This window comes from Pseudomonas benzopyrenica, from assembly GCF_036884265.1.
In the GTDB taxonomy this organism is placed as follows: domain Bacteria; phylum Pseudomonadota; class Gammaproteobacteria; order Pseudomonadales; family Pseudomonadaceae; genus Chryseomonas; species Chryseomonas benzopyrenica.
On the sequence record NZ_CP145723.1, the window covers coordinates 3892501 to 4348794 of the forward strand.

Here is a 456294-nt window from a genome sequence, read left to right on the forward strand (position 1 = left end):
TCATGACTATCTCCTGCGGGTCGCCAAGCACCTTAGCACTGCGCAGCCTGCCGTGCGCTGTTTCGCAGCAGGACCGCTTCAGGCGCCGCTTCAGGGCACGAAAACTGAGCAAGTGGTCAGGTTTGGTGCCGCGCCAGGCATCTGAAATTTTCCAGAATCCTTATACAAGGCGTTGAAAAATAACTATTTTCGCCCGCCCACCGGAGCTTGGCGTCGATCTTGCTGAGCACGGCGAACGCTGTACATAACGAGAAAGCACTTCCAGGAGCCTACATGCGCAAGATCCTAACCACCGCGCTGCTGACCACCAGCCTGCTCGCAGCCGGTGTCGCCAACGCCGCAGACAGTCCACTGCTGTGGCATGGTGAAAGCCTCACCTATCTATATGGCAAGGATTTCCGGGTCGATCCCCGTATCCAGCAGACCGTCACCTTCGAGCATGCCAGCAGTTGGATCTGGGGCGATCTCTTCCTCTTCGTCGACAGCATCTGGTTCAACGGCGCGACCAATGCCAGCGACGGCCATCAAGGCTTCTATGGCGAACTCAGTCCACGACTGTCCTTTGGCAAGCTGTCCGGCCGGGATCTTTCCTTTGGCCCGGTCACCGATGTGCTGCTCGCCACCACACTGGAATACGACCAGAACGATGGCGAGGGCGCCGGCCGTGATCAGCGCAACTACCTGGTCGGTCCGGGTTTCGACCTCAAGGTGCCGGGCTTCGACTACTTCCAGCTGAATCTCTATTACCGCAAGCCGGATGGCGGCAGTGCGCCTTCGGGTGCCTGGCAGCTCACGCCGGTATGGGCCTACACCCTGCCCCTGGGCAATTCGGATCTGCTCATCGATGGCTACATGGACTGGGTGATGAACAACAAGGGTAGCTACCACGCCAACCTGCACTTCAATCCACAGGTCAAGTACGACCTGGGCAAGGCCATGGGGTACGAAGCCAAGCACCTTTATGTGGGTACCGAGTATGACTACTGGTCGGACAAGTACGGCATCAAGGACAGCGAGGGATTCCGTACCGACCAGAGCGTTTTCAGCTTCCTGGTGAAGTATCAGTTCTAGTCCGGCCAGACCCACTTGCGGCGCTGCGGTCGCTTTCCAGGCCAGCAGCGCCGCCGCGAGGTAATCACCATGACCAGTCCCGTCCGCGATGATCTGCTCTATGGCCTGGACGAACGTCCGGCCCCGTTCGCTGCCTTTTGCGCTGCCCTGCAGCACGTCCTGGCGAGCTTCGTGGGGATCGTTACTCCACCGCTGATCATTGCCGGGGCTCTGGGTCTGCACGAGCACCTGCCCTACCTGATCAGCATGGGGCTGATGGTATCGGGCGTCGGCACCTTTCTGCAGGCCCGCGGTGCCGGTGGGCTGGGGGCGGGCATGATCTGCCTGCAGGGCACCAGTTTCTCCTTTCTGTCCGCGGTGCTGGCAGCTGGGATGCTGGTCAAGCAGCGCGGCGGGACACCGGAGGACATCCTGGCGATGATCTTTGGCGTCTGCTTCTTTGGCGCCTTCGTGCAGATCGGCCTGAGTCGCTGCCTGGGCCTGTTGCGCCGGGTGATCACGCCACTGGTGACCGGCATCGTCATCACCCTCATCGGCATCAGCCTGATCAGGGTGGGCGTCACCGATCTCGGCGGGGGCGCCAAGGCCACCAACTTCGGCGCGCCGATCAACCTGGCCCTCGGCGGCCTGGTCCTGGTGGTCATCATCGGCCTGAACCTGTCGCGGCGACCCTGGTTGCGGCTGTCGGCGGTGATGATCGGCCTGCTGGTGGGCTCCCTCGCCGCCTGGACCTGCGGCCTGTTGAAACCTCAGCCGCTGCCGGACCTGCCTCTGGTCAGCGTCCCCCTCCCCTTCCATTTCGGCTTCGCCTTCGACTGGTCGGCTTTCCTACCGGTCGCGCTCATCTATCTGATCAGCACCCTGGAAACCACCGGCGACCTGACCGCCAACTGCCTGATCTCGCGGCAGCCCATCGAAGGCCCCGGCTATCTGCGACGGTTGCGGGGCGGGGTCCTGGGTGATGGCGTCGCCTGCCTGCTCGCCGCCACCTTCAATACCTTTCCCAGCACCACCTTCGCGCAGAACAACGGGGTGATCCAGCTGACCGGCGTGGCCAGCCGCCATGTCGGCTACTGGATAGGCGCCATCCTGCTGGCGCTGGGCCTGTTCCCCGTGCTGGGCGCCATCCTGCAGCAGATTCCCAAGCCGGTGCTGGGCGGTGCGACCCTGGTGCTGTTCGGCAGTGTCGCCGCGGCTGGGATACGGCTGCTGGCGCACTGCACCCTGGATCGCCGCAGCCTGCTGATCATCGCCACCTCCCTTGGCGTGGGTCTCGGTATCGCCAGCCAGCCGACGCTGCTGGATCAACTGCCGCCACTGGTGAAGAATCTCTTCGACACCGCGATCACCAGCGGCGGCATCACCGCCATCCTGCTCAACCTGTTGCTGCCCGAGGAGCGCCGCGCCGCGGTGACGGAATGCAGCTCGCCAGCGCCACACCGGTAAAAGAGCCCTTGTGCCCAGGGCGGCGGGTACGCTATTGATGCCTGCCGCGCCTTTGGATCCTGCAGTTGTCATGACCCCTCTCGTACCCGCCCATCACGCCGGCCAGGACAAGCCGGCCGGACGCATCCGGCAGAAGAATGAGGAGTCGATCCTGAGCGCGGCGGAGGAGGAGTTCGCCCGCCATGGCTTCAAGGGCACCAGCATGAACACCATCGCGCAACGCGTCGGGCTGCCCAAGGCCAATCTCCATTACTACTTCAACAACAAGCTCGGCCTCTATATGGCGGTGCTGGGCAACATCCTCGAACTCTGGGACAGCACCTTCAACCACCTGACCGTGGAAGACGACCCCGCCGAGGCCCTGAGCCGCTATATCCGCGCCAAGCTGGAGTTTTCGCGCCGTCAACCGCTGGCCTCGCGGATCTTCGCCATGGAGATCATCGGCGGCGGTCACTGCCTGTACGAGTATTTCGATCAGGACTACCAGACCTGGTTTCGCAGCCGGGCGGCGGTGTTCGAAGCCTGGATCGCGGCCGGCAAGCTGGATCCGGTGGATCCGGTCCATCTGATCTTCCTGCTGTGGAGCAGCACCCAGCACTATGCCGATTTCGCCAGCCAGATCTGCCAGGTGACCGGTCGCACCCGTCTGACTCGGCAGGATTTCGACGAGGCGGCGCGGACCCTGACCCATGTCATCCTCAAGGGACTGGGTCTCCAGGCACCATGACCTCTATCCTGATCCAGGATGCCGCCTTCGAAGAAGAGGTGCGCAAGAGTCGTTTCCTCGCCCTCGCCGCACCCGTCACCACGGTGGAGGCGGCCATGGCTTTCATCGAGCGCGTGAGCGTGCCGACCGCGACCCACAATTGCTGGGCCTGGAAGCTCGGCAATCAGTACCGCTTCAATGACGACGGCGAGCCCGGCGGCACGGCGGGCCGGCCCATCCTGGCCGCCATCGAGGGGCAGGATTGCGACCAGGTGGTAGTGGTGGTCATCCGCTGGTACGGCGGCATCAAGCTGGGTACCGGTGGCCTGGTACGCGCTTATGGCGGTTGCGCCGCCCGTTGCCTGCAGCAGGCGGCCAAGCAGCCGCTGGTGGTGCGGCAGGATTATGGCTTCGCCTGTACCTATGCGGAATGGCCGCTGATCAAGGCCCGCTTGGCAGGCCTGGCGGTGCTGGTGCTCGAAGAGGATTACCAGGCGCTGGAAATCGCCCTGCGGATTGCCGTGGAGCCGCAACGGCGCGACGAGGCGGCGACTCTGCTGAGCAACCTGAGCAGCGGCCGTATCGTCCTGCGCGCACTTTAGCGGCACGACCTTTGCTGTCCGGTGGTGCACGCCCTTCCGATTCGCACCGCCCTGGCGCATCCCTGCGCTAATCCGCCGTTGCGCTCTGTCTGGCGGCAAGACTGAACCTGCCGAGAGCTGCCAGGCGCCCCAAAAACGCGCATCAGGCATCCGCCAGGCATGTTTTTGGTGCAACCCTTTGCGACGACTGCCCTGATGAACGAATTGCCTTCTGCCGTGGCGACCCTGGTCCACAGTGCCAATACCCTGTTCTTGCTGCTGGGCGCCGTGATGGTGCTGGCCATGCACGCCGGTTTCGCCTTTCTCGAAGCCGGCACCGTGCGGCACAAGAACCAGGTGAACGCCCTGTCCAAGATCCTCGCCGACTTCGCCATTTCCACCCTGGTGTACTTCTTCGTCGGCTACTGGATCGCCTATGGCGTGACTTTTTTCGCCCCCGCCCAGGTGCTGACCGCCGACAGCGGCTACGGACTGGTGAAGTTCTTTTTCCTGGCGACCTTCGCCGCGGCCATTCCGGCGATCATTTCGGGCGGCATCGCCGAACGGGCGCGCTTCGTGCCACAGCTCTGCGCCACCGCGCTGATCGTGGCCTTCGTCTATCCGTTTTTCGAAGGCCTGATGTGGAACAACAATCTCGGCCTGCAGGATAGGTTCGAAGCGCTGTTCGGTGCGCGCTTCCATGATTTCGCCGGCTCCGTGGTGGTGCACGCCATGGGCGGCTGGCTGGCGCTGGCCGCGGTGATGCTGCTGGGTCCCCGTCAGGGTCGCTATCGCGAAGGTCGGCTGGTGGCCTTTCCGCCGTCGAACATTCCCTTCCTGGCGCTGGGCTCCTGGATCCTGATCGTCGGCTGGTTCGGCTTCAATGTGATGAGCGCCCAGAACCTGGCCGGCGTCAGTGGCCTGGTGGCCCTGAATTCGCTGATGGCCATGGTCGGCGGGACGGCTGCTGCCCTGCTCCTGGGACGCAACGATCCCGGCTTCCTGCACAACGGCCCCCTGGCGGGCCTGGTCGCCATCTGCGCGGGCTCTGATCTGATGCATCCCATCGCGGCGCTGGGGACCGGCCTGGTGGCGGGGGCCCTGTTCGTCTGGGCCTTCACCGCGGTGCAGACACGCTGGAAGCTGGACGATGTCCTGGGGGTCTGGCCGCTGCACGGCCTCTGCGGCGCCTGGGGCGGCATCGCCTGCGGCCTGTTCGGCCAGACCGCGCTCGGCGGTCTGGGTGGGGTGAGTCTGCTGGCGCAGCTGGCCGGCACCGGGTTGGGAATTGTCGTCGCCCTGCTCGGTGGCCTGGCGGTGTACGGACTGCTCAAGGCGGTGCTGGGTCTGCGTCTGAGTCAGGAAGAGGAATACCAGGGCGCCGACCTGTCGATCCATCGCATCGCCGCCAACAGTCACGACGGCTAGCCGCCCAGGTTACCCACAGGGACCGTGCACAGTGATGTGGATAACCCGTGCATGAAATCATGAGAACGCCACAGGGACCGGTCTGGCGGCGACTGGTGAAGAAATGAACACACAGCCAGTGTCGTGGCAGAGACCAGAGACGGCGGGACTCAGGTAGCCCACTGGCGAGCGGAGTCGGTAGAGTAGGCGACCCTTTCCCCAGGAGCGCTCCATGCCCGCCCTTTCGACCCTGCTGCCCTGGCTGCGCGAGGTGGACCGCACCACCCTGAAGGCGGATCTGGGTGCGGGTCTCCTGGGCGCGGTGCTGGCGTTGCCCCAGGGCGTGGCCTTCGCCACCCTGGCCGGACTGCCACCGCAATATGGCGTCTATGGCGCGGTGGTGCCCTGCATTATTGCTGCCCTGGCAGGCTCCAGTCGCCATGTGGTGACCGGTCCGACCAACGCCAACTCCCTGGCCCTGCTGGCAGCGCTGTCACCGCTGGCGCTCGCCGGCTCTGGTCCCTATATCGATCTGGCCCTGGCGGTGACCCTGCTGGTCGGCCTGCTGCAATTGACGGTGGGTGCCCTGCGCCTCGGCGCGGTGGCCAACTTTATCTCGCCCTCGGTGCTGCTCGGCTTCATGAGTGGCGCCGCCGTGCTGATCGGGCTCTATTCGCTCAAGGACCTGCTCGGACTGTCGCCGCCGCTGGGCACCTCGGCCTTCGGCGTCCTCGGCTATGTGCTCGCCCATCCCCTGGCGATCCACTGGCCCTCGCTGGTCATCGGTGTGGTGACCCTGGTCGCCACCCTGCTGTTGCGCCGGCTGCGCCCGCGCTGGCCGACCATGCTGCTGGGCCTGCTGGCTGGTTGCCTGAGCGCCTGGATTCTGGAGCGCAGCGTGGTGGGCGCGGCTCAGGGGATCGCCACGGTCGGACGGATCCCCTCGGCGCTGCCGCCCTTCCATCTGCCCGACGTCACTCTGCAGGATCTGGGCAATCTCTCCGGGATCGCTGTGGCCCTGACCCTGGTGGCCCTCGGGCAGTCGCTGTCGATCGCCAAGGCGGTGGCCCAGCGCTCTGGACAGCGGCTGGACGTCAATCGCGAATTCCGTGGCCAGGGCCTGGCCAACCTGGTGGGCGGCTGCTTTTCGGCCTATGTCTCCTGCGGCTCGCTGAATCGCTCCATGCCCAATTTCGAAGCCGGCGCCCGCACCCCGCTGGCCGCGGTGTTCGCCGCCCTGCTGGTGGTAGCCCTGGTGGCCTTCGGCGGTGCCCTGATCGCCGCCATTCCGCTGGCGGCCATCGCCGCCACCCTGCTGCTGGTGGCGCGCGGCCTGCTGGACCTGGGTCGCTGGCGCGAGGTGCTGAAGGTCAGCCGTACCGAGGCGCTGGTGGCCGGGGTGACCTTTCTGGCGACCCTGACCATCCCGCTGGACCGCGCCGTGCTGCTGGGCACCCTGGTGTCCCTGGTGGCCTACCTCTATCGCACCTCGCACCCGGCGATCCGCCCGCTGGTGCCGGACCCCCGCACCCCCGAGCGTCGTTTCACCCCGCTGGACGAACTGGGCCAGCCGGCGCAGGAGTGTCCGCAACTCAAGCTGGTGCGGGTGGAAGGCTCGGTGTTCTTTGGCGCGGTGCCCCATGTGGGCGATCAGCTGGACGGCTTTCGCAGCGCCCAACCCGGCCAGAAGCATGCGCTGTTCATGACCAAGAGCATGAATTTCATCGATTTGGCCGGTAACGACCTGTGGCGGCGCGAATGGCGCGAGCGCCGGGCCCTGGGCGGCGATCTCTATTTCCATCGCCCGCGCACGCCGGTGCTGCAGCTGTTCGCCAAGACCGGGTTTCTCAAGGAGCTGGGCGAAGGCCATATCTTCTCGTCCAAGGATCAGGCCTTGCGCAGCATCTATCCGCGGCTGGATCCGGAAGTCTGCCGCAGCTGCACCGCGCGGACCTTCGTCGAGTGCGCGGCGCGCGCGGCGGAGCAGGCGCCAGGCGCGGACGCTGCCCGAACGGACTGCTAAGCTGGCGGTTTCCTTCTGCTGCTGGAGATCTCCATGACCGCCGCCCTGCGTCTCGCTCGCCGCCTCGCCCTGACCGCCCTGCTGTTGCCCGGCCTGGCCCTGGCCCATGGTCATCTCAAAAGCGCCGAGCCCGCCCCCGACAGCACCAGCGCGGCACCGAAGCAATTGAGTCTGAGCTTTTCCGAGGGGATCGAAGCTTCCATGAGTCAGGTGCAGCTGCAACGGCTGGATGGTCAGGCCGGCACGGCGATCACCACCGGCAAGGTCATTTCCGGCCGCGACGAACGCACCCTGGACGTCCCTCTGGAGGCGCCGCTGGAACCGGGTCGCTACCAGGTGAAATGGCGGGTGCTGGCCAAGGACGGGCACAAGACCCAGGGCGACTACCGCTTCACCGTCCAGTAAGGATGGACGGCACACTGGCGACGCCCGATGCCTGGCGTCCCCTCGCCCGTATCCTCTTCCTGCTGCCGCTGCTGCTGACCTGGGGCTATCTGGCGCTGGCACTCTGGCTGGGTCGACCCGCATTGCGTCTCTGGCTGCTGGAACGGGCACGGTCCACCGCCCGCCTGCTGGGTGCACTACTGCTGCTCGGGGTGCTGAGCCTGTTGCCGCTGCAGGCAGCGCTGGTGGGGGATGGCTGGGCGGATACCTTCAACCTGCCCCTATGGCAACTCTATCTGGGCACGGCGGCCGGCCACGGCTGGCGCTGGCAACTGCCGCTGGGCCTGTTGCTGGCCCTGTGGCTGCTGGTGGGGCCCGGGGTCCGCAGCAACCACTGGCTGTGGGGATTCAGTGGCCTGCTGCTGGCCAGTCTGGCCCTGGGTGGCCATGCCGCCGCAACGGCCGGCTGGCTTGGCCTGGCGCACCAGCTGAACCAGGCCCTACATCTGCTCGCGACGGGGCTCTGGCTGGGCAGCCTGCCTGGGGTGCTGCTGTGCCTGGGACGGCCACCGGCCAATCTGAGGGATGACGCCCAGCAGCTGCTGCGCAGCTACTCCCTGCCCGGGCAGATCAGCGTGGCGCTGGCGCTGCTCAGCGGTGCCTTCAACAGCCTGCTGATCCTCGGACCGGACGGCCTGCTGCGTTTGACGCCCTACTCCGGCCTGCTGCTGGCCAAGGTGCTGGCCGTGGCGATCATGGTCGCCCTGGCCCTGGCCAATCGTTACCTGCTGGTGCCTCGATTGGGACGAGGGCCCCGAACATGGCAGCTGCTGCGCCAGGCCACCGCCGTGGAGATCGCCCTGGGGGTGGTTGCCGTGGCACTGGTGGCAGCCTTCTCCGGCCTGGATCCCTATAGCTGAAACCGGGGCGACCGCTGTCGCCCCGGCCCTGCCTCAGAAGTAGACGTTCATGCCCAGGTAGATTTCCTTGCTGCTGTCGAGCTGGCTCGAACCGAGCTTGCTGCCGTCCTGGTCGATGTCCGGCTTGGCGTTGCTGCGCAGGTAGCGATAGCCGGCTTCCAGGGAGGTGCGGTCGTTGACCTGTTGCAGGATGCCCGCCTGGACCCCGGCCACATAGCCGAGGTCGCTGTCGTGGCCGAAGCTGGAACCGTCCTGGGTGACCCGGGCGACGCCCAGGGTCCCGCCACCGAACAGCCTGGTATTGCGGCCCAGGGGATAGAAGGCATCGTAGCTTCCGGTCAGGTCCTGCTGCTTGAGCCTCAGGCCAGCGCTGCTGCCACTGGCCTGGTCGAGGGTGGCGTAGTAGCGACCGGCAGTGTTCTGCTGGCCAAGACGCAGCCCCCAGGTATTGCTGCCGTCGAGGGCACCGTCGGTATCGGGGCTGTTCAAGTTGCGGTCGAGGGCGTGGCTGTTGCTGAAGTTGTCATAGCTCTTGCCATAGGTGAGGCCGGCGAAGTTCTGGGTATCGGCGGCAAACGCCTGATGACTGGCCAGGGCCAGCAGGCCGAAGAGGACGACACGGGATTTCAGGGCGTTCATGGTGAAAAGCTCCTCACGCGATGCGAATACAGCCCGACCGGCTGCGCGGCCATCTTTGGCGGAGGCGGATTAGCGCAGGATTAAGGAGGCTGAATCGAAGCTGAACGCTGAGGCAGGACGCAAGCGTGAACCGGACCGCCCGTTGCAGGCGGCCCGGTTTCTGGAATCAACGCTGACGGTGGTACTCGGTCACGCGCTGCACTTCTTCCTTGGAGCCCAGGAACACCGCCACCCGCTGGTGCAGGCCATCGGGCTGGACGTCGAGGATGCGCTGGTGACCGTTGGTGGCGGCACCACCGGCCTGCTCGACCAGCATGGACATGGGGTTGGCCTCGTACATCAGGCGCAGCTTGCCGGGCTTCTCGGGCTCACGGGCATCACGGGGGTACATGAAGATGCCACCGCGGGTAAGGATGCGATGGACGTCGGCCACCATGGAGGCGATCCAGCGCATGTTGTAGTTCTTGCCCAGGGGACCTTCCTTGCCGGCCAGCAGCTCGTCCACATAACGCTTGACCGGGGCTTCCCAGTGGCGCTGGTTGGACATGTTGATGGCGAATTCGGCGGTGGTCTCGGGGATGGTGATGTCTTCGTGGGTCAGCACGAAGCTGCCCAGTTCGCGATCCAGGGTGAAGCCCTTGACGCCGTCACCCAGGGTCAGCACCAGCATGGTCTGGGGACCGTAGATGGCGTAGCCGGCGGCGACCTGCTCGGTGCCCTTCTGCATGAAGGCTTCTTCGGTCACGTCACCGGTGGTGCTGCTGACGAAGTCCTTGCGCAGGATCGAGAAGATGGTGCCGACGGAGACGTTGACGTCGATGTTGGACGAGCCGTCCAGCGGGTCGAACATCAGCAGGTAGGCGCCCTTGGGATAGTGACCGGGGATCTGGTGAACCTGGTCCATCTCCTCGGAGGCCATGCCGGCCAGGGTGCCGCCCCACTCGTTGGCTTCCAGCAGGATCTCGTTGGACAGCACGTCCAGCTTCTTCTGCACCTCGCCCTGGACGTTCTCGGTGCCCATGCTGCCGAGCACGCCACCCAGCGCCCCCTTGGACACCTCGTAGCTGATGCGCTTGCACGCCCGGGCCACGACTTCGATGAGGAAGCGCAGGTCGGCCGGGGTCTTGTGGCTGCGGGTCTGCTCGATGAGGTAACGACTGAGGGATATCCGGGACATCGCGGTGCTCCTTGTAATGATGGGCGCGAGTGTAGCGCCAAAGCTCAAGCTCCGTCTCAAGCAGAGCGGACCGTCAGGCCAGGTCTGCCAGCCAGTGCCGATTCCGGGTTTCATCAATGGGGTGATGAGACGCTGGACACCGGCGGCCGACAGGGAACGCACACCTAGGGCGCGTCCGGGGTCTCCACGGCCAGCAGTACGCCTCGACCCGCACGGAGATTTTCGGCGCTGGGGTAGACTGCCGAGTCGGGTTCCAGTTCAGGCTGACGGCTGTCCAGCTGTATCAGCCAGTGATGTCCGTCACGTGACGGGGGCAGGCGCAGGTCGATTTCCTCCCGACGTGGCTGGAAGGCCAGCCAGATCCGCGCGGCCTGGGGTTGGTCCTCGCCATCGAGGGCTTCCAGGGTGAGGCTCAGCGGCAGGCTGCCACCGGCCTGCCAGCGGCCGTCTTCCATCGGCGCGCCGTCGCCATCGAGCCATTCGATCCTCACCCAGCCACGGGGATCAGGGCGGCCCAGCAGTCGCTGGGCTTGCAAGGCCGGCAACTGCTGGCGCAGCGCCATGAGGCGACCGACGAAGGCGCTCTGCCGCTGTCCGGCGGGGCTGGCGGCCTGCTGCCAGTCCAGCCAGGACAGTTCGTTGTCCTGTACATAGGCATTGTTGTTGCCCTGCTGGGTGCGGCCGAATTCGTCGCCGGCGGTCAGCATGGGTTCGCCACCGGCGAGGATCAGGGTCGCCAGCAGGGCACGCTGGTCGGCGGCGCGGGCCTCCTGGATGGCCGGATCCTCGCTCGGGCCTTCGACGCCGTCGTTCCAGCTCTTGTTGTCGGTGGTGCCGTCGCGATTCCCTTCGCCGTTGGCTTCGTTGTGCTTCTCGGCGTAGCTGACCAGGTCGGCGAGGGTGAAGCCGTCGTGGGCGGTGATGAAGTTGACGCTGGTGCGCAGCAGGCGATCGCCGGCGCCGAAGAGATCGGCGCTACCGGCCAGGCGGGTGGCCAGGGCGCCACGCAGCCCCTCGTCACCGCGCCAGAAGCGGCGGACGTCGTCGCGGAAGGCGTCGTTCCATTCCTGCCAGGGCGCGCGGAAGGCGCCGACCTGATGCCCACCGGGACCGATGTCCCAGGGTTCGGCCACCAGCCGCACCTGGCGCAACACCGGATCCTGGGCCAGGGCCTGGAGCAGTGGTGCATCGCGATCGAAGCCGCTTTCCAGACGACCGAGCGCGGGCGCCAGGTCGAAGCGGAAGCCATCGACGCCGGCAGCCGTGACCCAATGGCGCAGGCTGTCCAGGGTCAGGCGCAGCGCTGGCGGGCTGTAGAGCGCCAGGCAGTTGCCGCAGCCCATGTCGTTGATATAGCGCGCCGGATCGTCCGGCTGCAGGCGGTAGTAGCCGGCGTTGTCCAGGCCGCGCAGATTGAAGGTGGGGCCCAGTTCGTCACCTTCGCCGGTATGGTTGAAGACCACGTCGAGCAGCACCTCGAAGCCGGCCGCCTGCAGGGTAGCCACCGTCTCGCGTAATTCGCCCAGGGCATCGCGGCCGGCCAGGCGCGGATCGACGGCGGCCATGACCACCGGGTTGTAGCCCCAGTAGTTGGCCAGCCCCAGGGCGGGCAGATGCCGATCGTCGGCCCAGGCAGCGATGGGCAGCAGCTCCAAGGTGGTGACGCCGAGGCGCTGCCAGTGTTCGATCAGCGCGGGATGCCGCAGCGCCGCCAGGGTGCCGCGCTGGCGGGCCGGGACCTTCGGATGCAATTTGGTCTGGCCGCGGACGTGCAATTCGTAGATCAGCCCGGCATCGCGTCGCTTGGGCGCAGGCGTCAGGGCGTCGACGGGCGGCAGGACGATGGCCTTGGGAACATGGGCGCCGCTGTCGCGCTCGTCCGGGCGGTTGGGGTCTTCGGGGTGGAAGCCATAGGTGCTGGGGTGCAGCTGGAAGGGCCGGTCCACCGCCAGCGCCCAGGGGTCCACCAGCAACTTGTGCGCATTGAATCTGAGCCCGTCCTGGGGACGGTAGGCGCCATGGGCGCGCAGGCCGTACCTCAGCCCCGGCTTGGCGCCGGGTAGGAAACCATGCCAGACGCCGCCCTCGTGTTCGCGAAAGGCCAGGCGCTGGCTCTCGGCCTCTCCCTTGGCATCGTAGAGGCAGAGTTCGACCGCTTCGGCGGCCGGGGACCAGACGGCGAAGTTGATCCCGCCGTCGACGAGGGTGGCGCCGTAATGGGCGGGATTGCCCGCTTCGAGGCGGGTGGAGGTGCGGGGCATGGGGACTCCGGTGACGGGCGTGTGGGGCGGATGCTGCAAGGATGTAGACGTCGTGTAAGGCGGGGGTTCTCCATGGGGGGGGTAGGTGATCGCAGCCATGGCGGTCTGCCGAGACGGCCGCTCCGCTCTATGATCGCGGCCATGGGCCGCTCCTACGGATGCCCTGTAGGAGCGGCCCATGGCCGCGATAGACCCTATAACGACTACAGCGCCCTCCAGATCTCCGTGGCGTATTCGCGGATGGTGCGGTCCGAGGAGAACCAGCCCATGCTGGAAGTGTTGATCACCGCCGATTGCCACCACTTGTCCGGCTGCTGCCAGCGGGTCTCAACCAGGCGCTGGGCGTCCCAGTAGGCGTCGAAGTCGGCGCACACCAGGAAGCGATCGTGCCAGGTCAGGACGTCGAGCAGGCTGTTGTAGCGCGCCGGCTCGTCGGGCGAGAACTGGCCGGCGCGCAAACCAGACAGCACCTGCGCCAGGCGCGGCGAATTCTCGATGATGTCAGAGGAGATGCCACCGCTGCGCTGGCGCTCCTCCACCTCGGCCGCCTTGAGACCGAAGATGAACATGTGTTCTTCCCCGATCAGCTCGCACATCTCCACGTTGGCGCCGTCCAGGGTGCCGATAGTGAGAGCGCCATTGAGGCCGAACTTCATGTTGCTGGTGCCCGAGGCCTCCATCCCGGCGGTGGAGATCTGCTCGGACAGGTCCGCCGCCGGGATGATGACCTCGGCGAGGCTGACATTGTAGTTGGGCAGGAAGACCACCTTGAGCAGATCGCGGGTCAAGGGATCGTTGTTGACCACCTTGGCCACGTCATTGGCCAGCTTGATGATCAGCTTGGCCTGGTGATAGCTGGCTGCGGCCTTGCCGGCGAAGATCTTGACCCGGGGCGTCCAGTCGCCGTTGGGGTTGTCGCGGATGGCCTGGTAGAGGGCGATGGTCTGCAGCAGATTCATCAGCTGCCGCTTGTACTCGTGGATGCGCTTGATCTGGACATCGAACAGCGCGCCGGGATCGAGATCGATCTCCAGCCGCTGCTTCACCAGACTGGTGAAGGTGTCCTTGTTGCGCTGGCGCTGCAGGGCGAAGCGCTCGCGGAAGTTGGCGTCATTGGCATAGGGCTTGAGCTGCGGCAGGGTCTTCTCGGGGTCGTGCAGCACACCCTGGCCGAGGGTATCCACCAGCAGGTCGGTGAGCGCCGGATTGGCCTGGTGCAACCAGCGGCGGAAGGTGATGCCATTGGTCTTGTTGTTGATGCGATCCGGATAGAGGCGGTGCAACGAGCGGAAAACCGTCTTGCGCATCAGGTCGGTGTGCAGCCCCGAGACGCCATTGATGCTGTGGGAACCGAGGAAGGCGAGGTTGCCCATGCGCACCCGGCGACCCTGGCTTTCGTCGATCAGGGAGACATAGGAGATCATGGCGCCATCGGTTTCGCCGCGGGCGCGCAGGGAGTCGAGGAACTGCGCGTTGATCAGGTAGATGATCTGCATGTGGCGCGGCAGCAGGCGCTCCATCAGCTGCACCGGCCAGGTCTCCAGGGCTTCGGGCAGGAGGGTGTGGTTGGTGTAGCTGAGGGTGCCGACGGTGGTGCTCCAGGCGGCGTCCCAGGGAATGCCGTGGACGTCCACCAGGAGTCGCATCAGCTCGGCCACGGCGATGGCCGGGTGGGTGTCGTTGAGCTGGATGGACACGTGCTCGGGCAGGCTGAGCAAGTCGTTGTGCTGCTTGAGGTGGCGGCGGGTCAGGTCGGCCAGGGAGGCGGCGACGAAGAAATACTCCTGGCGCAGGCGCAACTCCTGGCCGGCTTCGCTGCTGTCGGCCGGATAGAGCACCCGCGAGATGCTCTCGGCGCGGGCCTCGTTGGCCACGGCGCCGACATGGTCGCCGGCGTTGAAGGTTTCCAGGTGGAGGATCTCCAGCGGTCGGGCGCGCCAGAGTCTCAGGGTATTGGCGCCCTCCCCGCCCCAACCGATCACCGGGGTGTCGTAGGCCACCGCGCGGATGCGCTCGCCGGGCGTCCATACCTGGCGCCGCGGATCGCCTTCGCCATAGGGGGCGACATGGCCGCCAAAGCCGATCTCGTACACCACTTCGGCGCGTTCGAATTCCCAGGGGTTGCCGAAATCCAGCCAGTTTTCCGGCTGCTCCAGCTGGAAGCCATCGGCGATCACCTGGCGGAACAGCCCGTGTTCATAGCGGATGCCGTAGCCATGGCTGGCGATGCCCAGGGTAGCCATGCTCTCCATGAAGCAGGCGGCCAGGCGACCCAGGCCGCCGTTGCCCAGGGCGGCGTCCGGCTCCAGCCCGCGAATGCGTTCCAGATCGACGCCCAGGTCGGCCAGAGCGCGGCGAGTCTCTTCGAGGATGCCGAGGTTGGACAGGCTGTCGATCAGCAGCCGACCGATGAGGAATTCCAGGGACAGGTAGTAAACCCGCTTCTGGCCGGTGCGATAGGCATCGCGGGTGCGACTCATCCAGCGGTCGACGATGTAGTCCCGGGCGGCCAGGGCGGTGGCCTGGAACCAGTCGTGATCGAGGGCGTTGTCGGGATCCTTGCCGACGGCGTAGGTGAGCTTGGAGAGGATGTTGGTACGGAGCGCGGAAACTTCGTTGGGCGAGATGAAGCGGGGTCTCGTCATCAGGATTGACCTCTGCAAGCGCTTAGGAATCAGATCGCGAAGTGGCCGCGGATAATGCGGCGCGTGCCGTTCGCCTTACTTTTAGGCGAAACGTCGGGCACGTCCAAGCTTTTTTCGACACATCAGACGGTTAGCCATCTCTCCTCTCCGCTCTCTAGCCCGAGGTTTTCATCATGCGCAAGACCCTGCTCATCACCGGTGCGAGTCGCGGTATCGGCCGTGCCACGGCCCTCAGCGCCGCCGCCCGCGGCTGGAATGTCGCCTTCAACTATCGCCAGGACGAGGCCGCGGCCCAGGCCACCCTGGCCGAGATCGAAGCCCTTGGCGCGGAAGGGTTGGCCGTGCGCGCCGACGTCGCCGATGAAGCCGAGGTGGTGGCGCTGTTCGAGCGCACGGTGGAACGCTTCGGCGGGCTGGACGGCTTCGTCAACAACGCCGGCATCGTCGACCACTCGCAGCCGCTGGTGGAGATGAGCGCCGAGCGCTTGCGACGGATGTTCGAGGTCAACGTCTACGGCGCCTTTCTCTGCGCCCGCGAGGCGGCCCGTCACCTGTCCCGCGAACGGGGCGGCCGCGGTGGTGCCATCGTCAACGTCTCGTCCATCGCCGCACGGCTGGGCTCGCCCAACGAATATGTCGACTACGCCGCCAGCAAGGCGGCGCTGGACACCCTGACCCTCGGTCTGGCCAAGGAACTCGGTCCGCACGGGGTAAGGGTCAACGCGGTGCGACCGGGCGTGACCCTCACCGACATCCATGCCAGCGGTGGCCAGCCGGGGCGTGCCGAGCGCCTGGGCGTGACCACACCGTTGGGGCGTGCGGGTGACGCCGAGGAAATCGCCGCCGGCATTCTCTGGCTGCTGTCGGACGAAGCCTCCTACACCACCGGCGCCCTGCTGGACATCGGTGGTGGGCGCTAGGGCCTAGTTCCGCCGGGGCGTAAGGGCATTGAGCACCTGCTGCGACAGCGCATGGTAGAGCGGCACCGGCATCAGCCAGCCGGAGACGGCGGCGGCCAGCAGGCAGGCCGCCAGCACCGGCAGCGCCATGTCCGGGCTGTGGGCCAGCTCCAGGGTGATGACCGTGGCGGTCAGCGGGGTGCGGGTGACCCCGGCCAGGTAGGCGGCCAGCCCCAGCAGGGCGCACTGGGGCAGACTCATGCCCGGCAGCCAATCGACCAGCCAGGGCCCCAGGGCCGCACCGACCGCCAGGGAGGGCGAGAACAGACCGCCCGGCACCCCGGCGAGGTAGGAAACGACGTTGGCGAGGAATTTCCACAGCAGGAAGTCGCCCCCGGTCACGGGTTCGCCGGCCAGGATGGCGTGGGTTTCGGCGTAGCCGGTGCCGAATACGTGCTGGCCGGAAAGCAACCCCAGCGCCGCCAGCACCAGTCCACAAGCGGCGGCGAAAGCCACCGGACGCCGCCCGCGCAGGGCGTTTAGGCGCCCCAACCAGCCCTGGTCGGTGGGCAGCACCAGGCGACCGTAGCAGCCGCCCAGCAGTCCGCCGACGACCCCGATGACGGCCACGCCGATCCAGCCCAAGCCCCAGGTCAGGCGCAGATCCAGGGCGCCGAGGTAGCTGTAGGGGCCGACGATACCCAGGGTGACGATGCCGCCGAGCAGTACGGCGGTGAGCACCAGGCCGCTGAAACGCTGCTCGAAGGTGTGAGTCAGCTCCTCGATAGCGAAGACCACCCCGCCTAGGGGGGTGTTGAAGGCCGCGGCAATTCCGGCGGCACCGCCGGCGAGGATGAGTCCGGACAGGGTGCGGCGCCCGTGCAACCCGAGGCGCTTGCCGAAGCCATAGAGCAGGGCCGCGCCGACATGCACGGTGGGCCCTTCACGCCCCACCGAGCCGCCCACCAGCAGGGCACCGGCAGTGAGCAGCAGCTTGGCGAGGGCGATGGGCGGCGCGAGCAGGCGCGCGCGCAGGTCCGCTTCGGGTCGTTCGAGGGTGGCGATGACCTGGGGAATGCCGCTGCCGCGGGCATCGCGCAGCGCGCCTTGCGTCAGCCAGACCAGCAACGCAAAACCCAGGGGCGTCACCAGCCAAGGCCAGATCGCACTGTGCTGCAGCATCTTCTGAAAGAGGCCGAAGGAGGCATCGGCCAGCCAGGCGAAGGCCAGACCGGCCAGACCCACCAGCACCGCGCCGACCCAGAAGGCGATGCGCTGGCGCCACTCGCGCAACCGACGGCGCCGGCGATGGCGCAGCAGATGCAGCCGACGGCGGGCGGCGACTTCGGGATCGGTATCGGGAAAGACGGGATCGGACATGGACAAGGGGCCACCAGGAGGCAGGAACCTCCCAGTGTAACCTCTTGTTACAGCTGTGTTGCCAGGCTCTGGATCAGGCCGCGGGCACCAGCTCGGTGGCGGCTTCGTTGCGCTTGAGCACCGCGTAGATCACGCCGGTCACCAGACTGCCGGCCGCGATGGCCGCCAGGTACAGCCAGGCATGGCTGATGGCGTTGGGGATCAACAGCACGAAGAGGCCACCGTGGGGCGCCATCAGCTTGCAGTTGAACAGCATCACCAGGGCGCCGGTGAGGGCGCCGCCAATGACGCTGGCCGGGATCACCCGCAGCGGGTCCTTGGCGGCGAAGGGAATCGCGCCCTCGGAGATGAAGCACAGGCCCAGCACCGACGCCGCCTTGCCCGCCTCGCGCTCGCTCTGGGCGAACTTGTGCCGCGCCAGCAGGGTGGCGATACCCATGCCGATGGGCGGCACCATGCCGGCCGCCATGGTGGCGGCCATAGGCCCGTAGGTCTTGGACGCCAGCAGGCCGACGGTGAAGGCATAGGCGGCCTTGTTGATCGGGCCGCCGAAGTCGATGCACATCATGGCGCCGAGGATCAGGCCGAGCAGCACGGCGTTGCTGGTACCCAGGTTGTTGAGGAAGTCGGTGAGTCGACTGAGGGCGCCGGCCACCGGGGTGCCGACCAGGTAGATCATCACCAGGCCGACGATGAGGCTGGCGAACAGCGGGATGATCAGGATCGGCTTGAGCGCCTCGACGCTGGCCGGCAGCTTGACGTGCTGGGCGATGGCCTTGGCCACGTAGCCCGCCAGGAAGCCGGCGATGATGCCGCCGATGAAGCCACTGCCCAGGCTGGCCGCCAGCCAGCCGCCGATCATGCCGGGAGCGAGGCCTGGCCGGTCGGCGATGGAATAGGCGATATAGCCGGCTAGTACCGGGACCATCAGCTTGAAGGCCGATTCGCCACCGATCTGCATCAGCGCCGCGGCCAGGGTGCCCTGTTCCTTGAAGGCCTCGATGCCGAAGACGAAGGACAGGGCGATCAGCAGACCGCCCGCCACCACCATCGGCAACATGTAGGACACCCCGGTGAGCAGGTGCTTGTAGACGCCCGCGCTTTCCTTCTTTGCGGGTTTGGCGCCCTCGCCCGCCGCTGGCGCAGCACTGCCGGCCAGGGTCTCGCCCTCGGCCAGCGCCTTCTTGATGGTCGCCTCGGGTTGCTTGAGGGCGACCCCGGTGCCGCAGCGATAGACGCGCTTGCCGGCGAAGCGCTCGACATTGACCTCGATGTCGGTGGCCAGCAGCACCACGTCGGCCTCGCGAATGGCCTCGGCCGGCAGCGGATTGCGCGCCCCTACCGAGCCCTGGGTTTCCAGGTGCAGGCGATAGCCGAGCTTCTTGGCCGCGTTCTGCAGCGCCTCGGCGGCCATGAAGGTGTGGGCGACACCGGTCGGGCAGGCGGTGATGGCCACCAGCCGCGGCGTCTCGCTGGCACTGGCCGGTACGCTCGGCGCAGCGCCGCTGGCCGCCGGAGCCTGTTCCAGCACCTTGGCTTCGCTGGCGGCGCGTTGCAGGAAGGCATCGACGTCGCGCAGGGCTTCGGCCGGCGCGGCGCGATAGACACGCTTGCCGACGAAGCGGGACAGGTCGACCGCTCCGGTATGGACCACCACCACCAGTTCGGCGCGCGCCACCTGATCGTCGGTCAGCAGGGTGGCCTCGGGGCCGTCGTGGATCTCGACGCTGGTGGTCCAGCCGCGGCGCTGGGCGGCGGCGTCCAGCAGGCGCGCGCTGAGCACGCTGGTGACCATGCCGGTCGGGCAGGTCGTGACGATGGCGATGTTCATGGGGTTACCCCTGATTCTTGTTCTAGCGGAAAGTCGGGAAGGACGCGTACCCGCACCTGGTCTTCGAAGGTGGCGAGTTGCGCGGGATCATTGATGCCGAAGCCGATCTGGGTGACCGCCAGGGCCGCGATGGCAGTGGCCGTGGTCAGGGTGCGCTCCGGCGACTGGCCGGTGAGCAGGCCGTGCAGCATGCCGGCCAGCAGGGAATCCCCCGCCCCGACAGTGCTGGCCACCGTGACCTTGGGCGGCTGCGCCTCCAGGGTCTGGGCGCCATACCAGCGCACGCCATCGGCGCCCTGGGAGATCACCAGGTGCTCGATGCCCAGCGCACGCAGCTGTTCGACCAGCAGCGCCTGCTCGGTGGCGGTCTCGGCGGGTGCACCGCAGGCCTCGGCAAGTTCCTCGGTATTGGGCTTGATCAGCCAGGGACCGGCGGCCAGGGCGGCGCGCAGGGCGGCGCCACTGGTATCCAGCGCCACCGGCAGGCCCAGCGACTTGAGGCGCCCGACCAGGGCGGCCAGCCACTCGGGGGTCACCCCGCGCGGCAGGCTGCCGGCCACCACCACGGCATCGTGGCCAGGGGCCAGGCGATCGAGGGTTTCGAGCAATTCCTGCTGGGCGGCGGCGGACACCTCCGGGCCAGGCCCGTTGATATCGGTGATGCGGCCAGCGGCTTCGGCCAGCTTGAGGTTGCTGCGGGTCTCACCCGGCACCCGCACGAAGGCGTCGGTGAAACCGCGACGGGCGAACAGGGCCTCGAAGGCGGCCGCATTGTCGGCACCGAGAAAGCCGCTCACCGTCAGGTGGTGGCCGAGATCGGCCAGCACCTGGGCGACGTTGATGCCCTTGCCGGCGGCATGGACGATCACCGCCTCGCTGCGATTCACCGCGCCGGGTTTGAGCTCCGGCACCTGGACGGTGAGGTCCAGCGCCGGGTTGAGGGTCAGGGTGAGGATACGGCTCATCGCAGGGCCTCCACGCTCTGCCGCACTTCGGCAGCGGTACCCAGCTCCAGGGCGCGCGCGGCGCAGGACTGCACCCGACGCAGCTCCAGTTCACGGACCCGGGCCTTGACCAGGGGCACGCTGCGGGCCGAGACCGACAGCTCGTCGACGCCCAGGCCGACCAGTACCGGCACCGCCAGGGGATCGGCGGCCAGCTCGCCGCAGACGCCGACCCACTTGCCATGGGCATGGGCGGCACGCACCGTCATGTCGATGAGGCGCAGCACGCTGGGGTGCAGGCCGTCGGCCTCGCCGGACAGCAGCGGATGGCCGCGGTCGATGGCCAGGGTGTATTGCGTCAGGTCGTTGGTGCCGACGCTGAAGAAGTCCACTTCCGGGGCCAGCACCGGGGCCAGCAGCGCAGCCGAGGGCACCTCGATCATGATGCCGACCTGCAGGTCGGTGGTGGGGATTTCCTGGCGCAGGCGGTCGAGGATGTCACGCGCCTGGCGCCATTCCTCGACCCGGCCGATCATGGGGAACATGATCCGTAGCGGGCGGCCATCGGCCGCCTTGAGCAGAGCGCGCAGCTGGGTTTCCAGCAGTTCCGGGCGGCGCAGGGTCAGGCGAATCCCGCGAATGCCGAGGAAGGGATTCTCTTCCGGCGGCAGCGGCAGATAGGGCAGCGGCTTGTCGCCACCGACGTCTAGGGTACGCACCACCAGTGGCTTGCCGGCCAGGCCATCGAGGGCGCGGCGGTATTCCGCTTCCTGGGCGGCTTCGTCGGGTGCACTGTCATGGCTCATGAACACCAGTTCGGTCCGCAGCAGGCCGACGGCTTCGGCGCCCTGCTCCACCGCGGCGGCGGCCTGGGCGGTGTCGCCCAGGTTCACGGCGATCTCGACGTGGTGGCCGTCACAAGTGGTGGCGCTTTCGAAACGGCGGGCCTCGGCGGCGCGACGGCGCTCGGCCTGGACCTCGCGCTCGCGCTGCACGGCGTCGATACGACTGGCATCCGGGGCGATTTCCAGGGTGCCCTTGTCGCCATCCAGCAGCAATACGCTGCGCGGCGCCAGATCCAGCACGCGGCGACCGGCGCCGACGATGGCCGGAATGCCCAGGGCGCGGGCGACGATGGCGCTGTGGGAGCTGGCACCGCCACGGGCGGTGAGGATGCCACAGACGCGCTCGCGATCCAGTCGGGCCACATCGCCCGGGCCGACCTCGTCCATCACCAGCACATAGGGTTCTTCGGGTTCACGGGCGGATTCGACGCCGCACAGCTGGGCTAGTACCCGGCGACCGACGTCGCGCAAATCGGCGGCGCGTTCGGCGAGCAGTTTGTCGTGCAGGGCTTCCTGCTGGCTGGCCGCCTCCTCGATCTGGGCGTCCCAGGCCGCGGCGGCGCTGGCGTTGGCCTTGAGCCGGGCGGCGATGCCCTGCTGCAGATCCGGATCTTCCAGCATCTCCAGGTGGGTCAGGAAGATCTCGCGCAGGGCACTGGCCTCGCTGCGCGCGATGAGCGCCTCGATGTCGGCGCGTACCGCAGCCAGGGCCGCATCCAGCCGCTGGCGTTCGGCGGCAGCGCCTGCGCCGGTGGCCGGATAGTCGAAGTGCTGGGGCGCCACCACATGGGCCGGGCCCACGGCCAGGCCGGGGGCGGCGGCCACGGCCTGAGCGCGATCGCCCGGGGCCAGCGGCAGTTGTTCGGACGGGTCCACCAGGCTGATGGCGGTGACCCGGGCGGCACCGGCGGGGGCCGGGGCACTGGCGGTGACCGGTTCCACCTCTTCACCGAGACCGGCCTGCACGGCGCCGATCAGATAGTTGAGCGCGGCCGCGGCCGGGGTACCGGGTTCGACGAGGAATTCCAGGGTCTGGCCACGCCGGGCACCCAGCGCCAGCAGCCGCGACAGACTCTTGGCCGAGACCGGGGCGCCGCCATCGACGCGCACGCGGATCTCGCCGTCATAGGCCTTGGCCAGCCGCGCCAGCTCCTTGGCCGGACGGGCGTGCAGGCCATGGGCATTGGCCAGCACCACCTGGGCGCTGGGCCAGTCGGGGGCGACTTCGCCGCCCAGGGCTTCGAGCACAGCGCGGCGGGAGGTGGCCTGGGCCAACTCCTGGCCACGACCGGCGACGAGCAGATCGCAGAGGCGTTCGAGCAGGGCGCGATGGCCCTCGCCCAGGCTGGCCAGGCAGAACAGGCCACGCACCGGCTGCTCCTGCAGCTGCAAGGTCTGCAGCGGGGTGACGAAGGCCAGGCCGGGGCGCTTCACCGCGGTCTCGCTGTTCAGCCACCAGAGGCCGTCGCCCAGGGGCAGCGGCTGGCTGGCCTGCAGGGCACCGGCGAAGCCGGCACCCACGCATTCCATGTGCTTGAGCATGCGCGCACCCTGCCAGGCCAGGTCTTCCAGGTCCTCGGCGTCGATGGCCAGCTGCACCAGTTCTTCGTCCAGGGCCAGCGCCTGGGGCGCCCCCTGCAGCAGGTCGAGGATCTGCTGGGGCTCGCGGGCCTCGCGCAGGGCCTGCTGCAGGTCGCTCTCGCCCAGGGCGCGGGTCAGCAGCTGCAGGATGCGCAGGTGTTCGTCGGATTTGGCGGCGATGGCGATGGCCAGGTAGGTCAGCTGACCGTCGCCCCAGTCCACCCCGTGCGGGAATTGCATCATCCGCACGCCGGTGACATGCACCTGGTCGCGGGTCTGCGGCGTACCATGGGGAATGGCGATACCCTGGCCGAGGTAGGTGGAGCCCTGGGCCTCGCGGGCCTTGAGCCCTTCGAGATAACCCGGGGCGACCAGGCCATCGGTCACCAGGGACTCGGCGAGCATGGCCAGGGCGGTCGCCTTGTCCGGCGCCTGCTGGGCCATGCGGATATGCTGGGCATTGAGTTCGAACATGGAAGGATACCTCCGGCGCCGCGCGCCTGATCCTGGCGCCGTGCCTTTCTTGTAATAGATGCTTGCCGGCTCGCTCAGCCCTGCAATCGCGCCGGAGAGGCGTGGCAGGGCCCTTGGCAGATTCGTGCCAGCCCTCGGACAACAGAAAGCTGAAACGTTTCACCCAATGGGACTGGAACGTTACTCGATAATCGCCGATCCTTGAAGCACAACACACAATAAAGACCGTCTCGTTCATGGCGTACAGCACAGGCGATTCAGGTCCGATGAGGAACAGGCGTGAAACTCAGCGACATCGCCCAATTGGCCGGCGTATCCCTTACCACCGCCAGCTATGTCATCAATGGCAAGGCGGCGCAAAGGCGCATCAGCGCCGCGACCGTGGCGCGGGTCATGGCCGTGGTGGAGGCCCACGGCTATCAGCCTGATCAGCGCGCCGCCGGCCTGCGCCGCGGGGCGACCCACACCCTGGGCTTTCTGCTGCCCGACCTGGAAAACCCCAGCTATGCGCGCCTCGCCAAGCAGCTGGAACGACGGGCACGGGCCCGCGGCTACCAGTTGCTGATCGCCTGCACCGACGACAATCCCGACAGCGAGCGCCAGCTCATCGCGCTGTTTCGTGCCCGCCGCTGCGATGGCCTGTTCACCGCCAGCAGCCTGGCCGAGGACGACGCTCCCTACCGGCAACTGCAGGAACACAACATCCCGATCATCGCCATCGACCGCCAGCTCGATCCCGCGCAGTTCTGCTCGGTGGTCAGCGACGACCACACCGCCGGGCGGCAGTTGGCCGCCACCCTGCTGACCCCGGACACCCATAGCATCGCCCTGATCGGGGCACGTCCAGACCTGGTCATCAGCCGCGAGCGCGCCGCCGGCTTCGCTGCCGCCCTCGCCGATCACCCAGCGCGCCATTGGGAGCGTCATGCCCCCCACTACAGCCGCGACGGCGGCCGCACCCAGGCGCTGGCCATGATCGAAGAACTCGGCCACTGGCCCGAGGCCCTGCTGACCACCTCCTACGTCCTGCTGCAGGGTGTGCTGGACGTGCTGCGCGATCATCCGCTGGCCGCGGGCGACACCCTGCGCCTGGCTACCTTTGGCGACACCCAGTTGCTCGACTACCTGCCGTTCAAGGTCAACGCCATATCCCAGCAGCACGAAGTCATCACCGAGCGCGCCCTGGAACTGATGCTGGACGCCCTGGAAAACGACCACTACCTGCCCGGTGTCCAAGCCATCCCGAGGGTCCTCAAACGCCGCCTGTCATGAGCCTGCTGATCGACACCCACAATCACCTGGACTATCCGGGCTTCGACGCCGAACGGGCGGCGCTGCTGGCCGACTGCGCGCGACTCGGCGTGGTGCGCCAGGTACTGATCGGTGTCGAGCGCAGCCAGTGGCCGCAACTCTGGAGGGTTGCAACAGCCCATGACGGCCTCTATGCGGCTCCGGGCCTGCATCCGCTATACCTGCAGCGCCACCAGGAGGCCGATATCGAGGCGCTCAGGGCCTTCTGCCTGGAACGTCGAACCGATCCCCGGCTCTGCGCCCTGGGCGAGATCGGGCTGGACTATTTCATCGAGGCGCCCGACAAGGCGCGCCAGGCCTGGTTCTTCGAGCAGCAGGTGCGCTTGGCCATGGAGCTGGAGTTGCCGGTACTGCTGCACGTGCGCCGCGCCCATGCCGATGTGGTCAGGATCCTGAAACGCCTCAAGCCACCCCGGGCCGGCATCGCCCACGCCTTTTCCGGCAGCTTCGAGGAAGCCCGTGAGTATCTGCGTCTGGGCTTCAAGATAGGTCTGGGCGGCGCGCCCACCTGGCCCCAGGCCAGGCGCCTGCAGCGCGTGCTGCCGCAGCTGCCACTGGATGGCATCGTGCTGGAGACCGACGCCCCGGACATGCCACCGGCGATGTACCCGGACGTGCGTAACAGCCCCACCCATCTGCCGGCCATCTGCATGGCTCTGGCGCCGCTGTGGCAGGTCTCGCCTGAGACGCTGGCAGCGACCACCACGCGCAATGCCTGCGCGGTGTTCCGTTGGGAAGCGGATCGCCTGCGCTAGGCCTCGTGGCCCTGCAGCTCGGCATGCAGACGCGGCCAGTCGAACGCCGGGCCCGGATCGGTCTTGCGTCCGGGGGCGATTTCACTGTGGCCCTGGATACGTTCGGCGGTGATCGCCGGATAGGCGCGTTGCAACGCCCGCGTCAGCCGTCCCAGGGCGCGGTACTGGGCGTCGGTGTAGGCCAGGTCATCCGTACCTTCCAGCTCGATGCCCAGGGAGAAATCGTTGCAGTTCTCGCGCCCCTCGAAGGAGGAGACGCCGGCATGCCAGGCGCGTTGCTCACAGGACACGAATTGGGTGACCACCCCGTCGCGTTCGATGAGAAAGTGCGCCGCCACCTTCAGTTCGGCGATTTCCGCGAAGAAGGGATGGGCCGAGTGATCCAGGCAGTTCTGGAAGAAGGCCTGGACGCAGCCGGTGCCGAACTGCCCGGGCGGCAGGCTGATGTTGTGGATCACCAGCAAGGACACCTCGGTCCCTGCCGGGCGTTCGTTGTGGTTGGGCGAAGGGCAGAGTCGTGCCTCGCGATACCAGCCCTCGACGAACACCCCGTCCATCAACGGGCCTTGGCCTTGAGCGCGTCGCGCAGGGCATTGGCGTCGCTGAATTCGCGCTGACTGACGAAGCGGCCATGGTCAAGGGTCACCCAGAGCACCTTGCTGGCATCGCCAGGAAAGCGCGGCACGATGCGCGATTCGCGATCGAGCAGCACCCGATAGCCGTACTTGCGCATGGCCGGCACGGCGAACATCCGGGTAATGGCCGCCGGCATGCTGCTGATGTCGGCGACATAGGCCACCCGGGTGCCGTCGATATAGTTCGCCGGCTGCTCGCGCATGGCTTCCTTGACCAGCCCCGAGCCACTCATGCTGCGCGCCACTAGCAGAACCTGCAGCTGGTCGTCGAAGGTATAGGGCCGATCACGCTGATCAAGCAGGGTGAAGGGCGCCACCCGCTCACCCGGTTCGAGCGCCAGAGCGGTCAGGGGCAACAGCAGGCACGACAGTAACAACGCCAGAACTCTTGCGCGCATGGCATCCTCTCTTGAACGGTCCATCAAGGCCGCTATCCTGCCCTACCGCTCGGATTGGCACCACCATCGCGTCGAGGAGCCCCATGATTCCGCTCAAAGAACTGCTCGCCCAAGTTCCCCAGTCCGGCGAGGTGCGCTGGATCGGCGTGCGACCCGCCTCGCGCGCGCCCATGGTCGAGGTCGAGGCGGTGGAAGCGCGCCGGGATGCGGGTCTTACCGGCGATCATGCCCGCCCTACCCCACGCAACCAGCGCCAGGTCACCCTCATTCAATGGGAGCATCTGCCGGTGGTGGCCGCATTGATCGGCAAGGCCGTGGCACCCGCCGACCTCCGCCGCAACCTGGCCATCGCCGGAATCAATCTCTTCAGCCTGAAGAATCGCCGCTTCCGCATCGGCCAGGCGGTGCTGGAAACCACCGGCTGGTGCCAGCCCTGCGCGCGCCTGGAAGAACGCCTGGGCGCAGGTACCTTCCAGGCCATGCGGGGTCATGGCGGACTCACCGCCCGGGTGCTGGAGAGCGGCATCATCCGCCTGGGTGATCGAGTACAGGTGTTGGATTGACCCCAGTTTCCCTAGGGTCGAATGGCCGGGCCAGCCCGGTTAAACTAGCGCTACCTCTCGTCGCCGCAGACGTCCTTGCCAGAGCAGATGCAGGCTGCCTCCCTTGAAAGTGATGACTTTTCGCCCATCTTCTCTGCTAGATGACTCGATTCTCGCGCGCTCCGACGACCCCAGATTCCACCGGCCCGGGACTGCGCCCGCTTGCGGCGACGCGCCCGGTCCGGCCAAGGCTTTTCTTCTCTAAGAGTGCTCTCCATGACCCATCGCATCGTTATCGTCGGCGGCGGCGCCGGCGGCCTGGAACTGGCTACCCGCCTGGGCCGTAGCCTGGGCAAGCGCGGCCAGGCGCAGATCGTGCTGATCGACGCCAATGCCACCCACCTGTGGAAACCCCTGCTGCACGAGGTGGCTGCCGGCTCCCTCAACTCCACCGAGGACGAGCTGAGCTATGTCGCCCAGGCCAAGTGGAACCATTTCGACTTCCAGCTCGGACGCATGACCGGCCTGGATCGCGAGCGCCGCAAGGTGCAGCTGGCCGCGATCGAGGACGATGGCGCCATCCTGGTTCCGGAGCGGGAGATCGGCTATGACTCCCTGGTGCTGGCCATCGGCAGCACCACCAACGATTTCGGCACCCCGGGCGCCGCGGAAAATTGCATCTTCCTCGATACCCGTGCCCAGGCCGAACGCTTCCACCGCAAGCTGCTGACCCACTATCTGCGTGCCCACGTCAGCGAGCAGCCGGGTGAGTACATCGAGGTGGCCATCGTCGGTGCCGGCGCTACCGGCGTGGAACTGGCGGCCGAGCTGCGCAACGCCGCCGAAGAGCTACAGGCCTATGGCATGGATCGCATCCGCCCCGAAGACCTGCGCATCACCCTGGTCGAGGCTGGTCCGCGCATCCTGCCGGCGCTGCCCGAACGCATCGCCGGCCAGGCGCACCGCACCTTGGAAAAACTCGGCGTGCGGGTGCTGACCGGCTCGGCGGTGAAGGAAGTCCGCGCCGACGGCCTGCAGACCGCAGGCGAATTCGTCCCGGCCAGTCTCAAGGTCTGGGCTGCCGGTATCCGCGCTCCGGCCTTTCTCAAGGACTTGGCGGGGCTGGAAACCAACCGCATCAACCAGCTGGTGGTCAACTCGACGCTGCAGACTACCCGCGACCCGAATGTTTTCGCGCTCGGCGACTGCGCGGCCTGCCCGCTGACCCCCGGCGACACCCGTACCGTACCGCCCCGGGCGCAGTCCGCTCACCAGCAGGCCTCGTTGCTGGTCAAGACCTTCAAGGCCCGCCTGGAAGGCAAGCCGCTGCCCGACTACGTCTACAAGGACTATGGCTCGTTGATCTCGCTGTCGCGCTTCAGCGCGGTCGGCAATCTCATGGGCGGCGCCCTGGGTAGCCTGACCCTGGAAGGCTGGCTGGCGCGGACCTTCTACGTCTCGCTCTACCGCATGCACCAGGTCGCCCTCTATGGCCCGCTGCGTGCCCTGGCGCTGTTTGCCGGCGACCACCTGAGACGCAAGACCGAGCCGCGCCTGAAGCTGCACTAGGCCCCTTGGCTCACGCACAAAAAAGCCGTCCCTTGGGACGGCTTTTTACTGTCGCAGCGACCTCAGGAAGGCGACTGACCCCGCAGGCTGCCGATCACCGAGGTCATGGCCCGGTCGAACAGCAGGGCATCGTCCAGCAGCCGTACCCGGCCTTCCTGGTAATCCAGCGCCAGTTCCTCACGGGTGCGGTCCAGCACCTTCATGCCGGTGCGATTGACGAACACCAGGCGGCCCATAGGGCGAATGACCGCGGCCAGCTTGCAGCGCAGCTTCTGCTCGACATCGAGGATTTCGAGCCAGGCGCCCACCGACAGGCTATCCACCCACTCCAGGGAGTCACCAGTCAATCCGGTGATCCGCTCCGCGCGAGGCAGCTCGAAGGGCTCAGCGGCAGGCGCCGGCACGGGCACTGCGACCGCGGCCTCCACCGCCGCCACTTCTGCCAACTCGGGACGAGTCTGCTGGAAGGTCTGGACGTGCAGGGATTCGAGTTCAGTGAAGAATTCGGAGGTGGAGAACGGATCGAAGGCCGCGCTGGCCAGGCCTTCCCGCAGTGCCTTGAGCAGCCCAGGCACCATCTCCAGCAAACGCTGGCGCGACGCTACGTCGTGGTGGGGCTGGATGCTCCAGATCAGATCGTCCATGGTCTTGAGCGCCGCCCGCCATTCGCTGGAGTCGTAACCCTGCTTCAGGCAGGTCAGCAACAGCACCTGACTCCAGGCTTCGCGTAGGACGCGTTGCACGGCGGCCGGCAGCTGATGTTCCTGCAGGCGCTGGCTCAGGACGTGCTCGACCTGCAGGCGTGCGATCTCGGCCCGTGCCCGCCCCTCCTCGGCATCGCGGGTACGCTGTTCGAGCAATTCGCTGCGACGCTGCTCGTCACTGACATAGGCCATGAAGTCGGCCAACAGCTCGGCGAAGATCTCCGGATCGTCGACGAAGTCGGACAGCAGGCGCTGCACGATCTGCTCGATCTTCTGATAGAGACCGTCGCGTTGCAGATCGCTCTGCTCGCCCCAGCCCAGGGAAGCGGCGGCGATCTCGTTGAGCAGGCGCCGCGCCGGATGGCTGCCGCGACTGAAAAAGGTCTTGTCGAGGACCGCCACCTTGAGCATGGGAATCTGCAACCGGGCGATCAGCGCCTTGAGCGAATCCGGCAGGGTGAGGTCGTCGAGAATGAATTCGAACAGCATCGCCACCAGATTGATGACGTCTTCGTCGACCTGCCCCACCACGCGCTTTCGACCCGAGCGCTCGCTGATGCGGCCCAGGGCCACGCCCAGTTGCGCCTTGAGGTCATAGCCTTCCAGGGACTGGCTGGAAATCTGCTGCTGCAGGTGAGAGAGCAGGCGCATGAGGTCGTAGCTGGTGATGACCTGGCCATCGCCGGTCGCAGCCCCCTCATCGGCCGCCATGCCGCCACCCAGGGTGGCGCTGCCCGGGGTACGCAGCTGGGCCAGCAGGCCCTGCAGGGTGCCAAAGAGCTCCTGGCCATCGTCTTCGCCGTTGACGTGGGCCGGGGTGCGCCCGCTATAGCCCTTGGCCGAGCGATTCGGTACCTGCTGGGGAATGGCCTTGAGCTGGGGCAATACCCCGGCATCGACCAATTGCCGATTGGATTCCGCGTACAGCTGACCGAGGCCGTTGAGCACGAAGCGCTCGAACAGCTTGTAGATGATCAGCTTGACCTTGATGTCGGTGTCGAGATCGCGGCAGGCCTCGACGAAGGCCTCGCACAGCCGGCGTGGCCCCAGGGGATGGGTCGAATCATCCAGCTTGCTGGCCAGCTGGGTGTTGAATCTGATGGTCAGGTGGCTGATGGCCATGGCGTTGTTGCTGAGCGCCTTGGCTACCATGGTGTCCACGGCGACGCTCTCTTCCAGGGCATCGTTCTGCACCAGACTCAGGTCTTCGTAGGAGACGCTGTCCAGACGCATTTCCGGCTTGCTGCCGACCAGATTGTTCAGGGCGGCGAAGCGCTCGAAATACTGCTGGAGAAAACTGCGCTCGATGCTCTTGCGTCTGAGGCGCAGGTCGCGCATCGCTTCGAAATAGAGACTTTGTTCCTGGTTGCTGCCGGCCCGATCGGCCATTTCAAACAGCGCATCGTCGGCGTTGTCGAACAGCTGCTGCAAGGAGGCATTGAGTCGCTGAGCGGCGCGATCCCTGACCGGCAAAAGCACAGCAGGCAATCGGGAAGAAGATTCCCCGAGCGCCTTGAAATGAACCACATTTACGTCGTTCTGCACCACCGCCTCCCACAACCGTTCTTGCGTTCGGCTGAATCGCGTTCCACTACAGGAGCATTGAACAACGTTGGCCGCCCTGGCCGCGAGGTGAAACGTTGTCGATGTGCCATTATTTGCTCTGCTAAGGCATCGACCAATCGGCATCTGCACAGTACATGACAGGGTTCACAAGGCACCTGTCGGTCAGCGCCTGCCCATCAAATAATTCAACGTTGTCTATCTCAGATCGTCAACCTCACCTAAAGTTGCCCGCTCGCCTCCTGCAGCCCCTTTTCGGAGTCTTTTCATGTCCAGCGCTACCCTTGCCGATCTCGCCCAGGTCATCACCGATAACGTCGCCGCCGCGCTGCGCGAAGACGTCGGCAGTGGCGACCTTACGGCGGGCTTGATTCCCGCTCACCAACAGGCACGCGCGCGGATCATCACCCGTGAAGCCGCAGTGGTGGCGGGTACGGCCTGGGTCGACGAGGTGTTCCGGGTGCTGGATCCCGCGGTCGAGGTCCGCTGGCAGGTGGCGGACGGCGACCGGGTCGCGCCCGACCAGGTGCTGTTCGAACTTCAGGGCCCAGCCCGTGCCTTGCTCACCGGCGAGCGCAGCGCGCTCAATTTCCTGCAGCTGCTGTCCGGCACCGCCACCCGCTGCCGCCACTATGCCGACCTGGTGCAGGACACCGCCGTGCGACTGCTGGACACCCGCAAGACCCTGCCCGGCCTGCGCCGCGCCCAGAAATACGCGGTCACCTGCGGCGGTTGCTACAACCACCGCATCGGCCTGTTCGACGCCTTCCTGATCAAGGAAAACCACATCGCCGCCTGTGGCGGCATCGCCCAGGCCGTGGCCACCGCCCGGCACCTGGCGCCAGGACGCCCGGTGGAGGTCGAGGTGGAAAGTCTGCAGGAGCTGGAACAGGCCCTGACCGCAGGCGCGGACATCGTCATGCTGGACGAGCTGAGCCTGGCCGACATGCGCACGGCGGTCGCCCTGACCGCTGGCCAGGCCAAGCTGGAAGCCTCGGGCGGCGTCAACCAGGACACCCTGCTCGGCATCGCCCAGACCGGCGTCGACTACATCTCCATCGGCACCCTGACCAAGGACGTCAAGGCCATCGATCTGTCCATGCGCATCCTGGATCGAGTGGGATAGGCAAAGAGCGTCGCGGCGGCTAGACTCCGCAGCCGCGCTTCCTGCGCACCGGCTTCGAGCGGTCCTGACGACCGCTCGCCTCTCGCGACACTCGAACAAGATCGAACCCGTGACCAAAGATCAACTTCGCGCTGAACTGGAACGCCAGGCCCAGCGCTATCAGGATGTCTACGGTGGCGAAATCGTCACCTACGCCGCGCAACCCAAGCCCGACCGCAAACCCTGGAAGAAACGGCCGACCGTGCAGGACGAGGTGTTCGCCTCGGAAGTGCGCAAGATCGCCGATCTCAAGGCAAAGACCAGCGCCGAAGCCGCCGCTCAGGACAGCTGAGTCGCGTCCATATCCCCACTGTCCGGGGCGTTTATCGCGCTGTCCTCGGGGTCTTGTGGTGCCTGCAGTTGCCGCCACAGCGCCGCGGCGGCACTGAAATCGGCGCCGCCCTCCTCCGCCATGGCCTGCAGGTCATAGCGGGCGAGGCAGCCCTCGCCCAGTCGTGGCGGCGCCGCTGCGGTACCTGGCTCCGCAGGACGCTCGCTGTCAGTCGAAGATGACGGTCTTGTTGCCATGGACCATGACCCGCTCTTGCAGGTGGTATCTCAGGCCGCGGGACAGCACCATCTTCTCGACGTCCTTGCCCAGGCGCACCATGTCCTCGACGTTGTCCCGGTGGCTGACGCGTTCCACGTCCTGCTCGATGATCGGCCCGGCATCCAACTCTTCGGTCACGTAGTGACAGGTGGCGCCGATCAGCTTGACGCCGCGCTGCGCCGCCTGGTGATAGGGCTTAGCACCGACGAAGGACGGCAGGAAGCTGTGATGGATGTTGATCACCTGGTGGGCATAGCGTGCGCAGAGATCCGGCGGCAGGATCTGCATGTAGCGCGCCAGCACCACGGTGTCGGCCTGGTGCAGCTCGATCAGCCGCGACACCTCGTCGAAGGCCGGCTGTTTGTCGGCGGGATCGACCGGCACGTGGAAGAAGGGAATGCCGTGCCATTCGACCATGCTGCGCAGGGTGTCGTGGTTGGAGATGACGCAGGGAATCTCGCAATCCAGCTCACCGCTGTGCCAGCGGTGCAGCAGGTCGGCCAGGCAGTGGGATTCGCGACTGGCCATGAGCACCACGCGCTTGCGCTGGGCCGAATCGGTGATTCGCCATTGCATGGAGAATTCCCGCGCAATGGGCGCGAAGGCCTGACTGAAGCCGGCCAGATCGAAGGGCAGTGAATCGGCGCGGATCTCATGGCGCATGAAGAACCAGCCACTCTCCGTATCCGAATGGTGACTCGCTTCGGTAATCCAGCCGTTATAGGTCGCCAGGAAGTTGCTGACCTTGGCCACGATACCTACCCCGTCCGGACAGGCGATCACCAGACGAAACGTTTGCATAGCACAACCTCGAACGAAAAGGGGCTGCATTCTAGGCGCACTCGCGGGCAGCGTCGAGCGGCGCAAGGGACTGCCGCACATGGCTGTACGGCGACGGTAAAGACTTTGCAAAGGACAAGTAATGGCGGACAAGTTCCACTGTCATCTGGTCGAAAGTTGCCCGTCTCCTGGTAACTCCCTTGTTGTGACGACCGCCGCCTTAATTATCGACTTGCCACTCGGACCGTTTACTTATTCCGATAGTCACTCTATGATCGATCTAGACTTTCATCTCTGCATCACTCAGAACAAAGGCCGTTTATGTCGCTCATTAACGAATATCGTCAAACCGAAGAAGCTATCAAGGAACTGCAGGAGCGCCTGAAGTCGCTGCAAGAGGACGACAAACTGCAGCGCGAACTGGAATTCGAAAAGAAACTGCGCGCGCTGATGGGTGAATATCAGAAATCCCTGCGTGACATCATCGGCATTCTCGATACCGAAGCCAAGCCCGCACGCCAGGCGCGCGCTGCTAAGTCCAACAGCGGCAATACCCCCAAGCGTGCTCGTAAAGTGAAGCAATACAAGAATCCGCATAATGGCGAAGTGATCGAAACCAAGGGTGGCAATCACAAGACCCTGAAAGAGTGGAAAGCCAAGTGGGGTTCGGACGACGTCGAATCCTGGGCAACCCTGCTGGATTGATCAGAAGAAACGCCGGCTAGCCGGCGTTTTTTTCGCCTGCGTGGTGCGCGGTTAGCTTGGGCTCCGCCGCTTTAAACCCTGGCGTTGTCCCTGCAGTCTTCACCATCCCCTCGCGTTGGCGGCCTCTCGAATCGCCTTGATCCTGAGCACGGCTCTCTCCTGGCCTGCGCTGCCGCAATAAAGAGCCGGCTGGATTCTGTCCTCGACGTGGTGGTCCAGACTCTTTTTCTGTTAACAAAGGCCTCTGATCGACGTCTGTTTATCGCGACTTTATGTCACATCGATAACAGGGTTATCCAACTGTTGCATCACGCCTCTGACATGGGCTGACCAGGCCTCGAGAATCGGCACCAGATCAGCAGCGACCTCAAACCGCAGTTGTTCGGTCAAGGTGAGAAACTGCTTGCAGGTCATATGGCCTTGGCCGTCTTCACCCAGCAGTCGCTGCCGACAGAATTGCCGCCAACGGGCACCCTCTTCCGCCGTCAGCAACTCGGAAAAGTTGCGCGCTCGATAACGAAAGAACAGCTCGGGATGCCGCTCGTCCTGGAACGCCCACGTTCGACTGCCAAGTTGCTCCGCCGGACACTGCTGAACTTGCTCGCAGAGTTGCCGTTCCTGGGCAGAGATGAAGCCGTCGTACAGTCTCAATTCGGCATCCTGTTCTTGCGCTGTAAAGCCGGACGCCTCGGCATAGAGTGCCTGCACCTTGGGTTGCCAGTGCGCACGCTGGTCGAGCAGTTGCCGGACGCGCCGCCAGACGGCTGCCAGATCGAACTGCAGGCGCTCCGTATCCACCGGGCGCAGCACGCTGAAGGGCGCCAGAATCGGACACTTGTTGATCTGTACCAGCTTGAGCGGTACCGGTAGTTCACCCTCGGCCAGCGCCTCCCGCCGGGTATAGAGGCGTTCGCGCAGGGCCTCGACGTCCAGTTCCAGCAACGGCTCCGGCGCCAGACCAAGATCACAGACGATCAGCGCATTGCGATTGACCGGATGCCAGGCCAACGGCAGGACGGGGGCGAGAAAGTGCCGCTCAGCGCTGAAGCGCCCAGAGACATGCAACAGGGGTTCGAGCAGACGAATACGCGTCAGCGCTGCCTTTTTCTGACGCTGCGTCCAGAGATAGTCGTAGAGCTTGGGCTGCCGCTGCTTGACCAGGCGCGCCAGGGCCAGGGTCGCGCGGACGTCCGCCAGGGCGTCATGGGCCTGGGCATGGTCAATGCCATTGGCGACGGTCAGGCGGTCCAGACGCAGGGAAACGCGCTGCTCCTCCTGCGGCCAGCTCAGGCTCTCCGGGCGAAAGGCATAGAGCGCCCGGATCAGACCGAGTACATCCCAGCGACTGTTGCCCTGCTGCCATTCGCGGGCATAGGGATCATGGAAGTTGCGGTACAGGCTGTGCCGCACCATTTCGTCGTCGAATCTCAGGTTGTTGTAGCCGACCGTGCAGGTGTTGGGACGCCGCAGCTCCTCGTGCAGGCGCTGGACGAAGTCGCGCTCGCGCAGCCCCAGGCGCTGCAGGGTGGCCGGCAGGATCCCAGTGACCAAGCAGGCCGCCGGATGGGGCAGGACATCCTCGCTCAACCGGCAATGCAGATTGAGCGGCGCCTCGATTTCGTTGAGGTCCAGATCGGTACGCACCCCGGCCACCTGCAGCGGTCGATCCCGCCGTGGATCGATCCCCGTGGTCTCGAAGTCGTACCAGAAGATACTTTGCGTCACACCGCCCTCCCCTAGAATCGGCGCAGTCTAGCATCGTCGTGCGCCTTGCTCCCGAGCGCCCCCACCCGCTAGGCTCTGGCGTCTGTCTACCCGCGTATCCTCTCTTCCCATGCGTTCAGTCGATCGGCTCTCCGCTCGCTCCAGGTGCCGAGGTATCGCCGCACGCCTGGGTGCCGCCGTCTGGGCGCTGACCCTGTCGCTGGCCTGCCTGGCCCAACAGGAGCCGCTGTCCTGCCCCCTGCCGCCGCAGGCCGACAGCGGCCCGGCCAGCCTGCGCCTGACCCATCAGGGACTCGACAGCCACACCGCCCGCCAGCTCGCCACCCAGCTCGCCAGCAGCAGCAACGCCGATCCCCAGGCCCTGGCGGTCGCCTACCTGCAGCACTTCGGCAGCCGGGTGCAACGCGGCCAATCCGAGCAACTCGACGAACTACCCGCCGCAGGCGTCAGATTCTGGCTGGCCGGCAACCCACCGCTGGTGGATTCCCAGGCCCAGGCGTTGCTGGACTGGGTCGAAGCGGGCGGCCATCTGGTGGCCGTCGCCGATGACAGCACCCTGGCGCTCAGCGCGACCCTGGGCGTGCGTCCCATGCCGACCCGCGAGCTGGGCGGCGCCGCCCCGCCGATCATGGCGCTGCCACTCTGGCCCAATCTGACCCAGCTCTATCTCGCCGAGGACGATGCCCCCGCCTATCTCGGCTTCGACGACAGTCGCCACCTGTTCGATGTCGGCGACCAGGCGCTGGCCTGGGCCAGTAGCACCAGCGCCACCCATATGCTGATGCTGCCCTGGGGCGATGGCAGCGTGACCCTGCTGTCGGACACCGACCTCTGGAGCAACGCCCGCCTCGGCCAGTACGACAATGCCTGGCTGCTGTGGTATCTGACCCAAGGCGCGCCGGTGACCCTGATCGCTCCCGCGCCGCCGATCCCGCTGTGGCTAGCGGCCTTGCAACGCTATGGCCTGGCGCTTCTGCTGGTGACGCTGGCGACGGGACTCTGGCTGAGACGCCGGCAGCGGGATCCGGCACCTCGTCGCGACCCCGAGCGCTGGCCCGAATTGATCGCCATTCTGCAGCGCGACATCCAGCGCGAGCTGCAGCGCCGCCGTCCCGAACTCGCCGACCAGGGCGTGGCCGAGCGCTGGCAGCATCTTGCGCGGCTGAGCGGCCTGAGTACCCGCGCGGTGGGCGAGGCGATGCGCCCCAGCCCGACGCGCCTTTCCGCTCGTGACTTCACCCGTCGCATCGCCCAGCTGCGCCTGTTGCGCCTGGCCCTGCGCCCCCCGTTCCCGAGGACTTCCGATGACCGACAGCTCCCCTCCTGACGCCACTCAAGCGGACCCTGGCGAAACCGGCGTCAAGGCCCGCGCCCTGACCCGGCTGCAGGCCCTGCGGCAGGCGCTACTCAAGGTGCTGCCGCAGCAGGACGCCGCCGTGGAAGGCCTGCTCGCCACCCTGCTGGCCGGCGGTCATCTGCTGCTGGAAGGGCCGACCGGCGCGGGCAAGACGCTGTTGGCCCGCGCCCTGGCCGCCAGCCTGGATGCCGGGTTCGCCCGACTGCGCTGCCATCCGGCGCTGACGCCTGGCGATGTGGCGGGCGAAATCATCATGGACGCCGGCAGCGACAGCGCCCGCCTGCGCCGGGGCCCGCTGTTCAATTCCCTGGTGCTGCTCGAAGACCTGCACCGGGCTCCGCCACCGGTCCTCAATCTGCTGGACGACGCCCTGCAAGGTCGCCAGCTGAGCCTGGAAGGCCGCCAGGTACCGCTGCCCACGCCCTTCATGGTGATCGCCACCCGCAGCCCCGGCAGCGACCTGCCCCTGGCGCTGCGGGATCGCTTCCTGGTGCAACTGCGGCTCGAGTGGCCGGCGGAAGGCCAGGAACTCGCCGCCCTGCGCCAGGCCGTGCAACAGGGTCACACCGATCCCCTGGAAGCGGCAGCCCTGCGCCCGCTGCTGCAGGCGCGCGATCTGCCAGCCCTGCAGCGGCTGGTGGCAGGGATCCCGGCGGCGGAGCCGATCCTCGATCATGCCGTGCGCTTGATCCGTCTCACCCGGGAGTGGCCGGCCTTCGAGCAGGGCGCCGGGCCGCGCGCCGGCCAGGCCTTGCTACGGCTTGCCCAGGCCCAGGCCTTCCTCCGCGGTGGCGACAGTGTGACGCCCGAGGATGTGCGCTCCCTGCTGCCAGCCGTGTTGCGTCCGCGCCTGCGGCTGACGCCGGAGCGCGAATTCGAAGGCGACAGCCTGGACGGCCAGATCCTCAAGCTGCTGGGACAGTGTCCGGCACCGCGCCCATGATCCGGCGCCGCCTGCCGCTGGCGCTGGTCGCCCTGGCGCTGCTGAGCCTGATCCTGGGGGGATTGGCGCCCCTGCGCTGGCAAGGGCTGCCCGCGACCGGCGCCCTGCTGCTCCTGGGGCTGGCCGTCCTCGAATGGCTGAACGCCCGCCGGCTGGGGACCAGGGGGCATCCGTCGCCTCTCGCGCCGGCATCTCGGGCACGCCTGCGGGCGGACACCACCCTGCACCTGCTGATCGCCGACATGGCTACGCCAGGACAAGGAAAAGCCGGCCGGCCCGAAGACCACCACCAGGCGCTGAGCTTCTGGCGGGCCCTTGCAGCCAGTGGCAATGAGGTGCGGCTCTATGGCCTCGATCCCGAACTGCGCCTGCTGGCGGCCGCCACGCCTGATCGCCCCTTTACGCCAGCTGCCCTACCGGAGCTGACTGCAGATGCGACGGCCGACCTCAAGGCGGCGCTGACACGGCTCTGCCGCCAGGCGCAGCCCGGCAGTGTCCTGGTGATCATGGCACCGCTCGATGACAGCCTGGTGGCTTGGCTCGCGCGGCTAGAGCTGGCCCGGCGCGGCCTGCAGCTCTGGCTAGTCGACACCGCGCTACGGCAGATGGCAGAGCCTGGCGACATCCGCACCTGGCGCGATGCCTGCCGCTATGCCGCAGCCTGGCAGACCAGCATTGAAAGCGAGCGAATGGCCGCGCGTCTGGAGCGACGAGGAATTCGCCGGCTGCCCCTCAGCGAAACAGCGGATCTACCCGTTCGCCTGCTGCAGCTGTGGAACGCCGGCGAGCGGAATCAGATCGCCGACTGAGAAAGGCGGCCGAAGGTGAAATAGTGCTGCAGTACGCCAATCAACTCGGCGAATTCGGCTGGCGGTTCGGCGACGCTGAAACCCGAGTCATAGTTGCCCGGCGTCACGTCTTCATGACTCCATTGGCAACGGGCGTCGAAGTCAACGAAGTGCAGCTGGCCGTCCTGGCCCGGAATCTTCAGGCGGAGCTCGAAGCGCGCATTCACCAGCATGGGCAACTGGCTGATCATCAGCAGTCCCTCGCGGGAAATGTTGCCGATGTAGCCCATGGGCTTGTCGGTGAAGCGGTTGAACACCTTCAGATAGTAGGGCAGCTGGTGGCGCTCGATACGACGATTCTGAGTCATGGTGCGATTCATCCTGCACACGGTAAAGCCACGTTACCGACAACGTCCTGGAAAGCTCAGCGCTGCGGTAGTTTTCGCACCGGCTGGGGCGTCGCAACGGCCGTTCCGCCATCTAGCCCCAATTGGCGCAGGGTGTCCAGTCGGGCCTGGGCCCGATAGGCGTATTCGCTGGCCGGAAAACGGACCTGGATGAAACGATAGGTCTGCGCCGCGTCGGCGTACAGTTGCTGCTGCTCCAGGCACTGGCCGCGCAGCATGGAAAACTCCGGTTGCAGCCAGGGCCGTGCCCGGCCTTTGCGCTCAGCCTGGGAGATCTGCAGCAGAGCATTGGTGCAGTCGCCTTCGCTGTAGGATTTATAGGCGGCATCCAGATAGGAATTCATCGAAACGCTGGTGCAGCCGCTGAGGCCGAACAGCAGGAACAGGCAGAGATAAGGGCGCATGAAAAGTCCTCCTGTTCGCTAGATCGGCGCCGGGGCCCGCTTCTTGAGGGCAAACGACCATTGGTGTGACAGAGCTGCGAAAAGCCGTCATGTGCTGGCCACGCGACAGCGCTACAATGAGGTGCGCTCCGTGTTCTACGTCGACTCGGCGCCGAGCACCTGTTCACGCTCTCGCGAGCTAGAGACAAACAAGGCATTTCCAACGCCGTTTGGCCGACGCGCAGCAGATCGTGAACAGGTTCCGAGGCGTCGACTCATGATTGCAATCCGCTAAAGGAAAGACTGCATGATTTATCGCCGTACCAAGATCGTCGCCACCCTGGGCCCGGCCAGCAATTCTCCGGAAGTCCTCGAGCAGCTCATCATCGCCGGCATCGACGTCGCCCGCCTGAACTTCTCGCATGGCACGCCCGACGAGCACCGGGCTCGTGGTCAGCTGGTACGGGATCTCGCCGCCAAGCACGGTCGCCATGTCGCCCTGCTCGGCGACCTCCAGGGTCCGAAGATCCGCATCGCCAAGTTCGTCAACAAGCGCATCGAACTCAAGGTCGGCGATCCCTTCCGCCTGTCCATCGCCCATCCCCGCACCGAAGGCACCGAAGAAGTGGTCGGCATCGACTACCCGGGCCTGGTCACCGACTGTCGCGTGGGTGACGAACTGCTGCTGGACGATGGCCGCGTGGTCCTGCGCGTGGAAGGCATGACCGCCACCGAACTGCATTGCACCACCCTGATCGGCGGCCCGCTGTCCGATCACAAGGGCATCAACCGGCGTGGCGGCGGCCTCACCGCCCCGGCGCTGACCGACAAGGACCGCGAAGACATCAAGCTGGCCGCCTCCATGGAGGTCGACTACCTGGCCGTGTCCTTCCCGCGTGACGCCGAAGACATGCACGAAGCCCGACGCCTGATGGAAGCCGCCGGCGGCAAGTCCTGGCTGGTGGCCAAGATCGAACGCGCCGAAGCCGTGGCCGACGACGAAGCCCTGGACGGCCTGATCCACGCCAGCGATGCCGTGATGGTGGCCCGGGGCGACCTGGGCGTGGAAATCGGTGATGCCGAGCTGGTGGGCATCCAGAAGCGCATCATTTCCCACGCCCGTCGTCTCAACAAGGCGGTGATCACCGCGACCCAGATGATGGAGTCGATGATCAGCAGCCCCATGCCGACCCGCGCGGAAGTCTCCGACGTGGCCAACGCCGTGCTGGACAACACCGATGCCGTGATGCTCTCCGCCGAGAGCGCCGCCGGCCAGTACCCGGTGGAAGCGGTCAAAGCCATGGCGCGCGTCTGCGTCGGTGCCGAGAAGCAGCCCACCAGCAAGCTGTCCAGCCACCGCCTGGGCCATACCTTCACCCGGTGGGACGAGAGTATCGCTCTGGCCTCCATCTATGTGGCCAACCACTTCCCGGGCGTGAAGGCCATCATCAGCCTGACCGACACCGGCTACACCCCGCTGATCATGTCGCGCCTGCGCTCCTCGGTGCCGATCTTCTCCTTCGCCTCGAGCCGCGCCACCCAGGCCCGCACCGCGCTGTTCCGCAACGTGCACACCATCCCCTTCGACCCGACCACCATGCCGGCGAACAAGGTGAGCCAGGCGGCGGTGGACGAGCTGCTCAAGCGCGGCATCGTCGAGCACGGTGACTGGGTCATCCTGACCAAGGGCGACAGCTACACCAAGCGTGACGGCACCAACACCATGAAGATGTACCGCGTGGGCGACCTGCTGGTCTGATCCCTGCCGCCGGTCCTTGACCGGCGCTGACGAAAAAGCCCCGAACAGGCGACTGCTCGGGGCTTTTTCTTGGACCAGACAAGACCTGGCTGGCCTAGAAACCGCCCAGGGCGAGGTACGCCAGGTGCAAGGCGGCCGCGCCGAGCACGCCCAGGCTGCAAGCGATCAGGATGCCACGCTGCAACGAGCGCAAGCGCCCTTCCCGTCGGGCCTCCAGGCGGCTGGCCTTGATCAGGGCTACGCTGGCTAACGGTTGTTCACGCATCGTCTCGCTCCTCACCCCGTTAAATGCACTATATTCTCATTCTCACATAGATCAAGGGAGTCCGACGAGCGTCCGGCCGACTGTGGCAGAATAGCCGGTTTGGTGCGAACAGCCTGGGTGAACGATGGCGTTACGTTTCGAACGGCTCAAGTGGCAGGACTGGAAAGGCGCCTTCACGGAGCGCAACTACGAGCGTGGTCGGCGACTGGCGCTCGACGGCCTGGTGCAACTGCGCTCGGCCGCCAAGGGCCAGCTCTATGCCGAGTGCCACAGCCCGGCCGGGCCGGCCTATCGGCAGGCGATCAGCCTGCGCGCGGGCGAGACCGCCTGGCGGGTCGACGCCCGCTGCACCTGTCCGGTCGGCCGCAACTGCAAGCATGCCGCCGCCGCCCTCATCGAGCTCGAACGGCTGCAACGCAGTGAGGCCGAATTGCCGGCCACGCCGGTCGCCAATCCGGAGCTGCCGCAACCGGTGCTGATCCTCGGCAGCCATACCCAAATCGATTACGACCGCCATATCGGCAAGATGAGGCCCACGGTGCGCCATCGCGCCGCCCTGGCCTTCGCCTATGGCCCACGGCGGCTGTTCGGCGCCCTGCCCCGCACTCCCGATGCCAGCTATCCCACACGCCAGCTGCAGGCCGAACAACGCTGGCGGCAGACGCTGCTCGATCACGGGCTGCGCCTGGCGACCCGGCGCAGCGCTGCGCTGCCCGAGGACAGTGGCGAGATGTTCGAACTGCCGGACGACCCCGCCTGGCTCAGATTCGTGCAGCAGGTCATCCCCGGCCTGCGCGAAGCCGGCTGGCAGATCGAAGCCCAGCCCGAATTCACCTTCGACCTGACGCCGGTGGCAGGCTGGTACGGCCACCTCGAAGAGGTGCAGGGCCACACCGCCGCCGATGCTCAGTTCGATGTCGAGCTGGGCATCCGCCTGGGCCAGCGCCGCGTCAGTCTGATTCCGCTGCTGATCGACGCCATCCGCCGCGAACCCTCGCAGTACGAACCGGCGATGCTGGCCAAACGCGCCGACGACGAACCTGTGCTGCTGCGCATCGATCCTCCGCGGGTCACCGGCCAGCAGGGCCGGGTGCAACGGGTCGCCGTGCCCCTGGGGCGACTCAAGCCGATCCTGCAGATCCTTGGTGAACTCTATGCCACCGACCGTCTCAGCCAGGACCGTGCCCTGCGCCTGCCGCGCCTGGACGCCGCGCGCCTGGCCGAACTGGACGAGCGCCTGCCGCTGGAATGGGAAGGCGGCGAACGCCTGAGAAGCTTCGCTGAGCGCCTGCGCAGCTATGCCGCCGAGCCGGTGGTCCTGCCGGACACCCTGCATGCCGAATTGCGCCCCTATCAACGCGAAGGCGTGGCCTGGCTGCAGGCCCTGCGCGAACTGGACGTCGGCGGCATCCTCGCCGACGACATGGGCCTGGGCAAGACGCTGCAGACCCTGGCGCACATTCTCGTCGAACAGGCCGCCGGCCGCCTGACCGCGCCGGCGCTGATCGTCATGCCGACCAGTCTGATCCCCAACTGGCAGGACGAGATCGCCCGTTTCGCCCCTGGTCTGCGCGTGCTGACCCTGCAGGGCAGCGCTCGCAGCAGTCGCTTCGAGCGCATTCCCGAGCACGACGTGGTGCTCACCACCTATGCGCTGCTGCCCCGTGATGCCGAGCGCCTGGCCAGCTACGACTTTCACCTGCAGGTACTGGACGAAGCCCAGTCGATCAAGAACGCCGCCACCAAGGCCGCCCAGGCCGCCCGCCACCTGCGCGCCCGCCATCGCCTCTGCCTGACCGGCACGCCGCTGGAAAACCACCTGGGCGAACTCTGGTCGCAATTCCACTTCCTGATGCCTGGCTGGCTGGGGGACGAGAAGGGCTTCAAGCAGGCCTATCGCATTCCGGTGGAGCGCGAAGGCGATGTGCAACGCCTGGCGGCGCTCAAGGCACGGGTGTGGCCCTTCATGCTGCGCCGTACCAAACAGCGGGTCGCCAGCGAGTTGCCGCCCAAGACCGAGATCATCCAGTTGGTGGAACTCAGCACGGCGCAACGCGAGCGCTACGAGGACCTGCGGCTGCTGCTGGACGAACGCGTCCGCGCCGAGATCGCCCGCCAGGGCATCGGCCGCAGCCAGCTGCTGATCCTCGATGCCCTGCTACGGCTGCGCCAGGTCTGCTGCGATCTGCGCCTGGTGCCCAACGAAGACGACAGCGTGGCCAAGCCCTCGGCGAAACTGGCGGCGCTGAACGAACGACTCGACGCCCTGCTGCCCGGCGGCAGCCGGGTCCTGGTGTTCTCCCAGTTCACCAGCATGCTCGATCTCATCGCCACCGACCTCGATCAGCGCGGCATCGAGTACGTCACCCTGACCGGCGAGACGCGGGATCGGCGCACCCCGGTGCAACGCTTCCAGAATGGCGAGGTACCGGTGTTCCTGCTCAGCCTCAAGGCCGGCGGCAGCGGTCTCAACCTGACCGCGGCGGATACCGTGATCCACTTCGATCCCTGGTGGAATCCGGCCGCCGAGCAGCAGGCCAGCGACCGCGCCTACCGTATCGGCCAGGACCGGCCGGTGTTCGTCTACAAGCTGATCGCCCGCGGCACCCTGGAAGAACGCATTCAGCAGCTGCAACAGGAAAAGGCGCGCCTGAGCGCGGGCATCCTCAGCGAGAACAGCGGCGACTGGCGTCTGACCGAAAGTGACCTGGCCCAGCTGCTGGCGCCACTGGATCGCTAGGCCCCGACCGGCTGGTCATCCTGACGGCGCGGCACCTGGCTCGGCCAGCCGCGTCGCCAGGAGCGAAGCGGATAGGGACTGCGCAAGCTACTTGTCGCCCTCGCCCACCACATCCCCCGTGGCATCGAGCACCTTGCTGGAAGGAAACTTGTTCGAGGCGACGCGGACCGCCAGTACCGAGAGCGACAGCAGAAAGATCCCGCCGCAGAGATACAGCAGCCCGGCATCCGGTGGCCGATGGTGCGAGACATCGCCGATCAGATAGCGGGTCAGGGCAGTGATGGCGATGTAGAGCAGAAAGCGGATGGGCAGGTGGTTGGTCTTGAAGTAGATGCCGACCATGGCACCCAATTCCAGGTAGATGAAGAGCAGGAGAATGTCATCGATGCTCGCCTGGCCCTTGTCGACCATGCCCATGAAGGCCATCACCGAGGCCCAGGCCGTGGCAGCGCCGATGGCGAACAGGCCGAAGTAGTGGAAACCTTCCACCATCAGGTTGCCAAGGGAGTTCGCCCCGTCGTGCATGCGTTTGCGACCGCTGTCTGCCCACTTCATGGCCGGCTGCTCCCTGCACAAGGGTGAAGACGTCCATTCGAAGATTCGTCCATGCTGGAATTCCCACTCTCAAGATTGCTCTGGCACCAGCCGTTCTTATAGCGGGAAGCCGGACCGCCGACCAGTGCACAACTGTCGCAGACTGGACGGCCCGGCGCTGGCAGGCTAAAACCTGAGGAAAAGGCCCCAAGGGCCCTGGAGTCTGCTGTGGACGCGCGTCTATTCTGCCTCGCCTGCCTGGACCGGCCCGATCCCCGGCTGCTGGAAGCCGCCCTGTGGATCGCGGCCGAGCACCATGAACAGATCGATCCCTCCGCCCTGCTGCACTCGCTGGATGAGCTGGCCCTGCGTCTGGTCGCCACCCTGGATGGCGATGCCAGTCACGCCGAGCGTGCCCAGGCCGTGTTACGGCAACTGTGCGATGCCGGCTTTCGCGCCGCCGAGTGGCCCCTGAATCCCACCGCTGCCCTACTCGATGAGGTTCTGGCGCGACGGCGCGGCCAACCCCTGTCGATCGCCCTGGTGGCCCTGGAACTGGCCCGACGCCTGGAGATCGACCTGCAGGGCATCGGTTTTCCCGGCCATTTCCTGATGCGCGTGCCGGGCGCGGATCATCTGCTCGAACCCTTCGGCGGGCGACGCCTGTACATGAACGACTGCCGCCAACTCCTGGTGGATCAATTCGGCCCCACTGCGCAATTGCAGGCCAGCTATCTGGCGCCCCTGGGGCCGCGGCAGATGATGCAGCGTCTCTCGCGCAATCTGCGTGAATTGCATCGCCAGAGCGACCAGCCGCTGGCCGCGCTCAAGGATGCCCAGCGCGTCATCGAACTGGGAGCGGTCGGGGTCATCGATCATCTGGCGCGCGCCGATCTGTACCGCCAACTCGACTGTCCCCAGGCCGAGCGCTACGACCTGCAGCACGCCCTGCTGATCAGCGAAGACGATGCCGAACGCGAGCAGGTACGGCGGCGGCTGGAGCAATTGAGCGCCCCTTCCGCCACCCTGCACTAGCCGCGTAACAGCCAGAGCACCAGCTGCGCACCGAGCAGATTGCTCAGGCCGGCCAGTACCATGACCAGGCCGGCCACAGTGCCCTCTTCCAGGCCGACCTCGTAGGCCTTGCTGGTGCCCACGCCATGGGCGCCCATGCCGAACAGGGCGCCACGGGCCAGCGCCGACTTGAGCGGCAGCAGCTTGATCAGCAGGCTGCCGAGGATGGCCCCACCCAGTCCGGTGATCATCACGAAGGCCGCGGTCAATTCGGGGACGCCGCCGACGGTCGCGGACATCGGCATGGCGAAGGGGGTGCTGATGGAGCGCGGCAACATGGACAGCAGCACCTGGTCGTCGAGCAGCAGCAGCCGGGCCAGCAGCCAGGAACTGCCGATGGCCACACCGCTGCCGACGCAGAGTCCGGCCAGCAGCGCCTGCCAGTAGTGCGCCAGCAAGCGGCGTTGCTGCCAGATCGGCACGGCGAAGGCCACTGTCGCCGGTCCCAGCAGGGTGATCAGCCAGTGGCTGTAGTGGGCGTATTCGGCATAGCTCACCTGCTGCCAGAGGGTGGCGGCATAGAGCAGCACCGTGACGAAGATGATCGGACTGACCACATACCAGCGCAACCGGGCATAGAGCAGTCGACTCACCACATATCCCGCCACCGTCAGCAGCAGCCAGAAGAGTCCGGGCAGATCAAGCATCGCGACGCCCCCGGCGGCGGAACATCCAGTCCACGGTATAGGCGGTGGCGACCATCGTCAGCACGGTGCTGAGCAGGATCGCCAGCAGGATGCGCACGCCCTCCTGCCGCAGCAGCGGGCCATAGTCGAGCAGACTCAACAGCGCGGGAATGAAGAACAGCAGCATCTCACCCAGCAGCAGACGCACGCCACCCTGCAACCATTCCGGCTCGACGAGGCGCGCGGCCAGCAGCAACAGCAGCATGGCCAGCCCTACCACACCGCCCGGTACCGGCAAGGCGAAATAGGTGGCCAGCCAGGTACCCACGCCCCACAGCGCGCCCAATCCGCACAGCTCCAGAGCCAGGCGCAGATATCTATTCACCCAGGGCTCCATTTCAAACAGTCATCAGGCGCTCAAGGATACCGAGGCTGAGGGGACGAAGACAGCAAACCGGGCCAGGCGGCGGGATCAGGACGGGTAAAGCAGCTTTGCCGCCTGGGCAAGATCAGCCCAGCGCGGCGATGACCTCGGCGACCCAGCGCTCGGCATCTTCGTCCGGCGTCACCGTTTCGCTGGCGTCGATGCGCAGCATGGGCAGCAGTTCGCGCAGCCCCAGCTCGGCGAACAACTCCTGCATCAGCTCGCCGCCGCCACAATAGGTGTCGCCATAGCTGGAATCACCCAGGGCCAGTACCGCGCCGGGCCGTCCGGACCAGGGCGGCAAACGATCGCGCAGCTGGAAATACAGCGACTCGAGATTGGCGGGCAGTTCGCCCATGCCGGTGGTGGAGGTAATGGCCAGCAAGGCTTCGGGTGCGAAGGCCTCCAGGCTGGCAAGATCGGCATTGGGCTGGTGCCAGACCTCATGGCCTGCCGCGCTCAGCCGCGCCTTCACCTGACGGGCGATATCTTCCGCGGTGCCATAGACCGAGCCATTCAACAGTGCGACTTTCATACAGACCTCTTGCGTGGAATCCCGCCCAGTATGCCTGGCCCGGCAGGGCTTGGCGCTCCGTCAGCAAGACGCCTCCGCTGGCAACCCCCGCTGCAGCCAAGGGTCTCAAGGCTTGTTATGCTAGCGCCGCCTGCTACCCCCAGGCGTTTTCGCCACCTGTCCGCCTACCCGGCGGCATGACGGCATCCGGCCTATCCGGCCCGATCGCCCGGAGTTGGAGCATGAATCAGCCTGTTACCCTCATGGTCGCGCGGCGCGTCGCGGCCGGCCAATACGACGCCTTTCTGGTCTGGCTGCGCGAAGGCGAAGCCCTGGCCACCGGGTATCCCGGCTATCTCGGCTCGGGTGTCCTTACCCCGCCACCGGGCGACAACCTGGTGCAGATCATCTTTCGCTTCGCCTGCCCCCAGACCCTCGACGAGTGGGAACACTCGGACACCCGGCGCCTCTGGCTGGAGCGTGGCCAGGGCCTGTTCGAAGCGCCCCAGGCACGACGGGCTCAGGGCATGGACGACTGGTTCGGTGCCGGCCTCCAGCCGCCGCCGCGCTGGAAGCAGAGCATCGCCGTCTGGCTGGCGTTCTTTCCCATCTCCCTGCTGTTCAATGCCGCCTTTGGCGATTATCTGGCGCATCTGCCGTTGCTGCCACGCATCCTGCTGAGCACCCTGATCCTTACCCCAGTGATGGTCTGCGTCTTCATTCCCCTCATCACCCGGGCGTTGAAGGGCTGGCTGCACAACGCCTCATCGCGGGCCAATGGCTGGCGAGGCAGCGCTCGCTAGGTCGATAGCGGATCAGCCTGCATCCTGACGAGTCGAATGCGTACAATAGCGGCCAGCCTCATGACCGCTTCGCTCATCAGGATCGGGTACCCTTCATGTCCGCAACCCTTCCCCTTCTGGTCACCGGTGCCAATCGCCGCGTCGGTCTCGCCTTGACCCGCCGGCTGCTGGCCGAGGACCAACCCGTCATTGCCGTCTATCGCGACGATCCCGGCCCCTTGCGTGACCTCGAGCTCGAAGCCTATCAGGTCGATCTGACCGAAGAGGCGCAGCGTGACACCCTGCTGCAGCAGCTCCATGAACGTCACCCCGCACTGCGCGGTATCGTGCACAACGCCTCGGTCTGGGCTGAAGATGGCCTGGACAATCTGCGGCTGCTCTATCGCCTGCATCTGGAAGCGCCCTATCACCTCAACCTGGGCCTGCAAGATCTGCTCTTGGCCGCACCCCGGGCCGACATCATCCATATCGGCGACGACAGCGCGACCCGTGGCAGCCGCAATCACATCGGCTACGCCGCCACCAAGGCCGCCCTGCACAATCTGACCCTGTCCTTTGCCGAGGCCCTTGCCCCCACGGTGCGGGTCAACACCATCGCGCCAGGGCTGCTGATCTTCAAGGAAGGCGCCGACGAGGCCTATCGCCAGGCGACCCTGGACAAGGCGCTGCTGGATTTCGAACCCGGCGCCGATCCCATCGTGGATACCGTGCTCTATCTGCTGTCGACCCAATACGCGACCGGCAGCACCTTCACCGTCAACGGCGGGCGCCACCTGCGCCATGGCCGTCGCTAGCAAGAGGAATCAGTCATGACCGAACAAGACCGCCTGGAACTGGAGGCCGCCGCCTTCCGCACCCTGGTCGAGCACCTGCGCAAGCGTACCGATGTGCAGAACATCGACCTGATGAATCTGTCCGGCTTCTGCCGTAACTGCCTGTCCAAGTGGTACAAGGCCGCCGCCGACGACAAGGGTCTGGAGCTGAGTCTCGATGACGCCCGCGAAGTCGTCTACGGCATGCCCTACGCGGACTGGAAAGCCCAGCATCAGACCGAGGCCTCCCCGGCCCAGGCCGCGGCCTTCCAGGAGCAGCAGCGCAAATGAGCGACCTCTCCCGCTTTCGCGCCAGCCTGGCCCAGGGCGATCACGCCTTCGCCGACACCCTGGCCTTCGTCGCCGAGCACTACCACTACCAGCCCACCGCCTTTCGCAACGGCGGGGTGGACAATGCCGCCGGCCAGAACGAAGGCTCCTGCAAGACCCTGGGTCTGGCCAAGCTCGAAGGCCTGAGCGATGAGGAAGCCCTGCTGGCCTTTGGCGAGCACTACCGCAGCGTGCTGCAGACGCCGGAGGGCAGCGATCACGCCAACATCCGCGCCCTCGTCGCGCATGGCCTGGCCGGCGTGAGCTTTCAGGGCGAGCCCCTGACGCGTCGCTAGACCTTTCGGCGATCATAAAAAAAGCCCTGCGAATGCAGGGCTTTTGCTTGGGACCGGGCTCAGACGGCAGCCGCAGGTCTCATATAGGAAATGGGTGCCAGACCGGAGTCTTCGAAGGTCACCACTTCCCAGGCATCACGATCGGCCAGCAGCGCACGCAGCAGGCGATTGTTCATGGCATGGCCGGACTTGTAGCCGCGGAATTCGCCGATGAGGCTCTTGCCGAGCAGGTAGAGGTCGCCGATGGCGTCGAGGATCTTGTGCTTGACGAATTCGTCTTCGTAACGAAGGCCGTCTTCGTTGATCACACCCTTCTCGTCCACCACGATGGCGTTGTCGACGCTGCCACCCAGGGCCAGGTTGTGCGAACGCAGGAATTCCAGGTCGCGCATGAAGCCGAAGGTACGGGCACGGCTGACTTCCTTGAGGAAGGAGGTGCTCGAGAAATCCACCGAGGCCTTCTGGGTGCGGTTGTTGACCACCGGATGATCAAAGTCGATCTCGAAGGTCACCTTGAAGCCGTCGAAGGGCACGAAGGTGGCGCGCTTGTCACCGTCGACGACGCTCACTTCACGCTTGATGCGGATGAATTGCTTGGCCGCTTCCTGTTCCTGCAGACCCGCGGACTGGATCAGGAACACGAAGGGACCGGCGCTGCCGTCCATGATCGGGACTTCGACCGCGGACAGCTCGACGTAGGCGTTGTCGATACCCAGACCGGCCATGGCCGACAGCAGGTGTTCAACGGTACCGACCTTGACGCCACTGTCACTGAACAGGTTGGTCGACATGGTGGTTTCACCCACGTTCTCGGCCCAGGCCGGGATTTCCACGACCGGATCGAGATCGGTGCGACGGAACACGATCCCCGTATCGACGGGAGCCGGCTTCAGGGTCAGGTACACCTTCTCCCCGGAATGCAGGCCGACGCCGGTGGCGCGAATGGTGTTCTTGAGGGTGCGTTGTCTAATCATGCCAGGGCCGCTCGGTCGCAGGGTGCGAATGGTGTTCAACGAAGTCGCGATGATAGCAGAAGCGAAAATCGATGCCCACTAATCACACCCTGGCTTGTGATATACCCGATCAATCAGCCTGACGACGCAGGAAGGCCGGGATGTCCAGGTAATCCAGGTCGTCGTTGGGATTGACCTTGGTCGCCGCTGCCGAGCCGCCATGCTGCTGGCTGCCACGACCGGAGCGCATCGAGGTCGGGTACTTGAGGTCGTCGTAGTTGACGGGAGCGGTTTCCTGACGGGCAGCGGCCAGGGTCTGAGCGGTGTTGTCCACCACCTTGACCGGCTTCTCGATGCGCGCGCCCAGGCCGGTGGCGACCACGGTGACGTGCAGCTCGTCGCGCATTTCCGGATCGATTACCGCGCCAACCTTGACGGTGGCGTGTTCGGAGGCGAAGTCCTCGATGATCTCGCCGACGGCGGCGTATTCACCCAGGGACAGATCCAGGCCAGCGGTGATGTTGACCAGGATGCCGCGAGCGCCGTGCAGGTTGACGTCTTCCAGCAACGGATTGCGGATGGCGGCTTCGGTCGCTTCGCGCGCACGGTTCGGACCGCTGGCATGACCGGTACCCATCATGGCCATGCCCATCTCGCCCATCACGGTCTTGACGTCGGCGAAGTCGACGTTCATCAGGCCGGGACGCTGCATGATGTCGGAGATACCGCGAACGGCGCCGGCGAGAACGTCGTCAGCCTTGGCGAAGGCGGCCAGCAGGCTGGCGTCCTTACCCAGAATGGTCAGCAGCTTCTCGTTGGGGATGGTGATCAGCGAGTCGACGCATTCGGACAGGGAGCGAATGCCTTCGTCGGCGACCTGCATGCGCTTGCGGCCTTCGAAGGGGAACGGACGGGTGACCACGGCAACGGTCAGGATACCCATTTCCTTGGCCACTTCAGCGATGATCGGCGCGGCACCGGTACCGGTGCCACCGCCCATGCCGGTGGTGATGAAGACCATGTCGGCACCTTCGAGGACTTCGGCGATGCGCTCACGATCTTCCATGGCCGCCTGGCGGCCGATTTCCGGGTTGGTGCCGGCACCCAGACCCTTGGTGACGCCTGGGCCGAGTTGCAACACGGTACGGGATGTGACGTTCTTCAGGGCCTGGGCGTCGGTATTTGCACAGATGAATTCGACGCCTTCAACACCGCTTTTGACCATGTGGTTGACGGCGTTGCCACCGCCACCGCCCACGCCGATGACTTTGATCACGGCGCTTTGTGGAATGTTGTCTACGAGTTCGAACATGGTCCCCTCTCTTCCTTTCGGATCTTCGCCTACTGCCGCGGTTTAATTGTGAATTACAAGTTGCCCTGGACCCAACGCTTCATGCGTTCCAGGACTGTGGATTTGGTTTCGCTGCTATATCCGCCAGAAACAACCGGCAAAGGATCGGTCTGCTTTTGCAGACCATAGAGCAACAGGCCGACGCCTGTGGAATAGATCGGGTTGCTGATTACGTCAGTCAGACCCTTGACCGTCTGGGGCACCCCCAGGCGTACCGGCATATGGAAAATCTCTTCCGCCAGTTCGACCGCGCCTTCCATCTTCGCAGTACCACCGGTGAGTACGATCCCAGCGGGGATCAGATCCTCGTAACCACTGCGGCGCAGTTCCGCTTGCACCAGTGTGAATAGCTCATCGTAACGGGGCTCGACCACTTCCGCGAGGGCCTGACGCGACAATTCTCGCGGCGGACGATCACCCACGCTGGGCACCTTGATGGTTTCGCCCGGTCCAGCCAGTTTCGCCAAGGCACAAGCATACCGAATCTTGATTTCTTCGGCATATTGCGTCGGGGTTCTCAAGGCCATGGCAATGTCATTTGTGACTTGGTCGCCAGCAATGGGTATTACCGCCGTATGGCGGATGGCGCCTTCGGTAAAGATGGCTATGTCGGTAGTGCCGCCACCGACATCCACCAGGCAGACGCCCAGTTCCTTTTCGTCGTCGGTCAGTACCGAATAGGCCGAGGCCAACTGTTCCAGAATGATGTCGTCGACTTCCAGGCCGCAACGGCGAACACATTTCTCGATGTTCTGCGCGGCGTTGACGGCGCAGGTCACCACATGGACCTTGGCTTCCAGGCGCACGCCGGACATGCCCAGGGGCTCGCGTACCCCTTCCTGGTTGTCGATCACATAGTCCTGGGCCAGGGTGTGCAGTACGCGCTGGTCGGCGGGAATGGCCACCGCCTGGGCGGCATCGAGCACCCGCTCGATGTCCGCAGGACTCACTTCACGGTCGCGGATCGCCACGATACCGTGGGAATTCAGGCTGCGGATGTGATTGCCGGCAATACCGACGAAGGCCGAATGGATCCGGCAACCGGCCATCAGCTGGGCTTCTTCGATGGCCCGCTGGATGGAGGCGACGGTGGACTCGATGTTGACCACCACGCCCTTCTTGAGCCCGCGCGACGGATGGGTGCCGATCCCGACGATCTCGATCTGACCATCGGAAGACACCTCGCCGACCAGAGCCACGACCTTGGAAGTGCCGATGTCGAGGCCGACGATCATCTTGCCGCTTTGCACGCTTGCCATAGTAAAAAACTTCTCCTCAATGCTTGGCCGGTTCGGTCACGGGGGTGGCGGCGACAGCGGGATCACGCCAGGCCACGGCCAGACCGTTCGGATAACGCAGATCGATCCGCGCGATATTGTCCATCTGTGCCTTGAGCACCTGATCGTACAGGCGCATGAAGCGCCGCATCTTTTCCACCAGCTGGTCACGGCCGAACACCAGTTCCAGGCCCTGACCGGTGGTGAGGTACCAGCTGCCACGCTCGTGCATTTCCAGGCGCGCCACGGTGTAACCGAGCGGCCGGAGCATCTGGCTGAACATCTGGTACTGCTGCATCACTTGCTGCTGGGCCCGCTTGGGGCCGTACAGCCGCGGTAGATTGTCATAGTTGGCCAGATCCTGCGGGGCAAAAGCCTCACCCTGGTTGTTCAGCAGCGCCTCGTCGCCCCAGCGGGCGATGGGCATCTGCTCTTCCAGGCGGATGCTGATCTCGTCCGGCCAGACGCGGCGCACCTCGGCATGGGCGATCCACGGCATGGTTTCCAGTTCATGGCGCATGTCGGCCAGGTCGACCTGGAAGAAGGTGGTGCCGACGAAGGGCGCGATCCGCTGCTGCACCGCCGCCTGGCTGATGTAGGAGAGATCGCCCTTGACGCTGACCTTGGCGATCGGCCGGTCGGCATAGGGCAGCAGCCGCTGGGCGCCTTCATAGGTGCCGAAGCCCAGCCCCAGCAGCAGGAACGGCCAGAGGATGCGCTTGAGCAGACCCAGGCTGGGACGCGGCAGGCGCGTCGACAGCGGCTCTTCGGCGACCAGGCGACTGGCTCCGCGTTGCTCGACGTTGCGCGACCGACCGAAGCCGGGCTGGTTGTGACGTAGGGTGGCGACCAAGGTTCAGCCCTCCACGTGCGTGCCGGCAACAGCGGCTGCCGGCAAGGGGTTGTACGGATGACGGCTCATGCCGAACTCCCGGCGGTCGCAGCGGTGGCGAACAGCGGGTGGTTGAGCAGTTGCGGTGCCAGCGCGCCGATGTCGCCCGCGCCCTGGCAGAGCAGGATGTCGCCCGGGCGCAACAGCGGCTTGACCAGCGGGGCGATGTTGCTGCCGCGCTCCACATAGATGGGATCGAGCTGACCGCGCTGGCGGATGCTGTGGCAGAGCTGGCGGCTGTCGGCTCCAGGAATGGGTTCTTCGCCGGCCGGATAGACTTCCATCAGCAAAAGGACGTTGGCATCGGCTAGCACCTGGACGAAGTCTTCGTAGAGATCGCGAGTGCGACTGAAGCGGTGCGGCTGATAGACCATCACCAGCCGGCGCTCGGGCCAGCCACCGCGCACGGCCTTGATCACCGCGGCGACTTCGCGCGGGTGGTGACCGTAGTCGTCCACCAGCATGACGCTGCCACCGGCGACCGGCAGTTCGCCATAGACCTGGAAGCGCCGCCCTACGCCCTGGAAGCCGGACAGGCCATTGAGGATGGCCTCGTCACTGACGCCTTCATCGGTGGCGATGGCAATGGTGGCCAGGGCGTTGAGCACGTTGTGCACGCCCGGCATGTTGACCGAGACCGCCAGGGGCGCGCGGCCCTCGCGCAGCACGGTGAAATAGGTGCGCATGCCGTCCTGGCGGATGTCCACGGCCCGGACGTCGGCGTCCTCGGCGGTGCCGTAGGTGACGGTGGGCCGGGCGACCTGGGGAATGATCTCGCGCACCACCGGATCGTCGACGCAGAGCACGGCCAGGCCATAGAACGGCAGGTTGTGCAGGAAGTCGACGAAGGTGCGCTTGAGCCGGTTGAAGTCACCCTCGTAGGTGCTCATGTGGTCGGCGTCGATGTTGGTGACCACGGCAACCATGGGCTGCAGGTGCAGGAAGCTGGCGTCGCTCTCGTCGGCCTCGGCGATCAGGTAGCGGCTGGTGCCGAGCTGGGCATTGGTACCGGCGGCATTGAGGCGGCCGCCGATGACGAAGGTCGGGTCCAGGCCCTCGGCTGCGAACACCGAGGCGATCAGACTGGTGGTGGTGGTCTTGCCATGGGTACCGGCGACGGCGATGCCGTGGCGATAGCGCATCAGCTCGGAGAGCATCTCGGCGCGGGGCACCACGGGAATGCGCTGCTCGAGGGCGGCGGAGACCTCGGGATTGGATCTGTTGATGGCGCTGGACACCACCAGCACGTCGACCTGATCCAGATTCTCGGCGCGGTGGCCGATGTAGATGCGCGCGCCGAATTGCTGCAGGCGCGCGGTAACCGCGGATTCCTTGAGGTCCGAACCCGAGACCTCATAGCCCAGGTTCAGCAGCACCTCGGCGATGCCGCACATGCCGACGCCGCCGATACCGACGAAGTGGATGCGGCGGATGCTGCGCATGCGCCGAACTTCGGCCTGAATGGCACTTTGCGACTTAACCACGGGCAACCTCCAGACAGGCGTCGACGACTGCACGGGTGGCATCGGGTTTGGCCAGGGCACGGCTGCGAGCGGCCATGCCGGCAAGACGTTCGGGATGCATCAGGACCTCGGTAAGCTGCGCGGCGAGATCCGCCGGGCGGGTGGAATGTTGCGGCAGCACCACACCGGCACCGGCGCGCTCCAGGAAGCGCGCATTGCTGGTCTGGTGGTCGTCGATGGCGTGCGGCAGGGGGATCAGCAGCGCCGGCAGACCGGTGGCGGTCAGCTCGGCGACGGTCAGGGCGCCGGCCCGGCAGATCACCAGATCGGCCCAGGCATAGGCGGCGGCCATGTCGGCGATGAAGGGCTGGACATCGGCCTCCACGGCGACGTTGGCATAGCGCTCGGCGGTCACCTCGGCGTGCTGGCGACCGGCCTGGTGGCGGACCTGCGGGCGAAGTCCGGCCGGCAGTTGCGCCAGGGCGTCGGGCAGCAGCTTGTTGAGCGGCTCGGCGCCCAGGCTACCGCCCAATACCAGCAGGTTGGCGGCGCGCTCTTCCAGCGGCGCACGGGTCACCGGGGCGAAGAGTTCGGCGCGCACCGGATTGCCGGTGGACAGGCGTTTGGCGGACGCCGGGAAGGTGTCGGCAAAGCCTTCGCAGACCCGCGCCGCCATGGGTACCAGCAGGCGGTTGGCGGTGCCGGCATGGGCATTCTGTTCGTGAATCACCAGTGGGATGTTGCACAGCTTGGCGGCCAGGCCACCGGGACCGGTGACGAAGCCACCCAGGCCCAGCACGCAGACCGGCTTGAGCCGGCGCATGAGACCCATAGCCTGCAAGAGCGCACCGCTGAGTTGCAGCGGCGCCTTCACCAGAGAGCGCACGCCCTTGCCGCGCAGGCCAGTGACCGGAATGTGGTGCAGGCTGATGCCGGCCTTGGGCACCACGTCGTTCTCGATGCCGCGCGGCGTACCCAGCCAATGCACGGTATAGCCGCGGGCTTCGAATTCACGGGCGCAGGCCAGGGCCGGGAAGACGTGCCCGCCGGTGCCGCCGGCCATGATGAGGACGTTAGCGGACATCGGCGAAATCCTCTTCGGTGAATTCCACATCCTCGGTATCCACCAGGGTGCGTCTCTCCCACTCGATGCGCAGCAGCAGGCCCATGCTCACGCAGCAGATCACCAGGGAGCTGCCGCCGTAGCTGAGGAAGGGCAGGGTCAGGCCCTTGGTCGGCAGCAGGCCGACGTTCACGCCGATGTTGATCAGGAACTGGCCGATCCACAGCATCGACAGGCCGTAGGCCACATAGGCCGAAAAGAACTGCTTGGACTGCTCGGCCCAGTGACCGATGAACAGCCCGCGCACGCAGACGAAGAGGAACAGGCCGACCGTGGCCATGGCACCGATCAGTCCCAACTCTTCGGCCAGCACGGCGAAGAGGAAGTCGGTATGGGCTTCGGGCAGATAGAACTGCTTCTGGATGCTGTTGCCCAGGCCGAGACCGGTCCAGCCGCCACGACCGAAGGCGATCAGCGCCTGGGTCAGCTGGTAGCCGGAGCCGAACTGGTCGGCCCAGGGATCGGTGAAGGTGATCAGTCGCTGCATCCGGTAGGACTGGGTTTGCACCAGGACGAACACCGCCAGCACGGCCAGGGCGACCATCATCAGGAAGCGGAACAGACCGACGCCGCCAAGGAACAGCATGGCACCGGCGGCGCCCATCATCACTACGGTGGCACCGAAGTCGGGTTCGCGCAGCAGCAGCATGGCCATCGGCAGGAGCACGATGAAGGGCTTGAAGAAGCCGGCCCAGGTGTGGCGCACCTCATGCTGACGACGAACCAGGTAACCGGCCAGATAGAGCACCACGAAGACCTTGGCGATCTCCGAGGGCTGCACGTTGAAGATGCCGAAGCCGATCCAGCGCAGGGAACCGTTCACCTCGCGGCCGATGCCGGGCACCAGCACCGCTACCAGCAGGAGGAAGGCGATGATCAGCAACGGAAAGCCGAAGCGCTGCCAGGTGGCCATGGGAATCAGCATCACCACGCCGCAGGAGACGAAGCCGATCGCCAGGTAGACCAGGTGGCGGTACATGAAGTACAGCGGATTGCCCGACTGGGCGGCGGCCACCTCGGAGGAAGCCGAAGTCACCATCACCAGGCCGAGGCCGAGCAGCAGCAGGCAACCCGCCAGCAGCGGGAAGTCCAGGTCGATGCCGTGGCGGCTGGCCAGCGGCGAGGGATAGGGACGCAGCAGGCTGAGGATCATGACAATGCTCCTACGGCCTGGGCGAACAACCGTCCGCGCTCTTCGAAGTTGCGGAACATGTCGAGGCTGGCGCAGGCCGGCGACAGCAGCACGGCATCGCCCGGCTGGGCCAACTGGCGGCTTTCATTCACCGCCTCGTCCAGGGTAGCGACGCGCACCTGTTGCACGGTGGCCGGCAGGATCTCGGCGATCCGCGCCGCATCGCGGCCCAACAGCACCACGGCGCGGCAGTGGCGCGCGATGGGCTCGCGCAGGGCGCTGAAATCGGCCCCCTTGCCGTCGCCACCGGCGATCAGTACCAGTTGCCCGGCGATGTCGTCACCCAGGCCTTCGACCGCCGCCAGGGCAGCGCCGACATTGGTGGCCTTGGAATCGTTGTAGTAGTTGACCCCCGCGACCTCGCCCACCCACTGGCAGCGATGCTCCAGGCCCGGGAAGGCGCGCAGCGCCTCCAGCATGGGCGCGAGCGGCAAGCCGGCAGCCTGACCCAGCGCCAGTGCGGCCAGGGCATTGCTGTGGTTGTGGGTACCACGGATCTTGAGTTCCTCGACATCCAACAGGTTGTCGAAGGCCAGCGCCAGATAGCGATGGCCCTCCTCCTCGCGAATGCCGAAGGCACGGAAATCGGGCCGTCCCAGGCCGAAGGTCAGGCGCGGCACGTCATCGCCGATCAGCGGCCGCGACAGCGCATCGTCGCGATTGACCACCACCTGGCGGGCGCCGCGGAAGATGCGGTGCTTGGCCTGGTGATAGGCCGGCATGCCGGTGTAGCGATCCATGTGGTCTTCGCTGAGGTTGAGCACCGTGGCCACCTCGGCGTCGAGTCGCTCGCAGGTCTCCAGCTGGAAGCTCGACAGCTCCAGCACATAGAGTTCGACGTCGTTGGCCAGCAGATCCAGCGCCGGAGTGCCCAGGTTGCCGCCCACGGCGACGCGCTTGCCAGCACGCCGGGCCATGTCGCCGACCAGGGTCGTGACGGTGCTCTTGGCGTTGGAACCGGTGATGGCGACGAGGGGCGCCTTGGCATGACGCACGAACAGATCGATGTCGCCGGACAGCCGCACGCCACGGGCAGCGGCCTCTCGCAGCGCCGGCGTTTCCAGAGCCAGGCCAGGGCTCACATAGAGTTCGGCCGCGCGGCAGAGGAAGTCGGCATCCAGCTCACCGCAACGCACCTCGATCCCGGGATACTGGGTGCGCAGCGTTTCCAGTTCCGGCGGCTGTTCCCGCGTGTCGGCCACGGCAAAGGGCACGCCCCGGCGCGCGAGAAAGCGCACCAGCGACATGCCACTCTTGCCGAGGCCGACGACGATACGGAACTGGTCGGAAGCGATGAGCACTGCGATTACCTCAGTTTCAGGGTGGCGAGACCGAACAGCACCAGGATCACGGTGATGATCCAGAAGCGCACGATGACCCGCGGTTCGGGCCAGCCCTTCAATTCGAAATGGTGGTGGATCGGCGCCATGCGGAAGACGCGCTTGCCGGTCAGCTTGAAGGAGGCGACCTGGATGACCACCGAGAGGGTCTCCATGACGAAGACGCCACCCATGATGAACAGCACCACTTCCTGGCGGACGATCACGGCGATGGTGCCCAGGGCGGCGCCCAGCGCCAGGGCGCCGACGTCACCCATGAAGACCATGGCCGGATAGGTGTTGAACCAGAGAAAGCCCAGGCCCGCCCCGATCAGGGCGCCGCAGAAGACGATCAGCTCGCCGGAGCCTTCCACATAGGGAATCAGCAGGTAGTCGGCGAATTTCACGTTGCCCGACAGGTAGCAGAAGATGCCCAGGGCGCCGCCGACCATTACGGTGGGCATGATCGCCAGGCCGTCGAGGCCATCGGTGAGGTTGACCGCGTTGCTGGAGCCGACGATGACGAAATAGGTCAGCACAACGAAGAAAATCCCCAGCGGGATTTCGATGTTCTTCAGCAGCGGCAGGATCAAGGTGGTTTCGATTGGGGCCTTGGCCGTCATGTAGAGGAAGATCGCCGCCCCCAGGCCGAACACCGATTGCCAGAAGTACTTCCAGCGACTGGGCAGGCCCCGGGAGTTCTTCTCGATCACCTTGCGATAGTCGTCGACCCAGCCGATGGCGCCGAACAGGAAGGTCACCCCCAGCACGGTCCAGACATAGCGGTTGTGCAGATCGGCCCACAGCAGGGTGCTGATGCCGATGGTGGTCAGGATCAGGGCGCCGCCCATGGTGGGAGTGCCGGATTTGGACAGGTGCGACTGGGGGCCATCGTTGCGTACGGCCTGGCCGATCTGGCGGATCTGCAGGGTGCGGATCATCCAGGGGCCGAGCCACAACGACAGCATCAGGGCGGTCAGAACGCCCAGAATGCCGCGCAGGCTGAGGTATTGGAAGACGGCGAAGCCCTTGTAGAACTGTTGCAGGAACTCCGCCAACAGCAGCAGCATCAGTGTTTCTCCTCGGTGTTGAGAGCGCAGAGCGCGGCGACGACCTTGTCCATCGCGGCGCTGCGGGATCCCTTGATCAGCAGGGTGGTTCCGGCCCGGTCCTCGTCCGCCAGGGCCTCGATCAGTTGTTCGCGATCGGCGAAATGTCGGGCCTCGGCGCCATAGGCGCGGGCCGCATGGGCCATCGAAGGACCGACGCTGTAGAAGGCGTTCACCTTGCCGCGGGCATGCTCGCCCACGTCGCGATGGCCCTCTTCGGTCCATTCGCCCAGCTCGGCGATGTCGCCCAGGACCACCACCCGACGGCCCGGCAAGGCAGCCAGCAGATCGATCCCGGCCTTCACCGAGGCGGGGTTGGCGTTGTAGCTGTCGTCGATGACCTGGGCGCCGCGCTGGCTGGTGCGGGTCAGGGTGCGACCCTGGACCGGTGCCGCTGTGGCCAGGCCACGGGCGACGGTGGTCAGGTCCAGGCCCAGGCTGAGGGCGGCCGCCGCGGCGGCCAGGGCATTGCCGACGTTGTGGGCACCCAGCAGTTGCAGGGTGATGCGTACGTCGTCTTGGGCAGTGTGCAGGGTGAAGCTCGGACGACCTTGGCTATCCAGGCTCACCTCGGTGGCGCGGACATCGGCGCGGGCATCCAGGCCGAAGGCGATGACTTGGCGCCCGGCCGCACGGCGTTGCCAGGTCTCGAAGGCGGCGTCATCGCGGTTGAGCACCACGGTGCCCGCCTCGCCCACGCCCTCGATGATCTCGCCCTTGGCCTCGACGATACGATCGACGCCGCCGAACTCGCCCACATGGGCCTGGCCGGCGTTGGTAATGATAACGACATCCGGGCGTGTCAGGCTCACGGTATAGGCGATGTCCCCGACGTGGGAAGCGCCCAGCTCGATGACGCCGAAGGCGTGCTCGGCGGCCAGTTGCAGCAGGGTCAGGGGTGCGCCGAGTTCGTTGTTCAGATTGCCTTGGGTGGCCAGCGTGGCACCCTGCTGACGCAGGATGGCGGCGAGCAGTTCCTTGACCGTGGTCTTGCCGCTGGAGCCGGTCACGGCGGCGAGCTTGCCTTGGAACAGATCACGATTGAAGGCGCCGAGGCGACCCAACGCCAGGCGGGTGTCGGCTACCACCAGTTGGGGCAGATGAACCTCGGGCACGGCGCGCTCCACCAGGGCTGCCGCGGCGCCCTGGGCGGCCACGTCGGCCAGATAGGCATGACCATCGAAGCGCGGCCCGCTCAGGGCGACGAAGAGTTGTCCGGCCACGGCCTTGCGACTGTCGGTGCCGACGCCATCGAACAGGGCATCGGCGCCCAGCAGGTTGCCGGTCAGGGCCTCGGCCACTTCGGTGAGGGTGAAGGATCTAAGCATGCTGTCGCTCCCAGGCGGTCAGGGCCCGCTCGGCCTGGTCGAGATCGGAAAAGGGATGGCGGACACCGGCGATTTCCTGGTAGGGCTCATGGCCCTTGCCGGCCAGCACCACGATGTCCTGGGCGGTCGCCGCGGCCACGGCCTGGGCGATTGCCACCTCGCGCCGGCCGGCGAAGCTCACCTGCTCGGGCTGCGCGAAGCCCGCGCGAATGTCGGCGACGATGGCGGCCGGATCCTCGGTACGGGGGTTGTCGTCGGTCACCACCACCTGGTCGGCCAGGCGCTCAGCCACCGCGGCCATCTCCGGCCGCTTGCCGCGATCGCGATCGCCGCCACAGCCGAACACGCAGACCAATCGACCCTGGGCACCGACATGGGGCCGCAGGGCAGTGAGCACCTTGTCCAGGGCGTCGGGGGTATGTGCATAGTCCACTACCACCAGCGGCCGCCCGGCGCCGCCCAGGCGCTGCATGCGTCCGGCCGGGCCCTGCAGCTGCGGGAGGATGGCAAGGATGGCGTCGAGGCCATGCCCCAAGCCCAGCAGCGCACCGATGGCGGCCAGCAGATTGCTCAGGTTGAAGAGTCCGATCAGCTGGCTGCGCAGCTCGCCGGTGCCCTGGGCGGTGACCAGCTGGGCGCGCACGCCGTGGTCGTCGAACTGGACAGCCTGGCAATGGATGCTGGCAGCCGGATCGCTCAGGCTGTAGGTCAGGGTCGCTGCCGGGCTGGGGCGAGCTGCCAGCTCGCGGCCAAAGGCATCATCGATATTGAGGACGCGGGTGCCGAGCCCGGGCCAGGTGAACAACTGGGCCTTGGCTTCGCCATAGGCGGCCATGGTGCCGTGGTAATCGAGGTGGTCGCGGGACAGATTGGTGAAGACCGCGACCTTGAAGGCCAGCGCTGCCACCCGGCCCTGGACCAGGCCATGGGATGAGACCTCCATGGCCACGCTGGCGGCGCCACCGGCGGCCAGTTCGGCCAGGGTCGCCTGTAGCTTGAGGGGGTCCGGGGTGGTGTGGCGGCCTTCGGCGAGGGCGCCATGGAAGCCGTTGCCCAGGGTGCCGACGATGCCGCAACGCTGACCGAGCAGGTCGCAGGCCTGGGCGATCAGCTGGCTGACACTGGTCTTGCCGTTGGTGCCGGTGATGCCGACCAGCGCCAGGCGCTGGCTGGGTTCGCCATGGAAACGGCCGGCGATGGCGGAAAGCTTTCCGGCCAGCCCTTCGACGGCAATCAGAGGGATGTCCAGGTTCGGCAGCGCGGGAGCGTCCTTCACCTCGTAGGCGATGGCTGCGGCACCCCGTTCGACGGCACTGGCGATATGGGCACGGCCATCGCTGTGCAAGCCGGGAATGGCGAGGAACAGCGAGCCCGTCCGAACGTCGCGACTGTCCAGCGCCAGGCCGTCGATGTCGACGGCAGCGCTGGCTTCAGGCAGGAGTTCGGTCAGCAGGCGGCTCATCGATCACGCTCCCCGACCAGCAGCGGCTTGGCGGCAGCCTGGGCCTGGGCCTGCTGCACCGGCAGCGGCTGCAGATTGTCCGGCTGGATGTTCATCAGGCGCAGAGCGCCGGACATCACGCGGCTGAACACCGGCGCCGACACCACGCCACCGTAGTAGCCGCCCTTGCTGGGACGGTCGATCACCACCACCGCGGCCAGGCGCGGATTGCTGGTGGGGCCGAAGCCGGCGAACAGCGAGCGATAGGAATTTTCGGCATAGCCCCGGGTACCGGTGCTGGTCTTGCGCGCGGTACCGCTCTTGCCGGCGACGTGGTAGCCCGGCACCTGGGCGCGGAAGGCACCACCGGGAGCTTCCACGACCTGTTGCAGCATGCCTTGCAGGGTCTTGGCGACGCGCTCGTCCACCGCCTGGTCGCTGGCCGGAGCCTTGTCCAGGCGCACCATGGACAGCGGTACCGAGCGCCCGTCGTTGGCCAGCACCGAATAGGCATGGGCCAGCTGCACGGCGGTCACCGCCAGGCCGTAGCCATAGGACAGGGTCGCGGTCTCGGCCGGACGCCAGGTGCGGTGGTTAGGCAGATTGCCGACCCGCTCGCCGGGGAAGCCCAGACCGGTGTCCTGGCCAAGGCCGACGGCGCGCATGGCGTTGTAGATGTTCTCGCCACCGACATCGAAGGCGATCTTGCTCATGCCGACGTTGCTGGACTTGATGAGGATGCCGGTCAGGTCCAGGGCGCCATCGCTGTGGGAGACGTCCTTGATGGTATAGCGACCGATCTGCAGCGAACCGGGATAGACGTTGACCTTGTCGGTGGGTTTCCAGCGACCGCTGGCGAGCGCTGCGGTCATGGAGATCGGCTTCATCACCGAGCCGGGTTCCATGACGTCGATCATCGCCCGGTTGCGCATGGCGGCCGGTTCGAGGCTGCGTCTGTTGTTGGGGTTGTAGGTGGGCATGTTGACCATCGCCAGGACCTCACCGGTCTTGACGTCGACAATGGTCAGGCTGCCGGCCTCGGCTTCGAACTGGGTCAGGGCATTGCGCAGCTCGCGGGCAGCGAGATACTGCAGACGCAGGTCGATGGACAGCGCCAGGGTATTGCCCGGCTTGGCGTTCTTGGCGACCTGCACATCGCGGATCAGCCGACCGCGGCGATCCTTGACCACCTGGCGACGACCCGGCACGCCGGACAGCCATTCGTTGAAGGCCAGCTCGATGCCTTCGCGACCGTGGTCGTCGATGTCGGTGAAGCCGACCACATGGGCCGCCACCTCACCCGCCGGATAGAAACGCCGAAATTCCTCGATGTCGTAGACACCAGGAATCTTGTGCGCCTTGACCTGGCTCATCACCGCTTCGCCCTGCTCGGGCGTCAGGCCGCGGGCCAGGTAGAGAAATTCCTTGCTGGCGTTCTGCTCGATGCGTTTGGCCAATTCCGCACGCGGCTGGCCAACGGCATCGGCTAGGGTCGGCCAGCGATCCTCGGCGCCCAGCAGCTCCTTGGGATTGATCCACAGTGTGGTGACCGGCGTGCTCACGGCCAGGGGTTCACCATTGCGATCGGTGATCAGGCCACGGTGCGCCGGGATGGGAATGGTGCGCACGCTGCGCGCATCGCCCTGCCCCTTGAGAAAGGCCCGGTCAATCACGTGCAGATCGACGATGCGCCAGATGATGGTGCCGACCATGACCAGCAACAGCCCGATAATCAGGCTGAAGCGCCAGGGCAGGCGCGCGATCAGGCCTTTCACGGATTGACCATCCGGATTTCGGTCGGATCGGGAATGCGCATCTGCAGCTGACCGCTGGCCAGGGCCTCGACGCGGCTGTGGGCGGTCCAGGTGCTCTGCTCCAGCAGCAGCCGACCGTACTCGGCCTGGGCCTTGTCGCGGATGGCCATCTCGCCATAGAGGGTATTGAGCAGCTGGCGATTCCAGTGGGCGCTATAGGCCACGGCTACCGCCGACAGCAGCACGCCAGCGAACAGCACCAGCATGACGCTGCTGCCCAGGGGCAGTTTCTTGACGAAGAGCCGGCTCATTTCAGCTTCTCGGCAACGCGCATCACGGCGCTGCGGGCGCGGGGATTGGCGGCCAGTTCGGCTTCGCTGGCATAGACCGGCTTGCCCAGCAGGCGCAGCGAAGGCTCGAAGACCGTGGCGCGGATCGGCAGGTCGCGCGGCAGTTGGTCGGCCTCGCCCTTGGCCAGTCGGCGCATGAATTGCTTGACGATGCGATCTTCCAGGGAGTGGAAGCTGATCACCACCAACCGGCCACCCACCGCCAACTGCTCGTAGGCGGCCTGCAGGCCCTGCTCCAGATCGCTCAGTTCGCGGTTGATGTAGATGCGCAGCCCCTGGAAGGCGCGGGTGGCGGGATGTTTACCCTTTTCCCAGGCCGGATTGGCCTCGGTGAGCACCTTGGCCAGATCACCGGTGCGTTCGAAGGGCTGGACCTCACGGCGCTGCACCACGGCGCGCGCCATGCGCTTGGCGAAGCGCTCTTCGCCGAATTCCTTGAACACCTGGGCGATATCGGCCTCGGCAGCCGTGGCGATCCAGGCGGCGGCGCTCTGCCCCCGGCTCGGATCCATGCGCATGTCCAGGGGACCGTCCTGCATGAAGCTGAAACCGCGCTCGGGATCGTCGAGCTGGGGCGAGGAGACGCCCAGATCCAGCAACACGCCATCGACCTGGCCGGACCAGCCACGGCTGACGAGTTCATCGCCCAGCTCGGCGAAGCTGCGCTGGACGATCTCGAAACGCGGATCTTCCGCGGCCAGGGCCTGGCCGGCGGCGATCGCCTGGGGGTCCTTGTCGAAACCCAGCAACCGCCCTTCCCCACCCAGCAGGCGCAACGCGGCCCGGCTGTGTCCGCCGCGGCCGAAGGTGCCGTCCAGATAACGGCCGGCAGGCTGGATCGCCAATGCCTGTACGGCCTCGTCCAGGAGAACGGAGACGTGGTGGAAGACTGGGTTCATGGTCACAGGATCAAATCGCGCATTTCATCCGGCATACCGCCGGGTTCCTTAATCGCCAGGAGATCCGCGTCGCACACGGCACTCCAGGCATCCTCATCCCATAACTGGAACTTGTTGAGCTGCCCGACCAGCATCACGCGCCGGTCCAGCTTGGCGTATTCACGCAGGCGCGGCGGAACCAGGAAACGGCCACTGCCGTCGAGTTCTAGATCCACCGCATTGCCGATCAGCAAGCGCTGCAAGCGGCGAGTCTCCTCGCGTAGCGAGGGCAACTGCCGCAGCTTGCTTTCGATGATTTCCCATTCCGGGAGTGGATAGACGCAAAGGCAGGGGTCGACGGCATCGATCGTCACGATGAGCTGGCCGGCACAACGCTCCAGCAGCTCGTCACGATACCGGCTCGGCATCGCGGCGCGCCCCTTGGCGTCGAGACTGATGGCGTTCGCTCCCCGGAACAATTTCGCGTCCTCTAATAGGCTGTCCTTGCCATTAAATCCCACTTCGCCCCACTTCGTACCACCGGCCGCCACTATATTGAGGAGGGCCGCTTTCAGTCAAGGTAAGCGAGGGGGTTCCCAGGCCGCATGGGACGCGGATTTCGAGCAAATTGCACGAGTTCACGACCAAGACGAACGACATCGATTTCCGACAAACGGAAATGAAGTCAATTGATTGGCTCAATTGATTAAAGTGATGTCTTAAGAAGAGGTCTCAGACCCCAGGCGTAGAGGCCCGGGAGGGAGGGAGTGCGAGAGCCGACCTGTAAGCCGGGTTCTGTCGAGGACAGTCATTCCTCTGGGACAACCATCGCTGATTGCCTCTAGCGACCTACCCGAATCCAGCGCGGGCCACGCCTATGGATTCCTATTTGGTCTTGCTCCAGGTGGGGTTTACCTAGCCACGAACTGTTGCCAGCCGTGCGGTGCGCTCTTACCGCACCTTTTCACCCTTACCGGCGCTTGCGCGCTTAGGCGGTTATTTTCTGTGGCACTTTCCGTAGGCTCACGCCTCCCAGGCGTTACCTGGCACCTCGCCCTATGGAGCCCGGACTTTCCTCCCTCGCGACCCTTGCGGATCACGACAGCGACTGCCCGGTCGGCTCTCGCGGCGCAAGGGTATAGAGACTGGGGGCGGATAACAAGGAAAGATGCCCACTAATTCGCCCTACTCGCCCTTGCGCTCCAGCGCTAGCTGGTAGAGCAGGTTCTTGCGCGCGCCGGTGATCTGGGCGGCCAGGGCGGCGGCGCGCTTGACCGGCAGCTCGGCCAGCAGCAGATCGAGGATGCGCAGGGTTTCGGCATCGACCTCGGCGTCTTCCGGCGCGGTCCAGCCGGCCACCAGCAACACGCATTCGCCGCGCTGCTGATCCAGATCCTCGCGAATCCAGGCCTGCAGCTCGCCCGCGGGCAGGCCGCGCAGGGTCTCGAAGGTCTTGGTCAGCTCGCGCCCCAGCACGATGTGCCGCTCGGGCCCGAAGGTGCTCACCATGTCGGCCACGCAGTCGTCGAGGCGATGGGGCGCCTCGTAGAAGATCAGGGTGCGCGGGTCTTCGCGCAGGGCCGCCAGCCGCCCCTGCCGGCCCACCGCCTTGGCTGGCAGGAAGCCCTCGAAGCTGAAGCGGTCCGAAGGCAGCCCGGCCGCCGACAGCGCCGCGATCAGCGCGCAGGCACCGGGAATCGGCGAGACCCGGATGCCCTGGGCGCGCGCGGCGCGCACCAGGTGAAAGCCCGGATCGGAAATCAGCGGCGTGCCCGCATCGGAGATCAGGGCGACGTCCTCTCCCGCCAGCAAGCGGGTGATGAAGCGACCTCCGGCATCGCGCTCGTTGTGGTCGTGACAGGCGGCAAGTGGCGTTTCGATACCGAAATGGCGCAACAGGCGCGCCGAATGACGGGTGTCTTCGGCGGCGATCAGGGCCACGTCGCGCAGGACCTTGAGGGCACGGGTGGTGATGTCGTCCAGGTTGCCGATGGGGGTGGCAACCACATAAAGAGTACCCGGCGAAATCATGATGAAACCTGACGGACTGGAAATAGCCCAACAGTGTACGCCGCTCTCGCCCTCGGCGTTCGCAGCGCCTGGGTGCTGTGAGACAATCGCCCCTTTCCGAACTCTGCTCAGGAACCACCGCATGAAGTTCCGCCTGCGTCCGCTGATCTGCGCCACCGCCTTCGCCCTGCTCGCCGCCTGCAGCAGCTCGCCCACCACGAGCAGCCTCGGGGCGCTGCCTCAGCCCAGCCAGGCCAGCATCGAGCAACTGCTGAACCAGGCCGGCTCCAGTCAGTCCGAGCAGGCCAATCTGCTGCGTCTGACCGCCGCGGACAAGGCCTATGCCCAGCAGAACGCCCGCGAAGCGCGGCAGATCCTGGGCTCCATCAATCTGGAAGGCTTGAAGCCGGCGCAGCAGATGTTCGCCCAGACCTTGCTGGCCCAGCTCGATCTGCTCGACAAGCAGCCGGCCCAGGCGCTCAAGCGTTTCGACCATCCCAGCTTCGCCCAACTGGGCGAATTGCCGGCCCAGCAGCAGATCCGCAGCGGCCTGACCAAGGCCGAGGCCCAGGCCGCCAATGGCCAGCCGCTCGCCGCCGCCCAGGAGCGCATCTTCCTGGGGCCGCTGCTCGAAGGCGATGCCGCCCACGACAACCGCGAGCAGATCTGGCAGCTGGTGACCAGCCTGGCGGATGCGCAACTGCGCCAGAGCGTGAAGGATGCCGATCTCAATGGCTGGCTGGCCCTGGCCGCCATCACCCGCGGCAACCTGGCGCTGGACCAGCAATTGTCGGCCATCGAGGAATGGCAGCAGCACCCCGGCCATCCCGCCGCGCGCAATCTGCCCGATGACCTGGAACGCCTGAAGACCCTGGCGCGCGAGCCACTCAATCGCGTCGCACTGCTGTTGCCCCTGCAGGGCCAGCTCGCCGGCGTCTCCCGCGCGCTGCAGGACGGCTTCATGGCCGCCCGTTACGAGGCCCTGGCTGCGGGCCAGACCGCCCCGGCCGTGACCGTCTACGACAGTACCCAGATGGGCTCGCTGGACGCCTTCTACCGCCAGGCCCAGGCCGCCGGTATCCAGCTGGTGGTCGGCCCGCTGGAAAAGAATCTGGTCAAGCAGCTGAGCGATCGCCCGCAATTGCCGCTCAACACCCTGGCGCTGAACTATGGCGACAGCCAGGGCGCCCAGCCGCCGCAGCTCTTCCAGTTCGGCCTGGCCGCCGAGGACGAGGCCCGCGAAGCCGCCCGCCGTGCCTGGGCCGATGGCAAGCGCAGCGCCGGTGCCATGGTGCCCCAGGGCGACTGGGGCGCCCGCGTACTGGCCGCCTTCCAGAACGAGTGGCAGCAGCTGGGTGGTCGCCTGGTCGCCGCCGAGCGCATCGGCCAGCCGGTCGAGATCGCCAACCGCATCACCAGCCTCCTGCAGATGCGCCAGGGCATGGATTTCATCTTCCTCGCCTCGACGCCGGCGCAGGCCCGCCAGATCAAGCCGATCCTGGTCTACCAGAACGCCCGCGATCTGCCGGTGTACGCCACCTCCAACCTCAACAGCGGGGTCAACGAACCCGGCGTCAACCAGGATCTCAACGGCATCCTGTTCTGCGAAACGCCCTGGCTGCTGGACCCGAGCAATCCGCTGCGCGCCAAGATCACCGCCCAGTGGCCTCAGGCCGGCACCAGCATCGGTCGCCTCTATGCCATGGGCGCCGATGCCTACCTGCTGGCGCTGCACCTGCAGCAGCTCAAGGCCCTGCCCAACTCCGAGCTGCCCGGCCTGTCCGGCAATCTGAGCGTGGCGCCCGATCAGCGTGTGGTGCGTCACCTGCCCTGGGCGGAATTCCGCAACGGCTTGGCCCAGCCGCTGCCAGCCAACAATGCACCGCTGCCCACCACCAGCGTGCCGGCTTCGCTCAGCACGCCGTGAAGCAGGCCCTGCACCTCCAGCGCGGCAAGCAAGGCGAGGACCGTGCGCTGCAGTTCCTGCAGACGCACGGTCTGCGCCTGATCGCCCGTAACTGGCGCTGGCGTGGCGGTGAGCTCGATCTGGTCATGCTCGACGGCGATACAGTAGTATTCGTCGAGGTACGCGCCCGCAGGCATACCGCCTGGGGCGGCGCCGCGGAAAGCATAGATGCCCGCAAGCGGCAGCGACTGGTCAACAGCGCCGCCCTCTTTCTGCAATCCGAAGCGCGCTGGGCCAAGCGGCCCTGTCGTTTCGACGTGATCGCGATCGGCCCCGGGGCCGACGCATCCCCTCAGGCACTCGAATGGATCAAACAGGCCTTCGAGGCCTGAGGCCCTCCACAGCACAGGTCAAAGATATCGCGATGGACACCCACGCCCGCATCCAGAAACTCTTCCGGGACAGCATCGAAACCAAGCGTCAGGCCATGGAAGTCCTGATTCCGCATATCGATCTGGCCAGCCAGGTCATGGTCGCGGCCCTGCTCAACGAAGGCAAGATTCTCACCTGTGGCAATGGCGGTTCCGCCGGCGACGCCCAGCATTTCTCCTCGGAACTGCTGAATCGCTTCGAGCGCGAGCGGCCCAGCCTGCCGGCCCTGGCCTTGACCACCGACACCTCGACGCTGACTTCCATCGCCAACGACTACAGCTACAACGAGGTGTTCTCCAAGCAGATCCGCGCTCTAGGTCAGCCTGGCGACATCCTCCTGGCCATCTCCACCAGCGGCAACTCGGCCAACGTGATCCAGGCGATCCAGGCCGCTCACGACCGCGAGATGACCGTGGTCGCGCTCACCGGCCGCGATGGCGGCGGCATGGCCTCGCTGCTGCTGCCCGAGGACGTCGAGATCCGCGTACCCGCCAAGGTCACCGCCCGCATCCAGGAAGTGCACCTGCTGGTGATCCACTGCCTGTGCGACCAGATCGATCAGCAACTGTTTGGAAGCGAAGAATGAAGAAAGCTCCTCTGCTCGCCATCCTGGCGCTGTCCTTTGCGGTCGCCGGCTGCAGCAACGTGGTCACCGCCAGCCGCGACAAGCCCATCGACGACAACCGCGGCACCCGTACCCTGGGCAGCACCGTCGATGACGCCCTGATCGAGACCAAGGCCGCGGTCAACATCTCCAAGGCCAATGCCGACCTGGCCAGCTCGCACATCGTGGTGGTGAGCTACAACGGCGTGGTACTGATCGCCGGCCAGACACCGCGCGCCGATCTCAAGGCCCAGGCCGAACAGGCGGTGCGCAGCGTGCAACGGGTCAAGACGGTGCACAACGAACTGCAGGTGACCGGTAACTCCTCGCTGCTGGCGCGCAGCAACGATTCCTGGCTGACCACCCGCATCAAGACCCAGATGTTCGCCGACCAGGACATCCCAGGCTCGCGCATCAAGGTGGTCACGGAAAACGGCATCGTCTATCTCCTGGGCCTGGTGACCCAGCAGGAAGCCGCCCATGCCGTGCAGCTGATCCAGAGCGTCTCGGGTGTGCAGCGCATCGTCAAGCTATTCGAATACATCAACTGATCCCTGTTCGCCGCCCAACAAAAAGCCCCGCAATGCGGGGCTTTTTGTTGGGCGGCGTGTCTTAGGCGGCCTGCCACTCGCTTTCGGCTTCGTCACGGGTCTTGGACAGGCGTACCTGGCTGCCTTCCACGGACTGGACCCAGCTCAGCGGAATGTAGTGATGCTTGCCATCGGCGTCCTGATCGCGCTTGGTCAGCTTGATGCGATCGGCGCCCTCCATGTGGTCGACGGTGCCCACGTGCTGGCCGTCCGAACCGACAACTTCCGCATGCTCTTTGATCTGGGTTGCATCTACCATGGTGGTTCTCCGGCAGGTTAAGAAAAAGGAGGCGCCTCTCTGAGTGCCTGCAGGATAGGAGGCATGAGCAGCCGTCTGGGTTCGACCTGTGCCGACGAAAGGCCATCATCGAGGTCAGAAGCCCGAGAACTGCGAAGAGGATCCACCGATGAGCGACGAGCCAAGCAAGCTGACCCGTTCCAAGGAACGCTGGGCCCAGGAGGGCCGCTTCCTCACCGGCCAGGGCGCACGCCCGGACAGCGAACGCCTGCCGCCCGGCCAGCATCGGGTCAGCAACTGGCCGGTCCTGGATCTAGGGGTACGCCCGGAGGTCAGCCAGGAACGCTGGCAACTGGCGGTGACCGGCGCGGTCGGCAAGACGCTACGCTGGAACTGGGAGACCTTCGCGGCGCGGGCGACCACCCAGGCCATCAGCGACATGCACTGTGTCACCACCTGGTCACGCTATGACAATCACTGGATCGGCCTGCCGGTAAGCGAATTGCTGGACGAGGTACAGCCGCGGGACGAAGCGACCCATGTGCTCCTGCACAGCTACGACGGCTACATCACCAACCTGCCGCTGGCCGATTTCGCCGCACCTGGCGCCATGCTGGTGCACAGCTGGGAAGGCCAGCCGCTGACCGCCGAGCACGGGGGCCCGGTGCGGGCACTGATCCCGCACCTCTATCTGTGGAAGAGCGCCAAGTGGCTCAGGCGCATCGACTTCCGGGTCGGCGACACGCCTGGCTTCTGGGAGATGCGCGGCTATCACGACCGGGGCGACCCCTGGCAGGAGCAGCGCTACTCCGACGACGACGCCTGAGGCTCTCTCAGCGTGCGGCGGGGGCCAACTGCAGCTCCACCGGATCGCCGGGGTTGAGACTGCGGATACGGAATTCGTCGCGGGTGAGACCGAGGATTTCCGTGGGATAGGTGATGCCTTCCTCGATCAGATTCAGGCCCTTCTCGGTGCGCGTCCAGCGGCCCAGGGAGGGCTGGCTGCTCGGCGAGGCCATCACCAGGGTGCCATCGCTGAGAAAGACATAGAGCATTCCCGGCTCGATGCTGTTGCTGGTCTTGATCTGCCAGACCTTGTTGACGAAGCCTTCCTGGGCACTCCCCTGCTTGTCACCACCGCCTTGCCCGTAGCCGATCAGCCCGGCCACGACACAGAGCGCGCCTATCACCAGCACCACCACGCGCCAGTAACGACGCGCCTTGTCTTGCAAACTCATGTCACTCCTTGGGTGTTCTTGAGGCTGGCCAGGTAGGTGCCCAGCGGCGGGCGCTCCTGGAAATAGCCATGCAGTCCGGCAAAGATCGAATCGGCCAGCTGCTTCTGGTGGCGACTGTCGAGCAAGCGCCGGCAGTCGCGATCATTGGAAATGAAGCCCGTCTCGACCAGGATCGAAGGGATGTCCGGCGATTTGAGCACAGCGAACCCCGCCTGCTCCACCCGTTTCTGGTGCAGGTTGGTGATGTTCGCCAATTGCCCCAGCACCTTGTGGCCCAGGTCCAGGCTCGACGAGATGGTGGCGTTCATCGACATGTCCAGCAGCACGCCGGCCAGCATGGGATCGCGGCCCTTGAGAATCTCGTTGGCACCGATCAGGTCGACGTTGTTCTCGCTGTCGGCCAGGAAGCGCGCCGTGGTGGAGGTCGCGCCTCGCTCCGACAGGGCATAGACCGAGGCGCCATAGGCCGTACGCCGCGGTGCGGCATCGGCGTGCACCGAGACGAACATGTCGGCGTTGTAGCTGCGGGCGACCTCGACCCGCTTGCGCAGCGGCACGAAGAAGTCGTCGTTGCGCACCAGCTTGGCCTTGAAGCCCTTCTGCAGGTTGATGCGCCGCGCCAGATTCTGCGCCACGATCAGGGCGATGTCCTTTTCCCGATCACCCCGGGCGCTCAGCGCACCGGGATCCTTGCCACCATGCCCGGCATCGACCACCACCATGATGTCGCGCCCCGTGGCCAGTCCCTTGCCACGCCTGACCTCCAACGGCGGCTCGGCGTCGACCGGCTTGCGTGCGGCCACTGCCGGCGTCCCGGCGCGCTTGAGATCGAGCACCAGGCGGTTGGACGCGCCCTCGCCCGGGCCGAGGATGAAGCTCTCCATCTCCACCGGATGGGCCAGCTCCAGCACCACCCGGGTGTCCTGGGCGCCATAGCGGGCGCTGCGCACGGCGCGCACCGGCGACCCCTGCAGGGCGAGGTGGTTGAGCACCGCGGGCGCCTGGGTATCGGCGAGATCGAGAATGATGCGATCCGGCGCCACCAGGGTAAAGGTCTTGTAGCGCACCGGTCCGGTGAGATCGAAGACCAGGCGGAGCTTGTCAGCGTCCTGCCAGGCCCGGGCACCCTTGAGTTGCTGCCGGGCGGCAAACGCCGGCAACCCGACGGGCAAAGTCATGCCAGCCAGGATCAGATTGAGCAGACGACGGCGATTCATGGGGTCCTCGCGAGAAACGAGAAACGGCTGGGAAGTTACAACATAACGCTAAAGATCGCCTGCCACCTGGCCCCTGTCAACTGCCATTTGGACAAAATATTCCTTAGAAAACCAGGGCATAGCGTTCGTTTGCAGAATCAGCTTTAGATACAGTCACTTGCCGCTCTCGCGAGCCGACCCGTCAAAGGCGCGAACGGCGAGAAGTGCGACGGAGAGCGAATTTATCGGCGCCGTCATCGTCGAAGTGTCAGGCACTTTCGCCTTTGAAGGGATCACACCATGAACAAGAAGATTGCAGTCGCGACCGCCCTGCTGGCCGGCACCGTGCTGGCGGGCTGCTCCTCGGTCAAGAACACCGCCGACTACACCGTGGGTCGCGTGGAATTTCGTGAGCAGCCGCTGGTGAAGCAGGTGGAAAAGGGTATGGCCAAGGCTGACGTCCTGCGTATCGGCGGCACCCCGTCGAGCACCTACACCCGCAAGTATCGTCCGGGTACCTGCAACAACTATGTGCTCAACAAGGACGGCAAGGAGCAGGTCTATTCGATCGGCTTCGACAGCATGAACCGCGTCGACAGCAAGGACTTCGAGACCTGCGAAAGCGCCGACCGCGCCTGATCGGGGATCTGACCGGCCAGCCAGGCCGGGTGTCCTGACGGACGCTGGCGGCGTCTGATGGACAGGATCGGCGAGCGGCAGCACCCTAAGCCCTCGCCATCCATGAACGTTGCGCCGACGTCCTGCACTGCGGATCGACGCAGGCACGGCCAGCGCCGCCAGGCTCTACCCATCGTTCCAAGGAATTCAGGCATGTCCAGACGTCACCTCATACTCACAGCTGCGGTGCTTTCCCTGACTGGCTGCGGTGGCTATGACTACAGTTGCGATGCGGCCAAGACCGCCGAACTGGTTCGTCAGCAATACGCCCAGACCATCAACGAGATCTATGCGGACGACATCGCCGCCGGCCAGCCCGCGCTGGAGGCCAACCAGATCTCGCTGGTCGACATCAAGACCCAGGAAGAACCCTCGGACAGTGGCGAAGCAGGCTTCTATACCTGCAATGCGACCGTCGAGGCCACCTGGCCCAAGGCCGCTCTCGAACGCCTGGCTCCGGCCGCCGCTCAATTGGCCAGCGTGGGTGCCATCCTCGAAAACGGCCACCTGCGCCATGCGCTCAGCTACGAGTCCTCGCTGGAAGGCAGCGACAAGCAGCGCGTCGACATCACCCTGCCCGAAGCCGTGGACCTGAGTCTCAAGACCCTGGCCGGCCAGGAACCGATGGACGAATACCTGGAAGACGCTCCCGACGGCGAACAGGAAGCGCCCTGATCCACCGGCGCCCGCGCTGCTGTGCAGTGCTGGCGCCCGGGTGTATGATCCGGATTCCCCTCCGCCAGCATCCTCCGGCGGGTTCGTGAGCCCCGGCACCCCTGTGGAGATCCCGCATGGCGTCGTTGCCCTCCGGCCCGGCAATCGTCACTTCGCGTTTGCACCGTGCCTCGTCCGCGCTCACGATGACCAGAACCGTGATCTAGAAAGCCGCCTCGGAGAGACGCTTCATGCCTGACTATCGCTCGAAAACCTCCACCCAGGGCCGCAACATGGCGGGCGCCCGAGCGCTCTGGCGCGCCACCGGGATGAAGGACGAAGACTTCAAGAAACCCATCATCGCCATCGCCAACTCCTTTACCCAGTTCGTGCCGGGCCATGTCCATCTCAAGGACTTGGGCCAGCTGGTCGCCCGCGAGATCGAGAAGGCTGGCGGCGTGGCCAAGGAATTCAACACCATCGCCGTGGACGACGGCATCGCCATGGGCCACGACGGCATGCTCTATTCGCTGCCGAGTCGCGAGATCATCGCCGACGCCGTGGAGTACATGGTCAATGCCCACTGCGCCGACGCCCTGGTGTGCATCTCCAACTGCGACAAGATCACCCCCGGCATGCTGATGGCCGCCCTGCGCCTGAACATCCCGGTGGTGTTCGTCTCCGGCGGTCCCATGGAAGCCGGCAAGACCAAGCTGGCCAGCCACGGCCTGGACTTGGTCGACGCCATGGTCATCGCCGCCGACAGCTCGGCCAGCGACGAGAAGGTCGCCGAATACGAACGCAGCGCCTGCCCCACCTGTGGCAGCTGCTCGGGCATGTTCACCGCCAACTCCATGAACTGCCTGGTCGAGGCCCTCGGCCTGGCCCTGCCCGGCAATGGCTCGACCCTGGCTACCCACGCCGACCGCAAGGAACTGTTCCTGCAGGCCGGCCGCACCATCGTCGACCTCTGCCGTCGCTACTATCAGGAAAACGACGAGTCGGCGCTGCCGCGCAACATCGCCTGCCATGCGGCCTTCGAGAACGCCATGACCCTGGACATCGCCATGGGCGGCTCGACCAACACCATCCTGCACCTGCTGGCCGCCGCCCAGGAAGCCGAGGTGGACTTTGATCTGCGCGACATCGATGCCCTGTCGCGCAAGGTGCCGCAGCTGTGCAAGGTGGCGCCGAACATCCAGAAGTACCACATGGAAGACGTGCATCGCGCCGGGGGCATCTTCAGCATCCTGGGCGAACTGGCCCGTGGCGGTCTGCTGCACACCGACCTGCCCACCGTGCACAGCCGGACCCTGGGCGAAGCCATCGAGCAGTGGGACATCACCCTGACCCAGGACGAGGCGGTGAAGACCTTCTTCCGCGCCGGTCCCGCCGGTATCCCGACCCAGCAAGCCTTCAGCCAGGCGACTCGCTACGACACCCTGGACGACGACCGCGCCGAGGGCTGCATCCGCAGTGTCGCGCACGCCTATTCCCAGGAAGGTGGTCTGGCCGTGCTCTACGGCAACATCGCCCTGGACGGCTGCGTGGTGAAGACCGCCGGCGTGGATGAATCCATCCATGTGTTCGAGGGCAATGCCAAGGTCTTCGAGAGCCAGGACGCCGCGGTGCGCGGCATCCTCGCCGACGAGGTCAAGGCCGGCGACATCGTCATCATCCGCTACGAAGGGCCGAAGGGCGGTCCGGGCATGCAGGAGATGCTCTACCCCACCAGCTACCTGAAGTCCAAGGGACTGGGCAAGCAGTGCGCCCTGCTCACCGACGGTCGCTTCTCCGGCGGCACCTCAGGCCTGTCCATCGGCCATGCCTCGCCGGAAGCCGCGGCGGGCGGTGCCATCGGCCTGGTGCGGGATGGCGACAAGGTGCTGATCGACATTCCCCAGCGCAGCATCAACCTGCTGGTGAGCGACGAAGAGCTGTCCCATCGCCGCATCGAGCAAGACAAGCAGGGCTGGAAACCGGTCCAACCCCGTGCCCGCCGTGTGACCACGGCGCTCAAGGCCTACGCCCTGCTGGCCACCAGTGCCGACAAGGGCGGCGTGCGCGACAAGGCGCTGCTGGGCTGACCGTTACTGCGAGGCGATGGCAGCTGCCGTCGCCTCGCAGCACTGCTCCACCACTCCCCTCTGCTCTCCACGCTCTATTTCACCCCTCTGGCTCCATTCTCTCCTCGCCACTCCGCCTGCCCCTGCTTTCCTTACAGCCTCCGCGCGGGTAACCCCCATTCCAGAGGGGTTCCACAGTTGCTTGGCTTGCTAATTTTGTAGAAGCGCAACCTGTGATTCAGCTCACACCTCGCGATTAGCGAGCCGCTAGGCCGTTGAGTGATCAAAGGCTACCCTCCGTCTGCCGCTGAATTGATTCAGCGATAAGTTTGTAGTCAGGTTGAGCCCCAATGGTCACACCTATGCTGATCTTCCGCTGGAGCACGGCGGGTCAGGTGTAGGCCAGGCACGCGTCACACAACAACAATAAACAGGGAACATAAATGAATAAGAAAAAGGCTATGCCCTTGGCCAGGGTTTCGGTCGCCTCCTTGATGAGCACCCTCCTGCTGATTCCTTCGGCACACGCCCTGGAAACGATCGGGTACTTCCGTACCGGGCTCGGCGATTCCTCCGGTTCCGATTCCATGCGCTGCTTCAAGCTGCAGGGCGCGCAGTCCAAGTATCGCCTGGGCAACGAGTGCGAACAGTACGGCGAACTGGCACTCAAGCAGGACGTCCTGACCCTCAACGACGGCTCGGCAGTCGGCGTCTACGGCATGGGCAGCTTCTTCAACCGCTACGACCGCACCCCGACCTTCAACGGGGACAATGGCGAGATCCGTGCCGTCCAGGCCTACGCCTACTGGAACAACATCGCCGCGCTGAACGGCGGTAATCTCTGGGCCGGCCGCCGTTACTACAAGCGGAACGACATCCACATCTCCGACTTCTTCTACTGGAACCAGAGCGCCACCGGCGGCGGTATCGAGGACGTCAACATCGGCGGTCTCAAGTACAGCCTGGCCTTCTCGCGCAAGGACAACCAGAACCAGAAGGACTTCCAGAACCGCCTCGACTTCAACGTCGCCGGTTTCAACACCAATCCCAATGGCTCGCTGGAGATCGGCGTCAGCTATCTGGACAAGCCCACCAATCAGCCCAATGCCAACAGTGGTGTAGCCGTGACGCTGCAGCACAAGCAGGCCAACTTCATGGGTTGGGGTGGCGTGAACACCTTTGCCGTACAGCGCGGCCAGGGCCCGGGCACGGCGCTGGGCAGCACCGGCGATCCGACCCTGAGCAGCGCCGACGTCTCCTATCGCGTCGTCGACTTCTTCGATTGGCAGATCAGCCGCTACTGGGGTGGTCAGATCGCCGCGGTCTACCAGAAGGACGAACGTCCCAACGGCAATGACCTGCGCTGGACCTCGCTGGGTGGCCGTCTGGTGTACGGCATCACCGACCAGTTCAAGTTCTCCACCGAACTGGGCCATGATCAGGTGCAGGCTCCCGGCGGCACCCGCAAGCTGACCAAGCTGACCCTGGCGCCTACCTGGTCGCCCAAGGGCCCGGAATTCAAGACCCGTCCCGAATTCCGCCTGTTCTACACCTATGCCGCCTGGAACCGGGCAGCTCAACAAGCGGCCGACGACTTCGACGCCGGCTCCGCGCTGTCGAGCACCGGCACCTTCGGCAACGATCTGCACGGCTCCAACATCGGCTTCCAGATCGAGCAATGGTGGTAACAGCTTCACCGCGACCGGCGTGCTGCCGGTCGCGTTCCTGTCTCCGAACCTGAGCGCACAACAATGAAAAGAACCGTCTCCCTCGCGTCCTTCGCCGGTTGCCTGTTGGCTGCCGCCCTCGCCAGCGGCACCGCCCAGGCAGCCCCCGTTTCCGCCTGCCTCATCACCAAGACCGATACCAATCCCTTCTTCGTGAAGATGAAGGAAGGCGCCAGCGCCAAGGCCAAGGAGCTGGGGATGACGCTCAAGGCCTATGCCGGCAAGATCGACGGCGACAGCGAAAGCCAGGTCGCCGCCATCGAGACCTGCATCGCCGACGGTGCTAAGGGCATCCTCATCACCGCGTCGGACACCAAGGGCATCGTGCCCAATCTGCAGAAGGCGCGTGAGGCCGGCCTGCTGGTGATCGCTCTGGACACCCCGCTGGATCCGGTGAGCGCGGCCGACATGACCTTCGCCACCGACAACCTCCTGGCCGGCAAGCTGATCGGTCAGTGGGCGCGGGAGACCCTGGGTGACAAGGCCAAGGACGCCCGGGTGGCCTTTCTCGACCTGAACGCCTCCCAGCCCTCGGTGGACGTCCTGCGCGACCAGGGCTTCATGCTCGGTTTCGGCATCGACCCCAAGGATCAGAGCCGCATCGGCGACGAGACCGACTCGCGCATCGTCGGCCACGACGTGACCAACGGTAACGAGGAAGGCGGCCGCGCTGCGATGGAAAATCTGCTGCAGAAGGACCCGACCATCAACGTGGTGCACACCATCAACGAACCGGCCGCCGCCGGTGCCTACGAGGCACTCAAGGCCGTGGGTCGCGAGAAGGACGTGCTGATCGTCTCCATCGACGGCGGCTGCCCGGGCGTGCACAACGTGGCGGACGGCGTCATCGGCGCCACCTCCCAGCAGTACCCGCTGCAGATGGCCGCGCTGGGCATCGAGGCGATCAAGACCTTTGCCGACAGCGGCAAGAAGCCCACGCCCACCGAAGGCAAGAGCTTCGTCGACACCGGTGTGAAACTGGTGACGGACAAGCCGGTGCCCGGCATCCAGTCCATCGACAGCAAGACCGCCCTGCAGAAATGCTGGGGCTGATGGCCCCTCGTCTACGCTAGAGCAGACCGATCGCCCCGCCAGCCGCGCCGGCGCGGGCGATCGCCTCTCGGCCGCTTTCCCGCTCTCAGGAGATTGCCATGAGCGATCCGACCTCGCCCTCCTCGTCCGGCCAGCCCTTCGAACAGGTACTCAAGCACAGCGCCACGGAAGTCGCCTCCTTCGCCCGTGACGAGCGCAGCCCACTCGTCAAATTCCGCCACTTCCTGCATTCGCGTCCCTCGGCGGTCTCGCTGCTGGTGCTGCTGTTGTCACTGGGCATCTTTGGCGCCCTGCTGGGCGGCAAGTTCTTTTCCGCCTTCGCCCTCACCCTGATCCTGCAACAGGTCGCCATCACCGGGATCGTGGGCGCGGCCCAGACCCTGGTGGTGATCACCGCCGGCATCGACCTTTCGGTAGGCGCCATCATGGTGCTGTCCTCGGTGGTCATGGGCCAGTTCACCTTTCGCTACGGCCTGCCGGTGGAGCTGTCGATCCTCTGCGGCCTGGTCGTGGGCACCCTGTGCGGCATGGCCAACGGCTGGCTGGTCGCCCGCATCAAGCTGCCGCCCTTCATCGTCACCCTGGGCATGTGGCAGATCGTGCTCGCGGCCAACTTCCTCTATTCGCGTAACGAGACCCTCCGCGCCCAGGAAATCGGCGCGACCGCGCCGCTGCTGCAGGTGTTCGGCGACAATTTCCGCCTGGGTGGCGCGGTCTTCACCTACGGCGTGATCGCCCTGGTGGTGCTGGTCGCCCTGCTCTGGTACGTGCTCAACCACACCGCCTGGGGGCGTCATCTCTATGCCGTAGGCGACGATCCCGAGGCCGCGGCGCTGGCCGGGGTCAACGTCCGCCGCATGCTGATCACCGTGTACGGCCTGTCGGGGCTCATCTGCGCCTTCGCCGGCTGGGTGCTGATCGGCCGCATCGGCTCGGTCTCGCCCACCGCCGGCCAGTTCGCCAACATCGAGTCCATCACCGCGGTGGTGATCGGCGGCATCTCGCTGTTCGGCGGCCGCGGCTCCATCCTCGGCATGCTGTTCGGTGCCCTGATCGTCGGCGTCTTCGCCCTGGGCCTGCGCTTGCTGGGCACCGACGTGCAATGGACCTATCTGCTGATCGGCACGCTCATCATCGCGGCCGTGGCTATCGACCAATGGATCAGAAAGGCGGCCAGCTGATGACTACCGAACCCCTGCTGATGGCGCGCGGCCTGGTGAAGCGCTATGGCCGCGTTACCGCCCTCGACCACGCTGACTTCGACCTGCTGCCAGGCGAGATCCTGGCCGTGATCGGCGACAACGGCGCCGGCAAGTCCTCCTTGATCAAGGCCATCTCCGGCGCCCTGCGGCCCGATGAAGGCGAGATCCGCTTCGAGGGGCAGCCGGTGCAGTTCGCCTCGCCCATTGCCGCGCGCCGCGCCGGCATCGAGACGGTCTACCAGAACCTCGCGCTGTCGCCAGCGCTGTCCATCGCCGACAACCTCTTTCTCGGTCGCGAACTGCGCAAGCCGGGTCTGCTGGGCACCCTCTGCCGCACCCTGGACCGCAAGGAAATGGAGCGCATCGCCCGGGAAAAGCTCTCCGAACTAGGGCTGATGACCATCCAGAACATCAACCAGGCGGTGGAGACCCTGTCCGGTGGCCAGCGCCAGGGCGTCGCCGTGGCCCGGGCGGCGGCCTTCGGCTCCAAGGTGATCATCCTCGACGAGCCCACCGCGGCGCTGGGGGTGAAGGAGTCGCGCAAGGTGCTGGAACTGATCCTCGACGTGCGGGCCCGCGGCATCGCCATCGTGCTGATCTCCCACAACATGCCCCATGTGTTCGAGATCGCCGATCGCATCCACATCCATCGACTGGGTCGCCGGCTGACGGTGATCGACCCGCGCGAACACTCCATGGCCGATGCGGTGGCACTCATGACCGGCGCCCAGACGGTGGCCGCCTAGTCGACTTCGACTGACCAGGCACCCTCCCGGGTCTTCCAGCCGGCAGTCGCCTTGGAAGACCCGGGAGGGGGCCGCCTACCCAGACGCGGATCGTCGCTTCTGCGACGAAAATCTGACCGAACGCTCAAGTTATCGCGTACCGGCACCGATAAAGCCTGAATAATTATTTCGGAGCTATACGCCGTGCCTGCCTTGTCGTTGAAACAGAAACTCTCGTTGTCTGCCACCGCGGCCGTGCTGGTGGTGGGTGTAGGTCTGACGACCATCAATTTCTTCAACACCCGTGCGGCCCTCGAAGCCTCCACGGTCGAACAGCTGAAGACCGTCAGCTTCGTCTTCAACGGCAGTGTCCGTCAGTGGTTCGACGGCAAGGCCGCCGCGTTGCGCGCCCTGGCAGCGGACACCCAGGAGACGAACCTTCCGGCCGGTCTCAATCAGGTCAAGCGCTCCGGCGGTTTCGACAACGTCTTCTACGCCCGCGGCGATGGCAGCCAGGTCAATGCCAACGGCGCCCAGTTGCCGCCGGACAACAACGACCCGCGCAAATGGCTGTGGTACCAGCAGGCGATGCAGAATCCCGGCAAGGTGTTCTTCTCCATACCCACGGTGGCGGCGGCGACCAAGCAGAACGTGCTGTCCCTGGGCTGGGCGTTGCAATCCGGTGGCAACACCAGCGCCATCCTGGGTGCCGACGTCAGCATCAGCGACATCCTCGATCAGCTCAAGCGGGTGCAGCTGCCGGGTGCCGGCAGCGCCGTACTGGTCAACGGCCAGAACATCGTGCTGGGGCATGAAAACACCGCCCTGCTGGCCAAACCGCTCACCGAGCTCTATCCCCAGCTCACCGCGGACACCCTCCAGCGGCTGGCCCAGGCGCCCGGTGAGCGCTATATCGAGACCAACGCCGGCCAGCGACTCTATGCCGCGCCCATGAATCGCGACGGCGAAACCCTGGTGATGATCGTCGATAGCGGCGTCCTGCTGGCACCGCTACAGCGGCAACTCTGGATCAGCATCGCCATCCTGGCCGTGGTGCTGGGTGGCTCGCTGGTGCTCATCAACCTGCTGTGCAGCTATCTGCTGCGGCCGCTGGGCGTGGTCTCGAACGGTCTGCAGGTGATCGCCGATGGCCAGGGCGACCTGACCCGGCGCATCGCCGTACAGAGTAACGATGAAGTCGGCGGCCTCGCCGGCCACTTCAACCAGTTCGTGGCCAGTCTGCACGGCTTGATCGGCGGCGTGCGCCAGCATGCCCAGAGCGTGGACGCCGAATCGCAAAAGGTCCTGCAGCGCAGCGCCGCGGCCACTCAGGAACTGGGGCGTCTGCAGCAGGAGATCACCCTGGTCGCCACCGCCGTGACCGAGATGTCTTCCGCGACCCAGGAGATCGCCCGCAACGCCGAGCAGACCGCCGAGGCCATCCGGCAGTCCTCCGACAGCACCACTCAGGGCCTGACCCTGGTGCAGACCAGCAAGCAGTCCATCAACAGCCTGGCTCAGGAAGTGGATGACGCCACCCGGGTGATCGGCGAGCTGGATCATCACTCGCAGGCCATCGCCAAGGTCCTCGACAGCATCCAGAGCATCGCTGAGCAGACCAACCTGCTGGCACTGAACGCGGCCATCGAAGCCGCCCGGGCCGGCGAGCATGGCCGTGGCTTCGCGGTGGTCGCCGACGAGGTGCGGACGCTGTCGCAGCGCACCCAGGCGTCGACGCGGGAAATCAACGAGACCATCGGCACCCTCCAGCAGATGACCCGCCAGGCGGTGCAGCGCATGGACAGCAGCATGGCGATCGCCGAACGCAGCGTCGCCGACGTGGAACGCGCCTCCAGCGCCCTGGAAGAGATCGCCCAGAGTGCCGGCATCATCGCCGAGATGTCTCTGCAGATCGCCACGGCGGCCGAGGAACAGACCTCGGTCACCGAGGAGATCACCCGCAACGTCATCACCATCAAGGGCCTCGGCGACACCCTGGCCAGCGGCGCCGAGGATTCGGAACGTCAGTCGCGCTCCCTGCAGCATCACGCCGCCGATCTCAATCGCGACGTGGCCCGCTTCATCCTGTAAGACGCAAGGCATAGCCGCCGCCCCCCAGGTCGGCGGCTTTCTCCAGGCCGAAGACCCTGCGCCACGGGGCGGGCATCCGGTAAGATCGGCGCTTTTTCCGCGACGACTCCGCCATGTCCCAGCCTTCCCGCTCCGAACTGCTCTACGGTCCCCAGGACCGACCGCGCCCGCTGATCGCCCTGCTCGCCGCCATCCAGCACCTGCTGGCGATCATCGTGCCCATCGTCACCCCCGGTCTGCTGATCTGCCAGGCCCTCGGCGTCTCGCCGCGCGACACCAACCTGATCGTGTCCATGTCGCTGGTGATCTCGGGTATCGCCACCTTCGTCCAGTGTCGCCGCTTCGGGCCCTTCGGTGCCGGCCTGCTGATCGTCCAGGGCACCAGCTTCAACTTCGTCGGCCCGCTGATCGCTGGAGGCGCGCTGATGGTCAAGAACGGCACCCCGGTGGAAGCCGTGATGGCGGCCATCTTCGGCGTGGTCATGGCCGGTTCCTTCGTCGAGATGGGAGTGTCGCGGGTGCTGCCCTTCGTCAAGCGCCTCATCACCCCGCTGGTGACCGGCATCGTGGTGCTGATGATCGGCCTGACGCTGATCAAGGTCGGCCTGATCAGCATGGGCGGCGGCTTCGCGGCGCTGGGCAACGGTACCTTCGCTAATGGCGAGAACCTGCTGCTGTCGGGCACCGTGCTGGCCACCATCGTGGTGCTCAATCGCCTGCCGCTCCGTGGCCTGCGCAGCAGCGCCATCGTCGTCGCCCTGCTGCTGGGCTATGCCCTGGCGGCCTGGCTGGGCCGGCTGAATTTCACTGGCATGCACGAGGCCGCCTGGGTGCAGATCCCGATGCCACTGCACTTCGGCCTGGGCTTTTCCTGGTCGCTGTTCGTGCCCCTGCTGGTGATCTATCTGGTGACCTCGCTGGAGGCCATCGGCGACATCACCGCCACCAGCAAGGTCTCCCGCGAACCGGTGGAAGGTCCGCTGTGGATGCAGCGGATCAAGGGTGGCGTCTTGGTCAACGGCGCCAACTCGCTGCTGGCCGGGCTCTTCAACACCTTTCCCAGTTCGGTGTTCGCCCAGAACAACGGGGTAATCCAGCTGACCGGCATCGCCAGTCGCCATGTCGGCCTGTGGATCGCCGCCATCCTGGTCCTGCTGGGGCTGTTCCCAGCGGTGGCCGGGGTGATCCAGGCGGTGCCCGAGCCGGTGCTCGGCGGCGCGGCCATGGTGATGTTCGGCGCGGTCGCCGCCTCGGGGATCAACATCCTCGCCAGCGTCGAACTGGACAGACGCGCGCTGCTGATCATCGCCGTGTCCCTAGCCCTGGGCCTGGGCATTTCCCAGGTGCCGGAATTTCTCGCCCATATGCCTGCGGGCCTGAGAGCGGTGCTGGAATCCGGCGTCGCCACCGGCGGCCTGTGCGCCCTGCTGATGAACTGGTTCCTGCCGGAGACGCCCAAAGCCGCTGGCTAGACCGATTTTTCATCCGCGGGCTGAAGTTCCACGCGGGGGTGCCGATAGCCTGGGCAAGTCACCTGTGGACTCGCCACGATCGTCGTTTCGATCGTGAGCGACCCACCCAGCAGAGCGCCCATGATCAGCCCGGATGTTCCTGTCGTTAAGGTCCCGCTGCGCGAATATGCCGCCTTGGCGCGCGCCATGGGCGCCACCGTCTTTGCCCAGAACCTCGAGAAGCAGCCGGGCGAACTGGTCGGCTGGCGCTTTCCCAAGGGCTGTTTCGTGCAGAAGGCGCACTTCCAGATGCTGCTGGGCCGCCAGCCGGAAACGCTCTAGGGGTTACCGTCCAGCGCCGCGAGAAAGCGCTGCGCCTCGGCCAGTTCGGTCTCGTTGAAGACGGCGACCCCGGCGCGCTTCAGCGCCGCCGCAGTGACGCCCTCACCGGCTACCCGGGTGCCGCTGAAGCGGCCATCGTAGTTTTCCACATTGCCGCACGAGGGACTGCGGGCCTTGAGCACCGCCACGCGGATGCCATGGCGCGCGATCAGTTCGAGGGCGACCATGGCACCGGCGACAAAGGCGGCGCTGACGTCCTCTCCTGTCTCGGTCATGACTGGTAGCCGACCGTCCAGCACCGCCCCGCCCTGGCCGCCGGGGATCTCCGCGGGCGGACGCGGCGTGGGCAGGCCACCGGCCACCTCCGGGCAGAGGGGCACGATACGCCCTTCCGCCTGCCAGGCGCCCAGCAGATCGAAGGGGCCATGGGCACCGCCGTCATAGCGCACCCGATGCCCCAGCAGGCAGCGACTCACCAGTATCTTTTCCATGCACCCTCCCGGTCCGCCGCCAGTCTACGCCCTGGGCTTTGTCTGAAAAGTGCCTGCGCTCGGCCATGCTGCGTTAAAAATCCGCTGGGTCGCCAGCCCGGCCTAGGCGGCCCCGTCGCAATGCTCATTTACCACTCGTAAACTCGAGCGCGAGTCCGATCCGCTTCCTCACGGATTTTTGCCTTGCCTAGCCTTCGCTCGGCGACTTTTCAGACAAGCCCTAAGCCTGCAACGGGTTGTCGCCACGGCGGCGGAACCAGCCAGTCAGCGACAGCCGTTCGCGAGTGGCCGGCAGCACCTCGTGGGGCAACTGCCCGGAGAGAAAGCACACCAGGCTGCCCCCCAGGGGCAGGACATCCTGCTGGCGCTGCTCATCCAGATAAAGGCGCAGCTCGCCGCCCTGCTCCGGCAACCAGGCGTCGTTGAGATAGAGCACCAGGGAGACCATGCGCCGGTCGTCGTCGCGGAAGCGATCCAGATGGCGGGCATAGAAGGCGCCGGGCGGATAGAGGGCGAAGTGGCTCTCGTAGTCTTCCAGGCCCAGGAACAGGGTGCGGTTGAAGGCCTCGCGCAGGGTATCCATCAGGTGCAGGTAGCGCTGCACGCCCGGATGGGCATCGTCCGGTTCCAGCCAGGCGATGTGATCGCCACGCACGCCCTCACGGATCAGCGGGCTGTCGCCACGGCCGATGCCGGCGCGCTCCAGTTCGCCGCGGGCATGACGCAGCCGGCATTCGGCGGCCAGCTCGGCGGTGAGGTCCGGCGGCAGGAAGATGCTCTGCCGCGACCAGCCATGGCTGGCGAGATCGTCGACGATACGTTGCAGCAGGGGATGCTCGGGGTGCAGAGCCATCGCGGGAACCGTAGGAACCGGACCAGGCCGGCGGGATGCCGAGTGTAAGAGAAGTCGGCCACGGCTGCGCGCCTGCCTTGACCAGGCGACGAATGCCCGGGATGAGCGCCTCGACAGCCAGCCTGGGGTTGCCGACAATGGCGGACTTTCCGGCTCCGTGCCGCTGCCCGAGGTGTCCATGCGCGTTCTGTTCGCTTCCCTGCTTTTCGCCATCAGCCTGCCCGCCCTGGCCGACGATACGGTCAGTCTCTATCAGGCCGCAGGTTGGCCCGAGCAGCGCGGCCACTTCCGCGACGCCCTGCAGGCCGCCCAGCAGCGCTATCAGAACAGCTTGCCGCCGGCGCTCTACCAAAGCCTGGTGGACAACAGCAACAAGCGTTATACCGCCGCGGCCATCGACCAGCGGGCCCTGGCCGCGCTGCGACAGAGTCTGCCCGCCGAAGGCCCCGCACTGCAGTTCTTCCAGTCGCCCGTCGGGCGCAAGGTGGTCGCCGCGGAAATCGCCGCCACCCGCAGCGATCAGCTGGCCAAGCATGCCAACGGCGTCCCCCAGGTGCAGGCCAGCCCGGCCCGGCGTGCCCAGGCCAAGCGTCTGGCCAGTGCCCTGCCCGTGCGTGAAGCCGGCGCCGAGGTCAGCGTGGCCCTGGCGGGCCTCGCCGCCGACAGCCTGAGCTCGATGCTGCCGGGTCTGATGGGGCAGCAGCAGTCCGGCGGCATGATCGAGCAGCAGCGCCAGCGTTTCATCCAGCAGATGAATGCCGGTGACCTGGAGAACACCCTGCTCTATGTCTACCGCACCCTGAACGACAACGAACTCGGTCAGTTCGCCGACTTCGCCAGTTCGCCCAATGGCAGTGCCTACTACCGGGCCGCCGTGGCCGCCCTGCGCGCCGGTCTGGGCAGCGGCGGGCAGTAAGACGGCTCAGGCGAGACGCTCGTCCAGCCAGCGGAAGTAGCGCTGGCGCAGGGCCTCGGTCTCGTTGACCAGATGGTGCCGCGCCTCCGGCAGGCGCAAGACCTCGGGCCGGGCGAACTTGGCCTCCAGCACCCCCAGGTTGTGCCGCCAGTCGACGGTGAAATCCTGCTCGCCCTGAACTACCAGCGGGCTACGGGTACTGGCCGGTGCCCCTTCCAGTTGCGGAATCCAACGTGCCAGGGCGCCGACCCATAGGGCCGGCAGTTCCCTGGGCTGCAGGCCGTCCTGCTGCAGGAAGTCGAGAAAGGCCGGATCGCCGGAATTCACCGAAAAGCGCCGCGGCAGAGCCCGCACGAAGGGCTTCACCAGCCGATAGGTCCATAGGCTCTGGCGCCAGGCGTGGGGTCTGACCAGAGGCGCCAGCAAGATCGTCTCGCCCAGCTCGGGGGCAGGCTCGCCGCGCAGCAGATAGTCCAGCAGGATGGCGCCACCGGTGCTCTGGCCCAGCAGGTGCCAGGGCCGGGGCAGGTCCAGGCGCCGGGCCTCGGCGATCAGCGCCGTCAGGGCGGTCTGGTATTCGGCGAAGTCGTTGATGCTGGCGCGGGCGCCGCTGGACAACCCATGCCCAGGCAGGTCGCAGGCCAGCACCGCCAGCTGCCGCGACAGGGCCCAGTCCACCACATGGCCATAGAGGCCCATGTGATCGTAGTAGCCGTGCAGCATCAGCAGGCTGCCCCGCGGCTCGCGCGGCCACCAGCCCTGGACGGCGAGCTGATAGCCGCCGGCCGCGAGCGCGCCCAAGGCCACCGTCACCTCGGGCCGCGCCCGGCTGTCCGCCAGGCGGTAATGGGCGCGATAACCCAGGTGGTCGTCAGCCGCGGGCAGGTCGCGGTGCAGGGGCACCAGGTTCCCGCGCAGTCGGTCTAGATCGAAGGAAGAGATCATCGGTCGGTTCAAGGTGAAGTTGCCACCATGATCAGCGTCCAGACCGGCACAGGACAAGAGGCCGCCAACAGACTTTTCCAATTGTTTCAAAATGCGCAACTCTCCCCTGCGCAAAGGTGTCTGAATATTTCACTGCCTAGGCAGTATTCTGGATGCGCTTGATTGCCTGGGCAGATACTGCAATGTCACATTTTGACCGTAGCAACTTTCCATTGCGCAACTCCGTAGGTCATCTGATCCACCTGGCGAACCAATACAAGGATCGCGTGCTGGACAGCCACCTGGCGCCTTACGACATCACCGCTGCCCAGTTCAAGGTGCTGCTGCTGCTCGCTCGCGACCAGACCGACACCCCCGCCGAACTCAGCCGCTGCCTGTCCCTCGACAGCGGCGCCATGACCCGCATGCTCGATCGCCTGGAAGCCAAGGGCCTGCTGCGCCGCGTGCGCAGCCTGAGCGATCGCCGCCAGGTGCGGCTGGAGTTGACCGCCCAGGGTCAGGCCCTGAGTAGTGAACTCATGCAGATCGGCGTGGATGCCCTCAATGACCTCACCCACTGCCTGGATCGCCAGGAGCTGGATGACCTCGAACGCCTGCTGCGCCGCCTGCTCAGCCCCTCCGGCCTGCTGCCGGAGACCTCTGGAGACCTCTGACCCATGACCTTTCGCCTGCCGTTGACCGCCCTCTGCGCCGCCCTGCTGCTGGCCGGCTGCGTGTCGTCCGAGGGGTTGCACACCCAGGGACGCGCCGTGGATCCGGCGACGCTCAAGGGCGACGCCACCTTTGCCAGCGATCGCCTCTCTCCCGCCCAGTGGCCGAGCGCCGACTGGTGGACCCGGCTGGGCGATCCGCAACTCGACAACCTGATCCGCGAGGCCCTGCGCGACAGCCCCTCGCTGCAGGAAGCCGATGCGCGCAGCCGCCAGGCCGATGCCGCCGTGCTCGCCGCCGATGCCGATCGCTATCCACAGATCGACGCCAACGGCGGCGTGACCCGCTCGCGCCTGGCACGGCCGGATGACCCCGTCGGCCAGGGCGAGCGCTACAGCACCCTGCGCCAGTTCGATGTGAGCGGCAGCTACAGCTTCGATCTCTGGGGTGGCCAGCGCGCCGCCTGGGAAGCTGCGCTCGGTCGCGCCCGCGCCGGCGAGGTGGATCGCCAGGCCGCCCGCCTGACGCTGGCCGCCGACGTCAGTCGCGCCTACAACCAGCTCGGCCTGGCCTATGCCAATATGGACGTGGCCCAGCAGGACCTGGAGCGTACCCGCGGCATGCTCGACCTGGCCCAGCGCCGGGTGGACGCCGGCCTCGACAGCGACTACCAGTTGCAGCAGACCCAGAGCCTGGAGGCCAGCTCCGCCGCGGCCCACACCGCCGCCGAACAGCAGGTGCGTACGGCGCAGATCCGCCTCGCCGTACTGCTGGGCAAGGGGCCCGACCGCGGCGCCGAGATTCCCCGACCCAAGCTGATCGCCCCTGCCGCGGTGAATCTGCCCGGCCAGCTGCCCGCCGAACTGGCCGGTCGCCGCCCGGACCTGATCGCCGCCCGCTGGCGGGTGGAGGCCGCGAGCAAGGACATCGCCGCCAGCAAGACCAACTTCTATCCCAACCTCAACCTGACCGTGGCCGCCGGCAGCAAGGCCATCCTCGGCGATGCCCTGTTCGGCGGGCCGGCGCGCTTCTTCAACGTGGGTCCGGCGCTGTCCCTGCCGATCTTCGATGGCGGTCGCCGTCGCTCCGATCTCGCCAGCCGCGATGCCGACTATGACCTCGCGGTGGCCCAGTACAACCAGACCCTGGTGCAGGCGCTGGGCGACATCGCCGACGCCATCACCCGCCAGCGCTCGCTGGACCAGCAGATCGTCGAACAGCAACGGGCCCGCGACATCGCCAAGAGCTCCTTCGACATCGCCATGCAGCGCTATGGCGCCGGCATCGGCAACTACCTCGACGCCCTGACCGTCGAGCAGCAGTTGCTGCAGGCCGAGCGCCAGCTGGCCAGCCTCCAGGCCGATCGCATCGACAGCGGCGTGCTGCTGATGCAGGCCCTGGGTGGCGGCTTCCAATCGTCCACACTGCCGCCGGCGCCCGCCGCCGCGGCCACACACTGATACCGAGAGCCCGACCATGGCCGATTCCGCCGCAACCCCCAACGACAATGCCCAGGAGCAGAAGCCGCAGCGCTCCGGCAAACGCAAACTCTTCCTGCTGCTCCTGCTGCTGGTGGTGATTCTGGCCGGCGTGGGCGTCTACTGCTACCACCTGTTCTATGGCCGCTTCCACGCCAGCACCGACGACGCCTACGTCAACGGCAACCTGGTGCAGATCACGCCCCAGGTCGTCGGCACCGTGACCCGCATCGCCGTGGACGATGGCGACTACGTTCGCCAGGGCCAGCCGCTGGTGGAATTCGATCCCAGCGACACCGCCGTGTCCCAGCAGAGCGCCGAGGCCAATCTGGCCAAGACCGTGCGCCAGGTGCGCGGCCTGTACAGCAACGTCGACAGCTACAAGGCCCAGGTGGCCGCCCGGCGTGTCGAGGTCGAACGGGCCCGCGCCGACTACGCCCGCCGCCAGCAGCTGGCCAAGGGCGGCGCCATCTCCAAGGAAGAACTGGCCCACGCCCGCGACACCCTGGTCGCGGCGCAGAGCTCCCTGACCTCCGCCCAGCAGCAACTGGACACCAACCAGGCGCTGGTGGACGACACCGAGATCGCCTCGCACCCGGACGTCAAGGCCGCCGCCGCCCAGCTGCGCCAGGCCTATCTGAACCATGCCCGCAGCACCCTGGTGGCGCCGGTCAGCGGCTATGTCGCCAAGCGCTCGGTGCAGGTCGGCAGTCGCGTGCAGCCCGGCGCGGCGCTGATGGCCGTGGTGCCCCTGGACCAGATCTGGATCGACGCCAACTTCAAGGAAACCCAGCTCGCCGAGATGCGCATCGGCCAGCCGGTGGAAATCCATTCCGATCTCTATGGCGACGACGTGCGCTATCGCGGCGTGGTGGAAAGCCTGGGCGTGGGTACCGGCAGCGCCTTCTCGCTCCTGCCGGCGCAGAACGCCACCGGCAACTGGATCAAGATCGTTCAGCGCCTGCCGGTGCGGATCCGCCTGGAAGGCGACAACCTGGACAAGCATCCGCTGCGCATCGGCCTGTCGACCGTGGTCGATGTCGACCTGCACGACCAGGACGGCGCCCGCCTGCCCACCACCACGCCGCAGCAGCCGCGCTACAGCACCGATGTCTACGATCACCAGCTGGCCGAGGCCGATCAGCTGATCCAGCAGATCGTCCACAACAACGGTCCGGCCGCCCGCGCCGCCGGTGTCGCCAAGCGCTGACAGCCAAGGAGGCTCCCAGCGAGCCTCCCCGTCCACCCCTTCTGGTAATCCGTCATGAGCGATAACGCCTTTCGCCCGGCGAGCCTGCTGCTCGCTACGGTGGGCCTGTCCCTGGCCACCTTCATGCAGGTGCTCGACACCACCATCGCCAACGTCGCCCTGACCACCATTTCCGGCAACCTCGGGGTGAGTTCGGAACAGGGCACCTGGGTCATCACCGCCTTTGCCGTGAGCAACGCCATCGCCCTGCCGCTGACCGGCTGGATGGCGCGCCGCTTTGGTGAGGTGAAGCTGTTCATGGCCGCCGTGGTGCTCTTCGTCATCACCTCGTTCCTGTGCGGCATCGCCACCTCCATGCCGGAGCTGGTGATCTTCCGCGCCATGCAGGGTTTCGTCGCCGGCCCCCTCTACCCCATGGCCCAGACCCTGCTGCTGGCGATCTTTCCAGCGGCCAAGCGCGGCATGGCGCTAGCACTATTGGCCATGGTGACGGTGGTGGCGCCCATCATCGGGCCCATCGCGGGCGGCTGGATCACCGACAACTACAGCTGGCCGTGGATCTTCTTCATCAACATTCCCATCGGCATCTTTGCCACCCTGGTGGTCTGGAGCCAGCTGGGCAGGAAACCGGAAAAACTGGTGCACCAGCCCATCGACTATGTCGGGCTGATCCTCCTGGTGCTGGGTGTGGGCGTATTGCAGGTGGTGCTGGACAAGGGCAACGACCTGGACTGGTTCGAATCCAACCTGATCTGCCTGGGCGCGGCCTTTTCCGCCGTGGCCCTCACCGCCCTAGTGATCTGGGAGCTGACCGACAAGCATCCCATCGTCAACCTGCGGCTGTTCCGCTATCGCAATTTCAGTTTCGGCACCCTGGCGCTGGTGCTGGGCTATTCGGGCTTCTTCGGCATCAACCTGCTGCTGCCCCAGTGGCTGCAGACCCAGCTCGGCTACACCCCGGTGTGGGCGGGTCTGGCCGCGGCGCCCATCGGCATCCTGCCGGTCATCCTCTCGCCGCTGGTAGGGAAGTTCGCGCACAAGACCGACCTGCGCCTGCTGGCCGGAGGCTCCTTCCTGGTGATCGGGGCGTCGTGCTTCATGCGCGCCACCTTCAACAACGAGGTGGACTATCGCCACATCGCCGAGGTACAGACCTTCATGGGCCTGGGCGTGGCGCTGTTCTTCATGCCCACCACCAGCATCCTGCTGTCCAGCCTCAAGCCTTCGGAACTGGCGGATGGCGGCGGCCTGGCGACCTTCCTGCGAGTGCTGGGCGGCAGCTTCGCCTCGTCCCTGACCACCTGGTTGTGGCAGCGCCGCGCCATCCATCACCATGCCCAGCTGACCGAGGACGTCACCGTCTACAGCCCGGCCACTCAACACTATCTGGACGCCCTCGGCGGGCCATCGCAGCAGGCCTATGCGCAGCTGGACAAGGTAGTGGAAGGCCAGGCCTATATGCTCTCCACGGTGGACTACTTCACCCTGCTCGGCTGGATCTTCATGGGGCTGTTCCTGATCATCTGGCTGGCCAAGCCGCCCTTCGCGGCCAAGCCGGGGGCCGGCGGTGGCGACCACTAGGACAGGGTCTAGGGCGCGTGATGCTGGGTCTGCAGGTAGTCGGCGATGTCGCCTAGATCCTCGGCGTCACCGATGCCCCAGAATCTCATCTTGGTGCCTGGCACCTTCCGCTCGGGATCACGCAGAAAGGCCGCCAGGGCCTCGCGATCCCAGGCGAAACCGGCCTGGCGCATGGCTTCGGAGTAGTTGTAGCCGGCTAGACTGCCGGCCTGGCGGCCGAAGAGGTCGTTGAGCTGGGGGCCGAAGCCGGACTGGGCGCCGGGCCCCACCGAATGGCAGTTGTGGCAGCGCCGCAGGAAGAGATTGCGGCCGTTGTCGGCATCGGCCCAGGCCAATTCACCACTGAGCAATGCCAGCACGGCCAGCCCAGCCAGGCCCTTCATCGCTGGCACTTCCGGCAATAGACGCTGGCGCGCTGGCCCAGGCGGATCTCTTGCAGGCCCGTCCCGCAGACCTTGCAGAATTCGCCCTTGCGGCCGTAGACGAACAGCTCCTGCTTGAAATAGCCCGGCGCGCCGTCGCCGCCGATGAAGTCGCGCAGGGTGGTGCCGCCACTCTCGATGGAGCGCGCCAACACCTTCTTGATCTCTTCGGCCAGGCGCTCGTAGCGCGCCCGGGACACGCTGCCGGCCGCCCGGCGGGGATCGATGCCGGCGGCGAACAGTGCCTCGGCGGCGTAGATGTTGCCTACTCCCACCACCACGGCGTTGTCCATGATGAAGGGCTTGACCGCCATGCTGCGTCCACGCGACAGCTCGAACAGCCGACCGCCGTCGAAGGCCTCGGTCAGGGGCTCAGGGCCCAGCTTGCTGAGCAGCACATGGGCGTGGGGATCCTGGGTCCAGAGCAACGCACCGAAGCGCCGGGAATCGGTGTAGCGCAGCGACAGCCCGGATTCCAGCTCGATGTCGACGTGCTCGTGCTTGGCCGGCGGCTGGTCGGCCGGCACCAGGCGCAGGCTGCCGGACATGCCCAGGTGACCGATCAGGGTGCCGCTCTCGGCGCGGATCAGCAGGTACTTGGCCCGTCGCTCGACGGCCTCGATGCGCTGCCCGGACAGGCGCACGTCCAGGTCCTCGGGTACCGGCCAGCGCAGCCGGCCATCGCGGACGATGACCCGGCGCACGCGCTGACCGACGACATGGGGCGCGATGCCCCGGCGAGTGGTTTCGACTTCAGGTAGTTCGGGCATGAGGATCCAGGAGGCTTATTCCAGAGATTTGGCTTAAAAGGCGCCGAGCGAAGGTCAGGCAAGGCGAAAAACAGCGAGGAAGCGGAGTTTACAAAGGGTAAATGAGCATTCCGAGCTGGTTTTCAACGCCGCCTGGCCGAGCGCAGGCCCTTTTAACCAAATCTAGTAATTGATCCGACCGCTGCCCATCTCAAGGATGGTCTCCTTGAGCGACTCGAAGTCGTACTCGGACAGGCCGACGTGATCCAGCACCCGCGGCGCGATGGCCTGCCACTCGTGATCCTCGTCCTGACCGCCCAGGGCGCGATAGCAGCCACAGATGTGCTCGGCCATCTTCAGCAGGGCCAGCAGATTCTTGATCTGGATATCGGTGGTGGAGTCCTCGTCGAAGACCGATTGGGCGTTGTGGTGATTGGCGATGGCTTGGCCGACGTGCTCCGGCAGGCGCCAAGAGCGGGAGATGAAATAGCCCACCACGGCGTGGTTGGTGTTGAATATCCGGTTCTCCACGTCCACCACCCGCACCTGCTCGTTGACGCTGGCATAGGCCTCTTCCAGCACCGCCATGTAGTTGGGGAAGCGCTTGAGCATCAGTGGGATGCCACAGTTGTGGAACAGGCCCAGGGCATAGGCCTCGTCCGGTGTCGGGTAGCCGGTCTTCTTGGCCAGGCTCAGGCAGGTCTCGGCCACGTCTTGGGCGGTGTCCCAGAAGCGGTTGAGGATGACGATGGTCTCGTCGGTGAGCTCGCCCTTGATCGACTGGGCGTTGATCAGGTTGATGACCGACTGGCTGCCCAGCAGATTGACCGCGCGCTGGATCGAGGTGATGCGATTGCTGAGGCCGAAATACGGCGAGTTCACCAGCTTGAGCAGGGCGCCCGACAGCCCCGGGTCCTGACCAATCAGACGGGAGATGACCTTGAGATCGGGGCTGGGCATGAGTTGTTCGAGCTGCAGATCCACCATGATCTGCGGCTGCGGAGGAATGCTGATGCCTTGCAGAGCCTGACGGATCTGCTCCTCGGTCAGCTGAGGGGACGCTTGGGACATGGGGACTACTCTGCGATGGATGTCGCAAATTTACTCCGCGCCGTGCGCCGATGCCATCGGGCGCGACGAAGGAACTTCAGAGGGGTAAAGCGAGACGGATTTAGGAGCGCTGGCAAAAGGCTAGCCCGACCGAATTCCAATCGAGGTATCCGCAACCATGGTTACATCCCTGAACGGCAAGAAAATCGCCATCCTGGTCACCGACGGCTTCGAACAGGCCGAGCTCACCGGCCCCAAGCAGGCCCTGGAACAGGCCGGCGCCCAGACCCACATCATCTCCGCCGAAAGCGGTGAGGTGCGCGGCTGGGACGGCACCGAGCCGGCCGACAGCTTTCCGGTTGACCTCACCTTCGCCGCAGCCAATGCCGGTGACTACGACGCCGTGCTGCTGCCCGGTGGTGTGGTCAATGCCGACACCATCCGCATCGACGCGCAGGCCCAGCAGCTGACCAAACAGATCGCCGATGCCGGCAAGCCGGTGGCCGTCATCTGCCATGGCGCCTGGCTGCTGATCTCCGCGGGCCTGGTGCAGGGCAAGACCCTGACCAGTTGGCCCTCGCTGACCGACGACCTCAAGAACGCTGGCGCCACCTGGCAGGACCAGGAGGTCATCGTCGACGGTCAACTGGTGAGCAGCCGCAAGCCGGACGACATTCCAGCCTTCAATCGCGAGTTCATCAAGCTGCTGGCAGGCTGACCCTCGGAGAATGGCACTTTGATCTCATAAGACTGAACTTATGGCAAAGTGCCAGGGTCTTATCGAGTGCCCCCAAAGCACTTTTAGCCCGCCCTGCCCGGCGGGCTTTCTTTTGCCTGGCGTTTGGCCTCAAGCCTGGAAGTCACCTTGCAGATCCACCAGATGGCGGTCGATAGCGGCCAGGCGCTGACCCTGATCGCCCATGCCCAGCCATTCCAGCTTGAGGTGGGCCTCGAACGGCAGCAGGTAGGCCAACTGGTAGCCCAGGGCCTGGCGGTCGGCGACTTCACCGCCCATGTCCAGGCTGGCGACCATGGGATGCTGGGCCAGGGCCACCAGCAGCGCCATGAGATCGGCGTCGCCATCGCGCAATGGCTGGGGCTCGCTTTCGGGGAGCCACTCCACCTCCGCCACCACCAGGTGATCGGGCTGTTCTTCCTGGCTCAGCAGGCGAAAACGCCGGCCACCTTCGATGCGGATGCCCAAGAGGCCGTTGCTCTGCTGCTGCCAGTCGCGGATCAGCGCCTCGCAGCCGTAGGCGCCCAGGCGATTGGGCGCCGCACCGGTCTCGCGGCCTTCGAGGATGGTCACCACGCCAAAGCTGCTGCCCTGCTTGAGGCAACGACCGAGCATGTCCAGATAACGGGCTTCGAACAGCTGCAGATCGAGGCGGCAACCGGGAAACAGGGTGGTGTTCAGGGGAAACAGGGGCAGCGTCATGCAACCTCCAGGGCTTGAGGGTCCTGCTGGATAGAACATCGAGCGCCGCCGAAGGCTCCCGCGCGGCGACGCACGGAGCCCGACCGGATCAGAAGCGATAGACCTCGGCGCCGGTGCGAATGGGCACCACGGCTGGCAGCGTCGGCCGGGCCTGGGCCTCTTCGACGAGTTTTTTCGGCTCCTTGCGCGCTACCTCGCCCCCACGCCGGCCGCGCTGGGCGACCTTGGTGAGATCGGTGGCCAGGCGTGCGGCCAGTTGCTGCAGCAGCTCGCTCTGGGCCCGCACCTGGGCTGCGCGGTCGCCGGCATGACGCGCCTGCAGATGGACCACTTCGCTATCCAGCAGGCGGCCCTGGCCATCGCGCAGCTGCCAGCTGGCATCCAGTGCCGCAGGTGCCTGATCGCCCGCATCGAGGCGGGTCACCACCAGCTCCACGCGATACTGGGGATCGAAGCCGGCGGGTTGCTCACCCACCACCACCCGACCGCTGTTCAGGCGGCTGGCGAGTTGGCGCTGCAGCAATTGCCGCACATTGGCATTCAGCGGTCCGGCCCAGTGATCGCCCGTGGTCTTGAGACTGCCATCGGGCTGGCGCTCCAGCAGCACGTCGCGCTGCAGGTAGTCGGCCAGTTGCAGGCTTTCGATCCACACCGCAAGGCCACGCTCGCTGCTCGCCGGCGCGCGCGCATTGCCGCCGTCGAGTTGGTAGTAGTGGCTGGGACCGAGGCTGGCACAGCCACCCAGGCCGGCCAGCAGGCCAACGAGCGCCAACCTGGCGAGACATATCCGTTTCATCGAGGCTCTCTCTCGACGGGCACCATGGCCCGGCGAGTCCTGGTCGAAAAAATCCGGGCTATGCTAGCGGCTGACTGCAGACGGCTCAAGTTTCCACCTGCAGCGAGTCCACCCGCTGGAAGCCACGCGGCAGCTTGTTGCCGCGCCGGCCGCGCTCGGCGCGGTAGTGCTCCAGGTCGCTGCCCTTGAGGGTATAGGGTCGCTTGCCGGCCTGCAGGGTCAGGGAAGCGCCGGCCGGCACCACGGCCAGATCGACCACGTATTCCTCGCGCTTGGCGACCCGCTCGCCAGGGATGGAGATCAGCTTGTTGCCCTTGCCCTTGGCCAGTTGCGGCAGCTCGGTGATGGCGAACACCAGCAGCCGTCCCTCGTTGGTGACCACCGCGATGGAGGTGTCCTCCAGGGAAGCCACCGGCTTCGGGGCCAGCACCTTGGCGCCATTGGGCAGGCTGATCAGCGCCTTGCCGGCCTTGTTCTTGGCCTGCAGGTCCTCGCCCTTGACCACGAAGCCGTAGCCGGCATCCGACGCCAGGACATAGAGACCGCTGTCGTCCGGCAGCAACAGGCATTCGAAGCTGGCCCCCGGCGGCGGCGTCAGGCGCCCGGTCAGGGGTTCGCCCTGGCCACGCGCCGACGGTAGCGAATGGGCGGCCACCGAATAGCTGCGGCCGGTGGAATCGATGAAGACGGCGAACTGATTGGAGCGACCCAGGGCCGCCGCCTTGAAGCCATCACCGGCCTTGTAGGACAGCCCGGTCGGGTCGACGTCATGGCCCTTGGCCTGGCGCACCCAGCCCTTCTCGGAAAGCACCACGGTCACCGGCTCGGTGGGCATGAGCTCGGTTTCGGACAGGGCCTTGGCCTCGGCACGGGCGACGATGGGCGAGCGGCGGGCGTCGCCATAGGTCTCGGCATCCTTGATCAGTTCGTCGCGGACCAGATTGCGCAGCTTCTTGTCGCTGCCCAGCAGGGTCTGCAGGCGCTTCTGCTCCTTGAGCAGTTCGGCCTGTTCGCCGCGGATCTTCATCTCTTCCAGCCGCGCCAACTGACGCAGGCGGGTTTCGAGGATGTAGTCGGCCTGGTCCTCGGAGAGCTCGAAGCGGGCCATCAGCGCCTGCTTGGGATGCTCTTCGGTGCGGATGATGTGGATCACCTCGTCCAGGTTGAGGAAGGCGATCAGCAGGCCGTCCAGCAGGTGCAGGCGGCGCTCGACCTTGTCCAGGCGGAATTGCAGGCGACGGCGCACGGTGCCGATGCGGTAGAGCAGCCACTCCTGGAGGATCTGACTGAGGTCCTTGACCTGGGGTTTGCCGTCCAGGCCGATGACGTTGAGGTTGACCCGGTAGCTGGATTCGAGATCGGTAGTGGCGAACAGGTGCTGCATCAGCTCGTCGGCATCGATGCGGTTGGAGCGCGGCACGATGACGATGCGGGTCGGATTCTCGTGGTCCGACTCGTCGCGCAGGTCGGCCACCATGGGCAGCTTCTTGGCCTGCATCTGGGCAGCGATCTGCTCCAGCACCTTGGAACCCGAGACCTGGTGCGGCAGCGCGGTGATGACCACGTCGCCGTCTTCACGGCGGTAGACGGCGCGCATGCGCACCGAGCCGCGCCCGGTCTCGTAGATTTTGCGCAGGTCGGCGTGCGGGGTGATGATCTCGGCTTCGGTAGGGAAGTCCGGACCGGGCACGTGTTCGAGCAGTTCGGGGATCCCGGCGATGGGATCGTCCAGCAGGCGCACGCAGGCGGCCGCCACCTCGCGCAGGTTGTGCGGCGGGATGTCGGTGGCCATGCCCACGGCGATCCCGGTGGTGCCGTTGAGCAGCAGGTTGGGCAGGCGTGCCGGCAGCACCGCCGGCTCGTTCAGGGTGCCGTCGAAGTTGGGCACCCAGTCCACGGTGCCCTGCCCCAGTTCATTGAGCAGCACCTCGGAATAGCGCGACAGCCGCGCCTCGGTGTATCTCATGGCGGCAAAGGACTTGGGGTCGTCGGGCGCGCCCCAGTTGCCCTGGCCATCCACCAGCGGATAGCGATAGGAGAACGGCTGGGCCATGAGCACCATGGCCTCGTAGCAGGCCGAGTCGCCGTGGGGGTGGTACTTACCGAGGACGTCACCCACGGTACGGGCGGATTTCTTGTGCTTGGCGTCGGCGTCCAGGCCCAGTTCGCTCATGGCGTAGATGATGCGGCGCTGGACCGGCTTGAGGCCGTCGCCGATGTGCGGCAGGGCGCGGTCCATGATGACGTACATGGAGTAGTCCAGATACGCCTTCTCGGTGAAGTCGGCCAGCGAACGGCGTTCGACGCCATCCAGGCTCAGGTCGAGGGGTGCACTCATGGGAGTCCTTTGGTGTTACGTCTTTGATCGGGGGGCCCGGTCCATCGCGGTCATGGACCGCTCCTACAGGCGCTCGATACACCTGTAGGAGCAGCCCATGGCCGCGACAAGCGCAGCCAACATATTTAGAGCAGCACTTCGGCGCGATCGCCCTTGGATTCCAGCCAGCTCTTGCGATCGGCGGATCTTTTCTTGGCCAGCAGCATGTCCATCATCTCGAGGGTGGCGGGCACGTCGTCGAGGGTCAGCTGCACCAGGCGCCGGGTGTTGGGATCCATGGTGGTCTCGCGCAATTGCAGCGGATTCATCTCGCCCAGGCCCTTGAAGCGGGTCACCTGAGGCTTGCCGCGTTTCTTCTCCGCCGCCAGGCGATCCAGAATGCCATCCCGCTCGGCGGGATCGAGCGCATAGTGAACCTCCTTGCCGAGGTCGATGCGGTACAGCGGCGGCATGGCCACATAGACGTGGCCGGCGTCCACCAGCGGGCGGAAGTGCTGCACGAACAGGGCGCACAGCAGGGTGGCGATGTGCAGGCCGTCGGAGTCGGCGTCGGCGAGGATGCAGATCTTGCCGTATCTCAGGCCGCTCAGGTCGGCGCTGCCCGGGTCGATGCCGATGGCCACGGCGATGTCGTGCACCTCCTGGCTGCCCAGCACCTCGCTGCCGTCCACCTCCCAGGTGTTCAGGATCTTGCCGCGCAGCGGCATGATGGCCTGGAATTCCTTGCTGCGCGCCTGCTTGGCGCTGCCACCGGCGGAGTCACCCTCCACCAGGAACAGCTCGGATCTCATGGGATCCTGGCCGGCGCAATCGGCCAGCTTGCCGGGCAGCGCCGGACCCTGGGTGATCTTCTTGCGCTCGACCTTCTTACCCGCCTTGAGGCGGCGGCCGGCGTTGTTGATGGCCAGTTCGGCGATCTGCTGACCCAGCTCCGGATGGGCGTTGAGCCAGAGGCTGAAGGCGTCCTTGACCACCCCGGCGACAAAGGCGGCCGCCTCGCGGGAGGACAGCCGCTCCTTGGTCTGACCGGAGAACTGCGGCTCTTGCATCTTCATCGAGAGGACGAAGGCGATGCGCTCCCAGACGTCTTCCGGGGCCAGCTTGAGGCCACGCGGCAAGAGGTTACGGAACTCGCAGAATTCGCGGATGGCATCCAGCAAACCTTGGCGCAGGCCGTTCACATGGGTGCCGCCCTGGGCGGTGGGAATCAGGTTGACGTAGCTTTCCTGCACCGACTCGCCGCCCTCGGGCAGCCAGAACAGCGCCCAGTCCACCGCTTCCCGGGCCGAGGCCAGGCTGCCGTGGAAGGGGGCCTCGGGCAGCCGCAGGGCATCGCCCACGGTGTCGATCAAATAGGATCTCAGGCCGTCTTCGTAATGCCATTCGCTACGCTCGCCGCTGGCTTCGTCGAGGAAGCTCACCGCCAGGCCCGGGCAGAGCACCGCCTTGGCCTTGAGCACGTGCTTCAAGCGGCTGACGGAAAACTTGGGCGAATCGAAGTACTTGGGATCCGGCCAGAAGTGCACGCTGGTGCCGGTATTGCGCTTGCCGACGCTGCCGACCACGGCCAGTTCGCTGGCCTTGAAGCCGTCGGCGAAGGCCATGCCGTATTCGTTGCCGTCGCGCTTGACGCGCACCTCGACGCGGGTCGACAGGGCGTTCACCACCGAGATGCCCACCCCGTGCAGACCGCCGGAGAACTGGTAGTTCTTGTTGGAGAACTTGCCGCCGGCGTGCAGCTTGGTCAGGATCAATTCGACGCCGGAGACGCCCTCTTCCGGATGGATGTCCACCGGCATGCCGCGCCCGTCGTCGAGCACCTCGAGGGAGTTGTCGGCGTGCAGGATCACCTGCACCTGGCGCGCATGACCGGCCAGGGCCTCGTCCACGCTGTTGTCGATGACTTCCTGGGCCAGGTGGTTGGGCCGGGAGGTGTCGGTGTACATGCCAGGGCGCTTGCGCACCGGATCGAGTCCGGAGAGGACTTCGATGGCGTCGGCGTTATAGGCGTTCTGCGTGGCCATGGGGTCTCTATTCGAAGGTGTTGAAATCCAGCTCGCGCCAGAGCGCCGGATCGAAGCCGGCCAGCTCCAGCAGCAGCGGCAGCTGGCGATGGAAGCCCTGGAAGCCATGGTCGCCGCCCTGCTCGATACGCAGGGTGCAGGCGCCGTAGTAGCGTTCGGCGTCGCGGTAGTCGAGGGTCTCGTCGCCGGTCTGCAGCCAGACGTGGAAGCGCTCGGGATCCGCCGGCGCCGCGACTTCCAGCGCACGCATGGCCTCGACGTGGGCCTCGGTGAGGATCCAGGTCTCGCCGGTATGGTGATTGCGCTGAAGCCCCAGGTAATGCTCCATGAAGCGCCAGGGTCGGACCGCGGGGTTGATCAGCACGGCCTTGAGCCCGTGGCGCTCGGCCAGGACGGTGGCATAGTAGCCGCCCAGGGAGCTGCCGACCAGCAAGGGGGCGTCCAGCTCGGCCAGTTCGTGCTCCAGGAGCGCGAAGGCGGCATCGGCATCGTTGGGCAGCGCCGGGGCGCGCAGGCGGTCCGCCAGGCCGAGTCGGGTCATGCAGGCGGTCAGCTGCCGCGCCTTCAAGGACGCGGGTGAGCTGTTGAAACCATGGATATAGAGGATAGACGGCATCGGGCCGCTCCTACTGGATAAAAAAACAGGTAAAGAGTAACCCGTTTCGACCCGCGCGACCAAGGCAGCCGACCGGCGTCGGCGTCAGTAGCCCGCCGCGCTGTGATCCACAGTGAAGGCATGCTGTTGCAGACGCGAGACACCGGTTTCCAGGGTGCCATCGGGCAACAGGCGCAACCAGCGATAGCCCGGGGCCTGGTCGCCCGCCTTGAAATCCTCGCTGCCCGGCTCGAATTGCAGACCGGTGGACGGCGAGGCCAGCAGACGCACGCCGTTGCGCAGCTGATCGAATTCCTGATGGATGTGACCCCAGAGCACGACCTTGACCTGAGGATGGCGATCCAGCACGGCGAACAGCTCGTCCGGCCGGTGCAGCCCCAGGGGTTCCATCCAGCCACAGCCCACCGGGACCGGGTGATGGTGCAGGCAGATCAGTGCGGGGCGTTCGGGCGCGGCGCTCAGGGCCTCTTCCAGGGCCAGCAGCTGCGCCTGCTCCAGCTCACCGAACACGCAGCCGCGCACGGTGCTGTCGAGCAGGATGAGACGCCAGGCGCCCAGGTCGGTGACGGATTCCAAAAAATCGCGATCGCCACAGGCCTTGGCCATGGGCGCGTTCTCGTCATGGTTGCCGGCCAGCCAGCGCATGGGCGCGTCCAGCGGCTCGGTCAGCGCGCAAAAGCGCTGATAGGACGCCACGGAACCATCCTGGGAGAGGTCACCGCTGGCCAGCAGCAGATCGATGCGTGGCTGCTCCCGTACCACCTGGGCGACCACCTGTTGCAGGCTGGCCGCCGTATCGATGCCCAACAGCCGGCCATTGGCACGAGCAAACAGATGGCTGTCGGTCAGTTGGACGACGAGGGGAGCGTTGACACTATCCGGCAAACTCACCAAAGCCTCCTAGGCATAAGGGGACAACGAGCGCAGGCAGGGTGCAGAAAAGTTCCCGGGAACTTGCGTGCATGCATCACATTTTCGCAGCTTGGCGAGCGAGAGGGAAGCCGCGGCTGTCAGCGTTGCGCCCTGGTACTCATCGCTGCAGGATGGGTTCAGCCTCGTGGCCACAGGCCAGGCAGTGACTCAGCCACTCGCCGAGAAACAGATTGAGCTGGTTCTTTTCGTCAGGCTGATGCATCGCCTGGTTGGGATAGGGATAGCGTCCGAGCAGGTGCCGGGAGGCCCCGGCCGACACCACTTCCGCCATCCGCGCGTCGTGATAGACCCGCACTTCCAGCTCGGGAACCGGCAGCCAGGGCAGCCCCAGTTCCTGGCGGACCCGCAGCACCGTCGTATAGGGACAGGCCTCGGTGACCTCCAGCGCCAGCACCCCCAAGGGGCGCTCGCCTTGCGACAACATGACGCGGCGCGATACCACGGCTTCGCGCATCTTGGGCAGAAGCCGCATCAGCCGCACGTAGTTGGCCTCGCACGTGGCCTGCAGGCCCGGCAGGTCAACTCGATAGCGATCTCGCAGTTTCAGCCCCATAACCCCCGTACCTCGGCGCGATTGAGCGCCAACCATTGCAGGGCGATGATTGCCGCTGCGTTATTGATTCGACCGTCGCGCACCCCTGCCAGTGCCTCGTCCAGCGACCAGACATGGACGCGAATGTCCTCGCCCTCCTCCTCCAGACCATGGACGCCACCGGCGTCCGCGGAGCTGCAGCGGCCCAGGTAGAGATAGACCTGTTCGTCACTGCCGCCGGGCGAGGGGAAGTAGGTGGAGATGGGCCAGAGCGATTGCAAGGTCAGCCCGGCTTCTTCCTCGGCTTCCCGATGAGCGACCGCCTCGACGGCCTCGCCCTGCTTGTCCACCAAGCCCGCCACCGGCTCAAGCAGCCAGGGATGAGCGGTCTTTTCCATGACGCCGACGCGAAACTGCTCGATCAGCACCACCTCGTCGCGCACCGCATCGTAGGGCAGCACGCAGACGGCATCGGGACGCACGAAGACCTCGCGCTCCAGTTCCGGGCCCAAATCACCGGAGAACTGGCGATGGCGCAGCCGGAAACGGGCCATGCGGTAGAAGCCCTGAAAGCAGATCTCGCGGCTCAGGATTTCAACGGCGGGCGCCTGGGATTCATTGGCTTCGGTCATGGGCGCTCCAGCGCTGATTGCAGGTAATCAGATCATCCTAGCGTGCCGCCTGCGCTCGTGCAGCCCCCGGCGCGCCAAGTCGCGAAAAGGACAACAAGCCGGGAAACCTGCGCCCACCCCTGGCAAACTTATGGGGCCAGACGGGTTCGAAAGCCGTCGTTCTCTGTTTCCAGGACAAGGAATCCCATGCGTATCCGCCCGCTCCTCCTGCTCGCCGGCCTGCTGCTCGGTGGTTGCCAAAGCGTCTTCGGCCCCAACCTCGACAAACCCCTCACGCCTCGCCACCAGGCCTGGGAGCACCGCCCCGCCGGCTGCCAGGGCGAAGACTGCCCACTGATCAACATCGACTACGTGGAGTTCGGCGAACCGGCGCTGGACGCCCTGGTGCAACGCCACCTGCTGGGCCTGGCCCGTGCCGAACCGGGCGCGCCCATCCCCGCCTCGCTGGCCAGCTACGAGCAAAATTTCCTCGCCAAGGCCCAGCCGCGCTGGAGCAGCTATCTGCAGGCCAAGGTGCGCGAACAGCATGACGGCCTGGTGATCATTGAATTCTCCAGCTACCTGGCCAACGGCGGCGCCCATGGCCTGGCCGGCCGCGACTTCGTCACCTGGGATCGCCATCTCGATCGGCAGATCACCCTGGGCGACATGTTGGTGCCGGGGCAGGAAGCCGAGTTCTGGCGCCTGGCGCAGCTGTCGCGGGAGGCCTGGATGCTCAGCAACGGTGTCGGCGATGCCGAATTCCGTCAGCAGTGGCCCTTCCTCAAGACCAACAACGTGGCCCTGGACTTCGGCGCCCTGACGCTCAAGTACGACATCGGCAGCATCGCCCCCTATGCCATGGGCCATCCGGAGCTGAAGATCCCCTATCCCAAGCTCAACGGCATCCTCAAGGGCGAGTATTTCCCGGGGCGCGGGAAGAGTCGCCAGCCGTAGTCCGCCCTGTTGGGCTTCGACGGTGGAGCCGTCTCAGCCCAACCTACGGTGTCACCTCGGACCGAGACCGACGTAGGTTGGGTTGAGCGCAGCGAAGCCAACAGGCCCTATTCAGCAGCGCACCGTTGGGTTTCGACGATGGAACCGTCTCAGCCCAACCTACGCCTGCTAAGCCAGCACACTGTTCTCGTAGGTTGGCGCTGAGCGCAACGAAGCCCAACAGGCCGGACCCTAAACTCGCTTCAACCCCAGCAGCGCCTGTGCGGTACCGGCCACCACGATGGCCGGCAGGGTCGCGCCCCAGGCCGGGAGCAGCGTTGGCAGCAGGTGGTAGACGGCCACGCCCAGGGCCCAGGCGATCAGGGATTCCAGGCGCAACGCCCGTACCCGCTGCGGAGCCTTGCGGCGGCGCAGCAGGAAGTGATCCACCAGCACCACGCCGAACAGCGGCGCGAACACCGAGCCGATCAGCAGCAGGAAGTGCTCGTACTGCGCCAGGGGGACCAGCAGCGCCAGCAGGGTGCAGAGGATGCCGATGGCCAGGGTCAGCTGCCAGATCTTCACCTGGGCCAGGAAACCCGTGGCCACGGCCGCCGAATGATAGGCGGCGAAGGCATTCTCCGATTCGTCCAGCAGGATCAGCAGCAGTGGCAGCCCCAGGCCGGCCACGGCCAGGGCGCGTAGCAGAGCGTCGGCTTCACCGCCGCTGGCGAAGGCCAGGGTGTAGGCGAAGCCCAGGCCCATCAGCCAGAGGTTGCCGCAGAAATAGCCCAGCATGACGCCCCGGCCGGCGCTGCGTCCGGTGCGGGCGAAGCGGGTGTAGTCGGCGATCACCGGCAGCCAGGACAGCGGCATGGCCACCACCAGGTCGAAGCCCAGGGCCTGGGTCAGGGAGCCATCGCCCGGGCGCTGCCAAAGAGCGGCCAGGTCGGCGCGCAGGAACAGGTCCAGGGTCAACCAGCCGCAGGCGCCCAACAGCAGCCAGATACCCCAGCGGCTGAGGAAACGGCGCACGAAGGTCAGGGGACCGGCCACCGCCAGCGCCGTGGCCAGGGCGCCGAAGACCAGGGTCCAGAGCACCGGCGAGGCCCAGCTCTGCAGGCCCCAGCTGCCCAGCAGCACGCTGGCCGCCTCGCGCATCACCACCAGTTCGAAGGCACCCCAGCCGATCAGCTGGGTGATGTTGAGCACCGCCGGCAGCAGCGCGCCGCGCTGGCCGAGGCTCTGGCCCAGGGCGGTCATGCCGGCCAGGCCGGTATCGCTGCCCACCAGGCCGGCGGCCGCCAGCAGCAGCACCCCGACCCCGGTGCCGAGCACCAGCACCAGCAGGCCATCGGCCAGGCCGAGGCCGGGTGCCAGCAACGCGCCGGCCTGGGCCACCATGAGACCGATGCCGAGGGAGAACCAGAGAGTGAAGAGGTCGCGCCCGCCAAGGATGCGGCGGTCCGCCGGAACGGGGACGGTGGGGGTATAGAGGCCGGGGGCCTGGGCCATGATGGGTCTCGTGAACAAGGGGTTGAGGGCGCCCAACGTCGTTGGGTGACGCCGGGTATTGTTGGGCTTCGCTACGCTCAGCGCCAACCTACGGTGGTTTGTCTGGAACCGTAGGTTGGGTTGAGACGGCTCCATCGCCGAAGCCCAACGGTCCGGGCTCGATTTCGGCACCGTTGGGCTTCGCTGCGCTCAGCGCCAACCTACGGTGGTTTGTCTGGAACCGTAGGTTGGGTTGAGACGGTTCCATCGTCGAAGCCCAACGGTACGAGGTCGACCTGCGCATCGTTGGGCTTCGCTGCGCTCAGCGCCAACCTACGGTGGTTTGTCTGGAGCCGTAGGTTGGGTTGAGACGGTTCCATCGTCGAAGCCCAACGGTACGAGGTCGACCTGCGCATCGTTGGGCTTCGCTGCGCTCAGCGCCAACCTACGGTCGTCAGACCTGCTTGTAGATCACCCCTCCTTCGTCCTTGAAGCGCGCGGCCTGTTCCTGGAAGCCGGCCTCGATGGCCTTCTGCTCGTCGGTCAGGCCATTTTCCTTGGCGTAGTCGCGGACTTCCTGGGTGATCTTCATGGAGCAGAACTTAGGGCCGCACATGGAGCAGAAGTGCGCCACCTTGGCCGAGTCCTTGGGCAGGGTCTCGTCATGGAAGGCGCGCGCCGTGTCCGGGTCCAGGCCCAGGTTGAACTGGTCTTCCCAGCGGAATTCGAAACGCGCCTTGCTTAGTGCGTTGTCGCGGATCTGAGCGCCGGGATGCCCCTTGGCCAGGTCGGCGGCATGGGCGGCGATCTTGTAGGTGATGATGCCGGTCTTGACGTCGTCCTTGTTGGGCAGGCCGAGGTGCTCCTTGGGCGTCACGTAGCAGAGCATGGCGCAGCCGAACCAGCCGATCATGGCGGCGCCGATGCCGCTGGTGATGTGGTCGTAGCCGGGGGCGATGTCGGTGGTCAGCGGGCCGAGGGTATAGAACGGCGCCTCGTCGCAGCACTCCAGCTGCTTGTCCATGTTCTCCTTGATCAGCTGCATGGGCACGTGGCCCGGGCCTTCGATCATGGTCTGGACGTCGTGCTTCCAGGCGATCTTGGTCAGCTCGCCGAGGGTTTCCAGTTCGCCGAACTGGGCGGCGTCGTTGGCGTCGGCGATGGAGCCCGGGCGCAGGCCGTCACCCAGGGAGAAGCTCACGTCGTAGGCCTGCATGATCTCGCAGATGTCTTCGAAGTGGGTGTAGAGGAAGTTTTCCTTGTGATGGGCCAGGCACCACTTGGCCATGATGGAGCCGCCGCGGGAGACGATGCCGGTGACGCGCTTGGCGGTCAGGGGCACGTAGTGCAGGCGCACCCCGGCATGGATGGTGAAGTAGTCCACGCCCTGCTCCGCTTGCTCGATGAGGGTGTCGCGGAACAGCTCCCAGGTCAGTTCTTCGGCGACGCCATCGACCTTTTCCAGGGCCTGGTAGATGGGCACGGTGCCGATGGGGACCGGCGAGTTGCGGATGATCCACTCGCGGGTCTCGTGGATGTGCTTGCCGGTGGACAGGTCCATCACGGTGTCGGCGCCCCAGCGGATGCCCCAGGTCAGCTTTTCCACCTCTTCCTCGATGGAAGAGCCCAGTGCGCTGTTGCCGATGTTGCCGTTGATCTTCACCAGGAAGTTGCGGCCGATGATCATCGGCTCCAGCTCCAGGTGGTTGATGTTGGCCGGGATGATGGCGCGGCCGCGGGCCACCTCGTCGCGGACGAACTCCGGCGTGATCTCCTGGGGAATGCTGGCACCGAAGCTCTGGCCGCGGTGCTGGTTGCCGAGCAGGCCGGCGGCGCGGGCTTCCTGCAGCTTCATGTTCTCGCGGATGGCGATGTATTCCATCTCCGGGGTGACGATGCCCTGGCGGGCATAGTGCATCTGGGAGACGTTGCGCCCGGCCTTGGCCCGTCGCGGCTGGCGCGCCAGGTCGAATCTCAGGGCGGCGAGGCTCGGATCGGCGAGCCGCGCCTGACCGAATTCGGACGAGAGCCCGGCCAGCAGTTCGGTGTCGCCACGCTCTTCGATCCAGCGCGAACGCACGTCCGGCAGGCCCTTGCGCAGGTCGATGCGGGCGGTCGGGTCGGTGTAGGGACCGGAGGTGTCGTAGACGAACACCGGAGCGTTCTTTTCACCGCCAAAGGCGGTGGGGGTATCGGCGAGGGAGATTTCCCGCACCGGCACACGGATGTCGGGACGCGAGCCGGTCAGATAGACCTTGCGCGAATTGGGCAACGGCTGGGTGGACTGGCGGTCGACGCGGGTGAAGTCGGTGACGTTGTTCTGCTTGTTCATCGAGGCTCTCCTGGTGGGCGCGTTGCCGAGGGAAGAACCTGGACGAAGGGGTGGGCACGCAGGAAGACGCAAGCCCGGACGGATGGCGACCACGGAGATGGATGCGGACGCCCTCTTGTTCCCTACGCAGGTTGACGCACCGCCATGCGGCGCGCCTAGCCTGATCAGGTTCAACGGGATCCGGGACTACCCGATCTCAGCGCCTCGTAGCGCACCCCGACAAGAACGCGGTCAGTGTAAACCCAGACCGGCAGAAACTTCGACCGCTATTTCCTCTCCTATGGCGGATTCGGACGAAGTCACTACACTGGCCCGGTCCCTCAAGGAAGGCACCCAGAATGCGAAGATTCCTGCTGCTCGCGGCGCTCTGCACCACGGCCGGTCTGGCCCAGGCCCAGGTGGCCGGCAGTGGCCTGCTCGACGTCTACCGCGAGGCGCTGGACAACAACGCCGACCTCGCCGCCGAACGTGCCGGTCTCGGCGCCCAGCGCGAGGCGGTGCCCCAGGCGCGCGCTGGCCTGCTGCCGCAGATCGGGCTCGGTGCCCAGTTCAACGACACCCATACCAGCCTGCAGCTGAAGGACAATCCGGCGCTGGGCGTCCAGGGTGGCCGCTACAGCAGTGATCGCAGCAGCCAGCTGATCCAGGCCACCCTCAGCCAGCCACTGTTCCGTGCCGACCGCTGGTTCCAGCTCAAGGCCGCCCAGGCCGCCACCGAGCAGGCCGAGCTGCAGTTTTCCGCCGCCCAGCAGCAACTGATCCTGCAGACCGCCGAGGGCTATTTCAGCGCCCTGCGCGCCCAGGACGCCCTGGCCACCGCCCGTGCCGAGGAAAAGGCGCTGTACCGTCAGCTGGACCAGTCCCGCGAGCGTTACAAGGTCGGCCTGACCGACGACACCGACGTGCTCCAGGCCCAGGCCAGCTACGACAATGCCCAGGCCAACCGCTCGCAGAGCGAGCAGCAGGTGGCGGACGCCTTCCAGGCCCTGACCCGTCTGACCGATCGTGACTACGGCAGCATCGCCGGCATTCGCCACGACCTGCCGATCCTGCCGCCGCAGCCCAACGATGCTCGCCTGTGGGTGGACACCGCCATGCGCCAGAATCTGCAGCTGCTGGCCGCCGGCCAGGGCGTGAACGCGGCGCAGGAAACCCTGCGCCAGCGTCGCGCCGGGCACCTGCCGACGGTGGATGCGGTGGCGCGCTATAGCCACAGCGACAACGATGCGGTGAATCTGCCCAACGCCGAGCAGCTGGCGCTGTTCGGCAGCCCGGTCAACAGCCGCAGCATCGGTATCCAGGTGGAGCTACCGCTGTACAGCGGCGGCGCCACCAGCTCCCAGGCGCGTCAGGCCTACCAGCAGCTGGACCGGAGCGAACAGCAGCAGGAAAGCCTGCGCCGCCAGGTGGTGCAGAACACCCGCAATGCCCATCGGGCGATCAACACCGATATCGAGCAGGTGCGTGCCCGACGGCTATCCATCGCCTCCAGCCAGCGCGCCCTGAGAGCCACCGAGATCGCCTACCAGGTGGGCAGCCGCACCATCGTCGACGTGCTCGACGCCCAGCGGCTGCTGTACAACGCCGTGCGCCAGTACAACGATGCCCGCTACAACTACATCCTGGATACCCTGAGACTCAAGCAGGCGGCCGGTACCCTGGCGCCCAACGACCTGCTGGCGCTGTCGGGCTATCTCGACCCCCACTACGACCCGGATCGCGACTTCCTGCCGCCGGACCTGGCCAAGACCCGCGCCGAGGTCCTGCCGGCGCGCTCGGCTCAGGGCGTGAGCAATTTATCCAGTCCGGAAAGCAGGCGCTCCAGCGCGCCCTGATTGGCGGACAATACCGCGAGACCCGCCTGCCGGCGCCGCTCGGCTTCCGCCGGTTCGGCCCAGAGTCGGGCTACGGCGGCAGCGATGGCCGAGGCTTCCGCTACTGTTTCCAAAGCGCCGGCGTCGCGCAACTGGGCAACGATGTCGAGGAAGTTGAATACGTGCGGACCGCTGAGCACCGGCACGCCGAGAGCGGCCGGCTCCAGCGGATTGTGCCCGCCGCGCTCGATCAGGCTGCCACCGACGAAGGCCACGTCGGCCAGGGCGTAGAGAAACAGCAACTCGCCCATGGTGTCGCCCAGCAGGACCTGGGTCTGCGGCTGCACCGCCTCCCCCGTCGAGCGCTGGATCACGCTGAAGCCTTCGCGGCGCACCTCGGCCAGCACCTCGGGAAAGCGTTCGGGATGACGCGGCACCAGGATCAGCAGGGCATCGGGGCGGGTGGCCAGCAGTTGGCGCTGGGCCTGGAGCAGGATCTCGTCTTCGCCGGCGTGGGTACTGGCGGCGATCCACACCGGGCGACGGCCCCAGCCCTGGCGCAGCGCAGCCGCGCGGGCCGGCAGCTCGGGATCGATGCGCAGGTCGAACTTGATGGAACCGGTCACCATGACCCGCTCGGCACGGGCACCGAGGGCGCGGAAGCGCTCGGCTTCCACCGGTGTCTGCACCGCCAGCCAGGCCAGTTCCGCCAGCATCGGTCCGGTCACCCCGCCCAGTTTCCCGTAGCCACGGGCGGAACGCGCGGACAGCCGGCCATTGGCCAGAGCGATGGGAATGTCGCGGCGCGCCGCCTGGTGGATGAGGTTGGGCCAGAGCTCGGTTTCCATCACCACGCCCAGGCTTGGCCGCAGGCGATCGAGGAAGCGCCCGGCCAGCCCCGGCAGGTCGTAGGGCAGATAGCAGTGGTGCACCTCGTCACCGAACAGGGCGCGAATGCGCTCCGAGCCGGTGGGCGTCATGCAGGTCACGGTGATCGGCAGTTCGGGATGACGTTGGCGCAGCGCGCGAATCACCGGCGCGGCGGCGATGCTCTCCCCCACCGACACCGCATGCACCCAGATGCCGCCAGGTGACACCTCTGGCAAGCCCAGCGCCAGGCGCTCGCCGATGCGTTGCCGATAGGCGGGGGCCTTGCGTCCGCGCCAGAGCAGGCGCAGGAGGATGAAGGGCAAGGCCAGGGTAAAGATCAGGCTATAGAGGGTACGGTTCATGGCGGCAGAGCTTAATGAAGCCCGGCCGCCAGTGCGAGCCTGTTCACTCTAGTGCGAATGCCGCGGCACCCCGCCTTCGCGGGCGATCACCTTGAGGTGCAGGGTGGCCGGTTCCAGGCAGCCGCCGGTGGAAAGCTGGCCCACCAGTTGCCGATAGAACTCCTGCCAGGGGGTCTGGGCCGGCGGCAGATTGGGCGTCCACTCGGCGCGACGTCGCGCCAGTTCGCCATCGTCGAGCAGCACATCGACGCTGCGGGCATTGAGGTCCACGCGCAACCGGTCGTTGGTCTTGAGCAGGGCCAGGCCGCCGCCCACCGCCGCTTCCGGCGACATGTTGAGGATCGACGGACTGGCCGAGGTACCGCTCTGACGACCGTCGCCCAGGCACGGCAGGGAGTCGATGCCCTTCTTGATCAGGGCCGCTGGCGGCGCCATGTTGACCACCTCGGCACTGCCCGGATAGCCCACCGGACCGGCGCCGCGGATCACCAGGATGCAGCGCTCGTCGATGTCCAGGGCCGGGTCGTCGATGCGCGCGTGATAGTCCTCCGGCCCCTCGAAGACGATGGCCCGCGCCTCGAAGCTGTTTTCCTTGCCCGGCTCGGCCAAGTAGGTCTGACGGAAGGCCTCGCCCACCACCGACATCTTCATGATGGCGCTGTCGAAGAAGTTGCCGCTGAGGACGATGAAGCCGGCGCGGTGCTTGAGCGGCGCTTCGTAGGGCTGGATCACGGCCGGATCCGAGCTGGCGGCCCCCTCGGCGATGGCACTGATGGTCTTGCCGGAAACGGTCAGGCAGTCGCCGTGCAGACGACCGGCCTTGAGCAGCTCGTGAAGGACCGCCGGCACCCCGCCAGCGCGGTGGAAGCCCTCGCCCAGGTACTTGCCGGCCGGCATGCAGTTGGCCAGGAGAGGGATGTCCTCGCCCAGGCGCTGCCAGTCGTCCAGCGACAGTTCCACGCCCATGTGGCGGGCGATGGCGATCAGGTGCGGCGGGCAGTTGCTGGAAGCACCCAGGGCCGAAGCCACCACGATGGCGTTCTCGAAGGCCTCGCGGGTCATGATCTGCGAGGGGCGGACGTCGTCCAGCACCAGCTGGCAGATGCGCTTGCCGGTGGCATAGGCCATCTGCCCGCGCTCGCGATAGGGCGCGGGGATGCTGGCGCAACCGGGCAGCGACATGCCCAGGGTCTCGGCCAGGGCATTCATCGACAGGGCCGTGCCCATGGTGTTGCAGTGGCCCACCGAAGGCGAGGCGGCGGTGGTCAGGGCCATGAAGCCCTCGTAGTCGATCTCGCCGGTCGCCAGCAGGTTGCGCGCGTGCCAGAGCACGGTGCCGGAGCCGATCAGCTCACCCTTGAAATGCCCGTCCAGCATGGGCCCACCGGACAGCACGATGGCCGGCAGGTCGGTGGTGGCCGCGGCCATCAGGCAGGCCGGCGTGGTCTTGTCGCAACCGGTGGTGAGCACCACGCCGTCCAAGGGAAAGCCGTGGAGGATCTCCACCAGGCCGAGGTAGGCCAGGTTGCGATCCAGGGCCGCGGTGGGGCGGCGACTCTGCTCGGCGATGGGATGCACCGGGAATTCCATGGGGATGCCGCCCGCATCGCGGATACCGGCCTTGACCCGCTGGGCCAGCTCCAGGTGATGACGATTGCAGGGGGTGAGGTCGCTACCGGTCTGGGCGATGCCGATGATGGGGCGACCGGACTGGAGTTCGTCGCGGGTCAGGCCGTAGTTCATGTAGCGCTCGACATAGAGCGCGGTCATGTCGGCGTGGGCAGGATCATCGAACCATTGCTGGCTGCGCAGCGGGCGTTTGGCGGAAGTCATGATGGTCTCTAGTTGTTATTAGGAAAGAGCGGTTAGCGACCCAGCAGGCCGCGGGCGGCCAGGTTGTGCATCAGAGCACCGAGGCCGAAGCGCCAGGCCGGAGCCTGGTCGCTGGTGGTCACCCTATTGTGCAGGGTGCCCAGCAGCGGGCTGGCGATGCTCACCACGTCACCCACCTTGTGGGTGAAGCCGCCGCCCGGGGCGTCACGGTCCTGGGTCGGGGCGAACAGGGTGCCGAGAAACAGCACGAAGCCGTCGGGATACTGGTGGTTGGCATTGAGGGTCTGGGCGGCGAGATCGGTGGGATCACGACTGATCTGCGCCATGGAGCTGCTGCCATTGAGGTGAAAGCCGTCTTCGCCCTGGACTTCCAGGGTCACCACGCACTGGCGGACCTGGTCGAGATCGAAGGTCTCGTCGAACAGGCGGATGAAGGGCCCCAGGGCGCAGGAGGCGTTGTTGTCCTTGGCCTTGCTCAGCAGCAGGGCGCTGCGGCCCTCGATGTCGCGCAGGTTGACGTCATTGCCCAGGGTGGCGCCATGCAGGCGGCCGCGGCTGTCCGCCACCAGCACCACCTCGGGCTCGGGATTGTTCCACTGGGACACGGGGTGGATGCCGATGGCGCTGCCGCTGCCGACTGCGGCCAGCACCGGCGCCTTGGTGAAGATCTCGGCGTCCGGGCCGATGCCCACCTCCAGGTATTGCGACCACATGCCCTTCTCGATCAGCAGCGTCTTGAGCGCCTGGGCGCGCGGACTGCCCGGCTCCAGGCCCTGCAGATCCGCGCCGATCACCGCCTGCACCTGCTCGCGGATGGCTACGGCGCGCCCGGCATCGCCGCCGGCCTGCTCTTCGATCACCCGTTCCAGCATGCTGGCGGCAAAGGTCACTCCGGCGGCCTTGATCACCTGCAGATCGGCCGGCGGCAGCAGGCGCAGGCGGCTCGGATCGGCCTGTTCGCCGCTGTTGGCCAGCAGTTCCTCCAGGCTGCCGAGGTAGCGCCCGGGGGTATCGCGCAGGGCCTGCAGCGGCGCCTCTTCCTCGAACAGGGCGCTCAGCGTGGCGAAGCGTGCCGAGACATCGAAGACGCCGTCCTCGCGCAGCACCACGGGCGAGGGACCGGCCAGCGGACCGGGCACCCAGGCACGACCGACCAGGGTGCCGGCCAGGCCATCGGTGGGAAGGGTGTTGCCAGGCGAGAGACGAAGAGGCATGGGCAGGACTCCAGGGTTGATGGGTCCACGCTAGGCAGCCGGACTGATAAACTCAAATGGGCTTATCTCATCATTCGATAACCAATGCTTATCGCCCAGGAGGTGTCCTTGTCCGAGCCGTCGTTCAGCCAGATCTGCTACTGGCTCAAGTTTCGCCACCTGCTGCTGATCGACACCCTGGGCCGCACCCGCAACATGCACCTGGCGGCGCAGCAGATGAACCTCAGCCAGCCGGCCATCAGCAAGATGCTCAAGGAGCTCGAGCACCTGCTCGGCTTCGCCCTGTTCGAGCGCCAGCCGCGCAGCATGCCGCCCACGGCGCTGGGTGAGCACGTGCTGCGTTACGCCCGGGTGGCACTCAACGATGCCCGCGACTTCGCCGAGCAGATCGACAGCCTGAGACGCGGCGGCCACGGCCAACTCAAGGTCGGCGGCATCTTCGCCGCCACGGCGGTGGCGCTGCCGCAGGCCATCGTCGCGATCAAGCAGCGCTGGCCGCTGCTGGCCATCGAGGTGGTGGAGCAGACCAGCGATCACCTGATGGAGATGCTCGACGACAAGCTGCTGCACCTAGCGGTGGCACGCTTCACCGACGAAGCCCAGGCCCAGCGTTTCGACTTCCAGCCCCTGGCGCCGGAGCCGTTCCGTTTCGTGGTCAACGCCGATCATCCACTGGTGGGCAGCGGCCCCGTCGGCCTCGATCAGGTGCTGGCCTGGCCCTGGATCCTCTATCCCAAGGGCACGCCGATTCGCGGGCGCATGGAGCGGGCCTTCGCCGCCGCCGGCCTGCCAGTGCCGAGCAACACCATCGATACCATTTCCATGCAGACCTTTCTCCAGGTGCTGCGCGCCGGACCCATGATCGGCATGCTGCCGGAGGCCATGGTCGAGCCCTATCTCGCCAGCGGCGCGCTCAGTGCCTTGGAGCTGCCCCTGCACCTGCCGGCGCAGGACTACGGCATCCTCACCCGCAAGGGCGAACCCCTCGGCGAGGCGGCCCAGGAATTCGCCGCCATCCTGCTGAGCCATGCTGGTCGCGAGGAGTCCGCAGACTAGAGGCTTCGATAACGCGTCGTTATCGAATGATCCGCAAATGCCATTGGGAAAGAATCGCTCCCGCTCCTAGAGTGGCCAGGCGATTCAGACGGCCACCCCGCATCCCCGGCCGCCTTCGACCTCTTCAATAACAACAACGGGCCCCAAGGCCCTGAAGGTCATTCCCATGTTCGAGACCACCGCTCCCCAGGGCGCCGCTGGCGACGCCTTCGAAGAACGCACCTACCGCAAGGTGGTGCTGCGTATCCTGCCGATCCTGCTGCTGTGCTACATCGCCGCCTACCTGGACCGGGTCAACGTCGGCTTCGCCAAGCTGGACATGCTCGACGATCTGGGCTTCAGCAACACCGTCTATGCCCTCGGCGCCAGCATGTTCTTCTGGGGCTACTTTCTCTTCGAGGTCCCCAGCAACCTGCTGCTGCATCGCTACGGCGCGCGCTTCTGGATCGCCCGCATCATGCTGACCTGGGCGATCATCTCCATGGCGGTGGCCTTCACCCAGCCGCTGGCGCAATTCTTCGGTCTGCAGTCGAGCACCCTCTTCTATGTGCTGCGCTTCCTGCTGGGCGTCTGCGAGGCGGGCTTCTTTCCCGGGGTGATCCTCTATCTCAACTACTGGTTTCCGACCCGCCGGCAGAGTCGGGTGATGTCGGGCTTTCTCATCGCCCTGCCCTTCAGTCTGAGCTTTGGCGGCGTGCTTTCCGGCTGGCTGATGAGCAGCCTGCACAACTGGCACGGCCTGGCCGGCTGGCAGTGGATGCTGCTGGTGGAAGGGGTGCCTTCGATCATCATGGCGGTGGTGGTGTTCTGCTGCCTGAGCGACAACATTGACAAGGCGCCCTGGCTGAACGCCCGGGAAAAGGCCCTGCTCAAGCGCAAACTGGAGCAGCAGAACGCCGGCAAGGCGTCGCGCCTCAGCGAGGTGTTCTTCAATCCGCGGGTCTGGCTGCTGGTGTTCATCCTGCTGACCTTCAACACCGGCTTCTATGGCCTGGCCTTCTGGATGCCCTCGATCATCAAGAACGCCGGGGTCAGCGGCAGCCTGCAGATCGGCCTGCTCACCGCCATCCCCTACAGCGTCGCCCTGGTGGTCATGCTGCTCAACGCCCGTCATTCGGCGCGCACCGGCGAGCAGCGCATGCATGCGGCGGTACCGGCCTTCGTCGGCGCCCTGGGGCTGGTGCTGAGCGCCTGGTTCATCCACAACATCGTGCTGTCGATCTTCTTCCTCACCGTGGCCGCTTCGGGCCTGCTGGCGCTGATGCCGATCTTCTGGTCGCTGCCCGGCACCCTGCTTTCCGGCGTCGCCGCAGCGGCGGGTATCGGCATGATCAACGCCATCGGCAACCTCTCCGGCTTCACCGGCTCGATGATCACCGCGACCATGGAAACCCTCACCGGCGACATCAACAATGGCACCTATGTGCTCGGCGCCTGCCTGTTCGTCAGCGGCCTGCTGATCCTGGCGATCCCGGCCTCGATGCTGCAGCGCACGCCGACCGCCGTGCCGCTGGACCTCAAGCCCGCCTAGCCCGCCTCGGGCACGGCCGAGCGCCCGGCTCCCGCGGCGCTCGGCCGGCCGATCCACAGCGCCATCAGCGCCGCCAGCAGACCGGTCAGCCCAGCCAGTACCAGGGCCTCCTGGTAGGAACCGAAGTGCTCGCGCAAGGCTCCGGCGAGAAAGGCCGCACAGGCGGCGCCGAGCATGTGGCCGCAGAACACCCAGCCGAACACCACCGGCGCGCTTTTTTCGCCAAAGCTCTGGTTGGTCAGCTTGACCGTGGGCGGCACGGTGGCGATCCAGTCCAGGCCGTAGAAGATGCCGAACAGCAGCAGTTGCTCGGGAGCGAAGCCGGAGAACGGCAGGTAGATCAGTGAGAGCCCGCGCAGGCTGTAGTAGACGAACAGCAGGCGACGCGGATCGTATCTGTCGGTCAGCCAGCCGGAGGCGGTGGTGCCCACCAGATCGAAGATGCCCATCAGCGCGAGGATCCCGGCGGCCTGCACCTGGGACAGCCCGTGGTCATGGCCCATGGCGATGAAGTGGGTGCCGATCAGGCCATTGGTGGTGAAGCCGCAGACGAAGAAGGTCAGGAACAGCAGCCAGAAATCGCGCCGGCGGCTGGCCATGGCCAGGGTGCCGAGGGTCACGCGAAACAGATTGCCCGGTGCGGAGGCCACTGGCGCCTGGTAGTCCGCCGGGGCGCCATGGGGGCGCAGGCCGACGTCCGCCGGCCGCTCCGGCAGCAGCCAGGCCACCAGCGGGATCAGGGCGGCGCTGGCCACCGCCACGGTCAGCACCACGGTCTGCCAGCCTTCCTGACTGGCGAGATGGGCCAGCAGCGGCAGGAACACCAGGTTGCCGGTGGCGGTGCTGGCGGCCAGCAGGCCCATCATCAGGCCCCGGCGGGCGACGAACCAGCGATTGACGATGGCGGCCCCCAGCACCATGGCCACGCAACCGGTACCCAGGCCGCTGAGCACGCCCCAGGTGGCGACCAGGTGCCAGGGTTCGCGCATCAGGGTGCTCAGGGCGGTGGCCAGGCTGATCAGGGTCAGGCCGCCGAGCAGGGTCCGGCGGATGCCCAGGGTCTGCATCAGGGCGGCGGCGAAGGGCCCGACCAGGCCGTAGAGGAAGATGCCGATGGCGGCGGAAAGCGAGACCGTCTCGCGACTCCAGCCAAAGGTCTCCTGCAGCGGCAGCAGCAATACGCCTGGGGTGGACCTCACCCCGGCCGAGACCAGCAGGGCGAGAAAGATCAGCGCCAGGACGACGAAGACATAGCGCTGGCCGAGGGCGGGAGGTGGGGTCATGGCGATCGTCACGAGCGGGGAAGGGATAAGTCGAGTATTGCAGTCCTGGCGACCTGGCGCTGGTCAAGCTGCCCCACGGATCTGGCCAGAATGGGACTTTCGTTGGCATGGGTCGTGGGCGAGCGCTGAAGGTCCGTCTTGTTGGGCTTCGCTGCGCTCAACCCAACCTACGCGGAGCGCCCGTAGGTTGGCGCTGAGCGCAGCGAAGCCCAACACCTCGACTCAACCAATCGCCCGCAACTCTTCGGCCAGCCGTTGCGCCAGCCAGCGCGCCGCCGGCCCCGGCGCGGCGTTGCGGCGCCAGGCCAGCTCCACCACCAGGGCCGGCGGTACCCAGTCGCAGGCCAGTTCGGCGAGCAATCCCTGGTAGGAGGGATAGCGCGCCACGTGCCGCGGCAACCAGCCCCAGCCCAGGCCGCGCATCAGCAATTCGGCGAGCAGATAGAAGCTGTCGGCGCGCCAGACCTGGGGCGCGATCTGCTCGCCACCGGGATAGGGATGCTCCAGCGGCGCGATCAGCAGCTGACGGTGGCGGGCCAGTTCGCGCCGCCCTACCCCACGCTGGCTGGCCAAGGGATGCTGGGCGCCGCAGGCGGTGACCTGGGCGACATCGCCCAGGGCCTGGCGCTCCAGGGCCTGGGGCATGTGCTCGTGGCGAAACAGCAGGCCGAGGTCGGCCTGGTCGGTGAGCAGCTTGCGCGCCACATCGCCCTGGGCGCCGCTGGTGAGCTGGACTTCCAGGTGCGGGAAGGCCGCGGCCAGAGCGTCCAGGGCATCGAGCACTGGCTGGTAGGGCATGGCTTCGTCCAGCGCCAGGCGCAACAAGGGTTCCTGGCCGGCGCAGAGGGCCTGGGCGCGACTGTCCAGCCGCTGGCACTGGCGCAAGACCTCACGCGCCTCCTCCAGCAGCGCCAGACCGGCCGCGGTGATGACCGGCGTGCGACCATTGCTGCGCGCGAACAGCGCGACGCCCAGATCGGTCTCCAGCAGGGCGATGGCAGTGCTCACCGCCGATTGCGCCCGTCCCAGACGGCGTGCCATGGCCGAGAAACTCGCGCCCTCGGCGATGCCGACGAAGATCTCCAGCTGCTCCAGATTCCACTGCACGACCCATCTCCTCAACGGATAGGTATCAACTTTCACCTATCGCCGCACAAGGCACAATGAGGCATTCGACAGGAGGAATCATCATGAGCGGATACATCTACCTGGCCATCGCCATCGCCGCCGAAGTCGTCGCCACCACCTCTATGAAAGCCATCAATGGCTTCAGCAAGCCACTGCCACTGTTTCTGGTCATCACTGGCTACGGCCTGGCCTTCTGGATGCTGACCCTGGTGGTGCGCAGCATTCCCGTGGGCGTCGCCTACGCCATCTGGGCCGGGCTGGGCATCGTGCTGGTGAGCATCGCCGCGGCCTTTCTCTATGACCAGAAGCTGGACCTGCCGGCCATGCTGGGCATGGGGCTGATCGTCGCCGGCGTGGTGGTGATCCAGCTGTTTTCCGGCAGCACCGGGCATTGATGAGGGGCAGGACATTACACGTAGCGTGTAAAATTCCACGTAATGTGTAATGTCCTCGCTTTCTACTAGGTCTCGTTCATGTCCCAACCCTGCTCCACCGATATCCTCATCGTCGGCGGCGGCGTCGCCGGCCTCTGGCTCAACGCCCGTCTCAGACGCGCCGGCTACGCCACCGTGCTGGTGGAGACCGGCACCCTGGGCGGCGGCCAGAGTGGCAAGTCCCAGGGCATCATCCATGGCGGTACCAAGTATGCCCTGACCGGGATGCTCACCGGTGCCTCCGAGGCCATCGCCGACATGCCGCGGCGCTGGCGCGAGAGCCTGGCCGGCAACGGCGAGCTGGATCTGTCCGGCGTGCGCCTGCTCTCCGAAGCCCACTACCTCTGGTCGCCCGGCAGCCTGGCCGGCAACCTCACCAGCTTCTTCGCCAGCAAGGCGGTGCGTGGCCGGGTGGATGCGGTCAAGGGCGACGAACTGCCCCCGGCCCTGCGCGACCGGGCCTTCAAGGGCAAGGTCTATCGTCTGGCCGAACTGGTGCTGGACGTACCCAGCCTCGTCGCGCGCCTGGCCGAGCTGGCCGGCGACAGCCTGCTGGCCGGGCATGACCTCCAGCCCCTGCGCGAAGACGGCGAACTGATCGGCCTGGTGGTGGACGGCCAGGCCATCCGCGCCCGCCGCATCGTGCTCACCGCCGGCGCCGGCATGGCCGCTCTGCTCCAGGCACTCCATCTGGAACAGCCGGCCATGCAGCGCCGACCGCTGCACATGGTGGTGGTCAAGGGCCCCATGCTCAAACCCCTCTATGCGCACTGTCTGGGTGGCGGCCCCAAGCCGCGGGTGACCATCACCAGCCACCCCACCGCCGACGGCCAGTGGCTGTGGTACCTGGGCGGCGATCTGGCCGAGGCCGAGGGCGTGGCCCGTGAGCCAGCGGCGCAGATCGCCACGGCGCGCGAGGAATTGCAGCGCCTGCTGCCCTGGATCGACTTCGACGGCGCCCGCTGGGCAACCCTGCGCGTGGATCGCGCCGAGCCGGCGCAATCCGGACTGGTGCGGCCGGACAACGCCTTTCTCGCAGAGGAAGGCCGTCTGCTGGTGGGCTGGCCGACCAAGCTGGCGCTGTCGCCGGACCTGGCCGACCGTGTCCTCGCCAATCTCGCCCGCGACGGCATCGCCCCCGGACAACACCCCACCCTGCCCGCCCATCCGCAACCGCCGGTGGCCGCGCCCTTCTGGGAGGAACTGCTGCCATGAGCCTGCGCACCCTGCACGGCCTGCACCGCCCCCTGGGTAGCACCGGCCTGGAGATTTCCCCCCTGGGCCTGGGCACGGTCAAGTTCGGCCGCGACCAGGGCGTGAAGTATCCCAATGGCTTCACCATCCCCGACGATCGCACCGCCGCCGACCTGCTCAGCCTGGCTCGCGAGCTGGGCATCAACCTGCTGGATACCGCCCCGGCCTATGGCCGCAGCGAAGAGCGTCTGGGTCCGCTGCTGCGTGGCCAGCGCCAGCACTGGGTGATCGCCAGCAAGGTCGGTGAGGAATTCGAAGGCGGACTGTCCAGCTTCGACTTCAGCCCGGCCCATACCCGCCGCTCGGTGGAACGCAGCCTGAAGCGTCTGGAAACCGACTGGCTGGACCTGGTGCTGGTGCACTCCGACGGCAACGACCTGAGCATTCTCGAAGACAGCGGCTGCTACGAGACCCTGGCCGAACTCAAGCGCGAAGGCCTGATCCGCGCCTTCGGCTTTTCCGGCAAGACCGCCGCCGGCGGCCTCAAGGCTCTGGAAACCGGCGATTGCGCCATGGTCACCTTCAACCTCAACGAAGACGCCGAGATCCCGGTGATCCAGGCCGCCGCCGCCCAGGGCAAGGGCATCCTGATCAAGAAGGCCCTGGCCAGCGGTCACGCCGTACTCGGCGCCGGCCAGGATCCGGTGCGGGCCAGCTTCGCCCGGGTGTTCGGCGAGCCCGGGGTGAGCAGTGCGATAGTCGGCACTATCGATCCCCTGCACCTGTCACATAATGTCCGTACCCTGGCCGAAGTGATCACCGCTCGGCCCTGATCCAGAGCGTTTCGCTGAACCCTTGCCTTCGTCCACTGGACGCCCTGCCCGATCGCCCGGGACGGCGCGTCCGCGGCACACTACAACAGGAGTCGGCCATGCCCCAGCTCATCGCCCGCCACAATCCCAAGGCGTTCAAGACCCTGCCCCTTTCGGTCGAGGCCAATCATGACGGCCTCACCTACCAGGCCCTCGGCCAACCGCTGAATTTCAGCGAGATGCTGGAGCGGCGCCAGCCGATCGAGATCGAGGATGCCCAGCACTTCAGTGCGAAGCTCGCCAACCTGGGCGTCTCGGTGCGCCTGACGTTGAACTGGCAGGGCCAGGACCACTGGCTGCTGGTGCGCCAGCGCCGGCCCGATCGGGGCGACGTGGTGCTCAAGCTGATCTCCGGCTATATCCCGACCCACGAACTGGCCCTGCCGCTGCTCACCGCCGTGCAGGAGGTGGCCGAGGAGTGCCTGATCGAGACGCCGCGCGGCTGGCTGGCCGGCCGCTTCGCCGACACCTGGCTGCCGACGCCCTATGCCCCGGCCCTGCCCTATCGCGAGGACGTGGCCTTTCGCCTGACCCCGCGTTCGGGCGCGGCGCGACCGGTGCGCTGCGGCAGCCTGGCGCTGCTGGAGCGCCCTCGCGCCTATGTGCACACCCCCACCGCCTCGCTGCAGCTGGTCTATGACCTGCTGCTGGAGCTGCCCAAGGAGTGCAAGGCGCCGAGTCTGTTCCACGTCGACGAGAAGATCGAGAACGGCCAGTTGCTGGCGCGCCTGGCCCGGCAACGCCCGGATCTCTATCTGGTCGCCCTGGACGACGGCAAACCCACCGGCGAGCTCTACACCCTGTCCGCCGGCCAGCGCCTGCCGGTGTCGACCCGCGGCCTCTGGCTGTCGGAAAGCTTCGCCCGCCAGGACGGCTGGCTGGTCCACGACAGCCGGGTGCGCTGGCGTGACTGGCTGGAGCGCATGGCGCCCCAGAGCGCGCTGCAGCGGGCTTGAGGCCGGTTTAGGCCACGCGTCCGGCCGGTTCGCCCCCGGCGAGGCCCGTCTCCAGGGCCTCGATCACCATCTCGCCCATCCGCGTCCGGGTTTCCACCGTAGCGCTGGCGCGATGCGGTTGCAGCACCACCCGCCAATCCTCCCTCAGCGCCGCCGGAACCCGCGGCTCGTCGACGAAGACGTCCAGCCCGGCGCCGGCGATCTGCCCCTTGCGCAGGGCGGCGATCAGTGCGGCTTCATCGACCAGCTTGCCGCGGGCGATGTTGACCAGAAAGCCGTCCGGGCCCAACGCCTCCAGCACCTGGGCATCGATGATGCCGCTGGCCTGGTCCGCCGCCGCGGCGACCACTAGGGCATCGCTCTGGCGGGCCAGTTCGACCAGATCACCGACGAAGGTGTGCTCGACGTCGGTCATCGGCCGCAGGTCGGTGTAGGCGACCGGGCAACCGAAGGCGGCGACCCGCGTTGCAACCGCCCGTCCGACCCGGCCCAGGCCGACGATGCCGACGCGCATGCCGCTGAAGCGGCGCGCCAGCGGCAAGGGTGCCAGCGGCGCGGGACTGGTGGCCCAGTGGCCGGCCCGGACGAAGCCGTCGCTTTCCATGAGTCCGCGGCAGGCGCCGATGAGCAGGCCCACGGCCAGGTCGGCCACGTCCTCGGTCAGGGCGCCCAGGGTGGCCGCCACCTTGATGCCGCGGTCGCGGCAATAGGCCAGGTCGATGGCATCGGTGCCGACACCGTTGACGGCGATCACTTCCACGGCCGGCAACTGCTCCAGCAGCGTCCGGGCGATGCCGGTATGGCCGCCGGTCACCACGCCGCGGATGCGGGCGCCGTGGCTGGCGAGAAAGGCCGCCTGGTCTTCGATCTCGAAGTAGCGATGTACCTCGAAGCGCTCGGCGAGGCGCTCGCGGATCGCCGGAATCAGGATGGCGCTAAGTTGCAGGATGACGGGTTTGCTCATGGGGAACTCCTCCACGGGTCTCAGCCGCGGCCGACGAAGGGCATCTTCGTCGCCATCACGGTCAGGTTCAGGACGTTGGCCGACAGCGGTAGTCCGGCAATGTAGCGCACCGCATCGGCGACATGCCGGACGTCGCACATGGGCTCCACGGCGATCTCGCCGTTGGCCTGGCGCACGCCCCGGGTCATGCGCTCCGACAGTTCGGTGAGGGCGTTGCCAATGTCGATCTGGCTGCAGGCGATGTCGTAGGCCCGGCCGTCCAGCGCCAGGCTCTTGGTCAGTCCCAGCACCGCATGCTTGCTCACCGTATAGGGCGCGCTGAACGGCCGCGGGGCGTGGGCCGAGATGGAGCCGTTGTTGATGATCCGCCCGCCCTGGGGCGACTGGCGCCGCATCAGGCCGAAGGCGGCGCGGGCGCAGAGGAAGACGCCGGTGACATTGGTGGCGAGGACGTTGGCCCAGTTGTCCAGCGGCAGCTCGTCGACCGGTACCGCGGGAGCGTTGACGCCGGCGTTGTTGAACAGCAGATCCAGACGCCCCAGCTCTCGCTCGATCTGGGCGAAAAGCCGCTCCACGCTGGCCGGATCGCGCACGTCGGTGGGGATCGCCAGGGCCTGCTGTCCTTGCCCCAGGGCCTGGTCGACCAGCGCCTGCAACGGCTCACTGCGCCGTCCGGCGAGCACCACGGTGAAGCCCGCGTCGAGGAAGGCCAGGGCCACGGCCTTGCCGATGCCGCTGCCGGCACCGGTCACCAGAGCGATGCGCGGGGTGGACGTCTCGTTCATTGTTGTTCTCCAGGATTCCAGGGTTGCGGGGGGTGGCCGACCACCAGGTCGAGCCGCCCGAGACCGGCGATGCCGGCGGTGATGACATCGCCCGCCGCCAGTGGCGCGACACCGGGAGGCGTACCGGTCATGAGCAGGTCGCCGGGCCGCAGCGGCAGGTAGCCGGACAGCAGGCTGATGGCCTCGGCCACCGACCAGAGGAGTTCGCCCAGATCGGCGCGCTGCCGCTCCTCGCCGTTCACCGCGAGCCAGATGGCGCCCTGGGCGGGATGGCCGCACTGGGCTACGGGGACCAGCGGCCCGATGGGCGCCGCCCCGTCGAATCCCTTGGCCGCCTCCCAGGACTGGCCCTCGGCCTTGGCTCGGGCCTGCAGGTCGCGACGGGTCATGTCCAATCCCACGGCGTAGCCCCAGACGTGCTCGAGTGCCGTCACCACCGGGATGCGGAAGCCGCCGCGCCCAAGGGCCACCACAAGTTCCACTTCGTGGCAGAACTCGGTGGTGGCAGGCGGAAAGGGCACTTCGCCCCGGGCGTCCATCACCGCGCTGGCGGGCTTCATGAAATACAGCGGCGTGGCCCCGCGGGCGGCGGGCGTCTCGCCCGAACCGTAGTTGCGGCCCAGACAGAACACCCGGCCGACGGTGAAGCGCTCGCCATGGCCGGCGATGGCGATGCTGGCGGGCGGCGGTGGCGCTGGTAGAGGCGCTAGGGGCGAAGCGAAGGAAGCGGGGGCATCGACGAGCATGGGGATCGTCCTGAGCGGGTGGGTGATCCCATGCTAGGAGAAGGTCAGCGCGGGAATTTGCAGTTTTCCGGCTATCGCCTGGACAAAAGACGGCTCCTGGAATGCGCGGAGCAGGCCCCCGACGGACGCCAGCCGCCACTCCCGAACGGAGTGGCGGCTGGCGGCGAGGCCTGGCCGCAGGTCCTCAGCGTGGGCGCAATTCGATGCGGTGCAGCCGACCGAGCAGGAAGGAATAGGACAGCGTGCCCATCAGGGCCACCGCGCCGATGAACCAGAAGGCGTAGGCGAAGGTCCCGGTGCTCTGCACGATGAAACCGATCACTGTGGGAGTGACGATTCCGCCGATGTTCGCCGCCAGGCTGGTGAAGCCGCCGGTGACGCCGATCAACTCCTTGGGCGCCACCTCCGACACCGCCGCCCAGGACGCCGAGGCGATCCCTTGGGCGAAGAAGGCGCAGGTCAGGATGGCGATGCACAGCAGGTTGGAGTCGGTGAAGTTGACCAGCACGATGGACATGCCCAGTGCCGATCCCACCACCAGCGGCAGCTTGCGCGCGAACGACAGCGAGCAGCCACGGCGGATCAGCAGGTCCGATATCGCCCCGGCCAGCAGGATGCCCACGGTGGCGCCGACGAAGGGCAGCACGGCGAAGATGCCGACCTTGATGGTGCTCATCTGCCGTTCCTCCATCAGATAGGTGGGGAACCAGGTGAGGAAAAAATACAACGCCGAGGTGCTGGCGAACTTGCCCAGGCAGATCGCCCAAACCTGCCGGTAGCTGAGCAGTTCAGCCAGTTGCCGCCAGTCGAAACGGGTACGCTCGCCCGCGCTCTTGACCAGGGCGCCGCCTTCTTCGATGTAGGCCAGCTCCTCCGGGCTGACCTTCTTGCACTCGCTCGGATCGCGATAGAGCCACAGCCAGACCAGGCCGAAGAGGATGCCGGCGCTGCCGGTCACGTAGAACACGTGGCGCCAGCTGTAGTGAGTGGCGAGCCATAGCAGACCCCCGGTGAACAGCGCCGTGCCGAGGTACTGGCCACAGACGTAGATGCTGCTGGCCATGCCGCGCTCGCGCGCCGGGAACCACACCGTGACCGCTCGGCTGTTGGCCGGAAAGGCCGGCGCTTCCAGGGCGCCGACGGCGAGCCGCAGGCCGAACAACGACGCGAAGCCGCTGACCATGCCCTGCCCCACCGTCGCGGCGGACCAGGTGATCAGGGAGGCGCCGTACACCAGCCGCGAGCCGAAGCGATCGGCGATGAAACCGGCGGGCACCAGGGCGAAGGCGTAGGTCCAGGCGAAGGCGGAGAAGATCAGGCCCATCTGCACCTTGTCCAGGCCGAGGTCGCGGGACAGGAAGGGTGCGGCGATGGAGATGTTCACCCGGTCCACGTAGTTGATGACGGTGGCGACCAGCAGCAACGTCAGCATGAACCAGCGGCGCCGCGTCGGCAGTGCCCGGGCGGCGGCGGCATCGCGGGTGGTGGCCGTCTTGGGAGAGGTAGAGAGAGTCGACATTCCAGAGCCCCTTTTTATTGTTGGAGAGCGCGTGGCGGGAGGTTTCCCGGGGCCGCCGGCGAAACGGCATTACCCCTGTTACAACGGATGTAGGTTATCGTACGACTATACCTTGACAATCGCCCGAGAGGCCTGGCGAAGGGGTCAGCCATCAAGTGCGTGGATAAATCCAGATTCCCCTGCGTCCTCAGTCACCCACCCGCACCGCAGCGGAGCCGCGGGCCAGAGCGGCCCGGGCGAATGCCGCCCGTGGATCGACTTGGACGATCGCCATCGCCCGCGCAGCGACACCCTTGCTGGCGGCGTCTCCACGCCTGCCTTTGGAGATAAAGATGCGTGCCACCCCCCGCGTTCCCACCTTCGGCATGCGCCAACGCAGCGCCAAGGCCGACTTCCATATCCGCGAAAAATCCTTTTCCACCGCCGAACCCCTGCCCCATCGTCATGAGTACTTCCAGATCCAGGTCAACCTGGGCGCGGCGGGCAGCCAGCGGATCGGCAGCGTCGAGCGGCCCTTCGCCGAACGCAGCCTGGCCTTCGTCCTGCCGCACCGACTGCATCACATCCCGCCGGCACCCGGCAGCCGGGCCTTGCTGCTGAATTTCGACCAGCATTTCCTGCTGCCCCAGCTGGACTGCTCGCCCCTGGACTTGGAGGACGTCAGCCTGCAGCAGGCCCCCGAACTCGCCCCCTTCCGTTTCCAGGGCGAGCTGGATTTCGCCCTGGACGAGCGCGACTGGGCGGAGGTCCTCACCCTGCTCGGAAGGATGCAGGCCCTGGATGCCGCGGCGGAGCGCCCCTTCGGCACACGGGAATACCTCAAGGGCTGTCTGCTGCAATTGATCGCGCTCGTCTGCCGGGCCTACGCCGATCCCCTGCAGGCGCTCAGTGCGGCCAATGCCACCCGGCGCAGCCGCCGCAACGCCCTGGCCCGCATGACCGAGTACGTACGCCACCATCTCGCCGATCCAGAACTGGACCTGAAGACCGTGGCGGCAGCCAGCTTCCTGTCGCCCAACTACCTGTCGCACTGGTTGCGCAAGGAAACCGGCAAGACCTTCAGCGAATTGGTGCTGGAGCGCCGCATGCACCTGGCCAGGAGCCTGTTGTTGGACACCGAACTGTCGGTGGGCGAGATCGCCATGCGCTGTGGCTTCGCCGACGAAGCCTACTTTTCACGGCGCTTCCGCCAGGCCCAGGGCGTGCCGCCCAGCCAGTTCCGCCGTCAGCTGGGCAGCTGAGCCACCGCCGGGCACGCCCGGGGTGGTGCGAACGGATCAGTCGCCACCCGCGCGGCGTTCACCGACGCCGCCGCCGGCCGCGGCCTGGACCCGGCCGGCTAGCCGGGAAAAGGGCAAGGTCTGGATCCACACCGTGCCGTGGCCGCTCAGGGTCGCCAGCACCAGGCCTTCGCCGCCGAACAGCATGCTGCGCAGGCCACCGGCCAGCTTGATGTTGTAGTCGATGCCACTGGTGAAGCCCACCAGGCAGCCAGTGTCCAGGCGCAGCGTTTCGCCCCTGAGTTCCTTGCGGATCACCGTGCCCCCGGCGTGCACGAAGGCCATGCCATCGCCTTCCAGCCGCTGCAGGATGAAGCCTTCGCCGCCAAAGAAGCCGGCGCCCAGGCGCCGGGTGAAGGCAACGCCGATACGGGTGCCCTTGGCCGCGCAGAGAAAGGAGTCGCGCTGGCAGAACAGGGTGCCGCCCAGGGCTGCCAGATCCAGGGGGATCACCTGACCCGGATAGGGCGCGGCAAAGGCGACGTGGCGCTTCTCCCGGCCCTCGTTGGTGAAATGGGTCATGAACAGCGACTCACCGCCGAGCATCCGCTTGCCGGCACCCCAGAGCTTGCCGAGCAGTCCGTCGGACCCATCGCCCATACGTGCGGTGAAATCGATGTCGGCCTCCATGTAGGTCATGGCACCGGCCTCGGCGATCACCGTCTCGCCGGGATCGAGACCGATCTCCACCGCCTGCAGGGATTCGCCGAGGATACGATGGTCGAGGATATGGCTGGCCATGGTGAGCTTTCTCGGTAGCTGCGGAAGCGTCCAGCCTAGCAGTCACCGGCCGCCTTGGCGCGCCCCTTCAGGCGGGTGAACGGCGCTTCGCTGTCCGCTCGCACTCGTCGGCCCGGCAGCCAGACGGTGGAACGCCAGCCCGCTTCCAGGGTTCCCCTCTAGGTACCCGCCGGCTTCCTGTCCGGCTCAGTTCCAGAGGTGAACATGACCAAGCAATCCGCCCATTCCCCCGCTCAACCCCTGCACGGCACCCAGGAGCACGGCAGCGCCGGGGGCTGGGGTGCGCTCAATGCCGTGACCCAGCACCTGAGCCGCCAGAAGGTGTTGATGCGCGGCAACAAGGCATTGCTGACCATGAACAAGCCGGGTGGCTTCGACTGCCCGAGCTGCGCCTGGCCCGATCCGAAGACCCCGCATACCTTCGAATACTGCGAGAACGGCGCCAAGGCAGTGGCCTGGGAAGCCACCCGCAAACGCACCACCCCGGAATTCTTCGCCGCCCATACCCTGAGCGAACTGCGCACCTGGACCGACCATGACCTGGAAGACCAGGGCCGTCTCACCCACCCCCTGCGCTACGACGCCGCCAGCGACACCTACCGCCCGGTGAGCTGGGCGGACGCCTTCGCCGAGATCGGCACCGAGCTGCGCGCCCTGGACGATCCCTGGAAGCTGGAGCTCTACACCTCGGGCCGCTCGTCCAACGAGTCGGCCTTTCTCTATCAGCTGTTCGGTCGTCTCTACGGCATGAATAATTTCCCCGACTGTTCCAACATGTGCCACGAGACCACTACCACCGCCATGCCAGAGAGCATCGGCGTCGGCAAGGGCACCCTGGACCTGGAGGATTTCGCCCAGGCCGATGCCATCTTCATCATCGGCCAGAATCCTGGTACCAACAGTCCGCGAATGATGAGCGAACTGCACGACGCCGTGCACCGCGGCGTGCCCATCGTCACCTTCAATCCGCTGCGGGAAAAGGCCCTGGTGCGCTTCGCCTCGCCCCAGGCCGTGCGCGATATGGCCTTGCCGGGCGGCGGCGTGGCCATCAGCTCCCAGTACCACCAGGTGCGTATCGGCGGCGACATGGCGGCCATGCAGGGGCTGTGCAAGGTCGTCATCGAGGCTGACGACGAAGCGCGCCGCAGCGGCGCCCCGCGCATCCTCGACGTGGCATTCATCGAACAGCATTGCGTCGGCCTGGAAGCCTTCGCCGAACACTGCCGGGGGCTGAGCTGGGAGCGTCTGGAGCGCTATTCCGGCCTGACCCAGGCGGCCATGCGGGACGCGGCTCAGGTCTACATGAAGGCCGAGCGGGTGATCGCCTGCTGGGGCATGGGCGTGACCCAACACCGCCGCGGCGGCGATGTCCTGCAGCAGATCATCAATCTGTTGCTGCTGCGCGGCAACGTCGGCAAGCCTGGTGCCGGCCCCTGTCCCATACGCGGCCACTCCAACGTCCAGGGCGACCGCACCGTGGGCATCTACCAGAAGCCCAAGGAACCCTTCCTGGCGAGGCTGGACCAGGCGTTCGATTTCCAGGCGCCCCGCGAGGGCGGCGACGACGTGGTGGAGTGCTGCGAAGCCCTGCTGCGCGACGAACCCCAGGCCTTCATCGGCCTGGGCGGCAATTTCTTCCGCGCCATTCCCGACATCGACCGGGTAGCGCCCCATGTCGCCAACCTGCGCCTGACGGTGCAGATCGCCACCAAGCTCAACTGGAGCCATACCCTGCACGGTCGCAGCACCTTCCTGCTGCCCTGCCTGGGCCGCACCGAACGCGATGTCCAGGCCAGCGGAGTGCAAACCATCACCGTGGAAGACTCCATGTCCATGGTGCACGGCTCAACCGGTAGCCTGGAACCGGCCTCGCCGGAACTGCTGTCGGAGATCGCCATCGTCGCCGGCATCGCCAAGGCGACCCTGGGCGAGCGCTATCCCCATATCGATTGGGACGCCCTGGTTGGCAATTACGCGCTCATCCGCGACAAGATCGAGGCGGTGCTGCCCGAACAATTCGCCGACTACAACGCCCGTATCGAACAGCCTGGCGGCTTCCGCCTGCCCAATGCGGCCCGTGAACGGAAATGGGATACCCCCAACGGCAAGGCCAACTTCCTCTTTCCCGGCGACGTGCTGGACGAGGACGACAGCCCGCCGGATGCCGAGCATCTGCAACTGATGACGATCCGCAGCCACGACCAATTCAACACCACCATCTATTCCAATCGCGATCGCTATCGCGACATCGACGAACGCATGGTGGCCATGCTCAGCCCGGAGGACATGCGCCGCCACGAGGTGCAGGAGGGTGACTTCATCGACTTCGTCGGTGATGCCCTGGACGGCTATCCGCGTCGGGCCGGGCCCTTCAAGGTCATCGCCTTCGACGTACCGGCCGGTTGCTGCGCCGCCTACTATCCCGAGACCAACAGCCTGGCGCCGCTGGCCAACCACGACACCCGTAGCCATACCCCGGCGTCGAAGTCCTTGCCGGTAAGAATTGAAAGGCTGAGTCAGGAACAGGCGATGCAGCGGCGGGGGTTGATTGCGGCGGGATAATTTTATGGGGCGTTAGTACATCAAGAACATCGCGGCCATGGGCCGCTCCTACGCAAGCCTATGCTCCTGTAGGAGCGGTTGCTACGGCGTACCGGCATGGCCGTGATCAGATAGAAACCGTACGTTGGAAACCTCTATCCGGCTCCCTCACCCCAACCCTTTCCCAGAGGGAGAGGGGGCGCTTCGGTGCAGACGGGAGTTCCGTAGGTTGGGTTGAGCGCAGCGAAGCCCAACAACCAGACGCGACCTTCCTCGTTGGGCTTCGACGATAAAGCCGTCTCAACCCACCCTACGCGGTCGGTCAGACGTCCCGCAGCTCTCCCGCGAAGCGTTCCAGGCGCCGTCGCAGCCGCTGGTTCTCGCGGCGCAGTTCTTCCATCTCATCCAAGAGGTGCAGCGCCAGGGCGGTCGCGGACCAGTCCAGGTCCAGTTCGTGGCGCAGGCGCACGGCGCGGCGGGCGCGGTGCAGGGCACCGGTGTCGAAATGCCACTCGGCCGGGCGCTTGCCACGCTGGGGCGCCAGGATGCCGTGTTCGACGATTTCCACCACCACCGGCTCGCTCACCTCGCAGAGCACGCAGAATTCCTGCAGGACGATCAGACTGCTCATCAGACTTTCCTCCAGTCTTGGCGGGGATCGAAGGCCGCCCGCTCGGCCAGTTGGCGCCACAGCGCCTGGGTTGCTTCATCACCTTTGAGCGGCATCACCACCTTGATCAGGGCATGCAGATCGCCCTGCCCGTTCTTGCCGGCCAGGCCCTTGCCCCGTACCCGCAGCCGCGCACCGTTCTGGCTGCCGGGCGGGATGCTGAGCATGATCTGCCCATCCAGCGTCGGCACCTGCACCTTGGCGCCCAAGGCCGCCTCCCAGGGGGCGAGCGGCACGCTGACCACCAGATCCTGGCCATCCACGTCGAACAGGGGATGAGGCACCAGACGGATGACTAGGTAGAGGTCACCCGGCTCCGCGCTACCAATGCCCGGCTCGCCCTGCCCTTTCAAGCGGATACGCTCGCCATCGGTGCTGCCGGCGGGAATCTTGACGTTGAGGGTCTTCGTGGTCTCGCCGACGCGGCGGCCTAGCTCGTCACGCTGCGGCAGCGAAAAGCTCAGCGGCTTGGTGCTGCCGGCCTGGCTCTCTTCGAGAAACAGGGGTAATTCCAGCTCGATGTCGCGGCCACGGCGGGCGAAGCCACCCTGCTGCGAGCGTCCGGCGGCACCGAACAGGGACTCGAAGAAGTCCGAATAATCCTGGCCGAAGCCGGCATGGGGATCGCTGTAGTCGGCACCCGAGCCCGGTTGCCAATCCGGCGGCACCTGGAAGCGCTCGCCCTGTTGCTGATAGAGGCGCACCTGGTCGTATTCCGCACGCTTGTGCGGATCGCGTAGGACGTCATAGGCCTCGGCCACCTCCTTGAAGCGGGCCTCGGCATCGGCCTCCTTGCTCACATCGGGGTGGTACTTGCGCGCCAGTTTGCGGTAGGTGGTCTTGAGGGTCTTGTCGTCGACGTCGGGGGCGACGCCGAGCACCTCGTAGTAGTCCTTGAAGTCCATTGCGGTCTCCAGTGGGGGTTCCCCTAGAGACCGCGCGGTGCCTGCAACGGTTGCATGACTCTGGTCAGTCGCCGCGCTTGCGGAAGGCCAGGCTACCGGCCAGCACGGTAAAGGTCGCCACCAACGCTACCAGGATCCAGAAGCCATGGGGCGAATCGGCAAGCGGGATGCCGCCGACGTTCATGCCGAAAAAGCCGGCGATGATGTTGATCGGCAGGGCCAGCACCGTGACCAAGGTCAGGGTGAACAGGGTGCGGTTGGTCTGCTCGGCGGAGGCGGCGGCGATCTCCTCCTGCAGCAGCTTGAGACGCTCCACCAGGGCGGCGAGGTCGTCCAGCACCCGATCGAATTCCTCAGTGGCCTCGCGCAGGGTCTGGATGTCGTCGCGGCGCAGCCAGGCGGGCGGCCGGTTGAGCAGGCGCAGCAGCGAGCCCGGTTCCAGGGCCAGCAGGCGCTGCAGGCGTACCAGGGCGCGTCTCAGACTACCCAGCTCGGCGCGACTGGCGGACAGCCGCTGGGACAGCAGGCGATCCTCGATGGCATCCACCTTGACCGTGGTGTCGCGGATGATGCCGGTCAGCACATCGGCCTGGTCGCGCAGCAGATGCACCAGCAATTCCAGGGTCGAGCCGAAGCCCTCACCCCGGCGTACCGCGTGGCGCAGGCGATCCACCGAGCGCAGCGGCTGGGCCCGGGCGGTCACCAGCAGTCCCGGTCGGGCACAGGCCCAGAGAGTGGCGACGTCCACCGAGACCTGTCCGTAGGCCAGGGTCACGTCGTTCACCACCCCGAGCAGGGTATCGTCGGCTGGCTCCAGCCGGGTCGAATGGGAACCGGCGTGCAGGGATTCGAAGAATTCCTCCGGTAGTCCCAGGTGCTCGCGCATCCAGCGCTCGGCGGCGGCATGGGCCAGGTTGAAGTGCAGCCAGCGAAAGCCACCCTCTTCCGCGTCCCAGGGATCTTCCGGCGCCATGGTCAGGGCACGCCCCGGCTGACCGGAGGTGAAATGGTAGGCGTAGAGCAGCCCCAGCCGTTCGGCGGCCGGATGCAGGGGGATCAGGGTGTTGGTCATGGCTACCTGCGGAGGGAACGCGACATCAGGGCTCTGTTAGCAGGTCCGGATGAACCTTTGATGACAGAGCCCCGAGTCAGCAGGTGCCAGCGGCGCCCCCGAAAAGGAGGCGCGGCGCTTATTGCGGACGCATGTGCGGGAAGAGGATGACGTCGCGGATCGACGGCGAGTTGGTCAGCAGCATCACCAGGCGGTCGATGCCGATGCCTTCGCCGGCGGTGGGCGGCATGCCGTATTCCAAGGCGTTGATGAAGTCGGCGTCGTAGTGCATGGCCTCGTCGTCACCGGCGTCCTTTTCCTGGACCTGCAGCATGAAGCGCTCGGCCTGGTCTTCGGCGTCGTTGAGCTCGGAGTAGGCGTTGGCGATCTCGCGGCCACCGATGAACAGCTCGAAGCGGTCGGTGACGCTGGGATTGTCGTCGTTGCGCCGGGCCAGCGGCGAGACCTCGAAGGGGTACTCGGTGATGAAGTGCGGCTGCTCCAGCTTGCTCTCCACCAGCTCCTCGAAAATCATCACCTGCAGCTTGCCCAGGCCTTCGTGGCCGAGGACCTTGGCGCCGGCCTTCTTGGCGATGGCGCGGGCCTTCTCGACGTCCTGGAGATCGGCCGCGGTGATGTCCGGGTTGTACTTGAGGATGGAGTCGTACACCGACAGGCGCACGAAGGGCTCGCCGAAGTGGAACACCTTGTCGCCATAGGGCACGTCGGTGGTGCCGAGCACGGCCATGGCCAGTTCGCGGAACAGTTCCTCGGTGAGGTCCATGTTGTCGCGGTAATCCGCATAGGCCTGGTAGAACTCGAGCATGGTGAACTCGGGATTGTGCCGGGTCGAGACGCCTTCGTTGCGGAAGTTGCGGTTGATCTCGAAGACCTTCTCGAAGCCACCGACCACCAGCCGCTTGAGGTACAGCTCCGGCGCGATGCGCAGGAACATGGCCATATCCAGGGCGTTGTGGTGGGTTTCGAAGGGCTTGGCCGCCGCGCCGCCGGGAATGGTCTGCAGCATCGGCGTTTCCACTTCGAGGAAACCGCGCTCCATGAGGAAGCGGCGGATGTGGGCGATGACCTGGGAGCGCACGCGGAAGGTCTGGCGCACTTCTTCGTTGACGATCAGGTCGACATAGCGCTGGCGATAGCGCAGCTCGGTGTCGGTCAGGCCGTGGTGCTTGTCGGGCAGCGGGCGCAGCGACTTGGTCAGCAGGCGCACGTCGCTCATGTTGACGTAGAGATCGCCCTTGCCGGAGCGGGCCAGGGTGCCTTCGGTGGCGATGATGTCGCCCAGGTCCCAGGTCTTGACCGCTTCCAGAGTCTCGGCCGGCAGGGTCTTGCGGTCGACGTAGACCTGGATGCGCCCGCTGGTGTCCTGCAGCACCATGAAGGCGCCGCGGTTGAGCATGATGCGGCCGGCCACCTTGACCTTGATGCCCGCGGCTTCCAGCTCTTCCTTGGTCTTGTCGGCGTACTGCTGCTGCAGGTCACCGGCCAGGCTGTCACGGCGGAAGTCATTGGGGAAGGGAATGGCCTGCTGGTCACGCAGCGCGGAAAGCTTTTCCTTGCGCTGGGCGATCAGCTTGTTGTCTTCCTGCTCCTGGGCTTGGGGATCTAGGGGTTGTTCGCTCATGTCTGCTCTTTACCTGGGGTGCTGACCGTAGGAGCGGCCCATGGCCGCGATAGAGTTTTATCGCGGCCATGGCGGTGCGCCGATGCGACCGCTCCTACAGGAAATGATGGATTAAACGCCCTGCTTGAGGCTGGCTTCGAGGTATTCGTCCAGATCGCCGTCGAGCACCTTGTCGCAGTCGCTGCGTTCCACACCGGTGCGCAGATCCTTGATCCGCGAAGCGTCGAGGACGTAGGAGCGGATCTGGTGGCCCCAGCCGATATCGGACTTGGAATCTTCCAGGGCCTGGGAGGCGGCGTTGCGCTTCTGCATCTCCAACTCGTACAACTTGGCCCGCAGCATCTTCATGGCGGTGTCCTTGTTGGCGTGCTGGGAGCGCTCGTTCTGGCAGGCCACCACGGTGTTGGTGGGCACGTGGGTGATCCGCACCGCGGAGTCGGTGGTGTTCACGTGCTGGCCGCCGGCACCGGAGGAGCGGTAGGTGTCGACGCGCAAATCGGACGGGTTGATCTCGATGTCAATGTTGTCATCGATCTCGGGCGAGACGAACACCGCGGTAAAGGAGGTGTGGCGACGGTTGCCCGAATCGAAGGGACTCTTGCGCACCAGGCGGTGCACGCCGATCTCGGTACGCAGCCAGCCAAAGGCGTATTCGCCCTTGATGTGCACGGTGGCGCCCTTGATGCCGGCGACCTCGCCTTCCGACAACTCGACGATCTCGGCGCTGAAGCCATGCTGGTCGGCCCAGCGCAGGTACATGCGCAAGAGCATGTTGGCCCAGTCCTGGGCCTCGGTGCCGCCGGAGCCGGCCTGGATGTCCAGGTAGCAGTTGTTGGGGTCCATCTCGCCGCTGAACATGCGGCGGAATTCCAGCTTCTCGAGGATGCCGCGCAGGCGCTCCACCTCGGCCGCCACGTCATCGACCGCGCTCTGGTCTTCCTCTTCGGCAGCCATTTCCAACAGGTCGCTGGCATCCGCCAGGCCACCGTTCAGCTCGTCCAGGGTACCGACCACCTGGGCCAGCAGAGCGCGCTCGCGGCCAAGGTTCTGGGCGTATTCGGGCTTGTTCCAGACAGCGGGGTCTTCGAGCTCGCGCTCGACCTCGACGAGACGATCCTTTTTCAGATCGTAGTCAAAGATACCCCCGAATGGTCTCGGTGCGGCTGGAGAGGTCCTTGATGCTGGTGACGATCGGGTTGATTTCCATGGGGGAAACACTCGCGAGAAAAGCTGTGGAAAAGCTCGCGAGTATAACCCAATCGGCGGCGAAACTCAGAGTGCGACGGGGATTCGCCGCCTGCTGGGTCTCAATCGGCGTCGAGATCGCGGTGGCGGGTTTCCGGCAGACACAGCAGGCCTACCACCAGGCTGACGCCGGTCACCAGTACCGGGTACCAGAGGCCGTAGAAGATGTCGCCGGTATAGACCACCAGGGCAAAGGACACCGTGGGCAGGAAGCCGCCGAACCAGCCATTGCCGATGTGGTACGGCAGCGACATGGAGGTGTAGCGGATGCGCGTGGGAAACAGCTCCACCATCAGCGCCGCCAGGGGGCCGTAGCAGAGGGTCGCGATCAGGATCAGGGCGAAGATCACCGCCACCACCATGGGTTTGTTGACCTGGGCCGCATCGGCCTTGGCCGGATAGCCGGCGGCCTGTACCGCCGCGCGCAGGGCCGGCTCGTCATAGCCGACGATGACCTTGTCGCCGACATTGACCTGCACCGCGTCCCCCGGTGCCGCCGCCACGCTGCGGTAGGGCAGTCCGCTCTTGGCCAGCAGGGTCTTGACCCGGTCGCAGGGGCTGTCGAAACGCGCCTTGCCCACCGGATCGAACTGGAAGGTGCAGGTAGCCGGATCGGCGGTGACCACGATGGGCGCCTGCTGGCTGGCCTGGTAGATCTGTGGATTGGCGTAGTGGGTCAGGGCCTTGAACAGCGGAAAGTAGAGCACCGTGGCCAGCAGCAGGCCCAGCATCAGGATCGGCTTGCGGCCGACCTTGTCCGACAGCCAGCCGGCGATGACGAAGAAGGGGGCGCCCAGGATCACGCTGACGATCAGCAGGTTGTTGGCCAGCACCGGATCCAGCTTGAGGGTCTGGGTGAGAAAGAACATCACATAGAACTGCGACAGGTAGAAGGTCACCGCCTGGCCGCCGTTGATGCTGAACAGCGCGATCAGCACCACCTTGAGATTGCTCCAGTTGGTGAAGGAATCGCGGATCGGCGCCTTGCTCTGCTTGCCTTCGGCCTTCATGCGCAGGAAGGCCGGCGATTCGTGCATCGACAGGCGGATCCAGGTGGAGATGGCCAGCAGGAAGATCGACAGCAGGAACGGCAGGCGCCAGCCCCAGACCTCGAACTGGTCGCCGGTCAGGTAGCGGCAGACCAGGATCACCACCAGCGACAGCAACAGCCCCAGAGTCGCGGTGGATTGCAGCCAGCTGGTGTGGGCACCGCGCTTGCCGGGCGGCGCGTGCTCGGCGATGTAGGTGGCGGCGCCGCCGTACTCACCGCCCAGGGCCAGGCCCTGCAGCAGGCGCAGCACCACCAGGATGATGGGCGCGGCCACGCCGATGCTGGCGTAGGTGGGCAGCAGGCCGACGCCGAAGGTGGCGATGCCCATGAGGATGATGGTGGCGAGAAAGGTGTACTTGCGCCCGACCATGTCGCCCAGGCGGCCGAACACCAGGGCGCCGAAGGGCCGCACCACGAAACCGGCAGCGAAGGCCAGCAGGGCGAAGATGAAGGCGGTGGTGTCGTTGACGCCGGCGAAGAACTGCTTGCTTATCACCGCCGCCAGGGCGCCGTAGAGAAAGAAGTCGTACCACTCGAAGACGGTCCCCAAGGACGAGGCGAAGATCACCTTGCGTTCTTCGCGGCGACTGCTGGCCGCGCTGGGTTGGACCCGGGGTTGGGCATAGTCGGACATCGCACGTTCTCCTGACCCGGGATCGCCGGGCTGATTGTTGTTATGGGCGACAGCTACTACGGTGGAAACGGCGGAAGGCTCCGCCGTCGGTGGAACCGGATGGACGCAGCTAGGCCGCCGAGGCGGCGCTGGCCCGGGCAACGGCGGCGGGCAGCTCGTGACTGCCCTGCTCCCGCGCCTCGGCCAGCATGAAGGTGGCCGCCTGCTCGGCGATCATCAGCGTCGGCGAACAGCTGTTGCCCGAGACCAGGGTCGGCATGATGGAGGCGTCGGCCACCCGCAGCCCGGGAATGCCATGCACCCGCAGGCGGGCGTCCACCACGGCGTCGGCGCCCTGCCCCATGCGGCAGGTGCCGGAAGGATGGAAGATGGTGGTGCCGATGGCGCCCGCGGCCTGCTGCAGTTCTTCCTCGCTCTGATAGGCCGGGCCTGGCAGATACTCCTCGGGCCGGTAAGCGGCCAGTGCCGGCGCGGCGGCGATGCGCCGGGTCAGGCGGATGGCGTCGGCGGCCACCTTGAGATCCTCCGGCGCGCTGAGGTAGCGCGGCTGGATCAGCGGCGCGGCCAGCGGGTCGGCGCTGCGGATGGCCACCTGGCCACGACTGGCCGGGCGCAGGTTGCACACCGAGGCGGTAAAGGCGGGAAAGCCATGCAGGGGCTCGCCGAAGCGCTCCAGCGACAGCGGCTGCACGTGATACTGCAGATTGGCCGAGGGCTGCCCGGGATCGGAACGGGCGAAGGCGCCCAGTTGGCTCGGCGCCATGGCCAGGGGACCACTGCGACTCCAGAGATACTCCAGGCCCATGCCCAGCTTGCCCCAGAGACTGCCGGCCAGGGCATTGAGGGTCGGCACGCCGTGCACCCGATAGATCAGCCGCAGTTGCAGGTGATCCTGCAGGTTGCCGCCGACCCCTTCCAGCCGATGCTGGACACCGATGCCCAGCCCTTCGAGCAGACCGCGCGGACCGATGCCGGAACGTTGCAACAGGGTCGGCGAGCCAATGGCGCCGGCGCAGAGCACGATCTCCCGCCGCGCCACCAGGCGCTGGGGCTCGGCCTGGCCCGGCAGCCGCGCCAGCACCGCCCGTGCCCTGCCCTCATCCAGCAGCACCCGCTCCACTTGCACTCCGGTCAGCACCTGCAGATTGGCACGCTGGCGGACGGGCTTGAGAAAAGCCTTGGCGGCATTCCAGCGCACGCCATTACGCTGATTGACCTGGAAGTAGCCGCAGCCTTCGTTGTCGCCGGTGTTGAAGTCTTCCACCGGCGCGATGCCGGTTTCACCCGCGGCACTGCGAAAGGCATCGAGCAGGGTCCAGTGCAGGCGCTGCCGCTCGACCCGCCATTCACCCCCGGCACCATGAACGGCCGAGGCGCCGTCGCAATGATCTTCCATACGCTTGAACAGCGGCAGTACGTCCTGCCAGCCCCAGCCGGGATTGCCAGCGGCGGCCCAGCCGTCATAGTCACGGGCCTGGCCGCGCATGTAGATCATGCCGTTGATGGACGAGCAGCCACCCAGCACCCGGCCACGCGGATAGTTGAGCGCGCGGCCACCCAGGCCCGCTTCCACCTCGGTCTTGAAGCACCAGTCGGTGCGCGGATTGCCGATACAGAACAGATAGCCGACGGGGATGTGGATCCAGGGATGGTTGTCACGGCCGCCGGCTTCCAGCAGCAGCACGCGATGGGCCGGATCGGCGGACAGCCGATTGGCCAGCAGGCAGCCGGCCGGACCGGCGCCGACGATGATGAAGTCATATTCCGCAGCAGGACCGGGCATGACGTTCCCTCGCTTTTTTGTTGTTGTGGTCCCTATCCTAGTGTCGTCATCCGCGAACAACAGTCGCAGAAAACGGGCAACGGCTGTGCATTTCTGAACAGTGACCAGCAAGCGGCTGGGCAGACAGGCCGAGACGAGGAAAAGGGATGTTCGACTGGAACGATCTGCGGGTTTTTCTGGAGGTCCAGCGCCATGGCCGCCTGCTCACCGCCGCCCGCAGCCTGGGCGTCAGTCATGCGACCGTTGCCCGCCACCTGGAGGCCCTGGAACGCGCCCTGGGCAGCCAGCTGCTGGTGCAACAGGCCAGCGGCTACCAGCTCACCCCGGCCGGTCAGGCCCTGCTGGCGCACGCCCAGGCGATGGAAGAAGCCGCACTGCTGGCCCAGGAGGCCGTGACCCAGCGACTCAATCCGCTGGGTCAGGTACGGGTCGGGGTGACTGAAGGCCTGGGCACCGGTTTTCTCGCCCAGCGCCTAGGAGCGCTGCTGCGCGATTATCCGGGTCTGGAAGTGGAGCTGGTCTCGGTGCCGCGCTTCGTCAGCGTCACCAATCGCGAGGCGGACATCGCCATCACCCTGGAAAGGCCCACCGCCGAAGGCCTGATCGGCCGGCGACTGACGCCCTATCGCCTGAGGTTCTATGCCAGTCGCGCCTACCTGGATCGGGCACCCGCGCTGGACGCCCAGGCCGATCTCGGCGAGCAGACCTTCATCGGCTACGTCGACGACCTGCTGTATACCCGCGAACTGCAATTCATCCAGGGACTCTGTTCGGATCCGCGCATCGTCTTTCGCAGCACCAGTGTCATCGCCCAGCGCGAAGCGGCCTGCGCTGGCATCGGCATCGCGGTGCTGCCCTGCTACCTGGTGGGTCAGAACACTCCCTTGGAAGGCGTGCTCCCGGAGCGGTCCTTCACCCGCGAGTACTGGATCTCGACCCACCGGGAGTTGCACCGCTCAGCGCGCCTGCGCGTGGTCTGGGATTTCCTGTTGCACCTCTGCGCGGCGGAGCGGAGCGTCCTGCTGGGCGAGGAACGCCCGCTCGCCTAGCCGTTAGACTGCCGCGGCCTCACGCTCCAGCTCGGCGCGCAGGCCGGGCTCCAGGCGCAGCTGGCGTGCCAGCTCGTCCAGGTAGGCCTTTTCCATGTATTGCTGATCGTCGATCAGCATCAGGCTGGCCAGGTACATCTCGGCGGCCATCTCGGGCGTTTCCGCCGCCGCGGCGACCTTGGCCGGATCCAGCGGTTGTTCCAGTTCCCGCTGCAACCAGCTGCGCAACTCGGGATCGTCATCCACCTTGGCCATCTCGGCCTCGATGGCCTGGCGCTCCTGGTCATCGACATGACCATCGGCCTTGGCTGCCGCGATCAGGGCGATCAGCACCGCCCGGCCATGGGCCTCGGCTTCGTGCTCCGGCACCCGATCCACGGTGCGGGGCTCGACGGCCGCCGTCCCCTGGGCCTGATTGGCCTGCCAGGACTGATAGGCCTTGTAGGCCACCATGCCCAGGGCCGCCAGACCGCCATAGCCGACCGCCTTGCCACCCATGGCGCGACCGCGCTTGCTGCCCAGCAGCGCGGTCAGGGCCCCAGCCGCCAAGCCGCTGTTGCCCAGTCCGGAGAGCAGACCGCCGAGGGAATCCTTGCCGGTGGACGCCGTGCCGGGTCGGGGGGCCGAGTGACCGGTCTTCTTGGCCAGCGCCTGCTGGCCCGCCTTGAGCAGTTGATCAAGCAAACCGCGGGTGTTCATGGATGACCTCCACAGAGTCAGGATTCAGCCCTTTAGGACCGCTGACCACACCGTCTGGCTCCCGGCACCTGCTTACCGAATGTTGCCAGGGTTGCCGTCGCGACCAGCCGGTTGATACAAAATATTGCTGACCGCGGGCCGCCCACGGCGCTACTCTTGCGCCTTTCCCTTGCAGTTGCCGGAGACACCCCATGCGCTCGCGTCTGGCTGTGCTGTTCGCGCTTTCGCTCGCCCTCACTGCCGGCCAGGTCCAGGCCGCCGCCGAGGACGCCCGCCTCATCGCCAATCGCTATCTCGATGCCTGGAACGATCACGATGCCGAGGCCGCCAGCGCCCTGCTCGACCCCAAGGTGCAGTATTTCGACAGCGGCGTCGCCACCACCGAGACCAGCCGCACCCAGGCCCGCGACCGCATCGTCAAGGTCACCCTCAAGGCCGTCCCGGATCTACAGGTGAAGATGGTGCACAAGCCGGTCATCGGCCCGCGCAGCATCGCCTTCGAATGGGAACTGACCGGCAACCGCGTCACCGCCACCGGCAGGCAGCCGGTCAAGATCCGCGGCGCCAGCATCATGAAGATCCGCGACGGCCGCATCTGGTATCTGGGCGACTACTACGACAGCGACGCCCTGGAGGCGATGCTGCGCCCGGTCAAGCCCTGACTCGGGGAGCCATCCGCACGGATGGCTCCGTCCCGCGCCCTATTCCTCCCCGAACGGCTTGCGCAGCGGCGTATCCCGGTGCGCGGCGCGCACGTATTGCGGCGGCCAGGAGACCTTTTCCCGTAGGGCTTCGGCGGCATTCAGCGGCCAGTAGGGATCGCGCAGCAGTTCGCGGGCCAGCAGCACCAGATCGGCCTGACCGGTACGCAGCACGTGCTCGGCCTGGGCCGCATCGGTGATCATGCCCACCGCGCCACTGGGAATCCCAGCCTCCTTGCGCACCCGCTCGGCGAACTGGGTCTGGTAGCCGGGCCCGGTGGGAATGTCGGCCTGGGCGGCGGTGCCGCCGGAGGAGACGTCGATCAGGTCGACGCCCAGAGTCTTCAGTCGGCGTGCCAGCTCCACCGTCTCATCGACATCCCAACCGTCTTCCACCCAGTCGGTGGCTGAAACCCGCACGAACAGCGGCAACGCTTCCGGCCAGACCGCGCGGACATCAGCGGTGACTTCCAGCAACAGGCGAATGCGATTCTCGAAATTGCCGCCGTAATCGTCCTCGCGGCGATTGGAGAGCGGCGAGAGGAACTGGTGCAGCAGATAGCCGTGGGCGGCATGGACCTCGGCCACCTTGAAGCCGGCCGCCAGGGCGCGCTCGGCGGTGTCCACGAAGGCCCGGCGGATGCTGGCGATATCGTCGCGATCCATGGCGGTGGGCCGGGTGTGCTGGGGATCGAAGGCGATGGCCGAGGGCGCCACCGGCACCCAGCCGCCTTCGGCGATGGGCACGCTGCCGTGCTTGCCGAGCCAGGGTTGCCAGGTACTGGCCTTACGGCCAGCATGGGCCAGTTGGATACCGGCGACGCTGCCCTGGCCTTCGATGAACTGGGTGATACGGCGCAGGGGCTCGATCTGCTCGTCCTTCCACAGGCCCAGGTCCTGGGGCGTGATGCGCCCGTCGGCGGTGACCGCGGTAGCCTCGAAGATCACCAGGCCGGCGCCACCGGTGGCGCGACTGCCCAGGTGAACCAGGTGCCAGTCGTTGGCGAAGCCGTCTTCGCTGGAATACTGGCACATCGGGGAGACCACCACGCGATTGGGCAGGGTCAGCTGACGCAGGGTCAGGGGCTGGAACAGGAGACTCATGGCGGACCTCGTCTAGTCGGGATTCACCGCATTGGAGTGTTCCCGAACAGAATAGGTCGCTGTTCCGACTAACGCGGTGCCAGGTGCACCACCAGCAACTGCACGCTCTCGTTGCCGCGGAATTCATTCACGTCCAACCGATAGGCCAGCTCGGCCCAGCGGATATTGGGATCGGGCCAGGTGTCACGGTCGATGTTGAAGGCGATGCCGTCCAGCTCCGGGCCGCCCTGCTCGCTGCGCAGGGTCAGCTTGAGGTGCCGTTCCTTGAGCAAGCGCTGGGAGAGGATCTCGAAGGTGCCGTGAAACAGCGGCTCGGGAAACTGCTGCCCCCAGGGGCCGGCCTGGCGCAGGGCCTGGGCCAGATCGAGCTGGAATTCGCTCGGAGCGAGGCAGCCATCGGTCTGCAGGCGACCGCTGAGATCCTCGGCCTGCAGGTGACGCCGCACCTCGGCATCGAAGGCGGCGGTAAAGGTCTCGTAGTGCGCCTGGGGCAGACTGAGGCCGGCGGCCATGGCGTGACCGCCGAACTTGGTGATGAGCCCCGGATGACGGGTCGCCACGGCGTCCAGGGCATCGCGGATGTGCAGCCCGGGTACCGAACGCGCCGAGCCCTTGAGCATGCCGCTGCCACTGCCGTCGTCGGCGAAGGCCAGCGCCGGGCGGTGATACTTTTCCTTGAGACGCGAGGCGAGGATGCCGATCACGCCCTGGTGCCACTCCGGGTCGAACAGACAGAGACCGAAGGGCAGATTGTCTTCCGGCAACTCCTTGAGCTGCTTGAGCGCCTCGCGCTGCATGCCCTGCTCGATGCTCTTGCGATCCTTGTTGAAGTCGTCCAGCTGCTGGGCATATTCCTGCGCCAGCTGCAGGTCTTCGCAGAGTAGCAATTCGATGCCGATGGACATGTCGTCCAGGCGCCCCGCCGCATTGAGCCGCGGGCCGAGAATGAAACCCAGGTCGCTGGAGGCCACCTTGCCCGGCTGGCGCCCGGCCACTTCCAGCAGCGCCTTGAGCCCCGGTCGTGCCCGACCGGCGCGGATCCGCATCAGCCCCTGGTGCACCAGGATGCGGTTGTTGGCATCAAGCGGCACGACGTCGGCGACGCTGCCGAGGGCGACCAGATCCAGCAACTCGGCCAGATTGGGCTCCGCCAGGCCCTGACGAACGAACCAGCCGTTCTCGCGCAGGCGACTGCGCAGGGCCAGCATCACATAGAAGATCACCCCGACCCCGGCGATGCATTTGCTGGGAAAGGCGCAGGCCGGCTGATTCGGATTGACGATGGCATCGGCGGCGGGCAATTCGGCGCCCGGCAGGTGGTGGTCGGTGATGACCACCTGCAACCCGGCCGCCTTGGCCGCGGCCACGCCGTCCAGGCTGGAGATGCCGTTGTCGACGGTGAGCAGCACCTCGGGTTCGCGCTGCAGGGCCACGGCAACGATCTCGGGCGTCAGGCCGTAGCCGTATTCGAAGCGATTGGGCACCAGGTAGTCGACCCAAGCCGCGCCCAGGCGACGCAGGGCCAGCACGCCCACGGCGCTGGCGGTAGCGCCATCGGCATCGAAATCGCCGACAATGAGGATGCGCCGGCGCTCTTCCAGAGCGCGCGCCAGCAGCTCCACCGCCGCCTCGATGCCCTTGAGCTGGTGATAGGGCACCAGCCGCGCCAGCCCCTTGTCCAGTTCTTCCGGCAGGGTCACGCCGCGCGCGGCATAGAGCCGGGTGAGCAGCGGCGGCAAGTCGCCCAGGTCGGGCAATACTGCCGGTAGCGGACGGGGCTCCAGGCGCATCAACGTTCGCCCAGCAGCCATTCCAGCTGCAATTCGTGCTGACCGCGGTCGTCGGTGACGAACAGGGTGCCTTCGCTGATCATCACCTGCCAGGAAATGCTGCGCGGCAGATCGCGGGCCAGTTCGGCCAGGGGCTCGGCGGGAACCGCGGCGATGTGCAGATTCTTCAGCGTCCTGACCGCGTCCACCACCTTGGTCTGCCAGACGCGCAGGTTGCCGTAGGCCAGCAGGCTGGTGCGCTCGGTGCGACGGCTGCACCAGGTCAGGCGCTCGGCATCGGGCTGGCCGACTTCGATCCAGTGCAGCACCCGGCCATCGAGACTCTTTTCCCACAGCGCCGGCTCGTCGACGTCGGACAGGCCACGACCAAAGGCCAGCTGCTCGTTGTACCAGAGCACATAGGCCAGCAACCGCACCGCCATTCGCTCCTCGGTCTCGGAGGGATGCCGCGCCACGGTCAGGCGCAGATTCTCGTAGACCCCGCGATCCAGATCGGTGAGGTTGAGTTCGACTTTGTAGGGCGTGGCTTGCAGAGCCATGGGCGGGTCACCGGCAGGGAAAGCCGGGCATTGTACCGGAAAAGGCCGGGGGGCTTGGGACCGTGGATCCGTAGGTTGGGCTGAGCGTAGCAGCGACGGTTGGAGTCTGCCTTGTTGGGCTTCGACGATGGAGCCGTCTCAACCCAACCTACAGGTCAGCGTAGGTTGGGTTGAGCGCAGCGAAGCCCAACAAAGACGGTTGGAGTCCGCCGTGTTGGGCTTCGACGAGGGAGTCGTCTCAGCCCAACCTACGGTCGCAGGTTAGCGAACCCCCTTACAGCGGCTGACCACGCTTGCCGTGGCGGCTGACGAAGGCCTGGACGGCGGCCAGGTCGTTGGGCAGCACGGTGCAGCGCTCTTCACGCTGCAGCAGATCGGCCAGGTGGGTCGGCAGGCTGAGGGTCGCGCCGATGCCGGCCTTTTCCACCGCTTCGGGGAATTTCACCGGATGGGCGGTACCCAGCACCACCATCGGGGTGGCCAGGCTGCGGCGGCATTCGCGAGCGGCGCGTACACCGATGGCGGTGTGCGGATCCAACACCTCGCCGGTGGCGGCAAAGACCTCGGCGATGGTGGCGCAAGTCTCCTCATCGTTCACGGCCAGGGAATCGAACAGCTTGCGCGCTTCGGTCCAGCGATCGTCCGCCACCGTCAGGGTGCCGCTGCTGCGGAAGTTCGCCATCAGCTCGGCCAGGGCCAAGCCGTCGCGACCGTGCAGGTCGAACAGCAGGCGCTCGAAGTTGGACGAGACCATGATGTCCATGGACGGCGACAGGGTGGCTTCCAGCTGCTGCTTGTCGTAGCGATTGCCGGACATGAAGCGGTGCAGAATATCGTTGCGGTTGGTGGCCACCACCAGCTGGCTCACCGGCAGGCCCATGTTGCGCGCCAGGTACCCGGCGAAGATGTCGCCGAAGTTGCCGGTGGGCACCGAGAAGGCGATGGAGCGCGCCGGGGCGCCCAGCTGCAGGGCCGCGTGGAAGTAGTAGACGATCTGGGCCATGATCCGCGCCCAGTTGATCGAGTTGACCGCCACCAGCGGGGTGCCCTTGAGGAAACCCTGATCGGCGAAGCTGGCCTTGACCATCTCCTGGCAGTCGTCGAAGTTGCCTTCGATGGCGATGTTGTGGATGTTGTCGCCCAGCAGCGTGGTCATCTGCCGGCGCTGCACTTCCGACACCCGCTGGTGCGGATGGAGGATGAAGATGTCGACGTTCTCACAGCGCTTGCAGCCTTCGATGGCCGCCGAGCCGGTGTCGCCGGAGGTGGCGCCCATGATCACCACGCGTTCGCCGCGCTTGGCCAGCACATGGTCGAGCAGCCGTCCCAGCAGTTGCAGGGCGAAGTCCTTGAAGGCCAGGGTCGGGCCGTGGAACAGCTCCAGCACCCACTCGTTGGCATCCAGCTGACGCAGCGGCGCGATCGAGCTATGGGTGAAACCAGCGTAGGTCTCTTCCAGGATGGCCTTGAATTCGGCATCGGCGATGGAGCCGGCGACGAAGGGCTTCATCACCCGGAAGGCCAGCTCGTGGTAGGGCAGACCGGCCCAGGAGGCGATCTCTTCCAAGGAAAAACGCGGCAGGTTCTCCGGTACATAGAGACCACCATCGCTGGCGAGACCCGCCAGCAGCACTTCTTCGAAATTCAGCGCGGGCGCCTGGCCGCGGGTACTGATGTAACGCATGACTCGACCTCGGGAAAGACGGCGGCGCCGGGCGCCGCCAGGCTGCTCAGTTCAGGTGCTCGACACGGAGGCGGACGACATCGCCGACGACGTCATCGAGGGCTTCCAGGGCGGTGATGGCCTCGACCATGTGGCGCTCGGTCACGCGATGGGTCAGCAGGATCATGGGCACCAGGCCGTCATGTTCCTCGGCTTCCTTCTGCATGATGGACTCGATGTTGATGCCACGCGCCGAGAGGATGCTCGCCACCTGGGCCAGCACGCCCGGGTGATCCTTGGCCTGGATGCGCAGATAGTAGGCGCTCTCGCAGGCCTCGATCGGCAGCACCGGATGGTCGGACAGCGCATCGGGCTGGAAGGCCAGGTGCGGTACGCGATTCTCGGGATCCGAGGTCATGGCGCGAACCACGTCCACCAGGTCGGCCACCACCGCCGAGGCGGTCGGCTCCTGCCCGGCACCGGCGCCGTAGAACAGCGTCGAGCCGACGGCGTCGCCATTGACCATCACCGCGTTCATCACGCCGTTGACGTTGGCGATCAGCCGATCGGCCGGGATCAGCGTCGGGTGCACCCGCAACTCGATGCCCTGGTCGGTGCTGCGCGCCACGCCCAGGTGCTTGATGCGATAGCCCAGCGCCTCGGCATAGCCGACATCGGCGGTGGTCAGGCGGGTGATGCCCTCGGTGTAGGCCTTGTCGAATTGCAGCGGGATGCCGAAGGCGATGGAGGCCAGGATGGTCAGCTTGTGGGCGGCATCGATGCCTTCGACGTCAAAGGTCGGATCGGCCTCGGCATAGCCCAGCGCCTGGGCTTCGGCCAGGACATCGGGAAAGGTGCGACCCTTCTCGCGCATCTCGGAGAGGATGAAGTTGCCGGTGCCGTTGATGATGCCGGCCACCCAGTTGATACGGTTGGCGGCCAGGCCTTCGCGCAGCGCCTTGATCACCGGGATGCCGCCAGCCACCGAGGCCTCGAAGGCGACGATCACGCCCTGCTCGCGTGCCTTGGCGAAGATCTCGTTGCCGTGCACGGCGATCAGCGCCTTGTTGGCAGTGACCACGTGCTTGCCGTTGGCGATGGCGCGCAGCACCAGCTCGCGGGCCAGGGTGTAGCCACCGATCAGCTCCACCACCACGTCGATCTCGGGATTGTCGGCCACCGCCAGGACCTCGGCGGTGATCGGCGTACTGCCGGTATCGCACTGGGGATTGGGTCGGCGCTGGGCGATCTGCGCCACCTCGATACCCCGTCCGGCGCGCCGGGCGATTTCCTCGGCGTTGCGCTTGAGTACGTTGAAGGTCCCGCTGCCCACGGTACCCAGACCACAGATGCCTACTTTGACCGGCTTCACACCCTTATCCCCCTATCAGGTGGCGCCGCTCCGCAGCGCCGTTGAAATCTTTCGCAGCGCCTAGCGGGCGCTGATTGCCGCTTCCGCCAGCTGGTCGGCCGGCTGGTAGCCCGGGATCATCTGGCCATCGGCGAGAATGATCGCCGGCGTGCCCTGGATGCCCATGTTCTGCCCCAGCGCGAATTGCTGGGCGACCGGATTCTGGCAGCTCTCGGACTTGACCTCACGGCCGGTGAACATCTGGTTCAGCGCCGCCGGCTTGTCCTTGGCGCACCACACCGATTCCAGCTGCTTGGAGCCCGGCGAGCCCATGCCCTGCCGCGGGAAGGCCAGGTAGCGCACCTCGATGCCACGCTTGTTCAGCTCGGGCACCTCGGCGTGCAGCTTCTGGCAATAGGGGCAGGTGGTGTCGGTGAAGACGGTGATGTGCGCCTTGGTCTCGCCCTGGGCGGGATAGATGATCATCTGGTTGCGGTCGAGGCCGTTGATCTGCCGCGCCACGGCGACGTTCTCGGCCTTCTCGGTCAGGTTGGAGGCCTTGCCGTCCTTGACCTGGTACAGATAGCCCTGCATGACGAACTGGCCGTCGCCGCTGGCATAGAGCACCCGGCCGCCCTTGAGCTGGACCTGGTAGAGGCCTTCCAGCGGACTCTTGGCGATGGACTCGATGGCGAGATTGGGCTGCAGCGCGGTCAGGCTCTGGCGAATGGCCTGCTCAGGTTCGGCCTGAGCCAGTTGCACGCCGAGCCCCAGGCAAGCGGCGAGCAACAGTTGGGAAATACGCATGTTTGACTCCTGTTGAGACGCCGGCAAGCCTACCACAGACCTGCCGGCTACGGCGGTGGGCCCTAGCCGCGCGGATGGTGCTGGGCGTGCAGTTGTTGCAGCCGCACGCGGGCGACGTGGGTGTAGATCTGGGTGGTGGACAGACTGGTATGGCCGAGCAGCATCTGCACCGTGCGCAGATCCGCGCCGTGGTTGAGCAAATGGGTGGCGAAGGCGTGCCTTAGGGTATGCGGTGACAGCGAGGTGCGGATGCCCGCCACCTGGGCATGCAGCTTGATGCGGTGCCAGAAGGTCTGCCGGGTCATGGGCGTGCCCCGCTGGCTGGGAAAGAGGATATCGCCGGGCTGGCCGCCCAGCAGCAGCGGGCGCGCGGTCTTCAGATAGCTTTCCAGCCAGGCGATGGCCTCTTCGCCCAAGGGGATCAGCCGCTCCTTGCTGCCCTTGCCGAAGACCCGCAGCGAGCCCTCGCGCAGGTTGATCTCGTCCAGGGTCAGGCTGATCAGCTCGGTCACCCGCAACCCGGTGGCATAGAGCACCTCGAGCATGGTGCGATCGCGCAGGCCCAGGGTGTCTTCGGTATCCGGTGCGGCCAGCAGGGCTTCCACGTCCGCCTCGGACAGGCTCTTGGGCAGCGGCGCGCCCAGTTGCGGCATGCTCACCAGCAGCGTCGGGTCCTCGGCGACCCGCCCCTCGCGCACGGCATACTTGTAGAAGCTGCGCAGACCGGAGAGAAAGCGCGCCGTGGAACGCGCCTGGTAGCCCTCGCTCAGGCGCCAGCCGAGGTGATCGAGCACGGCGTCGCGACCCAGGTTCTCCAGGGTCAGCCCCCTGCCCTGCAGCCAGCGGGCGAAGGCCAGCAGATCGGTGCGATAGGCGCTGCGGGTATGGGGCGACAGTCCCTTTTCCAGCCACAGGGCGTCGAGGAATTCCTCGATCAGCCGTTCGGCGCTCACGCGGCGAAGCCTGGCAGCAGCGGCGTCGGCTTACCCTCGTCATCGACCGCGACAAAGCTGAAGGCGCCGTTGATGGCGCGCTCGCGCCCTTCCGCCAGCATGCCTTCGACGAACACCTCCACCTGCACCTTGATGCTGGTGTTGCCAACCTTCACCACCCGGCCGATCAGCTCGACGATGGAGCCGGCGGGAATGGGGTGGTTGAAATCGATCCGGTCGGTGGAGACCGTGACCAGTGGCTTGCGACAGAAGCGCGTCGCGGTGATGAAGGATACCTCGTCCATCCAGGCCAGGGCGGTGCCGCCGAACAGGGTGTCGTGATGATTGGTGGTGGGCGGGAACACTGCCTTGGCCACCCGGGTTTCCGACAGCGCCGTGCGCCGCTGGATTTCCGCTTCGCGGGTCGTCATGTCTTACCTCGAACCTCAGAAACGAAAAAAGCAGCCGAAGCTGCTTTTTTCTGGTCACGCCGCGATCAGGAAAGCTTTTCCTTGATGCGGGCAGCCTTGCCGGACAGCTCGCGCAGGTAGTACAGCTTGGCCTTGCGCACGTCACCGCGACGCTTGACGCTCAGGCTGTCGACCAGCGGGCTGTAGGTCTGGAAGGTACGCTCGACGCCAACGCCGTTGGAGATCTTGCGCACGGTGAAGGCGCTGTTCAGGCCGCGGTTACGCTTGCCGATCACTACGCCTTCGAAGGCCTGCAGACGCTGGCGGTCGCCTTCCTTCACCTTAACCTGGACAATCACGGTGTCGCCGGGGGCGAACGCCGGGATTTCTTTGTTCATCTGCTCAGCTTCGATCTGGGCAATGATTTTGTTGGTCATGTCACTCTGCTCCTAAGACAGGCCGCGGCCCGCCATCGATACCTAACTATCGTTCCGCTGACGAAGGTATTCCGCCAGCAGGTTCTGCTCTTCCCCAGAAAGCGAGCGGCCATCCAGAAGATCGGCGCGTCGCTCCGCAGTACGTCCCAGGGACTGCTGCAGGCGCCAGCGCCGGATATGCTCGTGGTTACCACTGAGCAACACGTCGGGTACGCGACGGCCCTCGTACACCTCGGGTCGGGTGTAGTGCGGGCAATCGAGCAGGCCGTCGGTAAACGAGTCCTGCTCGGCGGAATCCGCATGCCCCAAGGCTCCGGGCAGCAGTCGCGTAACCCCATCGATCAGCACCATGGCCGGCAATTCACCGCCGGACAGCACATAGTCACCAATCGACCATTCTTCATCCACGTGCGTCTCGATGAAACGCTCGTCAATGCCTTCGTAACGCCCGGCGATGAGGATCAGATGCTCCTCCTGCGCCAGTTCCCGTACCGCCGCCTGGTCGAGCTTGCGACCCTGGGGGGACAGGTAGATCACCTTCGCCGCCGAATCACCCTGGGCATCGGCCAGGGCGCGCTCCAGCGGCTGGATCTTCATGACCATACCGGGACCGCCGCCAAAGGGCCGGTCGTCCACGGTCTGGTGGCGATCCTCGGTATAGCTGCGCGGGTTGTAGCAGGTCAGCTCCAGGAGCCCCTGCTTCATCGCGCGACCGCTCACGCCATAGGCGCTCACGGCTTCGAACATCTCGGGAAAGATGCTGATGACATCGATACGCATGGATCAGAAATCCGCGTCCCAGTCGACCTGCATCTCGCCCTTGGCCAGATCCACCGCCAGCACGTACTGGTCGGGCAGATAGGGCAATAGACGCTCACGATCGTCGAGGCTGCCAGCACAGGGCATGACCACAATGACATCGTTGGCCCCGGTCTCCAGCAGATGATCCACCACACCCAGCCATTGGCCTTCGCGATTGATCACCTTGAGACCTTCCAGTTGATGCCAGTAGTAGTCACCGGCGCCCAGCTGGGGCAATTCACTGCGCGGCACGCAGATCTCGAAACCGGCCATCAGCCGGGCTTCTTCACGATCGTCCAGGCCCTGCAGCCGTACCGTCAGGACCTTGCCGTGCAACCGACCGCCGAGCACCTTGACCTGTCGGGTCTCGCCTTCGCGCCGCAGCGTCCAGGTCCGATAGTCCAGCAGATTGTCGAGCGGATCGGTAAAGGAGTAGATCTTGAGCTCACCACGTACGCCAAAGACCGAAACTATCTTGCCCAGAACCACCAGGTCGGGGGCGGAGGTCGGCGTACTCATGGTCTTCAGGCGGTAGCCTGAGCGCTCTTCAGCAGCTGAGCGACGCGCTCGGACGGCTGGGCGCCCTGCGACAGCCAGTAATTGGCGCGCTCTTGGTCCACCGACAGACGGATTTCGGCGCCGCTGGCCACCGGGTTGAAGAAACCGATGCGCTCGACGAAACGACCATCACGCGCATTGCGGCTGTTGGTCACGGTCAGGTGGTAGAAGGGGCGCTTCTTGGAGCCGCCACGGGCTAGACGGATGGTTACCATTGAACTTCGTTCCTGTAGTCGGTGCTTGTAGCTGTGGGCACACTGGGCCACATGGCCCGAAAGGCCGCATATTCTAAGGGCTGTCACCCGGTTTGCCAATGGCTTTAAACGGTACCCTCGGCATTGCGGCAGCCTGGAGACTCCAGCAGCGGAGCCTCGTCGCTCGCGAAGGTGCATCAGCACTGGTGCCGACGCCCCACGCAGAGCCCTTTCCAATGCCGGCCATCTGGCGACGGGCGGCACCGGAAAATCACATCTTGGGCATGCCGCCGCCAGGGAACATGCTGCCCATGCCGCGCATCATCTTGGCCATGCCGCCCTTGGCGGTGACCTTCTTCATCATCTTCTGCATCTGCTTGTGCTGCTTGATGAGGCGGCCGACGTCCTGCACCTGGGTACCGGAGCCCAGAGCGATGCGCTTCTTGCGCGAGCCGCTGATCAGTTCCGGATCGCGGCGCTCGGCCGGGGTCATGGAGTCGATGATGGCTTCCATCTGCTTGAAGTGCTTTTCCGCCGCGCCCTGGGCATTGCCCATCTGCTGGATGTTCATGCCACCCATCATGGTCGGCAGCTTGTCCATCAGCGAACCCAGGCCGCCCATGTTCTTCATCTGGCGCAGCTGGTCGCGGAAATCCTCGAGATCGAAGCCCTTGCCCTTCTTGAGCTTCTTGGCCAGTTTGTCGGCCTTCTCGCGATCCAGGGTCTGCTCGGCCTGCTCGATCAGCGAGAGGACGTCGCCCATGCCGAGGATGCGCGAAGCGACACGGTCCGGGTGGAAGGGATCAAGGGCTTCGCTCTTCTCGCCCATGCCGATGAACTTGATCGGCTTGCCAGTGATGTGGCGGACCGACAGGGCGGCACCGCCACGGGCGTCACCGTCGACCTTGGTCAGGATCACGCCGGTGAGCGGCAGGGCATCGTTGAAGGCCTTGGCGGTGTTGGCGGCGTCCTGACCGGTCATGGCGTCGACCACGAACAGGGTCTCGGCCGGCTTGGCGGCGGCGTGGACCTGCTGGATCTCCGCCATCATCTCGCTGTCGATGTGCAGACGACCGGCGGTGTCGACGATCACCACATCGATAAATTTGAGCTTGGCTTCGCGAATGGCGGCCTGGGCGATCTCCACCGGCTTCTGGCTGATGTCGGAGGGGAAGAAGGTGACCCCCACCTCGCTGGCCAGGGTTTCCAGCTGCTTGATGGCGGCCGGACGATAGACGTCGGCGGAGACGACCATGACGGTCTTCTTCTTGCGCTCCTTGAGGAAGCGCGCCAGCTTGCCCGCGGTGGTGGTCTTGCCCGCGCCCTGCAGGCCGGCCATGAGGATGACCGCCGGCGGCGCCACGTTGAGCGCCAGGTCTTCGTTGGCCGCGCCCATGATGGCTTCGAGTTCGGCACGCACGATCTTCACGAAGGCCTGGCCCGGAGTCAGGCTCTTGGACACCTCGGTGCCGACCGCCCGCTCCTTGACCCGGTTGACGAATTCCTTGACCACCGGCAGGGCGACGTCCGCCTCGAGCAGCGCCATGCGCACCTCGCGCAGGGTGTCCTTGATGTTGTCTTCGGTGAGCTTGGCCTTGCCGGTAATGTGGCGCAGGCTTTGGGACAGGCGGTCTGTGAGATTCTCGAACATGCGGACATCCAGGGCAGAAACGGCGGCTGACCGACAAGTATAACGAAAGAGCGCCTGACCAGGGATAGCCGCTGGGGCCGGTTACCGCGTGAATCCGTCAGCAGCGCCCGCCTTGGCGAGCAGCTGAGGAAGCAAGGACAGGCATCGGCATCAGGGCCGATGCCTGAGGGGACGGGATCAGAAAATCAGCGAGAAGATGCCGATGACCACCACCAGGCCGATCAGAAAAATGATGCCCATGGTACCGCCGAGAAATTTAAGCATGGTCGCGACCTCTTCTAGATATGTACTTCATGGGACCACCCGACAGCGGCCAGGGTTCGCCCGATCCAGCCAGCCAGCATCAGGGCGTGGCTCGGACTTTCTGTACCGCCCTGTCTGTGCCACACTCGCCTGCTTTCCGCTCTGCTGAAACCGGACCATGCACGCCCTGCTGCCCACCCTCCTGGCCGCTGCCCTCTATCTGCTCGCGACCCTCTACCAGGGCAGTTGCCTGCTGCGTAAGCAGCCGTCGAGCAAGCCCCTGGTCCTGGGCGCCGGCATCCTGGCCCTGCTGCCCCACGCCCTGGCCGTCTATCTGCAGCTGATCCTCGAACCGACCCTCAGCCTGGACTTCTTCGACGCTTCCAGTCTGATCTCGGCGACCGCCATCGCCCTGATGCTGATCGGCTGCCTGCGCATGCCGTTGCAACCCTTGCTGGTGCTGATCTATCCCCTCGGCGCCATCACCGCGCTGCTGGCCGAATTCGTACCGCCCGGCACCGTGACCCCGCTGGACGTCTCGCCCAAGATCGTCGTGCACGTGCTGCTGTCGATCATCGCCTACGGTCTCTTCACCCTGGCGGTGCTGCAGTCGCTGCTGCTGCTGATCCAGGATCGCCAGCTCAAGAACAAGCATCCGTCCGGCCTGATCCGCAGCTTTCCCCCGCTGCAGACCATGGAAAGCCTGCTGTTCGGCTTTCTCTGGGCCGGCTGGGTGGTGCTGTCGCTGTCGCTGATCTCCGGCTGGTTCTTTGTCGAGGACATGTTCGCTCAGCACCTGGTGCACAAGACGGTGCTCTCCTGCATCGCCTGGGTGGTGTTCGGCATTCTGCTGTGGGGTCGCAATCGGCTGGGCTGGCGCGGCCACCGGGCGATTCGCTGGACGCTGCTGGGCTTCATCCTGCTGATGCTGGCCTACTTCGGGAGCAAGCTGGTGCGGGAATTCATCCTGCATCGTTGACAGTCCTCATTCCGCTACCTGCATAATCAGACGACCGAACCACGTTCGGCGCGACCCGGCCAACAGCCAGGTCGCGCCCGGCACGTCATAACAGGTCGTCACGCCCGTCCCCATCCTCGGACAGCCGCTGCCCCATCGGGCCGCTCCGGCAGACGCCTCCTACAAGAACGACTGCCCGGTATCTCTGCATGTCCACGACCGCTGCCGCCTTCGACGCGCCCACTTCCGTGCCGCGCAATTCCCCCACCCGCGTGGCCACCGCCAGCTTCATCGGCACCGCCATCGAGTTCTACGATTTCTATGTCTATGCCACGGCCGCGGCCCTGGTGATCGGCCCGGTGTTCTTTCCCCAGGGCTCGGGCATGGCCCAGACCCTCAGCGCCTTCATCACCTTTGGCATCGCCTTTCTGGCGCGTCCCCTGGGTTCGCTGCTGTTCGGCCACTTCGGTGATCGCATCGGGCGCAAATCCACCCTGGTGGCCTCGCTGCTGCTGATGGGCATCTCCACCACCCTGATCGGTCTCCTGCCCGGCTACGCCAGCATCGGTGTCTGGGCCCCCATCCTGCTGTGCCTGCTGAGATTCGGCCAGGGCCTGGGTCTGGGTGGCGAATGGGGTGGTGCGGCGCTGCTGGCCACCGAGAACGCCCCGCCTGGCAAGCGCGCCTGGTTCGGCATGTTTCCCCAGCTCGGCCCCTCCATCGGCTTCCTCATGGCTAACGGCCTGTTCCTGGCTCTGGCGCTGCTGCTGGACGATGAGCAATTCCGTGCCTGGGGCTGGCGCATCCCCTTCCTGCTCAGCGCCCTGCTGGTGGTGGTCGGCCTCTATGTGCGGCTGTCGCTGCACGAGACGCCGGTGTTCGCCGAGGCCATGGCCCGCCGCGAGAAGCTGCGCCTGCCCATGGTCGAAACCTTCGGCAAGCACGGCAAGGCGGTGCTGCTGGGCGCCCTGAGCATGGTGGTGTGCTACGCCCTCTTCTACATCTCCACGGTGTTCTCGCTGAGCTACGGGGTGAAGAATCTTGGTTACAGCCGGCAGGAATTCCTCGGCCTGCTGTGCATCGCGGTGCTGTTCATGGCCCTGGCCACGCCGCTGTCGGCCTGGCTGGCGGATCGCTTCGGCCGCAAGCCGGTGCTGGCGGTGAGCGCCATCGCCGCCCTGCTGTCGGGCTTCGCCATGGAGCCGCTGCTGACCCACGGCTCCAGCCAGGCGGTCGGCCTGTTCCTGGCGCTGGAACTGTTTCTCATGGGCATGACCTTCGGTCCCATGGGCGCCCTGCTGCCGGAAATCTTCCCGACCCGGGTACGCTACACCGGCGCCTCGGCGGCCTACAACCTGGGCGGCATCCTTGGCGCCTCCCTGGCGCCCTATGCCGCGCAGCAACTGGTGGAAGCCGGCGGCCTGAGCTGGGTGGGCGGCTACGTCTCGGCGGCGGCGGCCATCAGCCTGGTGGCGGTGCTCTGCATGCGCGAAACCCGCGATCAATCGCTGTAGATTCTTCAGCGCATGAAAAAGGGCCCCGCAGGGCCCTTTTCTTGGTGCGCAGACGGCGTTACAGCTCGACCTTCACCGCCTGGGAAGCACGCACGGCCTTGGCGCGCGCCGCCTCGATGCTTTCGTCGCGAGCCAGGGCCACGCCCATGCGCCGCTGCCCCTTGACCTCCGGCTTGCCGAACAGGCGCAGCGCGGTGTCGGGTTCGGCCAGGGCCGCGCCGAGGTTGCCGAAGGCGGTCTGCCGCGACTCGCCGTCCACCAGGATCACCGCCGAGGCCGAGGGGCCGAACTGGCGGATGGTAGGGATCGGCAGACCGAGGATAGCGCGGGCGTGCAGGGCGAATTCGGACAGGTCCTGGGAGATCAGGGTCACCAGACCGGTGTCATGGGGACGTGGCGAGACTTCGCTGAACCAGACCTGGTCGCCCTTGACGAACAGCTCCACGCCGAACAGACCGCGACCGCCCAGGGCCTCGGTGACGGCGCGAGCGACCCGCTCGGATTCGGCCAGGGCCTTGTCGCTCATGGCCTGGGGCTGCCAGGACTCGTGGTAGTCGCCCTTGACCTGACGATGCCCGACCGGTGCGCAGAAGGCGGTGCCGCCGACATGGCGCACGGTCAGCAGGGTGATCTCGTAGTCGAAGTCGACGAAGCCCTCGACGATCACCCGGCCCTTGCCGGCACGCCCGCCTTCCTGGGCGTACTGCCAGGCGGCCTGCAGCTCATCGGCGCTACGCAGCAGGCTCTGGCCCTTGCCCGAGGAACTCATGATCGGCTTGACCACGCAGGGATAGCCCAGCGCCTCGGCGGCGGCGGCGTAGTCTTCGTAGGTGTCGGCGAAGTGATAGGGCGAGGTGGGCAGGCCCAGCTCCTCGGCGGCGAGGCGACGGATGCCTTCGCGATTCATGGTCAGCTGGGCCGCGCGGGCAGTGGGCACCACGGTGTAGCCCTCGCCTTCCAGTTCCACCAGGGTGGCGGTGGCGATGGCTTCGATTTCCGGCACGATGAAGTGCGGCTGCTCGCGCTCGATCACCGCGCGCAGCGCGGCGCCGTCGAGCATGTCGATGACGTGGCTGCGGTGGGCGACCTGCATGGCCGGGGCATCGGCGTAGCGATCCACGGCGATGACCTCGACGCCCAGACGCTGCAGCTCGATGACGACTTCCTTGCCCAGTTCGCCGGAGCCGCAGAGCAGCACGCGGGTGGCGCTGGGGGACAGGGGGGTACCGATACGGGGCATGACAGATCTCTCCGGCTGATATCAGGTCAGGAAGGCCGCACCGCCCGCCCGCGCCCGCTCGTCGCAGCGCAGCAGCACCTCGCGGCGCTCGCTGTCGCTCATGGACATCCAGCGGGTGATCTCGGCGGCGCTGCGCTGGCAACCGATGCAGATGTCCTGTTCGTCCAGGGCACAGACATGGACGCAGGGCGAACGCACGGGTGAATTGGCGGTGGTCATGCGGCTTCCCTCGAATGGCCGCGCATTGTGCCCGTTAACGTCCGACTTGGCATGTGCCTTTACCTTGTCGCTAGGCTCTGCACGAAAAGGCCTGCGCTCGGTGATGCTTCGTTGAAAAACGCCTGGATCGCCAGCCCGGCCTGGGCGGCCCCGTCGCAATGCTCATTTACCACTCGTAAACTCGTTCGCGAGCCCGGTCCGCTTCCTCAGCGCTTTTCTCCTCGCCTGACCTTCGCTCGGCGACTTTTCGTACAGAGCCTACCGCTCAATCCCGCCTGGGCGGTGCCTTGAGCACGATACCGGCGTCGTACAGCAGGTTGACCAGCTCGACGATGATCACCGCGGTCAGTCCCCAGATGCGGTGCTCGCCATACTGATAGCTGGGCACCTGCCAACGCAGGCCGTCGTGGTCGACCCTGAGGGTGTAATCCGGCGGTACCTCGCAGAAGAACTGCAGGGGCACGGTAAAGATCGCGGCGATCTCGGCTTCGCTGGGGACGTATTCGAGCTGATCGGGAATCAGGGCGACGATGGGCGTCACCGCCAGGCCGTAGCGTGACACCAGCGGACTCAGGGGCGCGATCACCTCCACCAGGCCTGGCGGCAGCCCGACCTCTTCCTCGGCCTCGCGCAGGGCGGTGGCGATCAGATCGACGTCCTCGGGATCGCGCCGGCCGCCCGGCAGGGCCACCTCGCCGCCATGGGTGGACAGGTTGCTGGCCCTCAGGGTGAGCAGCAATTCGGGATGCTCGCCACGAATGATGGGCACCAGCACCGCCGCTTCCTGATGGTTCTCGGTGCCGCTCAGGGTGCGCGGCCGATAGTGACGCAGGCGCTGGAGCAACTCATCCACGCCGGAATTCTCCCTTGCTCATCGTATCCCCTGGATCATGGCACGCCCGCCGGGCAATCCCAAGCCCAGCCATCGCTTGCGAGGCCCGCGATCGCCCCGGCACACTGCAGCAAAACGAGGATGAATCATGAAGCATTGCAACCACTGTGGCGGCCTGCTGGAAGAACGCATTCCCGCGGGCGACAACCGCATGCGCCTGGTCTGCAGCCAGTGCGGCGCGGTGCATTACCAGAACCCACGGGTGGTGGCCGGCTGTCTGGCAACCTGGGAAGGCCGGGTGCTGCTCTGCCAGCGCGCCATCGAGCCGCGCAAGGGCTACTGGACGCTGCCGGCAGGCTTCATGGAAAACGGCGAGACCACCACCGAGGCCGCCGCCCGCGAGACCTTCGAGGAAGCCGGCGCGCAGGTGCAGGACCTGGAGCTCTATACGCTCTTCGATCTGCCGCACATCGACCAGATCTACATGCTGTTCCGCGGCGAGCTGGTCGACGGACGCTTTGGCGTCGGCGAAGAAAGCCTGGACGTGCGCCTTCTGGACGAAGCCGACATCCCCTGGTCGTCTCTGGCTTTTCCGACCATCAAGCGAACACTAGAATGCTTTTTCGCTGACCGCCGCCGCGGCGAGTTTTCACTGCGCCATGAGGGCATGGCGCCCATGGTGGTCGCACCCAAGCCTGCCTAAGGGCCTGTTCAACGTCTGCTCGCGAGACCTTGAACAGGCTCTGAGCTCTTCCGAGGATCTTCTCGACATGCGTCCGTTGCACCTGTTGTTGGCGCTCTGCTATGTGCTGTGCGGTTCGTTGCTTCCCCAGCTGGCCCAGGCCAGTACCAGCGTCACGGTGATCCGCCAGCCGGCTGCGCCGCTGATCGACAAGGTGCTGGTCATCAAGTCGCGCAATCAGCTGCAACTGCTCAGCGGCGACACCGTGATGAAGTCCTACCGCATCTCGCTGGGCAAGAATCCCCGCGGTCCCAAGTTGCGCGAGGGCGACAAGCGTACCCCGGAAGGCTTCTATTGGATCGACTGGCGCAAGACCAGCGACAAATTCAACCTGGCCATGCACATCTCCTATCCCAATCGTGAGGACCTGGCGCGCGCCAGTCAGGCCGGCGTGCGTCCCGGCAGCATGATCATGCTGCACGGCACCCCCATCGACGAGGAGTACCCGGAGTGGTACTTCAACTCGCTGAACTGGACCGAGGGCTGCATCGCCATGACCAACCACGACATGCGCGAGGTCTGGGGGCTGGTCAAGGACGGCACCATGATCGAGATCCGCCCCTGAGAGCCTTTGAACAGCCTCTGCGCCGCTAGGCTTTCCGTGCCCTACCCCGCTACCTGCTCCGCGGGCGAGACGATGGTGGTCTTGCCCCGCGAACGACCGCTGCTGAGGTAGTCGGCGATGGATTCCTGGGTGACCTCGCCAAGGAAGTCGTTGTCGGCGCTGAGCACCGGCAGCCAGGACGTGTTGAACTGGTACATGCGCGACAAGAGGATGCGCAGGTGCTCGTCGAAGGCCGCGGTGGCCTTGAACGGGGTGATGAAGGGCGCCACCGGGCCGCTCTGCCCGCGCAGGTCACGCCGACGCACGTAGCCTAGGCCCTTGTTGGCGGCATCCGTCACCACCACATGGCGGCGATCGTGCTCTTCCATCAACTCCACGGCATCGCCGATCAGCGTCTCGGCCTGGATCGCGGGCGCGTTGTCGGCGGCATCCTCGGCACGAATCAGCAGCAGGCGCTTGAGGGTGCTGTCCTGGCCGACGAAGTTGCTGACGAACTCATCCTTAGGGTGGGCCAGCAGGGTGTCCGGATGATCGAACTGCACCAGGCGCCCGCCGCGGAACACGGCGATCTTGTCGCCCAGGCGGATGGCTTCGTCGATGTCATGGCTGACCATGATCACCGTCTTATTCAGCGCCCGCTGCATCTGGAAGAACTCGTTCTGGATAGCGTCGCGGTTGATCGGGTCCACCGCGCCGAAGGGTTCGTCCATCAGCAACAGCGGCGCCTCGGCCGCCAGGGCACGGATCACCCCGATGCGCTGCTGCTGGCCACCGGACAGTTCGCGTGGATAGCGCGACAGGTACTGCTTGGGCTCCAGCTGCACCATGCTCATCAGCTCGGTGGCGCGCTCGCGGCACCTCTTCTTGTCCCAGCCCAGCAGCTTGGGCACCACGGTGATGTTTTCCTCGATGGTCATGTTGGGGAACAGACCGATCTGCTGGATCACATAACCGATATGGCGTCTGAGGGTCACCTCGTCGATGCCGGTGGTGTCCTCGCCATTGATCAGCACCCGCCCGGAGGTGGGCTCGATGAGGCGGTTGATCATCTTCAGGGTGGTGGTCTTGCCGCAGCCGGAGGGGCCGAGGAAGACGCAGATCTGGCCCTCCTCCACGGTGAGGCTCACGGCATCCACCGCGGTCACGTCCTTGCCGTGCTGCTTGAAGGTCTTGGTCAGGCGGTCGAGTTCGATCATCTGGGGCTCCTTAAAGGGCGCTGCGCAGGCCGCGCGGGGTGAGGCGGCGTTGCAGCCACTGCAGGACGAGGTCGGCGACGATGGCCAGCAGGCTGACCAGCACGGCGCCGACGATGAGGGTGGCCATGTCACTGCGGCTGATGGCGGTGAGGATGAGCACGCCCAGGCCGCCGGCGCCGATGGTGGCGGCGATGGTCATGACGCCGATGTTCATGACCACGGCAGTGCGTACCCCGGCGAGGATCACCGGCAAGGCGATGGGCAGCTCGACCATGCGCAGGCGCTGCCAGAAGGTCATGCCGATGCCGGCGCCCGCTTCGCGGATGCCGGGCTCGACGCTGGTCAACGCCAGGTAGGTGTTTCTCAGGATCGGCAGCAGCGAATAGAGGAACACCGCGGTGATGGCCGGCAGCGGACCGAGGCCTTGGCCAAACTTGGAGTAGAAGGGCAGCAGAAGGCCGAACAGGGCGATCGAAGGCAGCGTCATGACTATCGTGGCCACCGCCTGTAGCGGTCCGGCCAGCGCGGGGTAGCGGGTCATGAGGATGCCCAGGGGCACGCCTACCAGGATCGCCAGGGTCACGGCGATGCCCACCAGGGTGATGTGCTGGCGGGTCAGGTCGAGGACCTGCAGCCAGTCGATGTGATTGAAGGAGGTGACGAAATCCATGGGGTCATTGCCCTCCGCTTAGGGGGTGCTGGGCGAGAAAGTCGCGGGCCACCTGGGCCGGCGTCTGCCGCTCGATGTCCACCTTGGCGTTGAGCTGGCGCATGGTGGCCTGGTCCAGGCTTTCCGCCAGGGGCCTCAGCAACGCGGCGAGATCCGGGTGCTTGGCCAGGTACCCGGCGTTCACCACCGGCGCGGCGGTGTAGTCGGGGAAATAGCCCTTGTCGTCTTCCAGCACCTTGAGCCTGAAGGCATCCAGGCGGCCGTCGGTGGTGTAGACCAGCCCAGTGAACACCTGGCCGTTGCGCAGCGCGGTATAGACCAATCCCGGATCCATCTGGCGGATGTCGTCACGGGTGTAGTTCAGGCCATAGGCCTTGACCAGGCCGGCGAGGCCGTCGGAACGGTTGGCGAATTCGATGTCCAGCGCGGTCAGGTGGCGCTTGCCGGCCTCGGCCTTGAGCAGCCGGGCCAGGTCGCTGATGCTGTTCAGCTCGGGATGCTGCTGGGCGACCTTTTCCGGTAGCGCCAGGGCGTAGGTGTTGTTGAAGCGGGTGGGCGCCAGCCAGGCCAGCCCGGCCTTGGCGTCCAGTTCCTTGACCCGCTGGTAGGAGGCGTCCTTGTCCAGGCGCTCGGTGACATGGTTGTAGGCCACCAGCGAGGTACCGGTGTATTCCCAGGTGAGGTCGAGCTGGGCGTTCTTCACGCCGTTCCAGGCGATGGTGCTGCCCAGGCCGCCGACGATCTCCGGCTGGTAGCCGTGCCTGGACAGATACTGCCCGGTGAGTTCGGCGAGGATGGCCTGCTCGGTAAAGACCTTGGCACCGATGCGGATGGGCTCAGCCCGGGCACCACTGGCCAGCGTCAGTCCGAACCAGGCGGCGCCCAGGGCGATAAGCAACTTCTTCATCTCGTCTCCTTAGCGGGCCAGGCCGCGTTCCAGCCAGAGGCGACTGGCGAGCAGCACCAGGCCATCCAGCAGCAGCGCCAAGAGCGCCGTGGCGGCCGCGCCCAGCAGCAGCTGTGACTGGTTCTCCAGGGCGATGGCGGGAAAGATCAGACTGCCCAGGCTGTTGGCGCCGATGAGAAACACCAGCGGAGTGGTGCCGACGTTGATCGCCAGGGCCACCCGCACCCCACCGACGATGATGGGCACGGCATTGGGCAACTCCACCTTGGTCAGCACCTGGGTGGGGGTCATGCCGATACCGGTGGCCGCTTCCTTGAGCGAGCCCGGCACGTTCTTCAGCCCCTCGTAGGTGTTGCGCACGATGGGCAGCAGCGAAGCGAGAAACAGCGCCAGGATCGCCGGCCCGTCACCGATGCCGACGACGCCCAGGGCAATGGCCAGCACCGCGAGCGGCGGCACGGTATTGCCGATGTTGAACACCTGCATGAAGCGCTCGGCACTGCGGGCGAACCGCGGCCTGCTGAGCAATACCCCGGCGGGAATGCCCACCAGCAGCGCCAGGACCATGGAGACGGCCACCAGGTAGAGGTGGGCCTGGAGATAGAACAGCAGATCCGCGCGATAGGTACTGAGGGTATCCCTACCGATCCAGTGCACCAGCAGTGCCAGGATCACCACTCCCACGGCCGAGCCGAGCAGGAGGGTCTTGAACTTCGCCATGTCAGGCTCCTTCAACGGGCGGACAGGCCGCATGCCTTCCGAGTGCGGACCTCGCGACAGGGGCGAGGCGCAGGACGGCTGTCCGGGTTCAGGGTCGAGACACAGCAGGGCATGGCGGGTATGCCGGCTGGACCAACGGGGCGGTGCGGATCTCGGGATCTGCCTAGCCCTTGGGTGTCGCTCTCTCGTAGCGACATGGCGCTTTGCCTCGACCGAAGAGATTGACGTCCATCGCAGTCGATAGTTCGTCAGCTCCTTTTCAGGCTAACCCAATAGACTCGCTCAATGCCAACCCAATCGCGGAAAGCGACACACCTTGACAGGGTGAAAGGCCCAGGCGAGAGGCTCGGATACCCGAAGAAAAGCGAGAATCGCGTGCTAGAGCAGTCGGCGAATATGTGACGATAAATTTAATACCTTTACTGTTAGCTGCTCTGCAGACTCGACGCGACATCTGTCACAGATGCGATGGCAGACCGGCTCGGTTTCGTGGAGCGTGACACAGCTCAGCTGACGTACGGTCATAACTGAAACATCTTTCTGTGAGCCAGTGCGATGCCGATGTTTTGGCACCTCTTTATCATGCCGACGAGTGGCTGACGCTTTGAGGGATCATTCAGCCATAACACGGTCAATAGGTGGCCCAGTGATAGCACCAAGCGCCGTTTCTGGAACCGCTATAAAAACAGACTATTCACCGAGCTAACTTCAAAGGGAACGTTATGAATGACATGACGGCTTGTGCATCGTTGGACTCCGCTGTTCTATCCTCTACCCCCGTAATGCTGCTGCAACCCAAGGTGGAAAACTGGGTGGTGGTGTATGCGCACGGTGGCCTGATCGCCGACTTCGATGACGAGGCCTCAGCCCGCCGCGAAGCCGAGCAGTGGGCTGGAATCTGCCTGCGTCGCTAAAGACCGCTTTCGAATGATCTGCCTGCGCCATGGAAAGATGGAAAGCAGTCACAGGCAGTTCATTGCTCGCTCCAATGCCCTTTCCCTCCGTTCGGCTGATCGTCCCTCCCGGATCTAGACCCCGCGTCGTCCTGGCACAGGCTAACCTCCAGCCCTACCTAGCTCGCATTTCTGCGGCTTTCGCCTGGCATTAACGTCGCCTGGCGCACCTTCTGAGCAATACAGCGCAACTTCCTGACGTCTCTTCGGGCCTCATGGCGAATCGGGTCACCGTGACCCGTGCTCCTATCGTCTTCCGTCACTGTCCGGGACCTTGCCGATGACGCTACGCCTGAAAACCGCTCTCACGACCCTGCTCACTCTCCTCTGCCTGGCCATCGTGCCGGCCACCCGTGCCGATACGCGTGACTTCCCCACCGATCTGGTCGGACTGAACTTCTCCGGTGCCGGCTTCGCTCCTCATGTATTGCCGGGCAAGCCCGGCACCAACTACTTCTTTCCCGACGCCGGTCACTACCGACGCTGGGCGGCCAAAGGCATCCGCGTGATCCGCTTCCCGGTCATCTGGGAACGCCTGCAGCCCCGCCTGGGGCAGCCGCTGGATCCTGCCTATGCCAAGCTGATCGATAAGACCCTGGACAACGCCAAGCGCTATCGCATGCACGTGATCCTGGATCTGCACAATTACATGAGATACCGCGGGCAGATCATCGGCAGCGCGGCAGTGCCTTACCCGGCCTATGCCGATGTCCTGCGGCGGATCGCCCAGCGCTGGCACGAGCACCCCGCCCTCGCCGCCTACGACATCATGAACGAGCCCCACGATGCGGTTGAGCAGTGGCCGATCGCGGCGCAGCACGGCATCGATGCGGTACGCGACGTGGACCGGGCGCGCCCGATCCTGATCGAGGGTAATGGCTGGTCCAGCAGCTATCTCTGGCCGCGCTACAACGCCAAGCTGCTCGGCCTCAGGGACCCGGCCGACAACCTGATCTATTCGGCGCACGTCTATTTCGACAACGACGGTGGCGGCAAATACCTCAAGAAGGACATGACCGACTTCGACCCGGACGTCGGCATCCGCCGGGTCGAGCCCTTCATCGCCTGGCTCAAGCAGCACGGCAAGCGTGGCCATATCGGCGAATTTGGCGTACCGGACAACGATCCCCGCTGGCTGGCGGCAATGGACCGGCTGCTGGCCCGTCTGCGCAAGGAATGCATTCCGGCCATGTACTGGGCGGCCGGCCCCAACTGGGGCGACTATCCGCTGGCGATCGAGCCGGTCAAGGGCAAACCCCGACCGCAATGGACCGTGCTGCAGAAGTACGTGAAGCCGGCCGACTGCACCGACCTGGGTCCTCGCTGAGACAAGGGCGCCACGGCCGAAGCCGAACGGCGCCCACTGCCACCCGTCAGCGATTTGCCTGAAAACAAGTGATTGCCGTCACAAAAGCCAGGGCCATGGACGGCTAGGCAAGAACTTGCTGGCTTTATGCGATCAAATTGTTACAGCAAGTAATAGTTCGACTATTAAGACGCTTGCACTACCACAAGAGCTAGGATGCCATGCCACCGTTCACCCCTCCGCTCCCTTCTCTTTCCCTCTAGCGGCTGCGCTGTCTCCGCTTGCCTCGTCCTGCTGCACCGTCAGGGAATTCCCATGGAAAGATTCGTCGCTCTGGATAGCTTTCGCGGTCTATTGGCCGTCGCCGTTGTCCTCTTCCACACCTATGTCGCTCAGGCTGCCTCGGAAAATCCGCTGATAGCCAATGCCTACCTGTTCGTCGAATTCTTCTTTGTGCTCAGCGGCTTCGTGCTGATGCACACCTACGAAAATCGGCTGCGCACCCTGGACGACTATCGCGACTTCGCCATCAGTCGCTCGGCGCGGATCCTACCGCTGCACCTGGCCATGCTGGGCCTCTATGTGCTGCTGGAGAGCGGTCGCCTGTTGGCGGAAAAACTGGGGATCGGCTTCAACGATCCGGCCTTCAGCGGCGCCACCGCGCCCGAACAATTCCTGCCCAATCTGCTGCTGCTGCAATCCTGGCTGGGCGAGGCCATCACCGGCTCCTTCAACTACCCCTCCTGGAGCATCAGCATCGAGTACTACCTCTATCTGGTATTCGGCTTGCTGGTACTCAAGGGCCAGGGTCATCAGCGCCAGTGGTTCCTGGCGATCGCCCTGCTGGCCTTCGTGCAGCTGTTGTTTCCCATCCTGCCGCTGAAGACCGAGATCTTTCGTGGCCTGTCGTGCTTTTTCGCCGGCGCCTGCACCTATCGCCTCTATGTCTGGATCAAGCAGCACAATCAGGGGCAATTCGGTGGCACCCTGCTGGAGCTGGCGTGCCTGATCGCGGGTGTCGCGGTGATGACCTCGGATCTGCCGGTGCCCAAGAAGGGCGTGCTGGCGACCCTGGTGTTCTGCGTCACCATCCTCACCTTCGCCTTCGAACGCGGCCTGGTCTCCAGCGTGCTGCATCAGGGGTTCTTCGTCCGCCTGGGCGTACTGTCCTACTCGATCTACCTGTGCCACGCCGCGGTGATCTTCTTGTTCAAGAGCGCCTTCATCGTGCTGGGCAAGCTGCTGCACCATGATCTCACGGTGGTGGCGCCCTCCCATGATGTGCCGGTGCCCTTCATGATCCGCTACATCGCCACCGGCAGCCCCGTGCTGGACAACCTGATGGTACTGCTGGAGCTGGGAGTGGTCTTCGCCTTCGCCTGCCTGACCCACAGGTACATCGAGATCCCGGGCATGGCCCTGGGCAAGCGGCTGGTCCGCCGCAAACGCACCCCACCCTGCTGCGACGGCACCATCCAGCCGCAGCGCTGAGCGGAGCCCTGGCAGCCCCACCGCCCCAAGTCGGTGAGGCTGCGCTCTGCTATACTCCGCCCCCTCTTTTTTCTTCCCGCCCAGGTTCATCCATGACCACCCAGGCCGCCGAAGTCGCCAAGCGCCGTACCTTCGCCATCATTTCCCACCCCGACGCGGGCAAGACCACCATCACCGAAAAGCTGCTGCTGATGGGTCAGGCCATCGCCGTCGCGGGCACGGTGAAGTCGCGCAAATCCGATCGCCATGCGACCTCCGACTGGATGGAGATGGAAAAGCAGCGCGGCATCTCCATCACCACCTCGGTGATGCAATTCCCCTACCGCGAGCACATGATCAACCTGCTCGACACCCCCGGCCACGAAGACTTCTCCGAAGACACCTACCGCACCCTGACCGCGGTGGATTCGGCGCTGATGGTGCTCGACGGCGGCAAGGGCGTCGAACCTCGCACCATCGCCCTGATGGACGTCTGCCGCCTGCGCGACACCCCCATCGTCAGCTTCATCAACAAGCTCGACCGCGACATCCGCGACCCCATCGAACTGCTCGACGAGATCGAGGCGGTGCTCAAGATCAAGGCCGCGCCCATCACCTGGCCGATCGGCAGCTACCGCGACTTCAAGGGCGTCTATCACCTCTCGGACGACCGCATCTACGTCTACACCCCCGGCCATGGTCACGAACGCATCGCCACCAAGACCATCGACAAGCTGGACTCCGATGAAGCCCGCGCTCACCTGGGCGATCTCTACGACCGCTTCGTCGAGGAGCTGGAGCTGGTGCAGGGCGCCTGCCATGAATTCGATGGCGAGGCCTTCCTGCGTGGCGAGATGACCCCGGTGTTCTTTGGTACCGCCCTGGGCAACTTCGGTGTCGACCAGGTGCTCGACGCCGTGGTGGATTGGGCCCCGCGCCCGCTGTCGCGCGCCGCCCACGAGCGGGTGGTGGAGCCGGTAGAAGAGAAGTTCTCCGGCTTCGTGTTCAAGATCCAGGCGAACATGGACCCCAAGCACCGCGACCGCATCGCCTTCATGCGCATCTGCTCGGGCAAGTACGAGAAGGGCATGAAGCTGCGCCACGTGCGCATCAAGAAGGACCTGAAGATCGCCGACGCCCTGACCTTCTTCTCCAGTGAGCGTGAGCACCTGGACGAGGCCTTCGCTGGCGACATCATCGGTCTGCACAACCACGGCACCATCCAGATCGGCGACACCTTCACCGAAGGTGAGCTGCTGGGCTTCACCGGGATCCCGCACTTCGCCCCGGAACTGTTCCGCCGCGTGCGGCTCAAGGATCCGCTGAAATCCAAGCAGCTGCGCCAGGGTCTGCAGGAACTGGCCGAGGAAGGCGCCACCCAGGTGTTCTTCCCCGAGCGCAACAACGACATCGTGCTGGGCGCGGTGGGCGTGCTGCAGTTCGACGTGGTCGCCAGCCGGCTGAAGGAAGAATACAAGGTGGAGTGCGCCTACGAGGCCATCAACGTCTGGTCGGCGCGCTGGATCGAGTGCGATGACAAGAAGAAGCTCGAAGACTTCAAGAACAAGGCCTTCGAGAACCTGGCGGTGGATGGCGGCGGTCACCTCACCTATCTGGCGCCAACCCGGGTCAACCTGGCGCTGATGGAAGAGCGCTGGCCGGAGATCAAATTCCGCGCCACCCGCGAGCATCACTAAGCGCTATCGTCTTGACCGGTGCGCCTGATACCGGTCAGGCGTACCTGCCCTCCCCCTGAACCCGTAGCGCCAGATCAGCCCTGGTCGGAAGATTCGGCCGCGGCTTCCAGCTCGACCATCGTCAGCTCCAGCTCCGCCCGCTCGGTCCACTGACCGTCCAGTTCGGTGCGTACCGCCACGCCCAGTTCCTTGAAGTCGGCCACCTGCTTGACCAGGTTGCCCGGGCCGCCCACCAGTTGGCCGCAGGCCTTGCGATAGGCTTCGCCGGCCTTGTCCAGACTCTTGCCGATGCCGTCCATGCTGCCGAGAAAGGTACGCAGCTTGTCGTAGACCTTGCCCGCGCGCTCGGCCAGTTCGGCGGTGTGGCGATTCTGGTCCTCGAAGCGCCAGAGCTGGCGGACGATGTTGAGGCTGGTCAGCAGGGTGGTCGGCGTGGCCACCAGCACGTTCTGCTCGATGGCGCGCTGGAACAGGCTTTCGTCGGCCTTGAGCGCTTCGACGAAGGCCGATTCGATGGGAATGAAGAGAAAGACCATCTCCGGCGAATTCAGCCCCGGCAGGCTGAAGTACTCGCGATCGGCCAGCTCGCGGATGCGGTCGCCCACGGCGCGCACGTGCTCGCCCAGGGCCAGGTGACGCTCGCCTTCGTCCTCACTGTTGACGTAGCGGGTATAGGCATTGAGCGATACCTTGGCGTCCACCACCAGGTGCTTCTTCTGCGGCAGATGGACCAGCACGTCCGGCCGTCGCCGCCCGGTCTCGGTGGTGAAGCTGCGCTCGCGGACGAAGTCGCGACCCTCGCGCAGGCCGGAACGCTCCAGCACATTTTCCAGGATCAGTTCACCCCAGTTGCCCTGGGCCTTCTTCTGGCCGCGCAGGGCGGTGGCCAGGTCATGGGCTTCCTGAGTGATCTGGCGGTTGAGCTCCTTGAGGTCGAGCAGTTGCTGGCCAAGGGCCGCCTGCTGCTGGACATCCTTGTGGTGGATGTCCTCGACCTTGGCGCGAAAGCCTTCGATCTGCTCGCGGAACGGCCGCAACAGCGCATCCAGCGATTGCTGGCTGTGCTGGGCGAAGGCCTGGCCCTTGGCGTCGAAGATGCGTCCGGCCAGTTGTTCGAATTCCAGCTTGAGTTGCTCGCGACTCTCGCGCAGCAGCAGCTGCTGCGCCTGGAAGTGCTCTTCCTTCTGCTCCAGGGTGGTCCTGAGCGTCGCATGCTCTTCGGCCAGACGCGCATGGCGCTCCTGTACCTCGGCGTGCAGCTGTTGCTCGCGGTGCTGGCGTTCGCGCAGTTCGGCGAGCTGCTCCTGGCTACCCTGCAGCTGGGCGCGGGCGGCCTCGGCCAGGGCGTGTTGTTCGGCGGCCTGCAACTGGGCCTGGCGGGTCTGCTGGCGCAACTCGGCTTCCAGGTCGCGATTGGCCTCCAGTTGGCGCTGCAGGGCGGCGGTGCGTTCGCGCTCGGCGCCCAGCTCCACCACCTGGCGACCATTGGCCAGCTCGGCCCGCTGCAGGTCGTCGCGCAGCATGTCGTAGCGCTCGGCGGCGCTGTCGAGTTGCTGTTGCAGATAGCGCTGGCGCCCGGTCAGCCAGACGGCCGAACCCGCCCAGCCGGCCAGCAGCAACAGGGGAAGCACAAGGGAAACGAAAGGCAGGGAAGTCATGGCGCTCTCATCGCGGACGGCTCCCCTCACCTTAGGCAGGCGCAGGAGGAGCGTCCAGCATTTATCTGTACATTTACACAGTGTTTCGCAAATCCAGGTCCAGGCCGCTGACACGGCGGACTCGACGGGCCACGGCCTCGGCGAAGATGCCGCCGCGGGCCTCGATCAGGGTGAAATCATCGCGTGCCCGGGTGATGCCGGTATAGACCAGCTCCTTGGTCAGCACCGGACTGAGCTGCTCGGGCAGCAGCAGCGCCGTGTGGGCGAACTCCGAGCCCTGGGACTTGTGCACGGTCATGGCGAACACCGTCTCCACCGCCGCCAGCCGACTGGGCAGGACGAATCTAAGACCGCCGCTGCCATCGCCACGGGGAAAGGCGACCCGCAGGACCTTGCGCCCGGGCTGGTTGGCGTCCGGCAGGCAGAGGGTGATGCCGATGTCACCGTTCATCAGGCCCAGGCTGTAGTCGTTGCGCGTCACCAGCACCGGGCGACCCTCGTACCAGCCGTGCTCGCCCGTGAGCAAACCGGCGGTCAACAGGGCGTTGGCGATGCGCAGATTGAGGCCCTCCACGCCCCAGGGGCCCTTGCGCACGGCGCAGAGCAGCTGGAAGTCGTCGAAGGCGGCCAGCACCTGGCCGGCCCAGCGCGTCCAGACCGGATCCTCCAGCACGCTGTCGAGTTGCGGCCGCGTCTCATGCAGGACCTCAAGATAATGACGATAGCCACGGGCGCGCCCACGTCCTTCCAGTACCAGACGCTCCAGGGCGCGATCCTCCGGTCCCTTGAGCAGCACCCGGTGCAGGTCGGCGTAGCCGCCGTCGACCAGCACCTGCTGCGCGCCCATGCCGTCCTGGGCATTGACCCGGCGCGCCAGTTGGCCGATACCGCTGCCGGCGCCGAAGCGGCGCGAGCGCCTGAGCATCACCACCTGCTGGGCCAGGGCGTCACCCTGGTCGTCGCCGACCGCCAGCGCCGCCTGGGCCAGCGACTGGCCACTCACCCCTTCCAGCCAGGCCCGGGTGGCCGGACTGTAGCGTCCGGCTTCGGCATCCCGGCAGAGATCGCCCAGCACCGCGCCCGCCTCCACCGAGGCCAGCTGGTCCTTGTCGCCGAGCAGCACCAGTCGCGCCCGCGGCGGCAGGGCCGCCAGCAGGCTGGCCATCATTTCCAGGTCGATCATCGAGGCTTCGTCCACCACCAGCACGTCCAGCGGCAAGGGATGCCCGCGGTGATGGCGGAAGTGACGGGTATTGGGCCGACTGCCCAGCAGCCGGTGCACCGTGGTCACTCCCGTAGGGATGTGCCGGCGCAGTTCGTCGTCCACCGGCAGGCGACTGACCTGGCCGCCGATCGATTCGGTGAGCCGCGCGGCCGCCTTGCCCGTGGGCGCGGCCAGGCGGATACGCAGGGGCCGACCGGCCGCCACCGCCGGCGCCTGGAGCAGCGCCAGCAGCCGTACCACGGTGGTGGTCTTACCGGTACCGGGGCCGCCGGTGACGATGCTGAAGGCACCACGCACCGCCAGGGCGCAGGCCAGCTTCTGCCAGTCGGGTTCGCCGCCCGCGTCGGGGTCCGGCGGAAACAACCGGTCGAGGCGCTCGGCGAGATCCGCCGGCAGCGGCTCGGGGGTGGCCAGGCGCTGGCGCAGGCTGGCGGCCACCGCGCGCTCATAATTCCAGTAGCGGCGCAGATAGAGGCGCTCACCGCCGAGCACCAGCGGTCGCTCCGGACAGCTGCCGTCGGCATCGACCAGCACGCTGGCCAGCAGCGCCTGCCGCCAGGCCTCCAGGGTATGGCCGTGCAGCAACTGGGACGGCAACAGCGACGCACGCGCCTCGTCGCCCTCGGGCGGCAGCGACAGGGCGGCATCGGGATTGCGCAGGGTGGCGGCGAGATCCAGGCAGACATGGCCATGGCCGAGCTGATGGCTGGCTAGGGCCGCGGCCAGCAGCATCGCCGAGTCGCCCTGGGGCTCGAGTTCACCGAGAAAGCTGGTGAAGGCCCGGTCCACCTGGCGCAGCCAGCCGCGCTGCACCCAGAGCTCCAGCAGGCGAAAGAGGTCATCGCGCTGTTCGAGCGGTGCCAGGGGGCGCTCCTGGGCCAGGGACGCCAGGCGCAGCAGCCGTTCGGTAGCGGGGCTGAAATCAGACATGGGCAATCTCCGCACCGCTGAACAGCAAATCCAGGGTCTCGATCAGGGCCTGGGCGGGACGATCGACGAAGACGCCGTGGCCGGCAGGATCGCAGCCGCGCAGGAAGAGGTAGACGGCGCCGCCGAAGTGGCGCTCGTAGCTGTAGCCGGGCAGCCGCGCCTTGAGCAGGCGGTGCACGGCCAGGCTGTAGAGCACGTACTGTAGGTCGTAACGCTTGGCCAGGACGGCGGCTTCCATGGCCGCGCGGGTATAGGCGCCGGCCTCGGCGCCCAGCCAGTTGGACTTGTAATCCACTACGAAATAGCGCCCCTCGTGCTCGAACACCAGGTCGATGAAGCCCTTGAACAGACCATTGAGCTGGCCCGGCTCCAGCATCGGCCGTGCCTGGCCGCCATGGGTGCCGCGGCGAACCAGATCGTCCAGCCGCTCCAGATCGACGCCATGGGTGGCGAACCAGAACTCCATCTCCACCTGATAGCGCGCCAGTTCGCCCAGGCGCTGGCCTCCCCCCGGCAAGGGCAGCGGCAGCTCCAGCAACTGGCGCAGCCAGCCCTGCAGGATGGGAATCCAGTGATTCCAGCCGCGTCGCTGGCAACGCCGAGCGATCAGGTCATCCAGCCGCTCGGGCGCGGCCTGGATGGCGGCGAAGCCTTCTTCGCCGACCCACTCCAACAGGCTGTGCAGGAAGGTGCCCGGACCGGGGCCGCGGGGAAAGCGATGCAGGTCTTCGCCGGCCGCGGGCTGGCGAGCCTCGTCCGGGGCGAGACGGTCATCGTCGAACAGCTTCTGGGCCGCCGGGGTATCCAGATCCAGTTCCAGGTTCAGCTGGCCTTCCTCCCGCGCTTCGCCCACGCGCGTGCCGATGCGCAGGGCGCTGTAGGAGGCGATCCACCAGTCCTCGCGGGCCGCGCGACGGGCCGTCAGCGCCCTGAGGGTCACCGGAGCCTCGCGGGCTTCGGGCAGCCGGGTCGGATCAGCCTCGGGCAGCGGCAGGATAAGGGTGTCGGATTGAGCGCCGATCAGGGTGGCCAACGCCGTTCCCAGGGCTGCTGAACTGGCCAGGGGCTCGCCGCCGGTGGCCAGATAACCCAGGGCGCTGCGGGCGAAGCCAGACTCCTTGCTGCGGCCACGTTTGAGATCGGCCACCCCGACCCAGCAGGCGTGGCGGGCCCGGGTCAGGGCGACATAGAGCAGCCGCAGGTCTTCAGCCAGGCGTTCGTCGTCGGCGCGGGCCAGCTCCTCGGCGGAGGGTTTGAAGGTACGGTGCAACTGGCCCTGGTCGTCGTGATAGCGCAGTGGCAGGCTGGCGCCCTCCTCGGCGCGATAGGCGCAGGCGAAGGGCAGGAACACCAGCGGATACTCCAGGCCCTTGGACTTGTGCACCGTCACCACCTTGACCAGCTCGGCGTCGCTTTCCAGGCGCAGGATCTGCTCGTCGGCGGCGCCCTGGGCGGCCAGTTGCTCCGCCAGGTGGCGGATCAGCGCCTGTTCGCCGTCCAGCTCGCCAGCGGCGCGCTGCAGCAGTTCGGCGAGGTGCAGCAGATTGGTCAGCACCCGCTCGCCATCGGCACGGGCCATCAACCGCTGCGGCAGGCGGAAGTCCTGCAGCAGGCGGCGCAACATGGGCAACACGCCCTGGGTGCGCCAGAGCTGGCGATAGCCACGGAATTGCAGCACCCGCGACTCCCAGGCCTGCTCGTCGTGGTTGAGGGCATCGAGCTCGGCGAGCGGCAGGTCGAGGGTCAGGCTACCCAGGGCTGCGCGCAGCCGGCGATCCACATCGGGCTCGGCACAGGCCTTGAGCCAGTCCAGCAGGCAGCGGGCCTCCTGGGCGGTGAACACCGAATCCTTGTCCGACAGATAGACGCTACGCACCCCACGGCGCACCAGGGCCTGGCGGACCGCCTGGGCCTCGCTGCCGGCGCGCACCAGGATGGCGATATCGGCGGGCCGCAGCGGCACCAGTTCGCCGTCTTCACGGCGAAAGCCAGCCTTGCCCTCGGCGGCCAGGCTCAGCAGCCGGACGATCTCGCTGGCGGTGCTCTCGGCCAGGGTGGCGCGATAGGCGGTACCGGCCAGCGGCTCGTCGCCCGCCAACTGCCAGAAGGTCAGGGCCACACCCGGCACGCTGTCGATTTCCAGGGCTTCGCGCCGGCCCTGGGCGCGGACCGGCTCGAAGGGCACCGGATTGTCCTCGCCCTCGCGGAACAGGAAGGCAGCGCGCGGTGCCGTCATCTCGCCATGCTGGAATACCCGGTTGACCGCCGCGACCATGGCGGCGGTGGAGCGGAAGTTGGTATCCAGCGAGTGCAGGTGGCCGGCATTGGCGCGACGGGCCTGCAGATAGGTATGGATATCGGCGCCGCGAAAGGCATAGATGGCCTGCTTGGGATCGCCGATCAGGAACAGTCCGGTGCCCTCCTCTGCGCCGTAGACGGTGCTGAAGATGCGGTACTGCACCGGATCGGTGTCCTGGAACTCGTCGATCAGCGCCACCGGGAACTGCTCGCGGATTAGCGCCGCCAGCCGCGCGCCGGCGCCATCGGCCTGCAGCGCCCGGTCCAAGCGGGTAAGGATGTCGTCGAAACCCAGCTCGGCGCGGCGCAGCTTCTCGCGCTCGAATTTCTGCTGCACCCAGGCCGCCGCGTGCTCCAGCAGCGGCACCTCGGGGCTGGGCAGCTCGGCGAGTTGCCCGGGCAGCCGCGCCATGGCCGCCAGGGCCGGATGATCCGGCGGACTGGCCTTGGTCCAGGCCTCGGCGAAGCCCTCCTCAGTCAGCCGGGTAAAGCCGGTGCCGATATCCAGGTCCTCGCTAGCGGGGTTGTCCGCCCAGGCGACCAGCTTGTCGCACCAGGGCCCGAAGAATCGCTTCTGCAATTTGCGACCATCGACCACCTTGGCGTCGCAGCCGGCCTGGCAGAGATCGCGCAACTCTTCGGCCCACCTGCTCCAGGGCGCCTTGAGCCGCGCCAACCGCTCTCGGCGTTCGGCCAGGGCGGTGGCCAGCAAGGCGGCGGGTTCGCCCCGGGGGGCGCCCAGGGCCTCGCTCAACAGGGGGCGCAGGCGTACGGCCAGGGCACGGGGTTCGCCCCAGTGCTCGATCACCCAGTCCAGCGCTTCCCCTTCGAGGGGATAGCAGAAGCGCCGCCAGTAGTCGCGCACCACCTGGGCGAGCAGCTCGCTCTGGTCCTGCTCCAGGTTCTGCACGAAGAGACTGCCACTGTCGAAGGCGTGCTCACGGAGCATGCGCTGGCACCAGCTGTGGATGGTGGAGACGGCCGCCTCGTCCATCCACTGGGCGGCGATGTCCAGGCGCCGAGCGCAATCGGCCCAGGCCTCGACTGAAAAATCCTCGCGCAACTCAGCGAGCAAGGAATCGGGTGCCACGATCTCGTCACGGAAGAAGCGCGCCGCCTCGGCCAGGCGATGGCGAATGCGGTCGCGCAATTCCTGGGTGGCGGCTTCGGTAAAGGTCACCACCAGGATCTGCGGCGGCAACAGGTCGCGGCCAAAGGCCGTCTCGGACGTACCGTGGCCCAGCACCAGACGCACATAGAGCGCGGAGATGGTGAAGGTCTTGCCGGTGCCGGCACTGGCTTCGATGAGCTGATTGCCCTGCAGCGGAAAGCGCAGGGCGAGCGGACGCTGGCTCATGCCTGTCCCTCCCCACCAACCACCTGCCAGCCGGCGGTATGCACCGGCGCATAGAGGGTCTGGCACCAGCCGTCGAATTCCTCGTCGGCCAGCAGCGCGGCGAAATCCGGATACTGCCGACGCAGCGCCGGATGGGTCGCCGCCTCGCCCTGATAGGCCTGCTCGGCCGCGGCCAGGGCCTTGTCCGGCTCATTGGCCAGCCAGGCGAAGGCGGTGCGCGGCGCCACCGGCAACGGACGCCGCTGGCCCAGTGCCCAGGCGTCCAGCAATTCATCCAGCTGCCGCCGGGCCAACTCGGCGTCCAGCGGCGCCAGCAGCAGGGTCAGATCGGTCGCCACCACCGCGGTGGTCAATTTCAGGCCACCCGCCGCAGCGACCAGATGCTGCACCCAGGGCCGTAGCAATCGGTGCCACTTGCGAGTGCGGGTATTGCCCAGGCCATTGGCCTGGGCGGTCAGGGCCAGCAGGCCCTCAGGGCCACGACGCAGGCGTTCGAGGTTGGCCACCAGTTGCAGCTCTTTGTGTGCGAGATCCAGGGTCACGGCCTCTTCCAGGGGTTCGGGCCAGCGTAGCGTCAGGGCCTCGACCTGGGCGACCACGGCAGGCAGAGGCTCGCGCAAGGCCCGCCCGGCCCGCTCGCCAAAACCCGCCAGCGGCAAGCGACCACTGCCGCGCAGGCGCTCCGCGGCGGCCATGAGCGCCTGGTCGGCCTCGGCAGGCTCAGCCAGTGCCGCCGCCAGCAGGTCTTCGCCCAACTGGTAGCGGGTCAGGGCATCCAGACCGAAGGGCTCTTCGTCTTCCGCCGGCGCATCGGGCGCAGCGAAATGCACCTTGAGTCGATTGGCGAAGAACAGATCCACCGGTCCGCGCAGAAAGCGGGCGAGATCATCGAGGCCCAGGGGCTCTTCGGGTACCAGCAGCGGCAGCAGGGCATCCTCATTGCGCGTGGTGCGGTCATGCACGCCCAGCCATTCAGCGGCAAAGCTGAAATACCCACGTTCGCCGCGGAAGTAACGGGCGCTGAAGGGTTGCAGCGGATGCTCCTGGGTCAGGGCCGCCAGGAGGCGCTCCGGCTCCTCTTCATGCCCCGCCAGCCGCCAACCGGCCTGGAGATGGTCACGCAACTGGGCGACCAGCACCGACGGCGGGCGCTCGCTGTTGTCGCGGATGCTGCGCCCCACCCAGCTGACATAGAACTGATCGCGCGCCGAGAGCAACGCCTCCAGCAGCAGATAGCGGTCGTCCTCGCGCCGCGAGCGGTCACCGGGGCGATAGTCCTGGGCCATGAGGTCGAAATCCAGCGGCGACTGGATGCGCGGATAGGCACCGTCGTGCATGCCCAGCAGACAGACCACGCGGAAGGGGATGGCGCGCATGGGCATCAGGGTGCAGAAATTGACCGCCCCGGCGAGAAAGCGCTGGGCCAGGCCCCCGGAATCCAGTCCGGCCAGCCAGGCCTCGCGGACCACGGTGAGCGGTAGCTCTTCATCCAGGGCGACGTCCTCGCACAACTCCAGCCAGCGCTCACGGAGATTTTCCAGCTGCTCCAGCAGGTATTCGTCGTGCTCGTCCTGGGCACTGAAGAACAACGCCAGCAACGCCTGCAGGCGGGCGCCCCACTCCGCCGGCCGGGCCGGCTGGGCCAGCGCCGCCTGGGCCGCGTCCAGGGCATCGAGCAGATCCACCAGCGGCCCGACCAGGGCCGCGTCCAGGCCACCCACCTCGTCGAAGGGCTCGATATCGCCCAGGGCGGCGCCACTGCCCACGGCGTAGCCCAGCAGCATGCGTCTCAGGCCGAAGCGCCAGGTGTTCTGGGTCAGACCTTCGGGCAGGTCGAGGCGACTGCGCTGCTCGGCATCCAGCCCCCAGCGCACGCCGGCGCCTTCCAGCCAGAGATGCAAGGTCGGCAGGTCACCCTCACGCAGGCCGAAGCGGGTACGCAGGGCCGGGACGTCCAACAGGTCGAGGATCTCGCTCAGGGCGAAGCGGCTGTCAGGCAGCTGCAGCAGATGCTCCAGGGCGATCAAAAGCGGCTGGAAGCCACGCTGGTGCTGGTCAGCCAGGCTGAAGGGAATGAAACGCGGATCCTGGCGGTCGAGCTGGCCGAACACTGCACGAATGTGCGGCGCATAGGCGTCGATGTCCGGCACCATGACGATGACGTCGCGCGGCCGGAGGCTGCTGTCGCTGTTGAAGCGCGCCAGGAGCTGGTCGTGGAGAATCTCCACCTCGCGCTGCGGACTGTGGGCCACATGGAAGCGCATGGATCTGTCCCGCGCCGGATCCACTGCCGGCCAGCGTTCGCGGGTCTCGGTCAGCGGGCGCAGCTCGAGGATATCGTCCTGCAACTGACCGAGCAGATGCTGGGGTTCAGTCTCGGCGAAGAGGTCGATGCGTCCGCCGTTGAGGTCCTCGAACAGCCGACGATAACCGTCGGGCTCGTCGAACTCGTCCAGCAGGTGGATGTAGTCGCGGCCCTGCTTGCCCCAGCTCGCGAGCAGCGGCTGACCATGCTGATGCAGCGCCTCGGCATCCAGCGTCTGGGGCATGCCCGGCTTGCGCTGCTGGCGCCGATAGTTCTGCCGCAGGAGATCCTGGTCGGCGACGATGTCGGACCAGTGGTGGCGACAGGGATTGTGCACGCAGAGCAGCACCTGGCTGAAGCGCGCCAGCGCGGCCAGGGCTTCGAGGGTCTGCGCCGGGATCGCCGACAGACCAAAAATCACCACCCGCCGCGGTAGACCGGCCGGCGCTTCGGTAGCCGCCTGCATCACCTCCAAAAAGCGCCGGTGCACGCCGGCACGGCTGCGGGCCAGACCACCATCGCCCACATCATCCAGCAGCGCCCGCCACAGCTGCGCCTGCCAACGGCAACTTTCCGGCAAGGGACGCCGACCGTCGCGCAGGCTGGCCAGCAGATCGCGGCCCGCTGCCCAGTCGTTGAGCCAGTCGGCGCGGTAGACCTGGTAGCCGTCATAGAGATCGGCCAGACGCTCGGCCAGTTGGTAGCGCTTGCGCAGATCGCCGTCATCGTCGAGAAAACGCCGCAGTGCGGCGAAGTCGGGCTGCAGGAGCAGGGTCGGCAGGAGTCGCATCAGGCGCCAGGTCAGGGGTGCGCGGTCCAGCGGCGAGGATGGCGGTACCTGGTCACGACCCAGCACCTGGCGATAGGTCCGCCAGAGAAAGGCCGCTGGCAACTGCACCTCGAGGGCTGCGGCGACTCCGCAGCCACCCTCGTCGTCGCCGCGCGGATCCTCGGCCAGCGCCAGCTTGAGCCACTGGGCGATGCCGTTGCTCTGCACCAGCACCTGTTCGTTTTCCAGCGGCGCCAGGGGATAGCGCCGCATCCAGCCGACCGCCAGGCCGCGCAGCTCTTCGAGCCGATTGCCGTGTACCACCATGAATCCGGGAGTGAGCGCCTCGGACATCCTACGCCTCGCTGTTCGCTATCTGCGGCCAGGGTAAGGATCACCCGCGCCAGACACCAGCCCGCAATGTGATGACCGACGCATGACCCAGTGCACAGCCGCTCCGTCCAGCCGCCTATCACGGGGCTTCAGCCGGTAGACTCACGGTCTATCGGCCGTCGGCCATCGACAGGATGTTTTCATGCGTTTCCTCGTTGCCCTTCCCCTGCTCCTGGGCGCTGCCCTCGCCCATGCCGATAACGGCGAACTCGTCGACTGCGCCAGCCTGCAGGCCCAGTTGCCACTGCCGCTACTCCAGCAGACCTCCGGCCTGCCCCTGGCCTATGCCCGGCAGATCGCCGGCGGCTGCGCCTTCACCGATCGTGACACCGGCCAGCCGGCCAACTATCTGCTGGGCCTGTCGGCGGGCTACGAGAACGGTGGCAGGGCGCTGCCCAAACTGCGGCGACAGGTGCAATCGCTCGCCGAGCGGCTGGAGTGCAAGGCCATCGACGGCCTCGGCGAAGGCGCCAGTGCCTGCAGCAAGCCCTTGCTGGGCACCCAGGTGTTCTTCATCAAGCGCGACCGCATCCATACGGTGACGGCGTCGAGTCCGCTGGAATACGAGAAACCCGAGCTGGCGGCCAAACTGCGCCAGGCAGCCCAGGCCACCGCCCAGGCGTGGGCGCAACGGCTATGAGGGAAGGCGTGTCCTAGTGGCCGCGCCGATTGAGGTCTTCCGAATAGAGATCGTCTTCCAGCTCATTGCCCGGGATGGCATGTTCTTCCGCCGCCCAGGCCCCCAGGTCGATCAGTTTGCAGCGGTCGGAACAGAAGGGCCGATTGGCGCTCTTCTCGCTCCATTCCACGGGTGCGCCACAGGTGGGGCAGTCCACGGTGAGAGTGCTCATGCTTGGCCTCCGTCAAGGGTCAGATAAAAGGAATGCAGGCGCTCCACCTCGGTGTGGAGCGTGGCGAGATCGCCGTCGTTGCAGATGACGTCATCCGCCTTGGCCAGCCGCTCGGCCCGCGGCAGCTGGGCCGCCAGGATGGCTCGTACCTGAGCCTCTTCCACCCCGTCACGGCGCATGGCTCGCTCAAGCTGGAGCGCTTCCGGCGCGTCTATCACCAGCCCGCGGCGGACCAGTGCCCGTTGCCCGGATTCGAACAGCAGCGGCGACACCAGGATGGCATAGGGCGACGCGGCCCGGGCCAGGGCCGCCAGGATTTCCTGGCGAATCAGGGGGTGCAGCAGGGCTTCGAGCCAGCGCCGCTGGGCCGGATCGGCAAAGATCGCCGCCCGTAGCGCCGCCCGGTTCAGGCTGCCGTCCGGCTGCAAGACAGCCGGCGAAAAATGCCCGGCGATCTCGGCCAGCGCCGGTCGTCCCGGCTCGACCACCCAACGGGCGGCCTGATCGGCGTCGACACAGGTGATACCCAGGCGGGCGAAATGTTCGGCAGCGGCGCTCTTGCCACTGCCGATGCCCCCGGTCAGGCCGAGGGTCCAGGCAGAAGTCATCGGAATCCGGCGAAATTCAGGTACAGGCCGGTTATTTGATCACCCCAGAGCAAGGCAATCCACCCCGCCACGGCCAGATAGGGACCGAAGGGCAAGGGCGTGCTGGTTTCCGCCCTTCGCAGACGCAGGGTGATAACGCCCAGGATGGCGCCCACCAGCGACGACAGCAGGATGGTGAGCGGCAGGATCTGCCAACCGCCCCAGGCGCCGAGCAGGGCCAGCAGTTTGAAGTCGCCATAGCCCATGCCTTCCTTGCCGGTCACCAGGCGGAACAGCTGGAACACCAGCCACAGACTCAGATAGCCCGCCACCGCCCCCCAGACGGCATCGCCGAGGTTGGTGAACAGCCCGAACTGATTGGCGATCAACCCCAGCCACAACAGCGGCAGGACGATCACGTCCGGCAACAGCTGATGATCGGCATCGATCAGACTGGCCGCCAGCAGCACCCAGGTCAGCAGCAGGAAAGCCCCGCCCTGCCAGGTGACGCCTAGATGCCAGATCACCCAGGCGGATAGCAGTCCGCAGGCCAACTCCACCAGCGGATAGCGCAGGCTGATCGTCGCCTGGCAGCCCTTGCAACGACCGCGCAAGAGCAGATAGCTCAACACCGGCACGTTTTCCCAAGGCCGCACGGCGCGCTGGCAATGGGGGCAACGGGAACCAGGCCGCGCCAGGTTGAAAGGCGCCCCTTCCGGCTCGGCCGGCAGCTCCAGCACCTCACGCGCCTCCGCCTGCCAATCGCGTCTCAGCATCACCGGCAGGCGATAGACCACCACATTGAGAAAGCTGCCCACCAGCAGCCCCAGGACCAGCGCGCACAGCGCCGCGGCCAGCGGCGCGCCAGCCAGGAACTCCAGAAGTACCATTAGACGACGTTGCCGAGCTGGAAGATGGGCAGGTACATGGCAATGATCAGACCACCCACCAGGACCCCCAGAACCGCCATGATCATCGGCTCCATCAGGGTGGTGAGGTTGTCGACCATGTTGTCGACCTCGTCTTCATAGAAGGTCGCCACCTTGGACAGCATCTCGTCCAGGGAACCGGACTCCTCGCCGATGGCCGTCATCTGGATGGCCATGGACGAGAACACCCCGGTGGTACGCATGGAGAAGTTGAGCTGCATACCGGTGGAAACATCGCCCTTGATCTTCTCCACGGCATTGCGGAACACCACGTTGCCGGTTGCTCCCGCCACCGAATCAAGAGCATCCACCAGGGGCACACCGGCCGCGAAGGTGGTAGCCAGCGTGCGAGCATAACGGGCAATGGCCGACTTATAGAGAATGGAGCCAATCAACGGGATCTTCAGCAATCCACGATCCGTGGCGTCGCGAAACTTTTCCGATTTCTTATAGAAGTGCCGCAGGACGAAAGCCAGTACGAAGAGCCCGCCCAGTACCAGCAACCACCATTCCTGCAGTACCTCGGAAATGGCGATGACCATAAGGGTGAACGCCGGCAACTGAGCACCGAAACCCTCGAACACCGACTGGAACTGAGGCACTACCTTGATCAACAGGATAGCCGAGACGATCACCGCGACTACCACTACTGCCGCCGGATAGGTCATGGCCTTCTTGATCTTCTTTTTCAGCGCCTCGGTCTTTTCCTTGTAGGTGGCCACTCGATCCAGCAAGGTCTCCAGGGCACCGGATTGCTCGCCAGCGTCCACCAGGTTGCAATAGAGATCGTCGAAGTATTGGGGTTGCTTGCGCAGGGAGTTGGCCAGGCTGTTACCCGCGGCGACATCCTGTTTGATGTCGTCCACCATCTTGCGCATGTTGGGATTGTCGAAGCCTTCGCCAATGATGTCGAAGGCCTGCAGCAGGGGCACACCCGCGCTCATCATGGTCGCCAGCTGCCGGGTGAACAGGGCGATATCCATGGGCTTGATCTTCTTGCCCTTGCCGAACAGCGACACCGACTTCTTGCGCACCCGGGTCGGATTGATCCCCTGCTTGCGCAGTTGCGCCTTGATCAACGCAGGGTTCAGGCCCGTCATCTCGCCCTTCACCTTGGTCCCTTTGCGATCGGTCCCCTCCCAGGTGAAGCTGCCCATCTTGATAGCTTTATCGGCCATGGCCTCGACTCGTCAAAGGCTCGGCCCGCCGTGGCAGGCCCGTCAAAAGAATGCTCTGTGCAGAGCAGGTTGCGGCTTTGGAGGCAAGCATCGCGCCAAATGCCAACGTACTACGCACCCCGTGATGCCAAAGGCCTAGGCACGGGTATTAACCGGTGCTCCGATTTAGTCCCCTCTCCCTACGGGAGAGGGCTAGGGTGAGGGAAGCCGTTAATCCTTAGTAACCCGATTGATCTCTTCCAAACTGGTAATCCCCTGCATCGCCTTCACCAACCCCGACCGCCGAAGATCATTGAAGCCCTCTTTGCGCATCCGCGCTGCGATTTCGATGGAGTTGCCCTCCTCCATGATCATCTGCTGCAGCGCCGGGGTGATCTTCACCACTTCATAGATACCCACGCGCCCGCGATAGCCGGCGTTGCAGTCTTCACAGCCGACAGGCTGGTACAGGGTGAAGCTGCCGATCTCTTCTTCCTTGAAGCCTTCCGCCAACAAGGCCTCACGGGGCACCTCATAGACTTTCTTGCACTTGTTGCACAGTTTGCGCGCCAGGCGCTGGGCGATGATGAGGTTGACCGAGGTCGCCAGGTTGAAGGCGGGCACCCCCATGTTACGTAGACGCGTCAGGGTTTCCGCCGCGCTGTTGGTGTGCAGGGTCGACATCACCATGTGGCCGGTCTGGGCTGCCTTGATGGCGATTTCCGCCGTTTCCAGGTCCCGGATCTCACCGACCATGATCACGTCGGGATCCTGACGCAGGAAGGCTCGTAGCGCCTGGGAGAAGTCGAGTCCCTGACGCGGGTTGACATTGACCTGATTGATGCCTTCCAGATTGATCTCCACCGGGTCTTCCGCAGTGGAAATATTGATGTCTTCGGTATTGAGGATATTAAGGCCGGTATAAAGGGAGACCGTCTTGCCCGAGCCGGTCGGCCCGGTCACCAGGATCATCCCCTGCGGCTGCTTGAGCGCCTGCAGGTAGAGCTCCTTCTGCACATCCTCGTAGCCCAGGGCATCGATCCCCATCTGGGCGCTTGAGGAGTCCAGAATCCGCATCACAATCTTCTCACCCCAAAGGGTGGGCAAGGTATTGACCCGGAAGTCGATGGACTTGGTCTTGGAGACCTTCAGCTTGACCCGGCCATCCTGGGGTTTGCGGCGCTCGGAGATATCCATATTGGACATCACCTTGAGCCGCGCCGATATCCGCGACACCAACTGCACGGGCGGCCGCGCCGCCTCGTGCAGGACGCCATCGGTACGAAAGCGTACCCGGTACATCTTTTCATAGGGCTCGAAATGCAGGTCGGACGAGCCCTTCTTGATGGCATCGAGTAGCATCTTGTTGACGAACTTCACCACCGGAGCATCGTCGGCATCGGTCCCGGCTACGGCTTCCTGAGGGCGCTCGCCACTTTCCAGATCCACATCGAGATCGATGTCGCCGAGGTCGAGCCCGCCCGTACCGCCATCAAGGTACTTTTCTATGGCTTGGTGCAGCTTGTCATCTTCGACCAGCACTACCTCGACCGCCAGTTTGCTGCCGAAGGATACGTCGTTGATAGCCTGCTGATTGGTCGGGTCGGAAAGCGCAATGAAGAGCTTGTTACCCCTTTTGCTCAAGGGCAGGAAGTGATGCTGTTGCATCAGCTTTTCATTGACGATGTCCTTGGGCAGTTGCTCCTTGTCGATGGCCGCCAGATCGAGAAAGGGCACGCCGAACTCCTGGGCCGCCAACTCCGCCAGCGGCCGGCTCTGCACCAGCCGCTGCTGAACGAGATAGGTCACCAGCGGCACCTTGGCCTGCTTGGCCTTGACCACCGCCTGCTGGGCCGCCGCCTCTGCCAGCAGTTGGGCATCAACCAACTGCCGTGCCAGCCCTGACAGCATAACCATCTCGTTCATTGTCTTTCCTACTCTTGGCTACAGCAGGCGTTATAGCACCCACCGAGGCGCCCGCAAAATGGCGCCAGACAGCTGACATTTTTTGTCATCACCTGCCCCTTTGTTGACACCTATCGCGAAGAAAACGTGCTGCAGTCGCCACTTTTCCTTGGCACGACCTATGCTTAAGTCCTGACAGGCACGTTGGCCTGACCCAACCTCGGAGATTTGGAATGAAAGCTCAGAAAGGCTTTACCTTGATTGAACTGATGATCGTGGTCGCGATCATTGGTATTTTGGCTGCGGTAGCATTACCTGCATATCAAAACTATACTGCAAAGGCAAAAGTTTCCGAAGTTATATTAGCAGCCTCCGCCTGCAGAACTACAATCACTGAAGTCACGCAAACAGCCACTACACTACCGGCAACAAAAGACACTTGGGGATGCGGCGAATCAAGCACGGAAACTTCTAAGTACGTCAAGTCCATTTCCACTGCTGCCACCACTGGAGTTATTACAGTTACAGCGCAAAATATAAATAGCGATGTAAACGGTCAAACACTTACTTTGACTCCGTACAAAGGGGCTAGCGGTACTGATGCAATTTCAGCCGGCGATTCCATTGGCCACTGGGTGTGCGGCGGAACCATTCCTCAAAAGTATCTACCTGGTTCCTGCGTAACAACCGTAGCCAAGTAACTAGTCAAAGGGCATTTGACTCATGCAAATGCCCTTTGACCAGCCTAACAACGCAAAATTAAAAGCCACCACTAAAACAAAATTAATCCGTTTACAGCTAAACAATAAACAATAAACATGCACTTACAATGCGATGCTTGTAATGCAGAATCACACCCAAGACTTTATATAGCAAACACAAATTATTAGCTTTAGCACAAGAATTATTACAGCATCCCTTCCCCACAAACGCCCCTACCACCGTCCCCGTACTAAAACTCGCATCCTCTTCTGCCAGCGCCACCTATAGTCCCGCTAACTCCGCAGGCTGTAGTGCACGCCCCAACGGCGTATGCTGGCCAAATTCCTTCATCTGTCCTTCCAGTTGCCCACCCGCCACATGCAGCAGTGTCCATATCGGACCCGGTGCTACGGCGTTGACGCGGAGGCCCTTCTTGGTCTGTTGCTTGGCCATGCCCTTGGTAAGATTGAGGATGGCGACCTTGGCCGAGGCGTAGTCGATCAGCTCTTCTCCGGGATCATAGGAATTCGCCGAAACGGTATTGATAATGCTGGCGCCTGGAGGCCGGTGCGGGATGAAGACCTTGCTGAAGCGGAAGACACGCTGTCTACCGCTTGCGCAGCGATAAACATAATCTTTCCCATACCCCTTTACTTTTTTCAACATTCAACTCTTCACGTAAAACTCTTGCCTCATTTATTTTTTCCTGAATGGTCTTTTCAGCATTTTCGAGCTTTCTCACCACACCTTGGCACTCACTGATTTTGCTATTCAGGGCCAATTGTTTGTTAGTCACCTCGTCACGCAAAGATGCAACTGTTGCCGACATGGACATTTTTAGGTTCGCCATCTCTGCGTCTTTAGCCCTTTGCATTTCATGTAGTCGGAATTTCTCTGCAACCATTGCGTCATGATGATAGGCAAGGCTGACCGGATCAGATATTATTTTCGCATAAACCTTCTCACTGACTATCTCTTTGACACGGGCAAAAGAGCACTCCAGACTCGCCTCAAGATCATCCGGCTTTATATACTTTTCAACTTGCAACCCTGAAGTCACTCTAACCTCAATAATAGGCACACCGTGATTCTCGAAATCCTTTATCTTCCGAGGCTCACACTGATGCGTCACCCAAACCTCGATCACAACCTTTCCTCCCCACTTCTTAAAGTAAAGGTTATCATCAGTAAATTCACCATAGAGATCAGGTATGTAATAGCGGCCATTACCGAAACGCAGCTCGACCTCCTCAGCCTCAAGTCGCGTAAAGGTGAAAGAAATCTTTTGATCACCAATAATAAAGTTAATGGTTTTAAGTTGAGACAATGCGGCAATTACAAAGGCATGAGAAAGGGACTGCCCGTCTTGACTATTGGCACACTCGCCTCTGGGCCCAATCTCCTTGTAACGAAACCAGCCTCCCTTGACCGGAATCAACTGCCGCCTCTTTAGCGCTTTAGAGTGCGTACTGAAAAAGACTAGGGAATCGTATAAATCCGGATCTTCACGCTTTATCTTTAAAACTTGCCAAATGAAAAACAATTTGAACCGACCATCATCATGGTTTAAAAACTGGCCATTTTTCTTCGCACATGCCCAAATTTTCATTACCCACACCCACCCAAAGGAGAATTATACAAAAAAATCGTTTAATCTCAGAAACCCTATACAGCTCAGTATATTTAAACTCTCCTTAAAATCCACCCTGAGCCCTGGAATACCTATGAGCACGCCAACCGTCATCCCCGCACAATGGTTTACAAAGAAATCCTGCGAAATTTAGGCATCTATTCCATTGACAAATTCGCCAGAGTTATTACCTGCTGGAGGCATGCTGCTCAGTGCCACAGGGACCTTCCCTGCAATGAAGTGAGCTTTCTCAGAGGCAAAACGAATGGCGCTCAACTCAGCACATAGGAGATCAATCAAGCTATTGCTGAAAGCGGCACCCATGCCGGGCTTGAGGGTTTTGCAGCTGCCAATGTCATCTTGTGAGCTTTGGTTGAGGGCAACAAAATCCAATATGTTTTACTATTGAGCAAACTGATCAATTGATAGGGCCTTCAACATGCAAACGCTTTACGAGTGGGTACAGACATTGAAAACTTGTTACGATACCACCCGTTGCGATATAGCGATACAATAGAACCCTCGTCGATATTACCGATATAATCGCAAACAGACCGCCATGAAGCCCTATCTGCAGCCGGTGGAGGGAGCTGGAGATTTTGTCGATGGCGCACTAGTCCACACTAGCAATTGAACAAGTGCCAAATGCTTCGACAAGAAGGCGGCTGTATTATTCTGTCAAAACGGTCAGGCCGAATGGCTGGTTTAGTTTAGCCCTGAATAGACTTCCTCCAAGCCTCACTGACTGTAATAATAATCTTCCTCGACCAATGGTGACGATATCGACGAGCGCTACCACCCAAAGCGCGAGTAAGTTTTTTTGGCCGGAATGCCGCAACGCAATCTAGTCCCTCGCCTACCGTATGTCTTCAAACATGCCCTGCAACGCCACCAATTCTTCCTCATGCCTGCCGTCCTGACGAGCCTCCAGGTACGGCCTTAGCGTAGCGATGCTGGTGATTGAGCGTGTGATCCGCTCTTCTTCACTTGCCTGGTGTTGCAATTCCTCTCGATCGCACTTGAGTGTCTGCTGGCGCCGCTTGGGATTGCTGCTGTGATAGTGCTGGTAGAAATGGCTACGCAGCGGAGTGCGATGCAGGATCTCTTGCTGCTCTTCGCGCAAGCGCGCGGTTTGCGCCTTGAGTAATTCGAGCACGGCCTCCTGGTCACCCAGCGCGCTTAGAGGTGATTCGCCGATATGGTGCTCGTAGAGCTCCAGCAGCTTGAAGACGTCCTGCTGGTCGCGCGCCTCGGTCAGCTCCTGCATTTGCTGGCCACGCTGGGCCTTGAGTCCCGGATCAAGTTCGCGGTCGGGGTGCAGACGGCGGGCTAGTTGGCGAAAGAGATCGTTGATCGAGAAGCCGCGCAAGACCTTGTCCAAGGCGGACTGGCGATCACGTTGCGCCTGCTCGGCCGGATTGTCCTGGAAGCAGCTGTCGTCGAACGACGATTCCTTGGCGTCCTCGTCGTCAAAATGGAGGTCGTCCAGCTCACTGCTGAATCCTTCGTCGTCTTCGTCCCTCATGCGGGCTTCGGGATCCAATGCGGCCACAGCACCTTCCAGCTTGACCGTCATCTCTTGCACTAACGGCTCGAAGACCACGGGCTCAAGGCAGGGCGAACCCCCTAGCAGCTCGACGTTTTCCTGGATCCAGTCGATCAGCTCGACGCACTGCCACTGGGCAAGCGTCTTGCGGGTGGCGAAGGTGCTCAGATGGCGCGTCTGCTCAAGCAACGCAGCATTCATTCGCTCCTCTGCCGGGCGCAACGCTTCAATGCATTCCTGCTCGATCAGCGAAAGTGCATGGGCTTGCTTGGCAGACTTAGCTTTCCGCAGTTTCAAGAGTCCCTCCGGCAAGGTCGGTTGATTGATCTTTTAAGATTAGCGAGGTGCGACGGCAAGACAACCCCCACGAAACATCCGTGTTATCTAAGATTGCGCAGGAGCGACGGGCTGGTGTGACTCGCCACGGTCATCACCTGCGCCGCCATCCCTTTGATGCTGAACTTGGCGGCTGCTGGCCTGCCGTCTCGAAAACCCTCCGCAATTGGTTCTGCGCCGGCCAAGCGAAGGCTCTGGAGAGCAGTGCTATCTTAGGCGGCTCCGGCGCACGGACCGTCGCCCCAAACTTAGGTGCACGCCTAGTCGCTGGCGGGAGCCCTTCCGCCCCCTAGGTTCTGTACGAAAAGTCGCCGAGCGAAGGTCAGAAGGCAAAAATCGGCGAGGAAGCTGAGTTTACGAGTGGTAAATGAGCATTCCGACCGCGCTGGCGATCGAGCTGATTTTTAACGCAGCATCACCGAGCGCAGGCACTTTTCGTACAGAGCCTTGTGATGACCGGCCCTATGGCATCCCCTTCCCCCCAAACGCCCCCACCACCGTTCCGGTACTAAAACTCGCATCTTCCTCCGCCAGCGCTACATAAAGCCCCGCCAACTCCGCCGGCTGCCCTGCCCGACCGAGCGGCGTGTCTTGCCCGAACTCCTTCATCTGTCCTTCTAACTGACCACCCGCCACCTGCAGCGGCGTCCAAACCGGACCCGGTGCCACGGCGTTGACGCGGATGCCCTTCTTGGCCAGTTGTTTGGCCATGCCCTTGGTGAGATTGAGGATGGCGGCTTTAGTCGAGGCGTAATCGATCAGCTCTTCACCAGGATCATAGGAATTCACCGAGACGGTATTGATGATGCTGGCGCCCGGCGGCAGGTGCGGGATGGCGGCCTTGCTGAAGCGGAAGACGTGATAGACGTTGGTCTTGAAGGTCCGGTCGAATTGCTCGTCGGTGATCTCGAGGATGTCGGCCTTGCTCTGCTGGTAAGCCGCGTTGTTCACCAGGATATCCAGGCCACCGAGTTGCTGGATGGCCTTGCTGACGACCTCTTCGCAAGCCTCCTGGGTACGGATATCGGCCGGCAGGGTGATGGCCTTGCGCCCGGCCTCCTGGATCAGCTTGACCACTTCCTGGGCGTCGGATTCTTCGGACGGGTGATAGTTGATGGCTACATCCGCCCCCTCGCGGGCGAAGGCGATGGCCACGGCGCGACCGATACCGCTGTCGCCGCCGGTGATGAGCGCCTTGCGCCCGGCCAGGCGACCCGAGCCGTGATAGCTGGTCTCACCATGGTCGGGGCGCGGCTCCATCTTGCTGGTCAGCGCCGGCCACTCCTGGCGCTGCTCCTTGAAGGGCTCGCGGGTGTACTTGGTGCGCGGGTCCTGTAGCGGCTTGGCGGGACGGGCCGCGCTGCTGCCTTCCTGGGCAACGGCAGCGCCTGAAGCTGCAGCGGCTAGCCCCACGGCGGAGCCGACGAGGACATTACGACGGGTGAGGGAGTAATCGGTCATCGTGGCTCTCCGCATGGGCAGCTATCAGCTTGCAGTATGGGTGGGGCGAAGCTGCGGCAAGGCTGGATCCGCGAAGGATTAGGTATGACGACTTCGATAAAGGTTTCCTGAATGAGCCATACCCTGACCACTGACCTTCCTCTCGACCAATATCGTCAGGCCGGGAGGCGTTGGCGAACCCCAAATTCGCAGCAGGCAGCAGTGCGACACATCGCCACAGGCCGTCGCACGGGGGCAGCGACCAGGCTTGCATAACAGATAACCGAAGTCTTATCATTGAAAGCTTCGTGCCGGTGTAGCTCAGTTGGTAGAGCAGCGCATTCGTAATGCGAAGGTCGTAGGTTCGACTCCTATCTCCGGCACCATCCTTCCGCGTCGTCTTCTCCTCATCTTTCCAAAGCCTTCAAGGCTTTAGCCGCCTTGGGCCGCGCCTTCCTGGGTCGCTTGCCAGTTGCTCCCCCTGCCTTCGAGCAGCCCGTTACCTGCTCCGAGAACTGGCGACTCCGCAACCCTCGACTACTCTTACCCAGCGCATGACAGTGCCTTACCCCGCCTGTTTTCGGCTTTCTCGACGACCGACAACACCTGAACAGCGGCTGACCAAAGGGTCGAATATCCAGCCCCTCTGTGGCACCATACCGCGCTGCGAAATCCCGCAATTTCTGCAATCCATCAGCCTGCCGCACGGATGCCTGTCCGTTGCGGAGCATGAGGCTGGCGACAGGCACGTTGAGAGAATAACCACGATGAGCCGCTCTACTGAGGTCGTGAGATGAAACTAACGAAGTATCTAAAACCAACCGGTTGGCTTCTGGCCAGTGCCGCCGCGCTGCTGCTCAGCGGGTGCGACGCCGTGCTGCTGGATCCGAAAGGCTCCATCGGCGTGCAAGAACGCAACCTCATCTACACAGCGTTCGGCCTCATGCTGATCGTGGTGATCCCGGTCATCGTGATGACCTTCCTGTTCGCCTGGAAGTACCGCGCGACCAACAAGGACGCCAAGTACACCCCGAACTGGGCTCACTCCTACAAGATCGAAGCCGTGGTCTGGCTGGTCCCCCTGGCCATCGTGGTGTTCCTGAGCATCCTGAACTGGAAGACCTCCCATGAGCTGGATCCCTTCAAGCCGCTGGATCATCCCGAGCAGCCGCTGGTGATCGAAGCGGTCTCGATGGACTGGAAATGGCTGTTCATCTATCCCGAGCAGGGCATCGCCTCGGTGAACGAGATCGCCATCCCGGTCAATCGTCCGGTGCAGTTCAAGATCACCTCCGAGTCGGTCATGAACACCCTGTCCATCCCGGCCCTGGGCGGCATGATCTACGCCATGTCCGGCATGCAGAGCCAGTTGCACCTGATCGCCGATCATCCCGGCGAATTCGAAGGTCGCTCGGCCAACTACAGCGGCGCCGGCTTCTCCGACATGATCTTCGCCGTACACGCGGTACCCACCGCCGGTGATTTCGACGCCTGGGTCAACAAGGTCAAGCAGTCGGGTGGCAAGACCCTGGACCAGGCGAGCTACACCGAGCTGGCCAAGCCCAGCGAGAAGCAGCCGGTCGCCTACTACTCGACGGTCGAGCCGGATCTGTTCAGAACGGTCATCAAGAAGTTCATGAAGTCCGACTTCAGCAAGCAGACCGATCACGTGATGGACATGAGCCAGCACGGCGGTCAACACGGTACCGAGGAATAAGTCATGTTCGGTAAATTAACTCTCGCGGATATTCCGTATCACGAGCCGATCATTCTCGTGACGTTCGTCGTGGTCGCCCTGGGTGGCCTGGCGCTCATCGGGGCACTCAGCTACTTCGGCAAGTGGGGCTACCTCTGGAAAGAGTGGCTGACCACCGTCGACCACAAGAAGATCGGCGTGATGTACTTCATCGTCGCCCTGATCATGCTGCTCCGTGGCTTCTCCGATGCCATCCTGATGCGTAGCCAGCAGGCCATCGCCTCCGGCGGCGCCGAGGGCTACCTGCCACCCCATCACTACGACCAGATCTTCACCGCCCACGGCGTGATCATGATCTTCTTCGTGGCGATGCCCTTCGTGGCCGGCCTGATGAACGTGGTGACACCGCTGCAGATCGGTGCCCGCGACGTGGCCTTCCCCTTCCTGAACTCGCTGAGCTTCTGGCTGTTCGTGGCCGGCGCCGTGCTGATCATGATGTCGCTGTTCGTGGGCGAGTTCGCCGCGACCGGCTGGGTGGCCTATCCGCCGCTGTCAGGCATCCAGTACAGTCCAGGCGTAGGGATGGACTACTACATCTGGGCGCTTCAGCTCTCCGGTATCGGTACGACCCTGACCGGCGTCAACTTCTTCGTGACCGTGCTGAAGATGCGCACCAAGGGCATGACCCTGATGCGCATGCCGATCTTCACCTGGACCTCCTGGTGTACGGCCATCCTGATCATGGCGGCCTTCCCGATCCTGACCGTGACCCTGGCACTGCTGACCCTGGACCGTTACCTGGGCTTCCACTTCTTCACCGCGGAAGCTGGCGGCAACCAGATGATGTACACCAACCTGATCTGGGCCTGGGGCCACCCCGAGGTATACATCCTGATCCTGCCGGCCTTCGGCGTGTTCTCGGAAGTGACCTCCACCTTCAGCAAGAAGCGTCTGTTCGGCTACGTCTCGATGGTCTGGGCCACGGTAGCCATTACTGTGCTGTCCTTCATCGTCTGGCTGCACCACTTCTTCACCATGGGCTCGGGCGCTAACGTCAACGCCTTCTTCGGCATCGCGACCATGATCATTGCGATCCCGACGGGTGTGAAGATCTTCACCTGGCTGTTCACCATGTACCAGGGTCGCATCCAGTTCACCTCGCCGATGCTCTGGACCCTGGGCTTCATCGTGACCTTCAGCATCGGCGGCATGACCGGCGTCCTGCTGGCGGTACCGGGTGCCGACTTCGTGCTGCACAACAGCCTGTTCCTGATCGCTCACTTCCACAACGTGATCATCGGCGGCGCCGTGTTCGGCTACTTCGCCGGCATGATCTACTGGTTCCCGAAGGTCTTCGGCTTCAAGCTGAACGAGAAGCTGAACAAGCAGGCCTTCTGGTGCTGGCTGATCGGTTTCTATGTCGCCTTCATGCCGCTGTACATGCTGGGCTTCATGGGTATGACCCGTCGTCTGAACCACTACGACAACCCCGACTGGCACCCCTTCCTGGTGACCGCCGCCATCGGCGCCGGCATCATCGCCCTCGGCATCCTGAGCCAACTGTGGATGTTCTACGTCAGTATCCGCGATCGCAATCTGCCGGAGAACGTGGACGTGACGGGCGATCCGTGGGATGGCCGTACCCTGGAATGGTCGACCTCCTCGCCGCCGCCCTTCTACAACTTCGCCGAAGTGCCGGAAGTGCACGACATCGACGCCTACTGGGGCATGAAGGAAAAAGGCATCACCGAGAAGAAGGATGCGGACTACAAGCAGATCCACATGCCGCGCAATACCGCTGCTGGCATCGTGATCAGCCTGTTCGCCCTGGCGCTTGGCTTCGCTCTGATCTGGCACATCTGGTGGCTGGCCATCGCTAGCTTCGTGGGTTCGATCGTCGCCTTCGTTATCCGTAGCTACGACGAAGACACCGACTACTACGTACCGGCGGAAGAAGTGGCGCGCATTGAAAACGCACGCATTCAGTCCCTGGCGAAATTGAAGCAGGCCTAACCAATGGCGAATCAAGTTATGCATAACGAAGTCGCCCATGCCGAGGAGCATGGGCACCACGACGCGGGATCCTTGACCACTTTCGGTTTCTGGTCCTACCTGATGACCGACTGCATCCTGTTCGGAACCCTGTTCGCGACCTATGCAGTGCTGAGCAACGCCTATGCGGGCGGCCCGACCCACCACGACATCGTCAATCTGCCGTTCGTGCTGGTCGAGACCTTCCTGCTGCTGTTCTCCAGTATCACCTACGGCTTCGCCATGATTGCCCAGCACAAGGGCAGCAAGAGTGGCGTCCTGGGGTGGCTGGCGGTCACCTGGCTGTTCGGTGCCGGCTTCATCGGCATGGAACTCTATGAGTTCAACCACCTGATCCATGAGGGCTGGGGTCCGGATCGCAGTGCCTTCCTGTCGTCGTTCTTCGCGCTGGTCGGCACCCACGGTCTGCACGTGAGCTCGGGTCTGATCTGGATGATCGTGTTGATGCTGCAGATCTCTTCCAAGGGTCTGACCACCACCAACGTGACCCGCCTGTCGTGCCTGAGCCTGTTCTGGCACTTCCTGGACATCATCTGGATCTTCGTCTTCACCATCGTCTATCTGATGGGGGTTCTGTAATGGCGCACGACCATAACGCCCACGGGCACACCGCCGAGAGCCATGGCACTTTCAAGAGCTACATGGTCGGCTTCATCCTGTCGGTCATCCTGACGGTCATTCCCTTCGGCCTGGTGATGTTCCCCACCTTCTCCAAGGGCGCGACCCTGGCGATCGTGGTGATCATGGCGGTGGTACAGCTGCTGGTGCACCTGTACTTCTTCCTGCACCTGAACACGTCCGAAGAACAGCGTTGGAACGTGATCTCCTTTGGTTTCACCGTGGTCATCGTCGGTATCTTGGTCGTGGGATCCCTGTGGATCATGTACCACATGCACCACAACATGATGATCCACTGAACCGGGCCGACGTGATGATCAAGAAGTACCTTCTCGTGACCAAGCCGGGCATCATCTTCGGCAACCTGATCTCGGTTGCCGGCGGGTTCTTCCTGGCTTCCAAAGGGAGCATCGACCCGCTGTTGCTGCTGGCGACGGCTATCGGGGTGTCGTTGGTCATTGCTTCCGGCTGTGTGTTCAACAACGTGATCGATAGGGACATCGATCAGAAGATGGAAAGAACCCGCAATCGTGCCCTGGTACAGGGCACGATCTCCTCGAAGGTGGCGCTGGCCTATGCCACCCTCCTCGGCCTGGCCGGGGTGGGGCTGCTGTACGTGGCGACCAATCTGGTCGCCACCGCCTTCGCGGTGATGGGTTTCGTGGTGTACGTGGGGCTTTACAGCCTCTGGCTCAAGCGCGCCTCGGTCCACGGTACCCTGGTCGGCAGCCTGTCCGGTGCCGCTCCGCCGGTGATCGGCTACTGCGCCGCCAGCGGCCAGTTCGACAGCGGCGCCGCGGTGCTGCTGCTGATCTTCTGCCTCTGGCAGATGCCGCACTCCTACGCCATCGCCATCTTCCGTCTCAAGGACTACACCGCGGCCTCGATTCCGGTACTGCCGGTGGCCAAGGGTATCTCGGTGACCAAGCGTCACATCGTCTGGTACACCGTAGCCTTCCTGGCCGCCACCCTGCTGCTGACCGTGCTCGGCTACGCCGGCTACGTCTACCTGGCAGTGGCTGCCGTGATCGGTGCCTGGTGGCTGCGCCTGGCCTTCATGGGCTATCAGGCCGAGAACGACGTGCAGTGGGCACGCAAGCTGTTTGGGTTCTCCATCATCGCCATCACCGCCCTGAGCGTGATGATGTCGGTGGACTTCCAGATCCCGGGCGACGTGCTGCTGACCTACGCGCGTTGAGACGCACCGTTCCATGAAAAAGCCCGGCCTAGTGCCGGGCTTTTTCATGACTTCTCGATTCCTAAGGATCGGGATAGTCCTGGTTGGTGATGACACGCCAGGTCTGGCGGCGGCTAGGACTTAAATTACCGCCTTTTCCGTCTCTGGGCGGCGTATCGCTGCCATAGATCGCGGAATCGGCCAAGGTGCCCTCCATGCTGAAGGTGCCATCGCCATAGACGAAGGGCACGATCCCTCCCAGCAAACCATCCATCTGGAAGCGCCCGTAGACCGTATCCAGTCCAAGGTTGAACAGTCCCCTGTTGCTGCCGCCGGTGTAGGGATCCAGGGCATAGAGGTAGGTGGTGACACCAGCGGTACAGGCGTCGGTACTGGGTATCAAAGAGCTCATCAACAGCGCGCCGCTGAACAGCTGGGGCTTGTTGATCACCAACTCGCCGTTCAGCGGCAGATTGAGGTACCAGCCCTGTTTGCCGTTAGCAGCCGTGACAGGGTCATAGTTCACCGCCGTGGTGGAAACGGTGTTCGCGGTGCTGCTGGCACGGGAACCGGCGGAGCTGGTATAGCTGATGCGTTGATCGGTACCCAGGGTCTGCTGCTGGAGATTGGCCGTGGTCAATAGCGGCGTACTGCCCGCTGGCGAACCATCGGTCTGCCGATCCCAGATACCGTAGAGGGTCATGGCCTTGCTGGTATTGGCGATGGCATCGTTGACCTCGAGGTACTTGCCGGTTCCGAACAGCACCAGGTGCCCCGTGCCACTGGGGTGGGTAACCACCAACGGACTGGCGGTGATCGGCTGGACCAGGTTGGTGGTGCCTGGCGCCACGCTGCTGGCCCGAGCGGTGTACAGCGGTCGACCGCCAAAGGCCACACGAAAATTGTCCCTGGTCGCAGCCGCGGTCAAGGAAGTGCCTATCAGATCGAAGCGCCAGAGATTTCCGCGCAGATCACCGGCATAGGCGTAGTCGGCGATCAAGTCGCCATCGACGTCAGCCACGAAGGGTGAACCCAGCCCGTTAGGCGTGGCGAGATTGTCGCTAGCAGGCAACGCCTTCATCAGGCTACCGTCAGCGAGGTTCATCACGTACAGCACAGCATTGTCCTGAGCGCTGTTGTAGCCGTTGCTCACCACCACGCCCCAACCGCCCGTGTGCAAGCGCGTGATGACCGGCTGGCCATAGGTGAAGCCCAGGTCCTTGTAATCGGGATCGGCTGCGGATTTTTCCCACAGCAGTACCGGGACATTGGGATTGGTGATGTCCAGGGCGAAGATGCTCTGCCCTCCCCCCCTCAACGTCCCAACCAAAACCGTACGCCAGGCACCGCCAAGGTAGGCCTCACCTATCACCGGCGTGTTATCGACATAGGATTGATGTCCGCCGCCGGTATAACTGCGTTCGGTAAGCCGGGTGAGATTACCAACGACCGCGCTGGGAACGAAGGCATAGACCTCCTGCCCTTGATCGTTGAAGGCATGCAGCATGCCGTCGTTGGCGCCGACGTAGATACGGCGCTCACGAGCGAGGTTGGCGGTGCGAAAGGTGGCGTAGGAATTGTCACCGACCATGGCATTCATCAAGGCGATGGGACTGCTGGGCATGTCTACCACCGCCGGCGAGGAATTCACGATATCCCCGAGAACATGGTTACGCGGCCGGAACGAGGGCGTCGCATTCGGCGCTTCCAGACTGCGATCTCCACGCAGATAGTCCACACGGCGACTGCCGTAGGTATCGGTAGCGCCGCCCGATGTTCGATTGAGGCTGATCTGTTGATCAACGTTCAGATTGGCCCAGGCAAAATCAGTCAGCGTGCCGCCCTTGGCCATATAGATCTTTCGAGCGGCAAAAGCGGTATTGCCCGCGACAAACCGGCTATCGAGCTGCTGAGCCGCACTCCAGATGCGGGTCTTGGTCGTGGCGGTGCGTTGATACTTGATGACATCCCCGCTCCAGTCGGTACTGGAAAAGGAGGGCTCATAGGTATAGAGCGAGGTGGTATCTCCCACCTGGGTTGGGGATAGAGTCTGGCTGGCGCCGACACTGGTGGATTGATTGATCCGGGTGATCACCTTGCCGAGGGAGCTGATGAGATCGCTAGCGTTTTCGGCACTGAAGAACTCACCCCGGGAATTGATCGCCGCGTGCCAGAGATCATAGACGTTGTTCTGATTGACCGAATTGTCCGCGCCGGCCACTGGCCAGAGCGTGGTACCGGCCGCCAACCCGGAATAGCCTCCGGAAAAGGTATCCCCGCCCCAGGCCGGATTGACCAGGGCGCTGCTCAGTCCGATACCGACATAGAAGCCGGTCAGGTGCTGCCAGGTGGCGGGGTCATTGCGCGGATTCCAGTAGGGCGAAAGGGTCCGATTGCCCTGCTTCTCGTCACTGGTGGTGGTGTTGTAGGGAGGCACCTTGTTATCGAGATTGGGCTGGGCATCGGTACGCCAATAGAGAAAGGCAAGATCCGCCAGGGTATTGGCCGTGGTGTCCTGAAACGGCGCCTGTGGGGAATACTGCTGGCCATCCGGCAAGGTAGCAGCGCTACCATCCACGTCGCTCGAAGCGAAAGCCGCATTCCAGATGCCGTCGGTCACCACTAGGCTGTAGCTGGCCCGGCAGCCATAGACTGGCGCTTCGCTGCTGCCAGGCTGGAAGGCATAGGGACTTTCACTGCCTGTGGTCTTGAGCAACTCGCCGACACGGGCGACCGCCTGCAGCAAGGGCGTACTCTGGTTGTAGTAGACGTCGCCCAGCCAGGTGAAAAAGGCGGCCCGGTGCGCCCCGGTGAAGGGCCTCAGCCGGTTGTCATAGGTCGTGGAACTGGAGTTGCTAATGCCGCGGCAGTTGGCATTGGCGGTTACCAGAATGCAGCTGTCACTGGTGCCCAATGCCTGCCAACCAAGCCGGATATTCTCCGAGGCGTCCGCCAGCGCCAGATTGGTCGACGTCTGCGCAGCCAGCGCTCGGCTACGATAGAAGGAATACCAGTTGGCGAAGTTCTGCCGCTCGTCCGTGTTGTTGGGACCCGAAGAGGCGCCTACCAGCACCCGCCGGTAGCAGCCTTCGGTCTGCAGGGTGGCGGGAAGACAGGTACTAAGCGTCGTGTCGTAAAGATAGTAATAGGCCTGTACACCGGTGATGGCGGCCGAGACGTTGGTGTTGGCCGTAACGGTGTAGTTGACCGAGGAAATCACTCCGAATAGCCCATAGTCCACATTGCGCGTGCAGGTGACGTTGCTATAGGTAACAGTCGACGTATTGGCGATGCTTGCCGCGCATCCGCCCGTCAGCGACTGCCCAAACAGTAACCAACCAAGCAAGGACGAATCGCTGATGGAAACCTGTGCGCCATTGATGATTTCGGTGAAACCGGCGCCCAGGAGTATGTCCAGCAGGGTCAGCCGCCCATAACTCCGACTGGTTCCCTGGTAGGTACCCGCGCTTTGGAAATCCTGCGACGGATTCTCTGCCAGCATACTTGGACTGTTGTTCTGCAATCCCGGGTTCCCGTAGGTATTGCCGCGTGCCACATTGGGATCAGTGGTCACCAAGTTGGGGTTGTAGCTCCAGCTCACCCGGTAGTCGCTGGCCAGATTGACGCTGCCCAGACTGGATCGATAGCCATTGACGTAGGCACTGGTAAAGCTGGTGGTCAGCCGCGTGCGAGTCAGGCCCCCGGCAGTGCTGTAGCTGACCGCATAGGGTGCCGGATAGGTGATCGCCGGATTGTAGTAGAGACTGTTGAAGGCCGCCGACTTGGCACGGCGGGTTGGCCTGATGACCTCGGTATTGGACGCATCCGGCACCACCGCCATCTGCATGCTGGTGGAGTTGTCCAGGGTGACGAACAGATTGGGGCCGATGCTGTTGGTCAGGAACAGCGGCTGCTGGCTGAGATTCAGCGCCGCGGCTTGAGCGGCTGGCGCAGCGAAGGTCAGGAGCAGGGTCAGCGCCCCAAGGCCTGATACGGCTCGACTCATGGCACCTCCAGGGCGACGACGCTCTGCAGGATCACCGGGAAGCGCCGGCCTCGATCCTGGGCGACGGCGGTGATGCGGAACAGGTTGGTGGCCGGTGCAGACATATCGACCGAGCTACTCCCCATGGCGGTCACCACCCAGCGCGGCGTCTGGCTGAAAGAAGCGCTGCCATCGGAGCCGCGATAGGCGACCGTACGGGTTGTGGGCGCACTTCCAGTCGCCTGCAAGGCGGTGGCCGCCCAGGTCTGGGTCAGGATACTGGTGCTGAGATCACTGGCCTTGGTCAGGATGCAAAGATCACCGGTCTGTGCCTTGGCGAACGCGCTCCGCACGGCTGGCACGCTTTCCGTGCAGCTGGCAAAACCGGCGCTGAAGGCAGTGAAGGAAGGCTGTTGGCTGAGGGCGACCAGGCGGCGCTCCCCCTCCCGTAGCGCTGCCTCCGCCGCATTGAAGGCCTGGGTGTTTTCCAGCGCCGCGCCACCACTGCGGGCCTGCAGCAAGGTCTGACGCATGCTCGAGGCGGCCAGTAGCGAAAGCAGCAGCAACATCACCAGGGCGATCAACAAGGTCGCACCCCGCTGCCCAGGACGGCGGTAGGCTTTCATAGCGCGAGATTCCTCAGCATGACGGTGCTCTGCAGCATCTGCATTGGCCGACTCGCGTCATCGATCTGCCGACCCGTCAGCGTCTTCCAATTAGCGGCAGCGTTACTGGCGACATCGCTCGTGAGTGCCTCGGTGGTGCTGAGCAGCGCCGCATAGCGCACCGCCGCGCTGCTGCCCTTTTGCACATCGGATTTCAACGGGATAGACCAGCGAAAATCTTGCAGCCCCTGCACCAGCACCGCGCTGCCCTTGCGTGTCAGAGCCCCGGACTGCTCGCTCCAAACGGTGCAGCTCAAGGTACCGGCACCGGGTGTCGCGCCGGCGGTATAACGCAGCTTGAGCAGGATATTGCCGCCGACATTGAGATTGACCCGGGGAATGACGTTGCCCAGGCAATCCAGGTCCTTGTTGTCCAGCGCACCTTGATAGCGGATGCAGACGCCGGTAGGCGCGTCGACATTGTCCGTAGTGGCAGCGAAGGTGACGCCCGCGTCAAGGGCGGGACAGCTGACACCATCGTTGTCCGCTACGGCATTGATGGCGGGAAACGCCGACGACAGGGTGCTCTGATTGCGGATGTTGGCGCGGAACCCGGTTCTCGCCAGTTGCCGATCAAGTACCTGCAAGGTCAACTGGGCATTGTTGCGATTGCCGGTCTGGCCTTGCTGAAAGAGAAAACTGCGCTTGTTGTTGATATAGATCTGCGAGACGCCCAGCACCAGGAAGGTACCCACGGTCAGGGCGATCATCATCTCGATGAGTGAAAAACCCTTCTGTCCACGCGACATGATGAGCATGGCCTACAGCTCCGAGCGCAAGGCGTAGTAGCAGACGCCCTTGGGACAATTCAGCGAATCGTTGCTGACGTCCTGCCAGGCCACCACAACCATTACCGGTGCCACCGCCGTGGTCTCGCAGGCCTTGAGTGGCGTGGTGTTGCCGGAGGTATCGCTGGCGGGCAACGGCGGTACGCCGGATGCCGGACAGACCGCGAAACTGCTGGCGATCAAGGCATCCGTCACCGGCAGCAAGGCCTTCACCTGATTCAACCAGCACCCCAGATCCTGCCCTGCTACCGTGTCACCTCCCGCAGAGCGATCCCGGTTCAGGCAGGTCTTGCCGGCATCGAGCGCCCTGGTGCGAAAATTGGTCCCCGGTTGCTTGATATAGGCGCCGTCGATCTTGACCTTGTCACTGGCCACCACCTGATCGCGATTGCTGCGCATCAGTTCGAGCAGGTCATTGGCCAGAACCATCGCATTGCTGCGCTGCACCGAGTCCTGGGACAGCGCCACGCTGCGCGTTTGCAAGGCCACCATGCCCAGCACACCGATGCAGATGATCACCAAGCTGACCAGCACCTCGATCATGCTGAACCCACCCTGCTGTGGCTTCATTTAGCTGCACCCCACAGCGCTTGGGCGGGTAGGCACGTAGTCAGCCACGCTCAGCACGCCCCCCTGGCTGAGCGTGAATTGCTTACCCTGGGCAAGGGCATTGGTGGCGCAGACGCGAATGGTGGCCTCGCCAGTCAATTTCAAACTGCCGTTGGGCTGGAACGTCAGACTGGCGAGCGGAGTGCCGCCCACGGCTCCGGTCCCATTGACGCCATTGCCCAGCCCACCACTGTATTGCCGCAGTACCTCGGCTGTCGGCAGTACCACCGTACTGACGGTACTGATCCTCAGCGCGCCCATCCAGCCGTTGGCGTCCACAGGATCGGTCGTGACGACGACATTCACGCCGCGACTCATGGCTTCACTGCGCGCGTAATAGAGCGCGCGCTGTAATTCTCCCGCTGCCGCCTGGACGCGGTTGCTCTGAACCAGACCGGCGAAGCCCGGCGCCGCCAGTGCCGTGACGATGCCCAGCAGCGCCACGACGATCAAGACCTCGATAAGCGTGAAGCCCGAGAGGCGTTTCGACTGCATTCCCGCCGCCTGAAAACCCGTTACTTCACCTGATAGTAGTAAGGCCTCAGACGGTCGCTATGACCGGCTATCGCCTTGATAGGCGCGGGACGCAGCCTGGATGACGGCGTTTGCCGGAGATGAGCGGAATAGAGCGCGACGTGATGGAAGCGAGGCGGGCCAACCTAGGCGCGACTTTTTCACGGCCTCCCTGTGAAGCAGAAGGACGTCGAACGCGCGCCTTGTCTGGCGTACTGGCGGGATCAGCCCCTTGCCAGCACAAATTGGAGCTCGAAGGAAAAAAGTAATGCGCCAAAACGCAAAAACCCTCCTTGCGGAGGGTTCCTGGTAAAAATGGTGGGTCGTGCAGGATTCGAACCTGCGACCAATTGGTTAAAAGCCAACTGCTCTACCAACTGAGCTAACGACCCAAATATGGTCGGGGTAGGGGGATTCGAACTCCCGACATCCTGCTCCCAAAGCAGGCGCGCTACCGGGCTGCGCTATACCCCGAGAATGGAAGTGGCTCCGCGACCTGGACTCGAACCAGGGACCCAATGATTAACAGTCATTTGCTCTACCGACTGAGCTATCGCGGAATTTCGATCTTCCAACCCCTCTTACGTCAGTGCCTTTCGAGCTTTGCCGTAAGTGAGGTGCGCCATTTTACGGAAGTAGAAACAGACGTCAACACCTAGCCTGCTGTTTTTTCACAAATTTATGCGGAAAGCCGGGCAACCCTGAGGTCACCCGGTCTTTTCCTAGGCGAAGACGATCTCGTCGCCCTCTACGCTGCCGTGGATCCGCGCGTTTGGCGCGAAGGCACCCGACAGGATGCGCTGCGCCAGGGGATTCTCGATCCAGCGTTGGATAGCCCGCTTGAGCGGACGCGCACCATAGACCGGGTCGTAGCCCACGGCGACCAGCTTGTCCAAGGCCTCCGGCGTCAGCTCGAGCTGCAGATCGCGCTCGGCCAGGCGCTGCCGCAGGTGCTGCAGCTGGATCTCGGCGATCCCCGCGATCTGTTCGCGACCCAGGGGTTCGAACACCACCACCTCGTCGATACGGTTGATGAACTCGGGGCGGAAATGACCGGCCACCGCATCCATCACCGCGGCGCGTTGGGCATCGGGATCGCCCACCAGTTCCTGGATCTGTGCCGAGCCCAGATTCGAGGTCATGACGATCACCGCATTGCGGAAGTCCACGGTACGCCCCTGGCTGTCGGTCAGGCGACCGTCGTCCAGCACCTGCAGGAGAATGTTGAAGACGTCCGGATGAGCCTTCTCCACTTCGTCCAGCAGGATCACCGAATAGGGTTTGCGCCGCACGGCCTCGGTCAGATAGCCGCCCTCCTCGTAACCGACGTAGCCGGGCGGTGCGCCGATCAGGCGAGCCACGGAGTGCTTCTCCATGAATTCGGACATGTCGATGCGCACCATGGCGTCCTCGGTGTCGAAGAGGAATTCCGCCAGCGACTTGCACAGCTCGGTCTTACCGACCCCGGTCGGGCCGAGGAAGAGGAAGGACCCGCTGGGCTTGTTGGGGTCCGACAACCCGGCCCGCGAGCGGCGCACGGCATTGGCCACGGCCGTGACCGCCTCGTCCTGACCGATCACCCGGTTGTGCAGGGCCTCTTCCATGCGCAAGAGCTTGTCGCGCTCGCCTTCGAGCATCTTGCTGACCGGAATGCCGGTCCACTTGGAAACCACCTCGGCGATCTCGTCTTCGGTGACCTTGTTGCGCAGGAGCTGGTTGGCCGGCTTCTCGTGCTGGTCGACCATCTGCAGACTGCGCTCCAGATCGGGAATGGTGCCGTACTGCAGCTCGGCCATGCGATTGAGGTCACCCTTGCGGCGAGCGGCCTCCAGTTCGGTGCGGGCCTGCTCGATGCGCTGCTGCAACTGGGCGGAATCCTGGACCTCGGCCTTCTCGGCCTTCCAGATTTCCTCCAGATCGGCGTACTCCTGTTCGAGCCGGGCGATGTCCTCGTCGAGTTTTTCCAGCCGCTTGCGCGCCGCCTCGTCTTCTTCCTTCTTCAGCGCCTGGCGTTCCACCTTGAGCTGGATCAACCGGCGATCCAGGCGATCCAGGGCCTCGGGTTTGGAGTCGATCTCCATGCGGATGCGGCTGGCCGCCTCGTCGATCAGGTCGATGGCCTTGTCCGGCAGCTGGCGGTCGGTGATGTAGCGATGGGACAGCTTGGCCGCGGCGATGATGGCGCCGTCGGTGATGGCTACCTTGTGGTGCACCTCGTAGCGCTCCTTGAGGCCACGCAGAATGGCGATGGTATCCTCTTCGCTCGGCTCGTCCACCAGCACTTTCTGGAAGCGTCGCTCCAGGGCCGCGTCCTTTTCGATGAACTGGCGGTACTCGTCGAGGGTGGTGGCGCCCACGCAATGCAGCTCGCCGCGGGCCAGGGCTGGCTTGAGCATATTGCCGGCATCCATGGCGCCTTCGGCCTTGCCGGCGCCGACCATGGTGTGCAGCTCATCGATGAACAGGATGATGCGCCCTTCCTGTTTGCTCAGTTCGTTGAGCACGCCTTTAAGGCGCTCCTCGAATTCGCCGCGGAACTTGGCGCCAGCGATCAGGGCGCCCATGTCCAGGGCGAGCAGACGCTTGTCCTTGAGGCCGTCGGGCACCTCGCCGTTGATGATGCGCTGGGCCAGGCCTTCGGCGATGGCGGTCTTGCCGACGCCGGGTTCGCCGATCAGCACCGGGTTGTTCTTGGTGCGGCGCTGCAGGACCTGGATGGTGCGGCGGATCTCGTCGTCCCGGCCGATCACCGGGTCGAGCTTGCCGTCTTCGGCGCGCTTGGTGAGATCGACGGTGAACTTGTCCAGCGCCTTGCGGCTGTCTTCGGCATTGGGGTCATTGACCGCTTCGCCGCCGCGCAGATTGTTGATGGCGTTCTCCAGCGCCTTGCGCGAAACGCCCTGCCCCAGCAGCAACTTGCCGAGACGGGTGTTTTCGTCCATGGCGGCGAGCAGGACCAGTTCGCTGGAGATGAACTGGTCACCCTTCTGCTGGGCCAGGCGATCGGCCTGGTTGAGCAGGCGCGCCAGGTCCTGGGACAGGTTCACGTCGCCGGTGGGATTCTGGATCTTGGGTAGCTTGTCCAGCTCTTCGCCGAGGGTCTTGCGCAGGCTGGCGAGGTCGAAGCCGACCTGGCGCAGCAGCGGGGAAATGGAGCCACCCTGCTGGTCGAGCAAGGCGGAAAACAGGTGCAGCGGCTCGATGGCCGGATGGTCGTGGCCGACGGCCAGGGACTGGGCATCCGCCAGGGCGAGCTGCAGTTTGCTGGTGAAACGGTCTATACGCATGGGCAAGGTCCTTATCTGAAACGCGGGATGGCGCAGCAGAAGGCGCTTTCAATTACCCGCGGGAATGACCTTTAGATAGGGGCGATGCGTAACGATTCAAGCCAGGAAGGCTTGACATCCCAAAAAATGCCTAGGGCTTGATCCAGATCAGGCTGGCAAAGCGACCGGTGCGAGAGGCGCGCCGGTAGGAGAAAAAGCGCTGGTGATCGACAAAGGTATCGAAGCCACCCCCATAGACCGCCGTGATGCCCTGGGCGGCGAGACGCAGACGGGCCAGGGCGTAGAGATCGCCCAGGTACTTGTCCCCGCCCTTGGCCACGAAGCACTGCCCGGCGTCACCGTGCTGGGCGAGGAAAGCCTCACGCACCTCGACACCCACCTCGAAGCTGGCTGGGCCAATGGCCGGCCCCAGCCAGACCAGCACCTCGGCGGGCGGCACGGCCAGACTGGCGGCAGCCGCTTCCAGCACCCCACCGGCCAGACCGCGCCAGCCGGCGTGGGCCGCCGCGACGCGGGAACCGTCCCGCCGGCAGAACAGCACCGGCAGGCAGTCGGCGGTCATCATGGTCACGGCGATACCAGGCGTAGCACTCCAGGCCGCATCGGCACGCAGCACCTGGGTCGGGTCGGCTTCGACCACCGCGGTGCCATGAACCTGTTCGAGCCAGGCCGGCTGGCACCCCAGGGCCTCGCCCAGCCGTCGACGGTTCTCGGCGACCGCCGCCGGGTCATCCCCGACATGGGTGCCCAGATTGAAGCTGTCAAAGGGCGTCTGGCTGACACCGCCCATGCGGGTGGTGACGCAGGCCTGGACGCCGACCGGCGCCGGCCAGTCCGGCCGCAGCCAGTCGGCGCCTGTCACTCGAAGGATTCCCGGTCCTGGCGCAACAGATCCAGCAGCCAGACCAGGTCTTCCGGCAGCGGCGACTCCCAGCGCAGCCGTTCACCGGTCACTGGGTGATCCAGTTCGAGGAAGCGCGCGTGCAGCGCCTGGCGCGGAAATTCGCGCAGGGTCTTGATCAGGGTCGGATTGGTCGCTGGCGGAATCTTGAAGCGACCGCCATAGACCGGATCGCCGACCAGCGGGAAGCCGACGTGGGTCATGTGCACGCGGATCTGGTGGGTACGGCCGGTCTCCAGCTTGACCCGGGTATGGGTATAGGCGCGGAAGCGCTCCAGCACCCGATAGTGACTGACGGCTGGCTTGCCCCCGGCGATCACCGCCATCTGCTGACGACGCTGGGAATGGCGGCCGATGGGCGCATTAACGGTGCCGCCGGCAACGATCACCCCGGCAACGACGGCTTCGTAGATGCGGCTCACCGAGCGTGCCTGCAACTGGGCGACCAGATGGGTATGGGCCTCCAGCGTCTTGGCCACCACCATGAGCCCGGTGGTGTCCTTGTCCAGGCGATGGACGATGCCGGCGCGCGGCACGCTTTCCAGTCCCGGTACATGGTGCAGCAAGGCATTGAGCAGGGTGCCGTCGGCATGGCCGGCGGCCGGATGCACCACCAGCCCGGCCGGCTTGTCGAGCACCAGCAGGTGATCGTCTTCGTAGACGATGTCCAGCTCGATGTCCTGGGCCACCCACTCGCCCTGGGCCTCGCGCTCGGCGCGCAGCGCCAGCTGGGCGCCGCCATGGACGGAGTCACGCGGACGCAGCACGGCGCCGTCGACGGTCAGGCTACCGTCCTTGATCCAGGCGGCGAGACGCGAGCGGGAATGTTCGGCGAACAGCTGGGCAGCGACCTGATCGAGGCGCTGGCCACCGAGTTCGTAGGGGACTTCGGCATTGAGAACGATGGATTCGGACATGGATCTGCGCGGGCAATGGCGGGGCTTTTGGAATCGGCCCGACCCTGTGGTTAAATACGGCGACTTTTTTGCCCCGGCATTCCGGGTCGATCATCATAACAGGACGGTTCCGGCCCCGTCACAGGCTAGGTGAACGCTCTCCGCGCTCATCCCTGCACCGCCGACCGTTTCGGGGAATCCAAGCCGCCATGCAATTGAAGCACCTGCTGCTGGTCACCAGCCTAGTCCTCACCGCCGCCTGCTCCTCGAAAGCGCCCGAGGTTCCGGAAAATCTGCCGGAAGGCGAGCTCTATACCCAGGCTCAGCGCGATATCTCCAACAGCAGCTACACGGACGCCATCAGCAAGCTGAAGGCCCTGGAGTCGCGGTATCCTTTCGGCCGCTATGCCGAACAGGCCCAGCTGGAGCTGATCTACGCCAACTACAAGAATGGCGAGCCCGAGGCGGCGCGCACGGCGGCGGATCGCTTCATCCGCCTGCATCCACAGCACCCCAATGTCGACTACGCCTACTACATGAAGGGCGTGTCCTCCTTCGAACAGGACCGCGGCCTGCTGGCGCGCTTCCTGCCGCTGGACATGACCAAGCGTGACCCGGGCGCGGCGCGCGATTCCTTCAACGACTTCGCCCAGTTCACCAGCCGCTTCCCCAACAGCCGCTACGCCCCGGACGCCAAGGCGCGCATGGTCTACCTGCGCAACCTGCTGGCGGCCTACGACGTCCACGTCGGCCACTACTACCTGACCCGCAAGGCCTATGTGGCCGCCGCCAACCGCGGTCGCTACGTGGTCGAGAACTTCCAGGGCACCCCGTCCGTAGGTGACGGCCTGGCGATCATGACCGAGGCCTACAAGCACCTGGGTCTGAACGACCTGGCGGCCACCAGCCTGGAAACCCTCAAGCTCAACTACCCAGACAACGTCAGCCTCAAGGATGGCGAGTTCCAGCTGCGCGAGCCGGACGACAAGGATCAGCAGCGTTCCTGGCTGACCCGCGCGACCCTGGGCCTGATCGATCGCCCGAGCGATCCGCTGCCGCCCGGCGAGACCCGCGCCAGCCAGGACATCCAGCGCAAGTACCAGGAAGAGCGTGACAACCTGGCGCCCGAGTTGCGCATCGTCGACCCGGCTGAAGCCGAGAAGGCCGGCGGCGCGACCCCGGCTCCGGCCAAGCGCTCCTGGCTCAGCCGCTTGACCTTTGGTCTGTTCGACTGATCCGGTAGCAGATGTGCAAAGGGGAAGCCACTGGCTTCCCCTTTTTTATTGCGTCAGAACCGGCGGATTAGTCGCCGATCCGCCAGCCCGAGGTGATCGGGTAGCGCCGGTCGCGACCGAACCCGCGCTGGGTCACTCGTGCACCGACCGCCGCCTGGCGTCGCTTGTACTCGTTGAGATCCACCAGACGCAATACCTTGCGCACCGTTTCCTCGTCGAAGCCGGCGGCGACGATGTCCGCGGCCGAGAGATCCTGCTCGACGTACAGCCGCAGGATCTCGTCGAGCACCGGATAGGGCGGCAGCGAGTCCTCGTCCTTCTGGTCCGGCGACAGCTCCGCCGACGGCGGCCGGTCGATCACCCGCTGGGGAATCACCTCACCGTGGCGATTGCGGTACGCGCAGAGGCGGAACACCAGGGTCTTGGGCACGTCCTTGAGTACATCGAAGCCACCGGCCATGTCGCCATAGAGGGTGGCGTAACCCACCGCCATCTCGCTCTTGTTGCCGGTGGTCAGCACCAGATAGCCCTTCTTGTTGGAAATGGCCATCAGCAGGGTGCCACGGCAGCGCGCCTGTAGATTCTCCTCGGTGGTGTCGCGCCCAAGTCCGGCGAATTCGCCGGCCAGGGTTTGCTGGAAGGCCTCGACCATGGCCGCGATGGGCAAGACGCTGTAGCGCACCCCCAGCTTCCGCGCCTCGGCTTCGGCATCGTCCAGGCTGATCTGCGCGGTGTAGTGGTAGGGCATCATCACCGCCTCCACCTGTTCCGCGCCCAGGGCATCCGCCGCGACTGCCAGGACCAGCGCCGAATCGATACCACCGGACAGGCCCAGGACCACGCCCTTGAAGCCGTTCTTGCGCACGTAGTCGCGTACCCCGAGCACCAGGGCGTCATAGACGCTGGCTTCCAACGAAGCCACGGGGGTGAGTTCGGCCGGCTGCGGGGTCAGGTCCTGGTCGAAGCTGACCGGATAGAGCCCCTCGACGAAGGCCGGCGCGCGCTGGCTGACCTGCCCCTGGGCATCCACCACGAAGGAGTGGCCATCGAACACCAGTTCGTCCTGGCCACCCACCTGGTTGACGTAGACCACCGGCATGCCGCCCTCCCGGGCACGTTCGCCTACCACGGCCTCACGTTCCGGCTGCTTGCCGCCATGGAAGGGGGAAGCGTTCAGATTGAGCATCAGCCGCGCCCCGGCGGCACGGGCCTTGGCCATGGGCTCGGCGAACCAGATGTCTTCGCAGATGGTGACGCCGATGGGCACGCCCTGATAGTCGAACACGGCGGCACTGTCGCCCGGCTCGAAGTAGCGTTTTTCGTCGAACACCTGATAGTTGGGCAGTTGCTGCTTGCGATAGCAGGCCAGCTCGGCGCCATCGCGATAGACCGCACAGGCGTTGTAACGCCGCCCCTCTTCCAGCCAGGGAAAGCCCACCAGCACATGGATGCCGGCGATCTCCTGGCGGATCCGCTGCAAACCCTGCTCGATGCGGCGCTGCATGCTCGAACGCAGCAGCAGGTCCTCCGGCGGATAACCGCACAGCGACAACTCCGGGAAGACGATGAGATCCCCCTGCAACCGGTCCCGGGCCTCATGGGCCGCGGCGATGATCCGGTCCACATTGCCGTGGATGTCGCCGACCTTGAGGTTCACTTGCGCCATCACGACCTTCAGCAGCTGACTCATGCACTCTTCCTTGCCCGATTCATCGCTGCATTTTCCTGCATGCAGCGAAGCGGGACAATCGATGCCCTGCGGGGGGCTCACCCACTGCGGCGGCCCTGCTAAACTCCACCCTCCTTCACGCTGCGAGATCGCCATGGGTCTGCTTCGCCTGCTGTTGTGGCTCGTCCTCCTGGGCGCGCTGTTCTGGATGATCAGACGCTGGTGGCGCGGCAAGACGCAGAAGCCCGCTGCCAAGGCGCCTCCGCTGCCGCCCAATGCCATGGTGCGCTGCGCCCACTGCGGCGTGCATGTGCCCCAGGAAAGAGCCCTGGCCGACGGCGAAGGCCAGCGCTGGTATTGCAGTGCCGAACATCGCCGGTTGCAGCATGAGCACCGCGACTGATCCAGGCATCCTGAGAGCCGACGCGGTCCTGCGGCTCTATCATCTCTATCGCATCGTCATCGGTCTGGCGCTGGTGGTGCTGATTTCCAGCGATCTGGATCAGCACTGGCTGCGCACCGTCGACGGCCTGCTGTTCCGTCAGGCCAGCTGGGCCTATCTGGCCACCAACGTAGTGCTCGCGGTCGGCCATCGGCTGCTGCGCGGTCGCGCCTTCGCCCTGGCACTGATCGATATCCTCGCCCTGGGCGGCCTGTTCTTCCTGGCCGGCGGCATCGCCAGCGGCATGGGCAGTCTGCTGGTGGTGACCGTCGGGGTCTCCAACGTCCTGATCCGCGGACGCCGCGGCCTGCTGATCGCTGCCCTGGCCGCCATCGCCCTGCTGCTGGCGACCGGCTACCTGGACTTGCGCCGTGGCGACAGCGGCAGCGGCTATGTGCAGGCGGCAGGTCTGGGCACCCTTTGTTTCGCCACGGCACTGCTGGTACAGGGCCTGGTCCGGCGGCTGCTGGACAGCCAGGCCCTGGCCGAAACCCGCGCCACTGCGGTGGCCGAATTGGAAGCCCTCAATGCCCTGATCCTCGAACGCATGCGTACCGGCATCCTGGTGTTCGATGCCGAGTACCAGGTGCTGCTGGCCAATCCAGCAGCCCGGCGCCTGCTCGGGGTGGACGACGAGGCCACCATCACGCCCCTGACCCTGGGCCTCGCCCAGCGGCTGGAGGAATGGGAGCGCAATCCCAGCATCCGTCCCACGCCCTGGCGCGCCCATGCCAACGGCCCGCTGCTGCAACCCAGCTTCGCCCGGCTGCAGCAAGGTGAAGGCGAACGGGTACTCACCTTTCTCGAAGACGTCTCGCGCATCGCCCAGCAGGCCCAGCAACTCAAGCTCGCCTCCCTTGGTCGTCTCACCGCCGGCATCGCCCACGAGATCCGCAACCCGCTGGGGGCCATCAGTCACGCCGCGCAACTGCTGCAGGAATCCGAAGAACTGACTACACCGGATCGGCGCCTGGCGCAGATCATCCAGGACCAGTCACGGCGAATGAATCGGGTGGTGGAAAACGTCCTGCAGCTGTCGCGCCGACGCCAGGCCGCGCCGCAGCTGATCGATCTGCGCTATTGGGCGCACCGCTTCGCCGGGGAGTTGCGCCCTACCCTGCCCGCCGGCCAGACGCTGCACGTCAAGACCGAAGCCGGTACCCTGCAGACCCACATGGACCCCCACCAGCTGGGCCAGATCCTGACCAACCTGGTACAGAACGGCCTGCGCTACAGCTGCCAGAAACACGGCACCGGCCAGGTCTGGCTCAGCACCTACCGCGACCCGGAAAGCGATCTGCCCATCCTCGAGGTGGTCGATGACGGCCCAGGCGTCGCCGCCGAACAACTCGACCACCTGTTCGAACCCTTCTTCACCACCGAGAACAAGGGGACCGGGCTGGGCCTGTACATCTCCCGTGAGCTTTGCGAGAGCAACCAGGCCAGACTTGGCTATCATCCTTTGGCGAACGGCAGCTGTTTTCGCATCACCTTCGCCCATCCCCGCACAATGAGCTGAGCATGGCCCGACAGAAAGTCCTGATCGTCGACGATGAACCCGATATCCGCGAACTCCTGGAAATCACCCTGGGGCGGATGAAACTCGACACCGCCAGCGCCAAGAACATCGCCGACGCCCGGGCCATCCTCGAACGGGAAAGCTTCGACCTCTGCCTGACCGACATGCGCCTGCCCGACGGTTCGGGCCTCGACCTCATCCAGTTCATCCAGCAGCGGCTCCCGCAACTGCCGGTGGCCATGATCACCGCCTTCGGCAGCCTGGAAACCGCGGTCCAGGCACTCAAGGCCGGCGCCTTCGACTACCTGACCAAGCCGGTGGATCTGCCGCGCCTGCGCGAGCTGGTGGGCACCGCCCTGCGCCTGTCCGGGCCAACCCCGGCAGTAGCCGGTGCCAGTGAAACCCAACTGCTCGGCGAGTCGCCCCCCATGCGCGCCCTGCGCGGCCAGATCGCCAAGCTGGCGCGCAGCCAGGCGCCGGTCTACATCAGTGGCGAATCGGGCAGCGGCAAGGAGCGCGTAGCGCGCCTGATTCACGAGCAAGGCCCCCGTGCCGGACGGCCCTTCGTCCCGGTCAACTGTGGCGCCATCCCCTCGGAACTGGTGGAAAGCGAATTCTTTGGCCACCGCAAGGGCAGCTTCACCGGCGCCATCGAAGACAAGCAGGGCCTGTTCCAGGCCGCCCAGGGCGGCACCCTGTTCCTCGACGAGGTGGCTGACCTGCCGCTACCGATGCAGGTCAAGCTCTTGCGCGCCATCCAGGAAAAGGCCGTGCGCCCGGTAGGCAGCCAGCAGGAGATCAGCCTGGACGTGCGCATCCTCAGCGCCACCCACCGGGATCTCGCCGCCGAGGTCGCCGCCGGCACCTTCCGCCAGGATCTCTACTATCGCCTCAACGTCATCGAATTGCAGGTACCGGCCCTGCGCGAGCGCCGTGAAGACATCGGCGTCCTGGCCAATCACATGCTCGAACGCCTGGCGCGGGACTCAGGCCTCGCCCCGGCCACGCTGGGCGAAGATGCCCTGGCCAGGCTCAAAAGCTACCGCTTTCCCGGCAACGTGCGGGAACTGGAAAACATGCTGGAGCGGGCCTACACCCTTTGCGAAGGCGATGTCATCCGCCCGGCCGACCTGCGTCTGGCCGACGCCCCGGCGGCCACCGCCACCGGCGAAGCCAGCCTGGCCAACATCGCCAACCTCGAAGACCACCTGGAGTCCATCGAGCGCCAGCTGATCATGCAGGCGCTCGAAGAGACCCGCTGGAACCGCACCGCCGCCGCGGAACGCCTGGGTCTATCCTTCCGTTCGATGCGCTACCGCCTGAAAAAGCTCGGCATCGACTGATCAGCCCGCTGCCAGCCGCGCGCCTGGCGCATAGGGCGCCGGATCGATGATCGGCGTGCGCTCGGTGAGCAGATCGGTCAGCAACTGGCAGGAGGCCGGTGCCAGTACCAAACCATTGCGATAGTGCCCGCAGTTGAGCCACAGCCCGGGCAGCTCCGGCACCGGCCCGATGAAGGGCACGCCGTCCGGCGAGCCCGGCCGCAGCCCCGCCCAGTGCGCCACCGGCGCCTGCTCGGCGAGCGCCGGCAACAATTCGGCCGCCGACGCCTGCAGGCTGGCCAGTGCCTTGGCGGTTGGCGTCTTGTCGAACTCGGCATGTTCCAGGGTACTGCCGATGAGGATATGGCCATCGCGCCGCGGTATCGCGTAGCGCCCCTTGGCCAGCACCATGCTGGTCAGATAACCGACCGGCTGCCGATACAGCAACATCTGTCCCTTCACCGGCCGCACCGGCACCGCCAGTCCCAGGGTCTGCAGCAGCTCACCACTCCAGGCGCCCGCACAGACGACGACCGACTCGGCATGGATGGCCTCGCGCGCCGTCTGCACCCCTACTACCCGCTCGCCCTGGCGCAGGAACCCGGTCACCGGCGACTCGCTCACCAGCGTCACATTCGGCATGCGTAGCAAGGCTTCGCGCAAGGAGCGCACCAGCCGGGGATTGCGCACATTGGCCACCCCCGCCATGAAGACCGCTCGCTCATAACCTGGCCCCAGCACCGGCACCCGCTGCCGCACCTCCGCGACCGAGACCGACGCCAGCGGCCGCACATTGCGCCGCGCCCAGTCCAGCGCCTCGGCCTCGTCCTCCAGATTGAGCCAGTACAACCCGGTCACCTCGACCTCGGGGTCCACGCCCGTCTCCTGCCGCAACCGCTCCCCCAGCACCGGATAAAAATCCTGCGACCAGTGCGCCAGCGCCGTCACCGCGGGCTGGTAGCGCCACGGATACAGCGGCGAAACGATTCCGCCACCGGCCCAGGACGCCTCCCGCCCCGGCTCGCCGCGCTCGACCACCACTACCCGCCGACCGCTCAAGGACAGGTAATAGGCCGACAGCAACCCAATGGCACCGGCCCCGACCACAGCCACATCGCAACTCACGTCACACCTCTAGCACCTTGGAATTGACTAGCCAGCACGACGTCATTAAACCGCTTCTTCGGCCAGGAAGGCCGGAAGACTACGCAAGGACGTCGACATGGCACACCGCAACGCGCGAGGCGTCAGCCTCTTCGAACTGCTGCTCGCCTTAAGCATCTTGACCATCGTAGCGAGTTTCGCTCTGCCAGCTATGTCAGCCTGGCTAGAGCAGGTACGTCACGAGGCGACCCGCGACCTTCTGCTGACCCATATCAAGGCAGCCAGGACCCTAAGCATTGCGCGTCGCCAGACCGTCGTCCTCTGTCCGCTCGACGATCAAGGCTGCGGAGAAGACTGGTCCAACGGATGGCAAATAAGAGATCCCGCCAATGACGAGTTATTGCTGCGCCATGGCGAATTACCGCCAGGATTAAGACTGCGCTGGAACCGGCCAACTGCCATCACCTATCGCCACAATGGTACCAGTACAGGCCTCAACGGCACGCTTTCGCTGTGTAGCGCGAAGGGGAAAGAGCTGTCCCGTATAACCATAAACAACCAAGGCAGGGCCAGAGCGCTGGCGGCCAGGAACGACGCAAGCTGTCTGGAATAGTCTTCTTGGCCCGCCCAGGCGAGCGAACCGGCCATCCCTGATCTCCCCCCGACCGTCCTGCAAAAGACGACAGGCGCGCGCTTCCTACCAGAAACTAGCCGCTCCGATCGGGGAGCACATCATGGATCGTGCCACTGCAAGCCAAGGGTTCACCTTGCTCGAGATGTTGACCGTAGTCACGCTGCTAGGGATTTTCGCCAGCATTGCCGTGCCTAGCTTCACCAGCCTGGTCAACCAGACTCGCACCCGCAGCGCTGCTGACGCCCTGTTCGGCCTGTTGCTACAAGCTCGCTCGGAAGCAGTACTACGGCGAACCACGGTAACCATCTGCACATCCGACACCCTGTGGCGTTCGGTGCTTGGTGATTGCGACTCGTCCGATGCTACCTCCTTGCGCCAGGTAACACTGCCCCCTTCGCAAGTGACCGCCCAACCTAGCCGGACCAACCTTAGCTACTCCGCCGAAGGAACGGCCCTGATGGGGACCGATGCACGTGTCACCGTTGTGCTGTGCCATGGCGGCGACGCCACCAAAGGCTACAAGGTCGACATCCAACGCAATGGCGTGACTCGTCAGTACCCCATGGGCAAAGCCGATGCTGCGGGCACTGCCCTGACGAGTTGCCGTCCATGAAGAAACTCTCGTCGGACAGCGGCTTCAGCATGATAGAGGTCTTGGTGACCCTGGTGCTGATTTCCATCGGGGTGCTGGGCATGGTCGCCCTACAGAGCAAGTCGGTTGCCTTCACCACGGATACGACCCAGCGCAATACCGCCGCCATGCTGGCCCAGGATCTGCTGGAAATGACCCGCGCCCGGGGCAAAATCGTCGAGAAACTCTCCGGTCGTGACTTTGCAACTGTCGACGACGGTGATTGCGCCTCAACTCCCACCGACGCCGACAAGCAATTGACTTGCTGGTCTCAGGAAGCTGCTCGGCTACTGCCAGGGGTAGATGAAACGCTTCTGAAGAACGAATTTCATCTCTGCAAGGCCACCGCGAGCGGTACCTGTGATGAGGATGGCACTACCCTGGAGATCCAGTTGTCCTGGCGCCTCAAAAGTGGCGAATGTATGAATTTCATCGAGAGTACTAGTGATGAGGATAGTACTAGCGATGGCGATATTTGCCGTTATCGAATACAGGCGGAGCTCTGACCGATGAACTCTCATCAACGTGGCCTTTCGCTGATAGAACTGATGATCGCCTTGCTCATCAGCAGCTTCCTGATATTAGGCGTCACTCAGCTCTATATCAACAACAAGCAAAATTATCTCTTCCATCAAGGTCAAACCAACAACCAGGAAAATGCGCGCTATTCGCTGATGATGTTTGAGCAACAACTCGCCAAGGCCGGCTTCAAACGACGCCCTTTCGTGGATAGCACCGCTGAATTTCCGGCCAAAAACTATACTACTGCATCTTGCAACTTCGCCGCTGGGCAAACCATCTATGCACCCACCGATCAGTCGTTATGTATCCGCTATAAGCCAAGAGATACCTTGGAGCGGGATTGTCTTGGGAATGGCCCAGCAAGCACGTCAGGCCTGAACACACCTTATACCGAGAGTCCTGGCGAATTCATCGAGCGCTATAGCCTGGTTGCCAATGACGGCGAGGACCTAGCCTCTCTCACCTGCACCACCGCGAGCAGCAGTGGCGCCCTTATCGATGGCGTGGCGGATCTTCGTTTCGATTTCGGTTTCGACGATCAGCCACGCACGGTTTCCACCTATGACAGCACGCCCGCTGCGAGCAAACAAATCGGTGCCGTACGTTACCGACTCCTGCTGGCCAGTAAGAAGAATCTCGGCACGGGTACCAACGCCATCGTCGCCGATTGGAATGAACGCTACGGCTCGACCTTTACTACGAACGATGGCCGTATCTATCAAGTCGCCAGCAGCACCCTCACGCTGAGAAATCTGATGCCATGAACGCTCATTCGCAACGAGGCGCCTCGCTGTTGATCGCGCTGGTCATGTTGATTCTCATCACTCTGCTGGCCGTTTCCAGCATTCAGGAAAGTACCCTGCAGGCACGTATCACCGGGAACCTGCTCGAAGAAAAACATCTCGTCGCCGCAGCCGAGGCGGGGCTACGCGACGCGGAACGTCGGCTGGCCAAGAATGAGCCGCCCGACACCTGCCCCGAATCGCTCACGCAGAAACCATGCATCCAAGGCATAGTGCCCATTAGCTCAGCAGGCTATGACACGGACTTCGTAAACAAGTCTCTCAGTTATGGAGACTCCGGGAATACGACCACCCTGGATAGAACCGTCCATTGGTACCTGCGCGCCGTTCCCCAGGGCAGCAACGGTAGCTGCACCGATCCGAACAACACCGTGACCGGAAAAGGTTGCGTCTCTTATTACGAAGTAAACTCCCAGGCCTACCACGCCCGCGACGACTCGACCGCAGCCAAACCTTGCGCAATAGACGTCGTCTGCCTCAGGGCAGTAATAGCCCGGCAATATTAATTTAGCTATTCGAGGGACCGACCATGAAACACTACCTGGCAGGATTACTGATCGGGACCATGGCGTTACCCCTGGTAGCCAAGGCAGTCGACGATATAGCCCAAACGCCCCTGTTCGTCACGGACTCAGTGCCCCCGTTGAATATGCTGGTAATGGGGCGCGACCACAAACTCTATTACGAAGCCTATAACGACGCTTCGGACCTGAACGGCGATGGCGTTCTGGACATTGGCTACAAGGGTTACAAGGTCAAGGATTCTGGGGGTATCGATTACTACGGTTACTTCAACTCCAAGCTCTGCTACAGCTACACCAACGGCAGATTCGTCCCCACAACCGCAGGCACGGGCAACACGGGCAAGGAGTGCTCGAACCAGTGGAGTGGCGACTTCCTGAACTATCTGGCCACCTCGCGCATGGATGCGTTGCGCAAGGTGCTCTATGGAGGCTATCGAAGCACAGACGACAGCGGCGTCACGGTATTGCAGGGCGCCTATATACCCGAGGATGCTCACACCTGGGGCAAGGAATACACCAGTATCTCAGTGGACGGCTATGACATCAGCCGCTTCGCCCCCTTGCAAGCCCCCTTGCCCGGTTATCGGCATCTGCTCGCGGTCACCTCCCTGAGTGACAACGGCGTTCCGCAGTTACGGGTCTTGACCAACGTCAACCTTCGGATCTGGAACTGGGTATCGATCGAACGTCCCGTCGGCCGTGACGATTGCTTGAATGCCAAAGGAGCACGCAGAAATTGTCTGGATTCAGGTCCGAAAGACGGCTGGGCACTGGTCCCGCCCAGCAACTTCACCAGTCTGAATATAAAGACGTGGGCAAAGTCCGACAGCAACCATCCTGACAGCACCGCTGCGATGGATAGACTATTCAGAACCGAGGCCACAAACCGCCGCCTCTGCGGAAGCCAGGACATCAGCAATGGCATCTACAGCTTTGGGGCCAACAACAACCCTTTCAATGGTGCACGAACGCAAGGCGGCCTAATCTGCGGTAACGATCGTTACCTCACCGAGATCAGGGGAAATTTAAGAGTAGAAACAACAGGGACCTACAGATTCGCGGTCGATGGCGATGATGCCGTTGACGTCAAGATCGCCAACAACAGCCTCCCGACGGCTAGCTGGTACGGTGGTCATGGTGCCCTGGATGCGGGTAGCAATAACCATTCTGGCTCCTTCTACCTGCAAGCGGGAGTAGAGTACAACATCCTTTTTCGCCAGGAAGAGGGCGAAGGCGGCGACGCCTGGGGTTTGTACTGGCAGCCCCCGGACAGGGTACAGGCTGCGAGCCGCACCGATTACAACATCCAGGTAGAGGTCTGCCCCAACGACGTCGACTCGACGAACAATACAAGCCTGCGCGAGAGCAATTGCAAGCGCTATCCCAATGGCAACTACAAGCCAACTGGAATCCTTCATGACTACGGGGAGACCAACAAGATGTATTTTGGTCTCCTAAGTGGCTCTTACAAGAATCACTTCTATGGCGGCGTACTGAGATCCAACATCCAAAGTTTCGCCAGGGAACTCAATGCCAATACCGGCCAATTTTGCCTCGATGGTAACTGTGGCGGTGCCCAGGGCAACGTTCAAGGGATCGTGGATACCATCAACCGTTTCCGTACCGTAGATTTCAACTACGGCAACTATATGTACAACTGTGGTTTCGGCCGTAACCCGACCAGCGATCTCGCCGGAGACCCCTGTTACATGTGGGGCACACCTACGGCGGAGATGATGTACGAAACCTTACGCTATTTTGCCGGCGCCTCAGGGCCCACCGCCGCCTTCGACTATTCATCTACGGACACGGGAGTGCCCGACAACCAACTGGGTCTCGCCCATCCGGCTTGGATCGCGCCCTATTCCCGTGGTAATGGTGGAACCGGCTATCCCAGCTGCTCGGTTCCTGCCATGACCGTGCTGAGCGACATCTATCCCAACTACGACTGGAAGCTGCCTGGTAGCCAATGGGCAAACTTCATCAGCAGCAGCGACGATCCTGCCCCCCTCAAAGACCTGAACGTCGCAACGGAGACCGACGCCATAGGCGCGGCCGAAGGGCTGAATGGCACAACGGTCTTCATTGGCGAGACCAAAGCAGACGGGGCACCTATCAACGCAGATAGCGCACCTACGCCAAAGACCCTACCCACACTGTCGCGAATTCGCGGCCTCGCGCCCGAAGAGCCGGGCAAGCAGGGCACCTATTATTCCGCAGGCATCGCCCGCTTCGCCGCCAGGCATTACTTTGGTGGCGGCAACAAGCAGATGATCACCTATGCCGTAGCCTTAGCTTCCCCCTTTCCCAAGATCGAATTCCCGGTCGGCCAGAACAAGATAACCCTGGTGCCCTTCGCCAAATCGGTAGTAGAGGACCCAGACAACAATCGGTACCAGCCTACCAACCAGATCGCCGATTTCTATGTACAGAAGCTGGCCAATACCACAGTGGACAATACCGACAGCAGCGTGAACGAGGGCCGCCCCTACGCCGAGTTCCGCATCAACTGGGAAGATAGTGAAGAGGGTGCCGACTTCGACATGGACGCCATCGTGCTTTATACGCTGGCGGTGGTTCCTGACCCACAAGACGACAACAAACTCAAACTCAGGGTAAACCTGAATTCCGAATATGCCGCGGGCAGCAACAAGCAACACATGGGCTACACCATATCGGGCACCGACCACGACGGTCTCTATCTCGAAGTCTGCGATCTTCGAGACGGAACGGTCAACAATGGCCAGCGCGAAGTCTGCGATGGCCAGACGGCCTATCGCCTCAATACTCCCCCTGGCAGACCCGCCGGTTGGTGCATCAACAAGCTATCCAACGACGAATGCCGAGGGTTACCCCCAACTGCAACGCGTACCTTCAACGCCACCGGTGTCGGCGCCGGGGTACTCAAGGATCCGCTCTGGTACGCCGCCAAGTACGGCACCCCGGACAACAACTGGGACAGCAACGGCGACGACGTTCCGGACAACTACCTGCTGGTGACCAATGCACTTACCCTCAAGGATCAGTTGAACAAGGCGTTCAGCAACGTTATTCAACGGAACAGCTCGATCACCCGGGTCACCGTAGACACCAATCGCAACGAACAGGGCTCCGAGACAGGCCGTACCGTATACCGAACCACCTTCAATGCCGATGACTGGACCGGCAAGCTGATCAAGGAAACCTATACCAATGGCACAGCAGTGCCCACGGTCGTGAACGCCAGCATCCCCACTAGCGGCCGCATCGTCAAGATGGCGGGGGGGCCCGACGGCCTGCAGGATTTCACCTATGACAACCTAAGGGGACGCACCTTCGGCGGCCAAGACCTGCAAGCGCTGATGAACCAGAATTCATCCGGCAATACAGACGGACTTGGCGCGGACCGGGTCAGTTTCCTGCGAGGTGCCTGTACATCGACCAATTGCACGAACAACTTCCGCACGCGCAACTCGCTGCTGGGCGATATCGTCAACTCTTCGCCAGTGCAGGTAGGGGCGCCCAACTATCTAGCTTACCGAGTCGACCCCGTGGATGGCAGCGCTGGTTCCTATGCCTTGTTCCAGAGCGCCAAGGCGTCACGGCGTCCGCAGATCTATGTCGGCGCGAACGATGGCATGCTGCATGCCTTCGATGCCGCAACCCTGGAGGAAAAGTTCGCCTTCGTACCGACACCGGTCATTCCCAAGTTGAACCGTCTGACGGCCAGGGACTACGGCACCACGACCTCCCATCAATACTACGTCGATGGGCGGCTGGCGACGGCAGATGTCTATTTCGATAACAAATGGCACACCGTCCTGGTCGGCACCTTGGGTGGCGGCGGGCGCGGGCTCTTCGCGTTGGATATAACCGATCCGGACGCTATCAAACTGTTGTGGGAATTTACCTCCGATAGCAGCGCGACGGAGGATGCCACTACCCACAGGAGCAACCTTGGCTACAATTTCGGCCCGCCCACCATCACCCGCCTGCACACGGGTGACTGGGCCGCCGTCTTCGGTAACGGCTACTACAGCGACAACGCCGATAGCGACAAGGCCATCCTCTACGCCGTGAAAATCAGCGACGGCACCCTCATCAAGGCAATCGAAGCTACGAGCCCGACAACAGGCAGCAATGGCCTTTCGGCGGTCCAAGTGGCTGACTACAACGGCGATGTCGTCGCCGACGCCGCCTATGCAGGGGATCTACTCGGTAACCTTTGGCGTTTCGATCTGACGAGCCAAAACACCTCCGCCCCCTTCAACCGCGACTCGGATGGTACCAGTCAGGCCGACTCCTTCGCGGTGGCCTTTGGCGGCCATCCGCTCTATCGAGCCAGGACCAGTGATCAGGATACCGGTCACCCCCAGGCGATCACTGCAGCGCCCGTACTGATTCAGCACCCCACCCTCAAAGGCTACCTGGTGACCTTCGCAACGGGACGCTATCTCAGTGTCAACGACAAGCTCTCGCCCTTCGACATCCAGACCGTGTATGGCATCTGGGATCGCTGGACCCTGAGCCAGGAGACCAATGCCGACATGGTCAATGCGCACAACCGCGCATCGCTGCAAGAGCAGACGATAACGTCAGCCACTTACTCCAGCGGTACCGTCACCCGCAACGTCCGTACGTTCTCCGCGAACGCGATGAATTGGTATAAGGATGTGACGAGTGATGCAGGTGCCGATGCCGATGCTGATGCTGATTCACAGGTTGATCGCTGGGGCTGGTACGTCGATCTCAAACCCGTAGGGACGAGTACCAATACGGGAGAACGAGTGATTTTCCCCCTGAAGACCCTGGGTGACACCCTGCTCTTCACCAGCATTACCCCCAACGCCGATCCCTGCTCGGCCGGCATCGATAGCACGCTCTATGGTATCGATGGCAAAACAGGAGGTCGCACCCGCTATAACGTCTTCGATCTTAATAACGATGGCCGGATAGACGTCGGTGACAGCGTAGTTGGAAACCTTGTGGTGTCTGGGATAGAAGGAACCGTAGGAGACAACACGCTGGCCGGAGACCAAATGCTCGGCTCAAACGGAGCTACCCCTCTAGGCGTCCACGGCGGACCTACCTCCAGTGGTCGCCAATCCTGGCGATTGCTTCCCCCTCCTACGCCCTGATGCAAAAAGGCCGCTGCCTCCGTAAGGGCAGCGGCCTTTCTTATCGCGTCACACTGCCTTTACCCTGAGCTCCCGCGGCAGGGTGAAGGTAATGTTCTCCGGCTCGCCTTCCAGCTCGACCTCGCCAGTGGCGCCCCAGCTCTGCAGCTGGTCGATGACGCCGCGTACCAGGACTTCGGGGGCCGAAGCACCGGCGGTGACGCCGATGCGTTGCACGCCTTCGAACCAGCTTTGCTGCATATCCTCGGCGCCATCGATGAGATAGGCCGGGGTGCCCAGGCGTTCGGCGAGTTCGCGCAGGCGGTTGGAGTTGGAGCTGGTGGGGCTGCCCACCACCAGTACCACGTCGCTTTCCAGCGCCAGGGTCTTCACCGCGTCCTGGCGGTTGGTGGTGGCGTAGCAGATGTCGTTCTTGCGCGGGCCGTTGATGCGGGGAAACTTGGCGCGCAGGGCATCGATCACCTTGCGGGTGTCGTCCATCGACAGGGTGGTCTGGGAGACGTAGAACAGGGCTTCGGGGTTGCGCACCTCGAGCTTTTCCACGTCGTCCTCGTCTTCCACCAGGTAGATGGCGCCACCGGCGCGATCATCGTACTGGCCCATGGTGCCCTCCACTTCCGGGTGCCCAGCGTGGCCGATGAGGATGCACTCCTGGCCATCGCGGCTGTAACGTGCGACTTCCATGTGCACCTTGGTCACCAACGGACAGGTGGCGTCGAAGACCTTGAGGCCACGCGCGGCGGCCTCGCGGCGCACGGCCTGGGAGACGCCGTGGGCACTGAAGATGAGGATGACATCGTCCGGCACGTCGGCCACGTCTTCGACGAAGACGGCGCCGCGGGCGCGCAGGTTGTCGACCACGAACTTGTTATGCACCACTTCGTGACGCACATAGATGGGCGGACCGAAAACGTCCAGCGCCCGGTCGACGATGTCGATGGCGCGGTCCACGCCGGCGCAGAAGCCGCGGGGATTGGCGAGCTTGATCTGCATAGGCTCCTCTGCCCGCTTCACGGGCGGCGTTGGATCAATGGGAGACGGCAGGCTCGATGGCCAGAATTTCCACGTCGAAGGTCAGTACACGGCCGGCCAGCGGGTGGTTGAAGTCGATGATCACCTGGTCGTCGTCGTAGCTCTTGACCACGCCAGGCATCTCGCCGCCGGCGGCGTCGCTGAAGATGATCAGCAGGCCGGGCGACAGCTCCATGTCGCTGAAGTCGTTACGGGCCATGGTCTGCAGATTGCCGTCGTTGGGCTGGCCGAAGCCACGCTCCGGCGGAATGGTCAGGCTGGTCTTGGTGCCGGCCTCGAGCCCGAACAGGGACTGTTCGAAGCCGGGCAGCAGGTTGCCGTCGCCGACGGTGAAGGTGGCCGGCGCCTTGTCGAAGGTGCTGTCCACCACATCGCCGTTCTGCAGCTTGATGGCGAAATGCAGGGTGACCCGGGTATCCGGGCCGATGGTGATTTCAGCCATGGGCTTCCTCGGGTGTTTTCTTGCGGAACATATCCAGGGCCAGCATCACGGCGCCTACACAGATGGCACTGTCGGCCAGGTTGAAGGCCGGGAAGAACCACTCTTGGCGCCAATGGACCAGAACAAAGTCGATGACGTGGCCTAGCACCATACGATCATAGAGATTGCCCAGGGCACCGCCGAGGATCAGGGCCAAGGCGATCGCGGTCCAGGTATCGTTGCGCAGGCGCTTGAGCCAGACCACCAGCACCACGCTCACTACCAGCGCGATGCCGGCAAAGAACCAGCGCTGCCAGCCGGAATGGTCGGCCAGGAAGCTGAAGGCTGCACCGGTGTTGTAGGCCAGGGTCCAGCTGAACAGGTCGGTGATGACCGGTACCTGCTGGTAGAGCGACAGGTTGTTCTGGAAATAGGCCTTGCTCAGCTGATCCAGCAGGATCACCACCGCGCTCAAGGCCAACCAGGGCAAGGCACCGAAACGCTGCGCATCACGCATGCTCGCGTACCTCGCCCGCGCCATAGACATTGGTCACGCAACGCTCGCAGATCTCTGGGTGTGCGGCATCCTGGCCGACGCTGTGGCTGTGATGCCAGCAACGGGCGCACTTGGGGGCCTCGGACTTTCGCACCATCAGCTTGAGTCCACTCAGTTCGCTGGCCACGGCGCCTTCCGGAGCCTTTTCCAGCGGCTGGACAGCGGCCTGGGACGAGATCAGCACGAATCTGAGTTCGTTGCCCAGGGCTTCCAAGACGGTCTGCAGGGCGCTGTCGGCATAGAGGGTGATCTCCGCCTGCAGGCTGCCGCCGAGGGTCTTGGCCGCACGCTGGTTTTCCAGTTCCTTGTTGACCGCGGCCTTGACCGCCATGACCTGATCCCAGTAGGCGCGATCCAGGGTCGCGCCCTCGGGCAGGGCGAAGAGGCCGTCGTACCAGGTGGTCAGCATCACCGACTCTTCCCGCTCGCCCGGCAGGTACTGCCAGATCTCGTCGGCGGTAAAGGACAGGATGGGCGCGATCCAGCGCACCAGGGCCTCGGCGATCAGGTACAGCGCGGTCTGGCAGGAACGCCGCGGCAGGCTGTCGGGGCCGGTGGTGTACTGACGGTCCTTGATGATGTCCAGGTAGAAGCCACCCAGCTCCTGCACGCAGAAGTTGTGCACCTTCTGGTAGACGTTGAGGAAACGGTACTCGGCATAGGCCTGCTCGATTTCCCGTTGCAGCAACAGGGCGCGATCCACGGCCCAGCGGTCCAGATCGATCATGTCCTCGGGGGCGACCCGATTGACCGCCGGATCGAAGCCGGACAGGTTGGAGAGCAGGAAGCGCGCGGTGTTGCGGATGCGGCGATAGGAGTCGGCGCTGCGCTGCAGGATCTGGTCGGAGACCGCCATCTCGCCGGTGTAGTCGGTGGAGGCGACCCAGAGACGCAGGATGTCGGCGCCCAGGCTGTCGATGACCTTTTGCGGGGCGACCACGTTACCCAGCGACTTGGACTGCTTGCGACCCTGCTCGTCCACGGTGAAGCCGTGGGTCAGCAGTTCCTTGTAGGGGGCATGGCCGTCGATGGCGCAGCCGGTCAGCAGCGAGGAGTGGAACCAGCCACGGTGCTGGTCGGAGCCCTCCAGGTAGAGATCGGCCACCGGCCCCTGCGGGTGCGCCAGTTCGGCATGGGAGCCGCGCAGCACGTGCCAGTGGGTGGTGCCGGAATCGAACCAGACGTCGAGGGTGTCGCGACTCTTGTCGTACTGGCCGGCATCTTCGCCGAGCAGTTCGGCGGGATCGAGCTTGAACCAGGCTTCGATGCCCTCGCGGTCGACGCGCTGGGCGACCTCTTCCATCAGCTCGACGGTGCGCGGATGCAGCTCGCCGCTTTCCTTGTGGGTGAAGAAGGGAATCGGCACACCCCAGTTGCGCTGGCGCGAGATGCACCAGTCGGGACGTCCGGCGATCATGCCGTGCAGCCGCGCCTGGCCCCAGGCCGGGACGAACTGGGTCTGCTCGATGGCCGCCAGGGAGCGCTCGCGCAGGGTGGCGCCTTCGTTGGGCCGCTTGTCCATGCCAACGAACCACTGGGCGGTGGCGCGATAGATCAGCGGAGTCTTGTGGCGCCAGCAGTGCATGTAGCTGTGATTGATCGCTTCGTGCTTGAGCAGCGCGCCCGCCTCTTGCAGCGTGGCGACGATGGCCGGATTGGCCTTCCAGATGAACTGGCCACCAAACAGCGGCAGCGACTCGGCGTAGACGCCATTGCTCTGCACCGGATTGAGGATGTCGTCGTTGCTCAGGCCGTATTGCTTGCAGATGCGGAAGTCGTCCTCGCCATAGGCGGGCGAACAGTGCACCACACCGGTCCCGGCGCCCAGCTCGACGTACTCGGCCAGGTAGATGGGCGACAGCCGCTCGTACAGCGGGTGGCGGAAGTTGATCAGTTCCAGGGCGGTACCCGGGGCAGTGGCGATCACCTCGCCCTGCAGGCCGTAGCGCGCCAGGCAGCTTTCCACCAGCTCTTCGGCCAGCAGCAGCAGGCGGTCGCCGACATCCACCAGCGCATAGGTGAATTCGGGATGCACGTTGAGCGCCTGGTTGGCCGGGATGGTCCAGGGGGTGGTGGTCCAGATGACGATGGCGGTGGGCTTGGCCAGCGCGCCGAGGCCGAAGGCGGCCGCCAGCTTGTCGGCATCGGCGACCGGGAAGGCCACGTCGATGGCGTCGGAACGCTTGTCCTGGTACTCCACCTCGGCCTCGGCCAGGGCCGAGCCGCAGTCGAAGCAGAAGTTGACCGGCTTGAGGCCCTTGAAGACGAAGCCCTTCTTGACCAGCTCGCCCAGAGCACGGATCTCGCCGGCCTCGTTGGCGAAGTTCATGGTCAGGTAGGGATTGCTCCAGTCACCCAGTACGCCCAGGCGGACGAAGCCGGCCTTCTGCTCTTCGATCTGCTCGCTGGCATAGGCGCGGCAGCGCTCGCGGGTCAGGTCCGCCGGCTGATTCTTGCCGAAGGTGGTCTCCACCTTGTGCTCGATGGGCAGGCCATGGCAGTCCCAGCCTGGCACATAGGGGGCATCGAAGCCGGCCAGGGTCTTGGAACGGGTGATGATGTCCTTGAGGATCTTGTTCAGCGCATGACCGATATGGATGCTGCCGTTGGCATAGGGCGGACCGTCATGCAGGATGAAGGTCGGCCGGCCCTTGCCGATGGCGCGCAGCTTCCCGTACAGGTCGATGTCCTGCCAGCGCTTGAGCGCTTCCGGCTCGCGCTGCGGCAGGCCGGCTTTCATCGGGAATGCCGTTTCCGGCAGATTGAGCGTCGCTTTGTAATCGGTCATGTCAGTCCAGGCTCGTTGACGGTTGCCCCTGCCAGTAGGCGCGGGCCGTGGCGACGTCCGCTTCGATCGCCGCCTTGAGGGCCTCCAGAGAGGCGAATTTCTGTTCGTCGCGGACCTTCTGCACGAAGGTCACGCTGAGGTGGCGGCCATAGAGGTCGCCGGCAAAGTCCAGCAGATGGATCTCCAGGTGCGGACGACCATCGCCCTGCACCGTCGGCCGCTGGCCGATGTTGGCCACGCCTGGCACCACCCGCCCATCGATCAGGCTGCTGACCAGATAGACGCCGCGCAGCGGCGGCCGGCGCCGCTTGAGCTGGACGTTGGCGGTGGGCCAACCCAGCTGACGCGCCAGCTTCTGGCCATGCAACACCCGCCCCGAAAGGCTGTAGGGTCGTCCCAACATGCGCGCGGCCAGGGCCAGATCGCCATCGGCCAGGGCCTGGCGGATCAGGGTACTGCTTACCCGCAGGCCATCCAGCTCGACGGTGGTGGCGGCTTCCAGGGTGAAACCGTGGTCGCGAGCGGCCAGATTCAGGTAGGTGAAGTCGCCGGCACGGTCGCAGCCGAAACGGAAGTCGTCACCGATCTCCAGATGCTTCACCCCCAGGCCGTCCACCAGCACCTGCTGGACGAAGGCCTCGGCGGACAACTCGCGCAGCCGCCGATTGAAATTCAGGCAGAGCACGTTGTCGACGCCCAGGCGCGCGAAGCATTCCAGCTTCTCGCGCAGGCGGGTCAAGCGCACCGGCGCGATGTCAGGCAGGAAGAATTCGCGGGGCTGCGGTTCGAAGATCACCACGCAACTGGGCACCCCGAGCTCCGCCGCCCGTTCACGCAGCCGCGCGAGGATGGCCTGGTGCCCCAGGTGAACCCCGTCGAAGTTGCCGATGGTGGCAACGCAGCCCTTGGGAAAGGCGTCGAGATGATGGAGACCGCGAAACAGCTGCATGGGTAGGGATTGCTCAGAAATTAATCGATTATATCTGGATGCCCGCCGCGAGGACAGGCGCACACCCGGCCTTGTGCAATCACAGCACCGCCCGCCGATTGAAGTCGCGCAGGCGGAAACCGAGCAGGAACAGGCTGGCGAAATAGGCCAGTACGCCCGCCGCGACCAGGCCGCCCAGACGCAGCAGGCGCTGCCACATCAGCCCTTCGCTCCAACTGGGCAGCAGCTGCATCAGGCCGAACAGGACGGCGCTCATCACCGCCACCGCGATCAGCAGTCGCAGCAGGAAGCCCGTCCAGCCGGCCTGGGGAATGAACAGGTTATGGCGGCGCAATTGCCAGAATAAAAGGCCGGCGTTGAGACAGGCCGCCAGACCTATGGCCAAGGCCAGGCCGACGTGCTGCAGCGGCCCGATCAGGATCAGGTTGAGCACCTGGGTCACCGCCAGGGTGAAGATGGCGATCTTTACCGGCGTCTTGATGTTCTGCTGAGCATAGAAGCCCGGCGCCAGCACCTTGACCAGGATGATGCCGAGCAGTCCCACGGCATAGGCAACCAGCGCCCGCTGGGTCATCAGGGCGTCATGGGCATCGAAGCGACCGTACTGGAACAGCGAGACGGTCAGCGGCTCGGACAGCAGCGCCAGGGCCGCGGAACAGGGCAGCACCAGCAGGAAGCACAGCCGCAGGCCCCAGTCGAGCAGCCGCGAGTATTCCTGGCGATCGGCCTTGGCATAGGTCCGCGACAGCGCCGGCAACAGGATGGTCCCCAGGGCCACGCCGAGTACCCCCGAGGGCAATTCCATGAGGCGATCGGCGTAGTACATCCAGGACACCGAGCCGGCGGCCAGGAAGGAGGCGAAGATGGTGTTGATGATCAGCGAGATCTGGCTGACCGAGACCCCGAGGATCGCCGGCCCCATCTGTTTCATGACCCGCCAGACACCGGCGTCGCGCAGATTCAGCCGCGGCAGCACCAGCATGCCGATGCGCTTGAGGTGCGGCAGCTGATAGAGGAACTGCGCCAGGCCACCCACCAGGGTCGCCCAGGCCAACGCCATGATCGGCGGATCGAAATAGGGCGTCAGGAACAGCGCGAAGATGATCATGCTGATGTTGAGCAGGGTCGGCACGAAGGCCGGTACGCTGAACCTGTTCCAGGTGTTGAGCACGGCGCCGGCCAGGGACGCCAGGGAGATCAGCAGGATGTAGGGAAAGGTCACCCGCAGCAGGCTGGAGGTGAGGGCGAATTTCTCCGGGGTGTCGGCGAAACCCGGCGCGGTGATCCAGATCACCAGGGGCGCAGCCAGCATGCCCAGCACCGTGACCACGGCCAGCACCAGGGTCAGCAGGCCGCTGACGTAGGCCAGGAAGGTGCGGGTGGCCTCCTCGCCCTGCTGGGCCTTGTATTCGGCCAGGATGGGTACGAAGGCCTGGGAGAAGGCGCCCTCGGCGAAGATACGCCGCAAGAGATTGGGCAGCTTGAAGGCGACGAAAAAGGCATCGGTGGCCATGCCGGCGCCAAAGGTGCGGGCGACGATGGTGTCGCGCACGAAACCCAGCACGCGGGACAGCATGGTCATGGAGCTGACGGCGGCCAGGGACTTGAGCAGATTCATGACTGAGAGAGCACTCGGTGAACGCAGCGGGAGGTGACGAAAGATGCGCGTGAGCGCAGTCGCGCGATGGGCACAAGCGATCGAGTGTAACGACGCACTTCATCGGCGACCAGCCGGATATCCATCCAGACAGCCTTGACAGCCGCCGCCAGGGGCGTCAAGATTCGCGACCTTAATTTAGCTCTGTACTCGCTACAGAGTTCGCTCTGTACCCAATACAGTCTTTTTCGAAGGAGCTCCACGGTGGCTAACTCCCCCTCCGCCAAAAAACGCGCCAAACAGGCTGAGAAGCGTCGCAGCCACAATGCGAGCCTGCGCTCCATGGTGCGCACCTACATCAAGAACGTCGTCAAGGCGATCGACGCCAAGGACCTGGAAAAAGCCAAGTCCGCCTATATCGCTGCCGTTCCGGTCATCGACCGCATGGCCGACAAGGGCATCATCGACAAGAACAAGGCCGCTCGCCACAAGAGCCGCCTGAACGCTCACATCAAGGCCCTGGCTACCCCCGCCGCCGCCTGATCAGCGTTCGAATAAAAAACCGGCCTCGGCCGGTTTTTTATTGCCTGCGATTTGAGAACACAACGCCTCCGAAGAGGCGCCAGGATCGACGATCGTCAGACCAGGACCAGATTGTCCCGATGGATCAGCTCGGGCTCGTAGACGTAACCCAACTCGACGACGATGGCATCCGAAGGTCTTCCCAGGATGCGTCGCGCCTCGGTCGCACTGTAGTTGACCAGACCACGCGCCACTTCGCACCCATCCGGACCGACGCAGGCGACCATCTCGCCACGCCGAAAGCTGCCCTCCAACTCCCGCACACCCACCGGCAGCAGACTACGATGCCCGCCCACCAGGGCCTGCACCGCACCGGCGTCCAGGCGCAGGGTGCCACGCACCTGCAAATGCCCGGCCAGCCACTGCTTGCGCGCCGCCACCAGGCCGCGCTCGGGTGACAGCAGGGTGCCCAGCTGCTCGCCCTGCTGCAGGCGACTGAGCACCTGCTGGATACGGCCACCGACGATGACGGTATAGGCACCGGAGCGCGCCGCGAGACGAGCCGCGCGCAGCTTGGTCTGCATGCCGCCACGCCCCAGGGCGCCGCCGGTACCGCCAGCGACCAGATCCAGGGCCGGATCGTCGGCGCGCGCCTCGCTGATGAGGCTGGCGTCGGGATTGTTGCGCGGATCGGCGTCGAACATGCCATCGCGATCGGTGAGGATGACCAGCAGATCGGCCTCGACCAGGTTGGCCACCAGGGCAGCCAGGGTGTCGTTGTCGCCAAAGCGGATCTCGTCGGTCACGACGGTATCGTTCTCGTTGATCACCGGCACCACACCCAGGCTCACCAGGGTGCGCAGGGTGCTGCGGGCATTGAGATAGCGCTTGCGATCGGACAGGTCGTCATGGGTGAGCAGGATCTGCGCGGTCTGCACCTGATGCTCGGCGAAACTGGATTCCCAGGCCTGCACCAGCCCCATCTGCCCCACCGCCGCCGCGGCCTGCAACTCGTTGATGGCGGTCGGGCGCTGCGCCCAGCCGAGCCGACTCATACCAGCCGCCACCGCCCCCGAAGAGACCAGCACCAGCTCGATGCCGGCCTGGTGCAGCGCCACCATCTGCTCGACCCAGCCGGCCATGGCCCCGCCGTCCAGGCAACGACCGTCGTCGGTCAGCAGGGCACTACCGATCTTCACCACCCAGCGCTGGGCGCCAGACACCTGATCACGCATGGGCAAGCTCCTTTCTTACCGTACGTAGAAGATTTCCGGACCGTCGCCGTCGTCTTCGTCATCGAAGTCGTCATCGGCATCGTCCACCGCCTTGACCCCGGAACGACGCAGCGCACGCTGGTCATCCAGCGCCTGCAGCCGCGCACGCGCCTCGTCCTCGATGCGCTGATCGAGTTCTTCCAGCGCCTCGGCATAGGCCGGATCCTCGGCAAGGCGCAGGGTACGCTCGTCGAGGTACTGCATGATCGCCTGGCAGAGCTGCTCGGTGCCTTCCCGCTCCAGGGCGGAGATGACGAAGACCGGGCCCTGCCAGTCCAGTCGCTCGACCACCGCCTTGAGGCGTTCTTCGCGCTCGTCATCGAGCAGCTGGTCGGCCTTGTTAAGCACCAGCCAGCGATCACGCTCGCCCAGCGCCGGGCTGAACTTGGTCAGCTCGTTGATGATGGTCTCGGCAGCCTCGGCCGGATCGCTCTCGTCCAGGGGCGCCATGTCGACGAGGTGCAGCAGCAGCCGGGTGCGCGCCAGGTGCTTGAGGAAACGAATCCCCAGACCGGCGCCTTCGGAAGCGCCTTCGATCAGGCCCGGAATGTCGGCGACCACGAAGCTCTTGAAACGCCCGACGCTGACCACGCCCAGGTTCGGCACCAGGGTGGTGAAGGGATAGTCCGCCACTTTAGGCTTGGCGGCCGACACCGCACGGATGAAGGTGCTCTTGCCGGCATTGGGCAGGCCGAGCAGACCGATGTCCGCCAGCACCTTGAGCTCCAGCTTGAGATCACGCTCTTCACCGGGCTTGCCGGGGGTGGTCTGCCGCGGCGCGCGATTGGTACTGGACTTGAACCGAGTGTTGCCCAGGCCGTGCCAACCGCCCTGGACAACACGGATGCGCTGACCGGGCTGGGTCAGGTCGCCGATGATCTCCTGGGTCGCCGCATCGATCACCGTGGTGCCCACGGGAACTGGCAACACCAGGTCCTCACCCTTAGCGCCGGTGCACTCGGTGCTCCCGCCCTTCTCACCGTTCTGCGCGGTGAAACGCCGGGTGTAACGGTAATCGACCAGGGTGTTCAGGTTGATGTCGGCTTCGAGCCAGATCGACCCGCCATCGCCGCCGTCACCGCCATTGGGGCCACCCTTCTCGATGAATTTCTCCCGGCGGAAACTCATCATGCCGTTGCCGCCGTCACCCGCTTTTACGTGTATGGATACTTCATCGACGAATTTCATCTGGACCTCCCGCGCTCGCGGGCCGCTGCAAACAAGGAAATAGCTTAACTACAAGGGAAATAGCTTAACTACAAACGAAAAAGCCCCGTCGGGTAGACAGGGCTTTTCTTTCGTCACGGGCCTTAGGCGGCGGCGACGATGCTCACGTAACGACGGCCAAAGGCGCCCTTCACGTCGAACTTGATCACGCCGTCCACTTTCGCGAACAGGGTGTGATCCTTGCCGAGGCCCACGCCGTAACCGGCATGGTACTGGGTGCCGCGCTGACGCACGATGATGTTGCCGGCCTTGACGACCTGGCCGCCGTACAGCTTCACGCCAAGGCGTTTGCTTTCGGAATCGCGACCGTTACGAGTAGAACCACCCGCTTTTTTGTGTGCCATGAGTCAATTCTCCGTTAGAGGCGAGATCAGGCCTGGATGCCAGTGATCTTGATTTCAGTGAACCACTGACGGTGGCCCTGACGCTTCATGTGATGCTTACGACGACGGAATTTGATGATGGTGACCTTGTCGTGACGGCCCTGGGCGGTCACTTCGGCGGTCACTTTGGCACCATCAACGACCGGCAGACCGATCTTGACGTCGTCACCGTTGCCAACCAGCAGAACCTGGTCGAAGGTGACGGTTTCACCGGTGGCGATGTCGAGTTTCTCGACCTTCAGGTACTCGCCTTCGGCGACCTTGTATTGCTTGCCACCGGTAACGATAACTGCGTAGGACATGGTAAATCTCCGTTAAACCTGCTCACCCGGTGCTTTATAAGAGGTATCGTCGACCGGCATGGCTGCACGGGACCGGAAGGAGCGCCGCGCAATTGCGTAAGACAGGGGGTTAACCCTAGGAATGTTCAGGGCCCGCGATTCTACGCAAGCCAAGGCCCGGAGGCAAGAGCCGCCCGCCCGCGCCTTGACAGTCCCCCACCCCACCCCTAGCATGCCGCGCAACCTCGTTCAGCGGCCATGCCGGGCCGGTGCCCAGCCGAATCGGCAGGAGCGGCGAGCCGCGGGAGCGCGATGGCAATCCCTGGGCATGGCACTGGTGCCGGTCCCTAGGGCATAGTCTGGCGGTCATGCGCCATCCGGCCGCCTGAATATTGCCCGGACCTCCAGTGGACACCTCTCAATGACGCAGCAATCCCAGTCCTTCTATCGCGTGGTGACGGACGATTTCGCCGCCGTAGACGGCATCATCCGCCAGCAGCTGACCTCGCGCGTGCCGCTGGTCGAGAAGATTGGCGACTACATCGTCTCCGCCGGCGGCAAACGCCTGCGTCCGCTGCTGGTGCTGCTGACCGGCAAGGCCCTCGGGCGCGCCGACCACGATCTGCAGCTGCTGGCGGCTACCATCGAATTCCTGCACACCTCCACCCTGCTGCACGACGATGTCGTCGATGCCTCGGGGATGCGCCGCGGCCGCTCCACCGCCAACGCCCTCTGGGGCAATGCCCCCAGCGTCCTGGTCGGCGATTTCCTCTATGCCCGCTCCTTCGAGATGATGGTGGCGCTGGGCTCAATGGAGGTGATGCGCATCATCTCCCAGGCGACCCGCGTCATCGCCGAAGGCGAGGTACTGCAGCTGTCGAAGATCCGTGACGCCAGCACCACCGAAGAGATCTACATGGAGGTCATCCGCGGCAAGACCGCCATGCTCTTCGAAGCCTCCACCCACAGCGCGGCGATCCTGGCCGGCGCCAACGCCGAGCAGGCCGAAGCCCTGCGCCGCTATGGCGATCACCTGGGCGTGGCCTTCCAGTTGGTGGATGACCTGCTGGACTACCAAGGCGACGCCGTGGCCCTGGGCAAGAACGTCGGTGACGACCTCGCCGAGGGCAAGCCGACCCTGCCGCTGATCGTGACCATGCGCGAAGGCACTGCCGAACAGGCGGCGCTGGTGCGCCAAGCGATCCGCCAGGGCGGCAGCCAGGACCTGGAAAGCGTACGTGCCGCCGTCGAAGCCGCCGGCGCCCTCGACTACACGGCGCGCAAGGCGCAGGAATTCGCCGAGCGGGCCATCGCCTGCCTGGACGCCCTGCCCGCCAGCGAATATCGCGACGCCCTCGCCGACCTGGGTCGTTTCTCGGTGGCCCGGACTCACTGACGCTTGCGCCGACCGATCGAGCCCGCCGTCGTCAGACTGCGGGCTTTTTCATGTCCGACCAAAAAAGTCAGGTAATCCCTTGCTATTTATTGAATAAGAATTATTCTCATAAATAGCACAGCAGGAGCCTTGCCATGACTTATCTGATCGACGCCTGGCTGGACCGGCCTCATCCCTATCTGCGCATCCTCAATCGGGAAACCGGCCAGGTTTGCGCGGAGTTGGACGAGACGGCCCTGGAAGAACTCAAGGACCTGGGCGAGCTGGATCTGCACAGCCTCACTTCCAGCGAACCGCGGGTGGTGAAGGAGCAGATCCGCCAGGTCTTCCTGTTCAGCTACGCCCTGGCGCTGCGCCCGGAAAACGAGGCGCTACGCCTGGACTGCTAGCGTTAGAGAACGTCGAGCAACTCGACGTCGAACACCAGCACGCTGTGCGGCGGGATGCCGCCGACGCCCTGGGCGCCATAGGCCAGTTCGCTGGGCACATGCAGGCGCCACTTGCTACCGGCGGGCATCAGTTGCAGGGCTTCGGTCCAGCCGGCGATCACGCCGCCCACCGGAAACTCGGCCGGCTGGCCGCGCTGGTAGGAGCTGTCGAACACGCTGCCGTCGATGAGGGTGCCATGGTAGTGGGTGCGTACCTGGTCTTCGCGAGTTGGCGTAGCGCCCTCACCTTGGGTGAGCACTTCATATTGCAGACCGGATGGCAGCACCACGACGTCAGGGCGCTCGGCGTTGGCCTTCAGGTAGTCGACGCCTTCCTGGGCCGCTGCGGCGGCCTTGGCCTGGGCTTCTGCCTGCATGCGCTCGCGGATGACGCGGAAGCTGGCATTCAGCGACTCGACGTCCACCCGGGACTCCTGGCCGTCGAAGGCCTCGTTGAGACCGGCGAGCACGGCTGCCAGCTGCATGCCGGGGACCGGATTCTGGCGCAGCTGATCGCCCAGCTGGCGGCCAATGCCGTAGCTGACGCGAGCTTCGTCGGTATCGAGCAGGATGTCGTTCATAGCAGCCTTTCCATCGTGAAAAAAGGAGCCGAGCCTAGCACATCAGGAACCTGGCTCGCCGCCGCCCAGGTTGCCGCGCTGCCGGCGACAGCGCTCGGAGCAGTAGCGCACCTCGTCCCAGCTGCGCTCCCACTTCTTGCGCCAGGTGAAGGGCCGCTGGCAGACCGGACAGAGCTTGGTGGGCAGGTCACCCTTCTTCATAGGGATTCTCCCGCGTCGAGACGCGCCAGCAGGGCCTCGCCCCGTTGCCAGAGGGCCTGCTGCCGCTCCGGGGCCTGGCGATCGAGATTGCGATAGAGATTGAGCATGCGCGGATAATGGGCGAACCGCTCGCGATGGCGGATCAGGAAATGCCAGTAGAGGGCATTGAAGGGGCAGGCCCGCTCGCCCAGGGCCTCGCCGACCTGATAGTGGCAGCCCTTGCAGTAGTCGGACTGGCGACGGATGTACTGGCCGCTGGCGCAATAGGGCTTGCTCGCCAGATAGCCACCGTCCGCATGCATCACCATGGCCTGGGTATTGGGCAGCTCGACCCACTCGAAGGCATCCAGGTAGACCGCCAGATACCACTCGCCGATGGCCTGGGGCGCGATACCGGCCAGCAGGGCGAAGTTGCCGGTGACCATCAACCGCTGGATATGGTGGGCGTAGCCCAGCGCCAGAGTCTGGCCGATGGCCTCGCGCATGCAAGCCATGTCAGTGGCTCCGGTCCAGTAGAAGTCCGGTAGCGCCCGGGTATTGCCGAGTACGTTGAGCTCCCGATACTCGGGCATGCGCAGCCAGTAGACGCCATGGACATACTCCCGCCAGCCGATCAGCTGGCGCAGGAAGCCCTCGGCGCTGTTGAGCGGCGCCCTCCCCTCACGATAAGCGGCATCCACCTCCGCGCAGAGCTGGCGCAGGTCCAGCAGCCCGATATTGAGCGCCGCACTGATCCGGGCGTGATGCAGATAGGGCTCGCCGCGGGCCATGGCGTCCTGGTAGGTACCGAAGTCGCGCAGCCCTGCATCCAGGAAGTGCCGCCAGAGGCACTCGGCATCCGCGCGGGTCACCGGATAGTCGAAGCCGTCGAGCCGGCCATAGTGGTGAGCGAAGCGCTGCCCGACCAGCTTGAGCACTTCTTGGGTACAGGCATCGGGCGGACAGCTGAAGGGCTCGGGAACAGGATGGCCCCTGGGCAGCGCCTTGCGATTGTCCTTGTCCAGATTCCAGACGCCACCGCAAGGCTCGTCTGGTCCCTCCATCAGCCAGCCGTGGCGCCGGCGCATGCCGCGGTAGAAGGCCTCCATGCGCAATTCGGTGCGGGTTCCGGCCCAGCGGGCGAAGGCGGCGCGACTGCAGAGAAATCAGTCGTCGCCGTGCCAGCGCACAGGCACCGCCAGATCGAGCCCGTGCAGCGCCTGCTCCAGTCGCCATTCGCCGGTCTCGGTCAGATGGACCTCGTGCGCGCCCGACGCCCTGACCCAGCAGGCGATCTCGGCCGGCAGCGAGCCCTGGTTGTCCGGGTCGTCCAGGGTACGGTAGTGGACCTGGAAGCCACGCGCGCGCATCTCGATGGCGAAATGGCGCATGGCACTGAAGATCAGGGCGATCTTGCGCGGATGGTGAGGCACATAGCTGGCCTCGCTCATGACCTCGGCGAGCAGCAAGACGTCCTGCGCGGGATCGGCGTCGCGCAGGGACGCCAGCTGGGGCGACAGCTGATCGCCGAAGACCGGTAGCAGGCGCCGGACGGCGCCCTCGCTCAAGAGGCGTTCCGGTAGTTCAGCGGGATCTTCAGCGGCTCGGCCGAGCGTGGCGCCATGCCGACCATCTCGTCGTAGGCGCTGTGCTGGATGAGAAAGCACGGCAGTGCCGGCAGATCGGCCAGCAGGCGGCGTGCCTGGGCGGCCGAGCCCAGGCGGTAGAAGTGCCCGTCCCGTCCGGTCAGCCGCGTGCGACCGTCCTGGGTGAGCACCTCGAGCACATAGAAGCCACCCTCGATGGACAGCAGGTTGAGTTCACGGACCTCGCCGGCCTGGGCGCGCTGGGTCAATTCCGGCAATTGCATGGGAACCTCCGGGTCGAGATCGACATCCGGGATGACGTCGATTGGCAGCTGTGAGCGTTCGACAACCTAGGACAGGCAAGCGCAACGGCGCAATCCACAAAGCGTAAGCGAAAGCTGCCGACGGCGGACGAGTGGCCGCCCTGCCGGTCAGTGCTTGGTCAGCCGATCCAGGTAACCCATGGCGAAGGCCGAGACCACGAACACTAGGTGAATGATCACGTACCACTTGAGGTATTCGGGATTGGTGTTCTGGGCATCCATGAAGATGCGCAGCAGGTGGATCGAGGAGATGGCGACGATGGAGGCGGCCACCTTGTTCTTGAGCGACCCCGAATCCATCTTGCCCAGCCAGCTGAGCTTTTCCGACCCTTCGTCGATGTCCAGCTGGGACACGAAGTTCTCATAGCCGGAGATCATCACCATGACCAGCAGACCACCCACCAGCGCCATGTCGATGAGCGACAGCACCAGCAGGATCAGCTCGGCTTCGGTGGATTCGAAGATATGCGGCAGGACGTGGAAGACTTCCTGAAAGAACTTGAGCGCCAGCAGAACCAGCGCCAACGACAATCCCAGATAGATGGGCGCCAGCAGCCAGCGGGAGGCGTAAAGGGCTTTTTCGATCAGACGTTCCATGCAGACTCGCTCGGTTTACCAGGGCCGGGCGAGTATACCGGGGCGTTGCGGACGGACCAATGCGGCAGGTTGTACCGTTGCTCAGGCGTCGGGACCGACCTGGAAGCGAACCTGCTGATGGGCGCGTTCGCCATTCATCTTGCGCAGCTCACTCTGCATGTGCAGGCGCCAGATCTGGGTCTCTTCAACCTGGATGTAGCCCTGTTCGACCAGGTTCTCGGCGATGGCGGTCATGACGCCTTCGGCCGCCTTGGGCCCGTGGAAAGGCCCCTGGGCCTTGATGGCGGTGGGCTGCTGGCCATTGAGGCCGGCAGCGCACAGCAGGGTCCAGAGGCCCTGTTCCTGACCGAGCGGTTTGATTTCGCATTCGATACGGGTGACGAGGCCCAGGCAGGGACGGATCAGGGTAATGGTGCGGGACATGGCGTCATCCTCTCGAAGCGCTCAATGCTCGCCGGTCCTAGGCCAGAGGTATCCACAAAGGCTGTGGACAACCCTGTTGGTCAACAGGGGGCAAGCGGGTCTGGGCGCCGTGCTACTTGGGCTGCGACGCCTTGTACAAAATCCGACCTGCCCCCTGGACCTCAGTTCTCCTCCGCTTCGTTGTTTTTCCCTTTTGCCTTGGAGTTATCACTGAGTTTGTCGGCCAGTTCATCTTCCAGCTCGAGCTCGGCGATTTCCTTGAGACGCTGTACCACGCGCGCATTGACGCTGCCGTCGGGGAAGCGGCCCTTGGCATCAGGCGCCCCGGCCGGCTCGCCCACCAGCAGCGACAGGGCCTCGTCCGCCTGACGTACGGCATAGACATGGAACAGCCCTTCACGGACCGCTTCCAACACGGTTTCGTCGAGCATCAGGTTGGTGACATTGGCGCGCGGGATGATCACGCCCTGCTCGCCGGTCAGGCCGCGGGCTTGGCAGAGGCGGAAGAAGCCTTCGATCTTCTCGTTCACGCCGCCGACCGGCTGGACCTCGCCGAACTGGTTGATGGAGCCGGTGATGGCGAAGCACTGCTTGAGCGGCGTGCGCGACAGCGCGGAGATCAGGGTACAGGCCTCGCCCAGGGAGGCACTGTCGCCATCGACGTAGCCATAGGACTGTTCCAGGGCGATGCTGGCCGAGATCGACAGAGGGAATTCCTGGGCATAGCGACTCCCCAGGTAGCCGGTCAGGATCATCACCCCCTTGGAGTGGATGGGCTGGCCCAGGCTGACCTCGCGCTCGATGTCGAGGATGCCGCTGGCGCCCGGATAGACGGTGGCCGAGATGCGCGCCGGCATGCCAAAGGCGGAATCGGCCACTTCCAGCACCGTCAGGCCGTTGCACTTGCCCACTGCGGCGCCCTGGGTGTCGATGAGGATGAGCCCGGTGAGCATGTCGTCCAGCACCCGGGCACAGACGCGTCCGGTGCGGGTTTCCTTGGCCTTGAGCGCGCGCTCGACATGGCCCTTGTCGGTGCGCTCGTCCCCGGCCAGATGGCGGATGAAATCGGCTTCGCTGACCAGTTGGAACAGATCGCCGATACGCGCTGACAGCCGCCCCTGGTGCTCGGCCAACCGGGCACTGTAGGTGGCCAGACGGGCCACGGCCGCCGAGGTCAGGGGCGCCATGCCCTCTTCCGAGGTGCGCGTCTTGAGCAACTGGGCGAACTGCTCCAGGCTCTCATCGCGCAGCGGCAGTTCTTCGTCGAAGTCCACCAGCACCCGGAACATCTCCTGGAAGTCCGAATCCAGCTCCTGCAGGGTGTAGTAGATGTTGCGCGAGCCGATGATGATGACCTTGAGCTGCAGCGGGATCTGCTGGGGCGCCAGGCTCATGGCGGTGAGGCGCCCCAGCTCGGCCAGTGGCGATTCCATCTTCAGCTGGCGCGAATGCAGGGCACGCTTGAGCGCGTCCCAGACGAAAGGCTCGGTCAACAGCTTGTCGGCTTCGACGATGAGGAAGCCGCCATTGGCACGATGCAAGGCGCCCGGGCGCAGCTGGCGATAGTTGGTGTAGAGCGCACCCTGATCGGATTGGTACTCGATGCGACCGAAGAGATTGTCGTAGGTCGGGTGGGACTCGAACACCACGGGCGCACCGCCGGTGACGTGGTGGCCGATGATCAGATTGGGCTCGTACTGCTCGCGCAATTCCTTGCGCCGCTGCATGTCGGGCTTGGCGTCGTCGGCCAGTTGCTCGACCACCGTCTTGAGCAGATCCACCTGCATGGCCTGCAGATAGGCGCAGACCCCGGGGTTGTCGTTGTACTTCTCCGACAAGGGCGCCAGCAGCGGCTGCAGGGCCTGGATGATGGTGTCCTCGTTCAGCGCCCGCAGCTGGTTGCTCGACTCGCGCCGCCATTGCGGCAGGCTGGACAGTTCTTCGTTGAGGCGTTCTTCGAGGCTGGAGATATCGGCGTGGAAACGCTCGCGCTCGGCTTCGGGCAACTGGGCGAAGTCGGCCTCATCCAGCGCCTTGCCGTCCTTCATGGGGGTGAAGGCGACATTATTGGCGTCGCGGTAGAGGGCGATCTCCTTTTCCAGGGCGAGCTTTTCCACCACGTCCAGGGCCTGGTCGTAGCGCTGGTTGAAGGCACGCTCGATCGCGTTCTTCTTCTGCTGGAACGCCGGGTGTTCGAACACCGCCGGAAAGGTGGCCAGCAGGTTGTCGATGAAATGGGCCATGTCGGCCACGAAGGCCTCGCCCTCGCCGGGCGGCAACTCCAGGGCACCCGGTGCGCGCGGCTCTTCGAAATGATTCAGGTACACCCAGTCGTTGGGCGTCGGCTGCCGCTTGGCCTCGGCCTTGAGATAGCGTTGCACGAAGGAGAAGCGACCGGTGCCCGGCTCGCCCATGACAAAGACGTTGTAGCCGGGCCGCGGCATGGCCACCCCGAACTGCAGGGCTTCGACCGCGCGCTCCTGGCCTAGGATGCCGCGGAAGGGTTCGAGCTGATCGGTATCGGCAAAGGAGAATTGTTCGGGAGCGAAAGGGCGGGTCAGCTCATCGGGAGCGAGCCGGAGACCGGCCGCGACGGGATCGTGCATCGTAAGTCCTTGTCAGGCATGCAAGCAGTGTCCGCATTCTGCGACCGGGATGACAGCGGAGGCAAGGCAAGCCGCGCTCCCCTGCGTATTTAAACGCAGCGGTTCGAAGGGACTGACATGACGTCTGTCGGTATTTTCCGACCCCAGCGTTTTTTGACGAAATTCTCACCAGACGCCTACTAAGCTCTCTCTATAGGGGGATCAGTCGTAGGATCCCGTGAGGAGGCCCCATGGCTGGCTCTCGTCGTTTCATTCCACTGTTCTTCCTGCTGTCCGCGCTCGCGGCCTGCACCAGTTATCACGACCAACTGATTGCCAAAGGCTATCCGCCGGCCTATGCCGACGGCTTCAGCGACGGCTGCCAGACCGGCAAGCAGGCAGTCAATGGCATTGGGTACGAACACAAGGATGCGCGCCGCTTCGTCGCGGAGAAGCCCTATCAGCAGGGCTGGGACGCGGGCTACGCGCAATGCGTGCAGGTGGCCCAGCGCGAAGAGCAGCAGCGCTTCATCGAGCAGGTCCGGGAAAACCGCGAAGGCGCGGAGCAACTGCATCTGCGCTCCAAAACACGTTGAGGTCGCAGCCATCCTTGCAGCACAGATAGGATGACCTATGCTGGCGGGCCCGCTTGTTGAGCTCAGCCAATGTCCGCCCGTTCGCCACTGTTCGCCGTCGCCCTGCTGCTGGTCGCCATGACCTCGATCCAGACCAGCGCGAGTCTGGCCAAGACGCTGTTCCTGCGCCTCGACCCGGTGGGTGTCACAACCCTGCGCCTGATCTTCGCCGCCCTGGTCCTGCTGATCGTGCTGCGTCCCTGGCGCAACTTCCGCCGCGAGGCGCTGGGCAGTCTACTGGGCTATGGCGTCGCCATGGGCGTGATGAACCTGACCATCTACATGGCCATGCAGCGCCTGCCGATCGGCATCGCCGTTGGCCTGGAATTCGTCGGCCCCCTGGTGGTGGCGCTGTGTGCGCTGCGCCGCTGGCTGGACCTGCTGTGGATCGTGCTGGTGGTCGCTGGCCTGGCCGTGCTCCTGCCCTTCGGTCACAACGCCTCGGCGCTGGATCCCCTCGGTACCAGCCTGGCACTGGGTGCCGGCGCCTGCTGGGCATTGTACATCGTGCTGGGCAAGCGCGCGGGCGCGGTCCATGGCACCGGCACGGTGGCCTTTGGCGCCTCCATCGCCGCCCTGGTGATCCTGCCCATCGGCATCGTTCATAGCGGCAGCAATCTCTTGCAACCGGAAATCTGGCCACTGGCACTGGCCTTGGCTCTGATGTCCACGGCCATTCCCTATGCCCTGGAAATGGTCGTGCTTACCCGCCTGCCGGCCTCGACCTTTGGCACCCTGATGAGTCTGGAACCCGCGCTGGGCGCCCTTTCCGGCTGGGTGTTCCTCGGCGAGATCCTGGGTGTCGCCCAATGGTTCGCTCTCGCCTGCATCATCGCCGCCTCGATTGGCGCCACCTGGAGCAGCCGTCTGACCCCGGAGCAAACGCCGCTCTAGGGACTCTATAACGAGGCGAACCCTCACGCGGAGTGCCGACGATGATCTATCTGATAATGGGCGTTTCGGGTAGTGGCAAGACTACCCTGGGCGAACTCCTGGCCAGCCAGCTGGGCTGCCGTTTCGACGATGCCGACACCTTTCACAGCCAGGCCAACAAGGACAAGATGGCCAAGGGTATCGCCCTCACCGACGAGGATCGCTGGCCTTGGCTGGATGCTATCCACGATGCCATGCAGCAGGCGCGGGCCGAGGGCACCACCCGGGTGTTCGCCTGCTCGGCGCTGAAGAAGGTCTATCGAGATCGCCTGCTGAACGGCCTCGAAGGTGTGCGTCTGCTGTTTCTCAAGGGCTCCCCGGAGCTGCTCGCCGAGCGTATCGGCAGCCGCCGTGGGCACTTCTTCGATCCCAAGCTGTTGCAGAGCCAACTCGACACCCTGGAAGCGCCCGACCACCTGGAGGCCCAGGTGTTGGACGTACGCCAGTCGCCGGAGCAACTGGTGGACGAGGTGCTGGAGCACGACCGCAGCGCCTGAGGGCTGCGATCACGGCGTCAGACCGCGACCGGTGCCTTGATGTGCGGATGGGCCTGGTAGCCCTCCAGCTCGAAATCCTCGAAGCGGAAGGCGAACAGGTCCTGTACCGCTGGATTGAGCTTCATGGTCGGCAGCGGCAGCGGTTCGCGGGTCAGCTGCAGATCGGTCTGCTCCAGGTGATTGGCATAGAGGTGGCAATCACCGCCAGTCCAGATGAATTCGCCCGGTTGCAGCCCGGTGACCTGGGCCACCATCAGGGTCAGCAGCGCATAGCTAGCGATATTGAAAGGTACGCCGAGGAAGATGTCGGCGGACCGCTGATAGAGCTGGCAACTCAGGCGGCCATCGGCGACATAGAACTGGAACAGCGCATGGCACGGCGGCAAGGCCATCTCGTCCACCAGCGCCGGATTCCAGGCTGAGACGATCAGGCGGCGTGAATCGGGCTTGGCGCGGATCATGTCCACCACCCCGGCGATCTGGTCGATATGGCGACCATCCGGTGCCGGCCAGCTACGCCACTGGTAGCCGTAGACCGGGCCCAGTTCGCCGTTCTCGTCGGCCCACTCGTCCCAGATGGAGACGCCGTTGTCCTTGAGATAGCGGATGTTGGTCTCGCCCTGCAGGAACCACAGCAGCTCGTGGATGATGGATCGCAGATGGCATTTCTTGGTGGTGACCAGGGGAAAGCCCTCGGCCAGATCGAATCTCATCTGGTAGCCGAAGACGCTGTAGGTCCCGGTGCCGGTGCGGTCGCTCTTGAAGGTGCCGTGTTCGCGCACGTGGCGCATCAGGTCGAGGTACTGTTTCATGGCGGGAGCGCTACCTGGCAAAAGCCAAATGGTATCAAATCGTGCCCTGCGGGAGCGGTCGCGCTTGTCGCAGCCAGCAGCGGGGCACAAAAAAAACGGCCCGAAGGCCGCTTCTCGTCGCTTAGCTCTTAGCTGTTGGCCGGCGGCGCCGTGAGGGTCGCCGTCTCGCGCTCGCGCTGGGTGATCTCCGAGGCCGTGGCGTCCATGGCCTCCTGCAGCCCCTGCAGGCGCTTCTTCTCGGCACGCCGGGTGAAGTACCAGGCGAAGAAGGTGAACAGCGAGACCGCCAGCAGGATCAGGCTGGCGATGGCGTTGATCTCCGGCTTCACGCCCAGGCGCACCGCGGAGAACACCTCCATGGGCAGGGTGGTGGAGCCGGGACCGGACACGAAGCTCGCCAGCACCAGGTCGTCCAACGACAGGGCGAAGGACATCATGCCACCCGCCGCCAGCGACGGCGCGATCATGGGGATGGTGATCAGCAGGAACACCTTCCAGGGGCGGGCGCCCAGGTCCATGGCCGCCTCTTCGATGGACAGGTCCAGCTCGCGCAGGCGCGAAGAGACCACCACCGCCACATAGGAGGCGCAGAAGCTGGTGTGGGCGATCCAGATGGTGGTCACGCCGCGGTCCTGCGGCCAGCCGATCAGCTGCGCCATGGAGACGAACAGCAGTAGCAGCGACAGACCGGTGATCACCTCGGGCATCACCAGCGGCGCCGTGACCATGCCGCCGAACACGGTGCGGCCGCGGAAGCGCGGGATCCGGGTCAGCACGAAGGCTGCCAGGGTCCCGAGGATCACCGAGGAAATGGCCGTGTAGAAGGCGATTTCCAGCGAGCGGAACACCGCACTCATCAGCTGGGTGTTGTCCAGCAGGCCGACATACCACTTCACCGACCAGCCACCCCAGACGGTCACCAGGCGCGACTCGTTGAAGGAGTAGATGACCAGGATGACCATCGGCAGATAGATGAACAGCAGTCCGAGCACCAGCATCAGGTTGGTGAACTTGAGGCCTCTCATAGCTTGCCCTCCAGTTCCTTGGCTCGGCTCCAGATTGGAGAGCCGGTTGAACAGCACGATGGGCACAGAATGGCTGTCTGGCTCACAGCTTGCCCTCCAGTTCCTTGGCTTGGTTGCGATTGAACAGCACGATGGGCACGATCAGGATCAGCAGCATCACCACGGCCAGCGCCGAGGCCACCGGCCAGTCACGGTTGTTGAAGAACTCCTGCCAGAGCACGCGGCCGATCATCAGGGTCTCCGGGCCACCCAGCAGTTCGGGAATGACGAACTCCCCCACCGCCGGAATGAACACCAGCATGCAGCCGGCGATGATGCCGTTCTTGGACAGCGGCACGGTGATCTTCCAGAAGCTGGTGAAACGACTGGCACCCAGGTCGCCGGCGGCTTCCAGCAGGGTCAGGTCGTGCTTCACCAGGTTGGCGAACAACGGCAGGATCATGAATGGCAGGTAGGAATAGACGATCCCCAGGTACACCGCGAAGTTGGTGTTGAGCATCTGCAGCGGACTGCTGATGATCCCCAGATTCATCAGGAAGCTGTTGATCAGGCCATTGGTGGAGAGCAGCCCCATCCAGGCATAGACGCGGATCAGGATAGCGGTCCAGGTCGGCATCATGATCAGCAGCAGCAACACCGTCTGCTTCTCGCGACTGGCGCGGGCGATGGCATAGGCCATGGGATAGCCGATCAGCAGGCAGATCAGGGTACTGATGCCGGCCATCTTCAGCGAGCCGAGATAGGCATCCAGATACAGCGGATCGCCGGCGAACATCAGGTAGTTGCCGAAGTTGAGCGCGATATCCAGTTGCTGATCGGCGTAGCTGAACAGCTCGGTATAGGGCGGGATGGCCACGTCCGCCACCGAGAAGCTGATCTTGAGCACGATCAGGAACGGCAGCAGGAAGAACAGGAACAGCCAGACGAAGGGCACGCCAATGGTCAGGCGGCGGCCATCGAGCAGGCGCTTGAGCAAGGGAGGTCTGGTCATGCTTGCAGTACCACGCCGCTGTCGTCTTCCCAGTACACCACCACGACGTCGTCCCAGGTGGGTCGTTTGCCGAGACGCTCGGCGTTGGCGATGAAGCACTGGACGATGGGCCCGGTCCCCAGCTTGACGTGATAGACCGAGTGCCCACCCAGGTAGGCGATGTCATGCACGGTGCCGCTGCACCAGTTGTAGTCGGGATGCTCGTGATCCGCTGGCAGGCTGGTGCCCATCAGCAGCTTCTCGGGCCGCAGGGCGAAGGTGACCTGCTTTTCCTGGGCACGGGTGCTGATGCCGTGACCGATGTAGATCGGCCGCTCCAGTTGCGGACTGTGGATGATGGCGTGGTCGGCGCCATCGTCGGTCAGCTCGCCGTCGAAGATGTTGACGCTGCCGATGAACTCGCAGACCAGCCGGCTCGCCGGGGTCTCGTAGATGTCCATGGGGCTGCCCACCTGGGCGATCCAGCCCAGGTGCATGATGGCGATGCGCTCGGCCATGGTCATGGCCTCTTCCTGGTCGTGGGTCACCATCACGCAGGTCACGCCCACGCGCTCGATGATTTCCACCAGCTCCAGCTGCATCTGCGAGCGCAGCTTCTTGTCCAGGGCGCCCATGGGCTCGTCGAGCAACAGGAGCTTGGGTCGTTTGGCCAGGGAACGCGCCAGGGCCACCCGCTGGCGCTGGCCACCGGAGAGCTGGTGCGGCTTGCGCTTGGCGTACTGGGTCATGTGCACCAGCTTGAGCATTTCGGCCACGCGGGCGTCGATCTCGGCCTTGGGCAGCTTGTCCTGCTTGAGGCCGAAGGCGATGTTCTGCTCCACGCTCATGTGCGGGAACAGCGCATAGGACTGGAACATCATGTTGATCGGCCGCTCGTAGGGCGGCATGTCGGTGATGTCCTCGCCATCGAGGAAGATGCGTCCTTCGCTGGGCCGCTCGAAACCGGCCAGCATGCGCAACAGGGTCGACTTGCCCGAACCCGAGCCGCCGAGCAGGGCGAAGATCTCACCCTTGTTGATGGTCAGGGAGACGTCGTCGACAGCGACGGTTTCGTCAAATTTCTTGGTGACCCGGTCGATCTTGACCAGGACTTCCTTGGCTTTCTTGTCGCCGGTGGCGGCTTTCTTGAAGGCACTGGTGGCGGTCGCCATGTACATCTCCCCAGGAAAATCGGGGACCGGCCGGACCGGTCCGCTTAGCGTTGGTTATTTGCCGGACTTGACCCGCGTCCAGCTACGGGTTTCCAGGCGCAGGAGTTGCGGGGGCAGCTCCTTCATGACGTACAGCTTGTCCATCACCGCCTGAGGCGGGTAGACGGTTTCGTCCTGCCGCAGCTCGGCATTCATCAGCTCGCCCGCCTTGGGATTGGGGTTGGCGTAGCCGACATAGTCACTGACCTTGGCGATGACCTCGGGCTGCAGCAGATAGTTGATGAAGGCATGGGCCTCCTTCACGTTCTTGGCATCCTTGGGGATGGCCAAGAGGTCGAACCAGAGGTTCGCGCCCTCCTTGGGAATCGCGTAGCCGATGTTGACGCCCTTCTTCGCTTCCTCGGCACGCGAACGTGCCTGAAAGACATCGCCGGAATAGCCGAAGGCCACGCAGATGTTGCCGTTGGCCAGGTCCGAGATGTACTTGGAGGAATGGAAATAGGTGATGTAGGGCCGCACCTTGAGCAGCTGTGCCTCGGCCTTCTTGTAGTCGTCAGGATTGGTGCTGTTGGGATCGAGTCCCAGGTATTGCAGTACCGCCGGATAGACCTCATCGGGCGAATCCATGAAGGAGACGCCGCACTTGCTCAGCTTCTTGAGGTTCTCGGGTTCGAACAGGATGGCCCAGGAATCGAGCTTGTCGGTACCCAGCGCGGCCTTGACCTTGTCGACATTGTACCCGATGCCGTTGGTGCCCCACAGGTAGGGCACGCCGTATTGATTGCCCGGATCACTCTTTTCCAGTTGCTTGAGCAAGGCCGGGTCGAGATTCTGCCAGTTCGGCAGCTGACTCTTGTCCAGTTTCTGGAAGGCGCCCGCCTTGATCTGCTTGGCCAGGAAGTTGCTCGAAGGCACCACCACGTCGTAGCCGGTGTGGCCAGCCAACAGCTTGCCTTCGAGGGTTTCGTTGGAATCGAAGACGTCATAGACCGGGGTGATGCCGGTGGCCTTCTGGAAGTCTTCCAGCGTGGTCTCGCCGACGTAATCGCTCCAGTTGTAGACACGTACCGTCGGGTCGGCGACAGCGGTTCCCATGACGGTCAGGGTCGTCATGGCCAGCAGGGTTTTACGCAACGAAAGCACGGGCGGCTCCTTTCATGATGGGCATCGACGGCGACACCCTTTCAGCGGTCCATACAGACGTACGGCACGCCGGAGCGACTCCGGCGTGCCGTCCTTTCAGCCGCACGCGGCGGCGGCACTCACTTGCCGGACTTGATGGTGGTCCAGGTACGGGTCATCAGACGCTGGGTCTTGGCCGGAAGATCCGGGAAGGCATACAGCTTGGTCATGGTTTCCTGGGTCGGATAGATCCCCGGGTTGGTGCGGATCTCTTCGGCTACCAGCGGGGTGGCCGCCTTGTTGCCGTTGGGATACTGCACATAGTCGCTGACCGCCGCGATCACCTTGGGCTCCATCAGGTAGTTGATGAACTTGAGCGCGCCTTCGGAGTTCTCGGCATCCTTGGGAATGGCCATGGTGTCGAAGAAGGTACCGGCGCCTTCCTTGGGAATGTTGTAGGCCACGGTCACGCCGTTCTTGGCATCGGCGGCACGGGCCTTGGCCTGGGCGATGTCGCCGGAGTAACCGACCGCCACGCAGACGTTGCCATTGGCCAGGTCCGAGATGTACTTGGAGCTGTGGAAATAGGTGATGTACGGCCGCACCTTGAGAAACAGCTCCTCGGCCGCCTTGATCTCCTTGGGATCCTGGCTATCCGGCTTGTAGCCGAGGTAGTGCAGGCCGGCGGGAATGATCTCGGTGGGCGAATCCAGCACCGCCACGCCGCAGCCCTTGAGCTTGGAGAGATTCTCGGGCTTGAAGATCAGGTCCCAGGAATCCACCGGGGCATTGTCGCCCAGGGCAGCCTTGACCTTGGCCGGGTTGTAGCCGATGCCGATGGTGCCCCACAGGTAGGGGATGGCGTACTGGTTGCCCGGATCGCTGACTTCCAGGGTCTTCATCAGCTGCGGATCCAGGTTGCTGTAGTTGGGCAACTTGGACTTGTCCAGCGGCTGGTAGACGCCGGCCTTAATCTGCTTGGCCAGGAAGGAGTTGGACGGCACCACCACGTCGTAGCCGGAACGACCGGCCAGCAGCTTGGCCTCGAGGGTCTCGTTGCTGTCATAGACGTCATAGACCACCTTGATCCCCGACTCCTTCTCGAAGTTGGCGATGGTGTCTTCGGCAATGTAGTCGTTCCAGTTGTAGACGTGCAGGACCTTGGGGTCCGCCGAGGCGTTGCCGGCAAAGAGGCCGGCCAGGCTCAGCGCTAGAAGAGTCTTGCCAAAAACATTCATGCGGTGGTGCTCCTCAAGTCATCGTTGGTCTTTTGATTCGGTGCGCGGCCAGCGCCCGCGCGCAGTCTGGCAAGGTCCGCCGCCGCGCTCAAGCCTTGCCGGCCATTAGCCACGTTGACGTAGCACCGCATGGGTCTGATCGAGACTCAGGCGCGCCAGGGTGACGAGCTCGTCGATGGACTCCGGCGTGATGACCAAAGGCGGGGCGATGATCATGGTATCGCCCACCGCACGCATCACCAGCCCATTGCGGAAGCAGTGCTCACGGCAGAGCATGCCCGCCCCACCCTCGTACCGCGTCCGCGTCTTCTTGTCGCGCACCAATTCCAGCGCCGCCACCATGCCGACACCGCGGGTCTCGCCCACCAGCGGGTGGTCGGCCAGCTCGGCCCAGCGTTTCTGCAAATAGGGTGCCGTGGCGTTGCGAACCCGGTCGACGATGCCTTCGTCACGCAGGATGCGGATGTTTTCCAGGGCCACGGCGGCGGCCACCGGATGCCCGGAATAGGTGAAGCCGTGATAGAACTCGCCACCCTCGTCGAGCACCCTGACCACTTCGTCGCGTACCACCACGCCACCCATGGGCACGTAGCCGGAGGTGAGCCCCTTGGCGATGGGCATCAGGTCCGGAGCATTGCCGTAGTACTGGCTGCCGAACCATTCGCCGGTGCGACCGAAGCCGCAGATGACCTCATCGGCGATGAAGAGGATGTCGTACTTGTCGAGGATCTGGCGCACTCGCGGCCAATAGCTTTCCGGCGGCACTATTACCCCGCCGGCACCCTGGATGGGCTCGGCGATAAAGGCGGCGACACGCTCTTCGCCGACCTCGAGGATCTTCTGCTCCAGCTGATCGGCCGCCCAGACGCCGAACGCCTCCGGACTCATCTCGCCACCTTCACCGAACCAGTAGGGCTGCGGAATATGCACGATGTCGGGCAGCAGACCGCCCTGTTCGTGCATCGCCGCCATGCCGCCCAGGCTAGCGCCGGCCATGGTCGAGCCGTGGTAGCCATTCCAGCGGCCGATGACCACCCGCTTCTCCGGCTGGCCCTTGGTCGCCCAGTAATGGCGCACCAGACGCAGCACCGTGTCGTTGGCCTCCGAGCCCGAACCGGTGAAGAACACGTGATTCATGCCCTCCGGTGCCAGTTCGGCGATGGTCTTGGCCAGCTCCAGCGCCGGCGGGTGGGCGGTCTGGAAGAACAGGTTGTAGTAGGGCAGCTCACGCATCTGGCGACTGGCCGCTTCGACCAGCTCTTCACGGCCGTAGCCGACGTTCACGCACCAGAGCCCGGCCATGCCGTCGAGAATGCGCTGACCCTCGCTGTCCCAAAGGTGCACACCCTCGGCACGGGTAATGATGCGTGCGCCCTTCTCGTTGAGCTGGCGATAGTCGGTGAAGGGCGCCAGCAGGTGCCGACGACTCAGGTCCTGCCAATGTGCGGTGGTAAAGGTAGTCACGAAGCCTCTCCTTGAATCGCGGTCAGACGCTGAGCAGCAGGAATTCCCGCTCCCACGAACTGATCACGCGCTTGTAATTCTCATGTTCGGCGCGCTTCACCGCGACGTAGCCACGGGTGAAACGACTCCCCAGATAACGCTCCAGGGTGGCCGACTGCTCCATGCGCTCCAGGGCGGCTTCCAGGGTTAGCGGCAGGCGCAGGTTGCGGCGCTCATAGCCGCGGCCCTGCACCGGGGCGCTGGGCGAGACGTTCTCGACCATGCCCAGATAGCCACACAGCAGGCTGGCGGCCAGGGCCAGATAGGGGTTGGCATCGGCGCCGGCCAGACGATTCTCAACCCGGCGATTCTGCGGATCGGAATCCGGTACCCGCAGGCCCACGGTGCGGTTCTCCTCACCCCACTCCACGTTGACCGGCGCCGAGGTATCGGGCAGGAAGCGGCGGAAGGAATTCACATTGGGCGCGAACAGCGGCAGCGCCTCGGGAATGTATTTCTGCAGACCGCCGATGTGGTGCAGGAAGAGCTCGCTCATGCTGCCATCGGGGTTGGAAAACACCGTCTTGCCGGTCTTGAGATCCACCACGCTCTGGTGCAGGTGCATGGCGCTGCCAGGCTCGCCGGTCATGGGTTTGGCCATGAAGGTAGCGGTGACGTTATGCTTGAGCGCCGCCTCGCGCAGGGTGCGCTTGAAGACGAAGATCTGGTCGGCCAGGTGCAACGGATCGCCGTGACGGAAGTTGATCTCCATCTGGGCGGTGCCTTCCTCGTGGATCAGGGTATCCAGATCCAGCTCCTGGGCCTCGCACCAGTCGTACATGTCCTCGAACAGCGGATCGAATTCGTTGGCCGCGTCGATGGAAAAGGACTGGCGCCCGGTTTCCTGGCGACCGGAGCGGCCTACCGGCGGCTGCAACGGATAGTCGGGGTCGTCGCTGCGCTTGGTCAGGTAGAACTCCATTTCCGGCGCGACGATGGGCTGCCAGCCATGCTCGGCATAGAGTTTGAGCACCTTCTTGAGCAGGTTGCGCGGCGACAGCTCGATGGGGATGCCGCGCTTGTCGTAGGTGTCGTGGATCACCAGGGCGGTGGGTTCCAGCGCCCAGGGCACCAGGAACACCGCGCGATCATCCGGCCGACAGTGCATGTCGATGTCAGCCGGGTCGAGCAATTCATAGTAGATGTCGTCGTCGACATAGTCCCCGGTCACGCTCTGCAGGAGCACGCTCTCCGGCAGGCGCATGCCCTTTTCGTTGAGAAACTTGGCGGTGGGAGAAATCTTGCCGCGGGCGATGCCGGTCAGATCGGCTACCAGGCATTCCACTTCAGTGATCTTGCGTTCTTTCAACCAGGCGGTGAGCCGGTCAAGCGGGGTGCTCATAAAGACCTCGAAGGTTCGAGCGGGGTGAACAGCATCAGCGGCCGGCAGCGCGCTCCTTGCAGGCCTTGCCGAACGCCTTGAATAAAGCGAGATAGACTGGGTGACTGCGTACCTTCCACTCCGGGTGCCACTGCACACCGCAAGTGAAGGCGCGGGCCTCGGGAAGCGAGACGGCTTCGATCAGGCCATCGGGGGCCAGCGCCTCGGCGCGCAACCCCGGCGCCAGGCGCTCGATACCCTGGCCATGGATGGAGTTCACCTCGAAGCGCGCCGGCAGATCCAGGGTCTCGAACAGGCCACCTGGCTGGACCTCGACCGGATGGTGCAAGCCATAGTGCTCTTCCAGGGTCTCGCCGCGCTCGCGGTGATCCATGAGGGAAGCGACCTCATGCACCTTCTGGTGCAGGCTGCCGCCAAAGGCCACGTTCATTTCCTGGAAGCCCCGGCAGATGCCCAGCACCGGCACGCCCGCAGCCACCGCGGCGCGCAACAGCGGCAGGGTCACGGCGTCGCGCGCCGCATCGTGCAGGGTGCCGGGCTCGCTGGGCGGGCCCTGGTAATGGCGAGGTTCGACATTGGACGGCGAACCGGTGAACAGCAGACCGTCCAGACGCTCTACCAGGGTCTCGGTGGCGATGAGGTCGGCGAGGGCCGGAATCACCAGCGGCATGCCCTCGGCCCCCTCCACCACCGCGCGCAGATACTTGTCGCCGGCGATGTGAAAGGGATGCAGGCCTAGTTGCCTGGTACAGGCTGTGACACCTATGAGGGGCAGCGCGGACATGGGGCACCGGGTTGAACAGGAATCATCCGAGCCTAGTCTTGTTCGTTATTTTTCACAACCACCGGTAAAAAGTTTCGGGATTCTGCACAGAAGCGGCGCAACAGAGGCGTTCTAGCGCTCATGAATGCGCCAAAAACAGGCACCTGCGCACCACCCCTGAGCAGGCTTTCCGCCAGTTGACTTTGCTCCGCCTTTCGGATTGACTCCAGGGTGGTAACTCCGCTGATTGATATTTTTAACAGGGGCGCTGGCAAAGCGTCGGAGCGCAGGCGAGACCGTACTCTCAGGTCGCTGTCGGATCGACAGCGGGCACTCGTGCCCTCACTGCGGTTGGCCCACTGGGCAAACAGGCGCATCAGGCGCTAACCGTTTTGTCGAGCGCAGCCAAAAGCAAAGGTGTTTCATCATGTCGGTACCCCCGCGTGCCGTTCGTTTGGATGAAGCGACCGACTTCCTCAGGGAGCACCCTGAGGTCCAGTTCGTCGATCTTCTGATTGCGGATATGAATGGCGTGGTGCGTGGCAAACGCATCGAGCGCAACAATCTGCCCAAAGTCTTCGAGAAAGGAATCAACCTCCCCGCTTCGCTGTTCGCCCTCGACATCACCGGCTCCACCGTCGAAAGCACCGGTCTCGGGCTCGACATCGGCGATGCCGACCGCGTCTGTTTCCCTATCACCGACACCCTCTCCATGGAACCCTGGCAGAAGCGCCCCACCGCGCAGCTGCTGATGACCATGCACGAGATGGAAGGTGAGCCCTTCTTCGCCGACCCCCGCGAGGTCCTGCGCCAGGTCGTCCAGCGCTTCGACGAGCTCGGACTCACCGTCTGCGCCGCCTTCGAGCTGGAGTTCTATCTGATCGATCAGGAGAACATCAACGGCCGCCCGCAACCGCCGCGCTCACCCATTTCCGGCAAGCGTCCGCAATCGGTCCAGGTCTACTCGATGGACGATCTGGATGAATACGCCGACTGCCTGCAGGACATCATCGACGGCGCCCGCGCCCAGGGCATTCCGGCCGACGCCATCGTCGCCGAATCGGCGCCAGCGCAATTCGAGGTCAACCTCAATCACGTCGCCGATCCGATCAAGGCCTGCGACTACGCCGTACTGCTCAAGCGCCTGATCAAGAACGTCGCCTACGACCATGAGATGGACACCACCTTCATGGCCAAGCCCTATCCGGGCCAGGCGGGCAATGGTCTGCACGTGCACATCTCCCTGCTGGACAAGGAAGGTCGCAACATCTTCGCCGGCGAGGATCCCGAGCAGAACGCCGCATTGCGTCATGCCATCGGCGGTGTGCTCGAGACCCTACCCGCCTGCATGGCCTTTCTCTGTCCCAACGTGAACAGCTATCGGCGCTTCGGCTCGCAGTTCTTCGTGCCCAATGCCCCGAGCTGGGGCCTGGACAACCGCACCACCGCCCTGCGCGTCCCCACCGGTACGCCGGAGGCACACCGCATCGAGCATCGAGTGGCTGGCGCCGACGCCAACCCCTACCTGCTGCTGGCCGGCGTCCTGGCCGGGGTACACCACGGCCTGACCCGGCAGATCGAGCCCGGCCCGGTCACCGAGGGCAACTCCTACGAGCAGCACGAGCAGAGCCTGCCGAACAACCTGCGCGATGCCTTGCGCTACCTGGACGACAGCTCGGTGATGGCGGAGTACATCGATCCGAAGTACATCGACATCTTCGTCGCCTGCAAGGAGCACGAGCTGGAGGAGTTCGAGCACTCCATCTCCGACCTCGAGTACAACTGGTACCTGCACACCGTGTAAGCACCGCCTGCCGACCGGTCCTGCACCGGTCGGCAGGTGCGCTGCAGTACCGCCGGAGCCCTGCGCGTAATCACGCTCGTGGCGCCCTGCCGATCTTTCCCTTTATCACCCACGACGACTCTGGACGGAGAGCTTCGCCATGACCACCCTCACCACGCCGCGTGCCGATGGCTTCCACATGCCGGCTGAATGGGCCGACCAGCGCCAGATCTGGATGGTCTGGCCCGAGCGACCGGACAACTGGCGCCTGGGCGGCAAGCCTGCCCAGGCGGCCTTCACCGCCGTGGCCCAGGCCATCGCCCGCTTCGAGCCGGTCACCATCGGTGCCTCGGCGCAGCAGTACGAAAATGCCCGCGCCCGCCTGCAGCATCCGAACATCCGGGTGGTGGAAATCAGCAATGACGACGCCTGGTGCCGCGATACCGGCCCGACCTTCGTCAGCGACGACCAGGGCGGCGTGCGCGGTGTGGACTGGAGCTTCAATGCCTGGGGCGGCCTGGACGGTGGTCTCTACTTTCCCTGGCAGCGCGACGACCAGGTAGCGGGCAAGATCCTGGCGATCGAGAATCTGCCGGGCTATCGCACCCCGGACTTCGTCCTCGAAGGCGGCTCCATCCATGTCGACGGCGAAGGCACCCTGATCACCACCGAGGAATGCCTGCTCAACGCCAACCGCAATCCACACCTGGATCGTGCGCAGATCGAGCGTTACTTGAGCGACTACCTGGCGGTGGACAAGGTCATCTGGCTGCCCCACGGTCTCTACAATGACGAGACCAACGGCCACGTGGATAACTTCTGCTGCTACGTGCGCCCGGGCGAGGTGCTGCTGAGCTGGTGCGACGACCAGGCTGATCCCAACTACGGCCGGTGCCGCGAGGCCCTGGCCGTGCTGGAGCGTGAAACCGATGCCCGCGGCCGCACCCTCAAAGTGCACCGCATTGTTACCCCAGGTCCGCTGTTCGCCAGCGAGGAAGAATGCCGCGACGTAGACGCCTGCCTGGGTACCCAGCCGCGCCGGGCTGGCGAGCGTCTGGCCGCCTCCTACGTCAATTTCCTGATCGTCAACGGCGGCATCATAGCGCCGACCTTTGGCGTCCCCGAGGATGCCGAGGCCCTGCGTACCCTGCAGGCCTGCTTCCCGGAGCACCAGGTGATCCAGGTCCCCGGACGCGAGATCCTGCTGGGCGGTGGCAACATCCACTGCATCACCCAGCAGCAGCCGACCGGCCGCTGATTTCCGGCGGAAACGAAAAAAGCCCGTCTTTCGACGGGCTTTTTTCTGACCTGAGCGCGGCTTAAAGCAGCGGCAGGGTGTAGCTGACGATGAAGCGGTTTTCGTCCTGATCGCGCTGACCCGGAACGCCCTGGGTGCTGGCTGCCGGCAGGTCGGAGCGCAGCGAAGCGTTACGCCAGGTGAAGCCCAGACCTTTCAGCTGGCCTTCCGGGACCACGTAGCTCAGCGTCAGATCGCGTTCCCACTCCATGTAGTCGCCATTGCGGGTGCGGATGTTATCGCCGTACTGGTAAATGATACCGGCAGTCAGACCCTTCATACCCAGCTGACCGAAGTCATAGGAGTAGCGAGCTTGCCAGGTGTCTTCACCGGAGCGGGCGAACTTGTTGATCTGCAGGTCGGTGATGATGTAGGCGGAAGCGCCATCACCCTGGTTCAGGAAGGGGAAGTCGCTGTTACCATTGCTACCCTGGTAGCCAGCGCCAAAGGTATGGCCCTTGATCGAGTAGGTGAACAGGGCGCTGTACAGACGGTTGTCCACTTCGCCACGGGTAACGGCGCCAGTGGCGGTGCGGCCGTAGTAACCGCTGGAGGCATAGAGCGCACCCTGGGTGTCGGCATTCTTGTTAGCGCCATCGCCGTTGCTGTCGAAGTAGCGCAGATCGGTCTTGAAGGTACCTTCACCCAGCTTGACGCTGTGGGTCAGACCCAGGAAATGCTGGCTGTAGAAATCTTCCAGCTGACCGAAGTAGTACTGCAGCGTCAGGTCCTTGGTGACCTTGTAGTCGGCACCGGCGAAACGGAACTGGTTGCTGTCACGCGCGGTGGAACCACTGTTGGAGCCCGCGATGGACATTTCTTCGTAGTTGCTGGAAGCACGGCCCTTGACGTGTTCGATCTGACCAGCAGTCAGAGTCACGTCCTTGATTTCCTTGGAGGTCACCTGACCGCCCAGGAAGGTCTGCGGCAGGATACGACCATCGTTGAAGGTGATGACCGGCAGCTTGGGCATCAGGGTGCCGTAGCGCAATTCGGTCTGGGAGATCTTCATCTTGGCAGTAGCGCCAACGGTGCTGAATTCGTCGACGGAGCTGCCGTCGGTTTCACGCGGGAACATGGTGCCCGGCTGATTGGAGCCGTCGGTCTTGCCGGCACGGCCGCCGCCATCCAGACGCAGACCCAGCATGCCGATCGCGTCGACACCGAAGCCAACGGTGCCTTGAGTGAAGCCGGACTGATAATTGAGCAGGAAGCCCTGACCCCATTCCCGGTTGGTCGACGGGTTGGCGGTGCCATTGCGGTTATCGAGATTCTCGTAGAAGTTGCGCAGGCTCAGGGTTGCTTTGCTGTCCTCGATAAAGCCGGCAGCGTTGGCGGCGGCAATGAGGGACAGGTTCAGACAGGCCGCGGAGACCGCGACCACCAGTGGCTTCTTGACCATGTGTGCTCCAGGGGTGAATCGTTGTTATGCAGCCACCAGAGGTGTCAGCGTCTGCTGGTGGTATGCCCGACGGGCCGTGCGGAAGGGAAAGCTAGAGGGCTTTTGTTTCAATTTGGAGAATTATCCCGGGCTTGGTCGACTTTTAATTTGCGACTTCAAGCACAGGTCCCCTGCCACCGTCTTCCACGTTGCGAAAGCTAATTGCAAAAAAGCATTTCGTCTAGCGATACCTCGTTGAAAACCCGCTCTGTGGTCTTCCCCTTAGACTGGTCGGTCATGGCTGTAGGGAACCTTCCCCGCATACCGCACCGGAAAGGCTGGCCTTTTCCTGAAAGAAGGCCAGCTCATAGTCTGCGACTTTCCGCTCTAGGACGGGCTTTTCAAGGCATTGGAAAACCCTTGCAGTCCGTCATCGAATGCTGGATCCAGAGAAATTCCCTGCGCTCTTCAAGGACTTGTAATTTTTTGCTACGGCTTCCAGGGCCGACTCGCCCAGCACATGACACGCCTCGTCCGCCGCGTGAAACCTGACATCCCGCATCACAGTGGTTACGACGCGTTAGCGGCTTGGAAACAGACTTTCCATTCAGCGGGTGCCAACTCGCCGGCTTCCACAAACAGCTGTGGATAGCGTCAGGCTGCCGGAGCAAGAGGGGGAAGAAAGGAGTCGATGCCAGCTGACTGGGGAGAGGATGAAGCTACCAGGCACCGAGGACCAGGCTGGCCATGATCGGAACTGGCACGCTGGTATCCGAGAGCCAGACCTGGAGGTACGGCTCTGGAACATCTGCCAAGGGCTTCAGCCTTGGACGACTTGATCCTTGCCCTGGCGCTTGGCCTTGTACATGGCCTCGTCGGCCCGTACATAAAGAGTGTCGAGGGACTCATCGCCCTCACGCAGGACGGTGACACCCTGACTGATGGTGACCTTCAGCGGCCCCTCGGCGGTGGGTACGGCCAATTGGCGCACGGCGCGCTGTAGTCGGCCCCCGATCTGCAGTGCGAGGTCGCTGTCGCAACCTGGCAACAAGAGGGCGAATTCCTCGCCGCCGATGCGGCCGAACAGATCGCCTCGACGAGTGGTCTGGACCCCGCACTCGGCAACACGCTGTAACACTTGGTCGCCCATCTGGTGGCCGAAGCGATCATTGATCTTCTTGAAGTCATCAATGTCGAGCAGCAGGAAAGCCAGCGGCTCGCCTTCGTTCTGAGCGAATTCGAAGGCGCGCTGGGCACTTTCGAAGAAGTGCCGACGATTGCTGCTGCGGGTCAGGACGTCGGTGGTGGCGAGCCGCTGCAGCTCCTCCTCCATACGCTTCTTGTCGGTGATGTCTTCGGCGATGCCCACCACCAGGAGCGGCATGCCCGCCTCGCTGCGTTGACTGACAAAGCACTTGTCGCTGAGCCAGCGGATTTCGCCATCGGCGCGGATGATGCGGTATTCGCGCGACTCTATGGCGCCTTGCTCTATCACCTGTTCCAAGGTGCGCTGGGCGTATTCGAGGTCGTCCGGGTAGATATTATTGAGCCAGGTGCTGTAGTCGGTCAGTACCAGCGACTGGGAGCGGCCGAAGATCTGTTCGTAGGCGGGGCTGACATAGATGATCTGGCGAGTGCGCCAGTCCAGGGCCCAGAGGACGGCATTGACGCTTTCCAGCAGCGCGCTGAACAGCTGCTCCCGGTCACGCAGGCGATCTGTCTCGGCCCGCGAATGCAGGAGAGCCAGCAGATTCTCTTCCGGAGTGGGAAGAGCAGACAGAGAGGGTTGTTCATCCATATACACATGCGCCTACGCGGGGTCCTGAGGGAGTTAGAGACAGCTGAAACCAGCCTGGTTCAATCCCCGCATAGAGCAGCCCACCGCTTCGGTGGGCTTTTGTGAAGCCTTTCTCAAGCAGTTCCGGCCGGCCGCAGGGAATAGGTTTTCAGCTGTTCGGCGAATTCGCGCAGGGACTGAATGCCGCTCGCTTCGGCTTCGCCGATCCACTGCCGGGTCGCGGCCAGCATGTCGTGGCCGTTGGCGCTGGTCCGCGCCCAGATCTGCTGCAGCGCCAGGCGCTTTTCGTAGATCAGCTTCAGCGCCTGACTGTGCTCGAGCAGTTCGTCGATGCGCACCTGATGGCGAGCCTTGAGCAGACTGGTCTCGCGGGCCAGCAGCCCCCGGGCGCGACGGAACAGCGGGCGCTGGGAGGGCGTGGCACTGCCTCGCTCCTGCCGCAGCAGTGGCCCGATCACCTGCTTGCGATACTGGGCCATGATCTGGAAGCGGTTGTTGAGGATGGCCATGGCGGTATCCATGTCCAGCTGACCCTTGCCTTCGATGCGATGGGCGATGGGGGCGACGCGATTGACCTTGGCCAGGCGCAGCCAGGTGAACAGCTTGATCCAGGCCCAACCCATGTCGAACTCCCAGCGCTTGACCGAGAGCTTGGCCGAGTTGGGATAGGTATGGTGGTTGTTGTGCAACTCTTCGCCACCGATGACGATGCCCCAGGGGATGAGGTTGGTGGCGGCATCGCGGCATTCGAAGTTGCGATAGCCCACGGCATGGCCTAGACCATTGACCACGCCAGCAGCCCAGAAGGGAATCCAGACCATCTGCACGGCCCAGACGGTGAGGCCCAGGGCGCCGAACAGGGCGACGTCGATCAGCAGCAACAGCACCACACCCAGGTTGCGGGTGCGGGGATTGGAGTAGAGCTTGCGCTCGATCCAATCATCCGGGCAGTTCTTGCCATAGATGCGCAGGGTATCAGCGTTGTTCGCCTCAGCCTTGTACAGCTCGGCGCCGCGCCGGACCACGGTGGCGAGGCCCTTGTGCACCGGACTGTGCGGGTCCTCTTCGGTTTCGCATTTGGCGTGGTGCTTGCGGTGAATAGCGGTCCATTCACGGGTATTCATCGCCGTGGTCAGCCACAGCCAGAAGCGGAAGGCGTGTTTGAGCGCGGGATGCAATTCCAGCGAGCGGTGGGCGGAGTAGCGATGCAGGTAGACGGTAACACTGACAATGGTCAGGTGGGTCAGCAGCAGGGTGACCACCACCAGTTGCCAGACCGACAGGTCGAGCAGGCCGTTGTAACTCATGGACGCAAAGGACCTCGCGCGGGTTGTGTAGTGCAACTGTCACCTAAAGTTCAGTGAACAGGCGTTCGCGCATTATTGCCAGGGTGGGTGATAAATCCAGCCCTCCCTTTTGCTACACAACGTGTCCTTCACAGAGTGTTAATTCTAAAAACGAATAAACAAAGCATTATTAGCAATTTTAAGAAATAAAGATCAGCCCCCTAAGATGGCGCCACTCTTTCGCCCACCTCTGCACACGAGGACGTCATCCATGAGTTCCGTTCCGTTCCGCAGCCTGGAAAACCAGGACGAAACCGCACTGCTCCGCGATATTCAGCAGGCTTTGCGCGGGCTGAGATTCGGCGCCATCGAGATCACCGTGCACAACGGTCAGGTGGTGCAGATCGAGCGCAAGGAAAAATTTCGGCCCCAGAGCGGCCAAGCTAACAAGCATTGAATTCTCGAGGTCAGCGGACGAGCGGGCACGGTGCCCGCCAGACGGTGTCCGGCTTTCTCACGTCAAGGAGTCTTTTCATGTCGATTCGCCGTTTCGCTCTGGCCGCGCTGGCCGGTGCCCTGTTCGCCACCCAGGTCCATGCCGTCGAATTGCTCAACGTGTCCTACGACCCGACCCGCGAGCTCTATCAGCAGTACAACGCGGCCTTCGCCAAGCACTGGAAGGCCGAAACCGGCGAAGACGTGAGCATCAAGAATTCCCATGGCGGCTCCGGCAAGCAGGCGCGCTCGGTGATCGATGGCCTGCAGGCCGACGTGGTGACCCTGGCGCTGTCCGGCGACATCGACGCCCTCAACCTGCACCAGCAACTGGTCGACCCCAACTGGCAGAAGCGCCTGGCGGACAACAGCACCCCCTACACCTCGACCATCGTCTTTCTGGTACGCAAGGGCAATCCCAAGGGCATCAAGGATTGGGACGATCTGGTGAAGAAAGACGTCCAGGTCATCACGCCCAATCCCAAGACCTCCGGCGGTGCCCGCTGGAATTTCCTCGCCGCCTGGGCCTATGCCAAGGCCAAGTACGGCAGCGATGCCGAGGCGCTGAAATTCGTCACCGAGCTCTATCGCCACGCCCCGGTGCTGGACACCGGCGCCCGCGGCGCCACCATCAGCTTCGTGCAGCGCCAATTGGGCGATGTGCTGATCGCCTGGGAAAACGAAGCCTATCTGTCGCTGAAGGAAGAAGGCGGCGACCAGTTGGAGATCATCACCCCGTCGTTGTCGATCCTGGCCGAGCCGCCCGTAGCCGTGGTGGACAAGGTGGTCGACAAGAAGGGTACCCGCAAGCAGGCCGAGGCCTATCTGCAGTATCTCTACAGCCCCGAGGGTCAGCGCATCGCCGCGCAGAACTTCTATCGTCCTCGTGATGCCAAGGTGGCGGCGGAATTCAAGGATCAGTTCAAGCCGGTCAAGCGGGTGACCATCGACCAGGAATTCGGCGGCTGGAAAGCGGCGCAACCCAAGTACTTCGCCGACGGCGGCGTGTTCGACAAGATCTTCGCCGACATCAACAAATAGCGCCCCAGCTGGGACGGCTCACGCTGACCGGCCCGGAACAGGTATCGTTCCACCCCTCTGCGCCCTGGCGAATGCATCGCCGGGGCGCCTTGCAGAAGGACATCTCATGTCTCGCCGTCTCTCCCCGGTCATACCCGGCTTCGGGTTGACCCTGGGATTCTCCCTGACCTACCTCGCGCTGATCGTGCTGATCCCGCTGGGCGCCATGTTCCTTCATGCCAGCCAGCTGACCCTCGGCCAATTCTGGTCGCTGATCACCGGGCGCCAGGTGCTGGCCGCGCTGCAGCTGTCCTTTGGCACGGCCCTGCTCGCCGCCCTGGTCAACGGCATCCTCGGCACCCTGCTGGCCTGGGTGCTGGTGCGCTACGAGTTTCCCGGGCGCAAGCTGATCGATGCCATGGTCGACTTGCCCTTCGCCCTGCCCACCGCGGTGGCCGGCATCGCCCTGACCGCGCTCTATGCGCCCAACGGCATGATAGGTTCGCTGTTTCCCTTCAAGATCGCCTATACCCCGATCGGCATCACCCTGGCGCTGATCTTCGTCACCCTCCCCTTCGTGGTGCGCACCCTGCAGCCGGTACTGGCGGACATTCCCAAGGAAATCGAGGAAGCCGCCACCTGCCTGGGCGCGCGCCCCTGGCAGGTGTTCCGCTACGTGCTGGTGCCGACCCTGCTGCCGGCCTGGCTGACCGGTTTCGCCCTGGCCTTCGCCCGCGGCGTGGGCGAGTACGGCTCGGTGGTGTTCATCGCCGGCAACATTCCGTTCAAGACCGAGATCCTGCCGCTGCTCATCGTCTCCAAGCTGGACCAGTACGACTACACCGGTGCCACCGGCATCGGCGTGTTCATGCTGCTGGTGTCCTTTGTCATGCTGCTGCTGATCAATATCCTGCAGCGCCGCATCCAGCCCAACATCTAAGGACGACCGCATGAGCCTCATGACTTCGACCAAGGCCGATGCGCGCGCCAGCAAGCAGCGCACCCCGGTGGCCATCGCGCTGATCGCCAGCGCCTGGCTGATCTTCCTGCTGATCCTGGTGCTGCCGCTGTACATGGTGCTGAGCCAAGGCCTGGCCAATGGCATCGGCGCCTTCTGGAACGCCATCAGCGAACCGGACGCGATCTCGGCGCTCAAGCTGACGCTGTTCGCCACCGCCATCTCGGTCCCCCTGAACCTGGCCTTCGGCCTGGCCGCGGCCTGGTGCGTCACCAAGTTCGAGTTCACCGGCAAGAGTCTGCTGATCACCCTGATCGATCTGCCCTTCTCGGTCTCGCCGGTGATCGCCGGTCTCATCTATGTGCTGCTGTTCGGCGCCCAGGGGCTGATGGGCCCCTATCTGCAGAGCGTGAACGTGCAGATCGTCTTCGCCGTGCCCGGCATCGTACTGGCGACGATCTTCGTCACCTTTCCCTATGTGGCCCGCGAACTGATCCCGCTGATGCAGGAACAGGGCACCCAGGAAGAAGAAGCCGCACGCCTGCTGGGCGCCAGTGGCTGGCAACTGTTCTGGCACGTGACCCTGCCCAACGTGAAATGGGCGCTGATCTATGGCGTGGTGCTCTGCACCGCGCGGGCCATGGGCGAGTTCGGCGCGGTGTCGGTGGTCTCCGGCCACATCCGCGGCCTGACCAATACCCTGCCGCTGCACATCGAGATTCTCTACAACGAATACAACATCGTCGCCGCCTTCAGCGTGGCGATCCTGCTGTTGCTGATGGCCCTGGTGATCCTGCTGCTGCGGCAGTGGAGCGAGAGTCGCCTGAGCCGCCAACTACAGCACCGTGACGAGGAATAAGGCGCCATGAGTATCGAGATCCAGGGTATCAACAAGAGGTTTGGCGCCTTCCAGGCGCTCAAGGACATCAACCTGCACATCGAGAGCGGCGAACTGGTCGCCCTGCTCGGCCCCTCGGGCTGCGGCAAGACCACCCTGCTGCGCATCATCGCCGGTCTGGAAGCACCGGACACCGGCAACATCGGCTTCCACGGTGAAGACGTCTCCGGACGTGACGTGCGCGATCGCAACGTCGGCTTCGTCTTCCAGCATTACGCGCTGTTCCGCCACATGACGGTGTTCGACAACGTGGCCTTCGGCCTGCGCATGAAGCCGCGCCGGGAGCGGCCGAGCGAGGCGCAGATTGCCAGCAAGGTGCACGAACTGCTGAACATGGTGCAGCTCGACTGGCTGGCCGATCGCTATCCCGAACAGCTCTCCGGTGGCCAGCGCCAGCGCATCGCCCTGGCTCGCGCGCTGGCGGTGGAGCCCAAGATCCTGCTGCTCGACGAACCCTTCGGCGCCCTGGATGCCAAGGTGCGCAAGGAGTTGCGCCGCTGGTTGGCACGGCTGCACGAGGAGATCCACCTGACCTCGGTGTTCGTCACCCATGACCAGGAAGAGGCCATGGAAGTGGCCGACCGCATCGTGGTGATGAATAAGGGGCAGATCGAGCAGGTCGGCTCGCCCGGCGAGGTCTATGAGCAACCCGCGAGTGACTTCGTCTACCACTTCTTGGGGGACTCCAACCGCCTGGCACTGGGTGAGCAGGAGGTGCTGTTCCGTCCGCATGAGGTGGAGCTGGAGCGCGAGCCACGGCCGGGTTATCACGCCGCCGAGGTGCGCGACATTCGCCCGCTGGGCGCCATCACCCGGGTGACCCTGAAGGTGCCGGAGCAGACCGAGGTGATCGAGGTGGAACTGGTCAAGGACCACCCGGCGCTGGCCGGTCTGCAACGCGGTGCGCCGCTGCATTTCTTGCCGCGTACGCCCTGAGCTGCAGCAGGCGGCTAAGACCAAAGTCGTAGCCGCCTGGATCAGACAGCGGTTGCAACCTCCGGAAAGCTGGCTCCATGATCGACGAAGCTGATCCGCGTCACATTCGTAACTGATCGAGCCGAATCACAAGGAGGTCGCATGCCCAGGCGCTGGCCCGTCGTGTTGTCGCTTCACCTGGCCATGCTCGTGGCTGCGCTGCTGCTCTGGCAGTGGCTGGCGCTGCCCTCCACCGCCGGCCTGGGACTGGTTCTCGTGGCGGCCCTCTGGCCTTGGCTACTGCTGCTGCGCAAGCCTGTCGCGCCGCCGGCTCCGGCCCAGTCCTTCGACGAACTGACCAGCGATCTTTCGCGCAGTACGGCGCGCAATGCCGTGGCCATCGCCGGGGTGGCCTTCGCCGCTCAGCAACTGGCGGCCCGGGTGCAATCTCAAGCCAGCACGGCCGCACAGATTTCCAGCAGCGCCACGTCCCTTACCCAGACCGAGCACGACAGCGCCGGCAGCGCCCGCCAGGCCCTGGCGGTGGCGCAGCAGGTGCACCAGCGCAGCGAGGCCGGTCGGGAAGCCCTGAACTCAGCGATCGCCGCCATCCGCGCCCTCAGCGAGCACGCCCGCCAGAGTCGGGAACTGATCGCGGGTCTGAGTGCCCGCACCGACAAGATCCAGCAGGTCACCGAGGTCATCCAGGCCATCGCCAGCCAGACCAACCTGCTGGCGCTCAATGCCGCCATCGAGGCCGCGCGCGCCGGGGAACACGGGCGCGGCTTCGCGGTGGTCGCCGACGAGGTCCGTGGCCTGGCGGCGCGGACCTCCAGCGCGACCGGCGAGGTGGGCGTGATCGTGGCCGATATCGGCCAGCAGACCGAGGCCGTGGTGGCGCAGATCCAGGAACTGGCCCAGGCGCTGGAAGATGGCGTGCGCCAAGTCGAACGCACGGGCGAAGGCCTCCAGGAGATCGCCCAGCTGGCGCAGACCGCCGAGCGCCAGGCGGCGGACATCGCCCAGGGCACCTCGGCCAATCTCGCCCAATTGGAAAGCCTGGCCCAGGCGGTGGAGCAGGTGCACAGCGATCTCGCTGACAGCGAGCGTCAGACCAGCCGCCTCAGCGGCGCCGCCGATGAATTGGTGGACATGGCCGAAGCCAGCAGCGAACGCCTGGCAGAGGTCGGCCTGGACAGCTATCACCAGCGCATCTTCGAACTGGCGCGCCAGGGCGCGGATGCCATCGGTCGCCGCTTCGAGGAAGACCTGGCCGCCGGACGCATCACCCAGGACGCCCTCTTCGACCGCCAGTACCAGCCCGTGCCCGGCAGCCAGCCGGCCAAGTACCGCACCCGCTTCGACAGCTACACCGATGGCGTGCTACCGGCGATCCAGGAGCCGCTGCTGGACCAGCATCCCGGCCTGGTCTTCGCCATCGCCTGTACGCCTGAGGGCTATGTGCCTACCCACAACCGCGCTTTCGCCCAGGCGCCCACCGGCGATGTGGCGGTGGATACGGCGCGTAGTCGCAGCAAGCGCCTCTTCAGCGATCGCACCGGCAAGCGCTGCGGCAGTCATCAGCGCCGCCTGCTGTTGCAGACCTATATGAGGGACACCGGCGAGGTGATGCACGACCTCTCGGTGCCGATCCTGGTGAACGGTCGGCACTGGGGTGGACTGCGCCTGGGCTATCGCCCCGACACCGCGCGCTAGCCCAACTTGAGCTGGGTGACCGCCAGCTGCCAGACCGCGGCTTCCAGCCCGAGCATGCGCCCGGCCTTGTGCTCGAGCAGGGCCTCGAGGGATTCGCCCGGAGCAGGATTCGCCGCCTGCGCCGCCAGGTGCAGGATCAGCGATGGCTTGGGCAGTACGCCGTGCAGGCTGTGTACCGCTGTCACCAGTTCGCGCAATTCCAGCGGCAGCCGCCAGTGCCGCTGCAATTCCGCGGAGAACTCCAGGCTGTAGCTCAGCAGGGCTCGCTCCAGCGCTGCCTCCTCGAGAACGCCGCCCCCGTCGCACCAGCGTTGCACACCTTGCAATACGGCCAGCTCACCCAGCCGATGGAGCAGGCCGGCGGTATAGCAGCGCTCGGCGTCTTCGCGCGCATAGCGCAGCGCCAGCAGACGCGCGCAGTCGGCGGCACGTTGGGCCAGGTGCAGATAGCCTTCGGCGCGCGTGGCCAGCAGCGGATCGGACAGACGCGTCGCCCGTCGCAGACTCAGGCCCAATACCAGATTGAGGGTAAAGCCGACGCCCAGGCGAGGCAGGGCCTGGCTGAGGGTCTGGCAGGACTGCCCGACGCGCTGGGAGGCGCTGTTGGCTGCGGCGATCAGGGTCGCCGTGACCAGCGGATCCTGGCCGAACTCGGTTTCCAGCTCGCCCAGACTGCAGCTGGCGCTGTCGCGGCAGCGCTGGATGATGGCGGGCAGGTCGGTGAACAGCGGCACCGCGTCGATCTCGGCGGCCATGCGCTGCAGATGGTCATCCAGCGAACCCAGGACCGCAGCCCTCGCCGCCTGAGCGGCGTCATCCGCCGGTGGCATCAGACTGCGCAAGCGGCGCAATACCTCTTCAGCCGCATAGGGTTTGACCAGATAGGCCGTGGGTGCCAGCCGCAGGGCGGCGCGCACATAGGCGGTATCGGCCTGATCGGACAGGAGGATCACTGGCTGCAGCGGCAGGGCGCCGCGCTGGCGAATGCGGCGCAGCAGGTCGAGCCCATCGCAGTCGGCTGGTCGCTCGACGATGATCAGCGTGCATCTCTTGTGTCGATCCAGCTCGGCGAGGGCCTGATAGCCATGGCCATACTCATGGACCAGGGCATCGGCCCGCACGGCCAGCACCAGAGACTTGAGCAGGTCACGGGTCCAGGGATTGGCATCGACGATGAGTATCAGGGGCGGCATCCCAACCCACTCCTGCTTGAGGAAAGCGAAGCGGCGAATGATGCGTCAAAGCGGACTTTGTGCCAAGCGTGTCACAGAAAAACCGCCCTTGTGGAGGGCGGTTTGATCAGGACTCAGGCCAATTCGGCAAAACACTCGCCGATAATGGCCAAGCCGCGATCCAGCTCTTCGTCGCTGGCGGTCAGGGGGACGAGGATGCGCAGCACATTGCCGTAGCTGCCGCAGCTGAGCAGGATCAGGCCCTTCTGGCGTGCGCGGACCACGATCTGGCTGGTCAGCTCGGCGTCGGGCTGCTCGATATCGCCACCCTTGCCCAGCTCCATGGCGATCATGGCGCCCAGACCCCGGACGTCGCAGATCTGCGCGTGCTTGGTGGCCAGTTCGCGCAGGCCGGCGGTGAGACGCTCGCCCACGGCCTTGGAGCGTTCCAGCAGCTTCTCTTCCTCGAAGGTCTCGATCACCGCCAGGGCCGCGGCGCAGGCGATGGGGCTGCCGGCGTAGGTACCACCCAGGCCACCGGGGGTGACCGCATCCATCACCGTGGCCCGACCGGTCACGCCCGACAGCGGGAAGCCACCGGCGATGGATTTGGCGAAGGTCACCAGGTCGGCGTCGACGCCCATCTGCTCCATGGCGAAGAAGGTCCCGGTACGACCGGCGCCGGACTGGACTTCATCGGCGATCAGCAGGATGCCGTGGGTGTCGCACAGCTTGCGCAGGCGTTGCATGAATTCCTTGGGCGCGGCATAGAAACCGCCCTCACCCTGCACCGGCTCGAGGATGATGGCGGCGATGTCGCCCGGCGCGGCATCGTTCTTGAAGATGCGTTCGACGCTGGCGATGGCGTCATCGACGCTGATGCCGTGCAGTTCGCAGGGATAGAGCGCGCGATAGACGCCGCCGGGCATCAGGCCCATGCCGGTCGAATAGGGCGCGACCTTGCCGGTCAGCGACAGGGTCATCATGGTGCGGCCGTGATAGGCGCTGGAGAAGGCGATGACCCCGGCGCGCTGGGTGGCGGCGCGGGCGATCTTGACGGCGTTCTCCACGGCTTCGGAGCCGGAGTTGAACAGCGCGGTCTTTTTCGGGAAGTTGCCCGGCACCAGTTCGTTGAGCTTTTCGCAGACCTCGACATAGGGCTCGTAGGCCAGTACCTGGAAGCAGGTATGGGAGACCTTGGTCAGCTGCTCCTGCACGGCCGCCACCACGCGCGGATGCAGGTGGCCGGTGTTGAGCACGGCGATGCCGCCGGCGAAGTCCAGGAACTCGTTGCCCTCGACGTCCCAGACCTTGGCGTTCTCCGCACGGGCGACGAAGATCGGGTGGGTCTGGCCGACGCCACGGGCGACGGCGGCACTGCGACGGTGCATCAGGGAATCATTGGTGTGGCTCATTGCAGTCCTCGATGGCCGCTCATCGTGGCGGCCGGCTACGGGAAAGACGCGGACCGGATTCCGGGCAGCATACGATGATCGACTGCCAACGGCCCGGCGTCCGCGCCGGGAAAAACTTTGGATCAGGCTGAGGGGCTGTTGGGCTTCGACGGTGAAACCGTCTCAACACAACCTACCTCGACCGTAGGTTGGGTTGTGCTCCGCGAAGCCCAACAGATCCAGCTAGCAGCGGTATCAGACGCCCAGGCAGAGGTACTTGATCTCCAGGTACTCTTCGATGCCGTACTTGGAGCCTTCGCGGCCCAGGCCCGAGGCCTTGACGCCGCCAAAGGGCGCGACCTCGTTGGAGATCAGGCCGGTGTTGATGCCGACCATGCCGTACTCCAGCGCCTCGGCCACGCGGAATACGCGGGACAGATCGCGGGCATAGAAGTAGGAGGCCAGGCCGAACTCGGTGTCGTTGGCCAGCTCGATGACCTCGGCCTCGTCCTTGAAGCGGAACAGCGGCGCCAACGGGCCGAAGGTCTCTTCCTTGGACACCTTGGCGCTCTTGGGCACGTCGGCGAGGATGGTCGGCTCGAAGTAGCTGCCCCCGTTGGCGTGGGCCTTGCCACCGGCGATGACCTTGGCGCCCTGGCTCACGGCGTCGTCGATGTGTTCCTTGACCTTGGCCGCGGCCTTGGCGTCGATCAGCGGGCCGATGGTGACGCCCTCCTCCAGGCCGTTGCCGACCTTGAGCTTGGCCACCGCGGCCTTGAATTTCTCGGCGAAGGCGTCGTAGACACCGTCCTGAATATAGAGACGGTTGACGCAGACGCAGGTCTGCCCGGCGTTGCGGTACTTGGAGGCAATGGCGCCTTCCACGGCCTTGTCCAGGTCAGCGTCGTCGAAAACGATGAAGGGCGCGTTGCCGCCCAGCTCCAGCGACAGCTTCTTGATGGTGGCCGCGCTCTGCTCCATCAGCTTGGCGCCGATCTCGGTGGAGCCGGTAAAGGAGATCTTGCGCACGATGGGGCTTTCGGTCAGCTCGGCGCCGATCTCGGCGGCGGAGCCGGTGACCACGCTCAACACACCCTTGGGAATGCCGGCGCGCTCGGCCAGTTCGACCAGGGCCAGGGCCGAATACGGGGTCTGGCTGGCGGGCTTGATGACCATGGTGCAGCCGGCGGCCAGGGCCGGACCGGCCTTGCGGGTGATCATCGCGGTGGGGAAATTCCACGGCGTGATGGCGGCGGTGACACCGATGGGCTGCTTGATCACCAGGATGCGCTTGTCGGCCTGGTGGCCGGGAATGGTGTCGCCATAGATGCGCTTGGCTTCTTCGGCGAACCACTCGATGAAGGAGGCGGCGTAGACGATCTCGCCCTTGGCCTCGGCCAGCGGCTTGCCCTGCTCCAGGGTCATCAGCCGGCCCAGGTCGTCCTGGTTCTCGATCATCAACTCGTACCAGCGCCGCAACTTGGCCGAACGCTCCTTGGCGGTCAGCGCGCGCCAGGCCGGCAGGGCGCGGCTGGCGGCGTCGATGGCACGTTTGGTCTCGGCGCGGCCGAGCTTGGGAATGGTGCCCAGGGTCTCGCCGGTGGCCGGGTTGTCCACCTGGACGGTGGCACCGCTGTCGGCGTCGATCCAGGCGCCGTCGACATAGGCTTGCTGGCGAAACAGGGAAGCGTCTTTGAGCTGCATTACGGTCTCCTTGGCTGAAAGGGCCGGAAGCAAGGGCATGACACCCCTGCGCCTGCGATAGGGTCAGGCTTGAAAACGCTGGCATGGCCACCGTTCAGCGCCCGCTCGAGCAACATCCGAACCGCCCTGGGCGTTCGAAATATTGAACGCATCCTAGGAGAATATTGAACCCCCGCGCAATAGCGCCGGAGCGGTTTTCGCGCGGCCCTCCTCCTCGTTTATGCAGCCCTTGCCACGCCCCGCGAAACAGTCGTTCAAAATCAACAACATCGTGCTTCCGGGCATGGACGGTTGAGGGCAAGGTGAGTATGATGGCGACCGATTCAGCGTCACCGAATCATTGCACTCGTAGCTCAGCTGGATAGAGTACTGCCCTCCGAAGGCAGGGGTCGTGGGTTCGAATCCCGCCGAGTGCGCCATCTCCGTTCACCGTCGCGTGAACCTCAGCAAAGCCCGCCATCGAGCGGGCTTTGCTGTTTCTGGAATAGGTCTACGTCCGAACCTGTCCTCCGCCTATCGAAGCGCAGCCCAGCTTTCGCTCATCTGGTACTAAGCTAGTTAACGTTCAAAGGTTGAGCGGCGGCTAGTCAAATACATCCCTCCGTTGTGTCTGGCATCATTCCCCTGCAATACCGCTACTTCCGCATTGCCAGTAGAAACTCAAGGGATGGAACATGGCCGAGAGCAGTAACTTCGCCTTTTTCAAAGAACACGACCCGGTCTTCTTCCAACTCGCCAATGCTGCTGAGCGAGTATTCGCCAGCGATCCCAATACGACGCTGATCAAACTGCGGCAGTTGGGCGAAGCCCTGGCTCAGGACCTTGCGGTGAGAGCGGGTATCGAGCTCGTCACCACCCTCTCGCAAGCCGACCTGCTGTATCGCCTGAGCCGTGACATCCAGCTCGATGGCAACATCCGCAATCTCTTCCACACGTTACGCGTGGAAGGCAACAAGGCTACTCACGGATTCCGCACCCAGCATCGCGACGCGCTAGATGGGCTGAGGGTCGCTCGGGCCTTGGCGATCTGGTATCACCAGTCATTCGGTGCCGGCGGCAGCTCCTTCAAGCCAGGGCCTTTCATCACGCCCGCTGATCCAAGTGAACCGCTGCGTGATTTGCAGGCGCAGATCGAGAGGCTTCGCGCCGAATTGGGCGACAGTCGTCAACAGCTGGAAGACCACGATCAGTTAGCCGGCCTCTTGAAGCTGGAAAAGGAAAAGCAAGCCAGTCTCGCCGAGAAGATGAATGAGGATGCGCTTGTTTACGAGCAGCTTGCTCAAGAGCGAGAGGAAGAATTGGCCAAGGCACGTGCCGATTTCGAGGCGCGACTCAAGACGCTGCAGCAACAACTGGAAGATCAACCGCAAGCGGTCCAGCAGGTCACACGCAAAACTCAGCAGGCAACCAGCCAATTCGACCTCAACGAAGACCTCACCCGCATTCTTATTGATCAACAGCTGAACGACGCAGGCTGGGAAGCTGATTCGCTCGATCTCACCTACGGCAAAGGTGCTCGTCCCGAAAAGGGCAAGAACAAGGCGATTGCCGAATGGCCTACCTGCAAGCCGAACGAAGACGCCGATTATGTACTGTTTGCCGGCCTCACCTCGGTTGCCATCGTCGAGGCCAAACGCAAGCGCGTTAATATCGCCAACCGCATCACCCAGGCCGAGCGCTATTCGCGCCAGCTGATCATTACCGATGATCTGCAATCGGCTGGACAAGGCGCTGGCTGGGCGGATGGCCAGGGTGGCCACTTCAAAGTCCCGTTTGCCTTCGCCTGCAATGGCCGTCCCTATATCAAACAGCTCGCTGAATTGTCCGGCATCTGGTTCCGCGATCTGCGCAGCCCAGCCAATCTGCGCCGGTCGCTACAGGACTTCCACACACCGGGCGGTCTGCTCGACCTGCTCAAACGCAGCCGTGACGAGGCGGAAGCAAAGCTGCAGCAAGAAGGCTTTGCCTATCTGAAGCTGCGTACTTACCAGGAAAACGCGATCAAGGCCGTTGAAGAGGCCCTCGCTGACGGACGTCGCCAATGTCTGCTGGCCATGGCCACCGGGACCGGCAAGACCCGTACGATCATTGGCTTGATGTATCGCCTGCTGAAAGCGGAGCGCTTCCGTCGCATTCTCTTTCTGGTCGACCGCAGCGCCCTGGGCCAACAAGCCATCGAGGCCTTCAACGAAGCGACCCTGGAACAGAACCACACCCTGGCGCAGATCTATGACGTCAAGGAACTGGGCGACATGGCCGCCGAAGCCGAAACACGCGTTCAGGTCGCCACCGTACAGGCGATGGTCAGGCGCATCTTCCAGTCAGACACTCCGCCGCCCATTGATGCCTACGACTGCATTATCGTCGACGAGGCCCACCGCGGTTACACCCTCGATCAAGAGATGACCGAAGGCGAGTTGGCAATACGCGATGTCAGCCAGTACCTATCGCAGTACCGCCGCGTGCTCGACTATTTCGACGCTTGCCGTATCGGCCTCACGGCGACACCGGCCAAGCACACCAGCGAAGTTTTCGGGCCACCGATTTTCACCTACAGCTATCGCGAAGCCGTGGCTGACGACTGGCTGATCGATCACGAGCCGCCGATTCGCTACCAGACCGAACTCAGCCAAAATGGCATTCACTTCGCCAAGGGCGAGAGTGTCAGCATTATCGATACGAGCACCGGCGAGGTGGATGTCGCCGAACTCGAGGATGAACTCGACTTCGAGATCGAGTCCTTCAACCGCCGGGTGATCACGCCTGGCTTCGACCAGGTCATCTGCGAGCAACTGGCCCAGGAGCTCGACCCTTCCGGCGATGAGAAGGCGATGATCTTTTGCGTCAATCAGGCCCATGCCGAGCGGGTCAAAAATCTGCTCGACGAGGCGCTCAAAGACGTCCACGGCGAGGAGTACAACCAGGCCGCTGTCCAGATCATCACCGGACAGAGCGACAAGGTCGAACAGCTCATTCGCCAATACAAGAACGAGCGCTACCCGAGCATCGCCATCACGGTCGACCTCCTGACCACAGGTATCGACGTACCGCGCATCTGCCATCTGGTGTTCATGCGCCGGGTGCGTTCGCGCATCCTCTACGAGCAGATGAAGGGCCGCGCCACGCGCCGCTGCGATGAAATCGGCAAGACGGTATTCAAGATCTACGATCCGGTCGACCTGTACGCCGCCCTCGAACCCGTCGACACCATGAAGCCGCTGGTGAAAGACCCGAACATCACCCTGGACCAACTGGTGAGCGAGCTGACCAACCCGGCCAGCCTCGACGCCCCAGGCAGCCAGCCAGAGACCAGCCATGCTCACGACGTGCTGGACCAGCTCAGCCAGAAGGTCATGCGCATCCTGCGCAAGGCCAGCCACAAGGCAGAGACCAAGCCAGCCCTCAAAAACAAGCTGGCCGAACTGGAAAACGTCTGGGGCGTTGCCCCGGACAAACTGCATCAGCATTTGCATGAGATGGGTCCGCAACAGGCCGCACAGTTCGTCCGTAAGCACGCTCAATTGCTCGATCAGCTTGCCACGGTCCAGGCGCTGCTCGGATCAGACCACTATCCGGTCATCTCTACGCACTCAGATACGCTCATGGTTCGTGAGCAGAACTATGGTGCCTATCAGAAGCCCGCTGACTACCTGGAAAGCTTCAACGACTTCATCAAGAACCAGCTGAATCAATCAGTGGCCCTCGGTGTGGTAGTCAGCCGCCCGCAAGATCTGACCCGTGAGCAGTTGCGTGAAGTGCGGCTGCTGCTCGACGCGAACAACTACAGCGAGGCAAATCTGCAGAGCGCCTGGCGCAACCAGACCAATCAGGAAATCGCGGCCAGTATCGTCGGTTTCATTCGTCAAGCCGCCCTCGGGGAGGCGCTACTGCCCTTCGAGCAGCGCGTGGCCAAAGCCATGGAAGCGATCTACGCCCTGCAGCCCTGGACACCCGTGCAGCGCAAATGGCTGGATCGTCTCGCCAAGCAGCTGGTGCACGAGGTCGTCATCGATGAAAAGCAAATTGGCCAGGCCTTCAGGAACGACGGCGGCAGCACACGGCTGGACAAGCTGCTCGGTGGCAACCTAAGCGTGGTACTGGACGCCCTGAATGACAATCTGTGGGTACAGACGGGATGAGACAGGTCCCGAACGGTGGATTGGCCAGAGCGCTCAGCCATGACGGACAATACGCCCTCCTCCTGCCACAGGCCTTATCGGCTGAGCTATCCAGAGACGCGTCATGACCCTTGCCGAACTCAAGCAGATCCTTGCCCGGGGTGAGGATAGCCGTCACCAGTTCAAGCGTGACTTCAGCCATATCGATACCCTGGCGGCCGAATTGGCGGCGTTCTCTAATACGGCCGGTGGCTATCTATGTCGCGGCCTGGGTACCGGCATCCCGCGGGCGATCGATGCCTGGCCAGAAATCGAGCTGCATGATGACCGGCAGAGCAACCAGTTCCGGGTGGTGATCAAGCGTCCCGTGGAAAGAGGGACTCTTTCGGGCCCAGGTGGGGACCAAGCCGGGACCAAGTCGGGACCAGGTAGGGACCTAGTAGGGACCGGGTCGCCGGCAGACTACCCCGCTGCAGACGCGCGACCACCTGTGCAACCTGAACAAGTCACGCTGCTGCACAGGATGTTCGACGATCACGCCACTTCCGAGTTGATGAGCTTTGTCGGGCGCAGCAACCGTAGCAAATTCCGTGAGCAGGTACTGGCCCCCCTGCTGGCACCGGGGCTGATCGAAATGACCCTGCCAGACAAGCCCAACAGCAGCAAGCAACGCTATCGCCTAACCACTGCCGGCCGCGGGCTGAAAAGCGAGCTTAGCGGCCAGGGCGACTGAACTCAGATAAACACGACGAGGCGCCAGCAAACACCGGCGCCTTGCCTACTTTTAGAAATAGGTACCCCACATGACCCAATCCGATATCGTCCAGAAACTCTGGAATCTCTGCGACGTCCTGCGTGATGACGGCATCAACTACAGCGACTACGTCACCGAGCTAGTGCTGCTGCTGTTCATCAAGATGGAGTACGAGCAGGTACAGAACGACGAAAACTTCGGCCACAAGCTGCCTGAAGGCGCGCGCTGGCCCGATCTGTCCGGTAAATCCGGCCTCAACCTGCTCGACCACTATCGGCAATTGCTGCTGGATCTGGGCAAGAATCCGGACCCACTGATCGCTGCTATCTACGCCGATGCCCAGACGCGCCTCAAAGAGCCGCGCCACCTCGAGCAATTGATCAAGAGTCTCGATGGCATCGACTGGTTCAGCGCCCGTGAGGACGGGCTCGGCGATCTCTACGAAGGCCTGCTGGAAAAGAACGCCAGCGAGACCAAGTCCGGCGCCGGCCAGTACTTCACGCCGCGCCCGCTGATCGACAGCATCATCCGCTGCCTCAAGCCGCAACCGGGCGAGACCATCCAAGACCCCGCCGCCGGCACCGCGGGCTTTCTCATCGCCGCCGATGCCTATATCAAGCAGCACACCGACGACCTCTACGACCTCGACGACAGGGCGCGCCGCTTCCAGCGCACCCAGGCCTATGTCGGCGTCGAACTGGTACCCGGCACCCGCCGCCTGGCGCTGATGAACACCCTGCTGCACGGCATGGAAGGCGATGCGGAAGGCGTGGTGCACCTGGGCAACGCCCTCGGTCAGGTCGGTGCCAGCCTGCCCAAGGTGGACGTGATCCTCTCCAACCCGCCCTTCGGCACCGCCAAGGGCGGCGGCGGACCGACCCGGGATGACCTAACCTATCGCACCAGCAACAAGCAACTGGCCTTCCTCCAGCATATCTACCGTGGCCTCAAGCCTGGCGGCCGTGCCGCCGTGGTACTACCAGACAACGTGCTGTTCGAGGCCGGCGTGGGTACTGAAGTGCGCCGTGACCTGATGGACAAGTGCAATCTGCACACGATTTTGCGTCTACCCACCGGCATCTTCTACGCCCAGGGCGTGAAGACCAATGTGCTGTTCTTCCAGAAAGGCACCATCGATAACCCACGCCAGGAAGAGCGCTGCACCCAGCGGGTCTGGATCTATGACCTGCGCAGCAATATGCCCAGCTTCGGCAAGCGCACCCCCTTCGGCCCTACGCACCTCAAGCCCTTCGAGGATGCCTATGGCGAGGACCCCAATGGCAACAGCCCACGCGCCGAAAACGTCGAAGGCATTGGCGAGGCCAGCCGTTTCCGCTGCTTTACTCGCGAGCAGATCCGCGAACGCGGCGATTCGCTGGATATCAGTTGGCTGAAGGATGAAAGCAGCCTGGATGCCGCTGACCTTCCCGCCCCGGAAGTGCTGGCAGGTGAGGCCATGGCCGAACTGACCGAGGCGCTGCATGAGCTGGAGGAGTTGATGAAAGCGCTAGGGGCGGGGGATGAGGTGGTGGCGCAGAAACAGTTGATGGCGGAAGTGATGGGGTTGGCAGTGGCTCGGGAGAATGGGGATGAGTGAATTGCCGGCTAATTGGGCTACTTGCACGCTGGGAGAACTTGTCGAGCGCATCGAGACCGGCAAAAGCGTCAAATGCGACGAGCGTCCGCCACAGGGCTTGGAAAATGGGTTAGTAAAAATCAGCGCAGTTACGTGGGGAGAGTTCGACGAAAACGAAAGCAAGACCCTATTTGACTCAATCCACCTTAAGCCGGAAGATAAAATTAAAACTGGTGATTTCCTTATTTCGCGGGCCAACACACTTGAGCTGGTCGGCTCCTGCGTCCTGGTTAAGAGCTTATCAAAAAATCTCTATCTTAGTGACAAGGTTCTACGCTTGGTGCTTTCAAACAAGGCCAAGCCATGGCTGCTAGTCTGCTTGCGCTCCCAGGCTGGACGCCAGCAAATTGAGAGCCTAGCAACGGGCAATCAATTATCAATGCGCAACATTTCTCAGCAGGCACTGAAGGAGATCCGGATACCGCTTCCTCCTCTCGCCGAGCAGACCCGTATCGCCGCCAAGCTCGACGAACTGCTGGTCCAGGTCGATACCCTGAAAGCCCGCATCGACGGTATCCCCTCGCTGCTCAAGCGCTTTCGCCAGTCCGTCCTCTCCGCTGCCGTTTCTGGGCGGTTGACCGAGGAATGGCGGACAGAGTCTGAGTCCTATATTCATCCATATGCTAGCGAGTGGAAGTGGCATCCACTTCCAAAAAGTTGGCAGGTCAAATTTTACGCAGAGGTTACTGAAAGCAGGTTAGGAAAAATGCTGGATAAAGCCAAGAACTCCGGCATACCAACAAAATACCTTGGCAACATCAATGTACGCTGGTTCGACTTTGAGCTAAACAGCTTACAGAAAATTCCTATATCTACTACCGAACGAGAAGAACTTGCAATTAGACACGGCGACATTCTCATATGCGAAGGCGGAGAGCCTGGCCGATGCGCGATATGGGACAGCCGTTTAAAAGAAACAATTGTTTTCCAAAAAGCCATTCATCGCGCAAGGGTTTCAAGTCTTCTGCTACCTAAATGGCTAGCATTTAACTTGAAACATGACGCTGACGACTTAATTTTGGAACAGCTATTTACCGGCACAACAATTAAACATCTGACGGGCAAAGCGCTTAAGAACTACCCTCTTCGTGTACCCCCACTGGAAGAACAAACCGAAATCGTCCGCCGTGTCGAACAACTCTTCGCCTTCGCCGACCAACTCGAAGCCCGCGTCAAAGCTGCCCAGACGCGCATTGATCGCCTGACCCAGAGCATCCTCGCCAAAGCCTTCCGCGGCGAACTGGTGCCCCAGGATCCGAACGACGAATCGGCCAGCGTGCTGCTGGAACGCATCAAGGCCCAACGCGCGGCTGAACCCAAGGCCAAGCGTGGTCGAGGAGCGGCTACGCTGATCTAAGGCTTACCTGAAAGAGAACGACCCATGCCCGTGCCGACCTACGACCAGTTCATCGAGCCCGTCCTGCGTTTTCTCGCGACCCATCCGGAAGGGGCCGCTGCGAGCGAAGCCCACGAAGCGGCTGCACAGGCTCTAGGCCTGAGCGAGGCGCAGCGGCAAGAGACTATCGCCAGCGGTCAAGCCACCTACAAGAACCGCGCTGGCTGGGCACATGACCGGCTCAAGCGTGCCGGCTATTCCAGTAGCGCCCGGCGTGGCTATTGGCAGCTGACCGATACCGGGCGCGCCTTTTCCCAGGCAAACCCCGCGGCGCTGAGCGCAGAGCAGGTTGAGCATTTGGCGATGAATTTCATGAGCGTGAAGCTCAAGACCGCGCCGGATGCCGCCGCGCTGGATGAGAGCGATACGTCGACGCCAACGGTGATCGCTCAGCTTGACCTCGCCACCAGCAGCCCGCAGGAGCGCCTGAACCAGGCCATCCTGGAGCTTCGCACCAGCGTGGCGGGCGATCTGCTGGACAGCCTGCTGCAGGCCAGCCCGACGCGTTTCGAGCATATCGTGCTCGATGTGCTGCATAGCCTGGGCTACGGCGCGAGCCGCCAGGCGTTGCAGCAAGTAGGCGGTAGCGGTGACGGTGGCATCGACGGGGTCATTTCGCTGGACGCCCTCGGTTTGGAGAAGGTCTATGTGCAGGCCAAGCGCTGGCAGGGCACGGTCGGCCGCCCTGATCTGCAGGCCTTCTATGGTGCCTTGGCTGGACAGAAGGCCAAACGTGGTGTCTTCATCACCACCTCGGGCTACACCGCCCAGGCAGTGGAATTCGCACGTTCGGTCGAAGGCCTGGTGCTGGTCGATGGCAAACGCTTGGTCGAGCTGATGCTCGATCACGAAGTCGGCGTCAGCTCGCAGCTCTACAAGGTACCCAGGCTCGATAGCGATTACTTCGACGAGTCGCTGGGCTGAATCGATCATTACGCGGTCGGCTGGCGACTGCGCCCCTTGTTGAGAGGCAGAGGAATCGTGGCGGCTTTCCTAAATCGGTAAAGGCTCTTCCTCTCGAGAGCTTATGGGCTCCGAGCTGATAGGTACCCGGCAAGTTGCCATCGAGAATACCCTCGGATTACCGGCGTGCTTTATCTGACCATTATCACTACCCCCCTGGCGATTCTGATCTAAGCTCTGCCACTAGACCCACTCCAACCAGCCGGCCGGATGCCGATACCCTGGTGATCACCTCGCAAGGACGCCTCATGAGATACCTCCTGACCAGCTCGGTCACCCTCTTTCTCGCCGCTCCGCTCTTGACCGAAGACACCGCCCTGGCCCAGGCCGGCCATGCCCTTCGTCCGGGGATAGAGGCAGCGGCGCACTCCCTCAATCTGTCGCTCCTCCAGAGCAGCGCGGTGGGCAGAGGCCCGGTGGCCGACGGGGCTCGGCTGCAGTTGGCGGCGCTGGAGCGACAAGCGCGGTTGGACGACTAGTCTCAGGGCTTTGCCAAGGCCCGGCGCAGAGGCCTTCTTGAACGAAGCGCCCGCCCCGAGCTCTCAAGGTCTCCACTACGGCCACCCCGAGGAGACCTTGATGAAACCCCTGATTCCCCTGTTGCTGCTGCCCCTCGCCCTGGGCGCCTGTACCAGAGAGCCGGTTCGGCAGGACGACCTCGGCCTGCCGAGCTGCAATCTCCAAGAGCAACGCGCCGTGCCCGGAGAACTGGGCGGATCGATCACGGATCCGCGGCAGGCGCACGTCTCGATGCGGGCCAATGTGCTGCTGGCGGATGTGAGCACGGCGCGCAAGGCGCGGCGGATCAGTCAGGAGCAGGCGACGGCCTTCAGCGAACGCATCGCCGCGGTGCGCAGCCAGACCGAGGCCTTCGTACAGCAGCAAGGCTTTCTCAGCGCGGCCGAGCGGGCCAGTTTCGATCGGGAATTCGACGGGATCGCCGCGCAGATCTGCCAGCCACGTACGGCGCAGTGATCTCTGCCTAGCCAGGACGGGTCGAAAGACCGCGGCTCGAACGGCTAGGATAGCAGGGCCGATCAGGCGGTGAGGATCCTTGCCGCCCTTCTCTTCCAGCCCAGGGGACGACCCCGGCGATCGGTGGGCAGCGCTCCGGGACGGCCCGGTTTCACAGGAGGCCGTCTTTGGCTTGGTTCTATCTGGTCTGTGCAGGACTGCTCGAGGTGGTCTGGGCGTTCTATATGAAGCAATCCGCGGGCTTCACCCGCCTCACGCCGACGATCATCACCGGGGTCGCTATGGTGGCCAGCGTGGCGCTGCTGTCGATCTCCATGCGCAGTCTGCCGCTGGGCACCGCCTATACCATCTGGACCGGTATCGGCGCGGTGGGCGCCTTCATGATCGGCATCCTGGTGCTGGGCGAGGCGGCGAGTCCGCTGCGTATCCTGGCCGCGGCGCTGATCGTCAGCGGCCTGGTGCTGATGAAGCTGACGTCGTCCTGAGCGCTTGCCCCTAGCGCAGGTCCCCTGCTCGGTCGGCTTTTGGTCGGACCAGCCAGATGAACAGCAAGCCTCCTACCAGGCCGCCCACGGCCATTGCCAGCAGGCCATCCAGGGTACGGGTGGCGTAGATGAGCACCGGCATGGGGGCGAAGGCGTCGATCAGGCGAATGGCGGCGATCAAGCTGACACTGGTGGCTAGCGGCACCACGCAGACTAGATAGGCGCCCTTGCGACGGCCGAGCCAAAAGGCGGCGGCAAAGGCTGGTAACCAAGCGGCGAGCACGATGGCGGCGTAGACGGGTCCGAAGCCCAGCAGATCCTGTAGCGACGTCTGCCAACGGGTGGCGGCGTCTATCGACTGCCCCAAGCCCTGCAGCGCAGCCAGGTTGTACTGGGTCTGCACCAGGCTGCCCCAGGCGGTGGCCAGCAACAGGGCGGCGGCGAACGCCAGTAGCGGGCGGGGTCTGAACAAGGCGCGCCAGAGCGGTTTGGACATGATCGATCAGTCTCGAAGAGAGGTAGTGATGGTAACGACAGCGGATGCCTGCGGTAGACCTCGGCCGTCACGTAAAGCTTCCCGGCGTGGGGTCTGGTTTGTGTTGCTAACCGTTGTGCTGGGAAGCCCGTTGGCCACGGCGGCGCCCGCTTACCGGATCGAGACGGTAGCGACCGGACTCGAGCGGCCTTGGTCGCTCGCCTTTCTGCCCGATGGCCGGGCGCTGTTGACCGAGGGTGCCGGGCGTTTGCGGCTGCTGGTGCCGGATGGCCAGGGCCGGCTCAGCCTGCAGGCGGAGGCCGTGAGCGGACTGCCCGAGCTCTATACCGAAGGCCAGGCCGGTCTGTTCGAGGTCATGCCGGATCCAGATTTCGCCCGTAATCAGCTGATCTATCTCTCCTATGCGTCAGGCACGCGCCAGGCCAATCACCTCAGGGTGGTGCGCGCGCGGCTGAACGGCGGACGCATGCAGGACGTCCAGCCGCTGTTCACCAGCCAGCCGGCCAAGGCGTTCGGCCAGCACTTCGGGGCGCGGATGGCCCTGCTCGGCGACGGCACCCTGGCCATCGCCCTGGGCGACGGCAACGTCGAGCGCACCGACGCCCAGCGGCTAGATACCCATCTGGGCAAGATCGTGCGCATCACTCGGGACGGCCAGGTGCCGGCGAACAACCCCTTCCTCAAGCGACCCGGCGCCCTGCCGGAGATCTACAGCCTCGGCCATCGCAATCCCCAGGGCCTGGTGTGGGTGGCCGAGTGCCAGGCCCTGTACGAGCACGAACACGGCTCCAAGGGCGGCGATGAACTTAATCTGATCCGCGCCGGGGCCAACTATGGCTGGCCGCTGACCACCGGCGGCGTGGACTACACCGGCGCGCGCATCACGCCCTTTCGTGAATTACCGGGCATCACCCCGCCGCTGTTGGAGTGGACGCCCTCCATCGCTCCCGCCGGCCTGACCTGGTACGACGGCCAGGGCTTTCCCACCTGGCGCGGCAGTCTGTTCGTGGCGGCGCTGCGCGAGAAGTCGGTGCGGCGGATACCGCTGGTGAACGGCGTGCCTGGCGAGCAGGAGGTCTTGTTCCAAGAGCTGGACCAGCGTTTGAGAGACGTGCGCAGCGGACCGGACGGTAATCTCTGGCTGCTGACCGATGGCGAGGACGGCCAGCTGTTGCGGGTGGTACCGGGGTAGAAGGGGCCACTGCAGGAGACCCCGACTGCCCGATCAGACGGCGATGAAGGTGTTGTTGGCGCCCAGCAGGGTCAATTCGTCGATGGGGTTGTTGTAGGCGTCGTAGACGAAAGCCTCCGGCAGATAGACGCTGTACTGGTGCCCTTGCTCTAGGTCAGTCGCCAAGCGGATGTCTACCAAGTTGGTCAGATGACGCACCGTGGTAGCGAGCTCGAAGCCAATCTTCGTGCCTGTGGTGACATCGAGTAGGAAGGCCTTCTCCAATAGCGTCGGGTCCACCTTCACAGGCGTCGGATAGGCTTCCGAGTAGAGATCCCGTGTCCCACGATAGATGGAGCTATCAAACAACAGATTGATGTGATCATCAGCACCAGGGCTGTAGTAGGACTGCTGATCGATACCGATCAGCAGCGGCGGCGTGAGGTCGGCGGGCAGAACCTCGAGGTCACGCGACAGGGCCGTCACCGCGACATTGCCGGCGGTATCGGTGGTCTCCACCAGGATCGAGCCCTGCGCATAGAAGCCCGGCTCCAGCTTGGGTGCGGGCCAGCCTCCCTCCCCCTGCTGCCAGGTCTGACCGCCATCGCTGGAACTACGCCACTGCTCGATGTCGCCATCGTCGAAGAAGCGGAACTGCAATAGGTTCTCAGTGGTGGGGCCACGGGTGGTGAACAGATAGAGTTGCGCGCCCTGGGTGTCGACCTTCCATTGAGCTTCGTTCGTCAAGGTTCGGCCGTTACCGTCGCCAGCAAGATAACTAACCTGCAGCTGACCTGCCTGGTAGTAGCCCGCGCCTAGTTGCAAGGTATCACTGCCGGCGCTCGCCACGGTCCAGCTCTGCCCTCCATCCAGGCTGTAACGCCACTCCTTCACCCCTTCCGGCAGGGTCACGTCCACCTGGCCGTTGCGGGTGATGCCGTCAGTGGCCGACACCCCGGTGTCTTCGTGCAGGGCCAGGCCTGGCGTGAGCGGCTGCCATTGTTCGAGCCGCGTCTGGAACAGCTGCTGGTCGGCGCTCTGGCCATCCGGGCGGCTCAGATAATCGATCATCTCGACGATGACCGCTGCCCTGGCGTCCTGCTGGGTACTGCCCAGGGTCTCCAGTCGGCCCAGCCAGAAGGCCTTGCCGTCGGCATCGGCGTTGCGTCCGAGCAGGTCGCCATAGCAGCCGTCGATGAAGGCGCTGGCGCTCTCCTCGGCCGGTTGCGCCTGCAGGCGCTCGGCGCCGTTGAGGAACAGGCGGACGAGTTGCTCATTGCCCAGGCCTTCGTCCAGTTTGGCGACCCAGAAACGGAAGCCTTCCGCGTCCGGGGCACGGCCCAACACCCCCCAATAACAGGCGTTCACCCGCGCTGCATTGTCCACGATCATGGTCTTTCCTCCTTGAAGCGGCCACCCACCGTGGCCGACCACTGGCTTATAGAAGGCGTCGCCAAGTGGTGCAGACCTGTGTCCGGATTCCTGTGGTGGGATCGACAGCCTTTCGCCTAGAGCGATAAGCAACAGGACGGATGAAAAGAAGGTCCTGGTCGAATCGTCGAGGTACTCGACGTTTCGTCAAATAAGGGACGACACTTCGACGCTCTGACGCTCACATCTGGCAGCGCCGTTTTTTAAGCTGGAGCCTCAACCACGGAGGATCCGCCATGAACGTCACCCTGCTCGGCGCCGGCCACATCGGCTACACCATTTCGCAATTGCTGCACGCCAGTGGCGACTACCGGGTGACGGTGGCGGATCGTGACGAACGTGCCCTGGCGGCCATCGCGGCCCTGGGCGTGCAGACCCGCACCCTGGACACGTCCGACGCCAGCGCCCTGACCGCGGCCCTGGACGACCAGGACGTGGTGCTCAACGCCCTGCCCTACCACTTGGCGATTCCCGTCGCCCAGGCGGCCAAGGCCACCAACACCCACTACTTCGACCTGACCGAAGACGTCAAGGCGACCAAGACCATCCGCCAGTTGGCCGAGGGCGCGAGCAATGCCTTCATGCCCCAGTGCGGTCTGGCGCCTGGCTTCATCGGTATCGCCGCCCATTCCTTGGCCAAGCGCTTCGACAGTGTGCGCGAGGTGAAGATGCGCGTCGGCGCCCTGCCGGAATTTCCCACCAATGCCCTGAAGTACAACCTGACCTGGAGTGTCGACGGCCTGGTCAACGAGTACTGCCACCCCTGCGAAGCGGTGCGCAATGGCGAACTGCAACTGGTGCAGCCGCTGGAAGGCCTGGAGCACTTTTCCCTGGATGGCGTGGAATACGAGGCCTTCAACACCTCGGGCGGTCTGGGCACCCTCTGCGAGACCCTGCAGGGCCAGGTGGAAACCCTGGACTACAAGACCGTGCGCTATCCCGGTCACCGCGACCTGATGAAGTTCCTGCTGGAAGACCTGCGCCTGGCCGGTGACCAGGAGCAACTCAAGAACATTCTGCGCGGCGCCGTGCCCACCACCATGCAGGACGTGGTGCTGGTGTTCGTCACCGTCAGCGGAATGCGCGGCGGCAAGCTGGTGCAGGAGGTGTTCAGCCGCAAGATCTTTGCCGCCGAGCGCGATGGCCGCCTGACCAGCGCCATCCAGATCACCACCGCCGCTGGCATCTGCACCGCCCTGGATCTGTTCCGCGAAGGCAAGCTGCCGCAGCGCGGCTTCATCGCCCAGGAGCAGGTGGACATGGACGCCTTCCTGGCCAACCGCTTCGGCAAGGCCTACCAGCCGGTCTGATCGACGAAGCCTAACGGCGCACCTGGGGTCCATAACGGTACGCCCACCGTTAGAGGACCCTTTTTCATGCTCAGCGTCGCCATCGTCGGTTGCGAACAGATCCACGCCCAGGACTACCTGGACACCAGCCTGGCCGATCCGCGCGTGCGGGTGGTGGCCGTGGCCAGCGAACGCGATCCCGCCCGCGCCCGGCGCCTTGCCGTCCCCCATGGCCTGCCGGTGCTGGACAATTTCGCCCAGTTGCCCGAGGTGGATCTGGCCTTCGTCACCACCGCCATCGAGGATCACGAGGCGGCGGTGAGCGCCCTGCTCCCGCGCGCTCGCCATCTCTTCGTGGAAAAGCCACTGTCCGTCTCGGCTGAACGCGCGACGGCGCTGGCGGCGCAACTGGCCGGTCGTTCCTGCTTCAGCGGTTTCTACCTGCGTACCGACCCGGCCCTGCGGCAGTTGCGCCAGCTGGCGCAGGACGGGGCCATCGGCAGCCTCAGCCACCTGTCGCTCACCGCCGGGCACCCCGGGTTGCTGGAGGGCTGGCTGAGCGATTGGCCCGCGCATCTGGACGAGACGCGCATGGGCTATGGCGCCTTTGGTGACCTGGCGGTGCATCTGCTGGATTTCAGCGCCTGGCTGACTGGTGAAGCCCTGACGGTCGAGTACTGCCGCCTGGAGCGCGATGCCCGCTGGCCGCTGGATCACAGCGGCGAGGCGCTGCTCCGGGCCGGCGACCTGCCAGTCCAGCTGCGCGCCAGCGCCACCCTGCGCGGTCCGCGATTGGCCGTTCGCCTGGACGGCAACGAGGGAACCCTGGCGCTCTCCGCGGGGCGGCTGGTACTGCACGACGCTAAGGGAAATCGCCAGACGTTGGCCGAGGGCGTCGACCCCGGCGTGCCTCAGGGGGCCCAGGCGGTATTCGATCAGCTACTCGGAAAACCACGTCCGGAACTGGCCACCCTGGCGGATGCGCTCGTGGCCAACCAGCTGCTCGATCGACTCTATGGACGCGGCTGAAAGCGATTTCGAACGATCGCGAAGCCTGACCTGCTCACCTAAAGGTCGGACAGCAGGTGCCGATAGCGAGAGTATCCAGCGCAACTTGGCTGAAACCCACCTCGCAGAAAGGAAGGCTCCATGGTCTGGTTCAACAATCTGGCGCTGGCGAAGAAACTCGCCGTGGCCTTTGGCCTGTGCACGGCCATCACCCTGGGCATCGGCGCCGTCGGCCTGAGTGGCATCAGAAGCGTCAACGCCCAGCTGGATAACGTGTTGAACGACACGCTGCTCTCCATCACCCTGCTCAACGATGCCAAGAGCAATGTCATCGGCCACAATCGCGATCTCTTCCGCGTGCTGTCCATGGCCTACGGCGAAGCACCGCAAAGCGACCAACAGGCCGTCATCACCTCAATGCGTGACAATCAGGCCGATGCGGAGAAGCCCTTCGCCGCCTATCGCGCCACGCCGCGGCAGGCCGATGAAAAGCAGGCCGGTGATGCCTTCGAGCAGGACTGGAAGAGCTATGTCGCTGGTACCGACGCCATCCTGGCACGCCTCGCGGCCAAGGATGTAGCCGGTGCCGCCAAGCTGTTGAACGAGCAGGTGCAACCCACCTACCGCAAGACCATGGCCTCGTTCAAGATTATGATGCAATCCAACAAGCGACAGAGTGCCGAGGCCGGTGACGCTGCCCACGCCGCCTACAAGCAGGCCTTCTGGGTACTCTGCCTGGGGCTGCTGCTGGCCACGCTCTGCGCCCTGACGCTGGGCTTCGTCATCACGCGGATGATCGTCATGCCGATCCGCCAGGCCGTCTCCAGTGCCGAACGGGTCGCCCAGGGCGATCTGACCCAGACGATCCAGAGCTCCCGGCGTGACGAAGCCGGCCAGCTGCTGCAAGCCCTGGGTGGCATGCAGGCCAGCCTGAAAGACACCGTGCAGCGCATGGCCGGTGCCTCCAGCCAACTCGCCGCGGCCGCCGAAGAGCTGCACGCCGTGACCGAGGAGACCTCCCGTGGCCAGGTTCGCCAGCACGACGAGGTGCAGCAGGCCGCCACTGCGGTCAACCAGATGACCGCAGCCGTGGAAGAGGTGGCGCGCAATGCCGCTTCCACCTCCACCGCCTCTCAGGACACCAGTCGCGAAGCCCAACAGGGTCGCGAACAGGTGCAGCAGGCCGCCCAGGCCATGGCAGTGATGACCCGCGAGATCACCGACTCCACCGAGAAGGTGCAGACCCTGGAAGGCCAGGTACGCGAGATCGGCAAGGTGCTGGAAGTGATTCGTGGCATCGCCGAGCAGACCAATCTGCTGGCGCTCAACGCCGCCATCGAAGCGGCCCGCGCCGGCGAGCAGGGTCGTGGCTTCGCCGTGGTGGCGGACGAAGTTCGCGCCCTGGCCCATCGCACCCAGGGGTCCACCGGCGAAATCGAACGGATGATGAGCGCCGTGCGCAGCAGTGCCGAAGAAGCCGTGAGCGCCATGCACAAGAGCCAGTCCCTGGCAGGGGATACCCAGGAGCGCGCCAACCGTGCCGGCGAAGCCCTGAACCGCATCACCACCGGGGTCGCCCAGATCGAGGAGCGCAACCTGGTGATCGCCAGCGCCGCCGAGGAGCAGGCTCAGGTGGCCCGCGAAGTGGACCGCAATCTGGTCAATATCCAGGACCTGTCCACCCAGACCGCCACCGGTGCCCAGCAGACCGCCGCGTCCAGTCAGGAGCTGTCGCGACTGGCCAATTCCTTCCAGGGCCTGGTCGCGCAATTCCGTTATTGATCGGTCATCCAGGAAACTTCCGACCAGCGGACGACCTGCCCTCACCCCGGTGAGCGGCAGGCCGCAAGCGCAGCGGTAGCCCTCCCGGTTCAATACCCTGGGACGGGGAATTGAACATTGCCCGCCAGCGCGGCTCTGATCTGAACCCCCTGAATGGATGCTCCCATGCGCTTTACCTACGATGCCCGCCGCAGCTATCGCCTGATCGGCCTGGACGACGGACGTCTGGCGGGTCAGTTGCTGCGTGGGCAGCTGTACATCATGGTCGCCGGCGATGGAAAGCAACCGCAGTCCTATGCCCAGCTCGAAGACGATCAGCTGCGTACCGCCGAAGGCCACCTGATCGGTTGCCGCGAGGCGGATATCCTCACCCTGCAGCGGACTGGTGTCGCCTTGCGTCTGGAGCCACTCGACGTCTGAATCGAGGCGGCTCCGAAATCGGCGCAGCCTTTAAAGGCAGGTTGATAAAGCCGTCCGAGCCGAGACATCCATCACCTATCAGTGGGAACCTCTCCCGCGAGTTGTTGCTCCATTTCCTTGAACGTCATCGAAAAGATGCCAAACGGGCGCCTTTCGGCCCCCTTCAGGAGATGTCATGTCCAGCGACAACCAATACCGCATGCAAAACCCCCTTACCCAGTATCCCCAGCCGGAATTTCCCAAGCAGCCCCAGGAAGCCCCGGGCCTGGCGCAGGTCATGCAGCCCCGCCCCGACCATGGCGAGACCAGCTACCAGGGGTTCGGTCGTCTGGCCGGGCGCAAGGCGCTGATCACCGGGGCGGACTCGGGGATCGGTCGGGCCACCGCCATCGCCTATGCCCGGGAAGGTGCCGACCTGGTGCTCAACTACCTGCCCGAGGAAGAGGCCGACGCCCAGGAAGTGGTCAAGCTGGTGGAAGCCGAGGGTCGTAAGGCCATCTGCGTTCCCGGTGACCTGAAGGACGAAGCCTTCTGCACCCAACTGGTGAGCAAGGCCAAGGAGGCCCTGGGCGGCCTCGACATCCTGGTCAATGTGGCTGGCAAGCAGACCGCCGTGCAGGACATCGCCGAGCTGACCACCGAGCAGTTCGACGCTACCTACAAGACCAACGTCTACGCCCTGTTCTGGCTATGCAAGGCCGCGCTGCCGCACCTGCCGGCCGGTGCCGCCATCATCAACACCACCTCGATCCAGGCCACCCAGCCCTCGGAGTTCCTGCTGGACTACGCCTCGACCAAGGCGGCCATCACCAACTTCACCAAGGCGCTGGCCAAGCAGGTCGCCAGCAAGGGCATCCGCGTCAACGCCGTGGCCCCCGGCCCCTTCTGGACCCCGCTGCAGCCCAGCGGCGGCCAGCCCCAGGAAAAGATCCCCACCTTCGGCGGCGAGACGGTGTTCAAGCGCCCCGGCCAGCCGGCGGAGCTGGCGCCCATCTATGTGCTGCTGGCGTCCCAGGAGTCGAGCTATGTGACCGGTGAGGTCTATGGCGCTACCGGAGGCATGGGCTGACGGCCGTGGCGGCCTTCGACCCCGCTCGCCAGGACGGCTACGCGCCCCTGGCGGGCTACGCCGCCCTCTCCGATGGCCGTTCGGTCGCCCTGGTGGCGCCGGATGGCTCGCTGGATTGGTGGTGCGTCCCCAACATGGATTCCGCACCGCTGTTCGACCGCCTGCTGGACGCCCCAGCGGGCGGTTTCTTTTCGATCGCCCCGGTCGCCCACTATCGCGTGGAGCGGGCCTACCGCGAAGACAGCAACGTCCTGGAAACCTGCTTTCACACCGCCGAGGGCAGCGTGCGCCTCACCGAATCGCTCAACAGCGGCTCGGCCGGACGCCTGCCCTGGTGCGAACTGGGTCGTCGCGTCGAAGGCCTCTCCGGTCGGGTCGAACTGCGTATCGAGCTGGTGCCGGGCACCCAGGGCCAGACCGTCTCGCCCTGGATGCGCAGCACGCCCAATGGCGAGGTCATGCACGTCGACGGTGTGATGGCCACCCTGCGTTATTGCGAGCGGCTGGAAATCCTCGAATGCGATGATCGCCGGCTAGTGGCGCGACTGGTACTGGAGGCCGGGCAACGCAGTGTCCTGGCCTTGACCGCGACCGAGAACGAACCCCTCGTGGTGCCGTCCCTGGACGAGGTGGACCAGCGCATCGACCGCAGCGACCAGGCCTGGCGTGAATGGGCCCAGGGCTTTGCCTACCAGGGCGAATTCCTCAGCGAGGTGAAGCGCTCGGCATTGGCGCTCAAGCTGCTGCTCTACTCGCCCACCGGTGCCATCGTCGCCGCCGCCACCACCTCGCTGCCGGAACGCATCGGCGGCGACAAGAACTACGAATACCGCTATGCCTGGGTGCGCGATGCGGTCTTTACCATCAAGGCCTTCCTGCGTCTGGGCGCCCTTGGCGAGGCCCAGGCGGCCCTGGCCTGGATTCAGAACGTCATCCGCCGCCACGGCAATCGCCTGCACACCTGCTTCACTCTGGAAGGCGAACTGGCACCGGAAGAGCGCACCATCCCCGTACCCGGCTATCGCGACTCCCAGCCGGTACGTGTCGGCAATCGCGCCAGCGCCCAGTGTCAGCTGAGTCTCTATGGCGATCTGCTGGAGACCTTCCGCCTCTATGCCAGCAAGGGCCATGTGCTGGATTTCGCCACCGCCAGCCTGCTCACCGATCTGGCCAACCTTTGCGCCGATGGCTGGCGGCAGACGGATGCCGGGATGTGGGAATTGCCTGAAGAGCGCCACTACACCCTGTCCAAGCTGGGCTGCTGGTTCGCCCTGGATCGCGCCGTGACCCTGGCCCGCGACGGCCACATCCCAGACGCCATGTGCGGTCGCTGGGAGCGCGAGCGCGACCGCATCCGCGACTGGGTCAACGAACATTGCTGGAGCGAGCGCAAGCAGGCCTACACCTTCTATGCCGGTACCGAGCGCCTGGACGCCGGGCTGTTGCTCGGCATCCGTTTCGGCTTCGACGGCGGTGAGCGCTCGGTCAGCACCCTGGCGGCCATCCGCCGTGAGTTGGCCCATGGACCTCTGGTCTATCGCTATAGCGGTGCCGAGCAGGAAGAAGGTGCCTTCCTGGCCTGCTCCTACTGGATGGTCGAGGCCCATGCCGTGCTGGGCGAGGTGGACCAGGCGCGCGAGCTGATGCGCGAGGTCCTGGCCGCCAGTCTCAATGGCGTCGGCCTGATGACCGAGATGCGCGATCCCCGTGACGGCGCGGCCCTGGGCAACTTCCCCCAGGGCCTGAGCCACCTGGCCATGGTGCATGCGGCGCTGATCCTGGAAGAGCCGGAGCCCGAGGCGTGAGCGACCTGGATTTCACCCGCCCGGTGGACGAGGTCGCCCGGCAACTGATCGGGGCGACGCTCAGGCTCGAAGGTGTGGGCGGCCTGATCGTCGAAACCGAAGCCTACGACGGCGAAGATCCGGCCTCTCACAGCTTTGCCGGCCCCACGCCGCGCAACAAGGCCATGTTCGGTCCGCCCGGGCATGCCTATGTCTATCGCTCCTATGGCATTCATTGGTGCTTCAACCTGGTCTGCCGTGAGGCTGGCCATGGCGCGGGGGTGCTGATCCGCGCCATGGAGCCGCTGTGGGGGCTGGAGGTGATGCGCGAACGCCGAGGCGGGCTGGCCGATCGCCTGCTCTGCGCCGGTCCCGGCCGGCTGTGCCAGGCATTGGGCATCGATGGCAGTCACGACGGCCTGTCGCTGGCGGAGCCGCCCTTTCTGCTGGAGCCGGCGACCGCCGCGGTGGCGGTGATCGCAGGCCCGCGCATCGGTATCAGCCGCGCCCGCGAGGTGCCCTGGCGTTTCGGCCTGGCCGGCTCGCGTTATCTGAGTCGCGGCTTTGCCAAAGCGCCCCACGCCAGCGATAACGGCTAGGCTGAAGGCAACGGCCTCTGCCACAACCTCTCGGAGTTCCCATGCGCGCTCGTCACCTGCTGCTGACTGCCCTGCTCTTGCCTCTGCTGGCCCAGGCCAGCCTGCGCTGCGGGCAGAATCTCGTCGAAGAAGGCGACAGCGTCGAGCAGGTCCTGGCCGCCTGCGGCGCCCCGGCCGAGCGCAAGGTCAATCCCCCTGCCCTGCGCAACAACAACGTGCCCAAGTTCAATGCGGCCGAGACCCAGTTCTGGACCTATGGCCCGGAGAACGGCGCCTCCCGCCACCTCAAGTTCATCGATGGCAAGCTGGTGGAGATCAGGGTCGAGCGGTAGTGGGCGGGAGCTTCCCTCACCCCAGCCCTCTCCCAGACGGAGAGGGGGCAAAGCGACTCCAACGTAGGTTGGGTTGGGTGCAGCGAAGCCCAACATTTTCAGGCGAGCCTTTCCATCGGTTGGTAGGCGGGAGCTTCCCTCACCCGGCCCTCTCCCGGAGGAATAAAGGGAGGAGCGGCTCCAGCGTAGGTTGGGTTGAGCGCAGCGAAGCCCAACATTTTCAGGCGAGCCTTTCCATCGGTTGATAGGCAGGAGTTTCCCTCACCCCGGCCCTCTCCCAGAGGGAGAGGGGGCAGAGCGGCTCCAGCGTAGGTTGGGTTGAGCGCAGCGAAGCCCAACATTTTTGAGGCGAGCCTTTCCATCGGTTGGTAGGCGGGAGCTTCCCTCACCCCGGCCCTCTCCCAGAAGGAGAGGGGGCAGAGCGGCTCCGGCGTAGGTTGGGTTGAGCGCAGCGAAGCCCAACATTTTTGAGGCGAGCCTTTCCATCGGTTGGTAGGCGGAAGCTTCTCTTACCCCAGCCGTCTCCCGGGGGAATAGGGGGAAGAGCAGCTCCAGCGTAGGTTGGGTTGAGCGCAGCGAAGCCCAACATTTTTCAGGCGAGCCTCTCCACCGAGCAGGCAAAAAAGAACCGCCCGAGGGCGGTTCAAGAGGAGCACGACCTAGGGCCGTGGTTAGAACTTGGCTTCCAGGTCCAGCTGCAGGGTCTTGACGTCCGCATCGCGGCGGAAGCGGGTGGCGGTATCGGACTCGGCGAGGAAGTAGGTCAGGCCCACACCGAAGTTCTTGTCGATCTCGTAGCCGAGTTTGAGCTTGTGGCCGCGGGCGCCGGTGGAGCCGTTGCCGAAGTCGGAATCGGTGAAGGCACCCACCACGGCGTTGCGCTGGACATCGCGGTAGTTGTATTCCAGCCCGACCCGCTGCATCAGCTTGGTCTTGGCACCCAGCAGCCAGGCGGTGTCCTCGCCGTCGTCGGCCTTGTCGTTGACCACGTACTGGCCATAGAAGGACAGCGGCACCCACAGCTTGGTCAGGTCCAGCTGGGCGAAGCCCTCGTAGAGCTGGAAGCGGTCGGTGGTGTTGCCATTGACCGCCAGGGCGCAGGGCGCGGTGACCGAACCAGTGGTCGGGCAGGCGCTGTCCTGCTCCTTGTCGTAGGCATAGACGCTGCCGCCCACCATCAGCTTGGCGGCATCGCCCAGGTTGAAGCGGCTGCCCAGCTGACCGGCGTAGAGGCGCAGGTCATGCTTGAATTCATAGCCTTCGCCGTCGACGTTGTCCTTGAGCACATAGTAGCCCGTGCTGCCGAACAGCTCGGCGCCGCCGCCCAGATCGTACTTGTAGGTGCCGGCCAGGCCTTCGGGGTTGATGTCGGCGTCCCAGATGACGTCGCCGGTGCTGACCCACTGCTGGCCCATCTTGCCGCCCACCAGGTGCAGATTCGGCACTGCCGTGGGGTGGTAGTCGATGTAGGCCTGATCCAGCCAGAGCTGCTTCTTGTTGAAGTAGTTGTTCAGATCCTGGTTGGTGGAGCGGGCGTCGTCGCCACCGCCGGTGGCGATGCGGATGCCAGTGTTCACCTGCGGATTGATCTCGCTATAGGCACCCAGCCGCGCGCGGATACGCTGGCGGTCACGGTCACGGTCGCGGCCGTTGTCCGGCTCGCCGCTGATGTCGATGCTCTCGTGGCGCACCCGCACGTCGCCCTTGATCTGGGTCTTGGCGGCCCAGGCCAGCTTCTTCTCGAAGTCGGAGGTCTTCTGCTGCTGAGCGACCTGGGCGGCACGCGCCTGCTGCTCCTGCTGCAGGTCGCCGCGCAATTCGCTGTATTGGGCCGGGGTGATGGAGCCATTGGCCTTGAGCATGTCGAGCAGTTTCTCATCGACAGCGGCACTCGCGGTGGCCGAGCAGGTGGCCAGGAGCACGCCCGAGAACAGCGCCGTGAATCGATAAGGGTTAACAGACATCGGCAGATCTCCTTTCAAGACAATCCAGGTGGTAGTGGCTGGCAGTGCAGCCCGTCACAAAGCTGGGTCAGTCTCGGCAGAAGAGATGTCGTTTTGCTTGCAGGAACATAAAGGTTTTAATTCAAGTCACTGAATCTAAAGCAAAATTTAACCAAAGATTCATCCGTCCCGAACGGCTCCACTGCGGACCGGGAAGGATGAGGACGACCAGAGGCCCTGGCTCACCGCTTTTCAGCCGCCCATGAAAAAGGCCACTCCAGGGAGTGGCCTTGCGAGATCTGGCGAGATTTTCAGCCAAAGCGACCGGTGATGTAGTCCTCGGTCTGCTTCTTGTCCGGCTTGGTGAAGATCTTGTCGGTCTTGTCCACTTCGATCAGCTCGCCCAGGTACATGAAGGCGGTGACGTCGGAGCAACGCGCCGCCTGCTGCATGTTGTGGGTGACGATGACCACGGTGAACTCCTGCTTGAGTTCGGCCAGGAGTTGCTCGATGCGCGCGGTGGAGATGGGGTCCAGGGCCGAGGTCGGCTCGTCCAGCAGCAGCACCCGCGGACGCAGGGCGATGGTACGGGCGATGCACAGGCGCTGCTGCTGACCGCCGGAGAGCCCCAGGGCGCTCTGATTGAGCTTGTCCTTGACCTCATCCCACAGCGCCGCGCCACGCAGGGCCTGCTCAACCCGATCCTGCAGCTCCACCCGGGACAGGCGCTCGTGGTGGCGAATGCCATAGGCGACGTTGTCGGCGATGGACATGGGGAACGGTACCGGCTTCTGGAACACCATGCCGATGGTGCTGCGCAGGCGACTCAGCGAGTACTTCGGATCGAGGATGTTCTCCCCGTCCATGAGAATCTCGCCGGTCGCTTCCAGTCCCGGGTATTCCGAGTAGATGCGGTTGAAGATGCGCAGCAGCGTGGACTTGCCGCATCCGGACGGGCCGATGATGGCGGTGATCTGCTTGGCCGCGATGTCCAGGTTGATCGACTTGAGCGCCTGGTGGCCCTTGTAACGGAAGCCGACGTCGCGCGCCTGCAGTTCCGGTATCTGCGTCTGCATGGTAGTCACTTGGAATCCCGGTTACGAAAGAAGAAGCGAGAGGAAAGGTTCAGGAACAGCACGAACAGCGTCAGCAGCAGGGCGCCGGCCCAGGCCAGGTGCTGCCAGTTCTCGAACGGACTCATGGCGAACTGGAAGATGGTCACCGGCACGGTGGCCATAGGCTTGAGCACGTCGGCGTTCCAGTACTGGTTGCCGAAGGCGGTGAACAGCAGCGGTGCGGTCTCGCCGGTGATGCGGGCGATCGACAGCAGCACCCCGGTCACCACGCCGGCGCGGGAGGCGCGCAGCAGGATCTGCAGGGTCACCTTCCACTGGGGGATGCCCAGGGCCAGGGCCGCTTCGCGCATGGCCGGCGGCTGCAGCTGCATCATCTCGTCGGTGGTACGGGTCACCACCGGCACCACCAGCATGGCCAGCGCCAGGGAGCCGGCAAAGCCGGAAAAGCCCAGGCTGCCACCGGAGTACTGGTTCAGCGTCACCACCACGGCGGTGTAGATGAACAGGCCGATGACGATGGACGGCGCCGACAAGAGGATGTCGTTGACGAAACGCACCACCAGGCCGAGCTTGGAGTGGCGGGCGTATTCGGCCAGCCAGAGGCCGGCGAGGATGCCGATGGGTGCACCGATGGCGGTGGCCAGCAGGGTGATCAGCACGCTGCCGAACAGGGCGTTGGCCAGACCGCCGTCAGTGGCGCCGGGTGGCGGCGTCATCTCGACGAAGATGGCCGGGCTCAGGGCGCTGACGCCCTTGATCAGGGTGGTGCCAAGGATCCAGGCCAGGAAACCCAGGCCGAGCACGGCCGCGGCGCTGCCAAAGATCAGCGCGATGCCGTTCTTGATCCGCCGCTTGCGATAGAGATAGGCGTCGATGTGCATCAGTTACCTGCCTTGCGCGACAGTTGCGTCAGCATCAGCCGTGCCGCCAGCAGCACGAAGAAGGTCACCACGAACAGCAAAAAGCCCAGGGCGATCAGCGAAGAGCGGTGCAGATCGGTGTAGGCCTCGTTGAATTCGTTGGCGATCACCGAGGCGATGGAACTGCTCGGCATCATCAGCGAGAGGGAGAACTGGTGAGCGTTGCCCAGCACGAAGGTCACTGCCATGGTCTCGCCCAGGGCGCGACCCAGGCCGAGGAAGGCGCCGCCGACCACCGCCGAGCGGGTGTAGGGCAGCACGATGTCCCAGCAGACTTCCCAGGTGGTGGACCCCAGCGCATAGGCCGATTCCTTGAGCTGGGCCGGCACGCTGCGGAAAACCTCGTACATCACCGAGGTGATGAAGGGCAGGATCATGATCGCCAGGATGATGCCGGCGGTCAGCATGCCGATGCCCAGCGGCGGTCCCTGGAACAGCACGCCGATCACCGGGATGGCGCCGAGGTAGTCGTTGATGAAGGGCGAGATGTGCGCGGCCATGAAGGGGCCGAAGACGAACAGGCCCCACATGCCGTAGATGATCGAGGGGATACCGGCCAGCAGTTCCACCGCCGTGGCCACCGGACCGCGCAGCCAGGTAGGGGCGATCTCGGAGAGGAACAGGGCGATGCCGAAGGCGGTAGGCACGGCCAGCAGCAGGGCGATGAAGGAGGTCATCAGGGTGCCATAGATGGGCACCAGGGCGCCGAACTTCTCGGCCCCGACATCCCATTCGGCCGAGGTGATGAAGTCCAGGCCAAAGGTCATGAAGGCGTGGCGACCGCCCCAGAGGGTGGACGCGGCGGCGCCGACCAGTACCAGCAGTACCAGCAGCGCGGCGGAAAACAGGAGCCGGCGGAACCAGACATCGGCGCGGGTATCCCGGCGGATGCGCTGTTCCTGAGCGGCGGAGAGGGGCAGGGTCTGGTCGGTCATGGAGCTTTCCGTCTACCTGGAAGGACGCGCGAAACCGCCTGGACCCCAGGGGATCCAGGCGGCGGGACAGGCGTGTTTACTTCTTGAAGTCGGACGCCCAGTAGCCTTCGATCTGCTTGACCAGGGCATCCGGGACCGGGACGTAATCCAGGGCCGCGGCATCCTTCTGGCCATGCTCCAGGGACCACTTGAAGAAGTCGAAGGCGACCTTGCTGCGCTCTTCGTTCTTGGGTTCCTTGTACATCACGATCCAGGTGGTGGCGGTGATCGGCCAGGCATCGGCGCCCGGGGCGTTGGTCATCAGCAGGTTGAAGTCCTTGGCGCTCTTCCAGTCGGCGGTGGCGGCGGCGGCCTGGAAGCTCTTGGCGTCGGGCTGCACGAAGTTGCCGGCGGCGTTCTTCAGCTGCACATGGGACATCTTGTTGGTCAGCGCATAGGCGTACTCGACGTAGCCGATGGAGCCCTTGATCTGCTTCACGTAGGCGGCGATACCCTCGTTACCCTTGCCACCCACACCGACCGGCCAGTTGACGGTGGTGCCGAAGTTGAACTTCTCCTTCCACTCCGGGCTGACCTTGGCCAGGTAGTTGGTGAAGTTATAGGAGGTACCCGAGCCGTCGGAACGACGCACCACGGTGATGGCGCCCTCAGGCAGCTTCAGGCCGGGGTTCAGCGCGGCGATGGCCGGGTCGTTCCAGGTCTTGATCTCACCCATGAAGATCTTGGCCATGGTCGGGCCGTCGAGCTTCAGCTTGCCGGGCTCGATGCCTTCCACGTTGACGACCGGAACGATGCCGCCAATGATGGTCGGGAACTGGCCCAGGCCACCCTTCTGCAGGTCGTCGGTGCTCATGGGGGCGTCGGTGGCGCCGAAGTCCACGGTGCCGGCCTTGATCTGGGCAATGCCGCCGCCGGAGCCAATGGACTGGTAGTTGATACGGTTGCCAGTCTTCTCGCTGAAGCCTTGCGACCACTTCGACAGAACGGGGAAGACGAAGCTCGAGCCGGCGCCTGTGACATCCACGGCGTGAGCGGCGGTGCTCAGGCAAAAGGCCGACAACAACAGAGAGAGGCTGAACGTGCGTTTCATGGTGGCTCCATTACCTAGTGAGGGCTGGCGCTAGGCTATTGCCGAAATGTGACAATTAAGTGTCAGCGGCATGACGAAACGGGGACGGCAGAGCGCCATCATTGAGAGCGGCGGCGACAGCTCCTGCGTTGGCAAGCGAAGGTGTCCGCACCCAGGCCTTGCAGCAGACCGCTCGGACCCATCTGCCCTATGCTGTGGATGGCAAAGAGGCTGCCTACCTTCTGGTCGGCTTCCACCGGCGACCTCCGGCGGTCACCAGACGACACGCCTGTCCGCCGCCCGCGGTCGTCCCAGCAGCCTGTGCTGTGGCCACGATCCAGTTATGGCGGGCCTTGCAGGCTTTCTGGCGCATCCGCGCGAGCGAATTGGCAGCAGGAATTTAGCCAAGGCTATATATATTAGAACTATCTACAAGATAGACTTTCTCTATCCGGATGGGTAAGGTGGCGGCCTCTTTGGGGAGTAGCCTGCTTCCACTGCGGTGGAAAGCGTTCTGATCAACATACTCGGCAACCGCCGTGGTCAGGACAGCCGGTCAGGGTTGGCGAGACCAGAGGCATCACCGCGCCATGCCGGGCGTGCGGGGGTGTCTTGTGGATCGAGCCCGGTCGGCGCTGTGACGATGAACCCCGCTTCCCTGATGTTCCTAGCCTTCGCCATGTCCACCGATGCCTTTGCCGCCGCCGTCGGCAAGGGTGCCAGCCTGCACAAGCCCTGCCTGCGTGAAGCCCTGCGTACCGGCGCCATCTTTGGCGTCATCGAAGCCATCACCCCGGTGATCGGCTGGGCCATCGGCCTGACCGCCGCGCAGTACGTCCAGCCCTGGGATCACTGGATCGCCTTCACCCTGCTCACCGTGCTTGGCCTGCGCATGATCTGGGCCGGCTTCGGCGCGCCCGAAGCCGAAGCCGAGAAGCCCCGCCAGCACTCCTTCCTGCTGCTCGCCCTGACCGCCGTGGCCACCAGCATCGACGCCCTCGCCGTGGGCGTGGGCCTGGCCTTCATCGACGTCAACATCATTACCGCCGCCCTGGCCATCGGCCTCGCCACCATGGTCATGGTCACCACCGGGGTGATGCTGGGCCGGGTGATGGGCAATCTTGTGGGCAAGCGCGCGGAGATGCTCGGCGGCGTGGTGCTGATCGTGATCGGCGCGGCCATCCTTCATGAACACCTGGCCGCTGTCGCCGCCTGATGGCCACGCTGTGGCGTAGCGCGCTCCTCGTCCTGGTCGCCCTGCTACTGGCAGCCTTGGGCTTTCTCGCCTGGCAACGCTTCTGGCCGGCCCAGGCCGCGCCTGGCTGGCGCTACGCAGTGGCCCATGCCGATATCGCCAAGGCCAGTGCCCTGGCCTGGCAGGGCGACGCCCTGCTCACCGCGGAAGAACTCAAGGACGGCAAGGGTCGCCTGCTGCGCATCGATGCCCAGGGCCGGCGCAGCGTGCTCAGCGCGGGCCTGTACAAGCCCGATGGCCTGGTGCCCTACCAAGAGGGTTTCGCCTACAGCCAGGAAGGCGGCACCCATCCGATCCGCTGGTTCGACGCCACTGGCAGTCGTGATCTGTTCATCGGCATCAACGCCCAGGGCCTCTGGGCCGAAGGCAAGCGCCTCTATGCGGTGGAAGACCGCAAGGGCGAGGGACGCCTGCTGCGCTACGACGCCGCCGATGGCAGCCTGACCGTGCTGCGCGACCACCTGGACGAGGCGGAGTCCTTTACCCGCTGCCCGGATGGCAGTGCCTTCTATACCGAGAAATCCCGTGGCCTGGTGCGCCAGCTGAGCGACGATGGCCGTGATCCGCCGGCGCTGAGCGATCTGCGCGAACCGAGCTTTCTGCTCTGCGACCATCGCGGCCTGTGGATCAGCGAAGACTCCACCCACCGCGCCCGCCTGCTGCTCTGGGATCGCCAGTCAGCCCCGCGCGCCATCCTGACCTTCCTGCGCGCCCCCCAGGCCTTGCTGCCACGGGGCGACGGCTACCTGCTGGCCGAAGGCGGGCGCAACCGCATCATCGCCCTCGAGCCGCGTTAGCACATGCGCTTCAGGGTATCGTCCTTGCGCACCAGGTGATGCCAGAGCGCGGCCAGCACGTGCAGGCCGATCACCCAGTAGAAGGCCTTGCCCAGCCAGAGGTGCACGCCCTTGAGCGTCTTCGCCAGTTCCGGGTCCACGGGAAAGGGCGAAGGCAGCGCCCAGGTGCTGGAAGGGATCTTGACCGCGCCGATGGTCAGCCAGACGGTGAAGAGTCCGAGCAGCGGCTGGGCCAGCAGAAAGGCGTAGAGCCCGTAGTGGGTCAGCCGGCCGACGGTCTCCAGGCTCTTCGCCAGCGGCGGCGTGATCGGCGGTACCGGATGGCGGTGGCGCACCAGCAGTCGCGGCAGGACCAGCGCCAGGACCAGCAGGCCGACCCAGAAATGGCTGAGCACTACCCACTGGCGCTCCAGCGAGCCCCGCTCGAACTGCCCGCGATTGAGGATCAGTACATAGGCCAGCAGTACCAGCAGGGCCATGAGCCAGTGCAGCAACCGGGCGCTGCGCGCATAGCGGGAAACAGGAGAAGCGGAAGACATGAGGAGGTCCTGCTACTGAGGTGAAAAGGCGCCGGCAGTGTAGCGGTGCCCCGTTGCCGAGGGTAAGACGGCAACGGCACTAACCGCAGGGCGCCGCCGAGGTGTCCAGCAGCAACTTACTCAGTTGCTGCGGCGCCTGGTGCACCAGGCCGGTGGGCGATTCGCAGACGCGCTGCACGAAGTTATCGCTGAACAAGAGCTTGCCATGGACGAAGTACTCGCCCGGACGGCGATTGGGATTGTCGATGCGGGTACCCAGGCGCTCCGCCAGCCAGCTGCCGGCTTCGTAGTGACTGATCCAGCGCTCGTCCTGCAGCTCGGCCAGGGCCTCGGTCGGGGCATCGCGCGCCACCACGATCATTGGGACATCGCTGACCTCGGGCACCAGGTCGTTGTGGCCCCAGTGACCCCCCTCCCCCAGCCGCTGGCCGTGATCGCCGGTGATGATCAGATAGCGCTCGCCGTCCAGACGATCGAAGTCGGCGAGAATCTCGGCGAGCAGGCCATCCAGGTAGTGCAGGGAATTGTCGTAGGCATTGGCCTGGCCCTCGGCGCCGCTGTCCGGCCAGGGCGCGGGCGTGGTCTCGTGCCGATAGTTCTGCGCATAGGGCAGGTGCGCGGTGCGCAGGTTGAGCACCACGAAGTTGCGTGGCGCCCACTGCTGTTCGTCGAGGATCTCCAGCAGGGCGCGATCCTGGCGCTGCAGAAAGCGCAGCGGATGGTCCTCGCGGGAGATGGAAACGTCCAGGTGGCGACTGCCCAGGTGCGCCAGCAACTTGGACTCCTGGGAGGACAGCCAATGGGTGCGAAAGCCGGCGGCCTGGGCGAAGCGAAACAGATTGATCTCGCCGCTGCGCAACCGCTGGTCCTGGCCCGGCTCGCGGATGGGATTCAATAGATAGGGCAGACTGACGTCGGTGGCCACCCCTGCCGCTACCCCGGGCCGGATCAGCGCCTGGGGATTGTCCGCCAGGTAGGCCGAAAGCTTAGGGGTGGTATTGCGTTCGTAACCAAAGGCGCCCAGCCGATCGCTGCGCAGGGAATCGGCCACCACCAGCCAGACGTGTCGCGCGGTACTGGGCACCTGGGCCAGCCCATAGGGCGCATAGGCGGTGGGCGGCAGGACGACGTCGTCACGCCCGGCCAGGCGCACCGCCCAGGCGGAAAAGGCATTGAGGCTGTTGTGCAGGCCGCTGCGACTGGGGCTGGGCACGAAGGCATCGAGGTTGCGATAGGTGGCGCGATAGGGTTTGGACAGCAGCACCGCGGCGATCAACAGCAGCGCCCAGCGACTGGCCGGCAGCGGCACCCGGCCCGGCAGGTAGAGATGCAAGGCGATCAGCAGCCCATAGGGCAGACCCACGCAGAGGAGCACCGGCCAGTGCTCGGGGAGGCTGAGCCAGAGTGTGTGGCGCACCTCGGCGGTGTCGCCCAGTAAAGCCTGGATATCGATGGCGCTGAGCGGCTCACCGAAAAAGCTGAGGTTGCCCAGCTGCAACAGCTGCATCAGCGCGAACCCCAGCAGGATGGCCACTGCCAGGCGTGGCAGCTGGCTCAACCAGAGCGCCAGGCTGAACACCCAGAGCGCGGCGACATAGCCCGCCTCCAGCTCGGCGCGGTTGTTGGGGGTGAAGCCTTGCTGCAGGAAGTCGTCGGCCAGCAACAGCAGGCAACTCAAACTGCTCAAGGCCAGCAAATTGCGCCAGTGCCGCCAACCCGTGGCGCGGGGGCGGGAAAACGTCGCGAGCAGCATCAGGGGACCCTGCGCAAGCGCAAGGGGAAGCGAAGGCGAGCGGCCATGAGCGGGCTCCAATGACAGGAAGCCGCTACCCTGAGGGGCGAACCTTAATGAAGTCTTAGTGGCTCATGCGCGGTAACAGATGACCAGGCGGTCAGCCGGTAGGAGGCCGGCTTGACCCTGAAGTCACTTCAGGCTTCAGGATGGTCACAGAAAAGCTATTGCCCGCTGCCTCCTCAACCCTTCGGAGACCTGTAGATGAGTGGCTCCACCCCGCACCACGATCACGATCACGATCACGATCACGATCACGATCACCAGCATGGCCACGATCACGGCCATGGTCACGCCCATGCCCCGCGGGTCACCGCCGACAACGAGCGCAAGCTCAAGCTGGTCTTCGTCCTGACCTTTGGCTACGCCATCGTCCAGGCCGTGGGCGGCTGGTGGTCCGGCTCCCTGGCGCTGATCGCCGATTCCGGGCACATGGTCTCGGATGCCGCGGCCCTGCTGCTGGCCCTGGTGGCCTACCGCGTGGCGGCCAAGGCGGCCAATGCGCGCTTCACCTATGGCTTCCACCGGGTACGCATCCTCGCCGCCCTGACCAATGGCGTCGCCCTGCTGCTGCTGGTGCTATGGATCGGCTGGGAAGCCATCATGCGCCTGCGCGAACCCACCGAGGTGCTCTCCGGCCCCATGCTGGTGGTGGCGGTGATCGGCCTGGTGGTCAATATCGTCGGCTTCGTGGTGCTCAACAGCGGCCACAAGGACGACAGCAACCTGCGCGGCGCCCTGCTCCATGTGGCCGGTGACCTGCTGGGTTCGGTGGGCGCCATCGTCGCCGCCCTGGGCATCCTCTGGACCGGCTGGACCTGGCTGGATCCGGCGCTGTCGATCCTGGTCGCCCTGCTCATCGTCAAATCGGCCTGGACCCTGGTGCGCGATGCCGGCGCGGTGCTGTTGCAGGCCGCGCCAAGGGAATTCGACACGGCCGGTGCCACGGCGGCGGTCCGTGCCCTGCCGGAGGTGGCCGAGGTGGGTCATCTGCACGTCTGGACGCTGACCGACGAAACCCGCATCGCCACCCTGCACATCACCCCGGCGCCGGGCAGCGACCCCCTGCGTCTGCCGACCCTGGTGGGCGAGCTGCTGCGCAGTCGCCATGGACTGCAGCACGTGACGGTGCAGGTGGATCCGCCGGGCACCCTCGACGGGCACTGCGCCTAGGCTCTGAACAGTGCCTGCGCCAGCTCAGGCTGCGTTAAAAATCCGCTGGGTCGGAATGCTCATTTACCACTCGTAACTTCGCGCGCGAGGCCGATCCGCTTCCTCCTGGATTCGCTTCGCTGGCGCTCACCCTTCGGGTAGCCATTGGCTGTTACTCCCGTTGGTCGTTGCGCCTCGCCTGATCTTCGCTCGGCGACTGTTCAGACCAGCCTCGGCATGCAACGCCCGGTAACAGTCGCCCTCGCCGGCGCCCGGTCTTCGCGGCGATGATGACGGGCTGGCGGCATGGCAGAGCGAGGAAGACAGGCGTGCGGGTACTGCTGGTGGAAGACGATGCGGCCCTGGCCCAGGGCATCCGCATGGCCCTGCGCGGCGAGGGCTATACCCTGGACTGGGTGGCCAACGGCCTGGCCGCCGAGCACGCCCTGGCGTCCGAACGCTTCGACCTGGTGCTGCTGGACCTGGGTCTGCCACGGCTGGACGGCCTCGATCTGCTGCGCCGCCTGCGCAGCCGACCCGACGGCCAGGTGCCGGTGCTGGTGCTTACCTCCCGCGATGCCAAGGCCGATCGTATCCAAGGCCTGGATGCCGGCGCCGACGACTATCTGGTCAAGCCCTGCGACCTGGACGAACTCAAGGCGCGCCTGCGGGCCCTGATCCGCCGCAGCTGTGGCCGGGCGCAACCGCTGCTGGAGCACGCTGGCATCAGCCTCGATCCGGCCAGCCAGGCGGTGCACTATCGCGGCGCCGAGGTAATGGTGACCCCCATGGAGTATCAACTGCTGCACCAGCTGCTGTTGCGACCGGGCGCCGTCATCACCCGCGAGCGGCTGAGCAATGCGCTCTATGGCTGGCAGGAAGCGGCCTCGGGCAACACCCTGGAAGTGCTCATCCACAACCTGCGCAAGAAGCTCGACAGCGGCCTGATCCGCACCGTGCGCGGGGTGGGCTATCTGCTGGAGCGTCAGCCATGATCGCCATCCGTACCCGCATCCTCGCCCCCACCCTGGCCCTGGTGCTGGCCGGCAGTCTGGCCCTCGCATTGCTGGCCCTGCGCGACAGCCATCGCGAGATCGAGGGCATCTACGACGCCCAACTGGTCCAGGGCGCGCGCCTGCTGGAAGGCCTGCTGCAGGCCGGTACGCCGGCGGCGGATCGCTGGCCGGAGCTGATCCGGGTGTTCGACCGGGCCATGCAGCCCGTTCCCGGCAGCGTACCGGCGCACCCCTACGAGAATCAGTTGACCTTCCAGATCTGGAGCGCGGACGGCCAGTTGTTGGCCCGGTCCGGCCAGGCGCCGCGGTTGACCGAGGTACCGCCCGAGGGGCTGCACGAGGTGTTCGACAACGGTCGCGAATGGTGCGGAATGCTGGTGCATACGGCCAATGGCGGCCTGCGCATCTGGGTCGGCGAGCGCGAGGACCTGCGCCAGGACCTGATCCAGCGCATCGTCAGCCATACCCTCTGGCCGACCCTGGTGGGCCTACCGCTGCTGGTCGGGGTGCTCTGGTTGCTGCTGGGCTGGGGCCTGCGCCCGCTGCAGCACTTCGCCCGCAAGCTGCGCGAGCGCGACCCCCACAGCCTGGCGCCGCTGCCGGCCGGACCGTTGCCGCCGGAGTTGCAGCCCATGCGTGGCGCCCTGGATCACCAGCTCGCCCAGTTGCGCGCCCTGCTCGAGCGCGAGCGCCGCTTCATCGCCGACGCCGCCCATGAATTGCGTACCCCCCTGGCGATCCTCGATCTGCATGCGCAGAACGCCCAGCACGCCGAGACGGCGGAAGAGCGCGAGGAAGCCCTGGGCTATCTGCGCCAGGGCGTCGGTCGAGCCACCCGTCTGGCCAGCCAGTTGCTGACCCTGGCGCGGCTGGAACCCGGCGCCGCCCAGGTCCAGGCGCTGGACCTGGAACCCCTGGTGCGCGAAGAGCTGGCGGAATTGACGCCCCTGGCACTCAAGCATCAGGTGGAACTGGTGCTGGCGGCCCAGGCCGGACCACCGGTGCTGGGCGATCCGGATGCCATCGCCATCGCCCTGCAGAATCTGGTCACCAACGCCCTGGCCTTCGCCCCTGCCGGCAGTGCGGTGGAGGTCGGCATCGAGGCCAGCCAGGACGACGGCGTGTTGCTGCGGGTGGAGGATCGCGGCCCCGGGGTGGACGAGGCCGAGCTCACGCGGCTGTGCGATCGCTTCTACAGTGCCGGCAATCCCCAAGGCGCCGGGCTGGGGCTGGCCATCGTCGAGACCATCGCCCGCCGGCTGGGCGGTGCCCTGAGCTTCAGCAATCGCGCCCGGGGCGGCCTCCGGGTGGAGTTGCGCCTGCCGCGCGCGGGCTAGGTTTACACGGCTAGGCCTGCTGGCAACCGCGCGCCAAGACCGGCCGCGCGGGTCGGGTCAGGCGCAGGCCGAGGCCCATCAGCAGCACCACGCCCACCGCCATCAGTAGCCAGGCATTGGCCAGGCTGTCCAGATGGTCGCGCAGGATGCCGGCGGCCAGCGGCGCCAGGCTGGCGATCAGATAGCCACCGCCCTGGACGAAACCGAGCAAGGCACCGGCTTCGGCGGGATCGCGCACCTGGTCCATCGCCAGGATCAGCGACAGCGGAAACAGCGCGCCGATGCCCAGACCGAGCAGGATGGCGGTGGGCACCGCCAGTTGCAGCGGCGCCAGCGCCAGACACAGCAGTCCCACCAGCACCACGCCGAGCACGCCCAGCACCAGCGGCCGGCGACTGCGCAGCCGGGCGATGGTGGCCGACAGCAGGAGACCGGCGCTGACCTCGGCGAGACTCACGCCGCCCAGCAACAGCCCGCTGTCGGCCGCTTGCCAGCCGAGGCCGGTGTAGTACGGCGGCAACCAGGCCAGCACCAGGGTGTAGGCCGCGGTGCCGATGCCGAAGAAGGCCAGCAACAGCCAGGCCTGGCGCTGACGCCAGGGTTGTGCGCGAGGTGCAGCATCCTGCGCCGGCGCATCCGGACGGGCCAGGGCCAGCCAGACGCCGAGCGCCAGCAGCACCGGCAGGGTCCAGAGCGCCAGGCCCTGGGCCCAGCCCCACTGCTCGGCCAGGGGTGCCGCGGTGGCCGCCGCCACGGCCGCGCCGCCCATGATGCCGGTGGTGTAGAGCCCCATCAGGGTGCTGGTGCGCTGCGGATGGCAGCGGCGGATATAGGCCGGGATCAGCGCCTGTACCAGGGCGATGCCGACACCGCCCAGGGCGGCGGTGAGGATCAGCCCCAGGCCGCTCGGCTCTTCCCAGCGCAAGGCATTGGCCAGGGCCAGCAGCAGCAGGCCGAGGGCGATGCCGCGGCGCTCACCGAGCCAGACCTGCAAGCGCGCGCCACCCAGGGCGCAGAACCCCATGGCGGCGATGGGCAGGGTGGTCAGCGCCCCGGCGCCACTGCCTTCCAGGCCGGTCGCGGCCTGGATGCCATCCAGCAGCGGACCGATGGCGGCCAGGATGGGCCGTAGATTGAGGCCGACCAGCAGCACCAAGAGCACGGCGAGGAAGGCGTCCTGGCGCGGTGCGGGCGTGGTCGGGGATGATGATGACGCGGAAAGCATGGACAATCTCCAAAGTAACGCAGTATTTCTCTTGACGAGAAGTATCTTAACATCAAGATATATTCCCGAGGTAAGCCGATGGCCGATCGCGCCGAATTCGCCGTGGACCAGTGGCACCACGAGCGCCCCGACCTGGATCCCCTGCCCATGCGCCTGGTGGGTCGGCTGGGCGAGGTGGCCCAGGTGCTCAGTCGCGATGTCCTGCAGCCCTTCTTCGACGAACACCGGCTGCACTATGGCGAATTCGACGTCCTGGCGACCCTGAGGCGCGCCGGCGAACCCTATGCCCTGAGCCCGACGGTGCTCTATGAATCGGCCATGATCTCCTCGGGCGGCATGACCAATCGCCTCGACCGCCTGGAGCGCGCCGGCCTGATCGAGCGGCGCAAGAATCCCGAGGATCGCCGCAGTACCCTGGTCGCCCTTACCGCCGCGGGCTTCGCCCTGATCGACGGGCTGATGGCCGCCCACGTCGACAACGAACGCCGCGCCCTGGCCACCCTCAGCGAGGCCGAGCAGCGGCAGCTGGATGCCCTGCTGGGCAAGTGGCTGGCCGGCCGCGCACCCTGCTGATGGCCAGGCTCATCGACTTCAGTTCATGCAACGGCCTGCACGCCGTGGCCCAGGACTACGCCCATGGCGATCGGGTGCCGCCCCATAGCCATCGCCAGGCGCAGCTGATCCATGCGCTCTGCGGCGTGGTCATCGTCAATACCGCCCAGGGCCGTTGGGTGGTGCCACCCGGACGGGGGGTCTGGGTGCCCGCCGGCGAAGAGCACGACCTGCACCTGCTGGGCCGGGTCGAGGTGCGCACCCTGTTCGTCGATCCCGGGGTGCGCGCCGAGCTGCCGACGCGCTGCCAGCTGATCGCCGTCTCGCCGCTACTGCGGGAACTCATCCTCGCCGCCCTACCCTTGCCGGTCGACCGACCGGCCGAGGGTCGCGCCTGGCATATCCTGCAGCTGATGCTCGACGAGTTGCAGGGCTCGCCCACCGCCGGCCTGCACCTGCCCTGGCCGGTGGATGCCACGCTCGCCGACCTCTGTCGCCACCTGCGCCAGTACCCGGGCGAGCGCTGGACGCTGACCCGGGCCGCCACGCGGCTGGCGGTCAGCGAACGCACCCTGAGCCGGCTGTTTCTCAAGGAGACCGGCCTGAGTTTCGGGCAGTGGCTGCAGCGGGCGCGACTGGATTCCAGTCTCACCTCGCTGGCCGCCGGCCATGCCATCGTCGACGTGGCCCTGGACCACGGCTATGCCAGTCCCAGCGCCTTCGCCACCCGCTTCCGCCAGGTGCTGGGCGTGTCGCCCTCGGCCTATCGGGGCCAGACGGAACTGCCCGTCGTCCCTAGCCCGCCACCCGGCCCAGCTCGGCTGGATCGATGAGCCCCAGGGCCGCGCGCTGCGCCGAGCTGGCGGCCAGGGCCAGACGACCACCATAGGGATGGCGCGGGTGGATCGTCAGCTGGTTGCAGGCCTCCACCACGCTGGCCACCTCTTCCAGGCGGGAGAAATCGATCCCCGGCGCGATGCCCTGGCTGTAGAGGTTCAGCGCCAGGGTCACCAGGTCCACGTTGCCGGTGCGCTCGCCATTGCCGAACAGGCAGCCTTCCACCCGCGTCGCCCCGGCCAGCTGGGCCAGTTCGGCGCAGGCGACCCCGGTGCCCCGGTCATTGTGCGGATGGACGCTGATGGTCACATGGGGCGCCGGCCCCAGGCCGCGGATGAAACCCTCGATCTGATCGGCATAGACGTTGGGGGTGGCCACCTCCACCGTCGCCGGCAGATTGAGGATCAGCGGGCGCTCCGCCGACGGTTGCCAGGCCTCGCGGACCGCCTGGCAGATCTCCAGGGCGAAGTCCGCCTCGGTGAAACAGAAGGTCTCCGGTGAATACTGGTAGGTCCAGGCCGTTTCCGGCTGGGCATCGCACCGGGCGCGCACGCGTTGGGTCCCGGCGACCGCCATGGCCAGGGTGGCGGCGCGATCCTGGTCGAACACCACCCGACGGAACAGCGGCGCGGTGGCGTTGTAGAGATGCACGATGGCCCGGGGTACGCCCACCAGGGCCGCGAAGGTGCGGTCGATCAGCTCGTGGCGCGCCGGCGTCATCACCTGCAGCCAGAGATCGTCCGGCAGCCCGTCCGCCGTGACCAGTTCGCGCACGAAGGCGAAATCGGTCTGGGACGCCGCCGGAAAGGCCACCTCGATTTCCCGGTAACCCACTGCCAGCAGCAAGGCGAAGAAGCGCCGCTTGCGTTCCAGTCCCATGGGCTCGATCAGCGCCTGGTTACCGTCGCGCAGATCGGTGGAGCACCAGCGCGGCGCCTCGGTCAGTTGACGGCCCGGCCATTGGCGATCGGGCAGGTGGGGCGCGGCGAAGGCTTGGTACTTGGTCTGGGGTTGCTTGAGCATGGGAGACTCCAGGGCTAGGCCCCAGAGTCTGACCGGCCACCCTGGCCGCTGCGCTCGCGAGCAGGACAGCGCCCTGCGCGATCCGGACAGCCACCGGCATGAAAAAAGCCGCCGGGGATGATCCGGCGGCTGTGTGTGCCTCGGACGCTAACGATCAGTCTACCGAGATGCGCTCCAGCGGCACCGGCTTGAGGCGCGGCGTGAGCACATGGATGACCACGATGGCCACCAGGTAGGCGCTGCCGGCCACGATGAAGATCGGCTGGTAGGACTTGAAGATCTCCAGGATGTAGCCGTTGTAGGTGGTCATCAGCATGCCGCCGATGGCACCGGCGGTACCGCCGATGCCGATCACCGAGGCCACGGCTTCCTTGGGGAAGAGATCCGACGGCAGGGTCATCAGGTTGGCCGACCAGGCCTGGTGGGCCGCGGCGGCGAGGCCGATGATGCCCACCACCAGCCACAGGCTGGAGACGAACTGGGCAGTGACGATGGGGATGACCGCCAGGGCGCAGAGCAGCATGGTGGTCTTGCGCGCCAGGTTGGCGCTGCGACCGAGCTTCATCTGCTTGGAGGAGCCCCAGCCGCCCATCACCGAGCCGATATCGGCGAGGATGTAGATGGCGATCAGCGGCGGACCGAAGGATTTCAGATTCAGGCCATAGGTCTTGCCGAGAAAGTCCGGCAGCCAGAACAGGTACAGCCACCAGATCGGATCGGTGAGGAACTTGCCGGCGGCATAGGCCCAGGTCTCACGGAAGGTCAGCAGCTTGAACCAGGAGATCTTGGTCTCGACGGCGGGCTTGGCCGATACCGGGGAGCCGTCGTCGGCCTGGATGTAGGCCAGCTCTTCGCGACTCACCTTGGGGTGCTCGTGGGGACGGCGATAGATCAGCAGCCAGGCGATCAGCCACAGGGCGGTGACCAGGCCGATGGAGATGAAGGCCGCACGCCAGCCCCAGGCCAGGGTGATGGCCGGTACCAGCAAAGGTGTGATGATAGGCCCCATGGCGGTGCCGGCATTGAACAATCCGGTGGCCTGGGCGCGTTCCTTTTGCGGAAACCATTCCGAGACCGCCTTGAGGCTGGCCGGAAAGCTGCCGGACTCGCCGAAGCCGAGGGTGAAGCGCACCAGCACGAAGTGGGTGACGGTGTGGGCGATGCCGTGGCCGATGCTGGCGATGGTCCAGATGGTGAAGGCCAGGGCGTAGCCGATGCGCACCCCGACCTTGTCGATGATGCGGCCAAAGGTCAGGAAGCCGATGGCATAGGCACACTGGAACCAGAATACGATCTTGGCGTAGTCGGTCTCCGTCCAGCCCAGGTCCGCCTGCAGCGTGGGCTTGAGGATGCCGATCATCTGGCGGTCGATGTAGTTGATGCCGATGGCGACGAACAGCAGGGCGCAGATCAGCCAGCGATAGCGGGTGAAACGAGAAGTTTGCGAGGTAGCGGCGACGGGCGTGTCCTGCGGCCGCAGGGCGGACTCCGTCTCGGGAGTGACCTGGATAGTCATTGAATGGGCTTCCTGACTTGTTGTTATTGACCGGGGTGAACCGGGGTCGTTGGAAAGCTGTTACCAGATATTCATATGACATCGTATGAGTGACTTTCAAAGGTGTCAATCCACCCAAAGCAGAGTGGTCAGCCATCTCGTCTGGGGGTAAACACCCTGCCCGACCCCGTCCTCCCTGCGCCTCGAATGAGCGCGGGCAGGCGAGAAATACAGGGGCGAAGGATCTGTGACGCGCCTGGCACTTTCGCGCCCGCGGACGTCTAATGCCCCATCTTTGAAGCGAAGCCGTCGCCTCATCTTTTCTGCCGAGCCTGCCGTGTCCTTCGCCGATACCCCCTCCCTGCTGGCGCGCCTCGCCGAGCTGGAGCAGAGCAATCGTCACCTGCGTCAGCAGCTGGACGCGTGCGCGGCGCCCCGGGAAGGCGCCGCCACCTTGGCCAGCGAGCGCTATCAGTTCCTGTTCAATGCCATGGACGAGGGCTTCTGCGTCATCGAATTCATCGACGGCCCCCATGGACCGCTGAGCGACTATGTCCATGTCGAGGCCAATCCAGCCTATACCGCCCATGCCGGCATCCCCGACGTGGTCGGCCAGAAGCTGCGCGACATGGTCGGCGACGAGGCCCAGGCCTGGCTCGATCGCTACGGCCATGTGCTGCGGACCGGCGAAGCCATCCGCTTCGAGCAGGAGTTGGTGGCCACCGGCCGCTATCTGGACGTCACCGCCTTTCGCATCGAGCCGGCCAGTCGCCGGCAGGTCGCGGTGCTGTTCCAGGACATCACCCCGCGCAAGCGGGCCGAAGCGGCTCTGCGGCAACTCAACGAGACCCTCGAAGAACGGGTACAGGCCGCCCTGGCGGCCAATCGCATCCTGGCCAACGTGGTGGATGGCGCCGCCGCCCTGATCCAGGTGCTGGATTTCGATTTCCGCTGGCTGGCGATCAACGGCTCCGGCGCCGATGTCTTCGAGCAGGAGATCGGGGTCCGGCCGCGCATCGGCGATTCCTTCAGCGAAAGCCTCAGGCAGCGGCCCGAATTGCGCGACGGCATCCTCGCCCACTGGCGCCGCGCCTTTGCCGGCGAGACCTTCAGCGAGATCATCTCGCTGGGCGAAGGGCCGGGCCGGCGCCATTACGAACTGCAATTCAGCCCACTGCACGATGCCGAAGGACGCTCCATCGGTGCCTATCAATTCGCCTACGACGTGACCGAGCGCCTTGAAGAACAACAGCGCATCCAGGTCATGGAAGAGGCCCTGCGCCAGTCGCAGAAGATGGAGGCCGTCGGCCAGCTCACCGGCGGCATCGCCCATGACTTCAACAACCTGCTGACCGGCGTCCTCGGCTCGCTGGAGATGCTCGACCTGCGTCTGCGCCAGGGCCGGCTGCAGGACCTGGATCGCTACACCGGCACCGCCCGCAGCGCCGCCCAGCGCGCCGCCGCCCTGACCCACCGGCTGCTGGCCTTTTCCCGGCGCCAGACCCTGGATCCGCAACCGGTGGCGCTGGAACGACTGGTGATCGGTCTGGAAGACCTCATCCAGCGCAGCATCGGCCCGCAGATCGCCCTGGAGCGCGAAGCCGATCCCCAGCTGTGGCTGACCCACATCGACGCCTCCCAGTTGGAAAACGCCCTGCTCAACCTCTGCCTCAATGCCCGCGACGCCATGCCGGACGGCGGTCGCATCCGTATCGTCCTGGGCAATGAGTGTCTCGACGAAGCCCAGGCCGAGCACCAGGCGCTGCCGCCGGGCGACTTCGTGCGCCTGAGCGTGGGCGATACCGGCAGCGGCATGAGCGACGAGGTCCTCGCCCGGGTGTTCGATCCCTTCTTTACCACCAAGCCCCTCGGCCAGGGCACCGGACTGGGGCTCTCCATGGTGCATGGTTTCGTGCTGCAATCGGGGGGCGAGATCCGCATCGACTCCGCCCCCGGCGCGGGCACCTGGGTACACCTCTATCTGCCGCGCCATGGCCTAGCGCCGGTGATCAGCCCCCCGGTCCATCCCGAGCCCGAACCCAACCTGCCCGGCCAGGGCGAGACCATCCTGGTGGTCGACGACGAACCGACCATCCGTACCCTGCTGGTGGACGCCATGACCGCCCAGGGCTACCGGGTGCTGGAAGCGGCCGATGCCGTCACCGCCTTGGCGCTGCTCCCGCCCGACCACCATCTGGATCTGCTAGTCACCGACGTCGGCCTGCCTGGCGCGCTCAACGGTCGCCAGCTGGCCGATGCCTTGCGCGGCCTGCAGCCGCAGCTGCCAGTGCTGTTCATCACCGGCTATGCCGAGGCCAATGTCATAGGTGCCGGGGATCTCGAGGCGGGCATGCGGGTGCTGACCAAGCCCTTCACCCTGGATACGCTGGAGCGACGCATCCAGTTACTGCTCGACGAACGCTGAACCCAGCCTGAGCGATTACGAATAATGGCTTTTTGCTACTATTCGCCATCACTTCTTTCAGTGCCCTCTGTTGTCGAGAAGCCTATGGACAAGCGCTCTCTGGTTCACCTGCTGCTGATCTTTACCCTGATCGCCTGCATGGCCCTGCTGGCCTCGTTGATTCGCTAATCACGTTAAGCCAGCCATAAGCCGGACGATGGCAAGCTATACCTCGTGCCGAAAGGCATCGTAGAAGCTGACATCTGCGCTTTCAGCCCGGGAGGATCCCGGGCTTTTTTTCGCGCCGACAAAATGCGCAACAGTCCACGGGTCCGCGCTTTGCCACTGCAGCGACATTCGCCGGCCCTGGCATCATGAGGCTCTCGTCCAGGAGGGACAGCCATGATCACCAGGATGCCGTCAGCCACCGCCTCGTCGCTCGCCTTCGATGTCTGCCCCCTCGGCGCGGAGGCCCCGTCCCTGTCCATCGAGATGCTCCGGCAGGGCTTTCTGGCCCTGGATCATCATGGACAGCTCGACCTGAGCCGCACGATCAAGCGCCAGTTGCGCGAGCGCCTGGTCGAGCAGCTGGATGCCCAGCTGCCCAGTGTCGTAATCGACTCCCTGGACCGCTCTACCCCTCAGCCTCAGGCCGTGCCCCAGCGCCGCCTCCGCGGCGGCTGACCGCCCCGCTCAGTCCCGATAATCCGGCTCCAACCGCATGAGCTGACGCTTCACGCTGTCCAGGTGCAGGCGCGCGCTGTCGGCATTGCCCTGCAGCATCTGCTGGCAGGCGGCGTGGGCGATGGCTGGCGCCACCGGTTTGAGTGGTCGGCCGCTGGCCATGGCCTTGAGTTGCACCTCGGCGGCGCGCTCCAAGTAGTAGAGATCGTCCCAGGCCTCGGCGATGCTCGGTCCCAGCACCAGGGGTCCGTGATTCTTCAGCATGACCACCGCCGCGTCACCCGCCGCCCGGGCGATGCGTTCGCCTTCGGCCGCGTCCAGCGCCAGGCCGTTGTAGTCCTCGTCCACGCTCAGGCGGTCATAGAACTTCAGCGCGGTCTGCCCGGCCCAGACGAAGGGGTCGCCTTCCAGCAGGCAGAGCGCCGTGGCGTGGGGCATATGGGTATGGAAAGCCGCCCGCGCGCCCGGATTGAGCCGATGCAGCTGGGCGTGGATATGGAAGGCGGTGGCTTCGGGAGCCCCCTCTCCCACGACTACACCGCCCACGAAGTCGCAGATCAGCAGCGAGGAGGCGGTCACCTCGGCGAAGGCCAGCCCATAGGGATTGACCAGGAAGAGCTCGTCGTGGCCCGGCACCACGAAGGAAAAGTGATTGCAGATGCCCTCGCCCAGCCCAAGGCGGGCGGCCATGCGAAAGCAGGCGGCCAGATCGATGCGCGCCTGGCGGATGGCTGGGGTATTCAGATCAAGCTGATGGGCAGTGGCGTCGGTACTCTCGAAGGCGTGGGCCATGGGTTGCTCCTTGGGAAGAGGCCGGAACGCTGCACAAAGGATGCCGCTCCCTGCCATGGGGCTATCATCATGAAGATTCAGCAGTCTCTTGTTATATATCTGCTGTCTTCGCTTCCGTAGAGAGCCCTGGCCCACCTGCTGCCCCTGGAGATCCCAGCCAAGGGGCAACTGGTCGGGTGCTCGGCGAGAGTCTGGAGGGCAACAAGCGGGTCAAGGCCAGCCACCAGGTGCGGCGTGCTGCGCCGGCGGGCGGCCTGGTCACCGAACTCAAGACCCAGAACTCGGCGACACCCGCTACTTCGATGCCGCCGGCTTCAAGGGACGCTCGGTCGGGCTTTGATCCGCGGTCAAAGGGTAAGGGTGCCGCGGATGCAGTCCTGCACCGCGCCACCCACCCAGATGCGGTCGGCGATGCGTGCCACCCGCACCCGACCACGGCGACCCATGGCCGTGCCCTGGCTGGCCAGGTAGCGCTCCGGGGCCAGTCCCGCCGGGATCAGCCACTGCGCCAGACTGGCGTTGAGGCTGCCGGTGACCGGGTCTTCGGCGAACTCATCGCCCATCAGGGCGCGAACCTCGAACTGCGCCTCGGCAGCGCTGCCCGTCCAGGGTGCGATCAGGCCGACATTGAGGCCTTCCAGCGCCGCGTAGTCCGGGCGGATCGCCAGCAGCTCCTCGCGACTTTCCAAGAGCACGGCGACCCAGCCGGGGCCATTGTCGGCCCATTGGCTGGCCTGGAAGCGCGCGGGCGAAAGGCCGGTGCCACGGGCGATGCACGCCAGCACCTCGGGCGCCACCGACCCGCTCCGCAGCAGTGGCGGCGCGGCGAAGGCCAGCTCGTCCCCGGCGGCGCGGATGGGCACCAGGCCGGCGCCGCACTCCTGGATCACCTCGCCGCCTTGGGGTCGTCCGCCCTCGCGCAACCAGACATGGCAGCTGCCCAGGGTCGGATGGCCCGCGAAGGGCAGCTCGCGGACTGGGGTGAAGATGCGCACCCGGTAGTCCGCGGCTGGATCTGTGGGCTCGAGGAGAAAGGTGGTCTCCGACAGATTGGTCCAGCGCGCCAGGGCGGCCATCTGCTCGGTGGAAAGTTGATCGGCACCGCAGACCACCGCCAGGGCATTGCCCTCCAGGGGGTGCTGGGCGAAGACATCAACCTGATGGAAAACGAGGGACATGGCGGCAGGCTCTTGGGGCAAAGAGCCGATTGTCACCGGTGGAGCCCAGGCCGGACCAGCCACAGCCAAGCCGCGAAAGGTCCGTACAGATGGGTGTCGGAAGAGAAGCTGCCCGGCAGCTACTTGGCGGCGGTGAGGACGCGGAGTCGGACAGCGATCTATCATTGGAACCTGGCCTTTCCGATCACCGAAAGGGGTACTGCCGCCTCGTTCAGGTCGCGCATTGTGTCGCGAAAAAATCCTTGCCTGTGAACCTGGCGGGGTCTAAACAATACGACCGACGGCCTGACCCATGACCATTGGCGGTCAGGCGATCCATAACAAAAGCCAGCCAAGAGGTCTCCCGCATGAGTCATGCAGGCAAACGCGTTCTGGTCACCGCCGCCGGCCAGGGGATCGGTCGGGCCACCGCCCTCGCCTTCCATCGCGCCGGTGCCGAGGTCATCGCCACCGACATCAATGCCGCCGCCCTGGACAGCCTGGATGGCCTGCAGACCCGGGTGCTCGACGTCACCGATGCCGCGGCCGTGTCGGCTCTGGTCGCCGAGCTGGGCAGCTTCGACGTCTTGTTCAACTGCGCCGGCTACGTCCATGCCGGCAGCATCCTCGATTGCGACGAAGAGGCTTGGCGCTTCTCCTTCGAACTCAACGCCACCGCCATGTACCGGATGATCCGCGCCGTGCTACCCGGCATGCTGGCCCAGGGCGGCGGCTGCATCATCAACATGGCTTCGATCGCCTCCAGCCTCAAGGGCGTGGCCAACCGTTGCGCCTATGGCGCCAGCAAGGCGGCGGTGATCGGCCTGACCAAGTCGGTGGCCGCCGACTATGTCGGCCAGGGCATCCGTTGCAACGCCATCTGCCCCGGCACCGTGGACTCTCCCTCGCTGCACCAGCGCATCGCCGACCAGGCCGCCCGCGAAGGCCGCAGCGAAGCCGAGGTGCAGGCCGCCTTCGCCGCCCGCCAGCCGATGGGTCGCGTGGGCCGCCCGGAAGAGATCGCTGCCCTCGCCCTGTATCTTGCGTCCGACGCCGCCGCCTTCGTCACCGGGACCGCCCAGGTGATCGATGGCGGCTGGAGCGTCTGACGCCGTTTTTCGTCCGCACCCTTTTCCCCTCATAGGAGCTCCGATGAAACTCTTGCGCTACGGCCCCCAGGGCCAGGAAAAACCCGGTCTGCTGGATGCCCAGGGCCGGCTTCGCGACCTCTCCGGCCAGGTGGCCGATCTTGCCGGCGAGGTGCTCGGCGCCGATTCCCTGGCCCGCTTGCGCCAGCTGGCCCCGAACAGTCTGCCGCTGGTGGACGGCTCACCGCGCCTGGGTCCTTGCGTGGGTCGGGTCGGCAAGTTCATCTGCATCGGCCTCAACTACGCCGATCACGCCGCCGAATCCGGGCTGGACGTGCCCAAGGAGCCGGTGGTGTTCAACAAGTGGACCAGCGCCATCTGCGGCCCCAACGACGCGGTGCAGATCCCCCGCGACTCGACCAAGACCGACTGGGAAGTGGAGCTGGGCGTGGTGATCGGCAAGGCCGGGCGCTACATCGACGAGGCCAATGCCCTGGATCACGTGGCCGGCTATTGCGTGGTCAACGACGTCTCCGAGCGCGAGTGGCAACTCGAACGCGGCGGCACCTGGGACAAGGGCAAGGGCTTCGACACCTTCGGCCCGCTCGGCCCCTGGCTGGTCACCGCCGACGAGGTGGCCGATCCGCAGAATCTCGATCTCTGGCTGGAGGTGGACGGCCACCGCTACCAGAACGGCAACACCCGCACCATGATCTTCACGGTGGCCCAGATCATTGCCTACCTCAGCCGCTGCATGAGCCTGCAGCCGGGTGACGTCATCTCCACCGGTACCCCGCCGGGCGTGGGCATGGGCGTCAAGCCGCAGTCGGTGTACCTCAAGCCCGGCCAGGAAATGCGCCTGGGCATCCAGGGCCTGGGCGAGCAGCACCAGCGCACCGTCGCCGCCGACTGAAAGCTCCCTTCATCCGCGTTGACATCGCCGTGCCCGTTTTGAACGGGCACGGGGGGTGAGGAAATGGTCATGCCGATGAAGAGCACGCGTGGAGTAATCAGAGAACCTCACTACGTGGAAAACACCATCCAGTTTTCCACCCTACGCCAGACTAAACGTAGGTTGGCGCTGAGCGCAGCGAAGCCCAACAAAGGGTGAGCATCCTCACCCCAACCCTCTCCCAAAGGGAGAGGGGGCGGCTCCGTGGATAGCCTTTAGGTTTGGCGTTAGCCGAGCGCAGCAATGCGTGGAAAACGCCATGCAGTTTTCCACCCTACGCCAGACTAAACGTAGGTTGGCGCTGAGCGCAGCGAAGCCCAACAAAGGGTGAGCACCCTCACCCCAGCCCTCTCCCAGAGGGAGAGGGGGCGGCTCCGTGGATAGCCTTTAGGTTTGGCGCTAGCCGAGAGCAGCGATGCGTGGAAAACGCCCTGCGGTTTTCCACCCTACGCTAGGCCCGACGTAGGTTGGTGCTGAGCGCAACGAAGCCCAACGAGGGGCCGGCATCGTGGCACCTCGTAGCGTGGACAACGGCGCAGCCTTGTCCACGCGCCAAACACCAGTCCGCTACCGCTTGGGACTCAAGGGACTGTCGTCCAGGTCCTCGCGCTCTTCGGTGGTGGTGGTGTCCGCCGAATCCGGCACGTCGCCGTATTCGTCGTAGTCGTGGGGGGTCTGCTTGTCGTCCGCGGGTTCGGGATTCATGAGGTACTCCGATAAAAGAAGTGCCCTCGGTGGAGTCCGCCGGCCCCGGCTACGTTCCCGCTAGATCAGCGCCACCAGACGTTCGGCGACCCGGTCGAAGGGTTCGATGCTGCGCTGCGCACGACACAGTGGAATCACCCCCTGCACCGCCGCCACCAGCAAGGTGGCCAGCCCCGTGGCCGCCTCGGCCGAATGCCCATGCTCGACCAACGCCACCTGCAAGCGCGCCTCCCAACGGCGATAGATGCCCGCCGCCGCGTCCAGCTCGCGCTGGGCGATCTCGTCCACCGGCTCTTCCACCGCCACCGCCATCACCGGGCAGCCGACGCGAAAATCCGAGTCCAGCAGGATATCACGCCAGAGCCTTAGGAAGCCCTGGATCCCCGCCAGGGCCCCGGCCTGCAGCTGCCGCTCCAGATCGCGACTGACCTGGGCGCCCGCCAGCTCCACCGCCTCCACCACCAGCTGATGCTTGCCGCCGGGAAAGTGATGATAGGTGGACCCCAGCGGCGCCTCGGCGCGCTTGATGGTCTCGCGGATGCTGGTGGCATTGAGGCCGTGCTGCGCCAGCATGGCCGACGCGGCCACCACTACCCGTTCCCGCACCGTCGACTGCTCGGTCATTCATTCTCCTTGCTATGACAGTCGTCATAATCTACCGTCCAGGCATTATAACAACTGTCATAGGGACCACCCCATGCCCAGCGACGCCCTCGTCGAGGACCTGATCACCGCGGACGGTTATCGCCTCAGCACCAGTCGCTATCCCGCCCAGGCGCCGCTGCAGGGACGGCTAATCGTCGCCGGGGCCACCGCCGTGCCCCAGGGCTTCTACCGGCGCTTCGCCCAGCATGCCGCCATGCGCGGTTTCGAGACCCTGACCCTGGACTATCGTGGCGTCGGCCGCTCGGCACCGGCCTCGCTCAAGGGCTTTCGCATGGACCTGCTGGACTGGGCGCGCCAGGACCTCGCCGCCGCCGTGGACGCCATGGCCCAGGGCGACGTCCCGCTCTACCTGGTCGGCCACTCCTATGGCGGCCATGCCTTCGGCCTGCTGCCCAACCACGCCAAGGTCGCCGGCTTCTATGTCTTCGGCACCAGCGCCGGCTGGCACGGCTACATGCCGCCGCTCGAACGCCTCAAGGTGCTGGGCATGTGGAAGCTGGTGCTGCCGGTGCTGACCTGGTGGAAGGGCTACTGTCCCTGGAGCGCGCTGGGCCTGGGCGAAGACCTGCCGCGCGACGTCTATCGCCAGTGGCGGCACTGGTGCAGCTACCCCCACTACTTCTTCGACGACCCGGCCATGCGGGGCATCGAGGCCGGCTATGCCGAGGTGCGCACGCCCATCGTCGCGGTCAATGCCCTAGACGATCTCTGGGCCACGCCGCGCTCGCGCGATGCCTTCATGCAGGCCTATCGCAACGTCGACCTTCAGCGCGAAGACCTCGACCCCCGCCAGCACGGCGGCGCCATCGGCCACATGGGTTACTTCCGCGCCAACGCCCAGCCCCTGTGGGATCGCGCCCTGGACTGGTTCGCCGCCCTGCCCCGCTCACCAGGTCTGAGCTGAGTCCCAAACAGGCCGCCAACACGGCGCGCCTGTCGCTTTTCCAAAAGCTCCCCGTCGTTTCCGGACAGTCATCCCGCTGCCCCAGGTCCCATTGTGGCGGCACGAATAACAAGGAGTGACACCCGTGCTGATCGGCGTCCCGATGGAAACCGGTGCGGGGGAAACGCGCGTGGCCGCGACCCCCGAAACCCTCAAGAAACTGATCGGCCAGGGCCACCAGGTGGTGGTGCAACAGGGCGCTGGGGAACGCGCCAGCGTGCCCGACGCGGCCTATGCCGCCATCGGCGCCCAACTCGGCGATGCCGCCGCGGCGCTGGGCGCCGACCTGGTGCTCAAGGTCGCGGCGCCCGATGCGGCAGAGCTGGCGCTGATGAAACCCGGCGCCGTGCTGATCGGCATGCTCAACCCCTTCGCCCAGGAGACCCTGGACCAGCTCAACACCCGCGGCCTCACCGCCTTCGCCCTGGAAGCGGCGCCGCGCACCTCCCGCGCCCAGAGCCTGGACGTGCTCTCATCCCAGGCCAACATCGCCGGCTACAAGGCGGTGATGCTGGCGGCCGACCACTATCCGCGCTTCATGCCCATGCTGATGACCGCTGCCGGCACGGTGAAGGCCGCGCGGGTGCTGATCCTTGGCGCCGGGGTGGCGGGGCTGCAGGCCATCGCCACCGCCAAGCGCCTCGGCGCGGTGATCGAGGCTTCCGACGTGCGCCCTGCGGTCAAGGAGCAGATCGAATCCCTCGGCGCCAAGTTCGTCGACGTGCCCTTCGAGACCGAAGAGGAGCGCCAGTGCGCCGAAGGCGTCGGCGGCTATGCCCGGCCCATGCCGGCCACCTGGATGGAGCGCCAAGCCAAGGCCGTGCACGAGCGCGCCAAGCAGGCCGACATCGTCATCACCACCGCGCTGATCCCCGGTCGCCGTGCCCCCACCCTGCTGCACGAAGCCACCGTGGCCGAGATGAAGCCCGGCTCCGTGGTCATCGACCTGGCCGCCAGCCAGGGTGGCAACTGCCCGCTGACCGAGCTGGACCGGGTGGTGGTCAAGCACGGCGTCACCCTGGTGGGCTACGGCAACCTGGCCGCCCGGGTGCCGGCGGACGCCTCGGCGCTCTATGCCCGCAACCTGCTGGACTTCCTCAAGCTGATGTTCAAGGACGGGGCCTTCCACCTCGACCTGGAGGACGACATCGTCGCCGCCTGCCTGATGTGCCACGGCGGCGAATTGCGCCGCAAGAACGCCTGAGCCCCAGCCCGGCCCCTCTGCCTTTAAAGGACTGCCCCCATGGATCTGATTTCCGACGGCATCTACAACCTGATCATCTTCGTGCTGGCCATCTATGTCGGCTACCACGTGGTCTGGAACGTCACCCCCGCGCTGCACACCCCCCTGATGGCCGTGACCAACGCCATCTCCGCCATCGTCATCGTCGGCGCCATGCTCGCCGCCGCTCTCACCGTCACCCCGCTGGGCAAGACCATGGGCACCCTGGCCGTGGCCCTGGCGGCGGTCAACGTCTTCGGCGGCTTCCTCGTCACCCGCCGCATGCTGGAAATGTTCAAGAAGAAGGCTCCCAAGGCCCAGGCGGAGAAGCCCTGACATGAGCATGAACCTCATCACCCTGCTCTACCTCGTCGCCTCGGTGTGCTTCATCCAGGCGCTCAAGGGCCTTTCCCACCCCACCACCTCGCGCCGCGGCAACGCCTTCGGCATGGCCGGCATGACCCTCGCCGTGCTCACCACCCTGGCGCTGATCCACAAGCTCGGCAGCGAGCTGGCGGTGCAGGGCATCGGCTACGTTATCGTCGGCCTGCTGGTGGGCGGCAGCGCCGGTGCCTACATGGCCAAGCGCGTGGAAATGACCAAGATGCCCGAGCTGGTGGCCTTCATGCACAGCATGATCGGCCTGGCCGCGGTGTTCATCGCCATCGCCGCGGTGGTCGAGCCGCAGTCCCTGGGCATCGTCGCCACCTTTGGCCAGCCGATCCCCAGTGGTAACCGACTGGAGCTGTTCCTTGGCGCGGCCATCGGCGCCATCACCTTCTCCGGTTCGGTGATCGCCTTCGGCAAGCTCTCGGGCAAATACAAGTTCCGCCTGTTCCAGGGCGCCCCGGTGCAGTTCGCCGGCCAGCACATCCTCAACCTGGCCATTGGCGTGGCCATCCTCGCCCTGGGCCTGATGTTCACCTTCAGTGGCAACCTCGGCGCCTTCGCCGTGCTGGTGGCCCTGGCCTTCGTCATCGGCGTGCTGATCATCATCCCCATCGGCGGCGCCGACATGCCGGTGGTGGTCTCCATGCTCAACAGCTACTCCGGCTGGGCCGCCGCCGGCATCGGCTTCTCGCTGAACAACTCCATGCTGATCATCGCCGGCTCGCTGGTGGGATCGAGCGGTGCCATCCTCTCCTACATCATGTGCAAGGCGATGAACCGCTCCTTCTTCAACGTCATCCTCGGCGGCTTCGGCGGGGCGACGGAAGCGGCAGCCAGTGGCGGCAGCGGGGAGCAACGCCCGGTCAAATCCGGCTCGGCGGACGACGCCGCCTTCCTGCTGGGCAATGCAGACAGCGTCATCATCGTCCCCGGCTACGGCCTGGCCGTGGCCCGCGCCCAGCATGCGCTCAAGGAGCTCACCGAGAAGCTGGTGCATAACGGCGTGACGGTGAAATACGCCATCCACCCGGTGGCCGGCCGTATGCCCGGCCATATGAACGTGCTGCTGGCCGAGGCCGAGGTGCCCTACGACCAGGTGTTCGAGATGGACGACATCAACTCCGAATTCGGCCAGGCCGACGTAGTGCTGGTGCTCGGCGCCAACGACGTGGTCAACCCGGCGGCCAAGAACGACCCCAAGTCACCCATCGCCGGCATGCCCATCCTCGAAGCCTTCAAGGCCAAGACGATCATCGTCAACAAGAGATCCATGGCCAGCGGCTACGCGGGCCTGGACAACGAACTCTTCTACCTGGACAAGACCCTGATGGTCTTTGGCGATGCCAAGAAGGTGATCGAGGAGATGGTGAAGGCGGTGGACTAGGGGGATCTGGATCGCCGCCGGGTGGCTTGGCTCCCCAGGCGGCGAACGCCAGCCGTCCCTCTTCCGCAGGTCACTCAACGTCTCACCCTCTCTCCGTTGGCTGTCCAAGCCACCGTGCTCTTCAAGCCCCCATACGCCATTGACGTAGGCCCGCGACTCTAGTCCAATGGCTCTACGTCACTGACGCATGGACGCTGCAGATGATCTTCATCGAAACACCGGTTTTCACGCGGCTCGTCAAGGAGTTGCTCGACGACGACGCCTATGCCGAGTTTCAACGCTTTCTAGCGGAGCATCCCACGGCCGGGGACGTGATCAAAGACACCGGCGGACTGCGCAAAATCAGGGTCGCTAGCAACGGTCGTGGCAAGCGTGGTAGCTCGCGGGTGATCTACTACCAATTCACCGCAGACGCTCGCATCGCCCTGTTGCTGATCTATCCGAAGAACCAGCAGGACGACCTGACCGACGACCAGCGCAAGGCCCTCAAGGGCCTCATCGAACATTGGAGATAAGCACCATGGCCAAGTTCTTCGACGAGCTCTTGCAGAGCGCCACCGAAATGGACGAGATCGTCCGGGGGGAACGCCAATCCTCGCGCGAATTCCAAATCGATGCCCTGCAGATCAAGCAGATCCGCCAGGCCACCGGCCTGAGCCAGGCGCAGTTCGCCAGGAAGATCAACATAGACGTTGGCACCCTGCGCAACTGGGAGCAGTGCCGGCGCGAACCCACCGGCCCTGCCAAGGCGCTGCTGATCGCTCTCAAGAATGATCCTGAGCACGTCCTCGCCGCACTGGGCGCCTAGGCTCAAGCCACCTTTCATCCGTAAGACTATTCCGCCAAAACGCCCTTGACGCCTCGCCCTACCCCACCTAACGTGAACTCCATCACAAGGAAGCAGCCGTCACGATCCCCCGTCTCGGCCCCGGCCAGGACGCCGCCATGCCACCCAAAGACCGTCACGGCAAGACCGCGCAAGACTACCGCGCCGCGCTCGTCGCCGAACTCGACGCCGTTCCCGACTACCACCGCCGCCGCAAGGCTCAGCGCTCTCCCCTGCTATTCATCTGGCTACTGGTGCCTGTTGCCCTGCTCTGGCTCAACTGGCCATGGGTGCAGCGCTGGCTGCATCCCGCTCCTGTGGTTGAACCTTCCGTTGAAGTCGCGGAAAGCCAAACTCCCGCACCTCCACCTGTTCCCTCGGCACCTGCCCCGCGCCAAGCCATAGCCACCCCTCAGCCATTAGATGCCTGCCTCAAGCAAGGCAACGTGGTGGATGAAGAGGTACTGCGGTGCCGCTATGGCGCCGTGCCTCGCGCACAAGAGCCAGCTTCGGCTCCGCAGGGAATGGTGTCTGCGACCTATCTCGCCCAGTACAAGGCAGGGCGGGAGTTAGCTCCCGTGCGTACCTCTTCCTCACCCTCTTTCAGCGAAAGCCACTGGGTTCGTAAATGGGACGGCAGTGGCTCGTATTTGGCTAGGTGGGAGGTGCAAGACAATCGGATTAATTACGGCAGCGTTTGTGGGAATCACCGCAGGGGTTCGATTGAGTATCGGGAGTGTAGGAAGGGTGCGAAACAGTGGTTCAAGGGACAATGTGCAGCATTAGATAAGGCCAAGGGGCAGGAGTTGACTCGCGAGAGGTATTGCTCAGCGGCTGAAGAGTTTGGGCCGATGAGATGATCCATTTTTAGTAAAGCACTATCGAATCCGCCAATTCCAGTCCGTTCAAATCCATTTCTACTGCCCAACGCTTTGGCAGAGATCGGTCTATACTGAAAATTTCCCTTATATATTTTATACAACTTTTTGATTAAAAGAGGGCATATGGCAAAAAGAAGCGGCTTTGAGAAAGTGATTCGGGCCATAGCACGTGAAACAGCCAAACAGCAACGACTGCGAGCCTCTGAGCAACGCGCTCTAGAGCGTGAGACCGATCGTGAGCAGCGTCAACGAAGAAGGGATAGGGCTATAAAAGAACGCGAGCAAGCTCGCTATAGTCGCGAATCCGAGCGACTTGCAAAGCAAAACTATCTAGAATTTCAAATGCAAGAAGCACGCGACAAAAATGATAACATTACGCTTTCCCTAAACGAACTTGAAAATATCTTATCCGCAACATTAATGGTTGATGATACAGTTACCTTTGACTCGCTTAGGGTTCTAGAAAACCCATCGCCATTCGCTCCAGCAAAGTCTTTAACAACTGCAATAAAAGGCCCCTCTTTAGAGTCATTTACGTCAAAGCTGCCCTCCTTACCTTGGTATGCTTTTTTGATACCGGGCTACAAATCCAAACACTCCGAAAAACTAAGACTTGCCAATGAGCAATACATTGCTAGCGAGCAGCAAGTCAACATTCAGAACACGCAACGTTTAGATCTATTGAAGAAAGCTCGCGAGGACTATGAAGCAAGGGTGTCGGCTTTTCTAGAAAAGAAAGCGCTTCGCGATTCTGAAGTCGATGCGTTTCGTTACTCTTATTATGAGGGTGACCCGGAGTCTATTATAGCTTACTGCAGCATGGTTCTCGAAAAATCTGTCTACCCAGAAGGTTTTCCGCAAAATTTTTCTCTGGCCTACCAACCTGAATCAAAACAACTGGTAGTTGAGTACGAAATCCCTACCGTAGAGATAATTCCAAGCGTAGCTGAGTATCGCTATGTTAAAACCAGGGACGAAATCGTTGAGAAACTGCGCAAACCCGCAGAAATAAAAGCATTATATTCAGATCTTGTGGCGAGCATAGCACTAAGATGCTTACATGAAATCTTCGAGGCTGACCAAGGTGAGTTTCTTGAGACCTGCTGCTTTAGCGGATATGTGAGCACAATCGACCCCGCAACCGGACGCGAGATACAGCCACATCTTGTTTCTGTCCGAACGACGCGCAAAAATTTTACAGAGATAGATTTAGCGCGGGTAGACCGCGCCGTGTGCCTAAAAAACCTAGGCGCCCATGTTTCTAGATCCCCAAGCGAAGCTCAACCCGTCAGACCCATTATTGAGTTTCACATGATAGACAAACGTTTTGTTGACCAACAGGACCTTACGTCACAGTTGAGTTCTGCCACCAACCTGATGGACCTTAACCCATACGAGTTTGAAACTCTTGTAGCAAACCTTTTCTCAAAGATGGGACTGGAGTCAAAACTTACAAGATCCTCACGAGATGGAGGTGTTGATTGTATTGCTTACGACCCTCGCCCAATTTTAGGAGGGAAAGTAGTAATCCAAGCAAAACGCTATAGGCACACCGTGGGAGTTTCAGCAGTTAGAGATCTTTATGGAACGATGATGAACGAAGGTGCAAACAAAGGCATCCTAGTAACCACTAGTGGCTATGGACCAGACGCTTTTGAATTTGCTAAAGACAAACCCATAGAGCTGATCGAGGGTGGCGGATTGCTTTTCCTCCTCCAAGAAATAGGAATCGAAGCACGAATATTGATGCCTGAGAATTAGGAAACGCACAACAATTAAAAAACAATAAAAAATTTCTGATTGCGAGCCTATAAAAATCACCCCTAGAATAACTACCGCAAGATCTAAACAAATACCAACACAAAGTCATACCCTAAAACCATCACGCGCACTAGAGAACAACCCCTCAAAAATCAAACCACATTAACCCTATCCAGGCATCACATATCAATCCATTGGCCGATTGAAAGTCCTGCATCGTCAATTAGATTACTCCCTAATAAAGCCAACACCTCTGTCCATTTCTTATCAATTAGTACACTCGGCCACAGCAATCACTCACAAGGACCGTCCCCATGCAAACCTCCCGCTCCCTCATGGTCGCGTTGCTCTTGGCCAACACCGGTGCCGCCTGGGCCGCGTCCAATACGGCCAACGTCCAGCAGAACGGCGGCTTCAACGTGGTGAACCTGAACCAGGGCAGCGAGCTGTCGGCTCGCAACCAGGCGGATATCCAGCAAAGCGGCAGTTTTCTCAATGCCCAGGTCACCCAGCAGAACGATGCCGATGACCGTGTGCGGGTGCTGCAGACTAATGGCAAGAGCGCTGTCGAGGTCAATCAGGCGTGGGGCTCGCAGCGCCTGGTGGATATCGAGCAGCGCGATGGCGGCTATGACCGGGTGCAGGTCGATCAGGGGCCGGGCAGTGGCAACGAGACGGTGGTGCGGCAGAGCGGCTTGCGGCAGGACACCTCTGTCCATCAGGACGGTGGCTATCACCGCATCGATATCGAGCAGGACAGCTATGCCGCGGGCCAGAACACCCTGACGGTGCGTCAGGATGGCCTCGACGGCAAGCTCGACCTGGCTCAGCACGGTGACCGCCAAGACCTGCAGGTGACCAGCTTCGGCCTGCGCAACGGGGTCTGGGTGAGCCAAAACGGCGAGGACTCCAAAACGCTCATCGAGCAGCGCGGCAATGACAACTATGTCGGTCTCAAGCAGGCCGGCGAGCGGGTGGATTCCACGGTGGTGCAGGAAGGCAACGGCAACGATGCCCGGGTCCGGCACTCCAGCAGCTACTCGCGCCCCAGCAGCGTCGACATCGCCCAGCGCGGCGATCTCAACCGCGCCGATGTGAACGTCTATGGCGTGGGCAGCACCCTGACCCTGGCGCAGACCGGTAACGGCAATGGCGCCTCCGCTATCGTCTCGGGCGAGGGCAATCAGCTGGACCTGGCGTCCACTGGCGACGGCAATGGCATCAATGCCTATTACCTCGGCAACGATGGTCAGCTGAAAGTGGATCAGCAAGGCAACGGCCTCGGGGTAACGGCCTACGTAACCGGCGACGCCTCCCGCATCACTGCCAGCCAGAGCGGCTTCCAGCACACCGCCGACCTGACCCAGAACACCGCCGGCAATGCCATCAACATCACCCAGAGCGGCTTTTCCAACCATGCGGTAATCAACCAGTAGGTCTAATTCGTCGCGCAAAATGGGCTGAAGTTAAAGGGGCTTATCTTCTCAATGCCTCGCTATACGTTGACATGTACGCTGCCAAACAAGCTAGCGGAAAAGCATTAATACCGGCCTTGGAATTGCGGCTTCGGCTCAATTAATCGCAGGACAAGGCCTAGCAGCCAGCGCGTAAATTCAATCCAAAGGCTGTCTTGTACCTGCCACAGTAGGCAGGTACTGTCGCTATACCTAAACAGCCCGAGGCTATAGCGCACCATGAAAGACTTCGATGCCGGCTCTTTCTCTGACGTTGCTCACACTCCGCTGGCCAGTGCTCTGTGGCAATTCTTGCACAGAGACACCTCTATAGCTTGTTTGGAAACCACCACCTATTTGAAACGACCCGCGATCGAGGGCCTTCAACCTCATCTGCTGGCTGAATTCGGCGATGAAATCAAAGCCGATAGAGTGAAACAGATGACCGGGCGCATGGTTAAGCAGGTAATGGAGAGCCTAGGCTATCGCCTGGAGCAAATTGACGTCAGCATCCGAAGAAAGGATCTATACAAAACTGCTGCCCGCTATGCCAAGCCCGAGGAACAACAATGAGCAAGTTCATTTGGACCGAGGAAAACCTGCCGCAGCTTGGTCTTATCTTCCTGAGAACGGTTTTGGACAACATGCGTAGAGAAGGCGCGACGGTCAGATTTGGTAACACCGGGCAAGGTATAAAACCCAACTACCAGATTCGCTTTCCCAACAACAGATCCATATCGTTCAGTGGGCTTAGCCACGAGAAGTTTATTGGACCCGACTTGTTCGAAGAAAAAAATCTATCGGAGTCTTTTCCTCGTAACGTCATCCTTAGGGCCTACGCAGGAACTAAAACCTCATCTCAACCTGAGAAAGCCTAGGTAAAAATGGGCCGACAGAGCAGAACTCCACTGCGCCTTCCTGTCGGCCGATCTGTTCTAGTGAATTGGTTCGCTATAACTAGCGTTTCCAGGCGTCTATCCCGGCAATAGACCGTACAGCTAATCATCGGGCATGATGCTGGCCCCCTGACCGAACCGCCTGGGCTACCCTCTGAGGCTAGTCACGATCTGGAGGGCGTACTCGCATGGCAGCCAAACTCAAGGGCAAGACCGCCCTGGTCACTGGCGCGGCCCAGGGCATAGGCGCCGCCATCGCCCGGGCCTTCGTGGCGGAGGGCGCCTTCGTCTATGTCACCGACCTCAACGATGACCTCGGCCGCGCCGTCGCCGCCGAGCTGGGGGACGGTGCCCGCTACCTGCACCTGGATGTGCGCCTGGAAGACGACTGGCAGCGGGTGACGCGGCAGATCCTCGCAGAGCGTGGCCGGTTGGACGTGCTGGTGAACAACGCCGGGATCACCGGCTTCGAGCAGGGCCTGGTGGCTCACGATCCGGAAAACGCCCGTCTCGAAGACTGGCACGCGGTGCATCGCACCAACCTCGACGGCGTCTTTCTCGGCTGCAAATACGGCATCCGTGCCATGCGCCCGGTTAGGGCCGGGTCCATCATCAATATCTCCTCGCGCTCCGGGCTGGTGGGTATCCCCGGCGCGGCGGCCTATGCCTCGTCCAAGGCCGCCGTGCGCAACCACAGCAAGACGGTGGCCCTCTATTGCGCGGAGCAGGGCCTCGCGATCCGCTGCAACTCCATCCACCCCGCCGCCATCCTCACGCCGATGTGGGAGCCTATGCTCGGCGCCGGACCGGACCGCGCGGCCCGCATGGCGGCGTTGGTGCGGGATACGCCGCTGCGGCGCTTTGGCCGGCCCGAGGAAGTGGCCGCGGTGGCGTTGCTGCTGGCCTCCGACGAGGCCGGCTACATGACCGGCAGCGAGCTGAATCTGGACGGCGGCCTGCTGGCCGGTTCGGCGGTGACGCCCGCGACGGCGGAAGCGCCCTAGCCGGAGAGTAGGCAAAGACCGCGGCCTGGCGTAAGCGGCTATGCCGGTGTTTCAGAGCAGGGTGTCTTCCTGGTGGTAGAGCCGCAGCCCACGCGCCTGATAGTTGGCCAGAGCGGCCGGGTGATCCAGGGTACAGGTATGCACCCAGACGCGCTCGGTGCCAGGCCAGTCCCAGGCGGAACGCAGGGCATGGCTCAGCAGCGGTCCACCGAAACCCAGGCCCATGAAGGCACCGGCCAGACCGAAGTAGCGGATCTCGGCATTGCGGCCATCGGGGCGGTACAGCTCGTAGTAACCGGCGATGGCGCCGCGGTGATAGGCGACCCAGGTGCGGTGGCCTTCCTGCTCCACCAGTTCGCGCCATTGGGCGTCGCTCCAGCTGTCGAGATCGCTCCAGTCCCACGCCTGGCCGACCAGGGCATAGAGGAAGCGATTGAGTTCGGGTTGCGGCACCTCGCACTCGACGATCTGCAGGTCAGGCCGTGGCGGCTTCTCGCGCAATTCGGTCGGCGCGGTCATCTCCAAGTAGAAGGTGGTGTAGCTCTGCGTCATCGGCTGATTCCTCTATAACGTCAGGCCCGATTGTGACCAGAGCCAGGGGGATGCCACCAGCCTGATTGCGACCTCTGACACGCGGGCCTGAGCGCGATAGCGAGACCTTGCCCTGGAGACCTGAGGTGGTATTGGATGAGTGCCCTACCTGTCGAGGATAACCATCATGCCTCTCTCATCGCGGCTGACGCCCCTGTCCGAACAGAACACGACGGCAGAACAGCAGCGCGTGCTGGCCGAGATCCAAAGCGGTCCACGGGGCAATCTCGACGGGCCCTTCCTGGCCTGGATCCACAGTCCGGCGCTGGCCGATCATGCTCAGCGCCTGGGTGCGTTCTGCCGCTACGGCACGCGACTGGAATTGCGCCTCACCGAACTGGCGATCCTCACCACCGCGGCCTGGTGGCGCTCCCAGGCCGAATGGCAGATCCATGAGCCCATCGCCCGTCAGACGGGTCTCCCTGACCAGGTGATAGAGGCACTCAGGCAAGGCCGCGTGCCGGTCTTCGCGACGCCTGAAGAGGCCTGCGTGCATGCCATTGGCGTCGCGCTCTACGACACCCGGCGGGTTCCCGAGGAGCTCTATCAGCAGGGCGTGGCGCTGTTCGGTGAAGCGGGGATGGTCGAGCTGATCGGCGTCTATGGCTACTACAGCCTGGTGGCCATGACCCTCAACGCCTTCGCGGTGGATCGGGGCGGCGACGCGCCCCTGCCCTTCGCCGAATAGCGCCGGCTGCTCGTGGCTACCCGGCCACGGCCGCACCGGTCGCCCGACCGCGCCAGGCCAGGACCAGGGCCATCGCCAGACCCAGGGCGGCCATGCCGGCGCCGGCCAGGGAGATCGCCGGATAGCCGAGACCGGCATCGATCACCGCGCCGCCCAGGGCCGCGCCGAGGGCATTGCCCAGGTTGAAGGCGCCGATGTTGACCGCCGACGCCAGATTGGGGGCGTCCTTGGCGGCTTCCATCACGCGCATCTGCAGCGGCGGCACCAGGGCGAAGCTGGCGATGCCCCAGACGAGGATGGCTACGGCAGCCGCCAGCGGCCAGCGCATCAGCACGCTGAAGGCCAGCAGCCCCACGATGAGCACGCCCAGGGAGGCGATCAGGGTGCGATCGATGGATTTGTCCGCGGCCTTGCCGCCCCAGAGATTGCCCAGGGTCAGGCCGACGCCGAACAGCACCAGCATGGCGGTGATGAAGGCCGTGGAGCCATGCGTCTCACGGGCGAGGATGGGCGCGATATAGGTGAAGACGGTGAACATGGCGCCCGAGCCGACCACGGTCAGTCCAAGGGCGGCCAGTACCGGCGGACGCCCCAGCACGCGGATCTCGGCCAGCACGCCGTCGCTCGGCGGCAGGGCCACGTTGGGCAGGGCGAACCAGAGCGCGGCCATGGTCAGCAGGCCGAGACCGGCGATGCCCCAGAAGGCCTGGCGCCAGCCGAGCAGTTCACCGAACCAGGTGGCCAGGGGCACGCCGCCGATGGTGGCCAGGGTCAGGCCCATGAACATCGCGGCGACCGCCCCGGCGCGCCGGTCCGGGGCGACCACGCTGGCCGCCACCAGGGCACCGACGCCAAAGAAGGCGCCATGGTTGAGGGAGGTCACCACCCGGGCGATCAGCAGGCTGGTGTAGTCGGTGGCCAGCGCCGACATCAGGTTGCCCAGGGTGAAGATGGCCATCAGGCCGATCAGCAGCTGGCGACGCGGGATGCGGCCGGTGGTCAGGGTCATCAGCGGCGCGCCGATCAGCACGCCCAAGGCATAGGCGCTGATCAGGAGGCCCGCCGCCGGGATGGAGACGCCAAGATCGGCAGCGATGCCGGGCAGCATGCCCATGGGCGCGAATTCGGTGACGCCGATGCCAAAGGCGCCGGTGGCCAGGGCCAGCAGGGGTGGATTGATACGCATGGGAAAGGCTCCTTATCTATGCGGTGAATGCTAAGCTCCTCGCTCGAACGCCGGTAGACGGCGGTTTTGGCATGCACCTTTGCTCTGGAGTCACAAGTGGATCTGACTGGTCGCTCGGGAGAGATGGCGGTGTTCGCCCAGGTGGTCGAGGCTGGCAGCCTCTCGGCAGCGGCCAGAGCCCTGCGCCTGACACCTTCGGCGGTGAGTCGCTCCATCGCCCGCACCGAGCAGCGCCTGGGTACGCGGCTGCTGCTGCGCACCACCCGGGCCATCACCCTCACCGCCGAGGGCGCGGCCTATCTGCGCGCGGCGCGGCGCATCCTGGCGGATCTGGCCGAGGTGGAAGAGGCCATCGCCGACCAGGGCGTGCCCCAGGGACGGCTGCGGGTCAGCGCCGCCCTCGGCCATGGCCGCATGACCCTGGTGCCGCTGGTGGCGGCCTTCAGCGCGCGCTATCCGGATATCGTGGTGGACCTGGCACTGGGTGACGAGGTGGTGGACATCCTCGCCGGCCAGGCCGACGTGGCGATCCGCTTCGGCCAACTGGCCGACAGCCCCCTGAGCGCCCGCCCCATCGGCGTCACCGGGCAGGTGGTGGTAGCCTCTCCCGCCTACCTCGCCCGCCACGGCACGCCTCAGGTGCCGGAGGACCTGCTCGAACACAACTGCCTGAGATTCAACTTTCGCCGCGCCCTGCCCGACTGGCCCTTCGTCCGCGACGGCCAGGCCTTCGCCCTGAAGATCAGCGGCAACATCGAGTGCAACAGCGGTGAGGCCCTGGCGCTGCTGGCCCGGGAAGGCGCCGGCATCGCCCGTATCGGGGAATTTAGCGTGGCCGACGACCTGCGCAGCGGCGCCCTGGTGCCACTACTGGAGGCCTGGAATCCGGGCGATCTGGAGCCGATCCATGCGGTGTTCGTCGGCGGCGCCACCATGCCGGCGCGGGTGCGGGTGTTCGTGGACTTCCTGGTGGAGCGGCTGGGCAGCTGACGCGCCCTTCGACCGGCAGCGTCCCGGTGTGGGCAGGCGCTTTGCCGCCTGCGTCATTCGCCAAGCCGGTCCGCTTGTAATAGTCTGAGCAATCAACACGCTTAGATCGGGTCCGCGTCGCGGCGTCATCGCTCACGGCAAGGCCGCTCGCTGCCCGTTGCGGCGCCCCCTCCTGCCTGTCGCTGTCGCTGCCGATGGCGGTACGTCCCAGGCCCTCTTTCCTCGCCCCGCAGGAGCTCTCTTGTCCAACCTTCCCTCGCCGCTGGCCTTTCTCGACGTCCCCGGTGAAATGGCCGCGCTGATGCGCCAGAAGGACTGGTCCCAGACGCCCTTCGGCCCCCTGGAGACCTGGTCGACGGCGCTGCGTTCGGCGGTCAGCATCTGCCTCGGCTCGCGCTTCCCCATCGTGCTCTACTGGGGCGAGACCCGCGCCCTGATCTACAACGACGCCTGGAGTCCGGTGCCGGGGCGCAAGCATCCCTGGGCGCTGGGGCGCGCCGGCTGGGAGGTCTGGGCGGAGATCTGGGACATCATCGGACCGATGTTCGATCACGTGATGGCCACCGGCGAGGCCACCTGGTCGGAAGACCAGTTGCTGCCGCTGAACAGATTCGGCTACGTGGAGGAGTGCTACTTCTACTACAGCTACAGCCCGGTGCGCGGCGAGACCGGCGCGGTGGAGGGCATCTTCACCGCGGTGACCGAGACCACCTACCGAGTGCTGACGGAACGGCGCGAGCGATTGCTGCGCAACGTCTCCGAAGCCACCTCGGCGACCCGCGCGGCGGTGGACGCCTGTCGCGAAGGGGTGCGCTGCCTGCATGAGGTGCCGGAGGAAGCGCCCTTCTGCCTGGCCTATCTGCGTGACGCCGCCACCGGCGCCCTGAGGCGCGTGGCCCTGGCCGGGCTGGCCGCAGACGATCCCCTCGCACCGCTGGAGGTCACGGCGGACAGCGATGCCCTGCCCTGGTCCTTTGCCGCGGCCCGCCACGCGCCGGCGCTGATCGGCGGGCTGGCCGAGCGTCTGGGGGGTCGCCTGATCGGCACGCCCTGGCCGGAGCCGCTGGAAGAGGCCCTGGTGGTGCCCATCCCCGGTCCGCCGGGCGAGGAGCCCCATGGCTATCTGGTCGCGGGCATCAGTCCACGACGGCGGGTGGATGCCGACTACCGGAATCTCTTCGTCCGCGCCGCCGGGCACCTGGGCACCGCCATCGCCAATGCCCAACGCTACGAGGAAGAACGCCGCCGCGCCGAGCAGCTGGCCGAACTGGACCGGGCCAAGACGGCGTTCTTTTCCAACGCCAGCCATGAATTCCGTACGCCGCTGACACTGATGCTCGGTCCCCTGGAAGACATGCTGGCACGCCCGGATCGCACCGCGGGCGAACCCCGGGTCGGTCGCCAGGAGCTGGAACTCATCCAGCGCAACGGCCAGCGCCTGCTGCGCCTGGTGAATTCGCTGCTGGACTTCTCGCGCATGGAAGCCGGCCGGATGCGCGCGAGCTTCGCGCCCCTGGACCTGGCGCTCTATACCGCGGAACTCGCCAGCAGCTTTCGCTCGGCCATGGCCCGCGCCGGCCTGGCCTTCGGCATCGACTGCGGCCCCCTCGACGAACCGGTCTGGGTGGATCGCGATCTCTGGGAAAAGATCGTCCTGAATCTGGTCTCCAACGCCTTCAAGTACACCCTGGCGGGCGAGGTGCGGGTCAGCCTGCGGCGCCAGGATGGCTGTGCCGTGCTGGCGGTCGCCGACAGCGGCGTCGGCATCCCGCAGAGCGAACTGGGCAAGGTGTTCGACCGCTTCCACCGCATCGAAGGCCAGATCGGCCGGACCCACGAGGGCACCGGCATCGGCCTGGCGCTGGTCAAGGATCTCACCGAGCTGCATGGCGGCGAGGTGCGGGTCACCAGCCAGATCGGCGTGGGCACCACCTTCGAGGTGTGGCTGCCGTTCGGCCACGCCCATCTGCCCGAGGCCAACCGGGTCAGCGCGACCCAGGTGTCCACCGCCACCCGCGCCGACACCTTTGTCGCCGAGGCCCTGCGCTGGCTGCCGGACGAGCCGCTCCCCAGCGCCCCCGTGACGCGCGACGAACAGGTCGGGGGTGGCCAGGGGCGCGGCGAGCGCATCGTCCTGGCCGACGACAACGCCGACATGCGCGGCTATGTCGAACGGTTGCTCAAGGAGTCCGGCTACCAGGTGGAAGCCGTGGCCGATGGCCGTGCCGCGGTCGAGGCGGTGCAGCGGCAACTGCCGGCGCTGGTGCTGTCCGACGTCATGATGCCGGTGCTGGACGGCTTCGGCGTGTTGCGCGCCTTGCGCAGCGACGAGGGCACCGGCCAGGTGCCCATCATTCTGCTGTCGGCACGGGCCGGCGAAGAGGCCTCCATCGAAGGCATAGCAGCCGGCGCCGACGACTACCTGGTCAAACCCTTCAGCGCCCGCGAGCTGATCGCCCGGGTGGAAGGCGCCATGCGCCTGGCGCGACTCAGACGCGAGACCGCCGATGCCCTGCGCCAGGCCAACGAGGTGCTGGAAATCCGCGTCCGCGAACGCACTCGCGAGCGTGACCAGCTCTGGGCCTACAGCCACGACCTCATCGGTATCGCCGACAGCCGTGGCATCTGGGTCAGCATCAACCCGGCCTGGACCCGTACCCTGGGCTGGACGGTGGACGAGATCATCGGCAAGACCTCGGAATGGCTGGAGCATCCCGAGGATCGCCAGCGCACCCGCCAGGAGATCGCCCAGCTGGCGGCCGGCGCCGCCAGCTTCAATTTCGAGAATCGCTTTCGCACTCGCAGCGACAGCTACCGCACCCTGTCCTGGACCGCCGTGCCCGAGGGCGGCCTGCTCTATTGCGTGGCCCGTGACGTCACCGTCGAGCGCGAACGGGCGCTGGAGCTGGAACAGGCGCGGGACGCCCTGCGCCAGAGCCAGAAGATGGAAGCCATCGGCCAGCTCACCGGCGGCATCGCCCACGACTTCAACAACCTGCTCACGGCGATCACCGGCTCGCTGGAATTGCTGCAGCGCCATTTGAACGGCGAGCAGCCCCGCGCCGAGCGCTACATTGGTATCGCAATCGCCTCGGCACAGCGGGCCGCCGCTCTCACCCAGCGCCTGCTCAGCTTCGGTCGGCGCCAGGCGCTGGATTTGCAGCCGGTGGACGTGAATCGGCTGGTCACCGGCATGGAGACCCTGATCCAGCGCACCCTCAACGAGAACATCCGCCTGCAGCTGCAACTCGATGCCGCCACCTGGCCCACCTGCAGCGATGCCAACCAGCTGGAAAACGCCCTGCTCAATCTCTGCATCAATGCCCGGGACGCCATGCCCCAGGGCGGTCAACTGATGATCACCACGCGCAACCTGCGCGATCCCCGATTGCTGATGCTGCCCGAGCGCCTGAGCGGCGACTATGTCGAGCTGGCGGTAGAGGATACCGGCAGCGGCATCCCGGCCGCCGTGCTGGAACGGGTCTTCGAGCCCTTCTTCACCACCAAGCCGCAGGGCAAGGGCACGGGGCTGGGCCTGTCGATGGTCTATGGCTTCATCAAGCAGAGCGGTGGCTACATCGACCTCCACAGCGAGGAAGGCCGCGGCACCCGGGTCAGCCTGCTGTTCCCGCGCCATCAGGGCGTCGCCAGCGAAGACGTGCCGGAGGAAGTGGCGCTGCAACCGGGTCGCGGCGAGCGGGTGCTGGTGGTGGAAGACGAACCCGGGGTGCGCCTGCTGATCGTCGAGGTGCTCAAGGACCTGGGCTATACCGCCCTCCAAGCCGAGGATGCGCCCACCGCCCTGGCGCTGCTGGAGCGCGAGCCGCAACTGGACCTGGTGGTCTCCGACGTGGGCCTGCCGGGGCTGAACGGTCGCGAACTGGTGGAAGAGATCCGTCGCCAGCGCCCCGGCATCGCCGTGCTGCTGGTGACCGGCTACGCCGAAGAGGCCATGGACGTGCAGCGCTTCCTCGGCCAGGGCATGCAGCTGCTGCAGAAGCCCTTCGCCATCGAGGTGCTCAGCGAGCGTATCCAGGGCCTGTTGCAGGACCGTCGCGAGCGTCCCTGACCACGGTTTGCGCCCCTGGCGGGAAATCCTGGAGCTGACGCCTGTCCTATCCAGCCAGGTCGGACCGCCCGCCCTCTGTCGCCAGAGGCGCGGGGGCGGTGCGACCTCGCCTACCCCTCAGGTTTTCAGGATACCCGCGTTCCCTATGTCTTCCTCCCGCTCCACCGCTCCCGCCGCCGACCCTGACCAGAAGGCCTCGGCCCGGCGACTGATCTTCATCACCGTGCTGGTCGCCACCATGGGCGCCCTGGCCTTCGGTTACGACACCGGCATCATCGCCGGCGCCCTGCCCTTCATGACCCTGCCCGCCGACCAGGGTGGCCTGGGGCTCAACGCCTACACCGAGGGCCTGGTCACCGCCGCCTTGATCGTCGGCGCGGCCTTCGGCTCGCTGGCGGCGGGCTATCTCGCCGACCGCCATGGCCGGCGCACCACCCTGCGCCTGCTGTCGATCCTCTTCGTCCTAGGTGCCCTGGGTACCGCGGTGGCGCCATCGGTGGAGCTGATGGTGGTCGCGCGCTTCGCGCTCGGCCTGGCGGTGGGCGGTGGCTCGGCCACGGTGCCGGTGTTCATCGCCGAGATCGCCGGACCCAAGCGCCGTGGCCGCCTGGTGAGCCGCAACGAGCTGATGATCGTCAGCGGCCAGCTGCTGGCCTATGTGCTCAGCGCCCTGCTCGCCTGGCTGGTGCACGAGAACGGTATCTGGCGCTACATGCTGGCCATCGCCATGGTGCCGGGTATCCTGCTGTTCGCCGGCACCTTCCTGCTGCCCACCTCGCCGCGCTGGCTGGCGGCCAAGGGCCGGATCGAAGAAGCCGAAGCCGTGCTGGAGCGCCTGCGCGACACCCCCGAGGAGGTGGCGCGCGAGGTCAAGGAGATGCGCGAGAGCGAGGAGCAGGCCAAGCATCGGCCGCCCTTGCGCGAGCTGCTGAGCCAGGGCTGGGTGGTCAAGTTGCTCTTGCTGGGCATCGGCCTGGGCTTCGTCGCCCAGTTCACCGGGGTCAACGCCTTCATGTACTACACCCCGATCATTCTCAAGAGCACCGGCATGGGCACCAGCGCGGCCCTGACCGCCACCATCGGCAACGGCGTGGTCTCGGTGATCGCCACCCTGCTGGGTATCTGGGCCATCGGCCGCGCTGGGCGCCGCACCCTGCTGCTGGTCGGCCTGGTGATCGTAGTGCTGGCGCAACTGGCGCTGGGCAGCGTGCTGCTGTGGCTGCCGCAGAACCTCACCCAGAGCTACCTGGCGCTGGCCTGCATCCTGGTGTTCCTGCTGTTCATGCAGATGTGCATCGCGCCGGTGTACTGGCTGTTGATGTCGGAGCTGTTTCCCAACCAGGTCCGTGGTCTGCTGACCGGGGTGGCGGTGGCCGTGCAGTGGCTGTGCAACGCCACCGTGGCTTTCAGCTTTCCGGTGGCGCTGGAGTGGATCGGCAACTTCACTTTCTATGTCTTCGCCGCCATCAATGTGGGGTCACTTCTGTTCGTCTACTTCTGCTTGCCGGAGACCCGTGGCAAGTCGTTGGAAGAAATCGAACGCCATCTGAAGAAAGAGTTATAGCGGGTCGTTAGCTGACCGATCGACGATTTTCCGGCTTGCCGCGGACCAAATGGAATAATTTTTCTTGCCGTATCAAGTCGGAATTATCCAGGCCGATGCAGAGTGAAGGCATGCTGCCGTCACTCTTCGCGCCAGGGCGCGACCGGGGCTTTCGATGAACATCAAACAAAAACTCACCTCGCTTTTCGCGGTAACCGCCTGCCTCCCGGTGATCCTGGTGGCGGGCGTGGTCATCATGAACGTGCGCAGCCAGGCCACCGGGGACTTCCTCGACGGTAGCGGGCGCGAAATCCGTCAGATCGATCGCAACATCCAGCAGTTCTTCTCCGGCATCCAGCAGAACGTCGACTACCTGGCCAAGGAGCCGAGCATCCTGGCCCTGGATGGCCTGAAGAACTACCAGGGCGCGGATGCCGCCCAGCAGCCGCAGACCGAAGCCGGCCAGCAGGCGGTGAGCTATTTCACCCGCTTCGCCAAGACCCACCCCACCACGGCCTATCTGTCGATCGGCCTGACCGATGGCAGCTACGCCAGTTGGCCGGACGACGCCAAGCTGGCCAACTACGACCCGCGCGTGCGCCCTTGGTACCAGGCGGCCATGAACAATCCGGGCAAGGTGGTGCGTACCCCGGCCTACTACTGGGCGACCGACGACGTCTCGCTGATGGGCATCGTCCGGACCATGGAAGACGCCAGCGGCAAGGTCCGCGGTGTGGTGGGCCTGGACATCTCGCTCAAGCAGCTCACCGATCTGGTCAAGAGCATCACCCTGGGCCAGAGCGGCTACCTGATGCTGGTGGAAGAGAATGGCAACGTGCTGGTCGACCCGCGCGATCCCAAGCACAACTTCAAGCAGCTCAAGGAGCTGGGCGACGCCTACCAGACCCTCAGCGGCATCCAGAGCGGCCTGGGCGAGGTCACCCTCAATGGCACCGACTACATGGTCAACGTCTATCAGGCCAAGGACCTCGGCTGGAAATTCATCGGCCTGATCGAGCGTAACGAGGTGATGGGCAAGGCCACCGCCCTGACCTGGCAGATCGCCGGCATCACCGCTGTGCTGGCGCTGTTGTTCGCCGTGCTCGGTGCGGCCTTTGCCGGCATGATCGTGCGACCGATCCGTGGCGTCTCCGCCGGTCTCGAATCCATCGCCCAGGGCGAAGGCGATCTGACCAAGAGCCTTAACGTCCAGGGCAAGGATGAAACCGCCGCCCTGGCCGGCTGGTTCAACCAGTTCCTCGCCAGCATCCGCCAACTGGTGCAGCGTATCGGCCAGGCCTCCACCGACCTGCAGCAGGCGTCGCAGACCACCACCCAGGCCGCCGCCAGCATGAACGAGGTGGCCGGGCGCCAGCGCGAGGCCGTGGAAATGGTCTCCACCGCCTTCAACGAGATGGTCGCCACCTCCAACGAAGTGGCGCGTTCCTGCAGCCACGCCGCGGCCTCCGCCGACGCCGGTCACCACCGGGTGCAGGAAGGCTACGGCCAGATCGAGAAGGCCACCGGCAACGTCAATCGCCTCAGCGGCAGCCTGGCCGAGTCGGCCCAGGCCATGGCGGTTCTTGAGCAGGACAGTCACAACATCAACACCATCCTCGACACCATCCGCGGCATCGCCGAACAGACCAACCTGCTGGCGCTCAACGCCGCCATCGAAGCGGCCCGTGCCGGTGAACAAGGTCGTGGCTTCGCGGTGGTGGCCGACGAGGTCCGCGCCCTGGCCAAGCGCACCGCCGATTCCACCGGCGAGATCGACGGCCTGCTCGGCAACCTGGCGCGCAAGACCCAGGAGGTCACCCGCCAGATCGAGACCAGCCTGGAGCTGTCGCAGACCAGCGTGGCCTCCATCAGCGAGGCGCGTGGCAGTTTCGAAGGCATCCGCCAGTCGGTGGACGAGATCCGCGACCAGGCGCTGCAGATCGCCGCGGCAGCCGAGGAGCAGCATCAGGTGGCCGAGGACATCAACCGCCACATCGCCCAGATCCAGGACGACGCCCAGCAGGTGGAAGGCCTGGCCCAGTCCACCACCCGCGACTCCTCGCGCCTGTCGCAGCTGTCGGGCGAGCTGGATGGACTGGTGAGACGCTTCAAGGCCTGATGGCTGCTGGTGGAGAGAGCGAAAGCCCCGCGGGTGATCCCGGCGGGGCTTTTTTGTGTGGCCGAATGGGGCAGAACGTACCGTTGGGCTTCGCTGCGCTCAGCGCCAACCTACGGGTGCAGCACCGTAGGTTGGGTTGAGACGGCCCTATCGTCGAAGCCCAACACCCCTCACCTCAAGCCCCGGACGGCGAACCCTGGTCGCGATCGCCGCGCAGGCTGCTGTGGGCCGCCTGGCAGATCTCGCGCAGGCCGCTCTTGAGGCCCTCTTCGAGGGTGGGGTGATAGAAGGGCATGTCGAGCAGCGAACTGGCGGTCTCGCCATGGATCAGCGCCAGCACCAGCAGGTGGCCGATATGGTCCATGCCCGGCCCGACCATGGCGGCGCCGGTGAGCTTGCCGGTGCCTGGCTCGGCATAGAAACGGGCGATGCCCTGGTTGCGCGCCTCGACCCGGGCGCGGCCCTGGTCGTGGTAGGAAGAGGTGCCGATCAGGCTGTCCTCATCGGGCGGACTGCCCAATACGGCCACCGGCGGATCGGTGAAGATCAGCGAAAACAGCGGCGATCTCGGTGTGGGCCGCACCTCGGGATAGCAGGCGGCATTGTGCCCGGCGATGGCGCCTTCGTCGGAGGCCTCATGGAGGATCGGCCGATCATGGTCGGCATCGCCGGCGATGAAGATCGATGAGGACCCGCACTGCAACGTCTTGGGGTCGTAGACCGGCGTGCCGTGGTCGTCCAGCTCGATGCCGGTGGTTTCCAGGCCCAGGCCCTTCAGCCGCGGCGGACGGCCGGCGGCCACCAGCACATACTCGAAGTCGCCCTCGCCGGTCGCAGCACCGGACCAGGACAGCCGCACGCCCGCGCCCTCGCGGCGGGCATCCACCTCGACATTCAGGTACAGGGTCAGGTCCTGCGCCAGGATCCGGTGCAGCTCGGCCTTGACCTCGGCGTCCTTGAGCGCGCCCAGGCCGTCGTCCTGGCCGAACAGGGTGACGGCCACCCCGAGCCGGGCCATGGCCTGGGCCAGCTCCAGGCCCACCGGACCGGTGCCGATCACCGCCAGGGAACGTGGCAGACCGGCCAGCTCGAAGAGCGTCTCGTTGGTCAGGGCCCGGTCGCCGAGCGCATCGAAAGGCTCGGGGACCAGGGGATAGGAGCCGGTGGCGATGATCACGCTACGGGCCTTAACAGTCTTACCATTACTGAGCTGCAGTCGATCCGGCGCCACGAAGCGGGCGGTGGCGTGCTGGGCGACACCCTCGGGTAATTTCTCAAAACCTTGTTTGGTTGCGGCGACGAAATGATCACGCTCACGTCGTACCCGCGCCATGACGGCTGCGCCATCGACGCCCACGTTGCCCACCTCGATGCCAAAGAGGCCGGCGCGCTGGACGGCGTGATGGGCCTCGCCGGCGACGATCAGCAACTTGGAAGGCATGCAACCCACCGAGGCACAGGTAGTACCGGCCCAGCGGTCATCGATCAACAGGGTGCTGGCGCCCTGGCGCCGGGCGGCGCGTTCGGCGGCGAGGCCCGCGGTTCCGGCGCCGATCACGGCGACGTCGCACTGCAGATCGGCGGGGGTCGAAGCGGCTACAGGGTCACTCATCTCATCACCTGAGGTTACGGAGGGTCACCCGACTCGCGCCAGGACTCCAGCTAGTGACCCCAAGCGCAGCGTTGAGGTTGCATCCTCAAGGCGTGACCCACTTCGACAAAAAACCGACAATTCTTGTCAGGACTGTCAAATTCTATGCCACTCGTCACCTTATACTGGCGATCTGGAACCATTGAGGCTTCATATCCTCAATTAGCCAACTTATATGGACGCAGGCATTCACATGGAACGTGACATCAGCAAGATTCCGCTCATCAACGATTGGTCCTACCTGATCGCCCTGGAAACCGGTCTGTTCACCCGTGGTGAACTCAGCGGCACGGTGCTCAAGGCGCTCAACGACCAGGCCCGCCTGCTCTCCCGTCGCTACCTGGTGCAGAAGTCCAAGCTGGACGTACGCAAGCTGTCGCCCGCCGAGACCGAGATCCTCGATACCCTCAGCGACACCGCCGCCAGTCTGAGACGCCGCCAGCGGCTGCCGCACAACATCGTCAAGAGTCTCAGAGCCGGTGGCCTGATCGCCGCCGTCGAGCGCAGCGTTTGCGCCTCGGGCATCCTGCAGTGCCACAACGGCTTCTATGAAGACGGCCTGGAGCCGGGCGCCTTCGAACGGATCGTCATGCGCCACCCACAGGAATTCGGCGATCACGCCCGCCAGAGCGCCGCCCTCTATTTCGCCCAGGAGCCCTTCGCCCTGGAACAACCGCAAGAAGTGCACGACCAACCGCTGCAGGCCAGCGCCTGATGCACGAGGCGCGCGCAGCGCAAGGGGCGGCCGGGAGGCCCCAGACCCCGTTCGCCTGCGCGCGTCTCGTCGCCCCCGTCGCCTCTCGCGGTACCGCTCTCCCGGAGTCCTGGCGCATGACGCCCGCTTTCGCGCCGCTCAGCCCCCCATAGCCCCTGCCCTCGCCGGCTGGCCGATCTCGCTGATCGCGTCGGCTGTCGCCCTTTCGTTGCCGGTATAGCCGGCAGCGGCCTTTGCCTGCGTCCGTCGCGCTGACGGGCGTTCCCGCCGATGCCGTGTGCGTCGCCGTCCGCCTGGAGTCCGCTCCCGGGCGGCGGCCGCGGCATGGGCCACGGCTGCGAGGAGCAGACATGACCACCGCCCACGTCCCCCAGGGACGCAACAACTTCGATTTCCTGAGATTCGCCGCGGCCTCCACCGTGGTGATCGGCCACGGCTTCTGGCTCTCGGGTCACATCGGCGCCGAGCCGATCCTCAACTTCACCGGTTTCACCGACGCCGCCAACATCGCCGTCTATGTGTTCTTCGTGATCAGCGGCTTCCTGATCACGGCGTCCTTCCAGCGCAGCCGCAATCCGCTGGATTTTCTCGCCAAGCGCGCCCTGCGAATCTTTCCAGCCTTGATCGTTTCGGTGCTCTTCTCGGTGCTAGTGGTGGGCTGGCTCGCCACTAGTCGCGAGACGAGTGCCTACTTCAGCGATCGCCAGACCCTGGGCTTCTTCAAGAACATCCTCTTGATGACGCGCTTCGAACTGCCCGGCGTCTTCACCGGCAATCCCTTTCCCGACACGGTGAACGGCAGCTACTGGACCCTGCCCTACGAGGTCTTCATGTACCTGTCGCTGCTGATCATCGGGGTGCTGGGGCTGCTGACCCGCTCGGTGGTCATGGCCACCCTGGTGGTGCTGGTGGTGGGCAACTTCCTGCTGCTGCCGCAGATGGGCATCGCCAGCTTCGTGCTGCACAAGGTGTTCAGCCTGGGCATGTTCTTTTTCGCCGGTGCCCTGCTGCAACTGGCCGGGCCGCGCATCCCCTGGCGGCTGGACCTGGCCCTGGCGCTCTGTCTGCTGTCGCTGGCAGCCATCGTCTGGCACGTGCTGCCGGTGATCCACCTGGTGTCCCTGGCCTATGTGATCATCTACCTGGCCCAGGTACAGGTACCGGTGCTGCACGGCTTCGGCCGTTTCGGCGACTACTCCTACGGCCTCTACCTGTTCAACTTCCCGGTCCAGCAGTTGCTCATGCACTGGTTTCCCGACAGCTTCTCGCTGCCCGGTTTCCTGGTGGTGAGCTACGTCCTGACCTTGGGCCTTGCGGTGCTGTCCTGGCACCTGATCGAGGCGCCGGCATTGAAATTCAAGCCGCGGCGCCAGGCCCCCACCGCCCCGGTGGCCCCCGCCTGACGGGCAACGGCCGGTCGACTCAGCCGAGGCGACCGGCCAGGGCGAACCCGGCCAGGGTCAGCAGCAGCGATCCCAGCACATGGGCGGTGATGGTGAGCGCCGCCCAGCCCAGGCGACCGCTCTGCAGCAGCGTCACCACCTCGGCGGAAAAGGTCGAGAAGGTGGTGAAGCCGCCGCAGAAGCCGGTCACCAGGAGCAGTTTCCATTGCACGTCCAGCCCCGGATAGCGAGCGAACAGCCCCAGCGCCAGACCGATGACGAAGCCGCCGACCAGGTTCACCAGCAGGGTGCCCATCGGCAGCAGCGGGAACAGTGCATTCAGCCGCAGACCGACCCACCAGCGGCAGGCGCTCCCCAGGGCACCGCCGAACATCACCGCGAACAGCGCATAGGGCATCTCGAACTCCTCTCAACGACGACGGGCGGCGACCAGCAGCACGGCGATGCCGGCCAGGGCTGACAGCAGCGAGCCCAGCAGCACCCCGATCTTGACCTCGTCGACCAGGAAGGGCGCACCCGGAAAGGCCAGGGCACCAATGAACAGACTCATGGTAAAGCCAATCCCGCAAAGCAGGGCCACGCCATAGAGCTGCAGCCAGCTGGCACCCTCCGGCAGCCGCGCCAGGCCACTGCGGATAGCCAGCAGCGCCATCAGCGAGATGCCCACCTGCTTGCCGAGGAACAGCCCCAGGGCGACGCCCAGCGGCACCGGGTCCAGCAGATTGCCAAGGGAAATGCCGGCCAGGGAGACCCCGGCATTGGCGAAACCGAACACGGGCACGATGAGGAAGGCCACCCAGGGGTGCAGCACGGATTCCAGCCGGAGCAGCGGCGAGGCGTCGTCGGCCGCGCTATCGCCCAGGGGAATGAACAACGCCAGGATCACCCCGGCCAGGGTCGCGTGGATGCCCGAGCGCAGCATGCAGAACCACAGCAGCGCCCCGACCAGCAGATAGGGCAGCAAGGCGGTGACCTTGAGGCGGTTGAGCACGAACAGCACCGCCACCAGCCCTGCCGCGGCCAGCAGCATGCTGGCGGAGAGATCGCTGGTATAGAACAGGGCGATGATCAGCACCGCGCCGAGGTCGTCGAGGATGGCCAGCGCCGAAAGGAAGACCTTGAGCGACACCGGCACCCGCGACCCCAGCAGCGACAGCACACCGAGGGCGAAGGCGATGTCGGTGGCGGCGGGAATCGCCCAACCCGAGAGGGTCTGGGGATCGTGGCGATTGACCAGGGCATAGAGCAGCGCCGGCACCAGCATGCCGCCCAGGGCCGCGAGGCCCGGCAGGGCGCGATCGCCCCAGCTGGCGAGTTGGCCGACCGCCATTTCGCGCTTGATCTCCAGGCCCACCAGCAGAAAGAAGAGGGCCATCAGGCCGTCGTTGATCCAGTGACCGACGGAGAGCCCACCGACGTACCAATGCAGGCTGGCGAAGTAGCCCTCGGCCAGCGGCGAGTTGGCGACGATGAGGGCAATGGCCGCGGCGACCATCAATACGATGCCGCCGGCGGCCTCGGCGGCGCAGAAGCGCTGAACGAAGGCCAGGGCCTTGGTGGGGGAAGGTATGGATGACATGGGCAGCAGGACTCCTGCGCGGCGGCCCGACCTGCGCTCGATTCAACCTGTCCTACCGCGCGACTGCGGCGACACCCAGCCGATAATCCTACTACGGCGGACGGCCCCTCGCAGTAGAAAATCCACCTGGGGCGGCAGACGCTCTGGAGCGCTGCCTGACCGCTGGAAGAGGCGGCACAGGGGCCGGTTCGGTCTTGCCAGGGCGGCGTACAGGGAGGACCATCAGCGCCCTCGTTCTGCCTAGCAGCTGCTTTCCCATGTCCCAGGAACCCCTTACGCCCTCCCCCTCGCCCTCCCTTTCCGCGCGCCTGATCCAGGGCCTGCGGGCCTTCTGGCCCGCGCCGCTACCCATCGACGGGCGCGAGCGACTACGCGCCAGCCTGGGCGCCGGCCTCGGCATCCTGCTCGCGGCGCTGCTGGCGGCCTGGTGGCTGGAAGGCCAGCCGGTGCATCAGCACGGCGCCCTGGCACTGGCCCTGGTGGCGCCGCTGGGCGCCAGCGCCGTGCTGGTGTTCGCCCTGCCCTCCAGTCCCCTGGCGCAGCCCTGGTCGGTGGTGGGTGGCAATACCCTGGCGGCGCTGATCGGCATCGCCTGCGCGCGGTGGATTCCCGAAGCCAATCTGGCCGCCGCCGTGGCGGTCGCCCTGGCCATCGCCGCCATGTTCACCCTGCGCTGCCTGCACCCTCCGGGCGGCGCCTCGGCGCTGCTGATGGTGCTCATCGGTGCCCAGGACTTCAGCTATGCCTGGAGTCCGGTGGCGCTGGACTCGCTGCTGCTGGTGAGCGCCGGCCTGCTCTACAACAACCTGACCCGGCGCCCCTGGCCCCATGTGCCACGCCCGGCCGAGCCGAGCAGCGAGACGCACCTGCAGCGCGCCGACCTGGACGCCGTGCTGGCGCGCTACAACCAGGTGCTGGACATCAGCCGCGACGACCTCGCCGAATTGCTCGAACAGGTGGAGGCACGCGCCTACCAGCGCAAGATGGGCGAATTGCGCTGCGCCGACGTCATGAGCCAGCAACCGGTGACGGCCCGCGCCGAGATGCCGCTGCAGGAAGCCTGGGCGCTGATGCGCGCCCGGCGCATCAAGGCGCTGCCGGTGGTGGATCGCCAGGGCTATCTGCTGGGCATCGTCACCGTCGCCGATTTCATGCGGCAGATCGACCTGGACGTGCACGAGGGCCTCGGCTGGCGCCTGCGCTCCCTGGTCCGGCCGAAGGCGCGCCAGGACGAACACAGCGTCGGCCGCATCATGACCCGTACCGTGCGGGTGGCCAGCGCCGACCGCTTGCTGATCGATCTGGTACCGGTGTTTTCCGAGAACGGCCACCGCCACATCCCCATCATCGACGGCTCGCGCCGCCTGGTGGGCATCATCACCCAGTCGGATCTGATCCGGGCGCTGTACCAGGCGGTGCGCGTCTAGCGGTTCAGACCTGGAAGCGATTCACCAGCCCCTGCAGATCCACCGCCAGCCGGGACAATTCCTGGCTGGCGGCACTGGTCTGGCGGGCTCCGTCGGCGGACTGGGTGGAGAGATCGCGGATGTTGACCAGATTGCGATCCACTTCACGGGCCACCTGGGCCTGCTCTTCGGCCGCGCTGGCGATCACCAGATTGCGCTCGTACATCTCGCCGATGCGGCTGTTGATCTCGTCCAGCGCCACCCCGGCGGTTTCCGCCAGGGCCCGCGTGGCCTGGGCGCGCTGACTGCTGCTGTGCATGGAGCCCAGGGCCTGGCTGGCGCCGCTGCGCATGCCCGAGACCATCTGCTCGATCTCCAGGGTGGACTGCTGGGTACGGCTGGCCAGAGCGCGCACCTCGTCGGCCACCACGGCGAAACCACGTCCGGCCTCACCGGCCCGCGCCGCCTCGATGGCGGCATTGAGCGCCAGCAGGTTGGTCTGCTCGGCGATGGCGCGAATGACGTCGAGCACCTTGCCGATGTCCTGGGACTGCTCGGCCAGGCGCTGGACCACCGTCCCGGTGGCCACGACCTCGTCGGACAGCGCCTCGATGGCGCCCAGGGTTTCCGCGACGCGAGTCTGGCCTTGCTGCGCGGCCTGGCTGGAGGCCCGCGAGGCTTCGGAGGTGGAGACGGCGTTGCGCGCCACCTCGTCCACCGCGGTGCTCATCTCGGTGACGGCGGTAGCGGCCTGTTCGATCTCCTGGTTCTGCTGCTGCAGGCCCTGGCCCGCGGCCTCGGTGACCGCATTGAGCTCTTCGGCGGCGGTGGCCAACTGGGTGGAGGAGCCGGCGATGCGCGAGAGGGTCTCACGCAACTGCCCCTGCATCTGCTGCAAGGCGCGCTGCAATTCGCTCACCTCGTCACGCCCCTGCACCGCCAGGGTCTGGGTCAGGTCGCCCTGGGCGACACGGCGGGCGGCCAGCAGCGCTTCGCGTAGCGGTCCGACGATGCTGCGGGTCAGCAGCCAGGCCATGAGCACCGTGGCCAGGGCGGCCAGGACGATCACCGCGATGACGATCAGCCGTGAAGCCTCATAGCGATCCGCCGAGACCTTGCCATCGCGCTCGATACCCTCGGCATAGAGGTCGCCCAACTCGCCCAGCTGCTTGCCGGTGCCGTCCACCACGGGTTTCATGTCCACCAGGGTCAGTTTGTTGAGCGCGGCGGTATCGCCCCGCCGCGCCAGGGCGAAGGACTCGGTCATGCCCTGCTGATAGGTGGCGAAATCGCGCTTGAACAGATCCCAGCGCTGGTGCTCCTCGGGGGTGTCGACAAAGACCTCATAGGCCTTGATGCCCTCCATGAGCACCTTGTTGCGCGCCTCATACTGGCTGACATAGGTGTCGATGTTGCGCGGTTCCGGGTCCAGCGCCAGCCGCAAGGAGATGGTGCGGATGCGCAGCATGTTCTCGCGGATGGCGTCCACCGCGCGGATGCTCGGCACCCAGTCGCGCTCCGTCACCACCTGGCGTTCGCGGATACCCGCCATCTGCGCCAGGGAAAACAGGCCGAGAAAAGCCACCATCAGGGCGATCAGGCCGAAGCCTAGCGCCGCGCGGGGCGCGATGTTGCAATTGCGTAACAGCATGGAATCTCCGTGGCCGCTGGCCCTGTTGTTGTCTGACAACGTATATCGGCCAGGACACCCTGCCCTTTAGCGCAGCGGTTGCAGCGAACCTCGCCGCGTTTTCGCCGTCTCACAGGCACTGTCGCCCATTCCGGGCGACCTGCCAGGAATGTTCGGATGAAAACCGGTCCCTCTCGCGCCTCCCCGTTCTCCGCGCCTCGTGCGCTGCTCGCCAGCCTGGTCCTGGGTGGCGGTCTGCTCCTCGCGGGCTGCGCCGGCAATCCGCCGACCGCGCAGATGGCCGTGACCCAATCGGCCGTCAACGAAGCCGTGAGTGGCGGCGGCAACCAGTTCGCCCCGATCGAGACCAAGTCGGCTCAGGACAAGTGGACCCAGGCCCAGGCGGCCCTGTCCAACGAGAAATACGACGACGCCAAGCGCCTGGCCGAGCAGGCCGAGTGGGATGCCCGCCTGGCGACTCGCAAGACCCAGGCCGCCAAGGCCGCGGCGGCGCTGCAGGATGCCCAGAACAGCATCCAGCAGATCCGCGAGGAAGGTCAGATCAACCTCCAGCTGCAACAGAATCTACAGAAAAAGGTGCAGCAGTAAGGCTGCCCGCTCTCTTGAAGGACGAAACCCATGCGTAAACGTTTTCTGCTTCCGGTACTGTCGGCCCTGACCCTCACCCTGGCCGCCTGCGCCACCCCGCCCAACCCCAACCTGGAAAAGGCGCGCAACGACTACGCCGCCCTCGAATCCCAGCCCCAGGCCACCCAGCTGGCGGCGCTGGAAACCAAGGATGCCGGCACCTGGCTGGCCAAGACCGACAAGGCCTACAAGGACGGTGAGAACGAGCGCACCGTCGACCAGCTGGCCTACTTGACCCAGCAACGCATCCAGACCGCCATGCAGACCATCAAGCTGCGCATGGCCGAGGCCGAGCTGAAGAAGGTCGATGCCCAGCGCGGCGAAACCCGCCTGAACACCCGCACCGAGCAGCTGCAGCAACTGCAGAAGGCGATCAAGTAAGGCCATGGGTGCAGGACTCCTTTGGGAATCCTGCACCCGGCACCGTGGTCCTCTACAGACCCGCGAGCGTCCTGCTCGCCATAGTCCGGAGGATCTTTCATGCACGCCATACGCCTACGCAAACCCGGTGGTCTGGATCAGCTGGAACACTGTGAACTGCCCGATCCCGGTCAGCCCGGAGCCGGCGAGATCCGTGTGCGGATCAAGGCCAGCTCGCTGAATTTCCATGATCTGGGCGTGGTGCTCGGCAAGATGCCGACCGCCGATGGGCGCATTCCCATGTCCGATGGCGCCGGGGTGGTCGAGGCCGTGGGCGCAGGCGTCAGCGAATTCGCCGTGGGCGATCAGGTGGTCTCGACCTTCTTTCCCCAGTGGTTGGACGGCGAGCCGACAATCGACGATTTCTCCACCACGCCCGGCGATGGCATCGACGGCTTCGCCTGCGAGGTAGTGGTGCGCCCGGCCACGGCCTTTACCCGCGCGCCCAAGGGCTACAGCCATGCCGAGGCGGCGACCCTGACCACCGCCGGGCTCACCGCCTGGCGTGCCCTGGTGGTGGACGGCAATCTCAAGCCCGGTGACAGCGTGCTGGTCATGGGCACCGGCGGGGTGTCCATCTTCGCCCTGCAGCTGGCCAAGGCCATGGGCGCCACGGTGATTGCCACCTCTTCGTCGGACGAGAAGCTGCAGCGTGCCTATGCCTTGGGCGCCGACCACCTGATCAACTACCGCGACGAGCCGGAATGGGGCGCCAAGGTGCAGGCCATCACCGGGGGGCGCGGCGTCGACATCGTGGTGGAAGTGGGCGGCCCGGCGACGCTGGCGCAATCCATCCAGGCCGCGCGCATCCATGGTCATCTGGCGCTGATCGGCGTGCTCACCGGCGTCGAGGGCCAGGTTCCCACCGCCAATCTGATGCGCCGTCACCAACGACTGCAGGGGTTGATCGTCGGCAGTCGCCGCCATCAGCAGGAGATGATCCAGGCGCTGGAGAGCAACGGGATCAAGCCGGTCATCGATCGCAGCTATCCCCTGGCCGAGATCGCCGAGGCCTTCGCCTTCCAGAAGGGCGGCAGCCATTTCGGCAAGATCGTCTTGGAGATCTGACAATGGTCAGACGAAAGCCAGACTGAGACCGACAGGGCTCTGCTAGACTTCCGGAATTGCCTCATCGCGTTCCGGATGTCCCGATGACTTCGTCTACCGCCCTGCCCTATGCCGTCGTCATCGAAGACAACAGTCTGCTCGCCGAGCTGCTGGGCAATCATCTCGAAGAACAATTGCAGTGGGCCTGTACCCGCTTCGACAATGCCGACGATGCCCTGGTGCATCTGCTGCAATGCCAGGAGGCGCCGGCCTTGGTCGTTACCGATCACTTGATGCCCGGCCAGTTGCGCGGCGGCGAGCTGGCGCAGATGCTGCTGCAGCGCTGGCCCGAGTTGCCCATGGTGATCACTTCCGGCTACGGCTACGAAATCACCACCACGCTGCCCCCTCAGGTGATCTTCCTGCAGAAGCCCTGGACGCTGGATGAGGTGGATTCGGCGGTACGCCTGGCGCGAGCGCGTCAGGCAGGCGACTAGACGCCCAGCTGACCGCAGGCCTTCAGCAACTGGTCGATGGTCCAGGGCTTGGGCAGGAACAACGCTCGGTCTTCGCGTTCGGCATACTGCTGGCCGGTGTATCCAGAGGACACCAGGATCGGCAGCTGCGGAAAACGTTGGCGGACCTGCTTGGCCAGGGCGAGGCCATCCAACCGACCGGGCATACGCACATCGGTGAACAGCAGATCGGGCGGTAGCGGATCGGCTTCGAACCAGCACCAGGCGGCATCGGCGGTGTCGAACGACTGGACGGCGTAGCCTTCCATTTCGAACACCTCCGTCGCCAGCGAGCGCAGTACGGGATCGTCCTCGACGACCAGCACAGTGGTAACGGCTGCGGAAGAAACTACATCGGTCATGGCAACGCTACTTCATTAGTACGACTAAATAGACCGAAATTACTCGAATTGGATCACAACCCTCGGATGGACGGCTGGCCGGTTGGTACTGGCACTTGTCTGATGCCGCAGCGGCTACTTAATTCCCTGTCTGTCGGAAAAAGGTGCCGGCAGATCGCTGGCCGGCGCCCGACTCTCTTACTCTAAGGCTCTCGCTGGACGTCACCGCCGTCTGCTTTCGCTGCCCACCTGTTCGAAAGATCCCATGGCTGAATCCGCTCTCTCTCACGCTGAACTCCAGGCCGAAGTACGCCGCCTGCGCGCCGCGCTCGACCAGTGCACCGCGCTGCCGCCCCAGGACGCCCAACGGCGCCTGGCAATCTTCGATGGCGCCATCGATTTCGCCATGATCGTGCTCGATCCGGCCGGGGTGATCGCCGACTGGAACAGCGGCGCCGAACGCCTGCTGGGCTGGACCGCCGCGGAGATTCGCGGTACACCGGCGGAGCGCTTCTTCACCCCGGAAGACAACCAGAGCGGCCGAGCCGCGCTGGAAATGCGGCTGGCCCTGCAGGACGGCCGTGCCGAGGATGAGCGCTGGCACCTGCGCCGCGACGGCACTCGCTTCTGGGCCAGTGGCGAGATGCATCCGCTGCACGACGACGCCGGCACCCATACCGGCTTCGTCAAGATCCTCCGCGACCGCACGTCCCAGCACCTGGCCGGCGAGGCCCTGCGCGACAGCCAGCGCTACGTGGGCGAGGTGCAGCAGCAGCTGGCGGAGAGCGAGCGCTACTGGCGCGGCCTGTTCGAGCAACTGGACGAGGGCTTCATCCTCGGCACCATCCTGCGCGATGACCAGGGCCGCGGCCGGGACTGGCGCTATGACCAGGTCAACCGGGCTTGGTGCACGCACTTCGGCTTGAGTGCGCAACAGGCGGTCGGCCAGACCGCGCGCAGCCTGTTTCCCGATCTCGAAGACCTCTGGGTGGAAGACTTCACCCGGGTGGTGGATACCGGCCAGTCGTTCAGCTACGTGCGGCAATTCCAGCACAACGGGCGCTGGTACGAAGGCCATGCGCACAAGGCCGGTCCCGACAGCTTTCTGGTGCTGTTCCTGGATGTCACCGAGCGCGAGCAGGCCGCCCAGGCCACCCGCGACGAAGAGCGTTATCGCAGGGCCCTGGCCGAACTCGGTGAGGGCTTCAGCCAGCTGGGCGACATCGAAGCCGTCACCGACCTCGCCTGCGCCACCCTGGGTACCAGCCTGGATGCCCACCTGGTGGGCTATGGCCTGGTGGACGCCGAGGCCGAGACCATCACCGTGGGGCGCGACTGGACGATCCCGGGCGCCCGCAGCCTGATGGGCACCCTGAACTTCCACGACTACGGCAGCTACAGCGAGTCTTTCAAGCGCGGCGAAACCGTGGTGATCGAGGATGTGCACGCGGACCCGCGCGCCCGTGACAACCTCGCGGCGCTGCAACGCCTGGAGACCCGTGCCCTGGTCAACCTGCCGCTGTTCGAGCACGGCAACCTGGTGGCCCTGCTCTATGTCGGTTCCAGTCAGCCGCGGCGCTGGACGCCGGCCGAGTTGCAATTCATCCGCGAGGTCGCCAATCGCACCCGCTCGGCGACGGCGCGGCTGACCGCGGAACGTGCCCTGCGCGACAGCGAACTCAATCTGCGCCTGGTGGCCGACACCCTGCCCTGCCTGATCGCCTTCGTCGATCGCGACCTGATCTATCGCTTCGCCAACGTCGAGGCGCCCAAGTGGTTCAAGGATGCGCCGCAGAGCATCCTCGGTCGCAGCATGGCCGAGGTCTTCGCGCCGGAGCTGTTCGCTGCCCGCCGCCCAGCCATCCAGGCCGCCCTGGACGGCACCCCGGCGCGGCTGGATCTGCCCTGGGCCTGGCCGGACGGCCGGCGACGCATCGCCGACATCCACTATCGGCCGCGGCGGGATGGGCGCGGCGCGGTGGATGGCTTCTATGTCTTCGCCCAGGACGTCACCGTCCAGCGCGACGCCCAGGCGCTAATCCAGGCGCAGAATCTCAGCCTCAGCCAGGAAGTCCAGGCGCGCACCGCCGAACGCGACCGGCTCTGGGCGCTCAGCGAGGACCTGCTGCTCACCGCCGACTTCGCCGGGCAGCTGCTGCGGGTGAGTCCATCCTGGTCGCGCGGCCTGGGCTATTCCGAGGCCGAGTTGCTCAGCAGGCCTTACACTGAACTCATTCACCCCGACGATCTACCGGGCGTGCTGGTGGCGCTGGACGACCTGCGCCGCAGCGGGCTGCCGACCCGGGTGGAGAATCGTGTCCAGGCGGCGAATGGCAGCTGGCGCTGGCTGTCCTGGACGCTGTCGCTAGACACTGATCAGGAGCACGTCACCGGTGCCGGGCGCGATATCACCCGCGAGAAGGACGCCGCGGAGACCCAGGCGCTGCTGGAAGAACAGCTGCGCCAGTCGCAGAAGATGGAAGCGGTCGGCCAACTCACCGGCGGCCTGGCCCACGACTTCAACAACCTGCTCGCCGGCATCGTCGGCAGTCTGGACCTGCTCACGGTGCGCATCGGCCAGGGTAGGCTGAACAACCTTGAACGCTACACCACCGCCGCCCAGGGCGCCGCCATCCGCGCCGCCGCCCTGACCCACCGGCTGCTGGCCTTTTCCCGCCGGCAGACGCTGGATCCCAAGCCCACCGACGTCAATCGCCTGGTGGCCGGCATGGAAGACCTGATCCGCCGCACGGTGGGTCCGGCGATCCAGATCGAGGTGGTGGCCAGCAGCGAACTCTGGTCGACCCTGGTCGATCCGCCGCAGCTGGAAAATGCCCTGCTCAATCTCTGCATCAATGCCCGCGATGCCATGCCCGAGGGTGGCCGCATCTTCATCGAGACCGCCAATCGGGCGCTGGATGCGCGCATGGCCCGGGTCCGCGACCTGGAGCCGGGCGAATACATCGCCCTCTCGGTGACCGACAACGGCTGCGGCATGCCGCCCGAGGTGATCGCCAAGGCCTTCGACCCCTTCTTCACCACCAAGCCGATCGGCGTGGGTACCGGGCTCGGCCTGTCGATGATCTACGGCTTCGTGCGCCAGTCCGGCGGCCAGGCGCGCATCCATTCCCAGGTCGATGAGGGCACCAGCGTCACCCTTTTCCTGCCGCGCCACCGCGAAACGGCAGCGGGTGTGGACCTCATCGCCAGCCAACCGGCGCTGCCACGCCAGGGTCACGGCGAGACGGTGCTGGTGGTGGATGACGAACCCACGGTACGGATGCTGGTGGTGGAGGTGCTGGAAGAACTGGGCTACGCCGCCCTGGAAGCGGCGGATGCCAGCTCCGGGTTGCGACTGCTGGAATCCGATGTGCGCATCGACCTGCTGATCAGCGACGTCGGCCTGCCCGGCGGCATGAACGGCCGGCAGATGGCCGACGCCGCCCGCCAGCGCCGCCCGGGCCTCAAGGTACTGTTCATCACCGGCTACGCGGAGAACGCGGTGGTCGGCAACGGCCATCTGGAGCCCGGCATGCACGTGATGACCAAGCCCTTCGCCATGGACGCCCTGGCGGTACGCATCCGCGATCTGATCGAGGGGACCTGACTCCGTAGGTTGGCGCTGAGCGCAGCGAAGCCCAACGGTGCCGAGGTTCAGCCGGGGGCCTGTTGGGCTTCGACGATGAAGCCCTCTCAGCCCAACCTACGTCGGCAGCCACCGCAGTTCGACCTCTCATGTAGGTTGGTGCTGAGCGCAGCGAAGCCCAACGGTGCCGAGGTTCAGCCGGGGCCCTGTTGGGCTTCGACGATGAAGCCGTCTCAGCCCAACCTACGTTGGTAGCCACCACGGTCCGGCCTCTCGCGTAGGTTGACGCTGAGCGCAGCGAAGCCCAACGGTGCCGAGGTTCAGCCGGGGCCCTGTTGGGCTTCGACGATAAAGCCGTCTCAGCCCAACCTACGTTGGTAGCCACCACGGTCCGGCCTCTCGCGTAGGTTGACGCTGAGCGCAGCGAAGCCCAACGGTGCCGAGGTGCAGCCGGGGGCCTGTTGGGCTTCGACGATGACGCCGTCTCAGCCCAACCTACGTCGGTAGCCACCACGGTCCGGCCTCTCGCGTAGGTTGGCGCTGAGCGCAGCGAAGCCCAACGGGGCCGAGGTTCAACCGGGCCCTGTTGGGCTTCGACGATAAAGCCGTCTCAGCCCAACCTACCTCGGTAGCCACCATGGTCCGGCCTCTCGCGTAGGTTGGCGCTGAGCGCAGCGAAGCCCAACGGGGCCGAGGTTCAACCGGGCCCTGTTGGGCTTCGACGATGAAGCCGTCTCAGCCCAACCTACGTCGGCAACCACCGCAGCCCGCCCTCTCGCGTAGGTTGGCGCTGAGCGCAGCGAAGCCCAACGGTGCCTCCCGCCCAACCAGTCGCGACGGGCTAACGCCTCCTTGTCCAGCGTTTCGGGTTGGCCCCGCCCGTGGAAAACGCTACGGCATGGGATCCCGGCACCCGGGATAGCCCAGAGCGCTCAGGCCAGGTAACGCCCGAACCAGTCCAGGGTGCGCTGCCAGGCCAGTTGGGCAGCCGCCTCGTCGTAGCGCGGGGTGGAGTCGTTGTGGAAGCCGTGGTTGGTGCCGGCATAGCGCTGCACCTCGTAGGTCTTGCCGGCCGCCTTGAGCGCCGCTTCATAGGCGGCGGCGCCCTCGTTGATGCGCGGATCGTTCTCGGCGTAATGGATCAGCAGCGGCGCCTTGATCGCGGCCACCTCTTCGGCACGCGGCTGGCGACCATAGAAGGGCACCGCCGCGGCCAGCTCGGGATAGGCCACGGCGGCCGCGTTGGCCACGCCACCGCCATAGCAGAAGCCGGTGATACCGACCTTGCCGGTGCTGAATTCGTGGCTCATCAAGGTTTCCACGGCGGCGAAGAAGTCGTTCATCAGCTTGGCCGGATCGACCTGCTGCTGCAGCTCACGGCCCTTGTCGTCGTTGCCGGGATAGCCGCCCATGGACGTCAGGCCGTCCGGTGCCAGGGCCAGATAGCCCGCCTTGGCCAGACGCCGGGCCACGTCTTCGATATAGGGATTGAGGCCACGATTCTCGTGGGCCACCACCACCGCCGGCACCTTGCCGCTGGCCTTGGCCGGCCGCACCAGATAGCCACGCACCCGCCCATGGCCCTTGGGCGAGGGGTAATAGACGTACTCGGCGACGATGTCCGGGTCGGTGAATTCCACCTGGCTGGCCAGGGCATAGTTGGGGCTCAGCGCCGCCAGCACGCCGGTGGCCGACAGCCCCAGCACCGCGGCACAGGCCCCGGCGCGGTCGAGGAAGTCGCGGCGGCTGATGCGACCGTGGACATAGAAGTCATAGAGTTCGAGCAGTTCGGGCGAGAAATCCTGGGCGGTGAGGCGGGTCATCGCAGCGCTCCTCTGGCGGGAAAGGGGACCGCCAGCCCAGCTGGGTAGGCGCCCCGGTGGCCCCCCGAGTGTGCCGCGAATCGTCTGACTATGCCACCGACTCCCCTTGGCGTTGCGCAACACCTGCAGCACGGCGATCACCGCCTCGAATTGACCAACTCGGCGCTTATGGAGGCCTCACGGCCGCGGAAGAGAGTGGTCACGCCAACGAGCCTGTTCTTCTGCGCCGTCATCCCCCTGGGGTTACCCCTGCCGAAGCTGGCGTTCGAACCAGAGCAGGACGGCGCCCAGCTGCTGTGCGAACTCGACCGCTGCCGCCTGTGGCTGGCGGGCTTCGGCATAGAAGAAATCCAGCGCGGCGCGCTGCTCGGGATGCAGTCGCTGGGCTCGGCTATAATGGTCTTCCAGCGTCCAGGGCCAGCCCCTCTCGTCTAGCCGGCGCAGCACCTGTATCGCCCGGAGCAGCCGCCGCGCCGCCTCGCGCTGTATGCCCAGGCGCTCGACCGGACTCGCACAGCTGGCGTGAGCCAGGATGTAGCGCTGCATCACCGTCAGCACGTCGCCATTCACCGCCCGGGCAATGCCGACCTCCGGTTTGAAGGGCGCGTAGCGCCGCGCCAGGTCTTCGCCCCACAGCCAGCGACAGTGATGTCTGAGCCAGAAACCCCAGCTGAGACGGTTACCGGGGGCCAGGGCTTCGGCCCGGCGGCCGATATCGAAGTCGATCTTGCTGACCTCGCCATGGCAGCGTTCCAGCAGACGGCGACGCTGCTCCAGCTGCACCAGCAGCCCTGCGGGGCAGGCATCGCTCAGGACCAGGGTGAGATCCAGGTCCGATTGTCCCGGTCGGGCGCGGCCTTCGGCCACGCTGCCATAGACATAGAGGGCTATCAGATGACGGCCCAGGAGGGCTGGCAACTGGTACCGCACGGCAGCCAGCAGTGCCCGATACTCCATCTGGAATGGCACCCCGGGCACTTGGCGGATAAAACCTTCGGCATCCACTCCATCGTTGGCTTCCCGCATCAGAACAATCCCATCTGCCGATCCAGCAACCGGTCGAAGCGGTCGCCGACGAAGGGCAGGATGGCGTCGGCCACCGGGGCCAACTGGCGCTCTACATAGTGATCGTAGTCGGGTGGTGCATGGGGCCGCTCGACCGGCTCGGCGCCGGCGGTGGTGATCAGGTAGCTGATCCAGCCGCCGCGGCGAAAGCGACTACGGCGTCCCAGCCGGGCGTTTTCCGCCTCCAGCAGCCGCGCCGCGCGGACCTGGGGCGAGAGATTGCTCTGGTACTCCTCCAGCGGTCGCCGCAGGCGCTTGCGATAGACCAGCAGGTCGTCGAGGTCGCCGGCGCGGGTGCGGGCGACGAAGTCGCGCACATAGTCCTCATGGGGCTCACCGGTGAAGATCAGCAGGTACAGCTCGCGCTGAAAGCGCTGGGCCAGCGGAGACCAGTCGCTGCGTACCGTTTCCAGGCCCTTGAACACCAGTTCCGGCTGACCGTCGGCTCCGGGTCTGAGCCCGGCGTATCGCTTCTTGCTGCCCTCTTCCGCGCCACGGATGGTGGGCATGAGAAAGCGGGAAAAATGGGTCTCGTACTGCAGCTCCAGGTGGCTTTCCAGCCCCAGCTCGGCCTGCAGCTGGGTGCGCCAGTGGGCATTGATCGCCGCCACCAGCTCGCGACCGATGCGCTCGGCCTCGGCTTCGGCATGGGTGCGCCCGAGCCAGACGAAGGTGGAGTCGGTGTCGCCATAGATCACCCGATGACCACGCGCCTCGATCAGCTCGCGGGTCTGGTGCATCACCGCGTGGCCACGCAGGGTGATGGACGAGGCCAGGCGGTGATCGAAGAAACGGCAGTGCGGCGTGCCCAGCACGCCATAGAAGCTGTTCATGATGATCTTCAGCGCCTGGGCCAGGGGCGCGTTGCCCGCGCGCTTGGCGGCATCGCGCCCCTCCCAGACCCGCGCCACCATCTCCGGCAGGCAGTGCCGGGTGCGGTGGAAGCGCGCGCCGCGAAAGCCCGGTACCGTCTCGTCCTCGGGCAGCGCCAGGCCCTCCACCAGCCCTACCGGATCGATGAGAAAGGTGCGGATCAGCGAGGGATAGAGACTCTTGTAGTCCAGCACCAGCACCGAGTCGTAGAGCCCGGGCCGGGAATCCATGACGAAGCCACCGGGGCTGGCCTCGGGCGGCTGGGCACCGAGATTGGGCGCGACGAAGCCCTGGCGGTGCATCAACGGCAGATAGAGGTGGTAGAAGGCGGCGATGGAGGCGCCATGGCGCTCCAGCGGCAGGCCGGTGACGCTGGCCCGTTCCAGGAGGAAGCGCAGCAGCTCGGTCTTGGCGAAGATGCGGGTGACCAGTTCGCAATCCACCAGGTTGTAGCGCGCCAGGGCGCTCTTTTCGCCCGCGAACATGCGATTGATCGAGGCCATGCGGTCGTGGGGATTGTCGATGGCCTTGCCTTCGCCCAGCAAGGTACGGCTGACGTTCTCCAGGCTGTAGGAGGGAAATACCCAGGTCGCCGACTTGAGTGCCTCCACCCCGTCGATGATCGGCCGCCCGGCCAGCAGCGCCTGGAAGGGCCGGCCCTGGCCGCCGGGTTCGTAGTGATCGTCCTCGGGGGCACCACGGCCCAGATGCAGGGTCACGCCCAGCTTGCGCGCGTGTTCGTGGAGCACGCGGATGTCGAACTGCAGCACGCTCCAGCCGATGATGACGTCGGGATCGTGGCGTGCCATCCAGGCATTGAGGCGTTCGAGCAGGGTAGCGCGGTCGGCGACGTATTCCAGGTCGAAGTCCACCGCCGCATCCTCCCCGGTGGGCGGGCCGAGCATATACACCTGGCGCTGGCCGCAGCCGTGCAGGCCGATGCTGTAGAGCTCGCCGCGCTCGCTGGTCTCGATGTCCAGCGACAGGGTGCGCAGCGAGGGGCGGTAGTCGGGATCGGGCCGCAGTGGCCCGCCGTCGGCCGTGGGCAGCGTCACCGGCGCGGTGATGAAGCGCTCCATGAGAAAGCGATCCGCCGGGGCGATGTCCGTCTCGTAGACCTCGATGCCGGCGGCGGGGAGGCGCTGCTCCAGTTCGCGCAGGGTGCGATAGCGCGGCGCATAGAGCCCCAGGACGGGGCGCCGCTGGAAGTCCTGCAGCGCCAATTCGCGGATCTCCACCCCGGCCGGCAGCAGGCGCTCGATGTCCGCCCGTCGCGCGGCCGGGGCGAAGGCCACGGCCTGTTGCGCCGGCACCCGCAGCTGGCGCGGACCGCTGTCGGTGGCGAACCAGAACACCAGCTCCATCCCGGTGGAAGTCTCGCGCCAGAGGCGTGTCAGCAAGAAACCCTGGACGGCGGCCAAAGCAGCGGCGCTCCTCGACATGGATGAAGGCCCATTCTCGCAAGGCCAGACCGCGCGGGCGACCCCGGCGCGCCGGGTGGTCCGCTCGTCGCTCCCGCCGAACGGCCTGTGTCCTGTGGCGATGATCTTGCATCGAATGCCCACACCCGTCGTAGAGCCGATTCCCCGGCTCTTGGGCGCACCCTTGGTTTCAGCTGTCAGGCCGTGTCATGAATTCCTTGTCGTCGTCTTTTTCCACCGCTGCCTTCACCGGCTACAACGCCCAGCAAATGCGGGTGCGCGAGCAGGCGCGTCGCTGGCTGGAGCAGGACGTGCTGGTGCTGGATACCGAGGCGACCGGTCTGGGGGAAGAAGCCCAGCTGATCGAGGTGGCGGTGATGACCCTCGGTGGCCGGGTGCTGCTCGATACCCTGGTGCGCCCCAGCATCGCCGTGCCGCGCGAGGCGACCCTGATCCACGGTCTAACCGATGCCCACCTGAGCCAGGCGCCCTCCTTTCCCGAGGTGTTCGCCACCCTCTGGCCGCTGCTGCAGGGCCGCACCGTGCTGGCCTATGGCATGGCCTTCGACTATCGCCTGCTCGGGCACGATGCCCAGCTCCACGGTCTGGCGCTGCCCCCGGAACTGGAGCGGGAGACGCCGCCGGTGCAACTGGTGGATGGCACCCGCCTGCACTGCCTGATGCAGCTCTATGCCCAGTTCTGGCAGGAGCCGAGTCTGGACAGCCGCAGCCAGGACGGCTGGCGCCGCAAGTCCCTGGCCATGGCCGCTCGCCAGCAGGGCGTCGCCGTGCAGGAAACCCACCGCGCCCTGCCCGATTGCCGCCTCAAGGCCGCCCTGGTGCAGGCGCTGGGCGAGGACGCGCCGGCTACCTGGAGCGGGCTGCAGGCCCTGGCAGGCTAGCCGAGCGGCAGTCCGCCGGCCGCACCGGCAAGCAGACAGGCTAAATTCGCGCGGCTTGCCATACTGGAGGCGTCATCCAGCCCGAGGCCCCGCCATGAGAGCCGTCGTCTACGAAGCCTTTTCCGCGCCACCCTGCCTGTGCACGGTGCCGGACCCTACCCCCGAGCCGCACGGCGTGGTGCTCAAGGTCATGGCCACCGGCGTCTGCCGTAGCGACTGGCACGGCTGGGTCGGCCATGACACCGACATCGAGCTGCCCCATGTGCCGGGCCACGAACTGGCCGGGATGGTCGAGGCGGTAGGCAAGGACGTCAGGAGGTGGCGGGTCGGCGACCGGGTGACGGTGCCCTTCGTCGGTGGCTGCGGCGCCTGTCCACAGTGCCACGCCGGCCACCAGCAGGTCTGCGACCATCAGTTCCAGCCCGGCTTCACCCACTGGGGTTCCTTCGCCCAGTACGTCGGCATCCACCAGGCCGATCTCAACCTGGTCAGCCTGCCCGAGCAGCTGGACTTCGCCACGGCGGCGAGCCTGGGTTGTCGCTTCGTGACGTCCTTTCGCGCCGTGGTCGACCAGGGCAAGGTCAGCGCCGGCCAATGGGTGGCGGTGCACGGCTGCGGGGGCGTCGGGCTCTCGGCGATCATGATCGCCAGCGCCCTGGGCGCCCAGGTGGTGGCCATCGACATCACCGCCGACAAACTGGCCCTGGCCCGCAGCCTCGGGGCCGTGGCCACCCTCGATGCTACCCAGGTGGCCAGCGTGCCCGAGGCGGTGCAGGAACTCACCGGCGGCGGTGCCCACGTCTCTCTCGACGCCCTGGGCCACCCCACCACCTGCTTCAATTCCATCGCCTGCCTGCGCAAGCGCGGCAAGCACGTTCAGGTCGGGTTGCTGCTGGGCGACCAGGCGACGCCGGCGCTGCCGATGAATCTGGTGATCGCCAAGGAGCTGGAAATCCTCGGCAGCCACGGCATGCAGGCCCATCGCTACGACGTGCTGATGGCCATGCTGCGCCAGGGCACCCTGGCACCGGAGCGGTTGATCGGCCGCGAGATCAGCCTGGCCGAGTCCAGCGAGGCCCTGATGCACATGGACAGGTTCGAAGGTACCGGGGTGACCGTCATTACCCGCTTCGACTAGCCCGCTAGCCGGACTCCGCCGCCTGCAACACCCAGCGCAGCCCCTGCAGGTCCTCGGCGGACAGGGTTGCGCGCAGGCGGCAGAGGCGATAATTGACCCGGGTATTCATGGCCACCCATTCCAGGTCCTGGCGGCTGGGCTGGCCGATGAAATACTCGCCGTAGCGCTCGTCCAGCCCGGCCATGCGGTACTGGCCCTTGAGCGGCAGGTAGAGCTGGCCGTTCATTTCCCAGCGACTGGCGCTGCAGCCGTGGAAGCGCACCTTGTCGCCAAAGGTGGACAGCTGGGTACGGAAATCGGTGGTGGCGTTGCCGGCGCTGGTCTTGAACTGGCTGGCGATCACGCTGAAGACGATCCCGTCGGTCGAGGGCGCCCCACGCCATTCGATGACCCGACGATTGAGCGCCGTGTCGAACTTGTCGGTGAAGATGCCGGCGGCCTGCGCCGTGAGCGTTGGCAGGGTCAGGGCACCCAGCAACGCCATCATTGTTTTCAAAACAGACTCCTGGTGGCGACCCGCACACCCAGCCTGAAGCAACAGGCAGAGGCGGCAAAGGGCCAGCTTCAGTCTTTGGAGATCCGATTGGCTGAAAGGTGCCCCCAGAGGTCCGGATAAGCGGTATCTTTCACAGTCTAGGCTCTGTACGAAAAGTGCCTGTGCTCGGTGATGCTGCGTTAAAAATCAGCTCGGAATGCTCATTTACCACTCGTAAACTCCGCTTCCTCGCTGATTTTTGCCTTGCCTGACCTTCGCTCGGCGACTTTTCATACAGAACCTAGCGACGAGCCCGCCTCGTCCACCCCTTTTAACCGTCGCCGGTGAGGCGTACGGCCCGACCACGAAACGACCGGCCAAGCCGCCGGAGAGCACTGCGAGGATCTATGAGCGCTGCGGACATCGATTGGAAGACCCTCGGTTTCGACTACATCAAGACCGACTTCCGCTATATCGCCACCTATCGCAACGGCAGCTGGGGACCCGGCGAGCTGACTCGCGACAACCAGTTGCACATCAGCGAAGGCTCCACGGCCATCCACTACGGCCAGCAGTGCTTCGAAGGCCTCAAGGCCTATCGCTGCCAGGACGGCTCCATCAACTTGTTCCGCCCCGACCGCAACGCCGCGCGCATGCACAAGAGCTGCGCCCGCCTGCTGATGCCGCCGGTCCCCACCGAGATGTTCATCGATGCCTGCCAGCAGGTGGTCAAGGCCAACGAGGCCTGGATCCCGCCCCACGGCACCGGCGGCGCCTTCTACCTGCGGCCCTTCGTCATCGGCGTGGGTGACAACATCGGCGTGCGCACCGCCCCCGAGTTCCACTTCGTGGTATTCGGCATCCCGGTCGGCGCCTACTTCAAGGGCGGCATGACCCCGCACAACTTCGTGATCTCCGGCTATGACCGCGCCGCGCCCCAGGGCACCGGCGCCGCCAAGGTCGGCGGCAACTACGCCGCCAGCCTGATGCCCGGCGCCCAGGCCAAGGCCGAAGGCTTCGCCGACTGCATCTACCTGGATCCCCTGACCCACCGCAAGATCGAGGAAGTCGGCTCGGCCAACTTCTTCGCCATCACCGGCGACGGCAAGTTCGTCACTCCGCGCTCCGAATCCGTGCTGCCGGGCGTGACCCGCATGTCGCTGATGGAACTGGCCCGCGAGCGGCTGAACCTGGACGTGGTCGAGGGCGACGTCTTTATCGACCAGCTCGACCAGTTCGTCGAAGCCGGCGCCTGCGGCACCGCGGCGGTCATCACCCCCATTGGCGGCATCCAGTACGGCGAGAAGCTGCACGTCTTCCACAGCCTGACCGACGTCGGCCCGGTTACGCGCAAGCTGTACGAGGAACTGACCGGCATCCAGACCGGCGACAAGCCGGCGCCGGAGGGTTGGATCGTCAAGGTCTGACTTGGGTTGGTTTAGTGTGAAGAAGGCGCCTCAGGGCGCCTTTTTCGTTTGGGTAAACCAGATTGATGCCATTGCCGCCGCCCTGGCTGTTTATCGAGCGATCTACCGAAACTCGTTTCGCCTCGCTGGCGACTCACCTATCGCGGCCATGGGCCACTCCTACAGGGTGACCAGCTGCCGTAGGAGCGGCCCATGGCCGCGATTCCAGCGAGGTTCAGGCCTACGCACCGTTGGGCTTCGCTCCGCTCAACCCAACCTACAAAGCCCCCTACACCCCCTCCCGCCGCCGCAACACGGCGCGGGCGCCGATGAACAGCACCACCACGCAGATCGCCGCCGCGATCAACCAGTGCGTCGACACATGATGTTCGGCGAAGAAATCCCGCAGGATCTCCCCTACCGCGTAGCCGATGCCGGTCATGACGAAGCCCCACAGCAGGGCGCCGATGATGTTGAAGAACAGGAAACGCCGCGGCCGCACGCCGCTGGCGCCGATCAGCAGCGGGCCGATCAGGCGGAAGCCGTAGGCGAAGCGGATGCCGATGATCCACAGGGCCTCGTGGCGATGAATGCGGCTGCGCAACCAGTCGATGCGCGATTGCTGGCGTTTGAAGCGGCCGAGGATGCGGTCGCCATAGCGACGGCCGAGATAGAACAGCGTCTGATCGCCGATGAAGCCGCCCAGGGCCACGCACAGCGCCGTGAGCGGAAACAGCAGGTAGCCGTGGCGCGCGGCGATGCCGGCCAGGATGGCGACACCGTCGCCTTCCACCAGAGCACCCAAAACCGCCGCGCCGTAGCCGTAGTTGCTGATGACCTCGCTGTCGATCATGGCACCGCCCTAGAGACCGAGGATGGTCAGCATGATGAAGGTGCCGAACAGCACGAAGTGGGTCATGCCCTCGATGGCGTTGGTCTCGCCATCGTTGAGGTTGATGGCGGCGACGATCAGGGTCACGGCCATCATCACCGTCTGCACCGGCGTCATGGCCATCTGGATCGGCTGGCCGTTGTACAGGGCGATGGCCTCCACCACCGGTACGGTGAGGATTACGGTGGACAGGCTGGCGCCCAGGGCGATGTTGATCACCGACTGCATGCGATTGGCCATGGCCGCGCGCAGGGCGGTGAGGATCTCGGGGCTGGCGGAAATCACCGCCACCACCAGCGCCGGGACCAGGGCCGGCACGGCCAGACCTTCCAGCCCGGTGTCCAGCGACTTGGACATCACCTCGGCCAGCGCCCCGGTGGCGACGATGCCGACGATCAGCATGGCGATGGACAGGGTGGCGCTGCTTTCACCATGGCCGGCGGTAGCGGCTTCGCCCTCGACCGCCGGGCGCTTGCGCTTCTTATCCGGGTAGTTGTAGCTGAAGAAATAGCTGTGCGGACCGGTCTGCATGCGCAGGAACAGGGTATAGAGCAGCGCCATGGCGCCGATGGTGAAGAAGGAATAGACGTGCCACTGGGCCGAGGGAATGAATTCCGGTACCAGCATGGAGATGCTTACCGCGGTGATGATCATCACCCCGTAGCTGCGGCTGGAGTCATCGTTGTAGGCCTGCTCGCCGTGCTTGAGGCCCCCGAGCAGCGCGGCCAGGCCGATGATGCCGTTCATGTCCAGCATGACCGCGGCATAGATGGTGTCGCGGGCCAGGGTCGGCGAGTGGTCGTGGCTCATCATGATCGCCAGGATGATCACCTCCACCAGCACGGCGGAGAGCGTCAGGATCATGGTGCCATAGGGATCGCCGACCTTTTCCGCCAGCAGTTCGGCGTGGTGGGCCACACGCATGGCCGCGCAGATGATGGCGGCGATCAGACCGCCTGCCGCGATCAGCGCCAGGGTCTGGCCACCGCCGAGCAGCGCGTGTTCGAACACATAGGCCAGCACCGTGGCGCCGATGGCGACCAGCAGCAGGGTTTCGTCTTTGAGGGCGGCGAGCATGGAAAGGGGCGTCCTTGGTTGAGCAATGCCTTGTTACGACCGCCCTGGAGGGCAAAAGGCTCGCATCCTGTTACACCCCGGCGCTGGTCACCCAGGCTACCGCCGCCTGACAGGCCGCTCAGCCAACCCGAGCACGCGGTGCCAGGCGCTTCCACACGGCCTTGGTGCCGGTCGCGCAGGCCTGGCGATAGCCCAGGGCATGGCGTTCCACCAGGAACCAGGACACCACCGCCAGCGGCAGGGTGATGCCGATGGAGAGCAGCACCATGGTCCAGGCCTCGATGCCGGGGATCACCGCCGCCAGGGTCTGCTGCACGGGAAAGGAGTAGATGTAGAGGCCGTAGGAGTAGTCACCCACCTCGTTGAAGGCACGGATGCGGCCGGCCGGCACGAAGGCGAGATAGAGCAGCACATAGCCCAGCGTCAGGTTGTAGACCAGGTAGAAGCTGTCGCGGTCGGGCATCGCCACCGCCAGCAGCGCCACGGCGGCGGCGAAGGCCGCCCGCGTCAGGGGGATGTAGCCACGCAGCACATAGAAGGCACCGCCCAGGAAGAACATCTGGAACAGCCGCAGCAGGTGCGATTCGCTGGCGAAGAAATAGTAGGCGAACAGCTTGAACAGCGCCGCGCCCACGGCGAACAGCAGGATGGCGCGCTGGAAGTGGCGACTGTCCAGCCGCAGCCAGAGCACGAACAACCAGAGCAGCGCCAGGGCGCCGTACATGCCCACCTCGAAAGGCAGCGTCCACAGCGAGCCATTGACGATGGTCTGCAAGGGATTGCCCTCGAACAGCCCGGGCAGGTCGAATTCGGCGCCAGCGATCAGGCCGGTGTTCTTGAACAGATAGAACCAGGTCTGGGGATCGCTCAGGTAATCCTGCAAGGGTGCCCGGGTCAGCCAGGCACCCAGGCCCAGCACCGTCAGCACCAGCATCACCAATAGGCCCGGTACCACGCGCAGGGCGCGGCCCCAGACGAAGTCGATGATGTCGGCGCGGCTGAGCAGACTCTTGGTGACCAGAAAGCCGCTGGTAATGAAGAAGATGTCGACCGCGATGTCGCCCAGGGTCATGCCCAGGCTCTCGCGTCCCGGTTCCGCCGTGGCCGTGCCACTGGAGATAGCGAAGCTGTGACTGAAGACCACGGCGAGCGCCGCGATCATGCGAATCAGATTGAGATTGTTGTTCTTGCCGCCAACGTAATCCTGAACGGTCTGCACGGATACCTCACGCCTGGTGTTTGGAGCCATGCGTCCCGATTGTAGTCAGATCCAGACCCAATGCAGGCGTTATGGCCCTTTGCTGGCCCAAAGCGTGGAACGCTGGGAATTTCTGACCGCCCAAACCACCGTACATCGGTCAGCGGGAACCCGGATGCCTGCGGAAAACCCGGCAAAGCGTGCGACAATCGTCCATCTTTTTCTGATTCAAGCTATCCCGAGGCTCCCATGTACGACTGGCTCAATGCCCTGCCCAAGGCCGAACTGCACCTGCACCTGGAAGGCACCCTGGAGCCCGAGTTGCTGTTCAAGCTGGCCGAGCGCCATGGCGTCGCCCTACCCTGGGGTGATGTCGAAGCCCTGCGCGCCGCCTACAACTTCGGCAACCTGCAGGAATTCCTCGACCTCTACTACGCCGGCGCCGACGTGCTGCGCACCGAGCAGGACTTCTACGACCTGACCTGGGCCTATCTGCAGAAGTGCAAGGAACAGAACGTCATCCACACCGAGCCCTTCTTCGATCCCCAGACCCACACCGATCGCGGCATTCCCTTCGAGGTGGTGGTACGTGGCATCACCCAGGCGCTGAGCGACGGCGAGCGGCAGCTGGGCGTGACCAGCGGGCTGATCCTGAGCTTCCTGCGTCACCTCTCCGAAGACGCCGCCCAGGCCACCCTGGACCAGGCGCTGCCGTTTCGCGACCACTTCGTCGCCGTCGGCCTGGACAGCTCGGAAAAGGGTCATCCGCCGAGCAAGTTCAAGCGCGTCTTCGCCCGTGCCCGCGCCGAGGGTTTCCCGGCCGTGGCCCATGCTGGCGAGGAAGGCCCGCCGGAGTACATCTGGGAAGCCCTGGACCAGCTCGGCGTGGTGCGGATCGACCATGGCGTGCGCGCCTTCGAGGACGAGCGCCTGATGGATCGCCTGGTCGACCAGCAGATCCCGCTCACCGTGTGTCCGCTGTCCAACACCAAGCTGTGCGTGTTCGACGACATGAGCCAGCACACCATCCTCAAGATGCTCGACCGCGGCCTCAAGGTCACCGTCAACTCGGACGATCCGGCCTACTTCGGCGGCTACGTCACCGAGAACTTCATGGCCCTGCACGAAGGCCTGGGCATGACCCAAGCACAGGCCCAGCGCCTGGCACAGAACAGCCTCGACGCCCGCCTGGTGAAATGAGCATGAGCCTGACCGCTGCCGAGATCTCCTACTACGAACGCTTCGCCGAGCGCCTGGCCGACGCCGCCGCCGTGGCCATCCAGCCCTACTTCCGTGCCCAGCTGGCAGTGGACGACAAGGGCGACGCCGCCATCGCCGGCCGCCGCTACGACCCGGTGACCATCGCCGACAAGGCCGCCGAACGGGCCATGCGCGAACTCATCCAGGCCGAGCACCCGGATCACGGCATCCTCGGCGAGGAAGAGGAAAACGTCGCCGGCAGCAGTCCCCTGAGCTGGGTGCTCGACCCCATCGACGGCACCCGTGCCTTCATCACCGGCCTGCCGCTGTGGGGCACTCTGGTGGCGCTCAACGACGGCAACCGTCCGGTGATCGGGGTGATGAACCAGCCCTTCACCGGCGAGCGCTACCTGGGCACCCCGGCCGGCGCCTGGCGCAACGGCGCGGCCCTGCGCACCCGCGCCTGCGCCAGCCTGGCCCAGGCCCGGCTGATGTGCACCAGCCGCGACATCTTCGACACCCCCGAGCGCCTGGCGGCCTTCGACGCCGTGGCCGCCGAGGTGCAGCTGGCCCGCTTCGGCGGCGACTGCTACGCCTACTGCATGCTGGCCTCGGGCTTCGTCGACGTCATCATCGAGGCGGGCCTGCAGCCCTACGACGTCCAGGCGCTGATCCCCATCATCGAAGGCGCCGGCGGCCGCATGACCGCCTGGGATGGCGGCGATGCCCAACAGGGCGGCGCCATCCTCGCCTGCGGTGATCCGGCGCTGCATGCGCAGTTGGTGGAAAGGCTCAAGCACCTGGCCTAGGACGCCCACTTTCGTAGGTTGGCGCTGAGCGCAGCGAAGCCCAACATTACAGTTCGTCCAGCCTGGCTTATCGGCGCTCTGGCTGCTTATCGAGGTTTGGGGGAGAGGCTGTTCGAGACAAGAACCACTAGCAGCCCTCTGTAACCCGCCAGGGCCCTATAGCTAACCCTCAGCAATCGCGGCCATGGGCCGCTCCTACAGGTTCGGACTAGACCTGTAGGAGCGGCCCATGGCCGCGATTGGCAATGCTCCGTTTTCCGTAGGAACAGCAATATCGGCGGACAATCAGTCAGCCCCGCCGTACCCATGCACGTTGCCTCGGGCAACCTCTTAAGCCCCCTCTAAGCCAACTCCCGTATACCGGCAGGATTCCGCCAAGAGTCCCTGCCGTGCTCCCCTCTTCTTCCCCTGCCTCCCCAAGAGCCGCACAGCTGGAGCGGGCCTTGCTGCTCGGCTGCCTGGCCGCCTACCTGCTCGCCGGACTGTTCGACCGTGGACTGTGGAAGGCCGACGAGCCCTATTCCTTCGGCATGGTGTGGAATTTCCTCACCACCCCGGACTGGCTGACTCCTCGCGTCGGTACCACGCCCTTCATGGAAAAGCCGCCGCTGATGTACTGGACTGGCGCCCTGGCCGCGCGGTTGTCCGCGCCCTGGTTGAGCGCGCCCGACGGTGCACGGCTGGCGGTACTGGGCTGGATGCTGGTGACCCTGGCCGCGCTCGCCTGGCTGACCCAGCGGCTGCTGCCCGGCCGCCGGCGCGAGGCCGTGCTCGCGCTGCTGGGCATGCTCGGGGTGGTGCAGCACAGTCATCTGCTGATCGCCGACGTGCCTCAGCTGGCCGGCGCCACCCTGGGCCTCGCCGGGCTGGCCGCGCACCTGCACGACAACCGCCACCCCTGGCGCCAGGGTCTGCTGTTCGGCAGCGGCCTGGGTATCGCCTTCATGAGCAAGGGCCTGCTGGTGCCCGGGGTGCTGGGCCTCACCGGACTGCTCTGCGCGCTGTGCTGGCCGCGGCGGCTGGTCGAGCCGGAAGGGCGTCGCTGGCTGCTCGCCGCCAGCCTGGCCGCCCTGCCCTGGCTGCTGGTCTGGCCGGCGCTGCTCTGGCACCGGGCGCCGGAGCTGTTCCATACCTGGCTGTGGATCAACAACATCGGCCGCTTCTTCGGCCTGGAGGTGCGCAACAGCGATACCGATGGCCTGGCTTCCAGCCTGGCGGATCTGCTGGCGCTGTCCTTTCCTACCGGGTTGATCCTGCTCGGCGCCACGCTCTGGCAGCTGTATCGCCGTGGCGGCAGCCCGCTGAAGCGCCTGGGTCGGCATCCGGGACTGGCTACGGTGGTGCTCTATGCCATCGTCTGCCTGGCGGTGCTGCTCAAGTCGGCGGTGTTCCGCAGCCTCTATCTGCTGCCGCTGTTTCCGGCCCTGGCGCTGCTTGCCGCGCGCCTGCAGCCTCCGCCCGTACTCGCCGCCCTTGGGCGCACCCTCGGGCTGGCCTTCTGGACGCCGATCATCGCCTTGCTGGCCCTGGGCGGTTTCGGCCTGGCGCTGGGCTGGCCGCTGCCCTGGCCAGCGCTGGTCCGGGACCATCTGCCGCTCACTGAACGGCTGCCGGTAGGCCTGCTGGCCTGGATCCTCGCCGCGCTGGCGCTGCTCGGCTGGGGACTGGCGCTAGGGCTGCACAGACGCCTGGCACCCAGCAGTCTCTGGTTCGTCGGCCTCACCGTGAGCTGGAGTCTGGCCAACAGCCTCTGGCTACCCTGGGTCGACCTGGGCAACAGCTATGCACGGCCCTTCACCGCCCTGCAGCGGGTACTGCCACGGACGGATTGCGTGGCCAGCTACGGCCTGGGCGAGTCGGAACGCTCCATGCTGCACGTCTACAGTGGCTATCCCCCACAGGAGCTGACCGCGCTGCGCCAGGTGCCCTGCCAGGTGCTGGTGGTGCAGGACGAATGGCACGAAGCCGTGGCGGTACCGCCGGGCTGGCAGCTGCTCTGGCAGGGCGCACGGCCCGGCAATCTCAAGGAGCGCTTCCGTGCCTTCATGGTGTCGCCGAGGGTGCCTTAAGACGTTGGGCTTCGCTGACGCTCAACCCAACCTACGGTAGCTTCAGCTCCCACGTAGGTTGGGTTAAGACGGCTCCATCGCCGAAGCCGAACGGACCGCGGTCAGGACCCGCTGCCAGCACCCCAGGCCGCTAGCAGATCCCGGGATTCCATCACCAGCCCCAGGTGCAGGGAGACCATGTTCAGCGCCGCCCGCTCCAGGCTTTCATCGGTTCCTCGCACCAGGTCGCGCAGGACGATCACCCTGTAGGTGCGGTTGCTGGCGTCGAAGGCGGTGTTGAGCACGCAGCAGTCGGTGAAGCCGCCATCCAGCACCACGGTGGTGATGCGCTGGTTGCGCAGCAGGAAGTCCAGGTCGGTGGGATAGAAGGCCGACAGCCGCCGTTTGTTTTCCACCCGCAGGTCTTCGGGCAGGACCTCGGTGAGCAGCTCGGTCCAGGGCGAGCCTTCCAGGGCATGGGCGTCGGCATTGGGAATCGGCCCCACGTGCAGCGGAAAGGTCCGCCGCCAGGCCGCAGGAATACCGCCCAGGTCATCGGCGCCATTGGCGCGCAGCACCGATTTCACATGGACGATGCGCACGCCCAGGGCGCGGGCCTGGCGGTGGAAGGCGTCCACCGGCGCCACCAGGTCACGGGCGCGGGGCGCCGGGCAGGGGCACTTCGGCGAGGCGTCCAGATGACCGCGGTGCAGGTCGATGGACAGCACCGCCGTGGTGCTCGGGTCCAGATAATCGGCGAAGTCCGCCCGCGCCAGCAGCCGGGGTTCTTCATAGACGAAAGCGCGCAGGCTCATCGGCGTTCCTCCCGAACATAGGCTTCGCCCAGGGCGCCGGGCTGGCTCAGGCGGTCACGCCCGGCCAGGGCGACCCAGATCATCACGCCCAGGGTGACGGCATAGGGCGCCATCAGGATGAAGTATTGCGACAGCCGCACCCCGGCGGCAGCCAGCTGCGGAATCAGCGCCTCGATGCAGCCGAACAGCAGCGCCCCGGCCAGGGCGCGCCAGGGCGACCAGCGGGCGAAGATCACCAGGGCCACGGCGATCCAGCCACGGCCGCCGGTCATCTCGGCGATCCACAGCTTGGTGCTGAGCACGGCGATGTAGCCTCCGGCCAGACCCACCAGCGCCGCACCGGCGAGGATCGCCAGCAATCGGTAGCCGGCCACCGAGAGACCCGCCGCATCGGCCGCCTGGGGATTCTCGCCCACCGCCCGCAGGCGCAGCCCGGGGGTAGTGCGTTCGAGCCAGGCGATCACCGCGAAGAAGATCAGCGGGGTCAGGTAGACCAGCAGGTTCTGCTGGAACAGCCGCCCCACCAGCGGCAGATCGGAAAGCGGCCAGAGCGCCAGCGCCGGCAGCCCGGCCACCGGCTGGTTGGTCCAGCCCCAGAGGGTACCGAGCAGGCCGGTGAGGCCCTGGCAAAAGAACACCAGGGTCAGGCCGGCGATCACCTGGTTGATGCGCAGCCAGATCACCATGACCGCGAACAGCAACGAGACCAGCGCCGCCGCGCCCATGGCCGCCAGCAGCGCCAGGCCGGCATTGCCCAGGGCCAGTTGTGCGCCGATGCCGAACAGCGCGCCGACCAGCATCAGGCCCTCGGCATGCAGGGCCAGCACCCCGGAGCGCTCGGTGAGGATCAGCCCCAGCGCTGCCAGGGCGTAGGGTATGGCGAAGTCGGGGACGTTACCCAGCCAGCTGGCGAGCAGGTTCAAGCGGCACCTCCCTGGCTGCGTCTGAGCCGATGGCGGATGAAGAAATCCGAAGAGGCCACGCAGATGACGATCAGCGCCTGGATCAGCTGCACCATGGCGAAGGGGATCTGGTAGAACACCTGCAGATTGCGCCCGGCGACGAACAGGGTCGCCACGAGGAAGGCCACCACGGCGGCGGCCAGGGGGTTGTTGCGCGCCAGGAAGGCGATGAGGATCCCGGAGAAGCCATAGCCCTGGTAGAAGGACTGGGTCAGCCGCCCCTCCTGCCCGGCCGCCACCACGAAACCGGCCAGCCCGGCCAGGGCGCCGGAAGCCAGCACCGTGGCAAGGATGGTGGCGCGCACCGGCACGCCGACGGCGCTGGCCACCCGCGGATTGGCGTCGACGAATCTCAGGTAGAGCCCGGCCCGGCTAAGGGCGACGAACCACCAGGCCAGCACCGCCACCAGCAGCGCCAGGGGCACCGCCAGACTCAGCCCGGGCAATAACTCCGGCAGCCGTTCGAAGGGGCGGAACAGCGGCGAATAGGGAAAGGCGTCGCGCGGGTCCTTCCAGGGACCGAACACCAGGTGCAGCAGGAAGTTGGCGGCGATGTAGTTGAGCATCAGCGAGGCGATGATCTCGTTGACCCCCAGGCGCAGCTTGAGCAGCAGGGGCGCCAGCGCCCAGAGCAGGCCGCCGAGCAGCGCCGCCACCAGCATCAGCGGCAGGCGCAGGGCTTCCGGGCCGACCTCGAACAGCGACACTGCCGTGGCGCCGAGGGCCCCCCAGATCATCTGGCCTTCCAGCCCCAGATTCCAGAAGCGCGCGCGAAACGCCAGGCAACCGGCCAGACCGACCAGGATCACCGGCGCGGCCTGGAACAGGGTGGCCTGCAGACTCTGGGCATCGAACAGGGTGGCGACCACGAATTCGTTGAGCAACTCGCCGGCGGGCACCCCGGCCAGCACCAGGATGGCGGCCGACAGCCCCAGGCCGACCAGCAACGCCAGGCCGAGGATCAGCGCCTGCCAGGGCCAGGCCAGTTGCTGGCGGATCTCCAGGGTGTAGCGCCGGCTGAACAGCGGTTGCCGTGGTCGCGGGCCATCGACCTGGGAAAGCGGAGCACTCAGGGGTTCAAGCATGATTCACCATGGCATGGCCGATCGCCTGGCGATCGGCGGGTCGCTGGAATTCGGCGACGAGGCGTCCGGCGCTCATCACTCCGATGCGATCGGCGAGGGCCAGCACCTCGTCCAGGTCTTCGCTGATCAACAACACCGCGGCGCCGGCCTCGCGGGCGGCCAGCAGGCGCGCCTGTACCTCGGCGCCGGCGCGCACGTCGAGGCCACGACTGGGGCTGTGGGCCAATACCAGACGTGGCTCGCGGCCAAATTCCCGGGCGATCACCAGCTTCTGGGCGTTGCCGCCCGACAGCAGCGCCGCCTTCTGCCGCACCGAGCGCACGCCCTGGACATCGAATTGCGTGACCGCCGCCTGGGTCGCCTCTTCCTGGGCGCGTCTATCCAGGCGGGCCAAGCCCCCGAAGCGACCACTGTGCACCGCGCCGATAGCGAAGTTGTCGGCCACCGACAGGCCTCCGGCCAGGGCGCTGCCATAGCGGTCGGCGGGAATGGCGGCGATGCGCAGATCGCGGCGTCGGGCGCTGGCGGCCGCGGCCAGATCGCCGAAGCCCTCCAGCCGCACCTCGCCTTCGTAGGGCTGCGGCAGGCCCATCAGCACGTCGGCCAGCTCGCCCTGGCCGTTGCCGCCAACCCCGGCGATGCCATAGATCTCCCCAGCGCGCAGCTCCAGGTCGATGCCATCCAGGGCGCGGCGCCCGCCACGTTCCGGGGTGCGCAGGCCGCGCACCGTCAGCAGCGGTGCCCCGGCAGCACGTCGCGGGGTGTCGGCGAGCGGCTGGGCGTCACCCACGGTGAGGCGTACCAGTTCGTCCACCGACACCTCGGCGGGGTCCAGGCTGCGCAGGGTGCGGCCGCCGCGCATCACCGTGAGGCGGTCGGCGTAGGTCAGGGCGTCCTGCATGCGATGGGTCACCAGCACCACCGCTGCGCCCTCCGCTGACAGGGCGCGCAGGGTCTCTAGCAACCGCTCGCCTTCGCCATCGGTAAGTACTGCGGTGGGTTCGTCGAGGATGAGGATGCGCGCCCCGGCCAGCAGCACCTTGAGGATTTCCACCCGCTGCTGCTCGGCGATGGACAGTTCCGCCACCCGCTGCTCCGGGCGGATGGCGAAGCCCAGGGCGGCCGCCTGCTGGCGGATACGCTCGCTGATCTCGGCCAGGCGCCGGCGATGACTACCCTGCCCCGCCGGCAGGCCGAGCAGGACGTTCTCGGCAACGCTGAAGGGGCGTACCAGCTTGAAGTGCTGGTGGACCATGCCGATGTGCAAGCGAGCGGCGTCCGCCGGACCGCGCAGCCGCACCGGGTTGTCGTCCACCAGCAGTTCGCCGGTCTCCGGCGCATAGAGGCCGGCGGCGATGTTCATCAGCGTCGACTTGCCCGCGCCATTCTCGCCGAGCAGCGCATGCACCTCGCCCCAGCGCACCAGGAAATCCGCCTGCTGCAGCGCCTGGAAGCCATCGAAGGTCTTGCCGACGCCGCGCAGTTGCAGGGCGTTGTGTCTTTTCATGCGGGTCGCCCTCTTCCAGGCATCGCTTTCGTGGAAAACGCTGCGCGGTTTTCCACCCTACCCAGGGGTGAACCGCTACTTCTGCGTCGTCACGCCCTGGACGAACCAGTCCATCTGCCACAGCGCCGGGTCGGACAGCACCTGGCCGGCGGGGACGCGCTCCTTGCCGTCGCGATCATTCAGGGGACCGGCGTAGATCTGCTTGACCTTGAGCAGGGCTTCGCGCTCGGCGAGGATCTTCTCCTGGGCCGCCTTGGGCACGGCATCGCCGAAGCCGGCGATGTCGGTGCCGCCGTCGGCCATGGACACCAGGGCACCGTTGGGCGCGGGTTTCCAGTGGCCGGCGATGACGCGCTTGAGCTCGGGCACCAGGAAGCGATCCCAGACCCACACCGAGGAGCAGAGGGTGGCCTTGGGCGCGAACTGGCGCATGTCACGGTGGTGGCCGGTGCCATAAACGCCACGCTCCTGGGCGACGATCTGCGGCGTGGGGGTGTCTACGTGCTGGCCGATGACGTCGGCGCCCTGGTCGATCAGCGCAGCGGCGGCGGCGCGTTCCTTGACCGGATCGTTCCAGCTGCCGGTGTAGATCACCGTGAGAGTGGCGTTGGGATTCATCTGCCGGGCGCCCAGCTCGTAGGCGTTGATGGTCCAGTTCACCACGCCGAAGGGATTGGCGGCGACGAAGCCCAGCTTGCCGGTCTTGGAGGCCGCGCCCGCCGCCATGCCGCAGAGGTACTGGCTTTCGTAGGTACGGCCGTAGAAGGACTCCAGGTTGCGGCCGTTAGTGGTGCCGGAGGCGTTGAGGAAGGCCACCTCGGGATACTGCTCGGCCAGTTGCTTGAAGGTGTCGGAATAGCCGAAGGCAGTGCCGATGACGATGTTGGCGCCACGCTTGATGAAGCGCTCGGCCGCCGGGCGGATGGCCGAGGCGGTCTCCGGCACGTTCTCCACGAACTGGATCTTCAGGCCCAGTTCCTTCTCGATCTTGACCCGCGCCTCGTCCATGGCCTGGGTCCAGCCGCCGTCGTTCTTGGCGGTGAAATACAGCATGGCGATCTTCGGCTCGCCCTTGAGGGTGAAGCCCTCGTCATCGGCCTGCGCCACGCTGCCCAGCCCCATCAGCGCCAGTACGCACACCGCTCTTCCCAGCCATCTGCTCAGCATCGTCTCGTCCTTAGCCTTGTCTACAACATGTGGTTGATACGGAACACGTTGCCTTCCGGGTCCAGCAGCACCGCCTGGTACCAGTGGTAGTAGGTTTCGTAAGGCGCCTTCAGCAGGCGGGCGCCAGCGGCCTCGGCCACCGGCACCAGCCGGTCCACCTCGGCGCGGCTGTCCACCTCCAGGTTGAGCAGGAAGCGGCAGCCCTCACTGCCAGCGAATTCGCCGAGCCCCAGCAGCTCATAGGCCTCCGGCGCGTTGAAGCCGATGGCGGTCTTGCCGGTGTCCAGGCCGCGAAAGATCGGCGAGCGGATCGCCTCGATCTCGGGAAAAGCGAACACCCGCTGGTAGAAGCCGCTCAGGGCCATCACGTCCTGGGCGAAAACGTTGACGTAGGAAAGACTCGGCATCAGGCCACCCGCACGCCGGTCTGGGTCCCGCCGAAGGTGGTCTGCTTGACGAACTTGGATCTCAGGTGGTCGCCCGAGGTGATGGGCGCATGGCGCGGCGGCGTGCCGGGCGTGGCGCAACCGGGCAGGCATTCGATGAGAGTGTCGTAGTTGGGCTGGTGGAAGAACACCAGGGACTGGCGGCGGGTGTCGCAACCGGCATCCGCCGGTGGATTCACCACCCGGTGCAGGGTCGAGACCCAGCGGTCGTTGGTCCACTGCATCATCAGGTCGCCGATGTTGACCACGAAGCTGCCCGGCACCTTGGGCACGTCCACCCACTCGCCGTCGGCATTGCGCACTTGCAGGCCGCCAGGGGCGTCGTCGGGACGGACGATGGTCAGGCTGCCGTAGTCGGTATGGGCGCCGGCGCGCAGCTGGCCGGGCAGCGCCGCCGCCTGCTGGTGGGGATAGCAGAGGGTGCGGAACATGCTGATGTGGCGATCGATGCGGCTGTCGAAGTAGGTCTCCGGCAAGTCCAGCCCCAGGGCGAAGAGCCGCATCAGGGTGCGCGCCAGGTCGCTCATGGCGGCGAAGTACTCGGCATAGGCCTCGCGAAAGCAGGGGATGGTCGTGGGCCAGACATTGGGGGCGAAGTGCGGCCCGGCTTCGGGGCCGCGGTAATAGGCCGTGGCCGGAACATCCAGAGGGCCAATGGAAAAGGACTCCTTGAGATCCCCCGGCGCCGCCTCTTCCAGGCTGTAGGACAGGCTTTCCTCGGCCACCGCGCTGTAGCCGCGCACCTGATCCGGGCGCGGTCGATCAGCCTTGCGTTTCTCCGCCAGCGGCAGGTCGAAGAAGGCTCGCGACAGGCGCGAGACACGCTCGACCAGTTCTTCGGGCACCTGATGGTGAGTGATGACCAGAAAGCCGATATCGCGGCAGGCCTGGTCGACGGCCTTGGCCACCGCCTGCTTGCCGGCGGCAGAACCTTCGAAGTAGGGAGCCAGATCGATAATGGGAACACTGGACAGCGGCATGACGGACCTCACGAGTGGGACGAAAGGAGACAGCGCGACGCACGTTCACCGGGCAGGACGGCAGCAGGGAAATTGCAACCGCTGTGCCAGCTTTGGACCATTTGGTAAAAATTACAAAAGCCAGTTAAAACAGCAGGTTGAGGGCGATACTCAGGATCCGCTGGCGGTGCGCTGCACCTCGAACGGTCAGTGTGCACCGGGGTGGCGCCTGGGCCGCGCTTGGCGCTGGCAGGCAAGACTCGGGGGCTGGACCGGCTTGGCGGTGTTGGGCTTCGCTGCGCTCAGCCCAACCTACGGCGGTCGTAGGTTGGGCTGAGACGGCTCCCTCTTCGAAGCCCAACAGCCCCCACTAACCCAGCTCGTGATAACGGCGATCGAAATACAGTAGGCCACCCTGACCACCCGGCTCGGCCACTCCCAGCACCTCGCAGAGCAGCAGGTCGTGACTGCCCACCGACTGCACTCCGGCGATGCGGCAATCGCAGGCCACCAGGGCGCCGTCCAGCACCGGCGCACCGGTGGCGAGGCGCGTCCAGTTCGCCGCGGCGAAGCGTTCGGCCATGGCGGTCTTGCCGCCGAAGAGGTTGGCCAGCGCCTGCTGGCCGGCGGCCAGGACGTTGACGCAGAGCACGCCGTTGGCGCTGAAGGCCGGATGCACCGAGGCGCCGCGGTTGAGACAGACCAGCAGGGTCGCCGGGCTGTCGCTGACGCTGCACACGGCGGTAGCGGTAAAGCCGGCCAGGCCGGCCGGACCGTCGGTGGTGACGAGGTTGACCGCAGCGCCCAGGCGCGCCATGGCCCCCCGGAAGAGGTCGCGATCGACAAGAGTGGCGGGCGTAGTGGCGGATAGGGGCACGGCATGGGCAACGGACATGGCGTTACGCCTCCAGGGCTTGGCTGAGATAGTCGAGTACCACCCGGTCGAAGGTGGCGGGGTCGGTGACACTGGAAGCGTGGCCGCCCCACTCCAGCAACTGGAGGGTGGCCTGGGGCAAGCCTGCGGCCAGGCGCTGGGACGAGGTCCAGGGCACCAGCACGTCGTCGCGGTTGGCCAGCACCAGGGTCGGTACCTGGATACGTCCCAGCTCGGCGTCCACATCGAAGGCCAGCAGCGCGCCGATGCGCCGCAGGACATTGGCCTCACCGGGGAAGTGCGCCAGGGCCTGGGCTTCGTCGGCGGCCAGGCGCTCGCCGTGTTCGGCGATCCAGGTGGCCGGATAGAGAAAGATCGCCTGGGCCTGGACATAGGCCGCGGCGCCGCTGTCGCGCAGCAGCCGTTGGCGCAGGGCGAAGCAGCGCGCGGTGTGCGGATTGGGTCGACTCCAGGCGTTGACCAGCACCTGGCGACGGATCAGGCCCGGCCGTAGCAGCTCGGCCTGCAAGCCCACCAGACCGCCGAGGGCATGGCCCATGAACAGACAGTGGTCGAGTTCCAGGCGATCGGCCAGCGCCAGCAGGTCCTCGGCCATATGCTGGATGCGATAGTCGGCGGGCAACTCGGCCGGGCTCCTGCCGGTGCCGGGCTGGTCGTAGACCACCACCCGGAAACGTTCGCCCAGAGTCGCCAGCTGTGGCGCCCAGAAGGCCCCGGCGCCGCCCAGCCCGGAGCTGAGCAGCAGGGTCTCGGCCGCCGGGTCCTGGCGGCCATGGAGTTCGAAGTGCATGGGCGGTCCTTTAAGGTTGGGTGGTTGAGGCTTCCCCTCACCCCAGCCCTCTCCCAGGGGGAGAGGGGGCTAGACGGAGCGCGGCCTAGCCGACATGGGCGATGCTGGCGATCTCGATCAGGGCGTCAGGCTTCACCAGGCCGCACTGGATGCAGTAGCGCGCCGGCTTCTCGCCGGGAAAGAATTCCGCGTACACCGCGTTGATGGCGGCGTAGTTCGCCCAGTCGGTGAGCATGATCATGTTGAAGGTGACGTCGGCCATGCTGCCGCCAGCCGCCTCCACCACGCCCTGAATGGTGGTGAGCACGTGGCGTGCCTGGGCGGCGGCGTCGCCGACATGGACCACGTTGTTCTGGGCATCGAACGGCAGGGTGCCGGAGACATAGAGCACGCCATCGGCCAGGCTGCCGGGCACGAAGGGGGCGATGGGGGTACCGGTACCGGCTGGGATCACGGCTTGCTTGGGCATGGTGCTCAGTCCTTGGCGAAGGTGGTGTGGAAATCGGCGCAGCTGGCGACCCAGCCGAAGAAGGTCTCGATGTTGAACAGCGCGGCGTCGTGGGCCGAGCGCGGGCCGGCCTGGTGGCAGGCGTCGTGCAGGCAGACGCCGAAGTATTCGAGGAAGAAGCCGTCCCTCAGGGTCGACTCCACGCAGACGTTGGTGGCGACCCCGACGAACACCAGATTGCGGATGCCACGGGCGCGCAGCAGGCTGTCCAGGTGGGTGTTGTAGAAACCGCTGTAGCGGGTCTTGGGCACCACCAGATCGGCGGCCGCCGGCTGCAGCCGATCCACCAGGGCGTAGTCCCAGCCGCCCTTGGCCAGCAATTGCCCCTGCAGCTCGGGTCTCCTGCGCATGGTCTTGAGGGCATTGGACTTGTGCCAGTTGGGCGAACCGGGGCCACCCGCCTCGCGGTACTCCGGGTCCCAGCCGTTCTGGAACCAGACCACCTGGATACCCGCGCCGCGGGCGGTCTCCACCACCGCGGCGACGTTCTCGATCACCGGGCCGGTGGCCGAGACATCGAAACCGGCCAGATCCAGGTAGCCACCCTGGCTGGCATAGGCGTTCTGCATGTCCACCACGATCAGGGCCGTCTCGCTGGCCTTGAGCCGCAGCGGTTCGGGACGCGCCGGCAGGGTCAGGGCTTCGGTATCGCTTGCAGGCAGGGTATAGCCCGCCAGGGTTTCCACAGCGTTCATCAGGCACTCTCCTTGAGCAGCTCGACGTGACGGCGGCTCTGCATCAGCGGCTGGATGCGCTCGCCGAAGTCGGTCACGCCCTGGACGAAGTCATCGAAGGTCAGCAGCACCCCGCTGGCCCCGGGCACCTCGGCGATCTCGTCGAGCATCCGCGCCACGCTGGCGAAGGAGCCCACCAGGGTGCCCATGTTGATGTTGACCGCCGAGGTCGGATCGGCCATCTGCCGCACGTTGGTGTCGCTGCCGGACTTGGTGTCGGCGGCGGCCTGGGCGCCCAGCCAGGCGATGGCCTCCTCGTCGGCACCGGCCTTGTAGTGCTCCCACTTGGCGCGGGCGGCTTCGTCGGACTCGGCGGCGATGATCATGAACAGGGCGATGGAGGAGACTTCGCGCCCGGTCTTGGCGGTGGCCGCCTGCAGCCGCTCGACCGCCGGGGCGAAGGCCTTGGGCGTGTTGACGCCCTTGCCGAAGACGAAGCTGTAGTCGGCATGCTCGGCGGCGAACGCCAGGCCGGCATCGCTCGCCCCGGCGCAGACGATCTCCATGGGCGCCTGGGGTCGCGGACTGACCTGGCAGTCCTCCATCCGGAAGTGCGCGCCCTGGAAGTCCGACTGACCGGTGCCCCAGAGATCACGCAGCACCTGGGCGTATTCACCGAGGTATTGATAGCGACTGGTAAAGAACTCATCCCCCGGCCAGAGCCCCATCTGGCTGTATTCGGGTTTCTGCCAGCCGGTGACCAGGTTGACACCGAAGCGGCCGCCGGAAATGCAGTCGATGGTGGCGGCCATGCGCGCGACGATGGCCGGCGGCAGGGTCAGGGTCGCGGCGGTGGCGAACAGCTTGATGCGCGAGGTCACCGCTGCCAGCCCGGCCATGAGGGTGAAGGACTCCAGGTTGTGGTCCCAGAATTCGGTCTTACCGCCGAAGCCGCGCAGCTTGATCATCGACAGGGCGAAGTCGAAGCCGTAGTGCTCGGCGCGCTGCACGATCTCGCGATTCAGCTCGAAGGTGGGCCGGTACTGGGGCGCGTTTTCCGACAGCAGCCAGCCGTTGTTGCCGATGGGAATGAAGACACCGATGTTCATCGCTCGCACTCTCCCGCAGTCAGGAATCGAGGCGCATCGAGATGCGCCGTGGCTGCAGGATCGGAGCAGAAAGCTTGCCAAGTCTTGAAATTTCAGGCCAATCAAACACTTGGAGGAAATCTCGAAATATCTCCAGACCACTTGGTCCAGATCAGAGCACCCAGTTTGTGCAAGGCGCCCGAATCCGGGGCATGAAGGGTGTCGGGCCATGCTAGAGTTTGGAGACCGGCGCGCCACCCTTCGGGGTCCGCCGGTGATTCGTCACCAGGACGGTGCGAAGCTCAACGACCGCGCCTGCAGCCGGCCCGCGTCAGATGTCCAAGAAGGCCCAAGGAGCAGTTCGTGAGTCAGGCCAGTGATCTTCCGCCACGCAAGCCGCGTCAACCCAGCCCTGCCGCCCAGCAACGCCGGCAGCGCCAGATAGAAGCCAAACGCGCCCAGATCCTCAGCGCAGCGCTCGATATCTTTTCCCGCTTCGGCCTGCACGGCGCCAGTCTGGACCAGGTGGCACTGCAGGCGGACGTCTCCAAGACCAACCTGCTCTACTATTTCAGCAACAAGGAAGAGCTCTATGTCGCCGTGCTGCGTCAGCTGCTGGCGACCTGGCTGAATCCCCTGCGCACCTTCAGTGAAGACCAGGAACCCCTCGACGCCCTGCGCGACTATCTGCGCCAGAAGCTGGAGATGTCCCGCGACTATCCTGCCGAGTCCCGGCTGTTCTGCCTGGAGATGGTCCAGGGCGCGCCCCTGCTGCTGCCGGAATTGCAGGGCAGCCTGCACGACCTGATAGACGAGAAGGCCCGGGTGATCCGTACCTGGATCGAGGCCGGCCGGCTGGCACCGGTGGATCCGTACCAGCTGCTGTTCAGCCTCTGGGCCACCACCCAACACTATGCGGACTTCAGGGTCCAGGTGCAGGCACTCTGTGGCCGTACCTTGCAGGATCCAGCCTTCTTCGACGAGGTTCTGCGCGGCCTGGAAACCCTGCTCATCGACGGGCTGCGACCGCGCCTCAGAGGCTGAAGCCCTGCTCAGGGCGCCAGGAAGAAGTCGGCGAACAGCTCGCTCAGTCTCGGCCAGAGCGGCGCCGGCAGGTCGTGGGCCATGTCGGGTATCAGCTCGAAGCGGGCACCAGGAATGGCTCGGGCCACAGCGCGGCCACAGGCCGGACGCAACAGCGGATCCCGCGCCCCATGGACCACCAGGGTCGGCGCCTGGATGCGCCGGGCAAAGGGCCGCAGATCGCCGCTGCCGAGCAGGGCGAACAGCTGCCGCTGCACCCCGTCCACATCCACACCGCGCGCCAGGATCCGTTGCACCAGCCGTTCGAGATCGGCGTCGCTCTGCCGATAGCGCGGGCTCTCGATGCCGCGCAGCAGGGCCTTCTGTCGGACGAGCGCCGCTTCCGCCGGCAGATCGGCTGGCGGACGCAGCAGCAGGCTGCCGAGCAGCTTGAGCGAAGGCGGCGGCAACAGCGGCTGATTGGTCGACGAGAACAGGATGCCCAGCCGCGCGACCCGCTGCGGCCAGTCGGCGGCGAGGATCTGCGCGATCATGCCGCCCATGGAGCCGCCCAGCACGAAGGCGCGCTCCAGCCCCAGGTGATCGAGCAGCCCGACCGCATCGGCGGCCATGGCTTCCAGGCGATAGGGCACCGCGCTGGGCTTGCCCAGTTGCGCCCGTCCCAGCACCGGCCACAGTGAAGGCGGTCGTCCACCTGGCCAGCTCAGCCGCGAGGACTGGCCGACGTCGCGGTTATCGAAACGGATCACCCGCAGGCCCCGGCGGACCAAGGCCTCGCAGAAGCCTTCCGGCCAGAGCAGCAACTGGGCGCCAAAGCCCATGATCAGCAGCAGCGCCGGATCAGCGGGATCGCCCCAGTCCTCATAGGCCAGTTCGAGGGCACCAACCCGGGCGCGACCTTCACGTATGTCCATGGCTCCCCCGCGAAATGGGTAAAGGGTCATGCTACCCCAAGGCCGGCGCGGCGAAAGCGGCAGAACCCGGCGGTCACGCAGCGGTGCTGCGCTATGCTCAGGCAACCCTCTTCTGGAGACCTTCGCCATGCCCGTAGCGCCGCTGGACTACCACCTGACCGACGAGGCACACGAGGATCTGCGCCAGGTCATCGCCACGCCACTGCGGCGGTACAACGAAGCCCAGGCCGGACCGAGCGGTTATCGTCCCCTGGTCATCAGCCTGACCCGCGGCGATGAATCCCTGGGCGGACTCTGGGGCTATACCGGCTATGGCTGGCTGACCGTGCAGTTGCTGGCGGTGGACGAGGCCGTCCGCGGCCAGGGCGCCGGCCGCGAGTTGCTGCTGCGCGCCGAGGCCGAGGCGAGCAGCCGCGGTTGCCACGGCGCCTGGCTCGACACCCATGAGTTCCAGGCCCGCGGCTTCTACGAGCGCCTGGGCTATGAAGTCTTCGGCGAGCTGGCGGACTATCCGCCGGGCTTCGCGCGGTACTTCCTGCGCAAGACGCTGGGCTGAGCGCCCGGCTACCGAGGAGCCATGCGAGCCTTATCCTCTCGAACACTAGGTCTGGTAGCGCTGCTGGCGCTGGCCGGCAGTAGTCAGGCTGAACCTGGCGTCAGGGTCATCGACGGGCGCGGCTGCCTGCTAGGCCTCACAGCGGGAGGGCAAACCCAGACTCAACCAACGCTGGACTTTGTCGGCGCCCACTACGATGAGCCAGGGATACGTCGGGAAGTGCTCTTGCAGATGGCGCAGACCGCCCTAGCCGCCGGCTGTCCGGCCGATGAGCCGGTCGATACCGGCGGCCTGACGCCACTCAACGCCGCCATCCTCTTCAATCGGCCGGACCTGGTCGCGCTGCTGTTGCGCTACGGTGCTGATCCGCAGCGACCTATCCGGCGTCCGGGCAAGGCGTCGGATGGTTGGAATTCCTATCAGCTGCAGGGCTTTCTAAAACAGAAACGGCCCCTCGATCGCAGTGCAATCGACCGCCTGCTGGACAGGCATCGTCAAGCCAGCGCGCGTCCCTGAACCCCCTAAGACGCCGTCAGGAAATTTCCCACTCGGGCGTTTTCTTCCCCACCCTCCAGCAGCGGCACCTCGGCTTCGTCCTTGAGTTGCACGCCGGAGAGCTTGCGCCGATCCGCTTCGCGCATCAGGTAGAGCAGCTTGTGCGCCGCCAGGCCGTAGGCGAGGCCTTCCAGACGGACATTGGAGATGCAGTTGCGATAGGCATCGTTGAGGCCCGGGCGCGGCCCGTAGGTGAAGTAGAGGCCGAGGCTGTCGGGTGAGCTGAGACCGGGGCGCTCGCCGATCAGCATCACCAGCAGCCGCGCCTTGAGCAGCCCGCCGATCTCGTCGCCCACCGCCACCCGCCCCTGCTCCACCAGCGTCACCGGTGCCCAGCGCCAACCGTCGGCCTTGGCCTGATCGGCCAGCCGCTCCAGGAACGGCAGGGCATGGCGATGCACCGCCAGCGCCGAGAGGCCGTCGGCGATGACCACGGCGACGTCGAAGCCGTCCGGATGCTCGGCGGCATAGGCTTGCAGTTCGCGGGCGGATTGCTCCGACAGCCTGCGCCCCAGGTCGGGGCGCTGCAGATAGGTGTGTCGATCCGGCGCGGCGCTCCTGAGCACCAGGGTCTCGCGGCCCTGGGCGGTCAGGCCTTCATGCAGCGCCTGGTGGTCGAAGGCCAGGTGTACCGCATCGCGGGCCTGGGCATGGGCAGCCTGGAAGTCCAGCTGGGCAGCGGTGGGCAGGCTGGTGCCGGCGCGACCGAGGGCGATCCGCGCCGGGGTCAGGCGACGCAATTCGGCCCAGGGATCGGGACGGGCGGTGTCGGCATCCTTCATGGCAACCTCCTTGGTAGGTTGGGTTGAGACGGCTCCATCGTCGAAGCCCAACGGGCACGGGATGGACAGGGCACTCGGGCCTTTCGTAGGTTGGGTTGGGACAGTTCCACCGTCGAAGCCCAACAGGTACGAATCGGGCCTGGCAAGGTTGGGCTTCGCTGCGCTCAGCCCAACCTACGAAAAAACCCTTCACATCTGCGCCAACGCGCGCTGGAACGGCGCGGGCAGGCCGTCGCCGAGACGGAAGCGGCCGTCTTCCAGGCGCAGGATGCCCAGGCGGTCGAGCCAGGCGGCGAATTCCGGCGCCGGTTGCAGGCCCAGCACCTGGCGGGCGTAGAGGGCGTCGTGGAAGGAGGTGGTCTGGTAGTTGAGCATCACGTCGTCCGACCCCGGGATGCCCATGATGAAGTTGATGCCCGCCGCGCCCAGCAGGGTCAGCAGCATGTCCATGTCGTCCTGGTCGGCCTCGGCATGGTTGGTGTAGCAGATGTCGCAGCCCATGGGCACGCCGAGCAGCTTGCCGCAGAAGTGGTCTTCGAGGCCCGCACGGATGATCTGCTTGCCGTTGTAGAGGTACTCGGGGCCGATGAAGCCGACCACGGTGTTCACCAGCAGCGGCTTGAATTGACGGGCCACGGCGTAGGCACGCACCTCGCAGGTCTGCTGATCGACGCCATGGTGGGCGCCGGCCGACAGCGCACTACCCTGCCCCGTCTCGAAATACATGAGGTTGTCGCCCAGGGTGCCGCGGCGCTGCGACAGTCCGGCTTCATAGCCCTCTTGCAGCAGCGCCAGGCTGATGCCAAAGCTTTCGTTGGCGCCCTGGGTGCCGGCGATGGACTGGAACACCAGGTCCACCGGCGCACCGCGCTCGATGGCGGCGATGCTAGTGGTGACGTGGGTCAGGACGCAGGCCTGGGTCGGGATCTCGTAGCGCTGGATCACCGCATCAAGCATCTTCAGCAGCTCGCAGATGCCGCCCGTGCTGTCGGTGGCCGGGTTGATGCCGATCACCGCATCGCCGTTGCCGTAGAGCAGGCCGTCGAGGACGCTGGCGGCGATGCCGGCCGGATCGTCGGTCGGGTGATTGGGCTGCAGCCGGGTCGACAGCCGTCCACGCAGGCCGATGGTATTGCGAAAGCGGGTCACCACCCGAACCTTCTGCGCCACCAGGATCAGGTCCTGGATGCGCATGATCTTGGACACCGCGGCGACCATCTCCGGGGTCAGCCCCGGGGCCAGGGCGGCGAGACTGGTCTCGTCGGCCGCCGCACCCAGCAGCCAGTCGCGGAAGCCGCCCACGGTGAGGTGGGCGACCGGGGCGAAGGCCTGGGCATCGTGGGTATCCAGGATCAGCCGGGTGACCTCGTCGGCCTCGTAGGGGATCACCGCCTCGCTGAGAAAGTGCTTGAGCGGCAGCTCGGCCAGCGCCATCTGCGCCGCCACCCGCTCCACGTCGCTGCCGGCGGCGACCCCGGCCAGGACGTCCCCGGAACGCGCCGGGGTGGCCTTGGCCAGCAGGTCCTTGAGATCGGCGAAACGCCAGGTCTGGCCGCCCACGCTGTGCTGGAAACCGCTCATGCTACCTCCTCGGGTTGCGCTGCTCAGGCCTCGCCGAAGGCGGCGTCGGGTGCAATGTCGCCCTGTCTACGGCTGAGACCGCAGACCAGCGCGCCTATCACCATCAGCACCACGAAGACGCTGGCGATCACCGGGTTGTACCAGACCATGGCGATCAGGCAGACCACCGCCAGCACCAGGGCGATGGCTGGCACCACCGGATAGCCAGGGGCGCGGAAGGTGCGCTCCAGGTTCGGCTCGCTGCGGCGCAGCTTGAACAGGCTGAGCATGCTCATGATGTACATGACGATGGCGCCGAACACGCTCATGGTGATCATGGCGGCGGTCAGGGTCATGCCCTGCAGGCTGATCACCCCGTCGCTGAAAATGGCGGCGATACCCACCACGCCGCCGGCCAGCACCGCCCGGTGCGGCGTCTGGAAGCGCGACAGCTTGGCCAGGCCGTGGGGCAAAAAGCCGGCGCGGGCCAGGGCGAAGAATTGCCGGGAATAGCCGAGGATGATGCCGTGGAAGCTGGCCACCAGCCCGAACAGGCCGATGCCCACCAGCAGGTGCAGCCACACGGAGCCCTCGCCCACCACCCCCTTCATGGCCTGGGGCAGCGGATCGTTGATATTGGACAGCGCCCGCCAGTCGCCTACCCCGCCAGCGAAGATCATCACGCCGATGGCCAGAGTCACCAGGGTGAGGATGCCGGCGATGTAGGCCTTGGGAATGGTGCGCTTGGGGTCCTTGGCTTCCTCGGCGGCCATGGCCGCGCCCTCGATGGCGAGAAAGAACCAGATGGCGAAGGGGATGGCGGCGAACATGCCGCCCACCGCCGCCAGCGAGAACTGGTCCTGCCCGGCCCAGCCACCGCGGGTGAAGTTGGCCAGACTGAAATCCGGCGCCACCACCCCCATGAAGATCAGCAACTCGATCACCGCCAGCACCGTCACCACTAATTCGAAGGTGGCGGCAATGCTCACCCCGAGGATGTTCAGCGTCATGAAGATGAAATAGGCCGCCACCGCGCACAGCTTGGGATCGAGCGCGGGAAACTGCACATTGAGGTAGGCGCCGATGGCCATGGCGATGGCCGGCGGGGCGAAGACGAATTCGATCAGGGTGGCGATCCCGGCGATGGTACCGCCCCGGGGGCCGAAGGCGCGGCGGCTGTAGGCGAAGGGGCCGCCGGCATGGGGAATGGCGGTGGTCAGCTCGGTGAAGCTGAAAATGAAGCAGGTGTACATCACCGCCACCACCAGCGCGGTAACCAGAAAGCCCAGGGTCCCGGCGACGCCCCAGCCATAGCTCCAGCCGAAGTACTCCCCGGAGATCACCAGACCCACGGCGATACCCCAGAGGTGCAGGGTGCCGAGGGTCGGCTTGAGTTTCTCGTTGGTCATGACAGGCCACTCCCCTTGTAGCGACGTGATCCGAATGGGCGACCGCGATCCCGCGCTGCCCGGCTTTTTCGAGCTTAAACAGGCCGGGGCCGTGCCGACTTGACCGCTCGGCACGGCCGCTGTGACCTTGGGTCAAGTCGGCGTTACTCCTCTTCCCAGGCTGCTACCCAAGGCCGCACCACCCTGGTGCGATGTCCGACTCCTCGCCCTGCGATGAGGCACATCAAGGGGCCGAATAGCGTGAAGCCCTCGACGTTATGGTCCCTGCTCTGGATCGACTGCCACCCTGGGGCACAGCCTTTGCTTCATTCATGCCGATCCCCTCCCTGGACCCACCCCATGCCCCTGGCCGCCTCTGGTTTCGCCGCCCTGACCTCAATATCGCGCAACCTCGGCGTGCTCTCCGCTGCCGCCAGCGGGCTGGACACCGTCATCGCCAGCCACGGTGGCGATGTCGATCGCATCTTCGGCACCGCCGGCATCGATCCGGAACAGTTGCAGCATCCCACCCTGAGCCTGGGGCTGGGCAACTACTGCCGGGTCCTGGAAGAAGCCGCCGCCCAGTCCGGCTGCGACAATTTCGGGCTGCACTACGGGCAGCAGTTCAAGCCGCAGATGCTCGGTCTGCTGGGTTACGTGGGGCTCTGCTCGCCCACCGCCGAGGCGGCCCTGCAGAACTTCGCCGCCGCCTTTCCCTTCCACCAGCACAGCACCCTGATCCAGCTGGTGGACGCCGGCGATTGCTGGCGCTTCGACTACCAGGTACGCCACGGCGCCATCGTCGCCCGCCGCCAGGACGCCGAGCTGACCCTGGGCATGCTGCTCAACCTCTTGCGCCATGTGCTCGGCCCGACCTGGGCGCCGCGGGCGGTGCAGTTCGAACACCCCCGGCCCGAGGGCTGGCACGAGCATCGCCGGCTGTTCGACGCCCCGGTCAGTTTCGGCCAGCCGTGCAACGCCATGCTGGTGCCCAAGGCCGACCTGCGCGACCGCGCCATGCCCGACCACGATCCGCTGCTCCTGCTGGTGGTACAGGACGCCATCCGCCAGCTCGGCCAGCGCCTGCCGCAGCTGGAACTGCTCGAAGAAGTCCGCGCCTCGGTACGCCTGGCGCTGCCCCTGGGCGAACCCAGCCTGGAGACCATCGCCCAGCGCCTGGACCTGTCCACCAGCCAGCTGCAGCGCCGCCTGCGCGACCAGGGTGCGAGCTTCTCGGCGCTGGTCGAGGGTGTCCGCCGCGACCTGGCCCAGCACTACCTGCGGCAGCGGCTGCCGGTCACCGACCTGGCGCCGCTGCTGGGCTATTCGGAGACGAGCGCCTTTTCACGGGCATTTCGGCGGTGGTTTCAGGTGAGTCCGCGGCAGTGGCGGGGGATTTCGTAGGGAAGGGTCGGCGCGCCGAAGACCGGCTGACGTAGATTGGTGCTGAGCGGAGCGAAGCCCAAAGCACCTGTGCTCATCGGTACCCAGCCGATTACTGAAGTCTGCTGAGACTTTTTGTTTCGCCCACCCGGGCGAGTCACTTTTGCCAATCGCGGCAAAAGTAACCAAAAACGCTTGCCCCGGACATCCGGCCCTTCGCTGCGCTCCGGGTCCGCTCACGCCAGCGCCGTTCCGGGGTCGGTCCAGATGGGCCGTCCATGGCCCACTGGACCTCTCGCCGCATCCATGCGGCTCGACCCACTCCACGACACTGGCGCTCGCCCTCCTGAACGGGGCGATTCGCCAGCCTGAAAGTGTTGGTTGAAGAACCATAAAAACCCGTAGCCCGTAGCGTGGACAACGGCGTCGCCTTGTCCACTGATAGTGTCGGTACCTTCCAGTGGAAAACGCTGCGCGGTTTTCCACGCTACAAACCTGTGAACATCCGGACATCAGGCTTGCGCCCCGTCCCCGTCAGTGAGGCCGAGTGTAGGTGTTGCGGAGGGGGATGCGAGGCAGGACGCCGAGCAAGGCGCGAGGGGCAGGAAGCCCCTTCGTGCCGTGCCCCCGGAGCGGCGCCGGAGCGAGGGGAACCGGAGCGCAGCGGAGGGCCGAAACGTGGGGTGTGCTTTCTTTTGCTTACTTTTCTTTGCACAAGCAAAGAAAAGTAAGTCGCCGGCCAGGCGAAACAGGAACTACATACAAAACTCAGCAAATAGCCCGGGCACCTATCCCGACGCCCTCCATAGCGCCCCCGCTTCACAAATACCACCCACCCGGTCAGATTCTTGCAAGGGCCTCCCCAAACGGCCCAACCAGAACAACGACCACCCCCGATGACCTCTGCTCTGCCTCCTGCCCTCTTCACCCCCGCCTGGCTGGCGCGCCTGGAGCTGGCCTATGCCCGCCAGGGCGACTGGACCCGGCCGACCACCCGCCGCCACCTCGGCCCCTTGCGCGTGCAGAAACATCTGCACGCCGAAGGTCCCGAGGTCTGCCAGCACATCATCGTGCATCCACCGGGCGGCATCGCCGGGGGCGATCGGCTGGACATCGACGTCAGCGTCGGCGAGAACGCCTGGGCCCAGCTCACCAGCCCCGGGGCGGCCAAGTGGTATCGCGCCGACAGCACGGCGCATCAGCAGATCGAGTTGCGCGTCGCCGCCGGTGCTACCCTGGAATGGCTACCCCAGGAGACCATCGTCTTCTCCGGCGCCCAGGCCCATCTCGCCACCCGTATCGAGCTGGCAGGCGACGCCCGCCTCTGCTACTGGGACATCGTCGCCCTGGGCCGCCCGGCCAGTGCCGAGCGCTTCACCGAGGGGCTGTTCCAGGCGCACCTGGACATCCGCCGCGACGGCACTCCGCTGTGGCATGAGCGCCAACGCCTGGTCGGCGCGGATCGGTTGCTGGACTCGCCCATCGGCCTGGCCGGTCAGCCGGTGTTCGCTACCCTGCTGATCACCGGCACCCTGGACGCCGATACCCTGGCGCGCTGCCGCGACCTCGCCCTGCCGGTACGCGGCGACCTGACCCAGCTGCCCGGCCTGGTGGTCGCCCGCTGCCTGGCCGCCGAATCCCTGCAGGCCCGCGCCTGGCTGATCGACCTCTGGCGCCTGCTGCGCCCGGCCCTGCTCGGCCGCGCCGCCATGCCGCCACGGATCTGGAGCACCTGAGGCCGCGACACTCTTGTAGGCGCGGCCCATGGCCGCGATGATCGACCGACTTTCCTTGACCGCATCTGCCAACCGGAACACCCATGGACCTGACGCCCCGCGAAAAAGACAAGCTACTCATCTTCACCGCCGGCCTGGTGGCCGAACGCCGCCTGGCGCGTGGGGTGAAGCTCAACTACCCGGAAGCCATGGCGTTGATCTCAGCCGCTCTGCTCGAAGGCGCACGTGACGGTCGCACCGTGGCCGAGCTGATGCACTACGGCACCACCCTGCTGACCCGCGACCAGGTGATGGAAGGCGTTCCGGAGATGATCCCGGAGATCCAGGTGGAAGCCACCTTCCCCGACGGGACCAAGCTGGTCACCGTCCATCAGCCGATCGCCTAGGGAGACCGCCATGAGTCTGATCGTCCGCGACGCCACGCCTGCCGACCTGCCAGCCGTGCTGCACATCTACAACGACGCCGTCAGCAACACCACGGCGATCTGGAACGAGACCCCGGTGGACCTGGCCAACCGCCAGGCCTGGTTCGACCTGCGTGCCGACCAGGGCTACCCCATCCTGGTCGCCGAGAATGCCGACGGCGCGGTGGTGGGCTATGCCTCCTTTGGTGACTGGCGCCCCTTCGAGGGCTTTCGCCACACCGTCGAGCACTCGGTCTACATCCACCCCGACCAGCGCGGCCAGGGCATCGGGCCGCGCTTGATGACTGCGCTCATCGAGCGCGCTCGTGCCTGCGACAAGCACGTCATGGTGGCCGCCATCGAGAGCGGCAACCAGGCCTCCATCCGCCTGCACGAGCGCCTGGGCTTCATCACCACCGGGCAGATGCCCCAGGTCGGCATCAAGTTCGGACGCTGGCTGGACCTCACCTTCATGCAACTGATGCTGGAGCAGCGCCCATGATCCCCGGCGAATACCAGATCCAGGACGGCGACATCGAGCTCAACGCCGGCCGCCGTACTCTCAGCCTGACCGTCGCCAACAGCGGCGACCGGCCGATCCAGGTGGGCTCCCACTACCACTTCCACGAAACCAACGACGCCCTGGTGTTCGACCGCGCCCTGTCCCGTGGCATGCGCCTGAACATCGCCGCCGGCACCGCCGTGCGCTTCGAGCCGGGCCAGAGTCGCGAGGTGGAGCTGGTCGAGTTGGCCGGCCTGCGCACCGTCTACGGCTTCGCCGGGCGGGTGATGGGGAAGCTGTAGGGGTACTCCGGCTCTTCGCCTTTTACGCGCTCCCTCACCCCAACCCTCTCCCAAGGGGAGAGGGGGCTCAAGAACAGACACCGAGCTCCCGCTCTTCTCCCTCTCCCTCCGGGAGAGGGTCGGGGTGAGGGCCAACCGGACCACCTTTATTCGGGATCAACGCCTATGAAAATCTCCCGCCAAGCCTATGCCGACATGTTCGGCCCCACCACCGGCGACCGGGTGCGCCTGGCCGATACGGAGCTCTGGATTGAGGTCGAAGAGGACCACACCGTCTACGGCGAAGAAGTGAAATTCGGGGGCGGCAAGGTCATCCGCGACGGCATGGGTCAGAGCCAGCTGCTGGCGGCCGAGGTGGTCGACACCGTCATCACCAACGCCCTGATCGTCGATCACTGGGGCATCGTCAAGGCCGATGTCGGCCTCAAGCAGGGCCGCATCCACGCCATCGGCAAGGCCGGCAATCCGGACATCCAGCCCGGCGTCAGCGTGCCCATCGGCGCCGCCACCGAGGTCATCGCCGGCGAGGGCATGATCCTCACCGCCGGTGGCATCGACTCCCACATCCACTTCATCTGCCCACAGCAGATCGAAGAGGCACTCATGAGTGGCACCACCACCATGATCGGCGGCGGCACCGGGCCGGCCACCGGCACCTATGCCACCACCGTGACCCCAGGTCCCTGGCACATGGCGCAGATGCTCAAGGCCGCCGATGCCTTCCCGATGAACATCGGCTTCACCGGCAAGGGCAACGCCAGCCTGCCCGGTCCGCTGGAGGAGCAGGTGCGCGCCGGCGCCATCGGCCTCAAGCTGCACGAGGACTGGGGCACCACTCCCGCCGCCATCGACAATTGCCTGGCGGTGGCCGATCGCTTCGACATCCAGGTGGCCATCCACACCGACACCCTCAACGAATCCGGTTTCGTCGAGACCACCCTGGGCGCCTTCAAGGGGCGCACCATCCACACCTACCACACCGAGGGTGCCGGTGGCGGCCACGCGCCGGACATCATCAAGGCCTGCAGCTTCCCCAACGTGCTGCCCAGCTCCACCAATCCGACGCGGCCCTTCACCAAGAACACCATCGACGAGCATCTGGACATGCTCATGGTCTGTCACCACCTGGACCCGAGCATCGCCGAGGACGTGGCCTTCGCCGAGAGTCGCATCCGCCGCGAGACCATCGCCGCCGAGGACATCCTCCACGACCTCGGCGCCTTCGCCATGATCAGTTCCGACAGCCAGGCCATGGGCCGCGTCGGCGAGGTCATCACCCGCACCTGGCAGACCGCCGACAAGATGAAGAAGCAGCGCGGCCCGCTGCCCGAGGATGGCGCCGGCAACGACAACTTCCGGGTCAAGCGCTACATCGCCAAGTACACCATCAACCCGGCGATCACCCATGGCATCAGCCACGAGGTGGGTTCCATCGAGGTGGGCAAGTTCGCCGACCTGGTGCTCTGGCGCCCGGCGTTCTTCGGCGTCAAGCCGACGCTGATCCTCAAGGGCGGCGCCATCGCGGCCAGTCTGATGGGCGACGCCAACGCCTCCATCCCCACCCCGCAACCGGTGCACTACCGCCCCATGTTCGGCAGCTACGCCGGCATGCTCCACGACACCAGCCTAACCTTCATCAGCCAGGCCGCCTTCGAGGCGGGGGTGCCCGAGCAACTGGGGCTGAAGAAGCGCATCGGCGTGGTGAAGGGCTGCCGCACCGCGCAGAAGAGCGACCTCATCCACAACGACTATCTGCCCACCATTGAGGTCGATCCGCAGAACTACCAGGTCAAGGCCGACGGCCAGCTGCTCTGGTGCGAACCGGCCGAGGTCCTGCCGATGGCACAGCGGTATTTTCTGTTCTAGAGGGCCTGTTCCAACGGCACGGCCTGTTGGGCTTCGCTACGCTCAGCGCCAACCTACATTGCGCGCTCCGTAGGTTGGCGCTGAGGCAGCTTCATGGCCGAAGCCCAACGATGCGCATGGCTATGCCAGGCGTAGCCAAGGCCTCTAAACTGCGACTTTCCATTCACCAAGGACGGTGATCTTGGACTATCGACGCAGCCGTGCCGCGGGTGGTACGTTCTTCTTCACGGTCAACCTCAACGACCGCTCCTCTACTCTACTCGTCGATCACATCGGCGCGCTGCGGCAGGCGATACGCCAAGCGAAAGCCCAGCATCCCTTCGACATCCTTGCCATGGTTGTCCTGCCCGATCACTTGCACGCGCTCTGGTGCCTGCCGGAGGGCGACTGGAACTATCCCCTGCGCTGGAGCCTGATCAAGGCAGGCTTCTCCCGTCAGTTACCGCCGCTTGAAACGGTGAATCTGTCGCGACGACTGAAACGCGAACGCGGCGTCTGGCAAAGACGCTATTGGGAGCACCGGATTCGGGACGAGCAGGATCTGCAGCGGCATCTCGACTACATCCATTTCAATCCGGTGAAGCATGGCCATGCGCGGAGCGCGGTGGAGTGGCCCTATTCGTCCATCCATCGCTATGTGCGAGCAGGCGTCCTGCCAGCGGATTGGGCAGGACAGCACGATGAGGAATGGGCGGTGGGCGAGCGGTGAGGGTTGGTCGTGTTGGGTTCGCTACGTTCAGCGCCAACCTACGCGGTTCAACCATCCACGTTGTACCCAATCAACATGGGGCACCCGTAGGTTGGGCTGAGGCGGCTCCATCGCCTAAGCCCAACATGACGTAGCAGGCATGGGCACCGTTGGGCTTCGCTTTCGCTCAACCCAACCTACGGACTCAGCCGCGGCTGACCGGTGCCGCCGGGGCTTCCGCGCGGTCGTCGCGGTCGTAGGCGGCCTTGTCCAGCTGGCCCATCCAGCGTGCGGTCAGGGTGCCGGCGGTCATGGAGCCGTTTACGTTGAGGGCGGTGCGGCCCATGTCGATCAGGGGCTCGATGGACACCAGCAGCGCCACCAGGGTGACCGGCAGGCCCAGAGCCGGCAGCACGATCAGGGCGGCGAAGGTGGCACCGCCACCTACGCCCGCCACACCCGCCGAACTCAGGGTGACGATGCCCACGAGCGTGGCGATCCACAGCGGATCGAAGGGATCGATGCCCATGGTGGGCGCGATCATCACCGCCAGCATGGCCGGATAGAGACCGGCGCAGCCGTTCTGGCCGATGGTGGCGCCAAAGGAGGCGGCGAAGCTGGCGATGGCCGGCGGCACGCCGAGGCGCTCGGTCTGGGCCTCGATGTTCAGCGGGATGGTCGCCGCGCTGGAGCGGCTGGTGAAGGCGAAGCTCAGCACCGGCCAGACCTTGGGAAAGAAACGCGCCGGCGACAGGCCGCTCAGGGTCAGCAGCAGGGCGTGCACGCCGAAGAGGATGGCCAGGCCCAGATAGGAGGCGATCAGGAAGGTACCCAGCTTGAGCACGTCCTGGGGGCTGGCGGTGGCGACCATCTTGGTCATCAGCGCCAGCACGCCATAGGGGGTCAGTTGCAGCAGCAGGCGTACCAGCTTCATCACCCAGGCCTGAAGCACGTCGATGCCGGCCAGCACCTTCTCGCCACGGACCGGATCGTCGCGCTGCAGGCGCAAGGCGGCGACGCCGAGGAAGGCGGCGAAGATCACCACGCTGATGATGGAGGTGGGACTGGCGCCCGTGAGATCGGCGAAGGGATTCTTCGGAATGAAGGACAGCAGCAACTGCGGCACCGACAGGTCCGCTACCTTGCCGACATAGCTGTTCTGCAGGGTGGTCAGACGCGCGGTCTCCTGGACGCCCTGCACCAGGCCTTCGGCGCTCAGGCCGAACAGCCAGGTAACCAGCACCCCGACCAAGGCGGCGATGGCGGTGGTGAACAGCAGGGTGCCCAGGGTCAGCAGGCTGATGCGACCCATGGAAGAAGCCTCGCGCAACCGTGCCACGGCGGCCAGGATGGAGGCGAACACCAGCGGCATGATGCTCATCTGCAGCAGCTGCACATAGCCGTTGCCGACCAGGTTGAACCAGCCGATGGAGGTCTTGAGCACCGGGGCGTCATGCCCGTAGACGAGTTGCAGCACCAGGCCGAAGGCCACGCCCAGGGCGAGGCCGATGAAGACGCGCACGGCCAGGCTCCAGCCGGTGTTGCGGGTACGCGCCAGCAGGCCGAGCAGCACGGCGAAGGCGAGGAGGTTGAGGACGAGAGGCAGATTCACACGAGGTCTCCAGAACGGCGCCCGGCGCGGCCGCCGGACGAGAGGCGGGCGATGGTAGCAGCTCGGGCCGCCCGGGCTTAGATCGAGGCGCTATCACCTGATAACCCTGGGACCTTGGGAGGAGCGGTTCTATCGCCGGGGCGAACGGTATTTCCGTCGTGCCCGGCGCTGCTAGAGTGCGTCCCGTCGGGAAACGATGCCCGACGTTGCCAACCAGAAAAGGAGTCACCCCATGCAACGTTTCGCCAAGCTCGCCGCTTCCTTCGCCCTCGCCGCCGCCGTCGCCGGCTGCACCGGCACCGCGATGAAGACGCAGAACCTGGATCCGTCGCAGTACACCGTCGTCGGTCACGGCGAAGGCAAGGCCACCGGTCTGATGATCCTGGGTTTCATCCCGGTCCAGCAGAACGACCGCTTCGTGCGCGCCCAGCAGGCCGCCATCAAGTCCCGCGGTGGCGATGCCCTGATCAACGCCCAGGTTCAGGAAAACTGGTTCTGGGCCTATGTCCTGAACGGCTACACCACCACCGTTTCCGGCGACGTGGTCAAGCTCAAGCGCTGAGCCCCACTCGACCGACAGGCGCCGCCCATCGAGGCGGCGTTTTTGCGCTAGGCTGGTCGCTTCTTTCCGAGGAAGCCGACCATGACCGCGACCCTGATGAAACTCCCGCTGCAATCCATCGACGGCGAAACCCTGACCCTGGAACGCTACCTGGGCAAGGTGCTGCTGGTGGTGAACGTCGCCTCCAAGTGCGGCCTCACCAGCCAGTACGAAGGCCTGGAACGCCTCTACGAGGCCCAACGCGAGCGCGGCCTGGAAGTGCTCGGTTTTCCCGCCAACGACTTCAAGCAGCAGGAGCCCGGCAGCGACGCCGAGATCAAGGAATTCTGCACCCTCACCTACGGCGTGCAATTTCCGCTGTTCGCCAAGCTCAGCGTAGTGGGTGAAGACCAGCATCCGCTCTATGCCGAACTGACCCAGGCGCAGCCCGAGGCCACTGGCGACGGCCCCTTCCGCAAGCGCATGCTGAGTCGGGGTGGCACTCCCAATCCCAAGCCCGAGGTGCTGTGGAATTTCGAGAAATTCCTGATCGGGCGCAATGGCGAGGTAGTGGGTCGTTTCGCGCCCGACGTGACGGCGGATGATCCGCGGTTGGTGGAGGCCATCGAGAAGGAATTGGCGAAGGGCTGAAGCTGCCCTGCCGGTAAATGGCGAGGCGTGACCTGATTCGTAGGTTGGGTTGAGCGCCAGCGAAGCCCAACACTGCCAGGGTCAACCTTCAATCTTGGTGCCCTAGCTAATTATCGAGTTTTGCTCGCACTTCTTGTTTCGCTCTCCCGAGCGACTCACTTTTTCAATCGCGGCTGCGCGCCCCGGACTACGCGCCCGGACAAAAGTAAGCAAAAACGCTTGCCCCGGACATCCGGCCCTACGCTGCGCTTCGGGTGACTCGCGTTGCTCGCCCTTCGGGCCAGCCTGCGGCTGTTACTTCGCTACGCTACGTTTCGCTCACGCCAGCGCCGTTCCGGGGTCGGCCTACACGGGCCGTCCATGGCCCGTTAGGCCTCTCGCCGCATCCATGCGGCTCGACCCACTCCACAACGCTGGCGTTCGCTCTCCTGAACGGGGCGATTCGCCAGCCTGAAATTTTTGGTTGAAGAGCCGGTAGGTTGGACAACGGCACAGCGTTTTCCATGCTACAGATCCTGTAAACACGGAAGCTTCAGGCTTGCGCCCCGTCCCCGTCAGTGAGGCCGATTGCAGGTGTCGCGCAGTGGGATGCGAGGCAGGACGCCGAGCAAGGCGCGAGGGGCAGGAAGCCCCTTCGTGCCGTGCCCTCGGAGCGGCGCCGGAATGAGGGCACCCGGAGCGTAGCGGAGGGCCGAAACGTGGGGACAAGCGTTTTTGGTTACTTTTTTGGCGTTTGAAAAAAGTAACTCGCCCGGGTGGGCGAAATCAAAACCATCAAAGCACTCGATAATCAGCTAGAGCCAGGCGTTGGGCTTCGCTAAAGCTCAACCCAACCTACAGGCGTCTCCTGCTCAAGAGGTCGGATTGCGACGGTCGACCGCCACAACCAAACCCTCCCCTTACCCCCGCTGCAACACCCCGCGCATGGACCCGAAATGCCCGGGGAAGGAACAGAAGAAGGTGTACTCCTTGCCCGCTTCCAGAACGCCGGTATCGAAGGTCACCGCGTCCTTCTCGCCACCGCCCAGCATGCGGGTGTGGGCAATGACGCGTTCGTCGCCCTCGGGCAGATAGCCCTTGGCCTCCCCAGCGCTCATGCCCGCGGCGTCGACGGCCGAGGCGTCGGTGGCGCGGGTCAGGACCCAGTTGTGGCCCATGACGTTCTTGGGCAGGCTGCCGTTGTGGATCAGCTCGACGGTAAAGGTCTTGCACGAGGCCGGGACCTGGATCGAGGCGCGGCTGTAGGTCATCTGGTCGCCGGCTTCGATCTGGGTGGTACAGCTGTCGGCGGCCCAGGCGCCGGTACTTCCCAGGACGAACAAAGCGGCGGCAAAAAGCGTGGATTTCATGAACCCTCCGGATGCGTGAAAGTCGCCAGTCAGACCGATGCGAGGGTGGCGGGTTCCAGCGATCATGGCAAGGGAGCCGCTCCGCTCTATCGCCTCCATCGAAACCTTTGCCGGGTCGTCGGGCCTTACCTCTAGGTACTATCTCCCTCATTATCCGCCAGCCAAGGACGCCCGCCATGACCCTTACCGCCCTGCTGCACGAGTTGTTCGCCAGCTATGCCCAGGCCGCCAGCGGCAATGCGCCAGAAGAGGCTTCTCTCGCGCGATGACGGTGCTTTGATCGCGCGTGGCGGGCAGCTAGGCTAGGCGTTTTGCCTGCCTAGGAGTCTCCATGTCGCTGAAAACCGTCTGTGTCTTCTGTGGCGCCAAGCCCGGCGCCTCGCCCGTCTTCGCGGAAGCGGCCGCGCGCCTGGGTCGTACCCTCGCCGAGCGTGGCCTCACCCTGGTCTACGGCGGTGGCAAGGTCGGCCTGATGGGTGTGGTCGCGGATGCTGCCCTGGCCGCCGGTGGCGAGGTGATCGGCATCATTCCCCAGAGTCTCAAGACCGCCGAGCTGGGCCATACCGGCTGCACGCGTCTGGAAGTGGTCGACGGCATGCATGCGCGCAAGGCGCGCATGGCGGAGCTGGCCGATGCCTTCATCGCCCTCCCCGGCGGCCTGGGCACCCTGGAAGAGCTTTTCGAGGTCTGGACCTGGGGGCAGCTCGGCTACCATGCCAAGCCCATGGGCCTGCTGGAGGTCGACGGCTTCTATGCCCAGCTGGAGGGCTTCCTCGATCACCTGGTGGCCCAGGGCTTCGTCGCCGCGCCGCATCGCGCCATGCTGCAAGTGGAAGACTCGCCGAACGCGCTGCTGGACGCTCTCGCCGCCTGGCAACCCACGGTGCCGCCGCGCTGGGCGGAATCGGCTCCGCGCTGATCTGGCTACACCGCCCGTCTCGGGTCTCGAACCCTCGCCGCTTGTGGCCTGTCGGTACTGACAGGCCCGCAAACGTTTCAAGAGCGACGAGGATTCTCCCATGACCGATTTCCCCAAAGCCCCCATGCCGGAACAGCAACAAGAGGTTCCCGGCCTGCAATCGCGTATGAATCCGGTCCCGGATTGCGGTGAACAGAGCTACAAGGGCTCCGGCCGCCTGACCGGCAAGAAGGCGCTGATCACGGGTGGCGACAGTGGCATCGGCCGCGCCGTGGCCATCGCCTTCGCCCGCGAGGGCGCCGATGTCGCCATCAGCTACCTGAACGAACACGAAGACGCCGAGGACACCGCCCGCCTGGTGCGCGAAGCCGGCCGCGAAGCCCTGTTGCTGCCGGGCTGCCTGTCCAAGCGCGAGCAGTGCCTGGCGGTGGTGGACCAGACCGTGGCCGCCTTTGGCCGCATCGATGTGCTGGTCAACAACGCCGCCTTCCAGATGACCCACGAGACCCTCGAAGAGATTCCCGACGACGAGTGGGTCTACACCTTCGATGTGAACATCACCGCCATGTTTCGCATCACCCAGGCCGCGCTAAAGCACATGGGCCAGGGTGGCTCCATCATCAACACCACCTCGGTGAACTCGGACATGCCGCGGCCGACGCTGCTGGCCTATGCCACCACCAAGGGCGCCATCGCCAACTTCACCGCGGGCCTGGCGCAGCTGCTCGGCGAGAAGGGCATCCGCGCCAACAGCGTGGCTCCCGGTCCCATCTGGACCCCGCTGATCCCCGCCACCATGCCACCGGAGCAGGTCAAGGAATTCGGTGGCAACACCCCGCTCGGCCGCCCCGGCCAGCCGGTGGAGCTGGCACCGGTTTACGTGATGCTGGCGTCCGACGAATCCAGCTACACCTCGGGCGCGCGCATCGCCGTCACCGGCGGCAAGCCGATCCTCTAAATGCCCCCGCGCACCCCGGTACATGCCGGGGTCGCCCTTCTCGTCTGCATTCGGAGTCCTCTCGTGAGCGAACATCCCAAACCACCCCTCAAACCCCAACCCCAGACCTTTCCCGGCTCCGATGCGCGCATGGATCCGCAGCCCGACAGCGGCGCCGTGAGCTACCGCGGCTCGGGTCGCCTGGCAGGCAAGAAGACCCTGATCACCGGTGCCGACAGTGGTATCGGCCGCGCCGTGGCCATCGCCTTCGCCCGGGAAGGCGCCGATGTCGCCATCGCCTACCTGGACGAGCACGAGGATGCCCAGGAGACCGCTCGCCTGGTCACCGAGGCGGGTCGCCAGGCCGTGCTCTTGCCGGGCGATCTGGCCGAGCGCCAGACCTGCCTGGACGTGGTGCAGAAAACCGTGGAGGCCTTTGGCCGTATCGACGTGCTGGTCAACAACGCCGCCTTCCAGCAGGTGCGCGATAGCCTCGACGAGATTCCCGACGAGGAATGGGTGCATACCTTCAACGTGAACATCCATGGGATGTTCCGCATCACCCAGGCGGCGGTGAAACACATGTCGCGCGGCGGCTCCATCATCAACACCGCCTCGATCAATGCCGACATCGCCCCGCCGACCCTGCTGGCCTATTCGGCCACCAAGGGCGCCATCGCCAACTTCACCGCCGGTCTGGCGCAGTTGCTCGGCGAGAAGGGCATCCGTGCCAACAGCGTCGCCCCCGGCCCGATCTGGACGCCGCTGATCGTCAGCACCATGAAACCGGACGAGCCGGAGCAATTCGGTAGCAGCACGCCTCTGGGGCGTCCCGGCCAGCCGGTGGAGCTGGCGCCGGCCTATGTGTTGCTGGCTTCGGACGAAGGCAGCTACATCTCCGGCGCCATGCTGCCGGTGACGGGCGGGATGCCGGTGCTCTAAGGGTTTGCTGGGGTGCCTGGGTTTGCCCTCACCCCAGCCCTCTCCCAGAGGGAGAGGGGGTTGGTTGGACTCCATGCTTTGTAGGTTGGGTTGACGCAACGAAGCCCAACGCGGGATATCCAGCAATGTTGGGCTTCGACGATGAAGCCGTCTCAACCCAACCTACGAGGTTAAGGTGCCTGGGTTTGCCCTCACCCCAGCCCTCTCCCGAGGGGAGAGGGGGCGGCTGGATTCCGTGCCCCGTAGGTAGGGTTGAGCGCAGCGAAGCCCAACGCCAGACATCCAGCAGCGTTGGGCTTCGATGATGGAGCTGTTTCAACCCAACCTACGAGGGTGGGGTGCCTGGGTTTGCCCTCACCCCAGCCCTCTCCCAAGGGGAGAGGGGGCGGCTGGATTCCGTGCCCCGTAGGTTGGGTTGAGCGCGGCGAAGCCCAACGCCAGATATCCAGCAGCGTTGGGCTTCGACGATGAAGTTGTCTCAACCCAGCCTACGAGGCTTGCTCTCTCCGATAGAAGATTGTCGGGCGCCCTCTGGGTGAGGGTCGCGCAGATGCCCTAGGGCTGCAGGTAGCGCACCATCGCATCGCCGATCATGGTCTTGTGCCGCCGCAACACCGCCGGTGCTTCCATGTCGATGTCGTGGATGCGGCCGAAGGTGTGGCGGTTGGAGACGCGGTAGAAGCAGAACGAACACATCAGCAGGTGCACATCCACCGCATCCAATCCGCTGCGGATCTCGCCGCTGGCTTCGCCGCGCGCCAGGATGCGGCGCAGGGCCTCCAGGGCAGAGGAGTTGAGGCTGGAGATGGTCTCGGACTGCGCCAGGTGGCGACCACGGTGGATGTTCTCGATGCTCACCACGCGGATGAAGTCGTCGTGGCTGCGGTGGTGCTCGAAGAGAAACTCCGCCAGGGTGCGGATCGCCTCCAGCGGCGGCAGCCGGTCCAGCGGCAGTTCGGCCTCGTTGCCGCGCACGTCGCTGTAGAGCTTTTCCAGCACCGTCAGGTAGAGCTGCTCCTTGCTGCCGAAGTAGTAGTAGATCATCCGCTTGGAGGTATGGGTGCGCTCGGCGATGGCGTCCACCCGCGCGCCGCTCAGCCCCAGATCGGCGAACTCGGCCACGGCGGCGGTGAGGATGGCCTGACGGGTCTTCTCGGGGTTGTTCTTGCGCGGGGTACGGAGCGTAGGCGCGAGCGCCGGAGTGTCCTGCATCGGGTCTGACTCTTGGCTGGGGAGAGACGCGGGTACCCACAGGTACCCGCCTGGCTCAGAATTCCAGGGGCGCCGGGCGACCCTGGCGGGCCTGCAGCATGGCCGCCAGGCGCACCGGGCTGTTGGCGGCGCCGTAGCCACTGTAATCCTTGCGCTGGAGGATTTCGAAGAAGAATCGGTCGGCGAAGGACTCGGTATAGACGTGGAACAGCTCGCCACCCTGGGCGTCACGGTCGTAGAGCACGTTGTAGTAGGCCAGGCGACTGAGGAAGTCGTCGTCGAAATCGAAGCGCGCCCCCAGGTCGTCGTAGTAGTTCATTGGGATCTCCAGCAGGGGCACCCCGGCGGCCTTGGCCTGCTCCACCGCCTGGAAGATATCCTGACAGGCGAAGGCGATGTGGTGCACCCCCGAGCCGCGATAGCTGGACAGTGCCCGGGCGATGGCGGTGTTGCGATTCTCCGAGATGTTCAGCGCCAGGCGCACGCTGCTCTCGCGATTCTTCAGCGCACGACTCTTGACCAGGCCATAGGGGTCCGGCACCACCACCTCGTCGTCGGCGCTGAAGTCGAACAGGCTCTTGTAGAACAGCACCCAGCTGTCCAGCGCATCGGCCGGCAGGGCGATGGCCACGTGGTCGACATGGGTCAGCCCGAGGCCACCGCTGGCGCCGGCGCTGACATCGAAGTCGGTGTCGTAGAGGCTGCGGCCATCCACGCCGCGATCGGCGAGATAGATCAGGCTGCCGTCCGGTGCCCGCACCGCCGGGATCTCCCGCTCGTTAGGGCCGACCAGGCCGCGATAGGGCTGCGCCCGGTATTGCTGGGCACGCTCCAGGGCGGCCTGGCTGTCGGGCACCCGTAGCGCCATGGCGCACAGCGAAGGGCCATGGGCCTCGAAGAAGTTGTGGCCGAAGGAATAGGGTTCGGCGTTGAGCACCAGGTTGATCTCGCCCTGGCGCAACAGGGTGACGTTCTTCGAACGGTGCCGCCCGGCCTGGGCGAAGCCCAGCTTGCCCAGCCAGCGCGCCAGTTCGGCGCCATGGCCGTCGTCCACGGCGAATTCGAGGAATTCGGTGCCTTCCAGGCGCGGTGCCTCGGGTGGAGCGAACAGCGGCGCCACCACCGGGGTCTCGTCGCGCTGCAGCCGCGCGGCGGTCTGCTCTTCCAGATAGAGCAGGGACCTCAGGCCATCGGCGGCGGTGGCGCGGGTCTGGGCAGCGCGGAAACCGTCGTTGAAGATCTCCAGCGACAACGGCCCCTGGTAGCCGGTCTGCAGGATGGGCGCGAGAAAACCGGCCAAATCGAATTCACCCTGCCCCGGGAAGCAGCGGAAATGCCGACTCCACTCCAGCACGTCCATCTGCAGCAGCGGCGCATCGGCCATCTGCACGAAAAAGATCTTGTCCCCGGGGATCTGGGCGATGCCCGCCGGATCACCGCCGATGGACAGGGTATGGAAGCTGTCGAGCAACACGCCGAGATTGGGATGGTCGACCGCCTTCACCAGGCGCCAGACCTGCTGCCAGGTGTTGACGTGGCGTCCCCAGGCGAGGGCTTCGTAGCCGATGCGCAGGCCGCGCGGGGCAGCGCGTTCGGCCAGCAGTTGCAGGTCGTCGGCGATCAGGCGTTCGTCACCGAGGCTGTCGGCGGCGGTGTTGCTGCACACCAGGATGAGGTCGGTGCCCAGTTCCTGCATGAGGTCGAACTTGCGCTCGGCGCGGTCGAGATTGCGCTGCAGGCGCTCGCGGCGATTGCCCTCGAAGTCGCGGAACGGCTGGAACAGGGTGATGGCCAGCCCCAGGTCCTGGGCGCGCAGGCGGATCTCCCGCGGGCTGGCCCCGGAATACAGCAGGTCGTTCTCGAAGATCTCCACACCGTCGAAGCCCGCCGCGGCGATGGCTTCGAGCTTCTCGGTCAGGGTGCCACTGATGGATACGGTCGCGATGGAACGCTGCATGCCGGTGCTCCTGGGTTGACGGCCACCACACACGCTACTGGCGGAGTGACCGGTATTCGTTAGGGTCTGGCACCGATTATTCGTGGCACCGCACGGCCCAACAATGGATTATGTACGAACCAGTTAGTTTCTGTTCGCTGATCGAACATTTGGTCATCTGGCGAATTGACCCGCCCCAGCGGCGCCTCGCACTATGGATCGCAGAGCCCAGCGCTCGTCGCTTCCGCTGCGTCGACCATAACAAGACAAACAAGAGTGTGCGTCCATGCCCCCGCTATCCACGTTATCCTGCGCCCCCCGTCTCGTCTGCAGCCCCACCACGCTCGGTCGGCGACGGCCAGGCTAGGTCTTCCCGTCCTTTCCATCTTCGGCTCCCGCTGCCCGAGCGAGTTCGTGCGCGGCGCTGAAACCCTCCTGGCCTGACAATAAAATTCCGGAGACAACCATGGCCACTACCGCCTCCCCCACCCCCGGCTCCCAAGCCAAGAAAGCCACTGCCAGCGGCTGGATCGGCTCGGCGCTGGAATACTACGATTTCTTCATCTACGCCCAGGCGGCGGCGCTGATCTTTCCGCAGATCTTCTTCCCCTCCAGCGATCCCAAGATGGCCATCGTCGCCTCCCTCGCCACCTATGGCGTGGGCTATCTGGCGCGGCCGGTCGGCGCCTTCGTGCTCGGTCACTGGGGCGATACCCGCGGCCGCAAGAACGTCCTGCTGCTGTGCATGTTCCTCATGGGCATCGCCACCATGGCCGTTGGCCTGCTGCCCACCTACCACCAGATCGGCATCCTCGCCCCCATCCTGCTGGTGGTGCTGCGCCTGATCCAGGGCTTCGCCGTGGCCGGCGAGATCTCCGGGGCCAGCTCCATGGTGCTCGAACACGCACCCTTCGGGCGGCGTGGCTACTATGCGAGCTTTACCCTGCAGGGCGTCCAGGCCGGTCAGGTACTGGCCGCGGCGATCTTCCTGCCGCTGGCCTACTTCATGCCCGCCGATGCCTTCAACAGCTGGGGCTGGCGCATCCCCTTCCTGCTCAGCGCCTTCGTCCTGCTGGCCGGTTTCATCATCCGCCGGGAAGTCCATGAGACGCCCGCCTTCGTCAAGGAAGAAGCCAAGGCCGAGACCGCCGCCGTGGCCAGACGCTCGCCCATCGGCGAAGCCCTGACCACCAGCTGGAAGGCCATGATCCTGGTGGCCCTGATGGCGCTGATGAACGTCATCCCGGTGGTGGCCACCATCTTCGGCGCCGCCTATGCGGTGCAGCCGGCCTACGGCATCGGCTTCGACAAGAGCGTCTATCTATGGATACCGGTGGTGGGCAACATCGTCGCGGTGCTGGTGATCCCCTTCGTCGGCAACCTCTCCGACCGCATCGGGCGGCGGCCGACCATGATCGGCGGTGCCCTGGGGTCGGGTCTGTTGGCCTTCGGTTACCTCTATGCCATCAGCATCCACAACCTGCCGCTGGCCTTCCTCATGTCGCTGCTGATGTGGGGCGTGGTCTACCAGGGCTACAACGCGGTGTTCCCTAGCTTCTACCCGGAGCAGTTCCAGACCCGCTATCGCGTCTCGGCCATGGCCATCGCCCAGAACATCGGCACCATGTTCACCGCCATGCTGCCGGCGCTGTTCACCCTGGTCGCCCCGCCCGGCACCGACAACATCTGGCTGGTGGTCGGTGGCCTGGCCTTCGGCGTAACCTGCCTGTCGGCCCTGGCGGCCTATCTGTCGCCGGAAACCTACCGGGTGCCCATGAGCGACCTGGGCAAGCCGGGCGCCGTGCAGATGGACAAGCACGCCTATGACACGGCCCGTCAGGACAGCCTCAAGGCCAGCGTCTGACCCCTCGCGAGCCCTCGCCTGGCGAGGGCTCCGCCCTGCTACCTTGGTAGCCTTGCCGCAAGACATACGTTGTCATATAACTATTCAGCCGAATGCGTCGGCCCTAGCTTTCCGATAATTCAAATAAGAAAGGAATCCCTCATGTCGCCTGCACCCTCCTAGCCGTACCTCGCGCCACCGTCCTACCCGCCCTCGTCAGATGCCGCCCCCGCGCCGGCAGGGCACCCCTTACCGACAAGAACAAGGAACACCATGAGCACTCGACTCGCTTCCGGCCGGCTCGCCCGTGCCTGCGCCGCCTTCGCCGCCCTGGCCAGCACCACACCACTGTGGGCCGCGGACGGCTTCATCGAAGGCACCAAGGCCAATCTCAACCTGCGCAACTTCTACTTCAATCGCAACTTCGTCGATCCGGCCTACACCGCGCAGAACAAGGCCGAGGAATGGACCCAGAGCTTCATCTTCGGCCTGACCTCGGGCTACACCCAGGGCCCGGTGGGCTTCGGCATCGATGCCCTGGGTCTCTACTCGGTCAAGCTCGACGGCGGCGCCGGCACCTACGGCACCCAGCTGCTACCGACCCATGCCGGCAACGAGCCGGCCAAGGACTTCGGCCGCCTGGCGGTGGCGGCCAAGGCCAAGGTCTCCAAGACCGATATCAAGGTCGGCGAGTGGTTCGCCGTGCTGCCGATCCTCAGATCCGACGACGGCCGCTCGCTGCCGCAGACCTTCCAGGGCGCCCAGATCCACTCCACCGAGATCCAGAACCTGGAACTCTGGGGCGGCCAGATGCGCCAGAACAGTCCGCGCAACGACGCCAGCATGGAAGACATGTTCATGCAGGGCCGCGCCAATGCCACCTCCGACCGCTTCAACTACGTCGGCGGCGAATACAAGTTCAACGAGAAGCGTACCCAGATCGGCCTCTGGTACGCCCAGCTCGAAGACATCTACAACCAGAAGTTCATCAACCTGATCCACTACCAGCCGGTGGGCAGCTGGACCCTGGGCGCCAACCTCGGCTACTTCATCGGCGACGACGACGGCTCGGCCCGCGCCGGTGCCCTGGACAACCGCACCGCCTATGCGCTGCTCTCGGCCAAGCAGGGCGGCGGCACCTTCTATGTCGGCCTGCAGCGCGTCAGCGGCGACAGCGCCTGGATGAGGGTCAATGGCACCAGCGGCGGCACCCTGGGCAACGACAGCTACAACTCCAGCTACGACAACGCCCGGGAACGCTCCTGGCAGGTGCGCTACGACCACAACTTCGCCGCCTTCGGCGTGCCGGGCCTGACCCTGATGAACCGCTACATCAGCGGCGACAACGTGCACACCGGCAGCATCACCGACGGCAAGGAATGGGGTCGCGAGTCCGAGGTGCAATACGAGGTGCAGAGCGGTCCGCTGAAGAAACTGCTGATCCGCTGGCGCAACTCCAGCATGAGACGCGACTACAGTGCCAGCGGCTCCTTCGACGAGAACCGCATCATCCTCAACTATCCGATCTCGGTGTTGTAGGGCGCAGTTTTGGCGGCGGCCCGGGTGGCCGCCGCTCGCGCCGACTGGACTCGTTGATAGCCGCTCCTACAGTCCACCCGACCGCTGCACCCTTGCCCCGATCCCTCAGGCCTTATACTGTACAAAGATACAGCTTTCGAGGCCTCCACATGACCCAGCCCCAGCGCCCGCCACGGGGTCGTGGCACCGCCAGCAATCCGCACAATCGCTTCGCCGCGACCCGCAGCGAAGCTGAGCACGATGGCTGGTATGACGAAGCCACCCCGCTGACCTTCACCACCTCGGTACGCCGGGAAACCGCCAAGACGGTAATCAGCCGCAATCAGTCGCCGGACGTGGGCTTCGATCGCTCGGTGAATCCCTATCGCGGCTGCGAGCATGGCTGCATCTATTGCTTCGCCCGGCCCTCCCATGCCTATTGGGATCTGTCGCCAGGGATCGACTTCGAGACCCAGCTGATCGCCAAGACCAATCTGGCGGAGCGCCTGGAGGCGGAACTGTGCAAGCCGGGCTATCAGCCGCAGCCCATCGCCCTGGGCATCAACACCGACGGCTACCAACCCATCGAACGCCAGTACCAGCTGACCCGCCAGGCGCTGGAGATCCTGCTGCGCTATCGCCATCCGGTAACGATCATCACCAAGAGCGCGCTGATCCTGCGCGACCTGGATCTCTTCGTGCAGCTCGCCGAGCGCAACCTGGTCCGCGTCACCTTCAGCCTCACCACGCTGGACGATGACCTCAAGCGCGTCCTCGAACCGCGCACCGCGGCGCCCCAGGCCCGCTTGCGCGCCATGCGTACCCTGCACGAGCACGGGGTGCCGGTAAGCGCCCTGCTGGCGCCGATGATTCCCATGATCAACGACCATGAACTCGAAGCCCTGCTGGAGGCAGCCCGCGACCACGGCGCCCGCTCGGCCGGCTACACACTGTTGCGACTGCCACTGGAGATCGCCGACCTGTTCGAGGAGTGGCTGCAGACGCACTTCCCCGAACGCGCCGCCCATGTGATGAGCCTGATCCGGCAGTCGCGTGGCGGCAAGAACTACGACAGTCGCTTCGGCATCCGCATGAAGGGCGAAGGCCAGTTCGCCGAGCTCCTGGCCCAGCGCTTTCGCCTGGCCCGCCGCCGCTTCGGCCTGGAGCGCCGCGAGGGCGAAGGCCTGGATTGCAGCCAGTTCGCCCCGCCGGGGGAGCAGTTGGGGTTGTTCTAGGACAGGCGCCGAACGGGCCGCTCCCTCACCCCAGCCCTCTCCCAGAGGGAGAGGGGGAAAAGCGGCGCACGCCTCGTAGGTTGGGTTGAGCGCAGCGAAGCCCAACGGCCTGGCACCTTCTCCCCCGGCCCTCTCCCAAAGGGAGAGGGGAAAAACAGCGCACGCCTCGTAGGTTGGGTTGAGCCTAGCGAAGCCCAACAGCCTGGCACCCCTCCTCCCTTTCCCAGCGGGAGAGAGAGGAAAACAGCGCACGCCTCGTAGGTTGGGTTGAGCCCAGCGAAGCCCAACGGACTGGCACGCTCCCCAGCCCCGCCCACACAGCTGCTAGGCTAAACGACTGTGCCCTTATCAGGAGTCACCATGACCGCCTCTACCCCGCTCACGCCGGCCCAGGCCGTTGCCGCCGGCATCGACTTCGCCGAACTCAAGGTCGATGCCAGTGGCCTCTACTGGAGTCAGTACGATCCCGCCGACGGCGCCACCCGGCTGTGGCTGCGCGAGCCTGGCGGCGCGCCGCGTTGCCTCACGCCGGCGGGCTTCAGCCTGCGCAGCAAGGTCTATGAATACGGCGGCGGCGCCCTCTGCCTGGGTGACCAGGGACCGCTGTTCGTCAACGAAGCCGACCAGGCGGTCTATCGTCAGCCGCGAGAGGGCGGCGCGCCCGTATGGCTGGCCGGTGGCGAGGCCTGGCGCTATGGCGATCTGCACTGGGATGGCGTCCGGCAGCAGGTGCTGGCGGTCGAGGAGGATCGCCGCGAGCAGCCGCCGCGGCATCGCCTGGTCGCCCTGAGTGCCGGTGGCGCGCGCCGGGTGCTGGCCGAAGGCGCGGACTTCTACGCCGCACCGCGCACCAGCGCCGACGGCCGCCGCTTGGCCTGGATCGAGTGGGACCGGCCCCACCAGCCCTGGACCCGCACCCGGCTGCTGACGGCGACGCTGGATACCGCAGGACGCCCCGGGGCGCCCACCGTCGTGTCGGCCGACCCCGACGAATCGCTGCAACAACCGCTTTTCGACAGCGAGCAGCGGCTCTGGGCGCTGAGCGATCGCCAGGGCTGGTGGCAGCCCTGGTGCGAGTCCGCGGAGGGCTTCGCGCCCAGGCAGGCACCCGCGGCGGATCACGCGGCGGCGCCCTGGCAGCTGGGCGGTAGCAGCTGGTTGCCGACCGCGGAAGGCTGGCTGGCGACCTGGCAGGAAGACGGCTTCGGCGTGCTTGGCGAGCGCCGGGCCGCGGGCGAGACCCGCCACCTGGCCACAGACTTCAGCCGCTTCCGTGGCTTGGCTCTGGACGACAATCATTGCTATTGCATCGCCGCGGCGCCCACACGCCCCTCGGCGGTGCTGGCCATCGACCGCCAGAGCGGTGCGGTGGAGATCGTCACCGGTGGCGTGGCGCCCCTGGCGGAGACCGCCATCGTCGTACCCCAGCCGTTGAGCTACCCCAGCGGTGGCGAGCAGGCCCAGGGCTTTCTCTATCTGCCGGAAGGGCACGGCGAAGGTCCGCCACCGCTGCTGGTCAGCATCCATGGCGGCCCCACCTCCTGCACCTATCCGGTGTTCGATGCGCGTATCCAGTTCTGGGTGCGCCAAGGCTTCGCCGTGGCCGATCTCAACTATCGCGGCAGCAGTGGCCATGGCCGGGCCTATCGCCAGGCGCTGCATCTGCGCTGGGGCGAGGTGGACGTCGAGGATGCCTGCGCGGCGGTCGAGCACCTCGGTGCCCAGGGGCTGGTGGATCCAGCACGCGCCTTTATCCGCGGCGGCAGCGCGGGCGGCTATACCGTGCTCTGCGCCCTGGCCTTCCGCGACGTCTTTCGCGCTGGCGCCAGCCTCTATGGCGTCAGCGATCCCTTGGCGCTGGCCAAGGCCACCCACAAGTTCGAGGCGGACTACCTGGACTGGCTGATCGGCGATCCCGAAGCCGACCGCGCGCGCTATGAGGCCCGTACCCCGCTGCTGCACGCGGATGGCATCCAGGCGCCGGTGATCTTCCTGCAGGGTCTCAAGGACGCCGTGGTGGTCCCGGCCCAGACCGACGCCATGGCCGCGGCCCTGGAAGCGCGCGGCATACCGGTGGTGGTCAGGCGCTATCCCGATGAAGGCCACGGCTTTCGCCGGGCAGCCAACCAGGCCGATGCCCTGGAGCAGGAGGCCGCCTTCTATCGCCGTTGGCTGTGATCGAGGCGCGCTCAGAAAGTCGGTCCGGGCCAACGCTGAGCGCACCCGGGCCGTATAGAATGGCGCTTTAGCCGTCGAGTTCTTGCATGCCCTTCGTTCGCCGCAGTATCGAAAGCGTCGTCTCCACCTGGCTGGCCGGCCTGCTCTTGCTCCTGCCGCTGGTCCTGACCCTGGCGCTGATCGGCTGGATCGTCAGCTTCCTCAATGGGCTGATCGGCCCCAACACCACCCTGGGCCGGCTGTTCGTGGCGGTCGGCCACCCCTTCGTCGGCAACTCCCTGGCGGCCTATGGCCTCGGCACCCTGCTCTTGCTGGTACTGCTCTATCCGCTGGGACTAGCGGTCAAGCTGGGCCTGCGCCGGCCGCTGGGCTGGTTCGCCGACGTGACCTTCCGCCGCATTCCGGTGGTGGGCAAGCTCTATGGCCTGGCCGAACGCTTCGTCGAGTTGCTCGATCGCAAGGAAGGCGGCGCGGATATCCGCGCCATGAGTCCGGTGTGGTGCTTCTTTGGTGGTCAGGGCGTGGCGGTGCTGGCACTGCTGCCCAATCCGGCGGTGATCGATATCGAGGGTCGCCACTATCACGCCGTGCTGGTGCCTTCGGCGCCGGTCCCCGTGGGCGGCGGGCTGCTCTATGTCCCGGTGGACTGGGTGAAACCGGCGGACATGGGCATCGACATGTTCACCAGCATCTATGTCTCCATGGGCATCACCCTGCCGCCGGTGGTCAAGGATCGCCAGGTGGAGTTCATTCCCCTGGAAGAGGCCGTGCGCCGCCAGCAGGAAAACGGGACGACCGAGGAGCCGCCCCGCCCGTCTTAGAATCTGTTCACGGTCTCGCGAGCTAGAGACAAACAAGGCGAAGAGGGCTGAGGAAGCGGAGTTTACAACTGGTAAATGAGCATTCCGAAGCCATTTTCAACGCAGTTTGGCCGACGCGCAGCAGATCGCGAATAGATTCTTAGTTCTGCACCGCCTGGACCGAACCGCCATCCACGCGCAGGTTGCTGCCGTTGATGAAGGAGCCGCGTTCGGACACCAGCAGGGCGATGGCCGCGGCCACCTCCTCCACCTGGCCGCGACGCTTCTGCACGATGCCGGGTCGTTCTTCGTCGAGGAAGCTTTCGATGGCCTCTTCGAAGGAGACCCCTAGTTCCTTGGCGCGTTTTTCCATCATGCCGTCAGTCATACCGGTCTCGATGAAGGCCGGTGACACGGTGTTGCACAGCACGCCGTGGGCCGCTTCCTTGTAGGAGAGGTTCTTGATGAAGGCGGCCAGGGCGGCCTTGGCGACGTTGTAGACGGCCTCTTCCCAATAGGGCTGGACGGCGTTTTCCGAAGTGATGCAGACGAAGCGGCCCCAGCCGCGCTTGCGCATGCGCGGGATGGCGGCGCGGCCGACGCGCACGGCGGAAAAGAAGTCGGTGGCCCAGGCCTCCTCGTAGTCGGCATCGGCCAGCTCCAGGGGATCGCCCTTGGCGCCGGTGACACCCGCGGTGTGCACCACGATGTCGATCTGGCCGAAGCGGGCTTCGCCCTGCTCTACCAACTGGTCCACCGCGGCCTGGTCGGTCATGTCGGCGGCGATCAGCAGCGGCTCGCCCGGCAGGCCCTTGGCCGCCGCTTCCAACTTGTCCTGCTCCAGGTCGGAAAGCACCAGCTTGACACCCTCTTCGGCCAACAGCTTGGCCGTGGCCAGTCCCATGCCACCACTGGCCCCCGTGATGAGGGCGACACGCCCCTTGATTCCCAGATCCATAGCGACCTCGTTGGTTGTTTGCGTGCAATGCCGTCATTCGGCGTCTCTGATTCCGACTCGCCACGGGGCGCCGTTGCGCTTACCGTTCGGCGGAAAGCGCAACGGCAGCCCCGCGTGCCGGTCCAGATAGACAAGTCCCCTGGGAAGATCACGATGCATGCCCCTCGCCTGCCCCTGACCCTCTTTCACGACGGCGCCTGCCCACTGTGCGCCCGCGAGATCGCCTGGCTGCGCCGCCATGCCGACCCCAGCCAGCTGCACCTGGTGGATCTGGCCGCGCCGGACTACGAGGCGCAGGCGCCCGCCGATGCTCCGCCGCGCCAGGCCATGCTCGATCTGCTCCACGCCCGGGATGCCGATGGCTACTGGTTCAAAGGCCTGGACGCCACCTACTGGAGCTGGCGCACCGCAGGCCTCGGCCACTGGGCCCGACCGCTGGCCTGGCGGCCGCTGCGGCCCCTGCTGGAAGTGGGCTATCGCCTGTTTCTCAAGCTGCGCCCAGGCCTGACCTGGCTGCCGCATCCGCAGGGCGGTCGGCGCTGCCAGGAGGATGTCTGCCCCCTGGACGCGCCGCGCCGCGATCAACGCAAGGGGTAGGTCAGCACGAGCAGATGCAGGGTGTTGAGCGCACCGTGCAGCAGTACCGCGGGCCATAGGCGATTGCCCGAACAGTGGAACGCCAGCCCATAGCCCAGGCCGGCCAGTCCGGCCAGCAGGGCGAAGCCCCAGCCCGCGGGCAGATGGACCAGGCCGAACAGCAGACTGGTCAGCAGCAGGCCGCAGGGCAGGCCCAGCCACCTGGTCAGGCGGCGTTGCAGGAAGGCACGAAACACCAGCTCTTCGGCCAGGCAGGTCACCAGCAGATTGATCGCCAACCAGGCCAGCAGACCGTCCGGCCATTTCGGTAGCCAACCAAGGATGCCCAGGGCCAGGGCGATCCCAGGAATCCCCAGCAGGGTCGCGCCGACCGTGGCGAGCATCGGCCAGGGTCGCCACGGCCCCGTCGGAATGCCTGGCCAGGTGGCCAGCAGCGCAGCCGCCACCAGCGCCTTGTCCAGCACCAGGCGCAGTTGCCAGGGGTGCGTCCCGCCCAGGTCCTGGGGCGGTCCCAGCGCCCAGGGAACGAAGCCCGGCACGCGGTGGGCAGCGAAGCACACGGCGGCCAGCAGCGTCACGCCGAGCCAGAGATCGGCCGTGACCGGCGGTCGCGCCAGCACCCAGCCAATGAACAGGACACTGCCCAGCAGCCCCCACGGTTGGATCAGCCCGGTCGCAGCGCCCAGCAGCAGTACGGTCGCAGGCAGCAGGGCCCGCGACCAGAGGGGAAAGACCAGCATGAGGCGTCCGTCACCGCGCGAAAAGGCCTAGTTTAGCGGTTCCCCTGGCGTTGCTGGCATCCGGCCAGGGTTCGCCTGGTCGCCGGTCTCGGCTAAACTGCGCGGCTGCTCGCGTTACGGATCCTGACATGTCTGCTGCTCAACCCGCCCGCGCCCTGGGCCTCGACTTCGGTACCTCCAACTCCACCGCCGGCTGGCTCAGGCCCGCCGGCGACGTCCTGCTGCCCCTCGAAGAAGGCAAGGCCACCCTGCCCTCGGTGATCTTCTTCAACGCCGAGGAACGCCGCCCGGCCTATGGTCGCCAGGCGCTGCACGAATACCTGGAAGGCTACGAGGGCCGCTTGCTGCGTTCGCTCAAGAGCCTGCTCGGTTCCAACCTGCTCAAGGGCGAGACCAGCATCCTCGGCAGCGCCCTGCCCTTCACCGAGGTGCTCGGCCTGTTTCTCGGCACCCTCAAGCAGCGCGCCGAACAGCAGGCCGATCGCCCCTTCGACGCCGTGGTACTGGGCCGTCCGGTGCACTTCGTCGATGACGATCCGGTCGCCGACCAGGAGGCCGAGGACACCCTGGCCGCTGTGGCGCGCCAGGTAGGTTTCAGCGATATCTCCTTCCAGTTCGAACCCCTCGCTGCCGCCTTCGACTACGAACGCAGCATCGAGCACGAAGAACTGGTGCTGATCGTCGACATCGGCGGCGGCACCTCGGACTTCTCCCTGGTGCGCCTGGCGCCGGAGCGCCGCAACCTGGCCGACCGCGCCGGCGACATCCTCGCCACCGGCGGCGTGCACGTCGGCGGCACCGACTTCGACCGCCAGCTGAGTCTGGAAGGCGTGATGCCGCTGCTGGGCTACGGCAGCGCCATGAAGAGCGGCGCCACCATGCCCACCAGCCACTACATCAACCTGGCGACCTGGCACACCATCAACGCCGTCTACGCCAAGAAGAGCGTACTGAGCCTGCGCGACATGAGATACGACGCCCAGGACACCCGCTGCATGGATCGCCTGTTCAAGCTCATCGAACAGCGCGCCGGCCACTGGCTGGCGATCCAGGTGGAAGACGCCAAGATCGCCCTTACCGACGACTGGCGCCGCACCCTGCGCCTGGATCGCATCGAGACCGGCCTGGCCGCGGATCTGGAACGCCCCCTGTTCGACGCCGCCATCGCCCTGCAACTGGAACGCCTGAGCCGCGGCGTGGACGACCTGCTGGCCCGCGCCGATCTCGATCCGGCGCGGGTCGACAGCCTGTTCTTCACCGGCGGCTCCAGTGGTATCCCGGCGCTGCGCCAGGCCCTCGCCAAGCGCTTCCCCGGCGCCCGCCTGGTGGACGGTGACCGCTTCGGCAACATCGGCAACGGCCTGGCCATCGAGGCGTTCAAGCGCTACGGCTAGGGCTGCCGCCGCAGTGGCGCCTGTCGCGGACGATCAGGCGCCGAAGGCCCCGTCGATGGTGTGCATGGCGCCGGTGACGAAGCCGGCCTCGGGGCCGGCCAGCCAGGCCACCATGCCGGCCACCTCGTCGGCGCTGCCATGGCGCTTGATCGCCATGAAACTGTGCATCAGCTCCTTCATGGGGCCATCGGCCGGGTTCATCTCGGTATCGATGGGGCCCGGCTGCACCACGTTGACGGTGATGCCGCGCGGGCCGAAATCCCGCGCTAGGCCGCGGGCCAGTCCCTGCAGGGCGGACTTGCTCACGGCATAGGCGGCCAGGCCGGGGACCGGCATACGATCGCCGTTCACCGAGCCGATCACGATGATCCGCCCGCCCACGGGCATCTGCCGCGCGGCTTCCACCGCCGCGTGATAGGGCGCCTGCACGTTGATGCTGAACAGGCGATCGACGGCGTCCGGATCCTGTTCCAGGGCATCGCCGAAAAGCGCCACGCCGGAATTCACCACCAGCACATCCAGGGGGCCGCTGTCGCGGACCCGGGCGATCACGGCATCACGATTGGCACTGTCGGTCGCCTCGGCGGTGCTGCCCGTTTCCGCGGCCAGCGCCTGGGCGGCGTCCTTCGAGCTGGAATAGGTGAAGATCACTCGGGCACCCTCGACGGCGAAGCGCCGCACGATGGCCGCACCTATGCCGCGACTGCCCCCCAGGACCAGCACCGACTTGCCTGCAAAATTCGTCATGACCGTATCTCTCGATTAATGTAGTGAATGCTACAATAAACCTCACTCGACCCCTGTCAAAGTATTTTTGTAATGAACGCTACAAATAAATCCGGCACCCGTGGTCGCCCGCGCTGCTTCGATCCGGATGCGGCTGTGGCCCAGGCGCAACGCCTGTTCCATGAAAGAGGCTATGACGGCGTGAGCGTCGCCGATCTGACCCAGGCATTCGGGATCAAGCCACCCAGCTTCTATGCAGCCTTCGGCAGCAAGGTCGAGTTGTATGGCAAGGTGCTGGAGCGCTATGTCGCGAACGGTGCGCTGCTGCTGCGACAGATCTTGGAGACCGACCAGCCGCTGGCCGTGGCCCTGACGCAGGTGCTGGAAGCGGCGGCGCGCAACTACGCGGCCGATCCGCAGGCCGCCGGCTGCCTGGTGCTGGAAGGTACCCATAGCGACGATCTACAGGCCCGTGCGGCAGCGGACGGCTACCACCAGGCAGCCCAGGCACTCATCCATGCCCACATCGCCACACGCCGGCCACAGCAGGCGCGAGAGCTGACCGATTTCGTCGTCACCATCATGGCCGGCCTGTCCGCCAGCGCGCGGCATGGCCAGAGCCTGGAACGCCTGCTGGCCAGCGCGCGTCTGGCCGGCCTGGCCCTGAACCAGACGCTTGCTGCGGACGGCTGAACCGCTGGCCAGGGCCGCCGCATTCGAGGCCACGCAAAGGACAGTGGGTGAGGTGAAGAGGGCCACACGAGTACGCTGCGACCATTCGCCTGACCCGCTTATGTCCTGCCCTGGCTGACCGCAGGGCGCCGCTGGAGTAAGGTGGCGGCCTTCATCGCATCTTCGAGAGAGTCTGTCCCATGTCGCTGGAAATCGTCGACCATCCCGCCCTGGAAGTGACCGGTCTGCTGTTCGAGCCTGGCCAAGGCGAAGACATCGCCGCCCTCTGGCGGCGCTTCGCCGACCGCGCCGGGGAAATCGCCGGCCGCGAAGGCGACGCCGAATGGTACGGCCTGAGCTGGCGCCAGGCCGGCGCCATGCACTACCTGGCTGCCGTGGCGACCGCGCCGGGCGCGCCCCTGCCCGCCGGCATGGTGCGCCAGGAACTGCCGGAAGGCCGCTATGCCCGCTACGTGCACCTGGGCACCGCGCCCAGCGTGGCCAAGAGCCTCGGCCGACTGTTCGCCGAGCTGCTCCCCGCCCGTGGCCTGCAACCGCGTCCAGGCGCCTGCTTCGAGCACTACACCGAGGCCTTCACCGGCGTGGACGCCCAGGATTCGCAGATCTACATCTACGTCCCGGTCTACTAGACCGGCGAGCGCCGCACGACGGACAGGACGTTCGTCAGCTGCGGCTTGCCTCCCGGCATAACCCTTTCCAAGCTGGGGGTATCGTCCGCAACTCCAGGTGCCCGATGTCCCTGCCCGAGCTTCAGTCCTTTATCGCCCGGCACGAGCGGATCTTCCTGCTCACCGGTGCCGGTTGCAGCACCGATTCCGGCATTCCCGACTACCGCGACCGCGACGGCGCCTGGAAGCGCCCGCAACCGGTTACCCTGCAGGCCTTCGTCGGCGACGAGCTCTTGCGCCGCCGCTACTGGGCACGCAGCCTGATCGGCTGGCCACGCTTCTGCCAGGCGCGGCCCAACGCCACCCATCAGGCCCTGGCGGCCCTGGAGCGGCGGGGCCAGGTGGAGATGCTGCTGACTCAGAACGTCGATCGCCTGCACCAGGCCGCCGGCAGCGAGGCGGTGATCGACCTGCACGGCCGTCTCGACCAGATCCGCTGCCTGGGTTGCGAGATGCGCCTGCCGCGCCAGGAATTCCAGCAATGGCTGGGCGAACTCAATGGCGACTGGCTGCAGCTGGACGCGGCTACCGCGCCGGATGGCGATGCCGATCTGGAAGGCGTCGACTTCATGAGTTTCCGCGTGCCGGATTGCCCGCGCTGCGGCGCCCTGCTCAAACCGGACGTGGTGTTCTTTGGCGAACACGTGCCCGGCGCGCGGGTGGAGCGCGCCTTCGCCCATCTGGGCCGCGCCGATGCACTGCTGGTGGTGGGCTCCTCGCTGATGGTCTATTCGGGCTTTCGCTTCGCCCAGACCGCGGCCCGCGCCGGGCTGCCCATCGCCGCCCTGGGCTATGGCCGGACCCGGGCGGACGAGTTGCTGAACCTCAAGGTGGAGGCCTCCTGCGCCCAGGCCCTGGCCTTTCTGCTGGAGTATCCTGCAGCCGCGGCGCCTCCCCCTACGCGGGGACTTGCTGACGCCGCGGCGCCCTTCCCAGATGCATCAGCGGACGCTCGATCCAGCGGTAGCTGAGCATCGACAGCAGACAGGCGAGCACCAGCACCGGTGGCAGCAGCGCCATGAAGCCGAGCGTGCCCAGGGTCTCGACCGAGCCGAGGTTGAGCAGGGTGAAGAGGCCATAGAGCAGCAGGCCGTGGGTGAGATAGAGGCTGTAGCTGATCTCGCCCAGCACCTTGAGACCGCGACTGCGCAGGAGGCCGAAGAGATCGTTGCCGGCGGCCATGGCGGCGAAGGGCAAGCCCAGCGCGAGCATCTGCCTGAGGCTGTAGTCCGGCTGGGTCATGGCGTAGCCCACCAGCGCCAGCGACAGCGCCGCCACCAGGGGCGTACGCAGCCGCGCCAGCAGGCCCGGCAGATGAACCTTGACGAACACCGGCAGGAATCCCAGCAGGAACAGCAGCCCGAAGCGCGCGCCCAGCACCTGATAGTGATAGCCGGCGGCGACCAGCCCGCCCACCAGCAGCACCGAGACCAGCAGCGGCAGGCCGAAGCCACGGCGGTTGAACAGCGCGGCGATGATCGGCAGCGCCAGATAGAACAGCGCCTCGTAGCGCAACGTCCAGTGGGCGCCGGCGGTCATCCAGCCACTCTCCTCCAGGCCGTTGAGACTGAAGCCGGAGAACAGCTCCCAGCTGAGCAGTTCGAGCATGAAGTGCTGGCCGTCGGCGATGACGAAGTGGGTGCGGATCAGGGTGAAGAGCACCACCACGGCCACCACGCAGAGGTACAGCGGCATCACCCGCAGTACCCGTGAACGGAGCAGCTCGCCCCAGTCCGGCGTGCGCCGGTAGACCTTTCCGAAGAACAGGTAGCCGGTGATCATGAAGAACAGCGACACCGGCACCACGCCCATGTTGTAGAGCAGATCGCTGTCGGGTTCGCGCCACTGACCCTCGGCCTTGAGGTGATAGGTCAGCACGAAATGAAGGCAGACCACGGCAGTGGCGAGAATGCCGCGCAGGGCATCCAGCGGCGAGGAGCGCGCCAGGGTCTCCTGGGTGAGCAGCGGGCTGCGGCGCAGGGCGAAGGCCAGCAGCACCAGGGTGCCCAGGTAGAGGGCGATGGGGAGAGCGACGTCAGTCATATCCGTGACCTTCTTGACAGGAACCGGCAAAGACCCGCCCCCAGACCGCCGGAGCGGTCGCCGGAGCGAGCGAGAGAAAAGCGCGACAGCCGGGCACGCTACCGCGCGGTACGCGACCGAGGGCAAAGGGACCGGAAAGAGAGGAGAACCGCGGCGAGCGGAGGGATCCGCTGCCTCAGCTAAGCGCGAGAACGCCCATCAGACAAGTCTTGTTACAGGCGTTCCCTTGGGTTCAACGTTTCGCTGCCCTGGGTCAGCAGCCCTGGCACGGGCATTAGTAACGCGCTACCGTTGGTCGGCTGTTCAGGCGCTGGAATACACCAAGGGCAATCACACTGGTTGTTTGCTGCCTTTTAGGCTTCAATTGCAGCCCAAAAGGCAGCAAAGAAATTTCTTATGTCCCTTGCTTCCGTTCTATTTCCCGACTATCGCCGCAAGGTCCTGGCACTTCTTCTGCTCCATCCGGAGAGCAGCTACCATCAGCGCGAAATCGCGCGCTTGACCGAGACCCAGTCTGGCACCCTGAGCCGTGAGCTCGTCAAGCTGGTCGCGGCAGGTCTGGCCGTGAAGACGCGCGTGGGTAATCAACAGCACTATCGCGCCAATCGGGAGTGTCCCATCTTCGAAGAGCTGGCGAGCATCTTGCGCAAGACCAGTGGCCTGACCGATATTCTGGCCGAGGCGCTGAGCCCCATTGCAGACCGAATATCGGCAGCTTTCGTCTTCGGCTCGATGGCTAGCGGCAAAGCAAGCGCTGGAAGCGATATTGACCTCATGATCCTGGGTACCGTGACCTTCCGCGAGGTAGTGGCATCGCTCTATCCCTGTCAGGAGACGCTTGGGCGCGAGATCAATCCCAAGGTATACCAGCGAGAGGAATGGCAGAGGCTGTTGGCGGAAGGAGGAGCCTTCATCACGGACCTGCTGGAAAAGCCCAAGGTGTTCGTCATCGGCGACGCTTCGTACCTGTCACAAGGAAGGACAGATGACCCTGGATAATCTGCTCGGCAAGAGTCTTGAGGCGATCACACCGGACCCTGCGAGCATCCAGCGCTTGCTGGAGGCAGCGCAACGTAGCTTGACCGATGCGTGTCTGCCAATACTGAGCAGCGAAAGCCGCTTCGATCTGGCCTACAAGGCAATCATGCAGGGCGCGAACGCAGCGCTTCAGGCCAATGGCTATCGGACCCTGACTAGCCGCCCCGGTCACCATCAGACCATGATCCAGGCACTGCCCCGGACCGTCGAGCTTGATACATCGACGATGTTGGTACTGGATACCTTGCGCAAGCAACGCAACGTCATCGACTACTCGGGCGATCTAGTCAGCGATTCGATGGCGCAGGAGGCCTTGCAGCAGGCCGAGGTCCTGCTCCAGCACGTCACGCATTGGCTGAAGCAAAATCGACCAGAGCTGCTATCGGATCGCAAGCGCTAACAGCGCTCGCGATCCGACAACTGGCTTGCTTCAGGGCGCGAGTGCCCGCGCCACCACCGGGTAGTGATCCCACACCTGGCCGTCCGCCAGGGAGCGCAGCAGCTTCACGTATTCGGCGTGGGACCAGGCCAGCGGCGTCGCCGAATCGGTGCCCTGCCCCATCTGGTAGCCATGGCGCCGGTTGTCGCCCACACCATCCCAGACCTGCTCGGGCAGCATCAGGCCGGCGTTGGCGAACAGCTCCAGGCCGCGGACGTAGGTGTCACGCAGCTTGCCCAGCGCCGCCGGGTCCGGCTTGCCCTGCAGGGCCAGGCGCGCCAGCTCGTAATGGCCGCGCTCGCCGGTGAAGATCGGCCAGACCCGGCCACGCAGCCCCGAGTTGGGCACCGGCTGCTCGGTGGCGGGGAAATTGATGCCGGAGCTTTCGCTCTCGCCATAGCCATCGTTGCCGTAGCGCCGCCAGCCGGGGAAGGTGCCGCTGACGCCGGGATACTGGAAGCTGTACTTGACCCGCAGATTCTCCGGCAGGCCTTCGTCATCCAGCACCGCCAGGCTCTTCTGTACCAGGGGATCGCTGGCCGGTCGCACGCCGTAGCGCACCAGTTCGAGGAAGCCGGCGTCCAGCACCTGGTCCTCCGGCAGGCCCGGACGGCTGTTGTTGTCCACCAGCTTGCCCTTGTCGTTGGGATCGTCGTTCTGGGTGATGCGCAGGTAGTAGTGGCCGGCGCCCAGGCTGCCCTGGGTGGTGGCCATGGTCTTTTCCACCTGGCCCGAATAGCGCCGGGCGGTATCGCGGTAACGGCTGGCATTGGCCTCGTCGCCGGCATGGCGCGCCAGCTCGCTGGCGGTGGCGAGACCGGCGATCACCGCCGCGGTGGTGGACGGCGAATAGCCCCACTGCTCTTCCCAGCGCTCCTGCTGGGTCTGCGGCGGCTTGACCTGCCAGGTGTTCCAGCCCAGGTTGACCTGGCTGTCGCGGGCGAGGAAATCCGCCGCGGGCCTGAGCATGTCGCGGTACCAGCGGTCGATTTCGGCATCGCCGAGCAGGCCACCCTGCCAGAGGCGATAGCCGAGCATGATGGGCATGGCGGTCTGGTCAAGTTGCACACCGACCCATTCGATGGTGCCGTCGACATGGGTCTTCTGCAGGAACCAGCCGGTGGCGCCGGGCGCGCGGACTTCGTCGCCCTGCTTCTGCTGGTGGATGAAGGCGGAGCTGTCGGCCGGCTTGTGCGCGGTATTGGCATCCACCTGCACCTGCTTGAGGTAACTGAAGGCGACCTTGGGCGTCTGCCGGTCACCCAGCGCCAGCAGCGCCATGGCGCACTGGTAGAAGTCCCGTGGCCAAACCGCCTTGTAGCCGGTGGTGCCCTTACCCGCCGGCACCGTTTCGCCCCAGGGATTGGACAGCGAGGCGATCAGGGCGCCGGCGTGGGTCTTGTCCTCCTGAGCCTTGAGCACCAGGGCGCTGGCGTTGACCAGCTTGCCGCCGTCGCCGGCCTGGGCCTGCAGGCGCGGCAGCTGGTCGAGACCGGCCAGGTAGTCCTGCCAGCCGATGGCGTCGCCCTCGCCGTTGTAGTGGGCCAGCACCTTTTGATAACCGCGGGTCAGGGTGGCATCCGCCGCCGCCTCGGCCTGGCGCGGATTGGCGCCGAAGCCCACCACCACGTCCAGGGTGGTCTCGGCGCCCTTGAGCGGCAGCTTGGCCAGCATGGCGACGTTGCCGGCCTGGTCGCCGGTGCTGCTGTAGAGCTGGGTCAGTTTGCCGTTGCGGCGCAGGTCGTCGAGGCCGTCGGAGCTGCCGACGAAGCCCACGGTGGGCGTCTGCAGCGGCTGGCTGGCCTTCACCACCAGGGCGTGCTCGCCTTCGCTGGCGTAGAGCACCCCACCCTTCACCGCGGCGCGGTCGTGGCTACCGCTGTTGGCCAGCGCCGGATCGACATAGAGATAGGGCTGGATGCGTGGGTCCTGGCTGCGAAAGATGACACGCATGACCAGGGTGTCCTGGTCCGGGTCGGTGAAGACGTGCTTCTCGATCTCGTAGCGGCCCTGGCGGTCGCGGTTGACCATCTTGTAGGCCAGGGAGGTGGGCCGGCCGGCGGCATCGGTGGCCAGGTATTCGATGCGGCTATCGGTGTCGTCGCGCTCCAGGTGGGTGAAGTCGGGCCCGCGGATCACCAGCTGCATTTCGCGCAGCTGCGCCTCGTGGATGAGTCCCTGCATGGTCTCGGTGACCACCCCCTGGGCCAGGGAGAACCACACCCGCGAGACGCGCCCGGTGCTGGCCTTGTCGCTGTAGGCGCCATCGCGATAGGCCTCGTAGCTGGTGCCGATGCCGGTCTTGCCGGAATAGGACCAGAAGGGCGTGGCACCGGGGGCGCCAGGGGCCTCCAGGGCAGACGCCAGGGGGGTCAGCAGAAAGCTGGCGGAACAGAGCAGCGGACGGACGAAGCGGACGGGCATGGGCAGGCGGGCCTTGTTCTGGTTGTGCCGAAAGTCGCATGGCAGAGGGCCTGTGGCCCTCCCCGTCCGTAAGCCTAGTCGGATTTTGGCGGCCTGCTGCCTAGCCTTCGTCGCGCGCCGGTGGCCGGGCCTGCGGCAGGTACCCGGCCAGGGGCGAATCCGGCGCCAGCAGCGAGGTGCGGATGAAGTGCAGGTAGCTGGCGATGCGTCGCAGCGGCGAGCGATCGAAGTCGCCCGGATTGGGCTCCAGGTGGCGCTGGGCCTGGTGCGCGAGCAGGATGGCATGGTCCACGGCCGTGAGCGCGCGGGCCAGGTTGGCGGCGTTGGGCTGGCGGAACAATCGCACCAGCGCCCGCCCCAGGGCGCGAATGGCCAGGCGCCAGGCGCGCTCTTCGCGATACCAGGGCAGGGGTGGCAGCGCGGCCTGCTCCAGGCGCAGCTCGATGATGGCGTGGCCCAGCTCCAGACTGAGAAAGGTCCAGCGCAGCAGCCGCCGCTGCACCTCCGGCTGGCCGACGGTAAGCACCTGCACCTGGTTGAGCAGATCGCGCAGGCCGGAATCGAAGCGGCCACTCAGACCGGCCAGGGGCGCCCCGATGGCATGGACCAGTCGCTCGCGCAGGGCATCTTCCAGCCGGCGCCAGACCCAGGGCTGGCTGGGCGGCAGGAGCACGCTGACGGCCACCACCGCCACCGCGCAGGCCACCCCGTAGGCCAGGTAGGTGTTGCAGAAGACATCTGCGTCGTAGCGCGGCAGATTGCCCGGCAGGGCCGCCGAACAGAACCAGACCATCAGCCCGGTGCCATAGCCCGCCAGCCGCGGTCGAGTGATCAGCCAGGCGCCAGCGGCGAACACTGGTGTCAGGGTCAGCAGCAGCAGGGCGAAGCCGTCGATCCAGGGCAGGACCTGGAATTGCAGCAGCCCACCGGCCAGGGCCCCGACCAGGGTACCGCCGGCCAGTTGCAGGCAATAGCGGCGCGGATCGGCCGAGGTGGAGGCCAGCGCCGAGATCAGCGCCGCGGCCAGGGTGCAGGCCGCGCCGCTCGGCCAGGCGGTCTCGATCCAGAACAGCCCCACGCCCAGCACCACCAGGGCGCTGCGCAGCCCAGCCATCCAGGCTACCGCACGGCTGGCCAGGGGCGTGAAGGTCTCGCGGGGAGTGGTCGGCAGGTGCGCAGCGCCCTCCAGCGCCAGCTGGGCGCCAAGCAGCAGGTGCAGATCCTCGGCGAAGCGATAGAGCAGTTCGGCGGCAGTGTCGTAGTCGAGCCGGTCGGCTTCGGCAGGCGTCGCCTGGACCAATTGCTGGCGGCCATTGCGGATCGCGGCCATCAGCGTCTCGCGCTCCGCAGCCAGGCGCTCACTGAGGCGGCGCAGGTCACGCTCTTCCGGCAGGCGACCCAGGGCCGGCGCCAGGGCGGCAGCGATCGACTCTAGCGCGGGCGCCAGCGCCTGGCGCACGGCCCGGGGCCGATCACTCAGGCGGTCGAGCAGTTGGTAGAGCGCATGGAAGCGGGTGTTGAGCAGCATGAGGCGATTGCCCAAGGCGGCCAGGCGTCCGCTGCGTCGGCGCAGATAGGGCTCCTCGAAAACACTGGCGCTGCGCAGGCTTTCGAAGCCCACGGAATCGGCAGCGAAACGCGCACTGAGCCCGGCGAAGCGTTCGGCATCGAGGCTACCCAGCAGACCGTCATGGGCCATGGCCAGGAAATCGCGCAGGCGCTGGGCCAGGGTCCGGCGCAGGACGCCACGGGTGGTCTGCGGCAGGATCGCGACACTTACGACCCCGGCGCAGCAGATGCCCAGGGCAATTTCCAACAGACGCCACACCGCCTGCAGAAAGGCGCCCTGGGGCTGGGCCACCGCCGGCAGCCCCACCAGGCAGGCGGTGTAGCCGGCCAGCAGGAAGCCATAGCTGCGAAAGTCGCGATAACGCGCCGCCCCCCGGGTGCAGTAGCCGATCCACAGCACCAGGGCGCCGAGCAAGAGCACCCGCTCCTGAGCGAACAGGGCGATGGCGGCGACGGTGAAGGTGAGCCCGGCGAGACTGCCCAGGATCCGGTAGAAACTCTTGGCCAGCACCTGGCCACTCTGCGGCTGCAAGACGATGAACACGGTAACCAGCACGGTGCTCGGTTGCGGCAGTTCCAGGCGATAGGCCAGCCACAGGGCCAGGGTGGCAGCCAACAGCGCCTTGGCGATGAAGGCCCAGGTCTGGCCATCGGTGCGGGCCCATTCGCGACCGGCGCGGCGCCAGGCGTTCAGGCTGGGCCAGCGTCTACGTGGGGAAGCAGTGGGGTGTCGCGCGAAGAGCGGCGAAGCGAAGGGCATGGTGGGCAACGACGGGAGCGACCGGAGGGGAGGAGGCGCAGCGCCTCGGCGGCCATTCTAGGAAGTACACCCCACGGCGATTAAGTCGGGTGTGGCGGCAAAGAGCGTTAACCAACGGGCGGGTAATGGCCCACAATGCCCCTTTCCACCGCCCTGCCCCGTCCATGGATCATCTCTTCAATCTGCGCGCCTTCGCCTGCGTGGCCCAGACCGGCAGCTTCACCGCCGCCGCGCGCCAGCTGGAACTCACCACCGCCTATGTATCCAGGGCGGTCAGCCAGCTGGAGCAGCATCTGCAGACCCGACTGCTGCACCGCACCACCCGCCAGTTGCGCCTGACCGACGCCGGCGAACGCTACCTGGTGCGCTGCCAGCGCATCCTCGCCGACCTCGATGAAGCCGATGCCGAGGCCCGTCACGCCCTGGCCGTGCCGCGCGGCCGGCTGCGCATCCACACCATGACCGGCCTCGGCCAGCACTATCTGATCCAGAGCCTGGCCGGCTATGCCGAGCGCTATCCCGAGGTGGATCTGGATCTGCAGCTGACCAACACCTTCACCGACATTCTCAAGGAAGGCTACGACCTGTCGCTGATCCTGGCTGCTGGCCTGCCGGATTCGGCCTTCCATTCGGCGCATCTGGGCAGTACCTATAGCGTGCTCTGCGCGGCGCCTGCCTATCTGAACCGCCAGGGGCGCCCGGCTACGCCCGCGGATCTCACCGGGCATCGCTGCCTGCGCCTGGTCAATCGGGCCATGGCGCCGGATCGCTGGCTGCTGGAGGGGCCTGAAGGGATAGCCGAGGTGGCGGTGGATCGGCCGCCCTTCCAGGTCAACACCGCCGATGCGCTGGCCGAAGCCGTGGTCAGCGGCCTAGGTATCGGCGCCCTGCCGCTGTACGCCGCGGTTGCTGGCCTGGCCAGGGGCCGCCTGCAACGCGTACTGCCCGGGCACCGGCTCTATGGCCTGGACATCCATGCGCTCTATCCGTCGCGGCGCTTCCTCGACGCCAAGATCCGCACCCTGGTCGACCACCTGCGCGAGAACCTGCCCGCCCTGCTGGAGCGCGATCGGTTGCTGGTGGAAGGGACCTGACGCTTTAAGGCCGCTGCTCGGGCAGCATCCGCTCCAGGGTGCCGTCCCGACGGATCGCCACATGCCAGACCACCGCCGCCACATGCAGGATCACCAGGCCGTAGACGGCGAACTGGCCCGCCACATGGAGGCGATTGGCGAGGATGCCGAGGGCTTCGTGGCGAGGAAAGCCGGGCAGGGAAAATAGCCCGAACACCGGCACCGGCTGTCCCTGCCCGGCCATCAGGTAGCCGGTCACCGGCATCATCAGCAGCACGGCGTAGAGCAGGCCGTGATTGAGGCCGGCGAGCAGCCGCAGCAGGCGACCGTCACGGGGGTTGGCCGGCGGCGCCGGATGCCGCCAGCGCCAGGTCAGCCGGATCAGGATCAGCAGGAACACCGAGATCCCGGTGGATTCGTGCAGCAGATACCAGAGGGTCCGCACCGGCCCGGGTGGAAAGTTTTCCGCCACCCAGACGAAGGGCAGCAGCAGGCACAGCAGCGCGACGGTCAGCCAGTGCAGCGCCTGGGCGAATCCGGTATAGCGGGCGACGGCCATGGGCAGCTCTCTCCAGCAGAGGTATCCCGATAGTGCCCTAAGCGCAGCGACAATGCCGCTACGCCGGGGGACCGCCGGTCAGCGCCTTAGAGATGGATCAGCGCGGCCAGCGCCAACAGCAGCGCCGGGATCATCACCACGGCGCCCAGCCTGAGGAATTGCCAGAAGCTCACCGACAGCCCCTCGCGGCGCAGCGCGGCCAGCCACAACAGGGTCGCCAGGGAACCGGTGATGGACAGGTTGGGGCCGAGATCGATGCCGATCAGCACGGCACCGGCGATCTTCTCCGAGACCTGGGCGGTCTGCACCGCCGCCCCGGCCAGCAGGCCGGCCGGCAGGTTGTTGACCAGGTTGCTGCCAAAGGCCACCAGCAGCCCGGCGCCCCAGGCGGCGCGCTCCGGCGTCGCCTGGGCAGCCGCTTGTAGCTGATTCGCCAGCGCCTGCAATACCCCGGTGGTCTCCAGGGCTTCCACCAGCACGAACAACCCGGCCACCAGTGGCAGCACGCCCCAGGAGATGTGCTTGAGCAACTCCAGACCGCCGCCGCGCTTGCAGGCCACCACCACCAGGAAGGTGGCGAAACCGGCCAGGAAGGTCGGCAGACCCAGCTCCAGATCCAGCGCCGAGGCGCCGAGCAGGACCAGGATGGTCAGGATCAGGCCGCAGCCGGCGATGCGCCCGGTGGTGGGCAAGGCCTCCACCGCGCCCCCTGCGGACAGCCGCTCGGCACGCAGGACCTTGGCCTGGGTCGCCCAGAGGGTGAGGAAGGTCGCGGCGATGGCCAGGATCGACGGCACCGTGAACAGCGCCAGCCAGCGGCTCAGCTCCGGCATGTGCTCGGCGAAGACCACCAGATTGGCCGGGTTGGAGATCGGCAGCACGAAGCTCGCCGCGTTGGCGATGAAGGCGCAGGAGAACAGATAGGGCAGCGGATTCTTCACCTTCGCCGCGCGGGTGGCGTAGTAGACCGCCGGGGTCAGCACCACGGCGCAGGCGTCGTTGGAAAGGAACACCGTGACCAGGATGCCGACGCCATAGACCAGCGCGAACAGCCGCAGCGCCGACCCCTTGGCCGCGCGCACCGCATGGCCGGCGACCCAGTCGAACAGCCCTTCCTTCCGGGCGATCTCGGCCAGCAGCATCATGCCGATGAGGAACAGATAGACGTCGGTGCCCTTGGCAATGCCGTGCCAGACGCCGTCCAGCGGTAACAGACCAAAGACTGCCAGCAGCGCGGCGCCAGCGACGGCGAACAGCGCTTCCGGCAGACCGAACGGCCGCGAGACCACACCCAGGGTGGCTACCCCGGCGATGATCCAGGTCAGCAGGTGAGGAGAGAGCGCGAGTGACCCCATGAACGCCTAGTGCCTTCTATCGAGCGGGAAAGCGGCAGACATTAGCCTAATCCGGCCGATTGCGGAGGCTCCATGGCGCCTGATCGAGCATCGGCAACCACCTGGCGGTCGCGGGTCTCCGGCATCAGCAGCAGATAGAGCACAAAGCCCACCGCGGCAATGGCGGCCAGGGTGGTGAAGGCCGCCGCGTAGCCGAAGCGGACGATGATGATCCCGGCGATGGTGGCGCTGATCGCCGCGCCCAGGCCCTGGGCGGTGGCGATGGCGCCCTGGCTGACGTTGAAGCGCCCGCTGCCGCGGGTGAGGTCGGCGACGATCACCGGCACCAGGGCACCGTAGATCCCGGCGCCGATGCCGTCGAGCAGCTGCACCGCCACCAGGTAATAGGGGCTGTCGGAAAAGGTGTAGAGCACCCCGCGGATGGCCAGCACAGCAAAGGCGAAGAGAAAGATCGGCTTGCGCCCGAAGACGTCGGCCTTGCGCCCCACCAGGATGGCCACCGGCACCATCACGCACTGGGCGGCGACGATGCAGACGGCCACCAGCGAGGTGGCGCTGTCCTTGCCGACGATATGGGTCAGCTGCTGGCCGACCGAGGTCAGCATAGCGGCATTGGCCAGGTGGAAGATGGCCGCCAGCAACGCCAGCAGTTGCAGCTTGCGATTGGCCAGCAGCGCCTGCCAGGCCGACACCGGCTTGCTGTCACGAGCGCCGTTTTCCTCGCCCAGCCCCTGGGCCAGGTCATCGTCGATCTCGTCCTGAGGGACACGGACGATGGCGACGATGGAGGCCGCCGCCAGCAGCGCCATCAGCCAGAACACCACGGTGGGGCCGAAGAAATAGGCCAGCCCACCTGCCAGAGCCGCCGAGACGGCATTGCCAGCGTGGTTGAAACCCTCGTTGCGACCGATGTGCCGGGTGAAGGCCTTGGGTCCGACGATCCCCAGGGTGATGGCCGCCAGCGCCGGGGCGAAGAGGGCCGCGGCGGCATGGGCCAAGGACTGGGTGGCCGCCACCACATAGAAGTTGGAAACGAAGGGCAGCATCACGCTGCAGACGGTCACCACCAGAGCGGCGACGCCGACCATGAGGCGCTTGTGGCGGGTCCGGTCGATCAGGGCGCCGGCCGGGGTCTGGGCGATCAGCCCGGCGATGCCGGCCAGGGTCATGATGAAACCGGCGGTGGCCTCGTTCCAGCCCTCCCCCGGGCCGCGCACGGCGATCAGATAGATGGCGAGATAGGGGCCCAGGCCGTCGCGGACGTCAGCCAGGGTGAAGTTCAGGGCATCCAGGGCATGGCGCGCGCGGCGCGAGGGTTCGGCGCTGGCGGCGGTGGCCGGGGCACGGGTTTCGGACATGAGCGGGCATCCGTAGCGAGATGAAGAGTCGCAGGACAAAACGCCCCACGGCACCTCTCGCCCTAGCCCACCAGAGGCCGTCGGTATGACTCGACGGATCCCAGCCAACCACCGCTGCCAGGGGAGATTGCAAAATGTGACCGGAGCGAAGCGGCGCTAGTGCCGTACCAATAGCAAAGAAATCCCTCTGGCCCGGTGCTTTCCGTACGCCTTCACACTTCGCAGAGGGTCGCCATCGCAGGATGCCGGCGCATCAGGCCACCTGCCGGGTCAGGGCGGCGTCGGTCTCGGGTTGGGCCAGGAGCACCGCACAGCCCTCTTCGCTGCGCGGTCGCAGCATCGACAGCAGATTGGCCTCGATGGTGGCGCACAGCTTGTCCATGGTGATCTGATGCTGGCTGTCGGCGAAGGGCGCCTGCAGATCGCTGCCGATGCGCTCCAGCGCCAGCAGCATGAAGCCGACCACGGTGGACACCAGCGGGGTGAACCAGCCCAGGGTCGAAACCAGGCCCAGCGGCATGGCGATGCAGAACAGAAAGCTGAACAGCTGGGGAAAGCAGACGTAGGGATAGGGCAAGGGGGTGTTGGCGATGCGCTCCATGCCGCCCTGCCAGTTGGACATGTCCACCAGGGTTTCTTCCAGCCGCGCCAGGCGGATGCTGTCCAGGCGGCCCTGGCGGTATTCGCTGGCGATCAGCTCGGCGGTGCCGGCGAGGATGTCGTTGGCGAAGTTGAGGCTGCCTTCGGCCAGTGCCAGTTCATGACGGGCGAGATAGGGCGCGGCGGCCTGGGCCGGGTCCTGGCGCTTGAGCTGGGCGCGCAGGGCGTGCAGATAGCCCATGTGCCGACGCAGCAGCACCGCCTTGACCCGGTTCTGCGCCTTGCCGTTATCGTCGATCAGGGTCAGCACCTGGCGGCCGAAGCTACGCGAGCTGTTGACCATGGCGCCCCACAGGGTACGGGCCTCCCACCAGCGGGCGTAGGCGCTGCTGTTGCGAAAGCTGATCAGCACCACCAGCGCCGAGCACAGCAGGGTCAGGGGCGTGAGCGGCAGGTCGAAGCGGTCGTCGACGAACAGCATGGCGTCCACCGTGACCGCCACGTCCCACAGCAGCAGACCGAACAGCGACCAGCCGACATAGCTGAAGGTGGTACGCAGGAACTGGATCTTCTTCTGGATGGAACGGAGTTGGATCGGACTGGACATCTGGCACTCCCGGCGGCGGCGCGGCTTCTCGATTCGCGGTTGCCCATGCCTTCCTGTCGTCTCGCCACGAGCCACTCGACCCGTCGCCGCGCCTCCTCCTGAGAATGCAACCTGTTCGCGAGACTAGTCGGCGGTGCTTAAGTCAAACTTAATCCGGAGCGACGGATGGATCATGGCAAATTGCCGTGTTAGAGCCTCCGGCAAAGGCCTCGACGCCTCTACCAGAAGCCTTCCCGTCCACCTGACCACTGATCGGTCGTGCGCCCGCTCCGCTCGTCCGGGTTGGCGAAACTGTGAGCTATCCTGCAGCCGCTCCTGTAGTCGTGTCCCTGATGACTCGCATAGCCAGCAGTGCTTTTGGGACAGCCACCGCCCTTGTCGCCGGAAGCGCCGTGCCATAATCCGGCCACCTTCGCCGTCCTAGATGCCTGCATGTCCAGAATTGTGAAAGCGAGCCTCGTGCTGCTCGCGCTCTTGGCCCTCTACAGTCTGCTCGGTTTCCTGGTCGGGCCGCGCCTCGCCCTGCACTACCTCAACCAGACGCTGGCCGAGCGCCTCACCCAGCCGGCCAGCCTGCAGGCCTTGAGCTTCAACCCCTTCACCCTGGAGTTGCACGCCGACAAGCTGCTAATCGGCTCGGCGGAGCATCCCGTGATTGCCGCCGAAGGCTTCTCGGCCGATCTGCAATGGGACAGCCTCTGGCACCGCACCCTGCACCTGACCGAGGTACGCCTCGACCAGCCCCAGGTCGATCTGCGCATCGCCAAGGGTGGCCAGGTCAATCTGGCCCAGCTCTGGCGCAGCGACCCCGCCACTCCCGCCACGCCGCCAGCGGATGCGGAGCCAAGCCAGCCCTTCCCGGTGCACATCGAGCGCATCGCCCTGGTCGGCGGCCGCCTGCACTTCCTCGACGCCCAGGGCGCCCAGCCGGTGGAGGCCACCTTCACCCCCCTGGATGCCACCCTGCAGGATTTCCGCACCCGCAGCGGCGACACCCCGGGCCAGCTGGCGCTGACCGCCACCACCGCCCAGGGCGGCCAGCTCACCTGGAAGGGCAGCCTGGATCTCCTGCCGCTGCGCAGCGAGGGCGACCTGACCCTCAAGGGCGTCAGCCTGGCGCCCTGGTGGCCCTATGTGCGCAACCAGTTGCCCCTGGCGCTGGGCAAGGGGCGTCTGGAAGCCAGCACCCACTACCGCCTGGACCTGAGCAAGAGCCTGCAACTGCAACTTAGCCAGGGTCGCCTGGCGCTGGACGACGTCGCCGTGCAGGCGGTGAATGCCGAACCCAAGGCCAGCTTCAAGCGCCTGGCCGCCGAAGGCATCGGTCTGGATCTGCAGAAGCGCGAAGTCAGCATCGCCCGCCTGCGCGGCAACGGCCTGGATGCCTGGGGCAATCGCGAGCAGGACGGCACGTTCGACTGGCAGAAACTCTTCCCCGCCAGCGATGCCCCCAGCAGTGGCCCGGCCTGGCGCGTGCGGCTCGACGACGCCGAGCTCAGCGACAACCAGCTGCACCTGGTGGACCGCGTGCCACAGGACCCGGCCAGTCTCTATTTCAGCGGCCTGGACCTGGCGCTCAAAGGCTTCGATACCGCTGGCGACAAACCCTTCGACCTGGCACTCAAGACCACCCTGGGCGATCGCGGTCGCATCACCGCCAGCGGCCAGCTGACGCTCAGCCCCCTGCAGGGCAACTTCGACGTCGACATCGACGAACTCAACCTGCGCCAGGCCCAGCCCTATCTCAGCCCCTATGTGCGCCTGGAGATCCGCAGCGGCCAGCTGGCCAGTCGGCTCAAGGTGGCCCTGAAACCCGGCGAGCCGCTGGGGCTCACCGTCAGCGGCGCGGCCCAGGTCACCCAGGTGCATGTGCTCGACACCCTGCACCAGCAGGACTTCATGCGCTGGCAGCGGCTGGACGTGCAAGGCATCGCCTTCGAACTGGGCAAGCGGCTGGTCATCGACAAAATCGACCTGGAACAGCCCTATGGCACCCTGGTGATCAACGAAGACCTGAGCAACAACTTCAGCGCCCTGCTGGTGCCCCAGCCGAAAACCGCGTCGAAGGACAGCTCGCCACCGCTGCAGATCCGCATTGGCGGGGTGACCATCAAGGACGGCAGCGCCGATTTCGCCGACAACAGCCTGAAGCCCGGTTTCGCCACCAATATCCAGTCGCTGGAAGGCGGCATCGGCACCCTCGATACCGCCGCCTCCAAGCCGGCCGACATCCACCTCGCCGGCAAGGTCGACCGTTTCGCGCCGGTGGAGATCAAGGGCCGTCTCGATCCCCTCGATCCCTTGCAGCAGCTGGACGTGACCGCCTATTTCCGCCAGGTCGAACTCACCACCCTGTCGCCCTATACCGGCAAGTTCGCCGGCTATGCGGTGCGCAAGGGGCGCCTCGACCTGGATCTGCAGTACCGCATCGACGACGGCCGGCTGCAAGCGCAGAACCATGTGGTGCTCGACCAGCTGGAACTGGGCGAGCGGGTGGACAGCAAGGACGCCGTGGACCTGCCGGTGCGCCTGGCCGTGGCCCTGCTCAAGGACAGCCACGGTCGCATCGACCTGCGCCTGCCGGTGGCGGGCAATCTCGCCGACCCCAACTTCAGCGTCATGCCGGTGGTCTGGCAGACCCTGCGCAACGTGCTCAGCCGCGCCGTCCAGGCGCCCTTCCGCATGCTGGCGGGACTGGTCGGCGGGCACGAGGCGGATCTCAGCGCCATCGACTTCGCCGCCGGCAGCACCACCCTCTCGGCCCAGGCCCGCGGCGAGCTGGACAAACTGGCCGCGGCCCTGCGCCAGCGCCCGCAACTGACGGTGGAAGTCAAGGGCCATGCCGGCGCCGCCAGCGATGGCCGCGCCCTGGCCGCCAGCCAGCTGGAAAAGGACTTCCAGACCCAGTACTTCAACCTGCTGCAGCGCCGCGGCGACAAGGTGCCGGCCGATCCCAGCCAGTTGCAGGTGCCCGCCGACATGCGCGCGCCCCTGCTGGAAGGCCTGTATCGCCTGCGACTGCAGGCGCAACCGCCGCAGGAATGGGATAGTCTTGACGATGCCACCCGCACGGCACGCCTGCGCCAAGCGGTGCTCGAAGCCTGGAGCGGCAACGACGGCCTCCTGCGCAGCCTGGCCCAGCAACGCGCGGGGGCCATCAAGACCTATCTGGTGGAGACGGCGAAACTGGATGCCCAGCGGGTCTATCTGCTGGACGTCAGTACTCAAGCCCAATCCGGCGAATCGCCCACGGCCGCGCAATTGCAGCTCGGGGTGCTCTGACCGGTCAGGAGACTCCCATGCGTTGCCTGCTCGCCGCCCTCACCCTGCTGGTCGCCACCGGCGCCGCCGCCGATTCCATGAGGTGCGGCAACGCCCTGGTCAGCCGGGGCGACCGCGCCTTCGAAGTGCTGCAAAAATGCGGCGAACCCGCCCATCGCGACCTGGTGGGCTACGAACTGGGCCGCAACGAACGCCGCGAGGCGGTGATCGAAGAATGGGTCTACGGCCCGAAGAACGGCGCCAACTACATCCTCACCTTTGAAGCCAACCGCCTCAGTCGCATCGAGTTCCAGCGCCAATGACCCCTCGCGCCCTGCTGTTGCTGCTCCTGCTCGCCACGGGTACCAGCCAGGCCGCGTCGTTGCGGTGCGGCAGCGCCCTGGTCTCCACCGGCTCCACCACCCACGAGGTTCGCGGCAAGTGCGGCGACCCCCTGAGCGTTACGCCCCTGGGCGAGCGCCAGGTCACCGACGGCTACGGCTATCGCCAGGTCGAATTCGTCGAAGAATGGGCCTACGGCCCTTGGAACGGCATGCTGTATTTCCTCACCTTTCGCGGCGGCCGCCTGGACCAGGTGGACAGCAAGAGAGCCAACTAAGGCACTCACAGGTTGGCACCGCACCCGTAGGTTGGGTTGAGCGCCAGCGAAGCCCAACATCACCCAAGGCCCAGCCACGCTGTTGGCACGGTTCCTGTAGGTTGGGTTGAGCGCTAGCGAAGCCCAACATCACCCAAGGCCCAGCCACGCTGTTGGGCTTCGCGACGCTCAGCGCCAACCTACGGCGCTTGGCCTCGTGAGCTAAACACCTGCCTGACCAATCGACTCTGTGCATGGACGGCATACAGAGGTTTGGTTATTCATCTCCTGCCCTGGCCCAGCATCCTTGGTCGCCCTTTACGAACGCGGCACGACTGCCCGCAGTCGCATGCTTCGTCACTTCCTTTTCTGGAGTCCGCCATGGCCACGCTACGCCTCTTCACCTCGCCGTCCGCCTTTCCCAATCCGCAACGCCTGCGGCTGTTCATCCATGAAAAGGGCATTGCCGATCAGTTCGAGGAGGTCATCCTGAAGATGGCGCCCGAAGGCGAGCAACGCCAGTGGCAGCATCTCAAGCGCAACCCCTGGGGCGAGACCCCGACCCTGGAACTCGCCGACGGCGGTTACCTGGCCGAGAGCGCGGCCATCGCCCGCTATCTGGACAACAGCTATCCCGGCCGCAAGGTAATGGGCGAAACGCCGCTGGAGCAGGGCCAGGACGCCATGTGGAACGACCGCATCTTCGTCCATGTGCTCTATCGCATCGTGACCATGTTCCATGTGCAGCACGAAGGCCTCGGCCACAAGCTGGAGCTGACCCACAATCCGCAGTGGGGCGAGCATTGCCGCAAGGAGGCCCTGATGCACGCGGCCCTAGTGGATCGGCACCTGGCCGATGGTCGCGAGTGGCTGCTGGGCGGCGCGGCGCCGACCTTTGCCGACATCACCCTGTGCACCGCCATCGCCTTCTCTAAGTTCCCCACCAACCAGACGCCGCTGGACGAGCGCTTCGAGCACCTGGCGGCCTTCTGGTCGCGCTGGCAGCAGCGCGACAGCTTCCGCGCGGCCTATGCCGACGGCCACAGCGGACTGGACGAACTGGCACCCCTGGCGCGCGGCTGACCTCGCTTCACCCGCCCCCTCTCCCCATGGGAGAGGGCTGAGGTGAGGGTCGCACGCCCGCCCCGCTAGCCCAACCGCTCGCGCAACACCGCCAGGGCAACCTCAGGTCCGCCGACGACGAGCGTGGCGGGCACCGCCAACATCAGGTTGAGCGGCAAGCCGAATTCCTCCAGCGTCCAGCCGTCCTTATCCAGCAACCCCTTTCCCACCCACTCGGGATGCCGCGCGCGAATCCGCTCGGCCAGGCTACCCGTCTCCGGGACATAGCCCACCACCGGCTTGCCCAGCGCCACCGCATAGCCCACCTCGAAGCAGGTACCGCTGTCGGGCTCGGCGCCGCGAAAGAAATCCAGGCTGGCCAGGACGCCATCGGCCTGCTCGATCAGCGCCAGATTCGCCCGATAGATCCAGGCTGCCTGCTCGCGCGGTTCGCTCAGCTCCGGGGGAATGGCGTTGTCCAGCGGAAACAGGCCCGTGCAGCCGTGACGAGCGCACAGCGCCTTGAGGGCCTCGCCATGGGCGACGGCGTCGGGGCGAAAGACCTCGGGACCGGCCAGATAGAGACGGGGTGGCATAGGGAGTCCTCGCTCAAAACTGCCAGTGTAGAGGGCGGGCGAAACCGCGTCTCGGTGGCGAAGACTTCGTGCTGTACGTCAGGGTCGGCTAGATCGGCACCGCCGACCGCGCCAGCGCCTCGTCGAGTAGCCGACAAGCCGCTTCACCGACGCGCCGTACCCCCTCCTCGATCCCCGGGCGCTGGGCCTGGGCATAGTTCAGCCGCACGCAGTTGCGGTACTTGCCCGAGGCGGAAAAGATGCTGCCACAGGCGATCTGGACGCTCTGGGCGAGCAATTCGCGATTGAGTCTGTGGCTGTCGCAGGCTTCGGGCAATTCCACCCAGAGCAGGAAGCTGCCCTGGGGCTGGCTGACTCGGGTGCCGGCCGGAAAGTAGCGCTGCACCCAGGCGCTCATCAGGTCGCGATTGCGCTGGTATTGGGCGCGCATCCGCCGGACATGGGCCGTGTAGTGGCCAGCGGCGATGAATTCGGCGATGGCCAGCTGCGGCTGGGGCGCGGTGCAGCCGGTGCCGATGTACTTGAGGTGCAGGATGCGCTCGGCATAGCGCCCAGGCGCCACCCAGCCGACCCTGAGCCCAGGCGCCAGAGTCTTGGAGAAGGAACTGCAGAGCACCACCCGGTCGTCCTCGTCGAAGGCCTTGAGCGCCCGCGCCCGCGGATAGCCATAGAGCAGATCGCCGTAGACGTCGTCTTCGATCACCGCCAGGTCGTGCTTGCGCGCCAGGGCCACCAGCTGACGCTTGTTGGTCTCGGGCATGCAGTAGCCCAGGGGGTTGTTGCAGCTGGGGGTGAGTTGGATGGCGCGCACCGGCCATTGCTCCAGAGCCAGTTCCAGCGCCGGCAGGCTGATGCCGGTGCGCGGATCGGTGGGGATCTCCAGTGCCTTGAGGCCCTGCCCCTTGAGGGTCTGCATCACTCCGTGAAAGGTCGGCGAATCCACCGCGACGATGTCGCCCTCCTGGCAGGTGGCGCGCAAGGCCGTAGCCAGGGCTTCGTGGGCACCGCTGGTGATGACGATGTCATCGGCGGTGAGCACGCAGCCGGCATCCAGTTGCAGGCGTGCGACCTGCTCACGCAAGGCCGCCACGCCCTGAATGCTGTCGTAGGACAGCCCGGCATTGCCCGGTCGCCGGGCCAGCCGCGCCATGCCGGCGAGCAAGGGCGCCAGGGTCGGCGCCTCGGTATCCGGCAGGCCGCGACCGAGTTGCATCCGCACCGAGTCGGGGGTGGAGGTCATCAGTTCGCGCACCGGTTCCCAGCCGGAGACCTCCACCGGCCAACGCGCCGGTCGGGTCACCCGCGGCAACTCGATGACGCGTCTTTCCAGGCGGACGAAATAGCCGGACTTGGGCCGGGGCTCCACCAGGCCACGGTCCTCCAGCAGCCGATAGGCCTGCTGCACCGTGGCCAGGCTCACCCCGTGCTCTTGGGCCAGGGCCCGTACCGACGGCAGGCGTTCGCCCGGTCGATAGAGGCCCTGTTCGATACGGCGGCCGAGGGCATCGGCCAACAGCTGATAGCGATTCATGCCCGGACTATAGCGGCGTAGACAGGAATCGCGCGCCATACAGATGGCCATGCCAATCACCATACAGCTGCCCGCTGTAAGGCGGCTGTATGGCGGACAACCGACCGCCCTGGATCTGCCGCTGAAGGTGCCGACGGCGGAGCATGGAGACAGCCCAGGAGAGACGCCATGCCCAGAAACCCAAGCCTGCACGATCAAATCCGCGCCAGCGGTTGCTGGCTACTGTTCCAACGCCAGCTGAGCACTCGCCGCAGCCTGCTGGAGCTGTCGGACGAAGAACTGGCCGATATTGGCCTGGATCGGCTGACGGCATTGCACGAAGCCCATCGCCCCTGGTGGCGGGTGCTGCTGGACGCCTGGCGTCAATCCGGCAGGCGCGACAGCCGCGCCGCCCAGTCCGCCACCGGTGCCGGCAGCTCCGGATGCCAGAGTCTGCGCCAGACCACCGCCAGCTGTTCGCGACCGCCTCGCTCCCGCGGCCACAACGAAGGCTCGGCCACCAGTCGCCAGCCACTCGCCTCGCGCTGAGCCAACACGAAGCGAAAGCTGTGGTAGCCGGTGGCGCCCAGGCGCAGATCGGTCACCACCAGGTCATCGCCCAGGCGGTCGTACCTCAGCCAGTCGTCGGTGAACCAGCGCAGCCGCTGCTCGGCCGGAGAATCGGCAAGGATAGGCGCCAGTTCGCCGCCCCGCGGCAGCGGCACCAGTTGCGGCGGATGGCCGTCGAACAGCCCGACCCAGGTTTCCCGGTAGCGCTCGGGGCCATCGTCCACCATGACCCGCCAGAGCAGACTGGTGAACGGCAGGGGTGCGCTGAACAGGCGCGCGTCCGCCTGCCCCTGGGCCGCCAGCACCTGGCGCACCTGGCGCTCCGCGGAATACTTGGCCGCCAGGGTCCAGCCTAGGTAGGTCGTGGAGAGCAGCAAGGCCGCCACGGCCAGCCGTGGCGTTCTGTCCCGGGGGCCGAGCACCAGGCCAGCCAGCACTGCCAGCAACAATGGCAGAGTATAGAGCGGATCGATGATGAAGACGCTGGACCAGGCCACCGGAGTGGTCGGCAGTGGCCAGAACAACTGGGTACCGTAGGTGGTGAAGGCATCCAGCAGGGGATGGGTGATGAGCACCAGCCAGAGGGTCAGGAACAGCCGTCGCTGGCTGTAACCCGGATCGCGCCAGCGCCCGCACAGCCAGGTCAGCAACAGGGCCACCCCGGTCAGCACGAACAGCGAATGGCTGAAGCCGCGGTGGTAGGTCATCTCGTTGACGGCGTTGCCGTAGTCGATGACCACATCGAGATCCGGCAGGGTGCCCAGAGCAGCGCCATAGAGAAGGGCGCGGCGGCCCTGCCAGCGCCCCAACAGCGCGGTCTGGACGGTGGCGCCGAGTACGGCCTGGGTCAACGAATCCATGGATCAGAGGTCCTGGGCGAAATCGAGCATCAGCCGCGCCAGGGCCTGGGGCGTTTGCAGCGGCATCAGGTGACCGGCACCGGGAATCACCTCCAGTCGGCTATTGGGAAAGGCCGCCAGGGTGGTCCGGCGCTGTTCGTCCGGACCGGGCACCTGCTGGTCATCGGCGCCGCAGACCAGCAGCACCGGATAGTCCAGGGTCTCGATCCGATCGCTCCAGTCTTCACGACTGCCGTGATCGACCCAGGCACGCCAGGCCTGAAGATTCAGCCGCTGGGCGTCGGCGATCACCACCTCGCGAATGGGATCCGGCAGGCGATGGGCACTGGATTCGTCGACGAAGGCCTCGGCCTCCGCCCGGCTCTTGCCATAGGCGCGCTGGGCATCGCGGTCCGCCTCGCTCATGGGTTGCGGCCCGGGCGGCGAAGGCGCCACCAGGATAAGGCCGACCAGATACTCCGGCCGCCGCGCCGCCAGCACCACAGCTACCTTGCCGGTCATCGAATGGCCGACCAGGATGCAACGCTCCAGACCCAAGGCGCGGATGCTGGCATCCACCTGATCGGCCATCTCCGCCACGCTATAGCCCTCGACCTCGGCGGCATCGCCAAAGCCTGGCGTATTGAGCGCCACGCAGCGGTGTTCGCCATCCAGATAGGGAATGGTGGGAAACCAGGTGCGGTGGGAGCCGCCGAGAAAGTGCATGAGCACGAAGGTGAGCGAACCGCTGCCCTGCTGACTGTGGGGAAGCATCGGGAGTCCTCGGGTGCGGGCGAAAGGCGGGCACTCCTCAGATGGAGAGGCAGGCAGCGCGCTAAGTTCCGCTTCGCTGAAGACTGGCAACCCGGGCCGCGCGGGTTGGTCTCAGCCAGAGTTGCCCGCTTTCCAAGGAGTCCACCATGGCCGATCTTTCGCGCTTTCCCATCACCCATCGCTGGCCCGCCCGACATCCCGAGCGCCTGCAGCTCTACTCGCTGCCCACGCCCAACGGCGTCAAGGTCGCCATCCTGCTGGAGGAGCTTGGCCTGCCCTATGAGGTGCATCGCATCGACTTCGGCCAAGACGATCAGCACACCGCGGAATTTCTTTCGCTGAGCCCCAACAACAAGATCCCCGCCATCCTTGATCCCGAGGGTCCCGGTGGCGAACCCCTCGGACTGTTCGAGTCCGGCGCCATCCTGCTCTATCTCGCGGAAAAGACCGGGCGCCTGCTGCCCGAGGATCCGGCCCGGCGCTACCAAGCCATCCAGTGGCTGATGTTCCAGATGGGGGGCATTGGTCCCATGTTCGGCCAGCTCGGCTTCTTCACCAAATTCGCTGGCAAGGCCATCGAAGACCCGCGGCCCCGCGAGCGTTATGTCGCCGAGGCCCGGCGCCTGCTCGGCGTACTGGATGGCCAGCTCAAGGGCCGCGCCTGGATCCTGGGCGCGGACTACAGCCTCGTCGACATCGCCACCTTCCCCTGGATCCGCGCCCTGCTGGAGGTCTACCAGGTGGCCGACCTGGTCGGCTTCCAGGACTTCCCCGAGGTCCGTCGCGCCCTCGACGCCTTCCTCGCCCGCCCGGCGGTGCAACGCGGCCTGCGGATACCGGCCGCGCCCTGATGCTCGTCAACGCGGGTATGCAGCTGCGCCAGTGGCGAGCGGAGGATGGCCGGGTGTCGGCGCGGCTGAATGCCAATCCAGCCCTAGCGCAACTGACTGTCCTTGCTCGCCCGCCGGTTGTAGCCGCCGGCGCGCTGGTCTTCGGCGTCCTGCTCGGACTGGCAGCGGATGCACAGGTGTACACCCGGGACCGCCTGGCGGCGCGCCTCGGGGATGGCGTCGCCGCACTCCTCGCAGTGGGTGAGGCTCGCGCCTCGATGCAGACGACTGCGGGCGCGCTGCACCGCATCGTCCACCGTGCTGTCGATCTGTTCCTGAACCGCGCCGTCTCCGGCCCACCCATTGGCCATGGCTGACTCCCAGCTGCGTTGCCTTGATACCCATTGGAAGCGAAGCTCGCGCAGATGTTCGCTGCCGTCCAGCGTCCGTCCGTCGTGCTGGCGATGGCTGTCGCTGCTGATGCTGGGATTGGCGCTGACGGGCTGCTCCAACCGCGAGCTGCTGCGCCAGGTCACGACCGGGCTCTGCGTGCCCAATGCCCGGCTCACTGGCCTGGCGGCGCCCTGTCGCCAGGTGGTGGAGGATCCCGGCTTCGCCATGCTGCGTGCGCCCGGCGAGCGGCAGCATTTCATCCTGGTACCCCTACGCCCTCTGCGCGGGCTGGAGAGTCCGGCGCTCTGGCGGCCCGGCCAACCCAATTGGTTCGGCCTGGCCTGGCGCCAGCGCTGGTATCTGAGCGCCTGGGGCCAGGCACCCGTGGCGGATGAGCGGATCGCCCTCGCCCTCAATGCCCCCAGCGGGCGCAGCCAGGATCAATTGCATGTACACCTGGCCTGCCTGCGGCCCGAGTTGCGCCAACAGCTGTGGCAGCTGGCGCCAAGCATCGATGAATACTGGCGCGCCCTGCCGGTGGCGCTGGCGGGCAGTCGCTATCAGGCGCGGCGCCTGAGCGAAACCCAGTTGCGGGCCCCGGACTTCTTCCAGGCTCTGGCGAGCCAGCCGCCCTATCCACTGCCGGATCCGCGCTTGTCGCTGGCGGTGGTGGCGCTGCCGAGCCAGGACGCCGGTCGCCAGTTCCTGCTGCTGGCCGGACGCGCGGGCAGCCAGCCAGGCGATTTCGGCTCAGCGGAACGGCTGCTGGCCGCGGATTGCCAGGGAACGACCACGGCCCCGGCGACTCAATAGCGCCAACGCGCCAGGAGGCCCTCATGCCGCAGGAATTCCAAGACCTCTTCGACTTCATCGATCAGCTGCTCGCCTGGTCCGACTTCTATCTCAAGTCCGGCCTCCTGCTCTGCGGAGTGGGCATGATCGCCGGTGCCATCGCCTGGAAACGCTGGTGGGGCAAGGCGCTGGCCTTTGGTTGCGCCGGTCTGGGCGCACTCGCGGCCTTGAGCCTGGATCTGCTCCACCGCCTCTGAAGCGCCGCAAGATTCTGAACGGCTTTGCGCCTTCCGCTGCCCAGTACATGGCGGCAAGATGACACTGGCCGTCGCTTTCCGCCGCCAAAGCTTGAACTGCTTCACCGTCTCGAACAGAGGGCGCTACGGGTTGGCGGATAGATCGCGGCAGCTTGCTAGGGTACTGCCCCACAATAATCCGGCCTGTTCACCACGGCCTTCATCTTTTCAGCTCATGCATACAGACCCGATCATGCCCATGTCCCCTTCTCGCCTATTGTCCCGCCTACCGCATCTCGGCCTCTGCCTGGCCGCCTCCCTCGCCTCCCTGGCCGGCACCGCCGTGGCCCAGGAAGGCAATGCTCGCTGGGTCAGCGACAGCCTGACCACCTATGTCCGCAGTGGGCCCACCGATGGCTATCGCATCGTCGGCACCCTCAAGTCCGGGCAGAAGGTCGAGCTGATCAGCACCCAGGGCGACTACAGCCAGGTGCGCGGCGAAGGCGGCAGCACCGTCTGGATTCCCAACAGCGACCTGCAGGACAAGCCTGGCCAGGCCGAGCGCCTGCCGCAGCTGGAACAGCAGGTGGCCGAGCTGAGCGGCCAGCTCAAGACCATCGACGACAGCTGGAAGAATCGCGTCCAGGGCATGCAGGAGACCCTGGATTCGCGCAAGCAGCAGATCGACGAACTGGAGAGCCGCCGCAAGGACCTCGACGCCCAGCTCACCCAGGCCCAGTCGGAACTGCGCAGCACCCAGGCCAAGCTCGGCAACGAGAACAAGCAGGCGCTGATGCAGTACATGGTCTATGGCGGCAGCATCGCCGGCGCGGGCCTGCTGGCCGGGCTGATCCTGCCGTCCATGACGCGGGGCAGGAAGAAGAACGACCGCTGGTTCTAAACGTCGGGGCAGCCGTTCTCGCGGCTGGGTGGAACCCGGGGTCACGGTGCGTGCCTCAAAAAGGCACCGCTTCTGCTACCGTGGCCCGAAGCCTCCTGTCCAGACGAGCCCCCATGCCCGACACCCCTCGCTTTCGCATCCAGCAGGTCGAGACCCTTTCCGCTGACTGGGGCCTGCTGAAGAAGACCACCTTCGACTACCTGCGCCGTGACGGCAGCTGGCAACGCCAGACCCGGGAGACCTACGACCGCGGCAACGGCGCCACCATCCTGCTCTACGACCGCGACAGACGCACCGTGCTGCTGATACGTCAGTTCCGCCTGCCCACCCTGGGTAACGGCCTGGACGACGGCCTGCTGGTGGAGACCCCCGCCGGCCTGCTCGACGCGGCCGCACCCGAAGCGCGTATCAAGGCCGAGGTCGAGGAAGAGACCGGTTACCGCCTGGACAACGTTCAGCACCTGTTCGACGCCTTCATGAGTCCCGGCTCGGTGACCGAGTTGCTGCACTTCTTCGCCGGTGAATACCGCGCCGATCAGCGCATCGCCGACGGTGGCGGACTGCACGAGGAAGGCGAGGACATCGAGCTGCTGGAATTGCCTTTCGACGAGGCCCTCGCCATGGCCCGCGACGGCCGGCTGCTGGACGGCAAGACCATCATGCTGCTGCAGTACGCCGCCCTCTACCTGCTGCCGCGCTAGCCCATGGAGCTGATCCGCGAGCGTATCGAGCGGCAGGTGATGAGCCTGACCGGACTGTCCCTGGGCGAGGTCGATTACGAGCAGCCACCGGGCGATCCCGGGCTGTTCGGACCGGGCAGCGTTCCCTGGCGGGTGCACAGCGACTTCACCTGCATGCTGATCGGCGGCATCGCCGCCCTGCTGATGCAGACCCTGCATCCGCTGGCCCTGGCCGGGGTCTGGGACCATTCGAAGTTTCGCGAAGACATGCTCGGCCGCCTGCGGCGCACCGGCCAGTTCATCGCCGCCACCACCTTTGGCAGTCGCGGCGACGCCGAGTGGCTGATCGCCCGGGTCCAGGCCATCCACCGGCATATCCGCGGCCAGGCCGCCGATGGCCGCCCCTACAGCGCCGAAGACCCGGCGCTGCTGACCTGGGTGCACGTGGCCGAGGTCAGTCATTTCCTCGCGGCCTACCTACGCTATTTCGATCCCCAGTTGCCGGGCGCCGAACAGGACCGCTACTACGCCGAGATCGCCTTGGTCGCCGAACGCCTGGGGGCGACCGACGTGCCCCGTTCGCGGGCGGAGATCGCCGCCTACTACCAAGGGATCCGTCCCCAGCTGGTCTGCGATGAGCGCAGTCGCGAGGTGTGTCGGGTGTTGCTGCAGGCGCCTGCACCCAGCGCCCTGGCCAAACCCTTCGGGGCCCTGATGATGCAGGCCGGCATCGACCTGCTGCCCACCTGGGCCAGCGAAGAGCTCGGTTTCCACCAGGGCTCGCTGCAAAAACGGCTGATTCGTGCCGGTATCGGCGCCACCGCGCCGGTGCTGCGCTGGGCGGTGCGCAATGGCTCCTCGCATCGCGCCAGGCGGCGGATGGGGATCGAAGGTTAGCCTGCACTTCGGTGCGATGGGGCACCGTTGGGCTTCGCTACGCTCAACCCAACCTACGCCACCGGTTGAGCCGTAGGTTGGGTTGAGACGGCCTCATCGTCGAAGCCCAACAGCCCGAGGTACGCCGGGTCACCGTTGGGCTTCGCTACGCTCAACCCAACCTACGCAACCGGTTGACGCCGTAGGTTGGGTTGAGACGGCTCCATCGTCGAAGCCCAACAGCTCGAGGTACGCCGGGTCACCGTTGGGCTTCGCTGCGCTCAACCCAACCTATGCCACTATCGCGGCCATGGGCCGCTCCTACGGATAGGTTGGATACCTGTAGGAGCGGCCCATGGCCGCGATAGATCAACCTACAACATCCGCACCTTGATCGATCGCCCCTTGATCTTGCCTTCGCTCAGCCGCTGCAGCGCCTGGCGGGCGATATCGCGTTCCACGGCGACGAAAGCCTGGTTGTCGAACAGGGTGATCTTGCCGATCTTGGCACCGGGCAGGCCGGCGTCGCCGGTCAGGGCGCCGAGGATGTCGCCGGGGCGCAGCTTGTCCTTCTTGCCGGCCGCCAGGGCCAGGGTGTGCATGGTCGGCACCAGCGGCTCCGGGGTGTCGCGCAGGGCACCCAGCGGCTGCCAATCCAGCGGCGAACCCTGCTGTACCTCGATGGCCTGGGCGCGGCTGGCCTCGGCCGGCGCCACCAGCGACAGCGCCAAGCCCTGTTCACCGGCGCGACCGCTGCGGCCGATGCGATGCACGTGCACCGCCGGATCGCGGGACAGCTCCACGTTGATCACGGCTTCCAGACCGGCTACGTCGATGCCGCGGGCCGCCACGTCGGTGGCTACCAGCACGCAGAGACTGCGGTTGGCGAACATCGCCAGCACCTGGTCCCGTTCGCGCTGCTCCAGGTCGCCATGCAAGGCAGCGGCGGAGATGCGCTGGGCGTGCAGCGCCTCGACCACCTCCTGGCACTGCTGGCGGGTCTGGCAGAAGGCCACGGCGCTGGCCGGGCGATGGTGCCGGAGCAGGCGCACCACGGCGGCCAGGCGATCCTGGGCGGCGATCTCGTAGAAGCGCTGACGGATCTGGGTCTCGCTGTGCTGACTCTCGACGCTGATGCGCAGCGGCGCGCGCAGATAGTCCTCGGCCAGGCGCTCGATGCCTTCCGGGTAGGTCGCGGAAAACAGCAGCGTCTGCCGCCGCGCCGGGGTCTGCCGAAGGATGTCGGCGATGGCGTCGATGAAGCCCATGTCGAGCATGCGATCGGCTTCGTCGAGCACCGCGACGTTGAGACCGTCCAGCACCAGGGTGCCCTTGCGCAGGTGTTCCTGCACCCGCCCCGGGGTGCCGACGATCACCTGGGCGCCGTGCTCCAGTGAGGCGATCTGCGGCCCCAGCGGCATGCCGCCGCAGAGGGTCAGGATCTTCAGGTTGGGCGTGGTGCGCGCCAGGCGCCGCAGTTCGCGGGCCACCTGATCCGCCAATTCGCGGGTCGGACAGAGGACCAGGGCCTGACAGCCGAAATAGCGCGGGTTGAGCCCCGTCAACAGGCCGATACCGAAGGCCGCCGTCTTGCCCGAGCCGGTCTTGGCCTGGGCGATGAGATCCTGGCCCTTGAGGATGATGGGCAGGCTGGCCGCCTGGATGGGCGTCATGCTCAGGTAGCCAAGTTCGGCCAGATTGGCCTGCATGGCCTCGGCCAGCGGCAGGGAAGCGAAGGATGAGGGCACGGGAGTCCTGTGAAACGGCTGGTAAAGGTTTACCAGT

409 protein-coding genes, 5 tRNA genes, 1 other RNA gene, 5 pseudogenes and 2 riboswitches (1 of these 422 only partly in view) are annotated in these 456294 nt (G+C 65.4%); of the genes and pseudogenes, 200 read left to right on the plus strand and 220 right to left on the minus strand.

Annotated features, from left to right (window positions below):
- Positions 1–4, minus strand: partial view of a hypothetical protein gene (locus V6W80_RS18530; RefSeq protein WP_338545044.1) — the 5' portion only. 374 nt of this gene lie to the left of the window's left edge; the window shows 4 of its 378 coding nt (coding positions 1–4); it begins with the start codon at positions 2–4; its stop codon lies off the left edge, out of view.
- A 269-nt stretch (positions 5–273) separates the two neighbouring features.
- Here V6W80_RS18530 and V6W80_RS18535 point away from each other — a divergent pair, with 269 nt between their 5' ends.
- The 8 genes from V6W80_RS18535 to copD all read left to right on the plus strand — a co-directional run bounded on the left by V6W80_RS18535 (position 274) and on the right by copD (position 8538).
- Positions 274–1071 carry an outer membrane protein OmpK gene (locus tag V6W80_RS18535; RefSeq protein WP_338545045.1) on the plus strand — a complete coding sequence of 266 codons (798 nt, stop codon included), beginning with the start codon at positions 274–276 and terminating at the stop codon, positions 1069–1071.
- Between the two features lie 69 nt (positions 1072–1140).
- Complete coding sequence (locus V6W80_RS18540; protein ID WP_093256322.1) at positions 1141–2517, plus strand: nucleobase:cation symporter-2 family protein; 1377 nt, start codon at positions 1141–1143, stop codon at positions 2515–2517.
- A 70-nt stretch (positions 2518–2587) separates the two neighbouring features.
- Positions 2588–3244: a TetR/AcrR family transcriptional regulator gene (locus tag V6W80_RS18545; protein WP_017640659.1), complete on the plus strand. Its 657-nt coding sequence runs from the start codon at positions 2588–2590 to the stop codon at positions 3242–3244.
- Complete coding sequence (locus tag V6W80_RS18550) at positions 3241–3825, plus strand: IMPACT family protein (protein ID WP_338545046.1); 585 nt, start codon at positions 3241–3243, stop codon at positions 3823–3825. Before V6W80_RS18545 ends, V6W80_RS18550 begins: the two co-directional genes overlap by 4 nt.
- Before the next feature lie 195 nt (positions 3826–4020).
- Complete coding sequence (locus V6W80_RS18555) at positions 4021–5232, plus strand: ammonium transporter (protein WP_338545047.1); 1212 nt, start codon at positions 4021–4023, stop codon at positions 5230–5232.
- Between the two features lie 211 nt (positions 5233–5443).
- Positions 5444–7234: a SulP family inorganic anion transporter gene (locus tag V6W80_RS18560; RefSeq protein WP_338545048.1), complete on the plus strand. Its 1791-nt coding sequence runs from the start codon at positions 5444–5446 to the stop codon at positions 7232–7234.
- Between the two features lie 33 nt (positions 7235–7267).
- The gene (gene copC, locus V6W80_RS18565) at positions 7268–7639 is read left to right on the plus strand and encodes a copper homeostasis periplasmic binding protein CopC (RefSeq protein ID WP_338545049.1); all 372 of its coding nucleotides are present in this window, start codon (positions 7268–7270) and stop codon (positions 7637–7639) included.
- A gap of 2 nt (positions 7640–7641) precedes the next feature.
- Positions 7642–8538: a copper homeostasis membrane protein CopD gene (gene copD / locus V6W80_RS18570; protein WP_338545050.1), complete on the plus strand. Its 897-nt coding sequence runs from the start codon at positions 7642–7644 to the stop codon at positions 8536–8538.
- A 33-nt stretch (positions 8539–8571) separates the two neighbouring features.
- Here the strand turns inward: copD and V6W80_RS18575 are convergent, their stop codons facing one another.
- From V6W80_RS18575 to V6W80_RS18590, 4 genes are all read right to left on the minus strand, one after another.
- A complete protein-coding gene (locus tag V6W80_RS18575; RefSeq protein WP_338545051.1) occupies positions 8572–9177 on the minus strand; it encodes an outer membrane protein in 606 nt (201 codons plus the stop codon).
- Positions 9178–9343: 166 nt separating this feature from the next.
- Positions 9344–10354: a class 1 fructose-bisphosphatase gene (locus V6W80_RS18580; RefSeq protein WP_007162011.1), complete on the minus strand. Its 1011-nt coding sequence runs from the start codon at positions 10352–10354 to the stop codon at positions 9344–9346.
- 164 nt (positions 10355–10518) lie between these two features.
- On the minus strand, positions 10519–12615 hold the full coding sequence (gene glgX, locus V6W80_RS18585; protein ID WP_338545052.1) for a glycogen debranching protein GlgX: 2097 nt from the start codon (positions 12613–12615) through the stop codon (positions 10519–10521).
- 203 nt (positions 12616–12818) lie between these two features.
- On the minus strand, positions 12819–15260 hold the full coding sequence (locus tag V6W80_RS18590) for a glycogen/starch/alpha-glucan phosphorylase (RefSeq protein WP_257705426.1): 2442 nt from the start codon (positions 15258–15260) through the stop codon (positions 12819–12821).
- A 173-nt stretch (positions 15261–15433) separates the two neighbouring features.
- Here V6W80_RS18590 and V6W80_RS18595 point away from each other — a divergent pair, with 173 nt between their 5' ends.
- Entirely contained in the window at positions 15434–16180 is a 747-nt protein-coding gene (locus tag V6W80_RS18595; RefSeq protein WP_338545053.1) for an SDR family oxidoreductase, read from the plus strand.
- 3 nt (positions 16181–16183) lie between these two features.
- Here V6W80_RS18595 and V6W80_RS18600 read toward each other — a convergent pair whose 3' ends face one another.
- The 4 genes from V6W80_RS18600 to ptsP all read right to left on the minus strand — a co-directional run bounded on the left by V6W80_RS18600 (position 16184) and on the right by ptsP (position 23214).
- On the minus strand, positions 16184–17539 hold the full coding sequence (locus V6W80_RS18600; protein WP_338545054.1) for a chloride channel protein: 1356 nt from the start codon (positions 17537–17539) through the stop codon (positions 16184–16186).
- A gap of 73 nt (positions 17540–17612) precedes the next feature.
- Entirely contained in the window at positions 17613–19370 is a 1758-nt protein-coding gene (locus V6W80_RS18605; protein ID WP_160923805.1) for a PTS fructose-like transporter subunit IIB, read from the minus strand.
- A complete protein-coding gene (gene pfkB / locus V6W80_RS18610; RefSeq protein ID WP_338545055.1) occupies positions 19367–20335 on the minus strand; it encodes a 1-phosphofructokinase in 969 nt (322 codons plus the stop codon). The genes V6W80_RS18605 and pfkB overlap by 4 nt, the downstream gene beginning before the upstream one ends.
- Positions 20332–23214 (minus strand): phosphoenolpyruvate--protein phosphotransferase, encoded by a 2883-nt coding sequence (ptsP, locus tag V6W80_RS18615; RefSeq protein WP_338545056.1) that lies wholly within the window; start codon positions 23212–23214, stop codon positions 20332–20334. Before ptsP ends, pfkB begins: the two co-directional genes overlap by 4 nt.
- Positions 23215–23493: 279 nt before the next feature.
- Here ptsP and cra point away from each other — a divergent pair, with 279 nt between their 5' ends.
- On the plus strand, positions 23494–24486 hold the full coding sequence (gene cra, locus V6W80_RS18620) for a catabolite repressor/activator (RefSeq protein ID WP_064307921.1): 993 nt from the start codon (positions 23494–23496) through the stop codon (positions 24484–24486).
- On the plus strand, positions 24483–25280 hold the full coding sequence (locus V6W80_RS18625; RefSeq protein ID WP_338545057.1) for a TatD family hydrolase: 798 nt from the start codon (positions 24483–24485) through the stop codon (positions 25278–25280). Before cra ends, V6W80_RS18625 begins: the two co-directional genes overlap by 4 nt.
- On the opposite strand, the gene ampD is transcribed toward V6W80_RS18625, so the two are convergent.
- The gene (gene ampD / locus V6W80_RS18630; RefSeq protein ID WP_338545058.1) at positions 25277–25837 is read right to left on the minus strand and encodes a 1,6-anhydro-N-acetylmuramyl-L-alanine amidase AmpD; all 561 of its coding nucleotides are present in this window, start codon (positions 25835–25837) and stop codon (positions 25277–25279) included. The genes V6W80_RS18625 and ampD overlap by 4 nt on opposite strands.
- On the minus strand, positions 25837–26313 hold the full coding sequence (locus V6W80_RS18635) for a hypothetical protein (protein WP_026083798.1): 477 nt from the start codon (positions 26311–26313) through the stop codon (positions 25837–25839). Before V6W80_RS18635 ends, ampD begins: the two co-directional genes overlap by 1 nt.
- Before the next feature lie 83 nt (positions 26314–26396).
- Here V6W80_RS18635 and V6W80_RS18640 point away from each other — a divergent pair, with 83 nt between their 5' ends.
- Positions 26397–26876, plus strand: coding sequence for an MOSC domain-containing protein (locus V6W80_RS18640; RefSeq protein WP_338545059.1), 480 nt, complete (start codon positions 26397–26399; stop codon positions 26874–26876).
- 255 nt (positions 26877–27131) lie between these two features.
- Positions 27132–28424 carry an NAD(P)/FAD-dependent oxidoreductase gene (locus V6W80_RS18645; RefSeq protein ID WP_160923811.1) on the plus strand — a complete coding sequence of 431 codons (1293 nt, stop codon included), beginning with the start codon at positions 27132–27134 and terminating at the stop codon, positions 28422–28424.
- Between the two features lie 62 nt (positions 28425–28486).
- Here V6W80_RS18645 and V6W80_RS18650 read toward each other — a convergent pair whose 3' ends face one another.
- The gene (locus V6W80_RS18650; protein WP_338545060.1) at positions 28487–30673 is read right to left on the minus strand and encodes a DUF1631 domain-containing protein; all 2187 of its coding nucleotides are present in this window, start codon (positions 30671–30673) and stop codon (positions 28487–28489) included.
- A 286-nt stretch (positions 30674–30959) separates the two neighbouring features.
- On the opposite strand from V6W80_RS18650, the gene nadC reads away from it, so the two are divergent.
- Positions 30960–31817, plus strand: a complete 858-nt coding sequence (nadC, locus tag V6W80_RS18655; protein WP_338545061.1) for a carboxylating nicotinate-nucleotide diphosphorylase — start codon at positions 30960–30962, stop codon at positions 31815–31817.
- Positions 31818–31926: 109 nt separating this feature from the next.
- Complete coding sequence (locus V6W80_RS18660; protein ID WP_017640681.1) at positions 31927–32148, plus strand: hypothetical protein; 222 nt, start codon at positions 31927–31929, stop codon at positions 32146–32148.
- On the opposite strand, the gene V6W80_RS18665 is transcribed toward V6W80_RS18660, so the two are convergent.
- Positions 32136–32384, minus strand: a complete 249-nt coding sequence (locus V6W80_RS18665; RefSeq protein ID WP_338545062.1) for a hypothetical protein — start codon at positions 32382–32384, stop codon at positions 32136–32138. The genes V6W80_RS18660 and V6W80_RS18665 overlap by 13 nt on opposite strands.
- Positions 32356–33207 carry a formyltetrahydrofolate deformylase gene (gene purU / locus V6W80_RS18670; protein ID WP_017640683.1) on the minus strand — a complete coding sequence of 284 codons (852 nt, stop codon included), beginning with the start codon at positions 33205–33207 and terminating at the stop codon, positions 32356–32358. Before purU ends, V6W80_RS18665 begins: the two co-directional genes overlap by 29 nt.
- Before the next feature lie 300 nt (positions 33208–33507).
- Here purU and mvaT point away from each other — a divergent pair, with 300 nt between their 5' ends.
- The gene (gene mvaT, locus V6W80_RS18675; protein ID WP_160923813.1) at positions 33508–33891 is read left to right on the plus strand and encodes a histone-like nucleoid-structuring protein MvaT; all 384 of its coding nucleotides are present in this window, start codon (positions 33508–33510) and stop codon (positions 33889–33891) included.
- 270 nt (positions 33892–34161) lie between these two features.
- On the opposite strand, the gene sbcB is transcribed toward mvaT, so the two are convergent.
- Positions 34162–35616, minus strand: a complete 1455-nt coding sequence (sbcB, locus tag V6W80_RS18680; protein WP_338545063.1) for an exodeoxyribonuclease I — start codon at positions 35614–35616, stop codon at positions 34162–34164.
- Between the two features lie 109 nt (positions 35617–35725).
- Here sbcB and V6W80_RS18685 point away from each other — a divergent pair, with 109 nt between their 5' ends.
- The 3 genes from V6W80_RS18685 to V6W80_RS18695 are packed head-to-tail and all read left to right on the plus strand — an operon-like array spanning position 35726 to position 38725.
- On the plus strand, positions 35726–36943 hold the full coding sequence (locus tag V6W80_RS18685; RefSeq protein WP_017640686.1) for a DUF4350 domain-containing protein: 1218 nt from the start codon (positions 35726–35728) through the stop codon (positions 36941–36943).
- Positions 36921–37916: an AAA family ATPase gene (locus V6W80_RS18690; protein ID WP_338545064.1), complete on the plus strand. Its 996-nt coding sequence runs from the start codon at positions 36921–36923 to the stop codon at positions 37914–37916. The genes V6W80_RS18685 and V6W80_RS18690 overlap by 23 nt, the downstream gene beginning before the upstream one ends.
- On the plus strand, positions 37913–38725 hold the full coding sequence (locus V6W80_RS18695) for a hypothetical protein (protein ID WP_338545065.1): 813 nt from the start codon (positions 37913–37915) through the stop codon (positions 38723–38725). Before V6W80_RS18690 ends, V6W80_RS18695 begins: the two co-directional genes overlap by 4 nt.
- Here V6W80_RS18695 and V6W80_RS18700 read toward each other — a convergent pair.
- Entirely contained in the window at positions 38710–39072 is a 363-nt protein-coding gene (locus V6W80_RS18700; RefSeq protein WP_026083800.1) for a PilZ domain-containing protein, read from the minus strand. The genes V6W80_RS18695 and V6W80_RS18700 overlap by 16 nt on opposite strands.
- A gap of 56 nt (positions 39073–39128) precedes the next feature.
- The gene (locus V6W80_RS18705) at positions 39129–39515 is read right to left on the minus strand and encodes a tetratricopeptide repeat protein (RefSeq protein ID WP_017640690.1); all 387 of its coding nucleotides are present in this window, start codon (positions 39513–39515) and stop codon (positions 39129–39131) included.
- A gap of 286 nt (positions 39516–39801) precedes the next feature.
- Between V6W80_RS18705 and pyk the strand changes: the two genes are divergently transcribed.
- Positions 39802–41253, plus strand: coding sequence for a pyruvate kinase (pyk, locus tag V6W80_RS18710; RefSeq protein ID WP_007162037.1), 1452 nt, complete (start codon positions 39802–39804; stop codon positions 41251–41253).
- Between the two features lie 94 nt (positions 41254–41347).
- On the opposite strand, the gene V6W80_RS18715 is transcribed toward pyk, so the two are convergent.
- Positions 41348–41518 carry a hypothetical protein gene (locus V6W80_RS18715; RefSeq protein WP_017640691.1) on the minus strand — a complete coding sequence of 57 codons (171 nt, stop codon included), beginning with the start codon at positions 41516–41518 and terminating at the stop codon, positions 41348–41350.
- Positions 41519–41642: 124 nt separating this feature from the next.
- Here V6W80_RS18715 and V6W80_RS18720 point away from each other — a divergent pair, with 124 nt between their 5' ends.
- Positions 41643–44258 (plus strand): DEAD/DEAH box helicase, encoded by a 2616-nt coding sequence (locus V6W80_RS18720; RefSeq protein WP_338545066.1) that lies wholly within the window; start codon positions 41643–41645, stop codon positions 44256–44258.
- Positions 44259–44345: 87 nt separating this feature from the next.
- Here the strand turns inward: V6W80_RS18720 and V6W80_RS18725 are convergent, their stop codons facing one another.
- Entirely contained in the window at positions 44346–44813 is a 468-nt protein-coding gene (locus V6W80_RS18725) for a phosphate-starvation-inducible protein PsiE (RefSeq protein ID WP_017640693.1), read from the minus strand.
- 207 nt (positions 44814–45020) lie between these two features.
- Here V6W80_RS18725 and V6W80_RS18730 point away from each other — a divergent pair, with 207 nt between their 5' ends.
- Positions 45021–45827 carry a SirB1 family protein gene (locus V6W80_RS18730; protein WP_338545067.1) on the plus strand — a complete coding sequence of 269 codons (807 nt, stop codon included), beginning with the start codon at positions 45021–45023 and terminating at the stop codon, positions 45825–45827.
- Here V6W80_RS18730 and V6W80_RS18735 read toward each other — a convergent pair.
- The 3 genes from V6W80_RS18735 to V6W80_RS18745 all read right to left on the minus strand — a co-directional run bounded on the left by V6W80_RS18735 (position 45824) and on the right by V6W80_RS18745 (position 47451).
- Positions 45824–46513 carry an LrgB family protein gene (locus tag V6W80_RS18735; RefSeq protein ID WP_173148956.1) on the minus strand — a complete coding sequence of 230 codons (690 nt, stop codon included), beginning with the start codon at positions 46511–46513 and terminating at the stop codon, positions 45824–45826. The two genes, V6W80_RS18730 and V6W80_RS18735, sit on opposite strands and share 4 nt — an antisense overlap.
- Positions 46506–46889: a CidA/LrgA family protein gene (locus V6W80_RS18740; RefSeq protein WP_184290542.1), complete on the minus strand. Its 384-nt coding sequence runs from the start codon at positions 46887–46889 to the stop codon at positions 46506–46508. The genes V6W80_RS18735 and V6W80_RS18740 overlap by 8 nt, the downstream gene beginning before the upstream one ends.
- Before the next feature lie 112 nt (positions 46890–47001).
- On the minus strand, positions 47002–47451 hold the full coding sequence (locus V6W80_RS18745; RefSeq protein ID WP_017640697.1) for a flavodoxin: 450 nt from the start codon (positions 47449–47451) through the stop codon (positions 47002–47004).
- Positions 47452–47672: 221 nt separating this feature from the next.
- On the opposite strand from V6W80_RS18745, the gene V6W80_RS18750 reads away from it, so the two are divergent.
- The 4 genes from V6W80_RS18750 to V6W80_RS18765 all read left to right on the plus strand — a co-directional run bounded on the left by V6W80_RS18750 (position 47673) and on the right by V6W80_RS18765 (position 49671).
- Positions 47673–48233, plus strand: coding sequence for an antibiotic biosynthesis monooxygenase (locus V6W80_RS18750; RefSeq protein WP_026083804.1), 561 nt, complete (start codon positions 47673–47675; stop codon positions 48231–48233).
- Between the two features lie 95 nt (positions 48234–48328).
- A complete protein-coding gene (gene folM / locus V6W80_RS18755; RefSeq protein ID WP_338545070.1) occupies positions 48329–49027 on the plus strand; it encodes a dihydromonapterin reductase in 699 nt (232 codons plus the stop codon).
- Between the two features lie 15 nt (positions 49028–49042).
- Positions 49043–49336 (plus strand): DUF1244 domain-containing protein, encoded by a 294-nt coding sequence (locus tag V6W80_RS18760; protein ID WP_064307907.1) that lies wholly within the window; start codon positions 49043–49045, stop codon positions 49334–49336.
- A complete protein-coding gene (locus V6W80_RS18765; protein WP_160923822.1) occupies positions 49333–49671 on the plus strand; it encodes a HopJ type III effector protein in 339 nt (112 codons plus the stop codon). The genes V6W80_RS18760 and V6W80_RS18765 overlap by 4 nt, the downstream gene beginning before the upstream one ends.
- Before the next feature lie 59 nt (positions 49672–49730).
- Here V6W80_RS18765 and lpxC read toward each other — a convergent pair whose 3' ends face one another.
- The 17 genes from lpxC to rsmI form a co-directional block, all read right to left on the minus strand.
- Positions 49731–50645 (minus strand): UDP-3-O-acyl-N-acetylglucosamine deacetylase, encoded by a 915-nt coding sequence (lpxC, locus tag V6W80_RS18770; protein ID WP_017640702.1) that lies wholly within the window; start codon positions 50643–50645, stop codon positions 49731–49733.
- A gap of 109 nt (positions 50646–50754) precedes the next feature.
- Complete coding sequence (ftsZ, locus tag V6W80_RS18775) at positions 50755–51936, minus strand: cell division protein FtsZ (RefSeq protein WP_017640703.1); 1182 nt, start codon at positions 51934–51936, stop codon at positions 50755–50757.
- Between the two features lie 53 nt (positions 51937–51989).
- Positions 51990–53234, minus strand: coding sequence for a cell division protein FtsA (ftsA, locus tag V6W80_RS18780; protein WP_017640704.1), 1245 nt, complete (start codon positions 53232–53234; stop codon positions 51990–51992).
- 16 nt (positions 53235–53250) lie between these two features.
- The gene (locus V6W80_RS18785; RefSeq protein WP_017640705.1) at positions 53251–54105 is read right to left on the minus strand and encodes a cell division protein FtsQ/DivIB; all 855 of its coding nucleotides are present in this window, start codon (positions 54103–54105) and stop codon (positions 53251–53253) included.
- Between the two features lie 65 nt (positions 54106–54170).
- Entirely contained in the window at positions 54171–55586 is a 1416-nt protein-coding gene (gene murC, locus V6W80_RS18790) for a UDP-N-acetylmuramate--L-alanine ligase (RefSeq protein WP_017640706.1), read from the minus strand.
- 34 nt (positions 55587–55620) lie between these two features.
- Positions 55621–56691 carry an undecaprenyldiphospho-muramoylpentapeptide beta-N-acetylglucosaminyltransferase gene (murG, locus tag V6W80_RS18795; protein ID WP_338545071.1) on the minus strand — a complete coding sequence of 357 codons (1071 nt, stop codon included), beginning with the start codon at positions 56689–56691 and terminating at the stop codon, positions 55621–55623.
- Entirely contained in the window at positions 56681–57880 is a 1200-nt protein-coding gene (ftsW, locus tag V6W80_RS18800) for a putative lipid II flippase FtsW (RefSeq protein ID WP_133862632.1), read from the minus strand. Before ftsW ends, murG begins: the two co-directional genes overlap by 11 nt.
- Positions 57880–59169 carry a UDP-N-acetylmuramoyl-L-alanine--D-glutamate ligase gene (gene murD, locus V6W80_RS18805; RefSeq protein WP_338547472.1) on the minus strand — a complete coding sequence of 430 codons (1290 nt, stop codon included), beginning with the start codon at positions 59167–59169 and terminating at the stop codon, positions 57880–57882. The genes ftsW and murD overlap by 1 nt, the downstream gene beginning before the upstream one ends.
- 59 nt (positions 59170–59228) lie before the next feature.
- On the minus strand, positions 59229–60311 hold the full coding sequence (mraY, locus tag V6W80_RS18810; RefSeq protein WP_017640710.1) for a phospho-N-acetylmuramoyl-pentapeptide-transferase: 1083 nt from the start codon (positions 60309–60311) through the stop codon (positions 59229–59231).
- Entirely contained in the window at positions 60311–61678 is a 1368-nt protein-coding gene (locus V6W80_RS18815) for a UDP-N-acetylmuramoyl-tripeptide--D-alanyl-D-alanine ligase (RefSeq protein ID WP_338545072.1), read from the minus strand. The genes mraY and V6W80_RS18815 overlap by 1 nt, the downstream gene beginning before the upstream one ends.
- Positions 61671–63140 carry a UDP-N-acetylmuramoyl-L-alanyl-D-glutamate--2,6-diaminopimelate ligase gene (locus V6W80_RS18820; protein WP_338545073.1) on the minus strand — a complete coding sequence of 490 codons (1470 nt, stop codon included), beginning with the start codon at positions 63138–63140 and terminating at the stop codon, positions 61671–61673. The genes V6W80_RS18815 and V6W80_RS18820 overlap by 8 nt, the downstream gene beginning before the upstream one ends.
- On the minus strand, positions 63137–64831 hold the full coding sequence (locus tag V6W80_RS18825) for a peptidoglycan D,D-transpeptidase FtsI family protein (protein ID WP_371099783.1): 1695 nt from the start codon (positions 64829–64831) through the stop codon (positions 63137–63139). The genes V6W80_RS18820 and V6W80_RS18825 overlap by 4 nt, the downstream gene beginning before the upstream one ends.
- 59 nt (positions 64832–64890) lie before the next feature.
- Positions 64891–65184 carry a cell division protein FtsL gene (gene ftsL, locus V6W80_RS18830; RefSeq protein ID WP_017640714.1) on the minus strand — a complete coding sequence of 98 codons (294 nt, stop codon included), beginning with the start codon at positions 65182–65184 and terminating at the stop codon, positions 64891–64893.
- On the minus strand, positions 65181–66122 hold the full coding sequence (gene rsmH, locus V6W80_RS18835; protein ID WP_231356063.1) for a 16S rRNA (cytosine(1402)-N(4))-methyltransferase RsmH: 942 nt from the start codon (positions 66120–66122) through the stop codon (positions 65181–65183). Before rsmH ends, ftsL begins: the two co-directional genes overlap by 4 nt.
- A 2-nt stretch (positions 66123–66124) precedes the next feature.
- Entirely contained in the window at positions 66125–66580 is a 456-nt protein-coding gene (gene mraZ / locus V6W80_RS18840) for a division/cell wall cluster transcriptional repressor MraZ (RefSeq protein WP_007162063.1), read from the minus strand.
- Positions 66581–66869: 289 nt separating this feature from the next.
- Positions 66870–67225: RNase P RNA component class A (rnpB, locus tag V6W80_RS18845), an RNA gene on the minus strand.
- Between the two features lie 61 nt (positions 67226–67286).
- Positions 67287–68129, minus strand: coding sequence for a 16S rRNA (cytidine(1402)-2'-O)-methyltransferase (gene rsmI / locus V6W80_RS18850; RefSeq protein ID WP_371913897.1), 843 nt, complete (start codon positions 68127–68129; stop codon positions 67287–67289).
- 124 nt (positions 68130–68253) lie between these two features.
- On the opposite strand from rsmI, the gene V6W80_RS18855 reads away from it, so the two are divergent.
- From V6W80_RS18855 to V6W80_RS18870, 4 genes are read left to right on the plus strand one after another with little or no spacing between them, the layout of a single operon-like run.
- Complete coding sequence (locus tag V6W80_RS18855) at positions 68254–70038, plus strand: penicillin-binding protein activator (protein WP_338545074.1); 1785 nt, start codon at positions 68254–68256, stop codon at positions 70036–70038.
- A complete protein-coding gene (locus V6W80_RS18860) occupies positions 70035–70409 on the plus strand; it encodes a YraN family protein (protein WP_338545075.1) in 375 nt (124 codons plus the stop codon). Before V6W80_RS18855 ends, V6W80_RS18860 begins: the two co-directional genes overlap by 4 nt.
- 32 nt (positions 70410–70441) lie before the next feature.
- Positions 70442–71035: a phosphoheptose isomerase gene (locus tag V6W80_RS18865; RefSeq protein WP_007162067.1), complete on the plus strand. Its 594-nt coding sequence runs from the start codon at positions 70442–70444 to the stop codon at positions 71033–71035.
- Positions 71032–71604, plus strand: a complete 573-nt coding sequence (locus V6W80_RS18870) for a BON domain-containing protein (RefSeq protein ID WP_017640720.1) — start codon at positions 71032–71034, stop codon at positions 71602–71604. Before V6W80_RS18865 ends, V6W80_RS18870 begins: the two co-directional genes overlap by 4 nt.
- Before the next feature lie 61 nt (positions 71605–71665).
- Here the strand turns inward: V6W80_RS18870 and V6W80_RS18875 are convergent, their stop codons facing one another.
- Positions 71666–71902, minus strand: a complete 237-nt coding sequence (locus V6W80_RS18875; protein ID WP_017640721.1) for a DUF2171 domain-containing protein — start codon at positions 71900–71902, stop codon at positions 71666–71668.
- A gap of 148 nt (positions 71903–72050) precedes the next feature.
- On the opposite strand from V6W80_RS18875, the gene V6W80_RS18880 reads away from it, so the two are divergent.
- Positions 72051–72707 carry a sulfite oxidase-like oxidoreductase gene (locus tag V6W80_RS18880; RefSeq protein WP_064307901.1) on the plus strand — a complete coding sequence of 219 codons (657 nt, stop codon included), beginning with the start codon at positions 72051–72053 and terminating at the stop codon, positions 72705–72707.
- A gap of 7 nt (positions 72708–72714) precedes the next feature.
- Here V6W80_RS18880 and V6W80_RS18885 read toward each other — a convergent pair whose 3' ends face one another.
- Complete coding sequence (locus V6W80_RS18885) at positions 72715–73119, minus strand: hypothetical protein (protein WP_017640723.1); 405 nt, start codon at positions 73117–73119, stop codon at positions 72715–72717.
- On the minus strand, positions 73116–74336 hold the full coding sequence (locus V6W80_RS18890) for an N-acetylmuramoyl-L-alanine amidase (RefSeq protein ID WP_338545076.1): 1221 nt from the start codon (positions 74334–74336) through the stop codon (positions 73116–73118). Before V6W80_RS18890 ends, V6W80_RS18885 begins: the two co-directional genes overlap by 4 nt.
- Before the next feature lie 279 nt (positions 74337–74615).
- Between V6W80_RS18890 and osmE the strand changes: the two genes are divergently transcribed.
- From osmE to V6W80_RS18940, 11 genes and pseudogenes are all read left to right on the plus strand, one after another.
- A complete protein-coding gene (gene osmE / locus V6W80_RS18895) occupies positions 74616–74954 on the plus strand; it encodes an osmotically-inducible lipoprotein OsmE (protein WP_017640725.1) in 339 nt (112 codons plus the stop codon).
- Positions 74955–75146: 192 nt separating this feature from the next.
- Positions 75147–75668 (plus strand): hypothetical protein, encoded by a 522-nt coding sequence (locus V6W80_RS18900; protein ID WP_017640726.1) that lies wholly within the window; start codon positions 75147–75149, stop codon positions 75666–75668.
- A gap of 230 nt (positions 75669–75898) precedes the next feature.
- Positions 75899–77734 carry a dihydroxy-acid dehydratase gene (gene ilvD, locus V6W80_RS18905; RefSeq protein WP_338545077.1) on the plus strand — a complete coding sequence of 612 codons (1836 nt, stop codon included), beginning with the start codon at positions 75899–75901 and terminating at the stop codon, positions 77732–77734.
- 473 nt (positions 77735–78207) lie between these two features.
- Positions 78208–79401, plus strand: a complete 1194-nt coding sequence (locus tag V6W80_RS18910) for a maltoporin (RefSeq protein WP_231356057.1) — start codon at positions 78208–78210, stop codon at positions 79399–79401.
- A 63-nt stretch (positions 79402–79464) separates the two neighbouring features.
- Entirely contained in the window at positions 79465–80493 is a 1029-nt protein-coding gene (locus V6W80_RS18915; protein ID WP_338545078.1) for a sugar ABC transporter substrate-binding protein, read from the plus strand.
- A gap of 98 nt (positions 80494–80591) precedes the next feature.
- Entirely contained in the window at positions 80592–81674 is a 1083-nt protein-coding gene (locus tag V6W80_RS18920; RefSeq protein WP_338545079.1) for an ABC transporter permease, read from the plus strand.
- Positions 81674–82441: an ATP-binding cassette domain-containing protein gene (locus V6W80_RS18925; RefSeq protein WP_085984308.1), complete on the plus strand. Its 768-nt coding sequence runs from the start codon at positions 81674–81676 to the stop codon at positions 82439–82441. The genes V6W80_RS18920 and V6W80_RS18925 overlap by 1 nt, the downstream gene beginning before the upstream one ends.
- A 243-nt stretch (positions 82442–82684) precedes the next feature.
- Positions 82685–83605: pseudogene (locus tag V6W80_RS24140) on the plus strand (cache domain-containing protein); the annotation flags it as partial.
- A 201-nt stretch (positions 83606–83806) separates the two neighbouring features.
- Positions 83807–84511, plus strand: a complete 705-nt coding sequence (locus V6W80_RS24145; RefSeq protein WP_430707820.1) for a methyl-accepting chemotaxis protein — start codon at positions 83807–83809, stop codon at positions 84509–84511.
- Positions 84512–84624: 113 nt separating this feature from the next.
- Complete coding sequence (locus V6W80_RS18935) at positions 84625–85983, plus strand: nucleobase:cation symporter-2 family protein (protein ID WP_064307895.1); 1359 nt, start codon at positions 84625–84627, stop codon at positions 85981–85983.
- A 120-nt stretch (positions 85984–86103) separates the two neighbouring features.
- Entirely contained in the window at positions 86104–86304 is a 201-nt protein-coding gene (locus V6W80_RS18940; protein WP_064307894.1) for a hypothetical protein, read from the plus strand.
- Here the strand turns inward: V6W80_RS18940 and V6W80_RS18945 are convergent.
- Together V6W80_RS18945 and V6W80_RS18950 are read right to left on the minus strand one after the other, a co-directional pair.
- The gene (locus tag V6W80_RS18945; protein WP_093256234.1) at positions 86301–86795 is read right to left on the minus strand and encodes a DUF523 domain-containing protein; all 495 of its coding nucleotides are present in this window, start codon (positions 86793–86795) and stop codon (positions 86301–86303) included. The genes V6W80_RS18940 and V6W80_RS18945 overlap by 4 nt on opposite strands.
- A gap of 220 nt (positions 86796–87015) precedes the next feature.
- Positions 87016–87648 (minus strand): 2OG-Fe(II) oxygenase, encoded by a 633-nt coding sequence (locus V6W80_RS18950; RefSeq protein ID WP_338545081.1) that lies wholly within the window; start codon positions 87646–87648, stop codon positions 87016–87018.
- Positions 87649–87826: 178 nt separating this feature from the next.
- Here V6W80_RS18950 and V6W80_RS18955 point away from each other — a divergent pair, with 178 nt between their 5' ends.
- Positions 87827–88564 (plus strand): DUF2059 domain-containing protein, encoded by a 738-nt coding sequence (locus V6W80_RS18955; protein ID WP_173148989.1) that lies wholly within the window; start codon positions 87827–87829, stop codon positions 88562–88564.
- A 6-nt stretch (positions 88565–88570) separates the two neighbouring features.
- On the opposite strand, the gene V6W80_RS18960 is transcribed toward V6W80_RS18955, so the two are convergent.
- The gene (locus V6W80_RS18960; RefSeq protein ID WP_338545082.1) at positions 88571–89509 is read right to left on the minus strand and encodes an alpha/beta hydrolase; all 939 of its coding nucleotides are present in this window, start codon (positions 89507–89509) and stop codon (positions 88571–88573) included.
- Between the two features lie 182 nt (positions 89510–89691).
- Here V6W80_RS18960 and V6W80_RS18965 point away from each other — a divergent pair, with 182 nt between their 5' ends.
- The 4 genes from V6W80_RS18965 to V6W80_RS18980 are packed head-to-tail and all read left to right on the plus strand — an operon-like array spanning position 89692 to position 94429.
- Complete coding sequence (locus V6W80_RS18965) at positions 89692–90162, plus strand: MarR family transcriptional regulator (RefSeq protein WP_017640741.1); 471 nt, start codon at positions 89692–89694, stop codon at positions 90160–90162.
- Between the two features lie 3 nt (positions 90163–90165).
- Positions 90166–91620, plus strand: coding sequence for an efflux transporter outer membrane subunit (locus V6W80_RS18970; protein ID WP_338545083.1), 1455 nt, complete (start codon positions 90166–90168; stop codon positions 91618–91620).
- Between the two features lie 16 nt (positions 91621–91636).
- A complete protein-coding gene (locus tag V6W80_RS18975; protein WP_160923833.1) occupies positions 91637–92848 on the plus strand; it encodes an efflux RND transporter periplasmic adaptor subunit in 1212 nt (403 codons plus the stop codon).
- 54 nt (positions 92849–92902) lie between these two features.
- Positions 92903–94429, plus strand: coding sequence for a DHA2 family efflux MFS transporter permease subunit (locus V6W80_RS18980; protein ID WP_160923834.1), 1527 nt, complete (start codon positions 92903–92905; stop codon positions 94427–94429).
- Between the two features lie 8 nt (positions 94430–94437).
- On the opposite strand, the gene V6W80_RS18985 is transcribed toward V6W80_RS18980, so the two are convergent.
- The 3 genes from V6W80_RS18985 to V6W80_RS18995 all read right to left on the minus strand — a co-directional run bounded on the left by V6W80_RS18985 (position 94438) and on the right by V6W80_RS18995 (position 96608).
- The gene (locus V6W80_RS18985) at positions 94438–94812 is read right to left on the minus strand and encodes a c-type cytochrome (protein WP_160923835.1); all 375 of its coding nucleotides are present in this window, start codon (positions 94810–94812) and stop codon (positions 94438–94440) included.
- Positions 94809–95621 (minus strand): bifunctional DNA-formamidopyrimidine glycosylase/DNA-(apurinic or apyrimidinic site) lyase, encoded by an 813-nt coding sequence (gene mutM, locus V6W80_RS18990; protein ID WP_338545084.1) that lies wholly within the window; start codon positions 95619–95621, stop codon positions 94809–94811. Before mutM ends, V6W80_RS18985 begins: the two co-directional genes overlap by 4 nt.
- A 162-nt stretch (positions 95622–95783) precedes the next feature.
- Entirely contained in the window at positions 95784–96608 is an 825-nt protein-coding gene (locus V6W80_RS18995) for an HDOD domain-containing protein (RefSeq protein WP_173149192.1), read from the minus strand.
- 220 nt (positions 96609–96828) lie between these two features.
- On the opposite strand from V6W80_RS18995, the gene V6W80_RS19000 reads away from it, so the two are divergent.
- A complete protein-coding gene (locus tag V6W80_RS19000; protein ID WP_338545085.1) occupies positions 96829–97368 on the plus strand; it encodes a type 1 glutamine amidotransferase domain-containing protein in 540 nt (179 codons plus the stop codon).
- A gap of 129 nt (positions 97369–97497) precedes the next feature.
- Here the strand turns inward: V6W80_RS19000 and V6W80_RS19005 are convergent, their stop codons facing one another.
- The 8 genes from V6W80_RS19005 to V6W80_RS19040 all read right to left on the minus strand — a co-directional run bounded on the left by V6W80_RS19005 (position 97498) and on the right by V6W80_RS19040 (position 105959).
- The gene (locus V6W80_RS19005) at positions 97498–98088 is read right to left on the minus strand and encodes an LON peptidase substrate-binding domain-containing protein (protein ID WP_338545086.1); all 591 of its coding nucleotides are present in this window, start codon (positions 98086–98088) and stop codon (positions 97498–97500) included.
- Positions 98089–98176: 88 nt separating this feature from the next.
- Positions 98177–98884 (minus strand): ABC-type transport auxiliary lipoprotein family protein, encoded by a 708-nt coding sequence (locus V6W80_RS19010; protein WP_184290505.1) that lies wholly within the window; start codon positions 98882–98884, stop codon positions 98177–98179.
- Between the two features lie 85 nt (positions 98885–98969).
- Positions 98970–101222 (minus strand): DNA topoisomerase IV subunit A, encoded by a 2253-nt coding sequence (gene parC, locus V6W80_RS19015; RefSeq protein ID WP_338545087.1) that lies wholly within the window; start codon positions 101220–101222, stop codon positions 98970–98972.
- 125 nt (positions 101223–101347) lie between these two features.
- Complete coding sequence (gene parE, locus V6W80_RS19020; protein WP_068383407.1) at positions 101348–103246, minus strand: DNA topoisomerase IV subunit B; 1899 nt, start codon at positions 103244–103246, stop codon at positions 101348–101350.
- Between the two features lie 7 nt (positions 103247–103253).
- On the minus strand, positions 103254–103862 hold the full coding sequence (locus V6W80_RS19025; protein ID WP_068383409.1) for a YqiA/YcfP family alpha/beta fold hydrolase: 609 nt from the start codon (positions 103860–103862) through the stop codon (positions 103254–103256).
- Between the two features lie 84 nt (positions 103863–103946).
- Complete coding sequence (cpdA, locus tag V6W80_RS19030; protein ID WP_173149001.1) at positions 103947–104753, minus strand: 3',5'-cyclic-AMP phosphodiesterase; 807 nt, start codon at positions 104751–104753, stop codon at positions 103947–103949.
- 139 nt (positions 104754–104892) lie between these two features.
- Positions 104893–105348, minus strand: a complete 456-nt coding sequence (locus V6W80_RS19035; RefSeq protein WP_017640755.1) for a DUF1249 domain-containing protein — start codon at positions 105346–105348, stop codon at positions 104893–104895.
- Positions 105339–105959, minus strand: coding sequence for an NUDIX domain-containing protein (locus V6W80_RS19040; protein WP_017640756.1), 621 nt, complete (start codon positions 105957–105959; stop codon positions 105339–105341). Before V6W80_RS19040 ends, V6W80_RS19035 begins: the two co-directional genes overlap by 10 nt.
- A gap of 186 nt (positions 105960–106145) precedes the next feature.
- Between V6W80_RS19040 and V6W80_RS19045 the strand changes: the two genes are divergently transcribed.
- Positions 106146–106895 (plus strand): RsiV family protein, encoded by a 750-nt coding sequence (locus tag V6W80_RS19045; RefSeq protein ID WP_017640757.1) that lies wholly within the window; start codon positions 106146–106148, stop codon positions 106893–106895.
- Between the two features lie 231 nt (positions 106896–107126).
- Here the strand turns inward: V6W80_RS19045 and cytX are convergent, their stop codons facing one another.
- Together cytX and thiC are read right to left on the minus strand one after the other, a co-directional pair.
- A complete protein-coding gene (gene cytX / locus V6W80_RS19050; protein ID WP_068383420.1) occupies positions 107127–108389 on the minus strand; it encodes a putative hydroxymethylpyrimidine transporter CytX in 1263 nt (420 codons plus the stop codon).
- 433 nt (positions 108390–108822) lie between these two features.
- Positions 108823–110700 (minus strand): phosphomethylpyrimidine synthase ThiC, encoded by a 1878-nt coding sequence (thiC, locus tag V6W80_RS19055; protein ID WP_017640759.1) that lies wholly within the window; start codon positions 110698–110700, stop codon positions 108823–108825.
- Positions 110701–110802: 102 nt separating this feature from the next.
- A riboswitch (TPP riboswitch) is annotated at positions 110803–110929 on the minus strand.
- 109 nt (positions 110930–111038) lie between these two features.
- Between thiC and V6W80_RS19060 the strand changes: the two genes are divergently transcribed.
- Positions 111039–112535 (plus strand): TolC family outer membrane protein, encoded by a 1497-nt coding sequence (locus V6W80_RS19060; protein ID WP_338545088.1) that lies wholly within the window; start codon positions 111039–111041, stop codon positions 112533–112535.
- Here the strand turns inward: V6W80_RS19060 and waaA are convergent.
- Genes waaA through V6W80_RS19075 form a run of 3 tightly spaced genes read right to left on the minus strand, consistent with a single transcriptional unit; the run spans position 112481 to position 116793 of the window.
- A complete protein-coding gene (gene waaA, locus V6W80_RS19065; protein WP_338545089.1) occupies positions 112481–113746 on the minus strand; it encodes a lipid IV(A) 3-deoxy-D-manno-octulosonic acid transferase in 1266 nt (421 codons plus the stop codon). The genes V6W80_RS19060 and waaA overlap by 55 nt on opposite strands.
- Before the next feature lie 48 nt (positions 113747–113794).
- Positions 113795–115579: an IlvD/Edd family dehydratase gene (locus V6W80_RS19070; protein ID WP_338545090.1), complete on the minus strand. Its 1785-nt coding sequence runs from the start codon at positions 115577–115579 to the stop codon at positions 113795–113797.
- 32 nt (positions 115580–115611) lie between these two features.
- Positions 115612–116793 (minus strand): fumarylacetoacetate hydrolase family protein, encoded by a 1182-nt coding sequence (locus V6W80_RS19075; RefSeq protein WP_338545091.1) that lies wholly within the window; start codon positions 116791–116793, stop codon positions 115612–115614.
- 108 nt (positions 116794–116901) lie between these two features.
- Between V6W80_RS19075 and V6W80_RS19080 the strand changes: the two genes are divergently transcribed.
- Positions 116902–117849 (plus strand): LysR family transcriptional regulator, encoded by a 948-nt coding sequence (locus V6W80_RS19080; protein WP_338545093.1) that lies wholly within the window; start codon positions 116902–116904, stop codon positions 117847–117849.
- A gap of 166 nt (positions 117850–118015) precedes the next feature.
- A complete protein-coding gene (locus V6W80_RS19085) occupies positions 118016–119380 on the plus strand; it encodes an MFS transporter (protein WP_338545094.1) in 1365 nt (454 codons plus the stop codon).
- Here the strand turns inward: V6W80_RS19085 and V6W80_RS19090 are convergent.
- Both V6W80_RS19090 and V6W80_RS19095 read right to left on the minus strand, forming a co-directional pair.
- Positions 119377–120663 carry an MFS transporter gene (locus V6W80_RS19090; protein ID WP_338545095.1) on the minus strand — a complete coding sequence of 429 codons (1287 nt, stop codon included), beginning with the start codon at positions 120661–120663 and terminating at the stop codon, positions 119377–119379. The genes V6W80_RS19085 and V6W80_RS19090 overlap by 4 nt on opposite strands.
- Positions 120664–120885: 222 nt before the next feature.
- Positions 120886–121770: a LysR family transcriptional regulator gene (locus tag V6W80_RS19095; RefSeq protein WP_338545096.1), complete on the minus strand. Its 885-nt coding sequence runs from the start codon at positions 121768–121770 to the stop codon at positions 120886–120888.
- A gap of 83 nt (positions 121771–121853) precedes the next feature.
- Between V6W80_RS19095 and V6W80_RS19100 the strand changes: the two genes are divergently transcribed.
- From V6W80_RS19100 to V6W80_RS19115, 4 genes are all read left to right on the plus strand, one after another.
- Positions 121854–122186: a DMT family transporter gene (locus V6W80_RS19100; RefSeq protein WP_338545097.1), complete on the plus strand. Its 333-nt coding sequence runs from the start codon at positions 121854–121856 to the stop codon at positions 122184–122186.
- A gap of 78 nt (positions 122187–122264) precedes the next feature.
- Complete coding sequence (locus tag V6W80_RS19105) at positions 122265–123440, plus strand: FAD-dependent oxidoreductase (protein ID WP_338545098.1); 1176 nt, start codon at positions 122265–122267, stop codon at positions 123438–123440.
- Positions 123437–124252 (plus strand): aldo/keto reductase, encoded by an 816-nt coding sequence (locus V6W80_RS19110; protein ID WP_068383443.1) that lies wholly within the window; start codon positions 123437–123439, stop codon positions 124250–124252. The genes V6W80_RS19105 and V6W80_RS19110 overlap by 4 nt, the downstream gene beginning before the upstream one ends.
- A 98-nt stretch (positions 124253–124350) precedes the next feature.
- Entirely contained in the window at positions 124351–125247 is an 897-nt protein-coding gene (locus V6W80_RS19115; RefSeq protein ID WP_160923855.1) for a metal ABC transporter ATPase, read from the plus strand.
- Between the two features lie 7 nt (positions 125248–125254).
- Here the strand turns inward: V6W80_RS19115 and V6W80_RS19120 are convergent, their stop codons facing one another.
- The 4 genes from V6W80_RS19120 to V6W80_RS19135 all read right to left on the minus strand — a co-directional run bounded on the left by V6W80_RS19120 (position 125255) and on the right by V6W80_RS19135 (position 129261).
- Positions 125255–126211, minus strand: a complete 957-nt coding sequence (locus V6W80_RS19120) for a 2-hydroxyacid dehydrogenase (RefSeq protein ID WP_338545099.1) — start codon at positions 126209–126211, stop codon at positions 125255–125257.
- 20 nt (positions 126212–126231) lie between these two features.
- Entirely contained in the window at positions 126232–126996 is a 765-nt protein-coding gene (locus V6W80_RS19125) for an SDR family oxidoreductase (RefSeq protein WP_338545100.1), read from the minus strand.
- Entirely contained in the window at positions 126993–127742 is a 750-nt protein-coding gene (locus V6W80_RS19130) for a fumarylacetoacetate hydrolase family protein (protein WP_338545101.1), read from the minus strand. Before V6W80_RS19130 ends, V6W80_RS19125 begins: the two co-directional genes overlap by 4 nt.
- Before the next feature lie 184 nt (positions 127743–127926).
- Positions 127927–129261, minus strand: a complete 1335-nt coding sequence (locus tag V6W80_RS19135) for an MFS transporter (RefSeq protein ID WP_338545102.1) — start codon at positions 129259–129261, stop codon at positions 127927–127929.
- A 332-nt stretch (positions 129262–129593) separates the two neighbouring features.
- On the opposite strand from V6W80_RS19135, the gene V6W80_RS19140 reads away from it, so the two are divergent.
- Positions 129594–130502: a helix-turn-helix transcriptional regulator gene (locus V6W80_RS19140; protein WP_338545103.1), complete on the plus strand. Its 909-nt coding sequence runs from the start codon at positions 129594–129596 to the stop codon at positions 130500–130502.
- Positions 130503–130538: 36 nt separating this feature from the next.
- Here V6W80_RS19140 and V6W80_RS19145 read toward each other — a convergent pair whose 3' ends face one another.
- Positions 130539–131282 carry a TIGR00266 family protein gene (locus V6W80_RS19145; protein ID WP_017640772.1) on the minus strand — a complete coding sequence of 248 codons (744 nt, stop codon included), beginning with the start codon at positions 131280–131282 and terminating at the stop codon, positions 130539–130541.
- Between the two features lie 204 nt (positions 131283–131486).
- Between V6W80_RS19145 and V6W80_RS19150 the strand changes: the two genes are divergently transcribed.
- Positions 131487–133844, plus strand: a complete 2358-nt coding sequence (locus V6W80_RS19150; protein ID WP_338545104.1) for an FdhF/YdeP family oxidoreductase — start codon at positions 131487–131489, stop codon at positions 133842–133844.
- A gap of 301 nt (positions 133845–134145) precedes the next feature.
- On the opposite strand, the gene V6W80_RS19155 is transcribed toward V6W80_RS19150, so the two are convergent.
- From V6W80_RS19155 to V6W80_RS19185, 7 genes are all read right to left on the minus strand, one after another.
- On the minus strand, positions 134146–134454 hold the full coding sequence (locus V6W80_RS19155; protein ID WP_338545105.1) for a chaperone modulator CbpM: 309 nt from the start codon (positions 134452–134454) through the stop codon (positions 134146–134148).
- Positions 134454–135398, minus strand: coding sequence for a curved DNA-binding protein (gene cbpA, locus V6W80_RS19160; protein WP_338545106.1), 945 nt, complete (start codon positions 135396–135398; stop codon positions 134454–134456). The genes V6W80_RS19155 and cbpA overlap by 1 nt, the downstream gene beginning before the upstream one ends.
- Positions 135399–135462: 64 nt before the next feature.
- A complete protein-coding gene (locus tag V6W80_RS19165) occupies positions 135463–136470 on the minus strand; it encodes a transporter (RefSeq protein ID WP_059316035.1) in 1008 nt (335 codons plus the stop codon).
- Positions 136471–136588: 118 nt separating this feature from the next.
- Entirely contained in the window at positions 136589–138091 is a 1503-nt protein-coding gene (gene lysS / locus V6W80_RS19170) for a lysine--tRNA ligase (protein ID WP_064307878.1), read from the minus strand.
- 111 nt (positions 138092–138202) lie between these two features.
- A protein-coding gene (gene prfB, locus V6W80_RS19175; protein WP_143075288.1) for a peptide chain release factor 2 occupies positions 138203–139298 on the minus strand; the annotation gives its coding sequence in 2 pieces (ribosomal slippage) (positions 138203–139225 and positions 139227–139298; 1095 coding nt in all).
- 100 nt (positions 139299–139398) lie between these two features.
- Positions 139399–141021, minus strand: a complete 1623-nt coding sequence (locus V6W80_RS19180; protein ID WP_068383453.1) for an MFS transporter — start codon at positions 141019–141021, stop codon at positions 139399–139401.
- Between the two features lie 109 nt (positions 141022–141130).
- Positions 141131–142804 carry a GMC family oxidoreductase gene (locus V6W80_RS19185; protein ID WP_338545107.1) on the minus strand — a complete coding sequence of 558 codons (1674 nt, stop codon included), beginning with the start codon at positions 142802–142804 and terminating at the stop codon, positions 141131–141133.
- A 146-nt stretch (positions 142805–142950) separates the two neighbouring features.
- Between V6W80_RS19185 and V6W80_RS19190 the strand changes: the two genes are divergently transcribed.
- A complete protein-coding gene (locus V6W80_RS19190; protein ID WP_338545108.1) occupies positions 142951–143853 on the plus strand; it encodes a LysR family transcriptional regulator in 903 nt (300 codons plus the stop codon).
- Between the two features lie 3 nt (positions 143854–143856).
- On the opposite strand, the gene V6W80_RS19195 is transcribed toward V6W80_RS19190, so the two are convergent.
- Positions 143857–144552, minus strand: coding sequence for a tellurite resistance TerB family protein (locus tag V6W80_RS19195; RefSeq protein WP_338545109.1), 696 nt, complete (start codon positions 144550–144552; stop codon positions 143857–143859).
- A 191-nt stretch (positions 144553–144743) separates the two neighbouring features.
- On the opposite strand from V6W80_RS19195, the gene V6W80_RS19200 reads away from it, so the two are divergent.
- A complete protein-coding gene (locus tag V6W80_RS19200; RefSeq protein WP_338545110.1) occupies positions 144744–145214 on the plus strand; it encodes a nuclear transport factor 2 family protein in 471 nt (156 codons plus the stop codon).
- A 39-nt stretch (positions 145215–145253) separates the two neighbouring features.
- On the opposite strand, the gene V6W80_RS19205 is transcribed toward V6W80_RS19200, so the two are convergent.
- The 13 genes from V6W80_RS19205 to ffh all read right to left on the minus strand — a co-directional run bounded on the left by V6W80_RS19205 (position 145254) and on the right by ffh (position 157490).
- Positions 145254–146357 carry an NADH:flavin oxidoreductase/NADH oxidase gene (locus V6W80_RS19205; RefSeq protein WP_093256104.1) on the minus strand — a complete coding sequence of 368 codons (1104 nt, stop codon included), beginning with the start codon at positions 146355–146357 and terminating at the stop codon, positions 145254–145256.
- Positions 146358–146425: 68 nt separating this feature from the next.
- Complete coding sequence (recJ, locus tag V6W80_RS19210; RefSeq protein ID WP_338545111.1) at positions 146426–148147, minus strand: single-stranded-DNA-specific exonuclease RecJ; 1722 nt, start codon at positions 148145–148147, stop codon at positions 146426–146428.
- Positions 148147–148686 carry a YaeQ family protein gene (locus V6W80_RS19215; protein ID WP_007160963.1) on the minus strand — a complete coding sequence of 180 codons (540 nt, stop codon included), beginning with the start codon at positions 148684–148686 and terminating at the stop codon, positions 148147–148149. Before V6W80_RS19215 ends, recJ begins: the two co-directional genes overlap by 1 nt.
- Positions 148687–148960: 274 nt before the next feature.
- Complete coding sequence (thrC, locus tag V6W80_RS19220) at positions 148961–150370, minus strand: threonine synthase (protein ID WP_338545112.1); 1410 nt, start codon at positions 150368–150370, stop codon at positions 148961–148963.
- Positions 150371–150416: 46 nt separating this feature from the next.
- Positions 150417–151721 (minus strand): homoserine dehydrogenase, encoded by a 1305-nt coding sequence (locus V6W80_RS19225; protein ID WP_338545113.1) that lies wholly within the window; start codon positions 151719–151721, stop codon positions 150417–150419.
- Between the two features lie 60 nt (positions 151722–151781).
- The gene (locus tag V6W80_RS19230; protein WP_338545114.1) at positions 151782–152507 is read right to left on the minus strand and encodes a thioredoxin fold domain-containing protein; all 726 of its coding nucleotides are present in this window, start codon (positions 152505–152507) and stop codon (positions 151782–151784) included.
- A gap of 62 nt (positions 152508–152569) precedes the next feature.
- Positions 152570–153460, minus strand: coding sequence for a site-specific tyrosine recombinase XerD (xerD, locus tag V6W80_RS19235; protein ID WP_338545115.1), 891 nt, complete (start codon positions 153458–153460; stop codon positions 152570–152572).
- Positions 153457–153870, minus strand: coding sequence for an acyl-CoA thioesterase (locus V6W80_RS19240; protein ID WP_017640794.1), 414 nt, complete (start codon positions 153868–153870; stop codon positions 153457–153459). Before V6W80_RS19240 ends, xerD begins: the two co-directional genes overlap by 4 nt.
- Positions 153871–153935: 65 nt before the next feature.
- The gene (gene rplS, locus V6W80_RS19245; protein ID WP_007160957.1) at positions 153936–154286 is read right to left on the minus strand and encodes a 50S ribosomal protein L19; all 351 of its coding nucleotides are present in this window, start codon (positions 154284–154286) and stop codon (positions 153936–153938) included.
- 42 nt (positions 154287–154328) lie between these two features.
- Entirely contained in the window at positions 154329–155066 is a 738-nt protein-coding gene (gene trmD, locus V6W80_RS19250) for a tRNA (guanosine(37)-N1)-methyltransferase TrmD (protein WP_064307869.1), read from the minus strand.
- A gap of 3 nt (positions 155067–155069) precedes the next feature.
- Positions 155070–155606 (minus strand): ribosome maturation factor RimM, encoded by a 537-nt coding sequence (gene rimM / locus V6W80_RS19255; RefSeq protein WP_338545116.1) that lies wholly within the window; start codon positions 155604–155606, stop codon positions 155070–155072.
- Positions 155607–155611: 5 nt separating this feature from the next.
- On the minus strand, positions 155612–155860 hold the full coding sequence (gene rpsP / locus V6W80_RS19260) for a 30S ribosomal protein S16 (RefSeq protein WP_007160954.1): 249 nt from the start codon (positions 155858–155860) through the stop codon (positions 155612–155614).
- Between the two features lie 250 nt (positions 155861–156110).
- On the minus strand, positions 156111–157490 hold the full coding sequence (gene ffh / locus V6W80_RS19265) for a signal recognition particle protein (protein WP_338545117.1): 1380 nt from the start codon (positions 157488–157490) through the stop codon (positions 156111–156113).
- Between the two features lie 421 nt (positions 157491–157911).
- Between ffh and V6W80_RS19270 the strand changes: the two genes are divergently transcribed.
- Together V6W80_RS19270 and V6W80_RS19275 are read left to right on the plus strand one after the other, a co-directional pair.
- Positions 157912–158712 carry a cytochrome C assembly family protein gene (locus V6W80_RS19270; RefSeq protein ID WP_017640798.1) on the plus strand — a complete coding sequence of 267 codons (801 nt, stop codon included), beginning with the start codon at positions 157912–157914 and terminating at the stop codon, positions 158710–158712.
- Positions 158713–158900: 188 nt separating this feature from the next.
- Positions 158901–160205, plus strand: coding sequence for an MFS transporter (locus V6W80_RS19275; RefSeq protein ID WP_338545118.1), 1305 nt, complete (start codon positions 158901–158903; stop codon positions 160203–160205).
- A gap of 58 nt (positions 160206–160263) precedes the next feature.
- Here V6W80_RS19275 and purT read toward each other — a convergent pair whose 3' ends face one another.
- The 3 genes from purT to V6W80_RS19290 form a co-directional block, all read right to left on the minus strand.
- On the minus strand, positions 160264–161445 hold the full coding sequence (gene purT, locus V6W80_RS19280) for a formate-dependent phosphoribosylglycinamide formyltransferase (RefSeq protein WP_173149037.1): 1182 nt from the start codon (positions 161443–161445) through the stop codon (positions 160264–160266).
- 21 nt (positions 161446–161466) lie between these two features.
- Positions 161467–161664 carry a DUF1289 domain-containing protein gene (locus V6W80_RS19285; RefSeq protein WP_017640802.1) on the minus strand — a complete coding sequence of 66 codons (198 nt, stop codon included), beginning with the start codon at positions 161662–161664 and terminating at the stop codon, positions 161467–161469.
- A gap of 265 nt (positions 161665–161929) precedes the next feature.
- Positions 161930–162517: a CoA pyrophosphatase gene (locus tag V6W80_RS19290; protein WP_017640803.1), complete on the minus strand. Its 588-nt coding sequence runs from the start codon at positions 162515–162517 to the stop codon at positions 161930–161932.
- 127 nt (positions 162518–162644) lie between these two features.
- On the opposite strand from V6W80_RS19290, the gene V6W80_RS19295 reads away from it, so the two are divergent.
- The gene (locus tag V6W80_RS19295; protein ID WP_064307865.1) at positions 162645–163199 is read left to right on the plus strand and encodes an NUDIX hydrolase; all 555 of its coding nucleotides are present in this window, start codon (positions 162645–162647) and stop codon (positions 163197–163199) included.
- A 130-nt stretch (positions 163200–163329) separates the two neighbouring features.
- Positions 163330–163803, plus strand: coding sequence for a L,D-transpeptidase family protein (locus V6W80_RS19300; protein ID WP_371099786.1), 474 nt, complete (start codon positions 163330–163332; stop codon positions 163801–163803).
- Between the two features lie 41 nt (positions 163804–163844).
- On the opposite strand, the gene V6W80_RS19305 is transcribed toward V6W80_RS19300, so the two are convergent.
- The 4 genes from V6W80_RS19305 to V6W80_RS19320 are packed head-to-tail and all read right to left on the minus strand — an operon-like array spanning position 163845 to position 167296.
- Positions 163845–164999 (minus strand): ABC transporter ATP-binding protein, encoded by a 1155-nt coding sequence (locus tag V6W80_RS19305; protein ID WP_064307864.1) that lies wholly within the window; start codon positions 164997–164999, stop codon positions 163845–163847.
- 10 nt (positions 165000–165009) lie between these two features.
- A complete protein-coding gene (locus V6W80_RS19310) occupies positions 165010–165669 on the minus strand; it encodes an ABC transporter permease (RefSeq protein ID WP_338545119.1) in 660 nt (219 codons plus the stop codon).
- 4 nt (positions 165670–165673) lie between these two features.
- Positions 165674–166576: a glycine betaine ABC transporter substrate-binding protein gene (locus tag V6W80_RS19315; RefSeq protein WP_338545120.1), complete on the minus strand. Its 903-nt coding sequence runs from the start codon at positions 166574–166576 to the stop codon at positions 165674–165676.
- 9 nt (positions 166577–166585) lie between these two features.
- A complete protein-coding gene (locus tag V6W80_RS19320; protein WP_017640809.1) occupies positions 166586–167296 on the minus strand; it encodes an ABC transporter permease in 711 nt (236 codons plus the stop codon).
- Between the two features lie 722 nt (positions 167297–168018).
- Here V6W80_RS19320 and V6W80_RS19325 point away from each other — a divergent pair.
- The 4 genes from V6W80_RS19325 to V6W80_RS19340 all read left to right on the plus strand — a co-directional run bounded on the left by V6W80_RS19325 (position 168019) and on the right by V6W80_RS19340 (position 172722).
- Complete coding sequence (locus tag V6W80_RS19325; RefSeq protein ID WP_143075287.1) at positions 168019–168210, plus strand: hypothetical protein; 192 nt, start codon at positions 168019–168021, stop codon at positions 168208–168210.
- A gap of 319 nt (positions 168211–168529) precedes the next feature.
- Positions 168530–169576 (plus strand): glycoside hydrolase family 5 protein, encoded by a 1047-nt coding sequence (locus tag V6W80_RS19330; protein WP_160923872.1) that lies wholly within the window; start codon positions 168530–168532, stop codon positions 169574–169576.
- 294 nt (positions 169577–169870) lie between these two features.
- Positions 169871–171046, plus strand: coding sequence for an acyltransferase family protein (locus V6W80_RS19335; protein ID WP_338545121.1), 1176 nt, complete (start codon positions 169871–169873; stop codon positions 171044–171046).
- Between the two features lie 92 nt (positions 171047–171138).
- The gene (locus V6W80_RS19340; protein ID WP_064307861.1) at positions 171139–172722 is read left to right on the plus strand and encodes a peptide chain release factor 3; all 1584 of its coding nucleotides are present in this window, start codon (positions 171139–171141) and stop codon (positions 172720–172722) included.
- 74 nt (positions 172723–172796) lie between these two features.
- Here the strand turns inward: V6W80_RS19340 and rmuC are convergent, their stop codons facing one another.
- The 4 genes from rmuC to recC form a co-directional block, all read right to left on the minus strand.
- On the minus strand, positions 172797–174380 hold the full coding sequence (gene rmuC, locus V6W80_RS19345; protein ID WP_338545122.1) for a DNA recombination protein RmuC: 1584 nt from the start codon (positions 174378–174380) through the stop codon (positions 172797–172799).
- A 73-nt stretch (positions 174381–174453) separates the two neighbouring features.
- On the minus strand, positions 174454–176535 hold the full coding sequence (gene recD, locus V6W80_RS19350) for an exodeoxyribonuclease V subunit alpha (protein ID WP_338545123.1): 2082 nt from the start codon (positions 176533–176535) through the stop codon (positions 174454–174456).
- Entirely contained in the window at positions 176528–180190 is a 3663-nt protein-coding gene (gene recB, locus V6W80_RS19355; protein WP_338545124.1) for an exodeoxyribonuclease V subunit beta, read from the minus strand. Before recB ends, recD begins: the two co-directional genes overlap by 8 nt.
- On the minus strand, positions 180187–183618 hold the full coding sequence (recC, locus tag V6W80_RS19360) for an exodeoxyribonuclease V subunit gamma (protein WP_338545125.1): 3432 nt from the start codon (positions 183616–183618) through the stop codon (positions 180187–180189). The genes recB and recC overlap by 4 nt, the downstream gene beginning before the upstream one ends.
- Before the next feature lie 181 nt (positions 183619–183799).
- Here recC and V6W80_RS19365 point away from each other — a divergent pair, with 181 nt between their 5' ends.
- The gene (locus V6W80_RS19365) at positions 183800–184297 is read left to right on the plus strand and encodes a hypothetical protein (protein WP_338545126.1); all 498 of its coding nucleotides are present in this window, start codon (positions 183800–183802) and stop codon (positions 184295–184297) included.
- 13 nt (positions 184298–184310) lie between these two features.
- Here V6W80_RS19365 and yacG read toward each other — a convergent pair whose 3' ends face one another.
- The 5 genes from yacG to pilB form a co-directional block, all read right to left on the minus strand.
- Complete coding sequence (gene yacG / locus V6W80_RS19370; RefSeq protein WP_007160931.1) at positions 184311–184508, minus strand: DNA gyrase inhibitor YacG; 198 nt, start codon at positions 184506–184508, stop codon at positions 184311–184313.
- The gene (gene coaE, locus V6W80_RS19375; protein ID WP_184290438.1) at positions 184505–185116 is read right to left on the minus strand and encodes a dephospho-CoA kinase; all 612 of its coding nucleotides are present in this window, start codon (positions 185114–185116) and stop codon (positions 184505–184507) included. The genes yacG and coaE overlap by 4 nt, the downstream gene beginning before the upstream one ends.
- Positions 185113–185985 carry a prepilin peptidase gene (locus V6W80_RS19380; protein WP_338545127.1) on the minus strand — a complete coding sequence of 291 codons (873 nt, stop codon included), beginning with the start codon at positions 185983–185985 and terminating at the stop codon, positions 185113–185115. The genes coaE and V6W80_RS19380 overlap by 4 nt, the downstream gene beginning before the upstream one ends.
- Positions 185985–187202: a type II secretion system F family protein gene (locus tag V6W80_RS19385; RefSeq protein ID WP_064307853.1), complete on the minus strand. Its 1218-nt coding sequence runs from the start codon at positions 187200–187202 to the stop codon at positions 185985–185987. Before V6W80_RS19385 ends, V6W80_RS19380 begins: the two co-directional genes overlap by 1 nt.
- Positions 187203–187412: 210 nt before the next feature.
- On the minus strand, positions 187413–189107 hold the full coding sequence (gene pilB, locus V6W80_RS19390) for a type IV-A pilus assembly ATPase PilB (RefSeq protein WP_338545128.1): 1695 nt from the start codon (positions 189105–189107) through the stop codon (positions 187413–187415).
- A 212-nt stretch (positions 189108–189319) separates the two neighbouring features.
- Here pilB and V6W80_RS19395 point away from each other — a divergent pair, with 212 nt between their 5' ends.
- Positions 189320–189787: a pilin gene (locus tag V6W80_RS19395; RefSeq protein ID WP_338545129.1), complete on the plus strand. Its 468-nt coding sequence runs from the start codon at positions 189320–189322 to the stop codon at positions 189785–189787.
- A 283-nt stretch (positions 189788–190070) separates the two neighbouring features.
- On the opposite strand, the gene V6W80_RS19400 is transcribed toward V6W80_RS19395, so the two are convergent.
- The 4 genes from V6W80_RS19400 to V6W80_RS19415 form a co-directional block, all read right to left on the minus strand.
- Positions 190071–190454: an SDR family oxidoreductase gene (locus V6W80_RS19400; RefSeq protein ID WP_338545130.1), complete on the minus strand. Its 384-nt coding sequence runs from the start codon at positions 190452–190454 to the stop codon at positions 190071–190073.
- Positions 190396–191397, minus strand: coding sequence for a hypothetical protein (locus V6W80_RS19405; RefSeq protein WP_338545131.1), 1002 nt, complete (start codon positions 191395–191397; stop codon positions 190396–190398). Before V6W80_RS19405 ends, V6W80_RS19400 begins: the two co-directional genes overlap by 59 nt.
- A gap of 877 nt (positions 191398–192274) precedes the next feature.
- The gene (locus V6W80_RS19410) at positions 192275–193261 is read right to left on the minus strand and encodes a hypothetical protein (protein WP_338545132.1); all 987 of its coding nucleotides are present in this window, start codon (positions 193259–193261) and stop codon (positions 192275–192277) included.
- A gap of 501 nt (positions 193262–193762) precedes the next feature.
- Entirely contained in the window at positions 193763–194761 is a 999-nt protein-coding gene (locus V6W80_RS19415; protein WP_338545133.1) for an SDR family oxidoreductase, read from the minus strand.
- A gap of 289 nt (positions 194762–195050) precedes the next feature.
- On the opposite strand from V6W80_RS19415, the gene V6W80_RS19420 reads away from it, so the two are divergent.
- The 6 genes from V6W80_RS19420 to cyoE all read left to right on the plus strand — a co-directional run bounded on the left by V6W80_RS19420 (position 195051) and on the right by cyoE (position 200304).
- A tRNA-Thr gene (locus V6W80_RS19420) sits at positions 195051–195126 on the plus strand.
- Positions 195127–195533: 407 nt separating this feature from the next.
- Entirely contained in the window at positions 195534–196457 is a 924-nt protein-coding gene (gene cyoA / locus V6W80_RS19425) for a ubiquinol oxidase subunit II (protein WP_338545134.1), read from the plus strand.
- A gap of 3 nt (positions 196458–196460) precedes the next feature.
- Entirely contained in the window at positions 196461–198449 is a 1989-nt protein-coding gene (gene cyoB / locus V6W80_RS19430) for a cytochrome o ubiquinol oxidase subunit I (protein ID WP_017640825.1), read from the plus strand.
- Between the two features lie 3 nt (positions 198450–198452).
- Positions 198453–199067, plus strand: coding sequence for a cytochrome o ubiquinol oxidase subunit III (locus tag V6W80_RS19435; protein ID WP_026083816.1), 615 nt, complete (start codon positions 198453–198455; stop codon positions 199065–199067).
- On the plus strand, positions 199067–199405 hold the full coding sequence (gene cyoD / locus V6W80_RS19440; RefSeq protein ID WP_064307849.1) for a cytochrome o ubiquinol oxidase subunit IV: 339 nt from the start codon (positions 199067–199069) through the stop codon (positions 199403–199405). Before V6W80_RS19435 ends, cyoD begins: the two co-directional genes overlap by 1 nt.
- Positions 199406–199416: 11 nt before the next feature.
- Positions 199417–200304, plus strand: coding sequence for a heme o synthase (gene cyoE / locus V6W80_RS19445; RefSeq protein WP_231893052.1), 888 nt, complete (start codon positions 199417–199419; stop codon positions 200302–200304).
- Between the two features lie 61 nt (positions 200305–200365).
- Here the strand turns inward: cyoE and V6W80_RS19450 are convergent, their stop codons facing one another.
- The 11 genes from V6W80_RS19450 to rluD form a co-directional block, all read right to left on the minus strand.
- The gene (locus V6W80_RS19450; protein WP_338545135.1) at positions 200366–204130 is read right to left on the minus strand and encodes a pilus assembly protein; all 3765 of its coding nucleotides are present in this window, start codon (positions 204128–204130) and stop codon (positions 200366–200368) included.
- Positions 204131–204285: 155 nt separating this feature from the next.
- Entirely contained in the window at positions 204286–204894 is a 609-nt protein-coding gene (locus V6W80_RS19455; RefSeq protein WP_338545136.1) for a pilus assembly PilX family protein, read from the minus strand.
- Positions 204891–205691 carry a PilW family protein gene (locus V6W80_RS19460; RefSeq protein WP_017640831.1) on the minus strand — a complete coding sequence of 267 codons (801 nt, stop codon included), beginning with the start codon at positions 205689–205691 and terminating at the stop codon, positions 204891–204893. Before V6W80_RS19460 ends, V6W80_RS19455 begins: the two co-directional genes overlap by 4 nt.
- A 3-nt stretch (positions 205692–205694) precedes the next feature.
- Positions 205695–206291, minus strand: coding sequence for a type IV pilus modification protein PilV (gene pilV / locus V6W80_RS19465; protein WP_017640832.1), 597 nt, complete (start codon positions 206289–206291; stop codon positions 205695–205697).
- The gene (locus V6W80_RS19470) at positions 206292–206825 is read right to left on the minus strand and encodes a GspH/FimT family pseudopilin (RefSeq protein WP_017640833.1); all 534 of its coding nucleotides are present in this window, start codon (positions 206823–206825) and stop codon (positions 206292–206294) included.
- A gap of 334 nt (positions 206826–207159) precedes the next feature.
- A tRNA-Lys gene (locus tag V6W80_RS19475) sits at positions 207160–207235 on the minus strand.
- A gap of 5 nt (positions 207236–207240) precedes the next feature.
- A tRNA-Pro gene (locus V6W80_RS19480) sits at positions 207241–207317 on the minus strand.
- A 10-nt stretch (positions 207318–207327) separates the two neighbouring features.
- A tRNA-Asn gene (locus V6W80_RS19485) sits at positions 207328–207403 on the minus strand.
- Positions 207404–207565: 162 nt separating this feature from the next.
- Positions 207566–210130, minus strand: coding sequence for an ATP-dependent chaperone ClpB (gene clpB / locus V6W80_RS19490; protein ID WP_338545137.1), 2565 nt, complete (start codon positions 210128–210130; stop codon positions 207566–207568).
- A 130-nt stretch (positions 210131–210260) separates the two neighbouring features.
- Complete coding sequence (gene pgeF / locus V6W80_RS19495; RefSeq protein ID WP_338545138.1) at positions 210261–210992, minus strand: peptidoglycan editing factor PgeF; 732 nt, start codon at positions 210990–210992, stop codon at positions 210261–210263.
- Positions 210989–211948 (minus strand): 23S rRNA pseudouridine(1911/1915/1917) synthase RluD, encoded by a 960-nt coding sequence (rluD, locus tag V6W80_RS19500; RefSeq protein ID WP_017640836.1) that lies wholly within the window; start codon positions 211946–211948, stop codon positions 210989–210991. The genes pgeF and rluD overlap by 4 nt, the downstream gene beginning before the upstream one ends.
- 188 nt (positions 211949–212136) lie before the next feature.
- Between rluD and V6W80_RS19505 the strand changes: the two genes are divergently transcribed.
- Positions 212137–213162, plus strand: coding sequence for an outer membrane protein assembly factor BamD (locus V6W80_RS19505; protein ID WP_285386476.1), 1026 nt, complete (start codon positions 212137–212139; stop codon positions 213160–213162).
- Positions 213163–213229: 67 nt separating this feature from the next.
- Here V6W80_RS19505 and V6W80_RS19510 read toward each other — a convergent pair whose 3' ends face one another.
- Complete coding sequence (locus V6W80_RS19510; protein WP_338545139.1) at positions 213230–214852, minus strand: NAD+ synthase; 1623 nt, start codon at positions 214850–214852, stop codon at positions 213230–213232.
- 133 nt (positions 214853–214985) lie between these two features.
- Here V6W80_RS19510 and V6W80_RS19515 point away from each other — a divergent pair, with 133 nt between their 5' ends.
- From V6W80_RS19515 to V6W80_RS19525, 3 genes are read left to right on the plus strand one after another with little or no spacing between them, the layout of a single operon-like run.
- Positions 214986–215234 (plus strand): PP0621 family protein, encoded by a 249-nt coding sequence (locus V6W80_RS19515; RefSeq protein ID WP_017640839.1) that lies wholly within the window; start codon positions 214986–214988, stop codon positions 215232–215234.
- Positions 215218–216792: a sensor histidine kinase gene (locus V6W80_RS19520; protein ID WP_017640840.1), complete on the plus strand. Its 1575-nt coding sequence runs from the start codon at positions 215218–215220 to the stop codon at positions 216790–216792. Before V6W80_RS19515 ends, V6W80_RS19520 begins: the two co-directional genes overlap by 17 nt.
- Before the next feature lie 2 nt (positions 216793–216794).
- On the plus strand, positions 216795–218135 hold the full coding sequence (locus V6W80_RS19525) for a sigma-54-dependent transcriptional regulator (RefSeq protein WP_338545140.1): 1341 nt from the start codon (positions 216795–216797) through the stop codon (positions 218133–218135).
- On the opposite strand, the gene thiO is transcribed toward V6W80_RS19525, so the two are convergent.
- Complete coding sequence (gene thiO / locus V6W80_RS19530) at positions 218136–219239, minus strand: glycine oxidase ThiO (RefSeq protein WP_338545141.1); 1104 nt, start codon at positions 219237–219239, stop codon at positions 218136–218138.
- Between the two features lie 97 nt (positions 219240–219336).
- On the opposite strand from thiO, the gene V6W80_RS19535 reads away from it, so the two are divergent.
- The 6 genes from V6W80_RS19535 (at position 219337) to V6W80_RS19560 (ending at position 227449) form a co-directional block, all read left to right on the plus strand.
- A complete protein-coding gene (locus V6W80_RS19535) occupies positions 219337–219831 on the plus strand; it encodes a GspH/FimT family pseudopilin (protein ID WP_338545142.1) in 495 nt (164 codons plus the stop codon).
- A 121-nt stretch (positions 219832–219952) separates the two neighbouring features.
- The gene (locus V6W80_RS19540; protein WP_338545144.1) at positions 219953–220465 is read left to right on the plus strand and encodes a GspH/FimT family pseudopilin; all 513 of its coding nucleotides are present in this window, start codon (positions 219953–219955) and stop codon (positions 220463–220465) included.
- Entirely contained in the window at positions 220462–220989 is a 528-nt protein-coding gene (gene pilV / locus V6W80_RS19545; protein ID WP_338545146.1) for a type IV pilus modification protein PilV, read from the plus strand. Before V6W80_RS19540 ends, pilV (V6W80_RS19545) begins: the two co-directional genes overlap by 4 nt.
- A 3-nt stretch (positions 220990–220992) precedes the next feature.
- The gene (locus V6W80_RS19550) at positions 220993–221769 is read left to right on the plus strand and encodes a PilW family protein (protein WP_338545148.1); all 777 of its coding nucleotides are present in this window, start codon (positions 220993–220995) and stop codon (positions 221767–221769) included.
- Positions 221766–222314, plus strand: coding sequence for a pilus assembly PilX family protein (locus V6W80_RS19555; protein ID WP_338545149.1), 549 nt, complete (start codon positions 221766–221768; stop codon positions 222312–222314). The genes V6W80_RS19550 and V6W80_RS19555 overlap by 4 nt, the downstream gene beginning before the upstream one ends.
- A 23-nt stretch (positions 222315–222337) precedes the next feature.
- A complete protein-coding gene (locus V6W80_RS19560) occupies positions 222338–227449 on the plus strand; it encodes a PilC/PilY family type IV pilus protein (protein WP_338545150.1) in 5112 nt (1703 codons plus the stop codon).
- A 48-nt stretch (positions 227450–227497) separates the two neighbouring features.
- On the opposite strand, the gene ispH is transcribed toward V6W80_RS19560, so the two are convergent.
- The 6 genes from ispH to murJ form a co-directional block, all read right to left on the minus strand.
- Positions 227498–228442: a 4-hydroxy-3-methylbut-2-enyl diphosphate reductase gene (gene ispH / locus V6W80_RS19565; RefSeq protein WP_338545151.1), complete on the minus strand. Its 945-nt coding sequence runs from the start codon at positions 228440–228442 to the stop codon at positions 227498–227500.
- Positions 228443–228476: 34 nt separating this feature from the next.
- Positions 228477–228923 (minus strand): FKBP-type peptidyl-prolyl cis-trans isomerase, encoded by a 447-nt coding sequence (gene fkpB, locus V6W80_RS19570; RefSeq protein WP_338545152.1) that lies wholly within the window; start codon positions 228921–228923, stop codon positions 228477–228479.
- Positions 228916–229419: a signal peptidase II gene (lspA, locus tag V6W80_RS19575; protein ID WP_338545153.1), complete on the minus strand. Its 504-nt coding sequence runs from the start codon at positions 229417–229419 to the stop codon at positions 228916–228918. The genes fkpB and lspA overlap by 8 nt, the downstream gene beginning before the upstream one ends.
- Positions 229412–232246, minus strand: a complete 2835-nt coding sequence (ileS, locus tag V6W80_RS19580) for an isoleucine--tRNA ligase (protein WP_338545154.1) — start codon at positions 232244–232246, stop codon at positions 229412–229414. Before ileS ends, lspA begins: the two co-directional genes overlap by 8 nt.
- 1 nt (position 232247) lies before the next feature.
- Complete coding sequence (ribF, locus tag V6W80_RS19585) at positions 232248–233195, minus strand: bifunctional riboflavin kinase/FAD synthetase (protein ID WP_017640853.1); 948 nt, start codon at positions 233193–233195, stop codon at positions 232248–232250.
- 79 nt (positions 233196–233274) lie between these two features.
- A complete protein-coding gene (gene murJ / locus V6W80_RS19590) occupies positions 233275–234813 on the minus strand; it encodes a murein biosynthesis integral membrane protein MurJ (protein ID WP_017640854.1) in 1539 nt (512 codons plus the stop codon).
- 243 nt (positions 234814–235056) lie between these two features.
- Between murJ and rpsT the strand changes: the two genes are divergently transcribed.
- Entirely contained in the window at positions 235057–235335 is a 279-nt protein-coding gene (gene rpsT, locus V6W80_RS19595) for a 30S ribosomal protein S20 (protein ID WP_017640855.1), read from the plus strand.
- Between the two features lie 95 nt (positions 235336–235430).
- On the opposite strand, the gene proB is transcribed toward rpsT, so the two are convergent.
- The 4 genes from proB to rplU all read right to left on the minus strand — a co-directional run bounded on the left by proB (position 235431) and on the right by rplU (position 238500).
- The gene (proB, locus tag V6W80_RS19600) at positions 235431–236549 is read right to left on the minus strand and encodes a glutamate 5-kinase (protein ID WP_338545155.1); all 1119 of its coding nucleotides are present in this window, start codon (positions 236547–236549) and stop codon (positions 235431–235433) included.
- Positions 236550–236564: 15 nt separating this feature from the next.
- The gene (cgtA, locus tag V6W80_RS19605; RefSeq protein WP_017640857.1) at positions 236565–237776 is read right to left on the minus strand and encodes an Obg family GTPase CgtA; all 1212 of its coding nucleotides are present in this window, start codon (positions 237774–237776) and stop codon (positions 236565–236567) included.
- 122 nt (positions 237777–237898) lie between these two features.
- Positions 237899–238159: a 50S ribosomal protein L27 gene (gene rpmA, locus V6W80_RS19610; RefSeq protein WP_007160792.1), complete on the minus strand. Its 261-nt coding sequence runs from the start codon at positions 238157–238159 to the stop codon at positions 237899–237901.
- Between the two features lie 26 nt (positions 238160–238185).
- On the minus strand, positions 238186–238500 hold the full coding sequence (rplU, locus tag V6W80_RS19615; protein WP_007160791.1) for a 50S ribosomal protein L21: 315 nt from the start codon (positions 238498–238500) through the stop codon (positions 238186–238188).
- A gap of 400 nt (positions 238501–238900) precedes the next feature.
- On the opposite strand from rplU, the gene V6W80_RS19620 reads away from it, so the two are divergent.
- Positions 238901–239875, plus strand: a complete 975-nt coding sequence (locus V6W80_RS19620) for a polyprenyl synthetase family protein (RefSeq protein WP_338545156.1) — start codon at positions 238901–238903, stop codon at positions 239873–239875.
- Positions 239876–240009: 134 nt separating this feature from the next.
- Positions 240010–240264 carry a PA4570 family protein gene (locus V6W80_RS19625; RefSeq protein ID WP_308709318.1) on the plus strand — a complete coding sequence of 85 codons (255 nt, stop codon included), beginning with the start codon at positions 240010–240012 and terminating at the stop codon, positions 240262–240264.
- Between the two features lie 2 nt (positions 240265–240266).
- Here V6W80_RS19625 and V6W80_RS19630 read toward each other — a convergent pair whose 3' ends face one another.
- The 7 genes and pseudogenes from V6W80_RS19630 to V6W80_RS19660 all read right to left on the minus strand — a co-directional run bounded on the left by V6W80_RS19630 (position 240267) and on the right by V6W80_RS19660 (position 246599).
- The gene (locus V6W80_RS19630; RefSeq protein WP_338545158.1) at positions 240267–240884 is read right to left on the minus strand and encodes an FKBP-type peptidyl-prolyl cis-trans isomerase; all 618 of its coding nucleotides are present in this window, start codon (positions 240882–240884) and stop codon (positions 240267–240269) included.
- Positions 240885–240926: 42 nt separating this feature from the next.
- The gene (locus tag V6W80_RS19635) at positions 240927–241085 is read right to left on the minus strand and encodes a DUF2256 domain-containing protein (RefSeq protein ID WP_231355983.1); all 159 of its coding nucleotides are present in this window, start codon (positions 241083–241085) and stop codon (positions 240927–240929) included.
- Positions 241082–242632 (minus strand): annotated as a pseudogene (locus V6W80_RS19640) (cryptochrome/photolyase family protein). The gene V6W80_RS19635 and the pseudogene V6W80_RS19640 overlap by 4 nt, the downstream one beginning before the upstream one ends.
- Positions 242629–242934 carry a DUF6482 family protein gene (locus tag V6W80_RS19645; RefSeq protein WP_064308082.1) on the minus strand — a complete coding sequence of 102 codons (306 nt, stop codon included), beginning with the start codon at positions 242932–242934 and terminating at the stop codon, positions 242629–242631. The pseudogene V6W80_RS19640 and the gene V6W80_RS19645 overlap by 4 nt, the downstream one beginning before the upstream one ends.
- Positions 242935–243081: 147 nt before the next feature.
- Complete coding sequence (locus V6W80_RS19650; RefSeq protein ID WP_017640865.1) at positions 243082–243570, minus strand: TIGR00645 family protein; 489 nt, start codon at positions 243568–243570, stop codon at positions 243082–243084.
- An 81-nt stretch (positions 243571–243651) separates the two neighbouring features.
- A complete protein-coding gene (locus V6W80_RS19655) occupies positions 243652–243993 on the minus strand; it encodes a hypothetical protein (protein ID WP_007160783.1) in 342 nt (113 codons plus the stop codon).
- Between the two features lie 161 nt (positions 243994–244154).
- A complete protein-coding gene (locus V6W80_RS19660) occupies positions 244155–246599 on the minus strand; it encodes a Lon protease family protein (protein ID WP_017640866.1) in 2445 nt (814 codons plus the stop codon).
- Positions 246600–246829: 230 nt separating this feature from the next.
- Between V6W80_RS19660 and V6W80_RS19665 the strand changes: the two genes are divergently transcribed.
- The 3 genes from V6W80_RS19665 (at position 246830) to V6W80_RS19675 (ending at position 248643) form a co-directional block, all read left to right on the plus strand.
- Complete coding sequence (locus V6W80_RS19665; protein ID WP_017640867.1) at positions 246830–247174, plus strand: hypothetical protein; 345 nt, start codon at positions 246830–246832, stop codon at positions 247172–247174.
- A 69-nt stretch (positions 247175–247243) separates the two neighbouring features.
- Positions 247244–248107, plus strand: coding sequence for an EamA family transporter (locus V6W80_RS19670; RefSeq protein WP_017640868.1), 864 nt, complete (start codon positions 247244–247246; stop codon positions 248105–248107).
- Positions 248108–248148: 41 nt separating this feature from the next.
- The gene (locus tag V6W80_RS19675) at positions 248149–248643 is read left to right on the plus strand and encodes a gluconokinase (protein ID WP_064308085.1); all 495 of its coding nucleotides are present in this window, start codon (positions 248149–248151) and stop codon (positions 248641–248643) included.
- Between the two features lie 17 nt (positions 248644–248660).
- On the opposite strand, the gene V6W80_RS19680 is transcribed toward V6W80_RS19675, so the two are convergent.
- The 9 genes from V6W80_RS19680 to V6W80_RS19720 form a co-directional block, all read right to left on the minus strand.
- On the minus strand, positions 248661–249455 hold the full coding sequence (locus V6W80_RS19680) for a thymidylate synthase (RefSeq protein ID WP_017640870.1): 795 nt from the start codon (positions 249453–249455) through the stop codon (positions 248661–248663).
- A gap of 128 nt (positions 249456–249583) precedes the next feature.
- On the minus strand, positions 249584–250480 hold the full coding sequence (locus V6W80_RS19685) for an ABC transporter permease subunit (protein WP_059316118.1): 897 nt from the start codon (positions 250478–250480) through the stop codon (positions 249584–249586).
- A gap of 82 nt (positions 250481–250562) precedes the next feature.
- Positions 250563–251471 carry an ABC transporter permease subunit gene (locus V6W80_RS19690; protein WP_017640872.1) on the minus strand — a complete coding sequence of 303 codons (909 nt, stop codon included), beginning with the start codon at positions 251469–251471 and terminating at the stop codon, positions 250563–250565.
- Positions 251468–252622 carry a polyamine ABC transporter ATP-binding protein gene (gene potA / locus V6W80_RS19695; RefSeq protein WP_338545159.1) on the minus strand — a complete coding sequence of 385 codons (1155 nt, stop codon included), beginning with the start codon at positions 252620–252622 and terminating at the stop codon, positions 251468–251470. The genes V6W80_RS19690 and potA overlap by 4 nt, the downstream gene beginning before the upstream one ends.
- A gap of 54 nt (positions 252623–252676) precedes the next feature.
- The gene (locus V6W80_RS19700) at positions 252677–253735 is read right to left on the minus strand and encodes a polyamine ABC transporter substrate-binding protein (RefSeq protein ID WP_173149200.1); all 1059 of its coding nucleotides are present in this window, start codon (positions 253733–253735) and stop codon (positions 252677–252679) included.
- Between the two features lie 149 nt (positions 253736–253884).
- Complete coding sequence (locus tag V6W80_RS19705; protein ID WP_017640875.1) at positions 253885–254982, minus strand: polyamine ABC transporter substrate-binding protein; 1098 nt, start codon at positions 254980–254982, stop codon at positions 253885–253887.
- A gap of 105 nt (positions 254983–255087) precedes the next feature.
- The gene (locus V6W80_RS19710; protein ID WP_338545160.1) at positions 255088–256446 is read right to left on the minus strand and encodes an aspartate aminotransferase family protein; all 1359 of its coding nucleotides are present in this window, start codon (positions 256444–256446) and stop codon (positions 255088–255090) included.
- Positions 256447–256468: 22 nt separating this feature from the next.
- Positions 256469–257827, minus strand: a complete 1359-nt coding sequence (locus V6W80_RS19715) for a glutamine synthetase family protein (RefSeq protein WP_017640877.1) — start codon at positions 257825–257827, stop codon at positions 256469–256471.
- Between the two features lie 34 nt (positions 257828–257861).
- Positions 257862–258611, minus strand: a complete 750-nt coding sequence (locus V6W80_RS19720; RefSeq protein WP_064308091.1) for a gamma-glutamyl-gamma-aminobutyrate hydrolase family protein — start codon at positions 258609–258611, stop codon at positions 257862–257864.
- A gap of 406 nt (positions 258612–259017) precedes the next feature.
- Here V6W80_RS19720 and V6W80_RS19725 point away from each other — a divergent pair, with 406 nt between their 5' ends.
- Both V6W80_RS19725 and aguA read left to right on the plus strand, forming a co-directional pair.
- Positions 259018–260394 carry a glutamine synthetase family protein gene (locus V6W80_RS19725; RefSeq protein WP_007160769.1) on the plus strand — a complete coding sequence of 459 codons (1377 nt, stop codon included), beginning with the start codon at positions 259018–259020 and terminating at the stop codon, positions 260392–260394.
- Between the two features lie 139 nt (positions 260395–260533).
- Positions 260534–261631, plus strand: coding sequence for an agmatine deiminase (gene aguA, locus V6W80_RS19730; RefSeq protein ID WP_173149100.1), 1098 nt, complete (start codon positions 260534–260536; stop codon positions 261629–261631).
- Positions 261632–261692: 61 nt separating this feature from the next.
- On the opposite strand, the gene V6W80_RS19735 is transcribed toward aguA, so the two are convergent.
- The 3 genes from V6W80_RS19735 to desA form a co-directional block, all read right to left on the minus strand.
- A complete protein-coding gene (locus tag V6W80_RS19735) occupies positions 261693–263072 on the minus strand; it encodes an OprD family porin (RefSeq protein ID WP_017640880.1) in 1380 nt (459 codons plus the stop codon).
- A gap of 799 nt (positions 263073–263871) precedes the next feature.
- Positions 263872–264849 (minus strand): GGDEF domain-containing protein, encoded by a 978-nt coding sequence (locus tag V6W80_RS19740; RefSeq protein ID WP_064308092.1) that lies wholly within the window; start codon positions 264847–264849, stop codon positions 263872–263874.
- A gap of 113 nt (positions 264850–264962) precedes the next feature.
- Complete coding sequence (desA, locus tag V6W80_RS19745) at positions 264963–266156, minus strand: delta-9 fatty acid desaturase DesA (protein ID WP_068383545.1); 1194 nt, start codon at positions 266154–266156, stop codon at positions 264963–264965.
- A 250-nt stretch (positions 266157–266406) separates the two neighbouring features.
- On the opposite strand from desA, the gene oscA reads away from it, so the two are divergent.
- The 6 genes from oscA to V6W80_RS19775 all read left to right on the plus strand — a co-directional run bounded on the left by oscA (position 266407) and on the right by V6W80_RS19775 (position 272137).
- Positions 266407–266592, plus strand: a complete 186-nt coding sequence (gene oscA, locus V6W80_RS19750; protein ID WP_017640883.1) for a sulfur starvation response protein OscA — start codon at positions 266407–266409, stop codon at positions 266590–266592.
- 77 nt (positions 266593–266669) lie between these two features.
- Entirely contained in the window at positions 266670–267671 is a 1002-nt protein-coding gene (locus tag V6W80_RS19755) for a sulfate ABC transporter substrate-binding protein (protein WP_338545161.1), read from the plus strand.
- Between the two features lie 106 nt (positions 267672–267777).
- Entirely contained in the window at positions 267778–268590 is an 813-nt protein-coding gene (gene cysT, locus V6W80_RS19760) for a sulfate ABC transporter permease subunit CysT (protein ID WP_133861341.1), read from the plus strand.
- Between the two features lie 10 nt (positions 268591–268600).
- Complete coding sequence (cysW, locus tag V6W80_RS19765; protein WP_338545162.1) at positions 268601–269467, plus strand: sulfate ABC transporter permease subunit CysW; 867 nt, start codon at positions 268601–268603, stop codon at positions 269465–269467.
- Positions 269468–269473: 6 nt separating this feature from the next.
- On the plus strand, positions 269474–270442 hold the full coding sequence (locus V6W80_RS19770) for a TOBE-like domain-containing protein (RefSeq protein ID WP_184290373.1): 969 nt from the start codon (positions 269474–269476) through the stop codon (positions 270440–270442).
- 183 nt (positions 270443–270625) lie between these two features.
- The gene (locus V6W80_RS19775; protein WP_430707821.1) at positions 270626–272137 is read left to right on the plus strand and encodes a methyl-accepting chemotaxis protein; all 1512 of its coding nucleotides are present in this window, start codon (positions 270626–270628) and stop codon (positions 272135–272137) included.
- Here V6W80_RS19775 and V6W80_RS19780 read toward each other — a convergent pair.
- The 3 genes from V6W80_RS19780 to gabD all read right to left on the minus strand — a co-directional run bounded on the left by V6W80_RS19780 (position 272134) and on the right by gabD (position 276407).
- Complete coding sequence (locus V6W80_RS19780) at positions 272134–273330, minus strand: HDOD domain-containing protein (protein ID WP_338545164.1); 1197 nt, start codon at positions 273328–273330, stop codon at positions 272134–272136. The genes V6W80_RS19775 and V6W80_RS19780 overlap by 4 nt on opposite strands.
- 113 nt (positions 273331–273443) lie before the next feature.
- Positions 273444–274724 (minus strand): 4-aminobutyrate--2-oxoglutarate transaminase, encoded by a 1281-nt coding sequence (gene gabT / locus V6W80_RS19785; protein WP_338545165.1) that lies wholly within the window; start codon positions 274722–274724, stop codon positions 273444–273446.
- 234 nt (positions 274725–274958) lie between these two features.
- Complete coding sequence (gene gabD / locus V6W80_RS19790) at positions 274959–276407, minus strand: NADP-dependent succinate-semialdehyde dehydrogenase (RefSeq protein WP_338545166.1); 1449 nt, start codon at positions 276405–276407, stop codon at positions 274959–274961.
- A 342-nt stretch (positions 276408–276749) separates the two neighbouring features.
- Here gabD and V6W80_RS19795 point away from each other — a divergent pair.
- From V6W80_RS19795 to sugE, 9 genes are all read left to right on the plus strand, one after another.
- Positions 276750–276826, plus strand: a tRNA-Arg gene (locus tag V6W80_RS19795).
- A gap of 255 nt (positions 276827–277081) precedes the next feature.
- Positions 277082–280546 carry a type I restriction-modification system endonuclease gene (gene hsdR / locus V6W80_RS19800; RefSeq protein ID WP_338545167.1) on the plus strand — a complete coding sequence of 1155 codons (3465 nt, stop codon included), beginning with the start codon at positions 277082–277084 and terminating at the stop codon, positions 280544–280546.
- Positions 280547–280649: 103 nt separating this feature from the next.
- Complete coding sequence (locus V6W80_RS19805) at positions 280650–281258, plus strand: AlbA family DNA-binding domain-containing protein (RefSeq protein WP_338545168.1); 609 nt, start codon at positions 280650–280652, stop codon at positions 281256–281258.
- Positions 281259–281328: 70 nt separating this feature from the next.
- Positions 281329–282876 carry a class I SAM-dependent DNA methyltransferase gene (locus tag V6W80_RS19810; RefSeq protein WP_338545169.1) on the plus strand — a complete coding sequence of 516 codons (1548 nt, stop codon included), beginning with the start codon at positions 281329–281331 and terminating at the stop codon, positions 282874–282876.
- Positions 282869–284272 (plus strand): restriction endonuclease subunit S, encoded by a 1404-nt coding sequence (locus V6W80_RS19815; protein ID WP_338545170.1) that lies wholly within the window; start codon positions 282869–282871, stop codon positions 284270–284272. The genes V6W80_RS19810 and V6W80_RS19815 overlap by 8 nt, the downstream gene beginning before the upstream one ends.
- Positions 284273–284296: 24 nt before the next feature.
- Positions 284297–285235 carry a restriction endonuclease gene (locus tag V6W80_RS19820; protein ID WP_338545171.1) on the plus strand — a complete coding sequence of 313 codons (939 nt, stop codon included), beginning with the start codon at positions 284297–284299 and terminating at the stop codon, positions 285233–285235.
- Between the two features lie 287 nt (positions 285236–285522).
- On the plus strand, positions 285523–285753 hold the full coding sequence (locus V6W80_RS19825; RefSeq protein ID WP_338545172.1) for a hypothetical protein: 231 nt from the start codon (positions 285523–285525) through the stop codon (positions 285751–285753).
- 100 nt (positions 285754–285853) lie between these two features.
- The gene (locus V6W80_RS19830) at positions 285854–286249 is read left to right on the plus strand and encodes a hypothetical protein (RefSeq protein ID WP_184290363.1); all 396 of its coding nucleotides are present in this window, start codon (positions 285854–285856) and stop codon (positions 286247–286249) included.
- 167 nt (positions 286250–286416) lie between these two features.
- Positions 286417–286734: a quaternary ammonium compound efflux SMR transporter SugE gene (gene sugE, locus V6W80_RS19835; RefSeq protein WP_093255365.1), complete on the plus strand. Its 318-nt coding sequence runs from the start codon at positions 286417–286419 to the stop codon at positions 286732–286734.
- Between the two features lie 10 nt (positions 286735–286744).
- On the opposite strand, the gene V6W80_RS19840 is transcribed toward sugE, so the two are convergent.
- Positions 286745–287230: a hypothetical protein gene (locus tag V6W80_RS19840; RefSeq protein WP_338545173.1), complete on the minus strand. Its 486-nt coding sequence runs from the start codon at positions 287228–287230 to the stop codon at positions 286745–286747.
- Between the two features lie 100 nt (positions 287231–287330).
- Between V6W80_RS19840 and V6W80_RS19845 the strand changes: the two genes are divergently transcribed.
- Positions 287331–288422, plus strand: a complete 1092-nt coding sequence (locus V6W80_RS19845; RefSeq protein ID WP_338545174.1) for a PQQ-dependent sugar dehydrogenase — start codon at positions 287331–287333, stop codon at positions 288420–288422.
- A gap of 33 nt (positions 288423–288455) precedes the next feature.
- On the opposite strand, the gene V6W80_RS19850 is transcribed toward V6W80_RS19845, so the two are convergent.
- Positions 288456–289793, minus strand: coding sequence for a DUF4214 domain-containing protein (locus V6W80_RS19850; RefSeq protein WP_068383580.1), 1338 nt, complete (start codon positions 289791–289793; stop codon positions 288456–288458).
- A gap of 275 nt (positions 289794–290068) precedes the next feature.
- Between V6W80_RS19850 and V6W80_RS19855 the strand changes: the two genes are divergently transcribed.
- From V6W80_RS19855 to V6W80_RS19890, 8 genes are all read left to right on the plus strand, one after another.
- Positions 290069–291142: a saccharopine dehydrogenase family protein gene (locus V6W80_RS19855; RefSeq protein WP_093255351.1), complete on the plus strand. Its 1074-nt coding sequence runs from the start codon at positions 290069–290071 to the stop codon at positions 291140–291142.
- A 66-nt stretch (positions 291143–291208) separates the two neighbouring features.
- Positions 291209–292150 (plus strand): Gfo/Idh/MocA family protein, encoded by a 942-nt coding sequence (locus V6W80_RS19860; protein ID WP_338545175.1) that lies wholly within the window; start codon positions 291209–291211, stop codon positions 292148–292150.
- Positions 292151–292270: 120 nt separating this feature from the next.
- Positions 292271–293911 carry a methyl-accepting chemotaxis protein gene (locus V6W80_RS19865; RefSeq protein ID WP_093255346.1) on the plus strand — a complete coding sequence of 547 codons (1641 nt, stop codon included), beginning with the start codon at positions 292271–292273 and terminating at the stop codon, positions 293909–293911.
- A 165-nt stretch (positions 293912–294076) separates the two neighbouring features.
- Entirely contained in the window at positions 294077–294331 is a 255-nt protein-coding gene (locus V6W80_RS19870) for a hypothetical protein (protein WP_257705256.1), read from the plus strand.
- A 175-nt stretch (positions 294332–294506) separates the two neighbouring features.
- Positions 294507–295400, plus strand: coding sequence for an SDR family oxidoreductase (locus tag V6W80_RS19875; RefSeq protein ID WP_257705255.1), 894 nt, complete (start codon positions 294507–294509; stop codon positions 295398–295400).
- A gap of 5 nt (positions 295401–295405) precedes the next feature.
- Positions 295406–297205 (plus strand): glycoside hydrolase family 15 protein, encoded by a 1800-nt coding sequence (locus V6W80_RS19880; RefSeq protein WP_068383590.1) that lies wholly within the window; start codon positions 295406–295408, stop codon positions 297203–297205.
- Positions 297202–297783, plus strand: a complete 582-nt coding sequence (locus V6W80_RS19885) for a DNA-3-methyladenine glycosylase (protein WP_338545176.1) — start codon at positions 297202–297204, stop codon at positions 297781–297783. Before V6W80_RS19880 ends, V6W80_RS19885 begins: the two co-directional genes overlap by 4 nt.
- A gap of 41 nt (positions 297784–297824) precedes the next feature.
- A complete protein-coding gene (locus tag V6W80_RS19890) occupies positions 297825–298115 on the plus strand; it encodes a DUF2845 domain-containing protein (protein ID WP_064308107.1) in 291 nt (96 codons plus the stop codon).
- Positions 298116–298786: 671 nt separating this feature from the next.
- On the opposite strand, the gene V6W80_RS19895 is transcribed toward V6W80_RS19890, so the two are convergent.
- The 5 genes from V6W80_RS19895 to pstS form a co-directional block, all read right to left on the minus strand.
- Complete coding sequence (locus V6W80_RS19895; protein ID WP_338545177.1) at positions 298787–300079, minus strand: putative porin; 1293 nt, start codon at positions 300077–300079, stop codon at positions 298787–298789.
- 290 nt (positions 300080–300369) lie between these two features.
- Positions 300370–301134, minus strand: coding sequence for a phosphate ABC transporter ATP-binding protein PstB (pstB, locus tag V6W80_RS19900; protein WP_017638707.1), 765 nt, complete (start codon positions 301132–301134; stop codon positions 300370–300372).
- Between the two features lie 5 nt (positions 301135–301139).
- On the minus strand, positions 301140–302015 hold the full coding sequence (pstA, locus tag V6W80_RS19905; RefSeq protein ID WP_017638706.1) for a phosphate ABC transporter permease PstA: 876 nt from the start codon (positions 302013–302015) through the stop codon (positions 301140–301142).
- Positions 302015–302989, minus strand: a complete 975-nt coding sequence (pstC, locus tag V6W80_RS19910) for a phosphate ABC transporter permease subunit PstC (RefSeq protein ID WP_007160736.1) — start codon at positions 302987–302989, stop codon at positions 302015–302017. The genes pstA and pstC overlap by 1 nt, the downstream gene beginning before the upstream one ends.
- 76 nt (positions 302990–303065) lie before the next feature.
- A complete protein-coding gene (gene pstS, locus V6W80_RS19915) occupies positions 303066–304079 on the minus strand; it encodes a phosphate ABC transporter substrate-binding protein PstS (RefSeq protein ID WP_017638705.1) in 1014 nt (337 codons plus the stop codon).
- 450 nt (positions 304080–304529) lie between these two features.
- Positions 304530–304692: riboswitch (yybP-ykoY riboswitch) on the plus strand.
- 9 nt (positions 304693–304701) lie between these two features.
- On the opposite strand from pstS, the gene mntP reads away from it, so the two are divergent.
- Positions 304702–305274, plus strand: coding sequence for a manganese efflux pump MntP (gene mntP / locus V6W80_RS19920; protein WP_017638704.1), 573 nt, complete (start codon positions 304702–304704; stop codon positions 305272–305274).
- Positions 305274–306110: a hypothetical protein gene (locus V6W80_RS19925; protein ID WP_338545178.1), complete on the plus strand. Its 837-nt coding sequence runs from the start codon at positions 305274–305276 to the stop codon at positions 306108–306110. Before mntP ends, V6W80_RS19925 begins: the two co-directional genes overlap by 1 nt.
- On the opposite strand, the gene V6W80_RS19930 is transcribed toward V6W80_RS19925, so the two are convergent.
- On the minus strand, positions 306107–306649 hold the full coding sequence (locus V6W80_RS19930; RefSeq protein ID WP_338545179.1) for a cytochrome b: 543 nt from the start codon (positions 306647–306649) through the stop codon (positions 306107–306109). The genes V6W80_RS19925 and V6W80_RS19930 overlap by 4 nt on opposite strands.
- Positions 306650–306728: 79 nt before the next feature.
- Complete coding sequence (locus tag V6W80_RS19935) at positions 306729–308402, minus strand: phosphoethanolamine transferase (protein ID WP_338545180.1); 1674 nt, start codon at positions 308400–308402, stop codon at positions 306729–306731.
- Between the two features lie 243 nt (positions 308403–308645).
- Here V6W80_RS19935 and V6W80_RS19940 point away from each other — a divergent pair, with 243 nt between their 5' ends.
- From V6W80_RS19940 to V6W80_RS19950, 3 genes are all read left to right on the plus strand, one after another.
- A complete protein-coding gene (locus V6W80_RS19940; protein ID WP_338545181.1) occupies positions 308646–309614 on the plus strand; it encodes a cation diffusion facilitator family transporter in 969 nt (322 codons plus the stop codon).
- Positions 309615–309922: 308 nt separating this feature from the next.
- Positions 309923–310588: a response regulator gene (locus tag V6W80_RS19945; RefSeq protein ID WP_338545182.1), complete on the plus strand. Its 666-nt coding sequence runs from the start codon at positions 309923–309925 to the stop codon at positions 310586–310588.
- Entirely contained in the window at positions 310585–311946 is a 1362-nt protein-coding gene (locus tag V6W80_RS19950; protein WP_338545183.1) for an ATP-binding protein, read from the plus strand. Before V6W80_RS19945 ends, V6W80_RS19950 begins: the two co-directional genes overlap by 4 nt.
- Before the next feature lie 10 nt (positions 311947–311956).
- Here V6W80_RS19950 and V6W80_RS19955 read toward each other — a convergent pair whose 3' ends face one another.
- A complete protein-coding gene (locus tag V6W80_RS19955; protein WP_338545184.1) occupies positions 311957–313171 on the minus strand; it encodes an MFS transporter in 1215 nt (404 codons plus the stop codon).
- A 78-nt stretch (positions 313172–313249) separates the two neighbouring features.
- On the opposite strand from V6W80_RS19955, the gene V6W80_RS19960 reads away from it, so the two are divergent.
- Together V6W80_RS19960 and V6W80_RS19965 are read left to right on the plus strand one after the other, a co-directional pair.
- Positions 313250–313744 (plus strand): MarR family winged helix-turn-helix transcriptional regulator, encoded by a 495-nt coding sequence (locus V6W80_RS19960; RefSeq protein WP_338545185.1) that lies wholly within the window; start codon positions 313250–313252, stop codon positions 313742–313744.
- Positions 313744–314556 (plus strand): AraC family transcriptional regulator, encoded by an 813-nt coding sequence (locus tag V6W80_RS19965; RefSeq protein ID WP_338545186.1) that lies wholly within the window; start codon positions 313744–313746, stop codon positions 314554–314556. Before V6W80_RS19960 ends, V6W80_RS19965 begins: the two co-directional genes overlap by 1 nt.
- Here V6W80_RS19965 and V6W80_RS19970 read toward each other — a convergent pair.
- Together V6W80_RS19970 and V6W80_RS19975 are read right to left on the minus strand one after the other, a co-directional pair.
- Complete coding sequence (locus V6W80_RS19970; RefSeq protein ID WP_017638694.1) at positions 314519–315583, minus strand: 2-isopropylmalate synthase; 1065 nt, start codon at positions 315581–315583, stop codon at positions 314519–314521. The two genes, V6W80_RS19965 and V6W80_RS19970, sit on opposite strands and share 38 nt — an antisense overlap.
- A 154-nt stretch (positions 315584–315737) precedes the next feature.
- A complete protein-coding gene (locus V6W80_RS19975) occupies positions 315738–317099 on the minus strand; it encodes an MFS transporter (protein ID WP_017638693.1) in 1362 nt (453 codons plus the stop codon).
- 316 nt (positions 317100–317415) lie between these two features.
- Between V6W80_RS19975 and V6W80_RS19980 the strand changes: the two genes are divergently transcribed.
- Together V6W80_RS19980 and V6W80_RS19985 are read left to right on the plus strand one after the other, a co-directional pair.
- Positions 317416–319503, plus strand: coding sequence for a hybrid sensor histidine kinase/response regulator (locus V6W80_RS19980; RefSeq protein WP_338545187.1), 2088 nt, complete (start codon positions 317416–317418; stop codon positions 319501–319503).
- Positions 319504–319884: 381 nt separating this feature from the next.
- A complete protein-coding gene (locus tag V6W80_RS19985; protein ID WP_017638691.1) occupies positions 319885–320166 on the plus strand; it encodes a hypothetical protein in 282 nt (93 codons plus the stop codon).
- A 9-nt stretch (positions 320167–320175) separates the two neighbouring features.
- Here the strand turns inward: V6W80_RS19985 and V6W80_RS19990 are convergent, their stop codons facing one another.
- Together V6W80_RS19990 and V6W80_RS19995 are read right to left on the minus strand one after the other, a co-directional pair.
- The gene (locus V6W80_RS19990) at positions 320176–320958 is read right to left on the minus strand and encodes an aldolase (protein ID WP_338545188.1); all 783 of its coding nucleotides are present in this window, start codon (positions 320956–320958) and stop codon (positions 320176–320178) included.
- A 347-nt stretch (positions 320959–321305) separates the two neighbouring features.
- The gene (locus tag V6W80_RS19995; protein WP_338545189.1) at positions 321306–322136 is read right to left on the minus strand and encodes a PhzF family phenazine biosynthesis protein; all 831 of its coding nucleotides are present in this window, start codon (positions 322134–322136) and stop codon (positions 321306–321308) included.
- 347 nt (positions 322137–322483) lie between these two features.
- Here V6W80_RS19995 and V6W80_RS20000 point away from each other — a divergent pair, with 347 nt between their 5' ends.
- Together V6W80_RS20000 and V6W80_RS20005 are read left to right on the plus strand one after the other, a co-directional pair.
- Complete coding sequence (locus V6W80_RS20000; RefSeq protein ID WP_017638687.1) at positions 322484–323224, plus strand: SDR family oxidoreductase; 741 nt, start codon at positions 322484–322486, stop codon at positions 323222–323224.
- 43 nt (positions 323225–323267) lie between these two features.
- Positions 323268–324116 (plus strand): ureidoglycolate lyase, encoded by an 849-nt coding sequence (locus V6W80_RS20005; RefSeq protein WP_338545190.1) that lies wholly within the window; start codon positions 323268–323270, stop codon positions 324114–324116.
- Positions 324117–324722: 606 nt separating this feature from the next.
- Here the strand turns inward: V6W80_RS20005 and V6W80_RS20010 are convergent.
- On the minus strand, positions 324723–324860 hold the full coding sequence (locus V6W80_RS20010) for a hypothetical protein (RefSeq protein ID WP_177329639.1): 138 nt from the start codon (positions 324858–324860) through the stop codon (positions 324723–324725).
- Positions 324861–324920: 60 nt separating this feature from the next.
- The gene (locus V6W80_RS20015) at positions 324921–325484 is read right to left on the minus strand and encodes a TetR/AcrR family transcriptional regulator (protein ID WP_269216689.1); all 564 of its coding nucleotides are present in this window, start codon (positions 325482–325484) and stop codon (positions 324921–324923) included.
- Between the two features lie 73 nt (positions 325485–325557).
- On the opposite strand from V6W80_RS20015, the gene V6W80_RS20020 reads away from it, so the two are divergent.
- From V6W80_RS20020 to V6W80_RS20075, 12 genes are all read left to right on the plus strand, one after another.
- Positions 325558–326430 carry an alpha/beta hydrolase family protein gene (locus V6W80_RS20020; protein ID WP_338545191.1) on the plus strand — a complete coding sequence of 291 codons (873 nt, stop codon included), beginning with the start codon at positions 325558–325560 and terminating at the stop codon, positions 326428–326430.
- Between the two features lie 124 nt (positions 326431–326554).
- On the plus strand, positions 326555–327673 hold the full coding sequence (locus tag V6W80_RS20025) for a Re/Si-specific NAD(P)(+) transhydrogenase subunit alpha (RefSeq protein ID WP_338545192.1): 1119 nt from the start codon (positions 326555–326557) through the stop codon (positions 327671–327673).
- Between the two features lie 39 nt (positions 327674–327712).
- The gene (locus V6W80_RS20030) at positions 327713–328027 is read left to right on the plus strand and encodes an NAD(P) transhydrogenase subunit alpha (protein WP_059316180.1); all 315 of its coding nucleotides are present in this window, start codon (positions 327713–327715) and stop codon (positions 328025–328027) included.
- Position 328028: 1 nt separating this feature from the next.
- Positions 328029–329465 (plus strand): NAD(P)(+) transhydrogenase (Re/Si-specific) subunit beta, encoded by a 1437-nt coding sequence (locus tag V6W80_RS20035; protein WP_338545193.1) that lies wholly within the window; start codon positions 328029–328031, stop codon positions 329463–329465.
- Positions 329466–329665: 200 nt separating this feature from the next.
- Positions 329666–329980, plus strand: coding sequence for a type II toxin-antitoxin system RelE/ParE family toxin (locus V6W80_RS20040; protein ID WP_338545194.1), 315 nt, complete (start codon positions 329666–329668; stop codon positions 329978–329980).
- Positions 329981–329985: 5 nt separating this feature from the next.
- Entirely contained in the window at positions 329986–330273 is a 288-nt protein-coding gene (locus V6W80_RS20045) for a helix-turn-helix domain-containing protein (RefSeq protein WP_338545195.1), read from the plus strand.
- A gap of 137 nt (positions 330274–330410) precedes the next feature.
- Positions 330411–331151, plus strand: a complete 741-nt coding sequence (locus tag V6W80_RS20050; protein WP_338545196.1) for a hypothetical protein — start codon at positions 330411–330413, stop codon at positions 331149–331151.
- Between the two features lie 144 nt (positions 331152–331295).
- Complete coding sequence (locus tag V6W80_RS20055; RefSeq protein ID WP_338545197.1) at positions 331296–332933, plus strand: restriction endonuclease; 1638 nt, start codon at positions 331296–331298, stop codon at positions 332931–332933.
- A 314-nt stretch (positions 332934–333247) separates the two neighbouring features.
- Positions 333248–334369: a hypothetical protein gene (locus V6W80_RS20060; RefSeq protein ID WP_338545198.1), complete on the plus strand. Its 1122-nt coding sequence runs from the start codon at positions 333248–333250 to the stop codon at positions 334367–334369.
- 258 nt (positions 334370–334627) lie between these two features.
- Positions 334628–334960 (plus strand): hypothetical protein, encoded by a 333-nt coding sequence (locus V6W80_RS20065; protein WP_338545199.1) that lies wholly within the window; start codon positions 334628–334630, stop codon positions 334958–334960.
- On the plus strand, positions 334957–335265 hold the full coding sequence (locus V6W80_RS20070) for a hypothetical protein (protein WP_338545200.1): 309 nt from the start codon (positions 334957–334959) through the stop codon (positions 335263–335265). Before V6W80_RS20065 ends, V6W80_RS20070 begins: the two co-directional genes overlap by 4 nt.
- 206 nt (positions 335266–335471) lie before the next feature.
- Positions 335472–336287, plus strand: coding sequence for an SDR family oxidoreductase (locus tag V6W80_RS20075; RefSeq protein ID WP_338545201.1), 816 nt, complete (start codon positions 335472–335474; stop codon positions 336285–336287).
- A gap of 51 nt (positions 336288–336338) precedes the next feature.
- On the opposite strand, the gene V6W80_RS20080 is transcribed toward V6W80_RS20075, so the two are convergent.
- A complete protein-coding gene (locus V6W80_RS20080; protein ID WP_338545202.1) occupies positions 336339–336839 on the minus strand; it encodes a GNAT family N-acetyltransferase in 501 nt (166 codons plus the stop codon).
- A gap of 166 nt (positions 336840–337005) precedes the next feature.
- Here V6W80_RS20080 and V6W80_RS20085 point away from each other — a divergent pair, with 166 nt between their 5' ends.
- Positions 337006–337566 carry a carboxymuconolactone decarboxylase family protein gene (locus tag V6W80_RS20085; RefSeq protein WP_338545203.1) on the plus strand — a complete coding sequence of 187 codons (561 nt, stop codon included), beginning with the start codon at positions 337006–337008 and terminating at the stop codon, positions 337564–337566.
- Positions 337567–337582: 16 nt separating this feature from the next.
- Here V6W80_RS20085 and V6W80_RS20090 read toward each other — a convergent pair whose 3' ends face one another.
- Positions 337583–338752 (minus strand): MFS transporter, encoded by a 1170-nt coding sequence (locus tag V6W80_RS20090; RefSeq protein ID WP_338545204.1) that lies wholly within the window; start codon positions 338750–338752, stop codon positions 337583–337585.
- Positions 338753–338848: 96 nt separating this feature from the next.
- On the opposite strand from V6W80_RS20090, the gene V6W80_RS20095 reads away from it, so the two are divergent.
- From V6W80_RS20095 to V6W80_RS24155, 5 genes and pseudogenes are all read left to right on the plus strand, one after another.
- On the plus strand, positions 338849–339742 hold the full coding sequence (locus tag V6W80_RS20095; RefSeq protein WP_338545205.1) for a LysR family transcriptional regulator: 894 nt from the start codon (positions 338849–338851) through the stop codon (positions 339740–339742).
- Between the two features lie 241 nt (positions 339743–339983).
- Positions 339984–343811, plus strand: a complete 3828-nt coding sequence (locus V6W80_RS20100; protein ID WP_338545206.1) for an ATP-binding response regulator — start codon at positions 339984–339986, stop codon at positions 343809–343811.
- Positions 343812–343956: 145 nt separating this feature from the next.
- Entirely contained in the window at positions 343957–345375 is a 1419-nt protein-coding gene (locus tag V6W80_RS20105; protein ID WP_338545207.1) for a sugar porter family MFS transporter, read from the plus strand.
- A 235-nt stretch (positions 345376–345610) separates the two neighbouring features.
- Positions 345611–346570, plus strand: a pseudogene (locus V6W80_RS24150) (cache domain-containing protein); the annotation flags it as partial.
- A gap of 198 nt (positions 346571–346768) precedes the next feature.
- On the plus strand, positions 346769–347473 hold the full coding sequence (locus V6W80_RS24155) for a methyl-accepting chemotaxis protein (RefSeq protein WP_430707822.1): 705 nt from the start codon (positions 346769–346771) through the stop codon (positions 347471–347473).
- Positions 347474–347648: 175 nt separating this feature from the next.
- Here V6W80_RS24155 and V6W80_RS20115 read toward each other — a convergent pair whose 3' ends face one another.
- Complete coding sequence (locus tag V6W80_RS20115; protein WP_338545209.1) at positions 347649–349085, minus strand: dihydrolipoyl dehydrogenase; 1437 nt, start codon at positions 349083–349085, stop codon at positions 347649–347651.
- A 232-nt stretch (positions 349086–349317) separates the two neighbouring features.
- On the opposite strand from V6W80_RS20115, the gene V6W80_RS20120 reads away from it, so the two are divergent.
- Together V6W80_RS20120 and V6W80_RS20125 are read left to right on the plus strand one after the other, a co-directional pair.
- Complete coding sequence (locus V6W80_RS20120; RefSeq protein WP_338545210.1) at positions 349318–349839, plus strand: hypothetical protein; 522 nt, start codon at positions 349318–349320, stop codon at positions 349837–349839.
- 350 nt (positions 349840–350189) lie between these two features.
- Entirely contained in the window at positions 350190–351242 is a 1053-nt protein-coding gene (locus tag V6W80_RS20125) for an acyltransferase family protein (protein ID WP_017638666.1), read from the plus strand.
- A 19-nt stretch (positions 351243–351261) separates the two neighbouring features.
- Here the strand turns inward: V6W80_RS20125 and crcB are convergent, their stop codons facing one another.
- Complete coding sequence (gene crcB / locus V6W80_RS20130; protein WP_017638665.1) at positions 351262–351639, minus strand: fluoride efflux transporter CrcB; 378 nt, start codon at positions 351637–351639, stop codon at positions 351262–351264.
- Between the two features lie 12 nt (positions 351640–351651).
- The gene (nhaA, locus tag V6W80_RS20135; RefSeq protein WP_338545211.1) at positions 351652–352821 is read right to left on the minus strand and encodes a Na+/H+ antiporter NhaA; all 1170 of its coding nucleotides are present in this window, start codon (positions 352819–352821) and stop codon (positions 351652–351654) included.
- Between the two features lie 257 nt (positions 352822–353078).
- Between nhaA and V6W80_RS20140 the strand changes: the two genes are divergently transcribed.
- Positions 353079–354248, plus strand: a complete 1170-nt coding sequence (locus tag V6W80_RS20140; protein WP_338545212.1) for an HPP family protein — start codon at positions 353079–353081, stop codon at positions 354246–354248.
- 4 nt (positions 354249–354252) lie between these two features.
- Here the strand turns inward: V6W80_RS20140 and V6W80_RS20145 are convergent, their stop codons facing one another.
- Positions 354253–355878, minus strand: a complete 1626-nt coding sequence (locus V6W80_RS20145; RefSeq protein WP_338545213.1) for a methyl-accepting chemotaxis protein — start codon at positions 355876–355878, stop codon at positions 354253–354255.
- 156 nt (positions 355879–356034) lie between these two features.
- Here V6W80_RS20145 and V6W80_RS20150 point away from each other — a divergent pair, with 156 nt between their 5' ends.
- From V6W80_RS20150 to V6W80_RS20165, 4 genes and pseudogenes are all read left to right on the plus strand, one after another.
- Positions 356035–356466 carry a DUF4398 domain-containing protein gene (locus V6W80_RS20150; RefSeq protein ID WP_017638661.1) on the plus strand — a complete coding sequence of 144 codons (432 nt, stop codon included), beginning with the start codon at positions 356035–356037 and terminating at the stop codon, positions 356464–356466.
- 30 nt (positions 356467–356496) lie between these two features.
- A pseudogene (locus V6W80_RS20155) lies at positions 356497–356880 on the plus strand (DUF4398 domain-containing protein); the annotation flags it as partial.
- 105 nt (positions 356881–356985) lie between these two features.
- Positions 356986–357993 carry a zinc-dependent alcohol dehydrogenase family protein gene (locus V6W80_RS20160; RefSeq protein WP_338545214.1) on the plus strand — a complete coding sequence of 336 codons (1008 nt, stop codon included), beginning with the start codon at positions 356986–356988 and terminating at the stop codon, positions 357991–357993.
- Between the two features lie 83 nt (positions 357994–358076).
- The gene (locus tag V6W80_RS20165) at positions 358077–358469 is read left to right on the plus strand and encodes a response regulator (RefSeq protein WP_017638658.1); all 393 of its coding nucleotides are present in this window, start codon (positions 358077–358079) and stop codon (positions 358467–358469) included.
- Here the strand turns inward: V6W80_RS20165 and V6W80_RS20170 are convergent.
- Positions 358466–358849, minus strand: a complete 384-nt coding sequence (locus V6W80_RS20170) for a response regulator (protein ID WP_051226123.1) — start codon at positions 358847–358849, stop codon at positions 358466–358468. The genes V6W80_RS20165 and V6W80_RS20170 overlap by 4 nt on opposite strands.
- A 244-nt stretch (positions 358850–359093) precedes the next feature.
- Between V6W80_RS20170 and V6W80_RS20175 the strand changes: the two genes are divergently transcribed.
- Positions 359094–362435 carry a PAS domain S-box protein gene (locus V6W80_RS20175; RefSeq protein ID WP_338545215.1) on the plus strand — a complete coding sequence of 1114 codons (3342 nt, stop codon included), beginning with the start codon at positions 359094–359096 and terminating at the stop codon, positions 362433–362435.
- Between the two features lie 911 nt (positions 362436–363346).
- On the opposite strand, the gene yghX is transcribed toward V6W80_RS20175, so the two are convergent.
- The 3 genes from yghX to V6W80_RS20190 form a co-directional block, all read right to left on the minus strand.
- A complete protein-coding gene (yghX, locus tag V6W80_RS20180; protein WP_257705225.1) occupies positions 363347–364237 on the minus strand; it encodes a YghX family hydrolase in 891 nt (296 codons plus the stop codon).
- Between the two features lie 243 nt (positions 364238–364480).
- Complete coding sequence (locus V6W80_RS20185) at positions 364481–365263, minus strand: nucleotidyltransferase domain-containing protein (RefSeq protein ID WP_338545216.1); 783 nt, start codon at positions 365261–365263, stop codon at positions 364481–364483.
- Positions 365263–367596 carry a DNA polymerase II gene (locus tag V6W80_RS20190; protein ID WP_338545217.1) on the minus strand — a complete coding sequence of 778 codons (2334 nt, stop codon included), beginning with the start codon at positions 367594–367596 and terminating at the stop codon, positions 365263–365265. Before V6W80_RS20190 ends, V6W80_RS20185 begins: the two co-directional genes overlap by 1 nt.
- A gap of 209 nt (positions 367597–367805) precedes the next feature.
- On the opposite strand from V6W80_RS20190, the gene V6W80_RS20195 reads away from it, so the two are divergent.
- The gene (locus V6W80_RS20195; protein ID WP_338545218.1) at positions 367806–368498 is read left to right on the plus strand and encodes a 3'-5' exonuclease; all 693 of its coding nucleotides are present in this window, start codon (positions 367806–367808) and stop codon (positions 368496–368498) included.
- A gap of 94 nt (positions 368499–368592) precedes the next feature.
- Complete coding sequence (locus V6W80_RS20200) at positions 368593–369636, plus strand: zinc-dependent alcohol dehydrogenase family protein (RefSeq protein WP_338545219.1); 1044 nt, start codon at positions 368593–368595, stop codon at positions 369634–369636.
- Positions 369637–369640: 4 nt separating this feature from the next.
- Here V6W80_RS20200 and V6W80_RS20205 read toward each other — a convergent pair whose 3' ends face one another.
- Positions 369641–370132 (minus strand): hypothetical protein, encoded by a 492-nt coding sequence (locus tag V6W80_RS20205; RefSeq protein WP_173149181.1) that lies wholly within the window; start codon positions 370130–370132, stop codon positions 369641–369643.
- A gap of 386 nt (positions 370133–370518) precedes the next feature.
- Between V6W80_RS20205 and V6W80_RS20210 the strand changes: the two genes are divergently transcribed.
- Entirely contained in the window at positions 370519–371538 is a 1020-nt protein-coding gene (locus tag V6W80_RS20210; protein ID WP_093255267.1) for a branched-chain amino acid aminotransferase, read from the plus strand.
- 268 nt (positions 371539–371806) lie between these two features.
- Here V6W80_RS20210 and V6W80_RS20215 read toward each other — a convergent pair whose 3' ends face one another.
- The 3 genes from V6W80_RS20215 to V6W80_RS20225 all read right to left on the minus strand — a co-directional run bounded on the left by V6W80_RS20215 (position 371807) and on the right by V6W80_RS20225 (position 374705).
- On the minus strand, positions 371807–372370 hold the full coding sequence (locus tag V6W80_RS20215; RefSeq protein WP_338545220.1) for a DedA family protein: 564 nt from the start codon (positions 372368–372370) through the stop codon (positions 371807–371809).
- 9 nt (positions 372371–372379) lie between these two features.
- Positions 372380–373486 carry a calcium:proton antiporter gene (locus V6W80_RS20220; RefSeq protein ID WP_338545221.1) on the minus strand — a complete coding sequence of 369 codons (1107 nt, stop codon included), beginning with the start codon at positions 373484–373486 and terminating at the stop codon, positions 372380–372382.
- A gap of 118 nt (positions 373487–373604) precedes the next feature.
- On the minus strand, positions 373605–374705 hold the full coding sequence (locus tag V6W80_RS20225; RefSeq protein ID WP_236712136.1) for an acyltransferase family protein: 1101 nt from the start codon (positions 374703–374705) through the stop codon (positions 373605–373607).
- Positions 374706–374933: 228 nt separating this feature from the next.
- Between V6W80_RS20225 and V6W80_RS20230 the strand changes: the two genes are divergently transcribed.
- From V6W80_RS20230 to V6W80_RS20240, 3 genes are all read left to right on the plus strand, one after another.
- Positions 374934–375884, plus strand: coding sequence for an adenosine deaminase (locus V6W80_RS20230; RefSeq protein ID WP_068383669.1), 951 nt, complete (start codon positions 374934–374936; stop codon positions 375882–375884).
- Between the two features lie 2 nt (positions 375885–375886).
- Complete coding sequence (hisN, locus tag V6W80_RS20235; protein WP_017638645.1) at positions 375887–376693, plus strand: histidinol-phosphatase; 807 nt, start codon at positions 375887–375889, stop codon at positions 376691–376693.
- 443 nt (positions 376694–377136) lie between these two features.
- Positions 377137–378762, plus strand: a complete 1626-nt coding sequence (locus tag V6W80_RS20240; RefSeq protein WP_338545222.1) for an ArnT family glycosyltransferase — start codon at positions 377137–377139, stop codon at positions 378760–378762.
- 101 nt (positions 378763–378863) lie between these two features.
- Here V6W80_RS20240 and V6W80_RS20245 read toward each other — a convergent pair whose 3' ends face one another.
- From V6W80_RS20245 to rutA, 12 genes are all read right to left on the minus strand, one after another.
- On the minus strand, positions 378864–379556 hold the full coding sequence (locus V6W80_RS20245) for a cysteine hydrolase family protein (protein WP_338545223.1): 693 nt from the start codon (positions 379554–379556) through the stop codon (positions 378864–378866).
- Positions 379553–380479, minus strand: a complete 927-nt coding sequence (locus V6W80_RS20250; protein WP_184290272.1) for an ABC transporter permease — start codon at positions 380477–380479, stop codon at positions 379553–379555. Before V6W80_RS20250 ends, V6W80_RS20245 begins: the two co-directional genes overlap by 4 nt.
- Complete coding sequence (locus V6W80_RS20255) at positions 380476–381603, minus strand: ABC transporter permease (RefSeq protein ID WP_338545224.1); 1128 nt, start codon at positions 381601–381603, stop codon at positions 380476–380478. The genes V6W80_RS20250 and V6W80_RS20255 overlap by 4 nt, the downstream gene beginning before the upstream one ends.
- Positions 381596–383110 (minus strand): ABC transporter ATP-binding protein, encoded by a 1515-nt coding sequence (locus tag V6W80_RS20260; RefSeq protein ID WP_338545225.1) that lies wholly within the window; start codon positions 383108–383110, stop codon positions 381596–381598. The genes V6W80_RS20255 and V6W80_RS20260 overlap by 8 nt, the downstream gene beginning before the upstream one ends.
- Positions 383111–383185: 75 nt before the next feature.
- Entirely contained in the window at positions 383186–384277 is a 1092-nt protein-coding gene (locus V6W80_RS20265; RefSeq protein ID WP_430707772.1) for a BMP family ABC transporter substrate-binding protein, read from the minus strand.
- 20 nt (positions 384278–384297) lie between these two features.
- Positions 384298–384684 carry a VOC family protein gene (locus V6W80_RS20270; RefSeq protein ID WP_231355889.1) on the minus strand — a complete coding sequence of 129 codons (387 nt, stop codon included), beginning with the start codon at positions 384682–384684 and terminating at the stop codon, positions 384298–384300.
- Positions 384684–385703, minus strand: a complete 1020-nt coding sequence (locus V6W80_RS20275; RefSeq protein WP_338545226.1) for an isopenicillin N synthase family dioxygenase — start codon at positions 385701–385703, stop codon at positions 384684–384686. Before V6W80_RS20275 ends, V6W80_RS20270 begins: the two co-directional genes overlap by 1 nt.
- A 349-nt stretch (positions 385704–386052) precedes the next feature.
- Positions 386053–386577, minus strand: coding sequence for a flavin reductase (locus tag V6W80_RS20280; RefSeq protein WP_338545227.1), 525 nt, complete (start codon positions 386575–386577; stop codon positions 386053–386055).
- A 4-nt stretch (positions 386578–386581) separates the two neighbouring features.
- Positions 386582–387367 (minus strand): pyrimidine utilization protein D, encoded by a 786-nt coding sequence (rutD, locus tag V6W80_RS20285; protein ID WP_338545228.1) that lies wholly within the window; start codon positions 387365–387367, stop codon positions 386582–386584.
- Between the two features lie 85 nt (positions 387368–387452).
- Complete coding sequence (gene rutC / locus V6W80_RS20290) at positions 387453–387836, minus strand: pyrimidine utilization protein C (protein ID WP_017642623.1); 384 nt, start codon at positions 387834–387836, stop codon at positions 387453–387455.
- Positions 387837–387841: 5 nt separating this feature from the next.
- Entirely contained in the window at positions 387842–388570 is a 729-nt protein-coding gene (gene rutB / locus V6W80_RS20295; RefSeq protein WP_184290257.1) for a pyrimidine utilization protein B, read from the minus strand.
- Positions 388570–389658, minus strand: a complete 1089-nt coding sequence (rutA, locus tag V6W80_RS20300) for a pyrimidine utilization protein A (protein WP_338545229.1) — start codon at positions 389656–389658, stop codon at positions 388570–388572. Before rutA ends, rutB begins: the two co-directional genes overlap by 1 nt.
- Before the next feature lie 342 nt (positions 389659–390000).
- Here rutA and rutR point away from each other — a divergent pair, with 342 nt between their 5' ends.
- On the plus strand, positions 390001–390681 hold the full coding sequence (gene rutR, locus V6W80_RS20305) for an HTH-type transcriptional regulator RutR (RefSeq protein WP_184290253.1): 681 nt from the start codon (positions 390001–390003) through the stop codon (positions 390679–390681).
- Positions 390682–390689: 8 nt separating this feature from the next.
- Here the strand turns inward: rutR and V6W80_RS20310 are convergent, their stop codons facing one another.
- Positions 390690–391595, minus strand: a complete 906-nt coding sequence (locus V6W80_RS20310) for an alpha/beta fold hydrolase (protein WP_257705212.1) — start codon at positions 391593–391595, stop codon at positions 390690–390692.
- A gap of 127 nt (positions 391596–391722) precedes the next feature.
- On the opposite strand from V6W80_RS20310, the gene V6W80_RS20315 reads away from it, so the two are divergent.
- Positions 391723–392151 carry a GNAT family N-acetyltransferase gene (locus tag V6W80_RS20315; protein ID WP_338545230.1) on the plus strand — a complete coding sequence of 143 codons (429 nt, stop codon included), beginning with the start codon at positions 391723–391725 and terminating at the stop codon, positions 392149–392151.
- A 231-nt stretch (positions 392152–392382) separates the two neighbouring features.
- A complete protein-coding gene (locus V6W80_RS20320) occupies positions 392383–392667 on the plus strand; it encodes a hypothetical protein (protein ID WP_338545231.1) in 285 nt (94 codons plus the stop codon).
- A gap of 5 nt (positions 392668–392672) precedes the next feature.
- On the opposite strand, the gene eutC is transcribed toward V6W80_RS20320, so the two are convergent.
- The 3 genes from eutC to eat form a co-directional block, all read right to left on the minus strand.
- Positions 392673–393488, minus strand: coding sequence for an ethanolamine ammonia-lyase subunit EutC (gene eutC / locus V6W80_RS20325; RefSeq protein ID WP_338545232.1), 816 nt, complete (start codon positions 393486–393488; stop codon positions 392673–392675).
- A 189-nt stretch (positions 393489–393677) separates the two neighbouring features.
- The gene (locus V6W80_RS20330; RefSeq protein ID WP_093256488.1) at positions 393678–395069 is read right to left on the minus strand and encodes an ethanolamine ammonia-lyase subunit EutB; all 1392 of its coding nucleotides are present in this window, start codon (positions 395067–395069) and stop codon (positions 393678–393680) included.
- A gap of 23 nt (positions 395070–395092) precedes the next feature.
- Positions 395093–396457: an ethanolamine permease gene (gene eat, locus V6W80_RS20335; protein ID WP_068384237.1), complete on the minus strand. Its 1365-nt coding sequence runs from the start codon at positions 396455–396457 to the stop codon at positions 395093–395095.
- A gap of 339 nt (positions 396458–396796) precedes the next feature.
- Between eat and qhpR the strand changes: the two genes are divergently transcribed.
- The 7 genes from qhpR to V6W80_RS20370 all read left to right on the plus strand — a co-directional run bounded on the left by qhpR (position 396797) and on the right by V6W80_RS20370 (position 403338).
- A complete protein-coding gene (gene qhpR, locus V6W80_RS20340; RefSeq protein WP_338545233.1) occupies positions 396797–397840 on the plus strand; it encodes an AraC-like transcriptional regulator QhpR in 1044 nt (347 codons plus the stop codon).
- Between the two features lie 875 nt (positions 397841–398715).
- Positions 398716–399555, plus strand: a complete 840-nt coding sequence (locus tag V6W80_RS20345) for an urease accessory protein UreD (protein WP_338545234.1) — start codon at positions 398716–398718, stop codon at positions 399553–399555.
- A gap of 83 nt (positions 399556–399638) precedes the next feature.
- Positions 399639–399941: an urease subunit gamma gene (gene ureA, locus V6W80_RS20350; RefSeq protein WP_007162996.1), complete on the plus strand. Its 303-nt coding sequence runs from the start codon at positions 399639–399641 to the stop codon at positions 399939–399941.
- A gap of 10 nt (positions 399942–399951) precedes the next feature.
- Positions 399952–400461, plus strand: a complete 510-nt coding sequence (locus V6W80_RS20355; protein ID WP_338545235.1) for a GNAT family N-acetyltransferase — start codon at positions 399952–399954, stop codon at positions 400459–400461.
- Positions 400458–400763: an urease subunit beta gene (locus tag V6W80_RS20360; protein WP_160923973.1), complete on the plus strand. Its 306-nt coding sequence runs from the start codon at positions 400458–400460 to the stop codon at positions 400761–400763. Before V6W80_RS20355 ends, V6W80_RS20360 begins: the two co-directional genes overlap by 4 nt.
- A gap of 165 nt (positions 400764–400928) precedes the next feature.
- Positions 400929–402629 (plus strand): urease subunit alpha, encoded by a 1701-nt coding sequence (ureC, locus tag V6W80_RS20365; RefSeq protein WP_338545236.1) that lies wholly within the window; start codon positions 400929–400931, stop codon positions 402627–402629.
- Between the two features lie 178 nt (positions 402630–402807).
- Positions 402808–403338, plus strand: coding sequence for an REP-associated tyrosine transposase (locus tag V6W80_RS20370; RefSeq protein ID WP_338547477.1), 531 nt, complete (start codon positions 402808–402810; stop codon positions 403336–403338).
- Positions 403339–403522: 184 nt separating this feature from the next.
- On the opposite strand, the gene V6W80_RS20375 is transcribed toward V6W80_RS20370, so the two are convergent.
- Positions 403523–404929 (minus strand): L-cystine transporter, encoded by a 1407-nt coding sequence (locus tag V6W80_RS20375; protein WP_064307549.1) that lies wholly within the window; start codon positions 404927–404929, stop codon positions 403523–403525.
- A 232-nt stretch (positions 404930–405161) separates the two neighbouring features.
- On the opposite strand from V6W80_RS20375, the gene V6W80_RS20380 reads away from it, so the two are divergent.
- Positions 405162–405491, plus strand: coding sequence for a hypothetical protein (locus V6W80_RS20380; RefSeq protein WP_007163001.1), 330 nt, complete (start codon positions 405162–405164; stop codon positions 405489–405491).
- Positions 405492–405572: 81 nt separating this feature from the next.
- Positions 405573–406121: a glutathione peroxidase gene (locus tag V6W80_RS20385; protein WP_338545237.1), complete on the plus strand. Its 549-nt coding sequence runs from the start codon at positions 405573–405575 to the stop codon at positions 406119–406121.
- An 899-nt stretch (positions 406122–407020) separates the two neighbouring features.
- Here V6W80_RS20385 and azu read toward each other — a convergent pair.
- Positions 407021–407470, minus strand: coding sequence for an azurin (gene azu / locus V6W80_RS20390; protein ID WP_017642639.1), 450 nt, complete (start codon positions 407468–407470; stop codon positions 407021–407023).
- A 331-nt stretch (positions 407471–407801) separates the two neighbouring features.
- Between azu and V6W80_RS20395 the strand changes: the two genes are divergently transcribed.
- The 3 genes from V6W80_RS20395 (at position 407802) to V6W80_RS20405 (ending at position 410268) form a co-directional block, all read left to right on the plus strand.
- Positions 407802–408389, plus strand: a complete 588-nt coding sequence (locus tag V6W80_RS20395) for a TIGR00730 family Rossman fold protein (RefSeq protein ID WP_093256470.1) — start codon at positions 407802–407804, stop codon at positions 408387–408389.
- A 100-nt stretch (positions 408390–408489) separates the two neighbouring features.
- Positions 408490–409347, plus strand: coding sequence for an SDR family oxidoreductase (locus V6W80_RS20400; RefSeq protein WP_064307551.1), 858 nt, complete (start codon positions 408490–408492; stop codon positions 409345–409347).
- Between the two features lie 63 nt (positions 409348–409410).
- Positions 409411–410268: an SDR family oxidoreductase gene (locus V6W80_RS20405; protein ID WP_338545238.1), complete on the plus strand. Its 858-nt coding sequence runs from the start codon at positions 409411–409413 to the stop codon at positions 410266–410268.
- A gap of 555 nt (positions 410269–410823) precedes the next feature.
- Here V6W80_RS20405 and V6W80_RS20410 read toward each other — a convergent pair.
- Both V6W80_RS20410 and quiC read right to left on the minus strand, forming a co-directional pair.
- On the minus strand, positions 410824–411480 hold the full coding sequence (locus V6W80_RS20410) for a TetR/AcrR family transcriptional regulator (RefSeq protein WP_338545239.1): 657 nt from the start codon (positions 411478–411480) through the stop codon (positions 410824–410826).
- A 55-nt stretch (positions 411481–411535) separates the two neighbouring features.
- Entirely contained in the window at positions 411536–413437 is a 1902-nt protein-coding gene (gene quiC, locus V6W80_RS20415) for a 3-dehydroshikimate dehydratase QuiC (RefSeq protein ID WP_338545240.1), read from the minus strand.
- 445 nt (positions 413438–413882) lie between these two features.
- Between quiC and V6W80_RS20420 the strand changes: the two genes are divergently transcribed.
- From V6W80_RS20420 to V6W80_RS20440, 5 genes are all read left to right on the plus strand, one after another.
- Positions 413883–415280 carry an MFS transporter gene (locus V6W80_RS20420; RefSeq protein ID WP_064307553.1) on the plus strand — a complete coding sequence of 466 codons (1398 nt, stop codon included), beginning with the start codon at positions 413883–413885 and terminating at the stop codon, positions 415278–415280.
- A 252-nt stretch (positions 415281–415532) separates the two neighbouring features.
- Positions 415533–416798 carry an OprD family porin gene (locus V6W80_RS20425; RefSeq protein ID WP_173147018.1) on the plus strand — a complete coding sequence of 422 codons (1266 nt, stop codon included), beginning with the start codon at positions 415533–415535 and terminating at the stop codon, positions 416796–416798.
- Positions 416799–416947: 149 nt separating this feature from the next.
- Positions 416948–418012, plus strand: coding sequence for a PA0069 family radical SAM protein (locus V6W80_RS20430; RefSeq protein WP_338545241.1), 1065 nt, complete (start codon positions 416948–416950; stop codon positions 418010–418012).
- A 360-nt stretch (positions 418013–418372) separates the two neighbouring features.
- Positions 418373–420190, plus strand: coding sequence for an alpha/beta hydrolase family protein (locus tag V6W80_RS20435; protein WP_338545242.1), 1818 nt, complete (start codon positions 418373–418375; stop codon positions 420188–420190).
- 86 nt (positions 420191–420276) lie between these two features.
- Complete coding sequence (locus tag V6W80_RS20440; RefSeq protein ID WP_068384258.1) at positions 420277–421011, plus strand: DUF502 domain-containing protein; 735 nt, start codon at positions 420277–420279, stop codon at positions 421009–421011.
- Positions 421012–421150: 139 nt separating this feature from the next.
- Here the strand turns inward: V6W80_RS20440 and V6W80_RS20445 are convergent, their stop codons facing one another.
- On the minus strand, positions 421151–421948 hold the full coding sequence (locus V6W80_RS20445; protein WP_017642651.1) for an SDR family NAD(P)-dependent oxidoreductase: 798 nt from the start codon (positions 421946–421948) through the stop codon (positions 421151–421153).
- A 153-nt stretch (positions 421949–422101) separates the two neighbouring features.
- On the opposite strand from V6W80_RS20445, the gene V6W80_RS20450 reads away from it, so the two are divergent.
- A complete protein-coding gene (locus V6W80_RS20450; RefSeq protein ID WP_338545243.1) occupies positions 422102–422545 on the plus strand; it encodes a thiol-disulfide oxidoreductase DCC family protein in 444 nt (147 codons plus the stop codon).
- Here V6W80_RS20450 and V6W80_RS20455 read toward each other — a convergent pair.
- Positions 422530–423285 (minus strand): CPBP family intramembrane glutamic endopeptidase, encoded by a 756-nt coding sequence (locus V6W80_RS20455; RefSeq protein ID WP_257705195.1) that lies wholly within the window; start codon positions 423283–423285, stop codon positions 422530–422532. The genes V6W80_RS20450 and V6W80_RS20455 overlap by 16 nt on opposite strands.
- A 128-nt stretch (positions 423286–423413) precedes the next feature.
- Here V6W80_RS20455 and V6W80_RS20460 point away from each other — a divergent pair, with 128 nt between their 5' ends.
- A complete protein-coding gene (locus V6W80_RS20460) occupies positions 423414–424679 on the plus strand; it encodes an Hsp70 family protein (RefSeq protein WP_338545244.1) in 1266 nt (421 codons plus the stop codon).
- A 33-nt stretch (positions 424680–424712) separates the two neighbouring features.
- Here V6W80_RS20460 and bdcA read toward each other — a convergent pair whose 3' ends face one another.
- Entirely contained in the window at positions 424713–425426 is a 714-nt protein-coding gene (gene bdcA, locus V6W80_RS20465) for an SDR family oxidoreductase (protein ID WP_338545245.1), read from the minus strand.
- Between the two features lie 72 nt (positions 425427–425498).
- Between bdcA and V6W80_RS20470 the strand changes: the two genes are divergently transcribed.
- The 3 genes from V6W80_RS20470 to V6W80_RS20480 all read left to right on the plus strand — a co-directional run bounded on the left by V6W80_RS20470 (position 425499) and on the right by V6W80_RS20480 (position 427737).
- The gene (locus V6W80_RS20470; RefSeq protein ID WP_338545246.1) at positions 425499–426098 is read left to right on the plus strand and encodes a TetR/AcrR family transcriptional regulator; all 600 of its coding nucleotides are present in this window, start codon (positions 425499–425501) and stop codon (positions 426096–426098) included.
- A 179-nt stretch (positions 426099–426277) separates the two neighbouring features.
- Complete coding sequence (locus V6W80_RS20475) at positions 426278–426727, plus strand: GyrI-like domain-containing protein (protein ID WP_064307562.1); 450 nt, start codon at positions 426278–426280, stop codon at positions 426725–426727.
- Positions 426728–426831: 104 nt separating this feature from the next.
- On the plus strand, positions 426832–427737 hold the full coding sequence (locus tag V6W80_RS20480) for an NAD-dependent protein deacetylase (RefSeq protein WP_338545247.1): 906 nt from the start codon (positions 426832–426834) through the stop codon (positions 427735–427737).
- Here the strand turns inward: V6W80_RS20480 and V6W80_RS20485 are convergent.
- Positions 427664–428809: an acyltransferase family protein gene (locus tag V6W80_RS20485; protein ID WP_160921844.1), complete on the minus strand. Its 1146-nt coding sequence runs from the start codon at positions 428807–428809 to the stop codon at positions 427664–427666. The two genes, V6W80_RS20480 and V6W80_RS20485, sit on opposite strands and share 74 nt — an antisense overlap.
- A 396-nt stretch (positions 428810–429205) precedes the next feature.
- Here V6W80_RS20485 and V6W80_RS20490 point away from each other — a divergent pair, with 396 nt between their 5' ends.
- A complete protein-coding gene (locus tag V6W80_RS20490; RefSeq protein WP_017642669.1) occupies positions 429206–429808 on the plus strand; it encodes a nucleotidyltransferase domain-containing protein in 603 nt (200 codons plus the stop codon).
- Positions 429795–430247, plus strand: a complete 453-nt coding sequence (locus V6W80_RS20495) for a DNA-binding protein (RefSeq protein ID WP_338545248.1) — start codon at positions 429795–429797, stop codon at positions 430245–430247. Before V6W80_RS20490 ends, V6W80_RS20495 begins: the two co-directional genes overlap by 14 nt.
- Before the next feature lie 30 nt (positions 430248–430277).
- Here V6W80_RS20495 and V6W80_RS20500 read toward each other — a convergent pair whose 3' ends face one another.
- Together V6W80_RS20500 and V6W80_RS20505 are read right to left on the minus strand one after the other, a co-directional pair.
- Positions 430278–432710, minus strand: coding sequence for a glucan 1,4-alpha-glucosidase (locus tag V6W80_RS20500; protein ID WP_338545249.1), 2433 nt, complete (start codon positions 432708–432710; stop codon positions 430278–430280).
- Positions 432711–432810: 100 nt separating this feature from the next.
- Entirely contained in the window at positions 432811–435039 is a 2229-nt protein-coding gene (locus V6W80_RS20505; protein ID WP_338545250.1) for an FUSC family protein, read from the minus strand.
- 164 nt (positions 435040–435203) lie between these two features.
- On the opposite strand from V6W80_RS20505, the gene V6W80_RS20510 reads away from it, so the two are divergent.
- The gene (locus V6W80_RS20510; RefSeq protein WP_338547478.1) at positions 435204–436133 is read left to right on the plus strand and encodes a LysR family transcriptional regulator; all 930 of its coding nucleotides are present in this window, start codon (positions 435204–435206) and stop codon (positions 436131–436133) included.
- A gap of 4 nt (positions 436134–436137) precedes the next feature.
- On the opposite strand, the gene V6W80_RS20515 is transcribed toward V6W80_RS20510, so the two are convergent.
- The 4 genes from V6W80_RS20515 to V6W80_RS20530 all read right to left on the minus strand — a co-directional run bounded on the left by V6W80_RS20515 (position 436138) and on the right by V6W80_RS20530 (position 440591).
- Positions 436138–436671 carry a cytochrome b gene (locus V6W80_RS20515; protein WP_338545251.1) on the minus strand — a complete coding sequence of 178 codons (534 nt, stop codon included), beginning with the start codon at positions 436669–436671 and terminating at the stop codon, positions 436138–436140.
- A gap of 86 nt (positions 436672–436757) precedes the next feature.
- Complete coding sequence (locus V6W80_RS20520) at positions 436758–438026, minus strand: arsenic transporter (RefSeq protein ID WP_338545252.1); 1269 nt, start codon at positions 438024–438026, stop codon at positions 436758–436760.
- 41 nt (positions 438027–438067) lie between these two features.
- Positions 438068–439384: an MFS transporter gene (locus tag V6W80_RS20525; RefSeq protein WP_068384289.1), complete on the minus strand. Its 1317-nt coding sequence runs from the start codon at positions 439382–439384 to the stop codon at positions 438068–438070.
- Positions 439385–439637: 253 nt separating this feature from the next.
- Positions 439638–440591, minus strand: coding sequence for a bestrophin family protein (locus tag V6W80_RS20530; protein WP_338545253.1), 954 nt, complete (start codon positions 440589–440591; stop codon positions 439638–439640).
- A 432-nt stretch (positions 440592–441023) separates the two neighbouring features.
- Here V6W80_RS20530 and V6W80_RS20535 point away from each other — a divergent pair, with 432 nt between their 5' ends.
- The 4 genes from V6W80_RS20535 (at position 441024) to V6W80_RS20550 (ending at position 445533) form a co-directional block, all read left to right on the plus strand.
- On the plus strand, positions 441024–443873 hold the full coding sequence (locus V6W80_RS20535; protein ID WP_338545254.1) for a DUF748 domain-containing protein: 2850 nt from the start codon (positions 441024–441026) through the stop codon (positions 443871–443873).
- A gap of 17 nt (positions 443874–443890) precedes the next feature.
- On the plus strand, positions 443891–444175 hold the full coding sequence (locus V6W80_RS20540; RefSeq protein ID WP_017642680.1) for a DUF2845 domain-containing protein: 285 nt from the start codon (positions 443891–443893) through the stop codon (positions 444173–444175).
- The gene (locus V6W80_RS20545; RefSeq protein ID WP_017642681.1) at positions 444172–444471 is read left to right on the plus strand and encodes a DUF2845 domain-containing protein; all 300 of its coding nucleotides are present in this window, start codon (positions 444172–444174) and stop codon (positions 444469–444471) included. Before V6W80_RS20540 ends, V6W80_RS20545 begins: the two co-directional genes overlap by 4 nt.
- A gap of 360 nt (positions 444472–444831) precedes the next feature.
- Entirely contained in the window at positions 444832–445533 is a 702-nt protein-coding gene (locus V6W80_RS20550; RefSeq protein WP_338545255.1) for a glutathione S-transferase family protein, read from the plus strand.
- Between the two features lie 65 nt (positions 445534–445598).
- Here V6W80_RS20550 and V6W80_RS20555 read toward each other — a convergent pair whose 3' ends face one another.
- Together V6W80_RS20555 and V6W80_RS20560 are read right to left on the minus strand one after the other, a co-directional pair.
- Positions 445599–446108: a nucleoside 2-deoxyribosyltransferase gene (locus tag V6W80_RS20555; RefSeq protein WP_338545256.1), complete on the minus strand. Its 510-nt coding sequence runs from the start codon at positions 446106–446108 to the stop codon at positions 445599–445601.
- Positions 446109–446196: 88 nt separating this feature from the next.
- Positions 446197–447639: a PLP-dependent aminotransferase family protein gene (locus tag V6W80_RS20560; RefSeq protein ID WP_338547480.1), complete on the minus strand. Its 1443-nt coding sequence runs from the start codon at positions 447637–447639 to the stop codon at positions 446197–446199.
- Between the two features lie 168 nt (positions 447640–447807).
- Here V6W80_RS20560 and V6W80_RS24160 point away from each other — a divergent pair.
- Positions 447808–447915, plus strand: a pseudogene (locus tag V6W80_RS24160) (hypothetical protein); the annotation flags it as partial.
- 86 nt (positions 447916–448001) lie between these two features.
- Here the strand turns inward: V6W80_RS24160 and V6W80_RS20565 are convergent.
- Both V6W80_RS20565 and V6W80_RS20570 read right to left on the minus strand, forming a co-directional pair.
- Positions 448002–449048 carry a metal-dependent hydrolase gene (locus tag V6W80_RS20565; protein ID WP_338545257.1) on the minus strand — a complete coding sequence of 349 codons (1047 nt, stop codon included), beginning with the start codon at positions 449046–449048 and terminating at the stop codon, positions 448002–448004.
- Between the two features lie 3 nt (positions 449049–449051).
- Complete coding sequence (locus V6W80_RS20570) at positions 449052–449801, minus strand: alpha/beta fold hydrolase (protein ID WP_338545258.1); 750 nt, start codon at positions 449799–449801, stop codon at positions 449052–449054.
- Between the two features lie 146 nt (positions 449802–449947).
- On the opposite strand from V6W80_RS20570, the gene V6W80_RS20575 reads away from it, so the two are divergent.
- Entirely contained in the window at positions 449948–450652 is a 705-nt protein-coding gene (locus V6W80_RS20575; RefSeq protein ID WP_338545259.1) for a glutathione S-transferase N-terminal domain-containing protein, read from the plus strand.
- An 83-nt stretch (positions 450653–450735) separates the two neighbouring features.
- Here the strand turns inward: V6W80_RS20575 and V6W80_RS20580 are convergent, their stop codons facing one another.
- Positions 450736–451002 (minus strand): DksA/TraR family C4-type zinc finger protein, encoded by a 267-nt coding sequence (locus V6W80_RS20580; protein ID WP_017642690.1) that lies wholly within the window; start codon positions 451000–451002, stop codon positions 450736–450738.
- Between the two features lie 109 nt (positions 451003–451111).
- Here V6W80_RS20580 and V6W80_RS20585 point away from each other — a divergent pair, with 109 nt between their 5' ends.
- The 5 genes from V6W80_RS20585 to V6W80_RS20605 all read left to right on the plus strand — a co-directional run bounded on the left by V6W80_RS20585 (position 451112) and on the right by V6W80_RS20605 (position 454530).
- Entirely contained in the window at positions 451112–451837 is a 726-nt protein-coding gene (locus V6W80_RS20585; RefSeq protein ID WP_338545260.1) for a CDP-diacylglycerol diphosphatase, read from the plus strand.
- 23 nt (positions 451838–451860) lie between these two features.
- On the plus strand, positions 451861–452073 hold the full coding sequence (locus V6W80_RS20590; RefSeq protein WP_017642692.1) for a hypothetical protein: 213 nt from the start codon (positions 451861–451863) through the stop codon (positions 452071–452073).
- A 238-nt stretch (positions 452074–452311) separates the two neighbouring features.
- Entirely contained in the window at positions 452312–452953 is a 642-nt protein-coding gene (locus V6W80_RS20595; RefSeq protein ID WP_017642693.1) for a TIGR04211 family SH3 domain-containing protein, read from the plus strand.
- Positions 452954–453066: 113 nt separating this feature from the next.
- On the plus strand, positions 453067–453654 hold the full coding sequence (locus V6W80_RS20600) for an NUDIX domain-containing protein (RefSeq protein WP_017642694.1): 588 nt from the start codon (positions 453067–453069) through the stop codon (positions 453652–453654).
- A gap of 3 nt (positions 453655–453657) precedes the next feature.
- Positions 453658–454530, plus strand: a complete 873-nt coding sequence (locus V6W80_RS20605) for an oxygenase MpaB family protein (RefSeq protein ID WP_338545261.1) — start codon at positions 453658–453660, stop codon at positions 454528–454530.
- Between the two features lie 353 nt (positions 454531–454883).
- Here V6W80_RS20605 and dbpA read toward each other — a convergent pair whose 3' ends face one another.
- Positions 454884–456218, minus strand: a complete 1335-nt coding sequence (gene dbpA, locus V6W80_RS20610) for an ATP-dependent RNA helicase DbpA (RefSeq protein ID WP_051226205.1) — start codon at positions 456216–456218, stop codon at positions 454884–454886.
- Positions 456219–456294 lie beyond the last annotated feature (76 nt).

Coding starts and splice junctions, on each gene's coding strand:
- V6W80_RS19405 (WP_338545131.1), bottom strand. CDS start 191,397: ATGAAAATTTGGGCATGTGCGAAGAAAAATGGCCAGTTTTTAAACCAT.
- V6W80_RS19315 (WP_338545120.1), bottom strand. CDS start 166,576: ATGAAGAAGTTGCTTATCGCCCTGGGCGCCGCCTGGTTCGGACTGACG.
- rsmH (WP_231356063.1), bottom strand. CDS start 66,122: ATGAACCCAGTCTTCCACCACGTCTCCGTTCTCCTGGACGAGGCCGTA.
- V6W80_RS19985 (WP_017638691.1), top strand. CDS start 319,885: ATGATCACCAGGATGCCGTCAGCCACCGCCTCGTCGCTCGCCTTCGAT.
- V6W80_RS20555 (WP_338545256.1), bottom strand. CDS start 446,108: ATGCCACCCCGTCTCTATCTGGCCGGTCCCGAGGTCTTTCGCCCCGAC.
- V6W80_RS20440 (WP_068384258.1), top strand. CDS start 420,277: ATGCCCTTCGTTCGCCGCAGTATCGAAAGCGTCGTCTCCACCTGGCTG.
- V6W80_RS20080 (WP_338545202.1), bottom strand. CDS start 336,839: ATGACGCAGAGCTACACCACCTTCTACTTGGAGATGACCGCGCCGACC.
- V6W80_RS19400 (WP_338545130.1), bottom strand. CDS start 190,454: ATGTTGAAAAAAGTAAAGGGGTATGGGAAAGATTATGTTTATCGCTGC.
- V6W80_RS20475 (WP_064307562.1), top strand. CDS start 426,278: ATGTCGCTGGAAATCGTCGACCATCCCGCCCTGGAAGTGACCGGTCTG.
- V6W80_RS19675 (WP_064308085.1), top strand. CDS start 248,149: ATGATCTATCTGATAATGGGCGTTTCGGGTAGTGGCAAGACTACCCTG.
- V6W80_RS19240 (WP_017640794.1), bottom strand. CDS start 153,870: ATGACGACCCGCGAAGCGGAAATCCAGCGGCGCACGGCGCTGTCGGAA.
- V6W80_RS19505 (WP_285386476.1), top strand. CDS start 212,137: ATGCAATTGAAGCACCTGCTGCTGGTCACCAGCCTAGTCCTCACCGCC.
- folM (WP_338545070.1), top strand. CDS start 48,329: ATGTCCGCAACCCTTCCCCTTCTGGTCACCGGTGCCAATCGCCGCGTC.
- V6W80_RS19090 (WP_338545095.1), bottom strand. CDS start 120,663: ATGACCCCACCTCCCGCCCTCGGCCAGCGCTATGTCTTCGTCGTCCTG.
- V6W80_RS20030 (WP_059316180.1), top strand. CDS start 327,713: ATGGATCTGATTTCCGACGGCATCTACAACCTGATCATCTTCGTGCTG.
- aguA (WP_173149100.1), top strand. CDS start 260,534: ATGACCACCCTCACCACGCCGCGTGCCGATGGCTTCCACATGCCGGCT.
- V6W80_RS18590 (WP_257705426.1), bottom strand. CDS start 15,260: ATGACGAGACCCCGCTTCATCTCGCCCAACGAAGTTTCCGCGCTCCGT.
- V6W80_RS19555 (WP_338545149.1), top strand. CDS start 221,766: ATGAACGCTCATTCGCAACGAGGCGCCTCGCTGTTGATCGCGCTGGTC.
- V6W80_RS19205 (WP_093256104.1), bottom strand. CDS start 146,357: ATGAGTCTCCTGTTCCAGCCCCTGACCCTGCGTCAGCTGACCCTGCCC.
- V6W80_RS20075 (WP_338545201.1), top strand. CDS start 335,472: ATGGCAGCCAAACTCAAGGGCAAGACCGCCCTGGTCACTGGCGCGGCC.
- V6W80_RS18700 (WP_026083800.1), bottom strand. CDS start 39,072: ATGACTCAGAATCGTCGTATCGAGCGCCACCAGCTGCCCTACTATCTG.
- V6W80_RS19230 (WP_338545114.1), bottom strand. CDS start 152,507: ATGCGTATTTCCCAACTGTTGCTCGCCGCTTGCCTGGGGCTCGGCGTG.
- rutA (WP_338545229.1), bottom strand. CDS start 389,658: ATGAACATCGGTGTCTTCATTCCCATCGGCAACAACGGCTGGCTGCTG.
- V6W80_RS19685 (WP_059316118.1), bottom strand. CDS start 250,480: ATGAGAGGCCTCAAGTTCACCAACCTGATGCTGGTGCTCGGACTGCTG.
- V6W80_RS19540 (WP_338545144.1), top strand. CDS start 219,953: ATGGATCGTGCCACTGCAAGCCAAGGGTTCACCTTGCTCGAGATGTTG.
- V6W80_RS19180 (WP_068383453.1), bottom strand. CDS start 141,021: ATGTCCGACTATGCCCAACCCCGGGTCCAACCCAGCGCGGCCAGCAGT.
- dbpA (WP_051226205.1), bottom strand. CDS start 456,218: ATGCAGGCCAATCTGGCCGAACTTGGCTACCTGAGCATGACGCCCATC.
- V6W80_RS20420 (WP_064307553.1), top strand. CDS start 413,883: ATGGCCACTACCGCCTCCCCCACCCCCGGCTCCCAAGCCAAGAAAGCC.
- V6W80_RS19740 (WP_064308092.1), bottom strand. CDS start 264,849: ATGGATGAACAACCCTCTCTGTCTGCTCTTCCCACTCCGGAAGAGAAT.
- V6W80_RS20000 (WP_017638687.1), top strand. CDS start 322,484: ATGAGTCATGCAGGCAAACGCGTTCTGGTCACCGCCGCCGGCCAGGGG.
- V6W80_RS19385 (WP_064307853.1), bottom strand. CDS start 187,202: ATGGCCGATAAAGCTATCAAGATGGGCAGCTTCACCTGGGAGGGGACC.
- V6W80_RS18825 (WP_371099783.1), bottom strand. CDS start 64,831: ATGGTCGGCACCATCATCTGGCGCATCGTCGATCTGCACGTGATTGAC.
- purU (WP_017640683.1), bottom strand. CDS start 33,207: ATGCAAACGTTTCGTCTGGTGATCGCCTGTCCGGACGGGGTAGGTATC.
- V6W80_RS20395 (WP_093256470.1), top strand. CDS start 407,802: ATGTCGCTGAAAACCGTCTGTGTCTTCTGTGGCGCCAAGCCCGGCGCC.
- cysW (WP_338545162.1), top strand. CDS start 268,601: ATGAGCCTCATGACTTCGACCAAGGCCGATGCGCGCGCCAGCAAGCAG.
- pilV (WP_017640832.1), bottom strand. CDS start 206,291: ATGAAGCCACAGCAGGGTGGGTTCAGCATGATCGAGGTGCTGGTCAGC.
- V6W80_RS19825 (WP_338545172.1), top strand. CDS start 285,523: ATGAGATACCTCCTGACCAGCTCGGTCACCCTCTTTCTCGCCGCTCCG.
- V6W80_RS19525 (WP_338545140.1), top strand. CDS start 216,795: ATGGCCCGACAGAAAGTCCTGATCGTCGACGATGAACCCGATATCCGC.
- V6W80_RS19185 (WP_338545107.1), bottom strand. CDS start 142,804: ATGCCCGGTCCTGCTGCGGAATATGACTTCATCATCGTCGGCGCCGGT.
- V6W80_RS18880 (WP_064307901.1), top strand. CDS start 72,051: ATGAGCGACGAGCCAAGCAAGCTGACCCGTTCCAAGGAACGCTGGGCC.
- ftsA (WP_017640704.1), bottom strand. CDS start 53,234: ATGGCAAGCGTGCAAAGCGGCAAGATGATCGTCGGCCTCGACATCGGC.
- cyoD (WP_064307849.1), top strand. CDS start 199,067: ATGGCGCACGACCATAACGCCCACGGGCACACCGCCGAGAGCCATGGC.
- murC (WP_017640706.1), bottom strand. CDS start 55,586: ATGCGCAGCATCCGCCGCATCCACTTCGTCGGTATCGGCGGCGTCGGC.
- V6W80_RS20215 (WP_338545220.1), bottom strand. CDS start 372,370: ATGATCGACAGCGAGGTCATCAGCAACTACGGCTACGGCGCGGCGGTT.
- V6W80_RS18685 (WP_017640686.1), top strand. CDS start 35,726: ATGCGTTCAGTCGATCGGCTCTCCGCTCGCTCCAGGTGCCGAGGTATC.
- rpsP (WP_007160954.1), bottom strand. CDS start 155,860: ATGGTAACCATCCGTCTAGCCCGTGGCGGCTCCAAGAAGCGCCCCTTC.
- V6W80_RS20270 (WP_231355889.1), bottom strand. CDS start 384,684: ATGCCGAGTCTTTCCTACGTCAACGTTTTCGCCCAGGACGTGATGGCC.
- rimM (WP_338545116.1), bottom strand. CDS start 155,606: ATGAGTACGCCGACCTCCGCCCCCGACCTGGTGGTTCTGGGCAAGATA.
- V6W80_RS20505 (WP_338545250.1), bottom strand. CDS start 435,039: ATGCCCTTCGCTTCGCCGCTCTTCGCGCGACACCCCACTGCTTCCCCA.
- V6W80_RS19455 (WP_338545136.1), bottom strand. CDS start 204,894: ATGAAAGCCTACCGCCGTCCTGGGCAGCGGGGTGCGACCTTGTTGATC.
- V6W80_RS19620 (WP_338545156.1), top strand. CDS start 238,901: ATGACGCAGCAATCCCAGTCCTTCTATCGCGTGGTGACGGACGATTTC.
- V6W80_RS18820 (WP_338545073.1), bottom strand. CDS start 63,140: ATGAGCCGCCTGCTGACCGAACTCCTGCCTGAAGCCAGCGCTGCCGTC.
- V6W80_RS19535 (WP_338545142.1), top strand. CDS start 219,337: ATGGCACACCGCAACGCGCGAGGCGTCAGCCTCTTCGAACTGCTGCTC.
- V6W80_RS18940 (WP_064307894.1), top strand. CDS start 86,104: ATGATCAGCCCGGATGTTCCTGTCGTTAAGGTCCCGCTGCGCGAATAT.
- pfkB (WP_338545055.1), bottom strand. CDS start 20,335: ATGAGCCGTATCCTCACCCTGACCCTCAACCCGGCGCTGGACCTCACC.
- gabT (WP_338545165.1), bottom strand. CDS start 274,724: ATGAGCCACACCAATGATTCCCTGATGCACCGTCGCAGTGCCGCCGTC.
- V6W80_RS19930 (WP_338545179.1), bottom strand. CDS start 306,649: ATGTCTTCCGCTTCTCCTGTTTCCCGCTATGCGCGCAGCGCCCGGTTG.
- V6W80_RS20320 (WP_338545231.1), top strand. CDS start 392,383: ATGGCGCAGACCGCCCTAGCCGCCGGCTGTCCGGCCGATGAGCCGGTC.
- V6W80_RS18595 (WP_338545053.1), top strand. CDS start 15,434: ATGCGCAAGACCCTGCTCATCACCGGTGCGAGTCGCGGTATCGGCCGT.
- V6W80_RS19855 (WP_093255351.1), top strand. CDS start 290,069: ATGAACGTCACCCTGCTCGGCGCCGGCCACATCGGCTACACCATTTCG.
- V6W80_RS19045 (WP_017640757.1), top strand. CDS start 106,146: ATGCGTATCCGCCCGCTCCTCCTGCTCGCCGGCCTGCTGCTCGGTGGT.
- V6W80_RS19820 (WP_338545171.1), top strand. CDS start 284,297: ATGCCCGTGCCGACCTACGACCAGTTCATCGAGCCCGTCCTGCGTTTT.
- ribF (WP_017640853.1), bottom strand. CDS start 233,195: ATGCAGCTGTTTCGCGGTCTCCATCATCTCGACGCCTTTCCCAAGGGC.
- V6W80_RS18600 (WP_338545054.1), bottom strand. CDS start 17,539: ATGTCCGATCCCGTCTTTCCCGATACCGATCCCGAAGTCGCCGCCCGC.
- V6W80_RS18870 (WP_017640720.1), top strand. CDS start 71,032: ATGAAGAAAGCTCCTCTGCTCGCCATCCTGGCGCTGTCCTTTGCGGTC.
- V6W80_RS20455 (WP_257705195.1), bottom strand. CDS start 423,285: ATGCTGGTCTTTCCCCTCTGGTCGCGGGCCCTGCTGCCTGCGACCGTA.
- V6W80_RS20185 (WP_338545216.1), bottom strand. CDS start 365,263: ATGCGGGAAGCCAACGATGGAGTGGATGCCGAAGGTTTTATCCGCCAA.
- quiC (WP_338545240.1), bottom strand. CDS start 413,437: ATGCAGCGTTCCATCGCGACCGTATCCATCAGTGGCACCCTGACCGAG.
- gabD (WP_338545166.1), bottom strand. CDS start 276,407: ATGCAGCTCAAAGACGCTTCCCTGTTTCGCCAGCAAGCCTATGTCGAC.
- V6W80_RS19775 (WP_430707821.1), top strand. CDS start 270,626: ATGCTCGTGGCTGCGCTGCTGCTCTGGCAGTGGCTGGCGCTGCCCTCC.
- V6W80_RS19435 (WP_026083816.1), top strand. CDS start 198,453: ATGGCGAATCAAGTTATGCATAACGAAGTCGCCCATGCCGAGGAGCAT.
- V6W80_RS19010 (WP_184290505.1), bottom strand. CDS start 98,884: ATGAAACGGATATGTCTCGCCAGGTTGGCGCTCGTTGGCCTGCTGGCC.
- V6W80_RS19965 (WP_338545186.1), top strand. CDS start 313,744: ATGGCCAGGCTCATCGACTTCAGTTCATGCAACGGCCTGCACGCCGTG.
- V6W80_RS20065 (WP_338545199.1), top strand. CDS start 334,628: ATGAAAGACTTCGATGCCGGCTCTTTCTCTGACGTTGCTCACACTCCG.
- V6W80_RS20590 (WP_017642692.1), top strand. CDS start 451,861: ATGCCGCAGGAATTCCAAGACCTCTTCGACTTCATCGATCAGCTGCTC.
- V6W80_RS20105 (WP_338545207.1), top strand. CDS start 343,957: ATGTCTTCCTCCCGCTCCACCGCTCCCGCCGCCGACCCTGACCAGAAG.
- V6W80_RS20570 (WP_338545258.1), bottom strand. CDS start 449,801: ATGCTTCCCCACAGTCAGCAGGGCAGCGGTTCGCTCACCTTCGTGCTC.
- V6W80_RS20500 (WP_338545249.1), bottom strand. CDS start 432,710: ATGCCCGTCCGCTTCGTCCGTCCGCTGCTCTGTTCCGCCAGCTTTCTG.
- V6W80_RS20265 (WP_430707772.1), bottom strand. CDS start 384,277: ATGCTGAGCAGATGGCTGGGAAGAGCGGTGTGCGTACTGGCGCTGATG.
- thrC (WP_338545112.1), bottom strand. CDS start 150,370: ATGCGTTACATCAGTACCCGCGGCCAGGCGCCCGCGCTGAATTTCGAA.
- pstC (WP_007160736.1), bottom strand. CDS start 302,989: ATGACCGACCAGACCCTGCCCCTCTCCGCCGCTCAGGAACAGCGCATC.
- V6W80_RS20145 (WP_338545213.1), bottom strand. CDS start 355,878: ATGCTGTTACGCAATTGCAACATCGCGCCCCGCGCGGCGCTAGGCTTC.
- V6W80_RS20310 (WP_257705212.1), bottom strand. CDS start 391,595: ATGGACATACGTGAAGGTCGCGCCCGGGTTGGTGCCCTCGAACTGGCC.
- hisN (WP_017638645.1), top strand. CDS start 375,887: ATGAGCCTGACCGCTGCCGAGATCTCCTACTACGAACGCTTCGCCGAG.
- V6W80_RS18765 (WP_160923822.1), top strand. CDS start 49,333: ATGAGCGACCTCTCCCGCTTTCGCGCCAGCCTGGCCCAGGGCGATCAC.
- V6W80_RS19895 (WP_338545177.1), bottom strand. CDS start 300,079: ATGTCTGTTAACCCTTATCGATTCACGGCGCTGTTCTCGGGCGTGCTC.
- V6W80_RS20515 (WP_338545251.1), bottom strand. CDS start 436,671: ATGGCCGTCGCCCGCTATACCGGATTCGCCCAGGCGCTGCACTGGCTG.
- V6W80_RS19145 (WP_017640772.1), bottom strand. CDS start 131,282: ATGGCCAGCCATATCCTCGACCATCGTATCCTCGGCGAATCCCTGCAG.
- V6W80_RS18925 (WP_085984308.1), top strand. CDS start 81,674: ATGACTACCGAACCCCTGCTGATGGCGCGCGGCCTGGTGAAGCGCTAT.
- V6W80_RS18645 (WP_160923811.1), top strand. CDS start 27,132: ATGACCCATCGCATCGTTATCGTCGGCGGCGGCGCCGGCGGCCTGGAA.
- V6W80_RS20230 (WP_068383669.1), top strand. CDS start 374,934: ATGTACGACTGGCTCAATGCCCTGCCCAAGGCCGAACTGCACCTGCAC.
- recB (WP_338545124.1), bottom strand. CDS start 180,190: ATGAGCCAGCGTCCGCTCGCCCTGCGCTTTCCGCTGCAGGGCAATCAG.
- hsdR (WP_338545167.1), top strand. CDS start 277,082: ATGGCCGAGAGCAGTAACTTCGCCTTTTTCAAAGAACACGACCCGGTC.
- lpxC (WP_017640702.1), bottom strand. CDS start 50,645: ATGATTAGACAACGCACCCTCAAGAACACCATTCGCGCCACCGGCGTC.
- V6W80_RS20175 (WP_338545215.1), top strand. CDS start 359,094: ATGGCTGAATCCGCTCTCTCTCACGCTGAACTCCAGGCCGAAGTACGC.
- V6W80_RS18745 (WP_017640697.1), bottom strand. CDS start 47,451: ATGAAAGTCGCACTGTTGAATGGCTCGGTCTATGGCACCGCGGAAGAT.
- V6W80_RS19840 (WP_338545173.1), bottom strand. CDS start 287,230: ATGTCCAAACCGCTCTGGCGCGCCTTGTTCAGACCCCGCCCGCTACTG.
- V6W80_RS18865 (WP_007162067.1), top strand. CDS start 70,442: ATGGACACCCACGCCCGCATCCAGAAACTCTTCCGGGACAGCATCGAA.
- V6W80_RS19005 (WP_338545086.1), bottom strand. CDS start 98,088: ATGACGCTGCCCCTGTTTCCCCTGAACACCACCCTGTTTCCCGGTTGC.
- V6W80_RS19925 (WP_338545178.1), top strand. CDS start 305,274: ATGGCCACGCTGTGGCGTAGCGCGCTCCTCGTCCTGGTCGCCCTGCTA.
- ampD (WP_338545058.1), bottom strand. CDS start 25,837: ATGGACGGGGTGTTCGTCGAGGGCTGGTATCGCGAGGCACGACTCTGC.
- V6W80_RS19125 (WP_338545100.1), bottom strand. CDS start 126,996: ATGAACGAGACGTCCACCCCGCGCATCGCTCTGGTGACCGGTGCCGGC.
- V6W80_RS20260 (WP_338545225.1), bottom strand. CDS start 383,110: ATGAAAAGACACAACGCCCTGCAACTGCGCGGCGTCGGCAAGACCTTC.
- V6W80_RS18920 (WP_338545079.1), top strand. CDS start 80,592: ATGAGCGATCCGACCTCGCCCTCCTCGTCCGGCCAGCCCTTCGAACAG.
- V6W80_RS20045 (WP_338545195.1), top strand. CDS start 329,986: ATGGCCAAGTTCTTCGACGAGCTCTTGCAGAGCGCCACCGAAATGGAC.
- V6W80_RS18985 (WP_160923835.1), bottom strand. CDS start 94,812: ATGAAGGGCCTGGCTGGGCTGGCCGTGCTGGCATTGCTCAGTGGTGAA.
- rutD (WP_338545228.1), bottom strand. CDS start 387,367: ATGCACTTCGAACTCCATGGCCGCCAGGACCCGGCGGCCGAGACCCTG.
- V6W80_RS19035 (WP_017640755.1), bottom strand. CDS start 105,348: ATGGGGCTGAAACTGCGAGATCGCTATCGAGTTGACCTGCCGGGCCTG.
- V6W80_RS20315 (WP_338545230.1), top strand. CDS start 391,723: ATGCCCGTAGCGCCGCTGGACTACCACCTGACCGACGAGGCACACGAG.
- ilvD (WP_338545077.1), top strand. CDS start 75,899: ATGCCTGACTATCGCTCGAAAACCTCCACCCAGGGCCGCAACATGGCG.
- V6W80_RS18575 (WP_338545051.1), bottom strand. CDS start 9,177: ATGAACGCCCTGAAATCCCGTGTCGTCCTCTTCGGCCTGCTGGCCCTG.
- cyoA (WP_338545134.1), top strand. CDS start 195,534: ATGAAACTAACGAAGTATCTAAAACCAACCGGTTGGCTTCTGGCCAGT.
- V6W80_RS19970 (WP_017638694.1), bottom strand. CDS start 315,583: ATGCTCAAGCAACCCCAGACCAAGTACCAAGCCTTCGCCGCGCCCCAC.
- bdcA (WP_338545245.1), bottom strand. CDS start 425,426: ATGACGAATTTTGCAGGCAAGTCGGTGCTGGTCCTGGGGGGCAGTCGC.
- V6W80_RS20560 (WP_338547480.1), bottom strand. CDS start 447,639: ATGAATCGCTATCAGCTGTTGGCCGATGCCCTCGGCCGCCGTATCGAA.
- V6W80_RS19295 (WP_064307865.1), top strand. CDS start 162,645: ATGAAGCATTGCAACCACTGTGGCGGCCTGCTGGAAGAACGCATTCCC.
- V6W80_RS19665 (WP_017640867.1), top strand. CDS start 246,830: ATGGCTGGCTCTCGTCGTTTCATTCCACTGTTCTTCCTGCTGTCCGCG.
- V6W80_RS18885 (WP_017640723.1), bottom strand. CDS start 73,119: ATGAGTTTGCAAGACAAGGCGCGTCGTTACTGGCGCGTGGTGGTGCTG.
- ftsL (WP_017640714.1), bottom strand. CDS start 65,184: ATGAGCCGGCTCTTCGTCAAGAAACTGCCCCTGGGCAGCAGCGTCATG.
- V6W80_RS19865 (WP_093255346.1), top strand. CDS start 292,271: ATGGTCTGGTTCAACAATCTGGCGCTGGCGAAGAAACTCGCCGTGGCC.
- V6W80_RS18715 (WP_017640691.1), bottom strand. CDS start 41,518: ATGCGTGAACAACCGTTAGCCAGCGTAGCCCTGATCAAGGCCAGCCGC.
- V6W80_RS20090 (WP_338545204.1), bottom strand. CDS start 338,752: ATGCGTATCAATCCACCCCTGCTGGCCCTGGCCACCGGCGCCTTTGGC.
- V6W80_RS19630 (WP_338545158.1), bottom strand. CDS start 240,884: ATGAACGACATCCTGCTCGATACCGACGAAGCTCGCGTCAGCTACGGC.
- murD (WP_338547472.1), bottom strand. CDS start 59,169: ATGTCGCTGGTGCGCTTTCTCGCGCGCCGGGGCGTGCCCTTTGCCGTG.
- V6W80_RS18965 (WP_017640741.1), top strand. CDS start 89,692: ATGTCACATTTTGACCGTAGCAACTTTCCATTGCGCAACTCCGTAGGT.
- V6W80_RS20085 (WP_338545203.1), top strand. CDS start 337,006: ATGCCTCTCTCATCGCGGCTGACGCCCCTGTCCGAACAGAACACGACG.
- V6W80_RS19635 (WP_231355983.1), bottom strand. CDS start 241,085: ATGAAGAAGGGTGACCTGCCCACCAAGCTCTGTCCGGTCTGCCAGCGG.
- V6W80_RS19870 (WP_257705256.1), top strand. CDS start 294,077: ATGCGCTTTACCTACGATGCCCGCCGCAGCTATCGCCTGATCGGCCTG.
- V6W80_RS20150 (WP_017638661.1), top strand. CDS start 356,035: ATGAAAACCGGTCCCTCTCGCGCCTCCCCGTTCTCCGCGCCTCGTGCG.
- V6W80_RS20245 (WP_338545223.1), bottom strand. CDS start 379,556: ATGAGCCTGCGCGCTTTCGTCTATGAAGAACCCCGGCTGCTGGCGCGG.
- cgtA (WP_017640857.1), bottom strand. CDS start 237,776: ATGAAATTCGTCGATGAAGTATCCATACACGTAAAAGCGGGTGACGGC.
- V6W80_RS18890 (WP_338545076.1), bottom strand. CDS start 74,336: ATGAATCGCCGTCGTCTGCTCAATCTGATCCTGGCTGGCATGACTTTG.
- V6W80_RS19380 (WP_338545127.1), bottom strand. CDS start 185,985: ATGGTACTTCTGGAGTTCCTGGCTGGCGCGCCGCTGGCCGCGGCGCTG.
- V6W80_RS20140 (WP_338545212.1), top strand. CDS start 353,079: ATGTCCCAGGAACCCCTTACGCCCTCCCCCTCGCCCTCCCTTTCCGCG.
- V6W80_RS20345 (WP_338545234.1), top strand. CDS start 398,716: ATGACCTCTGCTCTGCCTCCTGCCCTCTTCACCCCCGCCTGGCTGGCG.
- V6W80_RS18750 (WP_026083804.1), top strand. CDS start 47,673: ATGAATCAGCCTGTTACCCTCATGGTCGCGCGGCGCGTCGCGGCCGGC.
- V6W80_RS19105 (WP_338545098.1), top strand. CDS start 122,265: ATGTCCCAACCCTGCTCCACCGATATCCTCATCGTCGGCGGCGGCGTC.
- pilV (WP_338545146.1), top strand. CDS start 220,462: ATGAAGAAACTCTCGTCGGACAGCGGCTTCAGCATGATAGAGGTCTTG.
- V6W80_RS19645 (WP_064308082.1), bottom strand. CDS start 242,934: ATGCAATTGCCGGAATTGACCCAGCGCGCCCAGGCCGGCGAGGTCCGT.
- V6W80_RS19200 (WP_338545110.1), top strand. CDS start 144,744: ATGCGCTCGCGTCTGGCTGTGCTGTTCGCGCTTTCGCTCGCCCTCACT.
- V6W80_RS19720 (WP_064308091.1), bottom strand. CDS start 258,611: ATGTCCGCGCTGCCCCTCATAGGTGTCACAGCCTGTACCAGGCAACTA.
- V6W80_RS20430 (WP_338545241.1), top strand. CDS start 416,948: ATGACCCAGCCCCAGCGCCCGCCACGGGGTCGTGGCACCGCCAGCAAT.
- mraY (WP_017640710.1), bottom strand. CDS start 60,311: ATGCTGCTGCTGTTGGCGGAGTTCCTGCAACAGTTCTACAAGGGCTTC.
- lysS (WP_064307878.1), bottom strand. CDS start 138,091: ATGAGCGAACAACCCCTAGATCCCCAAGCCCAGGAGCAGGAAGACAAC.
- fkpB (WP_338545152.1), bottom strand. CDS start 228,923: ATGGCTGAAATCACCATCGGCCCGGATACCCGGGTCACCCTGCATTTC.
- V6W80_RS19025 (WP_068383409.1), bottom strand. CDS start 103,862: ATGCCGTCTATCCTCTATATCCATGGTTTCAACAGCTCACCCGCGTCC.
- V6W80_RS20210 (WP_093255267.1), top strand. CDS start 370,519: ATGAGCGCTGCGGACATCGATTGGAAGACCCTCGGTTTCGACTACATC.
- parC (WP_338545087.1), bottom strand. CDS start 101,222: ATGAGTGCACCCCTCGACCTGAGCCTGGATGGCGTCGAACGCCGTTCG.
- V6W80_RS19320 (WP_017640809.1), bottom strand. CDS start 167,296: ATGGCGAAGTTCAAGACCCTCCTGCTCGGCTCGGCCGTGGGAGTGGTG.
- V6W80_RS19000 (WP_338545085.1), top strand. CDS start 96,829: ATGGTTACATCCCTGAACGGCAAGAAAATCGCCATCCTGGTCACCGAC.
- V6W80_RS20535 (WP_338545254.1), top strand. CDS start 441,024: ATGTCCAGAATTGTGAAAGCGAGCCTCGTGCTGCTCGCGCTCTTGGCC.
- V6W80_RS20400 (WP_064307551.1), top strand. CDS start 408,490: ATGACCGATTTCCCCAAAGCCCCCATGCCGGAACAGCAACAAGAGGTT.
- thiC (WP_017640759.1), bottom strand. CDS start 110,700: ATGAACAAGCAGAACAACGTCACCGACTTCACCCGCGTCGACCGCCAG.
- V6W80_RS19415 (WP_338545133.1), bottom strand. CDS start 194,761: ATGACCGATTACTCCCTCACCCGTCGTAATGTCCTCGTCGGCTCCGCC.
- recC (WP_338545125.1), bottom strand. CDS start 183,618: ATGTCCGAGGCGCTCACTCCCGGATTCATGGTGGTACACGGCAATCGG.
- pstA (WP_017638706.1), bottom strand. CDS start 302,015: ATGCACATCGACGCCTATCTCTATCGCAAGCGGCGGATCAAGAACGGC.
- V6W80_RS20040 (WP_338545194.1), top strand. CDS start 329,666: ATGATCTTCATCGAAACACCGGTTTTCACGCGGCTCGTCAAGGAGTTG.
- V6W80_RS18640 (WP_338545059.1), top strand. CDS start 26,397: ATGATTCCGCTCAAAGAACTGCTCGCCCAAGTTCCCCAGTCCGGCGAG.
- V6W80_RS19975 (WP_017638693.1), bottom strand. CDS start 317,099: ATGACTATCCAGGTCACTCCCGAGACGGAGTCCGCCCTGCGGCCGCAG.
- rluD (WP_017640836.1), bottom strand. CDS start 211,948: ATGTCCGAATCCATCGTTCTCAATGCCGAAGTCCCCTACGAACTCGGT.
- V6W80_RS20220 (WP_338545221.1), bottom strand. CDS start 373,486: ATGCTCGCCGCCCTCAAAGACGAAACCCTGCTGCTGGTCGCCATCGGC.
- V6W80_RS18705 (WP_017640690.1), bottom strand. CDS start 39,515: ATGCGCCCTTATCTCTGCCTGTTCCTGCTGTTCGGCCTCAGCGGCTGC.
- cysT (WP_133861341.1), top strand. CDS start 267,778: ATGTCTCGCCGTCTCTCCCCGGTCATACCCGGCTTCGGGTTGACCCTG.
- V6W80_RS19860 (WP_338545175.1), top strand. CDS start 291,209: ATGCTCAGCGTCGCCATCGTCGGTTGCGAACAGATCCACGCCCAGGAC.
- rutC (WP_017642623.1), bottom strand. CDS start 387,836: ATGCCCAAGCAAGCCGTGATCCCAGCCGGTACCGGTACCCCCATCGCC.
- V6W80_RS18945 (WP_093256234.1), bottom strand. CDS start 86,795: ATGGAAAAGATACTGGTGAGTCGCTGCCTGCTGGGGCATCGGGTGCGC.
- waaA (WP_338545089.1), bottom strand. CDS start 113,746: ATGAACCGTACCCTCTATAGCCTGATCTTTACCCTGGCCTTGCCCTTC.
- ptsP (WP_338545056.1), bottom strand. CDS start 23,214: ATGTTCGAACTCAATGCCCAGCATATCCGCATGGCCCAGCAGGCGCCG.
- murG (WP_338545071.1), bottom strand. CDS start 56,691: ATGTCCGCTAACGTCCTCATCATGGCCGGCGGCACCGGCGGGCACGTC.
- V6W80_RS18555 (WP_338545047.1), top strand. CDS start 4,021: ATGAACGAATTGCCTTCTGCCGTGGCGACCCTGGTCCACAGTGCCAAT.
- V6W80_RS20165 (WP_017638658.1), top strand. CDS start 358,077: ATGACTTCGTCTACCGCCCTGCCCTATGCCGTCGTCATCGAAGACAAC.
- V6W80_RS19560 (WP_338545150.1), top strand. CDS start 222,338: ATGAAACACTACCTGGCAGGATTACTGATCGGGACCATGGCGTTACCC.
- V6W80_RS19655 (WP_007160783.1), bottom strand. CDS start 243,993: ATGTCCCGCACCATTACCCTGATCCGTCCCTGCCTGGGCCTCGTCACC.
- V6W80_RS18915 (WP_338545078.1), top strand. CDS start 79,465: ATGAAAAGAACCGTCTCCCTCGCGTCCTTCGCCGGTTGCCTGTTGGCT.
- V6W80_RS18540 (WP_093256322.1), top strand. CDS start 1,141: ATGACCAGTCCCGTCCGCGATGATCTGCTCTATGGCCTGGACGAACGT.
- V6W80_RS20120 (WP_338545210.1), top strand. CDS start 349,318: ATGGAACGTGACATCAGCAAGATTCCGCTCATCAACGATTGGTCCTAC.
- V6W80_RS19515 (WP_017640839.1), top strand. CDS start 214,986: ATGGGTCTGCTTCGCCTGCTGTTGTGGCTCGTCCTCCTGGGCGCGCTG.
- V6W80_RS19190 (WP_338545108.1), top strand. CDS start 142,951: ATGTTCGACTGGAACGATCTGCGGGTTTTTCTGGAGGTCCAGCGCCAT.
- V6W80_RS19140 (WP_338545103.1), top strand. CDS start 129,594: ATGCGTGCCACCCCCCGCGTTCCCACCTTCGGCATGCGCCAACGCAGC.
- V6W80_RS20510 (WP_338547478.1), top strand. CDS start 435,204: ATGGATCATCTCTTCAATCTGCGCGCCTTCGCCTGCGTGGCCCAGACC.
- V6W80_RS19215 (WP_007160963.1), bottom strand. CDS start 148,686: ATGGCTCTGCAAGCCACGCCCTACAAAGTCGAACTCAACCTCACCGAT.
- V6W80_RS20435 (WP_338545242.1), top strand. CDS start 418,373: ATGACCGCCTCTACCCCGCTCACGCCGGCCCAGGCCGTTGCCGCCGGC.
- V6W80_RS19085 (WP_338545094.1), top strand. CDS start 118,016: ATGTTCGAGACCACCGCTCCCCAGGGCGCCGCTGGCGACGCCTTCGAA.
- rplU (WP_007160791.1), bottom strand. CDS start 238,500: ATGTCCTACGCAGTTATCGTTACCGGTGGCAAGCAATACAAGGTCGCC.
- V6W80_RS19725 (WP_007160769.1), top strand. CDS start 259,018: ATGTCGGTACCCCCGCGTGCCGTTCGTTTGGATGAAGCGACCGACTTC.
- V6W80_RS19550 (WP_338545148.1), top strand. CDS start 220,993: ATGAACTCTCATCAACGTGGCCTTTCGCTGATAGAACTGATGATCGCC.
- V6W80_RS19195 (WP_338545109.1), bottom strand. CDS start 144,552: ATGAACACCCGCGGTTTGCTTGATCAACTGCTCAAGGCGGGCCAGCAG.
- V6W80_RS20070 (WP_338545200.1), top strand. CDS start 334,957: ATGAGCAAGTTCATTTGGACCGAGGAAAACCTGCCGCAGCTTGGTCTT.
- V6W80_RS18625 (WP_338545057.1), top strand. CDS start 24,483: ATGAGCCTGCTGATCGACACCCACAATCACCTGGACTATCCGGGCTTC.
- pstB (WP_017638707.1), bottom strand. CDS start 301,134: ATGCAGACGCAGATACCGGAACTGCAGGCGCGCGACGTCGGCTTCCGT.
- pyk (WP_007162037.1), top strand. CDS start 39,802: ATGATTTATCGCCGTACCAAGATCGTCGCCACCCTGGGCCCGGCCAGC.
- V6W80_RS20425 (WP_173147018.1), top strand. CDS start 415,533: ATGAGCACTCGACTCGCTTCCGGCCGGCTCGCCCGTGCCTGCGCCGCC.
- mutM (WP_338545084.1), bottom strand. CDS start 95,621: ATGCCCGAACTACCTGAAGTCGAAACCACTCGCCGGGGCATCGCGCCC.
- cyoB (WP_017640825.1), top strand. CDS start 196,461: ATGTTCGGTAAATTAACTCTCGCGGATATTCCGTATCACGAGCCGATC.
- V6W80_RS19285 (WP_017640802.1), bottom strand. CDS start 161,664: ATGACCACCGCCAATTCACCCGTGCGTTCGCCCTGCGTCCATGTCTGT.
- V6W80_RS20355 (WP_338545235.1), top strand. CDS start 399,952: ATGAGTCTGATCGTCCGCGACGCCACGCCTGCCGACCTGCCAGCCGTG.
- recJ (WP_338545111.1), bottom strand. CDS start 148,147: ATGCGCCTGGAGCCCCGTCCGCTACCGGCAGTATTGCCCGACCTGGGC.
- V6W80_RS19960 (WP_338545185.1), top strand. CDS start 313,250: ATGGCCGATCGCGCCGAATTCGCCGTGGACCAGTGGCACCACGAGCGC.
- V6W80_RS19330 (WP_160923872.1), top strand. CDS start 168,530: ATGACGCTACGCCTGAAAACCGCTCTCACGACCCTGCTCACTCTCCTC.
- V6W80_RS20495 (WP_338545248.1), top strand. CDS start 429,795: ATGACCCTGGATAATCTGCTCGGCAAGAGTCTTGAGGCGATCACACCG.
- V6W80_RS18960 (WP_338545082.1), bottom strand. CDS start 89,509: ATGATCTCTTCCTTCGATCTAGACCGACTGCGCGGGAACCTGGTGCCC.
- V6W80_RS20575 (WP_338545259.1), top strand. CDS start 449,948: ATGGCCGATCTTTCGCGCTTTCCCATCACCCATCGCTGGCCCGCCCGA.
- V6W80_RS20410 (WP_338545239.1), bottom strand. CDS start 411,480: ATGCAGGACACTCCGGCGCTCGCGCCTACGCTCCGTACCCCGCGCAAG.
- V6W80_RS20385 (WP_338545237.1), top strand. CDS start 405,573: ATGACCGCGACCCTGATGAAACTCCCGCTGCAATCCATCGACGGCGAA.
- V6W80_RS20015 (WP_269216689.1), bottom strand. CDS start 325,484: ATGACCGAGCAGTCGACGGTGCGGGAACGGGTAGTGGTGGCCGCGTCG.
- V6W80_RS19875 (WP_257705255.1), top strand. CDS start 294,507: ATGTCCAGCGACAACCAATACCGCATGCAAAACCCCCTTACCCAGTAT.
- V6W80_RS19155 (WP_338545105.1), bottom strand. CDS start 134,454: ATGAGCAGTCTGATCGTCCTGCAGGAATTCTGCGTGCTCTGCGAGGTG.
- V6W80_RS19110 (WP_068383443.1), top strand. CDS start 123,437: ATGAGCCTGCGCACCCTGCACGGCCTGCACCGCCCCCTGGGTAGCACC.
- recD (WP_338545123.1), bottom strand. CDS start 176,535: ATGTCTGATTTCAGCCCCGCTACCGAACGGCTGCTGCGCCTGGCGTCC.
- V6W80_RS20280 (WP_338545227.1), bottom strand. CDS start 386,577: ATGTCCGTTGCCCATGCCGTGCCCCTATCCGCCACTACGCCCGCCACT.
- V6W80_RS19120 (WP_338545099.1), bottom strand. CDS start 126,211: ATGAGCAAACCCGTCATCCTGCAACTTAGCGCCATCCTGATTCCGGCG.
- V6W80_RS20275 (WP_338545226.1), bottom strand. CDS start 385,703: ATGCCGCTGTCCAGTGTTCCCATTATCGATCTGGCTCCCTACTTCGAA.
- V6W80_RS18970 (WP_338545083.1), top strand. CDS start 90,166: ATGACCTTTCGCCTGCCGTTGACCGCCCTCTGCGCCGCCCTGCTGCTG.
- V6W80_RS19955 (WP_338545184.1), bottom strand. CDS start 313,171: ATGCTTTCCGCGTCATCATCATCCCCGACCACGCCCGCACCGCGCCAG.
- V6W80_RS19325 (WP_143075287.1), top strand. CDS start 168,019: ATGAATGACATGACGGCTTGTGCATCGTTGGACTCCGCTGTTCTATCC.
- crcB (WP_017638665.1), bottom strand. CDS start 351,639: ATGCCCTATGCGCTGTTCGCGGTGATGTTCGGCGGTGCCCTGGGGAGC.
- V6W80_RS19715 (WP_017640877.1), bottom strand. CDS start 257,827: ATGAGCACCCCGCTTGACCGGCTCACCGCCTGGTTGAAAGAACGCAAG.
- V6W80_RS19700 (WP_173149200.1), bottom strand. CDS start 253,735: ATGACGACCCTGACCGTCATGGGAACCGCTGTCGCCGACCCGACGGTA.
- V6W80_RS19940 (WP_338545181.1), top strand. CDS start 308,646: ATGAGTGGCTCCACCCCGCACCACGATCACGATCACGATCACGATCAC.
- V6W80_RS20450 (WP_338545243.1), top strand. CDS start 422,102: ATGCATGCCCCTCGCCTGCCCCTGACCCTCTTTCACGACGGCGCCTGC.
- V6W80_RS18720 (WP_338545066.1), top strand. CDS start 41,643: ATGGCGTTACGTTTCGAACGGCTCAAGTGGCAGGACTGGAAAGGCGCC.
- V6W80_RS19935 (WP_338545180.1), bottom strand. CDS start 308,402: ATGCTGCTCGCGACGTTTTCCCGCCCCCGCGCCACGGGTTGGCGGCAC.
- ureC (WP_338545236.1), top strand. CDS start 400,929: ATGAAAATCTCCCGCCAAGCCTATGCCGACATGTTCGGCCCCACCACC.
- V6W80_RS20565 (WP_338545257.1), bottom strand. CDS start 449,048: ATGGATTCGTTGACCCAGGCCGTACTCGGCGCCACCGTCCAGACCGCG.
- V6W80_RS20050 (WP_338545196.1), top strand. CDS start 330,411: ATGCCACCCAAAGACCGTCACGGCAAGACCGCGCAAGACTACCGCGCC.
- clpB (WP_338545137.1), bottom strand. CDS start 210,130: ATGCGTATAGACCGTTTCACCAGCAAACTGCAGCTCGCCCTGGCGGAT.
- V6W80_RS20580 (WP_017642690.1), bottom strand. CDS start 451,002: ATGGCCAATGGGTGGGCCGGAGACGGCGCGGTTCAGGAACAGATCGAC.
- V6W80_RS18975 (WP_160923833.1), top strand. CDS start 91,637: ATGGCCGATTCCGCCGCAACCCCCAACGACAATGCCCAGGAGCAGAAG.
- V6W80_RS18690 (WP_338545064.1), top strand. CDS start 36,921: ATGACCGACAGCTCCCCTCCTGACGCCACTCAAGCGGACCCTGGCGAA.
- V6W80_RS19135 (WP_338545102.1), bottom strand. CDS start 129,261: ATGTCGACTCTCTCTACCTCTCCCAAGACGGCCACCACCCGCGATGCC.
- V6W80_RS18900 (WP_017640726.1), top strand. CDS start 75,147: ATGTCCAGACGTCACCTCATACTCACAGCTGCGGTGCTTTCCCTGACT.
- coaE (WP_184290438.1), bottom strand. CDS start 185,116: ATGACTTCTGCCTGGACCCTCGGCCTGACCGGGGGCATCGGCAGTGGC.
- proB (WP_338545155.1), bottom strand. CDS start 236,549: ATGCGTGATCAGGTGTCTGGCGCCCAGCGCTGGGTGGTGAAGATCGGT.
- V6W80_RS19060 (WP_338545088.1), top strand. CDS start 111,039: ATGCGAAGATTCCTGCTGCTCGCGGCGCTCTGCACCACGGCCGGTCTG.
- V6W80_RS19650 (WP_017640865.1), bottom strand. CDS start 243,570: ATGGAACGTCTGATCGAAAAAGCCCTTTACGCCTCCCGCTGGCTGCTG.
- V6W80_RS19680 (WP_017640870.1), bottom strand. CDS start 249,455: ATGAAACAGTACCTCGACCTGATGCGCCACGTGCGCGAACACGGCACC.
- pstS (WP_017638705.1), bottom strand. CDS start 304,079: ATGAAACGCACGTTCAGCCTCTCTCTGTTGTTGTCGGCCTTTTGCCTG.
- copD (WP_338545050.1), top strand. CDS start 7,642: ATGGACGGCACACTGGCGACGCCCGATGCCTGGCGTCCCCTCGCCCGT.
- V6W80_RS19100 (WP_338545097.1), top strand. CDS start 121,854: ATGAGCGGATACATCTACCTGGCCATCGCCATCGCCGCCGAAGTCGTC.
- V6W80_RS20055 (WP_338545197.1), top strand. CDS start 331,296: ATGGCAAAAAGAAGCGGCTTTGAGAAAGTGATTCGGGCCATAGCACGT.
- mntP (WP_017638704.1), top strand. CDS start 304,702: ATGAACCCCGCTTCCCTGATGTTCCTAGCCTTCGCCATGTCCACCGAT.
- parE (WP_068383407.1), bottom strand. CDS start 103,246: ATGGCCACGCAGAACGCCTATAACGCCGACGCCATCGAAGTCCTCTCC.
- V6W80_RS20585 (WP_338545260.1), top strand. CDS start 451,112: ATGCTGGGATTGGCGCTGACGGGCTGCTCCAACCGCGAGCTGCTGCGC.
- mvaT (WP_160923813.1), top strand. CDS start 33,508: ATGTCGCTCATTAACGAATATCGTCAAACCGAAGAAGCTATCAAGGAA.
- V6W80_RS20525 (WP_068384289.1), bottom strand. CDS start 439,384: ATGTCCGAAACCCGTGCCCCGGCCACCGCCGCCAGCGCCGAACCCTCG.
- V6W80_RS19990 (WP_338545188.1), bottom strand. CDS start 320,958: ATGGCCCACGCCTTCGAGAGTACCGACGCCACTGCCCATCAGCTTGAT.
- ileS (WP_338545154.1), bottom strand. CDS start 232,246: ATGACCGATTACAAAGCGACGCTCAATCTGCCGGAAACGGCATTCCCG.
- V6W80_RS18735 (WP_173148956.1), bottom strand. CDS start 46,513: ATGCTTGATCTGCCCGGACTCTTCTGGCTGCTGCTGACGGTGGCGGGA.
- V6W80_RS19470 (WP_017640833.1), bottom strand. CDS start 206,825: ATGCAGTCGAAACGCCTCTCGGGCTTCACGCTTATCGAGGTCTTGATC.
- V6W80_RS19995 (WP_338545189.1), bottom strand. CDS start 322,136: ATGTCCCTCGTTTTCCATCAGGTTGATGTCTTCGCCCAGCACCCCCTG.
- V6W80_RS20605 (WP_338545261.1), top strand. CDS start 453,658: ATGGAGCTGATCCGCGAGCGTATCGAGCGGCAGGTGATGAGCCTGACC.
- V6W80_RS18725 (WP_017640693.1), bottom strand. CDS start 44,813: ATGAAGTGGGCAGACAGCGGTCGCAAACGCATGCACGACGGGGCGAAC.
- V6W80_RS19270 (WP_017640798.1), top strand. CDS start 157,912: ATGCACGCCCTGCTGCCCACCCTCCTGGCCGCTGCCCTCTATCTGCTC.
- lspA (WP_338545153.1), bottom strand. CDS start 229,419: ATGCGTGATGCGCAGCGTTTCGGTGCCTTGCCCTGGTTGGCCTTGAGC.
- V6W80_RS19340 (WP_064307861.1), top strand. CDS start 171,139: ATGACCACCCAGGCCGCCGAAGTCGCCAAGCGCCGTACCTTCGCCATC.
- pilB (WP_338545128.1), bottom strand. CDS start 189,107: ATGAACGAGATGGTTATGCTGTCAGGGCTGGCACGGCAGTTGGTTGAT.
- V6W80_RS18855 (WP_338545074.1), top strand. CDS start 68,254: ATGAAGTTCCGCCTGCGTCCGCTGATCTGCGCCACCGCCTTCGCCCTG.
- desA (WP_068383545.1), bottom strand. CDS start 266,156: ATGAGTTACAACGGCCTGCTCGACCTGTCGGTCTGGCAACTGGTGGTG.
- yghX (WP_257705225.1), bottom strand. CDS start 364,237: ATGACCCGCCTCACCGCCCAGGATTTCTCGCCCGAACTGCTCGAACTC.
- V6W80_RS19510 (WP_338545139.1), bottom strand. CDS start 214,852: ATGAGTCAGCTGCTGAAGGTCGTGATGGCGCAAGTGAACCTCAAGGTC.
- V6W80_RS20520 (WP_338545252.1), bottom strand. CDS start 438,026: ATGGGGTCACTCGCGCTCTCTCCTCACCTGCTGACCTGGATCATCGCC.
- V6W80_RS18875 (WP_017640721.1), bottom strand. CDS start 71,902: ATGGTAGATGCAACCCAGATCAAAGAGCATGCGGAAGTTGTCGGTTCG.
- V6W80_RS20035 (WP_338545193.1), top strand. CDS start 328,029: ATGAGCATGAACCTCATCACCCTGCTCTACCTCGTCGCCTCGGTGTGC.
- V6W80_RS19310 (WP_338545119.1), bottom strand. CDS start 165,669: ATGGATTTCGTCACCTCCTTCAATCACATCGACTGGCTGCAGGTCCTC.
- eutC (WP_338545232.1), bottom strand. CDS start 393,488: ATGAAGGATGCCGACACCGCCCGTCCCGATCCCTGGGCCGAATTGCGT.
- V6W80_RS20005 (WP_338545190.1), top strand. CDS start 323,268: ATGAAACTCTTGCGCTACGGCCCCCAGGGCCAGGAAAAACCCGGTCTG.
- cbpA (WP_338545106.1), bottom strand. CDS start 135,398: ATGGACTTCAAGGACTACTACGAGGTGCTCGGCGTCGCCCCCGACGTC.
- V6W80_RS18635 (WP_026083798.1), bottom strand. CDS start 26,313: ATGCGCGCAAGAGTTCTGGCGTTGTTACTGTCGTGCCTGCTGTTGCCC.
- V6W80_RS19950 (WP_338545183.1), top strand. CDS start 310,585: ATGATCGCCATCCGTACCCGCATCCTCGCCCCCACCCTGGCCCTGGTG.
- V6W80_RS20460 (WP_338545244.1), top strand. CDS start 423,414: ATGTCTGCTGCTCAACCCGCCCGCGCCCTGGGCCTCGACTTCGGTACC.
- azu (WP_017642639.1), bottom strand. CDS start 407,470: ATGAAATCCACGCTTTTTGCCGCCGCTTTGTTCGTCCTGGGAAGTACC.
- nhaA (WP_338545211.1), bottom strand. CDS start 352,821: ATGTCATCCATACCTTCCCCCACCAAGGCCCTGGCCTTCGTTCAGCGC.
- V6W80_RS19805 (WP_338545168.1), top strand. CDS start 280,650: ATGACCCTTGCCGAACTCAAGCAGATCCTTGCCCGGGGTGAGGATAGC.
- V6W80_RS20115 (WP_338545209.1), bottom strand. CDS start 349,085: ATGAGTGACCCTGTAGCCGCTTCGACCCCCGCCGATCTGCAGTGCGAC.
- V6W80_RS20470 (WP_338545246.1), top strand. CDS start 425,499: ATGAACGCTACAAATAAATCCGGCACCCGTGGTCGCCCGCGCTGCTTC.
- potA (WP_338545159.1), bottom strand. CDS start 252,622: ATGGCGACCGCCACCAGTGCCTTCAAGAAAGCCGCCACCGGCGACAAG.
- V6W80_RS19150 (WP_338545104.1), top strand. CDS start 131,487: ATGACCAAGCAATCCGCCCATTCCCCCGCTCAACCCCTGCACGGCACC.
- rmuC (WP_338545122.1), bottom strand. CDS start 174,380: ATGACTTCCCTGCCTTTCGTTTCCCTTGTGCTTCCCCTGTTGCTGCTG.
- V6W80_RS19670 (WP_017640868.1), top strand. CDS start 247,244: ATGTCCGCCCGTTCGCCACTGTTCGCCGTCGCCCTGCTGCTGGTCGCC.
- V6W80_RS24145 (WP_430707820.1), top strand. CDS start 83,807: ATGTCTTCCGCGACCCAGGAGATCGCCCGCAACGCCGAGCAGACCGCC.
- V6W80_RS20010 (WP_177329639.1), bottom strand. CDS start 324,860: ATGAATCCCGAACCCGCGGACGACAAGCAGACCCCCCACGACTACGAC.
- V6W80_RS18665 (WP_338545062.1), bottom strand. CDS start 32,384: ATGGCAACAAGACCGTCATCTTCGACTGACAGCGAGCGTCCTGCGGAG.
- V6W80_RS19780 (WP_338545164.1), bottom strand. CDS start 273,330: ATGCCGCCCCTGATACTCATCGTCGATGCCAATCCCTGGACCCGTGAC.
- rplS (WP_007160957.1), bottom strand. CDS start 154,286: ATGACCAACAAAATCATTGCCCAGATCGAAGCTGAGCAGATGAACAAA.
- V6W80_RS19115 (WP_160923855.1), top strand. CDS start 124,351: ATGCCCCAGCTCATCGCCCGCCACAATCCCAAGGCGTTCAAGACCCTG.
- qhpR (WP_338545233.1), top strand. CDS start 396,797: ATGCCCCTGGCCGCCTCTGGTTTCGCCGCCCTGACCTCAATATCGCGC.
- V6W80_RS18760 (WP_064307907.1), top strand. CDS start 49,043: ATGACCGAACAAGACCGCCTGGAACTGGAGGCCGCCGCCTTCCGCACC.
- V6W80_RS19850 (WP_068383580.1), bottom strand. CDS start 289,793: ATGATCGTGGACAATGCAGCGCGGGTGAACGCCTGTTATTGGGGGGTG.
- V6W80_RS19625 (WP_308709318.1), top strand. CDS start 240,010: ATGACTTATCTGATCGACGCCTGGCTGGACCGGCCTCATCCCTATCTG.
- V6W80_RS19275 (WP_338545118.1), top strand. CDS start 158,901: ATGTCCACGACCGCTGCCGCCTTCGACGCGCCCACTTCCGTGCCGCGC.
- V6W80_RS20380 (WP_007163001.1), top strand. CDS start 405,162: ATGCAACGTTTCGCCAAGCTCGCCGCTTCCTTCGCCCTCGCCGCCGCC.
- V6W80_RS20330 (WP_093256488.1), bottom strand. CDS start 395,069: ATGAGCGGTTTCCAGCACAGCGTGGGCGGCCAGACCTGGCGTTTCGCC.
- V6W80_RS20160 (WP_338545214.1), top strand. CDS start 356,986: ATGCACGCCATACGCCTACGCAAACCCGGTGGTCTGGATCAGCTGGAA.
- V6W80_RS20125 (WP_017638666.1), top strand. CDS start 350,190: ATGACCACCGCCCACGTCCCCCAGGGACGCAACAACTTCGATTTCCTG.
- V6W80_RS24155 (WP_430707822.1), top strand. CDS start 346,769: ATGGTCGCCACCTCCAACGAAGTGGCGCGTTCCTGCAGCCACGCCGCG.
- murJ (WP_017640854.1), bottom strand. CDS start 234,813: ATGAATCTGCTCAAGTCCCTGGCCGCCGTCAGCTCCATGACCATGCTG.
- V6W80_RS20530 (WP_338545253.1), bottom strand. CDS start 440,591: ATGTCCAGTCCGATCCAACTCCGTTCCATCCAGAAGAAGATCCAGTTC.
- V6W80_RS18535 (WP_338545045.1), top strand. CDS start 274: ATGCGCAAGATCCTAACCACCGCGCTGCTGACCACCAGCCTGCTCGCA.
- V6W80_RS18955 (WP_173148989.1), top strand. CDS start 87,827: ATGCGCGTTCTGTTCGCTTCCCTGCTTTTCGCCATCAGCCTGCCCGCC.
- V6W80_RS18545 (WP_017640659.1), top strand. CDS start 2,588: ATGACCCCTCTCGTACCCGCCCATCACGCCGGCCAGGACAAGCCGGCC.
- V6W80_RS19770 (WP_184290373.1), top strand. CDS start 269,474: ATGAGTATCGAGATCCAGGGTATCAACAAGAGGTTTGGCGCCTTCCAG.
- V6W80_RS19735 (WP_017640880.1), bottom strand. CDS start 263,072: ATGGTCAAGAAGCCACTGGTGGTCGCGGTCTCCGCGGCCTGTCTGAAC.
- V6W80_RS19520 (WP_017640840.1), top strand. CDS start 215,218: ATGAGCACCGCGACTGATCCAGGCATCCTGAGAGCCGACGCGGTCCTG.
- V6W80_RS19690 (WP_017640872.1), bottom strand. CDS start 251,471: ATGACCAGACCTCCCTTGCTCAAGCGCCTGCTCGATGGCCGCCGCCTG.
- V6W80_RS18560 (WP_338545048.1), top strand. CDS start 5,444: ATGCCCGCCCTTTCGACCCTGCTGCCCTGGCTGCGCGAGGTGGACCGC.
- V6W80_RS19830 (WP_184290363.1), top strand. CDS start 285,854: ATGAAACCCCTGATTCCCCTGTTGCTGCTGCCCCTCGCCCTGGGCGCC.
- V6W80_RS19460 (WP_017640831.1), bottom strand. CDS start 205,691: ATGCTCATCATGTCGCGTGGACAGAAGGGTTTTTCACTCATCGAGATG.
- V6W80_RS18980 (WP_160923834.1), top strand. CDS start 92,903: ATGAGCGATAACGCCTTTCGCCCGGCGAGCCTGCTGCTCGCTACGGTG.
- V6W80_RS20550 (WP_338545255.1), top strand. CDS start 444,832: ATGGCCACGCTACGCCTCTTCACCTCGCCGTCCGCCTTTCCCAATCCG.
- V6W80_RS19705 (WP_017640875.1), bottom strand. CDS start 254,982: ATGAATGTTTTTGGCAAGACTCTTCTAGCGCTGAGCCTGGCCGGCCTC.
- V6W80_RS18950 (WP_338545081.1), bottom strand. CDS start 87,648: ATGGCTCTGCACCCCGAGCATCCCCTGCTGCAACGTATCGTCGACGAT.
- V6W80_RS19660 (WP_017640866.1), bottom strand. CDS start 246,599: ATGCACGATCCCGTCGCGGCCGGTCTCCGGCTCGCTCCCGATGAGCTG.
- V6W80_RS19130 (WP_338545101.1), bottom strand. CDS start 127,742: ATGCTCGTCGATGCCCCCGCTTCCTTCGCTTCGCCCCTAGCGCCTCTA.
- V6W80_RS20170 (WP_051226123.1), bottom strand. CDS start 358,849: ATGACCGATGTAGTTTCTTCCGCAGCCGTTACCACTGTGCTGGTCGTC.
- V6W80_RS19395 (WP_338545129.1), top strand. CDS start 189,320: ATGAAAGCTCAGAAAGGCTTTACCTTGATTGAACTGATGATCGTGGTC.
- rutB (WP_184290257.1), bottom strand. CDS start 388,570: ATGAACGCTGTGGAAACCCTGGCGGGCTATACCCTGCCTGCAAGCGAT.
- ureA (WP_007162996.1), top strand. CDS start 399,639: ATGGACCTGACGCCCCGCGAAAAAGACAAGCTACTCATCTTCACCGCC.
- glgX (WP_338545052.1), bottom strand. CDS start 12,615: ATGCCCCGCACCTCCACCCGCCTCGAAGCGGGCAATCCCGCCCATTAC.
- V6W80_RS19335 (WP_338545121.1), top strand. CDS start 169,871: ATGGAAAGATTCGTCGCTCTGGATAGCTTTCGCGGTCTATTGGCCGTC.
- V6W80_RS19365 (WP_338545126.1), top strand. CDS start 183,800: ATGCGTTTCCTCGTTGCCCTTCCCCTGCTCCTGGGCGCTGCCCTCGCC.
- V6W80_RS20020 (WP_338545191.1), top strand. CDS start 325,558: ATGCCCAGCGACGCCCTCGTCGAGGACCTGATCACCGCGGACGGTTAT.
- yacG (WP_007160931.1), bottom strand. CDS start 184,508: ATGAGCACTCTCACCGTGGACTGCCCCACCTGTGGCGCACCCGTGGAA.
- V6W80_RS20255 (WP_338545224.1), bottom strand. CDS start 381,603: ATGCTTGAACCCCTGAGTGCTCCGCTTTCCCAGGTCGATGGCCCGCGA.
- trmD (WP_064307869.1), bottom strand. CDS start 155,066: ATGCGTATCGATGTCATCAGCATCTTTCCCGAGATGTTCGAAGCCGTG.
- V6W80_RS20060 (WP_338545198.1), top strand. CDS start 333,248: ATGCAAACCTCCCGCTCCCTCATGGTCGCGTTGCTCTTGGCCAACACC.
- purT (WP_173149037.1), bottom strand. CDS start 161,445: ATGCCCCGTATCGGTACCCCCCTGTCCCCCAGCGCCACCCGCGTGCTG.
- V6W80_RS19075 (WP_338545091.1), bottom strand. CDS start 116,793: ATGCCTCTTCGTCTCTCGCCTGGCAACACCCTTCCCACCGATGGCCTG.
- V6W80_RS19755 (WP_338545161.1), top strand. CDS start 266,670: ATGTCGATTCGCCGTTTCGCTCTGGCCGCGCTGGCCGGTGCCCTGTTC.
- oscA (WP_017640883.1), top strand. CDS start 266,407: ATGAGTTCCGTTCCGTTCCGCAGCCTGGAAAACCAGGACGAAACCGCA.
- V6W80_RS20485 (WP_160921844.1), bottom strand. CDS start 428,809: ATGACTGACGTCGCTCTCCCCATCGCCCTCTACCTGGGCACCCTGGTG.
- V6W80_RS19890 (WP_064308107.1), top strand. CDS start 297,825: ATGCGCGCTCGTCACCTGCTGCTGACTGCCCTGCTCTTGCCTCTGCTG.
- V6W80_RS19040 (WP_017640756.1), bottom strand. CDS start 105,959: ATGACCGAAGCCAATGAATCCCAGGCGCCCGCCGTTGAAATCCTGAGC.
- V6W80_RS18695 (WP_338545065.1), top strand. CDS start 37,913: ATGATCCGGCGCCGCCTGCCGCTGGCGCTGGTCGCCCTGGCGCTGCTG.
- nadC (WP_338545061.1), top strand. CDS start 30,960: ATGTCCAGCGCTACCCTTGCCGATCTCGCCCAGGTCATCACCGATAAC.
- rpmA (WP_007160792.1), bottom strand. CDS start 238,159: ATGGCACACAAAAAAGCGGGTGGTTCTACTCGTAACGGTCGCGATTCC.
- ispH (WP_338545151.1), bottom strand. CDS start 228,442: ATGCAGATCAAGCTCGCCAATCCCCGCGGCTTCTGCGCCGGCGTGGAC.
- V6W80_RS19305 (WP_064307864.1), bottom strand. CDS start 164,999: ATGATCGAACTCGACCGCCTGACCAAGACCTTCAAGCAGCACGGCAAG.
- V6W80_RS18910 (WP_231356057.1), top strand. CDS start 78,208: ATGAGCACCCTCCTGCTGATTCCTTCGGCACACGCCCTGGAAACGATC.
- ffh (WP_338545117.1), bottom strand. CDS start 157,490: ATGTTCGAGAATCTCACAGACCGCCTGTCCCAAAGCCTGCGCCACATT.
- V6W80_RS18815 (WP_338545072.1), bottom strand. CDS start 61,678: ATGCTTAGATCCTTCACCCTCACCGAAGTGGCCGAGGCCCTGACCGGC.
- V6W80_RS19070 (WP_338545090.1), bottom strand. CDS start 115,579: ATGACTTCCGCCAAACGCCCGCTGCGCAGCCAGCAATGGTTCGATGAT.
- V6W80_RS20595 (WP_017642693.1), top strand. CDS start 452,312: ATGTCCCCTTCTCGCCTATTGTCCCGCCTACCGCATCTCGGCCTCTGC.
- V6W80_RS20480 (WP_338545247.1), top strand. CDS start 426,832: ATGTCCCTGCCCGAGCTTCAGTCCTTTATCGCCCGGCACGAGCGGATC.
- V6W80_RS18740 (WP_184290542.1), bottom strand. CDS start 46,889: ATGGAGCCCTGGGTGAATAGATATCTGCGCCTGGCTCTGGAGCTGTGC.
- V6W80_RS19450 (WP_338545135.1), bottom strand. CDS start 204,130: ATGCAGATGGCGGTGGTGCCGGATGCGTCCAATACCGAGGTCATCAGG.
- cytX (WP_068383420.1), bottom strand. CDS start 108,389: ATGGCCCAGGCCCCCGGCCTCTATACCCCCACCGTCCCCGTTCCGGCG.
- V6W80_RS19165 (WP_059316035.1), bottom strand. CDS start 136,470: ATGACCAACACCCTGATCCCCCTGCATCCGGCCGCCGAACGGCTGGGG.
- V6W80_RS20545 (WP_017642681.1), top strand. CDS start 444,172: ATGACCCCTCGCGCCCTGCTGTTGCTGCTCCTGCTCGCCACGGGTACC.
- V6W80_RS18580 (WP_007162011.1), bottom strand. CDS start 10,354: ATGTCCCGGATATCCCTCAGTCGTTACCTCATCGAGCAGACCCGCAGC.
- V6W80_RS19810 (WP_338545169.1), top strand. CDS start 281,329: ATGACCCAATCCGATATCGTCCAGAAACTCTGGAATCTCTGCGACGTC.
- ftsZ (WP_017640703.1), bottom strand. CDS start 51,936: ATGTTCGAACTCGTAGACAACATTCCACAAAGCGCCGTGATCAAAGTC.
- eat (WP_068384237.1), bottom strand. CDS start 396,457: ATGACCAACGAGAAACTCAAGCCGACCCTCGGCACCCTGCACCTCTGG.
- V6W80_RS20360 (WP_160923973.1), top strand. CDS start 400,458: ATGATCCCCGGCGAATACCAGATCCAGGACGGCGACATCGAGCTCAAC.
- V6W80_RS20600 (WP_017642694.1), top strand. CDS start 453,067: ATGCCCGACACCCCTCGCTTTCGCATCCAGCAGGTCGAGACCCTTTCC.
- V6W80_RS18935 (WP_064307895.1), top strand. CDS start 84,625: ATGTCCCAGCCTTCCCGCTCCGAACTGCTCTACGGTCCCCAGGACCGA.
- V6W80_RS20445 (WP_017642651.1), bottom strand. CDS start 421,948: ATGGATCTGGGAATCAAGGGGCGTGTCGCCCTCATCACGGGGGCCAGT.
- V6W80_RS19815 (WP_338545170.1), top strand. CDS start 282,869: ATGAGTGAATTGCCGGCTAATTGGGCTACTTGCACGCTGGGAGAACTT.
- V6W80_RS18605 (WP_160923805.1), bottom strand. CDS start 19,370: ATGAACATCGCCATCGTCACGACCTGCCCGACCGGCATGGTCACCAGC.
- V6W80_RS20490 (WP_017642669.1), top strand. CDS start 429,206: ATGTCCCTTGCTTCCGTTCTATTTCCCGACTATCGCCGCAAGGTCCTG.
- osmE (WP_017640725.1), top strand. CDS start 74,616: ATGAACAAGAAGATTGCAGTCGCGACCGCCCTGCTGGCCGGCACCGTG.
- V6W80_RS18550 (WP_338545046.1), top strand. CDS start 3,241: ATGACCTCTATCCTGATCCAGGATGCCGCCTTCGAAGAAGAGGTGCGC.
- V6W80_RS20540 (WP_017642680.1), top strand. CDS start 443,891: ATGCGTTGCCTGCTCGCCGCCCTCACCCTGCTGGTCGCCACCGGCGCC.
- copC (WP_338545049.1), top strand. CDS start 7,268: ATGACCGCCGCCCTGCGTCTCGCTCGCCGCCTCGCCCTGACCGCCCTG.
- V6W80_RS20200 (WP_338545219.1), top strand. CDS start 368,593: ATGAGAGCCGTCGTCTACGAAGCCTTTTCCGCGCCACCCTGCCTGTGC.
- V6W80_RS20195 (WP_338545218.1), top strand. CDS start 367,806: ATGAATTCCTTGTCGTCGTCTTTTTCCACCGCTGCCTTCACCGGCTAC.